The 461,373-nt window shown below is 48.0% G+C and carries 440 protein-coding genes, 2 tRNA genes, 1 other RNA gene, 5 pseudogenes and 1 riboswitch (1 of these 449 only partly in view); of the genes and pseudogenes, 163 read left to right on the top strand and 285 right to left on the bottom strand.

From position 1 onward, the window contains the following. The 13 genes from ccmI to XMA127_RS02170 all read right to left on the bottom strand — a co-directional run. Positions 1–357, bottom strand: the 5' portion of a protein-coding gene (gene ccmI, locus XMA127_RS02230; RefSeq protein ID WP_173482865.1) for a c-type cytochrome biogenesis protein CcmI. The gene continues 891 nt to the left of window position 1, outside the view; 357 of the gene's 1,248 nt are visible here — the first part of the coding sequence; it begins with the start codon at positions 355–357; its stop codon lies off the left edge, out of view. Then, positions 357–818, bottom strand: a complete 462-nt coding sequence (locus XMA127_RS02225) for a cytochrome c-type biogenesis protein (RefSeq protein ID WP_173480390.1) — start codon at positions 816–818, stop codon at positions 357–359. Before XMA127_RS02225 ends, ccmI begins: the two co-directional genes overlap by 1 nt. Further along, positions 815–1,348 (bottom strand): DsbE family thiol:disulfide interchange protein, encoded by a 534-nt coding sequence (locus tag XMA127_RS02220; RefSeq protein WP_173480389.1) that lies wholly within the window; start codon positions 1,346–1,348, stop codon positions 815–817. Before XMA127_RS02220 ends, XMA127_RS02225 begins: the two co-directional genes overlap by 4 nt. 9 nt (positions 1,349–1,357) lie before the next feature. Beyond that, on the bottom strand, positions 1,358–3,319 hold the full coding sequence (locus XMA127_RS02215; RefSeq protein WP_173483861.1) for a heme lyase CcmF/NrfE family subunit: 1,962 nt from the start codon (positions 3,317–3,319) through the stop codon (positions 1,358–1,360). Continuing rightward, the gene (gene ccmE / locus XMA127_RS02210) at positions 3,316–3,777 is read right to left on the bottom strand and encodes a cytochrome c maturation protein CcmE (protein ID WP_173480387.1); all 462 of its coding nucleotides are present in this window, start codon (positions 3,775–3,777) and stop codon (positions 3,316–3,318) included. Before ccmE ends, XMA127_RS02215 begins: the two co-directional genes overlap by 4 nt. Continuing rightward, the gene (ccmD, locus tag XMA127_RS02205) at positions 3,774–3,953 is read right to left on the bottom strand and encodes a heme exporter protein CcmD (RefSeq protein WP_173480386.1); all 180 of its coding nucleotides are present in this window, start codon (positions 3,951–3,953) and stop codon (positions 3,774–3,776) included. Before ccmD ends, ccmE begins: the two co-directional genes overlap by 4 nt. Positions 3,954–4,008: 55 nt before the next feature. Next, positions 4,009–4,758, bottom strand: a complete 750-nt coding sequence (gene ccmC / locus XMA127_RS02200) for a heme ABC transporter permease CcmC (protein WP_173480385.1) — start codon at positions 4,756–4,758, stop codon at positions 4,009–4,011. Between the two features lie 5 nt (positions 4,759–4,763). Then, the gene (gene ccmB / locus XMA127_RS02195) at positions 4,764–5,444 is read right to left on the bottom strand and encodes a heme exporter protein CcmB (protein WP_173480384.1); all 681 of its coding nucleotides are present in this window, start codon (positions 5,442–5,444) and stop codon (positions 4,764–4,766) included. Further along, on the bottom strand, positions 5,444–6,094 hold the full coding sequence (gene ccmA, locus XMA127_RS02190) for a cytochrome c biogenesis heme-transporting ATPase CcmA (RefSeq protein WP_173483860.1): 651 nt from the start codon (positions 6,092–6,094) through the stop codon (positions 5,444–5,446). Before ccmA ends, ccmB begins: the two co-directional genes overlap by 1 nt. Positions 6,095–6,173: 79 nt before the next feature. Then, a complete protein-coding gene (locus tag XMA127_RS02185; RefSeq protein ID WP_173480382.1) occupies positions 6,174–6,794 on the bottom strand; it encodes a 3'-5' exonuclease in 621 nt (206 codons plus the stop codon). Positions 6,795–6,834: 40 nt separating this feature from the next. Then, positions 6,835–8,661 (bottom strand): DUF294 nucleotidyltransferase-like domain-containing protein, encoded by a 1,827-nt coding sequence (locus XMA127_RS02180; RefSeq protein ID WP_173483859.1) that lies wholly within the window; start codon positions 8,659–8,661, stop codon positions 6,835–6,837. Positions 8,662–8,905: 244 nt separating this feature from the next. After that, positions 8,906–10,621, bottom strand: coding sequence for a sodium:solute symporter family protein (locus XMA127_RS02175; protein ID WP_173482870.1), 1,716 nt, complete (start codon positions 10,619–10,621; stop codon positions 8,906–8,908). A 10-nt stretch (positions 10,622–10,631) separates the two neighbouring features. Next, on the bottom strand, positions 10,632–10,886 hold the full coding sequence (locus XMA127_RS02170; protein WP_173482871.1) for a DUF4212 domain-containing protein: 255 nt from the start codon (positions 10,884–10,886) through the stop codon (positions 10,632–10,634). A 278-nt stretch (positions 10,887–11,164) separates the two neighbouring features. On the opposite strand from XMA127_RS02170, the gene XMA127_RS02165 reads away from it, so the two are divergent. Then, positions 11,165–15,085, top strand: coding sequence for a NahK/ErcS family hybrid sensor histidine kinase/response regulator (locus XMA127_RS02165; RefSeq protein ID WP_173483858.1), 3,921 nt, complete (start codon positions 11,165–11,167; stop codon positions 15,083–15,085). Between the two features lie 97 nt (positions 15,086–15,182). Here XMA127_RS02165 and XMA127_RS02160 read toward each other — a convergent pair whose 3' ends face one another. The 6 genes from XMA127_RS02160 to XMA127_RS02135 all read right to left on the bottom strand — a co-directional run bounded on the left by XMA127_RS02160 (position 15,183) and on the right by XMA127_RS02135 (position 21,942). Further along, complete coding sequence (locus tag XMA127_RS02160) at positions 15,183–16,811, bottom strand: NAD+ synthase (RefSeq protein ID WP_173483857.1); 1,629 nt, start codon at positions 16,809–16,811, stop codon at positions 15,183–15,185. A gap of 257 nt (positions 16,812–17,068) precedes the next feature. Then, positions 17,069–17,572 carry a prepilin-type N-terminal cleavage/methylation domain-containing protein gene (locus tag XMA127_RS02155; protein WP_217361978.1) on the bottom strand — a complete coding sequence of 168 codons (504 nt, stop codon included), beginning with the start codon at positions 17,570–17,572 and terminating at the stop codon, positions 17,069–17,071. A 19-nt stretch (positions 17,573–17,591) separates the two neighbouring features. Then, on the bottom strand, positions 17,592–19,652 hold the full coding sequence (locus XMA127_RS02150) for a prepilin-type N-terminal cleavage/methylation domain-containing protein (RefSeq protein ID WP_173483856.1): 2,061 nt from the start codon (positions 19,650–19,652) through the stop codon (positions 17,592–17,594). Beyond that, positions 19,649–20,854 carry a PilX N-terminal domain-containing pilus assembly protein gene (locus XMA127_RS02145; RefSeq protein WP_173483855.1) on the bottom strand — a complete coding sequence of 402 codons (1,206 nt, stop codon included), beginning with the start codon at positions 20,852–20,854 and terminating at the stop codon, positions 19,649–19,651. Before XMA127_RS02145 ends, XMA127_RS02150 begins: the two co-directional genes overlap by 4 nt. Further along, positions 20,844–21,464 carry a prepilin-type N-terminal cleavage/methylation domain-containing protein gene (locus tag XMA127_RS02140; RefSeq protein ID WP_173483854.1) on the bottom strand — a complete coding sequence of 207 codons (621 nt, stop codon included), beginning with the start codon at positions 21,462–21,464 and terminating at the stop codon, positions 20,844–20,846. The genes XMA127_RS02145 and XMA127_RS02140 overlap by 11 nt, the downstream gene beginning before the upstream one ends. A gap of 4 nt (positions 21,465–21,468) precedes the next feature. Next, positions 21,469–21,942: a GspH/FimT family pseudopilin gene (locus XMA127_RS02135; RefSeq protein WP_173483853.1), complete on the bottom strand. Its 474-nt coding sequence runs from the start codon at positions 21,940–21,942 to the stop codon at positions 21,469–21,471. Positions 21,943–21,967: 25 nt separating this feature from the next. On the opposite strand from XMA127_RS02135, the gene XMA127_RS02130 reads away from it, so the two are divergent. Continuing rightward, on the top strand, positions 21,968–22,426 hold the full coding sequence (locus tag XMA127_RS02130; RefSeq protein ID WP_173498874.1) for a type IV pilin protein: 459 nt from the start codon (positions 21,968–21,970) through the stop codon (positions 22,424–22,426). On the opposite strand, the gene XMA127_RS02125 is transcribed toward XMA127_RS02130, so the two are convergent. The 5 genes from XMA127_RS02125 to murJ form a co-directional block, all read right to left on the bottom strand. Continuing rightward, positions 22,427–22,855: a peptidylprolyl isomerase gene (locus XMA127_RS02125; protein ID WP_173483851.1), complete on the bottom strand. Its 429-nt coding sequence runs from the start codon at positions 22,853–22,855 to the stop codon at positions 22,427–22,429. A 3-nt stretch (positions 22,856–22,858) separates the two neighbouring features. Then, positions 22,859–23,356, bottom strand: coding sequence for a signal peptidase II (lspA, locus tag XMA127_RS02120; protein WP_173498873.1), 498 nt, complete (start codon positions 23,354–23,356; stop codon positions 22,859–22,861). Continuing rightward, positions 23,334–26,144 carry an isoleucine--tRNA ligase gene (ileS, locus tag XMA127_RS02115; protein WP_173498872.1) on the bottom strand — a complete coding sequence of 937 codons (2,811 nt, stop codon included), beginning with the start codon at positions 26,142–26,144 and terminating at the stop codon, positions 23,334–23,336. The genes lspA (XMA127_RS02120) and ileS overlap by 23 nt, the downstream gene beginning before the upstream one ends. Before the next feature lie 15 nt (positions 26,145–26,159). Next, positions 26,160–27,092: a bifunctional riboflavin kinase/FAD synthetase gene (gene ribF, locus XMA127_RS02110; RefSeq protein WP_173483849.1), complete on the bottom strand. Its 933-nt coding sequence runs from the start codon at positions 27,090–27,092 to the stop codon at positions 26,160–26,162. Between the two features lie 101 nt (positions 27,093–27,193). Next, positions 27,194–28,687 carry a murein biosynthesis integral membrane protein MurJ gene (murJ, locus tag XMA127_RS02105; RefSeq protein ID WP_217362004.1) on the bottom strand — a complete coding sequence of 498 codons (1,494 nt, stop codon included), beginning with the start codon at positions 28,685–28,687 and terminating at the stop codon, positions 27,194–27,196. A 243-nt stretch (positions 28,688–28,930) separates the two neighbouring features. Between murJ and rpsT the strand changes: the two genes are divergently transcribed. Then, positions 28,931–29,197, top strand: a complete 267-nt coding sequence (gene rpsT, locus XMA127_RS02100) for a 30S ribosomal protein S20 (RefSeq protein WP_173480367.1) — start codon at positions 28,931–28,933, stop codon at positions 29,195–29,197. A 242-nt stretch (positions 29,198–29,439) separates the two neighbouring features. On the opposite strand, the gene proB is transcribed toward rpsT, so the two are convergent. From proB to rplU, 4 genes are all read right to left on the bottom strand, one after another. After that, positions 29,440–30,564: a glutamate 5-kinase gene (proB, locus tag XMA127_RS02095; RefSeq protein WP_173483848.1), complete on the bottom strand. Its 1,125-nt coding sequence runs from the start codon at positions 30,562–30,564 to the stop codon at positions 29,440–29,442. 1 nt (position 30,565) lies between these two features. After that, entirely contained in the window at positions 30,566–31,765 is a 1,200-nt protein-coding gene (cgtA, locus tag XMA127_RS02090) for an Obg family GTPase CgtA (RefSeq protein ID WP_173480365.1), read from the bottom strand. A 227-nt stretch (positions 31,766–31,992) separates the two neighbouring features. After that, complete coding sequence (gene rpmA / locus XMA127_RS02085) at positions 31,993–32,250, bottom strand: 50S ribosomal protein L27 (RefSeq protein ID WP_173482883.1); 258 nt, start codon at positions 32,248–32,250, stop codon at positions 31,993–31,995. 24 nt (positions 32,251–32,274) lie between these two features. After that, complete coding sequence (gene rplU / locus XMA127_RS02080; RefSeq protein WP_173480363.1) at positions 32,275–32,586, bottom strand: 50S ribosomal protein L21; 312 nt, start codon at positions 32,584–32,586, stop codon at positions 32,275–32,277. A 254-nt stretch (positions 32,587–32,840) separates the two neighbouring features. Here rplU and XMA127_RS02075 point away from each other — a divergent pair, with 254 nt between their 5' ends. Next, positions 32,841–33,809, top strand: a complete 969-nt coding sequence (locus XMA127_RS02075) for a polyprenyl synthetase family protein (protein WP_173483847.1) — start codon at positions 32,841–32,843, stop codon at positions 33,807–33,809. Between the two features lie 150 nt (positions 33,810–33,959). Here the strand turns inward: XMA127_RS02075 and tmpT are convergent, their stop codons facing one another. Continuing rightward, entirely contained in the window at positions 33,960–34,592 is a 633-nt protein-coding gene (gene tmpT / locus XMA127_RS02070) for a thiopurine S-methyltransferase (RefSeq protein WP_173483846.1), read from the bottom strand. Positions 34,593–34,713: 121 nt separating this feature from the next. On the opposite strand from tmpT, the gene fabA reads away from it, so the two are divergent. The 3 genes from fabA to XMA127_RS02055 all read left to right on the top strand — a co-directional run bounded on the left by fabA (position 34,714) and on the right by XMA127_RS02055 (position 36,878). Continuing rightward, the gene (gene fabA / locus XMA127_RS02065) at positions 34,714–35,229 is read left to right on the top strand and encodes a 3-hydroxyacyl-[acyl-carrier-protein] dehydratase FabA (RefSeq protein WP_173480360.1); all 516 of its coding nucleotides are present in this window, start codon (positions 34,714–34,716) and stop codon (positions 35,227–35,229) included. Positions 35,230–35,270: 41 nt separating this feature from the next. Beyond that, positions 35,271–36,491 carry a beta-ketoacyl-ACP synthase I gene (fabB, locus tag XMA127_RS02060; protein WP_173482885.1) on the top strand — a complete coding sequence of 407 codons (1,221 nt, stop codon included), beginning with the start codon at positions 35,271–35,273 and terminating at the stop codon, positions 36,489–36,491. Positions 36,492–36,599: 108 nt separating this feature from the next. Then, positions 36,600–36,878: an Lrp/AsnC family transcriptional regulator gene (locus tag XMA127_RS02055; RefSeq protein WP_173482886.1), complete on the top strand. Its 279-nt coding sequence runs from the start codon at positions 36,600–36,602 to the stop codon at positions 36,876–36,878. Here XMA127_RS02055 and XMA127_RS02050 read toward each other — a convergent pair whose 3' ends face one another. The 19 genes from XMA127_RS02050 to XMA127_RS01960 all read right to left on the bottom strand — a co-directional run bounded on the left by XMA127_RS02050 (position 36,879) and on the right by XMA127_RS01960 (position 56,617). Continuing rightward, complete coding sequence (locus XMA127_RS02050; protein ID WP_173482887.1) at positions 36,879–37,187, bottom strand: hypothetical protein; 309 nt, start codon at positions 37,185–37,187, stop codon at positions 36,879–36,881. 33 nt (positions 37,188–37,220) lie between these two features. Further along, positions 37,221–37,934, bottom strand: a complete 714-nt coding sequence (locus XMA127_RS02045; protein ID WP_173482888.1) for an ABC transporter ATP-binding protein — start codon at positions 37,932–37,934, stop codon at positions 37,221–37,223. Continuing rightward, a complete protein-coding gene (locus tag XMA127_RS02040) occupies positions 37,927–38,670 on the bottom strand; it encodes an ABC transporter ATP-binding protein (RefSeq protein WP_173482889.1) in 744 nt (247 codons plus the stop codon). The genes XMA127_RS02045 and XMA127_RS02040 overlap by 8 nt, the downstream gene beginning before the upstream one ends. Before the next feature lie 2 nt (positions 38,671–38,672). Beyond that, complete coding sequence (locus XMA127_RS02035) at positions 38,673–39,623, bottom strand: branched-chain amino acid ABC transporter permease (RefSeq protein ID WP_217361976.1); 951 nt, start codon at positions 39,621–39,623, stop codon at positions 38,673–38,675. A 36-nt stretch (positions 39,624–39,659) separates the two neighbouring features. Continuing rightward, the gene (locus XMA127_RS02030) at positions 39,660–40,526 is read right to left on the bottom strand and encodes a branched-chain amino acid ABC transporter permease (RefSeq protein ID WP_173482891.1); all 867 of its coding nucleotides are present in this window, start codon (positions 40,524–40,526) and stop codon (positions 39,660–39,662) included. Between the two features lie 59 nt (positions 40,527–40,585). Then, a complete protein-coding gene (locus XMA127_RS02025) occupies positions 40,586–41,743 on the bottom strand; it encodes an ABC transporter substrate-binding protein (RefSeq protein ID WP_217361975.1) in 1,158 nt (385 codons plus the stop codon). An 80-nt stretch (positions 41,744–41,823) separates the two neighbouring features. Next, positions 41,824–42,708 (bottom strand): helix-turn-helix transcriptional regulator, encoded by an 885-nt coding sequence (locus XMA127_RS02020; RefSeq protein ID WP_173482892.1) that lies wholly within the window; start codon positions 42,706–42,708, stop codon positions 41,824–41,826. Then, positions 42,701–43,138, bottom strand: a complete 438-nt coding sequence (locus XMA127_RS02015; RefSeq protein WP_173482893.1) for a thioesterase family protein — start codon at positions 43,136–43,138, stop codon at positions 42,701–42,703. The genes XMA127_RS02020 and XMA127_RS02015 overlap by 8 nt, the downstream gene beginning before the upstream one ends. 19 nt (positions 43,139–43,157) lie before the next feature. Beyond that, on the bottom strand, positions 43,158–44,372 hold the full coding sequence (gene boxA / locus XMA127_RS02010) for a benzoyl-CoA 2,3-epoxidase subunit BoxA (RefSeq protein WP_173483845.1): 1,215 nt from the start codon (positions 44,370–44,372) through the stop codon (positions 43,158–43,160). 63 nt (positions 44,373–44,435) lie between these two features. Next, entirely contained in the window at positions 44,436–45,890 is a 1,455-nt protein-coding gene (boxB, locus tag XMA127_RS02005; RefSeq protein WP_173482895.1) for a benzoyl-CoA 2,3-epoxidase subunit BoxB, read from the bottom strand. A 27-nt stretch (positions 45,891–45,917) separates the two neighbouring features. Then, complete coding sequence (gene boxC / locus XMA127_RS02000) at positions 45,918–47,564, bottom strand: 2,3-epoxybenzoyl-CoA dihydrolase (RefSeq protein ID WP_173482896.1); 1,647 nt, start codon at positions 47,562–47,564, stop codon at positions 45,918–45,920. 154 nt (positions 47,565–47,718) lie between these two features. Further along, the gene (pcaF, locus tag XMA127_RS01995; protein ID WP_173482897.1) at positions 47,719–48,921 is read right to left on the bottom strand and encodes a 3-oxoadipyl-CoA thiolase; all 1,203 of its coding nucleotides are present in this window, start codon (positions 48,919–48,921) and stop codon (positions 47,719–47,721) included. Between the two features lie 14 nt (positions 48,922–48,935). After that, complete coding sequence (locus XMA127_RS01990) at positions 48,936–50,486, bottom strand: 3-hydroxyacyl-CoA dehydrogenase (protein ID WP_173482898.1); 1,551 nt, start codon at positions 50,484–50,486, stop codon at positions 48,936–48,938. A gap of 4 nt (positions 50,487–50,490) precedes the next feature. Beyond that, positions 50,491–51,273: an enoyl-CoA hydratase-related protein gene (locus XMA127_RS01985; RefSeq protein WP_173482899.1), complete on the bottom strand. Its 783-nt coding sequence runs from the start codon at positions 51,271–51,273 to the stop codon at positions 50,491–50,493. Continuing rightward, positions 51,273–52,814: a 3,4-dehydroadipyl-CoA semialdehyde dehydrogenase gene (locus tag XMA127_RS01980; RefSeq protein ID WP_173482900.1), complete on the bottom strand. Its 1,542-nt coding sequence runs from the start codon at positions 52,812–52,814 to the stop codon at positions 51,273–51,275. The genes XMA127_RS01985 and XMA127_RS01980 overlap by 1 nt, the downstream gene beginning before the upstream one ends. 21 nt (positions 52,815–52,835) lie before the next feature. After that, positions 52,836–53,612, bottom strand: coding sequence for an alpha/beta fold hydrolase (locus XMA127_RS01975; RefSeq protein WP_173482901.1), 777 nt, complete (start codon positions 53,610–53,612; stop codon positions 52,836–52,838). Beyond that, a complete protein-coding gene (locus XMA127_RS01970) occupies positions 53,612–55,204 on the bottom strand; it encodes a benzoate-CoA ligase family protein (RefSeq protein WP_173483844.1) in 1,593 nt (530 codons plus the stop codon). The genes XMA127_RS01975 and XMA127_RS01970 overlap by 1 nt, the downstream gene beginning before the upstream one ends. Before the next feature lie 64 nt (positions 55,205–55,268). Then, positions 55,269–55,733: a DUF4863 family protein gene (locus tag XMA127_RS01965; protein WP_173482903.1), complete on the bottom strand. Its 465-nt coding sequence runs from the start codon at positions 55,731–55,733 to the stop codon at positions 55,269–55,271. 83 nt (positions 55,734–55,816) lie between these two features. Further along, complete coding sequence (locus XMA127_RS01960) at positions 55,817–56,617, bottom strand: enoyl-CoA hydratase-related protein (RefSeq protein ID WP_173482904.1); 801 nt, start codon at positions 56,615–56,617, stop codon at positions 55,817–55,819. An 82-nt stretch (positions 56,618–56,699) separates the two neighbouring features. Here XMA127_RS01960 and XMA127_RS01955 point away from each other — a divergent pair, with 82 nt between their 5' ends. Continuing rightward, entirely contained in the window at positions 56,700–57,302 is a 603-nt protein-coding gene (locus XMA127_RS01955) for a transferase hexapeptide repeat family protein (protein ID WP_173482905.1), read from the top strand. 14 nt (positions 57,303–57,316) lie between these two features. Continuing rightward, a complete protein-coding gene (locus XMA127_RS01950; RefSeq protein WP_173482906.1) occupies positions 57,317–58,345 on the top strand; it encodes an NADP(H)-dependent aldo-keto reductase in 1,029 nt (342 codons plus the stop codon). A 15-nt stretch (positions 58,346–58,360) separates the two neighbouring features. Here XMA127_RS01950 and paaX read toward each other — a convergent pair whose 3' ends face one another. Further along, positions 58,361–59,284, bottom strand: coding sequence for a phenylacetic acid degradation operon negative regulatory protein PaaX (gene paaX, locus XMA127_RS01945; protein ID WP_173482907.1), 924 nt, complete (start codon positions 59,282–59,284; stop codon positions 58,361–58,363). Between the two features lie 158 nt (positions 59,285–59,442). On the opposite strand from paaX, the gene paaG reads away from it, so the two are divergent. From paaG to XMA127_RS01880, 13 genes are all read left to right on the top strand, one after another. Beyond that, positions 59,443–60,234, top strand: coding sequence for a 2-(1,2-epoxy-1,2-dihydrophenyl)acetyl-CoA isomerase PaaG (gene paaG / locus XMA127_RS01940; protein WP_173482908.1), 792 nt, complete (start codon positions 59,443–59,445; stop codon positions 60,232–60,234). Between the two features lie 2 nt (positions 60,235–60,236). Beyond that, entirely contained in the window at positions 60,237–60,692 is a 456-nt protein-coding gene (gene paaI / locus XMA127_RS01935; RefSeq protein ID WP_173480345.1) for a hydroxyphenylacetyl-CoA thioesterase PaaI, read from the top strand. 27 nt (positions 60,693–60,719) lie between these two features. Further along, positions 60,720–62,027, top strand: a complete 1,308-nt coding sequence (gene paaK, locus XMA127_RS01930; RefSeq protein WP_217362003.1) for a phenylacetate--CoA ligase PaaK — start codon at positions 60,720–60,722, stop codon at positions 62,025–62,027. A 120-nt stretch (positions 62,028–62,147) separates the two neighbouring features. After that, entirely contained in the window at positions 62,148–63,137 is a 990-nt protein-coding gene (gene paaA, locus XMA127_RS01925) for a 1,2-phenylacetyl-CoA epoxidase subunit PaaA (RefSeq protein ID WP_173480343.1), read from the top strand. 14 nt (positions 63,138–63,151) lie between these two features. Next, positions 63,152–63,433, top strand: a complete 282-nt coding sequence (gene paaB, locus XMA127_RS01920) for a 1,2-phenylacetyl-CoA epoxidase subunit PaaB (RefSeq protein ID WP_173480342.1) — start codon at positions 63,152–63,154, stop codon at positions 63,431–63,433. Between the two features lie 8 nt (positions 63,434–63,441). After that, the gene (gene paaC / locus XMA127_RS01915; protein ID WP_173483843.1) at positions 63,442–64,203 is read left to right on the top strand and encodes a 1,2-phenylacetyl-CoA epoxidase subunit PaaC; all 762 of its coding nucleotides are present in this window, start codon (positions 63,442–63,444) and stop codon (positions 64,201–64,203) included. Next, complete coding sequence (gene paaD, locus XMA127_RS01910) at positions 64,190–64,708, top strand: 1,2-phenylacetyl-CoA epoxidase subunit PaaD (RefSeq protein WP_173483842.1); 519 nt, start codon at positions 64,190–64,192, stop codon at positions 64,706–64,708. The genes paaC and paaD overlap by 14 nt, the downstream gene beginning before the upstream one ends. 14 nt (positions 64,709–64,722) lie before the next feature. Beyond that, positions 64,723–65,799, top strand: coding sequence for a 1,2-phenylacetyl-CoA epoxidase subunit PaaE (gene paaE, locus XMA127_RS01905; protein ID WP_173483841.1), 1,077 nt, complete (start codon positions 64,723–64,725; stop codon positions 65,797–65,799). Between the two features lie 28 nt (positions 65,800–65,827). Continuing rightward, positions 65,828–67,885 carry a phenylacetic acid degradation bifunctional protein PaaZ gene (gene paaZ, locus XMA127_RS01900; protein WP_173483840.1) on the top strand — a complete coding sequence of 686 codons (2,058 nt, stop codon included), beginning with the start codon at positions 65,828–65,830 and terminating at the stop codon, positions 67,883–67,885. Between the two features lie 118 nt (positions 67,886–68,003). After that, positions 68,004–68,462 carry a DUF3237 domain-containing protein gene (locus tag XMA127_RS01895; RefSeq protein ID WP_173483839.1) on the top strand — a complete coding sequence of 153 codons (459 nt, stop codon included), beginning with the start codon at positions 68,004–68,006 and terminating at the stop codon, positions 68,460–68,462. Beyond that, complete coding sequence (locus XMA127_RS01890) at positions 68,459–68,989, top strand: TRAP transporter small permease (RefSeq protein WP_173480336.1); 531 nt, start codon at positions 68,459–68,461, stop codon at positions 68,987–68,989. Before XMA127_RS01895 ends, XMA127_RS01890 begins: the two co-directional genes overlap by 4 nt. A 12-nt stretch (positions 68,990–69,001) precedes the next feature. Continuing rightward, on the top strand, positions 69,002–70,330 hold the full coding sequence (locus XMA127_RS01885; protein ID WP_173480335.1) for a TRAP transporter large permease: 1,329 nt from the start codon (positions 69,002–69,004) through the stop codon (positions 70,328–70,330). 94 nt (positions 70,331–70,424) lie between these two features. Continuing rightward, on the top strand, positions 70,425–71,432 hold the full coding sequence (locus tag XMA127_RS01880) for a TRAP transporter substrate-binding protein (RefSeq protein ID WP_173480334.1): 1,008 nt from the start codon (positions 70,425–70,427) through the stop codon (positions 71,430–71,432). Between the two features lie 84 nt (positions 71,433–71,516). Here the strand turns inward: XMA127_RS01880 and XMA127_RS01875 are convergent, their stop codons facing one another. The 4 genes from XMA127_RS01875 to XMA127_RS01860 form a co-directional block, all read right to left on the bottom strand. Next, on the bottom strand, positions 71,517–71,945 hold the full coding sequence (locus tag XMA127_RS01875; protein WP_173482915.1) for a heme-binding protein: 429 nt from the start codon (positions 71,943–71,945) through the stop codon (positions 71,517–71,519). Positions 71,946–71,984: 39 nt separating this feature from the next. Then, positions 71,985–73,226 carry a D-amino acid dehydrogenase gene (locus tag XMA127_RS01870; protein ID WP_173483838.1) on the bottom strand — a complete coding sequence of 414 codons (1,242 nt, stop codon included), beginning with the start codon at positions 73,224–73,226 and terminating at the stop codon, positions 71,985–71,987. A gap of 169 nt (positions 73,227–73,395) precedes the next feature. Continuing rightward, positions 73,396–73,491, bottom strand: a riboswitch (glycine riboswitch). 369 nt (positions 73,492–73,860) lie between these two features. Further along, positions 73,861–74,526 carry a nitroreductase gene (locus XMA127_RS01865; protein ID WP_173483837.1) on the bottom strand — a complete coding sequence of 222 codons (666 nt, stop codon included), beginning with the start codon at positions 74,524–74,526 and terminating at the stop codon, positions 73,861–73,863. A 72-nt stretch (positions 74,527–74,598) separates the two neighbouring features. Then, positions 74,599–75,525, bottom strand: coding sequence for a LysR family transcriptional regulator (locus XMA127_RS01860; RefSeq protein ID WP_173483836.1), 927 nt, complete (start codon positions 75,523–75,525; stop codon positions 74,599–74,601). Between the two features lie 98 nt (positions 75,526–75,623). Here XMA127_RS01860 and XMA127_RS01855 point away from each other — a divergent pair, with 98 nt between their 5' ends. The 4 genes from XMA127_RS01855 to XMA127_RS01840 are packed head-to-tail and all read left to right on the top strand — an operon-like array spanning position 75,624 to position 79,712. Next, a complete protein-coding gene (locus XMA127_RS01855) occupies positions 75,624–76,832 on the top strand; it encodes a M20 aminoacylase family protein (protein WP_254448343.1) in 1,209 nt (402 codons plus the stop codon). 21 nt (positions 76,833–76,853) lie between these two features. Continuing rightward, positions 76,854–77,885, top strand: a complete 1,032-nt coding sequence (locus tag XMA127_RS01850; RefSeq protein ID WP_173483835.1) for a TRAP transporter substrate-binding protein — start codon at positions 76,854–76,856, stop codon at positions 77,883–77,885. Positions 77,886–77,937: 52 nt separating this feature from the next. Beyond that, positions 77,938–78,423, top strand: coding sequence for a TRAP transporter small permease (locus XMA127_RS01845; RefSeq protein ID WP_173483834.1), 486 nt, complete (start codon positions 77,938–77,940; stop codon positions 78,421–78,423). Further along, on the top strand, positions 78,420–79,712 hold the full coding sequence (locus XMA127_RS01840) for a TRAP transporter large permease (RefSeq protein ID WP_173482920.1): 1,293 nt from the start codon (positions 78,420–78,422) through the stop codon (positions 79,710–79,712). Before XMA127_RS01845 ends, XMA127_RS01840 begins: the two co-directional genes overlap by 4 nt. A gap of 255 nt (positions 79,713–79,967) precedes the next feature. Here XMA127_RS01840 and rplQ read toward each other — a convergent pair whose 3' ends face one another. The 29 genes from rplQ to tuf all read right to left on the bottom strand — a co-directional run bounded on the left by rplQ (position 79,968) and on the right by tuf (position 95,321). Beyond that, complete coding sequence (rplQ, locus tag XMA127_RS01835) at positions 79,968–80,348, bottom strand: 50S ribosomal protein L17 (RefSeq protein ID WP_173480333.1); 381 nt, start codon at positions 80,346–80,348, stop codon at positions 79,968–79,970. A gap of 33 nt (positions 80,349–80,381) precedes the next feature. Further along, positions 80,382–81,386: a DNA-directed RNA polymerase subunit alpha gene (rpoA, locus tag XMA127_RS01830; protein ID WP_173480332.1), complete on the bottom strand. Its 1,005-nt coding sequence runs from the start codon at positions 81,384–81,386 to the stop codon at positions 80,382–80,384. A 22-nt stretch (positions 81,387–81,408) separates the two neighbouring features. After that, complete coding sequence (rpsD, locus tag XMA127_RS01825; RefSeq protein WP_173483833.1) at positions 81,409–82,029, bottom strand: 30S ribosomal protein S4; 621 nt, start codon at positions 82,027–82,029, stop codon at positions 81,409–81,411. 20 nt (positions 82,030–82,049) lie between these two features. Beyond that, positions 82,050–82,439 carry a 30S ribosomal protein S11 gene (gene rpsK / locus XMA127_RS01820; RefSeq protein ID WP_173480330.1) on the bottom strand — a complete coding sequence of 130 codons (390 nt, stop codon included), beginning with the start codon at positions 82,437–82,439 and terminating at the stop codon, positions 82,050–82,052. Positions 82,440–82,458: 19 nt separating this feature from the next. Further along, on the bottom strand, positions 82,459–82,815 hold the full coding sequence (gene rpsM / locus XMA127_RS01815; RefSeq protein WP_173480329.1) for a 30S ribosomal protein S13: 357 nt from the start codon (positions 82,813–82,815) through the stop codon (positions 82,459–82,461). Between the two features lie 144 nt (positions 82,816–82,959). Next, complete coding sequence (rpmJ, locus tag XMA127_RS01810) at positions 82,960–83,076, bottom strand: 50S ribosomal protein L36 (RefSeq protein WP_007021200.1); 117 nt, start codon at positions 83,074–83,076, stop codon at positions 82,960–82,962. Between the two features lie 16 nt (positions 83,077–83,092). Next, a complete protein-coding gene (gene secY / locus XMA127_RS01805) occupies positions 83,093–84,418 on the bottom strand; it encodes a preprotein translocase subunit SecY (protein WP_173482921.1) in 1,326 nt (441 codons plus the stop codon). Then, positions 84,418–84,852 carry a 50S ribosomal protein L15 gene (rplO, locus tag XMA127_RS01800; RefSeq protein WP_173480327.1) on the bottom strand — a complete coding sequence of 145 codons (435 nt, stop codon included), beginning with the start codon at positions 84,850–84,852 and terminating at the stop codon, positions 84,418–84,420. Before rplO ends, secY begins: the two co-directional genes overlap by 1 nt. A gap of 16 nt (positions 84,853–84,868) precedes the next feature. Then, positions 84,869–85,048 carry a 50S ribosomal protein L30 gene (gene rpmD, locus XMA127_RS01795; RefSeq protein WP_173480326.1) on the bottom strand — a complete coding sequence of 60 codons (180 nt, stop codon included), beginning with the start codon at positions 85,046–85,048 and terminating at the stop codon, positions 84,869–84,871. Positions 85,049–85,051: 3 nt separating this feature from the next. Next, positions 85,052–85,555: a 30S ribosomal protein S5 gene (rpsE, locus tag XMA127_RS01790; protein ID WP_173480325.1), complete on the bottom strand. Its 504-nt coding sequence runs from the start codon at positions 85,553–85,555 to the stop codon at positions 85,052–85,054. Positions 85,556–85,566: 11 nt separating this feature from the next. Continuing rightward, positions 85,567–85,917 carry a 50S ribosomal protein L18 gene (rplR, locus tag XMA127_RS01785; protein WP_173480324.1) on the bottom strand — a complete coding sequence of 117 codons (351 nt, stop codon included), beginning with the start codon at positions 85,915–85,917 and terminating at the stop codon, positions 85,567–85,569. A 9-nt stretch (positions 85,918–85,926) separates the two neighbouring features. Further along, positions 85,927–86,460 (bottom strand): 50S ribosomal protein L6, encoded by a 534-nt coding sequence (rplF, locus tag XMA127_RS01780; RefSeq protein ID WP_173480323.1) that lies wholly within the window; start codon positions 86,458–86,460, stop codon positions 85,927–85,929. Between the two features lie 11 nt (positions 86,461–86,471). Beyond that, positions 86,472–86,864: a 30S ribosomal protein S8 gene (gene rpsH / locus XMA127_RS01775; protein ID WP_173480322.1), complete on the bottom strand. Its 393-nt coding sequence runs from the start codon at positions 86,862–86,864 to the stop codon at positions 86,472–86,474. A gap of 94 nt (positions 86,865–86,958) precedes the next feature. Continuing rightward, complete coding sequence (gene rpsN, locus XMA127_RS01770) at positions 86,959–87,264, bottom strand: 30S ribosomal protein S14 (protein WP_173480321.1); 306 nt, start codon at positions 87,262–87,264, stop codon at positions 86,959–86,961. 14 nt (positions 87,265–87,278) lie between these two features. Then, positions 87,279–87,818: a 50S ribosomal protein L5 gene (gene rplE / locus XMA127_RS01765; protein WP_173480320.1), complete on the bottom strand. Its 540-nt coding sequence runs from the start codon at positions 87,816–87,818 to the stop codon at positions 87,279–87,281. A gap of 14 nt (positions 87,819–87,832) precedes the next feature. Further along, complete coding sequence (gene rplX, locus XMA127_RS01760) at positions 87,833–88,147, bottom strand: 50S ribosomal protein L24 (protein ID WP_173482922.1); 315 nt, start codon at positions 88,145–88,147, stop codon at positions 87,833–87,835. A gap of 100 nt (positions 88,148–88,247) precedes the next feature. Continuing rightward, positions 88,248–88,616, bottom strand: a complete 369-nt coding sequence (rplN, locus tag XMA127_RS01755) for a 50S ribosomal protein L14 (protein ID WP_173480318.1) — start codon at positions 88,614–88,616, stop codon at positions 88,248–88,250. An 84-nt stretch (positions 88,617–88,700) separates the two neighbouring features. Then, a complete protein-coding gene (gene rpsQ, locus XMA127_RS01750) occupies positions 88,701–88,964 on the bottom strand; it encodes a 30S ribosomal protein S17 (protein ID WP_173480317.1) in 264 nt (87 codons plus the stop codon). After that, on the bottom strand, positions 88,965–89,156 hold the full coding sequence (gene rpmC, locus XMA127_RS01745; protein WP_173480316.1) for a 50S ribosomal protein L29: 192 nt from the start codon (positions 89,154–89,156) through the stop codon (positions 88,965–88,967). After that, a complete protein-coding gene (gene rplP, locus XMA127_RS01740; protein WP_173480315.1) occupies positions 89,156–89,569 on the bottom strand; it encodes a 50S ribosomal protein L16 in 414 nt (137 codons plus the stop codon). The genes rpmC and rplP overlap by 1 nt, the downstream gene beginning before the upstream one ends. Before the next feature lie 11 nt (positions 89,570–89,580). Next, positions 89,581–90,261: a 30S ribosomal protein S3 gene (gene rpsC / locus XMA127_RS01735; RefSeq protein ID WP_173480314.1), complete on the bottom strand. Its 681-nt coding sequence runs from the start codon at positions 90,259–90,261 to the stop codon at positions 89,581–89,583. 25 nt (positions 90,262–90,286) lie between these two features. Further along, a complete protein-coding gene (rplV, locus tag XMA127_RS01730; RefSeq protein ID WP_173480313.1) occupies positions 90,287–90,616 on the bottom strand; it encodes a 50S ribosomal protein L22 in 330 nt (109 codons plus the stop codon). Between the two features lie 12 nt (positions 90,617–90,628). Beyond that, positions 90,629–90,904 carry a 30S ribosomal protein S19 gene (gene rpsS / locus XMA127_RS01725; protein WP_173480312.1) on the bottom strand — a complete coding sequence of 92 codons (276 nt, stop codon included), beginning with the start codon at positions 90,902–90,904 and terminating at the stop codon, positions 90,629–90,631. 12 nt (positions 90,905–90,916) lie between these two features. Further along, on the bottom strand, positions 90,917–91,744 hold the full coding sequence (gene rplB, locus XMA127_RS01720) for a 50S ribosomal protein L2 (protein WP_173480311.1): 828 nt from the start codon (positions 91,742–91,744) through the stop codon (positions 90,917–90,919). A gap of 14 nt (positions 91,745–91,758) precedes the next feature. Next, complete coding sequence (rplW, locus tag XMA127_RS01715; RefSeq protein ID WP_173480310.1) at positions 91,759–92,058, bottom strand: 50S ribosomal protein L23; 300 nt, start codon at positions 92,056–92,058, stop codon at positions 91,759–91,761. Next, positions 92,055–92,660 carry a 50S ribosomal protein L4 gene (gene rplD / locus XMA127_RS01710; protein WP_173480309.1) on the bottom strand — a complete coding sequence of 202 codons (606 nt, stop codon included), beginning with the start codon at positions 92,658–92,660 and terminating at the stop codon, positions 92,055–92,057. Before rplD ends, rplW begins: the two co-directional genes overlap by 4 nt. Before the next feature lie 11 nt (positions 92,661–92,671). Then, positions 92,672–93,310, bottom strand: a complete 639-nt coding sequence (gene rplC / locus XMA127_RS01705; RefSeq protein ID WP_173480308.1) for a 50S ribosomal protein L3 — start codon at positions 93,308–93,310, stop codon at positions 92,672–92,674. Between the two features lie 116 nt (positions 93,311–93,426). Next, the gene (rpsJ, locus tag XMA127_RS01700; protein WP_173480307.1) at positions 93,427–93,738 is read right to left on the bottom strand and encodes a 30S ribosomal protein S10; all 312 of its coding nucleotides are present in this window, start codon (positions 93,736–93,738) and stop codon (positions 93,427–93,429) included. A gap of 359 nt (positions 93,739–94,097) precedes the next feature. After that, a complete protein-coding gene (tuf, locus tag XMA127_RS01695) occupies positions 94,098–95,321 on the bottom strand; it encodes an elongation factor Tu (protein WP_173480306.1) in 1,224 nt (407 codons plus the stop codon). A gap of 294 nt (positions 95,322–95,615) precedes the next feature. Between tuf and fusA the strand changes: the two genes are divergently transcribed. The 3 genes from fusA (at position 95,616) to XMA127_RS01680 (ending at position 98,415) form a co-directional block, all read left to right on the top strand. After that, positions 95,616–97,700: an elongation factor G gene (gene fusA, locus XMA127_RS01690; protein WP_173480305.1), complete on the top strand. Its 2,085-nt coding sequence runs from the start codon at positions 95,616–95,618 to the stop codon at positions 97,698–97,700. A 194-nt stretch (positions 97,701–97,894) separates the two neighbouring features. Further along, positions 97,895–98,155, top strand: coding sequence for a type II toxin-antitoxin system Phd/YefM family antitoxin (locus tag XMA127_RS01685; RefSeq protein ID WP_173480304.1), 261 nt, complete (start codon positions 97,895–97,897; stop codon positions 98,153–98,155). Then, on the top strand, positions 98,152–98,415 hold the full coding sequence (locus XMA127_RS01680; RefSeq protein WP_173480303.1) for a type II toxin-antitoxin system RelE/ParE family toxin: 264 nt from the start codon (positions 98,152–98,154) through the stop codon (positions 98,413–98,415). Before XMA127_RS01685 ends, XMA127_RS01680 begins: the two co-directional genes overlap by 4 nt. 70 nt (positions 98,416–98,485) lie before the next feature. Here the strand turns inward: XMA127_RS01680 and glp are convergent, their stop codons facing one another. The 3 genes from glp to moaA form a co-directional block, all read right to left on the bottom strand. Beyond that, positions 98,486–99,691: a gephyrin-like molybdotransferase Glp gene (glp, locus tag XMA127_RS01675; RefSeq protein WP_173480302.1), complete on the bottom strand. Its 1,206-nt coding sequence runs from the start codon at positions 99,689–99,691 to the stop codon at positions 98,486–98,488. Then, entirely contained in the window at positions 99,691–100,236 is a 546-nt protein-coding gene (moaB, locus tag XMA127_RS01670) for a molybdenum cofactor biosynthesis protein B (protein ID WP_173480301.1), read from the bottom strand. Before moaB ends, glp begins: the two co-directional genes overlap by 1 nt. A gap of 77 nt (positions 100,237–100,313) precedes the next feature. After that, complete coding sequence (moaA, locus tag XMA127_RS01665) at positions 100,314–101,315, bottom strand: GTP 3',8-cyclase MoaA (protein WP_173480300.1); 1,002 nt, start codon at positions 101,313–101,315, stop codon at positions 100,314–100,316. A gap of 139 nt (positions 101,316–101,454) precedes the next feature. Between moaA and XMA127_RS01660 the strand changes: the two genes are divergently transcribed. After that, positions 101,455–101,994, top strand: a complete 540-nt coding sequence (locus XMA127_RS01660) for a cytochrome b (protein WP_173480299.1) — start codon at positions 101,455–101,457, stop codon at positions 101,992–101,994. 52 nt (positions 101,995–102,046) lie between these two features. On the opposite strand, the gene XMA127_RS01655 is transcribed toward XMA127_RS01660, so the two are convergent. The 12 genes from XMA127_RS01655 to XMA127_RS01600 form a co-directional block, all read right to left on the bottom strand. Further along, positions 102,047–102,325: a type II toxin-antitoxin system RelE/ParE family toxin gene (locus XMA127_RS01655; protein ID WP_173480298.1), complete on the bottom strand. Its 279-nt coding sequence runs from the start codon at positions 102,323–102,325 to the stop codon at positions 102,047–102,049. Next, positions 102,325–102,534 carry a hypothetical protein gene (locus XMA127_RS01650; protein WP_173480297.1) on the bottom strand — a complete coding sequence of 70 codons (210 nt, stop codon included), beginning with the start codon at positions 102,532–102,534 and terminating at the stop codon, positions 102,325–102,327. Before XMA127_RS01650 ends, XMA127_RS01655 begins: the two co-directional genes overlap by 1 nt. 119 nt (positions 102,535–102,653) lie before the next feature. After that, positions 102,654–102,860, bottom strand: a complete 207-nt coding sequence (locus XMA127_RS12040; protein WP_173480296.1) for a type II toxin-antitoxin system CcdA family antitoxin — start codon at positions 102,858–102,860, stop codon at positions 102,654–102,656. Positions 102,861–102,901: 41 nt separating this feature from the next. Next, positions 102,902–103,270 (bottom strand): type II toxin-antitoxin system HigA family antitoxin, encoded by a 369-nt coding sequence (locus XMA127_RS01640; protein WP_173480295.1) that lies wholly within the window; start codon positions 103,268–103,270, stop codon positions 102,902–102,904. Continuing rightward, complete coding sequence (locus tag XMA127_RS01635) at positions 103,270–103,572, bottom strand: type II toxin-antitoxin system HigB family toxin (RefSeq protein WP_173480746.1); 303 nt, start codon at positions 103,570–103,572, stop codon at positions 103,270–103,272. The genes XMA127_RS01640 and XMA127_RS01635 overlap by 1 nt, the downstream gene beginning before the upstream one ends. A gap of 237 nt (positions 103,573–103,809) precedes the next feature. Further along, positions 103,810–104,097, bottom strand: a complete 288-nt coding sequence (locus XMA127_RS01630; protein WP_173480294.1) for a type II toxin-antitoxin system RelE/ParE family toxin — start codon at positions 104,095–104,097, stop codon at positions 103,810–103,812. Then, positions 104,098–104,328, bottom strand: a complete 231-nt coding sequence (locus tag XMA127_RS01625) for a CopG family transcriptional regulator (protein ID WP_173480293.1) — start codon at positions 104,326–104,328, stop codon at positions 104,098–104,100. It abuts the gene before it with no gap. Positions 104,329–104,574: 246 nt separating this feature from the next. Beyond that, complete coding sequence (locus XMA127_RS01620) at positions 104,575–104,892, bottom strand: type II toxin-antitoxin system prevent-host-death family antitoxin (protein WP_173480292.1); 318 nt, start codon at positions 104,890–104,892, stop codon at positions 104,575–104,577. 191 nt (positions 104,893–105,083) lie between these two features. Then, positions 105,084–105,449: a type II toxin-antitoxin system PemK/MazF family toxin gene (locus XMA127_RS01615; protein ID WP_173480745.1), complete on the bottom strand. Its 366-nt coding sequence runs from the start codon at positions 105,447–105,449 to the stop codon at positions 105,084–105,086. Continuing rightward, the gene (locus tag XMA127_RS01610; protein ID WP_173480291.1) at positions 105,449–105,706 is read right to left on the bottom strand and encodes an AbrB/MazE/SpoVT family DNA-binding domain-containing protein; all 258 of its coding nucleotides are present in this window, start codon (positions 105,704–105,706) and stop codon (positions 105,449–105,451) included. Before XMA127_RS01610 ends, XMA127_RS01615 begins: the two co-directional genes overlap by 1 nt. A 671-nt stretch (positions 105,707–106,377) precedes the next feature. Further along, positions 106,378–107,955 carry a hypothetical protein gene (locus XMA127_RS01605; RefSeq protein WP_173498871.1) on the bottom strand — a complete coding sequence of 526 codons (1,578 nt, stop codon included), beginning with the start codon at positions 107,953–107,955 and terminating at the stop codon, positions 106,378–106,380. A 65-nt stretch (positions 107,956–108,020) separates the two neighbouring features. Next, a complete protein-coding gene (locus XMA127_RS01600; RefSeq protein WP_254449913.1) occupies positions 108,021–109,985 on the bottom strand; it encodes a nucleoside-diphosphate sugar epimerase/dehydratase in 1,965 nt (654 codons plus the stop codon). A 188-nt stretch (positions 109,986–110,173) separates the two neighbouring features. Here XMA127_RS01600 and XMA127_RS01595 point away from each other — a divergent pair, with 188 nt between their 5' ends. From XMA127_RS01595 to XMA127_RS12035, 5 genes are all read left to right on the top strand, one after another. Next, complete coding sequence (locus XMA127_RS01595; protein ID WP_173494782.1) at positions 110,174–111,316, top strand: Fic family protein; 1,143 nt, start codon at positions 110,174–110,176, stop codon at positions 111,314–111,316. 31 nt (positions 111,317–111,347) lie between these two features. Next, positions 111,348–111,584 (top strand): AbrB/MazE/SpoVT family DNA-binding domain-containing protein, encoded by a 237-nt coding sequence (locus tag XMA127_RS01590; RefSeq protein ID WP_173495167.1) that lies wholly within the window; start codon positions 111,348–111,350, stop codon positions 111,582–111,584. Positions 111,585–112,152: 568 nt separating this feature from the next. Beyond that, positions 112,153–113,046, top strand: coding sequence for a hypothetical protein (locus XMA127_RS01585; RefSeq protein ID WP_173498870.1), 894 nt, complete (start codon positions 112,153–112,155; stop codon positions 113,044–113,046). Between the two features lie 92 nt (positions 113,047–113,138). After that, the gene (locus XMA127_RS01580; protein WP_173498869.1) at positions 113,139–113,414 is read left to right on the top strand and encodes a type II toxin-antitoxin system Phd/YefM family antitoxin; all 276 of its coding nucleotides are present in this window, start codon (positions 113,139–113,141) and stop codon (positions 113,412–113,414) included. After that, complete coding sequence (locus tag XMA127_RS12035; RefSeq protein ID WP_173498868.1) at positions 113,411–113,707, top strand: type II toxin-antitoxin system RelE/ParE family toxin; 297 nt, start codon at positions 113,411–113,413, stop codon at positions 113,705–113,707. Before XMA127_RS01580 ends, XMA127_RS12035 begins: the two co-directional genes overlap by 4 nt. Positions 113,708–113,830: 123 nt before the next feature. Here XMA127_RS12035 and XMA127_RS12030 read toward each other — a convergent pair whose 3' ends face one another. After that, positions 113,831–114,067, bottom strand: a complete 237-nt coding sequence (locus tag XMA127_RS12030; RefSeq protein WP_173498867.1) for a helix-turn-helix domain-containing protein — start codon at positions 114,065–114,067, stop codon at positions 113,831–113,833. Positions 114,068–114,116: 49 nt separating this feature from the next. Between XMA127_RS12030 and XMA127_RS01565 the strand changes: the two genes are divergently transcribed. Next, positions 114,117–115,010 carry a tyrosine-type recombinase/integrase gene (locus XMA127_RS01565; RefSeq protein WP_173498866.1) on the top strand — a complete coding sequence of 298 codons (894 nt, stop codon included), beginning with the start codon at positions 114,117–114,119 and terminating at the stop codon, positions 115,008–115,010. A gap of 611 nt (positions 115,011–115,621) precedes the next feature. Here XMA127_RS01565 and XMA127_RS01560 read toward each other — a convergent pair. The 32 genes and pseudogenes from XMA127_RS01560 to XMA127_RS01420 form a co-directional block, all read right to left on the bottom strand. Beyond that, complete coding sequence (locus XMA127_RS01560; RefSeq protein WP_173498865.1) at positions 115,622–116,746, bottom strand: DUF3800 domain-containing protein; 1,125 nt, start codon at positions 116,744–116,746, stop codon at positions 115,622–115,624. A 375-nt stretch (positions 116,747–117,121) separates the two neighbouring features. Then, positions 117,122–118,195, bottom strand: a complete 1,074-nt coding sequence (locus XMA127_RS01555) for a transposase (protein ID WP_217361974.1) — start codon at positions 118,193–118,195, stop codon at positions 117,122–117,124. A gap of 2 nt (positions 118,196–118,197) precedes the next feature. After that, the gene (locus XMA127_RS01550) at positions 118,198–118,899 is read right to left on the bottom strand and encodes a Fic family protein (RefSeq protein WP_173498864.1); all 702 of its coding nucleotides are present in this window, start codon (positions 118,897–118,899) and stop codon (positions 118,198–118,200) included. Positions 118,900–118,980: 81 nt separating this feature from the next. Beyond that, a pseudogene (locus XMA127_RS01545) lies at positions 118,981–119,786 on the bottom strand (IS3 family transposase); the annotation flags it as partial. Positions 119,787–119,839: 53 nt separating this feature from the next. Then, entirely contained in the window at positions 119,840–120,172 is a 333-nt protein-coding gene (locus XMA127_RS01535) for a hypothetical protein (protein WP_173498862.1), read from the bottom strand. 221 nt (positions 120,173–120,393) lie between these two features. Further along, complete coding sequence (gene galE / locus XMA127_RS01530) at positions 120,394–121,410, bottom strand: UDP-glucose 4-epimerase GalE (RefSeq protein WP_173498861.1); 1,017 nt, start codon at positions 121,408–121,410, stop codon at positions 120,394–120,396. A gap of 3 nt (positions 121,411–121,413) precedes the next feature. Beyond that, positions 121,414–121,965 (bottom strand): sugar transferase, encoded by a 552-nt coding sequence (locus XMA127_RS01525; RefSeq protein ID WP_173498860.1) that lies wholly within the window; start codon positions 121,963–121,965, stop codon positions 121,414–121,416. Next, positions 121,953–122,879, bottom strand: coding sequence for an SDR family oxidoreductase (locus XMA127_RS01520; protein WP_173498859.1), 927 nt, complete (start codon positions 122,877–122,879; stop codon positions 121,953–121,955). Before XMA127_RS01520 ends, XMA127_RS01525 begins: the two co-directional genes overlap by 13 nt. 137 nt (positions 122,880–123,016) lie before the next feature. After that, positions 123,017–123,163: a hypothetical protein gene (locus XMA127_RS12025; protein WP_371731495.1), complete on the bottom strand. Its 147-nt coding sequence runs from the start codon at positions 123,161–123,163 to the stop codon at positions 123,017–123,019. A gap of 105 nt (positions 123,164–123,268) precedes the next feature. Further along, positions 123,269–123,361: a hypothetical protein gene (locus tag XMA127_RS12020; RefSeq protein ID WP_371731494.1), complete on the bottom strand. Its 93-nt coding sequence runs from the start codon at positions 123,359–123,361 to the stop codon at positions 123,269–123,271. A gap of 9 nt (positions 123,362–123,370) precedes the next feature. Then, positions 123,371–123,538 (bottom strand): hypothetical protein, encoded by a 168-nt coding sequence (locus XMA127_RS12015; protein ID WP_371731493.1) that lies wholly within the window; start codon positions 123,536–123,538, stop codon positions 123,371–123,373. A 22-nt stretch (positions 123,539–123,560) separates the two neighbouring features. Beyond that, positions 123,561–124,319: a glycosyltransferase family 2 protein gene (locus XMA127_RS01510; protein ID WP_173498858.1), complete on the bottom strand. Its 759-nt coding sequence runs from the start codon at positions 124,317–124,319 to the stop codon at positions 123,561–123,563. Continuing rightward, positions 124,316–125,419, bottom strand: coding sequence for a glycosyltransferase family 4 protein (locus tag XMA127_RS01505; RefSeq protein ID WP_173498857.1), 1,104 nt, complete (start codon positions 125,417–125,419; stop codon positions 124,316–124,318). The genes XMA127_RS01510 and XMA127_RS01505 overlap by 4 nt, the downstream gene beginning before the upstream one ends. After that, positions 125,419–126,474, bottom strand: coding sequence for a glycosyltransferase family 4 protein (locus tag XMA127_RS01500; protein WP_173498856.1), 1,056 nt, complete (start codon positions 126,472–126,474; stop codon positions 125,419–125,421). The genes XMA127_RS01505 and XMA127_RS01500 overlap by 1 nt, the downstream gene beginning before the upstream one ends. Continuing rightward, positions 126,471–127,508 (bottom strand): DUF563 domain-containing protein, encoded by a 1,038-nt coding sequence (locus XMA127_RS01495; RefSeq protein ID WP_173498855.1) that lies wholly within the window; start codon positions 127,506–127,508, stop codon positions 126,471–126,473. Before XMA127_RS01495 ends, XMA127_RS01500 begins: the two co-directional genes overlap by 4 nt. A gap of 1 nt (position 127,509) precedes the next feature. Next, positions 127,510–128,313 carry a hypothetical protein gene (locus tag XMA127_RS01490; protein WP_173498854.1) on the bottom strand — a complete coding sequence of 268 codons (804 nt, stop codon included), beginning with the start codon at positions 128,311–128,313 and terminating at the stop codon, positions 127,510–127,512. A gap of 1 nt (position 128,314) precedes the next feature. Continuing rightward, positions 128,315–129,487 (bottom strand): oligosaccharide repeat unit polymerase, encoded by a 1,173-nt coding sequence (locus XMA127_RS01485; RefSeq protein ID WP_173498853.1) that lies wholly within the window; start codon positions 129,485–129,487, stop codon positions 128,315–128,317. Continuing rightward, on the bottom strand, positions 129,480–130,814 hold the full coding sequence (locus XMA127_RS01480) for a flippase (protein WP_173498852.1): 1,335 nt from the start codon (positions 130,812–130,814) through the stop codon (positions 129,480–129,482). The genes XMA127_RS01485 and XMA127_RS01480 overlap by 8 nt, the downstream gene beginning before the upstream one ends. Before the next feature lie 406 nt (positions 130,815–131,220). Then, a pseudogene (locus XMA127_RS11825) lies at positions 131,221–131,510 on the bottom strand (transposase); the annotation flags it as partial. A gap of 14 nt (positions 131,511–131,524) precedes the next feature. Further along, the gene (locus XMA127_RS12010; protein WP_371731504.1) at positions 131,525–131,734 is read right to left on the bottom strand and encodes a sugar phosphate nucleotidyltransferase; all 210 of its coding nucleotides are present in this window, start codon (positions 131,732–131,734) and stop codon (positions 131,525–131,527) included. Next, positions 131,694–131,936, bottom strand: a complete 243-nt coding sequence (locus tag XMA127_RS12005) for a sugar phosphate nucleotidyltransferase (protein ID WP_371731503.1) — start codon at positions 131,934–131,936, stop codon at positions 131,694–131,696. The genes XMA127_RS12010 and XMA127_RS12005 overlap by 41 nt, the downstream gene beginning before the upstream one ends. Positions 131,937–131,940: 4 nt before the next feature. Next, entirely contained in the window at positions 131,941–132,495 is a 555-nt protein-coding gene (locus tag XMA127_RS01470) for a GDP-mannose mannosyl hydrolase (RefSeq protein WP_173498930.1), read from the bottom strand. Between the two features lie 24 nt (positions 132,496–132,519). Continuing rightward, a pseudogene (locus XMA127_RS01465) lies at positions 132,520–132,846 on the bottom strand (four helix bundle protein); the annotation flags it as partial. A 35-nt stretch (positions 132,847–132,881) separates the two neighbouring features. Next, the gene (locus tag XMA127_RS01460; RefSeq protein WP_173498851.1) at positions 132,882–133,841 is read right to left on the bottom strand and encodes a GDP-L-fucose synthase; all 960 of its coding nucleotides are present in this window, start codon (positions 133,839–133,841) and stop codon (positions 132,882–132,884) included. Between the two features lie 75 nt (positions 133,842–133,916). After that, complete coding sequence (gene gmd / locus XMA127_RS01455) at positions 133,917–135,032, bottom strand: GDP-mannose 4,6-dehydratase (protein ID WP_173498850.1); 1,116 nt, start codon at positions 135,030–135,032, stop codon at positions 133,917–133,919. Between the two features lie 5 nt (positions 135,033–135,037). Then, on the bottom strand, positions 135,038–136,444 hold the full coding sequence (locus XMA127_RS01450) for a mannose-1-phosphate guanylyltransferase/mannose-6-phosphate isomerase (RefSeq protein ID WP_173498849.1): 1,407 nt from the start codon (positions 136,442–136,444) through the stop codon (positions 135,038–135,040). Positions 136,445–136,452: 8 nt separating this feature from the next. Next, the gene (locus tag XMA127_RS01445) at positions 136,453–137,619 is read right to left on the bottom strand and encodes a nucleotide sugar dehydrogenase (RefSeq protein WP_173498848.1); all 1,167 of its coding nucleotides are present in this window, start codon (positions 137,617–137,619) and stop codon (positions 136,453–136,455) included. A 260-nt stretch (positions 137,620–137,879) separates the two neighbouring features. Then, complete coding sequence (locus XMA127_RS01440; RefSeq protein ID WP_173480276.1) at positions 137,880–138,197, bottom strand: type II toxin-antitoxin system RelE/ParE family toxin; 318 nt, start codon at positions 138,195–138,197, stop codon at positions 137,880–137,882. After that, on the bottom strand, positions 138,194–138,460 hold the full coding sequence (locus XMA127_RS01435; RefSeq protein ID WP_173480275.1) for a type II toxin-antitoxin system Phd/YefM family antitoxin: 267 nt from the start codon (positions 138,458–138,460) through the stop codon (positions 138,194–138,196). Before XMA127_RS01435 ends, XMA127_RS01440 begins: the two co-directional genes overlap by 4 nt. Before the next feature lie 145 nt (positions 138,461–138,605). Next, positions 138,606–138,938, bottom strand: a complete 333-nt coding sequence (locus XMA127_RS01430) for a MarR family EPS-associated transcriptional regulator (RefSeq protein ID WP_173495002.1) — start codon at positions 138,936–138,938, stop codon at positions 138,606–138,608. A 172-nt stretch (positions 138,939–139,110) separates the two neighbouring features. Next, positions 139,111–139,842 carry a nucleotidyl transferase AbiEii/AbiGii toxin family protein gene (locus XMA127_RS01425; RefSeq protein WP_173480273.1) on the bottom strand — a complete coding sequence of 244 codons (732 nt, stop codon included), beginning with the start codon at positions 139,840–139,842 and terminating at the stop codon, positions 139,111–139,113. Continuing rightward, positions 139,839–140,267 (bottom strand): helix-turn-helix domain-containing protein, encoded by a 429-nt coding sequence (locus tag XMA127_RS01420; RefSeq protein WP_173480272.1) that lies wholly within the window; start codon positions 140,265–140,267, stop codon positions 139,839–139,841. The genes XMA127_RS01425 and XMA127_RS01420 overlap by 4 nt, the downstream gene beginning before the upstream one ends. A 142-nt stretch (positions 140,268–140,409) precedes the next feature. On the opposite strand from XMA127_RS01420, the gene XMA127_RS01415 reads away from it, so the two are divergent. Next, positions 140,410–141,357, top strand: a complete 948-nt coding sequence (locus tag XMA127_RS01415) for a tyrosine-type recombinase/integrase (RefSeq protein ID WP_173498847.1) — start codon at positions 140,410–140,412, stop codon at positions 141,355–141,357. On the opposite strand, the gene rfaH is transcribed toward XMA127_RS01415, so the two are convergent. Then, complete coding sequence (gene rfaH / locus XMA127_RS01410; protein WP_173498846.1) at positions 141,350–141,829, bottom strand: transcription/translation regulatory transformer protein RfaH; 480 nt, start codon at positions 141,827–141,829, stop codon at positions 141,350–141,352. The genes XMA127_RS01415 and rfaH overlap by 8 nt on opposite strands. A gap of 1,078 nt (positions 141,830–142,907) precedes the next feature. On the opposite strand from rfaH, the gene XMA127_RS01405 reads away from it, so the two are divergent. The 6 genes from XMA127_RS01405 (at position 142,908) to XMA127_RS01380 (ending at position 151,092) form a co-directional block, all read left to right on the top strand. Next, positions 142,908–145,061 (top strand): type I secretion system permease/ATPase, encoded by a 2,154-nt coding sequence (locus XMA127_RS01405; RefSeq protein ID WP_371731492.1) that lies wholly within the window; start codon positions 142,908–142,910, stop codon positions 145,059–145,061. After that, positions 145,058–146,365, top strand: coding sequence for an HlyD family type I secretion periplasmic adaptor subunit (locus tag XMA127_RS01400; RefSeq protein WP_173498845.1), 1,308 nt, complete (start codon positions 145,058–145,060; stop codon positions 146,363–146,365). The genes XMA127_RS01405 and XMA127_RS01400 overlap by 4 nt, the downstream gene beginning before the upstream one ends. After that, positions 146,366–146,656: a hypothetical protein gene (locus tag XMA127_RS01395; RefSeq protein ID WP_173480266.1), complete on the top strand. Its 291-nt coding sequence runs from the start codon at positions 146,366–146,368 to the stop codon at positions 146,654–146,656. A 12-nt stretch (positions 146,657–146,668) separates the two neighbouring features. Then, positions 146,669–150,415 carry a calcium-binding protein gene (locus XMA127_RS11985; protein WP_173498844.1) on the top strand — a complete coding sequence of 1,249 codons (3,747 nt, stop codon included), beginning with the start codon at positions 146,669–146,671 and terminating at the stop codon, positions 150,413–150,415. Positions 150,416–150,532: 117 nt separating this feature from the next. Then, the gene (locus tag XMA127_RS01385) at positions 150,533–150,790 is read left to right on the top strand and encodes a type II toxin-antitoxin system Phd/YefM family antitoxin (RefSeq protein ID WP_173480264.1); all 258 of its coding nucleotides are present in this window, start codon (positions 150,533–150,535) and stop codon (positions 150,788–150,790) included. After that, complete coding sequence (locus tag XMA127_RS01380) at positions 150,778–151,092, top strand: type II toxin-antitoxin system RelE/ParE family toxin (protein WP_173494998.1); 315 nt, start codon at positions 150,778–150,780, stop codon at positions 151,090–151,092. Before XMA127_RS01385 ends, XMA127_RS01380 begins: the two co-directional genes overlap by 13 nt. Before the next feature lie 42 nt (positions 151,093–151,134). Here the strand turns inward: XMA127_RS01380 and XMA127_RS01375 are convergent, their stop codons facing one another. Both XMA127_RS01375 and mrcB read right to left on the bottom strand, forming a co-directional pair. Beyond that, on the bottom strand, positions 151,135–151,719 hold the full coding sequence (locus XMA127_RS01375; protein WP_173494997.1) for a type IV pilus biogenesis/stability protein PilW: 585 nt from the start codon (positions 151,717–151,719) through the stop codon (positions 151,135–151,137). A gap of 62 nt (positions 151,720–151,781) precedes the next feature. Next, positions 151,782–154,118 (bottom strand): penicillin-binding protein 1B, encoded by a 2,337-nt coding sequence (gene mrcB, locus XMA127_RS01370; RefSeq protein WP_173498843.1) that lies wholly within the window; start codon positions 154,116–154,118, stop codon positions 151,782–151,784. Between the two features lie 80 nt (positions 154,119–154,198). Between mrcB and XMA127_RS01365 the strand changes: the two genes are divergently transcribed. Beyond that, entirely contained in the window at positions 154,199–155,743 is a 1,545-nt protein-coding gene (locus tag XMA127_RS01365; RefSeq protein WP_173483795.1) for a bifunctional aminoglycoside phosphotransferase/ATP-binding protein, read from the top strand. Here XMA127_RS01365 and XMA127_RS01360 read toward each other — a convergent pair. Further along, on the bottom strand, positions 155,707–156,333 hold the full coding sequence (locus XMA127_RS01360; protein WP_173483794.1) for a hypothetical protein: 627 nt from the start codon (positions 156,331–156,333) through the stop codon (positions 155,707–155,709). The two genes, XMA127_RS01365 and XMA127_RS01360, sit on opposite strands and share 37 nt — an antisense overlap. Positions 156,334–156,385: 52 nt before the next feature. Between XMA127_RS01360 and XMA127_RS01355 the strand changes: the two genes are divergently transcribed. Further along, positions 156,386–156,700: a Rieske 2Fe-2S domain-containing protein gene (locus XMA127_RS01355; RefSeq protein ID WP_173480258.1), complete on the top strand. Its 315-nt coding sequence runs from the start codon at positions 156,386–156,388 to the stop codon at positions 156,698–156,700. On the opposite strand, the gene XMA127_RS01350 is transcribed toward XMA127_RS01355, so the two are convergent. Next, the gene (locus XMA127_RS01350; protein ID WP_173480257.1) at positions 156,697–157,869 is read right to left on the bottom strand and encodes an aminotransferase class I/II-fold pyridoxal phosphate-dependent enzyme; all 1,173 of its coding nucleotides are present in this window, start codon (positions 157,867–157,869) and stop codon (positions 156,697–156,699) included. The two genes, XMA127_RS01355 and XMA127_RS01350, sit on opposite strands and share 4 nt — an antisense overlap. Positions 157,870–158,040: 171 nt before the next feature. On the opposite strand from XMA127_RS01350, the gene dksA reads away from it, so the two are divergent. The 6 genes from dksA (at position 158,041) to panC (ending at position 163,377) form a co-directional block, all read left to right on the top strand. Further along, a complete protein-coding gene (gene dksA / locus XMA127_RS01345; protein ID WP_173480256.1) occupies positions 158,041–158,472 on the top strand; it encodes an RNA polymerase-binding protein DksA in 432 nt (143 codons plus the stop codon). A gap of 49 nt (positions 158,473–158,521) precedes the next feature. Next, positions 158,522–159,391, top strand: a complete 870-nt coding sequence (gene gluQRS, locus XMA127_RS01340; protein ID WP_173494996.1) for a tRNA glutamyl-Q(34) synthetase GluQRS — start codon at positions 158,522–158,524, stop codon at positions 159,389–159,391. A gap of 386 nt (positions 159,392–159,777) precedes the next feature. Further along, on the top strand, positions 159,778–161,211 hold the full coding sequence (pcnB, locus tag XMA127_RS01335; RefSeq protein ID WP_173498842.1) for a polynucleotide adenylyltransferase PcnB: 1,434 nt from the start codon (positions 159,778–159,780) through the stop codon (positions 161,209–161,211). 1 nt (position 161,212) lies between these two features. Further along, positions 161,213–161,695, top strand: coding sequence for a 2-amino-4-hydroxy-6-hydroxymethyldihydropteridine diphosphokinase (gene folK, locus XMA127_RS01330; protein WP_173494995.1), 483 nt, complete (start codon positions 161,213–161,215; stop codon positions 161,693–161,695). Between the two features lie 35 nt (positions 161,696–161,730). Beyond that, positions 161,731–162,525, top strand: coding sequence for a 3-methyl-2-oxobutanoate hydroxymethyltransferase (gene panB, locus XMA127_RS01325; protein WP_173482967.1), 795 nt, complete (start codon positions 161,731–161,733; stop codon positions 162,523–162,525). 3 nt (positions 162,526–162,528) lie between these two features. Continuing rightward, entirely contained in the window at positions 162,529–163,377 is an 849-nt protein-coding gene (panC, locus tag XMA127_RS01320; protein ID WP_173482968.1) for a pantoate--beta-alanine ligase, read from the top strand. On the opposite strand, the gene XMA127_RS01315 is transcribed toward panC, so the two are convergent. Further along, the gene (locus tag XMA127_RS01315; protein ID WP_173498841.1) at positions 163,374–164,207 is read right to left on the bottom strand and encodes a 6-carboxytetrahydropterin synthase; all 834 of its coding nucleotides are present in this window, start codon (positions 164,205–164,207) and stop codon (positions 163,374–163,376) included. The genes panC and XMA127_RS01315 overlap by 4 nt on opposite strands. 122 nt (positions 164,208–164,329) lie before the next feature. On the opposite strand from XMA127_RS01315, the gene rsuA reads away from it, so the two are divergent. From rsuA to XMA127_RS01300, 3 genes are read left to right on the top strand one after another with little or no spacing between them, the layout of a single operon-like run. Next, complete coding sequence (gene rsuA / locus XMA127_RS01310; RefSeq protein WP_173480249.1) at positions 164,330–165,028, top strand: 16S rRNA pseudouridine(516) synthase RsuA; 699 nt, start codon at positions 164,330–164,332, stop codon at positions 165,026–165,028. Further along, positions 165,021–166,055, top strand: coding sequence for a methyltransferase (locus XMA127_RS01305; RefSeq protein ID WP_173498840.1), 1,035 nt, complete (start codon positions 165,021–165,023; stop codon positions 166,053–166,055). Before rsuA ends, XMA127_RS01305 begins: the two co-directional genes overlap by 8 nt. A gap of 6 nt (positions 166,056–166,061) precedes the next feature. Next, positions 166,062–166,745 carry a YciC family protein gene (locus XMA127_RS01300; RefSeq protein WP_173480247.1) on the top strand — a complete coding sequence of 228 codons (684 nt, stop codon included), beginning with the start codon at positions 166,062–166,064 and terminating at the stop codon, positions 166,743–166,745. A 362-nt stretch (positions 166,746–167,107) separates the two neighbouring features. Here XMA127_RS01300 and pnp read toward each other — a convergent pair whose 3' ends face one another. The 14 genes from pnp to rlmE all read right to left on the bottom strand — a co-directional run bounded on the left by pnp (position 167,108) and on the right by rlmE (position 181,457). Continuing rightward, positions 167,108–169,219 carry a polyribonucleotide nucleotidyltransferase gene (pnp, locus tag XMA127_RS01295; protein WP_173482972.1) on the bottom strand — a complete coding sequence of 704 codons (2,112 nt, stop codon included), beginning with the start codon at positions 169,217–169,219 and terminating at the stop codon, positions 167,108–167,110. 179 nt (positions 169,220–169,398) lie between these two features. Continuing rightward, positions 169,399–169,668, bottom strand: coding sequence for a 30S ribosomal protein S15 (gene rpsO, locus XMA127_RS01290; RefSeq protein ID WP_173480245.1), 270 nt, complete (start codon positions 169,666–169,668; stop codon positions 169,399–169,401). 102 nt (positions 169,669–169,770) lie between these two features. Next, positions 169,771–170,715 carry a tRNA pseudouridine(55) synthase TruB gene (gene truB, locus XMA127_RS01285; protein WP_173480244.1) on the bottom strand — a complete coding sequence of 315 codons (945 nt, stop codon included), beginning with the start codon at positions 170,713–170,715 and terminating at the stop codon, positions 169,771–169,773. A 1-nt stretch (position 170,716) separates the two neighbouring features. Next, positions 170,717–171,097 carry a 30S ribosome-binding factor RbfA gene (gene rbfA, locus XMA127_RS01280; protein ID WP_173480243.1) on the bottom strand — a complete coding sequence of 127 codons (381 nt, stop codon included), beginning with the start codon at positions 171,095–171,097 and terminating at the stop codon, positions 170,717–170,719. A gap of 8 nt (positions 171,098–171,105) precedes the next feature. Beyond that, positions 171,106–173,613 carry a translation initiation factor IF-2 gene (infB, locus tag XMA127_RS01275; RefSeq protein WP_173483790.1) on the bottom strand — a complete coding sequence of 836 codons (2,508 nt, stop codon included), beginning with the start codon at positions 173,611–173,613 and terminating at the stop codon, positions 171,106–171,108. Positions 173,614–173,641: 28 nt separating this feature from the next. Beyond that, positions 173,642–175,135 (bottom strand): transcription termination factor NusA, encoded by a 1,494-nt coding sequence (gene nusA, locus XMA127_RS01270; protein ID WP_173480241.1) that lies wholly within the window; start codon positions 175,133–175,135, stop codon positions 173,642–173,644. Between the two features lie 32 nt (positions 175,136–175,167). After that, positions 175,168–175,623, bottom strand: a complete 456-nt coding sequence (gene rimP, locus XMA127_RS01265) for a ribosome maturation factor RimP (protein WP_173480240.1) — start codon at positions 175,621–175,623, stop codon at positions 175,168–175,170. 235 nt (positions 175,624–175,858) lie between these two features. Next, positions 175,859–175,935 (bottom strand) — tRNA-Met (locus tag XMA127_RS01260). Between the two features lie 45 nt (positions 175,936–175,980). Continuing rightward, positions 175,981–176,065, bottom strand: a tRNA-Leu gene (locus XMA127_RS01255). A gap of 7 nt (positions 176,066–176,072) precedes the next feature. Then, positions 176,073–176,435, bottom strand: a complete 363-nt coding sequence (gene secG, locus XMA127_RS01250; protein ID WP_173480239.1) for a preprotein translocase subunit SecG — start codon at positions 176,433–176,435, stop codon at positions 176,073–176,075. A 77-nt stretch (positions 176,436–176,512) separates the two neighbouring features. Next, a complete protein-coding gene (gene glmM / locus XMA127_RS01245) occupies positions 176,513–177,862 on the bottom strand; it encodes a phosphoglucosamine mutase (protein ID WP_173480238.1) in 1,350 nt (449 codons plus the stop codon). Position 177,863: 1 nt separating this feature from the next. Then, on the bottom strand, positions 177,864–178,733 hold the full coding sequence (gene folP, locus XMA127_RS01240; protein ID WP_173480237.1) for a dihydropteroate synthase: 870 nt from the start codon (positions 178,731–178,733) through the stop codon (positions 177,864–177,866). A gap of 56 nt (positions 178,734–178,789) precedes the next feature. Next, positions 178,790–180,781 (bottom strand): ATP-dependent zinc metalloprotease FtsH, encoded by a 1,992-nt coding sequence (ftsH, locus tag XMA127_RS01235; RefSeq protein ID WP_173480236.1) that lies wholly within the window; start codon positions 180,779–180,781, stop codon positions 178,790–178,792. Positions 180,782–180,833: 52 nt separating this feature from the next. Next, positions 180,834–181,457, bottom strand: a complete 624-nt coding sequence (gene rlmE, locus XMA127_RS01230; RefSeq protein ID WP_173480235.1) for a 23S rRNA (uridine(2552)-2'-O)-methyltransferase RlmE — start codon at positions 181,455–181,457, stop codon at positions 180,834–180,836. Between the two features lie 98 nt (positions 181,458–181,555). Between rlmE and yhbY the strand changes: the two genes are divergently transcribed. From yhbY to XMA127_RS01210, 4 genes are all read left to right on the top strand, one after another. Beyond that, positions 181,556–181,858 carry a ribosome assembly RNA-binding protein YhbY gene (yhbY, locus tag XMA127_RS01225; protein WP_173480234.1) on the top strand — a complete coding sequence of 101 codons (303 nt, stop codon included), beginning with the start codon at positions 181,556–181,558 and terminating at the stop codon, positions 181,856–181,858. Positions 181,859–182,102: 244 nt separating this feature from the next. Then, positions 182,103–183,146 carry a TRAP transporter substrate-binding protein gene (locus tag XMA127_RS01220; protein WP_217361972.1) on the top strand — a complete coding sequence of 348 codons (1,044 nt, stop codon included), beginning with the start codon at positions 182,103–182,105 and terminating at the stop codon, positions 183,144–183,146. Between the two features lie 15 nt (positions 183,147–183,161). Next, complete coding sequence (locus XMA127_RS01215) at positions 183,162–183,674, top strand: TRAP transporter small permease (protein WP_173482975.1); 513 nt, start codon at positions 183,162–183,164, stop codon at positions 183,672–183,674. Continuing rightward, complete coding sequence (locus XMA127_RS01210; RefSeq protein WP_173482976.1) at positions 183,671–184,984, top strand: TRAP transporter large permease; 1,314 nt, start codon at positions 183,671–183,673, stop codon at positions 184,982–184,984. The genes XMA127_RS01215 and XMA127_RS01210 overlap by 4 nt, the downstream gene beginning before the upstream one ends. A gap of 262 nt (positions 184,985–185,246) precedes the next feature. Here XMA127_RS01210 and XMA127_RS01205 read toward each other — a convergent pair whose 3' ends face one another. The 22 genes from XMA127_RS01205 to ffh all read right to left on the bottom strand — a co-directional run bounded on the left by XMA127_RS01205 (position 185,247) and on the right by ffh (position 207,586). Beyond that, positions 185,247–185,663: an acyl-CoA thioesterase gene (locus XMA127_RS01205; RefSeq protein ID WP_173483789.1), complete on the bottom strand. Its 417-nt coding sequence runs from the start codon at positions 185,661–185,663 to the stop codon at positions 185,247–185,249. Positions 185,664–185,714: 51 nt separating this feature from the next. Then, the gene (gene greA / locus XMA127_RS01200) at positions 185,715–186,197 is read right to left on the bottom strand and encodes a transcription elongation factor GreA (protein WP_173480230.1); all 483 of its coding nucleotides are present in this window, start codon (positions 186,195–186,197) and stop codon (positions 185,715–185,717) included. Beyond that, positions 186,194–189,415, bottom strand: a complete 3,222-nt coding sequence (carB, locus tag XMA127_RS01195; protein ID WP_173480229.1) for a carbamoyl-phosphate synthase large subunit — start codon at positions 189,413–189,415, stop codon at positions 186,194–186,196. Before carB ends, greA begins: the two co-directional genes overlap by 4 nt. A 46-nt stretch (positions 189,416–189,461) precedes the next feature. Beyond that, positions 189,462–190,601 carry a glutamine-hydrolyzing carbamoyl-phosphate synthase small subunit gene (gene carA, locus XMA127_RS01190; protein ID WP_173480228.1) on the bottom strand — a complete coding sequence of 380 codons (1,140 nt, stop codon included), beginning with the start codon at positions 190,599–190,601 and terminating at the stop codon, positions 189,462–189,464. Between the two features lie 206 nt (positions 190,602–190,807). Continuing rightward, positions 190,808–192,700, bottom strand: coding sequence for a DNA topoisomerase IV subunit B (parE, locus tag XMA127_RS01185; RefSeq protein ID WP_173480227.1), 1,893 nt, complete (start codon positions 192,698–192,700; stop codon positions 190,808–190,810). A gap of 12 nt (positions 192,701–192,712) precedes the next feature. Next, positions 192,713–193,300 (bottom strand): YqiA/YcfP family alpha/beta fold hydrolase, encoded by a 588-nt coding sequence (locus tag XMA127_RS01180; protein WP_173483788.1) that lies wholly within the window; start codon positions 193,298–193,300, stop codon positions 192,713–192,715. After that, positions 193,300–193,752 (bottom strand): DUF1249 domain-containing protein, encoded by a 453-nt coding sequence (locus tag XMA127_RS01175; protein ID WP_173480225.1) that lies wholly within the window; start codon positions 193,750–193,752, stop codon positions 193,300–193,302. Before XMA127_RS01175 ends, XMA127_RS01180 begins: the two co-directional genes overlap by 1 nt. After that, positions 193,745–194,380 (bottom strand): NUDIX domain-containing protein, encoded by a 636-nt coding sequence (locus XMA127_RS01170; protein ID WP_173498839.1) that lies wholly within the window; start codon positions 194,378–194,380, stop codon positions 193,745–193,747. The genes XMA127_RS01175 and XMA127_RS01170 overlap by 8 nt, the downstream gene beginning before the upstream one ends. Next, positions 194,377–195,264, bottom strand: coding sequence for a deoxyribonuclease IV (gene nfo, locus XMA127_RS01165; protein WP_371731420.1), 888 nt, complete (start codon positions 195,262–195,264; stop codon positions 194,377–194,379). The genes XMA127_RS01170 and nfo overlap by 4 nt, the downstream gene beginning before the upstream one ends. After that, positions 195,252–195,434, bottom strand: coding sequence for a hypothetical protein (locus XMA127_RS01160; RefSeq protein WP_173480223.1), 183 nt, complete (start codon positions 195,432–195,434; stop codon positions 195,252–195,254). The genes nfo and XMA127_RS01160 overlap by 13 nt, the downstream gene beginning before the upstream one ends. Before the next feature lie 21 nt (positions 195,435–195,455). Then, positions 195,456–197,186: a single-stranded-DNA-specific exonuclease RecJ gene (gene recJ, locus XMA127_RS01155; RefSeq protein WP_371731421.1), complete on the bottom strand. Its 1,731-nt coding sequence runs from the start codon at positions 197,184–197,186 to the stop codon at positions 195,456–195,458. After that, on the bottom strand, positions 197,183–197,980 hold the full coding sequence (locus XMA127_RS01150) for a YdcF family protein (protein WP_173498469.1): 798 nt from the start codon (positions 197,978–197,980) through the stop codon (positions 197,183–197,185). The genes recJ and XMA127_RS01150 overlap by 4 nt, the downstream gene beginning before the upstream one ends. Positions 197,981–198,015: 35 nt before the next feature. Continuing rightward, positions 198,016–199,410, bottom strand: coding sequence for a threonine synthase (gene thrC / locus XMA127_RS01145; RefSeq protein ID WP_173480221.1), 1,395 nt, complete (start codon positions 199,408–199,410; stop codon positions 198,016–198,018). A 12-nt stretch (positions 199,411–199,422) separates the two neighbouring features. Continuing rightward, positions 199,423–200,724: a homoserine dehydrogenase gene (locus XMA127_RS01140; RefSeq protein WP_173480220.1), complete on the bottom strand. Its 1,302-nt coding sequence runs from the start codon at positions 200,722–200,724 to the stop codon at positions 199,423–199,425. 239 nt (positions 200,725–200,963) lie between these two features. After that, the gene (locus XMA127_RS01135) at positions 200,964–201,680 is read right to left on the bottom strand and encodes a DsbC family protein (protein WP_173480219.1); all 717 of its coding nucleotides are present in this window, start codon (positions 201,678–201,680) and stop codon (positions 200,964–200,966) included. Between the two features lie 35 nt (positions 201,681–201,715). Next, positions 201,716–202,642, bottom strand: a complete 927-nt coding sequence (gene xerD / locus XMA127_RS01130) for a site-specific tyrosine recombinase XerD (RefSeq protein WP_371731491.1) — start codon at positions 202,640–202,642, stop codon at positions 201,716–201,718. Beyond that, a complete protein-coding gene (locus tag XMA127_RS01125; RefSeq protein WP_173498838.1) occupies positions 202,642–203,976 on the bottom strand; it encodes a hypothetical protein in 1,335 nt (444 codons plus the stop codon). Before XMA127_RS01125 ends, xerD begins: the two co-directional genes overlap by 1 nt. Positions 203,977–204,103: 127 nt before the next feature. Beyond that, entirely contained in the window at positions 204,104–204,460 is a 357-nt protein-coding gene (gene rplS / locus XMA127_RS01120; RefSeq protein WP_173480217.1) for a 50S ribosomal protein L19, read from the bottom strand. 28 nt (positions 204,461–204,488) lie between these two features. Continuing rightward, entirely contained in the window at positions 204,489–205,229 is a 741-nt protein-coding gene (trmD, locus tag XMA127_RS01115; protein WP_173480216.1) for a tRNA (guanosine(37)-N1)-methyltransferase TrmD, read from the bottom strand. A gap of 3 nt (positions 205,230–205,232) precedes the next feature. Further along, on the bottom strand, positions 205,233–205,766 hold the full coding sequence (rimM, locus tag XMA127_RS01110; protein WP_173480215.1) for a ribosome maturation factor RimM: 534 nt from the start codon (positions 205,764–205,766) through the stop codon (positions 205,233–205,235). Between the two features lie 20 nt (positions 205,767–205,786). Further along, positions 205,787–206,035 (bottom strand): 30S ribosomal protein S16, encoded by a 249-nt coding sequence (gene rpsP / locus XMA127_RS01105; protein ID WP_173480214.1) that lies wholly within the window; start codon positions 206,033–206,035, stop codon positions 205,787–205,789. Between the two features lie 168 nt (positions 206,036–206,203). After that, positions 206,204–207,586 (bottom strand): signal recognition particle protein, encoded by a 1,383-nt coding sequence (gene ffh, locus XMA127_RS01100; RefSeq protein ID WP_173482986.1) that lies wholly within the window; start codon positions 207,584–207,586, stop codon positions 206,204–206,206. A 161-nt stretch (positions 207,587–207,747) separates the two neighbouring features. Between ffh and XMA127_RS01095 the strand changes: the two genes are divergently transcribed. Both XMA127_RS01095 and XMA127_RS01090 read left to right on the top strand, forming a co-directional pair. Continuing rightward, the gene (locus tag XMA127_RS01095) at positions 207,748–208,542 is read left to right on the top strand and encodes an inner membrane protein YpjD (protein WP_173480212.1); all 795 of its coding nucleotides are present in this window, start codon (positions 207,748–207,750) and stop codon (positions 208,540–208,542) included. Between the two features lie 65 nt (positions 208,543–208,607). Continuing rightward, positions 208,608–209,885, top strand: coding sequence for an HlyC/CorC family transporter (locus tag XMA127_RS01090; protein ID WP_173480211.1), 1,278 nt, complete (start codon positions 208,608–208,610; stop codon positions 209,883–209,885). Here XMA127_RS01090 and XMA127_RS01085 read toward each other — a convergent pair. Together XMA127_RS01085 and XMA127_RS01080 are read right to left on the bottom strand one after the other, a co-directional pair. After that, positions 209,833–210,051, bottom strand: coding sequence for a DUF1289 domain-containing protein (locus XMA127_RS01085; RefSeq protein WP_173480210.1), 219 nt, complete (start codon positions 210,049–210,051; stop codon positions 209,833–209,835). The genes XMA127_RS01090 and XMA127_RS01085 overlap by 53 nt on opposite strands. Next, the gene (locus XMA127_RS01080; RefSeq protein ID WP_173498837.1) at positions 210,051–210,647 is read right to left on the bottom strand and encodes a CoA pyrophosphatase; all 597 of its coding nucleotides are present in this window, start codon (positions 210,645–210,647) and stop codon (positions 210,051–210,053) included. Before XMA127_RS01080 ends, XMA127_RS01085 begins: the two co-directional genes overlap by 1 nt. 53 nt (positions 210,648–210,700) lie before the next feature. Between XMA127_RS01080 and XMA127_RS01075 the strand changes: the two genes are divergently transcribed. Both XMA127_RS01075 and XMA127_RS01070 read left to right on the top strand, forming a co-directional pair. Continuing rightward, positions 210,701–211,282, top strand: a complete 582-nt coding sequence (locus XMA127_RS01075) for an NUDIX hydrolase (RefSeq protein WP_173480208.1) — start codon at positions 210,701–210,703, stop codon at positions 211,280–211,282. Then, a complete protein-coding gene (locus XMA127_RS01070; RefSeq protein ID WP_173498836.1) occupies positions 211,282–211,599 on the top strand; it encodes a helix-turn-helix domain-containing protein in 318 nt (105 codons plus the stop codon). Before XMA127_RS01075 ends, XMA127_RS01070 begins: the two co-directional genes overlap by 1 nt. Here XMA127_RS01070 and XMA127_RS01065 read toward each other — a convergent pair. Further along, positions 211,593–212,075, bottom strand: coding sequence for a MarR family winged helix-turn-helix transcriptional regulator (locus tag XMA127_RS01065; protein ID WP_173480206.1), 483 nt, complete (start codon positions 212,073–212,075; stop codon positions 211,593–211,595). The two genes, XMA127_RS01070 and XMA127_RS01065, sit on opposite strands and share 7 nt — an antisense overlap. Positions 212,076–212,278: 203 nt before the next feature. On the opposite strand from XMA127_RS01065, the gene XMA127_RS01060 reads away from it, so the two are divergent. From XMA127_RS01060 to XMA127_RS01050, 3 genes are all read left to right on the top strand, one after another. Then, positions 212,279–213,274, top strand: a complete 996-nt coding sequence (locus XMA127_RS01060; protein ID WP_173482988.1) for an ABC transporter substrate-binding protein — start codon at positions 212,279–212,281, stop codon at positions 213,272–213,274. A gap of 77 nt (positions 213,275–213,351) precedes the next feature. Further along, on the top strand, positions 213,352–214,248 hold the full coding sequence (locus tag XMA127_RS01055; RefSeq protein WP_173482989.1) for a proline/glycine betaine ABC transporter permease: 897 nt from the start codon (positions 213,352–213,354) through the stop codon (positions 214,246–214,248). Beyond that, on the top strand, positions 214,241–215,473 hold the full coding sequence (locus tag XMA127_RS01050; RefSeq protein WP_173495120.1) for a glycine betaine/L-proline ABC transporter ATP-binding protein: 1,233 nt from the start codon (positions 214,241–214,243) through the stop codon (positions 215,471–215,473). The genes XMA127_RS01055 and XMA127_RS01050 overlap by 8 nt, the downstream gene beginning before the upstream one ends. A 175-nt stretch (positions 215,474–215,648) precedes the next feature. Here XMA127_RS01050 and dapB read toward each other — a convergent pair whose 3' ends face one another. The 5 genes from dapB to grpE all read right to left on the bottom strand — a co-directional run bounded on the left by dapB (position 215,649) and on the right by grpE (position 221,145). Next, positions 215,649–216,458: a 4-hydroxy-tetrahydrodipicolinate reductase gene (dapB, locus tag XMA127_RS01045; RefSeq protein WP_173498835.1), complete on the bottom strand. Its 810-nt coding sequence runs from the start codon at positions 216,456–216,458 to the stop codon at positions 215,649–215,651. A gap of 22 nt (positions 216,459–216,480) precedes the next feature. Continuing rightward, a complete protein-coding gene (cysE, locus tag XMA127_RS01040; RefSeq protein ID WP_173498834.1) occupies positions 216,481–217,278 on the bottom strand; it encodes a serine O-acetyltransferase in 798 nt (265 codons plus the stop codon). Between the two features lie 3 nt (positions 217,279–217,281). Then, the gene (dnaJ, locus tag XMA127_RS01035) at positions 217,282–218,409 is read right to left on the bottom strand and encodes a molecular chaperone DnaJ (RefSeq protein WP_173480200.1); all 1,128 of its coding nucleotides are present in this window, start codon (positions 218,407–218,409) and stop codon (positions 217,282–217,284) included. 114 nt (positions 218,410–218,523) lie between these two features. Further along, complete coding sequence (gene dnaK, locus XMA127_RS01030) at positions 218,524–220,449, bottom strand: molecular chaperone DnaK (RefSeq protein WP_173480199.1); 1,926 nt, start codon at positions 220,447–220,449, stop codon at positions 218,524–218,526. Positions 220,450–220,554: 105 nt separating this feature from the next. After that, positions 220,555–221,145 carry a nucleotide exchange factor GrpE gene (gene grpE, locus XMA127_RS01025; RefSeq protein WP_173480738.1) on the bottom strand — a complete coding sequence of 197 codons (591 nt, stop codon included), beginning with the start codon at positions 221,143–221,145 and terminating at the stop codon, positions 220,555–220,557. Between the two features lie 166 nt (positions 221,146–221,311). Between grpE and recN the strand changes: the two genes are divergently transcribed. Beyond that, complete coding sequence (recN, locus tag XMA127_RS01020) at positions 221,312–222,988, top strand: DNA repair protein RecN (RefSeq protein ID WP_173480198.1); 1,677 nt, start codon at positions 221,312–221,314, stop codon at positions 222,986–222,988. Positions 222,989–223,055: 67 nt separating this feature from the next. Beyond that, positions 223,056–223,376, top strand: a complete 321-nt coding sequence (locus XMA127_RS01015) for an outer membrane protein assembly factor BamE (RefSeq protein ID WP_173480197.1) — start codon at positions 223,056–223,058, stop codon at positions 223,374–223,376. 31 nt (positions 223,377–223,407) lie between these two features. Here XMA127_RS01015 and XMA127_RS01010 read toward each other — a convergent pair whose 3' ends face one another. Both XMA127_RS01010 and XMA127_RS01005 read right to left on the bottom strand, forming a co-directional pair. Beyond that, entirely contained in the window at positions 223,408–223,707 is a 300-nt protein-coding gene (locus tag XMA127_RS01010; RefSeq protein WP_173482670.1) for an RnfH family protein, read from the bottom strand. 8 nt (positions 223,708–223,715) lie between these two features. Further along, the gene (locus XMA127_RS01005; RefSeq protein ID WP_173498457.1) at positions 223,716–224,147 is read right to left on the bottom strand and encodes a type II toxin-antitoxin system RatA family toxin; all 432 of its coding nucleotides are present in this window, start codon (positions 224,145–224,147) and stop codon (positions 223,716–223,718) included. A gap of 113 nt (positions 224,148–224,260) precedes the next feature. On the opposite strand from XMA127_RS01005, the gene smpB reads away from it, so the two are divergent. The 6 genes from smpB to XMA127_RS00975 all read left to right on the top strand — a co-directional run bounded on the left by smpB (position 224,261) and on the right by XMA127_RS00975 (position 228,564). Then, the gene (gene smpB, locus XMA127_RS01000) at positions 224,261–224,737 is read left to right on the top strand and encodes an SsrA-binding protein SmpB (protein ID WP_173480194.1); all 477 of its coding nucleotides are present in this window, start codon (positions 224,261–224,263) and stop codon (positions 224,735–224,737) included. Between the two features lie 43 nt (positions 224,738–224,780). Further along, positions 224,781–225,140: a transfer-messenger RNA gene (ssrA, locus tag XMA127_RS00995) on the top strand. 186 nt (positions 225,141–225,326) lie between these two features. Then, the gene (locus tag XMA127_RS00990) at positions 225,327–226,520 is read left to right on the top strand and encodes an integrase arm-type DNA-binding domain-containing protein (RefSeq protein ID WP_173498833.1); all 1,194 of its coding nucleotides are present in this window, start codon (positions 225,327–225,329) and stop codon (positions 226,518–226,520) included. Then, positions 226,501–227,202 carry a hypothetical protein gene (locus tag XMA127_RS00985; protein WP_173498832.1) on the top strand — a complete coding sequence of 234 codons (702 nt, stop codon included), beginning with the start codon at positions 226,501–226,503 and terminating at the stop codon, positions 227,200–227,202. The genes XMA127_RS00990 and XMA127_RS00985 overlap by 20 nt, the downstream gene beginning before the upstream one ends. 127 nt (positions 227,203–227,329) lie before the next feature. Next, positions 227,330–227,521, top strand: a complete 192-nt coding sequence (locus XMA127_RS00980) for an AlpA family transcriptional regulator (RefSeq protein WP_173498831.1) — start codon at positions 227,330–227,332, stop codon at positions 227,519–227,521. Continuing rightward, a complete protein-coding gene (locus XMA127_RS00975; protein WP_173498830.1) occupies positions 227,521–228,564 on the top strand; it encodes a helicase RepA family protein in 1,044 nt (347 codons plus the stop codon). Before XMA127_RS00980 ends, XMA127_RS00975 begins: the two co-directional genes overlap by 1 nt. Before the next feature lie 156 nt (positions 228,565–228,720). Here the strand turns inward: XMA127_RS00975 and XMA127_RS00970 are convergent, their stop codons facing one another. The 4 genes from XMA127_RS00970 to XMA127_RS11800 form a co-directional block, all read right to left on the bottom strand. After that, positions 228,721–231,360, bottom strand: coding sequence for a type I secretion C-terminal target domain-containing protein (locus XMA127_RS00970; RefSeq protein WP_173498829.1), 2,640 nt, complete (start codon positions 231,358–231,360; stop codon positions 228,721–228,723). 760 nt (positions 231,361–232,120) lie between these two features. Continuing rightward, positions 232,121–237,313, bottom strand: a complete 5,193-nt coding sequence (locus XMA127_RS00965) for an Ig-like domain-containing protein (protein ID WP_173498828.1) — start codon at positions 237,311–237,313, stop codon at positions 232,121–232,123. Between the two features lie 414 nt (positions 237,314–237,727). Then, on the bottom strand, positions 237,728–239,689 hold the full coding sequence (locus XMA127_RS00960; RefSeq protein WP_173498827.1) for a hypothetical protein: 1,962 nt from the start codon (positions 239,687–239,689) through the stop codon (positions 237,728–237,730). A gap of 14 nt (positions 239,690–239,703) precedes the next feature. Further along, a complete protein-coding gene (locus XMA127_RS11800) occupies positions 239,704–253,092 on the bottom strand; it encodes a S8 family serine peptidase (RefSeq protein ID WP_173498826.1) in 13,389 nt (4,462 codons plus the stop codon). A gap of 211 nt (positions 253,093–253,303) precedes the next feature. Between XMA127_RS11800 and XMA127_RS00950 the strand changes: the two genes are divergently transcribed. Beyond that, positions 253,304–254,326 (top strand): dockerin type I domain-containing protein, encoded by a 1,023-nt coding sequence (locus tag XMA127_RS00950; protein WP_173498825.1) that lies wholly within the window; start codon positions 253,304–253,306, stop codon positions 254,324–254,326. Here the strand turns inward: XMA127_RS00950 and XMA127_RS00945 are convergent. The 13 genes from XMA127_RS00945 to XMA127_RS00885 all read right to left on the bottom strand — a co-directional run bounded on the left by XMA127_RS00945 (position 254,323) and on the right by XMA127_RS00885 (position 280,800). Further along, the gene (locus tag XMA127_RS00945; RefSeq protein WP_173498824.1) at positions 254,323–256,527 is read right to left on the bottom strand and encodes a cadherin repeat domain-containing protein; all 2,205 of its coding nucleotides are present in this window, start codon (positions 256,525–256,527) and stop codon (positions 254,323–254,325) included. The two genes, XMA127_RS00950 and XMA127_RS00945, sit on opposite strands and share 4 nt — an antisense overlap. Before the next feature lie 350 nt (positions 256,528–256,877). Beyond that, a complete protein-coding gene (locus XMA127_RS00940) occupies positions 256,878–263,204 on the bottom strand; it encodes a putative Ig domain-containing protein (RefSeq protein WP_173498823.1) in 6,327 nt (2,108 codons plus the stop codon). 28 nt (positions 263,205–263,232) lie between these two features. Beyond that, positions 263,233–264,435, bottom strand: a complete 1,203-nt coding sequence (locus tag XMA127_RS00935; protein ID WP_173498822.1) for an HlyD family type I secretion periplasmic adaptor subunit — start codon at positions 264,433–264,435, stop codon at positions 263,233–263,235. Further along, positions 264,432–266,675: a type I secretion system permease/ATPase gene (locus XMA127_RS00930; RefSeq protein ID WP_173498821.1), complete on the bottom strand. Its 2,244-nt coding sequence runs from the start codon at positions 266,673–266,675 to the stop codon at positions 264,432–264,434. The genes XMA127_RS00935 and XMA127_RS00930 overlap by 4 nt, the downstream gene beginning before the upstream one ends. A 13-nt stretch (positions 266,676–266,688) precedes the next feature. Next, on the bottom strand, positions 266,689–267,948 hold the full coding sequence (locus XMA127_RS00925; RefSeq protein WP_173498820.1) for a TolC family protein: 1,260 nt from the start codon (positions 267,946–267,948) through the stop codon (positions 266,689–266,691). Further along, the gene (locus tag XMA127_RS00920; protein ID WP_173498819.1) at positions 267,948–268,193 is read right to left on the bottom strand and encodes a hypothetical protein; all 246 of its coding nucleotides are present in this window, start codon (positions 268,191–268,193) and stop codon (positions 267,948–267,950) included. The genes XMA127_RS00925 and XMA127_RS00920 overlap by 1 nt, the downstream gene beginning before the upstream one ends. A 121-nt stretch (positions 268,194–268,314) precedes the next feature. After that, positions 268,315–273,009, bottom strand: coding sequence for a calcium-binding protein (locus XMA127_RS00915; protein WP_173498818.1), 4,695 nt, complete (start codon positions 273,007–273,009; stop codon positions 268,315–268,317). Between the two features lie 802 nt (positions 273,010–273,811). Continuing rightward, on the bottom strand, positions 273,812–274,240 hold the full coding sequence (locus XMA127_RS00910; protein WP_173480193.1) for a LacI family transcriptional regulator: 429 nt from the start codon (positions 274,238–274,240) through the stop codon (positions 273,812–273,814). Continuing rightward, positions 274,237–275,592, bottom strand: coding sequence for a recombinase family protein (locus XMA127_RS00905; protein WP_173480192.1), 1,356 nt, complete (start codon positions 275,590–275,592; stop codon positions 274,237–274,239). The genes XMA127_RS00910 and XMA127_RS00905 overlap by 4 nt, the downstream gene beginning before the upstream one ends. Then, positions 275,589–276,080: a DUF2924 domain-containing protein gene (locus tag XMA127_RS00900; protein ID WP_173480191.1), complete on the bottom strand. Its 492-nt coding sequence runs from the start codon at positions 276,078–276,080 to the stop codon at positions 275,589–275,591. The genes XMA127_RS00905 and XMA127_RS00900 overlap by 4 nt, the downstream gene beginning before the upstream one ends. Further along, on the bottom strand, positions 276,077–276,295 hold the full coding sequence (locus XMA127_RS00895) for a hypothetical protein (RefSeq protein ID WP_173480190.1): 219 nt from the start codon (positions 276,293–276,295) through the stop codon (positions 276,077–276,079). Before XMA127_RS00895 ends, XMA127_RS00900 begins: the two co-directional genes overlap by 4 nt. A 411-nt stretch (positions 276,296–276,706) precedes the next feature. After that, entirely contained in the window at positions 276,707–279,760 is a 3,054-nt protein-coding gene (locus tag XMA127_RS00890) for an efflux RND transporter permease subunit (protein ID WP_173498817.1), read from the bottom strand. Beyond that, the gene (locus XMA127_RS00885) at positions 279,757–280,800 is read right to left on the bottom strand and encodes an efflux RND transporter periplasmic adaptor subunit (RefSeq protein WP_173480188.1); all 1,044 of its coding nucleotides are present in this window, start codon (positions 280,798–280,800) and stop codon (positions 279,757–279,759) included. The genes XMA127_RS00890 and XMA127_RS00885 overlap by 4 nt, the downstream gene beginning before the upstream one ends. A gap of 67 nt (positions 280,801–280,867) precedes the next feature. On the opposite strand from XMA127_RS00885, the gene XMA127_RS00880 reads away from it, so the two are divergent. Continuing rightward, positions 280,868–281,494 (top strand): TetR/AcrR family transcriptional regulator, encoded by a 627-nt coding sequence (locus tag XMA127_RS00880; RefSeq protein WP_173480187.1) that lies wholly within the window; start codon positions 280,868–280,870, stop codon positions 281,492–281,494. Between the two features lie 150 nt (positions 281,495–281,644). Here XMA127_RS00880 and XMA127_RS00875 read toward each other — a convergent pair whose 3' ends face one another. Genes XMA127_RS00875 through XMA127_RS00865 form a run of 3 tightly spaced genes read right to left on the bottom strand, consistent with a single transcriptional unit; the run spans position 281,645 to position 284,368 of the window. Beyond that, entirely contained in the window at positions 281,645–282,934 is a 1,290-nt protein-coding gene (locus XMA127_RS00875; protein ID WP_173498816.1) for an ISL3-like element ISPpu12 family transposase, read from the bottom strand. A 21-nt stretch (positions 282,935–282,955) separates the two neighbouring features. Next, on the bottom strand, positions 282,956–283,468 hold the full coding sequence (lspA, locus tag XMA127_RS00870) for a signal peptidase II (RefSeq protein ID WP_138764600.1): 513 nt from the start codon (positions 283,466–283,468) through the stop codon (positions 282,956–282,958). Positions 283,469–283,471: 3 nt separating this feature from the next. Then, positions 283,472–284,368 (bottom strand): cation transporter, encoded by an 897-nt coding sequence (locus tag XMA127_RS00865; protein WP_004364974.1) that lies wholly within the window; start codon positions 284,366–284,368, stop codon positions 283,472–283,474. Between the two features lie 95 nt (positions 284,369–284,463). Between XMA127_RS00865 and cadR the strand changes: the two genes are divergently transcribed. From cadR to XMA127_RS00850, 3 genes and pseudogenes are all read left to right on the top strand, one after another. Then, positions 284,464–284,871, top strand: coding sequence for a Cd(II)/Pb(II)-responsive transcriptional regulator (cadR, locus tag XMA127_RS00860; protein WP_173480737.1), 408 nt, complete (start codon positions 284,464–284,466; stop codon positions 284,869–284,871). Positions 284,872–284,971: 100 nt separating this feature from the next. Further along, positions 284,972–285,667, top strand: a pseudogene (locus tag XMA127_RS00855) (metal ABC transporter solute-binding protein, Zn/Mn family); the annotation flags it as partial. Between the two features lie 63 nt (positions 285,668–285,730). Further along, positions 285,731–286,402 carry an SCO family protein gene (locus XMA127_RS00850; protein WP_173480184.1) on the top strand — a complete coding sequence of 224 codons (672 nt, stop codon included), beginning with the start codon at positions 285,731–285,733 and terminating at the stop codon, positions 286,400–286,402. Between the two features lie 19 nt (positions 286,403–286,421). Here XMA127_RS00850 and lspA (XMA127_RS00845) read toward each other — a convergent pair whose 3' ends face one another. From lspA (XMA127_RS00845) to XMA127_RS00825, 5 genes are all read right to left on the bottom strand, one after another. Beyond that, entirely contained in the window at positions 286,422–286,928 is a 507-nt protein-coding gene (gene lspA, locus XMA127_RS00845; protein WP_173480183.1) for a signal peptidase II, read from the bottom strand. Beyond that, complete coding sequence (locus tag XMA127_RS00840; protein ID WP_173480182.1) at positions 286,915–288,276, bottom strand: M23 family metallopeptidase; 1,362 nt, start codon at positions 288,274–288,276, stop codon at positions 286,915–286,917. Before XMA127_RS00840 ends, lspA (XMA127_RS00845) begins: the two co-directional genes overlap by 14 nt. 125 nt (positions 288,277–288,401) lie before the next feature. Beyond that, positions 288,402–289,040, bottom strand: a complete 639-nt coding sequence (locus tag XMA127_RS00835; protein ID WP_173480181.1) for a thioredoxin domain-containing protein — start codon at positions 289,038–289,040, stop codon at positions 288,402–288,404. Beyond that, positions 289,037–289,474, bottom strand: a complete 438-nt coding sequence (locus XMA127_RS00830; protein ID WP_217361971.1) for a disulfide bond formation protein B — start codon at positions 289,472–289,474, stop codon at positions 289,037–289,039. The genes XMA127_RS00835 and XMA127_RS00830 overlap by 4 nt, the downstream gene beginning before the upstream one ends. After that, a complete protein-coding gene (locus XMA127_RS00825) occupies positions 289,462–290,112 on the bottom strand; it encodes a cation transporter (RefSeq protein WP_173480180.1) in 651 nt (216 codons plus the stop codon). Before XMA127_RS00825 ends, XMA127_RS00830 begins: the two co-directional genes overlap by 13 nt. 82 nt (positions 290,113–290,194) lie before the next feature. Between XMA127_RS00825 and XMA127_RS00820 the strand changes: the two genes are divergently transcribed. Together XMA127_RS00820 and XMA127_RS00815 are read left to right on the top strand one after the other, a co-directional pair. Then, entirely contained in the window at positions 290,195–290,620 is a 426-nt protein-coding gene (locus XMA127_RS00820) for a helix-turn-helix domain-containing protein (protein ID WP_217361970.1), read from the top strand. 662 nt (positions 290,621–291,282) lie between these two features. After that, a complete protein-coding gene (locus XMA127_RS00815; RefSeq protein WP_173480178.1) occupies positions 291,283–291,645 on the top strand; it encodes a hypothetical protein in 363 nt (120 codons plus the stop codon). Positions 291,646–292,223: 578 nt separating this feature from the next. Here the strand turns inward: XMA127_RS00815 and XMA127_RS00805 are convergent. The 3 genes from XMA127_RS00805 to XMA127_RS00795 form a co-directional block, all read right to left on the bottom strand. Then, the gene (locus XMA127_RS00805; protein ID WP_173480176.1) at positions 292,224–293,510 is read right to left on the bottom strand and encodes a type II toxin-antitoxin system HipA family toxin; all 1,287 of its coding nucleotides are present in this window, start codon (positions 293,508–293,510) and stop codon (positions 292,224–292,226) included. An 11-nt stretch (positions 293,511–293,521) separates the two neighbouring features. Next, positions 293,522–293,842, bottom strand: coding sequence for a helix-turn-helix transcriptional regulator (locus XMA127_RS00800; protein ID WP_217361969.1), 321 nt, complete (start codon positions 293,840–293,842; stop codon positions 293,522–293,524). A 443-nt stretch (positions 293,843–294,285) separates the two neighbouring features. Continuing rightward, a complete protein-coding gene (locus tag XMA127_RS00795) occupies positions 294,286–294,609 on the bottom strand; it encodes a hypothetical protein (RefSeq protein ID WP_173480174.1) in 324 nt (107 codons plus the stop codon). A gap of 635 nt (positions 294,610–295,244) precedes the next feature. On the opposite strand from XMA127_RS00795, the gene XMA127_RS00790 reads away from it, so the two are divergent. Next, entirely contained in the window at positions 295,245–295,583 is a 339-nt protein-coding gene (locus tag XMA127_RS00790; RefSeq protein WP_173480173.1) for a DoxX family protein, read from the top strand. A gap of 72 nt (positions 295,584–295,655) precedes the next feature. Continuing rightward, positions 295,656–295,964: a DUF1330 domain-containing protein gene (locus XMA127_RS00785; RefSeq protein ID WP_173480172.1), complete on the top strand. Its 309-nt coding sequence runs from the start codon at positions 295,656–295,658 to the stop codon at positions 295,962–295,964. Between the two features lie 4 nt (positions 295,965–295,968). On the opposite strand, the gene gndA is transcribed toward XMA127_RS00785, so the two are convergent. Further along, positions 295,969–297,480, bottom strand: coding sequence for an NADP-dependent phosphogluconate dehydrogenase (gene gndA / locus XMA127_RS00780; RefSeq protein WP_371731423.1), 1,512 nt, complete (start codon positions 297,478–297,480; stop codon positions 295,969–295,971). 142 nt (positions 297,481–297,622) lie between these two features. Between gndA and XMA127_RS00775 the strand changes: the two genes are divergently transcribed. Next, positions 297,623–298,606 carry a rhodanese-related sulfurtransferase gene (locus XMA127_RS00775; protein ID WP_173480171.1) on the top strand — a complete coding sequence of 328 codons (984 nt, stop codon included), beginning with the start codon at positions 297,623–297,625 and terminating at the stop codon, positions 298,604–298,606. Between the two features lie 65 nt (positions 298,607–298,671). Here the strand turns inward: XMA127_RS00775 and XMA127_RS00770 are convergent, their stop codons facing one another. Next, positions 298,672–299,769 carry an enoyl-CoA hydratase/isomerase family protein gene (locus tag XMA127_RS00770; RefSeq protein ID WP_173480170.1) on the bottom strand — a complete coding sequence of 366 codons (1,098 nt, stop codon included), beginning with the start codon at positions 299,767–299,769 and terminating at the stop codon, positions 298,672–298,674. Positions 299,770–299,990: 221 nt separating this feature from the next. Here XMA127_RS00770 and XMA127_RS00765 point away from each other — a divergent pair, with 221 nt between their 5' ends. From XMA127_RS00765 to XMA127_RS00735, 7 genes are all read left to right on the top strand, one after another. Further along, positions 299,991–300,998: a Fe(3+) ABC transporter substrate-binding protein gene (locus XMA127_RS00765; RefSeq protein ID WP_173480169.1), complete on the top strand. Its 1,008-nt coding sequence runs from the start codon at positions 299,991–299,993 to the stop codon at positions 300,996–300,998. Between the two features lie 180 nt (positions 300,999–301,178). Further along, positions 301,179–302,636 (top strand): ABC transporter permease, encoded by a 1,458-nt coding sequence (locus XMA127_RS00760; protein ID WP_371731490.1) that lies wholly within the window; start codon positions 301,179–301,181, stop codon positions 302,634–302,636. Positions 302,637–302,644: 8 nt separating this feature from the next. Continuing rightward, positions 302,645–303,742: an ABC transporter ATP-binding protein gene (locus XMA127_RS00755; protein ID WP_173484464.1), complete on the top strand. Its 1,098-nt coding sequence runs from the start codon at positions 302,645–302,647 to the stop codon at positions 303,740–303,742. A 44-nt stretch (positions 303,743–303,786) separates the two neighbouring features. Continuing rightward, on the top strand, positions 303,787–304,197 hold the full coding sequence (gene fur / locus XMA127_RS00750; protein WP_173480167.1) for a ferric iron uptake transcriptional regulator: 411 nt from the start codon (positions 303,787–303,789) through the stop codon (positions 304,195–304,197). Further along, positions 304,197–305,243 (top strand): iron ABC transporter permease, encoded by a 1,047-nt coding sequence (locus XMA127_RS00745; protein WP_173480166.1) that lies wholly within the window; start codon positions 304,197–304,199, stop codon positions 305,241–305,243. The genes fur and XMA127_RS00745 overlap by 1 nt, the downstream gene beginning before the upstream one ends. Positions 305,244–305,245: 2 nt before the next feature. Beyond that, the gene (locus tag XMA127_RS00740) at positions 305,246–306,016 is read left to right on the top strand and encodes a heme ABC transporter ATP-binding protein (RefSeq protein ID WP_173498815.1); all 771 of its coding nucleotides are present in this window, start codon (positions 305,246–305,248) and stop codon (positions 306,014–306,016) included. A gap of 23 nt (positions 306,017–306,039) precedes the next feature. Continuing rightward, positions 306,040–306,399, top strand: a complete 360-nt coding sequence (locus XMA127_RS00735) for an outer membrane protein assembly factor BamE (protein ID WP_173495647.1) — start codon at positions 306,040–306,042, stop codon at positions 306,397–306,399. A 27-nt stretch (positions 306,400–306,426) separates the two neighbouring features. On the opposite strand, the gene XMA127_RS00730 is transcribed toward XMA127_RS00735, so the two are convergent. Next, complete coding sequence (locus XMA127_RS00730) at positions 306,427–306,975, bottom strand: YaeQ family protein (RefSeq protein WP_173498814.1); 549 nt, start codon at positions 306,973–306,975, stop codon at positions 306,427–306,429. A 148-nt stretch (positions 306,976–307,123) separates the two neighbouring features. Between XMA127_RS00730 and XMA127_RS00725 the strand changes: the two genes are divergently transcribed. Further along, positions 307,124–309,238 (top strand): response regulator, encoded by a 2,115-nt coding sequence (locus XMA127_RS00725; protein WP_173498813.1) that lies wholly within the window; start codon positions 307,124–307,126, stop codon positions 309,236–309,238. A gap of 187 nt (positions 309,239–309,425) precedes the next feature. Here the strand turns inward: XMA127_RS00725 and XMA127_RS00720 are convergent, their stop codons facing one another. The 8 genes from XMA127_RS00720 to XMA127_RS00685 all read right to left on the bottom strand — a co-directional run bounded on the left by XMA127_RS00720 (position 309,426) and on the right by XMA127_RS00685 (position 318,637). Next, positions 309,426–310,523 (bottom strand): ABC transporter ATP-binding protein, encoded by a 1,098-nt coding sequence (locus XMA127_RS00720; protein ID WP_173480160.1) that lies wholly within the window; start codon positions 310,521–310,523, stop codon positions 309,426–309,428. Positions 310,524–310,528: 5 nt separating this feature from the next. After that, a complete protein-coding gene (locus XMA127_RS00715; RefSeq protein ID WP_173480159.1) occupies positions 310,529–311,392 on the bottom strand; it encodes a carbohydrate ABC transporter permease in 864 nt (287 codons plus the stop codon). Continuing rightward, positions 311,382–312,281: a carbohydrate ABC transporter permease gene (locus XMA127_RS00710; RefSeq protein ID WP_173480158.1), complete on the bottom strand. Its 900-nt coding sequence runs from the start codon at positions 312,279–312,281 to the stop codon at positions 311,382–311,384. The genes XMA127_RS00715 and XMA127_RS00710 overlap by 11 nt, the downstream gene beginning before the upstream one ends. Positions 312,282–312,338: 57 nt before the next feature. Further along, positions 312,339–313,583 (bottom strand): ABC transporter substrate-binding protein, encoded by a 1,245-nt coding sequence (locus tag XMA127_RS00705; RefSeq protein WP_173480157.1) that lies wholly within the window; start codon positions 313,581–313,583, stop codon positions 312,339–312,341. An 89-nt stretch (positions 313,584–313,672) separates the two neighbouring features. Continuing rightward, positions 313,673–315,163, bottom strand: a complete 1,491-nt coding sequence (locus XMA127_RS00700) for an ATP-binding protein (protein WP_217361968.1) — start codon at positions 315,161–315,163, stop codon at positions 313,673–313,675. Beyond that, a complete protein-coding gene (locus tag XMA127_RS00695; protein WP_173484461.1) occupies positions 315,160–315,822 on the bottom strand; it encodes a response regulator transcription factor in 663 nt (220 codons plus the stop codon). Before XMA127_RS00695 ends, XMA127_RS00700 begins: the two co-directional genes overlap by 4 nt. A gap of 278 nt (positions 315,823–316,100) precedes the next feature. Further along, on the bottom strand, positions 316,101–317,630 hold the full coding sequence (locus tag XMA127_RS00690; protein WP_173480155.1) for an ABC transporter permease: 1,530 nt from the start codon (positions 317,628–317,630) through the stop codon (positions 316,101–316,103). Between the two features lie 77 nt (positions 317,631–317,707). Then, positions 317,708–318,637 carry a sugar ABC transporter substrate-binding protein gene (locus XMA127_RS00685; protein ID WP_173480154.1) on the bottom strand — a complete coding sequence of 310 codons (930 nt, stop codon included), beginning with the start codon at positions 318,635–318,637 and terminating at the stop codon, positions 317,708–317,710. A 189-nt stretch (positions 318,638–318,826) separates the two neighbouring features. On the opposite strand from XMA127_RS00685, the gene XMA127_RS00680 reads away from it, so the two are divergent. Together XMA127_RS00680 and XMA127_RS00675 are read left to right on the top strand one after the other, a co-directional pair. Further along, positions 318,827–319,603, top strand: coding sequence for an ATP-binding cassette domain-containing protein (locus tag XMA127_RS00680; protein WP_173480153.1), 777 nt, complete (start codon positions 318,827–318,829; stop codon positions 319,601–319,603). 2 nt (positions 319,604–319,605) lie between these two features. Continuing rightward, on the top strand, positions 319,606–320,796 hold the full coding sequence (locus XMA127_RS00675) for an ROK family transcriptional regulator (protein WP_173484460.1): 1,191 nt from the start codon (positions 319,606–319,608) through the stop codon (positions 320,794–320,796). Positions 320,797–320,994: 198 nt separating this feature from the next. On the opposite strand, the gene XMA127_RS00670 is transcribed toward XMA127_RS00675, so the two are convergent. The 3 genes from XMA127_RS00670 to XMA127_RS00660 all read right to left on the bottom strand — a co-directional run bounded on the left by XMA127_RS00670 (position 320,995) and on the right by XMA127_RS00660 (position 324,841). After that, positions 320,995–322,845 carry a bifunctional sugar phosphate isomerase/epimerase/4-hydroxyphenylpyruvate dioxygenase family protein gene (locus tag XMA127_RS00670; protein ID WP_173484459.1) on the bottom strand — a complete coding sequence of 617 codons (1,851 nt, stop codon included), beginning with the start codon at positions 322,843–322,845 and terminating at the stop codon, positions 320,995–320,997. Between the two features lie 120 nt (positions 322,846–322,965). Continuing rightward, positions 322,966–324,117 carry a sugar MFS transporter gene (locus XMA127_RS00665; protein ID WP_173484458.1) on the bottom strand — a complete coding sequence of 384 codons (1,152 nt, stop codon included), beginning with the start codon at positions 324,115–324,117 and terminating at the stop codon, positions 322,966–322,968. Between the two features lie 73 nt (positions 324,118–324,190). Beyond that, a complete protein-coding gene (locus XMA127_RS00660) occupies positions 324,191–324,841 on the bottom strand; it encodes a TetR family transcriptional regulator (protein WP_173480149.1) in 651 nt (216 codons plus the stop codon). A 257-nt stretch (positions 324,842–325,098) separates the two neighbouring features. Here XMA127_RS00660 and dctP point away from each other — a divergent pair, with 257 nt between their 5' ends. From dctP to XMA127_RS00640, 4 genes are all read left to right on the top strand, one after another. Beyond that, the gene (gene dctP, locus XMA127_RS00655; RefSeq protein ID WP_173480148.1) at positions 325,099–326,103 is read left to right on the top strand and encodes a DctP family TRAP transporter solute-binding subunit; all 1,005 of its coding nucleotides are present in this window, start codon (positions 325,099–325,101) and stop codon (positions 326,101–326,103) included. A gap of 86 nt (positions 326,104–326,189) precedes the next feature. Then, positions 326,190–326,747, top strand: a complete 558-nt coding sequence (locus XMA127_RS00650) for a TRAP transporter small permease (protein ID WP_173484457.1) — start codon at positions 326,190–326,192, stop codon at positions 326,745–326,747. Further along, the gene (locus XMA127_RS00645; protein ID WP_173480146.1) at positions 326,747–328,030 is read left to right on the top strand and encodes a TRAP transporter large permease; all 1,284 of its coding nucleotides are present in this window, start codon (positions 326,747–326,749) and stop codon (positions 328,028–328,030) included. Before XMA127_RS00650 ends, XMA127_RS00645 begins: the two co-directional genes overlap by 1 nt. Before the next feature lie 12 nt (positions 328,031–328,042). Further along, positions 328,043–328,909 (top strand): shikimate dehydrogenase, encoded by an 867-nt coding sequence (locus tag XMA127_RS00640; RefSeq protein WP_173498812.1) that lies wholly within the window; start codon positions 328,043–328,045, stop codon positions 328,907–328,909. Between the two features lie 113 nt (positions 328,910–329,022). On the opposite strand, the gene XMA127_RS00635 is transcribed toward XMA127_RS00640, so the two are convergent. Then, positions 329,023–329,778: a sulfite exporter TauE/SafE family protein gene (locus tag XMA127_RS00635; protein ID WP_173498811.1), complete on the bottom strand. Its 756-nt coding sequence runs from the start codon at positions 329,776–329,778 to the stop codon at positions 329,023–329,025. Between the two features lie 406 nt (positions 329,779–330,184). On the opposite strand from XMA127_RS00635, the gene XMA127_RS00630 reads away from it, so the two are divergent. Then, entirely contained in the window at positions 330,185–330,634 is a 450-nt protein-coding gene (locus tag XMA127_RS00630; RefSeq protein ID WP_173484455.1) for a type II 3-dehydroquinate dehydratase, read from the top strand. Between the two features lie 282 nt (positions 330,635–330,916). Here the strand turns inward: XMA127_RS00630 and XMA127_RS00625 are convergent, their stop codons facing one another. Then, positions 330,917–331,459, bottom strand: coding sequence for a methylated-DNA--[protein]-cysteine S-methyltransferase (locus XMA127_RS00625; protein WP_173484454.1), 543 nt, complete (start codon positions 331,457–331,459; stop codon positions 330,917–330,919). Positions 331,460–331,585: 126 nt separating this feature from the next. Between XMA127_RS00625 and XMA127_RS00620 the strand changes: the two genes are divergently transcribed. From XMA127_RS00620 to XMA127_RS00595, 6 genes are all read left to right on the top strand, one after another. Continuing rightward, the gene (locus tag XMA127_RS00620) at positions 331,586–331,771 is read left to right on the top strand and encodes a hypothetical protein (protein ID WP_173480141.1); all 186 of its coding nucleotides are present in this window, start codon (positions 331,586–331,588) and stop codon (positions 331,769–331,771) included. Between the two features lie 145 nt (positions 331,772–331,916). After that, positions 331,917–332,222: a cytochrome c5 family protein gene (locus XMA127_RS00615; RefSeq protein ID WP_173480140.1), complete on the top strand. Its 306-nt coding sequence runs from the start codon at positions 331,917–331,919 to the stop codon at positions 332,220–332,222. A gap of 91 nt (positions 332,223–332,313) precedes the next feature. Beyond that, the gene (locus XMA127_RS00610) at positions 332,314–333,090 is read left to right on the top strand and encodes a sulfite exporter TauE/SafE family protein (RefSeq protein ID WP_173480139.1); all 777 of its coding nucleotides are present in this window, start codon (positions 332,314–332,316) and stop codon (positions 333,088–333,090) included. A gap of 59 nt (positions 333,091–333,149) precedes the next feature. Further along, on the top strand, positions 333,150–333,392 hold the full coding sequence (locus tag XMA127_RS00605) for an exodeoxyribonuclease VII small subunit (RefSeq protein WP_173484453.1): 243 nt from the start codon (positions 333,150–333,152) through the stop codon (positions 333,390–333,392). Then, entirely contained in the window at positions 333,392–334,276 is an 885-nt protein-coding gene (locus XMA127_RS00600) for a polyprenyl synthetase family protein (RefSeq protein ID WP_173480137.1), read from the top strand. The genes XMA127_RS00605 and XMA127_RS00600 overlap by 1 nt, the downstream gene beginning before the upstream one ends. Then, positions 334,276–336,045, top strand: coding sequence for a 1-deoxy-D-xylulose-5-phosphate synthase (locus tag XMA127_RS00595; protein WP_173484452.1), 1,770 nt, complete (start codon positions 334,276–334,278; stop codon positions 336,043–336,045). Before XMA127_RS00600 ends, XMA127_RS00595 begins: the two co-directional genes overlap by 1 nt. Before the next feature lie 61 nt (positions 336,046–336,106). Here XMA127_RS00595 and ribA read toward each other — a convergent pair whose 3' ends face one another. From ribA to glyA, 10 genes and pseudogenes are all read right to left on the bottom strand, one after another. Next, a complete protein-coding gene (gene ribA, locus XMA127_RS00590) occupies positions 336,107–336,718 on the bottom strand; it encodes a GTP cyclohydrolase II (RefSeq protein ID WP_173480732.1) in 612 nt (203 codons plus the stop codon). A gap of 85 nt (positions 336,719–336,803) precedes the next feature. Then, positions 336,804–337,277 (bottom strand): phosphatidylglycerophosphatase A, encoded by a 474-nt coding sequence (locus tag XMA127_RS00585; protein WP_173484451.1) that lies wholly within the window; start codon positions 337,275–337,277, stop codon positions 336,804–336,806. Continuing rightward, a complete protein-coding gene (gene thiL / locus XMA127_RS00580) occupies positions 337,270–338,238 on the bottom strand; it encodes a thiamine-phosphate kinase (protein ID WP_173484450.1) in 969 nt (322 codons plus the stop codon). The genes XMA127_RS00585 and thiL overlap by 8 nt, the downstream gene beginning before the upstream one ends. After that, positions 338,238–338,711, bottom strand: coding sequence for a transcription antitermination factor NusB (nusB, locus tag XMA127_RS00575; protein WP_173484449.1), 474 nt, complete (start codon positions 338,709–338,711; stop codon positions 338,238–338,240). Before nusB ends, thiL begins: the two co-directional genes overlap by 1 nt. A gap of 1 nt (position 338,712) precedes the next feature. Further along, positions 338,713–339,186, bottom strand: coding sequence for a 6,7-dimethyl-8-ribityllumazine synthase (gene ribE, locus XMA127_RS00570; protein ID WP_173480132.1), 474 nt, complete (start codon positions 339,184–339,186; stop codon positions 338,713–338,715). A gap of 6 nt (positions 339,187–339,192) precedes the next feature. Continuing rightward, on the bottom strand, positions 339,193–340,308 hold the full coding sequence (gene ribBA / locus XMA127_RS00565) for a bifunctional 3,4-dihydroxy-2-butanone-4-phosphate synthase/GTP cyclohydrolase II (protein ID WP_173480131.1): 1,116 nt from the start codon (positions 340,306–340,308) through the stop codon (positions 339,193–339,195). A gap of 13 nt (positions 340,309–340,321) precedes the next feature. Then, complete coding sequence (locus XMA127_RS00560) at positions 340,322–340,987, bottom strand: riboflavin synthase (RefSeq protein WP_173484448.1); 666 nt, start codon at positions 340,985–340,987, stop codon at positions 340,322–340,324. Positions 340,988–340,996: 9 nt separating this feature from the next. After that, positions 340,997–342,094, bottom strand: a complete 1,098-nt coding sequence (gene ribD, locus XMA127_RS00555) for a bifunctional diaminohydroxyphosphoribosylaminopyrimidine deaminase/5-amino-6-(5-phosphoribosylamino)uracil reductase RibD (protein ID WP_254448369.1) — start codon at positions 342,092–342,094, stop codon at positions 340,997–340,999. Positions 342,095–342,231: 137 nt separating this feature from the next. Beyond that, positions 342,232–342,693, bottom strand: a pseudogene (nrdR, locus tag XMA127_RS00550) (transcriptional regulator NrdR); the annotation flags it as partial. 95 nt (positions 342,694–342,788) lie between these two features. After that, a complete protein-coding gene (gene glyA, locus XMA127_RS00545) occupies positions 342,789–344,042 on the bottom strand; it encodes a serine hydroxymethyltransferase (protein WP_173480128.1) in 1,254 nt (417 codons plus the stop codon). A gap of 269 nt (positions 344,043–344,311) precedes the next feature. Between glyA and ettA the strand changes: the two genes are divergently transcribed. Then, on the top strand, positions 344,312–345,970 hold the full coding sequence (ettA, locus tag XMA127_RS00540; RefSeq protein WP_173484446.1) for an energy-dependent translational throttle protein EttA: 1,659 nt from the start codon (positions 344,312–344,314) through the stop codon (positions 345,968–345,970). A gap of 49 nt (positions 345,971–346,019) precedes the next feature. Here ettA and XMA127_RS00535 read toward each other — a convergent pair whose 3' ends face one another. Both XMA127_RS00535 and radA read right to left on the bottom strand, forming a co-directional pair. Then, the gene (locus XMA127_RS00535) at positions 346,020–346,655 is read right to left on the bottom strand and encodes a nucleoside triphosphate hydrolase (RefSeq protein WP_173484445.1); all 636 of its coding nucleotides are present in this window, start codon (positions 346,653–346,655) and stop codon (positions 346,020–346,022) included. A gap of 15 nt (positions 346,656–346,670) precedes the next feature. Continuing rightward, positions 346,671–348,047, bottom strand: coding sequence for a DNA repair protein RadA (gene radA / locus XMA127_RS00530; protein ID WP_173484444.1), 1,377 nt, complete (start codon positions 348,045–348,047; stop codon positions 346,671–346,673). Positions 348,048–348,153: 106 nt separating this feature from the next. Between radA and XMA127_RS00525 the strand changes: the two genes are divergently transcribed. Then, positions 348,154–349,425, top strand: coding sequence for an O-acetylhomoserine aminocarboxypropyltransferase/cysteine synthase family protein (locus tag XMA127_RS00525; protein ID WP_173482761.1), 1,272 nt, complete (start codon positions 348,154–348,156; stop codon positions 349,423–349,425). Positions 349,426–349,482: 57 nt separating this feature from the next. Here XMA127_RS00525 and can read toward each other — a convergent pair whose 3' ends face one another. The 11 genes from can to pilM all read right to left on the bottom strand — a co-directional run bounded on the left by can (position 349,483) and on the right by pilM (position 364,007). Continuing rightward, positions 349,483–350,181: a carbonate dehydratase gene (gene can, locus XMA127_RS00520; RefSeq protein ID WP_173484443.1), complete on the bottom strand. Its 699-nt coding sequence runs from the start codon at positions 350,179–350,181 to the stop codon at positions 349,483–349,485. Between the two features lie 58 nt (positions 350,182–350,239). Continuing rightward, positions 350,240–351,304, bottom strand: a complete 1,065-nt coding sequence (gene hemE, locus XMA127_RS00515) for a uroporphyrinogen decarboxylase (RefSeq protein WP_173480114.1) — start codon at positions 351,302–351,304, stop codon at positions 350,240–350,242. 109 nt (positions 351,305–351,413) lie between these two features. Continuing rightward, complete coding sequence (locus tag XMA127_RS00510; protein ID WP_173484442.1) at positions 351,414–352,838, bottom strand: FAD-dependent oxidoreductase; 1,425 nt, start codon at positions 352,836–352,838, stop codon at positions 351,414–351,416. Between the two features lie 59 nt (positions 352,839–352,897). Then, complete coding sequence (gene gltB, locus XMA127_RS00505; protein WP_173480112.1) at positions 352,898–357,352, bottom strand: glutamate synthase large subunit; 4,455 nt, start codon at positions 357,350–357,352, stop codon at positions 352,898–352,900. Between the two features lie 182 nt (positions 357,353–357,534). Continuing rightward, the gene (gene aroB / locus XMA127_RS00500; protein ID WP_173480111.1) at positions 357,535–358,617 is read right to left on the bottom strand and encodes a 3-dehydroquinate synthase; all 1,083 of its coding nucleotides are present in this window, start codon (positions 358,615–358,617) and stop codon (positions 357,535–357,537) included. 14 nt (positions 358,618–358,631) lie between these two features. Next, entirely contained in the window at positions 358,632–359,156 is a 525-nt protein-coding gene (gene aroK, locus XMA127_RS00495) for a shikimate kinase AroK (protein WP_305792067.1), read from the bottom strand. Between the two features lie 14 nt (positions 359,157–359,170). Next, entirely contained in the window at positions 359,171–361,234 is a 2,064-nt protein-coding gene (gene pilQ / locus XMA127_RS00490; RefSeq protein ID WP_254448368.1) for a type IV pilus secretin family protein, read from the bottom strand. 3 nt (positions 361,235–361,237) lie between these two features. Continuing rightward, the gene (locus XMA127_RS00485) at positions 361,238–361,786 is read right to left on the bottom strand and encodes a pilus assembly protein PilP (protein ID WP_173484440.1); all 549 of its coding nucleotides are present in this window, start codon (positions 361,784–361,786) and stop codon (positions 361,238–361,240) included. 4 nt (positions 361,787–361,790) lie between these two features. After that, entirely contained in the window at positions 361,791–362,408 is a 618-nt protein-coding gene (locus XMA127_RS00480; protein WP_173484439.1) for a type 4a pilus biogenesis protein PilO, read from the bottom strand. Continuing rightward, the gene (locus XMA127_RS00475; protein ID WP_173484438.1) at positions 362,405–362,956 is read right to left on the bottom strand and encodes a PilN domain-containing protein; all 552 of its coding nucleotides are present in this window, start codon (positions 362,954–362,956) and stop codon (positions 362,405–362,407) included. The genes XMA127_RS00480 and XMA127_RS00475 overlap by 4 nt, the downstream gene beginning before the upstream one ends. Next, positions 362,943–364,007: a type IV pilus assembly protein PilM gene (pilM, locus tag XMA127_RS00470; RefSeq protein ID WP_173484437.1), complete on the bottom strand. Its 1,065-nt coding sequence runs from the start codon at positions 364,005–364,007 to the stop codon at positions 362,943–362,945. The genes XMA127_RS00475 and pilM overlap by 14 nt, the downstream gene beginning before the upstream one ends. 132 nt (positions 364,008–364,139) lie before the next feature. Between pilM and XMA127_RS00465 the strand changes: the two genes are divergently transcribed. Further along, on the top strand, positions 364,140–366,602 hold the full coding sequence (locus XMA127_RS00465; RefSeq protein ID WP_173484436.1) for a penicillin-binding protein 1A: 2,463 nt from the start codon (positions 364,140–364,142) through the stop codon (positions 366,600–366,602). 75 nt (positions 366,603–366,677) lie between these two features. On the opposite strand, the gene XMA127_RS00460 is transcribed toward XMA127_RS00465, so the two are convergent. From XMA127_RS00460 to rpmE, 3 genes are all read right to left on the bottom strand, one after another. Continuing rightward, positions 366,678–367,925, bottom strand: coding sequence for a malic enzyme-like NAD(P)-binding protein (locus XMA127_RS00460; RefSeq protein WP_173484435.1), 1,248 nt, complete (start codon positions 367,923–367,925; stop codon positions 366,678–366,680). Positions 367,926–368,079: 154 nt separating this feature from the next. Beyond that, entirely contained in the window at positions 368,080–368,832 is a 753-nt protein-coding gene (locus XMA127_RS00455) for a thermonuclease family protein (protein ID WP_173484434.1), read from the bottom strand. A 13-nt stretch (positions 368,833–368,845) separates the two neighbouring features. Further along, positions 368,846–369,064, bottom strand: coding sequence for a 50S ribosomal protein L31 (rpmE, locus tag XMA127_RS00450; protein WP_173480103.1), 219 nt, complete (start codon positions 369,062–369,064; stop codon positions 368,846–368,848). 229 nt (positions 369,065–369,293) lie between these two features. On the opposite strand from rpmE, the gene XMA127_RS00445 reads away from it, so the two are divergent. The 8 genes from XMA127_RS00445 to XMA127_RS00410 all read left to right on the top strand — a co-directional run bounded on the left by XMA127_RS00445 (position 369,294) and on the right by XMA127_RS00410 (position 377,742). Next, entirely contained in the window at positions 369,294–371,483 is a 2,190-nt protein-coding gene (locus XMA127_RS00445; RefSeq protein WP_217361967.1) for a primosomal protein N', read from the top strand. Between the two features lie 76 nt (positions 371,484–371,559). Next, positions 371,560–373,317, top strand: coding sequence for an arginine--tRNA ligase (gene argS, locus XMA127_RS00440; protein WP_173484433.1), 1,758 nt, complete (start codon positions 371,560–371,562; stop codon positions 373,315–373,317). Between the two features lie 2 nt (positions 373,318–373,319). Next, on the top strand, positions 373,320–373,970 hold the full coding sequence (locus tag XMA127_RS00435) for an SPOR domain-containing protein (RefSeq protein WP_173484432.1): 651 nt from the start codon (positions 373,320–373,322) through the stop codon (positions 373,968–373,970). Between the two features lie 62 nt (positions 373,971–374,032). Beyond that, positions 374,033–374,563: an ATP-dependent protease subunit HslV gene (gene hslV / locus XMA127_RS00430; RefSeq protein ID WP_173484431.1), complete on the top strand. Its 531-nt coding sequence runs from the start codon at positions 374,033–374,035 to the stop codon at positions 374,561–374,563. 10 nt (positions 374,564–374,573) lie between these two features. Beyond that, positions 374,574–375,902 carry an HslU--HslV peptidase ATPase subunit gene (gene hslU, locus XMA127_RS00425; RefSeq protein WP_173480099.1) on the top strand — a complete coding sequence of 443 codons (1,329 nt, stop codon included), beginning with the start codon at positions 374,574–374,576 and terminating at the stop codon, positions 375,900–375,902. A 14-nt stretch (positions 375,903–375,916) separates the two neighbouring features. After that, positions 375,917–376,294: a gamma-butyrobetaine hydroxylase-like domain-containing protein gene (locus XMA127_RS00420; RefSeq protein WP_173484430.1), complete on the top strand. Its 378-nt coding sequence runs from the start codon at positions 375,917–375,919 to the stop codon at positions 376,292–376,294. Between the two features lie 61 nt (positions 376,295–376,355). Next, positions 376,356–377,111: a bifunctional demethylmenaquinone methyltransferase/2-methoxy-6-polyprenyl-1,4-benzoquinol methylase UbiE gene (gene ubiE, locus XMA127_RS00415; RefSeq protein ID WP_173484429.1), complete on the top strand. Its 756-nt coding sequence runs from the start codon at positions 376,356–376,358 to the stop codon at positions 377,109–377,111. Positions 377,112–377,136: 25 nt separating this feature from the next. Beyond that, on the top strand, positions 377,137–377,742 hold the full coding sequence (locus XMA127_RS00410; protein ID WP_173484428.1) for an SCP2 domain-containing protein: 606 nt from the start codon (positions 377,137–377,139) through the stop codon (positions 377,740–377,742). On the opposite strand, the gene XMA127_RS00405 is transcribed toward XMA127_RS00410, so the two are convergent. From XMA127_RS00405 to XMA127_RS00395, 3 genes are read right to left on the bottom strand one after another with little or no spacing between them, the layout of a single operon-like run. Next, positions 377,739–378,152, bottom strand: coding sequence for a CopD family protein (locus XMA127_RS00405; RefSeq protein ID WP_173480095.1), 414 nt, complete (start codon positions 378,150–378,152; stop codon positions 377,739–377,741). The genes XMA127_RS00410 and XMA127_RS00405 overlap by 4 nt on opposite strands. 17 nt (positions 378,153–378,169) lie before the next feature. Next, positions 378,170–378,871 carry an SDR family NAD(P)-dependent oxidoreductase gene (locus XMA127_RS00400; protein ID WP_173484427.1) on the bottom strand — a complete coding sequence of 234 codons (702 nt, stop codon included), beginning with the start codon at positions 378,869–378,871 and terminating at the stop codon, positions 378,170–378,172. 57 nt (positions 378,872–378,928) lie between these two features. After that, positions 378,929–380,116 (bottom strand): MFS transporter, encoded by a 1,188-nt coding sequence (locus XMA127_RS00395; RefSeq protein ID WP_173484426.1) that lies wholly within the window; start codon positions 380,114–380,116, stop codon positions 378,929–378,931. A gap of 111 nt (positions 380,117–380,227) precedes the next feature. Between XMA127_RS00395 and XMA127_RS00390 the strand changes: the two genes are divergently transcribed. From XMA127_RS00390 to XMA127_RS00380, 3 genes are all read left to right on the top strand, one after another. Beyond that, the gene (locus XMA127_RS00390) at positions 380,228–380,509 is read left to right on the top strand and encodes a pyrimidine/purine nucleoside phosphorylase (protein ID WP_173484425.1); all 282 of its coding nucleotides are present in this window, start codon (positions 380,228–380,230) and stop codon (positions 380,507–380,509) included. Positions 380,510–380,731: 222 nt separating this feature from the next. After that, the gene (gene serA / locus XMA127_RS00385; RefSeq protein ID WP_173482776.1) at positions 380,732–381,964 is read left to right on the top strand and encodes a phosphoglycerate dehydrogenase; all 1,233 of its coding nucleotides are present in this window, start codon (positions 380,732–380,734) and stop codon (positions 381,962–381,964) included. Between the two features lie 127 nt (positions 381,965–382,091). Next, positions 382,092–382,667 carry a cysteine dioxygenase gene (locus tag XMA127_RS00380; RefSeq protein WP_173482777.1) on the top strand — a complete coding sequence of 192 codons (576 nt, stop codon included), beginning with the start codon at positions 382,092–382,094 and terminating at the stop codon, positions 382,665–382,667. 6 nt (positions 382,668–382,673) lie between these two features. Here XMA127_RS00380 and XMA127_RS00375 read toward each other — a convergent pair whose 3' ends face one another. Continuing rightward, the gene (locus tag XMA127_RS00375) at positions 382,674–383,609 is read right to left on the bottom strand and encodes an AraC family transcriptional regulator (protein ID WP_173482778.1); all 936 of its coding nucleotides are present in this window, start codon (positions 383,607–383,609) and stop codon (positions 382,674–382,676) included. Positions 383,610–383,760: 151 nt separating this feature from the next. On the opposite strand from XMA127_RS00375, the gene XMA127_RS00370 reads away from it, so the two are divergent. From XMA127_RS00370 to XMA127_RS00340, 7 genes are all read left to right on the top strand, one after another. Further along, entirely contained in the window at positions 383,761–385,254 is a 1,494-nt protein-coding gene (locus XMA127_RS00370) for a CoA-acylating methylmalonate-semialdehyde dehydrogenase (protein ID WP_173482779.1), read from the top strand. A 42-nt stretch (positions 385,255–385,296) separates the two neighbouring features. Beyond that, positions 385,297–386,454, top strand: coding sequence for an acyl-CoA dehydrogenase family protein (locus tag XMA127_RS00365; RefSeq protein WP_173482780.1), 1,158 nt, complete (start codon positions 385,297–385,299; stop codon positions 386,452–386,454). 10 nt (positions 386,455–386,464) lie between these two features. After that, on the top strand, positions 386,465–387,241 hold the full coding sequence (locus XMA127_RS00360) for an enoyl-CoA hydratase (protein WP_173482781.1): 777 nt from the start codon (positions 386,465–386,467) through the stop codon (positions 387,239–387,241). A gap of 9 nt (positions 387,242–387,250) precedes the next feature. After that, entirely contained in the window at positions 387,251–388,348 is a 1,098-nt protein-coding gene (locus XMA127_RS00355; RefSeq protein ID WP_173482782.1) for an enoyl-CoA hydratase/isomerase family protein, read from the top strand. A gap of 50 nt (positions 388,349–388,398) precedes the next feature. Continuing rightward, positions 388,399–389,289, top strand: a complete 891-nt coding sequence (gene mmsB / locus XMA127_RS00350; protein ID WP_173482783.1) for a 3-hydroxyisobutyrate dehydrogenase — start codon at positions 388,399–388,401, stop codon at positions 389,287–389,289. Positions 389,290–389,349: 60 nt separating this feature from the next. Next, positions 389,350–391,236, top strand: coding sequence for a propionyl-CoA synthetase (locus tag XMA127_RS00345; protein ID WP_173482784.1), 1,887 nt, complete (start codon positions 389,350–389,352; stop codon positions 391,234–391,236). Between the two features lie 308 nt (positions 391,237–391,544). Further along, on the top strand, positions 391,545–393,710 hold the full coding sequence (locus XMA127_RS00340) for a malate synthase G (protein ID WP_173482785.1): 2,166 nt from the start codon (positions 391,545–391,547) through the stop codon (positions 393,708–393,710). 43 nt (positions 393,711–393,753) lie between these two features. Here the strand turns inward: XMA127_RS00340 and XMA127_RS00335 are convergent, their stop codons facing one another. Next, entirely contained in the window at positions 393,754–394,425 is a 672-nt protein-coding gene (locus XMA127_RS00335; protein ID WP_217361966.1) for a 2OG-Fe(II) oxygenase, read from the bottom strand. A gap of 76 nt (positions 394,426–394,501) precedes the next feature. On the opposite strand from XMA127_RS00335, the gene XMA127_RS00330 reads away from it, so the two are divergent. Both XMA127_RS00330 and dbpA read left to right on the top strand, forming a co-directional pair. Then, positions 394,502–395,344, top strand: coding sequence for an NAD-dependent protein deacetylase (locus XMA127_RS00330; RefSeq protein ID WP_173482786.1), 843 nt, complete (start codon positions 394,502–394,504; stop codon positions 395,342–395,344). 51 nt (positions 395,345–395,395) lie between these two features. After that, positions 395,396–396,781: an ATP-dependent RNA helicase DbpA gene (gene dbpA, locus XMA127_RS00325; RefSeq protein WP_173484424.1), complete on the top strand. Its 1,386-nt coding sequence runs from the start codon at positions 395,396–395,398 to the stop codon at positions 396,779–396,781. Here the strand turns inward: dbpA and XMA127_RS00320 are convergent. Then, a complete protein-coding gene (locus XMA127_RS00320) occupies positions 396,778–397,761 on the bottom strand; it encodes a serine/threonine protein kinase (protein ID WP_173484423.1) in 984 nt (327 codons plus the stop codon). The two genes, dbpA and XMA127_RS00320, sit on opposite strands and share 4 nt — an antisense overlap. Before the next feature lie 96 nt (positions 397,762–397,857). Here XMA127_RS00320 and XMA127_RS00315 point away from each other — a divergent pair, with 96 nt between their 5' ends. Next, positions 397,858–398,187, top strand: a complete 330-nt coding sequence (locus tag XMA127_RS00315) for a hypothetical protein (protein ID WP_173484422.1) — start codon at positions 397,858–397,860, stop codon at positions 398,185–398,187. 47 nt (positions 398,188–398,234) lie between these two features. Here the strand turns inward: XMA127_RS00315 and fba are convergent, their stop codons facing one another. Genes fba through tkt form a run of 4 tightly spaced genes read right to left on the bottom strand, consistent with a single transcriptional unit; the run spans position 398,235 to position 403,584 of the window. Next, positions 398,235–399,299, bottom strand: a complete 1,065-nt coding sequence (gene fba, locus XMA127_RS00310; RefSeq protein ID WP_173484421.1) for a class II fructose-bisphosphate aldolase — start codon at positions 399,297–399,299, stop codon at positions 398,235–398,237. A 31-nt stretch (positions 399,300–399,330) separates the two neighbouring features. Beyond that, positions 399,331–400,497: a phosphoglycerate kinase gene (locus tag XMA127_RS00305; protein ID WP_173484420.1), complete on the bottom strand. Its 1,167-nt coding sequence runs from the start codon at positions 400,495–400,497 to the stop codon at positions 399,331–399,333. A gap of 21 nt (positions 400,498–400,518) precedes the next feature. Next, positions 400,519–401,541 carry a type I glyceraldehyde-3-phosphate dehydrogenase gene (locus tag XMA127_RS00300; RefSeq protein WP_173484419.1) on the bottom strand — a complete coding sequence of 341 codons (1,023 nt, stop codon included), beginning with the start codon at positions 401,539–401,541 and terminating at the stop codon, positions 400,519–400,521. Positions 401,542–401,589: 48 nt separating this feature from the next. After that, the gene (gene tkt / locus XMA127_RS00295) at positions 401,590–403,584 is read right to left on the bottom strand and encodes a transketolase (RefSeq protein ID WP_173484418.1); all 1,995 of its coding nucleotides are present in this window, start codon (positions 403,582–403,584) and stop codon (positions 401,590–401,592) included. A gap of 229 nt (positions 403,585–403,813) precedes the next feature. Here tkt and metK point away from each other — a divergent pair, with 229 nt between their 5' ends. From metK to XMA127_RS00250, 9 genes are all read left to right on the top strand, one after another. Further along, on the top strand, positions 403,814–405,004 hold the full coding sequence (gene metK, locus XMA127_RS00290) for a methionine adenosyltransferase (protein WP_173484417.1): 1,191 nt from the start codon (positions 403,814–403,816) through the stop codon (positions 405,002–405,004). A gap of 118 nt (positions 405,005–405,122) precedes the next feature. After that, complete coding sequence (locus XMA127_RS00285; RefSeq protein ID WP_173484416.1) at positions 405,123–405,854, top strand: 16S rRNA (uracil(1498)-N(3))-methyltransferase; 732 nt, start codon at positions 405,123–405,125, stop codon at positions 405,852–405,854. Between the two features lie 12 nt (positions 405,855–405,866). Next, positions 405,867–406,820, top strand: coding sequence for a glutathione synthase (gene gshB, locus XMA127_RS00280; protein ID WP_173484415.1), 954 nt, complete (start codon positions 405,867–405,869; stop codon positions 406,818–406,820). Continuing rightward, positions 406,817–407,767, top strand: coding sequence for an energy transducer TonB (locus XMA127_RS00275; protein WP_173484414.1), 951 nt, complete (start codon positions 406,817–406,819; stop codon positions 407,765–407,767). Before gshB ends, XMA127_RS00275 begins: the two co-directional genes overlap by 4 nt. A 65-nt stretch (positions 407,768–407,832) precedes the next feature. Continuing rightward, positions 407,833–408,396, top strand: a complete 564-nt coding sequence (locus tag XMA127_RS00270) for a YqgE/AlgH family protein (RefSeq protein ID WP_173484413.1) — start codon at positions 407,833–407,835, stop codon at positions 408,394–408,396. A gap of 10 nt (positions 408,397–408,406) precedes the next feature. Beyond that, the gene (gene ruvX, locus XMA127_RS00265; protein ID WP_173484412.1) at positions 408,407–408,874 is read left to right on the top strand and encodes a Holliday junction resolvase RuvX; all 468 of its coding nucleotides are present in this window, start codon (positions 408,407–408,409) and stop codon (positions 408,872–408,874) included. Further along, positions 408,864–409,376, top strand: a complete 513-nt coding sequence (gene pyrR / locus XMA127_RS00260) for a bifunctional pyr operon transcriptional regulator/uracil phosphoribosyltransferase PyrR (RefSeq protein WP_173484411.1) — start codon at positions 408,864–408,866, stop codon at positions 409,374–409,376. The genes ruvX and pyrR overlap by 11 nt, the downstream gene beginning before the upstream one ends. Before the next feature lie 12 nt (positions 409,377–409,388). After that, complete coding sequence (locus XMA127_RS00255; RefSeq protein WP_173484410.1) at positions 409,389–410,393, top strand: aspartate carbamoyltransferase catalytic subunit; 1,005 nt, start codon at positions 409,389–409,391, stop codon at positions 410,391–410,393. 3 nt (positions 410,394–410,396) lie between these two features. Continuing rightward, positions 410,397–411,674 (top strand): dihydroorotase, encoded by a 1,278-nt coding sequence (locus XMA127_RS00250; RefSeq protein WP_173484409.1) that lies wholly within the window; start codon positions 410,397–410,399, stop codon positions 411,672–411,674. A 62-nt stretch (positions 411,675–411,736) separates the two neighbouring features. Here the strand turns inward: XMA127_RS00250 and XMA127_RS00245 are convergent, their stop codons facing one another. Beyond that, complete coding sequence (locus XMA127_RS00245; RefSeq protein WP_173484408.1) at positions 411,737–412,870, bottom strand: PilT/PilU family type 4a pilus ATPase; 1,134 nt, start codon at positions 412,868–412,870, stop codon at positions 411,737–411,739. A gap of 12 nt (positions 412,871–412,882) precedes the next feature. Further along, positions 412,883–413,917 (bottom strand): type IV pilus twitching motility protein PilT, encoded by a 1,035-nt coding sequence (locus tag XMA127_RS00240; protein WP_173482831.1) that lies wholly within the window; start codon positions 413,915–413,917, stop codon positions 412,883–412,885. 55 nt (positions 413,918–413,972) lie between these two features. Between XMA127_RS00240 and XMA127_RS00235 the strand changes: the two genes are divergently transcribed. From XMA127_RS00235 to hemW, 8 genes are all read left to right on the top strand, one after another. Beyond that, a complete protein-coding gene (locus XMA127_RS00235) occupies positions 413,973–414,665 on the top strand; it encodes a YggS family pyridoxal phosphate-dependent enzyme (RefSeq protein WP_173484407.1) in 693 nt (230 codons plus the stop codon). A gap of 16 nt (positions 414,666–414,681) precedes the next feature. After that, positions 414,682–415,506, top strand: coding sequence for a pyrroline-5-carboxylate reductase (gene proC / locus XMA127_RS00230; protein ID WP_371731489.1), 825 nt, complete (start codon positions 414,682–414,684; stop codon positions 415,504–415,506). 60 nt (positions 415,507–415,566) lie between these two features. Further along, positions 415,567–416,112 (top strand): YggT family protein, encoded by a 546-nt coding sequence (locus tag XMA127_RS00225; protein ID WP_173484406.1) that lies wholly within the window; start codon positions 415,567–415,569, stop codon positions 416,110–416,112. Positions 416,113–416,177: 65 nt separating this feature from the next. Next, on the top strand, positions 416,178–417,344 hold the full coding sequence (locus tag XMA127_RS00220; RefSeq protein ID WP_173484405.1) for a homoserine O-acetyltransferase: 1,167 nt from the start codon (positions 416,178–416,180) through the stop codon (positions 417,342–417,344). After that, complete coding sequence (gene metW / locus XMA127_RS00215; RefSeq protein ID WP_173480066.1) at positions 417,334–417,924, top strand: methionine biosynthesis protein MetW; 591 nt, start codon at positions 417,334–417,336, stop codon at positions 417,922–417,924. The genes XMA127_RS00220 and metW overlap by 11 nt, the downstream gene beginning before the upstream one ends. A gap of 12 nt (positions 417,925–417,936) precedes the next feature. Next, on the top strand, positions 417,937–418,374 hold the full coding sequence (locus XMA127_RS00210) for a DUF4426 domain-containing protein (protein ID WP_173484404.1): 438 nt from the start codon (positions 417,937–417,939) through the stop codon (positions 418,372–418,374). Between the two features lie 2 nt (positions 418,375–418,376). Beyond that, on the top strand, positions 418,377–418,979 hold the full coding sequence (gene rdgB / locus XMA127_RS00205; protein WP_173484403.1) for an RdgB/HAM1 family non-canonical purine NTP pyrophosphatase: 603 nt from the start codon (positions 418,377–418,379) through the stop codon (positions 418,977–418,979). After that, positions 418,980–420,125, top strand: a complete 1,146-nt coding sequence (hemW, locus tag XMA127_RS00200) for a radical SAM family heme chaperone HemW (protein ID WP_173484402.1) — start codon at positions 418,980–418,982, stop codon at positions 420,123–420,125. On the opposite strand, the gene XMA127_RS00195 is transcribed toward hemW, so the two are convergent. The 6 genes from XMA127_RS00195 to XMA127_RS00170 are packed head-to-tail and all read right to left on the bottom strand — an operon-like array spanning position 420,115 to position 424,603. Continuing rightward, complete coding sequence (locus XMA127_RS00195; RefSeq protein WP_173484401.1) at positions 420,115–420,831, bottom strand: HAD family hydrolase; 717 nt, start codon at positions 420,829–420,831, stop codon at positions 420,115–420,117. The genes hemW and XMA127_RS00195 overlap by 11 nt on opposite strands. Beyond that, positions 420,818–421,726, bottom strand: a complete 909-nt coding sequence (xerC, locus tag XMA127_RS00190; protein WP_173484400.1) for a tyrosine recombinase XerC — start codon at positions 421,724–421,726, stop codon at positions 420,818–420,820. Before xerC ends, XMA127_RS00195 begins: the two co-directional genes overlap by 14 nt. 1 nt (position 421,727) lies before the next feature. Then, on the bottom strand, positions 421,728–422,399 hold the full coding sequence (locus XMA127_RS00185; RefSeq protein ID WP_173482796.1) for a DUF484 family protein: 672 nt from the start codon (positions 422,397–422,399) through the stop codon (positions 421,728–421,730). After that, complete coding sequence (gene dapF / locus XMA127_RS00180; RefSeq protein WP_173480059.1) at positions 422,396–423,229, bottom strand: diaminopimelate epimerase; 834 nt, start codon at positions 423,227–423,229, stop codon at positions 422,396–422,398. Before dapF ends, XMA127_RS00185 begins: the two co-directional genes overlap by 4 nt. After that, positions 423,229–424,485 (bottom strand): diaminopimelate decarboxylase, encoded by a 1,257-nt coding sequence (lysA, locus tag XMA127_RS00175; RefSeq protein ID WP_173484398.1) that lies wholly within the window; start codon positions 424,483–424,485, stop codon positions 423,229–423,231. Before lysA ends, dapF begins: the two co-directional genes overlap by 1 nt. Before the next feature lie 10 nt (positions 424,486–424,495). Beyond that, positions 424,496–424,603, bottom strand: coding sequence for a lipoprotein (locus tag XMA127_RS00170; protein ID WP_217361965.1), 108 nt, complete (start codon positions 424,601–424,603; stop codon positions 424,496–424,498). 170 nt (positions 424,604–424,773) lie between these two features. Between XMA127_RS00170 and cyaY the strand changes: the two genes are divergently transcribed. Continuing rightward, complete coding sequence (gene cyaY / locus XMA127_RS00165) at positions 424,774–425,100, top strand: iron donor protein CyaY (protein WP_173484397.1); 327 nt, start codon at positions 424,774–424,776, stop codon at positions 425,098–425,100. Here the strand turns inward: cyaY and waaA are convergent. Continuing rightward, complete coding sequence (gene waaA / locus XMA127_RS00160; RefSeq protein WP_173484396.1) at positions 425,097–426,401, bottom strand: lipid IV(A) 3-deoxy-D-manno-octulosonic acid transferase; 1,305 nt, start codon at positions 426,399–426,401, stop codon at positions 425,097–425,099. The two genes, cyaY and waaA, sit on opposite strands and share 4 nt — an antisense overlap. Further along, positions 426,325–428,076 carry a lipid A export permease/ATP-binding protein MsbA gene (gene msbA / locus XMA127_RS00155; protein WP_173484395.1) on the bottom strand — a complete coding sequence of 584 codons (1,752 nt, stop codon included), beginning with the start codon at positions 428,074–428,076 and terminating at the stop codon, positions 426,325–426,327. The genes waaA and msbA overlap by 77 nt, the downstream gene beginning before the upstream one ends. A gap of 90 nt (positions 428,077–428,166) precedes the next feature. Here msbA and lpxL point away from each other — a divergent pair, with 90 nt between their 5' ends. Genes lpxL through XMA127_RS00135 form a run of 4 tightly spaced genes read left to right on the top strand, consistent with a single transcriptional unit; the run spans position 428,167 to position 431,977 of the window. Further along, positions 428,167–429,108 (top strand): LpxL/LpxP family Kdo(2)-lipid IV(A) lauroyl/palmitoleoyl acyltransferase, encoded by a 942-nt coding sequence (gene lpxL, locus XMA127_RS00150; RefSeq protein WP_371731488.1) that lies wholly within the window; start codon positions 428,167–428,169, stop codon positions 429,106–429,108. After that, positions 429,095–430,174 carry a glycosyltransferase family 4 protein gene (locus tag XMA127_RS00145; protein ID WP_173498810.1) on the top strand — a complete coding sequence of 360 codons (1,080 nt, stop codon included), beginning with the start codon at positions 429,095–429,097 and terminating at the stop codon, positions 430,172–430,174. Before lpxL ends, XMA127_RS00145 begins: the two co-directional genes overlap by 14 nt. Then, positions 430,171–430,953, top strand: coding sequence for a glycosyltransferase family 2 protein (locus XMA127_RS00140; protein WP_173484392.1), 783 nt, complete (start codon positions 430,171–430,173; stop codon positions 430,951–430,953). The genes XMA127_RS00145 and XMA127_RS00140 overlap by 4 nt, the downstream gene beginning before the upstream one ends. Beyond that, entirely contained in the window at positions 430,946–431,977 is a 1,032-nt protein-coding gene (locus XMA127_RS00135; RefSeq protein ID WP_173498809.1) for a glycosyltransferase, read from the top strand. The genes XMA127_RS00140 and XMA127_RS00135 overlap by 8 nt, the downstream gene beginning before the upstream one ends. 19 nt (positions 431,978–431,996) lie before the next feature. On the opposite strand, the gene XMA127_RS12000 is transcribed toward XMA127_RS00135, so the two are convergent. Genes XMA127_RS12000 through XMA127_RS00120 form a run of 3 tightly spaced genes read right to left on the bottom strand, consistent with a single transcriptional unit; the run spans position 431,997 to position 435,260 of the window. Further along, positions 431,997–433,292, bottom strand: coding sequence for an O-antigen ligase family protein (locus XMA127_RS12000; protein WP_173484777.1), 1,296 nt, complete (start codon positions 433,290–433,292; stop codon positions 431,997–431,999). 31 nt (positions 433,293–433,323) lie between these two features. After that, positions 433,324–434,415 carry a glycosyltransferase family 4 protein gene (locus tag XMA127_RS11910; protein ID WP_217361964.1) on the bottom strand — a complete coding sequence of 364 codons (1,092 nt, stop codon included), beginning with the start codon at positions 434,413–434,415 and terminating at the stop codon, positions 433,324–433,326. Continuing rightward, positions 434,412–435,260, bottom strand: coding sequence for an ELM1/GtrOC1 family putative glycosyltransferase (locus tag XMA127_RS00120; protein WP_173484776.1), 849 nt, complete (start codon positions 435,258–435,260; stop codon positions 434,412–434,414). The genes XMA127_RS11910 and XMA127_RS00120 overlap by 4 nt, the downstream gene beginning before the upstream one ends. A gap of 111 nt (positions 435,261–435,371) precedes the next feature. Here XMA127_RS00120 and XMA127_RS00115 point away from each other — a divergent pair, with 111 nt between their 5' ends. Next, entirely contained in the window at positions 435,372–436,427 is a 1,056-nt protein-coding gene (locus tag XMA127_RS00115) for a branched-chain amino acid aminotransferase (RefSeq protein ID WP_371731502.1), read from the top strand. 37 nt (positions 436,428–436,464) lie between these two features. On the opposite strand, the gene XMA127_RS00110 is transcribed toward XMA127_RS00115, so the two are convergent. Together XMA127_RS00110 and glnE are read right to left on the bottom strand one after the other, a co-directional pair. Next, positions 436,465–437,079 carry a phosphatase PAP2 family protein gene (locus XMA127_RS00110; protein WP_173484774.1) on the bottom strand — a complete coding sequence of 205 codons (615 nt, stop codon included), beginning with the start codon at positions 437,077–437,079 and terminating at the stop codon, positions 436,465–436,467. An 8-nt stretch (positions 437,080–437,087) separates the two neighbouring features. Next, the gene (glnE, locus tag XMA127_RS00105; RefSeq protein ID WP_173484773.1) at positions 437,088–439,946 is read right to left on the bottom strand and encodes a bifunctional [glutamate--ammonia ligase]-adenylyl-L-tyrosine phosphorylase/[glutamate--ammonia-ligase] adenylyltransferase; all 2,859 of its coding nucleotides are present in this window, start codon (positions 439,944–439,946) and stop codon (positions 437,088–437,090) included. Between the two features lie 335 nt (positions 439,947–440,281). On the opposite strand from glnE, the gene XMA127_RS00100 reads away from it, so the two are divergent. The 4 genes from XMA127_RS00100 to XMA127_RS00085 all read left to right on the top strand — a co-directional run bounded on the left by XMA127_RS00100 (position 440,282) and on the right by XMA127_RS00085 (position 444,470). Continuing rightward, positions 440,282–441,298 (top strand): amino acid ABC transporter substrate-binding protein, encoded by a 1,017-nt coding sequence (locus XMA127_RS00100; protein ID WP_173480039.1) that lies wholly within the window; start codon positions 440,282–440,284, stop codon positions 441,296–441,298. A gap of 74 nt (positions 441,299–441,372) precedes the next feature. After that, positions 441,373–442,593 (top strand): amino acid ABC transporter permease, encoded by a 1,221-nt coding sequence (locus tag XMA127_RS00095; protein ID WP_173480038.1) that lies wholly within the window; start codon positions 441,373–441,375, stop codon positions 442,591–442,593. 9 nt (positions 442,594–442,602) lie between these two features. After that, complete coding sequence (locus tag XMA127_RS00090) at positions 442,603–443,703, top strand: amino acid ABC transporter permease (protein ID WP_173482814.1); 1,101 nt, start codon at positions 442,603–442,605, stop codon at positions 443,701–443,703. Between the two features lie 2 nt (positions 443,704–443,705). Further along, positions 443,706–444,470, top strand: coding sequence for an amino acid ABC transporter ATP-binding protein (locus tag XMA127_RS00085; protein WP_173480036.1), 765 nt, complete (start codon positions 443,706–443,708; stop codon positions 444,468–444,470). 39 nt (positions 444,471–444,509) lie between these two features. Here the strand turns inward: XMA127_RS00085 and XMA127_RS00080 are convergent, their stop codons facing one another. Both XMA127_RS00080 and XMA127_RS00075 read right to left on the bottom strand, forming a co-directional pair. Beyond that, positions 444,510–445,469 (bottom strand): asparaginase, encoded by a 960-nt coding sequence (locus XMA127_RS00080; protein WP_173482815.1) that lies wholly within the window; start codon positions 445,467–445,469, stop codon positions 444,510–444,512. Beyond that, a complete protein-coding gene (locus tag XMA127_RS00075; RefSeq protein WP_173480034.1) occupies positions 445,462–446,478 on the bottom strand; it encodes a CYTH domain-containing protein in 1,017 nt (338 codons plus the stop codon). Before XMA127_RS00075 ends, XMA127_RS00080 begins: the two co-directional genes overlap by 8 nt. 119 nt (positions 446,479–446,597) lie before the next feature. Between XMA127_RS00075 and argE the strand changes: the two genes are divergently transcribed. Next, entirely contained in the window at positions 446,598–447,752 is a 1,155-nt protein-coding gene (argE, locus tag XMA127_RS00070; RefSeq protein WP_173480033.1) for an acetylornithine deacetylase, read from the top strand. 2 nt (positions 447,753–447,754) lie between these two features. Further along, positions 447,755–449,092 carry an amino-acid N-acetyltransferase gene (gene argA, locus XMA127_RS00065; RefSeq protein ID WP_173482816.1) on the top strand — a complete coding sequence of 446 codons (1,338 nt, stop codon included), beginning with the start codon at positions 447,755–447,757 and terminating at the stop codon, positions 449,090–449,092. Here the strand turns inward: argA and XMA127_RS00060 are convergent, their stop codons facing one another. From XMA127_RS00060 to XMA127_RS00050, 3 genes are read right to left on the bottom strand one after another with little or no spacing between them, the layout of a single operon-like run. Next, entirely contained in the window at positions 449,093–450,487 is a 1,395-nt protein-coding gene (locus XMA127_RS00060; RefSeq protein WP_254448386.1) for an ATP-binding protein, read from the bottom strand. It abuts the gene before it with no gap. Then, a complete protein-coding gene (locus XMA127_RS00055; RefSeq protein ID WP_173480031.1) occupies positions 450,465–451,145 on the bottom strand; it encodes a response regulator transcription factor in 681 nt (226 codons plus the stop codon). Before XMA127_RS00055 ends, XMA127_RS00060 begins: the two co-directional genes overlap by 23 nt. Beyond that, positions 451,142–451,636, bottom strand: coding sequence for a PepSY domain-containing protein (locus XMA127_RS00050; RefSeq protein WP_173482817.1), 495 nt, complete (start codon positions 451,634–451,636; stop codon positions 451,142–451,144). The genes XMA127_RS00055 and XMA127_RS00050 overlap by 4 nt, the downstream gene beginning before the upstream one ends. A gap of 188 nt (positions 451,637–451,824) precedes the next feature. On the opposite strand from XMA127_RS00050, the gene ilvD reads away from it, so the two are divergent. Continuing rightward, complete coding sequence (gene ilvD / locus XMA127_RS00045) at positions 451,825–453,657, top strand: dihydroxy-acid dehydratase (protein ID WP_173480029.1); 1,833 nt, start codon at positions 451,825–451,827, stop codon at positions 453,655–453,657. A 61-nt stretch (positions 453,658–453,718) separates the two neighbouring features. On the opposite strand, the gene uvrA is transcribed toward ilvD, so the two are convergent. Continuing rightward, entirely contained in the window at positions 453,719–456,541 is a 2,823-nt protein-coding gene (gene uvrA, locus XMA127_RS00040; RefSeq protein WP_173480028.1) for an excinuclease ABC subunit UvrA, read from the bottom strand. A 141-nt stretch (positions 456,542–456,682) separates the two neighbouring features. Here uvrA and ssb point away from each other — a divergent pair, with 141 nt between their 5' ends. The 3 genes from ssb (at position 456,683) to XMA127_RS00025 (ending at position 458,511) form a co-directional block, all read left to right on the top strand. Next, entirely contained in the window at positions 456,683–457,198 is a 516-nt protein-coding gene (ssb, locus tag XMA127_RS00035) for a single-stranded DNA-binding protein (RefSeq protein WP_173480027.1), read from the top strand. Between the two features lie 69 nt (positions 457,199–457,267). Further along, positions 457,268–457,894, top strand: a complete 627-nt coding sequence (locus XMA127_RS00030) for a LysE/ArgO family amino acid transporter (RefSeq protein ID WP_173482818.1) — start codon at positions 457,268–457,270, stop codon at positions 457,892–457,894. An 8-nt stretch (positions 457,895–457,902) separates the two neighbouring features. Further along, complete coding sequence (locus tag XMA127_RS00025; protein ID WP_173480025.1) at positions 457,903–458,511, top strand: LysE family translocator; 609 nt, start codon at positions 457,903–457,905, stop codon at positions 458,509–458,511. Here XMA127_RS00025 and XMA127_RS00020 read toward each other — a convergent pair. Further along, positions 458,500–459,273 carry a sulfite exporter TauE/SafE family protein gene (locus tag XMA127_RS00020; protein WP_173480024.1) on the bottom strand — a complete coding sequence of 258 codons (774 nt, stop codon included), beginning with the start codon at positions 459,271–459,273 and terminating at the stop codon, positions 458,500–458,502. The genes XMA127_RS00025 and XMA127_RS00020 overlap by 12 nt on opposite strands. A 35-nt stretch (positions 459,274–459,308) precedes the next feature. After that, a complete protein-coding gene (locus tag XMA127_RS00015) occupies positions 459,309–459,806 on the bottom strand; it encodes a hypothetical protein (protein ID WP_173480023.1) in 498 nt (165 codons plus the stop codon). A gap of 191 nt (positions 459,807–459,997) precedes the next feature. On the opposite strand from XMA127_RS00015, the gene XMA127_RS00010 reads away from it, so the two are divergent. Next, positions 459,998–460,906: a dienelactone hydrolase family protein gene (locus XMA127_RS00010; RefSeq protein WP_173480022.1), complete on the top strand. Its 909-nt coding sequence runs from the start codon at positions 459,998–460,000 to the stop codon at positions 460,904–460,906. A gap of 78 nt (positions 460,907–460,984) precedes the next feature. Beyond that, entirely contained in the window at positions 460,985–461,140 is a 156-nt protein-coding gene (locus tag XMA127_RS00005; RefSeq protein WP_173480021.1) for a hypothetical protein, read from the top strand. Positions 461,141–461,373 lie beyond the last annotated feature (233 nt).

Here is a 461,373-nt window from a genome sequence, read left to right as displayed (position 1 = left end):
GGCGTAAAGCCCTAATGAAGCAACCACCACCACTAACGCGATAAAAGAGGCAGCCATAAACTGTTTAGTTGAGATCGATTCGGAACTGAGCGAACGACTCTCCGTGCTGGCATCAATCAGCAAGTTCTTTTCAAGCTCTGTTTTAAGAACGGCAAAGTCCTCTTGTGACAATGATCCCGATGCGACCTCTTGCTCCAACTCCTGAAGACGATCTTTAAAGACTTCGACGTTATCGCGTTGCGGGTCAGAGGTAACGACCGTATCGACTTTATCTTTGAACTGTTTCCAAACCGGGTAGATAACAAACAGAATTGCTACGACCGATAACAGCGCAATACCCAACCACAAATACAACATTACTCTTTATCCTGTTTTAAAAGCGCATCGAGACGTGCCTGATCATCAGAGCTTAGCGCTGCCTCGCTCACTTTTCGACGCGAACGGCGCTGCCATACAACCGCTAAAATCACTAACACACCAAAGCCCAATACTAAAAACGGCCCATTCCATAGCAACCAAGTCTGACTGTTCATTTTGGGGCGGTAGAGAACAAATTCCCCGTAGCGAGTCACCATAAAATCGATAATCGACTCATCTTCAGCCCCCTCATCGATCATGCGAAACACCTCGGTGCGTAGGTCTTTTGCGATGGGGGAGTCCGAATCGGCAATATTCTGGTTTTGACACTTAGGGCAACGCAGTTCAGCCGCTAAAGCATGAAAACGCTTCTCATCTTCCACTGATTTGAAGTTGTGGGTATCAATGGCTGCGAAGCTGGAGCTCGACAATAGAACCAACAGAAACAGTGCGCGAATCATGAAGCTTCACCCTTGATCGTCTCAATGACGGACGAGAGATCCTGCCAAACTGTTGCATCCACCGCACCAACATGACGGTAACGAATAACACCCTGCTGATCGATCACGTAGGTCTCTGGAGCACCGTAGACCCCTAGATCCAATCCGAGACGACCTTGGGGGTCAAAAACAACCTCTTTGTAAGGGTCTAGATAGCGACGTAACCAATCATTCGCTTTGGTTAAATCGTCTTTATAGTTGATGCCATAAATGGTGACACCCTGGCTGGCCAACTGATTAAGGAAGGCGTGCTCCTCTTTGCAGGTGGGACACCAAGTAGCCCAGACATTAACCAGTGCGATATCGCCTTTAAAATCGTCCACCGTCAGCTTGCGACTTGGATCAGTAACAGAGGTCAACTCAAACTCAGGCATCGGCTTGTTCAACAGTGCCGATGGCAGTTCACGCGGGTCTAGGTATAGACCCTTCCAAAGAAAGAAGCCTAAACCGATAAAGAGCGCCAGCGGTGCAAATAGAAACAGTTTCTTCATGACGACTCCTTAGGCCAATTTCGCATCGCGCTGCGACATCTTACGGTAACGTTTGTCCATCGCCGCAAGGAAACCGCCAAAAGTCATCAACAGACCGCCCAACCAGAGCCAGCGAACATAGGGCTTAAACTGCAGACGAATCGCCCAAGCACCATCCTCTAGAGGCTCACCCAGTGCCACATAGAGATCTCTGAATAGACCCGCATCAATCGACGCTTCGGTCATCACGTTGCCACGGGCAGTATAGAGACGCTTCTCGGGTGTCATGACTTCGTAGAGTTGACCATCCTGGTAGACGTTGATGACACCCTTGTCAGAGGTGTAGTTAGGTCCTTCAACGTGCTCGATACCTTTAAATTCAAAGACATATTGTCCAACCTCTTGGCGATCACCGGGCGCCATACGCAGATCACGATGTTCAGTAAACGCTGAGACCATCGCGATACCCACCGCAAGCACTGCCATACCCAAGTGTGCCAAATGCATACCCCAGTAAGCACGAGGTAGTTTCTTCAGAGAGGCAAAGAGTGAACCTGAACGCTTACCGGCACGATCGTATAGATCGACCAGTGCACAGAAGACGATCCAGTAGGCCAAGATAATGCCCACATAAGTCCAGTGATCCCAACCCTCGCCACCACGAATCATCATGGTTGCGACGCCAAAGACGACGGCAAGCACTAAAGGACCGATCAGACGTTTGAGCAGTTGAGATGCATCGGTTTGACGCCAGCGCACCAGCGCGCCGACACCCAGAGCCACCATCAGCAGAGCGCCTAGAGGAACCGTCAAAGCATTGAAGTAGGGAGGTCCAACCGACATTTTACCCATGCCCAGAGCATCAATTAGCAGAGGATAGAGGGTGCCTAGTAGCACAGTGAATGCGATGACTGTCAGTAGAACGTTGTTGACCAACAGCAGAGTTTCACGCGAGACCAAGGTAAAGCTAGAGTCACTCTTCACCTGAGCGGCACGAATGCCGTAGAGCAGAAGGGAACCCCCAATGGCCACTGCAAGCATGACCAGAATGTAGAAACCTCGTGCTGGATCCGATGCAAAGGCATGCACCGAGGTCAGAACGCCGGAACGAACTAAGAAGGTTCCTAACAGGCTGAGCGAGAAGGCAAAGATCGCAAGCAGTAGCGTCCAGCTTTTGAAGACACCACGTTTTTCAGTGACTGCCAGGCTGTGAATCAATGCAGTGCCAACTAGCCACGGCATCAATGACGCGTTTTCGACTGGATCCCAGAACCACCAGCCGCCCCAACCAAGTTCGTAGTAGGCCCACCAACTGCCTAGTGCAATACCCAGCGTCAGGAATGCCCAAGCAACGTTCGTCCATGGACGTGACCAGCGTGCCCAAGCGGCATCCATACGTCCGCTCAACAGGGCCGCAATAGCAAAGGCAAACGCAACTGAGAAGCCAACATAGCCCATGTAGAGCATTGGAGGGTGAACAATCAAACCAAAATCTTGAAGCAGTGGGTTAAGGTCTGCACCCTGTGCCGGAGAACGAGGTAAAAGACGCTCGAACGGGCTTGAGGTAAAGATGACGAACGACAGAAAACCGGTCGTAATGATGCCTAACACACCTAAAACGCGACCAATAATGTCCAACGGCAACGCTTTACTCTTCAGAGCAACGGCTAACGTCCAGCCAGCAAGGGTCAGTACCCAAAGTAGAAGAGACCCCTCATGACCACCCCATACTGCACTGACACGGTAGTACCAAGGTAGGGCCGTATTAGAGTTATTGGCAACGTACTCAACACTGAAGTCGTTGGTTAAGAAGGCGTAGACCAGAAAAGCAAAGGCCAGACCAACAAAAAAAGTTACACCGATCGTCAGCGGGCGAGCGTAGCTGACTAACAACAGGCTCGAACGCTGAGCACCTACCATCGGAACAACCGACAGCAGAATGCTTAAAAACATAGCTAAGATTAGAGAGTAGGTTCCCAGTTCGGCAATCACTTGTTGAACTCCTCTTTTGAAGGCATCGGCATCTTACCGCTCTTCTCTAACGCTTCTGCCACTTCAGGCGGCATGTAGTTTTCGTCATGCTTCGCAAGAACTTCAACGGCTTGCAGTGTGCCAGAGGCGTCAAGTTTACCCTGCGCAACAATGCCCTGCCCTTCACGGAACAGATCAGGAAGAATACCGCTGTACTCAATGGCAACCTTGTTCTCGTAGTCGGTCACCTCAAAGGTAACACGCAACGAGTTTGGATCGCGTTTCACACTGCCTTCAACGACCATGCCGCCGGCACGAATACGGGTGTCTGCAGGGGCTTCACCCTTGGCAATCTGAGTCGGAGAGTAGAATAGGTTAATGTTTTGACTCAGTGCATACATCGTCAGACCGATCGCGGCACTGGCGCCAAATACAATCATAAGAACAATGATTAATCGCTTTTTACGTTTTGGATTCATGACTTAACACTTTCACGTTGAATGCGGCGGCGAAGCGAACGACGAGTCTCGCGGCCTTGAATAATGGGCAGATAAAGGCAGAGTGCGATGGTCAGCAGACCCAGCCCATAACTTAACCAGACATACAGGCCATGACCGCCCATATTTAAAAAATCTGCAAAGGTTTCAAACGCCATAGTTCACCTAAAATTTGAGTTGGCTGTAAGGTAGTGTCATTTTCTGACGCAAACCTTAACTACCAAGAAGCTCTTTTACCCAGCCTGCACGGCGTTCGCGAGTTAAAATCTCATTACGAAGACGCAACATCATCGCTAGCCCAAACACTAAGTAGAGAGCGATCACCATCACCAGAAGTGGCATCCACATCTCAGCGGGCATGGCCGGTTTCTCTGTTATTTTAAAAGTGGCTGGCTGATGCAGTGTGTTCCACCACTCCACCGAGTATTTAATGATCGGAATGTTAACCAGACCCACTAACGCCAATACCGCCGTCGACTTAGCGGCTGTGGTTTCACTCTCAATAGCCGAGTTGAGCGCCATCACCCCCAAGTAGAGGAATAGAAGCACTAACATTGAGGTTAAACGCGCATCCCAAACCCACCAAGAGCCCCAGGTAGGCTTACCCCAAATAGCACCGGTTGCCAGAGCTAACACAGCGAGCGCAGCTCCCAGTGGCGCCACAGATTTGGCTACCATATCGGCCACTTTCATCTTCCAGATCAGGCCAATTGCACCGGCAATCGCCATCAACATATAGAAGCTCTGCGCCAGAATCGCCGTCGGTACATGCAGATAGATAATGCGGAAGCTATTGCCCTGCTGATAATCCGATGGCGCAAACGCTAGCCCCCACACCAGACCAATAACAAACAAAAGACCACCAATGGCCGCAAACCAGGGAATCAATTTACCGGTGATCGAGTAACACCAACGAGGTGATGCCAACTGATAGAACCAACGAGGTAACCAACTACTAGCCATAACTTTTATCCACTCACTGAAATTCGTAATGCCGCACCGGCTGCAATAGGCGCCAATGCCAATGCTAATGCCAACATAGCCCCCAACAGCGCCAGATAACCATCTAGGGGCAAACCTGTTACTGCTGCTTGTACGGCGCTAGAGCCAAAAATGAGCACCGGAATATACAAGGGCAAAACCAACAGAGAGATCAACACGCCACCACGACGCAGACCCACCGTCAGTGCTGCACCGATCGCACCGATCAGTGACAGCGTTGGAGTGCCCAACAACAGACTGAGCATCAACCCGGGCATCCCCTCCGAAGGCAAGAACAACATCACACCCAAAAGGGGTGCCACTAAAGTCAACGCCAAACCTGATAGCAACCAGTGAGCTAACACTTTGGATAGCACCACTAAAAAGACTGGCTGAGGTGATAGCAGCAACTGCTCTAACGAGCCATCTTCGTAGTCCGATTTAAACAGGGTCTCCATCGACAACAGTGTTGCCAAAAGAGCCGCTACCCAGACCAGACCGGGGGCTAACTGAGAGAGAAAATTCGGCTCTGGGCTAACTCCGATTGGAAAGAGTGACGCGACAATTAAAAAGAAGATCAGCGGATTCACCAGTTCGCTTTTGCGACGAAACGCGAGCGTAAGATCACGCTTAAAAGTCTGCTTAAACAGCTGTAGAGTGGAACTCATTATGACCACTCCCGTTGAGACGAGGCGAAGTGTTCAACATTGATGGTATGCAGAGGAATCTCTGCACTAAGATCCTGGTGCGTAGTCATAATGACACTGCCACCCGCTTGAATGTGCTCAACCATTAACGCCTCTTTCGCTGCCACACCAATTTTATCGATTGCTGTAAACGGCTCATCGAGTATCCAGAGTTTCGCTCTGCTCATATAGAGTTTTGCCAGTGCGATACGACGCTTCTGACCGGCGGACAGCTGATGCGCAGGAACATCTTCAAACCCTTTCAAACCAACACTTTCAAGTGCTTGTTGCGCTCGACTAGCATCCAGCGAGGGGTGTAATGCACACTGCCAATGCAGATTCTCCTCTGCCGTCAGCATGGCACTGACACCGGCTTGGTGACCTATGTATAGAAGTTCTGATAGGAATTGCTCTCGCACCTCATCCATTGGCTCACCACGCCAATAGAGCTCACCTTCATAGTGTGAGCTGAGGCCACACAAAATACTCAGTAGCGTCGTTTTACCGGAGCCATTGCGTCCTTCGACCTGCCAGATTTCACCTTCGGAGACAGTCAGCTGTAGCTGATCGAACAGAATACGATCATCGCGCTCACAAAATAGGGATTGGGCTGTTAAAAGCGCCTGCGCCACAAAGACTCCAAAAGGTTAGCAAATTACAATTCGCGAAATTATAACCTTATTACCATCTGTAGTCAGGTAGAGATAGCAGTTAAAGCGGAGTATCACCGTGCTTAAGACGGACATACATCAACGCCACTGATATTGCGTCACCTAAAGCCGTATGACGTTGAATCATTGGCATATTCAATTTGTCAGCAATAGTGTCGAACCGCAGGTCGACATCACCCCCAACGTGACGCCACTTAATGATGTCGTGATAGACATGTGATAGCTCGATCGCCTTATTAGGAAGACCAAAGCCAAACGCAGGACGCAAGAACTTATCGAGCATGCGAATATCGTAGTTGACGTAGTAGCCGAGGATGGGGCGATTACCGACAAACTCCAACACCTGCTCCAGCGCCTCCTCAATGGAGACACCGTCGGCCAGATCGGCTGCGCGGATTTTATGGATTTTGATCGATTCAGCCGTCAAATCAGCCGGTGGTTTCAATTTAATATCAAGACGATCACTGGTCTTTACGCGCTTACCTTTGATTTTGACGGCGCCAATCGACAGTATTGATGCCTCGCTGACATCAAGACTGGTTGTCTCACAATCTAACGAGACAACCTCATCACCCTCATACTGATCAAAAAGAGAGACCCAACGCGGATCTTTAACCGCACGTTTGTCTTTAAATTTGCGTATAGCACGAGGCAATATCATGTTTAACCAATATCCTTTTGGTTCAGAAGCAATATTCAGCTTAGCTCGACAGATGGAATCGGGACGTTAGTGATTTCTTAAAGCTTTTCACCACTAACAGAGCATCCCTTAACAACTCTCTATCCATTTTATTCAATTGTTGCAACTCAATGATATTAGGCGTTGGGTCAATACCATCCTCTGCCTGCTCTGCACGACGGATCTGCTGACGCAGACGAATGTTCACAAACAGACCTAGTGCTTCTGAGATATCTTTAGAGACACTCTCTTGCATTACCCCTGCATCGACCAGAGCCTCTAAACGCTCAAAGGTATTGGTAGCAAGGATTCTCTGTTCAAGCGCGAAGGTCCTTACGCCGTGAACAATGGGAAAGATCCCACCCTTCTTGATATCCAACTCTCCACGCTCTTTCAAATTACCAAAGAAGGTTAACGGTGTATCAAACTCAACCGCCGCCTTAGCAAAGTGCGAGAAGAACAGATCATTGTTACGCATCGTGCGTAGGAACCAGTTTCGAGCCACTTTAAACAGTGCCACGTTACCCGCGACCGGCTTGGCATCTACCGCAATCGCCAGTCGCATCTGGTCCTCCGGATCGCTACTCATCGACCAGTCCTGCAGCTTCTGGGTCCAGTCATCGACTGAATTGATCCACTCTGGATTAGACACCATGATATTGCCCGGACAAGGCGGGAAGCCAAACGAGATCAACGTCTCACTAAAGCGCTGCATGGTCTGTCGCTTTTCAGCCCAGTTAAGGCCATTACGGAAGATCAACGCGTTGTCTTGATCCGTCTTCATGATCTGCTCACCGCGACCTTCAGACCCCATCACAATCAAGCAGACGTGTGGCTGCATATCGGCCGGCACCACCAGATCAAACAGCTTAGCGATGATCCGTTTATTCATCGCCGCAAGAAGATCCATAGTAAAACGAATACGAACACCGGTAGAGATCAGCGCTTTGATGAGGTTGTTCAACCCTGTTGCTGCCTCTCTGAGATCCTCTATCGTACTGGCGCGTTCAAGACGCAGACCAATCACATGCGAGTGACTAGAGAAGTAGGAGAGCACGTCGGTCAGTTGCACCACGCCAACCAGGGTATCGCCCTCCATGACAACCACACGCTCGATCTGTTGCTGCGTCATAATGACCAAAGCGTTAAAAAGGAAGTCATCCGGCTTACAAGTGATCAATCGATAGGTCGCGATGGTCGCAACATCTTCATCAACCGACCCATCATTCAGTACGATGGCATTTAGGATATCGGTACCAGTCACCATACCAATTCGACTACCACGACGAACTAAGACTGAATCAGACTTAGTCTCACGCATCAACTGAGTGGACTCTTTAATGCTAGTCCCTTCATTAACGATCAGAGGGTCACGAACCACCGCCTCTTCTATCGTCGCCAGCATAAACTCAGCCATATCTTGGCCTTCGCCCTGCTGCGCGACGATCTCTGATTTCGCGGCTAGATTTTGTTGGAAGTAGTCGGCAAAACCGGGATTCGAGTCGATCAGCTCAAGCAGAATATCGATCGAGAATATATGACAGATTGTCTCCTCTTCGGCTGTGAAGTTATGAATGGCAGAACCATGCATCGCTGACCAACCACCAAAGTAGTCCTCATTCTCATAGTGCATAAAGACGTGCAGCATCTCATCATCTTCATCCTGAGGCTCACTCTCTGCAACGCGTCCACGAAAGACCACATAGACACCTTCTGACTGTTCACCCGCTTTGATGATCACTTCACCAGACTGGTAGTAGCCGATATCAAGATTGGAGCGCAAGAACTCCTGTTCGGACTCAGTCAGCAGGCTAAAAGGGAGATTCCCCATCTTAAAAGAATCAGGCATTGGACCCTCACTTCGGTCGTCGAATAATCAATTGAGTATTGCGCGTTTTAGAAAAAATTGCAGGAACTCAAATCAACTTTTTCTGAAAAGCGTCACGGTTTTAGTTTCACTAAATTCGTTCCTACAAAGTTAGGTTGTAGGAGGGAATTGGCGCGCAGCGACAAACCCCGACATCTATACAAAGCCACCATCGGCAATTAAAAAAGGCGCCCCGAAGGACGCCTTTCTCATTGTCAGCTAGCTCTTAGTGAGACTGAGCTGCGCCCGCACCACGTGGGATACGGATGTCTTCAACGATCTGCTGGATTTCAGCAGGTGGCTCAGCTGTCATAGAAGAGACAACTTTAGCCACAACGAAGTTCAGGATCATACCCACAGTACCGAAGCCCTCTGGAGAGATACCGAACCACATTTCGTCTTTAGTGCCGCCCATGAACTTGAAGTACACGATGTAAGCCATAGTCGATACGATACCAACGACCATACCAGCGACTGCACCTTGAGTGTTCATGCGCTTGCTGAAGATACCCATTAGGATCGCAGGGAATACAGAACATGCTGCTAGACCAAATGCCAATGCAACTACCTGTGCTACGAAGCCTGGAGGGTTAACACCGAAGTAACCGGCTACAAGAATCGCAACTACTGCCGCACCACGTGCGTATAGAAGCTCCTGCTTGTCGGTGATATTCGGATTGATGGTTTTCTTCATCAAGTCGTGCGAGATCGATGTCGAGATTACCAACAGAAGACCCGCTGCTGTTGATAGTGCCGCTGCCACCGCACCTGCTGCCACTAGAGCGATTACCCAAGCTGGAAGCTGAGCGATCTCTGGGTTAGCAAGTACCATGATGTCACGGTTAACTGTTAGCTCGTTTGCATCTGTTTTGCTGTAGAAAACAACGCCATCGTTGTTTTTGTCTTCCCACTTGATAAGACCAGTGTTTTCCCAACGAGCGAACCACTCAGGGATGTCTTCGTATTTAACACCCGTGTTAGCAACGCCAGAAGCCGCAGTTTCAGCAGTACCGTTTACAGTCTGGATTAGGTTTACGCGACCGAAGCCCGCAACACCTGGTACAGATGTGTAAAGGATAGCGATGAAGATAAGCGCCCAACCAGCTGAGATACGCGCATCTTTTACGCGAGGTACAGTGAAGAAGCGAACGATTACGTGAGGAAGACCAGCAGTACCACACATTAGTGCAGCCGTCATGAAGAATAGGTCAACCGTAGTTTTAGAACCTGCAGTGTACTGAGCAAAACCTAGCTCAACAGACAATGCATCCAGAGTCGCAAGTACTGACTGACCGCTCTCCAGAGTTGCACCTAGTGCAGTCTGTGGAAGGAAGTGACCAGTTACCTGAACTGATAGGAAGATCGCAGGAACCATGAATGCAAGAATCAATACACAGTACTGAGCAACCTGAGTGTAAGTAATACCCTTCATACCGCCTAGTACAGCGTAGAAGAATACGATCGCCATACCGATGATTACACCAGTATTGATGTCTACGTGTAGGTAACGTGAGAATACGATACCAACGCCGCGCATCTGGCCAGCTACGTATGTGAACGAGATGATGATGGTACAGATAACCGCAATCGTACGAGCAGTGTTGCTGTAGTAACGATCACCGATGAAGTCAGGCACTGTGAACTTACCAAACTTACGTAGGTAAGGTGCAAGTAGCATCGCTAGTAGTACGTAACCACCTGTCCAACCCATTAGGTAGGCAGAAGCATCACGACCGATGAACGATACGATACCCGCTAGTGAGATGAACGATGCAGCTGACATCCAGTCCGCAGCAGTCGCCATACCGTTTGCAACTGGTGGTACACCACCGCCTGCAACGTAGAACTCTTTAGTTGATCCGGCACGTGCCCAGATCGCAATACCAATGTAAAGGGCGAAAGAGCCACCTACAAATAGAAACGTTAACGCGTCAAGACTCATGATTTACTCCTTACTCGTGAACGTCATATTTTTCGTCAAGTTTGTTCATGCTAGACACGTAAGCCCAGATCAACGCGACGAATACAAAGATTGAACCCTGTTGAGCAAACCAGAATCCTAGCGGGAAACCGAAGAATTGGATTTGATCAAGAGCATCGACGAATAGCACACCGCATCCAAACGATACGACGAACCAGATCGCCATGTAGGTGATAATAATGCGAAGGTTCTCACCCCAGTATGCCTGCGCATTTTCTTTGGTCATTGACATAACCTATCCCTTTACAAGTTGTTGTTATAAACAAAAAGGCTGTGATTACCACAGTTGTAGACATCATACCTAAGCCATCTCCCTAAAAGGAGAGCAACTTTAGTCGCACAGACTTAAGTAAGTGGCTGATTTTAATGATTTTTCAAACTTTTAGATATACCTTTATAACCAAAATTACATCAAAAACACTGTTTTTAAGCATTAAACTGAAACTTTTGGTCGAAACGGCACAAATCGTTAGAATGCAGGCAACTGTTGTTAGGAATCACACCATGCTATCAGGTCTATCCGTCACCCTCATCGCTTTAGGCTACCTTGGCCTACTCTTTGCGATCGCTTACTTGGGCGATCGAAGTCGTGCCGGGAAGAGCTGGGCGGGCAACCCGATCATCTATTCTCTCTCCTTAGCGGTTTACTGTTCATCTTGGACCTTCTATGGTGCCGTCGGACGAGCTCATACCACTGGTTGGGAGTTTTTGGCGACCTATATAGGGCCGGTCATTGTCTTCATTTTGGGCTGGCAGGTCATCGAAAAGATCAGTCGTGTCAGTAAACAGCAGAACATTACTACTATCTCCGACTTTATCTCGTCACGTTACGGCAAAAGTCAAACCATCGCCGTTCTGGTTACAGTCATAGCGGTGTTGGGAACCATTCCCTACATCGCACTTCAGCTAAAAGCGGTTGCAGTGAGTTACAACGCGATTGCGCCTGCTGCGACCGAGGCACTGAGCAAAGGTAGTGATACCGCCCTTGTAGTAGCACTAACAATGGCCCTATTCGCGATTCTGTTTGGTACTCGCCATATCGATGCCACTGAGCACCATCAGGGTTTGGTATTAGCCGTTGCGTTTGAGTCGGTCATCAAATTGACCGCCTTCCTTGCGGTCGGTTTCTTTGTCACCTTTGAATTCTATGGTGGTGTAGAGCAGACCGTTGCCAGCGTTCAATCGCAACTGCACTCGATAAACTTTTCAGGTTCACTGTTTGCGGGGAGTTTCTTAACTGAAATTCTGTTGGCCTGTGGGGCGATCATCTGTCTACCACGCCAGTTCCACGTGACCATTGTCGAGAACATCAAACACAACAACCTTAGAATCGCCCGCTGGCTCTTCCCCACTTACCTATTCCTGCTAGCGCTATTTGTTCTGCCCATCGCGTCGGCCGGTGCTATCTCACTGCCAACCTTCGCGCTTAACCCGGACTCTTGGGTACTGACCTTACCGTTAAGCCAGGGCTATCCTGGACTGGCAACCTTTGCCTTTATCGGTGGCCTATCAGCGGCGACCAGTATGGTTATCGTGGCCTCTATTACTCTGGCTACCATGGTCTGTAACGACATAGTCATTCCTATTCTGCTGCGCATTCCGAGTCTTCGCATTGCAGAGAGCAAAGATCTTGGCCGACTACTGTTAAGTGTGCGCCGTATCACCATCTTCATGCTTCTGTTGATGGGCTACTTCTACTACCGAATTTTGGGGGACCAGGGTTCCCTCGCCTCCTTTGGTCTACTCGCCTTTGTCGCAGCGATTCAATTCTTACCCAGTATCATCGGTGCGTTGTACTGGAAAGAGGGCAACCGAAGCGGTGCCATTGCTGGCTTAGTAAGCGGCTTTGCACTCTGGTGCTATACGCTAGTCTACCCTGTATTCGAAGTCGCCAATTTAGTTCCTGATACACTGATACGTGACGGTGTCATTCCAACTTGGTTACAACCAACCTCCCTATTTGGAATTCAAGGAATTAACCCACTGACTCATGGTGTCATCTGGTCTCTGGGCATTAACATTCTGGCCTACTACCTAGTATCCAACCTAACGCGCGCCCGCTTGGTGGATCGTATTCAGGCCAGTGCATATGTCGATAGCCGACGCGATGAAACAACAGAGCCAGGCCGTCAGACGACACCCGTCACCATCAGCGACCTGCAGATGCTTGCTGAGCGTTTCTTGGGCATTCGCCGCACACAAGAGGCGATGAACGAGTATTGGAGCAGTCGCGATGAAGAGCCATTGCCAGCGGGTGTCAAAGCGGATAACGAACTGATCCAATATATAGAACGCCTACTGGCTGGTGTTATCGGTGCGTCATCAGCCCGCATCGTCATGGACTCGACACTGCGCGGTAAAGATATGCAGATTGGCGATGTCGTTGCGATTGTTGATGAGGCATCACAGGCACTGCGTTTCAACAAATCGCTGCTACAGTCGACCATTGAGAACGTCTCTTTGGGCATCAGCGTAGTCGATCAGAAGTATCGTCTGGTTGCATGGAACCAAAAGTTCATCGACATGTTCGACTACCCAGAAGAGCTAATTAGCGTCGGCCGCCCCATCGAGGAGATTATCCGTTTCAACGCGGTTCATGGTGAGTATGGATTCTCTGGAAACTCCATCGATGAACAGGTTGAACAGCGCATGCAGCTGCTGCGTTCTGGCAAACCGCACGGGTTTGAACGTTATCGCCCGAACGGCCAAGTGTTAGAGGTACGCGGTAACCCGATGCCCGATGGCGGTTACGTCAACACCTACATGAATATTACCGAGCACAAGCGTGTCGAAGATGCACTGCGTGAGAGTGAGCAGAACATCCGTGTCTATACCGACAACGTGCCGGTCATGATCAGCTATCTTGATCCGGAACAGAACTACCTATTCGTCAACAAAGCGTTTGCTGATGGCGTTGGCATTAACCGACATACCATTGCCGGCACACCTAGTCATACCATCATGCCTAAAGATCAGTATGAGTTGCGCCAGCCCTTCGTGAGACGTGTATTGCAGGGTGAACGTGTCAAATTTGAAGCTCGCTTACCGACCCAAGACGATTCACTGCGCTTTGCTGAGTTAACGATGATTCCGCACATTGGTGAGTACGGGGACATCTTGGGTTACTTCACACTTTACCAAGATATCACAGAGCGCCGTAATGCCGAGATCGCTCTGCAAGAGACCAATGAAAACCTTGAGAAACGTGTCGAAGAGCGTACTCAAGCCGTATCCCTAATTAACAAAGAGCTGCGTAAAGAGAACACCGTCCGTGCGCTAATGGAAGATGAGCTACGCCAGGCCAAATCGGATGCTGAAGCGGCCAACTTAGGTAAAACACGATTCTTGGCTGCGGCCAGCCACGACCTGCTGCAACCACTGAATGCGGCGCGCCTCTTCACATCGGCGCTGGCTCAACAGAGTCACCAGAACGAGACCGCACAGTTGGTTGATAACTTGGATGGTGCTCTGCGATCAGCGGAAGAGCTCATTACCGCCATTCTGGATATCTCCAAGCTGGATGCCGGTGCGCTAGAGCCCAACATGACTCACTTCTCTGTCCAAAACGTCTTCTCGAATCTGGATACTGAATTCACCGCGATGGCGGAGAAGAAGGGACTGAAATTCAAGAGTATCGACTGCAAAGCGGTGGTGCATTCAGACCAAACGCTACTTCGTCGTATTCTGCAGAACTTCATCTCAAATGCGATCCGCTACACCAACTCGGGCCGAGTACTGCTGGGTGTTCGCCACCACAGCAAGTTTATCCGCATTGAAGTATGGGATACCGGTGTCGGCATTGCTGAAGATAAGATCTCTGAAGTCTTTGAAGAGTTTCGTCGCATCGACAACCCACGCCACTCAGAGGTACAGGGTCTCGGATTAGGCTTGGCGATTACAGAACGTATCGCCAAGATGCTGAAGCATAAGCTGAATGTTCGATCCTGGCCGACCAAAGGCACGGTCTTCAGTGTTGATGTTCCGTTGGGCGACCCTGCACTTGCTGTGAAGCAGAAACCACAACAGCGTGGCTGGATCCGCTCGAAAGGCCTAAACGGCGTCAACGTATTGGTGATCGATAACGAACCGAAGATCCTAGAGGGGATGACCGCACTACTGACCGGCTGGAGCTGTGAAGTACGAACCGCCCTCTCCATTCAAGCGGCTGTTGAAACCTGCAGTGAGGGCTCATTCAAACCGGACATCATGCTGGTCGATTACCACCTTGGCGAGACCGATACCGGCATCATGGCACTGAATGAGTTAGCTGTATTGGGACTCGGCGACGTGCCAGCGATCATCATCACCGCCGACCGTACCGACGAGGTTAAAGCAGAGATAACAGAACACGGCGCGATACTGCTGAACAAACCGGTCAAACCAGCCGCCCTTCGCCAGCTGATCAGCAAAAACGTCTCGAAGTAGCTGTTGGAGCGGTCTTAAACTTGTTGTTGGAGCGGTCTTAAAAAGGCCGCGATTTTTTGACGGCTGTGTCTGGCCTTCAGCCTGACACCACTTTCTTTTAAACCCCAGCCTTCCACCCAGACGTTATCGGATAACGTCGATCACGGCCAAAGCCACGATTGGTAATACGCGTTCCGATCGGCGCTTGGCGACGTTTATACTCGTTTATATCGATCAGACGAATCACGCGCAGTACATCGGCTTCGTTGTAGCCTTCGGCAATGATCATCTCAGCGCTGTAATCATGCTCAACGTACATCTCGATGATCGCATCCAACTGATCGTAGTCAGGCAAGCTGTCTTGGTCTGTCTGATCTGGACGAAGTTCAGCCGAGGGTGGACGAGTGATGACACGCTCTGGGATGACCGGGCTGATCGTATTGCGGTAACGCGATAGCTCATAGACCAGAGTTTTCGGAATATCTTTAAGAACACAGAAACCACCCGCCATGTCACCGTACAAGGTTGAATAACCGACGGCCGTTTCCGATTTATTGCTGGTCGTAAGAACGAGGTAGCCTTTCTTATTAGAGATCGCCATTAACAAGACACCCCGACAGCGTGCTTGCAGGTTCTCTTCCGTTGCATCGACCTCTGTACCAGCAAATTCGCCCGCCAACTCCTGCATGAACGCTTCATACATCGGCTCAATCGAGATCACTGAGTGGCGAATGCCTAAAGCCTCTGCTTCCAGTGCCGCATCCTCGACACTAATTGAAGAGGTATACTTAAACGGCATCATGACACACTCAACGCGATCTGGACCTAAAGCATCCACAGCAACTGCAGCCGTTAACGCCGAATCGATACCGCCAGAGAGGCCAAACACCACGCCCTTAAAGCCGTTCTTGTTAACGTAATCGCGTACACCCATTACCAACGTTTGGTAGACCATGCTGTATCGATCAGCTTCGGGCGTTGAAGGCTGTAGCGGCTCAACAGCACCCGACTCAAGATCGATAGAGACCTTATAGACACCCTCTTCATGATGAGGCGCCATGTAGGCTAGCTGACCTTTGGAATCAACGACCTGCGAACCACCATCAAAGACCAACTCATCCTGCGCACCCACTTGGTTTACATAGACAATCGGTGCATTGGAAGTAGTTGCACGGTCTTGTAATACCTCAGTACGCTCATTGGTTTTACCCATGTGATAGGGCGATGCATTTGGTACAAGAATCGCTTTAACACCAGCCTCGGCCTGACGTTGAGTCGGCTCTTTCTCCCAAATATCGGCACAGATTTGCAACCCTAAAGTGTGACCCTTGTACTCAAACACACCGTCATTAGTGTGCGGTTCAAAGTAGCGATCTTCATCAAATACACGGTAGTTTGGCAGATGCTGTTTGGCATACTCGATCAACACCTCACCATCCTCAATGATGGCCGCCATGTTGCGTAACTCGCCCTCTTTTTCAGCTGGATAGCCCACCAAAAGAGCGATGCCACGGACCTCAGTTTTCAAGCGATTAAGAGCTTCATCAACCCGACGTTTAAGACTTGGACGCAGCAGCAGATCTTCGGGCGGATAACCGGTAATCGACAACTCAGAAAAGACGATAATATCCGTATCACCTTGAGACGCTGCATCCATAGCAGCATCGATCATCTTTTGTGTATTACCCGGAATATCACCGACAAGGAAATTGATTTGAGCGAGCGCGACGACAAGTTGTTGAGACATAAAGCGATCTGAAATCTTCAAATTAAATAGATTGCCAAAGTATACGCACATCCCCCGTAGGAGGGAATTTGAGCAAAGCGAAAAAGCCCGAAAATTCATTCATGACGACTGGCTTCAGCCTATCACCACCCCAATAAAAAGCACCCTGTTGGAGCTTTCTCAAAGAGGAAGCGATCAGGTGACTGGTTTTAACCTGTCATCCGCACCATGGAAAAACACACCCTGTAGGAGGCCACCCAAAGGGACGCCGACCGCTTTTAATCATCCGCAGATGTTTGGCAGAAACTTGGCAAATACTCACTAGGAATCAACGACTCATCCGAATCATCCGAATCATCACTGATACAGCGCCAAGTCGTCGGAAAATCAGGATTCTCTGCCCGCAGCACAAACCGCCGCCCTTCCAGCTGATCAATATTGGCAATCGATACCCGAATCTCACCGGCAGAATGACTCCACCAGGCATTTTTCACATAAGCAGAGTTATCGCCAAAGTATTCATTACTGATACCTAACTCACTTAGAGCTTTGGTCCAATGTAATTTAGAAAGCCCTGAAGTACCGCCATTCGCAATCGCATAATCAACCAGCGCCAGCTTAATGGGTTCAGTCGCTGCCAAAGCATCCATCAACTTGGCACGCACCGTGAATTGAGTGTACGCAGGCAGCGCAATGGAAGAGAGAATAGCGATGATCACGACCGCGATCATCAGTTCGATGAGGGTGTAGCCACCCATCCTTGGGTTTATCTTCTGTTGCATTTTCTCCTCCTTGAGAAAATTATTCTGGTGCTACAACTTTAAAGTTTAGAGTTGCCCCACCTACTGCAGGATAAGGTATAGAAATTGACGAGGCAGCATTAGATGCTACTGATACCGACCCATCACCAGTGAAGAAACCAAATTCTCTGCCTCCACTTAAATCAGAAACATCAATGCTAGAAATTGAAGCTGATGATGAATTAGGTACCGTACAAGTATAGTTGAAATTAGCATGCCCACTTTCAGAGGCTATTGAACAAGTATACGCACCTGCAACAACATTTATATCGCCAGAAGTTTCTATGGTATTTGTATTTTTACATGCTGCCAGCTCCGGATCAGCATTCGCATTTTGATAATAGATATATACGCAATCAACTAGACCTGAAATCACAATAGAGTCATCCGAAGATACAACTTCTACGTTTATTGAGTCCCAGACTTGATTATCCGATGAGCCATCAAAGTTCTGATCAGTCCAAGCAGACAGATCATCACTTGTCACGCGGTGCCCAACAAGACCTGTATTACTTATAGCTGAAGAAGCGGACAGCAATGCAGTACCCGGAGCAACTGCATCGACAAGACCTCGACGATAAGTCCCGTAATAGTCAGCATCAGGATCAACGATGGTTACAACGGGCTGGTTATAGACAGAGATCACGCTTTCAGATGAATCCTCTGTCCATTCAGACAATAGCGTAGTATTAACTTCATATAGGGGCAACAACCCCATCCAAGTAACTGTATCCGTTGGGACTTCTTTAAGATTCCAAATTGTTTGAACAGCTGAAGAGCTTAATGGATCAAGCATGAGTGCTCGAGATAGTACCTGAACCTTTTGACCGACGGTTATAGATCCTAATGCGGCAGAAGTAAGATCACGCCCAGTAGGTTTAGTGATACTAGTGACTGCACTCGAAGGAACTTTCAAATCTTCACTGTGTGTATAAGCGAAGTTAACTGCAGCCTCAGCTACGCTTGCCACGTAAGTTGTATAACTTTCCAAACCAGAAGATGTCGACAAGTAGGATGACGGCATAACGGTTAGATCTATCATTCGCCAATCCTGCATCAAGCGATACACACCATCGACTCGCTTGAAGCGGCAGTTTTCTAAATAATCATCTCCAACATCAGCCGAAATAGCGCTACCTCTTGGAAAATGGTCATGATCACCGTCTATGCCACTGAATGCAGAACTAGGCCAATACCAACGATACTTCGGTTCAGCACTGGCTTCATCGTGATGATCTCGACAACATCTGTCACACAAATAAGACTGATCGGACCCTACAACTGAACCTGTGGCTTTGGAAACAAACTCATTTGAATAACTGACCTTGAGGGAGTTTGTATCTGGATCCAAGTAAGTCTGGGCTGCTTTCAAGCCAGAACCAATACCTCCTAAGGTACAAGAACAGTTAATAGTAACAAAATCTTCTTTGATCTCCGTATTGTTGCTGGGATCATAAGTTATACTCTCAAACTGAACTTCAGTACTAGTCCCTTTCTGTGAAATTTCTGGCAATGGCTTACTGGTTTCTTTAACTAAGTTGTTACCTAGATCAATTGCAATCACATCTGGGGCCTGCCCAGGATTATGCTGAATATCAGCCTGAGTGCCATTCAGACCATCATCGTTATCATTTAAGCCGGACTCACCTGGATCTATCAATGCAATAACAGTGGAAAGGTTCACATTGCCACCGTAAGGCAAAACAACACTGACACTAACAACTTTTTTATCAGCCTCTAACGAGTTATCTGCTACGGAATTGGAGCCATTAAAAGCGTTTACATAAATGGAGTAATCAAATGTTTGTAAATCGTTACCGATCTCAAGTGAAGCTGAAGCAGTACCATCTGCAATATTGAAAAAAGCATCCTTAGAAGAGAAACTCCGAACTCGTTCTAATTCAGATTCAGCAATAGAATATGCAATTGACCTTAGTTCTGAATCAGTTGCAGACTTAAGAACTTTCCCTTGAAACTGAACAACGCCAACAAGACCGACACCGATCACCACTAGTGCGATCAAAACCTCAATAAGAGTAAAACCCCGACTCTTGGAAATCATTCAAAGTCCCTCCATGTGCCGACTTGTTTTACCAGCCCTTTGGACTCTAAAGCGGTTGTTGTAAGAGAGGTGAGTATTTCAGGGGCGTAGGCAATAGTTGCTGAGCCGGTAACCTTGATAAGGTTACCATTTGTGGCCAACCCCCCGTTAATTACAGCCCCGCCGCCAACATTGATATCATTCCTTGGAGATGTGTCCTTATCAAAATCATCTTGATAAATGTCCGTAAACCCGAAAAGAATACCTCCGAACTCAATGTTACCGTTGAGCGTCACATCCCCCTCTACAACAAGAATTATCGGCTCATCAACAGAACCTATTTCGGGCACGTTACAGTCTTCCTCTAGCCATAAAGCAGGTAACCCCCTAGGCCCTGTTGCTTTAGCTGTTTCAAGTGCTGAAGCTAGCTTTGTAGAATCGCTTAAATCATTACAAGTAATCAAACCGGAGTAAGCGTCTCGATATTTTGCGATAGCTTCAGGATAGTCATAATTCCAATCGCCACCTGAGCAGCTGCCTACTTCTTCACCAAAAACTGTTTCAAATGGATCAGCAGGACAATCACCTGTCACAAAATCCGCACATGAAGATTCATCCGCTTCACAGAGCAAGCGTCCATCGGGCTGATCATTACACAACCCCGAAATGTATTCGTCGTATTCGCATGATTGCCAGGACGCAATACCGCTTGCACCTGCTGTTGATGACCAGGCAGAAACAGGCACTCCATCACCACCACCGTTGGGGTTTGCGACAATCGTAAAACTACCGCCTGTTGGAACATCCCCGACTGAAAGAACAGGAACCGTTGTTCCATAATCCATTGTTTCGCTTAGTGATACTGTCTGGTGAAGTGTAGCCTGCCCTAGACCATCCTCAGAGTAACCTCTTGAAGTGATTACTCCCGAGCTATTTAAATCGTAAGAGTATGAGCCCGACGAAACTACACCAGATTGGTTTGTAATAGATGCAGATGCGTCACTAAGGTGATGAAGAGATGCTTCATCTAATCCAGCCTGAGCTGCATAAAATGCTTCTTTTGCTCGATTTAGATTTGAGGAAACTTTCAACTCGGTCGTTGTGAGGTTCGAAATGGTCAAAGCGCCGATTGTTAGCAACACAAGCATAACCACAGTAACAAGCAGCGTGGCTGCACCTTGCTGGTGATATTTAGATGAATAGAGTCTTCGCTTAATATTCATTCCGAACTCTAACTGTTTCTATTAACTGTCTAAAAATTTTGGAATCTTGCGCACTACTCGCTGACATAGTTACGGTGATGACTTTAGGTAGTGTAGATGCCCAGCCAGAACTTGCCGCATTTGATGTAAAGGAAAGAGCTGAAAATGCTGATATATCCGTTGAAGAGAGATTCTTCCAATCACTAAAATTCGAACAATCAATTGAAGCTGTCGATGTTGACGCAGCAGAAAGCTCAGATAATTGCACTGCATTTGAGGCAGTTTTGTATGCAAATAGCTCGACATCAGAATCTGCATCAGCATTGTATGCAACCACTAAACAGCTCTCGCCATCGAATATTGAAACTGGTACACCACCTGACACTATAGAAGAGTATGCAACAGAAACTCCTTCAGACACCTTACCATACCCAGCGCGCCGGATATCACTAACCATCATATCCATGATCAAACGCATCTCTTGATTCAAACGAACTGTATTAGCAGTTTGAGTCGAAATTTTGAGCGTGGACAGATATAAATTCAGGGCAATACCTGAAACGATCAAACCAATGACCATACCGATCATCAGCTCGATTAAGGTTAAACCTCTCTGGGCGTGTTTAGACACTGATCTAGCAACCATCGATAGTCACCATTCCTAACATCGAAACACTCAACGAACATTCATCCGATAGGCTATTTTCAAAGGTAAAATCACTGCTACCAACTGGCACGCCACGAACTTTATCGAAGTAGAAATAACTACTAGCTGCCGGACTCACCATCTCAATATTTGAATAGTTTGTGTAAGTGACATGCCTGTCAGTAATAGTCGATGCGCAATTGAGTGCAGCAGAGCTGGTTTGCACCGCTGAGCACCAACCATCACCTACTGTATAGACGACGTACATATTCGTATCGGTTTTCAAAGTTTCTGTGCGAGCAAATTGAATCAGATTATTCATATCAGACACTGCCCTAGAAAGACGCTCCCGTTCGATCCACTCAGAGTAGCTAGGCACAGCAATAGAAGCGAAGATCGCCAACACAACTACTGTGACAATTAATTCAATAAGCGTAAAACCGCGTTGATGTGAGTTTTTCAAAGCCGTTATCTAACCAAGATTTCAAATGTCTGCTAATGTAAAGATAGTTCAAATTTACCTATTCGTCAGATGTTTCGATATGAAAAAAGAAAATTGCGGCTTTACTTTGATTGAGCTCATGATTGCGGTTGCGATAATCGGGGTTTTAGCTTCAATCGCTTACCCTGCCTATTTAGATTACGTTCTAGACGCTAGAAGGGCCGATGCTCAAGCAAATATGCTAGAGATACAACTAAGCCAGGAACGCTATAGAGGGTACAACACCTCTTATGGAACGTTAGCCTCGTTGGCAGACGAAAGCCTAGATGTAGTTACGTCGGATACCTACTACACTTATACAACTTACCCTTCTGGATCAGGGTATATTGTCAGTGCAGCAGTTAAAGCAGGAACATCACAAGAAGATGACTCAGATTGCTTAGAACTATACTTTGACGAAAACAATACACATCCGTCAACACAGGATATGTGCTGGCAAAACTAGTTACTGAATATTCAGAACCTGAACTTCGAAAAGAATCGTTTTTCCTGCAAGAGGGTGATTGAAATCAACTTCCACGCGCTCGTCATCGAACTCAACGATGACACCGGGTAGTTCACCACCGGGCTCTTGGAATGAGATGACCAAGCCTGGCTCTAGCTCCATATCTTTGAAGTCTGAGCGTTTCATGGTTTGGATGTTGCTTGGATTGTGCTGACCAAAGCCGCGCTCTGGATCGATGGTTAGATCGAGATGATCGCCCACTTTTAGCCCAGACAAAGCGGCTTCAAAGCCTTCGGGGATATTACCATCGCCCACTTCGAATTCGACAGGAGCAACTTCGAAGTTCGAGTCCACGATCTGTCCATCGGTGAGTTTGATCGCGAAGTGCATGGTCACTTTACGGCCCTGTTCAATGGTAAGTTCGCTCATCTATTAGCTCCGGTCTTTTGATAAAAATAGTGCATCAACAATCAATGCGATGGCGCCGAGGGTGATACCCACATCGGCGATATTAAAGGCTGGGAAATACCAACCTGCGTAGTGAAAGGACAAAAAATCCACTACATAACCGTGAACAATACGGTCAAAAAGATTGCCCAGAGCACCGCCTAAAATAGAGGCATAACCAAAGGCTTGAATCTTTTGCTGTGGCTCAGTTTGACGCAGCCAATGAACGATCAACCCACTTACGACAACCGCAATGGCCACAAACAGCCAACGCTGCCACCCCGCTTCACTGGCTAAAAAGCTAAAGGCTGCGCCAGTATTGTGCAGCAGCCTCAGATCGAAGATGGGAAGAATAGCGATCGGCAGGTTGTAGCTCAGCATACTGGATGCCAACGACTTACTACCAAGATCAAGCACTACAATGGCTAGACTGAGCCATAGCCACTGCAGTGCTGAAGGGTTACGCGTAGTGACGCTGCTCACCTTCGCCCTCTACGTTATCGACACAACGTGTACACAGCTCTGGGTGATCGGCGTTTTGACCGACATCTTCACGGTGGTGCCAACAACGAGCACACTTCGCCTCTTCCGATGCTTTAACTGCGACTTTAAGACCTTCAACGGCAGTTTCACGAGCGTCTCCGCCATTCACTAGCGGCTCAATGCTGGCAGTCGATGTGATCAATACGAAGCGAAGTTCATCACCTAGGCGATTCAAATCGGCTGTGATCTGCTCATCGGCATAGAGTGTTACTTCAGCGGCAAGAGAGGCTTTAACGAGCTTCTCGTTACGCGCCTCTTCCAGACACTTGTTCACCGCCTGTTTAACCTGAAGCACACGCTCCCAGTACTCACGACCAAAGGCATCGTCTGCCGTCATTTCAAACAGACCTTCATACCAAGTCGTTAGCATGGCACTTTCAGGGTTGTCACCTGGTAGCACTTCGATGATCTCATCCGCGGTAAAGCTAAGGATCGGTGCAATCCAGCGAACCAGTGCCTGTGCAATGTGGTACAGAGCTGTCTGACAAGAACGACGCGCCAAGCTGTCAGGCTTAGTGGTGTACTGGCGATCTTTAATGATGTCTAGGTAGAAGCCACCCAGCTCTTGTGCACAGAAGTTGTGAACTTGTTGGTATACATCCAAGAAGCGGTAACTGTTGTAGGCATCGATCACACGCCGCTGCAGACGGTAAGCCGAATCGACTGCCCAACGATCCAGCGCCAGCATCTCTTCTGGTTTTACGCTGTGCGCTTCTGGGTCAAAGCCGTTGAGGTTCGCCAGTAGGAAGCGCGATGTGTTACGGATACGACGGTAGCTGTCCGCAGTACGCTGAAGAATCTGATCCGATACGGCCATGTCGCCAGAGTAGTCTGTTGAGGCCACCCATAGACGCAGAATATCCGCACCCAGCTTGTCATTCACCTGCTGCGGTGCAATGACGTTACCCAGTGACTTAGACATCTTGTAGCCTTTCTCATCGACAGTGAAGCCGTGAGTCAGAACCTGCTTGTACGGTGCACAACCGTTAATCGCAATCGATGTTTTCAGTGACGACTGGAACCAACCACGGTGCTGATCCGACCCTTCTAGGTACATATCCGCCGGGAAGGTCAGGCTCTCTTTGGTACGTAAAACTGAGTGGTGCGTGACACCCGAATCGAACCAAACGTCCATGGTATCGGTCACTTTATCGTAATCCGCTGCTTCTTCACCCAACAGCTCTGCTGGATCTAGATCAAACCATGCGTCGATACCGGTCTCTTCGATACGCTGCGCAACCTGCTCGATCAACTCAGTCGTGCGTGGGTGAAGTTCACCTGTCTGCTTGTGAGTGAATAGCGTAATCGGCGTACCCCAAGTACGTTGACGTGATACACACCAATCTGGGCTCTGACCAACCATCGCTTCGATACGTGTCTGACCCCAATCTGGGAACCACTGTACGCCCTTGATCGCATTCATTGCGTCCGCTTTCAGGTTCTCTTTCTCCATAGAGATGAACCACTGTGGCGTTGCACGGTAGATCAGTGGTGTTTTGGTGCGCCAGCAGTGTGGGTAGCTGTGTTGGAAACGTTTTAGGTGCACCAACTTACCTTCACGCTCTAGCGCTTCCGTCACCGGTGCATCCGCTTTGTAGACATGGATGCCAGCAAACTCACCTGCCGCGTCAGTGTAGACACCATCCGCTTGAACAAGGTTTAGGGTTTTAAGGTTGTAGCGGTTACCGACAACGAAGTCGTCCATACCGTGATCAGGCGCCGTGTGAACCGCACCGGTACCTGCATCGGTAGTGACGTGATCACCCAAAATCACAGGCACCTCACGATCAAACACAGGGTGTTCAAGTTGAAGCAGCTCCAGCGCCGCACCGTTTACACGGCCTAATACTTCAAACTTATCTACGCCCCAGCGCTCCATGATCGACTCAACCATCGACTCGGCTAGAACCTGGTAATCGACACCGCTCTCAAGGTGCACTTCAACCAGGGCATACTCCAACTCACCGTTAACCGATACCGCTTGGTTAGCAGGAATTGTCCAAGGTGTGGTTGTCCAGATGACGAGCGAGACGTTCTGTTTGTCAGTACCGAACAGTGCATTCACTTTGGCTTGATCAACAAAGGTGAAACGCACATCAATCGCAGTAGATGTTTTGTCTTGGTACTCAACCTCAGTCTCAGCCAAAGCTGATTTACCGACAACACTCCAGTAGACCGGTTTGTAACCTTTCACTAGGTGGCCTCGTTCTGCAATTTTGCCCAGTGCACGAACGGTATTCGCTTCGGTTTTGAAGTTCATCGTTAGGTAAGGGTCATCCCAATCACCCTGAATACCTAGACGAATAAAGTCCTCTTTCTGACCGGCGATCTGCTCAGTCGCATAGGAGCGACATTTAGCACGGAAATCCGCGTAAGAAACTTTCTCGCCCGCTTTACCGATCAGTGTCTCAACCTTGTGCTCGATTGGTAGACCGTGACAGTCCCAACCCGGCGTGTAAGGCGAGTCAAAACCACTTAGGGTTTTGGATTTGATGATCATATCTTTGATGATCTTATTCACCGCGTGACCAATGTGAATGCTGCCGTTAGCGTAAGGAGGGCCATCGTGCAGAATAAATTTTGGTCGACCTGCGCTCACTTCACGAATTCGTGCGTAAAGATCCATCTCTTTCCATTTAGCAAGACGCTTAGGTTCAGCAGATGGCAGGTTACCGCGCATTGGGAACGCAGTTTCCGGCAGGTTTAGAGTCGGTTTGTAATCGGTCATCAATCCAGTCCCAGTTTAGGTATTTGCGGCAGCGAACCAAGCGCGCGCTGCAGCGATATCTTTTGCGATCTGTTCTCGCAAAGCATCCAATCCATCAAAGCGTTGCTCCGCACGCATTGGATGTAAAAATTCAACACTGAGCAGCTCACCATAGAGCTGCCCCGTAAAATCTAGCAGGTGCACTTCCAATACAGGACGAACACCATTAAGTGTCGGCCGACTGCCAACATTGCAAATCGCGTTGTAGGCCTTACCCGCCAAGTGCGCCCTTACCGTGTAGACACCCCGCATAGGGCAGGCATACTTGTGCATGCGTACATTGGCTGTCGGAAAGCCGAGCTCACGACCCACTTTTTGCCCATGTTGCACACGGCCGGTGACACGATAGCGACGCCCTAACAATCGAGCAGCCAAGGATAAGTTGTTAGCGGCAAGCGTTTCACGAACGCGTGAACTGCTGACGCGCTCATCCTCTAAAATCAGTGTCGGTGTGTCAGCGACGGTAAAACCGTGTGATTCACCTGCAGCCTTAAGCAGTGCGTAATCGCCACGGCGATCACAACCAAAACGAAAATCGTCACCCACCACAAAATGCTTTACATCCAAGCCCTTCAGCAGCAGCTCATCAATAAACGCCTCAGCTGACAGTGAACGTAAACGCTCGTTGAAGCTAAGACAAAGCACGCGATCAACCCCTTCAGCTTCTAACAGGCGAAGCTTCTCGCCGAAACGCGTTAGACGAGGTGGCGCAGACTCTGGCGAAAAAAACTCACGTGGTTGCGGTTCAAACACAATCACAACAGAGGGCAACCCCAGTTGTTGCGCTTTTTCTCGCACACCTGACAGTATCATCTGATGGCCTAAGTGAACGCCGTCAAAGTTACCGATCGTCGCAACGCAGCCGCGATGATGATCGCGTAAATTGTGAAGCCCTCGAATCAGTTCCATTGCGTTATCAGTTTCACCCAAGCATCAGACAAATAATAAACGCGCGATTATAGCGCATGCAGGCCCCTCTAATTAAGACCTAAAACACTATGTTTATGACTTTAGCCACGCAAATGACGAATTCGCACACCGGAAAGGATCAAAGAGGCACAGTAAACCAGAACTGCGCCGGCCACGAGCAGGAACATCCACTCGACTCTCTGCCACAAACCGGCCGATAACCAGTCGGAAGCAACTGGTGCGAACAGCAGAATAACCACCGCCATCAATGCGTTGGCAAATAACAACTGCATAGACCACCTTAACCAGCCAGTTTGCCACTTGAAGACACCCTGTTTAATTAAGCCATGCAAAAGCCAACCCGCATTCATAAAGGCGGACAGCGCGGTTGCTAGCGCAAGACCCGCATGCGCCAGAGGGAAGATAAGAATCAGGTTAAATACCATATTCGCCACCATCGCTTTAACAGCGATTTTGACGGGGGTTTTGGTATCTTGGCGAGAGAAGTAGCCCGGCGCCAGCACCTTGATGAGCATAAATGCGAGCAAACCTAAGCCATAAGCACGAAGACTCATAGCCGCCATGCTGACATCGCGATCGGTCATCTCACCATAGTGGAACAGCGTCGTTAGCAGAGGCTCCGCCAACAGAATCAGCGCCACAGCCGAAGGAATGCCGATCAATAGCACCATTCGCACTGCCCAATCCAACATTTTGGCGAACTCTTCCCCTGACTTTTCAGCGTGTTTACGAGAAAGGCTTGGCAGAATCACCGTCGCAATCGCGATACCAAATACCCCCAAGGGCAGCTCTGCCAGACGATCTGAGTAGTAGAGCCAAGAGACACTGCCCGTCTGCAAGAACGAGGCAAGCACGGTATCCAATAGCAGGTTAATCTGTGCAACCGATACACCAAATAGAGCCGGCAGCATCAGTTTCAGGATGCGCCGCACCCCTTCATCCTTCCAACCGGCTTGCGGCACGGGCAATAGACGCAGGCGCGCTAAAAACGGCAACTGGAACAGCAGTTGGACGGTACCGGCCATCAACACACCCCAAGCCAGCGCCATAATGGGCGGATCAAACAGGGGGCTTAAGTAGACCGCTGAACCGATCAGACAGAGATTCAGCAATACCGGGGTGAAGGCAGGCACCGCAAATCGCTCATAGGAGTTCAGAATGGCACCACAAAATGCGGTTAGGGATATCAGCATCAGATAGGGAAAGGTAATGCGCAGCATGTCAGCCGCAAGACCAAAGCTCTCGGAGCCTGACATATAAAACCCAGGCGCAAACAGCATCGCCAATAGTGGCGAACCCAGACTGCCCACCAGCGTGACCAGCAACAACACCGAACCCAAGCTGCCGGCGGTACGATTGACGAGAAATTGAACCGCTTTTAAATCACGTTGCGATCGATACTCAGAGAGCACCGGCACGAAAGCCTGAGCAAAAGCCCCTTCAGCAAAAAGACGTCGTAAAAAGTTGGGGATTTTGAATGCGACAAAAAAAGCGTCGGATGCACCGCTGGCGCCAAAGTAACCCGCGACCACCACATCACGAATTAATCCCAGCACTCGCGAGATCATGGTCATGATGCCAACTACAGCACTTGAGCGCAGCAGACCGCCGCCAGATGTCGCTTTTTGACTCAACTTTTAACCTCAAAGTGCCGAATTAATCCGTCGATTATCGCCTACCTAAGAAGAAGGTCAACTAAAAGTGCATTTCTTCTGTGTTTAATGCTTGACAGACGGCAACGATATCGGAATAATTTCGCATCCAATTTTGAGAGACACTTGTCTCGTTTGTTTAACTCAAATTTAAGGAGCTCAGCTGTGGCAAATTCCGCAGGATCTCGTAAACGTGCTCGCCAGGCGGAAAAGCGTCGTCAACATAACGCTAGCCTGCGCTCCATGGTACGTACTTACATCAAGAAAGTACTAAAAGAAGTTGCTGGTGGTGACCAAGCTGCTGCTAACGAAGCATTCAAAGTTGCTCAGCCTATCCTAGATAGCTCAGTAAACAAAGGAATCTTCAAGAAGAGCGCTGTTGCACGCACTAAGAGCCGCCTAAACGCACGCATCAAAGCGATGGCTGCATAAGCGACTGCTTAAAAGCTTTTCCAAAAACCCGCTAATTAGCGGGTTTTTTGTTGCCTGCAATCTGGAAGATGCTGACAGAGTCCATACCGGTGACTGGCTTTAGCCTGTCATCCGCTGGTAGACCTTACTGCCAATCTGGAAAACACCGATAAAGCAGATGACAGGCTGAAGCCAGTCACTGGTGCTCTTAGATAAACTCTAATAAATACCAATCGCGGCCTTTTCAAGACCGCTCCAACGATTTAGGCCAACGCCATATTATCGCGATGGACTAGCTCTGGATCAGTGATGTGACCGATAAGGGATTCGATCTCTTGGCTGGCGTGACCTTTGATACGGTCCGCCTCATCGAAGGCGTAGTTAACCAAGCCGCGTGCGATAACCTCACCGTCAGTATCGACCAGCTCGACCATCTCACCCCGTGAGAAATCACCCTCTACTTTGACAACACCCGCAGGCAGCAGTGATTTGCCACCCGTTTTAAGCGCTTTCACCGCGCCAGCATCCAAGACTAGACGACCACGCGCCTGAAGATGCCCTGCGATCCAGTGTTTACGCGCAGCTTGGCGACCGTGATCAGGTACTAACAACGTACCAATCTCTTCACCCGAGAAGATTCTTAACAACGCACTCTCTTCACGACCGCTAGCAATAACCGTTACAGCACCTGAACGAGCCGCAAGTCGAGCGGCACGTACTTTAGTTGCCATACCACCGCGACCCAACTTACCGCCTCCGCCTGCAATCTGAAGGAAGTGATCATCTTCAGCTCGACCTTCGGCGATTAATTCAGCATTAGGGTTAGAGCGAGGATCTGCGGTGAACAGACCTTTCTGATCCGTCAGCAGAATCAGCGCATCGGCTTCAATGGCATTAGCCACCAACGCACCGAGCGTATCGTTATCACCAAACTGAATCTCACTGGTCACAACCGTGTCATTCTCATTAACGATGGCTACGACGCCCAGATCGATTAGAGAGCGCAACGTTGAACGTGCGTTTAGATAACGCTTACGGTTAGAGAGGTCATCATGCGTCAGAAGAACCTGCGCGGTATGAAGGTTGTGTTGCTGAAAAATAGATTCATACGCTTGAACCAAACCCATCTGACCGACAGCGGCGGCGGCTTGCAGCTTATACATCTCGCTTGGGCGTTCTGACCAGCCTAAACGATTCATCCCCTCGGCTACAGCACCTGAAGAGACAAGAACCACCTCAACACCCTGCTGCACCAGTTTAGCGATCTGCTCAACCCAGCCAACAATCGCTTGCTGATCTAGACCTTTACCATCATCCGTCAGCAGCGCACTGCCGATTTTGACGACCCAACGACCCTTTTCTGTTAACCGTTGACGTGATGCAGACATGTTACTTTACGTACTCCACTTCAACATCGTAATCGTCATCATCGAAGTCATCCCAATCATCAGCTTCGCCCGCTTCACGACGCGCACGCATTTCGGCACGCATACGCTCAAGATTTTCACGCGCTTCACGGTCAATCTGCATACGCAGCTCACGCTCTGCATCCACCAATTCTGGATTCTCTGCAAGCGCCTCTTTCTTCTCATCAAGATAGTCTTGCAACTGATGGACCAAAAGATCAGTGCCTTGCTTGTTGATAGCAGAGATACGGAATACCGGACCATCCCATTCCAACGCATCGATCACTGACTGACAACGCTCTTCAAGCTCCTCTTCTGGCACCATGTCGATCTTATTCAGCAACAACCAGCGAGGCTGATCAGCCAAGGTAGGCGAGAACTTATTCAGCTCATTAACTGCAGTGACCGCTGCTTCAGCAGGTGTCACCTCGTCCCAAGGCGCCATATCAACCAGGTGCAACAGTACACGGTTACGCGCCAAGTGTTTTAGGAAGCGAATACCAAGACCGGCACCCTCTGCGGCACCTTCAATGATTCCAGGGATATCGGCAACGACGAAACTGCGGTGCGCTTCGGTGCGAACGACACCCAGGTTAGGTACCAAGGTAGTGAATGGGTAGTTAGCCACTTTAGGCTTAGCAGCTGAGATAGAACGAATCAGCGTCGATTTGCCGGCATTTGGCAGACCAAGAAGGCCGACATCAGCCAGGACACGCAACTCCAGACGAACGTTACGCAACTCACCCTCGGAACCTTTAGTCGTTTGACGAGGCGCACGGTTTACACTGCTTTTAAAACGCGTATTACCCAAGCCGTGCCAACCGCCCTGAGCGATCTTTTCGACCTGACCGACAGCCGTCAGATCCGCCAACACCTCATCGGTATCCACATCCACAATGGTGGTACCGACTGGCACTTTAAGCACCAGATCTTCACCTTTGGAACCGGTACACTGACGACCCTGACCGCCCTCACCGTTTTGTGCTTTGTAGTGACGCGTAAAGCGGTAATCGATTAGCGTATTAAGACCTGAATCGGCTTCGACAAAAATAGAACCACCATCACCACCGTCGCCACCATCTGGGCCACCTTTTGGAATGTACTTCTCGCGACGGAAACTCATACAGCCGTTTCCGCCTTTACCGGCTTGTACGGTAATCAGTGCTTCATCAACAAACTTCATCTCTTTCTCCTAAATGGAGGAAAAATAGGGCCAGATCGTCTGTCAAACCTAACGACATGATCCTATTTTCCCTCAGTGGGCTGATTTTACTCTGGTAAGAATCAACCTTACATGCTTTTTTGAACTTAATAGCTTTTCAAGCCCTGTCTGGCTTCAGCCTGACACGCTGACACGGCCTAAAAAACAAAAAAACCCGCCTAAGCGGGTTTTTTACGTAACAACGAAACTTAGGCAGTTTCGATGCTAACGAATTTACGGTTGTAAGGGCCTTTAACTTCGAACTTAACAACACCGTTTGCTTTCGCAAATAGAGTGTGGTCTTTGCCGATGCCTACGTTTGTACCAGCGTGGAATTTAGTACCGCGCTGACGAACCAGGATGTTACCCGCAAGTACTTCCTGACCACCAAAACGTTTAACGCCTAAGCGTTTCGACTCCGAATCGCGTCCGTTACGCGTTGAGCCGGCTGCCTTCTTATGAGCCATTCTCTAATCTCCTAGATTCGTTGATCAGCCGTTAATGCCAGTGATTTTAACTTCAGTGTACCACTGACGGTGGCCCTGACGCTTCATGTGGTGCTTACGACGACGGAACTTGATGATTTTCACCTTGTCACCGCGACCGTGTGATACCACTTCAGCAGAAACTTTAGCACCTTCAACAACTGGCGCGCCAACTTTAACGTCGTCGCCGTTGCTAACAAGTAGTACGCGATCGAAATCAACGTTTGAACCAGCTTCAACCGCTAGCTTTTCTACTTTAAGGGTCTGACCCTCTTGTACGCGGTACTGTTTACCACCGCTTACGATTACTGCAAACATCTGTGTTCTCCAATATTTTGCTTACCCGGCTACTAATACGAAACCTGCTCTGAAGGGCTGATGTCTTACGACACCCTCGCACAGGGAGCGTTATTTGGACAAGCTAGGGCGCAGAATAATACAGAACCCCCCACTCAAACTCAACCCTTATTTACACTAAATTGAGGCATTGGAAGGCCTATACACCAGAGTCATATTGACACCCCCGCTCTCACCCCCTAGCATCCGTCTGTCATTTATAAGTAGTAACCAAAATGCAACCACACCAACTCAACCCACTGATCGAGCCTCAATTCGATGCCGTTACGGATTACATCCTTAACAATCTTGGCTCCAATGTCCCTCTAGTAGAGAAGATTGCACATCACATTGTTGAAGGTGGCGGTAAGCGCTTGCGTCCGTTGTTGGTTCTACTGGCTGCCAATGCCGCTGGCTATAAAGGGGAACAACACATTCCACTGGCAGCGGTCATCGAATTCATTCATACGGCAACACTGCTGCATGACGATGTGGTCGACAACTCTGAGCTACGTCGCGGTAACGCCACCGCAAACGCTCAGTGGGGTAATGCGCCGAGCGTATTAGTCGGTGACTTCCTCTACTCTCGCTCATTCCAGATCATGGTTGAGATTGGCCGCATGGAGATCATGCAGGTCATTTCACACGCCACTACGATCATTGCCGAAGGCGAAGTTCTGCAGCTGCTAAACCAGCGCAACCCAGATACCAGTGAAGAGTCTTACCTTCAGGTCATTCTTGGCAAAACGGCCATGCTGTTTGAAGCAGCAACAGAGGTCGGAGCAATTCTAGCGGACAGCTCTGCAGAGAATCGTGAAGCCCTAAGACTTTATGGTCGCCACCTTGGCATCGCCTTCCAAATCGTCGATGACCTACTCGACTATCTATCTGATAGCGAAACCATGGGTAAAAACGTTGGAGACGACCTCGCCGAAGGCAAAGCCACACTGCCGCTGATTCATGCAATGCGCGTCGGCAGCGATGAAGATAGAGAGTTGATTCGCCAAGCGATCCGCAAAGGTGGACTGGATGATTTATCACCGGTACTCGAGATCGTGCAACGCAATGGATCGATAGACTACTCGCGTCAAAAAGCAGCCGAAGAGATCGATAAAGCGAAAAACGCGATCGCCTCTCTACCAGACACTTCGTTTAAAGTGACGCTGAATCAGATTGCTGATTTGGCTATCGCAAGAACCCAGTGAACACTTTGGTGACAGGCCTTCAGCCTGTCATCCGCTTTCCAATAACATAAATTATCAGGAAGACGCTGAAATAGCCGATGACAGACTGAAGTCAGTCACGATTCTTGGCCGGTGACTGGCTTTTAGCCTGTCACCTTCACTGGCTTCGACCTACCGACGCACCAACCGATAAACCACTTCACGCTGATTTTCAAAACGCCCTTCACTTAGATCAGCGCTATCAAGCTCTTCAATCTCAAACTCAGCAGAGAATAGACGTTGCACTTCATCACCTTTTACTGAAAAAGGTGGTTCGTTTCTAGGATTGTCATACTCGAGCGCAATCAACAAAATCTGATCGCCTACCACTGTGAGCCTTGCGATGTGCGCGGAGTAGTCGATTCGCATCTCGGGCGGAAGTGCTATTAGTGCCGCTCGATCGTAGATGGCTCGTGGGTTATTGAGCGCAGCGCGGGTGGTTTTAAAGACATCACCAGCCAACAGAGAGATTCCATCACGCTCACGACGGTGAAAAGCACCCTCATCAATGGCATCGATATCGACACCCTGCTCTGCAAAAAAGTCACGGCACGCCAGATCACTCAACTCAACACCGATGACCTTATGACCCTGCTCACGCAACCAAAGCATGTCGCGGCTTTTACCACAGAGCGGCACAAAGATAGACTCCTCTCCAGACAGCTCAAGTGTGGACCAATATTTCGTCAACCAAGGGTTAAAATCTGACTGGTGAAAACCGATGCGATTTTCAGACCAGCGCTCATGCCAGAAGGCGTGTTTCATAGGGGTTTTTCCTTAAAATGGGGTGATTCAGGTAATTTAACTGATCGATGTCGTGCTTAGCGAGCCCTAAAAAGGTATAATCCGGCAAATTTTTGTAATTAAGACTGTGAATTAGAACACCATGACTAGACAATCATCTTTTAACCGTGACGAACTTCTAAGCTGTGGCCACGGCGAAATGTTTGGCGAAGGCAATGCCCGCCTACCTGTTGGCAACATGCTTATGATGGACCGTATTACCAAGATCTCTGCTGAAGGTGGCGAGCACGGTAAAGGCGAAATCATCGCTGAACTAGATATTCGTCCAGATCTTTGGTTCTTCGACTGTCACTTCCCTAGCGATCCTGTTATGCCTGGCTGTCTTGGTCTAGACGCAATGTGGCAGATCGTTGGCTTCTACCTAGGCTGGAAAGGCAACCCAGGTCGCGGTCGCGCACTGGGTTCAGGTGAGGTTAAATTCACAGGTCAGATACTACCGACTGCTAAGAAGGTCACTTACAACATCCAGATGAAACGCGTGATTGAGCGTAAATTGGTTATGGGTATTGCAGACGGTTCGGTATCAGTGGATGGTCGCGAGATCTACACAGCAACGGATCTTAAAGTCGGTCTATTCACCAGCACCGAAAACTTCTAAGAGCGTTAACGCTTAGAAACACAATTAGAGAGAGAGTAAACATGCGTCGAGTAGTTGTTACCGGAATGGGTATCGTTTCTTGTCTAGGTTCTGACAAAGAGAGCGTTCTGGAATCACTAAAAGAGGGCAAGTCAGGCATTAAATTCCAGCAGGAATACGCTGATCTTGGCTTCCGTAGCCAGGTTGCAGGCAGTATTGATGATCTGGATCTGGATGAACTGATCGATCGTAAACTGCGCCGCTTCATGGGTAATGCAGCAGCTTACTCATACATCTCAATGGAACAAGCCATTAAAGATGCGGGTCTATCAGAAGATCAGGTTTCGAATGTACGTACTGGCCTGATCGCAGGTTCTGGTGGTGCTTCGTCGGCTGACATTGTTGAAACCGCCGACATCCTTCGTGATAAAGGCGTTCGTCGTGTCGGTCCATACCGCGTGACTCGCACCATGGGCTCTACCGTATCAGCCTGTCTTGCTACCCCATTCAAGATCAAAGGTGTGAACTACTCAATCACCTCTGCTTGTGCGACCAGCGCACACTGTATTGGTAATGCGATGGAGCAGATCCAACTTGGCAAACAAGACATCGTCTTTGCCGGTGGCGGTGAAGAGCTACACTGGTCTTTGAGTGTCATGTTTGATGCCATGGGCGCCCTATCAAGCAAATACAACGAAACGCCAGAAAAAGCGTCTCGCGCTTACGATGCAAACCGTGATGGTTTCGTGATCGCAGGTGGCGGCGGCATGCTGGTTCTAGAAGAGCTGGAGCACGCTAAAGCACGCGGTGCGAAAATCTATGCTGAACTCGTAGGCTATGGCGCGACCTCCGATGGTTACGACATGGTTGCTCCATCCGGCGAAGGCGCTGTTCGTTGTATGCAACAGGCTATGAGCACGGTTGATGGCAAGATCGATTACATCAACTCACACGGCACTTCGACACCCGCAGGCGATATTCAAGAGCTGAAAGCGATGAAAGAGACCTTCGGTACAGAGATGCCACCGGTCAGCTCAACTAAGTCACTGGCGGGTCACTCACTGGGCGCTACAGGCGTACAGGAAGCGATCTACTGTCTACTGATGCAAGAGAACAACTTCATCTGTGCCTCAGCGAACATTGAAGAGATCGACCCAGAAGCTGAAGGCCTACCAGTTGTGACAGCACGCAAAGATGGCGTCGACCTACAACGCGTGATGTCGAACAGCTTCGGCTTTGGTGGTACCAACTCGACTCTAGTGTTCGAGAAGTACAACGGTTAATCGCCTCGCCACTCAATAAGAAAGCGACCCAGGGGTCGCTTTTTTTGTACCTATTAACCACAACTCAATCCATGCTATAACTAAAGCTGTAAATAACTGGAGATAAAAATGGTTACAGCGATCATATTGTTAAAAGTTCAAAGACAAAAAATTCAAGAGACCGCTACGCTTCTCGCTGGAATGGAAGGTTTTACAGAAGTTTTCTCTGTCAGCGGAAATTTTGATTTAGTTGCGATGGCTCGTGTTGAAAATAACGAGGCGCTATCTGATCTGATTACCAACAAATTAGCTGAGGTTGATCATATTGAAGAGACTGAGACGATGCTGGCTTTTAAAGCCTATTCAAAACACGATTTGGAGGCAATGTTCGGCCTAGGCTTTGAATGATTAATGTAAATAGATGGGCCGTACTAACTCTACGACCCACTGCTGTCTATTTGTCTCGTCCTCGATTAATAGAGATTCATTAGAGTAGTGTTTCAACTCCACTAGACCGTCGGTACGAGTCTCCAAAAGCTTATCGCGCTCAATTAGCATCACTACATCATCATCAAGTTCGCTAATAAAAGAGACGAGCTCATGATCAACAATGACCCCATCTCTATTAATCTCAACTTCAACAATATCTGGACCTGACCTTTCCAAGTGATCAAGCAGATCATTCCAGTGAGTCTTGGGAAAAATGCCTCTAAACACTCTTAGTTAAACACCTTTAATAAATTTACTGAGTTATACGCCCAACCACTGCTTCTGGACTTCGGTATTGGCCTTAATCTCTTCCGGTGAACCTTGCCACACGATCTGTCCTTTACCCACCACACTGACATCATCGGCTAAGCTAACCGCAAAGCCAAAATTTTGTTCAACCAAAATAATCGTCAAACCTGTCTCTTTTAGGGACTTAAGCTGAGCATGAATCTGCTTTACGATGATTGGAGCAAGCCCCTCTGTTGGTTCGTCAAGAATAAGCAGCTTAGGGTTCATTAAAAGCGCACGAGCAATCGTTAGCATTTGCTGCTCACCGCCCGACAACTCATTACCAAAATTGTTAGCACGCTCAGACAGACGCGGAAAAACGTCAAACACTCGTTCAATCGTCCAACGTTTCTGCCCACCATTGTCAGCGTCAACATAACGTTTAGCGGTTAGCTCTAAATTTTCGAGCACGGTTAAAGAGGGAAATATATCACGCGTTTCAGGCACGTAGGCGATGCCTTTTCCAGCAACGGTATAGGGCTCCAATTTTTGAATTTCGGTCCCTTCCAAAGCGATACGACCCTGCTTGGGTTTAACAAGTCCCATTATGGTTTTAAGGGTCGTTGACTTGCCCGCACCATTTCGACCTAGTAGAGCATGAACTTTGCCCGCTTGAGCTGTAAACGACAAGTCAAAGAGAACCTGTGTCTCACCGTAGCCGGATTCTAAACCTTTAACATCAAGCATCTTCAAAAGTCCCCAAATAAATTTCTTGCAGTAAAGTGCTTTCGCGGGCTTCATCAGGACTCCCTTCAAACACCACTTCACCATAATTAAGAACCGTCATGCTATCAGCCACATCAAATGCCAAGCCCATATCATGCTCTATGATAACGATGGTTAGCTCCTCTGGCAGACGCTTTAAAAGGTGATGAAATGCGCCAATCATTTCAGGCCCAACACCAGACGTAGGCTCATCCATCAGCAACACACGTGGTTGAGTAGCAAGGGCAATACCAACCTCTAGCTGACGACGAATACCATAAGCCACATCAGAAACACGCTTATTCAGATGCTCTGTAAGATCAACTTGAGCAGCAGTCTCTCTTACTAAGGCTCGCACGTCAGGAGAAGTGAGCGAGTCACGCCAAAGTGTGGTTGATTTTTTAGTTTTAACGGACGCTGCTAAGCCTAGATTTTCAGCAATAGTTAGACCATCAAACAAAGTATTTTGTTGATAGCTTCGACTCAAACCAAAATTAGCGCGTTTCGCTACACTCCAGGAGGTCACATCTTCGTTATTGATTTTGATACTTCCTGAGTCTGGCATAAATTCACCGACCAACTGATTGAACAGAGTTGTTTTACCCGCACCATTCGGCCCTAGAATGACTCTTCGCTCACCTTTGGCAACACTCATAGACACATCACGTGTCACATGAAGAGCACCAAAGTGCTTAGATAAATTAGTTACCTCAAGCATGATTACTCCTCGCTCAACACTTTTCGTGGACCAGCCGCTTTCGTTCTGCGCTGCTCGATATAACTTTCCAACATGCCGTAGATCCCTTTGGCACCGCCCATAACAACCAAAATGAGAATAATGCCAACAATCAAATGCCAATGGTCGGTGTAATTACTAATCTCATGTTTCAGCACGACAAAGGCAGTTGCGCCAATAATTGGGCCTACCAGGGTTCCCAATCCACCCAGTATGACTACAACTAGCACCTCACCTGAGTGAGTCCATGAGAGTAGGCTGGGCGATATAAACATAAAGTGCTGTGCAGATAGGGAACCCGCTAGACCTAACACAATACCTGAAAGCCCAAATATATTGGCCTTAATCAGCGTGACTGGCTGACCCAGCGCTCTAGAACGTTTCTCGCTGTACATGATACCTACCATGCTTCGACCCAAGCCTGAGGAGAGTACTTTAGCGACAAAAAGATAGGAGATAGCCAAACAAAACAAGCAAAACAGAGCAAAGTTGGTTGAGTCGAATAGATCGATACTGATGGGCGTAAGGTCTAGGCGAGGGATACCTGCCATACCGTTGTCGCCCCCTAAGTAACTTGACTCAAATACAAAAGAGTAGGCCATTTGACCAAAAGCCAAAGTTGCCATAATGAAATAGATGCCATGGGATTTTGAACAGATCAGGCCGATTAACCAAGAGACCATCCCAGTCAGAACACATGCTATCAGTACCGATTCTAAAGCCCCAAAACCCAACTTAGTACACAAAGTTGCAAAGACATAGGCACCTAGACCGGCCAGAGCACCGTGACAGAGCGACACCATGCCGCCGAACCCTGCAACCAAATCAAGCGCCAGAGCGATCATCGCTAAGATGAGCAATTCAGTGAGTATCTCGACACCAAAATAGTCGGCTGTCATTGCGATGTACGCGCAAATCAATAGATAGCCAATCATTATAAAATTTCTTAAAGGCGTTTGAAAAAACATGATTTACCCTCCTTTTGCTGGGAACAGACCAGCAGGTTTGGTGACCAAAATAAACGCCAAAAGAAGGTAGATAACAACTGACGCAAACTGAGGAGCAAAAACAGAGCCAAAGGTTTGTACAAAACCATATATAAGCGAGCCAGCAATAGCCCCTTTTAAAGAACCCAATCCGCCAATAACAATAACGATAAGCGTGGGTATAAGAATTTCTAATCCCATCTCGGGAACAACCGATAGCAAGGGAGCCGCCACTGCGCCTGCTAGGCCTGCCAAGGCACAGCCCACACAGAAGACTAAAAAGAATAGACGTTCAACGTTGATCCCCAAGCAAGAGGCCATCTTATCGTTATCAACCCCCGCACGAATCATGGCGCCAATTTGTGTTTTATTTAGCACTAAATTAAGAATGATAAGTGCAGTCAAGCCAACCAGCATCACAAAGAAGCGATAGGCAGGATATTCAACACCTAACAGCGACACTCGGCCGGAAAGAATCTCTGGCACATCCAGAGCCAAGGCTAGGTCACCCCAAATAATTCGAGTAATATCCAATAATGCGAAGATCAACCCAAAGGTCACCAAGACCTGAGCCATTGGACCACTGGAGCGCATACTTTTGATCAAAAATTGATAGAGTACCAACCCAAGAACAGCGACGGCTAAAGGCGCGACAAACAGCCCTACCCAATAACCCATGCTGGCTGCGATCGTAGCAGCAACATAAGCACCGAAGGCATAGAGCGCACCGTGCGCAAGGTTAACGAAGTGCATTAGACCGAAAATTACGGTCAAACCCACTGACAAAAGAAACAAAAGCATCGATAGCTGCAACGCATTCAGCAATTGCAGAATCCAAAAACCGGTATCCATTGGAAGGCCTCGAAATGAGCTGGGCTTGCGCCCAGCTTTTATTGCAAATTGAAACGAAATTAGAGTGAACAACTACCCGCTGGGTCACGTTCACTCGGAAGTTGAGCAACAACTTTCTGAGTCAATTTTTCACCATCTTTTACGGTTTCATACACGTAAAGTGGCTGCACAATGTTGTTTGTCTTAGGATCAATAGAGACTTCGCCACGTGGACCCGAGAACGAAACTTTCGAGATGGCTTCTGCAATAGAAGCACGATCATCTGCACCGCCTTTGAGTGCAAGCGCTAGAGCCTGAGCAGCGTCATAACCCGCCACAGCAAACTCAGATGGGGAACGACCATCGTTCATTGATTGGAATTTTTGAACAAAGGCATTGTTCACATCAGTGTCAATCGTTGGCGCGTAGTGCAGAACGGTTGTAACACCGACAGCAGCATCACCCTCAGCCTTCACGTAAAGTGGTGAAGTCAGGAAGCCTGAGCCGTATAGTGGCATAGTCTCATCTAGACCGAAGCTATCGTATTGCTTAACAAAAGCAATGGCTTCACCGCCAGCATAGAAGCTGTAAACAGCATCTGCACCCGACGCTTTGGCTTTGGCCAAGTACGGACCAAAATCTTTTGTCTTGCGGAATGGTGTGTATTCGCCACCAACGACTTCGCCGCCTGCAGCCTCAAACGTACCAACAAAACCTTCAATCATTTCACGACCCGCTGTGTAGTCAGGTGCTAGTGTGTACACTTTTTTAATGCCATTTTCTGCCATCCATGTACCCATTGGACGGTTGATTTGGCCATTAGAGAAAGAGAAGCGAGAGATGTAAGGGCTACACTTCGCACCAGTAACAGAGTTATCACCCGCGTTAGTGATTAGAAGCGGGACTTTAGCACCATGAACAAAATCACGAAGCGCACCAGCAACGGCAGAAGAGACCAAACCAGTCATCACATCGACTTTATCTTGAAGAACCAGCTTACGGGCCTTGGCAACTGATTTACCTGGATCAGCTTCAGAATCCTCACGAACATATTCTATGTCTAGACCTGAACCAAACTCTTCCATACCCAATGCAAAACCTGCATCTATCTCTTTACCCAGTGCCGCATAAACACCGGAAAAAGGAAGAAGAACGCCAACTTTAGTCGTCTCAGCTGACGCAATTGAGGCACTTAGCACACCTGCAGTTAATGCCGAAATCATTGCTGTTTTTTTCATGATTGACTCCTTTTTTTTATTGTCATCATTAGACCTATGTGTGCCTGACTAAAAACGGTCAACTTCTAGCCAGGTAGAATTCAGTGAAGGAAAGCTCCTGCCGTTTTTTTAAGTTCTGCTAAACACTCGGATTCAGTTCGGCCTGTCGTATCAAGAGTATAATCAGACAGTTTGTAGCCCGATTCACGCTCTTCTAAGATCAGTTTAAGATCCTCTATCGCCTCTTTAAGACCAGCCATTGGACGAGTATCACCTTGATCCATAACTCGAGAAAGATGCTCTTCTGGCGAAGCTTTAATCCAAACCGAGAAGAAGTTATCGAGGAGTAATTTGAACGACTCAGTTTGAGAGACCAGTGAACCACCCGTTTCTAAAATAACCGGTTCATTCAGGTTTAAAACATATTCAAGCGCTTGCGCTTCAATACGACGGAATTTCTTCTGCCCACCAAGATCTAAAATCTCTCCGATAGACATATTTGCGAGTTCTTCGATTAGAGCAGTCAGGCGGATGAAGCGAACATTCATCTCTTTGGCAAGCAGTTGGCCCAAAGTGGTTTTACCTGCTCCGCGAAGGCCAACCAATGCAACACCATGCCCCGATGCTAAGCTGCTTGCGAAATGTCGTTTCAAAAGCTGTAAAGCGCTATTTTGTTGCTCCTCAGTCAAAGAGGATACAAAGCTAGCAAACAGTGGATTAATACCGTCACGGCATTGATCAGGAATAATCTCTGAAAACGGAATATCAAACGCCTCAGCGACTCGCCACAAGACACTCAGTGTGATGTTAGCTTTACCCGTCTCCAACTGAGCAAGATAACGTTCAGAAACGTCAGAGTGCTTAGATAAACTCTTACGAGTCATGCCGCGCTTAGCTCTGAGAGATCTGACTCTATTACCAATCTCTTCTATGTATTGTTGCAACGCAAGTTCATCGAATTGGGTATCAATATCTGAGTTATTCATCAATACCTCCACAGGCCTGCACATAAGACTCGAGTCGCTTACGATACTTTTCAGGAATATCGATCTTGGTCATCGACTGATTGTTGACGAACACGTTGACCGTTTCAGCAACCACACACTTTAAACTTTCATCATTCAAAATGGTGACGTGAAACCCAACAGAGGTTTGTCCCACCTTGTTTACAAGAACTTTACAGTGGAGATCAGATCGAGGGGTCAACGGTGAAAATATATCGTATTTGACCGAAACAAAAGGCGTACCAATGTGCTCATCTATATTGAGTTCAAACCAGGGCATCTCTAACACCTCACGCATGAAGTGATCGATCGCTTCTAAAATGTAATCAGCAATCCGGCCTGTAAAGACTATTTGAGCAGCATCTGTGTCGCCCCATTGGGGGCGACGCTTATAAATCAGAGGAGCATTCATTGGAAAGACTCTTAACGAATTAATAGGTCTCTATATGATACCTACCTTCCGATTTAAGTGACGAACGAATTTCACTCCAATCCATGCCATTATCTGCACAGATCTGTGTAAAGCTAGATTCAACACCCTCTTCCATGCCTTTCAGACCACAGATGTAAATGTGAGTGTTGTTATCTTTAAGAAGTGCTGCAACATCGTCTGAACGCTTCAACATACGATCTTGAACGTACTCTTTATCGTTCTCATCAAGTCGGGTCATTCGTGAGAAAACAAGCTCTTGATCAAGAAGGTCTGCAGGAACCTTTTGTAGTGGCCCGAAATAAGGTAACTCGCTAGCGGTGCGGGCCCCAAAGAACAGCATCATCTTGCCTTTGCCATTGGCAGCTAAACGACGACGGCGCTCTGTCATACCGCGGAATGGTGCCGCGCCTGTACCTGTACAGATCATCATTAGATTCGCATCCGGATCATTAGGCATTAGGAAGGTACTACCAAATGGTCCAGTTACTTGAACCTCATCGCCTTTCTGTAGGTCACACATGTAACCTGAACCGACACCTTGACGTGATTCGCCATCAACATCGAAAGTAACGCGCTTAATAGTAAGCGCTAGATTGTTGTAACCAGGACGCTCGCCGTCACGGGCACTCGCAATTGAGTAGAGCCGAACCAAATGCGGCTTCCCTTTATCATCTACGCCCGGTGGAATAATACCAATTGACTGTCCCTCTAAAACAGGGAAACTCTGCGAACCAAAATCCAAAACAATGTGATGGATATCAGACTCTGTACCCTCTTCAGTAATACGCATATTACCTGTTACCTTAGCCTTAGCTGGGTTATCACGGGTCCAGAGATTAATCTGTGGTTTTGATGCTGTTGCTGGAGCTGGCACTGCGCCGCTAGAAGCGTGGGCAACATCAAGAATATCATTAGCTTCAGACTCTGATGCTTCAGACTCCGAATCAACATTAACAAGCTCAATCTCTTCAGGCAGCTCATCCCAAGAGTACTGTTCCTCTAGAGAGTAAGGCACATTAACTAGTTGCCAACTATCAATTGCACCTGTAGGGCAAGGAGCTATACAGCTCATACAGTTGTTACAAAGCTCGGCATTCACAACGTAGTTATCATCGTTATGCTCGATTGCTCCATCTACTGGGCAGTTCTCTTCACAGGTATTACAACGAATACAAACTTCAGGATCGATAAGGTGCTGTCTAAGTGAAGTCATGACTGATTGCTCTTGTTATAAGTGAATAAAATGCCCGGTTCTGTTGGAACCGGGCAGAGTGAGTTACGCTAGTTTTACGTACTCAAAGTCAGACGCTTGCTGGTTTACGCCCACTTTCGGAGGAGCAATCCAGTTTGCATACTTGCCTGGCTCAGTACACTGAACCATGAGGCTGTTGATAAACTCTAGATCAGAGTCATTAGGCAACCAGTTAGCAAGGTTTGCCTCAAACGTCTGCGCATCAACAATTTCACCAGATGGGGTAACATTGATATCAGCGAACGTACCAATCTTACGGTTGAAGGCTTTGTGTGGTGGTACCAATTCGAACTCAATACCAGCTTTAGCAATCGCCTTGTTCCAACGCTTAATGCCGCTCGTCGCATCTTTGATGTAATCATCAAGTAGACGACCGTTAATAGCTGAAATTGCGTCTTCCTCAACCTCAACTAGCTGACCATCAACAACTTGAAGTACTGGATACTTCTCATTGTAAAGCTGGTGATCGTCATCAAGCTTTTCTTCCATGTAACGACCTTTGATACCTGCTTCGAAGGCAGCAGCGCCGTTAGTCGACAGCTCAGCACCGAACAGATCCAGTGTAACCGCCATATGGAAGTTCAGTTTTTTCTGAATAGTCGGCAGATCGATTACGCCAAGTGCGCGCACAGCTTCGATATCGTTAGGATCAGTAATGCCCGCTTCCTTCATCGCTGCACAAGTACGCTCTAACACACGCATAACACCCGACTCACCAACAAACATGTGATGCGCTTCTTCAGTCAACATGAATCGACACGTACGTGACAACGGATCAAAACCAGACTGAGCTAGGGATTCAAGCTGCATCTTACCGTCGCGATCAGTAAAGTAAGTAAACATGAAGAATGACAACCAATCTGGAGTCTCTTCATTGAAGGCACCAAGAATACGTGGTTTGTCTTCGTTACCAGAGTTACGCTCTAGCATCATCTTAGCTTCTTCACGACCCTCTTTGCCAAAGTACTTCATTAGAAGGTAGACCATTGCCCAAAGGTGGCGACCTTCTTCAACATTGATCTGGAAAAGGTTACGCATATCATACAATGATGGTGCCGTAGAACCGAGATGGCGCTGCTGTTCAACTGAAGCCGGCTCAGTATCACCCTGAACAACAATCATTCGACGCAACAGTGAACGGTATTCAGCTGGGACTTCTTGCCAAGCAGGCTCGCCTTTATGTTTACCAAATGGAATGGTACGACCCTCAACTTGAGGTGCTAAAAGCACACCCCAACGATACTCCGGCATTTTAACGTGGCCAAATACAGCCCAGCCTTTAGGGTCAACACCAACAGCTGTGCGCAGGTAAACTTCTTTATCATTGAAGCCGTCTGGACCAAGATCGCCCCACCACTCAAGGAATTTAGGGTGCCACTCTTCAAGCGCCTTTAAAAGACGACGGTCACTTGATAGATCAACATTGTTTGGAATTAAATCGTCGTAGTTAACTTCTACGCGGACGTTTTCAGTAGTCATTTTTATACTCTCCAACACTTCGTTCAGTTATACACGTTTAAAATCATATTCAGCACGGGTACCCGTACCGTAGAGCTTCAATGCACCGCCCTCGGCAACTGCATTTGGACGCTGGAAGATCCAGTTTTGCCATGCTGTTAAGCGACCAAAGATTTTAGTTTCCATTGTTTCAGGACCCGCAAATCGCAAGTTAGCTTCAAGGCCTGTTAATGCATCTGGTGAGTAACTGGCACGTGATTGAATGACATGAGGGACTTCATCTTCCCAGTCAATGTCATCAAGCGCGTCCGTTACAAGACCCAACACAGCACAAGCAGCTGCGTCTAAACGGTTTCCTATTGTTGCTTTTGCTTTTTCAACAGATTCTGGCTCACCTAAAAATCGCGTATCCAAACGGGAAATATCATTACTCATTGGCAGTGTTCCAAAGTTCATCGCACTCAGCTCAATAGAGGCTTCTGGGGTATCATCACCCTCAAACTGACCTTCAAGCATGTAAGTACGATCTGACGCAAACATCAGTTCCGCTAGGAAGCCACCAAAACAGCTTCCTGGCTCAACAAGCGTCACAAGAGTACGTGAGGTCATGTCAACACGCTTCATAACGCGTTTGAAGTAGGCGGTCACTTCACGAATGAACCAATGATCAGCGTTTGCTTGCAAGAAGGCATCAGCTGCCATTACGGCATCCAAATCACCTTGGGTTTTCAGAGATAAAACGCCCTGCTCTAGCTCGTTAGCACGCAAGTGAAGGATGGCATCATCCAATTCACGAGTCATACGAAGAACCCAGAACTCAGCACCTTGAGCTAGCGCAGCATCGGCTGTAGCTGGCATAGATGAATCGTTTGTTTTGATGGTAATTTCTGCTGTGCGTGCATCGCGGTCAACGGCAACAGAGACAGTAGAGTACTCAACTGCATTATCAGAAATAGTGCGGTTAAGCTGAGTCAAATCACAACCCTGACCACCTGGACGATCTGACAAAGAGGCCAATTCCTTCGCACGCACATCGACTGCCTCAGCGAATTTAGAGCGAGGCACAGCAGCATCCACCAAACGCCAATCGACTGCTTTCTGACCAGCAGCACCCTCTTCAATAGAACAGAAAATATCAGCACGGTCACGACGCACTTTACGCTTATCAACGACACGAGTTAGACCGCCAGTACCTGGCAGAACAGCTAGGAGCGGCACTTCAGGCAGTGAAACAGCTGTACTTCCGTCATCAACCAAGTAGATTTCGTCAGCAGCAAGAGCCAATTCATAACCACCGCCTGCAGCAGTGCCAGAAACCGCACACAAGAACTTAAGACCAGAGTTCTGACTAGAGTCTTCGATTGAGTTACGAGTCTCATTAGTAAATTTACAAAAATTTACTTTGTGTGCATGAGTAGAGAGACCTAACATTTTAATGTTAGCACCGGCACAGAAGATCTTATCATTACCTGATGCAATGACAACCGTCTTAACTTCAGGATGCTCAAAACGGATGCGCTGCAATGCGTCATTTAACTCAATATCAACACCTAGGTCGTATGAGTTCATTTTAAGCTGGTAGCCCTCTGCAAGAGTTGCATCAGGATTAACGTCCATAATCAGGCGACAAACATCACCTTCAAATTCTAGTTTCCAGTGATTGTAGTCGGCTGGTTTGGTTTGAAAATCGATCATCTGTCCTTTCTCCGGATACACTTATTATCGTTTTGTCCATTCAATAAATGCACTATAGTTCATCTTTTATTGATTTACTACAGTTTTTTATCATTTATTTGAATTAAATTTCTGATAATAGAAATGAAACCGGAACTCTAGTTCATTAAGCACACTAGACTCTCTCGATAATGGCAGCAATACCCTGCCCCACACCGATACACATGGTACACAGTGCATATCTACCTCCGCTACGCTCAAGCTGAGTCATAGCAGTTGTGACAAGACGTGCACCGCTCATGCCAAGTGGATGACCCAACGCGATAGCACCACCCTGAGGATTAAGTCGAGTATCATTGGGATCAATATCGAGTCCCCTCAATACGCCCAATGCCTGAGAAGCGAAGGCCTCGTTTAACTCAATAAGATCCATTTGATCCAATGTTAGACCAGATAGTTTCAGTACTTTATTGACTGCTTCGATTGGGCCAACACCCATGATTCGAGGATCGATACCAGCGGTTGCCATAGCAACAACACGCGCTCGAGGTGTTAACCCGTTAGCAGCGGCACCGGATTCGCTGGCCAGCAGCACGGCACAGGCGCCATCATTTATGCCGGAAGCGTTGCCCGCAGTCACCGAACCATCACCACCATTAACTGTTCTTAATTGAGCTAACTTCTCGAGTGATGATTCACGCGGGTGCTCATCGACATCAAAATAGCTAATGTTGCCGCGACGGTCTTTAATTTCGATTGGTACAATCTCATCAGCAAAAAGACCCGCTTTTTGAGCAGCCGCTGTTTTAGCCTGACTGTTAAATGCAAACAGATCTTGCTCTTCACGGCTGATACCATATTCAGCCGCTACGTTATCAGCCGTTTGTGGCATGGTATCAACGCCATACATCGCTTTAAGCGCAAGGTTAGTAAATCGCCACCCCATCGTGGTGTCTTCTAAAATTTGAGAACGCCCAAAAGAAGTTTCAGACTTACCCATAACAAAGGGAGCTCGCGTCATCGATTCGACGCCGCCAGCAAGTGCAACATTCAGCTCACCCGCTTTAATGCCTCTAGCCATGGTACCAATGGCATCCAAACCAGAACCACATAGGCGGTTGATGGTTGAAGCAGGAACCGAAGTGGGCAAACCTGAGAGCAATACTGACATGCGAGCAACATTTCGATTATCCTCACCTGCCTGATTAGCACAGCCCATCAGCACATCATCAATTGACGCTGTATCTAAAGAGGGAACCTCAGCCAGAGTTGCTTTAATAACCTGAGCTAATAAGTCATCAGGGCGAACGGTGGCCAGTGAACCTGCGTAACGACCAATAGCAGAGCGTTTTGCTGCACAAATAAAAGCTTCAGCCATGTTTAAATCCTTGTTTAATCAATCTGATGAAAAGGGGCATTTACGAATGCACGCTGGAGCAGCGCAGGCGATACTCGGTAACGATCATCGCCATAATATAGGCTGATGTTATCCAACACATCGGCTACGAAACTGGTGCCTAGCTTATCGGCCCATGCTAATAGACCGGTCGGATAGTTCACACCTGCCTGCATAGCGGCATCTATTCCAGCGGCATCAGCAATTCCTAAATGAAGCGCATCAGACGCTTCATTAATAAGCATAGCGACTGTTCGCATCACTATCAGACCTGGCAAGTCCTTTACAACCCGAGTTTTGACACCCAAGAAATCGAACATTGCATAGACTTCAGTCCAAACCTCTTCAGGCATTTCCGGATGTGTTGATAGCGCTAGAGATTCACATGTCGAATAGTCGATAGCGAGATCCATTTGAATAAGGTTGCGATTATCTTCAGCCAGAGAACGCTCTAGGGTTGTGCGACCATCCGTCAAAACCAGTGTTGCGCCGTTAGCAAACACGATTTCGCCCTCATCACCTTCAGTCTCGGTAGGAATCTCTATTCCACGCGCCTTAATTCTATCAATAAGCGACTTAATCGCGGGTGATACCACAGCACTGCTAATATTAAAGAACCCACCAAAACGGATATCATCCCACTCAAGGTTTGGGACTAACTGTTTACCCTCAGGGTACTGATAAAAGCCACGACCACTCTTACGTCCAAGCCAACCGGCATCAACTAACTCTTTTTGCATGAGCGATGGTTTAAATCGAGGATCAAAATAGTAAGATTCAAATACTGAGCTCGTCACTGCGTAGTTAACGTCCTGCCCGATAAGATCAGTCAACTCGAAAGGCCCCATACGAAAACCGCCGGCTTCTTTTAATAAAAGATCGATTCGCTCAGGTTCAGTGACACCCTCTTCAGCCATTCGAAGCCCTTCAGCGTAAAAAGGACGTGCTACTCGGTTAACAATAAAACCTGGCGAGGATTTAGCAGCCACACCCACTTTGCCCCACTGCTTAGACAGTGCAAGTAATGTTTCAACAACCTTAGCGTCGGTCGCCAAGCCATGAATCACCTCAACCAACTTCATAATAGGTGCAGGATTAAAAAAGTGCAGACCTGCTAAGCGAGCAGGATCTTTCAACGCCGATCCAATAGCAGTCACGGAGATTGAGGAGGTATTAGTTGCTAAAATAGTTTGGTCTGAACAGATCGACTCCAGTTGTTGAAACAGCTGTTGCTTAATGTCCAAACGCTCAACAATAGCTTCTACAACCAGATCGGCCCGTTCCATAGAGTTGATATCATTGACGTAGGAGATTCGATCGCAAATGCCCTGTGCATCTTCCTCACTGAATTTACCGCGTGAAACCAGCTTATCCATCGATTTTTTTAGATTCGCTTTTGCAGCCTCGAGTACCGATTCACTCAAGTCAAAGAGCACTACATCTAAACCAGCTTGAGAAGCGACCTGAGCGATTCCTGCACCCATAGTGCCTGCACCAACTACGCCCACCTGTTTAATTTGGTCAACCGTTTTGTATTGTGTGGTCATATCATTACTTCTTATCTAAAAATTGCTGAACTTTCTGCCAAAATTCCGGATTGCGACCGGCTAGCTTCTGGCATTGACTTTCCAGTTCCAGTTGAGCGGCAAAGTCATTATCAAAAGCGCGATAGAGGCTACGTTTAATGAGCTCCAAGCCCAACTTAGGCTTACCCTTTAAGTTGGAAACAATATTATCTACCTCTGATGAGAACTGATCCTCTTCTACCGCTTTCCAGATGAGTCCATATTCAGCTGCCTCTTCACCCGTAACAACCTCACCGAGCATGGTAATAGCCATAGCTTTAGCCTGACCGGCATTCCTCACCAGCGTCGCTGTTGCACCAGCATCAGGCACCAAACCTAAATGACTAAAAGGAAAAGTGAACTTTGCCTGTTTCTTTGCAATAACAATGTCACAAGCTAGCGCGAGCGATGCACCAGCTCCAGCAGCGACACCATTAACTGCAGCAATGACAGGAACAGGCAGATTTCTCAATCTAATAACCAGAGGACTGTAGGTGTTTTTTAGAGAGTCCCCCAAATCAGGCTTGGGTTCTCCATGAGGAATACGACGCTCCTCAAGGTCCTGCCCTGCACAGAAACCACGACCCTCGCCTGTCAAAATGAGACAGCGTAAAGACTCCAAACGCTCAATCTCTCTAAGAGCTACTTTTAACTCTGCGTGCATAGTTTTACTGAACGCATTGAGTCTGTCAGGACGGCTCAATTTTAATTCAACAACACCATCTGTCTCTGTAACTTGAAGACATTCGTAGTTATTTGATAAAGACATCACTCACCTCTTAACGCAGTTGCCCGCGCTAGATTAGTCTGCACAGCAGTTGTCACATGGTAGAAGTCTAATCCTCGTAAACCACCTAATTCTTGACCACCGCCTGCACGACCCGGGCCACCGTGAATACACATCGGCATCACATTGCCATGACCTGAATGACCGCGACTAACACTGTCATCAACAATCAAAAGACGCCCATGAGTCGAGCCGAGCTCGACCACTGCGTTCATAGCAAATTGATCATCGTTAGTGAAAATTGAACTCACCAATGAACCTCCACCTCGGCGCACCAACTCGAAAAGTTCTGTTTCGCTGCTGTAAGGCATCAGTGTTGCAACAGGACCAAACACTTCTGTTTCATGTACTTGAGTAGCTGATTTAGGGTCCTGACACACCAATAGTTTTTGCGTGACGTAAAAACCAGATGATTCGCCATCTAATGTTCCAATATCACCTTCAAAAGCTATCTCTGTCTCACTTAGCAGTGCTTTGACACCCTCTTCTGCTGCTAACTGTTGCGCTGCACTGACTAATGGACCATAAGTAACACCTTCATTAGCGGGGTTACCTGGTTTTCCTTTAGAAAGCTTTGCAACCAACGCTTCCTTCGCAGCCTCTAACTCCGAATCAGGCACAAAGATGCGACGAACAGCGGTACATTTCTGCCCCGACTTAATCGTCATCTCTTTAGAGACCTCGTGAATAAATGAATTAAATCCGTCTGAACCTGCAGTAAGATCGGGTCCAAGGATGGATGAATTAATACTATCGGCTTCGGCATTGAATCGAACTGATTCACTGATAACCCTTGGGTGCGATGCAAGCATGGCCGCGGTATCCGCTGAACCTGTAAACGCTACCGCGTCTGCAGATGTAATGTGATCCATTAAATCTCGACCACCTCCCGCCAAAAAGCTAAATGCACCTTTAGGAAGAATGTCTGCATTAATAATATCGCGCGCCATGACCCATGCAACCGGCAAAGAGACAGCCGCTGGTTTAACCACCGCGGGCACACCAGACAGAAGCGCAACACCGAGCTTTTCTAGCATGCCCCATGCTGGGAAATTGAATGCATTTATGTGAACAGCAGCACCTCGCAGTGGCGTCTTTACATGAATCGCTCTGAAGTTCTCATCTTTTGTGAGCTGTTCAAATTCACCATCTGCAATCCATTTACGATCACCAAGCTTCTTACCCAATGAAGCGTAGTATTTTAGTGTACCGATACCGCCTTCCACATCTAGAAATGTATCCATTGCGGTGGCACCATTATTTTTTGCGCTGAGTTCAGCGTACTCCTCTTTGTTCTCACCCAGAACAGCGGCTATCTGTTTCAATAGGCCGGCACGCTCTAAATAGGTCATGCCACGAAGCGCTGAACCGCCCTCTGTTCGAGCAAAATCGAGAATATCACCCCCACTGACTTCGTAACCTGCGATGTTACCCATTACTGAGCCATCCAACGCGCAATAAACGTCTGCTGCGGTGCTACCGTTATCTTGCCACTCACCTAATAGGTAACTCATCATTCGCATGGTTATTTACTCCTTAACGTCTTATAAACTGTGCTTAAATTCTTTTATTGCAGCAATTAACTGCTCCGGCGCATCTCTATGGATAGAGTGACGACAATTTGGGATGACTAATGACTCGGATCTAGAACCGGCCTGTGAGACAATTGCATCAACTTGATCAAGTGTTCCATACTCATCTAGATCACCTTGAACAACGAGCAAAGGCACTCGGATCGACTCCAAGTAGGACTCGATATTAAAATCGAGAAAGTCTGGATCAAGCCAAGCCTTATTCCATCCCCAAAAGGCGCAGTCAACATTGTCACCATGGTAACGGGCCAACCCTTGGCGAAGACCGCCTGACTCATAAGCGTCACGGGCCTTCTCGATACTTGCTACACAAACAGGTTCGTTAAACACATGGGCTGCAAGTGTTACAACACCGATCACACGATCATCCGTTGAGGTGCCTGCAAAAATCAACGCGATTGAACCGCCATCACTATGGCCAACTAGAATAAATTGATCGTACTCAAGTTGCTGCATAATTTGGGGCAGCCAGACTGTGGCTTCTTCAGCCATGTAGTCCAATCGACGAGGTACCTCAACGGGAGACGATTTACCGTACCCACCCCTGCTATAAGAAACAACATCCGAACCGGTTTGATCCGCAAGTTGCTGAGGAAAATCCTTCCACAACTCAACACAACCAAGCCCCTCGTGCAACAAAATAAAGGCGACGCTATTTCTAGCGCCACCTGCTGGTGTTGTTATAACCGCCTCATGCTGGCGGCCATCTACTTCAATAAAATTAACCACTAACCAAGCTCGCGCAATTTGAACCGTTGAATTTTACCGGTCGCTGTTTTTGGTAAATCCGTGACATAAATAAACCAACGCGGATATTTATGCGGCGCAAGATTAGCCTTAACAAAGTCTTTCAACTCTTGATTTAACTCTGGAGTCTCTTGAACAGACTCTTTGAGAATGATGTACGCTTTCGGCTTGACCAGGTCGTTATCATCCATCGCTCCGACAACGGCGGCTTCAAGTACCGCAGGATGCCGAATAAGTGTCGCTTCTACTTCAGCAGGAGATACATATATTCCGCTCACTTTGAGCATGTCATCTGAGCGACCTGCGTAGACGTAATTACCCTCTTCATTGATGTAGAACTTATCGCCACTGCGAGTCCATTCACCTTGGAAGGTCGCAGTACTTTTTGCACGGTTATTCCAATACATGATCGCTGTAGAGGGCCCCTTGGTTACAAGATCACCAATTTCACCAGAAGGTACTTCATTATCGTCAGCATCCAACAACTTAACCTCATAGCCCGGCACCGGTTGACCTGTAGTACCGGGTGCCACGCGACCTGGAGCATTAGATAGGAATATGTGAAGCATCTCGGTAGAACCGATGCCATCAATAATGTCGCTACCCCTTTCCTCTCTCCACTGTTCTAACAATTGAGCAGGTAGGGCCTCACCAGCCGAGGTACTCATACGTATAGGCAATAAGCCTTTTGCAGGTTTATCTTGTTTTGCCAACATTCCGGCATACAAAGTAGGTACGCCGCAGAATACCGTTACCGAATGCTTCTCAAGACGCTCATAAACGGAATCAGGCGTTGGACGACCAGAATAGAGAATCGTTGTAGCCCCCACCGATAGTGGAAAACTAAACGCATTACCTAAACCATAGGCAAAGAATAATTTAGCCGCCGAGAAAACAACATCATCCTGCTGAAGATCAAGAACGCCCTTGCCAAACAATTCCGCCGTTTGAATGATGGAGGAGTGAATATGAACCGTACCCTTGGGTGCACCAGTCGAACCTGACGAGTACAACCAAAAACAGGGATCATCACAAGTCGTCATAGGCCCTACGAATGAGTCGGTGCCTTTTGCTTCTAAATCCGCCACCGAATCACACCCATCCACAGACTCTGATCCCGTTACAATCAGAGTTTCTAACGTAGGTACTTTACCTAGAAGTTCTTTAAACGTCGGAACAAAACTAGGATCTATAATAGCCACTTTAGCGCGACTATCATTAAGCATGTACTCATAATCTTTAGAAGTGAGTAGCGTATTGACTGCTATTGGCAATACACCCGCTTTGATACAACCCAAGAACGATACGGGCCAATCAATAGTATCCAGCGCACACAAGAAAACCCTTTGCTCAGCCTGAACGCCTAGCGAGTTAAGTGATGAACCGAGACGATTGGACCTTCGGTCTAATTCTGAGAAGGTAATTGTCGCTTGATCATCAATATAAGCAAGCTTATCACCGAAGCCAGCGTTTAAGTTACGCTGCATCAAATCATAGGCTGCATTATAGTTTCGAGGTACATTGACCACAGGCGGATTTTGCGAGTGATCGCAGCTGCTTAATTCAAAACCCATTGCTTGATTCCTTTATTATTAATGACAGTTCTAAGGACCGTCTTAAGAGAAATTATTTTTAGAATTATCGAGTAAACTCTATTGCACCATCAGGCAACAGATAGATGACAAAGGCTTCACCGTTGGCCACTGTCGGTTTATGCGCACTGCCAGGTGAGTAAACTTTCCAACCATGATCGGTGCCATCAAATGCAGCGCCTTCGTTCAATGGAATAACCAGATCCACTTCACCATTAGGATGCGAGTGATGCGGACCAACCACATCATTCATCAGCACAACATCGACGCTGAAACCTGCAAGGTCATTACTAGGCTTAAACACCCGACCATATTTGATGCCGCCAGCCTCGTATTGGCACAGCCACCCCTCATCTACACCGATGGAGCAGAGACTTTTGAGTTCAGAAAACCATTCACTGTCACTGGAAAACTCTGAGTTGAGGGAGTCGGTTAGGGCAGGAGAAATATCACGGCCAGCCAACCACTGGGTCACCGGCGCAATAAGGTCGTGGAAACGCGCTTGATTCATAATCTGAAGCCTATTTTATATATTGTTATAGGCTATATGTTGCATTATCTTTGAGATAAGTCAATGCAATATATTTCATATTGTTATTTCCCCTGATAATTAGGGCGTCGTTTTTCCTTAAAAGCAGAAATACCCTCATGCTTATCTTCACTGTCAAGAAGACGAGAAAATGATGAGCGCTCAGCATCCAAACCTGCATCAAGTGGCAGATCAACGGCTGCTTTAATAGCTCTCTTATTTTCGATAACTGCAAGTGGTGCTTTGGTTGAGATCAACTTAGCAATATCCAAAGTCTTTTCGATCGTTAGCTCGGGTTGACAGACTTCTGTTACCAAACCACAAGAGAGAGCCTCATTGGCATCAATAAACTCGCCCGTTAAACACCAGCGCATCGCTTTCCCCTTTCCAACAAGGGTAGCAAGTCTTTGAGTACCCCCTGCTCCCGGCAAGATAGCAAGATTAACCTCGGGCTGTCCGAACTTAGCATTATTGCCTGCTACCAAGAAATCACACAGCATAGCCAATTCATTACCGCCACCCAAACAAAAGCCGTTAACGGCACCGAGTAAAGGCTTTTGTAGTTGTCGTATAGCTGCCCAGTGTTGATTTCGCGGATCGGTTGCTACGTCCGCGCCTGTTTTACGTTGCAACTCATCAATATCAGCACCCGCAGCAAAAGCTCGTTCATCACCCGTTAGGACCATCACCGAAATGTTGGTATCAGCATCCGCCTCGACCAAACACGTCGCTATTTGACCCAACATATCAGTCGATAACGCATTGAGCTCACGAGGTCTGTTGAATTGAATCAACAACACGGATCCATGAAGTGAAAGATTAAGCGACGGAAAACGATCGCTATTAAGATTTTCTAGAGTATCCATACCAAACCTTCGAACTGACTATCAATAAAACCAAACATGCAATATATTACACATTCAATCAAAATAATATTGGTAAAGTAACATGCCCATCTATCAATTAGCAGGTGTCACACCCGTCATTCACCCTAGCGCCTATGTTCATCCAACAGCTGTCGTTTTGGGTGATGTACACATTGGTGAAGATTGCTACGTAGGACCTCTGGCAAGCCTGCGAGGTGATTTTGGAGCCATCAAACTAGGCAAGGGTGTCAATATCCAAGACTGCGTAGTGGTCCACAGCTTCCAAGATATCACGGTTGTTGTCGAGGATTATGGCCACATAGGGCATGGTGCAATATTGCATGGATGCACCATCCGTGAAGGTGTACTGGTAGGTATGAGCGCAACCGTCATGGATAAAGTCGAGATCGGTGCTAGAAGCTTTGTCGGGGCTCACAGCTTTGTAAAAACAGGGGACTCTTTTCCTGAGGGTTCGATGATTTTGGGAACACCCGCAAAAGTAGTGCGCGAACTATCAGAGCAAGAGATGGCTTGGAAACACAAAGGCACAGAGGCTTATATTGCACTGGCGAAAGAGTCTCTCAAATCATGTGTAGAAGTAGAGCCACTCACAGAAGCTGAGCCAAATAGAAAAACGATCAGTATTGGTGAGAAAGTTTTACCAAAACAGGACACCGTTAAGTAGTTAAGGAATTAAACATGTCACTAACCCGCATTGATGGAAAAAAGGTATCCAAGCTCTGCCTAGGCACTATGACTTGGGGTGAGCAGAACAGTGAAGCAGAAGCCCACGAACAGATCCAATACTCAATGGATCAAGGCATCAACTTCATGGACTGTGCTGAAATGTACCCTGTTCCCCCTGTTGCTGAGACAGCTGGCCGATCTGAAGAGATCATTGGTACTTGGTTTGCAAAGAATGGACATCGAGAGGATTGGGTAATAGCAACTAAGGCAGCTGGATCCGGCGCCAGCATGGAGTATCTCCGCGGCGGCCCAAAACACAATTTAGAGTACTTAACCAAAGCGGTCGATGACAGTCTTCGCAGAATGCAGACAGATTACATTGATCTTTACCAGCTACACTGGCCAGAGCGAAGTACGAATATATTTGGTCAGCTTGGCTATCGCCACCGCGAAACCGATGACACCCCGATTCATGAAACTCTAGAGGCTCTGAACATACTGATTAAGAGCGGAAAAATTCGCTCAATTGGGCTTTCAAATGAGAATCCGTGGGGAACTATGCGGTATTTAGAGCTCGCTCGAACACAGGGACTCCCTAAAATCGAAACGGTTCAAAATCCTTACAACTTGTTGAGTCGTGTGTATGAAATTGGCATGGCCGAAGTATCCCATAGGGAGGACGTCGGTTTAATGGCCTATTCGCCCATGGCATTTGGAGCCCTGAGTGGTAAATATCGAAATGGAGCCAAGCCTGAAAACGCTCGAATCACTCTTTTTGAACGTTTCGCGCGTTACTCAAGCAAAGAGTGTGAAACAACAATCGAAGCGTACTGTCAGCTTGCAGAGCAGTGGGGGATGGAACCTTCCCAAATGGCACTGGCATTTGTTAACCAACAACCCTTTGTTCTCTCAACGATCATTGGTGCAACTACAATGGAACAACTGAAATCCAACATTGTTAGTGAAGCGTTAGTGTTGGATAAAGATCAGCTAAAAGCAATTAACAAGATTCATAACTCACAACCAAACCCTGCACCTTAGCCCTGGAATCCAAATTTAAACATTAATGCCGTCGAATCTATTCAAAAAATCATTGGATATCGGCGGCAATTTACCCTGCCTCCCCTCTAACTCATTGATAATCCAATGATGGGCCGCCGGTGTCAGTTGCTTATAAAGTGATGCACATAAGCTTCTAGCTTCATTGCCTAGCCATCGGCTGCCGAGTATTTGATCAGGAAAAGAAGGGTCTCTTAGTGCCAGTTTTCGATATTCATGAATCATGAGCGTTCGAGTAATGAATGCCGTTTTGGGATCTTGAAGCTGAGCATGCATCGCAGGGGCATTAAGAGACTGATAGAAATCGACAAAATCAATATAGGCGTCATTCAAAGACTTCAGACCCCAGCCCTGCCAAATAAGATTTCGAAGAGCTTGTTCACTTTCATTCACTACCTGAGATTCGAACAGAACCACTCTATCAGCTAATCCATTTTCTCTCAGGATTGATATGACGTCATCGCGATCGGCTTGAGGAAAGGCTAGTACAGAGTTACTGAGTGAGCCAAAGCCGCTGAGTGATAAATCATCTGAAAGCGACTTTTTCTCATCTGCAGTTAGAGCGGAGATTAGCAATAACGTCCAAACTCCTTGCCACTGAGGGACATTCAGCCGATAGACGCGATTAAACGCTGCACTAAAACGGTACTCACCATCAGGGCTTAGTCGATAAAAGCTTTTGCGTCCCACTTTATGGGATAGGAGCCAGCCCTCTTGTGTCAGGCGAAAAACGGATGTTCGCATCAAACGTTCATTGATACCAAAGGGTTCCAAAAGTCGAATCAGACTTCCGAGCCATACTTCACCACCATGGGCAACAATCGAATCTCCCCAAACACTAATAATAAGAGAAGGCACCCTGAGAGGTGTTTGAGATTGAAAGCGCTGGATGCACAAATCGGCGCATAAGGTTTGTTGCATTAATCTATTTCCAAATAAAGCGATACAAAAATACAGAAAGCATAATTTGAAATGTATCTTTTTTTACGGCATATTTAGATACGTTAACAAAGTATCCAGTACACGGGTACTTAATTTCTGTGCATTAATGAATAACGACAAGAGCACGAGTCTAAGTAATGAATTTAACCGATATCATATATGAGGTGTCTGAGGGTGTAGCTATGATTACACTCAACAGACCAGACACTTTAAACAGTTTTAATGAAGCAATGCATCATTCGCTGCATTTAGCATTGGATTCAGCCGCCAAGGACTCTCAAGTAAGAGCTGTTTATTTAACCGGTGCTGGACGTGCTTTTTGCGCTGGTCAGGATCTCTCTGATGCTATGGTTAAGCCTGCTGAGCCAATGCCAAACCTCGGAAATGTTATCGAGTCCTACTACAATAACACTGTAAAACGTCTCTACCACATGGAAAAACCCGTCGTTTGTGCAGTCAATGGCATCGCAGCAGGCGCAGGTGCCAATATTCCACTGGCGTGTGATTTCGTTATCGCTGCTAAATCCGCTAAGTTTGTTCAAGCCTTTTGTAAGATAGGTCTGATACCCGATTCAGCCGGCACATGGCTATTACCTCGTTTGGTTGGCCTGGCACGTGCGAAGCAACTCGCTATGCTTGGGAACCCTTTAAGCGCCGAACAAGCCGTTGATTGGGGCCTAATATTTAAAGCCGTTGACGACGACCTCCTTCATGAAGAATCGATCGCGTTCGCAAAGCAACTGGCGACACAACCCACACTAGCGCTGGCCAAAACAAAGCAGGCACTGGACCTAAGCTTTAACAATTCTCTTGAGGATCAATTGGACGTTGAACGAGACATACAGACCCGTCTTGGCAATTCAGATGATTATAAAGAGGGTGTTAACGCCTTCATTGAAAAGCGCCAGCCTGACTATAAAGGTTGCTAATTATGAAGGATTCAAGATCTCAAACAGCACAAGAGCTTGCTGAAGCCTGCGCAAAGGAGCTCTATTCCCGTGATACTGCAACCAATCATCTTGAAATGAAGATGAGCAGCGTGTCACCTGGTCAAGCCTCTATGTCGATGTTCGTTAAAGACTTTATGGTACAGGGCCACAATACATGTCATGGTGGTTATCTGTTCACACTGGCTGACTCAGCCTTTGCACTCGCCTGTAATACCTACAATCAGCCCTGCGTTGCGATAGGTTGCAGCATCGACTACGTTGCACCTGGTTTGATGGGTGATCATTTAACTGCAACTGCACAAGAGAGAAGTCGATCAGGGCGTACGGGTAATTATGATGTTGAGATACGTAATCAAGATAATAAATTAATTGCGATTTTTAGAGGCAAATCCTATGCCTTAAAAGGAACTGTTCTTCCGGAAAGTGAGCACTCATAACAAGATTTTAAAAGGAATTAAGCAATGATGGTTGATACCTCTTTCACACCAGATCAACTGGACCCGATGGAACGGGCCAGTATTGATGAGCTTCGCGCCACACAACTAGATCGTTTAAAGAAAAGCGTATCTCACGCTTATGATAATGTCGCTCTATACAAAAAGCGCTTTGATGATAAAGGTATACACCCTTCAGACATCAAAACACTGGATGATTTATCTATTATCCCATTTACCACCAAGAGTGACTTGAGAGACCACTACCCATTTGGGTTGTTTGCAACGCCCATGGATCAGATCGTGCGACTTCATGCTTCAAGTGGCACAACAGGTAATCCAACTGTGGTGGGTTATACTAAAAATGATATCGATCACTGGGCCAATCTCGTAGCACGATCGATTCGTGCGGCAGGAGGAAAACCGGGCGATAAGGTTCATGTATCGTATGGATACGGTCTATTTACGGGTGGTCTAGGCGCCCACTATGGTGCAGAGCGGCTTGGCTGTACTGTCATCCCTATGTCCGGTGGACAGACAGAAAAGCAGGTTCGCTTAATTAGGGATTTCAATCCTGACATCATTATGGTCACACCCTCTTACATGCTCAATATTGCCGATGAGATGGAGAGACAGGGTATCGACCCACATCAATTGAGTCTAAAACTCGGGATATTTGGTGCTGAGCCTTGGACAAATGATCTTCGTCTTTCCATGCAGCGACGTCTTGGCATCACGGCTACCGATATCTACGGTCTCTCAGAGATCATGGGACCAGGTGTAGCACAAGAGTGTGGCGAAACACAGGATGGACCCACAGTATGGGAAGATCACTTCTACCCCGAGATTATTAACCCTGAAACCGGTGAAGTACTGCCCGATGGTGAGCTTGGTGAATTAGTCTTCACAACCCTGAGCAAAGAAGCTTTGCCTATGCTGCGCTATCGAACGCGAGACCTGACAAGGCTTCTTCCGGGTACCGCTCGCCCTATGCGTCGAATCGATAAAATCACCGGCCGTAGTGATGACATGATGATCATTCGCGGTGTAAACGTATTTCCTACTCAAATTGAGGAAGAGGTTTGTAAAGTTCCGCAATTCTCGGAAAATTACGAAATCCACCTGCACCGCGAAGGAAACATGGACAGCATGATGGTTCATATAGAGTTACGTTCAGAGTTTGCTCAACAACCTGAGGAGACAACGGCTCAACAAATCGCGGCATTGAAGCATCATGTAAAATCGTCAGTCGGCATCAGTATCGGTGTTCAACTTCGAGACATAGGGTCCATAGCTCGTTCAGAAGGTAAAGCACAGCGCGTATTTGATGAGAGATAAATGAACACACGCAATATCGTGTGAACTTGAGCCCAAATGCGATACAAAAATTTAAATACTTGTTATTTTTTAGTGTCGCTTTTGATATGATGACTTGAATCATTTAAAGAGAGGTCTGTTATGTACGCACAGATGGTTGAAACCGGTGTTAAAAGTGTCAAATCAACTACAGAGATGTCATCAGAAGAACAGGCATTTCAGGCTCGTATTGACGCGGAAATAAAGATTGAACCTAAGAACTGGATGCCAGAGGCATACCGGAAAACACTGATACGTCAAATTTCACAACATGCGCATTCAGAAATCGTGGGCATGCTGCCTGAGGGTAACTGGGTTACTCGCGCACCCACACTGAAGCGAAAGTTGCAATTGATGGCCAAAATTCAAGATGAAGCCGGGCATGGTCTGTACCTGTACAGTGCTATGGAAACACTGGGCGCTGATCGTGATGAAGAGGTCCAAAAAATGCACGAGGGCAAGGCGAAATACTCCAGTATTTTCAACTACCCTACTTTGAACTGGGCTGATATGGGAACCATTGGTTGGCTTGTCGATGGTGCGGCCATAGTGAACCAAGTACCTTTGCAAAGAACCTCTTATGGACCCTACTCTCGAGCAATGATCCGAGTCTGCAAAGAGGAGAGTTTCCACCAACGCCAGGGCTATGAAATTCTTCTGCACCTTATGCGCGAAGGAAACGACGCTCAAAAGGAGATGGTTCAAGACTCCATTAACCGTTTCTGGTGGCCTGTACTGATGATGTTTGGGCCATCCGATGCTCACTCACCCAATAGCGCCCAATCAATGGCTTGGAAAATCAAACGTCACTCAAATGATGAGCTGCGCCAGCGTTTTATCGATCAAACCATTCCACAACTGCAAATTCTAGGCTGTACTGCGCCTGACCCTGATCTGAAATTTAATGAAGAGACCGGACATTGGGAATATGGCGAAATCGATTGGACTGAGTTCTTCGAAGTACTCAAAGGTAACGGCCCTTGTAATAAAGAGCGTGTTGCCCAGCGTAAAAAGGCGATTGATGAAGGCGCATGGGTTCGTGAAGCTGCTGTTGCTTACGCCAACAAAAAACAACAGCGTAATGCTGCTTAATTTGGAGAACTACTATGGCTGATTGGACCCTATTTGAAGTGTTTATCCGCAGTAAACACGGCCTAAACCATAAGCATGTCGGGAGTGTGCATGCCGCGGATTCTGAGATGGCTATCGAGAACGCGCGCGATCTATATACACGACGCAACGAGGGAGTGAGTATTTGGGTCGTACCATCTGCATCGATAACGGCCACAGCAACGGATGAAAAAGAGGCGTTATTCGATCCATCCGATGACAAAATTTACCGACATGCTGGCTTTTACAAACTGCCTGATGAAGTTGGACACATGTAGAGGCCCCTATGAAACGTTTTGATGATACAACGGAACTTCTGCTTCAACTTGGCGATAGCGCCATGATACAGGCCCAGCGTCTGTGTGAACTTGTTGGAGGAGCACCCGCTCTTGAAGAAGAAGTCGCATTGATGAATGTCGGCCTTGATCTAGTCGGACAAGCGCGTAACTGGTTAGAGTATGCCGCTGAACGTATTGGTGATGGTCGTACAGCCGACGATCTGGTCTTCCTAAGAGACCAAGGCGAGTACAGAAATCTTCTAATTGTTGAACAGCCAAACGGTGACTTCGCGATGACGATGGCTAAGCAGTTTCTATTTGATGCTTGGCACTATCCTCTTCTTGAAAAACTGTGTAGTTCATCTGATGAGAAAATAGCGGGCATCGCGGCTAAGTCCCTTAAAGAGTCTAGTTATCATATCCGTCGTTCGAGTGAATGGATAAAACGACTGGGCGACGGCACTTCTGAAAGCCACGAACGCATGCAATCCGCGTTAGACAAAATCTGGCATTTCACATTCGAGCTAGCCAAGCCGTGCGAACTGTTCAAGACATTGGATTCATCTGGTATTGCACCAGGTGTAAATGATCTTTGCAGTGATTGGCACGCGATCATATCAAAGACATTAACTGAAGCAACGCTGATGCAACCTGAGGCTGCCGATAACAACTACCTCAGTGGAGCTAAGGGTCTGCATACAGAAAGCCTTGGTTTTATCTTAGCTGAGATGCAATTTTTACAACGAGCATACCCGAATGCATGCTGGTGAGTTGATTGCAACTGACCGATCTGAGCTGACAGAAGAGTCAGTTAAGTTAGCTTGGTCAGTTCTGGATGAAGTCATGGATCCGGAAGTACCGGTTGTGAGTCTTACTGACTTGGGTATTGTTCGCGAAATTACACCCGTTGGTGGAGTATTACAAGTCGTTTTAACGCCAACCTATTCCGGTTGTCCAGCCACTGAGCACATTGAACAGAGCGCTAAACGAGCCCTTGAAGATTCGGGGTTCAACGCCGTCACCATTGAGCAAAGACTTGCACCCGCTTGGACGACAGACTGGATTACAAAACGCGGTCGACTCCGTTTAAAAGAGTATGGCATAGCACCGCCCATCGGCAGTGCTGACAAGCCACAACTCGATCAAGCGATTCCTTGTCCAGTTTGTGATAGTACCAATACCAAAGAGATTACAGAATTTGGTTCCACAGCGTGTAAAGCGCTGTACCAATGTAACGACTGTCTAGAACCATTTGATTACTTCAAATGCATCTAGGCCAGGGAGATAAAATGAGCAACTTCCACCGTTTAAAAATTGCTGATCGCACAGAAGAGACACGCGACTCAATCTCGTTAGCTTTCGAAGTACCGTGCGAGATTCAGGAACGTTTTCGATTTAATCAAGGTCAATACCTAACATTAAAAGCTAACATCAATAACGAAGAGGTACGCCGCTCTTATTCAATCTGCAGTGGTGTCCATGACAACGAGCTTAGAGTTGCTATAAAGCGAGTGCCTGACGGTTTGTTCTCCAACTTTGCCAATGATCAGTTGGCAATTGGGGATGAAATTGATGTCATGGAACCCATGGGGCACTTCTATACCGATCTTAATGAAGAGCACTCAGGTAACTATCTTTTAGTGGCAGCAGGCAGCGGTATCACACCTATTCTATCGCAGGTAAAAACCATTTTGAGATCGGAGCCAAAAAGCCACGTCACACTGATATATGGCAACAGAGCGACGGGTTCCACCATGTTCAAAGATCAATTGGAAGATCTTAAAAACAGTTACATGGGACGTTTAAATCTCATCTTCATCTTCAGTCGCGAACAACAGGACATAGACCTTTATAACGGTCATATCGACGCAGAGAAATGTGAAGCCCTCTTCTCTAGATGGATCGATGTTAAGCGATTAACGGATGTCTTTATTTGTGGTCCTCAATCAATGACAGAAACCGTGAGTGAATCACTTATTAAAGCGGGAGTCGCGAAGCAAAACGTTCATTTTGAGCTCTTCGGAACGACTCAGGGCAGTGAAAAAAGAGCACAGAGAACAGAAGCTGCTGAGCGTGCAACACACCTATCTAGCATTGAAATCATGCGCGATGGGCATGTTAAGCAGTTTGATCTTGCGCAGAACACGCAAAACATCCTAGATGCAGCTAACGAACAAGGGGCAGAACTTCCCTATTCTTGTAAAGCAGGCGTCTGTTCAACCTGCAAATGCAAGGTGGTTGAGGGGCAGGTTGAGATGGATGTTAGCATCGGGCTTGAAGACTATGAGGTCAAAGAGGGGTTCGTACTCTCCTGTCAATCGTACCCAGTAAGCGACAAAGTCGTTCTAGATTTCGATCAAATATAAAAAACTATAATCAATAAACGGATTTATCATGACATCAACACCAATCGTTCAAAGTTTCATCGCAGGCCAATGGATTGGTCAGAATGCTCATCAAACACTCAATAGTGCTATTAATGGTGATGCCGTCTTTTCTACTCACTCTGAAGCAATAGATTTTAGTTCAAGTCTGGACTACGCAAAGACGATTGGTCACAAAAGTCTGTTGGCTCTCGATTTTCAACAGCGAGCCACGCTGTTGAGAAACCTAGGCAAATATCTGATGGAGCATAAAGAGTCTCTCTATCAGATTTCTGCTCATACTGGTGCTACAAGAAATGACAGCTGGATCGATATAGAAGGTGGTATTGCAACGCTGTTTGCTTATGCAAGCATGGGGCGTAATGAACTCCCCTCTGGCAATACAATTCACGAGGGAGATCCTGTCCAGCTGGGTAAGGTCGGACAATTTTTTGGCAGTCACATCCTAGTTCCGAAGCAAGGTGCTGCAGTTCATATCAATGCATTTAACTTTCCTATATGGGGAATGTTAGAAAAATTCGCCCCCAATTTTATTGCTGGCGTGCCCGCTATCGTTAAACCTGCCTCGCAAACCTCTTACTTAACCGAGGCGTGCGTGAAGCTGATGCATCAATCTAATCTGCTTCCATTAGGAGCTATACAACTGATCATAGGGTCTACAGGTGACCTGTTGGATCGACTTGATTCTCAAGACATCGTAACCTTTACCGGCTCTGCAGACACCGCTCGGATGTTAAAAAGCAATGCGAACATTCTAAATCACTCTATTCCATTCAATGCAGAGGCGGACTCATTAAACTGTGCGATCCTAGCACCTGATGTGACACCAGAGGATGCAGAATTCGATCTTTTTGTTAAAGAGGTGGCGCGTGAGATGACGGTCAAAGCAGGACAAAAATGTACTGCAATCCGTCGTATCCTAGTCCCAGAGCATCTTATCGAACCGGTTTCAGGTGCATTAACACAGAGACTGGGTAAAACGACTTTAGGTGATCCAACGATTGAAGGTGTTCGAATGGGAGCCCTTGCTTCAATAGATCAGCAGCGTGATGTACAAGAAAAACTAGAGATGTTGATGTCCAGCAGCGACGTGCTTCTTGGTAGAGGTGCAGAGTGCAAACCCTTTGGTGAAGGCACTGAAAAGGGCGCGTTCTTTGAACCTACATTGCTACTAAACACCTCTCCAGACGCAGAGGGAGGGGCTCACGATATTGAACCTTTTGGACCTGTTAGCACACTGATGCCGTACAGAGACGTTGATCACGCTTGCACACTCGCTGCACGCGGCAAAGGCTCTTTGGTGACAACATTAACCACTAAAGACCCTGCCATCGCAGGCGTGGTAGCACCTAAACTGGCTGTATGGCATGGACGCGTTCACATTTTGGACGAACGTTCATCAAAAGAATCTACTGGTCACGGGTCACCGTTACCCATGCTTAAACATGGCGGACCAGGTCGAGCTGGCGGCGGTGAAGAATTAGGCGGAATTCGAGCGGTTAAACACTACATGCAACGTGCTTCTGTTCAAGGATCACCAACGATGCTGATGGCGGTGACAGGCCAATATGTCCGTGGCGCAGACAAAATCGAAAAACCGCTTCATCCATTCCGTTACCATTTCGATGAGCTCGAGATCGGTCAGACTCTATTAACTCACAGAAGAACGGTTACAGAAGCTGATATTGTTAATTTTGGATGCCTCTCAGGCGATCATTTTTACATGCACTTCGATGAGCAAGCGGCCTGTGACTCCATGTTCGAGAAACGCATCGCTCATGGCTATTTTGTGCTTTCAGCGGCCGCTGGCCTATTCGTTGATCCGGGTGTAGGGCCTGTCCTGGCCAACTATGGTTTAGACACACTCAGATTCGTAAACCCTGTTGGTATCGGCGATACCATACAAGCTAGAATCACATGCAAGACGAAAATTGACCAAGGTAAAGTCAACAACAAAGGCGATGCTATCGGTGTTGTCTCTTGGGATGTCGAAGTCGTTAATCAAAACGGTGAGCTTGTCGCAAGCTACGATATCCTGACCCTTGTTCAAAAATCGCAAAAGCCATAATTTTTTGTGAATTAGTTGGAAAAGTGCATAGATTTAGAGACGACACGTGATATGTTGTACACCTAAACAATAAGCTTCGTATCCAAAAACTACAGATAATAAATAGAGTATAGCGTTAATGGATATTCCACAGTTAAAGCACTTCGCATCACTGCGTGTTGAAATTGCTACACCCCAGGAGATAGGTGCAGCACAATTTGGCACGCGCAGAGTGATTCCGATTACAGGTGGCACCGTTCAAGGTAAGGGCTGGAATGGCCGTGTTTTACCTGGTGGTGCTGACTTTCAACGTATCGTTTCACCAAGATTAGCCGAACTGGATGCACGTTATGTGCTTGAGTCGGATGATGGCGAGACCATATTTGTACAGAATCGAGCACTGCGCGCTGCTGATCCAGAAGTAACACAAAAGATCATCGATGGAATCCCCGTCGATCCAAGCGAAGTCTACTTCAAGTGCACCCCTATTTTTGAAACCAGTACCGAACGCTTTCAGTGGATTACGGAACGTCTGTTTATCGGCACGGGTGTTCGTAAACCTGACTGTGTAGAGATCGATTTTTTTGAGGTCATATGAGTAACGAGACTACCCTTAGCCGCGCGGAGTGGCTAGATCAACACTACCCAGAGCCCGGCCCCTTCAGATGGATCGCTTTTGGCTTAGAAGTCATAGCGGCTTGTGGCCTCTTCTTTTTAATGATGTTGACCGTTGCCGATGTCTTCGGCCGTTACCTCTTCAACAATGGGGTTGATGGTGCTTTTGAGATCACCCAACTAGGTCTTGCCATCATTATCTTCGCCGAAATGCCTGTTGTGACATGGCGTGGAGGACACATTTTAGTGGACCTTTTAGACTCAACACTTGGCCACAAAATCGTGCGTATTCTGGCTATGTTTTCGGCACTGGCGATCTCAACCTCCTTCTACGTTGTCGGTGTACGTATTTGGCAACTGGGTGCACGAAAACTGCGCCGAGGCGAGGTAACAGAATACTTGGAACTACCAGTAGGCTATCTAATTGAGTACATCGCCGTCATGAGTTGGTTCACTGCACTGGGTATGATCACCTATGGCATCTATCGTATATACAAAGAGAAGCATTAAGGATTTATCACGATGACCGCAGTAATTATAGGCTTCGCGCTCCTTATCTTTTTAATTCTAGTCATCCGAATGCCCATCGCCTTTGCGATGGCGATCGTCGGGTTCTTTGGTTTCGCTATTTTACAGGGCCTAACTCTTGATAACCTTTTCGACTTCCGTTGGAAAGCATCACTGACTTTGGCTTCTAACCGTGTCATTGAGACGGCACAGGAGTACTCTCTCTCAGTAGTCCCTCTGTTCATATTAATGGGTAACTTTGTCACTCGCTCAGGCCTGTCTCAAGAGCTATACAACGCCGCTTATACTTTTTTGGGTCATCGTCGCGGCGGTCTCGCCATGTCTACGGTTGTTGCGTGTGGTGGCTTCTCTGCTATTTGTGGCTCCAGCCTAGCAACGTCGGCGACCATGGCCAAGGTTGCACTGCCACCAATGCGTAAGTTTGGTTATGCCGATTCACTTGCAACCGCATCCATTGCAGCGGGCGGTACACTTGGCATTCTGATACCACCGTCAGTCATCCTTGTTATTTACGGCCTACTGACAGAGACCAGTATCCGCGAACTGTTTGCGGCAGGTTTTATACCAGGTCTTTTAGGCGTCATTCTTTACATGTTAGCTGTGCGCTGGGTCGTTATGCGCAATCCTAAATCGGGCCCAGCCGGTGAGAAATTCACCTGGGCAGAACGCATGCAGGCACTGAAAGGCATCTGGGGTGTACTTCTGCTGTTCACGATCGTAATGGGCGGTATCTACTTAGGCGTCTTTACGCCTACCGAAGCAGCCGGTATTGGTGCGGCAGGCGCATTCTTGATCGCCCTACTTCGTGGACAACTCAATCTGGTGAAAACCTACGAAGTACTGTCGGATACCGTTCGAACATCGACCATGCTATTTGCCGTGATCATCGGCGCATTGATCTTCTCTGACTTCATCAACCGTGCCGGTCTACCCGTTTGGCTTCTTGAGTTTGTGCAGTCGCTTGATGTCTCTCCCATGGCCGTCATTATCGTTATTCTTTGCATCTACATTCTTTTGGGAATGGTCTTTGAGAGTCTATCGATGCTGCTGCTAACGGTCCCTGTGTTCTACCCGTTGATTGATAGCCTAGGATTCGATCTTGTCTGGTATGGCATCGTGGTGGTTGTAGTGACAGAGATCAGTCTGATTACACCGCCGGTGGGTATGAACGTATTTGTCCTCAGCGCTGTTCTCAAAGACATTAAAACCGGCACGATCTTTAAAGGCGTAACACCATTCTGGTGTGCCGACATTGTACGCTTAGCACTGATCGTCGCTTTTGTACCGATCACCCTATTCTTGCCGGATCTGCTATATCGTTAACAGTTTCGACTAAGGTGCAGTGGAAGTCATCCCTAAAATAACTTTTACTGTTTTTTTACTATAAAAATAACCATTTAAAATGAGAGCAATAAACATGACCAACCTAAAACTTAAAGCAATCGGCCTAGCGGTAGGCGCTGCAATCTCAATGAACGCAATGGCTGAAACAACCATGCGTGTTGCGACTTGGCTACCACCTACTCACCCACAAAACTCTGTTGCGATGCCAGAGTTCAAAAAGATGGTTGAAGAGGCAACTGAAGGCCGCGTTAAGGTTGTTATCGAAAACTTCCAAGGTCACCCAAAGACAATCTACTCGTCAGTAGAAGATGGCATCATTGATGCCTCTTGGGGTGTAAACGCTTACACGCCAGGTCGCTTTGCTTTAACCGGTGTTGCTGAAATCCCAGGTGAAATGTCGGATGCAGAAGATGCATCTGTAGCATTATGGAAGGTGCAGCAAGAGTATTTTGCTGATGCCAACGAATACGAAGGCCTAGAACTACTAGGCATGTGGGTACACGCACCTGGCATTATCCACTCTAAATTCCGTATCAACAGCTTAGACGACCTCAAGGGTAAAAAGATCCGTCTTGGCGGCGGTATGGTCAATGAACTAGCTGCACGCTTGGAAGTGACCCCTGTCGGCGGTTCAGCGCCTAGCTCTTACGAGAAGCTGCAGCAAGGTGTTGTTGATGGTACCTTCCTTCCAGCTGGTGAACACAAGTTCTTTAAACTGGATGAAGTCACTGACCACCTAACCGTCTTCCCAACAGCGCTTTACACCATTGTGTTCAGCTTCGTAGCTAACCAGGAATTCATGGAAGATCTAGATCCAAAAGATGCTGAAGCAATCCGTGCAGCTCTAGGTGAAAATCTATCTCGAATGCAAGGTAAGACATGGCAGGATATGGATGCGATCGGCATGACGCATGCAAAAGAGGTAGGTACTAACATCCATATGGTTGATAGCTACGAAAAACTCGCTGCAGACATGCGTAACACTATGAAGGGTCTTGACGCAATGTGGATGGAATCGGTAGCCGATCGCGGTGTCGATGCAAAAGCCGCTCTTGAAGCGTTCCGTAACTACCAAAAGTAATCTGTTCTAAATAATCAAAGGGAAGCATATGCTTCCCTTTTTATTTCAAGGCTTAAAGGCTAATCTGGCCTACCTACAGTGAAGCTAAGCCTGTACCTGTGATCGCCAATGATCAATCCCCGCCTGGGCACACTCCATATCCTGTGTAGGCGTACCCGAGCTTAAACCGATCCCCCCAACGACTTGGCCATCATGTTCTATCGGCAAACCGCCCCCTACAACACATAGACGACCACCTAGGGCGGTATGTATACCGAACACCAGTGAACCTGGTTGACACACAGCATTGTATTCATGGGTCGCTTTCTTCGCCGCCGCCGCCGTGAATGCTTTGTCTTGAGAGATGGTTACACTGGTAATTTTCCCGCCATCCATACGCTCAAAAGCGATAAGGTTACCCGACTCATCGACAATAGAGATACACATAGGAATACCTATCTCTTTAGCCTTCAGGCGAGCACCCTCAATCAAAAGCCCCGCATCAGATATATCTAAGCGTGTAATATTTAACATATGTTTCTCCAATTCAATCTGATTTCGAGTGTTACTGGTTTAATGCGCCAGCTGTTTAAATTGCTGATTTCCATCTCGCGCTTCAACAACAGCCGCTGTCACTAGATCAGCGGTCGCTGCACTGAGCGTCCAACCAAGGTGACCGTGTCCTGTGTTGTAAAAGACGTTAGAACGACGACCTGGTCCAACCTTTGGCATCATGTTTGGCATCATTGGTCGCAATCCAGCCCATGGAACAACACTTTCAGTTGATACATCTGGGAAGTGTTGTTGACACCAGTCAACGAGCGGTTTGATGCGGTCTGCTCGAATATCTCGGTTGTAGCCATTAAACTCAGCTGTGCCAGCGATACGGAAGCGATCAACACCCAAGCGACTTGTCACTATCTTCGCTTTATCATCAAGAAGGGAACGGATAGGCGCACTCTGCTGGCTCTGCTCATCACGCAAATTGACGGTAATCGAGTAGCCTTTAACTGGATAGATATTGATGCGATCGCCTAACTTAGCGGCGAGCGCTCGGCTGCCAACCCCCAAGCAAACAACAATGCCATCGAACTCCAGCTCGCTGCCATTGGCATCTTTCAGCCTTACGACATCTTGCTCAGTTTTAACGTCAACCAGCTCGGTCTCCATCAGAAAGTTAACGCCGTCCTTACGAATAGCCTCCGCCAAACCAAAAGCATACTTATGGATGTCGCCGGTAAAATCGCTAGGCGTCCAAAAACCGCCGACAAAGTCACCATGAAGTTGTGGTTCTTTATCGATGATCTCTGAGGGTGACAACTCAAAACGTTCTAACCCCCCCTTAGCCAACAGCTTGTTAACACGCCTAGCATGTTCAAAGTCTTTTTTATCAGAGTAGAAATGTAAAATGCCACAGTCTGATGTGTCATATTCCACACCCCAACGTTTTGCAAGGGCATGCATGTGCTTTCGAGAGGCTATTGCAAGCTCTGTCGTCGCAATTGTATTTCGCTCGTAGTTGGGAATGTTACCCATAAACTCGAGCATCCAACTGATCTTGTGCCAAGAGGGTTTAGGGTTCACAAGCAAGGGAGCATCAGACTGAAGCATCCATTTAAGACCCTTCAGAATCGTTGACCAAGTATTCCACACCTCTGCATTCGAAGCGGACAATTGCCCTCCATTGGCAAAGCTAGTGTCCATTGCAGCGTAGCGTTGACGATCAATAACCGTAACGTTGAAACCCTGTTCGTGTAATTTAGCGGCAGTCGTAATACCGGTGATACCGGCACCTAAAACAGCAATATTTTGCATAGGATTGCACTCTTTTTTTGCGGACATAAATTGATTAGCAGAACTGCTTTTATGTCCGACTGCCCTCTCCGTCATGGTACCTGAGAGATTCACGCTCGCCGCCCCTTTGACGACTGCGTTTGCTCCTTCGGTGGATCTGTAAGTGCGCAGATCACTCTTCGGATGTTTTAAAGATCGCCGGTCCTTTTGCCTGAGAGTTTGCGGGGCACGTGCTCCTTCGGCGGTATTTTATGCGCTATAAAATACTCTCTCCCGGACGATCCATTGAGATCAAACTATCTCATCGTTTTATAAAGAACAACCCTATATCAATTTTCCAGACAATTTATGGCGCACCGTTTTTGAGGGGAGTCATCCACGGATTTATTAACAAAAGGAAATTTATAGGGCGTTATTTTTTGAATAAAAAATAGGAACAAAGGGCTTGAATCCCTTATTTTAAAGAGCATTCAGCCCGTTTAGTCATTGGGTGCACCTAAGTGTAAGGGCTTTTATTGGTAACCTACTTTTAAGAAATATTAAAATAACAGACGCAACTAAATGACACCAATTTTAGATCACCTAGTTAAAATAAGTCTAACCACGATATAGCTAAAAGATAAGCTACTGCAGCTCTATTATGATAACTGGCTCACTACTCTTTGAGATGGAAGAATTCACCTAATGGCTGACGACTAGACTCTAAACTATTAATAGATGCCTCTTTATCTTCGTACCCAACAGCTAAACCGCAGGCTAACATCCACTCAGTACTCGCTTCAGTAACTGAAGTGACCGTCTCGTGCAAAAAGCTCCAATAACCTTGAGCACAACTGCTCAACCCTCTCTCTTCCAACAACAACATAAGACTCTGAATGTACATACCCAAATCCATCCACTGCCCAGGTCCAAGACGGCGATCTATATAAAAGAATAGACCCAAAGGAGCGCCAAATAGTTCGGCATTTTTTGCAAACTGAGCCTGTCGACCAGCTTTATCTTCACGCGCAACACCAATCGTCTTGTAGAGGGCTTCTCCTACAGCGAAACGGTGAGATCTATAGGGTTCTGGCATAGGTGAAACATAAACTTGGTACTCTGGTTGTTCAAAACCATCTTGCTTTAGCTTCTGCACAGACTTGGTTTTTAAAACCTCCAACGACTCTCCACTCAGAGCAATAACACGCCAAGGTTGTAAATTCCCGTTGGATGGTGCGCGATTGGCAATCTCAACCAGCTCTTCGATTAACGCTTTCGGAACAGGATCAGGTTTAAAGGCCCTAACGGTTTTTCTGTTAAGCAGTGCTTTTTCAACGGACATAATTGTTCTCAAGCTTGAATCCAACTTCATCTACGAAGAGGTGATTAAAATAAAATGTATCTTAATAGATTTTTACACAATAACAGGATCGCTTAACTCTTTTGAAAAGTCACTGCCTAACAATCTTTGAGCCATAGTCTGAAGATACTGTGCTGCAGGCGTTAGTGGAACACCCCTTACTTTGACGATACCCAACTGATTTTCTGGAGGCAATTTATCAACAGAGAAGGGCACTACCCCTGCTCCAGAAAAGCGATCAGTGATGTATCTCCCAGGTGCATAACCTATTAAGTCGGTTCTTCGCATCATCTCCAGCATCACTTGCGGAGAGGTACACTGAACAACCTCTTTTGGCCTTGGCAAACCCTCCTCTTCTAACCATTGGAGTAAGGAGTTTGAACTACTACCTAGTGACATATTAAGAACCCAAGAGGCATCTAGCAGCTCACGCCAATCATTAGAGTGTGCAAGAGGATGTCCAGCCCTTCCAGCAACCACTGTTTTAACGTTGCATAAGGGTTCGAACACTAACTCAGACGGCATGGACTCTTTGGATGCAAGTGCAATACCAAAATCCAGAGCCCCTTCAATCAATCCTGGAACAATTGTCGTCAACAAGCCCTCTGTCAGAACCAACTTTGCTTCTGGCATGCGAGAGTGAAACCCTTTGTAGATATCCGCTAAGATCGTTGCAGCAATAACAGGAGTGACGCCAATTGAGACCTTAGCGCCTCGTCCACCACCGATCTGCTGAACCTCATCTTTGGCTCTTTCAATGGTCGCAACAATTAATCTTGCCCGCTTTAAAAGCGCTTCACCTGCAGGGGTGAAAGTAACTCCCCGATAACTGCGCTGCAAAAGTTCCACACCTAGACTCTCTTCAAGCTCACGCATCGCCCTAGTCAAAGCACTCTGACTGGTGTTGAGCTCAACAGCTGCACTGCGAATAGATCCCATATCCGCAATCGCAACCAATGCACGTATTTGTTGCTGCTTCATATTAGTGACACCAAAAATTGATCACATAGCCAAAAAAATTATATGGCTGAGATCATATACTCGTTTTAATCTGTTTGGAAATTACAAGAAGTACTGATATGAAAAAATTCACCGATACACAGATCAACCTCATGAAGAGTTGGCGCCACAGCATTCACTCAAATCCAGAATTAGGTTTTGAGGAGAACGATACGAGCCAATTGGTACAACAACTCCTATCCTCATGGAACTATCAAGTCACCACAGGCATTGCAGAAACAGGAGTGGTTGCTCAAAAGGTATTTGGTGATGGCAGTGGTCCTAAAATAGGCCTAAGAGCCGATATGGATGCGCTACCGATCCAAGAGATGACGGGTCTACCCTACCAGAGTAAAAATAGAGGCAAGATGCACGCCTGTGGGCATGATGGGCATACCTCAATCTTGTTAGGGGCTGCAAAATCAATTGCCGAAGCGGATACAAGTTCGTTTAATGGCACACTCAACCTTATCTTTCAGCCAGCAGAAGAGGTTGGTGGTGGAGGTGGTGCACAACGCATGATCAATGAGGGCTTGTTCGAACAATTCCCATGCGATGCTATCTTTGCGCTCCATAACTACCCTGGCGTTCCTGTTGGTCGTGTTGAATTCCGAAGCGGCCCCTTCATGTGCTCATCAGATCTTGTGAAGATTACCTTTATAGGAAAAGGTGGCCACGGCGGACTACCGCAAATGTCGATCGACCCAACACTACCGTTATCTGCCACCGTACTTGGTCTGCAAACAATTATTGGCCGCAATACCGATCCAATTCACACAGGCGTTATTAGTGTTGGAAAAATTGCAGCCGGCCAAAGCTACAACGTCATTCCAGAGAGAGCCGACCTTGAATTAAGTGTTCGTGCACTGCAACCAGAAGTTCGAGACACGCTTGAAAGGCGGATAAGACAACTGGTCGAAAATCAAGCAGCCGCTTATGACTGTCAGGCACAAATCAGCTATCAATACGGCTACCCTGTGCTGCAAAACAGCGCTCAATATGCAGATGTGGTGAGAGCAGTTGCCGAGCGAGCATTCGGTGAAGAGCAAGTGGATTCAAATGCAGCCCCTCTGACTGGAAGTGAAGACTTTGCTTACATGTTAAACAGCATTCCTGGCTGTTACTTCTTAATTGGTAATGGTGATAACGGCCATACCGATGGCAAACGCGTGGGACCGTGCAGCGTGCATAACCCGCACTATGATTTCAATGATGATGCTTTATCTGTGGGTGCTCAAATGTGGGTAGACCTAATAGAGCAGTTATTCTGCGAAACATCCGTTAAATAGACCTTTATTGAGGATCAAATAATGACTATAAAAACAAATATCATGGGCACGCTAACAGCGGCCACCATGATCGGATCTCTATCCTTCAACGCTCAAGCTGAAACACTCACAATGTCGAATTGGGTTCCACCAGCTCACTTTGTTAGCGGAATTTTGAAAGACTGGGCTGAAGATGTTAGCGAAGCAACTGAGGGTCGAGTGACTATCCGCATGCTGCCAAAAGCAGTTGGTAGTCCACCACAGCATTGGGAGCTAGCACGCAAAGGTGTCGCTGATATCACTTGGGGAAACTGGACATACGAGCCAGAACGTTTCAAAGCAGTTTGGTTCTCTGAAGTACCTTTTATTGGTGACTCAGCTGAGGCTTCATCGCTTGCCTTATGGGATACTTACAAAACTCATCTAGAAGCTAATACAGCGTTCGACGGGGTTAAGGTCCTAGGTGTAGGGACACTCGGCCCTGGAGTCATCAACCATGGTTCTAAAGATATAGTTACACCGGCAGACCTCGCAAATCAAAAGGTTCGCATGGGCGGACCTATTCAAAAAGTACTGATTGAAACAGTGGGTGCGATACCTGTCGCTGCCCCAGCTACTAAAGCCTACGAAATGTTGAATGGTGGTGTCATTGATGCATCACTACACCCTATGGAATCGGTTGTTAACTTCCGTTTGGATGGCGTTTTAACTCACCATACTAAGATCCCAGAAGGTTTCTATGATGCTTCGTTCTTCTTGGCTATGAATGAGAAAAAATGGAATAAGCTTTCAAACGCTGATAAAGAAGCGATCGAAACTGTTTCAGGTGCCGCATTTGCTAAACTATGGGGTGGAACATTTGACGCCCAATCAAAATCAGCAGAAGATAAAATGCGCGCTTCTGGTGAGCACAACTTCAGCGAACCATCTCCAGAGCTGATGGCCTTAATTACAGAAGCTCGCGATAAAATCATCAATGAATGGGCCTCTGATGCAAGTAACTTTGGTATCGACAATCCAATGGAAATTGTAAAATACCATAAAGAACGTTACAACGCTCACGCTAATAAATAACAAAAAGGGGCTATCTGTTAGATAGCCCCTTGCTTTATAGAGGCGGAAAAACATGAAGCCTATTATAGATAAGACCTTCAAAACCATTGAGATCATCTTAATGATCTCACTATTCCTAATGGTGGCTCTGACCTTTGCAGATGTATTAGGCCGTCGTCTATTTAATACTCCCATTTACGGTGCACACGATTTAACCGAACACTTTATGGCTGTTATTGTATTCACCGGCTTGCCTCTACTCACTGCAGCAAGAGGTCATCTCTGCGTCGACCTATTAGATGGTTTCCTAATGAAGGACAGTCTGAACTGGTGGCACTTCTTAATTCGCTGCCTTGTAGCGGCAGTATTAGGTTTGATTGGTTATCAATTTGTCATTGCGGCCTTGGATGCAACTGAGATTCACGAAGTGAGTCATGAGCTTCTAATTCCACGCAATTACATGTATTACCTATTTGCTTTCGGCGCATTTACAGCAGGTTTAGCAAGTCTATTACCGGCTAGACACCATTCAGATATCACATCCGAGGAACCATTATGACTCTTGGTTTAATCTGCCTAGGGCTAGTGTTAGTACTGGCATTTTTAAGAGTGCCTTTGGCATTCTCACTTCTAACCGTTAGTTTCTTTGGTATTGCTTGGGATTATGGCTATTCGACGTCGATCACTATGCTCTCCATGACCATATCAGACGCTGTATTTTCATACGATCTAGCCGTGGTACCCCTGTTTATATTGATGGGTAACATCCTATCTAAAACGGGAATAGCGGCGGATTTATTCAGAGCAGCCAATGCTTATCTAGGACACATTAGAGGTGGACTAGCCCTCTCTACGATGGTGACCTGTGCCGGATTTAGCGCTGTATGCGGATCGAGTCTTGCAACGGCCGCTACCATGTCAAAAGTCGCCTACCCCAGTATGAAAAAATACGGATATTCGGATTCTCTGGCATCTGCGTCAATAGCAGCTGGTGGCACTCTGGGTATTCTTATACCGCCATCAATCATTCTAATGATCTATGGCATTCTGACACAGACAAACATTGGGGAACTGTTCATAGCCGGTGTTGTGCCGGGATTATTAGGACTAGCATTTTATATGATAGCAATATACGTCGTAGCACTCTTCAAGCCAGAACATGCACCACGAGGCGATCGATCAGACGCTAAAGAAAAGGTTGAATCCTTAAAAGGAGTGTGGCCATTCTTTATGCTGTTTATTCTGATATTTGGAGGCATCTACGCGAAGTTATTCACAGCTACAGAAGCAGCTGGCATGGGGGCAGGATTTGCCTTAATCATAGCTGTTTGGCAAAAACGGATGACCTGGGCGAAGTTAAAAAACATCTTCTTAGATGCATCTTTTACCTCCGTCATGCTCTACTCTGTCCTATTTGGCGCTATGCTGTTCGCAAAATTTGTATCTTTCTCAGGGCTAGCCGAAGGTATATTGAGTGCAGTAGAGGCTTCAGGTCTGAGTAATTATGAATTGATCGCTCTGATCATGATCATATTCCTACTGTTAGGATGTGTAATGGATTCACTGGCCATTATTTTGATCTGTGTACCTCTATTCGTCCCAATCGTACTCGCTAATGGATTCGATCTTATTTGGTTCGGCATTATTGTCGTGGTCGTTACTGAAATAGCCCTAATTACCCCACCGATTGGCATGAACGTATTCGTTCTTAAGGCGACACTGCCCAATGTATCATTTGCATCGATTTTCAAAGGGCTAGTTCCTTTTATTGGTGTCGATTTACTAAGGCTAATTCTATTAATAGCAGTACCAAGCCTATCACTGGGATTAGTAGAAATGATGCGATGATCCACTATTAGGTCACTAAAATCACAAAGGGCGCTTTACGATTGGTAACCGTAAAGCGCCCTTTTTATTTGCAGTTGTAATGAATTTAAGCCTACATAAGCGCAGGTAAAACTTAATGAACTGGACATATATAAGACAGCGTTCAATCAACCATAATGCATGGACAGACGCTATTTAAAAACAAAACAAGTGGAAGGTAACGCTAGAAACAAAAAACCCGGCACAAGCCGGGTTTTTTATGGATCAACTCAGTGCTTAGTCTTCGGAAGACTCAGCAACTGGACGATCAACTAGTTCTACGTAAGCCATTGGAGCCGAATCACCAGCACGGAAACCGCACTTAAGGATACGAACATAGCCGCCTGGGCGAGTAGCGTAACGCTGACCCAGTTCGTTGAATAGTTTACCTACTGCTGCATCGCTACGTGTACGGGCAAAAGCCAGACGACGGTTAGCAACAGAGTCGTTTTTCGCCAATGTGATTAGTGGCTCAACAACAGAACGAAGTTCTTTAGCTTTTGGCAGAGTTGTTTTGATCAATTCGTGCTCGATCAAAGAAACTGCCATGTTCTTGAACATCGCTTTGCGGTGTGAGCTGGTACGATTCAAATGACGACCAGATTTACGATGACGCATCTTATCTATCCTTTAAAACTTAGCTAAGTCGACTTAAGAAGCCACTTTGTCGTCGCCTTTAAGAGAAGCTGGTGGCCAGTTCTCAAGACGCATACCTAGTGACAGACCTTTAGACGCAAGAACGTCTTTGATCTCTGTAAGTGACTTTTTACCCAAGTTCGGAGTTTTTAGCAGTTCAACTTCGGTGCGCTGAATTAAGTCACCGATGTAGTAGATCTGCTCAGCCTTCAAACAGTTCGCGGAACGCACAGTTAGCTCAAGATCATCAACAGGACGAAGTAGTACTGGATCGATCTCTGGCTCAGCTGGCTCAGACTTCGCTTGTTCGCTTGCATCTTCAAGGTCAACAAATACTGCTAGCTGTTGCTGCAAGATAGTTGCTGCACGACGGATGCACTCTTCTGGATCGATTGTGCCGTTAGACTCAATATCGATAACCAGTTTGTCTAGGTCTGTACGCTGTTCAACACGCGCAGCTTCAACTGCGTAAGAAACACGTAGTACTGGGCTGTAGCTAGCGTCTAGCTGCAGACGGCCAATAGCACGTGTCTCATCGTCCTCGCTAGTACGTGCATCAGCAGGTACATAGCCACGACCGCGGGAAACAGTTAGGCGCATGTTCAGACTGCCAGCGCTTGTTAGCGTAGCAATCACGTGTTCCGGATTAGCGATCTCAACGTCTTGGTTAAGCTGGATATCTGCAGCTGTAACTGCACCAGGACCCGACTTGTTGATTGTCAGCACCGCTTCGTCGCCGTTGTGCATGATGATCGCAACACCTTTAAGGTTCAGGAGGATCTCAATGACATCTTCCTGAACACCTTCGATGCTGCTGTACTCATGCAGAACACCGTCGATTTCTACTTCTGTAATTGCACAACCTGGCATAGAAGATAGAAGGATACGGCGCAGCGCGTTACCCAAGGTGTGACCGAAGCCACGCTCTAGAGGCTCCAATGTAACCTTAGCGCGAGTCTTGCTAATCTCCTGTACGTCAATGTGACGTGGGCTTAGAAACTCATTTACTGAACTCTGCATAGTTCCACCGTTTAATTAAAAATTACTTAGAGTAAAGTTCGACGATCAACTGTTCGTTGATCTCAGCTGGTAGTTCTGCGCGTTCTGGCATGGCTTTAAAAGTGCCTTCCATTTTTGCAGAGTCAACTTCAACCCACTCTACCGGTGCACGCTGTGCAGCCAGTTCCAACGCCGCTTTAATACGTAGTTGGTTTTTAGCTTTTGCACGTACTGCAACCACATCGCCCGCTGCTACTTGGTAAGAAGCAACGTTTACTACTTCACCGTTAACAGTGATTGAGCGGTGAGAAACGATCTGACGTGCTTCTGCACGTGTAGAGCCGTAACCCATGCGGAATACAACGTTATCCAAACGACTTTCAAGAAGTTGCAGAAGGTTTTCACCTGTAGCGCCTTTACGACGTGCTGCTTCTTTGTAGTAGCCGCGGAATTGCTTTTCTAGTACGCCGTAGATACGACGAACTTTCTGTTTTTCACGAAGCTGTAGACCGTAGTCTGACAAACGACCGCGACGAGCGCCGTGTACGCCAGGTACAGTTTCAGCCTTGCACTTGCTGTCTAGTGCGCGAACACCGCTCTTAAGAAAGAGATCAGTGCCTTCGCGGCGAGACAACTTGCACTTAGGTCCAATATAACGAGCCATAATTACTTACCGTCTCCAGATTAAACGCGACGTTTCTTCGGAGGGCGACAACCATTGTGTGGAATAGGTGTCACATCCGTGATGTTTGCGATTTTGTAGCCACAAGCGTTCAGTGCGCGCACTGCAGACTCACGACCTGGTCCAGGACCCTTCACAAACACGTCTAGGTTTTTCAAGCCGTACTCTAGTGCAGCTTGACCAGCACGTTCAGCAGCAACCTGTGCAGCGAACGGAGTGCTCTTACGTGAACCACGGAAGCCAGAGCCTCCAGAAGTTGCCCATGAAAGAGCATTACCTTGACGATCGGTAATAGTAATAATGGTGTTGTTAAAAGAAGCGTGGATGTGCGCAAGGCCATCCGCAACTTGCTTTTTAACTTTTTTACGTGTGCGATTACTCGGCTTAGCCATAGTTAGTAATTCCTATCGCTTACTTACGGATCGGTTTACGTGGGCCCTTACGGGTACGTGCGTTAGTTTTAGAACGCTGTCCGCGCACCGGTAGATTACGACGGTGACGGATACCACGGAAACAACCAAGGTCCATAAGACGCTTAATATTCATGTTGACTTCACGACGAAGGTCGCCTTCAACAGTCAACTTAGTAACTTCACCACGAACATTGTCGAGTAGCTCTTCAGAAAGATCGCCAACTTTAGTCGTTGGATCGATACCTACTGTGTCACAAATCTGCTGTGCAGTTGTGCGGCCGACTCCATAAATGTAAGTCAGTGAAATTACCGCGTGCTTGTTGTCAGGAATATTGACGCCAGCTATACGGGCCATTCAATGTACTCCATTAGTTAATTATTCGCTTCCAGCAAGAACTGGGTACGAAATTACATTCAGTTCGTGGAAGGCGCGCAATTATACGGGTTGATTATTATTAAATCAACCCATGCACCCTTCCGCCTCGTTTACAGCTTCGGATTAACCTTGACGCTGCTTGTGACGAGGTTCAACCTTACAGATCACGCGAACGGAACCGTTACGACGTACGATCTTACAGTTACGGCAAATTTTCTTAACAGATGCGCGTACTTTCATAATTCACCTCAATGGTTTAACGCAGTAGACCTGCGCCACCCTTTAGATTCGACTTCTTCATCAATGATTCATACTGGTGTGACATTAGGTGCGATTGCACTTGTGCCATGAAGTCCATTACCACGACTACGACGATCAGTAACGAAGTACCACCGAAGTAGAAAGGTACGTTCCATGCAACTACCATCGCCTGTGGCATCAGAGATACCGCAGTGATGTAAAGAGCACCAAACAGAGTAAGGCGGCTCAATACTGAGTCGATGTAACGAGCAGACTGTTCACCTGGACGAATACCTGGGATGAAAGCACCCGATTTCTTCAGGTTATCTGCCACTTCACGAGGATTAAACATAATCGCCGTGTAGAAGTAACAGAAAAATATAATTGCTGCCGAGAACAACAGAATGTACAGCGGCTGGCCTGGGCCTAGAGCCAATGCAACATCCTGAAGCCAATCCATACCCTCACTCTGACCAAACCATTGGCCTAGAGATGCAGGGAATAGCAGAATAGAGCTTGCGAAGATCGGTGGGATAACACCCGCCATGTTGACCTTCAAAGGCAAGTGACTGGTTTGGCCCGCATAAACGCGGTTACCCTGCTGGCGTTTTGCGTAGTTAATGGTGATACGACGTTGTGCGCGTTCCATGAACACGACAAAACCAACCGTCGCTACCGCTAACACTGCAATTGCTAGCAGCGCCAGGATGTTAAGATCACCCTGACGAGCCGATTCAAAGGACTGACCGATCGCACCAGGAAGACCCGCTACGATACCAGCAAAGATCAGAATCGAGATACCGTTACCGATACCACGTTCAGTGATCTGCTCACCAAGCCACATTAGGAATACTGCACCAGCGACCAGTGTAATAACAGCTACAAAGTAGAAGTTAAACGCTGTGCTGAATGCCACACCCTGATTAGCTAGACCAACGGTCATACCCAAGCCCTGAATAGTTGCTAGTGCAACTGTACCGTAGCGTGTGTATTGGTTGATCTTACGGCGACCAGCTTCACCCTCTTTCTTCAACTGTTCAAGCTGAGGGCTAACCGCTGTCATCAACTGCATGATAATCGATGCAGAGATGTACGGCATGATACCTAGAGCCAGGATCGACATGCGCTCGAGTGCACCACCCGAGAACATGTTGAATAGGCTTAGGATCGTACCCTGGTTCTGATCAAACAGAGCAGCAAGACGATCTGGGTTAATACCCGGAACTGGAATATGCGCGCCAATACGATACACAATGATCGCAATCGCAACGTAACGTAGACGAGCCCAAAGCTCACCTAGTCCGCTTGCATTTCCTGCTGGTACTTGTCCTTTAGTTGCCATTACGCTTCTACCTTACCACCGGCAGCTTCGATTGCAGCTAGAGCGCCTTTAGTCACTTTAAGACCTTTAACGGTAACTGCTTTAGTAATTTCACCAGACAGAATTACACGTGCAGAGGTGATCTCTTCACGGATAATGTCAGCCTGTTTAAGCGCTGCGAGATCAACTACGTCAACACCGCAAGCAGCCAATTCGTTTAGACGAATTTCAGCTACGTAACGCGCTTGGCGAGATGTGAAACCAAATTTTGGCAGACGACGCTGCAAAGGCATTTGACCGCCTTCAAAACCTGGCTTAACACTACCGCCTGAGCGAGATTTAAGACCCTTGTGACCACGACCACCAGTCTTACCTAGGCCGGAGCCGATACCACGTCCAACACGCTTAGGAGCGTGCTTAGAACCGGCACCCGGGCGAAGAGTATTCAAACGCATTTGGGTGACTCCTCTATTAGTCTTCTACACGAAGCATGTAGTTGACTTTGTTAATCATGCCACGAACTGCAGGAGTGTCTTCCAACTCAACAGTGTGGTTCATGCGACGTAGACCAAGACCTGTTAGGGTAGCTTTATGCTTCGGAATGATACCGATTGGGCTGCGTACCAAAGTGATTTTAACTGTATTAGCCATCGATTAGTTCCCCAGGATCTCTTCGACTGACTTACCGCGCTTAGCTGCAACATCTTCAGGAGACGCCATAGACGCAAGACCTTTAACAGTCGCGCGAACAACGTTCACTGGGTTAGTTGAGCCGTAGCACTTAGCCAATACGTTTTCTACACCAGCCAGTTCAAGAACTGCACGCATCGCGCCACCGGCGATAACACCAGTACCTTCAGATGCAGGCTGCATGTAGACCATTGAAGCACCGTGACGTGCTTTGATTGGGTACTGCAACGTGTGACCGTTTAGAGAAACGCTCACCATGTTACGACGTGCTTGTTCCATTGCCTTTTGAATTGCAACAGGTACTTCGCGCGCTTTACCGCGACCAAAACCAACACGGCCATTGCCGTCACCAACTACAGTAAGAGCTGTAAAGCCGAAGATACGACCACCCTTAACTACTTTGGCTACACGGTTTACCTGAACAAGCTTCTCTTGCAGTTCACCGTCTTTCTGTTCGTGATTTGCCATAATAGAAACCTTTAGAATTCCAAACCGCCTTCACGTGCAGCGTCTGCTAGAGCAGCTACACGACCGTGGTATTTAAAACCAGAGCGGTCAAACGCTACCTGGCTAACACCTGCTTCTTTTGCACGGCTAGCGATCAGAGTACCGACCTTTTTAGCCGCTTCGATGTTACCAGTTGCGCTTTCACGCATATCTTTTTCAACTGTAGAAGCTGCAGCAAGAACTGTAGCGCCATCTGCAGTTACGATTTGCGCGTAGATATGGCGCGGTGTGCGGTTAACACACAGACGTGCAGTACCGATCTCACGCATTTTAGCGCGTGAACGACGAGCACGACGTAAACGAGATTCTTTTTTAACGTTCATAACCCTGCCTTACTTCTTCTTAGCTTCTTTACGGCGAACAAATTCGTCGCTGTAACGAACACCTTTACCTTTGTATGGCTCAGGTGGGCGGAAACCACGAACTTCAGCAGCAACCTGGCCTACAACTTGTTTGTCGGCACCAGAGATGACAACAGTCGTTTGGTTAGGTACTTCTGCCTTGATACCTTCAGGCAGTGCGTACTCTACTGGGTGTGAGAAACCCAGAGTCAGGTTTAGAGTGCTTCCAGAAACCGCAGCACGGTAACCAACACCGATCAGTGTTAGCTCTTTTTTGAAGCCTTCGCTAACACCAGTAACCATGTTGTTAACGATAGAACGAGTTGTGCCAGCCAGTGCAACAGATTGTTTAGCACCGTCACGAGTACCGAAGTTCAATGCACCTTCAGCCTGTTCAACAGTAACTGATGGGTGTACTTCGTGTGATAGCTGACCATTTTTGCCTTTAGCGCTGATCGTCTGGCCAGAGATTGAGATCTCTACACCAGCAGGCACAGCAACAGGCGCTTTAGCGATACGTGACATCGTAAATCCCCTTAGAATACTGTGCAGATCACTTCACCGCCGATACCAGCAGCGCGCGCAGCGCGATCGGTCATTACACCTTTGCTAGTAGAAACGATTGCGCAACCTAGGCCATCTGATACTTTTGGAAGATCAGATGCAGATTTGTAGATACGTAGAGATGGCTTAGATACTCGCTTGATCTCTTCGATAACTGGCTTGCCTTCGAAGTATTTCAGTTCGATAGACAGCACAGGCTTAACGTCACCTTCAACTGAGTAACCGTTGATGTAACCTTCTTCTTGAAGAACCGCTGCGATAGCAACTTTCTGCTTTGAAGATGGCATAGCAACAGCAACTTTCTCAGCCATGTGACCGTTGCGGATGCGTGTGAACATATCCGCGAGCGTGTCTTGCATGCTCATGCTTTTACTTCCTCTCTTGTGCAGCGTAGTGCGGTAGCCCCGTCATCACTGACGTGGCCCTGACCACTACGCTTACCGTTAACTAACCGGTGGATTACCAGCTAGCTTTCTTAAGGCCTGGTACGTCGCCGCGCATTGCAGCTTCGCGTAGCTGGTTACGGCAAAGACCGAACTTGCGGTAAACCGCATGTGGACGACCTGTTACCTGACAGCGACGCTGTTTACGTACTGGGCTAGCGTCACGTGGCAGTTTCTGCAACGCAACTTGTGCTTCCCACACTTCATCTTCAGAAGAAGCTGGTGAAGCGATGATAGCTTTCAGAGAAGCGCGTTTCTCAGCGAACTTAGCCGCTAGTTTTTCGCGCTTAACTTCACGCTCCCACATAGATACCTTAGCCATATCTTATCCCTTCCTTATTTCTTGAACGGGAACTGCAGTGCAGTCAAAAGAGCACGACCTTCGTCGTTTGTCTTCGCAGTTGTCGTGATAGTGATATCAAGACCACGGATCGCGTCTACTTTGTCGTAGTCGATCTCTGGGAAGATGATCTGCTCTTTAACACCCATGCTGTAGTTACCACGGCCGTCAAATGACTTAGGGTTAAGACCACGGAAGTCACGGATACGTGGAACCGCAACGTCAACTAGACGGTCTAGGAATTCCCACATACGCTCGCCGCGTAGAGTAACCTTACAACCGATTGGCCAACCTTCACGAACTTTAAAGCCCGCTACAGATTTACGAGCCAACGTAACAACAGGCTTCTGACCAGCGATTGCAGTCATATCATTTACTGCATTCTCTAGAAGCTTCTTGTCTGCCAGTGCTTCACCAACACCCATGTTAAGAGTGATTTTAGAAACACGTGGAACAGCCATTACGTTTGGCGAATTCAATTCTTCTTTAAGACTCTGTTTGATCTGAGTCTCGTAAAGCGCTTTCAATCTAGACATCTGTTCTACTCCTCTTACTCAACGATTTCGCCAGTTGATTTGTAGAAGCGAACTTTAGTGCCGTCTTCAAGAGTCTTGAAGCCTACACGGTCGCCTTTACCAGTCGCAGCGTTAAAGATAGCAACGTTAGAAGTCGCGATAGCCGCTTCCTTCTCAATGATGCCACCTGGTTGCTGAAGCATAGGATTTGGCTTCTGGTGTTTTTTCACCATGTTGATGCCAGACACGATCAAACGATCGTTTTCAAGTACGCGAGCAACTTTGCCACGCTTACCTTTGTCTTTACCTGCGATAACGATGACTTCGTCGTCACGTTTAATCTTGCGCATTTTAATTTACCTTCGTTTCCTACTACCTTCCTCATGCTGAAAAACGCCAAACTCGTTAGAGCTTGACGTTTTCCTTAAAAACTTCGAATTTTTCGAGGTTTTATAGCACTTCAGGCGCCAGGGAAATGATCTTCATGAACTTCTCAGAGCGAAGCTCACGCGTTACTGGGCCGAAGATACGAGTTCCGATTGGAGCGTCGTTCGCGTTCAATAGAACCGCTGAGTTAACATCAAAACGGATCAATGAACCATCGGGACGACGAACACCTTTACGGGTACGTACTACGACAGCTTTAAGTACTTGGCCTTTTTTAACTTTGCCACGAGGAATCGCTTCTTTAACCGATACCTTGATAACATCGCCAACGTTAGCGTAACGACGGTGTGAACCGCCTAGTACTTTAATACACTGCACTCGCTTAGCGCCGCTGTTATCAGCGACATCAAGCATCGTTTCAGTTTGAATCATGGTTTACTCCACAATCTCTAGTGCCTCATTCGACCCTCAATCGACAGTCGAATAAGGCGGCTAGTGAAGCAAAGGTGCAATAGTTTACACCTTTGCTCCACGTTCTTCAATGCGTACCAATGACCAAGACTTAGTCTTAGACAGAGGGCGACTTTCCGCGATTGTCACTAGGTCACCCGCTTGGCATTCATTCTTCTCATCGTGTGCGTGCAACTTAGTTGAACGCTTCATGAATTTACCGTAGATCGGGTGCTTTTCCTTGCGCTCAACCAACACAGTGATGGTCTTATCCATCTTGTCACTGATAACTTTACCAGTAACGGTACGAGTACGTTTTTCAGCGCTCATTTAGTCACCTGCTTTTTGGTTAAGTACTGTCTTAACGCGAGCAATGTCGCGACGAACCTGACCCAACATGTGAGTCTGTGCCAACTGGCCAGTAGCCTTTTGCATACGCAAGTTAAACTGATCCTTTAGGAGAGTCAGCAATGTTTGCTGAAGCTCTTCTACGGATTGATCACGTAGTTCAGTAGCTTTCATTACATCACCGTCCGTTTAACTACAGTTGTTGAAAGCGGAAGCTTAGCTGCCGCTAGTTCAAAGGCTTCTTTCGCGAGTTGTTCAGGTACGCCTGCCATTTCAAACAGCACTTTACCTGGTTGGATCTGAGCGACCCAGTACTCAACGTTACCCTTACCTTTACCCATACGTACTTCTAGTGGCTTACCTGTGATCGGCTTGTCTGGGAAGACACGGATCCAGATTTTACCACCACGTTTCACGTGACGAGTCATGGTACGACGAGCCGCTTCGATCTGACGCGCTGTGATGCGACCACGTTCGGTCGATTTCAGTGCGAATTCACCAAAGCTAACGCTGCTGCCGCGTTGAGCCAAACCGCGGTTGCGGCCTTTCATTACCTTACGGAATTTTAGACGCTTAGGTTGCAACATGTTCCGCTACCTCACTTCGCTTTCTTCGCAGGTGCATTTTTCTCAGCGCGTACCTGTTCGATACCACCAAGAACTTCACCTTTGAAGATCCAAGTTTTGATGCCGATCACACCGTAAGTAGTGTGGGCTTCGTATGTAGCGTAGTCGATATCTGCACGTAGAGTGTGTAGAGGTACACGACCTTCACGGTACCACTCAGTACGCGCGATCTCAGCACCACCTAGACGGCCTGCAAGAGAGATCTTGATACCTTTTGCACCAGCACGCATTGTGTTCTGTACGGCGCGCTTCATAGCACGACGGAACATAACACGACGCTCTAGCTGACCTGCAATGTTCTGCGCAACTAGCTTCGCATCCATATCTGGCTTGCGAATCTCTTCGATGTTGATGTGAACTGGCACACCCATCATCTTAGAAACAGTTGAACGTAGAACTTCTACGTCTTCACCTTTTTTACCAATCACGATGCCTGGACGCGCCGTGTGGATGGTGATTTTCGCATTCTGTGCAGGACGCTCGATTTCGATACGGCTTACAGATGCTTTTTCTAGCTGCTTCTCAAGGTACTTACGTACTTCAAGGTCATTCAACAGCTTCTTCGCGTAATCGGCTTTGTCCGCATACCACACAGAAGTATGGTCTTTTACGACACCAAGTCGAATACCGGTTGGGTTAACTTTTTGACCCATGATTAAATCTCCTAGTACTCAGCTCTTAGTCTGCGACCTTAACAGTGATATGACACGAGCGTTTCAAAATACGATCAGCTCGTCCCTTAGCACGCGGACGGATACGTTTCATGGTCATGCCTTCATCAACGAAGATAGTCGCAACGCGAAGTTCGTCAATGTCAGCACCTTCATTGTGCTCTGCGTTAGCAATAGCAGACTCAAGCACTTTCTTAACCAGGTGTGCACCTTTCTTGGTGCTGAACGCCAAAATATTCAGAGCTTCGCCAACAGATTTGCCGCGGATCTGGTCAGCAACCAGACGAGCTTTCTGAGCGGAGATGCGGGCGCCGTTATGCTTTGCAATAGCTTCCATCATCAACTCCTATTACTTCTTAGCCTTCTTGTCTGCAACGTGGCCTTTAAAGGCACGAGTCACTGCAAACTCACCCAGCTTATGACCGACCATATCTTCAGTAATGAATACTGGGACATGCTGACGGCCGTTATGTACCGCAATCGTCAAACCGACAAAGTTCGGAAAGATTGTAGAACGGCGAGACCAAGTTTTAATTGGCTTACGATCGCTGTTCTCGATTGCAGCTTCTACCTTTTTCAACAAGTGAAGGTCGATAAATGGACCTTTCTTAAGTGAACGTGGCACAGCTGATTCCTCTTACTTAGCCTGACGACGACGTACGATAAGCTTATCAGTACGCTTGTTCTTACGGGTCTTGTGGCCCTTAGTCGGAACACCCCATGGAGTCACTGGGTGACGACCACCTGATGTACGACCTTCACCACCACCGTGTGGGTGATCGACTGGGTTCATCGCCACACCGCGGACGGTAGGACGAACACCACGCCAGCGCGTAGCACCAGCTTTACCCAAGCGACGTAGGCTATGTTCACCATTACCTACTTCACCAAGAGTCGCACGACACTCAGACAACACTTTGCGCATTTCGCCAGAACGTAGACGTAGAGTCGCGTACTGACCTTCACGAGCAACTAGCTGAGCTGATGTACCCGCAGAGCGAGCCATCTGTGCACCCTTACCAGGCTTCAATTCAACACAGTGAACAGTCGAACCTACAGGTACGTTGCGTAAAGGCATACAGTTACCTGGTTTAAAGTCAGCCTGTTCGCCAGACATCAGAGCAGCACCTGCTTCAACGCCCTTAGGAGCGATGATGTAGCGACGCTCACCATCTGCGTACTTCAACAGAGCGATGTTCGCAGAACGGTTTGGATCATATTCCAGACGCTCAACGACAGCAGGAATGCCATCTTTGTTGCGACGGAAGTCGATTACACGGTAAGCCTGCTTGTGACCACCACCAATGTGACGCGTAGTGATGCGACCATTGTGGTTACGACCACCAGACTTAGATTTCTTTTCAACCAACGCTGCAAAAGGCTTACCTTTGTGAAGGTTTTGGCCTTTAACAGAAACGACGTGACGACGTCCTGCAGAGGTTGGCTTAGCTTTAACAGTTGCCATTTCTTAACCCCTCCTTATTCGCCAGCAGCCAGAAAATCGATTTCTGAACCGTCAGCTAGACGAACGTATGCTTTGCGAACATCGTTGCGCTTACCCATGCCACGCATAGTACGCTTCGTTTTACCTTTCGCATTAAGCACGTTCACGTTTGCAACAGTCACGTTGAACAGCTGTTCAACAGCAGCCTTGATTTCAGGCTTAGTTGCATCGTTAGCGACACGGAATACTACTTGTTGAGTATCTTCCGCTACGATCGTTGCTTTCTCAGAGATGTGTGGTCCGAGTAGCACTTTGTAGATGCGTTCCGGGTTCATGCAAACACCTCCTCGATCTTCTTAAGAGCTGGGACAGTCACAACCACTTTATCGAAACCGATTAGGCTCACTGGATCGATACCTGCTGCATCACGTACGTCAACGTGTGGCACGTTACGAGCAGCAAGGAATAGGTTTAGATCAACCTCTTCAGTGATAACCAAAGCGTTGCTTAGGTCAAACTCTTTCATTTTTGCTAAGAACTGCTTAGTTTTTGGAGCTTCGACAGCGAAGTCTTCAACAACAACTAGACGCTCTTGGCGGACCAACTCAGACAAGATAGAACGCATCGCAGCGCGGTACATCTTCTTGTTAACTTTCTGAGAGTGGTCACGTGGAGTAGCAGCGAATGTTACGCCACCAGTACGCCAGATAGGAGAACGAGTAGTACCCTGACGAGCACGACCTGTACCTTTTTGACGGAATGGCTTAGCACCACCACCAGCTACAGCTGAACGGTTTTTCTGAGCTTTAGTACCCTGACGTGCGCCTGCCATGTAAGCAGTGACAACCTGGTGTACTAGAGCTTCATTAAACTCTTTGCCAAACGCAGTATCGGCTACTTCAACCGAACCCTTGGCACCAGTTAGATTCAAATTCATGACAATCTCCCTTAGCCGCGCGCTTTAACAGCTGGTTTAACGATGACGTCACCACCAGGAGCACCAGGTACGGCACCCTTGATTAGCAGCAGGCCGCGCTCAGCATCTACGCGTACAACCTCAAGGCTCTGTACGGTAGAACGCTCTGCACCCATGTGCCCAGCCATCTTTTTACCTTTAAAAACGCGACCCGGAGTTTGGCACTGACCAATTGAACCCGGAGCACGGTGAGAAAGTGAGTTACCGTGAGTCATATCCTGAGTACGGAAGTTGTGACGCTTAACGCCACCCTGGAAGCCCTTACCCTTAGATTGACCAGTTACATCTACTTTTTCGCCTGCTTGGAAGCGCTCAACAGTAAGTGCATCACCTACGTTGATTTCCTCATCACCCTTCGCGCGAAACTCCCACAAACCTGCACCTGCTTCAACGCCTGCTTTAGCAAAATGACCAGCTTCTGGTTTAGAAAGGCGGTTAGCCTTCTTAGTACCAGTAGTCACTTGTACAGCAGCGTAACCGTCAGTTTCGACAGTTTTAACGCAAGTCACTCGGTTCGGTTCCACCTCGATGACGGTGACTGGCACGGACACGCCGTCTTCAGTGAAGACACGGGTCATGCCCGCTTTACGTCCGATAAGTCCTAATGACATTTTATATACCTCTTGCCAGTTGTGTACGGGGCTGTTACCCACTACGGCTACCCTTTTCAGGGGTATTCCACAAATAGCGCTTCATTAATAAAAAATTAATAAATCTGCGCGTGCTATTAGCCTAGGCTGATCTGCACTTCTACACCCGCTGCGAGATCTAGCTTCATTAGAGCATCAACTGTTTTTTCAGTTGGCTCAACGATGTCTAGAACACGCTTGTGCGTACGAATTTCGTACTGATCACGCGCGTCTTTGTTGACGTGCGGAGAGACCAATACGGTGTAACGCTCTTTGCGAGTAGGAAGTGGGATCGGACCACGGACCTGAGCACCAGTACGCTTTGCAGTTTCAACGATCTCCTGAGCCGAAGTATCGATCAGACGATGGTCAAAAGCCTTCAAGCGGATTCTGATTTTTTGGTTCTGCATTTTGATCACGCATTTCCTAAAATATTAAATAAACGGCAATAGCCGACCTCCCCTCAAATGAAGGGACGCAAATTCTACTTGAGTTTTGGGCCACAGGTCAACTAAAGATTTACCAAATGATTGGTGCGTAATTAGACAGCGGATGACAGGCTGAAAGCCAGTCACCGGAGCACCTAACCACCTACGCAGTATCGGTGACCGGCCTTCTGCCTGTCACCCGCCTTACCAGCGCGCACCTTTCTCAGTTACGGTGACTGGCTTCAGCCTGTCACCCGCTTTACCAGCAACCACCCAACCCCAAACCGTGGACACAAAAAAACCCGCTCGAGAGCGGGTTTCTTTTAGAAGATTATCAGCAATTAAGCGATGATCTTAGATACAACACCTGCACCTACAGTACGGCCACCTTCGCGAACTGCGAAACGTAGACCTTCGTCCATAGCGATTGGGTTGATTAGTGTAACGTTCATCTTAACGTTATCACCAGGCATTACCATTTCAACACCTTCTGGAAGCTCTACAGCACCAGTGATGTCAGTTGTACGGAAGTAGAACTGTGGACGGTAGCCTTTGAAGAATGGAGTGTGACGACCACCTTCATCTTTGTTTAGTACGTATACTTCACCTTCGAACTGAGTGTGAGGAGTTGTAGTACCAGGAGCACATAGAACCTGACCACGTTCAACTTCGTCACGCTTAGTACCACGAAGAAGGATACCACAGTTCTCGCCTGCACGACCTTCGTCAAGAAGCTTACGGAACATCTCAACACCAGTACAAGTAGTCTTAGAAGACTCACGGATACCAACGATATCGATCTCTTCACCAACTTTAATGACACCACGCTCGATACGACCAGTTACTACAGTACCACGACCAGAGATCGAGAATACGTCCTCGATTGGCATTAGGAATGGCATGTCTACTAGACGCTGTGGTTCTGGGATGTAAGAGTCTAGCGCTTCAACTAGTTTCTTAACAGCAGTAGTACCTAGTTCGTTGTCGTCCTGACCGTTAAGAGCCATTAGAGCAGAACCAGCGATGATTGGAGTATCTTCGCCTGGGAAGTCGTAAGTGTCTAGAAGTTCAACGATTTCCATCTGAACTAGCTCTAGCATCTCTTCGTATTCTTCAGTACCAACGCCGCCACAGTCTTCAGCAAGAAGGTCAGCTTTGTTTAGGAATACTACGATGTAAGGTACGCCAACCTGGCGAGAAAGAAGGATGTGCTCACGAGTCTGTGGCATTGGACCATCAGTCGCACCACAAACTAGGATAGCGCCGTCCATCTGTGCAGCACCAGTGATCATGTTCTTAACGTAGTCGGCGTGCCCTGGGCAGTCAACGTGCGCGTAGTGACGGATGTTTGAATCGTACTCAACGTGAGAAGTGTTGATCGTGATACCACGCTCACGCTCTTCAGGAGCTTTATCGATACCGTCGAATGCGACAGCTTCACCACCGAAAACTTCTGCACATACACGAGTAAGTGCTGCAGTTAGAGTTGTTTTACCGTGGTCAACGTGGCCGATAGTACCAACGTTAACGTGGGGCTTGGAACGTTCAAATGCTTGCTTAGCCACGAGCTTAATTCCTGTGTTAGGTTTAAAAAAATAAGAAGACTGCCAATTCGAGTTAGCAATCCTACTGGGCGCGAAATTTTAACGTCATTGCCTATATAGTCAAGCAATGTGATCAATTTTCTTTAAAAAAGATCTCTCCAACCGGTTTAAGGCAAATAATAAGCCTGTTCGTTTTTACTTATACATATATATGTCACATCTTTTTGGTTACATTTCGATCAGCTATTCCATCGAGGCTTATACAAGCGTATAATCTTGCGACTTTTTAAAACGTCCATGAATTCGAGTGAGAACATGACTGATCTAAACAAATACCGAAATATAGGCATCTTCGCCCACGTTGATGCGGGTAAAACCACAACTACTGAGCGTATCCTGAAACTAACAGGTAAGATCCACAAAACTGGTGAAGTACACGAAGGTGCTGCTACTACCGACTTCATGGAACAGGAGCAGGAGCGTGGTATTACTATCCAGTCTGCAGCAACGACCTGTTTCTGGAAGGACCACCGTTTCAACATCATCGATACTCCTGGGCACGTTGACTTCACTGTAGAAGTTTACCGTTCTCTTAAAGTACTTGATGGTGGTGTTGGTGTATTCTGTGGTTCAGGCGGTGTAGAACCTCAGTCTGAAACTAACTGGCGCTACGCGAACGAGTCAGAAGTTGCACGTGTTATCTTCGTCAACAAACTTGACCGTATGGGTGCTGACTTCTACCGCGTTGTAGACCAGATCAAAAACGTACTAGGTGCTAACCCACTTGTATGTACTCTTCCTATCGGTACTGAAGATCAGTTCGTGGGTGTTGTAGACGTTCTGACTAAGAAAGCTTACGTATGGGATGATTCTGGCCAGCCAGAAAACTACGAAATCCAAGACGTTCCTGCTGACATGGTTGACGACGTGGAGATGTACCACGAGCAACTAATCGAAACAGCGGTTGAACAAGACGACGATCTAATGATGGCTTACATGGAAGGCGAAATGCCATCTATCGAAGACATCAAGCGCTGTATCCGTAAAGGTACTATCGCTCTAGACTTCTTCCCAACATTCTGTGGTTCTGCATTCAAGAACAAGGGTGTTCAGCTAGTACTAGACGCAGTGGTTGACTACCTACCAAGCCCAACTGAAGTTGATCCACAGGATCTAACAGACGAAGAAGGTAACGCAACTGGCGAGAAAGCGATCGTATCACCAGACGAGCCTCTACGTGCGCTAGCATTCAAGATCATGGATGACCGCTTCGGTGCTCTAACCTTCGTACGTATCTACTCTGGCGTACTGAACAAAGGTGACACAATCCTTAACTCTGCAACAGGTAAGACTGAGCGTATCGGCCGCATGGTTGAGATGCACGCAGACGAGCGTAACGAACTATCTTCTGCAACGGCGGGTGACATCATCGCGATCGTTGGTATGAAGAACGTACAGACTGGTCACACTCTATGTGATCAGAAGCACCCATGTACTCTTGAAGCCATGGTCTTCCCAGAGCCAGTAATCTCGATCGCTGTTGCACCTAAAGATAAAGGCGGCTCTGAGAAAATGGGTATCGCAATCGGTAAGATGGTTGCAGAAGATCCATCATTCCGCGTTGAAACTGACGAAGATTCAGGCGAAACCATCCTTAAAGGCATGGGTGAGCTTCACCTAGACGTTAAAGTCGACATCCTTAAGCGTACATACGGCGTTGAGCTAAACGTAGGTAAACCACAGGTTGCTTACCGTGAGTCGATCACTATCCCAGTTGAAGATAGCTACACGCACAAGAAACAGTCGGGTGGTTCAGGTCAGTTCGGTAAGATCGACTACCGCATGAAGCCAGGTGAGCCAGGTTCTGGTTTCACATTCAGCTCTTCAGTTGTTGGTGGTAACGTTCCTAAGGAATTCTGGCCAGCTGTTGAGAAAGGCTTCGCGTCTATGATGCAAGAAGGTACGGTTGCAGGCTTCCCAGTTGTGGACGTTGAAATCGAACTGTTCGACGGTGGCTTCCACGCAGTCGACTCTTCTGCTATCGCATTCGAAATCGCAGCGAAAGGCGGCTTCCGTCAATCTATGCCAAAAGCGGGCCCACAGCTTCTTGAGCCTGTGATGAAAGTTGACGTCTTCACTCCTGAAGATCACGTTGGTGATGTTATCGGTGACCTTAACCGTCGTCGCGGCATGATCAAAGACCAGGAAGCTGGCGTAACTGGCGTTCGCATCAAAGCAGACGTACCTCTATCTGAGATGTTCGGCTACATCGGTCACCTACGTACTATGACATCGGGTCGTGGTCAGTTCTCTATGGAGTTCAGCCACTACTCACAGTGTCCAGCTAACGTAGCAGAGACTGTTATCGCTGAAGCGAAAGAGCGTAAAGCGAACAAGTAATTCGCCCAACGCAAAAAACCCCGCCATCGCAAGATGCCGGGGTTTTTTAATGCCCACTTTTCAATTAATCGCGGCCTTTTTAAGACCACTCCAACAAGCGCTGAGTGTTGGAGCTTTATCGCAGATGAAGCGATAAGCTAATTGCATCACCATCACCAAGTGGTACACTATATGGTACACGAATGGAGGGTGTTATGATTACTCTAAACGCAACCGAAGCACGCAAATCTTTCTTCGACATCATTAAACGAACCAATCAACAGCATGAAATCGTTGAGGTTCAACATAAAAACGGCAAGTCCGTAATCATGTCGTCTGAAGAGTATGAAAGCCTACAAGAAACCCTCCACCTCCTATCGCAAGAGGGTTTTGCCAAGGCGTTTAAAGAGGCTGTTGAAGAGGCCAACAGCGGCAAGACGGACAGCTTTGATAATGTTTTCGGTGAGTCATTGTGACCGACAGACGTTACGACATAGAACTAACCAAACAAGCCCAAAAAGACATTAAGAAACTATCACCGAAGCTGAAAGAGAAACTTAAAGACATACTAAGGAACAAGATTGCAGTGGATCCGTTGTCCGGAAAAGCACTGCTAGGCGACTTAGCCGGTTATTACTCGGTAAGACTCACCTTTCAGGACAGAATTGTCTATCGAATCGAAGATGGGCGCTGTGTGGTGATTATTATTCGGGCTAAGACACACTATGGTGATTAGATCGCGGCCTTTTTAAGACCGCTCCAACTGGCGCTGAGTGTTGGAGCTTTATCGAAGATGAAGCGATCGATTAACTCGTCAACAGCGAGCAAAACGGAATAAAGTCGTAACGCTCACCCGCTTTAATCTCAACATCCGCTGGTAAATGCAGCAAACCATCCGCATTCAACGCTGAGGATAGAACGCCTGAACTCTGATTCACCACACGTTGTGCGACACCGGCATGCAGCTCAACACGCATATACTCATCGCGAGACTGTGCAGCTCGAACCACAGACGTTTCAACCGGAATGCGCAACGCCTGCTTGTACTCCGCTCCCTGAAGATGCATCAAACAAGGACGCGCCAGCAACGAGAAGGTCACTAAGGCTGACATTGGGTTACCCGGCAGACCAAAAATAGGGGTCTGCCCTACCCGACCCGCGGCAAAAGGCTTACCCGGACGAATACGAATACGCCACAAGTTAAGGGAACCCAACTCATCGATCGCACTCTTAACATGGTCCTCTTCACCTACTGAGACACCGCCCATAGTCAGAATCGCATCCGCCTGTTCTGAAGCTGCAATCAATGCATCGCGGGTCGCCTGATGATTATCAGCTACCTGCCCCATATCAACCACCTCAAAACCCGCTTGGCGAAGCAGCTCAACCAACATAGGTCGATTAGAGTTGTAGATCTGCCCAGGTTGCAGAGCAACACCGGGCTCTACAAGCTCATCACCCGTCGACAACAGTGCGACTGTTAGGGGCTTAAAGACCTTTACATGTGTAATACCGGTTGAGGCACAGATACCTAGAGCCGGCGCCGTGAGTCGCGCCCCCGCCTCTAAAATCACTTCTCCGGCTGTAATATCCAAACCGGCCGCTCGAACATTCTCGGACGCTTTAGCGGTTTGTAGAATACGCACACCCATGTCACAGGCTTCGGTGTTCTCTTGCATCACCACACAATCCGCACCATCGGGAAGCTCGGCACCGGTAAAGATTCGCGCCGCAGTACTGCTGACTAATGGCGTAGTGACTGCGCCAGCAGGAATGCGTTGTGAAATGGCCAGTTCGGCACCCGCAACCGCATCTTTAGCGGCTAACGCATACCCATCCATCGCGGAGTTCGCTTTAGGCGGTACATTAATCGTAGCGACCACCGATTCTGCTAAAATCCGGCCTGCTGCATCATTCAGAGCGAGAGTCTCTACCTCTGCAATAACAGAGAGCTGATCAAACAGCGCTTGGCGCGCATCATCCAATGGAATCAACGGCTTCATCGCCGACATTACTCTGCCGCCTCGATAGCCAGACGCTGCTCTTTTACCTGCTCAAGCAGCGCCACAAAGTTACATGGGCGGTGACGGTTATCAAGCTGTGACTCAATGATGCTCCAGCCTGTACGGCAAGCACCGGTTGAACCTGGCATACAGACGATCAACGTACCGTTAGCCAGACCGGCAAACACACGTGACTGAATCGTCGAGGTACCGATCTCATCCCAAGAGACCTTGCGGAACATCTCACCAAAGCCTTCGACCTCTTTATCGAATAGCACCTTAAGTGCTTCAGGCGTTGAATCACGCATCGCAAATCCAGTACCACCGGTACTTAACACAACCTGCACTTCAGGATCCGCAATCCAGTGTGAAACCTGTGCACGCAATAGATAGACATCATCGGGTAACAGTGCGCGATCGATCAGGCTATGTCCCGCCTCAACGGCTGCATTCGCTAGAAAGTCACCCGAGGTGTCATTCGACTCGTTACGAGTGTCTGATACGGTCAATACTGCAATATTCAGACTGACAAACTCTTTACCGTTACTGCTCATTGTCTCTCCAAGCTCATACAGAGGGTTAATTTAAGGGATATTATTACGAACTTTACCGGCAGACGCACTGATGCGCATCAACCACCGGTGGCATTCATAAAACGGAGTATTTGCGGTTCGTTCGCTAGATCGAAGTGGTGTTTTTCAGGCTTAAGATCCATAGAGTTGATGATCGCCTGTTCTAGCTTAGCAGCACGTAATTCAGGATCCGCTTCTGAGCGCAACAGATCACGCAGATCCATAGAGTGTTCGTTACCCAAACAGAGCAACAAACGCCCTTCAACAGTGACACGCACACGATTACATTCCGAACAGAAGTTATGCGAGTGCGGCGAGATAAAACCGATGCGCGTATTCGAATCCACCATGCGGTAGTAGGTAGAAGGGCCCGCAGTCTGCTCTTGCGTCTTCTCCAGTGGGTAGACTTGCTCAATTAACTGACGCACATCATCGCTAGAGCAGTAGGCCTCTTCGCGATCATGCTCAGTAATGGCACCTAAGGGCATCTCCTCGATAAAACTGATGTCCATGTCACGATCACGCGCAAAATTGACCAGATCGACCACTTCATCATCATTACGGCCTTTTAAGATCACCGCATTTAACTTAACGCGTTTAAAACCTGCCGTACAAGCCGCATCAATACCGGCAATGACCTGATCAAACTTATCTTTGCGCGTCAGCTCTTTAAAACGATCCGCCTTCAGCGTATCCAAAGAGACGTTGATGCGCTTTACACCGGCTTCAACTAGATCGTTCGCCATGGTCGGTAGTTGCGAGCCATTAGTCGTTAATACCAACTCAATGTCCAACTCACCCAACTTGCGGATCAGCGTCAAAATATCACGACGTACCAATGGCTCACCGCCAGTCAAACGCAGCTTATTGACACCCAGACGCACAAACGCAGCACCCACCTCATAGATCTCCTCCAGAGTCAGCACCTGCTCGCGAGGAAGAAAGGTCATCTCCTCGGCCATGCAGTAGACGCAACGGAAGTCACAACGATCCGTCACCGAGATGCGCACATAGTCGATGTGGCGACCAAACTTATCAATCAGTTTCAAGGGTGTATTCATAGGCTCAAGTATAACGACTCATGTCACAGTTTTTTAGCAAATCTTTGCGAAACTTTACGTTGGAGATCAATGCTTTTGATCAACCAACAAACTATGATTAGTTAACTCTAATCTAACCGCCTTAATAAAAGGACTTCCCATGGATACCAAAGCAAAACTGAGCCACACCAGCGTCGCATTGCACTGGATAGTCGCTCTTCTGATGATCAGTTCAATGATCATTGGCCTGACGCTAGAAGAGATGGAGCGCAGCCCAGAGAAGTTCGACCTACTGAAACTGCACATGACGGCCGGCGCCGTTGTATTTGGTTTTGCCGTATGGCGCTTAATGGTTCGTGTGAAAAACGGATTCCCAGAGTCACTGAGTGATGTCCCACCGAGGCAGAAGAAGATCTCCATCATAGTCATGAGCTTCCTGATTGCAGCGACACTGTTCATGCCTATCTCTGGTGTACTGATGCAGGTTGGCGAAGGTCACGCCGTAATTATCTTTGGAATGGAAGTGATCGCACGCAGCAACACAGAGATCGAATGGTTAGAAAAGCTCGGCCACATCGGACACGGCCTAGGCAGCAAACTACTGATGCTGGCCTTCTTCCTACACGTCGCCGCCAGCTTCAAGCATATGCTGTTTGCAAAAGACGGCACCATGGCTCGTATTTTTGGGAGAAGAGTTTGATGCTTTCAAGCAGGTAGCGCAATTAGAATTGCTAGATATCTAGAATCTACTACTAAGAATCAATCCGCTTTAGGGTCCGATAGAAATTTTCATGGGGCCCAACCATTAATAACTTAAGTGTATTTTCATCTAATACACGGTAGGCCAATAGAGTTAGCATTTTGCCCATATGAAACTTGTAGACCTTGATACCCACAAGATCACCTACCTTAGCACCTCCCAAATCAGGATCAGTAATAATATCCCGAACAGCTTCGTCGAGTATTACTTTTTGTTGAGCTCGCATTTTTTTAACCGCGCGCTCAAATGTCGGCGTGACAAGAACCCGCATCAGCCGAACTGGTACTCATTAACAGCCTCTTCCTGATCAGCGATCAAGATTTCGCGAATAACACTAAAAGGAAGATCCGGATTTTCAGCTGCGATTTTCCCAATATGAGACCAGTATTCAATCTGCTTGGGAACAGAGCGATGCTCTATCGAACCGTAGTGACGAGCAGTGTCGACTAATTCTTCAGGCAGTTTAACGTTAATAGACATAGCAACCTCCACTAGTTAATGATCATAATAGACCAAAAAGTACCATAAGGTAACCTATTCAAAATCTCTTAACTATATCAGTTCACCGTCTTTTAAAAGGTAAACATCGAACCTAGCGCCTAAAATGACCTAAACTTTTCGAGAGGTAATCCGTTCTCTTCAATGAATGCATTGGAAGACAGTAGGAAGTCTTTATTCTCTTGAAGCCAAAGCTTACGTAACTTAATCTTAACAGCTTGGTGGATACTGGCTTCAGCTGAATTCTCGACTTGATCCTTCAGCCAAGCATCATTCTGAGAGGTGAGGGAAATACTTTGACGGATCATAACCTTTATCTATACATAGCACGGTAACTGTATAGCCTCCATCAAACGGAACGAACCGGATAATCTTTAATCAGGCTTTCGGTAGGTATCTTGAGTCCAGCATGCAATTTGCGAATCATAGGTAAAGTCAGCTTTCTTTTATAATTAAGAATTTCAGAGACTCGACCAGACCGTCCTATATATTTCACTAAGTCTTTATCTTGAAGACCAAATTGCTCCATTCTAAAACGAATAGCCTCAATTGGATCTGGCAAATCAATTGGATAATGGGACGCTTCATACTGCTCAACCAGCAGCGCTAACACCTCTAACTCGTCACCTTCTGGTGTGTTTTTCGAAGCATCCATCAACTGATCGATTCGCTCTAGTGCGACATCATAGTCACTTTCATTTTTAATTGGTTTAATCATTAGATAACCTCCACATCAATTAGATCATACTGTTTGTGAGTTCCTATGAAACGAACAAAAACAATTTTATGGTCAAAGTTGATTCTCACAACCAAACGATAACTATTACCTTTGATGTTAAATACAACGCGATTGTTTTTAACCACACTCGCATTTCGAAATTGAGCTTTTAGCTCCTTTGGGTTTGACCAATCAGCTTTCAACACCTCTTCATGCCATGCTTCCAATACACCTTTAGCGTCAAAATATTGAGGTTCTGATTCCCAAAACTCACGTAGTGTTCTCTTTGATATTATTCGCATGCCACTGCCGATCACCTAGACTCCCGTTATGGGAGGTGTGCAAATCGATGTCAATGGCAACCACTATCCCGAATTCAATTTCAAATGCTTATAGCAGTATAAATTCAAATGCCGATAAGCCGTCATTATCGTATTGGAAGGGTAATAAAAATCAGTAACTTAACCGGGTTCGTTTTGTCACTTTTTGTTATTTTTGTGCTCGCGCGGTTTATGGCTTCAGCCTGACACCCGATCTTTTTACAGCCACTCATCTACATCCTGGCCGCCTAAAATAGCCATTATTTCGACTTGTGAAGAGTTAATACGAAAATATATGGTATCCGACTTGTATACACAGCGACGGTAGCCTATTCGGATATGATCAACAGCCGGGTACTGCTCAGGACGCTCAGCTATCTTTTCAAAGCACTCAAAGAATCCCCAAAAGTAGCAATCAGCCTGCTCTTCTCCGAACTGCTCGAAACCGTATTGGTATATTCGCTGCAGATCCAGCTTAGCCTGATAGGAGATTTTATAGTTAGACACTTAGCGGCCTAAACTAGCTTTAAACTCAGCCAACATAGACTCAGACGACTGCTCTATAAAACCACTTTGCTCCGCAGCTTGAAGCTTCCTGTTTATCATTTCGGCCCGACGCGCCCTACGAATAAGATCATTAACGAGCTCACTTTTACTAGCATAGTCGCCAATATTCTCGACATGATCTTTAAGCCAGGCATCATTTTGAGCAGTAAGGGAAATACTTTGGCGAGTCATTAGCTGTACCTCTGATCTTTAAATGACTTAATGGTGCAATAATGCACCAGAGGTGTGCAAAATACAACAAAACTATCAGCTGCAAAAAGAGGCCACACCCGATAGGACAATATTAATTAAGTTGCCAATAAGGCGTCGTTTCATAAGTCGCAAAAACGGCCATAAGCAGCCGCTTAATTTGGGAGGCTTGCTACAACATTTTTGAGCCGGGCTTTTACGTAACCTATAGTTTTTCTAGAAATTAGCTCAGTAATGGTAACGACACGAGATGATTGTTATTGCATCGTCATCAATTACGTAAACAAGCCTATTCGTATCAATCACATCTCGTGCTGTAGTTTTAACAGCACGGTACTGTGCAATTGAGCGGTTTAGATGAGCTGCATTGCTTGGTGAGCGAAGTAAATGGACGGTTTCCATGAGGCTATTGTAATACTCCAAAGACATAACGACTGCGTCTTCGGCATCTCGGCGTGTAATAACTGTTGTATCAGCATCGTTGACTACGTCATCCAAAACGGTTTTTAAGCCATTTCTTGCTTCAGTAAAAGATACAATTCTCATAAGAACCTCTTCATGCACATCCAATAGCACAAATAGATTCGCCATTAACCTACATGTACAGTGACTTGAACATGACGTCTTTTTAGTAGCGACCAGTTTTGTACAGGAGCACTTAAGCAACTAACGCTAGCCCCAGAAAATATCTGTTCTCATTAATTCTGGAGGTAACGCAGATAAATGCAGCAGCTAAACTAATCCAAGTATTGCTCCAACACTTTGTCCGCACCAATTAGTGGTAAAAGCCGCAATAGAACTTGCTCAACTACCTCCGCATCGGACTGGATAATAAACTTGGCTTTACGTTGTTCCCAAGCAAGGGTTTGCACCAGGCTGGATGCGACAACAGATGGTTTGTCTAGATTATTAACAGGCACCTCGGTAGAAGCACCACGAATACTAGTGCTTACAGGACAGCAAATAAGCAAGCCTGTTTGCTGATTATATGCTTTGGATGACAGAACTAGAGCTGGGCGATATTTACCGATCTCTTTACCCTTTACTGGCTCAAAATCTAACCAAATTATCTCACCACGTGAGGGGACGTAAGAACTAGGCATCACTCGCCCAATTCCGAAAGCATTGGTGATACCAACTCATCAGCATGTGCAGTATAAGAGTCTAACCCCTCAAGCAAGGACTCTTCAGTAAACGGCAACTTTAATCTTTTTGCTGTTTTTTTAGGCTCAATGACAATTCGGCCATCAGATAACTCAATGTTGATCGATGAGTTTATCGAAAGCCCCAAGTCCGACATAAACGTGGATGGGATTCTAATTGCGGCACTATTACCCCATTTATTTATTTGTGATTCCATATCAACGCCTACAGTTTATTCAATGTATATACAGTAACACACAAATCACCCGTGTCAACTTTGTATATACGCATGATAAGCAGCGATTATCGAGCACAAAAATGCGGTCCCAATCAGCCGCTTAATGTAGCAGAACTACTATGCGAACAAATCGTGACCAGCATTAACCTACCTACCCTTTTATCCTAGTTCGTTTTGCAAAAAACCATCTAAATAGGAACCGTTCTCAACTTTTTATCTCAATAAAGCCTTACTTATTAAGTTTATTATTATATACTTGAAGCTCAAGTACACAAAAACAGACAAATGGCATGAGACTCAAGGTTCTTATTATTACTACTTTTAGTATTTTACTACCACCACTAGCGCAAGCCGATAGACTATGTGACACAGGAATGTGGCGATTACTTGCCAACACAGCAAATGAAAATGGTTTCAACTGGAGCGGAGGTCTTGCTGATTGCAAAGAAGAAAGGATAAATGGACTACTGCATTACCAAGACCAAAAAACGGGATTACAAGCCATAGTTCTTAAGCAACCTACCCGAATTCAGTTTACCCAGGAAGGCAAAGCTCTATTTTGTGCCCAAGTTGAAAACGCAAAACTCAAACGTACATCACAATCGTGTAACTAAAAAGGGCCGCATCAGCAGCCCTCTTCATTGTCTTATTTAATCACGCTTTCTGGATAGTGCACCCAATACCAGCGCCAGCATAATACCTAGCATTAATCCAGCCAATAAACCGATCAACGAGTATTTAACAGCTGAGACCAACATGGGAACAGTGTTGTTAAATTTCTTAGGACTACTTGATAGTTCGTAAAGCGCACCTGTATTACCTAACAATACCGCCTGGCGAGCCGTCACAATACCATTCATCACTGAGCTAAGCTCATTTAAACGTCCAACGATATACTTCGCTTCACGCTCCACAACAGCTTGAGCCGAAAGCTTGTCGCTAGCAGAACTTGCATTAGCTAATTGCGCCAACTCATCACTCTCAGCATTCAAAGCATTCAAAGCATTCAAAGCATTCAAAGCATTCAAAGCATCTGACAAGCGTTTGCGTTCGGTTTTCAACTCTTGAGCTTCAAGATTGAACTCAATACGCTTGTTTAAAAGATCTTGTTTAAATTTAGCATCAGAAAGCTCATCACCAATGGTCATTAACTTCGTTAAGAAGCCATCACCGTACTGGGGTGAGTAACTACCCGAGCCCTGAGTATCAGCAATATCACTGCCAAGAGCTTGACCAGAGGTTTTAATATAATCGTTATAAACCTTAGTAATGATTTCAGCTTTACGGTCTAGCTCATCAAGCGACTCATCAACTTCAGCGATACGACTCTTAAGGTATAGGTTGGCCTCATTTTTAGATGAAGCGATCGGTTCAATTGAAAACACGCGAGACAAAACATTCAGGTGGAATAGGTTCAAATCATTAAGCCGGTTAATAACTTCACCTGCATCTAAACCTGATTTTGGATCAGATACCAAAGATGCCACTGAATCAGAGTTAATTTGCTGAGCCGATTTAAGAAGCTTTGATGCATAGCTTCTTAGGTACTCTGCCACCACCACAAACTCGGAATTATCAAGAATGTACTGATCGACCTGAGGGGGGACAACAATCGTCAAATCTAGTACGCCCTTACTATTAATTGCATTTTCAGCCCAAACACGCGGCAAATCTGCCAGGACCTTGTAAACCTGATTAGCATTTAGACCCGCCAAAGAAGAAACTTGAAAGCCTAATTTTAAGTAACGACCTGTATCAGCTGCCAACTCAGTTTTGTATCGAGTGTTAAGCTCATCGATTTCTGTTGAACTTAATTTCGAATTACCTAACTGCCCTTTGTACTTAGCATCAATAAATTCACGGTTAGGGTTAATAGGCGTAACGCTGAAACTTGAAGCGAAGTCTTCAAAACTTAGACCAGAGTCCGATAGGTTAGAGTTCTGCGTATATAACTGTTCCAGAACATCTGGAGCCACTAAGTCGTTAATACGATAGGCAGAACCATTAGGGTACTCACCAGATGCAGCACCTTTGAAAGTTAACCTGACATCCATAGAGTAACTATCAACAGGCACACTAGCACCCTTTATCAGGAACGCTGCCCCACCTACGAACATACCGAGCAATGCGACAAGGATCGCCACATACCGTTTCTTCCACATAGAAACAAACAACTCACGCAGATCAATCTCATCATCTTGGTAAGTAGGCTTTAACTCTTCTGACATCCTGACGTTCCTTATGGGAGGCTCTTAAATTTAAGGGTATAGATATGGTTCGTAGTGTAACAACTCTAACCAAGCTTTATGACATTATTTGTCTGCTTCGCTTGGCTATTTTGAAGTAAGTCCACGTTTGAGCTGGAAGGAGCAAAGTCCTTCACTATATCAATCAATAGCTGGCGAGCAGTTTGACTGTCGTTGGTCTCAATCGCTTTGCGAATGCCGGTCAGAACTCGATCCAGCTCTTCACGCGAAGCAAACTCTTCATCTGCGGTCAAAATCTTAGGGTGCTCTGTGCCTGAGGCATTATTACCGATCAGCAACTCTTCATAGAGCTTTTCACCGGGACGCAAACCGGAGAAAACCACTTCGATATCACCCGTTGGATTTGAGGTATCTCTAATTGTGCGACCACTCAAGCGAATCATCTGCTTCGCTAAATCAGCGATCTTAACCGGCTCACCCATGTCCAACACAAAGACATCGCCACCTCTTGCCATACTGCCAGCCTGAATTACCAATGAGGCAGCTTCAGGTATAGTCATAAAGAAACGATTAATCTCTGGGTGTGTCACCGTTATAGGGCCACCCTGTTCTATCTGCTTTTTAAATAGCGGAACTACAGAGCCCGACGAGCCCAGCACGTTACCAAAACGAACCATCGAGAAAATAGTATTAGTATGATTTTCGGCTGCTAATCGCTGAACCACGATCTCAGCTAAACGTTTAGTTGCGCCCATGACATTGGTAGGCCTAACTGCTTTATCGGTAGAGATAAGAATAAAACGCTCGATGTTTAACTTTTTAGCAACCGAAGCCACAACCGCTGTACCCAAGGAGTTATTCTGCACGCCTTGTAGAACATTATGCTCAACCAAGGGCACATGCTTATAGGCTGCAGCATGATAAACCGTTTGAACGCTATATCGCTGCAGCACTTGAGTAACACGGTCTTCGTCCAGAACTGAACCAAGAATCGGAAGTAACTGACACTCTGGATTTACATTACGGATCAATAATGAAAGCTCAGCCTCGATCGCATAAAGCGCATACTCGGATTGCTCATAAAGAACGACTTTAGCAGCACCATAAGTCACTGCTTGGCGAGCAAGTTCCGAACCGATAGAACCACCCGCACCCGTAATACAAACGGACTTACCTTCAATACTTCTAGCGATCAGTGTCTGATCTGGCGCCACCTGGTCACGACCTAATAGATCTTCGATATCAATCTCACGCAAATCATCTACGGCTTTACCGGAGATCAACTCACCCATGGTCGGCATAGTAAGTATGTGAACGGATAGCTTAGAAAGCCTTTCCAAAATCAAACGACGCTGCGCAGCCGTTACATTGAGCATCGCCAGCATGATGCTATCGACACCATGACGTTCAACGAGCTTCTCTAATTCGCTTGGAGAATAAACTCGCAACCCACAGACAATGTTTTTCTGTAGTTTACGATCGTCATCAATAAAGGCGATCGGCTTAACCTCGCCCCCTGCTTGCAAAGAGAGCGCCAGCTGCGCACCCGCACTGCCCGCACCATAGATGATAGCTACATGACGACTAGAAACTTTGCCAGACAACCAATGGTAATAGCTTCGCAGAATTAGACGACTGCCTCCCAAGTAGAGCCAAGCCGCAAGACCAAAAATAATAGGGACAGAACGAGGCACCCGCCAGATATCAAAAATAACGGCCGATGAGTAAAGCACCAAAACAAGCAAGAACACACCGAGTGCGACAGACTGAAGCAACTTAACGTTCATATATCGCAAAACCGCACGATACATGCCCAGCTTCATAAAGATAAGCACACCAAGAACCGGCGTGACTAGGAATAGCGTCCAAGCATCCGCAAGATAAGAGGCAGGCCACCATTCAGAAATTCGCAAAGCAAAGGCAGACCAAAGAGCAAACACCAAAGCCAAAGCGTCAGCCACCACCAGAATTACCCGCTTAACCGAACGGGGCATATTGAGAAACTTTTGATGTAAGCCAGTGCTTTTAAGATGCATAAAACGACCAGTCAAAATACTAGTCTCCAATTATAGATGAGATCGACCGATACACAAAGAACTCCTCTAAGAAATTGAGTGGTTCGCAATATAACCATTTGTATATCAAATTATTGAATTTTTGATAGACAAGTCATTTTGTTAATCGTAAGGTAAGCACAACCACCCTTGTCAATCAAATAACTTCAAATCCGAGAAACAAAATGAACGTTTCCAACTTGGAATTAGACTTCACAAATGCTGTGCATTACCACTTAGGCATGTTCCCTCCAGCATCACTGGATTTTACATCTTTTGTTGAGCCTTTGCTCAGAGCTACTGATGCCCTAGCCAGATACGATCAAATGCTGAAAGGATTACACAACAGCGAAATTCTTCTAGCTCCTCTACGCAACCAAGAGGCCGTAATCTCATCTAGGATGGAAGGCACTATTTCAACCATGGATGAAATCCTTCGCTACGAAGCAGACATTGACGCTGACAATTTAACTAACAACCAATCCAATACTAGAACCGAGGTCATTGAAACAATTCTATACCAACGTGCAATGAAGTCAGCTCAAACCGCCATGGAGAACGGCTACCCTTTATCAACTGCACTAATCAAATCTGCACACCAACAGTTACTATCTTACGGAAGAGGTATGCAGAAAAATCCAGGACAATATAAAACGACTCAAAACTATCTCGCCGATAGACGAACAAGAACCGTTCTATTTGTTCCTATCAGCCCTGAGCTTCTCAATTCAGGTATTGAAATGCTTTTTAATTACATTGAAGTAGGAGACCATCCACAACTTGTAAAGACGGCTATAAGTCACCTGGAGTTTGAAGCACTACACCCATTCGAAGATGGTAACGGGCGTGTAGGACGAATGCTTATTACTTTGATGTTATGGAAATCAGGCCTAATATCTGCACCGCACTTCTACATAAGTGGTTATTTTGAGCTTCACAAGGATAGATATATTGATGCAATGAGGGCTGTTTCTGAGAACAACGATTGGAATAGCTGGTGCTACTTTTTTCTCGAAGCAGTAGAAGCGCAAGCCAAACAAAATCTAACCATTGCCGAAAATATTAAAAACCTCTATGACTCTTTAAAAAATCCCATATCAGAGCTGCTTTCGTCAAAACACTCCCTAACTATTCTGGATTTTTTGTTTACAAACCCTGTATTCAGAAATAGTCGTTTAACTCAAAATAGCGGAATCCCTTCTGCAACGGCTTCAAGATTTGGACCAATTCTTCAAGAACATGGACTGTTAAAATTGCTAGAACCAGCAGCGGGAAGAAGGTCTGCTCTTTACAGTTTTGAACCAATGCTAGAACTAGTTCGCGTCTAAAAAATGACCTATATAAATAAGGGAAAATATCATGACTGTTGTAGCAGTACGCCAACTAGAGGGAGAAAACATTATTAGCATTCCCGAAGCCATTGTAAAAACACTTGGTCTTCACGTTGGATCGAAACTTGAACTCTCGATCGTCGAACAAAACATTGTCCTCACAGAGATTAAAGAAGAATTGACCTTAAAAGAGTTGCTTGCTGACAGCCCAAGGGAGTCATTTGCCCTACAAGATGAAGATAGAGAGTGGCTAGATGAGCATTGATCTCAATGACTCTTTCAAAGGGGAATTGATCAAGTTCTTTACATTTCAGCGAGTTTCTTAAAGGTATTTTTATGAACCCTAAGTACAAGCTTTGTTTTAGACCTAATAATCTCACGCCCATTATCGTCAGATAGGTCTAACTCTCTAGTAACCTTAATTTTTGGCCTCTTAACTGGCTTAAGACCATACCTAGCAACTACTGCATTCATAAACCACCTCCATTAACGCAATTATAGGTAGTAACACCAATAGTTACCATACTCATAAATTTTTACTGCAAGCACCTGATATCTAATTAACTCTGGCTTTTTATAACTGCATCTTATCGCACCCTACCCCATCGCACCGGTGTCTGGCTTCAGCCTGACACCTACTTCTACAGCAGTTCGTTTTGCAAAAACACCTATAAATACGAATAAGAATCATTCCAATGAATCGACCCAAACTTATGTTTTAAATTCTTGTAAACACATTGTGTTTCAGCAACTTACGTTAAGCATAAATGACATTTGCCAAAATACTGAACTTGTGGATACTGGTTATACATCCACCAAATCACAGGTGATTTATGACAGCAAAAGGCGGCCCAAAAACACTTGAGGGCAAACTAGTTTCTCAGAAAAACTCATATAAGCATGGATTGACAGCAAAGAAATGGATAAATGAAGACGAAGCATCACGCTATAGTCAATTAGTAACCGATCTTACAAAAGAGCATAGACCTGTTGGCACTCTAGAGCGGTTTGAAATAGAGCGCATTGCAAACTGCAAAGTAAGACTTGAACGAATCCAGAGAATTGAAGCTGAGATGTATCTTTTAGCCCAATTGAGAGCAAAAGATCCTGAGCTTTATCTTGAAGGCCTTAGGTTTGATAAAGAAAGACACGCCCGAATGATTAGTGACTTTGCTGCTGAAATGGCAGGGATTTATGAACCTGCTCCTGGGATGGATGACAAAGATATACATGTTGAAATCTCATTTCATTCAATAAGTCAGATGAAAACAATGGAAAGGTTTCAATCATGTATGCCAGCCACATTCGAGCATGTATTACATGAGTGTATGGAGAGGCACTGCGCTGTGCAGAAGTATTTAGATAACTATATAAAGGGGTCGAATTTCATACCTGGAATTGCGGAACTAATTACCGATCCAGAAGAAAACGAGAAAAGAGAAGCTCTAATTAAAGAGGCAAAGACTGTGCCCGCAAGTTCAATCATCAGATACCTTGAAAAAAAACAAGAGGAGCTAACTTATTACAGAGGGATAAAATCGATGATTAAGGACTTTGAACAACATATAGACTTAATCGTCTCCACTGCAACACCACCCGATAAAGAATCAGCTCGCATTCATCGAGAAAGAACCTCGGCAGAGAACCTGCTTTCAAAATGTATTGGAGAGCTTTTAGAACTACAAGAGCGTCGATTCAAAAAAGAACGCCAACAAAGTAGGAGCTAGCCAAGGGCGAAGCGAAAATAGAGAGCTGCATTGACGACAGATCTAAAGCAGATAATAATCTGCTTAAAGAAGCATCTTTAAAGGAGCAAAATATGTTCAGCTCAAATGACATCCATACAATTACTGAATTTAGTCGCAGGCCCGCAGAACACCTAAAAAGGCTGACTAATTCGAAGCGCCCAGAAATGTACACACATAATGGTAAACCTAGCGTAGTAATCCAGGATGCTGAGTCATATGAGCGGATGGCAGAATTAGCAGACTATGCAGATAGCATTCTAAAAATCAGAAAAGCCTTATCCGAAAATGGACGTTCACTAGACAGCTTTGCTGCAGAATTTGAGACGCAGATGGGTATTAAAGATTGAAAACCTATCAAATAAACATTAGACCAACTGCAGAGCTAGATATACGAATTCGTTACGAGCAAATCTATGCGGAATCACCAGAAAATGCGAAACACCGGTACAAGGATCTTATCAGCGCGATTAGAACACTAGAGTATCTGGCATTACGCTGTCCCATTGCAGAGGAAGACGCAGAATTTAAATTAGGTATACGGCATTTGGTTGTTGGACGTTACAGAGTAACTTATGTAACGACAGATGATTCAGTGGAGGTTTTACATATCCGCCATAGCAGACACATCAGAACACTTTAATTGACAACCGTCATGACCAGCTTTGCATATTCAACCAACTAGCCGATACTGATTGTGGAAGCTAGCCAACGGCGAAGCGATAATTGTACGAGCGCATTGAGGCGAAAGCCTCAAGCCGCGACCTCACTTCAAACGCAACATTACCCCTGGATTCACTAAAGGATCTCCAAGAAACTCCACACCCGCTTCTTCAAACACTGATTTGATTCTCAGTAGCGTAGCAGTGCTACCCGCAGGAATGCCTTCTTGTGGCTCATAACGCCTAAGCGTCTTTAGACTAACATTGCATTTTGCAGCTAATTCTTCACCACTCCACCCAAGAAGCGCACGTGCAGCACGAATTTGACTTGAACTTATCACTATTAGAGACTATATTGACCTTAAAAGAGACATATGGAGGCATTCCCCTATGATCGACAAAATACTAGCATCATTCGACGGAGCTTTCGCAGAAAATACTATCCGAGCTTATCGAGCCGATTTCAATCACTACGAAAAGTGGTGCAAATCGCACAACTTAGAACCAATACCCGCAACAGCCAACAATCTAGCCAAATACGTAGAAGAAATGTCCAAGAGCTACAAAAGCTCCACCATAAGAAGACGCTTAAATTCACTAAGCACCATCTTCCACCTATCTCGAAAACCAAACCCAACACGCGATCCAGAAGTTCTATTAGCCCTAAAACGTATGCACCGTAAAATAGGCCGAGCACAAAAACAAGCCTCTCCACTTACTCGTGAATACCTAGATCAAATGATGAAGAAGTGCGACAACTCCGTGATCGGCTTACGTAATAAAGTACTACTCCAGTTAGGCTATGAAAGCATGCGACGTAGAAGCGAGATCTGCCAATTCCGATTTGAAGATCTAAAGAAAATGCCTAACAACAAATACGCATTGCTTTTACGCCAATCAAAAACAGATCAACTAGGTAATGGGCGATTGATACCCATATCAGAAAAATTGGCCAACCTGATTACAAAATGGCAAAAGAGAATCGACATTAGTAAAGGAGTGATTCTGAGAAGCATTCGCAAAAACGGCGCTGTAAATGGCCCACTTTCTCCTGCCGCAATGACGAATATACTAGTAGATCTGCAATACAGATCGAGACTACGCCACCTACCCCACTTCAGTGGTCACTCTTTTAGAGTAGGCTCGGCATTGGATCTTTTAGAAAGGGGAGTTTCACTAGAGAAAATAATGTTGCGCGGCGGATGGTCGTCTAAATCAACCGCTTTAAAATATTTAGCAAGCTGGGTAGGGAGTGACTTAGAAGTATTTGAAGAGCAACCTTAGTAGAACAGAATCATGAACTAGAACACTCACTTCTCGTTGAGCGAGCATCAATGCTTTGTCTTTATTGGTAACGAAATAATCTAACGAAACTAAGTCAGCCATTTCAAACACCGGATTGATGATAGCTACCCAAACCTAGTTCAGATTGAAAGAGGTCTCAAATATATGATGTCCTTTTGATTTTATTTCATTTAGTCCCACCTCAATGACTCGTATAATAGCCAGAAGGGACCTAAAAAACAGAGGCAAGGGCGGTTTTGGCCCCTCTGGCAGGCTTTGCTATGCTTTGAAATACAAGCCTTGCTCTATGTCAGATTTAGCAATGGCCTTTAGGTTGTCAATTACGTTTGCTTGATGTTGAGCAAAGTAGTTAGCATGAGTCTCAAAATCAACAGAGTAGGTTGGACTGACAATATCACCGTTGAGAAAAACCTTTACACAATGACGGTCGATAATTGTCTCGATTCTTATTATAACTCATTGCCGTCATGATTGAATTTTTCGCTTACACTCATTCGATTCTCTCCGTTTTCTATTTATGCTTAACGCCTCAATAACCGGCGCGTGCTTTTTGCGCGTCCAGCACCGCAGGCCCGGAGTTGATTGACTTGTTAAGTATTATTTATAGCCTGTAGTCTCCGGTTTTCATCCATCTTCATTATTTCTCGACCTTTTTCAATTTGCTCATCTGTAACCTCAGGCAACTCCTCGACCCATTTACTCCATCGACTTGAAATAGCATTTATCGATATTTCATCAGCATGACCTCTGTGAAGCTGGCTCTTTATGAGGGTAAAAAGCTCTGGGGCCAGTTCTTTGTTATCCATAAATCGTTTGAAAACCCACAGGTAGATGTCAACAAGCTCAAGGCCAGTGCTATCAGTACCAGCTGTACATGAAATAGGAACCTCTGGCATCCCGCTAAAATCTATATCAGGTAGCCCAGGTCCATATACTAGCGGTACGTTCTTATTAGCCGCATAAAAGTCAGATAGTTTTTTCTGAGCCTTGTTAAATTGGGATTGTTGGTCAACGACAATTTTGGAAGCGCTTTTCCCATTTTTAATTAAGCGTGAAGCAATACCATGCATCACAGATTGAAAACCTATTAAATTTGGGGTTATTTGCAAAAGGGCTTTTTTATTTTTAATGTTGTAGTCAATCTCATTAGGGTTCTCTGCTGCCCAGCTTAGTGCATCCCCCATGACTTGACGTGAACGCTCATCGGGAATAGTTACGACTCTTTTTCTTAGCTCAAGGCATATATTCGATAAAGACTCATTTGCTTGCTCTGTATTCAAGTTTATTCGAGCAGCCCACGCTTCTTTCAATAGATCTTCATCAAAAAGCGTTGCCAGTTTTACTAGAAGAACATAGCGTAAGGGTGTCCAATATGAAGTCCAGGGTACTGCAGGATTCATCCCTTGATCAAAGACCTGATCAAAAAAGCTAATAATAGGGTGGTCTGCTTTAGCCACTCTGTAAATATCAAATCGAAGATCGTATCTCTTTCTGAGAGCGTCTACGTCTTTAACTATTTCAATAAGCCTTCCATTACCAAGGTCAGCAGCATGCAGTCTCTTGACCCCAAGCTTTTTTCTAATTCCCTTAACCCTACATTCGGCTGCTGCATCTAAATTGATTTTGCTAGAAAGCACTCCGTAGAGGAGGATAGGTTGATTTTTATCAAAAAGATTTGAGCCCGTATGCCCGCTTTCATCCACATAAAAAAACAACCTGACATTTCCCTCGACTACAAATGATTAACGTCGCATTCAGCGGCTGTGTGCTGCAATCTTTTGTTTACCTTACATCTCATTCTTAGCATAAAAATAAAATCTAGGTGCTTGTTGTAAACATTTGTAGCCAACTCATTAAGCTCGTCAATCTGAGTGTTCACGCAATCTGGTGATTCCCATTCGCCTATTAGGTGATCAGGCACAACACTAGCAATTATATGGATGTCCATTATATGCTTTTCGCAGACATCCTTTACGCCCAGTACTCACAAGATTTAGGTCGTCGAGAACTTTAATTGAGTCGACCAAATACTAAGGACCGTGGCCTACTCCCGTATAATCACGTTGAATCTCGGCCATATTGACCTACGCCTACCCCACCCTCAAATAGACCCAGCTAGCCGCTGCGATCCCTTTACTCCACTTCCTATTATGCCGCTGCGCATAATCACGAATTGAAGTAACCGACCCGGCACATGCACCATATTGATGACCAAAGGATTTAACGTGATCCAACCACTTATCTGGGTCTATACCCAGGCGATTCACCAATGGAGGCAATTTAGCATCAACAGAACCGCGCTTATCGGCGCGGACTAAACGGCCAGTCACATCTACCAAATCGAAATAGTCTTGAAGTGTGAACGGTAGAGCCTGGTGGATATCAATATGTGAACTGTCACTGAACGCCATTAGGGGGGCTTCTGGTAGCTTATCTAACTCAAGTTCCTCTTTTATAACCCGCTGCTTCTCTATTCGGCCTTCAAGTTTACCGATGTCTTCAACCAAATCTGAATGAGTCTGTGCGTAGTCATAAATACGCTGTTGAATAGAGGTAAAGTCACTGGTCACAACATCAGATTCAATAGCTGCGCGAACAGGGTTAAGGTCTACATACACCATACAGGAGAGCTGTGCAGCCTCATCCAATAGCGCCTGGGACTTAAAACGACCCTCCCAGAAACGCCCTTTAACACCCTCTTCCTCATTAGCCATGCGCGCTATGGTTTCATTCACCCCGCGCATAAACCAACTAATGTCATACAAACGTTCACGCCAAGTTTCAATCAACTCAAGCACACGACCTTCAGGCTCAACATATACTTGCTTGCAGACAGCCAACCACTGATCAACAAGCGTATGGCCGTTATAGAGCTGCATCCAGCGCTCAACCACCTCCGAGTGAGGCCAACTCTTCGCTCGTTCAGCATCGACATGAAGTACCGTATGGTAATGGTTGTCCATAATCGCATAGGCACACACATCAATAGCGTATACATAAGAGAGAAAGCGTAAACGCGAAACAATCCACTGTTTACGATGATCGAAATTTTCACCCGAAACATGATCAGAGCCACACAAATAAGCACGCCTTACACAGCGAACATAACAGTGGTAATAGGAAGTATCTTCCAGCGAGACCTGTGAAGCGCGAGCAACAGTCATAGCTATACTCCCTCGGACATAATCTTAACGACGCGACGATCAATACAAGTGCGCATAAAACGATTCATCGCAGACTGATCTCCAGATTCATAAAAATCGAGCATCAACTGGTTAAACTCTAACTGACGAGAAGCAGGAAGATTAAGCGCAGGATAACCATTAGATAATAGAATCCCGTTCATCATAAGACGCCCCGTACGCTTGTTCACATCATAAAAGAACTGCTGACGCGCCATGGTAAGAAACACAAAAATTGCGCGATCATATACATCAACAATTTCGCTAGCTGTAGCAACCATCTCTTCAAACAAAGATGATAACAGCGCAGCATCTGGCGGCATGTAAGATGTACCCGCAATGGTTACACCACTAGAGCGGAATTTACCCCACTCTAAAGCCTCTTCTTTACCGGCAACTTCATGGATTGAACATGCAAAATTAGAAGCGAGCTCAAACCCTCCCTCTTTGACTGATTTAAACAAATATCGCCAGGCATTACCTTGATTTAGGGTTATCTGCTGATCTGAAAGAGAGTGACCACCTACCGTTACACCCTCCAAAAGCGTCTGAACTTCAGGTAGCGTAATATTTATACCTTCAAGCAAGACAGAATCATGAACCAAAACACTGACCTCGCGCTGAGCAAGCATTAGCGCCGTTTCCTTATTAGGAATAATAGATTCAATAGAGACTAAGTCAGACATATGAGGATCCATGGATTTATGAGCTCAGAACAAAATAACTCTAGAAAAAATTATTGTCAATTTATGGGTGTCCTATTGTTTCATCATCAGAGCATCAATGACAAACTCTGCGCGCGGGTTATTCTTCATACTCCATCCGATAACTTGTCGGTTAAATAGATCTAATACAATCGCCAGATACAACCAGCCTTCATGTGTTCTGATATAGGTAAAATCAGTGACCCATGCCTTGTCAGGAGCGTCCACTTCGAACTCGCGTGCAAGGGTGTTTGGAACAACGAGGTTCAAATCACCTCCGCTAAAGCCTCTGTGCTTCTTGTAACCCCGTTGTGAGCGAATATCGTTCTGACGCATGATCCGATGAACTCTATTCTTTCCAACGCTTTCGCGATCGTCCTTTAGATCTTTAGTGATGTTTCTGTAGCCATAAGAAAAGCCACTCTCCGCCCAGAACTGCTTAATCTTTTGCAGAAGCCTCTTATCCTCTTTGGCCCGCTTAGATTCAGGTTGCTTAAGCCAGGCATAGAATCCGCTACGATTAACTTTAAGCACGCGACACATCGCTGAAACAGAGAACTTCTTGAGTCGGGATTTTATGAACGCGTATCTTTCCTTGACTCGGCTACAAAGAACGCGGCGGCCTCCTTTAAGATATCTCGCTCTTCGGTGACTCGCCTTAGTTCCGCTTTGAGCTTCCTGAGCTCTTCTTGCTGATCATTGATCGTATGATGCTGTGAACTTGTCGATCCATACTTCTTGAACCAATTGCGTAATGCGGGCTCTGAAACGCCAAGTCGACTAGCAACTTCACTCAGTTTGTAATTGCGTTCAGTGACCTGTTTGGTCGCTTCGATCTTGAACTCTTCGGTGTAACGTTTTGCACTCATGGATGATCACCTCTTGTTAGGCGTTATTCTAACGCTAACAGGTGTCTACAATACTAGGGGCTTGCCACCCATCCCAAGGTATCTTCTTTACCAGCAACAGCATGTAAAGAACATGCAAAACTAGCCGAAAGCTCAAACTCACCGTCTTTAACCGCTTTAAACAAATAACGCCAAGCATTACCCTGATTCAACGTTATTTTCTGATCTGAAAGGGTATGCCCACCGACCGTAACACCTTCTAAAAGGGTCTGAACTTCCGGCAAAGTCATGTTTATACCTTCAAGCAATACTGAGTCATGAACCAGAACACTCACCTCGCGCTGAGCAAGCATTAGCGCTTTATCTTTATTGGGAATGATGGATTCAATGGATATTGAGTCAGGCATAAAGAGTTCCATAAATTTATGAGCTCGCCACAAAATAACTCTGGTAAAAATCATTATCAATTTATGGGTGTCCTTTTATTCGATGCAAGGTACGCCAATGGAAAAGATTATGTTACGCGGTGGCTGGACCAGCGAATCAACAGTGATCCGTTATTTGAGAGCTTGGGACTTGATGGATTACTAACTAAAAGAGGCCTCTTAAGGAGCCTCAAGCGTCACAATCACTCAACATACCCATCTGGATTCATCGACTGCCAGCGCCAAGAATCTGCGCACATTTCAGCAAGGCCAAGTTTAGCCTCCCAGCCCAGAACCTCTCTGGCATAATTAGGATCAGCGTAACATGCTGCCACATCCCCAGGACGTCTATCTACAATCTCATATGGGATTTCTTTCCCAGAGGCTTTACCGAACGCGTTAACAATGTCTAGTACAGAATACCCTACTCCTGTACCCAAATTGACTTTCCATAAACCAGAGCCTTGTTCAGTTTTTTGTAACGCTCTGATATGACCATTGGCCAAATCTACAACATGGATGTAGTCGCGTACTCCTGTACCATCATGTGTATCATAATCACCACCAAATACCGATAACTTGGCTCGTTTACCAGTAGCGGTTTGTGTAATGAAAGGCATGAGGTTATTAGGAATACCCGACGGGTCTTCACCAATTAGTCCCGATTCATGTGCGCCAACGGGGTTAAAATAGCGTAAATTGACTATTCGCCAACTATTATCACTGTGATAAATATCACTCAAGATATTTTCTATCATGAGCTTTGACATACCGTATGGGTTAGTTGGTTTACCGGTTGGCATTGCTTCATTGAGTGGTAATGACACAGGATCACCATAAACCGTTGCTGAGGATGAAAACACAATCGTCTTAACATCATGAGCCGCCATGACCTTGAATAGCTGTAAACTGCCAAACACATTGTTTTCATAATACATAATCGGTTTAGCAACTGATTCACCAACAGCTTTTAAACCCGCAAAATGAATAACAGCATCAAAATCATGTTCAGCAAAAACATTATTCAAGGCGCCTTCATCTCGAATATCACCTTGAACAAAACTAACCGAGTCACCAGTGATCTGCTTGACGCGTTCCAATGATGTTAATGACGCGTTACTTAAATTATCAAAAACGACAGGAGTGTATCCATGTTCAATTAATTGGATGAGAGTGTGCGAACCAATATAACCTGCACCACCAGTCACTAAAATTTTCATTTGTTATTCCTTAACTGCGTCACCAGCGCCTGAGCCTGTTACTGTTTTCAGGATATATAAAAAGTAGTTTTTCAGTGTCATTTTTTTTATCATAATCGAATCTGTTTTAGCTAACTTAACTGGCGTCGACATATCAATGTTTTGGATCTGTGCTAAACCAGTAATACCTGGACGCACTGAGTAAACATTTTTACTGTCTCGAGCATCAATTAACTCTTCTTGGTTAAACAAGTTTGGACGCGGACCAACGAGACTCATCTCACCTATTAAAACATTCCAAAGCTGAGGAAGCTCATCTAGTTTGGTTTTACGTAAAAAAGAGCCCAATTTCGTAATTGAGGCTTGAGAAGCCAAGTGACTGGCAACAGATTTGGTTTCAACCGACATCGTACGAAACTTAACTAAGGTAAATGGCTTTTTATCTTTGCCAACCCGCTCTTGAAAGAACAAAGGGCTACCTGTATCAAATAACCCTATGACAAAAACAACAACAAAAATAGGGAATGCCAGCACCAAACCAAAAAGTGCTGCAACAAAATCAATCAATCTATACATTTTGCGAAACCTTCTTTAACAGAAAGAGGTGGTGTCCAATTAAGTGTTTCTTGGGTATGGGTAATATCGACGCGTAAGGACTCAGTCAGCCGAGAAATCATGTCTGACTTACCTGTTAATTTACCAATTAACTTAATAAACCAAACAGGTAGCGGAATCAATAGTGGTTTAACACCTTGGACCTCTGCCATAAGTTTAACCATGGCAGTCGTAGACAAATCATCCCCGTCTGAAACTAGAAAAGTTTGATTGGCAGCGTGTGGATGCTCGATACATACTTTGATTAAATCAACAAGGTTGTAAACTGATACTAGACTCCGTTTATTAGCGTTTATCGCACCAAATGGTAAGGGTAATTTTTTACCTACTAATTTCATGAGAGCTGAAAAGTTAGCTTTTACACCTTTACCATAGACAAGCGGGGGTCTAATAAAAACGTATTCCATAGCAGTTTTTTTCGATAACAGTAAAAGCTGTTGTTCAGCTTCAGACTTAGATAGACCATAAGCATCCTCTGGCATTCGTTGGTCTGAAAATTTAAACGGCTTCTCGAATGGTGTTTGTTCACCATTTACTTTGATCGAACTGATATAAATAAAGCGTTTCACGCCACTTTGTGCAGCTTGATGTGCAAGATTCAGTGTTCCTCTCACATTAACTGCTCTAAATGCTTCTAGAGGATCAGTGGCAGTATCATTCATAATGTGAGCGCGTGCTGCAACATGAATAACTACATCAACGTCTTGTAAAATTGGTGAATAATCTGTGCTGTCATCTATTGATGCATGAAGAAAATCATAATCACCAAGTGGTTTATTTCGGCCTAATAGCTTAATATGGAAATCTTTTTTTAGTTCATCTAAAAGGTGAGAACCAACGAAGCCTGAGAAACCAGTTATTAGAACTTTCGTCATATAGTATTTAGCCTAGGGAATAGTTTGATCATGGTGGGTTTGAATAAAAATAATGCTGTTATGTCAGAAACTACTGGAGCATAATTTGGTATAAATCGCGATAGATACAGTTATAAAAAATGTCTTAATCTATCTAATTAAAATCCTCTATAAGCTTTATACCAATCAACAAACTTAGCAATGCCGTCTTCGATTTCGGTTTGCGGTTTATAGCTTACGGCGGCTTCTAGGCGGGCAGTGTCGGCGTAGGTCCGTTTAACATCGCCGGGTTGCATATCCAGCATGATTTTCTGCGCTTGTTTGCCTGTTGCGGTTTCAATTGCGGCAATAAAACGCGAAAGCTCAATCGGTTCGTTATTGCCGATATTAAACAGGCTATAAGGAATATCTCAGACTGGTGGTTGGTCTTGAATTCGAATCACACCTTCGACAATATCATCCACATAGGTGAAGTCGCGCAGCATTTTGCCGTGGTTAAACACCTTAATCGGCTAGTCATTCATAAGCCCTTCCGTAAACAACCAAAGTGCCATATCCGGGCGACCGGCTGGACCATAAACGGTAAAGAAACGCAGGCCTGTAACAGGAAATTTGTACAGTATGGCATAGCTGTGCGCCATCAGTTCATTCGACTTGTTAGTCGCAGCATAAAACGACACTGGCAGATCGACTTAAACCTGTTTACCCCTTACGAAAAAACTTATGACACAACTTAATTGGCAGGCGTATCAATACAAACAGCATATTTGAATACACCTCATTCTTACGCAAAGCAAGAAGCAGCTCTTGAGAAGAAATCCAATAGCTTTTGAGCCCTGCGGTACTGACACCACCCTCTCGCATTCTGACCAGTGTTTGATTCAGTTTGATATAAGATAGTTTTTGAACAAACAATGCTCTTACAAGCCATTCAAAATCTGCTCCGATTTTATAGCCTAATTTGTAGTTGCCCACTTTCTCATAAGCCGAACGCTTAATAAAAGCCGCAGGGTGGGCAGGCATAAACCCAAATCGCATTTTCCATGGTACAAAATTAAACGAAGAATAAAAACGACGAGGCTTGGTCAAATCATCAGGCTGCACAAAGTCAATATTGCCTAACACCATATCCACACTAGGATTCGTTGCAAAGACTTTAACAACCTCAGCAATCACATAATCATGCGGATAAAAGTCATCCGAATTTAAAATACCTATAACATCCCCATTTGCTAACGCAAGACCTTTATTCATTGCATCGTAAATGCCATTATCAGACTCACTAACAAAATAAGAAATTTTATCGCCATAAGACTGCACAATGGAAACTGTAGAATCGACAGAAGCACCGTCAATAATTATGTATTCAATATTGTCATAGTCTTGAGATAGGACTGAATCGATGGCAGAGGTAATGAATGACTCGCTGTTGTAACAAACGGTAATTAAAGAGATTTTCATCGGCAATCCTTCAACGTTTGTTCGATTACCTTAACAATACCCGAACAATAGGCATCTTCAGAAAAGTTATTGCTAGCGTGTTCCACATTATTTACTTGATGGGTTTTCAATAAATCAGGTGAAGTAATATATCGTTCCATTGCCGCTACTAAGCTTTCAACATCAATTGGCTTAACCAACAAACCATTATCTTGTCCAACTAAACTTGGAAGGTAATTGTGGTCTGTGGTAATGATTGCACATCCAGATGCCATTGCTTCAATTATCGAAAGTGGTATAGCTTCACTTTTATAATAGCTAGGCAAAACAAAAACTGAGGAAGAATTGAGTAATTCCTGCTTTGCATCACCTTGAACCACACCAGCGTAATTCACATTAGTCAATGAACTTAAATATTTATCAAATAAAGACGACGTGTCACTTGCATCTAACTCATAATCACCAATAGGAGACCCTGCAATTCTAAGCTGAATAGCCGGATATTTTTGCTGCAAAATTTTGAAAGCCTCTAAAAGCAAAAAAATACCTTTAGTCTTCATAATATTAGACAAAAAAACAAAACTTACATTAGCAGAATTGGGCTTTGATTTACCTTTTAAGCCAACATTTTTACTATAAAAATTAGGAACGACACTAATTTTCATATTCGGGAAAATATGAAATTGACTACGCATTGACTCAGTGAGCACGATAGAATGCTGCACATTATAATATGCTTGATTTAAAACCAATTTATAAAATTTGGGCACAGAATCATAAAAACATTTAAAATCCGCTCCATGAAGATGGTTTACAACAGGAACATTAAATAATCTTGCGAACTGCAACAAAATCACATCCCGAATCGAGCCAAAAAAAGAACGCGAACAAGTAAAGTATATAATTTCAGGTTTAGCTTTAAATAAAAATACATAAAACAATCTAAAAAAAATAAAAAAACTTAAAATAATTTTTTTTGTAAGGGACTTACCTGTAAGATTAGTATTTATTATTGTTTTACTATTGACTGCAATCTCGGTAGCCTTTTTAAAGGCAATGGATTGCCCGTGAAACTTAGGCGGAATGGGTCCGAAAAACAAAACATTAAAGATTTTAGACATCACAAAAGGCTCATTAAAAACTTATCAAACCTATTACTCATATCCTGAGTATTATAAGTATTTTTAACGGTATTTTTAGCGTTATCAGAAAAAAGTTTTCTTTTATTAAAATCGAGTCTATAAAAATAATCTATCTGTTTTGCCAAATCCAAAGGAGACCCATATTCAAATGAAACACCATTAAAACCTTCCTCAAAAGCTGAATACTCTGGCATGTGAAAACTACTTTTATTATGCAACAAAACAGGCAAAGAATAGTTTAAAGCATGAATCAAACTTAAACCTACAGATCCTGGGTAGACGAATAAATCACATTTACTAAAGAGCTCAGATAAATCTTTCTCGTCGTAAACTGAACCAACTAAAGAAACAGGGATTTTATTATTTAAAATAATCTCTTGTACATATTTTTTAAGTGGGCCAGATCCTACTATATACAATTTTAAATCAAGTGTACCAATGTACTTAAAAGATTCTAAAAGCAATAAAATATTAGATTTTTCTGTCAATCTTCCAAGAAAAATCATTGTTTTGGTTTCAATGTAAGAATTACCTGGTTTTATGTAAGATTTAATTTCTTCACTATCAAGTCCATTATTCAATGCAATAATATTATTGAAATCGTTAAAATCTTTTAATTCATTGTCTGTGTATAACATAACTCCATCAGCCACTTTCATTATTTTTTTTCTAATGAATGTACCTAAGTTTGTACTTGTTGAAGACCTTCCATGCCCCCACCAAATAATTTTTACACCCTTAATTTTGCATATAATTAAAAGTATCATATAGTTTATGATTCTTGGGTTACCATTAACCACAACAATGTCGTCTTTATTATATATATTGAAAGGCAAATTACTATGCCAGAAAAAAAACCCAAAAATGGATCTAAAACCATTCGAAATATTCATATTCAAATCAGAATCAAATGTCGAAACATTTAAGAAATCCTTTTTAGTAGTATGTATGATTACATCCCATGAACTAGAGATTCTTTCAAAAAAATCGATTCTGTACTTAGGAACAGCTGGCTGAATTATATGTATTTTCAAAAAGACTCCAGTATAGATTCTAAACTATCAAGCGAAACCAAAATATTGCGATAACACTCTTCTGTTGACAAGTCATACTCTTCACCATGTAATCTTTCATAGGTATTATCTGAAATAGTAGAGTATAGAAGTGTTGTTTTCTCTTTACTGTATCCATAGGGAAACAATTCAAGAATTTTCGATGATTTTGAAAATATAATATTCGACATTGCACCACCATGGACGCCTATAATTTTTTTTGCATTACCAAACAAACTTATTTGTTGATTAATGGTCAATCCATCCATTTCAAAGCATGTATATCCATGCTTTATCAATAGGGATTTAACTTCATCTTCATTAATTAATTTGCGCCACTTTACATTTCCTCTTGTTATAAAAATTTTATCGGGAAAAAAACTCCTATCTGAAAGATGGTTTTTACAAAAATTTATAAAGGAACGAGTAATCTCTCTTGAATTAACTTGCACGAAATCATTATCAACAGAACCTGACTTAAAACGCTGGAAGTATATTATTTTTGATGATGTAACAGGCCCCCTAATAAACTCATAATCAATATTCAGACTATTGAAAAAAATTTCATGAAATTGTTTAGGTTCAATCTCTCCTATATATATATAAACCTTCCCATACGATTTAATTTTTGAAAGCTGAAAAAGAATAACAGGGGCCACATAGACAATAAAATGGCCATAATGCCCCGGGACTGAATTAGAAGCATAAACAATCGGATAGTTAACTTTTCTCACTGAAAATATTGGTTTTTTAAAATAAAACTTGAGGGAGGAGTAAGGCGTATGGTATCCGTCAGAAAAGAAGAAGATATATTTCATTAAAACATTTGAATAAAAATAATATGACTCACCTAGTTCATGTGTAACAATTTCATCATTACATTCAACTAAGACCTGGCGAACCTTCTTATTCTCAATATATTTAATTTTATAGCTTTCATTAAAAATTTTTGCAGTACTATTTATACTTTTTTTTAACTTTCTAAAAAAAAATTGAAAAATAACGATGTAATCCATATCAACCCACATAAAATCTTCTTATTGACTCATATACGTTCGAATCAAGGAATTCATTATAGTCTTTGAAGTAAAATTCTTTGAAGTATTTGTTTCTTATTATTCTTTTAAGGTTCGCCAATCTTCTATAAAACCGCTGCAATGAATTAGCTTTTATAAATTGGTAACCAGTAAGCAATGGATAAAAATCAATTTTCAAATTATTTTGATACATAAAATTAAGTAAAGGCTCATAATCAAGAGTCGTAGGGTAATCACCATGGTTAGTATTATCAACAATCAATCCCTCATAAGTGACTGTAGATATTGACAATTCGTTTCCAAGAAAACTCTGAAAAATCAAACATGGAAAGTGCCATGAAACATTATCGAAATCAGTAATAAAAGGTCTATAGTTAAACACTTTTTTATAAACCTTAACTGCAATATATAGAAATTGCTCATCCATCCCATAAGAAAGAAACCAGTCGCTTAAACTAGGAAGTCCTGCTATTTTTATGTTTTTTGAAACAACTGGCGAAAGTACTGCTGGTTTTTTCTTTAGTAGAAAACTTTCTAAGGAATTAATATCACCTTTTAAAATTCTTACATCTCCATCAATAAAACATACATATTCAAATTTATCAATATCAACCAATTCCTGCAAAAACTTCCTTCCTTCTGCCCACGAACTATTTGGAAGAAAATCACAACCATCAACTTTTTCATCCCAAGTTAACAACCTAAATTGCTTTCCTTTTAAAACCTTTTTAAAGTAATGCATTTCATTACTTTTCCCTTGTATGAGATATATTATATCTTTCATTTTATAACCTTTTATTTAGTGAACTAGCTAAATCAATAATATTATACAAAAATCTATAAGCCATATAACATATTATAACAAAAAAATAATACTCAAATGGACCTCTTATAATTGAGGGTATCATTAAGAAAAGCGCAAATGACATGATTAAAGAATGAGTACAAAAACTAATAACTAAATAAACTAAAAACAAACCGATAAAAAAAACAGGTCCAAAACTAATCAGGGATTCACCAATGAAAGTTACGGGTTTAGAACCTCCATTTTCATAAAATGATTTTGAATATAATTTTGCAAACTCTCTAGTGGAGGTTTCTGGTTTATTAGCCCATAAATCTCTAGGAATAAAAAATACTAATCCCTTGATCATCATGTTGAAATTGATGTGTTCAAGCGGCTCTTTTACCACTTGATCTACCAAATAATTCAAATCATCATTGACTATTGAAAAATCTGTTTCAATTTCTATGACTTGTACGATTAAATTCTGATCTATGTTTGCTAACTCTGTTAATGAATCATTTCTCATGCTGATAACGAAATATATAGAAAAGGAAATTCCTACCAAAACTGTGAAAAAAAGTAGTTTTTTTAACTTAAATTTGTCCATATATATAGAAAACATTAAAATCATTAACAAGAACAAGCTTATAAAGTCCCTCCTGTTGTCTGAAACGTATAGAAAAGATACTGCAACTAATATAAAAACCAACCATGAAAGTATTTTTTTGTGATATACAACAAAGAAAGCCATTACAAGGATGAAACTTATATATGGCACCCAAAACCATAAGACACAAACGGAAACCAACAGTGAAATAAATTCCGCTTTTTTAATCTCTCTCTTTTCCCCCAAGAACGGCTTTCTTATTTGCATATCCAAAATTGATATTTTTTTAGACACAAGCAAATAAAAAAACCCAAAAATAACATGTATATACATAACATTTATATAGTAACTTTTTTTATTAATATCTGATATGTCAAGATCTAGAGGTCTAAAAGCATGATAAAACTCGAAAAATATCATCAAAGGTCTAACAGAAAAGTATAAAATCCCAAATAAAATAAACCAAAATCTAAAATAATTTCCTTTCAAAAATGAGTTAAATCCCTCGACTACAAAAACCAATAAAATAATTAGAAAAATAACGATAGGTAATATCTCAAACATTTTCTTTATTAATATCATTTAATTTGAAAACAAAAACAATTCCTTTAATCATTAAAAAGAAATTCACTCTCGTTCTTTTCCAAACAAGATTCATTATTAAAATTGATGTTGTATAAGCTGCAACACTCGCATAAACGGCTCCGATAAGACCATATTTTTCAATAAAAAAGTAATTCAAAATAACATTTACAATTAAACCAACAAGAGTATTTAATAAAAAAAGCTTTTCTAAGCCTTCAGACACATACCACTTTCCGTTAATAACACCAATAAAAACTAGGATAGACAACCATATATAAATATCCAAAACACTTCTAGCATCAGCATAGTCATCACCATAAAGAAGGCTAATCAAGTTACCACTTATGAAAAAAATAATTATTGAAACAATCACTGCAATCCAAAAAATAAAACCATATAGAATAGATAATCTTTTGCAATATACATCATCTTTTGATCTAACATTTAATAATGCTGGAAATAATGATGCAGCAATAATCATGGGGATTGCATAGAAGGGCTCGATAATCTTTAAAGCTGCAGAATATATACCCAATTCATGAATCCCCAATACATCCTCAATTATAACCTGATCAATCTTCATATAAATGATAACAGCTAGGGAAGTTAACATGTATGGCCAGGATATTTTAAGCAGATTGAACATTTTATTAAAATCGGGATACTCAAGATTTAATGACCCGAATGTTCTTGTGTACGCAATGTAATTGAACAAGTAAAGAAAAAACACTTCCAAAGAAATTATAGCAACAAATACAAAAACATCTCCTGTCAACATTAACAGGACTAATTTCGTCGTACTAAAAATGATATTTAATACTATTTTATAAATTGAAATTATTTTCATTTTTACTTTCGCTTGAAAGTAATATTCAATAACACCAAATGGCTGCGTCAAATAAGATAGCGCCATAATAATTAACATTAACCCGATTTTTTCATGACCTTCAGGACTTTCAAGAAAAAAACTACTATATATATATATACATACTAAAAACAACAGAACGCCAAGGCATGACAAGTAAAATGCATTAGATAAAGTTTGAGTATGTTCTTTAGCATCAATGAAGTCTTTTGTTAATATTGCATCTAAACCTAGCTTACTAACACTTGAAAAAATTGCAGTTAATGCAATTAACAATGATAAAACTCCAAATTGTTCTGGGCCTAAAACTCTCACTATCCAAATACCGACAAACAAGCCTGTGACAATACGCAAGAACTGCTCTATCATCATCCAGCTGGTGTTTTTAAAGTAGCGAATGAAACCTTGATGTTTTTTTAATGTTTGTAGTTTATCAATCAACTTTTTAGCCTATTGTAGATAATGAAATCTAATCTTATACACTTCCTAGATAACCAGTTTTAACTATCAACCATTTAATTCAATTGTTTTTTGTAATCACTTAGTTTAATCACTGTTTACTATCCTTCAAAAACAATTGAAAGTTATTTTTGTAATATTATTACTTTTGTTTATTTTACTTAGTCTGATATCGTTAATCTGCTATGCTTTATCTATAATTTCGGGAGGGGGGGGGGATGGGTATGAGTTCAGCAACACTTGAGCTCTGTTTTTTCCTAGCGCTTAATAATTTAACCGAGTATCTCAAAAAATAAAGTCACGGAAATACCTAAAAAGTCCTGTTTCCTCGATTGCTTGACCAGAAAACCCCAAACGTGCTTAATTATGGTCAATTTTTGCTCATTTATCACCTGATTTTCATCAAAAAAGTGAATTCAGGCGATGTTAGAGACAAGTATCCTGCATTTTGTCGAATCAGTTGGTCAATTGTGAACACGTTTGCGATCGCAAACAGCATCGAAAGCTTATTATCATTCTTCGCCATTCTTCCATAGCGTGTTTTAGTAAAACCAAACTGTCGTTTAATTACTCTAAACGGTGCTCAACTTTTGCACGAAGACTCGATATGCCGTATTCAATGTTCAACGCGACTTTGTTTTTGCGTGTGTGCTTTTTCAAAGCTAAGGTTTTGCAGGGCGTTGCGAAATTAGTCAATTAACGCCAAATTTTAGTTCTTCTAGGCATAAACCCGCCTGCAAGCAAAATATTCTGAAATTCCAGTAAAAATTACCTTGGTCGATAATGGATTGCGCCGTTTTCTGTGATGGCTTTTCATGGAATGATTTAACACCCTGAACTAAGACACCGGAAGAAATCGATTCAATATAGCCAAAGTCTGTTGCAGGATAAGCGGGCTGAATTATGTTGAATGGAAGATAGTTGATCTACCGCTAGTAAATACTGTTCTTTATTCGATACAATCAAAATTTCATCAGAGACGGATTGGTTAAGAATAACTGTATTTTGAAACAACGACTTGTCATCGAACAAGCGCACAAACTGTTTAGGTAGCATCGTACGACTTAGAGGCCATAAACGCGTGCCCAAACCACCGGATAGAATAATATTAATAATGTCGCCATCTTTTTTTTAATTCGTCTATAAATACTTTGCTGAATCGATGAATGCTGTCATCGCTCTGAATCGTGTGCCAAGGTACCCATCGATAATTTTGATGTTGCTCTGTCGGAATATTGGGTAGGTTGTCTATTTCCAATCGAACCCAATGTGCGGCATTGATGTAATGCGTTGATGTCGTTTTATCAAAAACGTTGTCATTATAAAAATGATCGTATAGTCCCAGAAATTCTGCATTGTTGCGAAAAACGACAAAACCTAATTCTGACTGGCTTATGCGTTCAAAGGCCTTCTCCAACGATTCATTTTTATAAACCCGACCGCCTGGCACAAACCAATACCCTTTGGCCGGTGCGTTTTTACGCTCACCCACTAAAATTTGGCTCTGCGAATTCATAACCACTAGATCAATGGCAAACAGCGGTGCATTTGCCACAACCTGTTTGAAATCTTCTTTAGTGAGGGGTGAAGAGGTTTCAGTGCGGGGTGAAGTGCTCTCGCTGAAGTCGTTGTAAGGTGCATTTTCTTCTTTGACGTAATTCATCTTTTTGTGATCAAGGTGTTTTATTAAGCCACCGAGTTGAGAGAATGTTTGCTCAATTTTCATTTGTGTTGTTTGAATGTCTTTCAAATAACCAAGGTTTTGAGCAATCATTAGCTTGGTTTCTATTTCACTTAATGAGCCTCTTGCAATATATAGAAATCGCAAAAAATCTGCATCACTGCCGTTGGCCGCTCCTTCCGCAAGGTTACTTGGAACAGAAACTGCCGCCCGTCTTAATTAATTGGTTAAGCCAAACTTTTCTTCTGGAGGAAAACTTTTAGTAAGCTGGTAAACATCCTGAACAAGCTGCATCGCATTTTGCCACGCTCTTAACTCATAATGTTTCCTCACGCTTCACTCCTCACCAATCTCACTCTTCACCCATCTTATCCCCTAAACGAGTCCTGATTTTCTAAAAACCAAGCGTAGGTTTTGGTTAGGCCTTCTTCTAGGCTAATCTGTGCTTTCCAGCCTAAACGCTCTAGACGAGAAACATCCATCAGTTTACGTGGCGTACCATCTGGCTTAGACGTATCCCAGTGAATCTCGCCTTGATAACCAATCACCTTAGCCACCGTTTCAGTCAGCTCTTTAATCGTGCAATCTATGCCGGTGCCGACATTGATATGCGAAAGCATGGGCTGAGTTTCTTTTTGATAAGTTTGGGCATCTAAGTTCATGACAAAAATTGACGCTGCCGCCATTTCATCGACATACAAAAATTCGCGCATCGGCTTGCCTGTTCCCCAAGCTTCCACCTTGGGTGCCTTGGCAAGTTTGGCTTCATGAAAACGACGGATTAATGCCGGAATCACATGCGAGTTTTCAGGGTGAAAATTGTCATTCTCGCCATATAAATTGGTTGGCATGACTGAACGATAATTGCGCCCGTATTGACGGTTATAGCTTTCGCAAAGCTTAATCCCTGCAATCTTAGCAATTGCATAAGGTTCATTGGTGCATTCAAGCGTTCCAGTCAAAAGCGCATCTTCCTTCATTGGCTGTGGTGCCATTTTGGGATAGATACAACTGGAGCCTAAAAACAGTAAATCCTGCACATTGTTTTGATGGGCCGCATGAATGATATTGGCTTCAATCATCAGGTTTTCATAAATAAATTCAGCAGGATATTCGTTATTTGCTTGGATGCCACCGACTTTCGCCGCCGCCAGATACACCTGATCGATTTGATTGTTAGCAAAGAAGTCATCCACCGACTGCTGATTCACCAAATCTACTTGGCTGCGATCCGCCGTGATGATGTGATTATTGGAGTCTTGTGATAATTGACGAACAATCGCACTGCCTACCATGCCTTTATGGCCGGCTACAAATATTTTTTTCATATCATTCTCTTTGTGAGGCGTTAGAAGAGAAGAATGAGGAGAAAAGCGTAATCACACTTCACACCTCACCAACAATTACTCAACCGAAACTGCAACATCATGACCGTGCGACTTTAAGAGTACATTACGCTGTGCGACTTTTAAGTCTTCAGCCACCATTTCCGCACACATTTCTTGCACGGTAATTTCTGGTGTCCAGCCTAGCTTATTCTTAGCATTGCTTGGGTCACCCAATAATGTTTCCACTTCTGCCGGACGGAAGTAACGAGGATCAACACGAACAATCACATCACCAACTTTTAATGTAGGTGCTTTATCACCTTCAATCGCTACAACGGTGGCAATTTCCTGTTCGCCTTCACCGGAAAATTCAAGCGTAATACCCAACTCGGCAGCCGACCAGGTAATGAATTGACGCACTGAGTATTGAACCCCTGTCGCAATCACGAAATCTTCTGGTTGTTCTTGTTGTAGCATCATCCATTGCATACGTACATAATCTTTGGCATGTCCCCAGTCGCGAAGTGCATCCATATTCCCCATGTATAGACATTGCTCTAACCCCTGGGCAATATTTGCCAAACCACGAGTAATTTTACGGGTTACGAAGGTTTCACCACGACGCGGCGATTCGTGGTTAAACAGAATACCGTTACAAGCAAACATACCATAAGATTCACGGTAGTTAACCGTAATCCAGTAGGCATACATTTTCGCTACAGCGTAAGGCGAACGAGGATAGAATGGCGTAGTTTCTTTTTGGGGGATTTCTTGAACCAAGCCGTATAGCTCTGATGTTGATGCCTGATAGAACTTCGTTTTCTTCTCTAAGCCCAGGAAACGAATAGCCTCTAACAATCGAAGCGTACCCATGGCATCCACATCCGCGGTATATTCCGGTGACTCGAAAGATACTGCTACATGAGATTGTGCACCGAGGTTATACACCTCATCAGGCTCAACCTCTTTTAGAATGCGGGTCAGGTTAGATGAGTCCGTGAGGTCACCGTAGTGCAAAATAAAATTTGCATTATCTGTGTGGGGATCCTGATAAATATGGTCGACACGCTGAGTATTGAAAAGTGAAGCACGGCGTTTGATGCCATGAACCTCGTACCCTTTTGCTAATAGAAATTCTGCCAGATAAGAACCATCTTGCCCGGTAACACCTGTTATTAATGCTTTTTTCATATTCGCTATTCTCTTCCGTAAATATCTTCAAATCTTAAAATATCATCTTCACTAAGATAGGGGCCCGACTGTACTTCAATCAGCTCCAGCGGTATCTTTCCGGGGTTATGCAACGAGTGAACCGAACCTACTGGCAAGTAGACCGACTCATTCTCGGTAACCAACATCTCCTCATCATCGCGGCGAACAGTGGCCGTACCGGATACTACAATCCAATGTTCTGAGCGGTGGTGATGCATCTGTACTGATAGCTTGGCACCCGGCTTCACAGTAATTCGCTTAACCTGGTACCGCTCACCGTTATCGATGGAATCGTATTTACCCCAGGGACGATAAACCTCGCGGTGCAACTGATGCTCTGTACGCCCCTCAGCCTTAAGCTGCTCGACGATCTTCTTAACGTCCTGCACCTGATTCTTGTCAGCAACCAGTACAGCGTCTTTAGTTTCTACGATAACGACATCCTTGAGACCGACCGTAGCAACAAGTTTATTGGTTGAGTGGATCAGACAGTCCTGCGTGTAATAAGTCATAACATCACCGCGGACTGCGTTACCGTCTGTATCTTTATCAGTCACTTCCCATAGAGAAGACCAAGCACCGACATCGCTCCAGCCAGCATCCAGCGGTACCACCACAGCGCTATCTGTCTTCTCCATAACGGCATAGTCGACTGACTCATCCGGACAAGCTGCAAAGGCGTGTTCATTAATGCGCACGAAGTCCATATCAGGCTTGGTTTCAGACAACGCCTGCTTACACGCTTCCAAAATATCTGGGCGGAATTTCTCAAGCTCTTCCAGGTAACGACTCGCTTTGAACAGGAACATCCCTGAGTTCCAGTAGTACTCGCCTGACGCGACGTAGCTGGTCGCAAGCTCCAAGTCGGGCTTTTCAACGAACTCTGCGACCGTATAGCCGTCGCCCTGCTCTGTGCCGCGGCGAATATAGCCGTATCCAGTTTCGGGACCTGTAGCAACGATACCAAAGGTAACCAAACTGCCCGCCTCTGCCAGCGGCTGCGCACGGCTTACAACTGAACGAAACTCGGCTTCATTTTGAATAACATGATCGGCTGCAAGCACCAGCAACAGAGGGTCATCCCCCTTTGCTGTTGCTTCAAGCGCCGCCAGCGCAATTGCTGGTGCGGTGTTACGGCCAACCGGTTCAAGCAGTATCTCTGCTTTTACACCGAGTTGACGGATCTGCTCAGCCGCAATAAAGCGGTGCTCTTCGTTGCAGATCAGCATCGCTTCAGATCCCGAAAGCCCCTTCACACGGCTTAGGGTCGCCTGCAGCATCGTTTGCTCTGCGGCCAAGGGTAAAAACTGTTTTGGATAGAGTGAGCGCGACAAGGGCCAAAGGCGCGAGCCGGAACCACCCGCCATTACAACTGTTTTAATTACTGACATTACTTATCCTAGTCCGAGCCGAATAGGTCTCGTGTGTATACTTTGTCAGGGACATCGCTAAGCGAATCAGACCTACGATTCGCAACAATCACGTCACTTACGGCTTTAAATTCCTCCAAATCCCGAATTACTTTTGAATTAAAGAATTCATCACCGTCGAATGAAGGCTCATAGATAACGACTTCGATGCCCTTCGCCTTGATACGCTTCATTACCCCTTGAATCGCCGAAGCCCGGAAGTTGTCCGAGCCCGTTTTCATCACCAGGCGATAAACACCAACCACCCTCGGTCGTTTGGCGATAATGGAATCAGCCACGAAATCCTTCCGCGTGGTGTTCGAATCTACGATAGCTCGGATGATGTTTGATGGTACATCTGCGTAGTTAGCCAACAACTGTTTAGTATCCTTCGGCAGGCAGTATCCGCCATAACCGAAGCTCGGGTTGTTGTAATGATTTCCGATACGTGGATCTAAACTAATACCATCAATAATTTGCTTAGTATCCAAATCATGCGTGGCTGCATAGGTATCTAGTTCATTAAAGAAAGCTACTCGCATAGCCAAATATGTATTAGCAAACAACTTTATCGCTTCGGCTTCGGTAGAGTCAGTATAAAGAATTGAAATCTCTTCTTTAATTGCTCCATCACGAAGCAACTTTGCAAACACCTCTGCGCGCTCCGACCGCTCACCCACAACAATTCTTGATGGGTGAAGGTTGTCATAAAGCGCCTTACCCTCACGCAGAAACTCTGGCGAGAATATTACATTCTCAGTACCAAATCGTTCTCGAGCTTCGACTGTAAACCCGACAGGAATAGTTGATTTAATCACCATTACTGCATCCGGATTAATTTGCATTACATCTTTGATTACTGATTCAACGCTACTGGTGTTGAAGTAATTAGTTTCAGGATCATAATCCGTCGGCGTCGATATGATTACAAAATCAGCATCTTTATATGCTTCGACTGAATTTGTAGTGGCCGTTAAACGCAGAAATCGCTCGTCCAGGAATTCTTGAATTTCTTTATCTTCAATTGGTGACTGCTTGGCATTGATCATATCCACTTTGGATTGAACAATATCAAGGGCAACGACTTCATTATACTGTGCCAGAAGCACGGCGTTGGATAACCCTACGTACCCAGTTCCCGCTACCGCTATTTTCACTAAACTTATTTCCTTAAAACTTTGTCACCACCTCTTCGAGGAGGTTCCTACAAACATAGTCAAACATATGTACGACTCATTGAGAAAACCCAACAACCTAAAACCCTTGCTGTAACCTTGCTCAAAACTTAGGGCAATCTTAGGGTAGTTTTGAATAGTTAAGCCTCTATATTCAAACCTAGATTAGCTTTCGATAAGGGCCACGTATCGCGCACTCATTAGGGGCTTAGCGACAAAACTTTTCAACCAATCGGTTAAAACTATCTAACACTAGGTCGCCAATAATCTCTTTGACCATGTCGCACATGGAGAACGTAAACCTTGGAATTTATAACAGTAAAAAGAACTCTCCAACGGCTTGCTTTTCCATACAGTAATTGTCGGATTTCTTCTTCGAACTCGGAGTTTTCAGGCGCCAAAGGATGCGATTCAGGAAATATCTCCAGGCTTAGAATTTTTTCCTCAAGGCCACTTTTCCATTTCGCGGCATAAACAGGATTTTCAAGCTGATACCACCTGAAAGCCTCAAGAATGTTTTCCCCAGCAAATGGCGTAATAACGACAGCGTAATGCTTCATTTTAACGTCGCAAAAAAGTCACTCGCCTCAAGTCCGTCACCATCTAGGGCTTGAGATAGGCCTTTACGAATTCCTGCCACACTTTGCGCGTATTCAAGTTGATCCTGTGCTTCTTGCCAAGCATCTGCATCCATAACCACAAGGGCAGGCTTTCCATTCACGGTTAAGATGGAAGGTCGACCGCTATCTTTTAAATGACTTACAAAGTTAGCCGTATCTCGCTTAAATTCAGTTAGCGGTCGAATATCTTTAGTTATATCCATAATAGACACCATATAATCACTTAATATGCGTCATTATAGATGCGAAAGCGATGTTTTGTCGAATGTGCATCTCATGGTTTTGCCCAGGGAAAAACCACTCTAAAGCAACACCTCGTACCCAATTTTGATTTTTAGTTCTCAACACTCACTCTTCGATTCTTGATTGAATGTCCGCTATTTCAGCCTTTAAACGCTCGTACTCTTCCACCTTCCGTTTTAAGAATCGCGCAGTAATAACCCCTTTATCTGAAATGCCTTTGGGAGTCAGAAGGTACAAGTAACCGGATTTGTTATTTGAACGCTTGAAGTTTTCCGCTTTAACCAGGCCACGCACTATGAGTGCAGACAATACGTAGTTGGTTTTACCCACACTCACCCCCAGCTGCGAAGCCAGTTCGCGCTGTGAAATATCTGGGCGCTCTTCTATTAACTGAAGAACCCGGTAATCGTATTCAAGGGTATCGCTGTTTTGGGTCATTTAGGCACGCTACCGCCCCTGCTTGCCACAGTGCGGTTACATTTAAAACGTTCGTTCAATCTATGAACATAGACTAACAATGTTGCAATACCTTTACAAAGCATTGTTAGTTATATCGATCTAATATGCAGACTTTAATAAGGCACTCAGGAACCGAATTACCTATAAGATGTTACAAACAATTAGCGGAATCTCGCTCTAACTTTTTCAATTTTTGCCATAGCACAGCTCTAGGGAGATCGATACTCATTGCCTCCATACATTGATCGAGTCGTTTCGGTGTTTCAGTTAGGTAGGTAAGTGACTTTTTCAAATCTTGCATAATTGAGGATCCATAGGCTGTTTCAGCTTTGGAGATGGCCTGACCAAGCTCTTTCTTTGATAGTCCCAACATCGATAAATCAATAATATCCCTAGAATAAACCGCGCGATCCGCCCAACGATCTGAATTAGCAAGTAATTTTGTAGTCGCCATATCAAGCCTACTCAATATGGATACTCCACATATCCTCGAGACTACACCAGGCTTTTGAATCTCTACTCTACCCTCATTCACTATTTCAAATTTTATCAATGCACTTTCGTTAATACTCACCACCATACGTATTCCATACTGATCCATACGCATTCGATCTATAGCTAACCCTTCTTGGTGCTCTTTAAACAGACCCAATCCCACTTGGTGTCCTTTCGCTACCTCTCGCAATGCGCGATAACCTTCCTTGCTAGAGACCACAAAATCTATATCAATAGATTCTCGGTATTCCCCATAAGCAAGGGCGATTGCCGTTCCTCCACCAAAAAAGCACTCACTCATATCAAAGAGATCTGTATTAATCGCCTCAAGCACCTTAGCAATAAGTTGATGGTGGGGTCTTTTAAAATTGTAATCGCAAGTCTTCATGAAAACGCTCTATTTAAATTTGCCATCAATAACTTTTCTGATTCTGCCATTTCATTTTCATCAAAGTGACGGGAGTTCCTTTCGTAAATGGCATGTGCTTCGAAAGGTTTTAGGTAGTCTCTACCCGTTATATGCCAAGAGAGCTTTTTAAGTTCTGGATAGTCTTTAAGTCGAATGATGACAGGGATAAAGTCATCTGGATTGAGCTGGCGAGACCCCTCTTTTACTTTCTCGGCTAACGTTAGCTCAAGATTTAACGCATCGACTACAGCGAGATAGCTATTCAAGCTTGATGCTCCCTCACCTTTCTCAATTCGATGCAATGTAACTCTTGAAATACCCGAAGCACCTGACAATGCTTCAGCGGTTACGTTCAAGCGTTTTCGTTCTTGCTTTATTGCTATCCCAATATTTTCAGCGTCCACTTAAAACACCATTTTTGTTTCATATTTTTTACAATATAGTGTTTTTGATAAATTTTTGATACATTTTTATCTATGAACTTTTTAAAACAGTATCCACACTTTGCGTCTACACTTAAAACATCACGATACAGGGAGGTAAGTGATGGACGTAAAACAATTTTTAGATGATTTGATGGCACAACTCGATGGTGCCTTTGCTGAAAACACCCTCAAAGCGTATCGCAGTGACTTTAAGCACTTTGCTAACTGGGCAATATCCAATGGTTTAGATCCTCTACCCCCTAAAGCTTCAGATCTAGCAGCCTACATCGCCGATATGTCCGAACGTCAGAAGAGTGCAACGATTCGACGCCGTATAGACACGTTGGGATCCATCTGCTTTTTCTCTGGCTTTGGTAGTCCTACCAAAACACCAGAAGTTAAAATTGCTCTGAAAAAGATGCATCGAAAAATCGGTAGGCAGCAGAAACAGGCGCACCCGCTGACACTCGATCTTTTAGAGCAACTTTTAAAAAAATGTGACTCCTCTCTAGCCGGTCGGCGCAATGAACTTCTGCTTAGAATCGGTTATGAGACCATGCGCCGCTCCTCAGAGATCTGTTCATTCTGTTTCGAGGACTTAAAGACACTTCCAAACGGTCACTTTGCGTTAAACCTTAAACGCTCTAAAACCGATCAGTTGGGCGATGGCAAACTCATCCCTATAAGCGATCTACTAGCAACCAAGATAAATAAATGGAAGCGTCGAATCGGTGCTACAGAGGGGCGTATTCTGCGATCCATCCGCAAAGACAACAAAACCTTGGGTGACAAACTCAACCCGGCATCCATTAATATTATTCTGGTCGATCTGCAATATAGGGCTAGGCGTAGAGATCTGCCACACTTAAGCGGCCACTCGTTTCGAGTAGGCGCTGCTCTGGATATGTTGAATGCAGGCGTGCCGTTAGAGAAGATTATGCTGCGTGGCGGATGGCGAAAAGAGACAACGACATTAAGGTACCTGCAGAGTTGGGTCGATAACGTAAACCCAGCCGAACTTCAAATTGAGGAGTGTACGCCGATTTGGGAGGTTACGGCCTCTAACTAAGAGCCGAAAGCTCTACGGACATCTTCTGCCAACGCCCCAATAACTCGAGCAAGACAAACGCTCTTTGTTCACCGTCGTATTCTAAAAACACTGCTTGCAGGTCTTTAAATGGCCCCTCATTGATAGAAACCTTATCGTCTTTGCTGAACTGCTTTTCAGAATCGATGTGCCTTAACTGAGCTCGAATGGCGTTAACGACAGCCGTTGGCACGATAGCTGGCTCATTTCCAAAGTTAATCAGCTTAGCCACGCCTCGTGTAGATCGAATAGGGCGCCAATTACTCTCTTCTTTGGAGAGGTAAATGAATAGATAACCTGGAAAAAGCGGTGTCTCTATTTCAGTTCGCTTTCCTTGTTTGATTTGCTCAGTTTTAAGCAGCGGCAGGTAGGTTTCAAAACCTTGCTGTTCAAGCTCAAATTGGGCTTTAAACAATTGACCAGGCTTTGATTGAATGACGAACCAGCTGTACATGACTTTGTCTCAAGAACTATTCTTAAAGCATTATAAACAAAAAAGAACGCGCCTTGAGAAATTCCATCTTCTCGCGGCGCGTAAGATTTTTGGCATTTGCCTGAGATCCCTCTCATCACTTCAATCCTTTGAAGTGTTTGTAAAGCAAACAACACTCCATTGCAGTTCACTTTACTGGGATCACTCCCATGTGAGCCACTCCTTTGGCTCCTTTAGCTACCTAGGTAACTAAATCAAAATAGTGTGCGCTTTGAAAAACTCCCTTTTCTCGCCACGCAACAGATATTAGTCGAAACTTGAGATCCCTCTCCAAACCTCACTCCGTTGAGGTTTGAGTGTAATGCATCATTGCCATCCTTAGCCGATCACATCACTGGACATTAAACGACAGACTCAATCGAAGGGACTCATTCCTGTAAAACTGTAGTGCCTGCTAGGGAACACTACAGAGTCAGAGTCTATCGTTCAGGGATCCCTCCCTGCTGTGCCCATCCTGCGGCACCCTTAACCGCCCTCATAACACGGTTAAATATATGGTTGATGCGCATTGAAAAACTCCCTCTTTTCGCGGCGCATCAGATTTTGGCAATTGCCGAAGATCCCTCTCCAAACCCAAATCCCTTTGGGTATTTGCATGCATCGGATCATCCTTGATCGATCAACATGTCGATTTCAATCAGCTCTCAGGAGCGAAGGGGGAGCTCACTAACTAATCCACTATGCTGGATGGATTGGTTAGGTGGAAAACCGATTCGAGATCTCTCTCGTTATCCCCATTCCGTCGGGGATGTATATAGGTATAGAACAAGATTTAAATTTTTGCGTAATAAAAAATGAAAAAAAGTTTAAAAAAGTTCGATTTTTTAACAAAAACCCAGAGCAACATCTCTCTCAAACCCCTATGGATAGTGACTTTCAGGTAGATTTTAAAAAACTAAAAAAATTTGTCGTTTTTTTCTAAAAAATGATGGCCATCGCAAATCTAAGACTAACTAGTGGAATAAAAAACAAAAAAATTACGCACATTTTCAAATCCTCTGCTAAACCTTAATGAGGTGTCCACGGAGGGATAGTTATTGTGAATTCATTTGAATCAGCCATATACAGCATTACGACATTAGCCAAGCTTAGACATAAAGCTTGCGATACAGAGCAGTTGCGCCATCAATGGCAAACATCCAAATCCACACTGACAGAAACGGATTTCATAAGAGCGCTAAACTCACTTAACCTAAAAGCAGGGATAAGAAACTGTAAAATCAGTGACTTACACAATGAATTTATGCCCGTTGCAGCACCTATGTCCGATGGGCAATACCTCACCCTTCTTCGCGTTAATCAAAATGGGCAGGATTGGTTCTGCTTAGTCATCAAGCCCGGCGAGACCACACCCAGAAAACTCAATTTGGCAGAGTTTGATCAGCTCTGGGATAACAGAATTATTTTCATTAAAGAGCGAGAAACCCTAGGTTATGATCGCCGATTTGATCTGAAATGGTTTATTCCTTCCCTGATTAAACACAAAGGGATTTTTACCGAAGCCATCATAATTTCTGTATTCCTTCAGCTATTTGCCCTAGCCACGCCCTTTTTCTTTCAAATCGTTATGGACAAAGTGCTGGTGCATAGAGGCTTCACTACGCTGGATATTCTGGCCATCGGATTTGCTGCACTGCTGATGTTTGAATTGGTGATGGGCATCGTTCGCAACTACCTGATGGTTCATACCACCAGCAGAATTGACGTGGAGCTTGGCGCTAAGCTTTTTAACCATGTCATGCGCTTACCTGCAGCCTATTTCGATTCACGCCAAGTAGGGCATACCGTGGCGAGAATCAAAGAGCTAGACACACTAAGGGAGTTCATCACTGGGGGTGCATTGACCCTGATGATTGATCTTAGCTTTCTTCTGCTCTTCATCGCTGTGCTTTGGATGTTTAGCCCTACGCTCACGTGGATCGTTCTTGGGTCACTTCCGTGCTACTTGCTGTTATCTATACTCATCACACCCACTTTGCGCCATCGCTTAAATGAGAGTTTCAAACGCAGTGCCGAAAACCAAGCGTTTCTGGTTGAATCGATCACGGGCATCGATACCGTTAAATCAATGGCGCTTGAGCCAAAGATGCAGCAACGCTGGGAAAAGCAGATTGCCCAAGCGACCAGCATCGGCTTCAAAGCTAAAAACCTCGGTAATATCGCGACTCAAATTGCTCAGTTTATTAGCAAGTTCACCACGGTGTTAATTATCTGGTTTGGTGCCCTTCTGGTCATGGACAATCAGTTAACCATCGGTGAATTGATTGCATTTAATATGATCGCGGGTCGAGTCAGCGCACCCATTTTGAAACTGGTTCAACTCTGGCAAGACGTCCAACAAGCGGGTATATCCTTGAAACGTCTCGGCGATATACTCAATACGCCCTCTGAGTCTGACGCTCAGACAAGCCAAGCGTCTCTCCCTAGCTTGCAAGGCTCCATTGCCTTTCAACACGTCAGTTTTCGCTACAGTCTGAATAGCCCCACGGTTCTGAATAGGATCAACCTTGAGATCAACGCCGGAGAATCGATCGGTATTGTCGGCGCTTCAGGCTCTGGCAAAAGCACACTGACCAAGCTGATTCAACGGACTTACCTACCCAACTTAGGAAAGGTGCTCATTGATGGTGTTGATTTAGCACAGGTCAACACTGATTGGCTTAGATCCAATATCAGCGTCGTTCCACAAGAGAGCTTTTTATTCAATAAAAGTGTGCGCGACAACATTGCGATACGCACACCCGGTGAATCGCTAGAAACCATTGTCAAAGCCGCCAAACTGGCCGGTGCGCACGAGTTTATCACTGAGCTTCCAGCTGCTTATGACACCTTGGCGGGTGAGCGTGGCAGCAACCTCTCAGGGGGGCAGCGCCAGCGAATCGCGATAGCGAGAGCCCTGATCAGCAATCCAAAAATTCTGATTTTTGACGAAGCAACGAGCGCGCTCGATTACATTTCAGAAGAGAAAATCCGTCAGCAGATGCACTTGATCTGCAAAGGGCGCACCGTCATCACCGTCGCTCACCGCCTCAACACAGTAAGACACTGCGATCGAATTCTTGTACTTGATCAAGGCGAGTTAGCTGAGTCTGGCACCCATCAAGAGCTGATGACATTAAACGGCCGCTACGCCGAAATGATTCGTCTTCAATCGGCCGATCAACCATCAGAATTTAAGGAGGCCATCGCATGAGGCTGACATCAAAAGAGCTGCACGATTTTTTACCTGGTGCGCTACTGATTCAAGAGCGACCACCCAAGAAATGGCCGAGGGTAACTGCCTACTTAATCGCCCTGCTGATGATGTCAGGGCTCACCTGGGCGTCTATTGGTGAGGTCGACATTGTGGCAAGGGCATCTGGAAAAGTCATTCCAACTGGACAAACAAAACGAGTTCAATCGTCTATCACAGGGAAAATCGATGCCATCCACATCACCAATGGTGATGAGGTTCAAGCCGGTGAAACCCTCATTGAACTGGATGCCACGGAACCCTTTAATCAACTCCAACAGAGGCTGGAGCAATATGAGTTTAAGCAACACGAGATAGAACGCACCTGGCACTTTGCTGAGTATTTAGAGAAAGGCAACGTCAAGTATCTGTCATCCTCTAACCCTCAACAGGCGCTTTTCTCAGAACAGATAGAGAGTTATACCCGAAAAATTGAACAGTTAAACGCGCAACTGCGCAGCTCAGAATTGAGTCATTCACAGGCTAAAACGCAACTCGATTCAATGTCACGACTCCGCTCAATTGTTGAGGCCGAAACAGAAGCGATTGAGTCATTGGTTAAAAACGGCGCTGCATCAAACAGCGCCCTTCTTACCCAACGCCAACGGCTTATTGAAGTGGAAGCTAGCGTAAGGGCGTTACAACTGGACGTAGCTTCAACCTTGAGCCAGGCCGTTTCAATTCAAAAGCAGATCCAAGCATTTAAAGCAGAGAGCAAAGCGCAGACGTTGAACGAGCTGCTTCGACTGCAAGAGGCAGCCAGAGTTCTTAACGGCGATATCACCCAATTAGAGTGGTTTATTGAGCAGCATAACATTCGCGCACCGATTGACGGGATAGTCAGTGATCTCAACGCATTTACAGTTGGCGCTATCGCTACCAGCGCTGAGACCCTAATGAATCTTGTGCCACTGAATCAATCATTAAGAGTCGAAGCCTGGTTGCAAAACAGCGATGTAGGTTTTGTACAAACAGGCCAACGCGCCGAAATTAAAGTGGATGCATTCTCGTTCACAAAATACGGCGTAATCGATGCTGAGATCGTTCACCTTGGCGCCGATGCACAACAAAATGAACAAGGCGTTTTACTCTTTCCTGCAGAACTTAAACTCTTCTCAGAAACCTTAGAAATCGACGGCAATTCCCACCCCCTGCAACCCGGGATGAGCGTCAGCGCGGAATTAAAAACAGGCAAAAGGAGGATCATCGAATATCTACTTTCACCGTTACTAAGAATGAAAACTGACTCAATTGAGGAGCGTTAAATGGAAAATGAAGAAGAACATGATGTGTTTAAGGAAGAACCGGTCACTCTTAAACAAATACTATTTGGAAAACTAATCTTCTTTGGGACTCTAACTATTTTCATGTTGTTTATCCCAAAAAATGAATATTTCCAATACTTCGGTTACACAGTAATCATAGCAATCATTACAGCTCTAGTTTCACGAATGAAACTGGTTTCTATGAGTACTACACATTATCTATTACTGGGTCTAACAGGATACGGAATTGCCCTATGGATCCTCGCAATCACTCAAGCATTTAATAAATAAAAGGATATAAAGATGACGACTATCGCCAAGGAAGGTTTTGTTGACGCACTTTCACTAACCGTAAGCACCCATACCTATGAACGAAACGTGGGTATATTCAGTTCTAAAGAATCTACAACACTAGAAAAATTATCAGCTTTTGCTGCTATTACTGCAGCTGCAATTGACGCTACTACAGACAGCATATCTCCATTGGGCATGACTTTAGGGCGTATGTTTGGAACCGTTGCTTTTACCACAGCCCTTGCTGAGGTCCTTGAGGATTTTGATCAAGGTGAATTCGAACTTGGAAATGCAATCGCACTAGTTGGCACAGCCGCCTCACTGGTACCCGGTCCTCATACTGCCGCTCTAGTGCCATTGATGGCGCTCTATCCGCTTGCCGATGACTTTGGCGAGTATCTCGCTGAAAAGGGAACATTAGATCCGATCTTCGACCTGCTTTTGCATCAGCCTGATGTGGAACTCACCTGGAACGATTGGGAGTTTGCAGCGAACGATCAATATGTTGAGGCACCCAGTTTCGCCAATGCAGAGTCGATCACCTCACCACTCGTTTTAGATCTGGACGGAGACGGAGTCGAAACTATTGGTATTGATCAAGGTGTCTATTTCGACCACGCTGGCGATGGTTTTGCTGAAAAAACTGGATGGGTATCACCTGATGATGGCGTGTTGGCCATCGACCTGAATAATAATGGCAAAATCGATGACGGAACGGAGCTGTTTGGTAATAACACCCAGCTATCTAACGGAGACAAGGCCGCCAATGGGTTTGAGGCTCTAAAAGAGTACGACTCTAATTCCGATGGGGTGATCGATGAGTTTGATCGAGATTTCCAAGCGCTTAAAGTCTGGCAAGACCTCAATTTAGATGGACAAACTCAAGAGTTTGAACTGAAAACTCTAGAAGAGCTCGGAATCACATCGATCAACCTGGACTACTCTGAAGATTCACAGCAACAACAAGGCAACCACTTCATTCAAACGAGCTCGTTTGCAAATACAAATAGCCCTTCCAATGAGCTGGTCGATGTCTGGTTTCAAACTGATGAAACGCAATCCATCTATCAGGATTCCACTCAAACAGCTGATGACCTAATCAACTACCCTGATATTAAGGGCTGGGGTTATGTGGCCAACCTACAACAGGTAATGGCACACAATACAGAGCTCAAATCGATGGTTGACCAGTTCATTCAAGAGTCCGACCCTGCTGCACGATCTGCGTTGGTTAATGAGATCATCTACCAGTGGACGGGGGTAGCCGACGTCGACCCCTACAGTCGCGACCCAAGCCGCATTTATGGGCACGTCATGGATGCTCGACAGCTTGAGGCGTTAGAAGAGTTAACGGCTAAAGACTATGTTGGCACCTGGTGCTGGGGTGAACATGACCCAAACCCACATGGCCGCGCGGCACCGGTTCTGATCGCACAATTCAAAGCATTTAGCGACTATGTCGAAGGGCAGCTCAACGCCCAAACCCACTATGCTGAGGCTTTTGATTTGATTGGGGTTAAATTTGATTCAAGCACCGGTCAGTTCGCTCCAGATACCGCCAACTTCGAAGCCCATCTGCAAAGCCTTATCGATCAAAACGATCTGTCACAAGCCAACTTACTCTTCAAAACAGTGCAGCAGCTATCGAATCTGTCGCCCGCTTATGACGATGTAATAGATGATTTGAAAGAGAATCCCTCTCTTGCCCCTTGGCTGATTGATTCACAGATTTTGGGCACAGACGCTTCTGAGACCCTGACGGGCTCAAATGCTGATGATCTAATCACCGGTGGTTTAGGCGATGACCAACTTTTTGGTGGTGAGGGGAACGATCTGTACCGCTACAGCATTGGGGATGGCTCTGATCAAATCTATGACAGCCAAGGAGAGGATGTAATTCTGTTTGGCGAAGGTATCTCAGTCAGCAACCTTTTGTTTGAGCGGGGCATCAGTCACGTCGATATTCATCTGCTGAATGAAGATGGCGCAAAAAGTGGCGCTGCTATTCGGTTAGAAAACGTATTCGACTTTGATGGCAGCCTTCAGGAGGGCGTCATTGAAACCCTTCGTTTTTATGATGGCATGGCGCTTACGCTAACAGAAGTGATTACTCACTTTTCGACAGAGGGCGGCAACAGCGATGATTATTTATTCGGTTCCGATCTGGCGGATACACTTCAAGGCAATCAAGGTAATGACACACTTTACGGTGGATCTGGAGATGATCTTTACCTATTCACTCAAGGGGATGGACAAGACACCTTCATTGAACATTCCGGAAGAGACACAATTCGTATCGTTGGAATAGAGCAATCTGATCAGCTAACACTTCGACGCATTGGAACAGCTGGAGAGGATCTACTGATCCAATTCTCAGACCAAAACGGTCAATTAACGGGAGACCAGATCACCATTAAACAAGTCTATGACCAAGGCGCTGTTACACTCAATGTGATTGAGAATATAGAGCTAGTGAATTCGGAAGGGGTTTCAACACAGCACTCTATTTTTGAGCTTAACAGCCTCTACCAATCACTCGACTCCAATAGACTCTTTGGACTTGAGGGGGATGATGCGTTGCTAGGAAACGAGGCCAATGAATACCTAGAGGGCGCCGGTGGTGATGACCATTTAATGGGTAACCGTGGAGATGATCACTTATCAGGAGGTCAAGGAGGTGACCTGTTAGTAGGTGGTGAAGGTGCTGACGTTTTGCAAGGAGGTAAAGGCAAAGACTCCTACCTCTTTAGCCGAGGTCACGGTCAAGATGTGATCAACAACCGCGATCGTGACTCCATCGATAGGGTGCTGTTCGATTCCACTATTAGCAAAAAACAGGTCGATATCAGCCGCATCAACGATGATCTTTTGATCGAAACTGGGCAGCCGGGGGATCTAATTACCGTCAAATCCTTCTTTAATGGCGATCTGATATCACTCGACACCATCAAATTGATTGAGTTCAGTAACGGTGAACAGATGAATCTATCGGACATTGCCCAACAGACCCTTGCGACCAGCAACGGCGATGATCATATCCAAGGCTTAGCCTCTGCTGATGTCATCAGTGGTCATGGTGGCGAGGATACTATCTCCGGGGGTGGCGGCAATGATCTTATCCACGGAGATCAGAACAACGATCTCATCTATGGCGATTCCGGCGATGACGAACTCTTTGGTGATCAGGGAGAAGATCGTCTACATGGTGGCAGCGGTTCCGATCAACTGTTTGGTGGCAACGAGTCGGATCAACTTTATGGTGGGTCTGGCGACGATCAGCTATCAGGCGATAACGGCAGGGATCATCTCTTTGGGGGGAGTGGCCAAGATACACTTATGGGCGGCAACGGCGATGACCAGTTAACCGGCGGTAAAGGGGATGACCTGCTGGAGGGCGGAAAAGGCGATGATACTTACATTATTCGAGCGAATGATGGATCTGACCAAATAGTGGATAGCAGTGGGAGTGATACGATTGTATTGGAAGGCATCAATTGGGAGCGTCTACAGTTGGAGATGCTCAATGATTCGCTACTGATAAAAGACCGTGATTCCAGCACCGAGGTGACTATTCAATCGGCTAATAAAGATGGCATTGAGAGGATAGAAACTGAAGATGGCTGGGCTGACATGGCTGATATCTACGCCATCATTCATGCAATTGCCCAGTTTGATGCACTCGATGAAGAAGAGGTGACGTTGGAGGATAGAAACACCCTCAACAACACCTTAGCGACTGCCTGGCATAGTGAGTGATATTGATACTCGATAAGGGGGTCAGACCGAAAGGTCAGCCCCCTTAAGTTACCCCTGAGATGAATTCCATTTAGATAAAGTGATACAATTGTATCACTTAAAACTCAGGGGTTATCTATGAAAACAGAGTTAGTAACCAACCTTAAAAGGCACGCGACTAAAATTCTTAGTGAGTTGCACGTCAACAAGGAGCCTATCTTGATTACAGAACATGGACAGCCTTCGGCCTACCTAGTAGACGTAGAAGATTACGAGTACATGCAAAACCGATTGGCTTTGCTTGAAGCGATTGCGCTTGGTGAAAAAGACGTTGCTGAAGGCAAAGTTCATACTCAAGCTGAAGTAGAAGCCAAGTTGGACAAATGGCTAAGCTAATCTGGACAGAAAAAGCGATCGATGACCTTTCAGAATTAGCAGAGTATGTTGCTATTAGTGACAGAGCCGCAGCAAAGCAGTTAGTGCAGAGAATACTGTCTAGCGTCAGGCGACTGGAACAATATCCTGAATCAGGTCGCCGCTTACCTGAGCTTCCATTACAAAACTACAGGGAAGTGATCACTCCACCCTCACGCATCGTCTACAGAATCGAGAAAGAAAATGTCTTCGTAATTAGGGTGATACGACAAGAACGCGATTTAAGGCGGTTAATGCTAGGGCTTAACACTCATAACCGATAAGTCATTCAAATAAAATCGCGGCCTTAATAAGACCGCTCCAACTTATCGAGTAGCTTCTGCGCGTGCAGCAGCGGCGCCAGCTGCATCGCCGGCTTGTTCGCGAATCAGTGCCAGCTCACGCCAGAGTTTGCGCTGATAATCGGGAAGTCCCGTTGCAACGGCAACACCTCTTAGCGCAACCTGCTCTGCCTGAATCAGATTCAGCTGGCGGCGTTTAATAGACGCTAAATGCAAATAGACCTGTGGATCGCGCGGTGAGATACGCAGTGCGCGTTCAACTTGGGATTCAGCAGCTGCCAGATCACCTCTATCCGCAGCCTGTTTTGCTTCAGCGAGCAACGACACTGTTGCTGAGTTGGAACTTTCATCAATCGCGAGCGGCTCAGAGGGAGCAATTTGAGCGGGTTGTTGTGAAGGTTGAGTTGGTGCGAAGTTCGGCACATCGTAGATGGGGGCAACATTCACATCACCGCGGGGTTCCACCGGAACAACCGCGCCGGGTGCAACCTTTGCATTGCGTGGCGACACATCACGCTCCTCTACCGGAGTGAGGTAAGGGCTTGGGCCTGCACAACCGACCAGCAAGGTCAGCACAGCTGAAGTGGATAAAGATTGGTACAGATTCATGAACCGACTCGATGTTCTCAAGATTAAGACGCACTAAGAATAATCAGTTGATTGCAGAAAATCTAATTAAACCAACCTTTGAACCAGTCTAATGGCGATTTAATCGCCTCCCCAGGTTTGCGTTTGCCACCACAGCTGACACGTTGAACCGGTTCTGTGCCCTGAATGTAGGGAACCGAACGAGCCCCCTCACACTGCTGATCAGTTTGAACATTTTGAGATGCATCGACCCAAACGTACTCCACCTCTCTAGGTTTTAAAGCTAAATAGGGTTCGGGCTGCTCTCTCTTCATCAGATCCGTCCACACCTTTAATGCGCCGCCTGATCCAGTAAAAGGTAAGGTCGCATTGTCATCCCGGCCAACCCAAACAACGGCTAAACGGCTGCCGGTAAATCCAGCAAACCAACTGTCTCGCTGCTGATCAGATGTCCCTGTTTTACCCGCCACATTTAAGTTGCTGGGAAGCGTTCTGTAGAGCGATCTAGCCGTACCCTCACGAGCCACCGATTGCATTGCGTAGTGAATCAGATGAACCTGTTTAGGATCAACGACTTGATTGAGCTTAAAGGGGTAGCGAGAGAGCTCTTGCCCATAGGCATCGGTGACTCGACGAATGGCGCGAAGCGGCATTCTGAACCCATTCGCGGCTAGCGTTTGATAGACCTGCGCTACTTCAATAGGTGCCAAGTTGAGCGCTCCCAATAGCAGCGATGGGTAGGGTTTGATCTCTGAATCAACGCCTAGTCGCTTCAACATATCGATGACCGAATCGACTCCTATATCCAGACCTAAGCGTGCTGAGGAGAGATTGTAGGAGCGCGAAATGGCCTCATACAGGGGCACCATACCCTTCTCTTTGCCATCAAAGTTCTCAGGTGACCATACCGACCCGTCCGGCTGCTGCATCTGAAAGGCGCTGTCTTCGATCAGTGTCGTTAGGGTGTACCCCTTCTCTAACGCGGCCAAGAAGGTGGCCGGTTTAACTAAGGAACCAATCGGGCGGCGAGCATCCAAGGCCCGGTTAAATCCAGCAAATCGGGCATTACGTCCACCAATAACCGCTAACAACTCTCCTGTTTGCGGATCGGTAACCACCGTTGCGCCCTGCAGAGGCTGTGCTTTTTTGCCGTACTGTTTTTCTAACAACGCGATACGTTCACTTAACGCCGAAGCCGCATTCTGCTGCACTAAAGGATCCAGTGCTGTAAAAATACGAATCCCCTCAGAATTCAAATCCTCTTCGCGATACTCCTGTCGAAGCTGACGTTTAACCACATCGAGGTAGGCTGGGTAAGCCCCTTTTAAACGGGTGCCTCGTTTAATGACATCAAGCGGTTGTTGTATCGCACGTTGATACTGATTGGAGCTGATCATCGCTTGATCCAACAGCAGTTTCAGTACCAGATCACGGCGTTTTAGAGCTCTCTCTGGGTGACGCCGAGGATCATAATAAGAAGGCCCTTTAACCAACCCAGCTAGCAATGCAATGTGATGCAGCTCGAGTTCAGCGGCGGGACGGCCGAAGTAGAAGAGGCTACCTTGACCAAAACCGTGGATCGCACGCGCGCCATCCTGTCCCAGATAAACCTCATTAAGATAGGCCTCAAGAATCTCATCTTTCTCGTAGTGAAGATCCAACAGAACCGCCATCGGCAGTTCAAGCAATTTACGCGAGAGGGTTCTCTCAGAGGTCAGGTAGAAGTTCTTGATCAACTGCTGAGTAAGGGTACTCCCCCCCTGAACAAATCGACCCGCACGAAGATTGACCCACATCGCACGGGCAATGCCTTTCAAAGAGATGCCGAAATGATCGTAAAAGGCCCGATCTTCAACGGCAACTAGGGCCTGGGGCAGTAGACTGGGCACATCTTGAATACGCACCAGTTCACGATCTTCATTATCACCAGGGTAGATCCCCCCTATCAGCACCGGTTCTAAACGCGCCAACGTCATGGAGCGATTGTTAGCATCCATCAGGCGGGCTATCTGGCCTTGCTGAAAGCTAAGGGTGACGCGTTTTGATCGTTCAGCGCCCTCAGGAAAATCAAAGCCACGAGTGTAGATGTCGGCTCGATTGGCACTGACTCGCGCTGTGCCAGGGCGATTGACCTGATTACCAATACTGTAACCCAGCGCTTTTAGTTCAAGCTGCAAAGCAGCAGAGTCCAAGCGTTGGCCTGGGTAGAGTTCTAATGGGCGTGCATAGACCTTAGCCGGCAACGACCAGCGTTTGCCTTCAAACTTTTCACGCACCTGCGCATCGAGGTAGACCAGACCCACCGCAGCAACAACGGTAGCGACCAAGCCCAGTTTAAAAAGAAACCAAAACAGCGATTTAGCCCAATTGCGGCTCGATTTTGCTTTGGTTTGCTTAGATTGATGTCTCTTTTTTGTCATCTTCTCAGTATAATCTTCGACTCGCTGGTGCGTATTTCGTTAGGCCAGCTTATGTTTAGTAAGGGCAGTTTAGTCGAACTATGGAATCCACGCTGGTAAACAATCTACTCAATCCAGCTTGCTACCCGCATGAGGTGAGCGAGTTTGAAGTGATTGAGACGCACATCGCGTGGCTTATCAGAACCGGCGAGTTCGTCTACAAAATCAAAAAGCCGGTCAACTTTGGATTTTTAGATTTTACTACACTTGAGAAGCGAAAGTACTTTTGTGAGGAGGAACTTCGCCTCAATCAACGTCTTTCTGAAAATACCTATATTGAAGTTGTGGCTATCGGCGGTACTGAGAGCGATCCAGTGATTGGAGCGACAGGTGAGCCGATCGAATACGCCGTCAAAATGCGTGAGTTTGCTTCAGGGCTACTGCTCTCCGAGCTACTAAACGTCTACAAATTCGACCCCAACTGGATCGATAAACTGGCTGATAAAATTGCTGACTTCCATCAGCGCGCACCCATTGTTGCCCCCGGAAGTCCATGGGGTGAACCCGATAGCATTGCCGCCATTTCCGAAGATAACTACAGGGACATCGATCGTTCGCTTATTCCCGAAGAGGATGCCAAAGAGCTCGACCGTCTTTGGCAGCACATTAAAGATCGTTACCAACTGCTTGAACCCTTAATGCGTCGTCGCAAGCTCGATGGCTCGATTCGTGAGTGTCACGGTGATCTTCACCTGGGCAACATCACCTTAGATGGTGATTCACTCCTCGTGTTTGACTGCATTGAGTTCAACCTAGAGTTCCGTTGGATCGATAAGATGTCGGACCTTGGCTTCCTGTTGATGGACCTAGAGGCTAACGGCCACCCTCGTTGGGCGAACCGTTGTCTTAACCGCTATATGGAGATCACCGGCGATTACGAAGGGTTAATTCTACTGCCCTACTACAAAGCGCACCGCGCGATGGTACGAGCGAAAGTCGCCATGTTGGGCGAGAAACCCAATCTTGCTGAGTTCCAACACTACCTTAAACTGACCGCCGAATACGCGGCTGCGCCACTACCGATGTTGGTGATGATGCAGGGGATTAGCGGCTCCGGTAAATCACATATCTCTAGCAAATTAGCCGAGCTGATCTCCGGTGTTCGTGTACGATCAAGTGCTGAGCGTAAAAAGATCTATCGCAAAGCGTCTCGCGAAGGTGAAAGCCTTGAGATGTACGGTGCAGACATGAATATGCGCACTTTCCTAGAGATGAAGCGCGTCTCTGGCATTCTGTTAGAAGCGGGCCAGACTCTGATTCTGGATGCCGCATACATTCGCCAACGTTCACGTCGACAGTTTCTGCAACTGGCCGAAGAGCTGGGCTGCCCAGCACGAATCATCGCTTGTGAACCCCCAGAAAAGGTCATCGAGGCGCGCCTGGCTAAACGATCTGAAGAGCGTGAAGACCCAACGGATGCCACCATTGAAGTGATGCAAGCGCAAAAACGCGTCGCTGAGCCATTAAGTGAAGAGGAAGAGAAGATCGCCCTTCACATCGATACCAGCGAAGAGAATGCGCACCTTAAGATCATTCAATACTTGATTGATCAGAAGCTGCTACCAGAGACGGTAAACTGCGGATAACCCTCCTCAGTGGGCTCTGCACTCTCGACTTCCACCTCGAACAGTTGCCTTAAGTGAGCGACCGTTAGAACAGAGTGGTCACCCTCGACAACAGAGTCTTGGGTGCCAAGTAAGTAAAAGTAATCCCCCATTCGTGAAGCCAAACTCGCCTCTTGAAGGGTCACAACAACCGCATAGCCCTCCTCTTTAAATGATCTAAGTAGCTCCCCTGCCCGGCGTTTAAACTCCGCATCCATGGCAGTGCAAGGCTCTTCAATTAATATTAGGCTGGGCTCATTGGGGCGACTCACCAAATCACAGGCCAGCTGCACACGCTGCCTCTCTCCTCTCGAGAGCGTTTTAAAGGGGCGCTGCAATATTGATTCGAGTAACAACTGAGTTTTTACCCTTTCACTGCGCGATTCGAAAAAGACTTCATCAGCACCCGAAGAGTGACCGGCCTGCAGAAGCAGAGACGAAACATTCATATCAGGATCAAGATTAAACTTTGAGAGAGACTGGCTTAACTCAGAAAAATGGCCAAACAGATCCACGTCATAGGCCTGTAAAATGACACTGACTTTGTGACGTTTAAAGGGATGAACAGGCATACCGTTTCTCTCTGTAAAGCATTAAAATTTGGAAAAATTTTAGGTGTAACCCATGATTCTCTGCAGTGTATCGGATTTAGTCGACGGTGAAAGCCGTGGTTTTGAACGGGAGGGCCTATCCCTTTTTGTTGTAAAACAGGGCGACCAACTCTCAATTTTCAAAAACAGCTGCCCCCATCGCGGAATTCGCCTAGAGTGGCAACCAGACACTTTCTTGGATGTCGAAAAGCAGTTCATCCAATGCGCCACGCATGGCGCACTTTTCACGATAAACGAGGGTGAATGCATTGCGGGCCCCTGCCCAGGTGAACGGTTAGAGGCGATCCCCTTTGAAATCATCGACGGGAATATTAGGTTAACGATTTAACCTCTAGTGTCGCTGACAAACTGTTCAATTCGGTTAAGCGCCTCATCGATATTGGCCAAAGAGGTGGTGTAAGCGAAGCGAACAAATTTGTGCGCCTGATACTCACCAAAATCGGCACCAGGCGTCGCGACCACGCCCGCCCTCTCTAGTAACTCCCAGCACCAACTAAAGCTGTCATCACACAAGTCTGAAGCATCGGCATAGATATAAAAAGCACCCGCTGGCGTTCTAGGGACTTTAAAACCAATTCGCTTGAGCCCTTCTAACAGGCGATCACGTCGCTGCTGCAACTCCTCTCTTCGCAACTCGAACAGTTCAATCGCATCAGGTTCGAATGCTCTGAGCGCAGCATACTGAGACAAGGTCGTGGGAGAAATGTAGAGATTTTGTGCCATCTTCTCCATTTCAGCCACCGCTGATGCATCCGCTACCAACCAACCCAAGCGCCAGCCCGTCATGCCGAAATATTTTGAAAACGAGTTGATCACGATGCAGTTTGTATCGATGCTAAAGGCACTGGGAGTCTCTGCACCGTAGGTTAGGCCGTGGTAGATCTCATCAACAACCAAGGTGCCACCTAAACGAGAGACCGTTGCTGCAATATTGGCAAGCTCTTGTGGATCGATGACCGCTCCGGTTGGGTTAGCTGGCGAGGCAATAAGAACGCCTGCAGTCTGTTCATCCCAATGCTGCTCAACCAATTCAGCGGTTAATTGGTAGTTCTGTTCATGATCCACGGGAATAGAGACCGCTTGGGCCTCCACTATGCGCAAAAATTGACGATTACAGGGGTAGCCTGGATCGGCCATCAATATCTTTTGATCACGATTGGCTAACAGGGCAAAGGTCAATTGCAGTGCAGCTGAAGCACCTGCTGTGACTAACACATTGTCTGCGGCGATCTTCTGCCCGTAACGCTGTTGGTGAAAGGCTGCAATTTTTTCACGAAGAGCCGAAATACCTGCTGCCGGTGTGTAGGTCATAGGGGTAGTGTCCAGCAGACGTTTTGCCTCCTCGATCACCTGGGGTGCCGCACCAAAATCGGGTTCGCCCGCCCCTAAATGGATGATAGAGCGCCCCTGATCGGCTAACGCATGAGCGTGTTTAAGCAGATCCATCACTTTAAAGGATTCAATTAACTGCGAACGCTGACTCCAACTCTTAGACATATCACCTCCCGATCGAATCGACACAGTATACTTGTTACACCAACAGAGACTAGCCATCTTTATACTGTTCTGGTAACTTCGCTGACTTACTAAAAAACGGACTCTCTCGATCCAACGTATTACCCAATAATCGAGAGCAATAATACAATCACAGGGTACGAGGCAGACACTATGCCAAGCAGTAATACTGAATCTTTTACTCACATTGCGCCATACGACATCAAAGACTCAGAAGAGTACATGAACGATGCGCAGAAGGATCACTTCCGACTTATTCTTAAAGAGTGGAAGCGCGAACTGATGGAAGAGGTCGATATGACCATCAACCACCTTAAGGAAGAGGCTAGCAACTTTGCTGACCCTGCCGATCGTGCCAGCCAGGAAGAGGAGTTCAGCCTTGAACTTCGCACACGAGATCGTGAGCGCAAGCTGATTCGCAAGATCGATAAAGCACTCGAGTCAATCGATGAAGACGATTTCGGCTATTGTGAAGCCTGCGGTGTAGAGATCGGTATTCGCCGACTCGAAGCTCGACCAACGGCAACTCTCTGTATCGACTGCAAGACGCTTGCAGAGATAAAAGAAAAGCAGACAGGCAAATAATAGAAGCGCGGTTTGTACCGCGCTTTTTTATGTCCTTTATATTCATACAATGAACTACATTGGTCGATTCGCCCCCTCTCCAACAGGCCCTCTTCACGAAGGCTCACTGCTAACCGCGCTGGCCAGTTACCTAGAAGCTAAAAAGCATCATGGACTTTGGCTAGTCCGAATAGAGGATCTTGATCAACCACGCTGTCAGCAGGCGCATGAAAAGGCGATTCTTGAAGCGCTAGAAGCCTACGGTCTCCATTGGGATAAAACGGTCATGCGTCAAACTGACCGAATCGATCGCTACACTGATCTCTTTCAGTCGCTCATCGCTCAAGGGCAGGCATATCGCTGTGGTTGTAGCCGAACGGACTTAAAGAGTCGGCACGCCTTACCGCATTACGATCGGTACTGTTTGCTGCACCCTGCCAATAAAGAGCCAACCGCAGTCCGATTTAAAGTGGAGCAATGTTCAGGGTTTGATGACCTCCTTCAAGGCTCTCAGCCGACTCCTTCAGAAGGGGTTGGTGATTTCATTCTCTACCGTCGTGATGGCATTGTTGCTTATCAGCTTGCAGTCGTACTGGATGACTATGAACAGGGAGTGACTGACATTGTTAGAGGGTCAGATCTGCTTGATGAAACGCATAAACAGCGAGCACTGCAGCTCACACAGGACTACCCTCTGCTGAAATATGCTCATTTGCCGTTGGTGTTAGCCGCTGATGGACAAAAACTATCGAAACAGACCTTTGCGTGCGCCTTGCCAACAGAACCATTGGAAATCATTAAACAACTTAAAAAGGCGATGGTTAGGCTTGGGCAGATTGATGAAAAGTGCGATACACCGAGCGATGTAGAGACTTTTATTCAGTTCGCACTAGACGTTTGGGATATACAAAAAGTTCCAAAAGTTATTAAAAACAGCTAGTTATTTAGACTTTGGTATGAAGTGTTAAATTTTTTTCACTTTAGGGTTGAATAGAGCTAATGGATTACCTATAGTCGCTCCACAACAACAAGAAAGGACGGCGCAATACTTAGCTCAAATAAAAATAACAAGAGCAAAAGGTGCCGACGAAATACCTGCTCCGAATAAAAATAAAAATGGAGCATTACTCGATCGTGAGGACTGTCACCGCAAGGGACAATAAAAATAACACCAAATTATTGGTGGCAGCCTCACGCTCGAACCCCCAAACGCAAATCCTACCCCTCTAAAATTCATTTTATATAAGACATTTTCAGACCGGTTATTAATTCTTACTAACTACTGGTAGACTAGCGCCTTTGTATTTTGACTCGAACTGTTTTTAAATGACTTCTCAAATTGTTCTGTTCCTTTTGGGCATTGCCGCGATTGCTGGCCTCTATTTTGCGCTTCGTACTAAAGCGGCACCGATCACTGAAGCCAATATTGAAAACACCCAAGCGGATGATCTAGTCACAGCCATTTTGCCGGAAGGTGAACGTCGCGTTGTTCCCGAGTCGATCCATAACATTCCTCGCCACGCTCTGGATGACAATGCCATGCGTGTCGTCTACCGTTTGCTTGATAACGGCTACGATGGCTATCTAGTCGGTGGCTGTGTACGCGATCTTCTGGTCGGCAAAAACCCTAAAGATTTTGACGTTGCTACCTCCGCAACCCCTGAGCAAGCAGAACCCCTATTTAACCGTGCTCGACTTATTGGTCGCCGCTTCAAGATCGTCCACGTCCGTTTTGGTCGAGAGATCATCGAAGTCACCACTTTCCGTGCCGGACACGACAGCGTTTCAACCTCTAAGGATCAATCACGACAGGCCGCCTCTGGCATGCTGCTGCGTGATAATGTCTACGGCACGATCGAAGAGGATGCAAAGCGCCGCGACTTCTCGATTAACGCGCTCTACTACAACGTTGAAGACAACTCCGTTTACGACTTCGCTAATGGCTACCCAGATCTTCTGGAAAAACGCATTCGCATCATCGGCGATGCTGAAGAGCGCTACCGTGAAGACCCTGTTCGCATGCTGCGCGCCGCTCGCTTTGCTGCAAAACTGAGCTTTGATATCGACCCCGACACCGCCCAACCGATTCATAAACTGGGTGGCTTGATCAGCAAAGTCGCTCCTGCTCGCATGTTTGATGAAGTACTTAAGCTATTACAAACCGGCTACGGCGAAGCCTGCCTTCGCCAACTGCTCCGTTTTGATCTATTTAAGTACCTTCTACCGGCCACTGATCGCATGTTAGGTAGCGATGAGTACCCAGTCGAGCAGCTCGTTAACAATGCGTTACGCAATACTGATCGCCGTCTTGCTCAGGATAAGAGCGTCAACCCCGCTTTTCTATTTGCAGCGATGCTTTGGTACCCGCTGGTGGATCGCATGCGTGATCTTGAAGGACATAAAGACCTACCGCCTCTACAGCGACTTCACGAGGCCGCTAATCAGATCCTAGGTGAACAGGTCCGAGCGACTGCCATTCCAAGACGTTTCTCCACGACGATTCGTGAAATCTGGGAGATGCAGCACCGTCTAATCCGCCGCGATCGTGCCGATCAACTAATGGAGCACCCTCGCTTCCGTGCTGGCTACGATCTATTAGTGTTGCGTGAAGAGAGTGGTGAAGATCTTAACGGAATCAGTGGTTGGTGGACCGAATACCAGAACAGCCAACCCAATGCTCGTCCTCAGATACCCGCTGAAGAGCGCCGCAAACGCTCTCGCCGTCGCCGTCCTAATCGTAAGCCAAAAGAGCAGTCATAAGATGATTCGCGCCTATATTGGATTGGGCAGCAATTTAGAGAATCCTCTACAGCAGGTGGCTGACGCTCTGCGAGAACTTCAGGCGATTCCCAACTCTAAGCTAGTAGAGCACTCCAGACTCTATCGCTCCGACCCAGTGGGTCCTCCTGGACAACCCGACTACATCAATGCGGCTGCTTGCCTCGAGACAAGCTTAGAAGCTGAACAACTGTTGGATGAACTGCAAGCGATAGAGCAGTCCCATGATCGTGTTCGAGTGCAACACTGGGGGCCGAGAACCTTAGATCTGGATATTTTACTCTTTGGTGATCAAGCCATTAACACTGAGCGACTTACTGTACCCCACGCTTTTATGCGTGAGAGAAGCTTTGTCCTCTACCCTCTCGCTGAGATTGAACCCAATTTAGTGCTACCAAATGGTGATCACCTAAGCGAAATTTTGCTGGAATGTCCTATGGGCACACTGGAACCAATCGCACTATAATAGTGCGCATCTTATCGAATAGAGAGACTGATTAAATGAGCACACCAAGCCTGCACCGTTTAATTGAGAAAAAACAGGCGGGAGAGAAGTTTGCGGTTCTAACTGCTTACGATGCAACCTTCGCCCATGTCGCCAGCAGTGCTGGCGTAGACCTGATACTGGTCGGTGATTCATTGGGCATGGTTCTGCAAGGTGAATCCAGCACACTGCCGGTAACGGTTGACGATATGGCCTACCACACTCGCGCGGTGGCTATGGGCAACCAAGGGTCGCTGATCGTGTCTGACCTGCCCTTTATGAGCTACTCAAACACTCAGCAAGCGGAAGAGAGTGCCGCAAAACTGATGCGTGCAGGTGCTCACATAGTCAAATTGGAAGGCGGTGCTTGGTTAACTGACACCATTTCAGCACTCAGCCGCCAAGGCGTACCTGTCTGCGCACACCTAGGTTTAACACCACAATCGGTCAATAAATTGGGTGGATACAAGGTACAGGGACGCGACAATCATGCTGCGACGTTGATGCTTGAGGACGCTCAGCGCTTACAGGACGCAGGCGCAGATATGCTGGTGTTAGAGTGTGTGCCAACCCTACTGGCCTGTGAAATCACTAAAAACCTCGACATCCCAGTGATTGGCATCGGTGCAGGTAATCTTACCGATGCTCAAGTGCTTGTAATGCATGATCTGCTAGGTATTACACCTGGACGGCGTCCCAAATTCGTTAAAAACTTTATGGAAGGTGCTGGCTCGATCCAAGAGGCGATTGAACAGTACGTTGCCGACGTTAAAAGCGGCACATTCCCTGGCCCAGAGCACAGTTTCGAATAATCTATGAAAACCGTTACGACCATTGCCGAGCTTCGAGCTGCGGTCACTGCAGCACGTGCTGCAGGTAAAAAAATCGGCTTCGTGCCGACCATGGGCAACCTTCATCAAGGTCACTTAAATCTTTTGATTCGGGCTCGCGAGCTTTCAGACTTTGTTGTCTCATCGATCTTCGTTAACCCGTTACAGTTTAATAACGCTGACGACTTGGAACGATACCCGCGCACCCTTGAAGAGGATCAGGCAAGTCTGAAAGAGTTTGGCTGTGATCTGCTGTTTGCGCCAGCTGAGGCAGAGGTCTACCCAAAGGGTCGTGATTCACAGACCTTTGTTGAAGTACCAGAAGTCTCTAATCTTTACTGCGGTGCTAGCCGCCCCGGACACTTCCGCGGTGTCACGACCATCGTCAACAAACTGTTTAATTTGGTCCAACCTGACCTAGCGGTATTTGGTCGGAAAGACTTTCAACAGCTGCACGTGATCCGCCGTATGGTCGATGATCTATCGATGCCCATTGAGATTGTTGGGGAAGAGACAGCCCGTGCTGAATCAGGTTTAGCCCTGAGCTCTCGTAACGGTTATCTAACCGACAGCGAACTGGCTGCAGCGCCAGCGCTCTACCAGCAACTGAGCCAAATCCGTGATCAGGTTCAAGCGGGTAGCAATGAGTTTGCAGTGCTACAGGTCAAAGCGAGTGAAGCACTAGAAGAGGCAGGGTTCCGTCGTGATTACGTGCATATCGTTAATCGCAATACGCTTCAGCCGGCGACACCGGATGACACTCAATTGGTGATTTTAGCGGCCGCCTATTTGGGTCACGCTCGTCTAATTGATAATCTGGAGTTCGATCGCTAAGCCGTTGCGATCGAACCCTTACCAATCCCCTCAAACGCACGCACTTCAATCTGTTTGCCAGGTAGGGTTGCAGCAATGGTTTGCGCCAGGTGATTGGCGATCAACTCCACGGTAGATTCCGTGTCGATCATGTAGACCACTGAGGTAGGAAGCGTTAGGCTGAATGTCCCCTGGGGTGCTTGGTAGGCAAAATCGACAGACTGTTCAGTGCGACTGACAACGTGATCTTCTGTCCCTATGTAGATATCTTCAAAGCGCTTTGCCCACTGCGCTTCAAGTGCTAGATCACGCTCACCATCAACTAGAATGTGGATTCTTGAGCGGTGTCCATGAGCGATACGTTGGCAGTTACCCTCATGCTTCTGTAGACCGTGTGTGTAATGGTAGTAGGCACCGTCAATCACTTCCGGGTATAGGGTCACTTTGATACCACTGACCGTTGGAAAGATCGCAGCCAACTCCTGTTCACACCAACGAGCGACGGGTTCAGGCTCTACCGCATCCACAGGAAGGATCTCAAACGCTTGATGTGGCGCGCTGCATCTAAGTGTCTCACCCGATGGGTAGTGCCACTCCACAGTCGTGTTCTGTTCGGCTGAAGTCACCTTTAGGTTAGGTGTCTTATCAGCAATCACTAACGAGTGATCTAAGCCTGCATCAAACCACTGTTTCACGCGCTTTTTAACGATGCCAAAATCGACAATCATCCCCTCATCATTTAATTGGCCGTCCAGCTCTAAACGGACAGCCCAGGACTCACCCACAAGACCGCGTTGTGCGTCCAGATAGGTAAAATCAACATGGGTAAGATCATCAACAAATAGCTTCACACACGACTCCTAACAGTTTGTGCTGCTATTTTAGCGAATCGGGATAAGAAATCACCTGATTGTTCGCAGCCACTGGCTGCTCCGGTATAATGCAAAAATCTTAATTCAGGTGAACCCTTCCTATGCGACTCGATAAGTACCTTGCTCAATCCACCGGTTTCTCTCGTAAAGAGGTGAAGCGCATGCTGCACGCTGAAGAGGTACGAGTGAATGGCGAACTCGAAAAGAACCCCGCACGCAAAGTGGCTGAAGAGGATGAAGTCATTCTGGACGGCTACGAAATTGAAGCCCCGCGTGATCGCTACATCATGCTTAATAAACCCCTGGGTTACGTCTGCTCACACGACGAAGGGGATCATGCATCGGTGTTGGGTCTAATCGAGCTGCCCCGTGTTGATAACCTAACCATTGCCGGTCGGTTAGATGTTGATACAACAGGGTTAGTACTGCTCAGTGATAACGGGCAGTGGTGTCACCGTATCACCTCGCCACGTCATAAGCTGGGTAAGATCTATGAAGCGACCTTGGCAGACCCGATTGATGAGAGCTACATCGAGAAATTCGAGCGCGGTATTCAGCTTAATGGTGAGAAAGAGCTCACTAAACCGGCAAAATTAGAGATTCTCTCTGAGCAGGTAGCCAGAGTGGAGCTGTTCGAAGGACGCTACCACCAAGTAAAGCGCATGTTCGCAGCACTGGGTAACAAAGTAGAAGAGCTGCATCGCGAATCGATTGGACCGATCGCACTGGATGATGATCTCTATGAGGGTGAGTGGCGAGAGCTCACTGACGACGAGGTAGCCAGCATCTTTAATGGCTAACTTCGAATCGCTCATCAATCAGGAGATTCAAGCCAATCCAAACGGCCTTCTGATTGTTGATGAAAACCTCAACCCAAAAACAGTTCAAGCCGCCTCCGGTTGGCAGGCTCTGACCAACCGCTTTGATCAGCAACAAGCACTTTGCGCTCAAGGCTGGCAATGCTCACTCTCTGATTTTGAGTGGCCTACAGACTTAACCACTGATCTTATTCTGTATCGCATCAGCAAAGAGAAGGCGGTTGTTAATCATCTCATCAATTTGGCAGCAGAGCAGTTAAAGTCCGGTGCTCGCCTAATCTTGTTGGGTGATAAATCAGAAGGGATAAAAAGCTACGCCAAAAATGGCCAAAAATGCCTAAACGGTGATCGCTCTGAGGTTAAATTGGGCGGCGATAGCTGGAGGGTCGAACTCACAGTAGGCCAGGCAACAGGCACACCGTTAGATGATCAAGACTATCATAAAGTCCGAGAGGTTTCCAAAGTAAGTGAATACTCACTACTATCAAAGCCCGGTGTATATGGTTGGAAAAAAATCGACCAAGGTAGCCAGCAGCTGATTGAGCGCCTACCTTATATCCTCAATCGTCAGCTACCGATTGGAGCCGATCGTGTGTTAGACCTGGGCTGTGGATCAGGTTATCTTACTCTCGCTTCCTGTAGCCAAGCATCTTTCATCACAGCGACTGACAATAACGCAGCAGCAATCAAAGCGACGCAAGCAACCTTGGCAGCAGCGAACTTTCAGGCTGAAGTTTGCTTAACCAATGCCGGTGAAGAGTTGGCCTCTGAGTACGATCTGATACTATGTAACCCGCCCTTTCATAGTGGTTTTGGGATCGATTACGATTTAACTGACCGCTTTTCGAGAAATGCCGCTAGACTGTTAGCAGCAGAGGGGAAAGCCTGTTTCGTCGTGAACCAGCATGTACCACTGAAACGTATCGCATCAAGCTACTTCGAGTCTGTCGAGCTTGACCAAGATACAGGACATTTTTGCACCTATTTACTGACTAAGCCTAAGCGCTAGAGTTTTATGACTAAAGATTATCTACAACAATCGTTTTTCTTCTTCCGTTCCAACTTCAGTGCTCTATTGAGCATTCAACTGCCGTTTCTGATCATTCTGATGATCATCCAGATGAGCACTATTTCCGGAGTGGATGAGTCGAGCAACATGCAGGCACAGCTGATTCTGCTAACCGGTATGGACATGCTGTTTGTTCCTATCTACCTAGCGGCGACCATCTTCTATATGCAAGCCGTCATCGATGGAGGTTCGATCACAACCACGCAAAGCTGGTTTATGGCATTCCGCTGCTGGGGCAGACTATTTTTAACCTTCGTGCTTTCGGCATTGGTAACAGCACTGGGACTCATGTTGCTGATCGCCCCCGGTATCTATATAGCCGTTCGCTTAGCCCTGGCTAACGCCATCTGTGTCATTGAAGGTAAAGGGCCAATCGACTCGATGAAAGAGAGCTGGGAAGGCACTGACGGCCTGTTCTGGACCATGTTCAAAGGTCTGGCTCTGATCTTTGGTGGCCTGTTCATTCTAGAGGTGATCCTATCGCCGATGGTCGATCCAAGCAGCATGATCTCGATGCTGATCTCAGTCACCCTAGACTTCCTAAATGTCCTAGGCACCATCTACGCCTATCGCGTCTACCGCGCATGGCGTGACAAAGAACCGGTTGAGGATGAACCTTCGGTTCTTTAATGGTGTTGGAGCATCTTTTCGCGGTTTGCCCTTCGGGGCAATTCGCTCCTACAGTAGGACTCCGTTGCGGGCTTATCGCGAAGTCCTATTGTAGGAGGGAATTCAGCTCTGCTGAAACCCCGATCGATTTCAACAGCGGGTAACAGGCTGAAGGCCAGTCACCATACTTCGTAGGAAGATCAGCGCTCCAGTGACTGGCTTTAGCCTGTCATCTGCTTTCTTAGCGTTTTCCAGAAAAGGAGTAAAGCCTACCTGCGGATGACAGGCTGAAGGCCAGTCACCGCAAAGATCGCCACATCTTCGATATGGAACCAACAAAAAACCGCCATAAAGGCGGTTTTTTAAGTGCGAATCAGCAGTGATTAGTTCTCTGCAGTTTCGTCCTCTTCAAGATCTTTCATTGAAAGCTTGATACGGCCGCGGTTATCGACGTCCAGTACCTTAACTTTAATGACGTCATCCATGTTGATGTAGTCAGTTACTGCGTTCACGCGCTCTTTAGCGATCTGTGAAATGTGTACTAGACCATCTTTACCAGGAAGGATGTTAACGAATGCGCCGAACTCTTCGATGCGAACAACCTTACCTTCGTAGATCTTGCCGATCTCTGCTTCTGCAGTGATCGCAACAACACGGTCAACAGCTGCTTGTGAAGCTGCTTTGTTGTCTGCGTAGATACGAACAGTACCGTCGTCATCTAGATCGATTGAAGCGCCTGTCTCTTCAGTAATAGAGCGGATAGTTGCACCACCTTTACCGATAACGTCGCGGATCTTCTCTGGGTTCACTTTAAGCTGAGTCATGGCAGGAGCGTGGTCAGCCAGTTCTGGACGAGCGTAACCGATCACTTTCGCCATCTCACGTAGGATGTGAACACGAGCGTCCAGTGCCTGTTCTAGAGCGATCTCCATGATCTCTTCAGTGATACCCGTGATCTTGATATCCATCTGCAGTGCTGTAACACCGGCTTCGGTACCTGCTACTTTAAAGTCCATATCACCTAGGTGGTCTTCGTCACCCAGAATATCGGTTAGGACAGCGAAACGATCGCCCTCTTTAACCAGACCCATTGCGATACCGGCAACCGCTGAACTTACTGGTACACCCGCATCCATCATGGCAAGTGAAGAGCCACAGACAGAGGCCATTGATGATGAACCGTTTGATTCAGTGATCTCAGAAACAAGACGCATGGTGTAAGGGAAGGCTTCCTGAGTTGGAAGTACCGCAGAGACACCACGACGAGCCAGACGACCGTGACCGATTTCACGACGACCTGCACCACCCATACGGCCAGCTTCACCAACAGAGTATGGAGGGAAGTTGTACTGAAGCATGAATGGATCACGACGCTCGCCCTCTAGCGCATCGATGATCTGTACGTCACGGCTTGTACCCAGTGTACAGGTAACGATTGCCTGAGTTTCACCACGAGTGAACAGAGCTGAACCGTGTACGTTTTTAAGAACGCCCACTTCCACTTCGATTGGACGAACGGTTTTACCGTCACGACCGTCAATACGTGGCTGACCGCTAAGGATGCGCTCACGTACAGTTGCTTTCTCGATAGACGCGAATACTTTAGAGACTTCACCAGCGCCTGGTGCGCCCTCTTCACCTGTTGCAAACTGCTCTACAGCGGCATCGCGAAGTGCTTTAAGCGTGTCTTGACGCTCCATCTTGTCTGCTACTTGGAAGGCTGCTTCAACCTGTGCACCGAATGCAGCAGTAATCGCATCAGTCAGCGCTTCGTTTTTAGCAGCTGGCTGCCAATCCCACTTAGGTTTAGCGGCTTCAGCGGCAAATTCGTTAACGGCGTTGATAACCACTTGCATCTCTTGGTGAGCAAATAGAACCGCACCTAGCATCTCATCTTCGCTAAGCTCTTTCGCTTCTGACTCAACCATCAGTACCGCTTCGTTGGTACCCGCTACGACCATGTCTAGTTCAGAGTTTGCTAGCGCTTCGTAGGTTGGGTTAAGGATGTAACCTTCATCTTCCGTGAAGCCCACACGTGCTGCACCGATTGGGCCAACAAATGGGATACCAGAGATGGTGAGTGCTGCAGAGGTACCGATCATTGCAGCGATATCTGGATCAACATTCTTATCAGAAGAGACCACAGTACACACCACCTGAACTTCGTTCATGAACCCTTTAGGGAACAGTGGACGAATTGGGCGGTCGATTAGACGAGACGTTAGTGTCTCTTTCTCAGTTGGACGGCCTTCACGTTTGAAGAAGCCACCAGGGATACGGCCAACTGCGTAGTATTTCTCTTGGTAGTGCACTGAAAGTGGGAAGAAGTCTTGTCCCTCTTTCGCTGTTTTTGCGCCAACGACAGTACACAGAACCTGTGTCTTTTCGTTAACAGTAACCATAACTGCACCAGTCGCCTGACGAGCGACCTTACCAGTTTCGATCGTTACGGTGTCATTACCGAACTGGAACGTTTTAGTAACCGTGTTAAACATCGATTAACTCCTAGTAATTAACTATGTTCCGCGTCCCCTGATCTTCACTCTTTTAAAGCCAGTACTCAGTTGAATTCAGTAAACTCAAGTGAGTACAGGCTGTCAGATCATTTGGTTTTGCGGAGGGTTTAAAGTAGAAAGGGCCATACTAAGTATGGCCCTAACTGGGTATCTAGCTCTTAGCGACGAAGACCTAGACGACCGATCAACTCAACGTAGCGAGTAGCATCTTTCTTCTTAAGGTAGTCCAGCAGCTTACGACGCTGGTTAACCATACGAATTAGACCACGACGTGAGTGGTGATCCTGCTTGTTCGCTTTGAAGTGACCCTGAAGGCCTTCAATGTTTGCAGTTAGAAGGGCAACTTGAACTTCTGGTGAACCAGTATCGTTCTGACCACGACCGTACGCTGCAACGATTTCAGCTTTCTTTTCAACAGACAATGCCATTGTTTTATCTCCTATTAGCAATATGCACACAGCCTAGGCTGCGGGTTAAGTCGCGCAACACCGAGCATATTTTCAGTGAAGCGTCATACCCTTGAGGGTAAATCAGTTTTCAGAGGTATCGAGTAGTCGACGAGCGCGTAATCGCCCCTCATCATCCACTTCAGCCATACCTAAGAATCGCTCTTCAGCAAAGAGTCTGACGAGGCCGCGCTCTGAGAATAACTCCCCTAAACGTTGCCCCTGCAGAAGACGATTTGCTAAATCTGCGGGTAATTCGATTGAAGGCAATGACTCCACTGCACTCCAGGGCGGCAATAATAGCGCATCTAAACGCATTTGTATGCACTCTAACGACTGATCTGACTCACGATGTTGTGCAATCTCATTCAACTGTTCGAGTGTCAGCATTGCGCTTCGATCGTAGGTAGCCACGGCAAGCCGTCGCAACATACTGACATGCGCACCACAGCCAAGTGCCAGACCTAGGTCTTCGACGATGGAGCGAATATAGGTGCCTTTAGAACAGTGCACCTCAAGATCAATCTCATCAGCACGCAGATCCAGCAGTTTGATCTCGTAAATGCATACCTGACGCGGCTTAACTTCGACCTTTTCACCTTTGCGCGCCAGCTTGTAAAGCGGCTGGCCATTGTGCTTTAAGGCCGAGAACATCGATGGAACCTGTTCGATTTCGCCAGAGAATTTGGCTTGAATCAGATCGTTTAACGCGTCTCGATCTAACTCAGGAACAGGCTTAGTTTCGATCACTTCGCCATCAGCATCACTGCTGTCAGTGCGAACCCCTAGCTTTGCCGTTGTGATATAGCGCTTATCAGAATCGAGAAGAAACTGTGAAAACTTAGTCGCTTCACCCAAACAGATGGGCAACATACCGGTAGCTAGAGGGTCTAGTGCGCCTGTGTGACCCGCTTTCGCTGCGTCATACAGACGTTTTACCTTCTGCAGGGCAGCATTCGAGCTGATGCCCTGAGGCTTATCAAGCAAAAAGACGCCGTCAATGCGGCGTCCTTTTTTACGTCGAGCCATGTTAGCCCTCGTTATCTTCGAGACGGCGAGCCTTCTCGATCAAGCTCGTTAGGTGACGACCGCGATGAATGCTCTCGTCATAATGGAAACGTAACGCCGGCATGACTCGCAGTGAGATGCCTTTTGCCAGTTCAGCACGAAGGAAACCTGCAGCCTGCTTAAGCACCTCTAGGCTCTGCTTGGTCGCTTCCGCCTCATCCTGTTCACCCAGTGGGAGAACGGTAATGTAGACATCCGCATAGCCTAAGTCTTTCGCTACTTTGACGTGGTTAATCGTCACCATTCCAATGCGTGGATCTTTAATCTCACGCTGAATAAGGGTCGCCAAATCACGCTGGATCTGGTCCCCTACTCGGTCTGTGCGTTTAAAATCGCGAGCCATACAACCTCTTAGATGGTACGTTGAACTTCAACTGTGTCGTAAACCTCAATCTGGTCGCCGACTTTAACATCGTTGTAGTTCTTCACGCCGATACCACACTCCATGTTCTGACGAACTTCGTTGACGTTGTCTTTAAAGCGACGCAGTGACTCAAGCTCACCTTCGTAGATAACGACGTTATCACGTAGGACACGGATGCGTTTATTACGGAAGATTGTACCTTCGATAACCATACAACCGGCAACCGCACCGATCTTAGGCGCACGGAAGACATCACGAACTTCAGCAATACCAACAATCTCCTCTTTGAACTCAGGAGAGAGTAGACCACTCATCGCCTGTTTCACGTCATCGATGATGTCGTAGATAACACTGTAGTAGCGAAGCTCCATCTCTTCACGCTCAACAATCGCACGCGCCTGAGCGTCTGCACGAACGTTAAAGCCGATTAGGATCGCTGAGGAGGCCAACGCAAGGTTAGCATCGGTTTCACCGATACCACCAACACCGCCAGAGACGATGTTCACTTTTACTTCATCGGTAGAGAGATCTTCTAGTGAGCTAGTCAGCGCCTCTAGAGAGCCTCGAACGTCGGTCTTAAGGACGATGTTAAGCGACTTAACTTCACCCGCTTCCATGTTCGAGAATAGGTTCTCAAGTTTCGCCTGTTGCTGACGCTGCAGTTTAACTTCACGGTATTTACCCTGACGGAATAGAGCGATTTCACGCGCTTTCTTCTCAGTGGATACTACGGTGAAGTCTTCACCTGCATCTGGCGTTCCGTCTAGACCTTGAATCTCAACTGGAATCGCAGGGCCACCCGCTTCTAGCGGCTTGCCGTTTTCATCAAGCATGGCACGTACACGGCCGTAGTGAAGACCAGCTAGTACGATATCACCGCGCTTAAGGGTACCGTTTTGAACCAGTAGCGTAGCAACCGGACCACGACCTTTATCGAGACGTGACTCAACGACAACACCTGTACCTGGCGCATCTGGAACTGCTTCAAGCTCAAGAATTTCTGATTGAAGAAGGATCGCTTCAAGCAGCTCATCAATGCCCTGACCTGTTTTAGCAGAGACTGGACAGAACTGAACATCGCCGCCCCAATCTTCAGGAATAACATCACGTTGAGCCAGCTCGTTCTTAACTCGATCTGGATCCGCTTCCTCTTTATCGACCTTGTTGACCGCAACTACAAGAGGTACACCAGCCGCTTTAGCGTGCTGAACCGCCTCTTCAGTCTGTGGCATCACACCATCATCTGCGGCAACTACCAGGACAACGATATCCGTCAAAGAGGCACCACGGGCACGCATAGCGGTGAACGCGGCGTGTCCAGGAGTATCTAGGAAGGTCACCATGCCGTTGTCAGTCTCAACGTGGTAAGCACCGATGTGCTGGGTAATACCGCCAGACTCGCCAGAAGCTACACGTGTTGAACGGATGTAATCGAGCAGGGATGTTTTACCGTGGTCAACGTGACCCATAACAGTAACAACCGGAGCACGTGTCACAGACTCACCGCTGTGAGCGGCCACCGACTCCATCAACTCATCTTCGATCGCGTTCTCAACCATAGGCACCGCTTTGTGGCCCATCTCTTCTACCACAAGGATCGCAGTATCTTGGTCGATTGGCTGGTTGATGGTTGCCATCGCACCCATCTTGAACATCACCTTGATCACTTCAGCCGCTTTGATCGACATCTTCTTAGCCAGATCAGCAACCGTGATGCTCTCTGGAATAGAGACTTCATGAACAATCGCAGTCGTCGGCTCTTTAAAGCCGTGCTGGTTATCGCCTTGACGCATTGGCTTACCACGACCTGGCTTACCGCCTTTACCCGGACGAGCGTTCAGCGTGCCATTACCACGACCTTTCGACTTACGACGATCGTCGTTATCACGCTGGTTGTTACGGCGCTCATCGCGCTGCTTGTTCTTGTTGCGAGGATTTTCAGTTTTAGGTTCCGCAGCTGGTTTCTTCTCAACCGGCGTTTCAACCACTGGCTCAGGCTTAGGCTCTTCAGCTTTAACCGGTTCAGCGGCCTCTTTAACTTCTGCTTTTGGCGCTTCCACTTTAGGCTCTGCAGCCGTTTCAACCGCCACCTCTGGTGCCGCTTCAACGACCGGTGCTTCAACCTGTGGTTCAGGCGCTGCCACTGGAGTCTCTTCCACTGCTGGAGCTTCTGGAGCCTGTTCAATCTCTGTACGTTTCACGTAGGTACGCTTTTTACGCACTTCAACGTTAACGGTTTTACGACTGCCGGCACCGCCCACTTTCAGCGTAGAGGTTGTCTTACGCTTAAGCGTGATCTTCTTCGGTGCGCCAACGTCATCGGCATCTTCGCCGTGACTGCGTTTCAAATGGGCTAATAGCTGCTGACGCTCTATCTCTGTGACAGTTGAATCGTTGGATTTACCTTCGACTCCCGCTTCCTGCATCTGTGTTAACAAACGCTCAACGGATACACCAACCACATCGGCAAGCTGTTTAATCGTTACTTCTGCCATAAATGGGTTCTCCTTTTCCGTTGTCTAATTACTGCTGATCTTCTGCAAACCAAGGTGCACGCGCTGTCATAATCAACTCACCTGCGCGCTCTTCGGTCATGCCTTCAATGTCTAGCAGCTCTTCAATAGACTGTTCTGCAAGATCTTCCATGGTAACCACACCACGGCTTGCTAATGTGTACGCTAGGGTACGTTCCATACCTTCCATAGTTAGGAGGTCTTCTGCTGGCTCTACATCGCCAAGTTGCTCTTCACCTGCAATTGCAAGGTTAAGCAGTGCATCTTTTGCGCGTTCACGAAGGGCGTCAACGATCTCCTCGTCAAACTCTTCGATCTCAAGCATTTCGTTAGCCGGTACGTAGGCAACTTCCTCAAGCGTGGTGAAGCCCTCAGCAACTAGGATCTCAGCAAGGTCGCTGTCGACATCAAGGTGCTTGATGAACAGATCCACTGTTTTACCCACTTCAGACTCGTGTTTAGACGCCGCTTCCGCTTCGCTCATCACGTTCAGTTCCCAACCAGTCAACTCTGCTGCTAGACGAACGTTCTGACCGGCACGACCGATCGCCATCGCCAAAGCATCTTCATCAACCGCGACGTCCATTGAGTGAGTCTCTTCGTCCATAACGATCGAAGCGACTTCAGCAGGCGCCATTGCATTGATCACAAGCTGCGCAGGGTTGTCGTCCCAAAGGATGATATCGACACGCTCACCACCCAACTCATCAGAGACGGCTTGAACACGCGCACCGCGCATACCAACACAGGCACCTACAGGATCTAGACGACGATCCTGAGTCTTAACAGCGATCTTAGAGCGAGCACCTGGATCACGAGCCGCTGCACGGATCTCAATCATCTGCTCGGCGATCTCTGGCACTTCGATAGAGAAGAGTTCGATCAACATCTCGTTTGAAGTACGGCTAAGGATAAGCTGTGGGCCGCGACCCTCAGAACGAACTTCTTGAAGCACCGCGCGAACACGCTCACCCATACGGAAGATTTCACGAGGTAGTAGGTTTTCACGTGGCAGAAGTGCTTCTGCGTTGTTACCCAGATCAACAATCACATTGTCGCGAGTCACTTTCTTAACAGTACCCGCGATCAATTCGCCCTGGCGATCACGGTAAAGATCAACTACTTTAGCGCGCTCAGCCTCACGGACTTTTTGTACGATAACTTGCTTCGCTGTTTGAGCTGCGATACGACCGAATGCAACCGACTCAACCTGCTCTTCGTGGTAATCACCAGGCTGCAGATTAGTGTCGATCTCTTCTGCCTCTTGCATGGTCAACTCGGTACCCAGTGCAGGAACCGCTTCGTTATCCACAACCAACCAACGGCGGAAGGTGTCATAATCGCCCGTTGCACGGTCGATAACCACTCGGATATCAGCTTCTTCGTCGTAGCGCTTCTTAGTGGCTGTTGCCAGCGCGACTTCAATCGCCTCAAAGATGACCGCTTTCGGGACATCTTTTTCGTTAGAGACGGCTTCAGCAACCAGTAGAATCTCTTTATTCATATCAGTTCTTCGCTCCTAATAGTCAAAGCGGATTAAAATTGCGGAACCACATTGGCCCGATCGATCAGGTCATGCGGTAACAAATATTCGTGATCATCAACGACCAAAAGCACATCTTCGCCTTCGATGCCGTTAAGAATCCCTTTAAACTTGCGACGCCCCTCAAACGGCGAGCGCAGACGCAGTTGAATCGTATGGCCAGCATACGCAGCGAATTGCTCTAGAGTGTAAAGGGGACGATCCATCCCTGGGGATGAGACTTCAAGGGTGTAGTTCTCTGAAATGGGGTCTTCTACATCCATCACAGCACTCACCTGCTGGCTAACGCGCGCACAGTCATCGACCGACACTCCGTTAGGGCCATCTATATAGATACGCAACAGGCTATTTTTACCTGACGCGTTGTACTCCAGCCCCCAAAGCTCCAAATCTAAGCCCTGCACAACTGGATCAATCAACTCTTGTAACAGCTTTAATTTTGCTGACACTGTTCACCTATAAATTTCAAAAACAAAAAATGGGTCATATAGACCCATTTTTGACTTATCTACCACCATGTACGGAAGGCAGATATCACTGTCTTCTGTTTGGACGCGGCCATCAAATAGCTACGAAAAAGCCCCATAAAGGGGCTTACCAAACAAGGATGTAACATCCTAAAAGTGGTAGTAAAAACCCGTCAAAACTAGTCTTCAGGATTTTCACAAATACCCAACGTAAAGTTGGTAGCGGGGGCCAGATTTGAACTGACGACCTTCGGGTTATGAGCCCGACGAGCTACCAGGCTGCTCCACCCCGCATCAAAAACAGGTAAATTTTACGCTTCACCCACTGCGTTTACAACTTGGTGCCCAGAGCCGGACTCGAACCGGCACGTCCTAAGACACTACCCCCTCAAGATAGCGTGTCTACCAATTCCACCACCTGGGCTAAACTTTTAGTTGTCTCCTGCTGTTGGAATCTCTGATTCCGACACAACAGGCAGTTCCGTTGTTGACGCTTGCTCAACCTGGGCAGCCGCTTCAATCGTTGCAGCATCAGGGATACCTGCATCACCAACAGACGCGGCTTTCTCTTTCGCGAACACAGCCAAAACGAAGCTGGTTACAAAGATACCCGCAGCAAGAATGGCTGTAACGCGACCTAGGAAGCTACCGCTACCCTGGCTACCGAAAACAGTTTGAGAGGCACCACCACCAAATGACGCACCCGCTTCTGCACCCTTACCCTGCTGAATAAGAATCAGGCCGATAACCGCTGCTGCAAGCAATACGTGAATGATAAGAACGATGGTTTCCATTCTAGCTTTAAACCTTAATTACGCACCGAAAACAGGGGTGCCATTTAAAAGAGGCGCAAATCTTACCCGAGCACCCGTCAAGATACAAGCGCCTGCAGCTCTTTTTCAACCTGCCCCGCCAGTGTCTCACAGACCTGATCCACCTCATCAAGATCGGAGCCTTCAACCATAACACGGACCACAGGCTCAGTCCCGGAGGGACGTAGCAATACGCGACCACGATCAGCCAAACGCGCCTCGGCTGCTGCAACATGCTCTGCCACGGCTGGCGAAGATGCGATATCTACCTTCTTAGCCAAGCGCACGTTGATCATCTTCTGCGGTAGTTTTTGCATACCGTGCTTCAGCTGATTAATCGTTTTGCCTGACTGCGCGACCGCTTTAAGCACCTGAACAGCGGCAATGGTCGCATCACCCGTCGGTAGAATATTACGACAGACAATGTGACCTGACCCTTCGCCACCCAAATTCCAGTCGTGCTCTGCGAGCTGCTCTAATACATAGCGATCGCCCACTTTAGCTCGCACGAACGGAATATCCATTTTTGCCAGCGCTTGCTCTAAACCAAGATTAGTCATCAGCGTACCAACGACACCGCCCTGCAACTCACCGCTCTGCTGTAACGCCTGGGCAATGATGAAGAGGATCTCATCGCCATCGACGATCTCTCCCTTATGGTCAACAAGAATCAATCGATCGGCATCACCATCTAACGCAACACCCAGATCTGCCTCTGCTTCGAGCACTTTAGCTTGAAGTGCTGCAGGCGCCGTCGCACCACACTGCTCGTTAATATTTAGGCCGTCTGGATCGGTACCAATCTCGATGACTGAAGCGCCTAGCTCAGCAAAGACCTTAGGCGCAATGTGATAACCAGCGCCGTTGGCACAATCAACGACAACCTTAAGGCCCGCTAAATTCAAACAACCCGCGGCAGTCGATTTACAGAACTCTATGTATCGCCCAGCGGCATCATTGACTCGACGAACCTTGCCTAATTCGGCTGAGCTAACCGTAGTCATAGCCAGATCAAGCTGGGCTTCAATGCGCTCTTCGACATCATCTGGCAGCTTAGTGCCCGCCGAGCTGAAGAACTTAATACCATTGTCGTCATAGGGGTTGTGCGATGCACTGATCACAATACCGGCATCAGCGCGGAAGGTACGAGTTAGGTAAGCGATCGCTGGCGTTGGCATAGGGCCTAGCAATAACACATCAACACCGGCGGCAGACAGGCCTGCCTCAAGCGCCGACTCAAACATATAACCGGAGATTCGAGTATCTTTGCCAATCAGGACTTTACTACGTCCTTCACGGGCAAACACACGACCCACAGCCCAACCGAGCTTCAACACAAAATCTGGGGTGATAGGAAAGGTTCCTACCTGTCCACGAATACCATCTGTACCAAAATAACGACGACCCAATTTAGATCCCTTCCTTTAAAACGGCTTCCGTCATACGAACCATATCGACGGTTGCTAAAACATCATGCACACGAATAATTTTTGCACCGCGCTCAACCGCGAGCGCAACGGTTGCAAGACTACCAAAGAGTCGCTGGTCAGCCTCACGATTAAGCACCTGGCCCACCATGGTTTTTCTAGAGGTGCCCGATAACACAGGCACGCCTAAGTCCAATAATTTATCCAAGCGATTGAGTAACTGTAAATTATGTTGCAAGGTTTTGCCAAACCCAAAACCGGGATCTACGATTAATCGTTCTTTCGCAATCCCTGCAGCCATACACCGATCTAACTGCTGATCGAGAAAATCCATCACCTCAGAGACCACATCGGCATACTCTGGCTGTCGCTGCATTGTCGCCGGGCTACCCTGCATATGCATCAGACAGATTGGCAGATCCGTTTTTGCAGCAGCCTCTAGCGCGCCTTCACGCCCAAGCGCTCTAACATCATTAATGAGACCAGCCCCTAGCTTGGCCGATTCTGAAATCAATTGAGCCGAGCTGGTATCGATGGAGACGACCACATCGATCTCGGCATTGATTCGTTCCAGAACAGGCAAAACGCGATCCATCTCCTCCTGCTCACTGACTTCAGCGGCACCAGGACGAGTCGATTCACCGCCGATATCAACAATCGTCGCGCCGTCGTTAACCATCTGCTGGGCATGCTGGAGCGCTTTATCAATCGAGAGCGCAGAGTGTTGATAGAGGTGACCGCCATCCGAAAAGGAGTCAGGCGTCACGTTAAGAATACCCATTACCTGCGTTTTAGAGAGATCGAGTACTCGACCGGCACACTGTAGCTGCGTCACATTTCTACCTTTATTCATACACTCTACAAATAACGAAAAAGCCCTCACGAGTGAGGGCTTTTGTGAATCACGACTTACTGTTTGGGCTCATCTTTTTGATCATCTTGAGGATCGCCCCAACCTGACTGACCCTCATTAGAGTGAGACGCCTGATCATCCTGATCTACCTCTGGCACATCAGACTCAGCCTCAGAACTGTTAGCCGCCTCTTCCTCTTTGACTGCATCAACACGCTCTTGAGAGTCGTTCCAACCCTCTGGTGGAGTCACCTCTTGACGCGCCATCAACTGATCAATTTGATCGCTGCTGATCGTCTCGTAGGTCATCAACGCTTCACACATTGAGTCAAGGATATCACGGTTATCCGTCAGAATTTGGTAAGCCTTCTGGTAGCACTCATCGATGATTTTGCGAACTTCGGCATCGATCTTGTTCTGAGTTTCACCCGACATCGGTTTAGATGGCTGCCCCATGCCGCGACCAAATGGATCATCATCTTCATCACCGTAGAGCAGTGGACCCAACTCATCGGTCAGACCCCAACGCGTCACCATGTTGCGCGCAAGCTGAGTCGCACGCTGAATATCGTTTGAGGCACCGGTTGTTACCCCCTCTTTACCCAGTGTCATCTCTTCCGCAATTCGGCCACCGTAAAGCGAACAGATTTGCGAGATAATGCCCTGACGACTGAACGAGTAGCGATCCTCTTCAGGAAGGAACATCGTCACACCCAACGCACGACCACGCGGGATGATAGACACTTTGTAGACAGGATCATGCTCAGGCATCAGACGACCGACAATCGCGTGACCTGCCTCGTGGAATGCCGTATTCAGACGCTCTTTGTAAGACATGACCATAGAGCGGCGCTCAGCACCCATCATGATCTTATCTTTCGCTTTCTCGAACTGCTCCATACCGACAGTGCGACGGCTATCGCGTGCGGCAAACAGGGCTGCTTCGTTAACCAGGTTAGCCAAATCAGCACCCGAGAAGCCCGGCGTACCACGCGCAATCAACTCAGGCTTAACATCATCACCCAGCGGAACTTTGCGCATGTGGACTTTAAGAATTTTTTCACGACCTTGAATATCAGGCAGACCAACGTGCACCTGACGGTCAAAACGACCTGGACGTAGCAGAGCAGGGTCAAGCACATCGGGACGGTTGGTTGCCGCGATCACGATGATACCCTCAGTGCCTTCGAAACCATCCATCTCGACAAGAAGCTGGTTCAACGTCTGTTCGCGCTCGTCATTACCACCGCCAAGACCGACACCACGTGAACGACCGACCGCATCAATCTCGTCGATGAAGATAATACAAGGCGCATGTTTCTTAGCTTGATCAAACATGTCACGCACGCGTGACGCACCGACACCGACAAACATCTCAACGAAGTCAGAACCGGAAATACTGAAGAAAGGCACCTTAGCTTCGCCAGCAATCGCCTTAGCAAGCAGCGTCTTACCGGTACCAGGGTTACCTGCCATTAGGACACCACGAGGGATATGGCCACCTAAACGCTGGAATTTACCTGGATCGCGAAGGTAGTCGACCAACTCAGCAACTTCCTCTTTGGCCTCTTCTACACCTGCGACATCTTCGAAGGTTGTTTTGATCTGATCTTCACTCATCATGCGCGCTTTCGATTTACCGAAAGACATAGGGCCGCCTTTACCGCCGGCACCGCCCTGCATTTGACGCATAAAGAACATGAAGATGGCAATGATGATAAGAATCGGGAAGGTCGCGACGAGCAGCTGCTGCCATAGACTCTGCTGCTCAGGCATTTTGCCTTCAACGACGACATTGTGCTCTAGAAGGTCATCAATCAGCTTGGGATCCGAGATCGCTGGGCGAACGGTTTCAAAACGATCGCCATTCTGACGCACACCTTCGATGGTAAAACCATCAACCGTCACACGCTCAATACGGCCTGATTGAACCTCTGCCACAAAGTCAGAGTAGCTCAGGCGGCCGCTCTCGGTCTCGGCGCTAAAATTATTAAAGATGGTTAGCAGTACGGCTGCAATCACTAACCATAGCACCAAATTTCTTGCCATATCGTTCAACTTCTTACCCTCTATAAACTAAAACGAAAGCTCTGTTTAAAAGCTATACGTCTTTAAAACCTTTTCCGAGCAGATAGACCTCACGCGAACGCGCGCGAGATGAATCTGGCTTACGGGTGACCACCGATTTAAAGCTACTGCGCAGTTCTGCAAGGTAGGGATCAAACCCTTCACCCTGAAATACTTTCACCAAAAAGTTGCCGTTCGGTTTCAGTATCTGACGCGCCATATCCAACGCCAACTCCACCAAGTACATCGCAGCTGGCTGATCCGATGATGCATTACCACTCATATTGGGGGCCATATCTGAAATTACAAGGTCTACTGGCTCATCTCCTATCGCAGAGAGGATCTCCTCGAAGACGGAATCTTCAGTAAAGTCACCCTGAACGAATGTAACTCCGCCCAGCGGAGCCATCTCAAGAATGTCTGAAGCCACTACACGACCAGAGTCACCCACGATTTCGGCCGCCACTTGAGACCAACCACCTGGCGCAGCGCCCAGATCGACAACCGTCATTCCAGGCTTTAACAGATGGTCTTTATCATTCACTTCCATCAACTTATAGCAGGCGCGTGAACGGTAACCATCATCTTTAGAACGCTTTACGTATTGATCGTCAAAATGCTCTTTTAACCAACGACCACTGCTTTTAGATCTTGCCAAGGGATGTTCCTAGAAAGCATCACTCTATGATGCATGCAACAAAGGGGTTAAAATGAAGAAATTGTAACGCCCACCAAATTTAAGGCACTAATTCTAATATGAGCTTAACAACTGATCAAAAAAAGCGTCTTCGCACGCGTGCACACACTCTAAACCCAATCGTTATGGTTGGCGGCAACGGACTGACTGAAAACGTTCAGTTAGAAGTCGACCGAGCATTGGAAGATCACGAACTGATCAAAGTAAAGTTCGCCGTTGGCGATCGTGACCTAAAGCGCGAACTGATCAAAGAGCTAGTCGCTGTCGTTGAAGCGGAACTGGTGCAAGAGATCGGTAACGTAGCCGTGCTATTCAGAGCATCGGATGAACCAAATCCAAAACTCTCCAATCTAATGCGTTAACCATTGGTTCATTTATTGATATTACAGGCCTTACAGCTTAATTAAATGTAACCAACCCCCTATTCAAAAATGTGAACAAGGGATTGTTGAACAACCGTATAAAAAATAGTGTTACGCAACGAGACGCTTTAATAGAAGAAAAACAACTTCTAATATCTAGATCCAATTCAACGAGTTTAATGATTCTTGAGCTAGTATTAACAAGTTAGTCGATGTCTTGTTTAAAACCCCAAGGAGAAAAATAATGATCAAACGTATTATCGCTCAGACTGCCGGTGTTGCAGTTCTTGGCGCTGCTATTGCAGCTTCTGCACAGGCCGCTGAATTCAATCTAAAGATGCACCACTTCCTACCTGCGAAGGCACCTGCACACGCTAAGTTCTTCCAGCCATGGGCTGATTCTATTGAAGAAGCGTCTGAAGGCCGTATCAAGATCAAGATTTACGGTTCAATGTCTCTAGGTGGAAAACCACCTCAGCTAGTTGACCAAGTACAAGACGGTTTCGTTGACATCATCTGGACGCTTCCTGGTTACACTCCAGGCCGTTTCCCAGCGATCTCTGCATTTGAAAACCCATTCATGGTAACGGATGCATACGAAACGTCGCAGGCACTTCAGGCTTACTACGAAGCTAACCCAGAAGTTCAGAAAGAGTTTGCTGATATGCACCCTCTAGCATTCTGGACGCATGACCGTGGCGTTGTTTACTCTAAAGGTGACGCAATCGACTCTGTTGCTGACTTCGCTGGCAAAAAGATTCGTAACCCAAGCCGTCCAGTTGCTGCTGCTCTAGATGCTCTAGGCGCTACTCCAGTCGGTATGCCTGTACCAGAGATGCCACAGGCACTGGCCAAAAACGTGATCGACGGCACAGTGATTCCATTTGAAATCGTACCTGCTCTCAAACTTCATGAGCTTGTCGACAACGCGGTTGAAGTTCAAACAGAAGATGGCCGTGGTCTATACACCGCAGTATTCCTTTTGGGCATGAACAAAGCTAAGTACGAATCAATGCCTGCTGATCTTCAACAGATCATGGATGACCACGCTGGCATGTACTTCGCCAAGCTAGGCGGTGAGTTCTTCAAAAACGCTGAAAACTACGGTCGTAAGCTGATTGACGAGAACGCAACTCGCTCACAGATGCCAGCTGCAGAAGTGAAGAAAATGCAGGAAGTAACCGCTAACGTACCCGTTGAGTGGGTTAAAGAGATGGACGGTCTAGGTCTACCAGGCCAGAAGCTTCTTGACTCAGCTAACGCTATGCTTGAGAAATACAGCAAATAATTAAAAGGTGTTCAAGTGACAACACTGTTACTGAAAACCCGGTCTCTAGCAGACCTCTACGAGCGAGCCACTTTGTGGCTCGCTCTTTTATCAGGATTCATCCTGACGATCATGGCATTCACTACGGTGACCAGTGTGGCGGGACGATACTTTTTCTCCTCGCCCATCAATGGTGATACCGAGATTGTCCAAATGTTTACCGCTGTGGTTGTTGCGTTAGCAATGCCCTACTGCCAAATGCGCTTTGGCAACGTCATTGTCGACGTCTTAACAGCTTCAGCTCCCGCGCCTTTCCGTCTCACTATGGATGTTATCGGCAGCCTAATTTTGGCCGTGCTCTTTTACTTCCTGGCGACACAGGCCTATGAGGGTGGCTTAGCTGCCCAGAAATACGGCAATGAGACGATGATGCTGCGGATGAAAGAGTGGTGGTTCTATATGACCATCGCCTTTGGCTTTAGCCTTACCTCTATCGCTGGTGTGCTTAAACCACTGGCAATGATTGCAGAATATAAGGGTGTGAAATGAGTGACGAATTAACGGCAGGCGTCATTATCCTGTTCATGCTAGTCATCATGTTTTTGCGTGTGCCGATCGGCATCGCAATGATGCTTGCCGGTGCGGTCGGTTACTCAATCATCGACGACTTCAGCACCCTAATGTTCTACATGAAGGGCTCATCCTTCGGACAGATGGCAAGCCATTCGCTATCGATCATTCCTCTGTTCCTACTGATGGGTAACCTCGCAACTCGTTCAGGTATTAGCCGTTCACTATTCACCGGTGTTAACGCCTTTATTGGCCACTACCGCGGTGGCCTGGCGTTAGCTGCCGTTGGCGGCTGTGGTGTATTTGGTGCGATCTGTGGTTCATCACTGGCAACAGCAGCGACTATGGGTCAGGTGGCACTTCCAGAGATGAAACGGCACGGCTACCACGGTGCTATGGCAACAGGCGCACTAGCCGCTGGTGGTACTCTAGGCATTCTAATCCCACCATCCATCGTTCTGATCATCTACGCGATCATGACCGAGCAGAACATCGTCAAGCTCTTCATGGCAGCGATGGTACCCGGCATCATGGCGATCATGGGCTACATGCTGGTTATCGCGATTCTGGTGAAGCTGAAGCCTCACTACGCGGACAAGAGCGCGAAAGCGAGCTGGTCTGAACGCGGTAAGGCACTGCTTGAACTGCTACCTGCAAGCTTCCTATTCATTGGTGTATTGGGTGGTATCTACGGCGGTATCTTCACACCTTCTGAAGCAGCCGCTTACGGTGTGGTCGGTACCATCGTCATTGCGCTAATCAACCGCCAACTTACCTGGGATGGATTCATCGACTGTATCAAGCAGACCGCTATCAACAGCGCGATGATCTTTGTCATCCTTCTAGGTGCCGATATCTTCAATGCCTTCCTGAGTCTAAGCGGCATGCCAGAGACACTGGCGGAGTGGATTCTGGATCGCGAATTGTCGCCTATGCTGGTACTGATGTTGATGTTAGCTGTCTACCTAGTGCTGGGCTGTTTGATGGATTCACTCTCGATGATCCTTCTGACAGTACCGATCTTCTTCCCAGCCATCATGGGTTTAGACTTCGGCATGACTGAAGAGCAGACCGCGCTCTGGTTCGGTATCATCTGTTTGATCGTGGTTGAGGTCGGCATGATCACCCCACCGGTAGGGATGAACGTCTTCATCATCAACAAAATCGCAGAGGGCGTTCCGATGCGGGATACCTTTGTGGGTGTTCTACCCTTCTTGGCGTCAGACTTCGTTCGCGTAGCCTTGCTACTGCTATTCCCTGTTCTGACCTGGGGTATTATTCCGGATTAAGCGCGTTAAATCGTACTGCAAAAACCGCCTTTATGGCGGTTTTTTTTGTTGGAGCCATATCGAAGATGTGGCGATCTTTTCGGTGACTGGCCTTCAGCCTGTCATCCGCTGTTGAAATCGATCGGGGTTTCAGCAGAGCTGAATTCCCTCCTACAATAGGACTTCGCGACAAGCCCGTAACGGAGTCCTACTGTAGGAGCGAATTGCCCGTAGGGCAAACCGCGAAAATATTCCGAAGCTTGTCACCTGATTTGAAATTACGCTAGAGCAGTGTCTCTACATACTCCGGAAGCTCTTGTGCTGGTGGTACTGGCTTGGAGTTACCCTCATCATCCAGTGCGACAAACTTGAAGATCGCTTCGGTCACTTTTTCACGATGACCTATGCGACTGCGGCGCACCCAGCACTCCACTTTGATATCCATTGAGCTACTGCCGACTCTAACCACTTCGGTGTAGACACCCAGTACATCTCCTACACGAACCGGGCGGATAAAGCTCATACCATCCAGTGCAACCGTCACCACTCGACTCTGTGCACGCTGGCCCGCACATATACCGGCAGCCATATCCATTTGTGACAATACCCAACCACCGAAGATATCGCCTGAGGGGTTGGTATCAGCCGGCATTGCGATGGTACGGGTAGTAAGACGGCCTGTAGGGGTTTCTTGGGACATGAGGAACTCCAAATAATAAAAAACCGCCCGAAGGCGGTTTTTTGAATCAGCTTAGATATGCTTAACTTCTGCAATCTCATATTCAGTCACACCGGCCGGGGTCTCAACCGCGGCGATGTCACCCTCCTCTTTACCGATCAGTGCTCGTGCAATCGGGGAGTTGATAGAGATCTTATTCAGTTTGATGTCTGCTTCATCGTCCCCGACGATCTTGTAGGTCACTTCCGCGTCGGTATCGACGTTAATTAGATCAACCGTCGTACCAAAGATCACTTTACCCGTGTGAGGCAGGCTGGTGACATCGATCACTTGAACCACTGAAAGCTTGCTCTCAATGTCCGCGATACGACCTTCGATAAAGCCCTGCTGTTCACGCGCTGCGTGGTACTCAGCATTCTCTTTAAGGTCACCGTGCTCACGTGCTTCAGCAATCGCTGCAATCACGGTTGGGCGATCTTGGGTTTTAAGACGCTCCAGTTCAGCGCGAAGTGCCACTTCGCCCTCAACGGTCATGGGAACACGATTGACACTCATGCAGACGCCTCCGCGTGGATCTCTTGAAGACGACGCACGGTACGCTCTTCACCGTAACGAAGTGCTTCGGTAATCGCGACGGCACCGGCCATCGTCGTTGAGTAAGGCACTTTATGCTGCAGTGCTGCACGACGGATATCGGCTGAATCAGCAATCGCTTTACGGCCCTCCGTTGTGTTTACAACGTAGTTAACTTCGCCGTTCTTCAACATATCAACGATGTTTGGACGACCTTCAGTGACCTTGTTCACAACCTTAGCTGTAATGCCGTGAGTCTCTAGTAGTGCTGCTGTACCGCTGGTTGCAACGATATCGAAGCCAAGTTCAACCAACTGTTTAGTCAGTTCACAAGCGGCCTCTTTATCGACGTCACGCACTGAAACAAACGCAGTACCTGGCTTAGGTAGCTTGTCGCCAGCTCCCAAGTGAGCCTTCATGAATGCTTCACCGAAGGTTTCACCGGTACCCATGACTTCACCCGTAGACTTCATCTCTGGGCCAAGGATTGGGTCAACGCCCTGGAATTTATTGAACGGGAATACCGCCTCTTTCACGTTGAAGTAGCTTGGTACGATCTCTTTCGTAAAGCCTAGCTCTTCCAATGACTTACCGGTCATAACCAGTGCAGCGACTTTCGCTAGAGAAACACCGATACACTTAGATACGAAAGGAACTGTACGTGATGCACGAGGGTTAACCTCGATCACGTAGATCTCGCCATCTTGGTAGGCTAACTGGACGTTCATCAAGCCAACAACACCCAATTCAAGTGCCATCTTGCGCACCATCTCGCGCATCTCGTCCTGGACGTCTGCTGCAAGGTTGTACGGAGGGAATGAACATGCTGAGTCACCTGAGTGAACACCCGCCTGCTCAATGTGCTGCATGATCGCTCCAATCACGACCTGCTTACCGTCACAGACCGCATCGATATCCACTTCGATCGCTGCGTTTAGGAAGTGATCAAGCAGGACAGGTGATTCGTTAGAGACCTGAACGGCTGTATTCATGTACTTACGCAGCTCGTCCTCTTTGTAGACGATCTCCATCGCACGACCACCCAATACGTAAGATGGACGAACAACCAGTGGGTAACCGATCTTCTCGGCTTCAATGATCGCCTCTTCAAGGCTACGTACTGTTGAGTTCTCTGGCTGTTTCAGACCAAGACGCTTAAGCATCTGCTGGAACAGTTCACGGTCTTCAGCACGGTCGATCGCTTCAGACGAGGTACCAATGATTGGAACGCCAGCCTGTTCTAGAGCTACGGCTAATTTCAGAGGAGTCTGACCACCGTACTGAACAATCACGCCTTTAGGCTGTTCAACTTCAACGATTGCCAACACATCTTCTAGAGTGATCGGCTCGAAGTAGAGGCGGTCTGATGTGTCATAGTCGGTAGAGACGGTTTCAGGGTTACAGTTAACCATGATGGTCTCGTAGCCATCTTCACGCGCTGCAAGCGCTGCATGAACACAGCAGTAGTCAAATTCGATACCCTGACCGATACGGTTAGGGCCACCACCGATGACCATGATCTTGTCACGATCCGATGGGTTCGCTTCACACTCCTCTTCGTACGTTGAGTACATGTAAGCGGTATCAGTCGCAAATTCTGCGGCACAGGTATCGACACGTTTGTAGACTGGCTTAATACCAGCTGCCTGACGATGCTTGCGGAACTGCTTCTCTGAAACACCCAATAGCTTGGCTAGACGAGCATCTGAGAAACCTTTGCGCTTCAGCATGAACAGATCGGTTGTAGAGAGTTCACTCAGTGCGGTTTCCGATACGCGCTGCTCATCTTTGATGATGTCTTCGATCTGAACCAAGAACCAAGGATCAACGCCACTCAGTTTGTAGATCTCATCAACGCTCATACCCATACGGAAGGCATCGCCGATGTACCAGATGCGCTCAGAACCTGGAGTTGTGAGTTCGTATACGATCTTATCGCGTGCATCTTCAGCGGTAATATCAACAATCGGATCGAAGCCTTCAGAACCAACCTCTAGACCACGTAGTGCTTTCTGCAAAGACTCTTGCTGAGTACGACCAATCGCCATCACCTCACCCACCGACTTCATCTGAGTCGTTAGGCGATCGTTTGCTTGTGGGAATTTTTCAAAGGTGAAACGAGGGATCTTCGTTACCACGTAGTCGATGGCAGGCTCGAAGGACGCTGGTGTTTGACCGCCAGTGATGTCGTTCTGAAGCTCATCAAGCGTGTAACCGACCGCCAGTTTTGCCGCCACTTTCGCAATTGGGAAACCTGTTGCTTTTGAAGCCAGTGCTGAAGAGCGTGATACACGTGGATTCATCTCGATTACCACAACGCGTCCAGTCTTTGGACAAACACCAAACTGTACGTTCGAACCGCCTGTTTCAACACCGATCTCACGCAGAACTGCAATCGAAGCATTACGCATCAACTGGTACTCTTTATCGGTCAACGTCTGCGCTGGTGCGACTGTGATTGAGTCACCTGTGTGCACACCCATGGCATCAAAGTTTTCGATCGAACATATGATGATACAGTTGTCGTTCTTGTCGCGGACAACCTCCATCTCGTACTCTTTCCAACCGATCAACGATTCATCAATAAGTAGCTCGTTGGTCGGTGATAGATCCAAACCACGCTCACAGATTTCGATGAACTCTTCACGGTTGTAGGCGATACCACCACCAGAACCACCCATAGTGAATGATGGACGGATGATCGCTGGGAAGCCAACCTGATCCAGTACCTGAAGAGCCTCTTCCATCGAGTGAGCGATAGAGGCGCGTGGACACTCAAGGCCGATGTTCTTCATCGCCTTGTCAAAACGTTCACGGTCTTCCGCTTTATCGATCGCATCTTGAGTAGCACCGATCATCTCAACACCAAACTCAGCGAGAACACCTTCGCGGTCGAGGTCGAGTGCACAGTTCAGTGCAGTCTGGCCACCCATAGTCGGTAGCAGCGCATCTGGACGCTCTTTCTCAATGATCTTAGCAACCGTTTTCCAGTTGATTGGCTCGATGTATGTCGCATCAGCCATCGCTGGATCAGTCATGATCGTCGCTGGGTTTGAGTTAACAAGAATAACTCGGTAACCCTCTTCGCGAAGCGCTTTACACGCTTGTGCGCCAGAATAGTCAAACTCACACGCCTGACCGATAACGATCGGGCCTGCACCTAGGATAAGAATACTTTGTATGTCGGAACGTTTTGGCATCGTAAAACCTGGTCTAAATCTGTTTCTCTAAGTTACCCGTTACAACTCAGCCCTGTTGGCGTGAGCGCATCATCTCAACGAAGCGATCGAAGAGTGGTGCCACATCGTGTGGACCAGGGCTCGCTTCTGGGTGCCCTTGGAAACTGAACGCTGGACGATCAGTACGCTCAATACCCTGTAGTGAGCCATCGAACAGTGATTTGTGTGTTGCACGTAGTGTGCTAGGTAGTGAATCTTCAGCCACCGCGAAACCGTGGTTCTGGCTGGTGATCATCACCTGCTTGCTATCTAGATCCTGAACGGGGTGGTTGGCACCGTGGTGACCAAACTTCATCTTCTCAGTTTTAGCACCTGACGCAAGCGCAAGTAGCTGGTGACCAAGACAGATGCCGAAAACTGGCAGTTCTGTTTTTAGAATGTCAGAGATCGCATCGATCGCGTAATCACATGGTTCTGGGTCACCAGGACCATTCGACAAGAAAACGCCATCTGGATTCATTGCAAGCACTTCAGATGCTGGAGTCTGTGCAGGCACAACCGTCAAACGGCAGCCGCGCTCAACCAGCATGCGTAGAATATTTTGTTTAACACCGAAATCGTAAGCCACTACGTTGAACGGTTGATCAGCATCGGCTTTCTCTGTGTAGCCAGTACCAAGCTCCCAAGTGGACGTGCGCCAAGCATCAGAACTGTCACGTGTAACGACTTTTGCTAAGTCCATGCCTTTCAGGCCAGGGAAGCCACGAGCAGCATCGAGTGCTTTCGCTTCATCAATGTTATCACCCGCAACGATGCAACCATTCTGGGCACCTTTCTCACGAAGAATACGCGTTAAGCGGCGTGTATCGATGCCGGCAATACCCATGATGTTGCGCTCTTTTAGGTACTCATCTAGCGCCTGCTCAGAACGGAAGTTGCTCGCAAGCAGTGGCAGATCACGAATCACAAGACCTGCAACCCAAGTGCGATCAGATTCTGCATCTTCAGCGTTACAACCCACGTTACCAATGTGTGGGTAGGTGAGTGTCACGATCTGGCGGCAGTAGGATGGATCGGTAAGGATCTCTTGATAACCGGTCATTGAGGTGTTGAATACAACCTCACCTGATGATTCGCCTTCGGCGCCGATCGAAATACCCCTAAAAATAGAACCGTCTTCAAGGGCTAAGATGGCTGGCTGCGTCAAAAGAACCTCCCCGCGCGCTGGCTAGATATGAAAAATTACTGTGGCTTGGCTGCAAAAAAGCGAGGCCAACTTGGGGTCCGCCTCGCTTTCAAAAACATCTCTTCGGTGGGATGCGCCGCTATCGCGGGCAAAACCTGCGGTATTCTAAGGGAATTAGCTGCGCAAGTCCATGCCGAATCGGTCGAATATGGTGAGTAAAAGTCAACTTAAACTGTAGCTAAGTTGCCCTTCTCCTCAAGCCAGCTCTTGCGATCCGAAGCCCGTTTCTTCGCCAACAACATATCAAGCACCTGGTGAGTATCATCTCCAGACTCCAGCGTTAACTGAACCAAACGACGGGTATCAGGATCCATCGTTGTTTCACGCAGCTGCATCGGGTTCATCTCACCCAAGCCCTTAAATCGTTGCACACCGATGCGCGCGTTTTTGCGCTCCGCTTTGATGCGTTCAACGATGCCATTCTTCTCAGACTCATCCAGAGCGTAGAAGACCTCTTTCGCCACATCAATTCGGAACAGCGGCGGCATAGCGACATAGACATGCCCTGCAGCCACCAAAGGTTTGAAGTGTCTTAGGAAGAGTGCACAGATCAGCGTGGCGATGTGCGCACCATCAGAATCGGCATCGGCAAGAATACAGACCTTACCGTAACGCAAATTACTCAGATCCTCGGCACCCGGATCCACGCCAATAGCCACCGAAATATCGTGAATCTCTTGCGAACCGAGGATCTCTGAAGAGTCGACCTCCCAGGTATTCAAAATCTTACCACGCAGCGGCATGATCGCCTGAAAGTCTCGGCTACGTGCCTGCTTTGCTGAACCGCCTGCCGAGTCACCCTCGACTAAGAAGAGCTCACTGCGCATAGGATCGGTGCCCGAACAGTCGGCTAATTTACCTGGTAGAGCGGGCCCCTGCGTTACCTTTTTACGCACCACTTTCTTAGCAGAACGCAGACGTTTTTGTGCATTGGCGATCACCAATTCAGCAATCGCCTCACCCTCTTCAACGTGCTTATTGAGCCATAATAGGAAGGCATCTTTTACCGCACCCGAGATAAACGCCGCAATTTGACGCGAAGAGAGACGCTCTTTGGTTTGACCAGAGAACTGCGGGTCACGCATCTTGGCTGAAAGAATAAAGCAGCAACGATCCCAGACATCCTCTGGCGACAGTTTCACACCGCGTGGCAGCAGACTGCGGAAGTCACAAAACTCACGCAACGCCTCCAAAAGACCGGTACGCAGGCCATTCACATGGGTTCCGCCTTGCGCGGTCGGGATCAAGTTGACGTAGCTTTCGCAGGTCATCTCGCCACCCTCTTTTAGCCACTGGACAGCCCACTCAACGGCATCCTCTTCACCCTGCAAAGAGCCACAAAATGGCTCTTCAGGAAGGGTCTCATAAACTTGTGTATTACCTTTCAGATACGCCACTAAGCCATCTTCGTAGTACCACTCCTCTTTCTCTTTCTTACCCGTAGAGAGATCGGTAAAGGTCACTTTTAAACCGGGACAGAGAACCGCCTTGGCACGCAGATTATGCTTCAGACGACTGACACTAAACTTAGGCGAATCGAAGTAACTAGGGTCGGGCAAAAATCGAACGGTGGTACCGGTATTGCGCTGACCACAGGTATCGACCACTTCAAGATCCGATACTTTCTCGCCGTCTGCAAAGCCGATGCGATGCACCTGACCACCACGACGAATTTGCACCTCCAACAGCTTAGAGAGTGCGTTAACAACGGAGACACCCACCCCGTGGAGACCGCCCGAGTAGTTGTAGTTGTCATTGTTAAACTTACCGCCGGCATGAAGCTTGGTCAGAATCAGCTCAACCCCTGGGACACCCTCCTCTGGGTGAATGTCCACCGGCATACCGCGACCATCATCGGACACAGAGAGTGAGTTGTCGGGGTGCAGAATGATATCGATCTGCTTTGCATGGCCTGCCAACGCCTCATCGACTGAGTTGTCGATCACCTCTTGTGCTAGGTGATTGGGACGATCCGTTTCTGTGTACATTCCCGGGCGACGCTTTACTGGGTCAAGCCCGCTTAGTACCTCGATCGAACCAGCATTATAGTCCTTTGACATATCTCTCTTTTCCTAGCCGTTCTCAGGCTGCCAGCGATTCTCAGCGAAGGCAAAAATCGTCGGCAACATGGATTCAAAATTTTCAAAGCCGTGATGGCCGCCCGGTTGAACAATCTGCGAGGACTCACTGTAGTAGCTAACAGCCTCACGATAGTCGAGGGTCTCATCTCCCTCTTGCAGCATCAGCAGTAGACGTTCCGGGTATGTCAGTTGAGGATAATACAACCGCTCTAACTGAGCCATATGTTCAAGCGTCAATTCATACTCTTCGCCAGAGTAGAAATTCTTTTGCGGACCTAGTAACGCACCCAACAGTGTGTGTGGCGCAACCGCCGGGTTAACTAAAATGGCTTTTACATGTGCGTAGCGCTCACTGAGGCAAGTCGCATAAAAACCACCCAAAGAGCTGCCAATCAATAGTAGCTCGTCATGCTGCTGAACAATCGTCTCTAGCTGCTGCATCGCCTCTTCTGGCCAGTGCGACAATGCGGGTACTGATAGCTGCGATGCCCTACCGATCGACTCAAAGTGGCGTATCAACTGCTGACCTTTAAGCGACTCGGGTGAACTGTTAAAACCGTGAATATAGAGAAAATGCATTACTGTCCGCTCACCACCTTCACATCATGACGCACACCCTGAGTCGCACAGTGTCCTAACCACTCCGCAAGATGTTGATTAAGCTGGTATTTTTCATCTGGCTGATGCATCGCATCATTAGGGTAATCGTAACGTCCAGGCAGTTGTGAGCGACGTTTTAAACAGACCACTTCCGCCATCCGTGCATCATGATAGAGACGTATCACAAAAGACTGTGGGTTAAACCATGGGGAAGCTTGCTCAGGCCAGTAAGAGAGTGTCCACGTCGAGGTGTAGGCAAACTCCTCATCGCGTTTAATGGCGACAACATAGGCGTGTTGATGCCACTCGATACGAAACTCAATAGACTCCTGCTGAGCAGGAAGCAGACGCATCAGACGGGCATAGTTGGTCTCAGAGACAACACTCTGTTTTACCAAATCCGGTACGTACTTACGCTTCACATCATGCATCAACAGCACCTTGTAAACTTAATTTATTCAGCGCCAGCCACTGCAAACCTATGATGGCAGGCGAACTATTAATAACACCCTGATTGACTAACTCTATGGCATCATCACTCGAAAGGACGTGAACACGAATATCTTCACCCTCCTCCGGCAAACCATGAATGCCTCTGGCCTGCTCCGAATCCACCTCAGCATAAAGCAGATCGATCCACTCATCACAGCCACCGCCACTGGGCAGATAACGAATAATTCTACGCGGCTCGCCGATCACCAAGCCAGCCTCCTCAATCGACTCACGCTTAGCAACCTGTACAGAGCTTTCACCCTCTTCCACCACACCAGCAACCACCTCAAGCATCCATGGAGAGGGGCCCTGCAGAGACCCAACCCGAAACTGCTCAACCAACACGACAGAGTCCTTCGCAGGATCATAAAGCAGCACACAGACCGCATCTCCCCGCTGAAACAGCTCGCGTGTGATCTCAATCGATTGACCTAAAAAAGTCTTATGCTCAAGCGTTAACCGCTTAACCCGAAAATAACCCTGAAAGGCCGTCTCATCGGTGATCAAGCGATAATCTTGTTGCCCAAAGCTGGGAGCCCAAGCCGGTTTGGAGTGCTCAGAACTCATTGCGCAGCCTGTTTCTCGCCAGCAAATTGACGCAACTGCTGAATCTCTTCTGGCCAAATCGTCTCATCAATAGTCTCTAAACAGAGCGGGACACCACGAAAACGATCGTCCTGCATGATGTAACGAAACGCCTCCCAGCCAATTTCACCCTGACCCAATGAGTGGTGACGATCGACGCGACCACCCAGCGCTATTTTAGAGTCGTTAATGTGCATACCGCACAACCTATCAAAGCCGATCAGTCGTTCAAACTCGGCAAAACTCTGCTCACAGGCTTCAAAAGTGCGTAGATCATAACCTGCAGCAAAAATATGGCAGGTATCGATGCAGACACCAATGCGTTCAGGGTATCGGCTTTTGTCGATGATGGCCGCAATCTCTTCAAATCTGTAACCTAAATTGGATCCCTGCCCCGCCGTCGTCTCAATCACGGCGATGACCTGTTCGGTCTCCTGAGTCGCGATATCGATCGATTCAGAGATGGTCGCTAAACAGCTTGTCACATCGATCTTTTTAAGATGACTGCCCGGATGAAAATTCAGATAACAGAGCCCTAACTGCTCGCAACGCTGCATCTCATCAACAAAGGCGTCGCGTGACTTCTCAAGTGGCTCTGCCTCTGGGTGCCCCAAATTAATCAGGTAACTGTCGTGCGGAAGAATTTGCTCTGGCAGAAAGCTATGCTCGGCACAGTTCGCTTTAAACTGCTCGATTGTCTCATCGGCAAGCGGCTTAGCTACCCACTGTCTCTGATTCTTAGTAAACAGCGCAAACGCATTGGCACCGATCGCCGCCGCATTCAATGGCGCATTCTGCACCCCACCCGCTGCGCTAACATGGGCACCAACGTAGTAGGGCTTCAGTGAGTTACTTACAGCTTGCACGCACCACCTGCACAGTCGTCAAAGTCCATCGACTCAAGCTCCATTCGCTCAGAGTGTGCGCTTTTAATCACCTTCAATAGACTACCCTCAGCGGATCCATCTTCAGCGACTCCAGCACGCTCAAATACAGAGACCAAAATACCCAGTTCGTCTGTCGTAAAATCGTTCATTCTCTTCTCCTTATTATCGAGCTAGAGTGGCTTAAGCCACTCCACCATTAGCTGTAAGCTGCGCTGCCCACGAAATTCATTGATATCCAATCGGTAGACGGCACGCACACGATTGATCGACGCATTCGGCCAAATATCAGACTCTACATTAAAGGCGATTGCATCCAGTGCCAAGCCTGTTGTCGGCTCTTGCAGTACCATTTTCAGATGTTTTTGACCGACGATACGCTGCTGCAACAGTCGAAACTCACCATGGAAGCTCGGTTCTGGGAATTGGTGCCCCCAGGGGCCCGCTTCTTGAATCATCTGAGCCAACTCCATGGTGAATTGATTAGGTGCCAACTCACCATCTGTCTCGATCACTCGATCCAGATCCTCTTTGCGTGTCTGACGAGTCACTTCAGCCGCAAAAGCAGTCTCGAAACGGGCTAGATCCGCTTTAGAAATGGTCAAACCGGCTGCCATCGCATGACCACCAAACTTTGAAATTAAGCCAGGATGTTCGGTCGCTATACGATCCAATCCATCGCGTATATGGAACCCCTCAATGGAACGAGCCGATCCTTTAATCTCACCCTCATCACCCGGCGCAAACACGATCACCGGTCGATGCAGTTTCTCTTTAACGCGAGAGGCAAGAATACCAATAACGCCTTGGTGCCACTGCTCGTTAAAGAGCGCTATGCCGGCTGGGCGTTCCGCCTCCAAAAGATCCAACGACTCTAAATGGGCCATCGCTTGAGCCTGCATTTCAGACTCAATAGAGCGTCGCTCGCGGTTTAAGGCATCCAGCTGTTCAGCGTATTCACGGGCACGTTGTGGATCCTCCTCTAGTAGACACTCAATACCCAAGCTGATGTCATCCAAACGACCTGCCGCATTAAGACGTGGTGCAACGGCAAACCCCAAATCAGAGCTACTAATGCGTTGATTATCACGCCCAGCAACCTCTAAAAGCGCAAGGAGGCCCGGACGCGCTCTGCCGGCACGGATACGGGCCAACCCTTGATGCACTAAGGTGCGGTTATTCCGCTCCAGAGGCACTACATCGGCCACCGTACCCAAAGCAATAAGATCAAGATAGTTAGCCAAATTCGGAGCCTTAACTCCGCTCTTCTCAAACCAACCAAGCTGCTGCAGCTGACGACGAAGTGCGATTAAAAGATAGAAGATGACTCCGGCACCACAGGTCGATTTCGCCATGAACTGACAGCCGGCCTGATTGGGATTAATAATTGCCACAGCCTTGGGCAATACCGAGCCCGGCAGGTGGTGATCTGTCACGATCACATCGATCCCTAGCATATTGGCTCGATCAACACCTTCGATACTGGAGATACCATTATCAACGGTAATGATCAGATCGGGCTGCTTCTGCTGAGCAACCTCAACAATTTCCGGAGACAGGCCATAGCCGTATTCGAATCGATTCGGAACGAGATAGTCGACCTGATTAAAACCAAACGCACGCAGAGCCAGTAACGCTGTCGTCGTACTGGTCGCACCATCACAATCGAAGTCGCCAACAATCAGGATCGACTCCTGTTGCCGAAGCGCAGTGACAAGCCTTGCCACCCCGGCATCAATGCCTAACATGGCACCATCGGGGAGCAGGGTCTCCAACCCCTTTTCAAGCTCACTGAGCTCAGACACGCCGCGCCCGGCGTAGATACGCGCAATCACCGGATGCAAAGAGGCAAGTGAGGAAGATACAGCGCCTATTGGGCGCTCAATAATCATCGCTTCGCTCAAGACTCACCTGGCAAAAGCTGATCAGTTTTATCGGTTAGGTAGTAGACAACCAGGCCTATCCATTCGCGCAAACCGGTGTGAAGGTCTCGCATGTTACGCCACAGCCTTGGATCCAACTTAAAGCCTGTTGTAGTCGTCGTGTAGTAATCCACTGGGTAGGGAATGACCTGCCAACCCTGTTTCTCAAAGATACCTACAGAGCGCGGCATATGAAAAGCCGAGGTCACCAACAACCACGGCTTATCAGGCACAGCACCCAACAATTTTGCCGACAATAGCGCATTTTCATAGGTGTTTCGGGACTGGTTCTCCAAAAGGACCCTATCCGCAAGACCTATTTGCCCCAGATAATCGGCCACACCATCCGCCCCTTTGAACGATTGACGGAGAACGGACCCACTGCCACCGGTAAAGATGATTTTCGCTTCAGGAAAACGCTTAGCCAAGGCTGGAATCACCATCACCCGCTCAGCAGCGGCATTGAACTGGGACTGTTGCCAAACCGAAGAGAGCTCAGGGTTTTCACCGCCGCCCAAAATCACGATCCCGGCGGGCTCAATCTGATTCAGATCCGGTTGCTTAAAACGTGACTCCAAAGGGTACAAAACCGCATCTCCCAAGGGCATCAATAAAATCGCCATCAACAGCAGTAGATCAATAGATAGCAGCCAGCTAGCTAAGCGGCGCTTACCTAACCAAAGTAAAAAAAGGCCAAGCAGCATCAACCAGACCAAAAGATGGTCAGGTGCAGCGAGGAACCAGAAAAGCTTTGAGAGCGAGAAGAAACTGTCCATACAAAAAAACGCCCCTCAAAGGAGGGGCGATTCATTTAGCTCTTGTGCGAGTGAGTCGCCACAAACTGTTGTACTGTGGCCAGATCGTTATCCAGCACCGACAGACGCTCTTCTCGTTCAAACAGATCGCTCATATGAGCCGGCAAGCTAGGCGATTCAAGACCTGCTTTCACAACAGGATCTGGGAACTTAACCGGGTGCGCGGTGGCCAGAGTGACCATCGGTACACTCATATCACGACGACATTCGCGTGCTGCTTTAACACCAATCGCTGTGTGCGGATCCAGTAGGTACTCAGTCGACTCGTAGACATCAGCAATAACCTGACAGGTTGTCTCATCATCAACGGCGTAGCTGTTAAACAGCTCGCGAACCTTATCCCACTCACCATCACCAAGATGAACAGACTCTCTCTTAAAGCGCGCCATCAGATCAGCAACGGCTTTACCGTCACGACCATAAACATCAAATAGAAGACGCTCAAAGTTCGACGAGACCATAATATCCATCGATGGCGACAGAGTATGCTCAAGCTGACCTTTAGACATATCGTTACCGCTGATGACGCGGTGAAGAATGTCATTACGGTTAGTCGCTACCACCAACTGATCGATCGGCAGACCCATCTGTTTAGCGAGGTAGCCGGCAAAAATATCACCGAAGTTACCCGTTGGAACCGAGAAAGAGACTGGACGATGAGGGCCACCCAAGGTCAGCGAGGCTGAGAAGTAGTAGACGATCTGAGCCATGATACGAGCCCAGTTGATTGAGTTCACTGCACCCAGCTTCATACCGTTTAGGAAGCTCTGATCAGCAAAACTGTCTTTCACCATCTCCTGACAGTCATCAAAGTTACCTTCCAAGGCGATATTGAAGACATTGTCTTCCAATACGGTCGTCATCTGACGACGCTGTACTTCAGAGACACGGTTGTAAGGGTGAAGAATGAAGATATCCAAGTGATCAGAGTGACGACAGCCTTCGATCGCTGCAGAACCCGTGTCACCTGAGGTAGCACCCATAATCACCAGGCGTTCATTGCGCTGTTTCAGCACATGATCCATCAAACGACCGAGCAACTGCAGTGCGAAGTCTTTGAATGCCAAGGTAGGACCATGGAACAGCTCAAGAACGAACTCGTTGCTATCGATCTGAACCAAAGGTGCTACGGCATCGTGTTTAAAGACAGCGTAGGTCTCATCGATCATCGATTTAAGATCCCCGTCGCTAATGCACTCTTCAACGAACGGCTTGATCACTTTGAAGGCAAGATCCGCATAGCTAAGGCCTGCCCAGCTTGCGATCTCCTCTTTCGAGAAAGTCGGTAGAGTCTCAGGTACATAGAGACCCCCATCAGACGCCAAACCAGCTAATAGCACATCCGCAAAATTGAGTGCGGGCGCATCACCACGAGTCGAAATATAACGCATCGAAAATTCCTCTTAATCAGCCAGCTGTTCAACACGGATGCGGGTCACTTCACCCACAACGTCTGGCAGTGCTTCGATCTCGCGAAGCGCTTCGTTCATTGTCGATTCAACCACTCGTTGAGTCAGCAGAATGACAGGCACCTGTGATTCACGGATCGGTTTCTGAATCACGGCTTCAATATTGATCCCTTTTTCACCGAGGATGCGGGTAATGTGAGCCATCACGCCTGGGCGCTCAACGGCTTGCAAGCGAAGGTAGTAAGCACTCTCAACCTGTTCAACAGGAAGCACTTCAGCATCTGAAAGCTCGCTAGGCTGGAAAGCCAAGTGGGGAACTCGGTTGTCACGGTCAGCAGTGAGTGTACGAACCACATCCACCACATCAGCAACTACTGCAGAAGCCGTTGGCTCAGCACCGGCACCCGCACCATAGTAGAGGGTTTGACCCACCGCATCACCATCAACAAGGACGGCATTCATGACACCATCGACATTGGCCAGTAACGCTTTCTCTGGAATCATCGTTGGGTGAACACGTAGCTCAATACCCTTCGCTGTGCGGCGGCTAATACCTAGGTGCTTGATGCGGTAGCCTAGCTCTTCAGCGTAGTTCACATCCTGTGAAGTGATCTTACTGATACCCTCGGTGTAGGCTTTTTCGAACTGCAGTGGGATACCAAACGCGATTGAGGCAAGTATGGTCAGCTTGTGCGCTGCGTCTATGCCTTCAACATCAAAGGTCGGATCCGCTTCTGCGTAGCCCAACGCCTGAGCTTCCGCCAATACATCTTCAAAGGCACGACCTTTGTCACGCATTTCGGTCAAAATGAAGTTACCGGTACCGTTAATGATGCCAGCCAACCAGTCGATCTTGTTCGCAGATAGACCTTCACGAATCGCTTTGATGATTGGGATGCCACCAGCAACTGAGGCCTCAAACGCGACCATCACATTCTTCTCTTGCGCAGCCGCAAAAATCTCGTTGCCATGCACCGCGATCAACGCCTTGTTCGCAGTGACGACGTGTTTACCGTTTTGAATGGCCGTCATCACGAGATCAAAGGCTGTCTCGTAACCGCCGATCAGCTCAATGACGATATCGATCTCAGGGTTGGTTGCGATCTCGAAAATGTCCGATGTAACGTGGATTCCTGTCGTATCAAACGCAGGGTTAGGGCGACGCATAGCGACCTGTTCAATCTGAATTCGACGACCCGCACGACGTGCAATCTCAGACGCATTGCGATTAAGAACATCGAACGTACCGCCACCGACAGTACCCATTCCACAGATGCCAACTTTTACCGGCTTCACAACCTTACCTCATTCGAAGTGAGCTCGAGCGGTTCACCCGACCCAGAGCGTTAAAAAATGGGGCATATTATAGCTAAAAAAGGGTGTTTGAACTATGGGTATTAGGGAGGTTTTACTGATAAAAAGCGTAATTAGAGGGCGGATGTCAGGCTGAAGCCTGACACCAGTGCTTCAACCTAACTACAGAGAAACGTGACTGGCTTTCAGCCTGTCACGACCCTACCAGCATTTTCCAGAGATTACTTAATCCCCAACACCGGCAGCAGACGCTCGGCTGGCATGTAACCCGGTAATAGATCACCCGTCTCGGTAATCATCGCAGGGGTGCCGGTAACCCCTAGCTTTTGACCCAGCGCCAGCTGTTCAAGCACGGGTGTTTGGCAGCCATCCGCTTTAACAGAGCCACCATCTAGCGCTGACTCCATTGCTGCTAAGCGGTCATCGGCACACCAGATCTGATCCATACGTGACGCAGTAGCACCGCCAGGACCAGAGCGAGGAAAGGCTAAGTAAGCGACTTCGACACCCGCTTCGTTCAGAGCATCCACCTCTTCGTGCAGCTTCTGACAGTAGGGGCAATCGATATCGGTGAAGACATAAAGTCGAGTTCTCTTCTCACCTTTAGCTGGGAAAATAACCATATCGCTATCAGCCACCTGCTGCATGGCATCTAAACGCATCCCACTTAAGCGCTTCTCGGTAAGATTGATCAGACGGTTCTCTTGTGTGATCTGATACGCCTTGCCCGACAGAATAAACTGCGCATCTTCACTGACGTAAAGCACCTCACCAGAACCGAGTAACACCTCATAAAAACCGGTCATATCGGACGGCTCAATCAGCGTAATTGGGATCGAAGGATCAACCGCTTTCAGCTTCTCTTCAATCAGGGTCTCTGTATTTGCCAGAGCCGGCAAAGTCACAAGGGATAACAACAGTACGAACAGGGTTTTCATCTTAACTCCTTAAAAATTGCGCCCAGTGTGCCAGTTTAACCGCGCGGATGAAACTGCTTGTGCAACTGCTCTAAGCGATGCGTGGCAATTTGCGTATAGATCTGAGTGGTTGATAAATTGGCATGCCCCAACAGCATCTGCACGGCACGAAGATCCGCCCCATGATTCAACAAGTGTGTTGCAAACGCATGCCTTAGCGTATGGGGCGACAATTCCGACTTCACACCCGCCTGCTGAGCCCAAAACTTAATACGATGCCAAAAGGTCTGTCGGGTCATCTGCTGTCCTCGACGACTCAAGAAGAGCGCTTCAGGGTTGGTAGCACCCATCAACAGTGGCCGTGCAGCTGATTGATAGCGTTTCAACCAATCAATGGCCGCCTCGCCAACAGGGACCAGTCGCTCTTTATCACCCTTACCGACAACCTGTAATAGCCCAGCCCTCAGGTCAATTTGACCCACCTCAAGCCCAATCAACTCAGAGATACGCAACCCGGATCCGTACAACAGCTCCAACATAGCTCGATCTCGCAACCCCAGTGAATCTTCAACATCCGGCGCCTCAAGCAGCGCATCCACTTCTGCTTCGGAAATGGACTTTGGCAACGCGCGCCCGCGCTTTGGATTGGAGATATTCAACGTAGGGTCAACGTCGATCACACTTTCGCGCAATAGGTAGCGATAAAATCCACGGATACAGGAGAGTTGTCGAGCAGTCGAGCTGGCTTTAAACGCTTCAGACAGGCGCCAGGCAAGATAGTGCTGTAAATCGGACTGCGTAACATCCATCAGTGATTTACCCTGCTGATTCAACCAACAGGCAAACTGATTCAGATCGCGTCGATAGGAGCTCTGCGTGTTGTCACTTAAGCCACGCTCCATCCACAAGCCTTGAATGAACTCTTTGATTAACGCGGCATCTTTGGAGTCAGGGCTTTGCGCAGTAAAACGTGCATCCGGCACTAACGGTAGACCTCAATAGTTTCTAAAAAGTTACGATCAACAGAGTAGGAAGCATACCCTTGATCGACCCTTCTTAGTAGAACTAACTTATTGTCTGCCACCTCGATCAAACGCCCCTCAATAAAGCGCCCGAAGTGGGTGTAGAGACGAATCTGATACTGTAGATAGTCATCCAGCTCATCAAAGCTAGCAGGATAGAACTGCTTAGAATCCTCAAGCTTTTGCACTTCGCGACTGGAGAGAATCTTCTCCTTGAGCTGCTCAACATTGACCAATCCCTCCTCCTGAGGGGTTAACTGTTCAGCCTGCTCCGCATCTGGCAACAGGGACTCCCAATCCAATCCCGCTAAATCAAGCCCCACCGAGTTGATGCGCAAAGAGGGATTCAAGCGTTCAGCTAAGACGTGGGGGGCGTTCATCAATACGAACAGCTCACTGCCCATACCGCCCGCTGGTGAGATACCCAAATCAACACTTGAACCCGGGGCAATGGCCTGCTCATAGGCATTCCAAAGCCGCTCTGGTACCTGCATACCCAACTGTGTAGCCTGAGCTTTTAACAGATCGGCATGCGCCAAGCGATACTCCGCCTCCGTCACCTCAGTCTGTTCAGCACAGTAGGTATCGCGGCGAGCATTAAATCCAAGGTCTTGGTAGGCAAACTGAAAACGCTGGACTCGCGGACTGGCCGCCAACAAGGTCTGTGGTGCAAGGTATCCAGGTGTAAAACTAACCTCCAACACCAATCGTTGCGAGGCGATCCCCAACAGCTGAATCTGACTACCCAAGACTAGACGTCCATTATCGTTATCTGGGTCTAAGCGAATGTTAAGATCCGCCTGAATTTCGGGGTATCCCATATCTCGTAACACAGGCAGAGAGAATTCACGCACATCGCCACAACCCAGAGCGGCGATGTTAACCAACCCTTTGCTCGCAGCAGCACTCTGATTCGCAAGGGCCGTCTCCATAAAGTCGGATGCCAGATCCATTCTTAACTTATCGATTTTGATGGCCAAGAAACTGGGCCAGTCAGAAGCACTGCTGACAGGAGAGGGCTGCAGGAAGAAGAGCGGCGCGTCCGCTCGAATACTGATATTGGCCACCTTGATGGCAGATTCATAACCGAAAGGAGCCGCCTGCAGCGACTCAATACGGACTTCACCGCGTGGATCCAGAACCAACTGCTCATAGTGCACACGATAACCGGGCAGCAGAACCGTTAACGTATCATCGATATAGGCTTTAGCTTTGTAATAGACATAGGCATAACCGCCCCCACCGACCAGTAGCGTCGCTATCAATAACAGTAGAACGGTTTTAAACCAACGCAAAGGATTCCCCCCAACAGTCATCACTTCATACTAGACCACTATTAGAAATAGGAGAAATTTGAGCAATAAAAAAGGCGACCCATGGTCGCCTTTTTTAATCGAGATCAACTCAGTTAATAAAATTAACTTAGTTAAGCTTCTCTTTGATACGTGCAGACTTACCGCTACGCTCACGTAGGTAGTAAAGTTTCGCCTGACGAACGTCACCACGACGCTTAACTTCGATCGCTTCAACCGCTGGGCTGTAGGTCTGGAAAGTACGCTCTACACCCACACCGTGAGAGATTTTACGTACAGTGAAAGCAGAGTTTAGGCCGCGGTTACGCTTACCTAGAACTACACCTTCGAACGCCTGTAGACGGCTACGGTTGCCCTCTACTACACGTACTTGAACTACTACAGTGTCACCTGGGCCGAAGTTCGGTACTTCTTTACCAGTTTGTTCAGCTTCGATCTGCTGAATGATTAAGTTTTTGCTGCTCATCGCTCGCTCCTAACTTTTCAACTGCGGACTACTTTTTAGTCTCGCCGATGTATTCGTTTAACAACGTTTGCTGTTCTGGGTCCAAATCGATCTTCTCTAGCAGATCAGGGCGACGCTCATAGGTCCTTCCTAACTGCTGTTTTAGGCGCCATTTACGTATCTCTGCGTGATTTCCACTCATCAATACCGACGGTACGCCAACGCCATCTAACTGTTCTGGTCGTGTGTAGTGTGGACAATCAAGCAATCCTTCCGAGAAGGAGTCCTCTTCAGCAGAGGCTTGGTCACCCAGTACACCAGGCACCATTCTTGATATCGCATCAACCATCACCATGGCTGGGAGCTCACCACCACTCAGGACAAAATCACCGAGTGACCACTCTTCATCCACTTCCGCTTCGATCAGGCGTTCATCAACCCCTTCGTAGCGACCGCAGACAAAGATCAAACTCTCTGCCGTGGCCAGTTCTGTCACACCTTGTTGATCTAAGCGTCTGCCTTGTGGCGACAGATAGATCACTTTAGCCTGACTGGGTGCTGCCGCTTTCGCCGCCGCTATCGCATCTCTCAATGGCTGAACCTTCATCAACATCCCAGGACCACCACCAAAGGGGCGATCATCGACGGTGCGATGTTTGTCGTGAGTAAAATCTCTTGGATTCCAACTCTCGACTTGGATCAGTCCGTTTTTAACTGCTCTGCCTGTAACACCAAAACGGCTAACCGCCTCAAGCATTTCAGGGAACAGCGATACGATCCCAAACCACACAACTTAGAACTCTGGGTCCCAATCGACCCGCATTGTTCCAGCGTTTAAATCAATTTGTTTGATCACCTGATCCGGTACATATGGGATCAATCGTGTCTCACGATCAACGCTCTCGTCTGTACCTTTAACAACCAACACATCATTTGCGCCGGTCTCTATTAGGTGATCTACCCGACCCAACAATTCGCCGGATTCGGTATAAACCAATAATGTCTCTAATTGACTCCAGTAGTACTCACCGTCATCCAACACTGGTAGAACCGAGCGTGGTACTGCAATCTCCGCTTCACAATATTGGCGGGCTGCTTCGGGTGAATCTATAGAGTCCAATTTTGCGATTAAACCCTTACCCTGTTTTTTAGCGCTGGTGACCTTAACCGGTACCCATTCACCTTGTTGTTTTACCAACCAGGGGCGATAGCTGAGGATATTCTCCATCGAATCAGTGTATGAGTAGACTTTAATCCAACCCTGTACACCGAAAGGTGAGTTGAAGCGTCCAAGAACTACGTAGTCCTCTGCTGCAATCTCTGCCACTGCTATCAGGCCTTAATCAATTACTTAGCTTTACGTGCTTCTTTAACCAGTGTGCTAACACGTTCGCTCATTTGAGCGCCCTTGCTAACCCAGTACTCTACGCGCTCTAGATCAAGACGTAGACGCTCTTCCTGGCCGCGAGCAACCGGATTGAAGAAACCAACACGCTCAATAAAGCGGCTGTCACGCGCAAAACGAGAGTCTGCGACATGAATGTGATAGAACGGACGCTTTTTAGCGCCACCACGGGACAAACGAATAGTGACCATTAAGGACCCCTTTATTTCGCGGATGGGTTTTGAGATCGCCCATCATTGTTGTTTCTTCACCAATCCCAGCAAATTGCCCAGACAGATGAAGGCCAAATTAAATAGGGCGCAGATTCTACGTGAATACTGCGCCCATTAAAAGCTATTTTTTGATCAGAGTTTGATCAATTACATACGTGGGAAACCACCAGGACCGCCCATACCCGGTGGCATCATCCCTTTCATGCCACGCGCCAGTTTCGCCATACCCGATTTAGAACCAAACTTCTTCATCATCTTAGCCATCTGCTTGTGCTGTTTAAGCAGGCGATTGATCTCTTGGATGTTGGTACCCGAACCAGCTGCAATACGACGTTTACGCGAGCCGCTGATAATATCTGGGTTGCGACGCTCTTTAGCCGTCATCGAGTCGATGATCACGGCAAACTTCTTCATGCCCTGCTCAGCCTGAGCCGTTTGTGCCGCTTGGATCATCTGCCCCATACCCGGCATCTTCTCCATCATCGACATCATACCGCCCATGTTGTTCATCTGATTGATCTGATCACGGAAGTCTTCTAGATCAAAGCCTTTACCTTTGCTGACCTTCTTCGCCAGCTTTTCCGCTTTATCCTTATCAATCTTGCGCTCAGCCTCCTCAATTAAGGAGAGCACATCACCCATACCCAAAATACGCGAAGCAACACGATCAGGGTGGAAAGGCTCAAGGGCATCGACCTTCTCACCAACACCTAGGAACTTAATAGGCTTGCCAGTAATGTGGCGTACCGACAGAGCCGCACCGCCTCGGGCATCACCATCGGTCTTAGTCAGAATCACACCGGTAAGAGGCAAGACTTCATTAAAGGCTTTTGCAGTATTCGCTGCATCTTGACCCGTCATAGAGTCAACGACGAACAGCGTCTCGACCGGATTAACCGCTGCATGCAGCTCTTTAATCTCAGCCATCATGGCATCATCAACCGCTAGACGACCCGCGGTATCGACAATGACAACATCATGGTGCTGAATTTTTGCATGCGCCGTCGCGCCATTAACGATATCGATCGGCTTCTGTTCAATAGTCGACGGGAAGAACTCGACATCCACCTCGCCGGCCAGAGTCTCTAGCTGACGAATAGCTGCTGGACGGTAGACGTCAGCTGATACGACCAACACCTTCTTCTTTTCACGCTCACGGAGGAAACGCGCCAGCTTTGCAACCGAGGTGGTTTTACCCGCACCCTGCAGACCGGCCATCATCACCACAGCAGGTGGCGTTGCCGCAAGGTTAAGCTGCTCGTTCGCTTCACCCATCACGCGAACCAACTCTTCGTTAACGATCTTAACGAAAACCTGACCAGGACTTAGGCTCTTAGAAACTTCTTGTCCAACCGCACGCTCTTTGACCGCGTTTACAAACTCTTTAACCACCGGCAGGGCAACATCAGCCTCAAGAAGCGCCATACGTACTTCACGCAGCGTATCCTTAATATTGTCTTCGGTCAGTTTCGCGCGTCCTGTAACGGAGCGAAGCGTGCCAGTTAAGCGTTCTTGAAGATTTGCAAACATTCTATTCCTCATTGTGCGGGTCTAATGGGTCGTTTCGATATCGAGATATCCCGCCAAATTTGCGCCGTAGTATAGCGCAGGGACAGGCTGACTGTATATTTCGCATCCCAGCAATTTGTGCCACACTTGTGGAATTAGGTTTACACAGTCCGGAGTTTTGGATGCTATCGCTATTTACCCTTGCCGCCATTGGCCTCTATCTGATTGCCAGCCAGTGGCAAATGAAGCAGTTCGCGACTCAACAAGGCGGACCGCGCAACCGCATACAGGCTTTTGGTTTCATCGCCGTCATTTTTCAACTGATCGCGACTTTACAGATCATTTCGGGCGGATTTGGCTTAAACCTCAGCTTCTTTGTTGCCGGCTCGATGATCTCGATCGCCGTGGTCGTTCTTCTGCTATTGGGTAGCCTACGTCATAAGCTCGACAATCTGTTTATGTGGGTCTTTCCAATGGCCGCCATCACTCTGGCTCTGGCCTATGCTTTCCCTGGCGAAGGGACCAAATCAAGCTACAGCGCTGGACTGCTAAGCCACATTCTGTTGTCTATTATCTCCTACAGCCTGTTCACGCTTGCCGCACTGCAAGCTCTGTTGCTCTCTAAGCAGGAGCATGCTCTGAAAAGCCATAAGACCAGAGGCTTACTGAATACCCTGCCACCACTGCAGGTGATGGAGAACCTACTGTTTGATTTGATTACTGCGGGTCAGGTGGTACTGACGCTGGCGTTGATAACGGGTTACGTCTACACCGATGATCTGTTTGCACAACACCTCGCTCACAAAACGCTGCTATCCCTTGGCGCTTGGGTTGTCTTCACCATTCTGCTAACAGGACGTGCGATGTTTGGTTGGCGAAGCCGCACGGCTCTACGCTGGACACTCAGCGGATTTGTTCTGCTGATGCTCGGCTTCTTTGGTTCAAAAGCCGTTCTAGAGCTAATACTTGGGGCTTAATTGGGTTGACACCCACGCCCCATCTACACAAAATGAGCTTCCGTTAACAATATAGGCATTTCCCCTTGGAAGACGCGTCGATAAGCTCGCTCTCAATTCTTCTGTTTATCCTGATCCTCTGTTCTGCATTTTTCTCTAGTTCAGAAACTGGCATGATGTCGCTCAATCGCTACCGTTTGAAGCATTTAGCGAAGAATAACCACCTAGGTGCACGCAAAGCCGCCAAACTGCTAGATCGCCCAGATCGTCTGATCGGCCTGATTTTGATTGGCAACAACTTCGTCAACATTCTCGCATCAGCCATCGCGACCGTCATTGCGGTTCGAATCTGGGGGGATGCAGGTATCGCCATCGCGACCGGTGCCTTGACGCTGGTCGTGCTGATTTTTGCGGAAGTGACACCAAAGACACTGGCAGCCATGTATCCAGAGAAGGTGGCTTTTCCGGCCTCCTATGTTTTAGTACTGCTACTTAAAGTGTTTTACCCCTTGGTGTTTGCCGTCAACCTCATTACCAATGGAATTTTCCGTCTACTCGGTATCAAGACGACCGGGGAAGATGCCCACAATCTTAGTACCGAAGAGTTACGTACCATCGTGAATGAGTCAGGCGCTCTGATCCCTCAATCGAATCAATCGATGCTACTTGGGGTCCTGGAGCTTGGTGAAGTGACCGTTAATGACATCATCATTCCACGCAACGAGGTAGAGGGCATCGATCTGGACCATGAGATGGACCAGATTCTTGAGCAGCTCTCTAAAACCAAACATACCCGCCTTCCGGTCTACCGTGGCGACATCAACCAGATCGTCGGGGTACTTCACATGCGCAATCTGGCCCAGTTGATTCAACAGGGCAAGGTCACCAAACCGGCCATTATGGCGGTGGTTCATGAAGCTTACTTCATTCCAGAGAGCACACCGCTGCAGACACAGCTCCTTAACTTTCAGAAAGAGAGCCGCCGCATCGGCGTCGTAGTGGATGAGTACGGTGATGTACAAGGCATTGTCACCCTGGAAGATATCTTAGAAGAGATCGTCGGCGAGCTCTCCAACGATCAATCGGATATCCATGAAGACATCCACCAACAGGAAGATGGCAGCTACTTTATCGATGGCTCGGCTTATATTCGTGAGATCAATAAAGCACTGAATTGGGAGCTATCGACCGAAGGGCCAAAAACGCTTAACGGTTTGATCACGGAGCAGCTCGAGTCCATTCCCGATGCTAACGTCTGTATCGAACTGAATGAGTACCGTTTAGAGACGCTACAAATCAGTGACAACCTGATTAAGACGGTTCGTGTCCAGCGTCTCGAGATCGAGAGTGACGAGGAGGAGTAGCCTCCCGCTCTCGAATCAACGCCCAGACTTCACGCTTCTTCTCATTGGAGTAAGTACTCCAATAGGCGATCTCTAGACCTGAACGACGACAGGCAATACAGAGATCGTCCTCATCGAGAGCACACACGCCCATGCAAGGATTGGGAATCGGTTTTTCTGAATCCATTATGTTCGCTCTGGCCTCGGTCTGGTTTGAATCTGTGCATCAAAGGCACTGTTTAATAGCTCAGCAATGACCCAGGCGGTTAGCCCCCAGATCTCATAGCCTTGATAATCCCATGCTGGTGCATATCGAGTCTTACCGGATAGATCCATGAACTGATCAAATCGCGCACGGCCCGGCTCCATAAAGAAGCTCAACGGTACTCGAAAAACAGCTTCGATCTCATCGGGATTAGGTTGCTCGACAACCCTATGCGGCACAACACCAACCCAGGGAACCACTTTGAGGCGATGCTTAGAGAGCACATCACTTAAAGCCCCCAAGGGCCTAACTTGTGAAGGCTCAATACCTAGCTCTTCATGGGTCTCACGCAAAGCCGTAGCAAGAATATCCTGATCCTCGGGATCTCTGCGACCACCTGGAAAAGCCACCTCACCGGCATGACTCGACAGCTTGCTGTGTCGCAAGGTCAGTATCACCTCTGGTATGGCCAGATCGGTGATTAACATCATCACACCCGCCTGCCGATCAGACGAATAGTGGTCAGATAGCTGCCAAGGCTTGTAGTGAGTCAGGGTTTGCTCTATTTTCGAAATCATTAGTTTAATCATACACCGAATAGAAGAAAGCTACGCAAAAGATAGGAGATTCGATGAAGTTCTGCAGCGAGTGCGCCACACCTGTTGAATGGACCATTCCAGAGGGTGACCACCTTCCCAGACACGTCTGCCCCAACTGCGAGACGATCTTCTACTCCAACCCCAAAATCATCGCCGGCTGCCTACCCATCTGGGAAGAGAAAGTATTGATGTGTCGTCGCAACATCGAACCACGCAAAAACTATTGGACCCTACCGGCAGGCTTTATGGAGAATGGTGAAACCACTGAACAGGGCGCCATGCGTGAGACTTGGGAAGAGGCTGAAGCGGAAGTCGATATTATCTCGCTCTACACCCACACCTCCATTGTGCATGTGAATCAGCTGCAGCTCTTCTTCCTAGCCAAGATGCGCACCCCAAGCTTTTCAACGACGTCAGAATCCAATGAGGTCGCACTGTTCAGCGAAGATGAGATCCCTTGGGATGAGATCGCCTTCCCGACGGTCAGCAACGCACTGCGTCTGTTCTTTAAAGAGAGAAACGCTGGCGGGCCGTTTAACTTCCACAGAATCAGTATCGATCGCCACAACGAGCAGAACAACGCATCGACCACCCAGCATGAGATTCACATTTAATGCCAGTGTTAAAAGAGAGCAAAGCGGCCAAAGCCTTCCAACGCAAACTGCTGATCGCTTGGTGTATTGATAAGCACCCAGGCAACCTCACCCACCTACAGAAACTCACAGGCATGCCAAGACGGACACTGCAGGATGCCATTAAAGATCTGGATGATCTGTCGATCGAGTGTTCATTTCAACAAACTGAGGGGGCTTTGAATAACCAGGGCGTCTACCGCATTGATCAGTGGGGCTGTATTGATCCAGACTGGGTTAACCAGAATATTGAATCAATCGCAGAATCGTTAGAGATAAAACTTCAGCTCGACTACTGATTCGCCGTCGCCGCCAAATCGAGAAGCGGCGAAGCGTCGATCGCCTCAGCATCCATCATCTGAGCAAGATCCTGCAGGGTATTAACGACCTGGAATCGCTTCGCTTCAGATAACTTAGAAAAGCGCTCTTCAAAACGCTCATGCAGAAGTGGTGGAACGGAACCCAGGGTAGAAGCACCCTCTTCGGTCAGACGCGCATTTACTTTACGCTTATCGGTCACTGAACGAACACGCACCGCTAAACCGCGCTGCTCTAGGCGGTTTAAAATAGTCGTTACCGTCGCCTGACTCAGTGAAACGCTTTCCGACAGCGTCTTAACAGTCACATCACCCAGATCCCCAATTGCACGCAACACCATTACCTGCGGAATGGTGAGGCCACAGCTCTTCGCAATACGCTTTGATTGAATATCCGTCGCACGAATAATCTTACGTAGAGCAATGAGTACATCTTGTGATTGCTGAATGTCTGTCATGTAAAGCCTGTCATTGAGATAAGTAGCACGATTAACAACCTGCTGAGCGGGCGCATTTATAGCCCATCCCCTTTTCATCATCAATCACTATTTAAATAATTACAACTATAATTATTTGAACTCTAATGATTAGACCTGTTAGGATGTTTGTCACGAGAGGTTAATAGCCTAATAAGAAACTGAAAACGAATGGGAACAGACACATGAAAAAACAGATACTTGCTGCATCACTGCTAGCCGCTAGCTCAACTGCATTTGCAGGTTCACACGCGTCTTGTGGTGACGTTCAGATTGCCGACATGAACTGGGCATCAGCAACCTTTATCGCCAACGTTGACCGCTTCATCCTAGAGCATGCATTTGGCTGTAATGCTGAAGTCGTGCCTGGCGACACCGTTCCGACTTCAACGTCAATGATTGAGAAACAGCAGCCAGACATTGCACCTGAGCTTTGGACTAACTCTTTCAAAGAGGGTCTAGAGAAAGCGGTAGCAGAAGGCAAACTATCGGTTGCTGGCAAAGTCTTCAGCGATGGCGGTGAAGAGGGCTTCTGGGTACCTAAATACATGGTTGAGAAGGATCCAAGCCTTGCAACAATCGAGGGTATCAAAGCAAACGCAGCACTGTTCCCACACCCAGAAGATGATTCAAAAGCAGGTTTCGTAGGCTGTCCTTCTGGTTGGGGCTGTCAGATCACTGCAGGCAACCTTCACAAAGCACTTAACCTAGCCGATGCTAACTTTGAACTGGTTGATCCAGGTTCTGCAGCAGGCCTAGACGGTTCGATTGCACGTGCATACGAGCGCGGCCAAGGTTGGTTCGGTTACTACTGGGCACCAACAGCGATTCTTGGTAAGTACGAGATGGTTAAAGTGGACTTCGGTTCAGGTGTTGATGAGCAGCATTTCATCGACTGTATCTACAAAGCAGACTGTCAGGATCCAAAACCGTCTATGTACCCTGAATCACCTGTCTACACATACACAACTGCTGAGTTCTCTAATCGCGCTCCAGCAGCAGCTGAGTACCTAGCTAACCGTTCTTTCACAAACCCACAGCTTAACAGCCTTCTAGCGTGGATGGATGAGAACCAAGCAGATGGTGAGTACGCAGCTGAGTACTTCCTAACCGAGCACGCAGACATCTGGAAAACGTGGCTAACAGCTGATCAAGCGGCTAAGGTTGAAGGCGCTCTTTAATCCTTAACAACTGCGTTATACTCACGCCTCGCTTTGAATAAAAGCGAGGCGTTTCTGTGTAATAACAAGAGGTATCTATGGCAGAGAAATCCTGGTTAACGGATATTCCTGAGATGGACCGAAGCTCACTACTGCAGCTTCGCAAAACGATGGACGGTGCATATCGTGACTTTTCACGTGAATATGGCGACTCTATCGAAGCATTTTTTGATCCGCTTCTTACCTTCTTAATCTGGTTTGAAAAACTCCTACTCAACAGCCCTTGGTGGTTGGTTCTGGGTGTCATTGCTGGTCTTGCCTATGCTGCAAGTCGCTCAGCTAAACTGACGATCGGCGTTGCTGTATCCCTGGTTGTGGTTGGCTACTTTGGCATGTGGGACGACACCATGCGGACCATGAGTATCATCACCGTCTGCACACTGATCTCTATTGTATTGGGTATCCCAATCGGCATTGCCATGGCGCGATCTAACCGCGTGCAATCCACTGTCACTCCGATGCTCGATATCATGCAGACCATGCCAGCCTTCGTCTACCTGATCCCGGTCGTTATGCTTCTGGGTATTGGCCGTATCCCTGGCGTGATCGCGGTAGTGATCTATGCTATCCCGCCTGTAATTCGCTTAACCAATTTGGGTATTCGCCTGGTTGATAAAGAGGTACTTGAAGCAGCGACGGCCTATGGTGCTAACCCACGTCAGCGTCTTTTAGGTGTTCAGCTGCCGTTGGCGATGCCGACAATTATGGCGGGCATCAACCAGACCATCATGATGGCGCTCGCCATGGTCGTTATTGCCTCTATGATCGGTGTAAAAGGCCTTGGGCAACCGGTACTTAAATCGATCACCAACCAATACTTCACCATCGGTCTTCTGAATGGTTTAGCCATCGTTGTACTTGCGATCATCTTTGACCGCGTTTCACAGGCATACGGAAAGCGCACTCAGGCGCACCTAGGAGGTGGCCATGAGTAATTCAGACGTATTGATTCAGGTTAAAGATCTTTACAAAGTCTTTGGCGACAAACCAGAAAGCGTTATGCCGATGGTTAAAGCGGGTAAAAGCAAGGATGAGATCCTAGCGGAAACTGGCCACACCGTCGGTCTTAAAGAGATCGATCTCGAAATCAAACGCGGTGAGATCTTTGTCATCATGGGCCTATCCGGCTCAGGCAAATCAACACTGATTCGCCACTTCAACCGCCTAATTGAACCGACTGCGGGTGAGATCATTGTTGAAGGCACCGACGTCATGAAACTCAACACTAAGGAGCTTGAACAGTTCCGTCGTCACAAGATGTCGATGGTGTTTCAACGCTTCGGTTTGATGCCTCACTACACAGTACTCGATAACGTCGCATACGGGCTTAAAATCCAAGGTGTCGACAAGTCAGTTCGTGAGCAGAAAGCGGTTGAGTGGTTAGAGACGGTTGGTCTGAAAGGCTATGAAGAGCAGTACCCAAACCAGCTATCGGGTGGTCAGCAACAGCGTGTTGGTCTTGCTCGCGCACTCTGTACTGATGCTGAAATCCTCTTGATGGATGAAGCCTTCTCGGCACTGGATCCTCTGATCCGTTCAGAGATGCAGGATCAACTGATTGAACTGCAACACAAGCTCAATAAGACCATCATCTTCATCACGCACGATTTGGACGAAGCACTACGCCTAGGTGATCGTATCGCGATTCTTAAAGATGGCCTGCTGGTCCAGCAAGGTGAGCCAGAAGAGATTCTACTCCACCCTGCCGATGAATACGTAGAAGCGTTCGTTAAGGATGTGAACCGTGCCCGCGCATTGACGGTAGAGACCGTTATGAAGGAGCCGGAACACCGTATTACAGCTGAAACCATCGGTGAAGCGTTGAAAGAGATGAAGAGAGGCGCTTACGACTACGGTCATGTGGTGGACGATTCAGGTAGCTACCAAGGCACCGTCACTCAAGAATGGCTTGAAGAGGAAGCTAAGGGCGGTAATGCAGATTCCACTTGGGAAGAAGCCGATCTAACCGAGACAACGACCATCACCTCTGATGCAGTACTTGAAACGGTTATCCCGGAGACGCTTGAAGCGGATCACCCAATCCCTGTTGTGGATGAGGAGGGCCAGCTGCAAGGTGAGCTATCTCGCTCAAGCTTGGCGGAAGTACTGGTCGACTCTTCTGAAACAGAGTCAGAATCTGTAGAGAATCAAAAGGTTTAACAAGCCCATTGATACAGACACAAAAAAGCCAGCTCATGTAGCTGGCTTTTTTTCGCCCTGAATAAAACAGGGCCCGTGTGAGTAACTCGACACGGGCCCATAAAAGGAACAACAACATGAAGATAATATCAGAGAGAGGTAGGAAAAGTACAGTCCTCAACTCTCTGGAGCGGGCTTAACGAAGCTCTAAAACATCCTGCATATCGAACAAACCTGCACCCTTGCCTGACAACCAACCTGCTGCTCGTACAGCGCCTTTTGCAAAGGTCATACGGCTAGACGCTTTGTGGGTAATTTCGACTCTTTCGCCCTCTGTGGCAAAGAGTACAGTGTGATCACCGACCACATCACCGGCACGAATGGTCTCGAAACCGATCTCTTTTTCAGGGCGCGCACCGGTCTGACCTTCACGACCGTAGACCGCACACTCTTTCAGATCACGTCCCAGTGCATCGGCAACCACTTCACCCATACGCAATGCTGTGCCTGATGGCGCATCCACCTTATGACGGTGGTGTGCTTCGATCACTTCGATGTCGTAACCACCATCGTCACCCAGTGCTTTGGCAGCCACTTCAAGCAGTTTGAAACAGAGGTTTACGCCAACAGACATGTTCGGTGCAAAGACAATGGAGATAGACTCACCGCCCTCTGCCAACTTCGCCTTCTGCGACTCGTTTAACCCCGTCGTACCAATCACCATCGACTTACCAGCCGCTTTACAGATCTCAAGATTAGCAAGAGTCGACTCTGGGCTAGTAAAGTCGATCAACACATCAAAATCGTCTGTCACAGTCTCCAACGAGCCAGTAATTGCGACACCCAGACGACCCACGCCTGCCAACTCACCTGCATCGGCACCGATCAAAGAACTATCAGGAAGCACAATGGCTGCGCCTAGGGTCACACCCTCTGCCGCGTCTACAGCTTCGATCAATGTTTTCCCCATGCGCCCTGCGGCACCCGTGATGGCAATACGTGTCATCTCTTTTTCCTTAACTAAAAATCTATTCGTCAGTGACACTCAGCCCTTGGTCCATATCCAAGGCTGGCATATCACTCATTAGGCAACCCACCACTTTGGCAGGGACACCCGCTACCGTCGTATGCGCCTCTACAGGCTCTAAAACCACACTACCTGCACCCACTTTGGCACCTTGGCCGACTTCGATGTTGCCAAGAATCTTAGCACCAGCGCCAATCAAAACCCCAGCACGGATTTTCGGATGTCGATCGCCCGACTCCTTACCGGTACCCCCTAGGGTCACTGATTGCAGTATCGAGACGTCATTCTCAATGACACAAGTTTCACCGATAACAATGCCGGTCGCGTGGTCAAACATTACACCCTGACCGATGTTAGCAGCGGGGTGAATATCAACCTGCAGGGTTGAGCTCATGCGACTCTGTAGATAGTTTGCCAAGGATTGACGCCCTTGACGCCACATATAGTTAGCCACTCGATAGGATTGAAGCGCGTGATACCCTTTTAAGTACAACAGCACCGTGCTGTAGTCACGGATTGCAGGGTCACGCGTGTAGACGGCAAGGAGATCGGCACAGGCGGCTTCGATCAATGTAGGGTCCGCTTCATAAGCGACCTCAAAGATCTCACGCATCGCCACGGCCGGCACCACATCATCCGACAGCTTTTCAGCCAACAGATAAGAGAGTGCCGAACGCAAGGTTGGATGGCTGTTTATCGTTGTATGGTAGAAGCTCAACAGAAGCGGCTCGTTAGCACTTAATGTACTCGCCTCACTCTGAAGTGCTTGCCATACCTCTGCAACCGCCTGATCACCCATAATTTAGGTCATATCCTCAAAGAATTTTTTGACTGAATCAAAGAAGCCGTGCTTCTTCGGTCCATGTTTCTGGTGCTCTTCCGTAGAGTCACGGAACTCTTCTAGCAACTCTTTCTGACGTGAAGTGAGGCTGACTGGGGTTTCAACAACCGCACGAACCATCAAATCACCCAAGGCGCCACCACGCACCGGCTTGACACCCTTGCCACGCAGACGGAACATCTTACCCGTCTGTGTCTCTGCCGGGATCTTCAGTTTAACCTGACCATCCAGTGTTGGCACGTTTAGTTCACCACCCAACGCGGCATCGACAAAGCTGATCGGTACTTCACAGTAGAGATTAGCACCGTCGCGTTCAAAAATCGGGTGATCTTTAACACTCACCTGAACATAGAGATCGCCTGAAGGGCCACCGTGTGCTCCCGCTTCGCCCTCGCCTGAAAGACGAATACGATCACCAGTATCAACACCCGCTGGAATCTTAACTTCCAACGTCTTGGTCTTCTGCGTGCGACCCTGGCCATGACAGACATTACAAGGATCAGAGATCACTTTGCCTTCGCCATGACAGGTTGGACAGGTCTGCTGAACCGCAAAGAAACCTTGCTGCATACGGACCTGACCGGCACCACCACAGGTACCACAGGTCTTAGCCGTAGTACCCTTCTTAGCACCGCTACCATCACAGGTTTCACAAGAGACGTAGGTTGGAACTTTTAGCGTCTTTTCACAACCGCGAACGGCCTCTTCAAGACTCAAATCGAGGTTGTAACGCAGATCGGCACCGCGACGCACGCTGGAACGACCGCGACCACGACCACCGCCGCCACCGAACATGTCGCCAAAGACATCGCCAAAGATATCTGAGAAGCCACCTTCAAAGCCGCCGCCCATACCACCTTGGCCACCCAACCCAGCATGACCATACTGATCGTAGGCCGCTTTCTTCTGCGCATCCGACAGTACTTCGTACGCTTCGCTGATCTCTTTAAACTTGAGTTCAGCCGCCTCGTCATCCGGGTTGCGGTCAGGGTGATACTTCATCGCTAAGCGACGGTAAGCCTTTTTGATGTCACGGTCAGATGCATCACGAGAGACACCTAAGAGTTCATAATAATCTTGCTTGCTCATACTGCGTGTAAACCTGTAATTACGCTATCGTGAATATGACAACGCGGGAGTAAAGACCCCCGCGCTGACACACGATTTTGTGAGAGTCTTAACTCTCGTTATTGCTTGCTAAGCTTACTTCTTGTCGTCTTTGACTTCTTCAAACTCAGCATCAACAACGTCATCGCCTGCATCGCGAGCCGCTTCAGCTTCAGCGCCTTGGCCAGCTTCTGCTTGTTGTGCAGCGTCTGCATACATCTTCTGAGCAACACCCGAAACCGCTTCTGTTAGCGCTTCAGTTTTTGCTGTGATCTCTGCAGTGTCAGAGCCTTTCAACGCCTCTTCAAGTGCAGTGATGGCTGCTTCGATGTTCGATTTCTCTTCATCAGAAGCCTTATCACCCGCATCTTCTAGCGTCTTACGTGCTGTGTGAACCATGGCATCACCTTGGTTACGAGCAGCCGTTAGCTCTTCAAATTTCTTATCTTCTTCAGCGTGCGCTTCGGCATCCTGAACCATCTTCTCGACTTCGTCATCGCTTAGACCAGAAGAGGCTTTAATAACGATCGACTGCTCTTTGCCAGTCGCCTGGTCTTTAGCAGAAACGTTTAGGATACCGTTAGCATCGATGTCGAAAGTCACTTCGATCTGCGGCATGCCACGTGGTGCTGGTGGGATATCGGCAAGGTCGAAACGGCCTAGCGACTTGTTCTGAGTCGCTTGCTTACGCTCACCCTGAACAACGTGAATGGTTACCGCTGTCTGGTTGTCTTCCGCTGTCGAGAAGGTCTGCGACTTACGCGTTGGGATCGTCGTGTTCTTGTCGATCAGTGGTGTCGCAACGCCACCCATTGTTTCGATACCTAGAGTCAGTGGTGTTACGTCCAGTAGAAGAACGTCTTTCACATCACCTGACAGTACCGCACCCTGAAGCGCAGCACCCATCGCTACCGCTTCGTCTGGGTTAACGTCTTTACGTGGCTCTTTACCGAAGAACTCAGCCACTTTCGCCTGCACCATTGGCATACGAGTCTGACCACCGACGAGGATAACGTCGTCGATCTCAGAAGCGGATAGGCCAGCATCTTGTAGTGCAATGCGACATGGCTCAAGTGAACGTTGAACAAGGTCTTCAACCAGTGACTCTAGCTTCGAACGAGACAGTTTAACGTTCAAGTGCTTAGGACCTGTTGCATCCGCTGTGATGTATGGCAGGTTAACGTCAGTAGACTGTGCCGATGATAGCTCAACTTTCGCTTTCTCACCCGCCTCTTTTAGACGCTGTAGCGCTAGCGGATCGTTATGTAGATCGATGCCAGACTCTTTCTTGAACTCGTCTGCTAGGTAGTTGATAACCGCAAGGTCGAAGTCTTCACCACCTAGGAATGTATCACCGTTGGTTGCAAGTACTTCAAACTGGTGCTCGCCATCAACGTCTGCAATTTCGATGATCGAGATATCGAAAGTACCACCACCTAGGTCGTACACTGCGATCGTGCGATCGCCGGCAGCTTTATCCATGCCATACGCAAGAGCTGCAGCGGTTGGCTCGTTGATGATACGTTTAACTTCTAAGCCTGCGATACGACCCGCATCTTTTGTTGCTTGACGCTGAGAGTCGTTGAAGTAAGCAGGAACCGTGATAACCGCTTCCGTTACCGATTCGCCTAGGTAATCTTCAGCAGTCTTCTTCATCTTCTTAAGAACTTCTGCAGAGATCTGAGGCGGTGCTAGCTTCTCGCCTTTTACCTCAACCCACGCATCGCCATTGTCCGCTTTAGCGATGTTGTAAGGCACCATTTTGATGTCTTTCTGTACAACATCGTCTTCAAAACGACGACCGATTAGACGCTTGATCGCAAATAGAGTGTTGTCTGGGTTAGTAACTGCCTGACGTTTCGCCGACTGACCAACCAGAGTTTCGCCTTCTGCCGAGTAAGCAATGATCGACGGAGTGGTACGATCGCCTTCAGCGTTCTCAATAACTTTAGTTTTATCGCCTTCAAGTACTGCTACACACGAGTTGGTAGTACCTAGGTCAATACCGATGATTTTACCCATGTTTAAATCTCCTAATGACACCGCGCTGGGTGTTTAAAACTGTTTTACCTTAACCCCTATATGGGTGTGGTCTTTCAAATATCAAGTCTGGTTTATAAAAAGGTCTTAACCTTTAGCGACCATCACCATCGCAGGACGAACTAAGCGACCATTAAGTAGGTAGCCCTTCTGCATCACCGCAATGACAGAGTTTGGAGCTGCACCTTCCGCTTCAACCATCGACATCGCTTGATGGTGCTCTGGGTTGAACGCCTCACCCTCTGGGTTGATCACTTCTAGATTGAATTTAGCAACGCCATCGATGAACATTTTGTGCGTCATCTCAACGCCTTCACGAAGCGGTTTAACTACCTCATCTTCGACCTGGCTCGCCTCAATAGCGCGCTCTAGACTGTCGATGACCGGCAGTAGTTCTTCGGCAAATTTCTCAACAGCAAACTTACGCGCTTTATCCACCTCAACCTCAGCACGACGGCGCTGGTTAGCGATCTCCGCTTGGGCACGAGGTTCAAGCTCTGCCAGCTGTTTTTGCAGCTCAGCAATCGTCGCATTCGCAGCGGCTAGCTCTTCTTGAAGGGATTCAACGGTCAGCTCTTCCGTCTCAACCAGTTCAGGCTCCACAAGATTCTCTTCAGCCGTCGCGTCGACTTGACTCTCTTCAACCTGATCTTGGTGTGTCTGATCTTCATTCGCCATGGTGTTATCTCCAGAATCATTCAATCTTGTCTCCTATGTGGTATCGACCATCTGAAATTCAACCCTTCCACGCGCTTTTTTGACCTAAGACTGCACTTTTCTATTGCCTAATACACAAACATTGGTTAAAAATACAGTAACTGTATATCTAAACAGGTATTAAGCCATGTTAACGCTACTCAGCATCCGAAACTTTGCGATCGTCTCAACACTCGACCTAGAACTGAAATCGGGCATGACCGTCGTCAGCGGTGAGACCGGTGCCGGCAAATCGATCATGCTTGATGCACTGGGATTAGCCTTAGGCAAACGCGCTGAAGCCGACTCGGTTCGAGAAGGGGCAAAACGAGCTGAGATTAGCGCCGCGTTCGATATACAAGCACTACCCGATGCGAAACGCTGGTTAGAGGCGAATGAGCTAGAGTCGGAAGAGATCAACGAGTGTATTTTACGCCGCACACTGAGTGCCGACGGTCGCAGCCGAAGCTATATTAATGGCCACCCCTGCCCACTGAACCGCGTCAAAGAGCTGGGTGAGCTGCTTGTCGACATACACGGCCAGCACGAACACCAACGTCTATTAAAGCGCGATTTTCACCGCACCCTGCTCGACAACTACGCCAAAGCCAATGAGACAGCACAGGAAGTACGTAAACTCTTTACCCAGTGGCAATCAAAGCAGAGTGAGTTGAAACGCCTTCAAGACATGAGTGAAGAGGCGAATGCGCAACTGCAACTGCTGAGCTATCAAACGGAAGAGCTCAACCGTTTAGACCCTCAAACAGGTGAACTGCAAGCCTTAGAAGAGGAGCAGAAGATACTCTCCAACGCAGGGTCAATCCTTAACAGTGGCCAACAGATCCAGATGCTTCTTAGCGAGGGTGAAGAGAGCAACGCCACAGCGGTACTCAACCAAGCACTGCACCTATTGGGCGACATCGAAGCGGACTCACCTGCACTACAGCAGACCGCCGAGATGCTAAACGCTGCTCTGATTCAAGTGGAAGAGGCCGAACGCGAGTTGAGCCATTTTGTTCAACGAGTTGAGTTGGACCCTGAGCGCTTACAAGAGGTGGAAGATCGCTTAACCAGCATCTACGATCTAGCCAGGAAACACCGCATTGCGCCAGAGCAGTTACCGGAATTAAAAGACCAACTAAATACTGAACTCGACTCTTTGGCTCATGTCGATGAGAACTTAGAGCAACTCGAATCCGAGGTTGCTACGGCTAATGCCGCATTGATTGAGAAAGCTCGCCAACTCAGCAAACTACGCAGCAAAGCAGCCAAACAGCTTGATAAAGAGGTGAATGAACAACTTGCCATGCTGGGCATGAACAGCGCGCGTTTCACAGCCAGTTTGAGTGATATCGATCCTAAATACATTACGGCTCAGGGCTTGGAAGAGATTGAGTTCCTGATCAATACCAATCAGGGCCAAACCGCAAAACCGCTGGCCAAAATTGCCTCGGGTGGTGAACTGTCACGAATTAGCCTTGCGATTCAAGTTGTAACGGCTAAGACGACTGACACCCCGACACTCATTTTTGACGAAGTCGATGTCGGTATTGGCGGAGGCATTGCCGAAGTCGTTGGCCGACTGTTACGTCATTTGAGTGAACGAGCACAGATTCTCTGTGTCACACACCAACCTCAGGTGGCTTCACAAGGAACCCAACACCTGTTTGTCAGCAAAGGCGCAGACACCGGTTCGGTTGAGACCAAAATCACACCACTCACCGAAAATCAGCGCATTAATGAGATCGCTCGAATGCTGGGTGGACTTGAGATGACTGATACCACCCTTGAGCACGCTAAAGAGATGCTGACCAGCGCGCTATAGACTGGTCGATTCAAACAGTGGCGTGTAAACTAATGCCACTTTGAACAGTAACAGGAACAACCTGAACATGCGCAAGCTCATCATCTCTGCCTTTCTTGCTACTCTCGTGACCGGCTGTACAACCTTTCCAGGCGTGTACAAAATGGATGTTCCGCAAGGCAACCAGGTGACACAAGAGATGGTAGATCAGCTTCGCCCTGGAATGACGCCGAGCCAAGTTCGCTATGTGCTAGGAACACCCCTGTTAACGGATACCTTCAACCAGAACCGATGGGACTATGTCTTCCAGTTGGTACAAGAGGATGAAGTGGTCGAGCTACGTCAGTTTCGCGTCTACTTTGAAAACGACAAGCTGGTGCGTTTGGAAGGCGATCTGAAACCTCAGTAACGCAGAGCTCAACGAATACAAAAAAGCCAACTTACGAGTTGGCTTTTTTGGCTTTAGCTTCGGCTGCTCGGCGGGCACGAACCTCTTTAGGGTCAGCAATTAACGGGCGGTAGATCTCTACTCGATCACCGTCACGTAGAACCTCTGCTTTAGGGTCCTTGATCGCACGGCTGAAGATACCCATTGGGTCGCTGTTGATATCGATCTGTTTATACAGCTCAGCAATGCGCGAGCGAACAACCGCATCATAAGCCGTTGTACCCTCTTCTACTTGCAGAGCAATGATCTTCTGCTCAGTCGGCAGAGCATAGGCCACTTCAACGTTAATCACTGATCACCTCATCCGTAAATTTGATCAGCGCGCGACACAAAGGCATCCACCAAAGTTGTCGCGACACTATTAAACACTTTAGACATCGCCATTCCCGTTAGCTTGCCTTCAAACTCGAAACTGAGATTGAGTTCCACCTTAGAAGCCTCATCTGACAACTCAGTAAACGTCCAAACCCCCTCAAGACTTTTAAAGGGGCCATTAACCAACCCAATGGTCATTGAAGCGGGACGGACCAGACGATTACGCGTCGTAAAATCATAACTAAGCCCCCCTTTGGCGAGCTTTAGTGTCGCTTCGAGCATCTCATCACTCTCTGCGATCACCTCCGTGCCAGAGCACCAAGGTAGGAACTCTGGGTAGCGACGCACATCGTTGATCAGATCAAACATCTGCTCAGCGGTGTGTAATACAAGGGCGGTTCTATTTACGACCGTCATAACGGGTGGCAAGTCTCAAATAACAGTTACAAGCTGCTTATTGTCCAGTTTATATACGCTTTGAACAAGAGGATTCCTTCCTTTGCTTACAACAGCTCTATATAATCCGCCGCATGGCAAAAAAGAAGAAAGCTCCTGGCGGAAACACCATCTGCCAAAATAAACGTGCACGATTCGAGTACAGCATCGAAAATAAATTCGAAGCTGGCCTTGTGCTGACCGGGTGGGAAGTCAAAAGCCTACGCGAAGGCCGCGCACAACTGGTTGAGTCTTACATCGATTTTAAAAACGGTGAAGCTTGGCTATTAGGTGCCCACTTCTCGCCATTAAAAACCGCCTGCACACACGTTGTTGCAGATCCGGTTAGACCACGCAAACTGTTGCTGAACCGCACAGAACTGAACCGCCTAGCCGGTGCCGTCGAAGCCAAGGGTTTCACCTGTGTCGCACTAAGCCTCTACTGGAAAGAGAGCAAAATTAAGTGTGAGATCGGTTTAGCAAAAGGTAAGAAACTTCACGACAAGCGCGCCACTGAAAAAGAGCGCGATTGGAATCGTGAAAAGCAGCGTGTTCTCAGCAAGAACCAATAGAGTTCTTGTAACCCAGATAGCAAACGCTATACTGGCAAGTTCTGGGGGTGACTTGGATTCGACGCCGATTGCGAACCCTTAGGTGCATGTCGAGAATGTGATGATTCTCGTAAATCCCTCATCACACAGTTATAGTTGCAAACGACGATAACTACGCTCTAGCAGCCTAAGCCTGCTAGCGCTGCCCTCTAAGGTGTCTATAACTCAGAGTTTCGGCAGTGTCATATGAGATAGAATCGCCCGGAGACTTCGCCTTAAGGCAAAGGGTTAAAACTCAAAAAGGCTCGCCCATAACAGCCTGACTCTCGGCTCGTGACGGGTTAACTCAATAGAGATGTCTATGCATGTAGAGCTTGAGGCAGAGGATTGACGGACGCGGGTTCGAAACCCGCCACCTCCACCAAATTTAAATCTTAGAAAGTCCTAAGAAGTCCTCGAGGCCTTGTAATACAAGGGCCTTGAGGATAACCTATCTCCTGCAACGTCCTCCAATATCCGCTACCAACCAGACGATTATGGGGGCACATTAGGGGGCTTTTTCTTTTAGCGACACATTTGAAGCCCCCAGATAATAATTTGGAGACGCCTCATGCCACTCACAGACATTCAAGCCAAAGCAGCTAAAGCAAAAGATAAAACCTACCGTTTATCCGATGAGAAGGGCCTTTATCTTGAAGTAACGACGACTGGTAGAAAGTACTGGCGATACAAGTACCGATTCGCTGGCAAGGAGAAGAAGCTAGCTATTGGGGTTTATCCGGAAATCTCATTAAAAGCTGCTCGGCTTGAACATGAAAAAGCACGTCAATTATTAAGAGATGGAATAGACCCTAGCGCAGCCAAAAAGGCTAAACGAAAAGGAATACCAACAAACGAATCTAACAGCTTTGCAGCTGTAGCTAGAGACTGGTTTCTAGCTCGCATGCATGACAAGTCAGAAGGACATCAAAGACGCGTTACTAGAGCAATAGAAAACGACCTAATCCCAAGACTGGGGCAGCTGGATGTTGGAAACATTGATACGCCTACCCTGCTAGAAACTTTAAGAATCATCGAATCTAGAGGCGCTCTAGAAACTGCACACCGAACAAAGCAAATTGCCAGCCAAATATTCAATCACGCAAAGATTATAGGCAAGACAACCTCAAACCCAACTGAAGGTCTTGAATCAGCACTCAAGACTCCGATTAAAAAGCATTTTTCAGCAATAACAGACCCCAAGGAAGTTGGTAAGCTTTTATTGGCTATTGAAGAGTACCCTGGATCATTTCATGTAAAGTCTGCACTTAAGCTTTCAGCTCTATGGTTTTGCCGTCCTGGTGAATTACGACACTTAGAGTGGTCAAACATTAATAATGAAGAACAGCGCGTTGAGCTTGTTTCTGAAAAGACTAAACAACCACACATCATTCCAATCTGCAGCCAAGCTAGAACCATTCTTGACCAACTGAAAGCACTGAAGGGAAAGTCAAAGTATATCTTCCCATCTACCCGCGGTGCGTCTAGATGCATGTCAGAAAATACGTTGCGCGTGGCGTTACGCTCAATGGGTTATAGCAACGAAGAGATGACAGCACACGGATTCAGAGCCATGGCGCGCACACTGCTAGACGAAGCTCTGGATTACAGGATAGAGTGGATTGAACAGCAACTTGCTCACTCCGTTAAAGACCCTAACGGACGAGCTTATAACAGAACCAAGCATCTCGAACAAAGAACTGAAATGATGCAAGCTTGGGCTGATTACTTGGATGGATTGAAAGATGGAAGCGGATTACATTAAGCCAATCACCACAATCAAAAATTCAAATTACTTTGATCTTTTGGTTAAAGGGATTGCTGGTGAATTAGAGCTTTATTACGCAGTTAAGGACGATATCGATATCTCTTTTGATTACATTGAAGAGCATATTTGCCCTGAAACTCAGCAATCTCAGATTTCTGTTGAAGAGGGTGTTGCTAGTCATAAGTACATGCGAGAGGATCGTATACCACTATCTCATGAAGCTCTCAAAGAATTGGCACTTCATCGAGTAATAGGACTGCAAAAACTAATTTTGGTATACATCCCGTTTGACCTGGATACACATAACCACAGAATTAGCTCTATAGAGAAGCTTAGCCCAATCCAGATTGAAGATATCTACATCGATACTAGAGCAATCAAGAATGTAGGTATTGAGGAAGAGTCAGATCCATCTCCTCATATTACAGCTATAAGATCAGCAATTGCAGTTTTAGGTAAAAGAGTTAAAAACGAAAAAATCTACAATTGGATTAAAAGCCAAGTTCAAGAAAAGAACAGTACTCAATACCCCTTTGTAGATGATCTTAAATTCAGCGGTTCAGATATCTCCCCCTACAGCATTACTGTTCAATCAGTCACCATATTTACATACCTAGACAAGCCAGTATCTAAGCAGCGCTTTCAGGATATTTGTAGTGAAGAGAGGCACCGAAAGTAGCTTTCTTTTCGCATTTTTCTGATCAAGAAAATTCACGAAAAACACGAAATCAGAATTCGCCATGTTCTGCAGAAATTCCTCTGTAGATCACGTGCAATGTCGCACAATTTTTTGAGAGGACTCAATTATGAGCTTTTTGAAATTACATGGCGTGACTGAAATGACTGGTTTATCACGCTCACATGTTTACGGCCTTTCTAAAAAGGGCCTCTTCCCGAAACCAGTAAAGTTGTCTGAGCGCTCTAGCGCTTGGGTTGAATCTGAAGTTCAAGATTGGATTGAAGCTAGAATCGCTGCACGCGATCTGGAGGTGGCATAATGAACGCGCCACTCCAGCAAACAGCACAGTTTGATTTTGCACTCCCAGAATACAAGTTCGTACCGATCTCAACTGTCTATGAACAGTCAACTGAGGTGCAATGGTTGATCGAAGACTACATTCCCAAACAATCAGTGGGGATGCTCTACGGCCCCTCCGGTGTAGGTAAGTCACATCTAGCATTGGATATGGCGGTGAAGATCGCCAACGGCATCCCTTGGTGTGACCAGGACACCGAAAAAGGCGTTGTTCTGATCATGGCTGGTGAAGGCCAAAGTGGACTCAAACGAAGACTTCAGTCTATTGAGAAGCACAATGGCATCACAATTGACCAGAACAACCTCTTTGTTTCAGAGCGAGCTGTTGGCGTTGACACTGACAAAGGCTTCATAGAACTAGTTGCCGCGATCGAGGCTTTGGAGAAGACACCAGACTTGATCATTGTGGACACACTGTCACGTCACTTGATGAGCAGCTCCGAAAACAGCAACGAGGACATGGCAGCCGTCATCAATCGACTGGAACAGCTGAAGCAGAGGTACAACACTTCCATTTTGATTGTTCACCATACTGGTAAGAACGCCAAAAATGGTTCACGTGGTGCATCCTCTATTCGAGCCAACATTGACTTCAGCTTCGTTTTGACACCATTCAACTTCGCAGGTCTGAGCATTGCCGATCTTGAATGCGAAAAACAAAAGGATGCGAGCGATCAAATTCCGTCGACAAGTTTCAAAGTCATCACAGTTGAACTGGACGACCAAGACTCAAAAGGTCGGTGGGTCAGGGGTGCTTGCATTCAAAGGGTCAAATGCCAGTGTGATTCTCAAGAGAAAATCTACGAAGGATTGGCGCTTGATACCTTCATGCAGGTTAAATCTGAGTGGCAGCAGAACTTTGTTGAAGCCTTCGCTCGAGAGATTGTTGATTCAACGTACCAGCCTGACACCATCAAAAAGATCTTTCGCGAACAAGTGAAATTGTTGGTTCAGAATGGCTATATCGAAGAGGTTGCAAAAAACAAATTCGAGATGCTCGAGTAACATTCGGACGGATGCGGATTACCCTGGTGTTTCGTCATCCGTCCATTTTTTGATCCCCACAAAAGCATCATTTTCTAATGGTGCTTTTTATTTTGAAGCAAAGTTGTGAGCAGCTTAATCATGACCACTCATGCTAGGACAATGAGCTATAGTTAACTAAGCGATCCACCATTGTTGAAGTGGCCCTGTACCTGCTAAATCAAGATTGTTGAAGTATGAATCTTCGATAACACCTAGCTCACTAGATCCCAGCCAGCTGGCGTTAACATCACCTTTTAGTGTAGCTACTACCTGATCTGATGGAGACAAATCCGCAACCTCGGCAGCAATGTTAGCCCAATCAATGTGACTACGATCCATGGTGTAAGATTGTGTTGCCTCATCCCAGAAAGCTGTTGATTCATTTACGAAGACCCACTGACGTTCGGGAGCGCCTTCGAGACCCACTGCCATCTTTAGAATAGACAACGCATCTGCTGCCGAGACACGACCGTCTTCGTTTACGTCGGCGGCTAGGTATTGATATGGAGATGCAGCAAAACCGTTTGAATTTGGATTGATCCCCACCGCTAGCTTCAATGCAGCCAGAGCATCTGAAGCACTGATAACACGTCCCTCTTCATTACTATTAAGAGTGAGTTCAAGAGGATCAAGTTTAGATTCCTGAGTCACAGCTAGAAGCTCTTTACTTGCCCAGTGGTAAGCTTTACCAGCCCACCCGTTAGATTTTAACCAGAACTGGTCATATGAGATGTCGCTCAAATTCACGTTAGACAGGCTCACTAGAAACTCTGTTGAACCGGCGACCTCTAGATTTACATTAACCGAACTGCCGCTTTGAGCTAAGGACAAGTAATCCGTGGCAATGTATGAATCAGAAATCGTACCTTTTAAAATTTTTGTGACATCGATTATGTCATCGGACGAAAAATCGGTGATTGTGTCACCGAAATCCGAAACAGATTCAAAGATAATTCTGTCTATACCATTGCCAGTAGAAATCAGATCAACACCTAATCCGCCATAGATCTTGTCGTCACCTTCACCGGAATTGAGAGTGTCATTGCCAGCTTCACCAAAGAGAGTATCTCTACCTAAACCACCAAAGACAAAATCATTTCCTGCTCCGGATTTGAGAAAATTATCGCCGTTATTACCAGTGATTGAATCGTCAAACGCTGAACCAGTTGCGTTCTCAATATCACCTGTTAACCAAACAACACTAGCCTCGTCCATTACTCCTGTTGATCCCAAAGAGAAGCTCCAGCCAGCTTCGGTATCAATTAAAGCTGAGCCAAGATCGAAGGGTAGTACGATTTCCCAACCGGAACTGGTTCCTGTTGCGTCAACAGTGTCGTCACCAGCAGCGTCCCAAATGGTTAGATAGTAGCCCTCATTGTTCACCAGAGAATAAATGCTGTCATCCGCGTTTGTCGTTGTGTTTTTACCGAACAAATATTGAAGAGCGAGAACATCCAGAACCATTGGGGTTGCAGGATCATAGCTGATGAGGTTCCAGTTAAGGTCATCTTTGTATGACATCACTGTTGCATAGTCGACATCTAAAGCTTGAATGCCGAGTTCTTCAAAAGTAGGCCTTCCGGTTCCTCCTGCATCGTGTGGGTGCTTAAGACCTAAAACGTGGCCAAGCTCGTGTAGTAGGAGAGCCCAACCTGCTGAACCCGGTTCATAGCTAGGTAGGTAATTGGCTTGACTATTAATATTTAAATAGAGGTCACCACCAAATCCTGTGTAAAAGTAATCGTCACTATCGGCGTTAGGGAAGTTACCTACCGCCCAAGTATTATCACCCATTGCGGTACTAATGTACTCGCTATCCAGTGAGAGTGTTATCTCGCTTCCGTAGTTATAAGCAACGCTAGCATCTGCATAAAAGCCTAAATTATTGAAGTTCACATCACTGTAATACGAGACCAAACCTAGAGCGGCATCCATGTGCTCGAGAACGGTGGATGGGTTTATCCAGTATTCGTTTAAAAAACCATTAGCAACAGCAAAGTCTATTGTGCGATCAGCACCTAATTCCCAGGTGTAACCGTGAGTCATAACGTCGACTAAGTTGTCTCCAGTAAGCTCAAAATAACGGTAGTCCGGCTCAGCGGTTTTCGTCATTTCAGGCACTAGATCGGAGATAAGGTATGTCCCATCGCTCAGGGTGATATTCTCCACCGACTCAAGATAATCACGCCCGAAAGAGCTGCTTACTAGGTATCCTTCACCAAAGTTAATAACAGCAACATCTGCACTATCGATTGACGATAAGTAGTATGTATCTTGACCGCTGAATCCGAAAATCTCATCGTTCCCTTCACTTGCATTGAACGTATCGTTTCCAGCATAACCAACTAGGAGATCAACTGAGCTACTTCCATAAATCAGGTCGTTGCCCGACAGCGCACTCGAGAAAACCGCAATATCATCTGTTGTGGATGAACTTACTGCTGCAGCCCACATTGTCCGTGCAGAAACACTTATCCCCTCAACTGCAGCGGCTGTTTGGTAATAGTATCCATTCCAAAATGACTCCAAGTAACCTGTAACAGTACCACCGGTGACATTACCGTATTGATCAACTGTGAAGCCACTTCCTCCGAAAGCACTTTGATAATAACTTCCGTTGTACAGCCACTCGACCCAGATTACGTCTTCGTATTGCGTTTCGTTGAATACTGCATACTCGTTATCCATGAATCCGGCATGGACCATATTCATGTACATTCGATTGAGATTAAGGTCTCCCATATCGAGACTGTAAAGAGTGCTAACTATAGCCATAGCAGATATTCCAAAATTAAAAACACTACTACGTAGATTAACTCCAAAAGGTGCGTAAGGAAAAAACCGTAATCCACTGAGCTTTCCAAAGTCCCGGGGGGGGGATATATCTTTAAGCTGGTAGCTTATGTAAGTAATACCCCCTCACCAAACGCGAACAATTTTACGTGTGACTGTTCTGGCTAGCACTGAAGGGGAACTAGGGAGTATTGGTTAGCGAAGATGTACCAGGGGTATATCCCCTAGTTTTGTTAACAGCCCAGCATTACGTATCTGACAATATCACTCCATTTTTCCTTAAGTAAAAATAAAAACAAAACCAAACTTCAGAACTAGAAAGCAATGCTGTTCAGCTCGTTACTGAGCGCTGGAGCAGTAGCGTAGTTAGCGAAGCGACACGGAGCTACGCCACTCCATAAGCGCGAAGTATAAGAGATGATGACACTCCGTTAGGAGTGGCAAACATCGATTGATGGATGGCTCACTAGATCTGTTATCGAATCCGGACGGATCATAATTAACTAGGGTATGACTAATCCGTCCGTTCATGATGATGGCCACTTAGTTACTAGAGCTCACAAGCATGAACTTGCCTGTACTTTCATGTACGTCAAAACCTGTACTGTGTAGAGGTTTGTATGTAAAGGGTCTTGGATGGATACGTGAGAGCTAGGTGTATGGTCGTGTAGGTAATTCATGAGGGCTAGTTTTGGAGTATTTACCGGCAGCTTACGCCACCGGTTCACGCTTATTCATGGAGCTATATAACCCACCATTGCTCAGCGGGGCCTATTCCTGCTGTTTCCAGGGCGGTGAAGTAGTCTGTAGATAACGATTCCATGGAGGCATCACCTTCCCAGCTACCGTTAACATCGCCTTTCAGAACAGCTACAAGGCTATCGTTATATTCTCGACCGAGAACATCATTGTTTATTGTTTCCCAATCTACATCACTTCGGTTGATAGAGTATTTGCCTTCAACCTCATCATAGAAGTCCGTATTTTCATTCACAAAAAGCCATTCTCTTTCGGGCGCACCAGAGAGGCCTACAGCCATTTTAAGAATTGAAAGAGCATCTGCAGCAGAGACCCTACCATCTTGGTTAACGTCAGCAGCGATAAATTGATATGGGGATGTATCCAGGCCAACAGAATTTGGGTTAATACCTACTGCTAGTTTCAAGGCCGCCAGGGCGTCTGCAGCACTCACTACTCGACCTGTCTCGTTTTCGGATAAGCTTTTGTAAATCGTAGAATCTGGTTGTGTGTAATTATCGAGTAAAATTTTATGTGATGACCATTCGTAAACTTGTCCCTCAAATGGATTCGTGTAGTCAATATTTCTTGTAGTGTCGACTGTTAATGAAACAGAGTTATTGGCATCAGAACCGTCAGAGTTGAAGTTGCCTGCTGCATCTGAGAACTTACTGCTGGATACACTAATCACACCATTAGTGGTGCTATCTGTGTTGGGTGTAAAGGTGGCTGTATAGCTAGTGCCACTTCCACTGAAGTTGGTCAAGGTACCACCTGAGACTGTTACATCACTGGAAGTAAAATCTTCCGAGCTTTCAGATAGAGTGAAGGTGATCGTAGCAGTTTCGCCAAGACCTAACGCACTAGTTGAACTCGAGATGGCGATAGTAGGAGATGTGGTGTCTGATGATGTGCTTTTCTCGATTTCAACAACGAAAGTTAAAAGGTTCGAGGCATCAATATCGTTCCATTCTCCTGCGTAACCATAGGGGGTAGACATATCGTATTCCCATCCATATGGCCAATCCTCTAGCCCTATAGCTAGAGTATCTTGATTGTTGTAATCATCAGGCTCGGCATTACCCCAGTTTGAGTAGCTAAAGCTGTCGCCTGTTTCCCAGACCCACGTTCCCTCTGAACTAATATCATTACCACCAAGCCACACATAAACTGAACTACCCCCATCTTCTGCGTAACCAAGTGTTTCCCATGATGTTTGAGAATCGAAATCTTGTATTAGCTGGTTGTAAACGAGTGCATTTTCAGTCGCAGAGTTAATTGAGACTAGATTGCCACCAAGTGATTCAGCATAGCTTTGGGCGTCTGCATAAGTCATTTGGGATTTAACCCATATGTAATCGCTAGTATCACTGCTAAAGGCGACAGTATCGCTTATGTTGCTCTGATTCAGAGTTTGGTTGGTTATGTAGCTATTCCAACCTTTCGAGTAGTAAGTGGTATCTGTGTCTAGGTTGTAATTAAGATCGTTGCCAGCTAAATCGAGTATAGACTGTTCATAAAAGAAAATCTGGTAACTGAGACTCGTGTTGAATGTCCCATCTATTAACGCTGTCAGCGTCGTGCCTTGAATGGACACAGAGGAGATTAAATCTGAGCTCAGAGGATTGCTATCCTGGTCAACTTGGAAAATTGATATCTGTCCTGAGCCAAACTTAATCTCTTCATCAAACTCGACCACTATTCCGTCGAGGTAAAACTGGCTGTCAGCATAATCAATTGTTGGAGGGGTACTATCAGATGGGTCTGTTTGATTTGTTTGGTAGTACTCGTTCGTGACGTATTCTATGTATCCATAGCTGTAGCTAGTGGAACCAGTATTTGTGTTGTAATTGTGATCGTTGCCAGCAAGATCTTTGACTGCGCCCTCATAGAAGACGATCTTATACATCTCATTAATATCTAGTTCCGAAGACGGCTCAACGTACAGCGTTGCCCCATCAACAGTAGCAGACGTAAAGAGATCACTTCCAACGACTTGGTATTGGCTGTCGACTTGATAAAGATGAATTTTAGTCTCATCGATAACGATGTTTTCGTCAAAAGTAATAACAACAGTATCTTTATAAAATGTTTTTCCGCCAAACGGGATGGTTGGTGGAGTTACGTCATCGGTATTTGCCGATGTTGTGGTATCTATCGTTAGAGTTACAGTGTTGTTAGTGTCAGATCCGTCGGTGTTTGCATTACCTGCTGCATCTGTGAATGTGTTGCTAGATACGCTGACAACACCGTTGGTGGTGCTATTCGCACTGGGTGTAAAGATAGCTGTATAGCTAGTGCCACTTCCACTGAAGTTGGTCAGGGTACCACCTGAGACCGTTACATCACTGGCAGTAAAATCTTCCGAGCTTTCAGATAGAGTGAAGGTAATCGTGGCATTATCGCCGACGCTTAGAGTGCTAGTCGAACTAGTTATGGCTACCGTAGGTGGAGTAGTGTCAGTCGCTGTTGTTTCGATGGATTCAACTACAAAATAAAGCCGGTTTGTGCCTGCGATATCGTTCCATTCGCCAGCGTCACCATAGCCCGAGCCGCTTGAGGAACCATAGGGCCAGTTTTCCAAACCCATAGCTAGATAGTCTTGATTTCCGTTACTATTGTCGGGCTCGCTCCCGAGGTTTCCCTCACCCCATTCGGCTCTTGTGGTTGAAAGCGTTGAGCTATCATAAGCCCAGACCCAGTTTCCCTCTGAAGCTGCATCCGAAGCCCCTAACCAAACATACGCCGCAGCACCTCCGTCAAGAGCATATGATGTGTTTAAGTCGTTGTAAGTTAGAGAGCTAGCTAGCTTGCTATAAAGCTCTGTGTTCTCGGCATAATCGTCAACTTTTACTAAATAGCCACCGATTGATTGTGCGAAGTTTGACGCTTCGTCCCAGGTATATAGTTGCTTGTATAGCTGGTATGTGTGACCTGAAGCACCGGTCCACGTTAAGTCTGGCTGGACAGTCTGTGTAACCAGAGTATCGACTGTCATCGAAATGCTATTGTTAGCATCCGCACCATCTGCATTTGCATTGCCCGCTGCATCAGTAAACGCGTTGCTAGAAACTGATACAATTCCATCCTCGGTGCTATTTGTTAGTGGAGTAAATGTCGCACTGTAGCTAGTGCCAGATCCAATGAAGTTACTTAATGTGCCGCCAGAGACGTTGACGTCACTAGATGTGAAATCAGTTGAGCTCTCAGACAGGGTAAAGGTAATGGTAGAGGTATCACCAATACCTAAGGCGCTAGTTGAACTTGCAATGCTTATGGTCGGAGGTGTCGTATCGCTAGTAGTATCCACCGTCAGCGTAACAGTATTGTTAGCATCAGCTCCGTCGACATTAGCGTTACCTGCCGCATCTGTAAATTTGTTGCTGGCAACACTGATAACACCGTCAATAGTGCTATTTTTGTCTGGAGTGAAGGTCGCAGTATAACTAGTACCACTCCCTGTAAAGTTGCTTAACGTGCCACCTGAGACTGTTACGTCACTGGCCGTGAAGTCGGTCGAACTCTCAGATAGTGTGAATGTGATAGAAGCTGATTCTTCAATGCCGAGCGTATTTGATGAGCTAGAGAGGGTAATTGTAGGAGGTGTTGTGTCTCCTGATGACTCGTCAGATGCTTCTGTTGAGCTCTGCCCAATGACTATTTGGCTTTCAGAAATATTCGATGCGGTTATGTTCTTAAGAGTAGCAACATTAACGAAGCCGTAGGTCGAATCAGTCCCATCTAGGTCAGCTTGAACAATGACGTCTGAGCCACTTTGAGTGAATTTAATCAGATCACTAAAGCTGTCTCTTAGAATTGCTGCATCTGAGAAAAGATGGTCAATAAAAATTTGGTCGCCAGATGCACCTACTTCAAAGTCATAGATTATGTCGCCGAAGCCTTCCTGATGTTCATAAGCAAATGTATCGCTACCAGTGCCGCCCCAAAGTTCATCAGCACCCAGTCCACCGACGATAACGTCGTTTCCGCTACCGCCCTTGATGGTGTCTACACCACCAATTTCTTGGTCTGTGTAGTAGTCGTAGTCTGGGCCCGTGCAGAACCAGCGGTCGTAAACGTAGCAATCACCGATTAAGGTGTCATCACCTGCACCGCCTTCAATTGAGTCACTACCGCCATTGCCCTCAATATGATCTCCATTGATTCCGCCGAAAATTGTATCAGAGCCATCACCGCCATAAACGGTTCCCTCTTCGTAGGATTCGCTATAACCCATTGTAAGATAGTCATCGCCATCACCTAGGTATACATACCCCCAATCTAGAAGCTGAACGGTATCGTCGCCCGATAGAGTATAAATCTGGCCTTGGTAGGTATTTGTTGTAGTGGTTCCCAGAACAATATTGTCTGAGTAGAAGGAGACTACTTTCTGATACTCAAATGTTGAGATTGTATCTGGGGTAAATCCGATAAATTGAGAAGAGGAGAGGGACGAAACTGAAATGTTCTTAAGAGTAGCAACATTAACGAAGCCGTAGGTCGAATCAGTCCCATCTAGGTCAGCTTGAACAATGACGTCTGAGCCACTTTGAGTGAATTTAATCAGATCACTAAAGCTGTCTCTTAGAATTGCTGCATCTAAGAAAAGATGGTCAATAAAAATTTGGTCGCCAGATGCACCTACTTCAAAGTCATAGATTATGTCGCCGAAGCCTTCCTGATGTTCATAAGCAAATGTATCGCTACCAGTGCCGCCCCAAAGTTCATCAGCACCCAGTCCACCGACGATAACGTCGTTTCCGCTACCGCCCTTGATGGTGTCTACACCACCAATTTCTTGGTCTGTGTAGTAGTCGTAGTCTGGGCCCGTGCAGAACCAGCGGTCGTAAACGTAGCAATCACCGATTAAGGTGTCATCACCTGCACCGCCTTCAATTGAGTCACTACCGCCATTGCCCTCAATATGATCTCCATTGATTCCGCCGAAAATTGTATCAGAGCCATCACCGCCATAAACGGTTCCCTCTTCGTAGGATTCGCTATAACCCATTGTAAGATAGTCATCGCCATCACCTAGGTATACATACCCCCAATCTAGAAGCTGAACGGTATCGTCGCCCGATAGAGTATAAATCTGGCCTTGGTAGGTATTAGATGTGCTGCTACCAAATATAAAACTAGAGGTGTCCGAGAATGCGTATTTGTAATAATCAAACGTAATTATTTTTGTTGCCATATGTGTCAGCTACCAAGTCTATAGAATTGTGTTTATAGAACATCTAATTTCTTGCTATTTGATTGATAGTAAAATATCAGCTATCGGAAACAAAGCCAGTGCCTAATTATAATACATATTACGAGACATACTGGTGTCCGTAAGGGGCACGCCATTGAAGGCATACAGATGTAGATAATTGATGTCTGCAGAAGTCCTGCAAGGACCTCTAAAAACCAATTGGAAAAACGGTATTATTTACGGTACCGGAGGTATAAAAGCCACGCAAATGATTGATTTACAGGGCTTAATTTTAATTAGATGGTGCCTCGAGGCGGAATCGAACCACCGACACGAGGATTTTCAATACTCTTTACAATAATAAAAACAATAGCTTATTAGCAATTGTCTTTTTCTTTGTCTAACTATTGCCTCTCAGATTAGCCACCATTGCTCAGCAGGGCCTATTCCTGCTGTTTCGAGCGCTTCAAAATAACTATCTGATAACGTTGAGTTTGAACTACTAGTTTCCCAAGATGCGTTTACATCACCTTTTAACACCGCTACTTGATTTACCTGGCCCGCTGAATTTGCGAGAGCAGCCGACTCTTTGACAATAGCCCAGTCAACACTATTACGTCCGATAAGGTATCCCCCGGCACCATTGTTTGCAGTTTCATCCCAAAAATCAGCCTGCTCATTTACGAATAGCCACTCGCGTTCAGGTGCACCCGCTAAATTCACTGCCATTTTAAGCACTGATAGAGCATCTGCCGCAGAGACACGACCATCTTGGTTAACATCAGCTGCAAGATACTGATACGCCGAGATATGAGTGTCATTTGAGTTTGGATTTAGTCCAACGGCCAGTTTAAGTGTTGCTAGGGCATCGGCTGCACTAATTGCTCGCCCAGTCTCCTCTGCAGATAAAAGCCGGCTGTAACCCAGCGTCTGATCGGCTGAAAGACGCGCAGCAATCGAGTACTCGCCAGCAGAGGTACTCTCTTCTCCTGAGATAACTAATCCACCTGTAGAGTCGAGAACTGAAGCTGTCACGCCATCAAGTAGTGTGTGTGTTGCCCACTCATAGACTGTTCCGCAAATTCCTAGGTCAGAGTTTTCTGCAGAGTTTAGACTTACTTGCTGATCTAGGGACAATGCTGTCGGATCGTAAACCGAACTAAAAATCAGAGAACCATCATCACTGCTCGTCAGGCTTAATGGCAGCGCGTTGGGATCGGAATTAAGATCCACAATACTGGTTTCTCCAGACACCGCATTGAACTGAACCAATACCGGGGAGTCCGTTGAGCCGCCTAGCTCATTAGCTTCAGTCGTGTAATAGATCGCCTGGCCATAGTCATCGGTGTCGAGAAATCTACCGCCCAGTGAAATCTCTTCCCCGCCTAAAACAGAGAGTCGACTCACACTGCCCTGTTCAGATGAGAAAAAGACGTCCTCAGACCCGTTTTGATCGTTGGAAACAAGGCCACCTGCAGACGAACTAAAGACTACGCCTGTCGTCGTCAGCCGCACTTGACTATTCTCTGCTGTCGGGTCGAAACTTACAAAGCCGGAGGCTGCCCCGTCAGTACTCTCAGACGCTAACCGGAAGCTTACGGAGTCTAGGTCGACGCCAGCAGCTGTGACTGCAGCCGACCAGACATAAGCATCGGTTTTAGAGCCCTGTTGATCCGATACTTCGGTGGAGTTATTGTCAATCGTTGGACTAACGTATGCTGCGTCGGTTACAAACGCAATACGTAGCTCACCACCGGTGTACATCAGGTCCGCGAGGTAAGTATCCTCATAGACTTCCGCTCCACCTACAAAACTGACGCGAGTTATTTGGCCAGTAACGCGATCTAAAAGGTAAATGTCCGAGCTATCGTTGATATCAGGCGAGAGCTCATCTGCAAGCAGTGCACTTGATGTCTGCAATGCGACAAACCGCCCGTCAGCACTCGTTTCAATACGCTCGATATCAATCTGAGCATCTATACCAAATTCTGATAGCAACAGATTCGAGTCGGCTACAGTCCCATTATTGATGAGTATCAGATCTGATTCGTCTGAGGCTTTTAGCCCCGCATCAACAAACAACTGCCAGTCGTCTGAATTCCCAACGAGTACCGCATCAAAAAGTTCATAATCAGCGGCCTGACCGCTGAGTGAGGCCGAGAGCATCGAGTTAACCGACGTATAGGTTTGCGCCTGCACATCGTAAACGTAATAGGTGGTGTACTGTGTCCCGGGCTCAAGGTCATCGAAATAACGCACCTTCACCAACGCCAACTGCTCGTTGGCGCTGATGGAGGTCGCTTCAATATAGGTCAGCGTTGCTGACGCAAGAGCCACATCATCGAGTGATGGTAATGCAATACGCTCAAGAATCACCGTTTCGACCCCTACTAGATACCAACGAAGATGTCTGTTGCGCGAAGCTGAGTCGTAGGATCATCCAACGTAATGTGCATTACATCGATGGCTGAACCAGCACCGTTACCATCCGCATCAAACTTCAATAGACCCTGTGCTGTATCAAATACAAAGTGATCGTTCGGATCTAGGGCTATTGCACCTGCCCCGGATACAAACGACTCTGCAGCCACTAATCCTGAACTTTGTAATCCCAGAGATTGAGCATCAATACCGAAGCTTGCCAGATCCACAATCAACAGATCACTACCGACCTCAAAGTCAGTAATACGGTCTGCCGCGATATCCACTCCGTTGTAGGACGCAATAAACTGGTCACCACCTGCGCCCCCGGTTAAAGTATCTACACCTAGACCACCTTCCAGAATGTTGTTCGCTGAGTTACCGACAAGTTCGTTATTAGCGCTGTTACCTATGGCAACTAGGTTTGCCAAACCGACAAGTTGCACGTTCTCAATACCATCCATTAATTGAACGTCGAGTATCGAGCGCAGAGTATCGATACCGCCCGTATCAATAATTGTGTCGAGGTCGTCACTGATCACATAGGTGTCGTTACCCAGGCCGCCCTCGAGCGTGTCAGCACCAAGACCGCCAGCCAGAATATTGTTGCCAGAGTTTCCGACAATGTGGTTATCAAGCGAGTTACCACCCGCTGTAAAATCACCACCCCCTGCAAGTTCGAGATTCTCGATATTTGATGCCAGCGTGTAGCTTGATGAGGCGATAACCTTATCAACTCCGGCATTCGCGAGTTCTACAACTCGATCAGAGCGAGAGCTAACGTAGTAAGTGTCATCACCAGTTCCACCTGCCATTAGGTCGATACCCTCTCCACCGTCGAGCGTATCATCGCCGCCTTCACCCAGCAGAGTATCCCTGCCTGCCAGTCCCATGAGGGTATTGGACTCGTCATTGCCTGCTAACAAGTTCGCAAGTTCATTACCCGTAAGATCAATAGCAGCACCTGCCGCAGCAGTCAGATTCTCTACGTTATCGGGAGCTGTCAGACTAATGGAGGTAACCACCAAGTCATTACCGCCAGCTCCGCCGGCGATAGCTTCAAGTACGACATCGCCAGCATTATCTACCAAGTAGGTGTCATCACCCGGACCACCCGCCATGAAATCATTTCCTAAACCACCATCTAGGTAGTCGATACCTGCGGAGCCATCAAGATAATCCGCATCGCTTCCACCGAAGAGTTGGTCATTACCCAACCCACCCAACAGACGGTCGTTACCTGCATTACCTACGATGGTATCGTTACCACCGTTACCGTACAGAGCGTCAGCATCGATACTACCGTAGAGCTCATCTGCACCTGCAGTACCCGTGGTACTCGTAGCGTCACCAGAAATTTCGAGCGCAAGGCTGAAGTTGGTCGCGGCACCCTCGGGGTCAACCGCTTGAATAGTCAACGAGCCTACCGGACCGTTGACATTCTCAGTGAGGGTGTAGCTGAGGTTCGCCAACTGATCGAATGTCAGTACCTGATCAATTTGCAACGCAACACCGTTCAGTGTGACTGTACCCAAGGTTGGAAGACCAATTACTGTAACGTACTCAAGTACCGACTCCGCATCTGTCGGCGTCGCCAAATCGAGCGGCACAGTGACTGATGATTGATCGGCTGAGTAGTTAACCACTAGCTTACTCGACTCAGGTTCAAACACTGGCGCGTCGTTCTCGGCAGTGACAAAGAGATGGACTGAGCTATCAGCAATAACACCATCTTCATCCGTCGCGCGATAACGCACATAACCCGCATCACCATTGGCATCTGCCGCCGTGCGGTAGACCAGTTCCGTCAATTCGTCTGCAGTGAGGGTCGCTCCTACTGAAAGGGCATTACCCAATTTGTCGACCAATGAGCCGAAGGTAGGTATTCCTGTGATCTCAATGCTGACGTCAGTCCCCTCAGGGTCGAACGGCAGCGTGATACTCAGAGCAACATCGCCCTCGTCTTCGCGCAGAACTACTTCGGACGGGCTCTCAAGAACTGGAGCCTGGTTGTCACCGAACTGAAGTGTCAGAATGTCTGACGCGGTCTCCCCGAACTCATCAACCGCTTCAACCTTGAGTTTGAGCTGACCGATAAAGTCTTCCGGTGGAACACCCACAAACTTGCCTTGAACAGGGTCAAAAGTGAGCCAATCTGGGATTTCCCCACCCGCGGCATCAGTTACATTCAGCAGCAAATCGACCAGTGAAGTCTGGTTACTGCTGTCAGGGTCACTGAACGCGTCCTCAGGAAGCGCGAAGTCGATACCCATACCCGACTCCAGATAAACTGGCGTGTCGAAGAATGTAGTATTGGCAACCGGCGCGCTGTTACCAACGGTAGAGCTCAGGCTCACCTCTGCATCGGCAAATACAAGGCGCTCGACGCCAGTGAGCGTATTCACACCCTCATTGCCACCCGTCGATAAGTTGTCAGTAACAGTCAGAACCTCAGTATCTGGGTTCCACGCCAGCGTGAACTCATCGCGGTTACCAGCAAATACGACCACGTCGGCACCCCGTCCGGCACTGATAGTATCGTTACCCAGGCCCGCTTCAATCGTATCATCACCATCATAGGTATCGATGATATTGTTTTCCGCATTACCAACGACACGGTCATCGCCAGATCCGGTGTACGCATTTTCAATCGTGGTCCAGTCAGCGATTGCATGTCCCACGCCATTAGCCGCTATAATGCCTTGCGTTAGGTCGATGTAAGTATCAAAACGCACTGGCGACGCGTTAATTGCATCAATACCGTATTCATCTTCAAGAACGCGACTTGAAGCTGCCGTAAAGCCCTCATCGGTGAACACATAGATATCATTACCCTGAGTTTGCTCACCGTACAAACGTAGCGACAAACTGTGCAACGTACCGACCTGCTCAGCGCGAGTATCTTCGATCTCTACTGTCCAAGTACCCGAGGCAGACTCACCCCAGAACTGAACGCTTGAGAAGTCCCAAAGCAGATGCTGAGGCACACCACTTGCATCACCTGAGAGACCAAATGGCAGCTCCGCATTCACAGTTGGGCGGTTCATCAATGTTGATTGCGTGCCGTCCGGTGAGGTCAGTGTGATAATCAGATCACCCATACGGGCATGGCGAATATCGATGCCGAGCTCAACGTGCTCAACGCTCAACGATGAATCTATCTCGAAGGTGGCAGTGTATTTCTCACCGGTACCATCAGGAATAGTATCCACCAATCCGAACGTGCGTGCAGAGGCAGTCGCTTCGTTAATGGCGGTGTTCTGCTTAGTCCAGGTGCGCGCCAACTGCACAGCAGAGTAGGCATCAACCAGACCAAAGCCGGCCTTGTCGTTGAATGACAAGCCGCCTAGGTTGAAGTCAGATGCGCCGTTAACCTTCCAGTCTTGTACATCAGGATGCCAAGAGCTGTAGGCCAAGATCTTCTGAACATCGCGGTAGCCCAAGTTTGGATTGGCTTCCAACATCAGAGCAACTACACCGGATACCAGCGGAGCGGCCGCCGAAGTACCATTGAAGTCTGGTGAGAATGCGCTGCCTGCTTCAACGCCCCAGCCAGGTTTTACACGGTCTGTTGTGACCATGCTCTCACCATAGGTGCTGACCAGAACCGATGCACCTGGGGTTGAGAAGCCTGAAGCCGTGTTGTCCGGCGCTGCAGCGCCTACAGCAATAACTTCGCGCGCGTTTTGGAAGTTATGGTAGTTGGTGTTGTCACCTGAGCCAGCACTGTTACCTGCGGAGAAGACAAACACGGTTCCCAGACCATCGCGGCCCAACTCGACACCCTTGCGCAATCCCATCCATGCGAAGGTCAATTCAGTACTATTGAAGTTATCACCGAATGGATCGATGGCACCCCAAGAGTTGTTACTCACGTCAAATTGATATTGCAGGTTCAGTGCTTCGGTGATCTGTCCCCAGGTCCACTTAACACGAGTAGACACAAGGTCAACATCGTAAGCTGAACCTACAAGGCCCGTTTCGTTGTTAGCAACCGCACCGATAATACCCGCCACAAGGGTACCGTGGTTATCGGGAGAACCGATCAAATAGGGGTATTTTGGCGAGCCATCTCGAGTATCAAACTGAGTATCGTAAGCCAGTGCGAAATCGAGGTTATCGATCAAATCTGGGTGGGTGACATCGATACCATCGTCTACCACACCAACCTTAATACCTGCGCCCGTGTACTGGTTGTTAAGCTCTGAGATGAAGCTCTGATCCAGATACCACTGAGTAGCACGCAGCGGATCCGCAACGCCTGAGTACAACTCGCGTACACGCAGTGTGTAGGTGCCTGTCGACGTCGAGTTTGAACCTACATCAAGGTAGTAATCACCCGTTGAACCCGCTGTAAACTGGATATGAGAATCCAGCCCCGCCCCCGTATCATCGTCCATAACCAGTTGATTACCGGCCGAATCAAGCAGGCGTAGGGTAGAGTCGGCAAGCGTCCCGGCGCCATCGCCATCGCCTAACACATCAAAGACATAGACCTTGCCTTCAGTCAGCGTTACACGGACCCAGTCATGGTCACCCGCGTAATTGATTTCGCCGGAAACCGGCTGACCAGGACCAACAACAACGGCACTCTGAGTATCGGCACTGATATCGTCTTCAAGGCCTTCGGTAGTCCCGCGCAGTCGAGTATCAACCACATAGGTACCTGTGTTACCCGGCAGATCTGGTGCAGATACTTCTAGGTAGTAGAGGCCATCTTCAAATACCGATACCGCCATCTCCGAACGGCCAGTCAGTTCATCAAATGAAGCCGCAGTCACCAGCTGTCCAGAACTATTGAGCAGGCGCAGGCTCGATTCACCGAGCGAACCCAAGCCATCGAAGTAGCTCTTAACGGAGAAGTCGTAGATGTTGCCCGTCGTCAGGCTAACGGCAAATAGATCCTTGTCGCCTGCCTCGTCGATCTTGCCCGACAGGGTTTCATTGATCGCAAAGATCGTATCGTTAGCCGTATCGTAATCAGCGACCAAATTCGGACGGTCATCGGCCTGATCTACACCCAGATCCACGACACGCAGTTGGTACTGACCGGTGCTGGTTGCATATTCAGGAGAGAGGTTGATCTCCAGCGTGCCGCTGCTAGGTGCAGTAAACTCGCCCTCCTCAAAAGAGCTTGGCGCCTGCGCCTGCATGATCGGTTCTATATTACGCTCATCAAAGATCAACTCACCGATCGAGATGTTGGCATTAGCAACATCTCCAACCACACCGCTGAACGTAATTTCAGCCAGTGGCGCATCAGCTGCCGGGACAAACTGATCAGGTAAGAAAAACGCTCCTAGGGTGATCTCACCGGCGGTATCAAGGTTAGACGCCCCAAAGGCGCCCGTTGCGAAACTCGCCCCATCCACTGCGGTAAGAACAGACGCGTTGTAGCTAAATTGAAGATCAAACGCCTCTAGGCCTGCGGCGAAATCAGGTGCGACGGCCGTATTTACGAACAGCTGCAGCGTATGACTACCATCGCCGTTGTCTACCCAATTCTGGGTCAATGCATCGATCTGCTGTACACCGGAACCATCAGGTTTCCAGGTCATTAGCAACTTCGCAGAATCGAGAGGCGCGGTGCTACCATCGCGCACAGCAACTGTCTCGATACGATAGCTATGCCCCTCTTGCAGGCTAACCGTGTAGGTATCGGTATCCCCAGACAAGCCAATTTTGCCCAACACCTCAGTCTGAGTGATGGTGCCATCGCTGGTAAATGTCAGAGAAACCGGGCCAGCACTATCCTCGTCTGAGGAGTCACCCTCAACCAGAGTGGCAATGTAGGCACCTTTGGCGCCCGCACCATCGATGACACGTGCGTAGTAGGTACCATCAGCGGCTGCTTTAAATGTGGCTGCCGCAAGACCATTGTCAGTCTCTAGGCCATCACCGATTGCAACGGTAGTCCCCTGAGCGTTCACCACCTCAACCAGAGGACGGCTCAGTGCCGAACCGTCATCCAGTTCGACTTGGAATGAGAGCACCTGACCTTCAGTTGCAGTGAAGGTGAACCAATCCTCATCAAAGTCTGTCGCCAGACCTACCGAGTCGTAGGCGCGTACACCAAATTCACCGTCGTTGTACTGAATACCACCCAGGATCTGCTGATTAAGCGTGATAGCGGTCGCATCATTCTGGGTGTTGCTGTGATCATCCGGTGCACGTGTGATCAGGGTGTAACTACCTGTGTCTTCTTGGCCATTTGCAGCCTTAACAACCAGGTAGAATCTACCAGACGCAACTGGGGTGTGCTGGATAGCTGGCTCATTCGAGATCAGCATATCGTCAACAGACTTCACTAAAGTGCCATCGGCAGCGCGCAGCTCAAGAACGGGATCATCCAGGGTACCCATACCACTGGTGCTTGCTTTGGCACGGAAGACATACGACTCCCCAGCAGCTAGATCTATGGCAAACCAGTCCTGATCGTTAGAGGTCAGCAACTGGCCATTGAAGCTATCACCCGGAGTGAGCACTTCAGTTGTACTGATATCGTTTGCTACATCATCAGCAGGAATGTTGCGCTCAACCACTTCCAAAGTGTAGGTGCCGCGACCATTGTCACGGTATGCCGACGCTTCGATGTAGTAGGTACCCGCTGCACTCGGCGCAAAGTAGAGCTTAGCGTCGTTACCTGCGCCGGAGTTATTATTGAAGTCAACCAACTTACCGGCACTGTTAAAGATGCGTACGGTAGGGTCCGTAAGCGTACCGCCATTGCCGGCCAAGCCTTTCAGGTCAATCTGATAAACCTTGCCAGCCTCAAAGCTGATCGCGAAGGTATCTTTGTCCCCGGGGATACCAATCTTACCGGTGGCGCTGACCGCATTGGTTACATCTAGCGTCAATGCAGTTGCTGCAGCGTCCAAAGTATCGGCATGGTCATCAGGTGGAGCAAGCGAGACATCCAGCGCATAAGCACCGATGTCATACTTAAATGCGCTGCGTGCTTCGAGGTAGTATTTACCCGCCGCGTCAGGCGTAAAGTAGGCCACCGCATTGAGCGAACCGTCGCTATCGTCCACACGTTCGATAATGTTGCCAAACTCATCGCGAATATAGAGCAGAGGGTCAGTCAGAGGATCCAACTGCACACCATCAGCGATATCACCGGCGAGCGTAATGACATAGGTGGTGTTTGCGCTTAGACCAACCGCAAACCAGTCACTATCGCCAATGTAAGAGACAAGCCCCTGCGCAGTCTCGCCGACAGTCGCTACACCAAGTGTGTTGACGTCGTTAGAGAAATCATCCGCCAGCGTTGAGCCCCGCAGGATGTAGGTACCTTTGTAAGCGTTACCCGAGGCACCCGCATCCAGGAAGTACCAGCCTGAATCAGATGCTGAGTAATAAAGCTGAGCATCACTACCTGTACCGCTGTTATCGTCCTGAACAAGCAGACGACCAGTCGCGGAGCGCAGTGACAACTGCGGATCAGCGAGCGTATTACTGTCAAGGTTAAAGTCGTATGTCAGGCCCTTATCCAGCCAGATCTTGAACCAGTCATGGTCGGACAGCTGATTAATTTCACTCTCTACGGTAAAGCGGTTGGTGGCATTCCACTCAATACGCTCAGTCGTAGAGACGTTACCCGCGATAGTGTCCAGACTCTCCTGAACCAGCGTCCAAGAACCTTTATTGATACCTGCCACATCGGTAACAGCAAGGTAATAGGTACCTGTATCGACCGGACGGAAGACAATCGAATCATCGGTACCCACAGCACCGTCACCAATACCGAGCCCTGACTCAATCAGGCGGCCTTGCGAATCACGCAGTTGCAGCTTTGGATCGGCTAGAGTACCGCCGTTGGAAGAGACGCCCTGTAGAGTAAACTCGTACTTGGTGCCGCCTATTAGTTCGGTGCGGATCCAGTCCGGATCGCCGAGATCGCCGATATAACCGCGGATAATGCCATCCTGAGGATCCATCTCACCGAGGGTATCGATACTGCCGGCGTAGTCATCCATGTACTGGATGGTGAACGCGTAATCCTCAATCGTTGATGAATCACTGCTGTAAGCTTTGAAAACAACGTCTCCGCCTTCATATGGAACGTAGACGCCATTGCTCTGTATTACCGGCAACCACTTACCAATCTCGTTCATCCAAGGATACCACTGCCAGTTGATATCACCGTACACAAGAGACTTGAAAGCTATGTTTTGTCGCGATTCAGCATCGTAAAACTCATAATAAATTCCAGCTCCACTTGGCTGGCTATCCTCGATATAAATTGGTGAGTTCGGCTGGAACGTCATGCGGTAAACGTCTTGATCGTTCGCGTAGTCCCATGAGCCCGATACTCGTTTGCCATACTCAACAGAAGAGAGTGCACTCTGAGCAGCAGTTACATCTCCGCCAGTTCCATCACTCAGGAATTGATACGGCTCGTTTGGAGCATCGTCAAGAACGACTAAGGTGTCGGCAAATTGGGCGTTTAGGACACCGCTCAGCGTATCTGTACCGTCCTCAAGGGTCCCACGTGCGTGTTGAATCGTCAGTGAAGAGCCGTTGCGAACAAAATCGTAATCGGAGTAGTTGCCTGTAAATACCGCGGTACCAATATTAGAGATTGAGTCATCTCCACCACCACCTTGGAACTTACCGTTGATGCCATCACCAGAGTAACTATCGGCTGAGTTGGTACCGACAATGGTGTCACCGACTTTGGTGTAGATCGCGCCCGAGCCATCAAAGTTCCCTGAAGCAAACTGAGCATCTGTTACAACGAGACGACTAGAAGCGTGGTAGATATTCTCAATGCCTGTGAGGGTCGATCCTGTCAGGTCATACAATCCGCCATTGGTTAGACGGAGAGTATCGCTACCATCACCACCGTCGAGATTTACGACAATATCACCAGACGAAAAGATTTCAATTATGTCATCGCCAGTTCCAAGAACAGCAGAGAAGTCTTTATCGCTCTCGATCCAGATCCAGTCAGACTGATCAGAGCCAATAATCGAATCCACCGAACCTGTTTGCCACTCACCCACTACATTGTCGCTACCACCAATTTTTAGCGTGTAGCTTTGATCAAAGCTTTGCCCTTCGTGATTCAATGCGGCTGACCCCATATCAACCGTACCGTATTCACCTTGAAGCACTATGTAACGCCAAGCGTTAGCGTTCAAGACATCGAAAGAGATATCTTCACCAAGTCCATTTCGAACAGTGAGGTAGCCTTGATAGGAAGCTTGATCACCGTATGAGGATGTATTTGATAGACTAGTTAGAGAGTTAAAGAGTGACGAATCTAGGCTGATTGAAGTTCTGTACCCGCCTTGAAGGGCTATTTCCTCAACATTGGTGATCGAACCAGTCGTTACATAAAAATCTCTGTACCCTGAAGTACCCGTCGATACTAGTATCCGGTCGTCACCACTTCCTCCATCAACAATATCCGAGTAAACGGTACTAGTGTTGGCCCAGAGCAGTTCGTCTATGATGAACGTATCATCACCGCCGCCACCAATAAGCGTGTCTGTGCCCTTGCCGCCCACAAGCGTATCGGTACCCTCACCACCTGAGAGATAATCAGCGCCTCGGCCACCGTAAATCAGGTCTGCCTGTGAACCACCGCTGATATTGTCGTCTGCAGCCGAACCCAAAATGCCACTGTTATTTACAATTTCCGAATCGGTATCAGGCAGAAGAATGCGAGCACCGTTCAAAAGACTAACAGTCGAGGGTAGAGCGAACTCAGATGAGGTACCGCTAAGCTGAATTGTAAGGCCCACAATCTGAGTAAAGCCGGCTAGCTGGGCCGCACTGAGCGTGACTGTACCGCTGCCTTTGAGAACTTCGATGCCTGTAATGGTTGCAGCAGTGAGGTTTTGACCATCCTCCACCAACAGGGTGTCGACACCGTTACCACCCGACAGGCGGTCAGAAACGCTAACTTTACCGCGCACGTCGAGCGTATCACCGCCCTCGCCGCCGGAGAGGTCATCTATACCGGTACCGGACACCAGCGTATCCGCACCCAAGCCTCCAGCTAAGGTATCGGCACCCGCGCCGCCGGCAAGAATGTCGTTGCCGTCGCTACCGATGAAGTTATTGTTAAGTGCAGATCCCTGTAACCCAACAAAACCTGCCGGCAGATCAGCCACATAATTGGTACCCGAGCCATCAACTTTGAGAATCAGGCCCGCTGTACCTGAGAGGTTAGCAACGTACTGATCGTATTGAGCTTGGGTCAGCGCCAAGCTGGCCGAGTAAGCCTCAATTCGCTCAATTCCAGATAGGGTGGCACCGGAGAGGTCGACCGCACCTCCAGTAATACGAAGTGTGTCAGTGCCAGCTCCACCTGCGATAGTGTCGAGAACTTCCGACTTAGAGCTGATCGTGATTTTATCATCACCATCCCCCGCGGAAATGTTGTCCACTCCCGCACCAGAATTAATCGTGTCATTTCCGCCTAGAGCGACGATCGTATCGTCACCGCTGAATGTAGTGATCTGATCGCCATTAGTAGAACCGGTGACGTTGAAAGCCTCAGTACCGGACAGACTTAGAGTTGCATTGTTACTCAGGGTTACAGAGGATAGATCGACTACACCGCCGCCGCTGATTACGAAGTTCGAACCCGATAGTTCATTAAAGCTTGCGAGCTGACCGGTCGTGAGGTAAATATTTTCTGGACCTATCTCTGCCGTAACACCGTTGTAGGTGTAGGTTGAACGTATTGCATCAAAGGTTTCGAAGCCATTTAGGCTAGCTTGAGTAAAATCTATCGACACACGTTTATCTAGTGACTGATAGTTCCAAAAGTTCGAACCGATTTGATGATAGAAATTACTTACAAAATCGATCGTGATGACGTCATTGCCAGCGCCACCTTGATAGTCGCCGTCGATAAAGTAAGTTAGCGTAGGAATATCGACAACATTAGAAATAGCTTTCGAACTGTAAAATTGCTCACCGTAGACTAGGTAATCGTCGCTACGGCCAAAATAGAGAACATCATCTCCCGCTCCGGCATCAACGGTATCAGCACCCGCAAGCGCTCTAATAAAGTTATTACCTGCCCCGCCAATAAGGGTGTCAACCCCAGAAGTACCATACAGCGAGAAATTACCGTCAAGCGCTCCCGCTTCGACGGAAGATCCAACCAACGTGACGCCATCAGCGCTAACCAAACTGTCGATTTGCCCCTGTGACAGCCAAACTTTGGTATCACCAACGCCTTTTAATTGCTCGACATCAACAAAGGTTGCGGTACTGAAGTCTACCGAGGAGCTTACCTTAATAGTGTCGACACCGGCGCCACCGTCGTAGGTGTCTGAGGTGGTAGTAACTCCACTAGCGATAAAGGTATCATCGCCGGCTTCACCATAGAGCTCATCAGTTCCAGAACCACCGGTGATCTGGTCATTGCCACCACCGGCATAGATGGTATCGTTATCGGCACCACCATCGAAGCTCTCGGCGACGTCTCGACCTTGAAGAACGTCATTACCGGCAAGACCTGCAAGCTGCTCTACCTGCTCCTGAGCTGATGCACCGTCTGTAGTTAAGGTGTCGTCGCCAGTTGTACCTTCGCGATAGCGGGATACGGTGATGCTGTATGCACCCAGCTCCTCAGCATTGCCCGGGAGCTCTCCGCTATTATTGTACTGGTAAGATGAGTAACCATACCCATATCCGTCAACGACGAGAAACGCCTGTCCGCCTCCAAAGCCGCCACCCTCTCCATTTTCACCCCATTGGATACCTTTGATTAAATATTCATTTGTACCATATTGAAGGTTTAGCGTCTGAGATAGAGTTCCGTCTGCCGTATTCTCAAATTGCAAAGCAAAGCCAGTTGCATTGACTAATTGCAGCGTTGAGTTCGACCCACTACTGCGAGTAACGGTAATCTTAATTGTCGAATTTTTGTCAACAACATCCCAACCAAAATCAAAAGGAATCCAGTCAGCATCATAGGTGAGGTTATGGCGACCTTCGATCAATTCACCCATAGCAGCATAGTCGCCCATACCACTGATATCAGCCCCTTGAAGTGTGTCGTAGTCATCGACTGTAAAGTCCTGATTCGCAAATCGCAGAACTTCCACACCTTTGACGTAGGATTTTTCTCCGGTTGCGCGACTTTCAATTATCCACCATGGTGTCTCAGCAGCTGATTCGTTACTGCCCGACATATAGTAATCACTGAACGTAACCTTATAATCCGCAAAGTTACCGGCAAATACCGCAATATCCTTATCACCAATCTCATCACCACCAATGATGATGTCGGCGCCACCACCCGAAACGAGCGTATCACTTCCCAGCCCACCGATCAGATAGTCATCGCGCGAACTACCGACTACTGAGTCATCTCCCGCTCCGGCATCGATATATTCAAAGTCAGTACCCGCCTGCAGTGTTTCACCTGCAGCCGTACCCAATAGATCGCGATAAACGGTCAAACGGTAGGGGTCAATCGCATTGACAGCTAGATTGGTGTTGTAGACTTGGAGTGCTTTCTGGCCATTAGCGTCTAGAGTGTCGCTGTAAATCTGATCTGGCCATAAGCTGATGCTGCTTGCACCCAGCGTATCTGTTGATAAATTGGTTCCGCTGCTACTGGAACCCGCAAATGTATAGTGAACGGCCTGATTCGCCGTACCGCCGTCTACCAGGAACCAGTCATAATCCTGCAGAAAAATTTGGCCCGAAAAAGCATCGCCAAAGTTGAGAACCAGATTGTCGGACGCTTGGACGTTGGAAACATCATCCAGGATACGCTCGGAGTTACTTCCCAAGAAGCGGATTAGCTGAACATTAGAGACCGTCTTCTCACCATCATTTTCATAAGGCGTACCGACGATAGGCGTAACTTTGACCGATCCATCGGTCTGGCGCGAAATGATGTAGTGATACTCGGCCCCTTCGAGCTCCAGAATATTGTAGCCTGCACCGCCATCGATGACATCGGCGCCCGAACCACCATCAATCTTGTCGTCGCCAGCCCCGGCGTTGATGGTATCAGCACCCGCATCACCGAATATCAGATCATCACCTGAGGTACCCGTGATCGTATCGGCACCAGATGTACCTTCAATGGCATCGACAACACTAAGCGTCACCGCTTGCTGCGTAGTCGTAACCCCATCCGTTGCAACAACCGTAAAGCTTAACGCAGCTAAGGTTTCATAATCGGTCGCACCCGAATAGGTCACCTCACCCGTGGTGGAATTGATACTAACGCCGGGCGTGGCTCCGGCAGCAAGTGAGTAGGTTATCGTCCCCGACGAACTGTCGTCATAGCTTGCGCTCGCCGTATACAAAATCTGACCAGCTTGAATGCGCTCTTGGATATCAAGTTGTGCTGCAGAATCAAAAACAATAGCCATAAAGTACTCCAGATGACCGCGGAGGGTCTGAGTCTAAAAATTTAGATCAACTGATCATTAACTATTATTTAGCACAAGATCTATAATTTTTCCACCAGATAGACGGATCAGAGTGTAATTTTCAATGGAAGGATGTAAAGGATGTAGAGTCTAATGCCAACGGATTTGACCCAATATTCCAAGCTGACGCCCCAAACTACCGATATACGTATTGAACACACTAATTTCGACGTCGGAGCTGGACAACATCTCTGCAGATATCAGTGGATTTGAGACGCTTACGCTTGATATTTATGGTGCATACCAACAGATTGAAATAAAAGGCGCGAACGGCTCGGAGTCATACAAACTCAATCAGCTCACATCAAACTATTGGTCGACTATCACCCGCGATATCGACATAGATGGAGGCGATGGTTGGGACACTCTAGACCTATCCACACAGAAGGGCACATCAAGCTGGTACTGGGATGGAATGCAGTACTCCTCCTTCAATGATACCGCCTACACGATGGCACAATTCCAGTCGGAGTTTAAGTACCTTGGCGTGGACGAGTCCGGGGCAGCAGAACTCTTTTCCAGCACCTATGGCAGCGTCACTCTGAAGCTCAGCAATGTCGAATACATACAATTCAGTGATACAACGACACACATTGACAGCCTCTTTGGGCAGGAGCTATCAAACACGGTATACCACTGGGCGGAACACAGCGTAATAGACGCGGCTATGATCTCGGCAGAAGGAAAAGTGACGCGTATGCTAACTGATGACGATACCGGACGTGCAATATCGGCATCAGATGCCTTAGCAGCGCTCAAGATTGCCGTTGGACTAAACCCAAACAGCGAAGGGCTAACGGTTTCCCCTTATCAGATGTTAGCAGCCGACGTGAATCGGGACGGTCGCGTCTCGGCTGCCGACGCCCTCTCAATTTTGAAAATGGCTGTCGGATTAGACGGGGCTCCGAATCGTGACTGGATTCTCTGCGACGAGCGCGCAGAGCTCTGGAACAGTGAAACCGATGAGATGCTATTCTCACGCAATTCAGTTGACTGGAGTCTGGTGGATAACGAGCATGTGAAGACGGACGCTGCGATAAACTTAGTTGGCGTCCTTGCAGGCGATGTAAATGGTTCTTGGAGCAGTTCGGGGCTGGGCTCGGTTGTGGATGCGGCTTACTTTGAGGATCTTGCCCTCAGCACTGCGGTTTCTACCGAGCAATGGTGGGTCTAAACAACCCACCACTGCTCTACTGGCCCAGCACCATTAAAAGTATCGCCGCCGAAATACGCGTCTGCGAGCATCTCCAGGGTGTCGGCGCCCTGCCAACTGGCATTAACGTCGCCTTTGAGTACGGCTACCAGTTTTGTGGCACCACCTGCTGAATCCGTTGCGTTTTGTATTGCATCCCAATCAATCGATGTTCGCGTGACCAGCGCCTTCTCATTATCCGTGTCCCACAGTGGCGCATCTTCGGCAACCAATACCCAGGCACGTTCATATGCATCATCTAGGTTAACTGCCATCTTCAACACATTAAGCGCATCAGCAGCAGAGACTCGACCATCTTGATTCACATCGGCCGCGAGCAGCTGGAAAGGCGATAAATATCCAGGTTCTCCGGTAACTGCGTCGGGTCTGTTCGGGTTCAGACCCACCGCTATTTTTAGAGCAGCCAACGCATCTGACGCACTGATTACACGACCGAGTTCGAGATCGGTAAGAGGAACGTTTATCGCTCCATCTTGCGTTTTAGTAACCGTGTCAAATAGCTGGTGGGTGTTCCACACGTATACTGAGGGTACTTCGGGGAGGTCATTAATATTCAATGTAACAGCTTGCTCGGCGCTGAAGCCAGCGCCGTCAGTGGCTACAACAGTAAAGGTTAGTGCGCTATTCGTTTCGTAGTCCGGATCGATCAGCAGCGAGACTTCTCCCGTCGACGCATCGATCGAAAATAGGTCAGCGTTATCTGAACTGTTACTCTTGAGCGAGTAGGTAATACCCGATGAGATATCACCCGTATCATCAGCAAGTGCGGTATAAATAACCTGATCAGCGCCGGTTTCCTCGTCGACAGAAGCAGTTGCGGCATCAGCAAGGAAAGTCGGAGCCGCTTCATCCAAATTCACAACATTCAGTGTAATCTGCTGCTCACTACTCCAACCTGCCACATCGGTTACCACTAGAGTAAAGCGGTATTCTGATTTGGTTTCATAATCGGGATCATTCGATAGGACGACTTCACCTGTTGCCGCATCAATGCTCAACAAGGATGAGTCATCAGAGTCACTCGACTTCAGTGAGAACGAGAAGCCGCCCGAGATATCCCCATCATCGGTTGCAACGGCTGTATAGATAAGCGTACTTTCACCGGCATTTTCATTAACGTCGACAGATGTCGATGATGTAAATGTCGGCGCCACCTCGTCTAAGTTATTAATCGACAGCGAAACGCTTTTCTCAGATGCATTACCTGCGGCGTCTGTTGCCACAACCGTGAAACTGTAAGTTGATTTTGTCTCATAGTCTGGCGCTTCTCTTAGAGTGACCGCGCCGGAGCTCGAATCAATAGCAACCAGAGCACCATCGTCTGCGTTTTCAGGTTTAATTGAAAATGTGACCCCGCCCGAAATATCCGCATCATCAGTAGCAGTTACCGTGTAAACAACTTGGCTGGATTGACTATTTTCATCCAGCGCAATTGCCGTTGCTCCTGAAGTGATCGTCGGTGCTACTTCATCCAGGTTATTCACACTGAGGGTAATCAGCTGCTCAGCAGTCAATCCATCACTATCAGTTACAACGACTGTAAAGGTATAGCTTGTTTTGGTTTCATAATCAGGTACACCCGTGAGTGTTATAACACCAGTAGAGCTATCAATTTCGAAACTTCCTGCGTCATCCGTCAGGTCGGGCTTGAGGCTAAAGGATAGACCGCTGAGATCATCTGATGCAGTTGCTGTGTAAACAGCGCTTCCAGCCGCAGCACCCTCATCAACAGAACCCGAAGAATCAGATGTAATACTAGGAGGCACCAGCAACTCAAGAACGAGAGGTTCTGAAAACTGTTCAAACGTCTCATTCCAATTCGCGTCCCAAAGCTCCACTGAAAGGTTGGAAACGCTTACAGTTGCCGCTTCAGTTGTGAAACCCAAAGTTAAAAGTTGGGTATTTGATTCACCCGGACTGAAGGGTTCTATACCGTAACCGCCAAACTCAACACGTCCTGAAGTCAGGTTACCAATGTTTACAAGAGCAGCGTTAATTATGGCAACTTCGCTAACGCTGGCGGAATCATAATCAAAGGTTAGCTGATACGAGGTTACTCCGTTTCCCATCTGCGACTTATAAGCATCGGATAAACGAAAATGGATAAGGTAGCTACTGCCGTTTCGCTCGACTACAAGGTCAAATATATCTTCAAATGACAAACAAGACTCCGGTGCAAAGTATGTACTAAGCCTAAGCTATCAGAAAATTCCTAAATATATAATAAAATAATTCTTGAGACTTGATAAAAGAACGGTCGCCGATTAGCTGATCGGCCAACATTTCACTGCCGCATAAGCAGCCGTCTTTCGATAACTCAGAGATGTGTCGGTTAGACCGCCCACCATTGCTCCGATGGGGCAACACCGGCGGTAAAGTAGCTATCAGGTAGGACTTCAAGTCCAGTATCTTTAGGCGCTGGCCAATGCAAAAAAAACCGCAACTGGAAATCCAGTTGCGGTATTTGATAAACGCAGGCACCCGGCACGAGATACCTGATGAAAAAAGTGGATTAAACGACGAATGCTTCGTTCACAACGATGTCACTGTTGGCAATTTGATCAATACGGAAGAATATGTACTCCATATCCACTGCTCCTACAGCTGAATCGGTATCGACTGAAAGCATTGCACCACCATAATCAGCTGAATACACAAGACCCATTGCGTTATCAATTTCATCAAGATCTGCATACTCTGCAAGCACAGCTGCATATTCTTCAGAGGTAACATCCACTTCCGACCAATCATTTACGTTTAGTAATGTTTGGAGCTCGTCAGACAATGTGATGAGGTTTAGAGATGAATCAACAAATCTAATCACATTATTTTCTGCGGATGTTGCATCAGTTGAGAAACCTTCATAACCAGTTTCAGCAGTTAAAAGCCGAGTTACATCAATAGTGTCCTCACCGGTATTGAAGTCAGTAATTGAATAAATACTGCCGTCTGGCTCCACAATCGCAAACGTATCTGCGCCGCCATTACCTGTTGCGACAACACCGCCTTGACCTGCATCAAACCAAGTATCATCAAGGACATCGGCATCAACATAGCTCATTAGATCTATTACATCATTACCAGATGTACCTGACACTAGGTATGGTGTAGAAAATGCCAGATCTGCAGCTGTAATTGAATCGCTGTTAGATCCAAGTTCAATCTGAATAGAGCGGACATATGTGCCGTCGGAGTTTGGATTAGTATCCGCGAAGAAAAGCGCCGTATTTGCATCAAGCATGAACACACCAGCTTTTTGATTCAAAGCAGAATTAGAGGATACATACTCGTCATTTACTAGCTCGAAGCCATAACCATTTTCTTCTACAGTTAATAGGAAGTTATCAGCTGTGATCTCATCTTCAAGCATCACGACACCATTCCCAAACTGCCCAGTCATCGTATATGACTCATAGTTCTCTAGGCCACCCTCTAACCATCCGAGATCCTCAAATAGGATTCCGCCAACATCTAGCACGTCTTCACCCGAAGTAAAGTCAGTGATTGTTAGCATCAGGCCATCAGGACTATCAATATGGAAGACATCTGCACCAGCACCGCCTGTTACGGTTGCTTCACCTGAGATACCGAAGCCTTCGCTATTGGCGGTTCCTACGGCAACACCAGCAGTCGAGGAAACGTCATATAGAACTTCAGTGAAACCAAATTCATCAAACACTTCACCTGTAGTTTCATAAGTAATTTCAGGGGCGCTAACACCTACAAATGCGGAGGTATGTCCATCAGCAAGAGTCACAGATGCTGTAAATGCATAGCCAGTAGTGATATCAAAACCAGCTAAGCTGTAGGCACCGTAAGAGATTGACGAAGTGCCATCACCATTATCCACAGCCGTGCCTGCGAATAGTCCAAGTCCACTTAGGTCAGTCAGCGAAATAGATTCCACAGCATCTGTTTGATAAACCACGTCCACTTGGAGTGATTGAATACTCTCAGAAACTTCGCTGTCATCAATTCCAAATGACACCGTAAACCCGCTTGCCGCCGATGCAGTAACCTCGGCAGTCATGACTGAATCCTGCAGATAGGTATTACCTTCTACGAGCTCCACAGGTGTAACATCAACATCAACATTTTTAGTCGCTGTGTTACCCGCCAGATCGGTCGCTGTTAGAGTAAGCGTGTAGCCATCATTGGCAAAATCATACTCATCACTGTAATCACCTGTTGGCGTAAATGCTGATGTTTTCAAAGTAATATCACCCGTTAGAGAGTCGATATTGAAGAATTGAGCATCATCGCCACTAATTGAATAACTTAGAGTTGTTTCATCTAGAGCCTCAGCTTTATAAAGCACCGCATCCGGTGCAAAGATATCGAACAGAGTCGCACCCTTATCACCTGAGATGAAGACCGGAGCATTCTCATCTAACTCGTCAACCGTACGCGCCTGTAGCAGGAATGTTTGAGTTGCGGTTTCACCACCGGCGTCAGTCGCTGTGATGGTTACGCTCTCAGATTCAGCGGCAGAGGTGCTAGCAGTAGCCGTGCCGCTGATAACACCAGTAGTCGCGTTCAGTGACAGACCTGATGGAAGCGTACCCGCCGTCAGTGTGTAGCCAGTAATGTTGTCATCCTGGTCGGCGAACGCAGACGATAGATCCAGGCTAAATGCATCGCCATCAACTACCGCAGTCTGTGTCGCCACAGTACCTTCAGCTGTTGGTGCATCGTTCACGTCGTTTACGGTCACTGTGACATCCTGAGTCTGGCTGTTACCAGCCGCATCGGTTGCTGTGACCGTCAAGGTGTAGCTCGCCTTAGTTTCGAAATCTGCAGCGTTATTGAGTGAGAGTGCGCCGGCCTCAGAAATTGAGAAGGCCGTCGCATCTGTACCGCTCAATGCGTAAGCAACCGCATCTGCATCGGCAGTCACATCACCGGCAGCCGTTGTGTTCTCATCCATGCTCAGTGCGGCTGAAGTTGAGAACGCTGGTGCAGTCATATCAGTGACAACTGCGGTGTCATTTGAGTTAACTGTGCTGGTATTGCCAGCAAGGTCAGTCTGACGCACTCCCAGATCGCCCGCGGCGTAAGTTGTGTCATCGGCCAGCTCAAATGAGGTACCTGTACCTGCGTTCCAGTTAGTGCCACCATCGGTGGTGTACTCCCAAGAGGCCACATCGTCTGCCAGCGTCACATTTACTGTCGCATCGTTTGTCAGATCATCTTCAGCGCTTTCACCTGAATCTGTTGCTAGATTCGCAACAGGCGCTGCTACCGTGTTGTCCAGCGCATAAGTCGTGTTTTCCGCGCCGTAGGCATCCGTAATCAGTGCCTGACCACTCAGATCACCAATGAGTGTTGCCGCGCCCAGCGTAATCGCGCTGATAGTGGTGCTGGTTGCATCACCCGCCGGTGCAGTTGCAGTGAAGGTAATTGTCTTCGCGGTACCGTCGTGAGAAGCGTATGTCGCTTCAGTAGTAGTACCACCGAAGTTCAGCGTAATGCTTGGTGTGGCGCTGTTGAGCGTTAGCGTGAACGGCTCAGACAGGGTTGCAACCACTGTGAGAGCTGAGCCCTGATTACCCGTAGTCGTATCACCTGTTTCATCTACCATAGTGAACGATACGATGGCAGGCGCTTCAACTGACTGCAGCGTAAAGGTCTGTGAAACCGTGTTACCTGCTGAATCAGTAGCTGTGGCCGTAAACTCTGCGTTTGCCGCTGTCGCAGTTGCAGTACCTGAGATCACGCCGTCAACCAACGCTAGGCCTGCAGGCAGAGAACCATCAAGCGCGTAAGAGAGGGTTGCATCAGCTGCATCTTCGTCCGCAAAGTAATCCGCAAGATCTAGACTAAATGACTGATCGGTAACCGCCGTCTGTGCTGGAATTGTCTCAACGGTTGGCGCTTCGTTTACGTCAACCAGAGTGATGGCAATAGCCTGTTCAGTTGTGTTGCCAGCCGTATCTGTAGCGACAACGTTAACTGTGTAGCTTGTTGCATCAGTTTCGAAGTCCGGTGATTCGGCAAACGCCAGAACGCCAGCTTCAGATAGGGTGAACAGAGCGTTATCACCGCCTGTACCCAGCGTCCAAACAACATTTTCTTCATCCGCTGCAAGCGTTGCCACAGCAGTTGTGTCTTCATCCACGTTGAATACTGTTTTTGCAACCTTTGGATTGGTTGCATCGAGAGTTACTGTGATCGTTTCGATCTCTGAAACGTTTCCAGCAGCATCTGTCTGACGCGCACTGATCGTGTAATCACCGTCAGTTGTAGGCGCTGTGTAGCTTTCAGTCCAAGCAGCACCATTGATGCTGTACTCCGCAGTTGCAGTAGCCTCTACACCGGAAATTTCAGTGATTGCTATAGAGCTAGAGATACCATCGGTCGAGTCAGCGCCCGTATCTGAATCTAGCGCTAGGCCCGGTGCCGCAGGAGCGGATGCGTCATAAACATAGGTTACAGAATTAGATCCTTCGTTACCTGCAATATCAGATACAGTTGCAGTGACAGTTATCTCACCCTCATCTAAAAGATTTAAGTCATAAGAAGAAACCTTAACTGAGAACGCTTCTGCAGCTACTACAGCAGTCTTCGAACGAGTAACAACACCATCAGACAATTCTACAGTAACAATTTGCCCCTCTTCGGCACCTGTTGCTGTACCAGTAATTATAAGAGCCACATCATCTTCTGCAGCATTTATGAATCCATTAGAAATTGGGGATTCTATTGCTACAGTAGGGGCTTCAGTATCCTGGGTAATTATTAGTGTTTCGCTGATATCTGATTCATTACCGGATTTATCAGTAATATCTGCCGCCCAAATGGTTTCAGACGACGCGAGACTAATACCACTGAATGTCACATAACCTCGGTTAAGATCTGCGTCTGTAACAGTGTGTGAAGCAACTGCTGAGGAAAGATCAGCACTCTCGTAGATTCGAACAATATTTCCAAGTGAAACAGCAGTTCCATCACTTGAAAGGGTATCGAAAGCTACTTTTATATCTACAGTTGTTGAGTTAACCAAACCATCAGAATTACCACCGACCAAAGAAATGATAGGAGTTGAAGGCGCAGTTGTATCTAACAGCGTTCCCTGTTGGGTTGAAACCGCATCTACATCAGTCGCACTGTTGATACCGTCAATAGCTGCATCAAGGTTAGCAACAGAACTCTGACCAGTTAGAGTTTGAAGAGTTGAAGCATCAGTAAGATCAATTGTTGCATTAGCTGCGATGCTAGAAACCATGGCATCTACTACTGATTCAGATGCAGATTCATTACCCGATGCCTTTTCAGCATATGCAATAACAGTGGCAATTGCTGCTGCTGCTTTTTGAACAGCGAGTGCATCAGCTGCCGCGGCAGGGTCACTACTATCCTTAGACGCAGATATAGGATCATATGCCGTCAAGTCCTGGGTAGAAGTAATACCTAAGGCTGTCTTAACTTTTTGCTGCGCTGTCGCAACGTCATCACCTGTCGATTTAACAACCTCATCAATCAGCGTAGTCAAAGGGTTGATAACCGTTGAACCTTGAGGCGCACGCATATCCTGGGTATTTGGAAGACCAGTATCAACGTTGAAACCACCAACGGCAACGATTGAGAAATTACCAGTGAATGAAGCAATAAGCTCCTGAGTTTCGGGAGTTAAGAAGAAATTACCATTGGCATCTGTAACAATGCCTGTGTCAACTCTTGAGCCGTCATCTAGTTCAAGATAAACCGAGGCACCTTTAATGTAGCCATCGGCCAACGTGATGCTAGTAACGTTAATATTGCCGCTATAATCATTTCCTGAGGCGTCTTGAAGAGCATCGACTGAGCTACCTACGTAATCAATATCAATTTGATCACCCTGGGTAAAAGTCATAGGCGCAAATGTGAATGTAATTTTAGCACCGTCAACAGAAACACTAGATGCAGGAACAATAGTATTATCAATAGTAAACTGGACATCACCTACAGCTACAGAGCTGCTCATATCTTCGCTAAAGGTTAATGTGACAGTTTGATCGTTAACACTTGTTTCAGTACTTAGATATGTAGGCCCTGTTTGGTCAACCGTTGCAGATACCGCGGCTGTAGCCGTACCTTCAGCCAATGTTGTAGCCGCCCCTTGGGCAATTGAATATGTAACTGGAGTGCCTGGATCATCACCTGTGATAACAAGTGTGTAAACACTAGCGCTACCATTAACTGGCGTAACTGCGCCATTAGCGACACCACCGGTAATAGTAACATCGCTTGCATCGAAACCTGTTACGTCTTCGTCAAAAGTGAAAGTTAATGTGATTTCGTTGTTAGCACCTGTATCATCAATCGATTCTGTGACCGTGACTCCACTAGTAGTAACTGATGAAGAGGATGAACCGCCTGCTCCCGCAGAGGATGAACCGCCTGCTCCCGCAAGTGCAAGAATACCTGCACCGGCAGCTATAACACCCGCACTAATACCGCTACCTGCAGCTGCAGCACCTGAGCCTGTACCTGTATCAGCAGCGGCATCTGCTGCAGCTGGAACTGCATCGGTAGCTGTTGCACTACCCATCTGTTCAGAAGAAGCCGCGTGAGCATCTGCAGTTGCTAGATCCCAACGCGATGCCTCTTCTGCTGATGCAAGTTGAGAAACGAAGTCATCTTCCTCATCACGCTTCTTCTCTATCACTTCAGCTATTTGCTCCAGCTGAATCACAGTGATGTCATCAACTACTGGCTGTGTACCCAAAACTTCTTTAATCGCTGAAAGTAGCTGCTCTGTTGTTGCACCATCTTTTAGAAGTTGACGAATCGATTCAATCGCATCCGCGAGTTCCGGATTGGCCTTCTCGATTTGTTGTAATAGTTTTTCGTTCAACATATTTTTCTCCAACAATTATATTTATGAGCTAGCGTTCGCCCAAAGATTCAGAAAGTGTTTTTACCAATGGTTTCGTAATGTAGCTTAAAACCGTATTAGTGCCAGTTTTAATTTCAACCATAGCAGTCATACCCGGTAGAATTTCCAGTTGTCTATTGAACTTGCCGTTGAAACGACGGCCTTCTGTCTCAACTTGAATTCTATAATAAGGCTCTTGTTCAGACTGAGACTGCTCACGCAAAGTATCAGCACTGATATAGGTTAACCGACCATCAAGGTCCCCATATATTGTGTAATCATACGCATCAATCTTTACAGTTGCGGGTAAACCTTGTTGTACAAATGCGATATCGGCAGGAGTTACCTTGGCTTCTATAATCAACCGATCATCGACTGGAACAATCTGCATGATCTCTTCGCCAGGCCTGATTACCCCACCTTCAGTTGTCACGGCAATGTTCTTCACAATACCATTCACTGGTGCCGTGAGGGTTGTCTGCTTAAGTTTATCTTCGCGCTGCTTAAGCTGTTGCTCAACACTCGCAAGCTCTTCCTCTAGCTTGTTGAGCTCGGCCTGAGCATCACGAAAATACTCATTTCTAACGTTAGTAATCTGCGACTCCATCTCTGCCAACTGTCGTTCCAGCCTCAAGAAGTCGGCTCGGCTCACATCGCCTGTTTTCAAAAGCGGACGGTTAAGCGCCAGCTCCTGTTTAATAAGACCCGCCATCGATTCCAACGACTCAACCTCCTCGTTCAAAGCGGATTGGCGTTTGACAAACAGTTGGCGTTGGTTCTCTACAAACCCAGGATATGTTTCAAGAATCGGATCGAATACTAGACTGGTACCAAACACCTCACTACGTAACCGCGCTGTCGCTGCTAACAAGCCAGCTTTCTTTGCCATAGATTCTAGGTAGGCGCTCTCCGCCTGAGTGCGCTCAAGCACAGCAACAATATCGCCACGTTCGACTCGGTCACCCTCTTTTACGACTAAGTGCTCTAGTATCCCGCCTTCCTGAGATTGGACTACCTGAGTTTTGCTGCTTGCGATGACCTCTCCCGGCGCTCGGGTAATCTGATCAATCTTTGCCCACTGAGACCAACCCAAGAAAGCACATACAGTCAAAAACATCAGAAACAGAATCCAGCGAGGCCCACGCAGCGATCTGCGGGTTGCCGCACTGCTGAAGTGATCATCAGGTCCTTGAAGAAACCAAAACAACCTCATGATTTCTTCTCCGAGTCAGACTTTAATTCAGTTACCCATCCCTTGTTTGCGCTGGGGTCAGAAACACTCGGCTTTGCCGTAGCGGCTTGAACTGGCTTTCCCTCACCCTGCTTCAGCATCGCCATAATTTTGTCTCGAGGGCCATCAAGAATAATTCGTCCTTTATCCATAACGATTACCCTATCGACGTGTGGAAGGATTGCGATTTTATGCGTGACTATAACCAGTGTCGACGAGCGAGGCATCTCATTGAAGAGGTGACGCATGACCATCATCTCAGTTTGGGCATCCATGGAGGCTGTCGGTTCATCAAGGAATAACAAGCTTGGTTTCAATAGCAGCATGCGTGTGAGGCCCACTAACTGTCGCTGCCCTCCAGACAAACCTCGCCCCCCCTCAGCGATCTCTAGCTCTAAACCTTTTGGATTCGCTTGGATGACACGATCCAGTCCGGTCAATTTGCAAGCAGCCAGTATAGTCTCATCATTTGGAGAAGGAAGACCTAAAACTAGGTTATCGCGGAGCGTTCCGTTAAATAGACGCACATCTTGTGGCAAGTACCCTGTGTGCTCACGAATAAATTCAGGAGCGATCAGAGATGTATCAACACCGTCAAGGAACACACGCCCTTGCTGTGGTTTATATAAACCAGCGAGAACTTTTATCAGAGATGACTTACCCGAACCTATACTTCCAAGCACAGCAATACGCTCACCTGAGCTAATTTCTAGCTTAGGCACCTGCAAAGCAGGGATCTCGGGATGATAGCCAAACTGTACTTCCTCCGCTTTGAGTTGCCCATCACATCCCTCTGGAATCACCAGCCGCACCTCAGGCTCACGCTCGCCCGGCATCGCCATAATATTGTCCAGCACATCCAAAGCTATTTTCGCTTGTTTCCACTGTACGATTAGGTTTGGAATCTGAGCAAGCGGTGCCAATGCACGACCACCAATGATAGAGCACGCAATAAGGGCGCCCATGGTAATATCGCCCTGAGTGATCAAATAAGCACCCACAGTGATCATACCCACGTAACTAACCTGCTGCATCGTCTGAGTCATATTGGTCGATAGCGTCGAGAGCGCACGCATTTTCAACTCGCTCTGCGCGATAGTGCCGGTTAGTTCACGCCAACGATCTAACAGCTTCCATTCGCCATTCACAGATTTCACCGACTCAATTCCATCAATGGCCTCAATCAGCAAACCATTCTTACGGTTGGACTCATCCATATGCATTGCGGTGTAGCGCTCAATCGGCTTGCGGAAAAACATCCCCAGTAAGAAAGATAGCGGAAGTACCAGCAGCGGCACGAGTGCAACTTTCCCCCCAATGATTGCGATAACGCCGACAAAGAACAGTGCAAAAGGCGCATCAGCAAATATAAACAGTGTCGAAGAGGTCATAAAGTTGCGCACAGACTCAAAATGGCGAATCTGTGATGCGAAGGTTCCGACTGTCTTAGGTCGCGCATCAAGGCGAATATCCAACGCTTTACCGAAGAAGACTGAGCTCAAGTCCTGATCAATTGCTTTACAAGCGCGGTCCACCATATGGGCCCTAACCTGCTTCGCAATCAACTCTAGTATCATCGCAATCGCCACGCCCACAGTAAGCACCATCAAGGTCGAATAGCCTTTGGTTGGTACTACACGGTCGTACACCTGCATTGTGTACATCGCCGAAGCCAAGCCAATCAAGCTAATCAAAAATGTGGCAAGAATAGCTTCAATGAAAATGCTGCGGTGCGCACGAACAGCAGTAGCGAACCATTCACTTGCCGAGCGGTTAGCACGCATACCCGCTACTTCAACAACACCTTCGATTCGAAGCGAAATCAAAGTGCCGTTTTTAGCTTCGTCGAGCGGAAGTTCGAGCTTCTTGCCCTGATCGTCTTCGGCAATTAGCCGATTAGACAAGTTACCTCGAACTAAAAGCGCTCTTTCACCGTCTGACGAAAACCAAAGCAGTGGGAAAGAGCCCGGGTCGAGTTTTTCGAAAGATTGCTCCAAAGCAGCCATTGATGGGAAACGTGTGCGCCAGCGCTCAACCAAACGATCGAGCAGACTTAGACTCGCGAGATCTGCTCCATCAATACTGTGATCGACCATACTGAAACGGTGAGCAGGCACAGCATGACCCAAAACACCCGCCAAACGACTCAGTAGTCGCCCTTCATCGTCAAAACACTGCTCCTGTCCTCCCTCGGAATTCACAGAAGCCTCAATATTATCCATACCTTAATCCGTTTTACCGAGCTTCCACTATCAGAGAAGCGCCAGTCAATAATTCCAATCTTGCAGCACTCGCACATTGCGCAGCGTATGAGTCGGTCAGTAAAAACCGTGCCTGTATCATTTCGCGCTGTGCATTAATCACATCTAACCACGTTTTTTTGCCCGCCCGATACTGCCGCAAATAGGACTCGATCAGACCCTCATTCGACTCCACCAGCTCAGTGAGCGGCGGCAATTGATTCTTAGCCGCCTGATAGTCGCGGACAAGGCCAGCAACCTGCTGCCGCAATTGCTCTTTGGTCAGACGCTCGCTCTCATCGACCGAAGCTACCCGAGCCCTCGCACTAGCTATCCTAGAGTCGAGAGAAAAGCCATCTTGTAGCTGGTACTGAATGCCGATGTAAGCAGTGAAGTTCGAATTATCGAATGCATTTAGATCACTAATGTGTTCAGCACCTAGAACGATTCGGGGATAACGCTCTGCCTCAGCAGCATTGACCTCATAAAGAGCACTTCGGCGCTCCTCTGCTATTCGTTTTAATCGAGGGGAACGCGAGTAAGTCTCGCCGACCAGATCAGTTTCACTCAGAACATCAGCTAAACTGCAGTCCAACGGTATAACTGACTCGACTGTTTCACCCGTAGAACTGCGGATTCGGTTTTTTGCCGACTGGAACAGACCTAAATATTGGTGTCGATCGGAAATAGCCTGCTGCAACCTTGCCTGAACTAGCGTTTGTTCAGCCCTCGCACTGATATCTTGTTTAACTCGACGCTCTATTACGGCGAAGAGTTTCTCAAGCTCACGAATATTAGCCTCTGCATCAATTACCCTGCGCTGAGCACGCAGCATCTCGACATAGGCCGAAGCAGTCTCGAGTTGAATATCTTGAAGCGCTTCATCAATACGAATTGTCGCCGAATCTACACGTGTACCAGCAGCCCCGATCAAAAAATCAGTTCGTCCAGCCGTATAAATCGGCTGCTCAAGCGTAAGTGTTAAAGAAGAGGATGAATCGAAGGGCTGAGCACCATTGACAGAGAGGGATGGATAATGCCCCCACTCAGTAGTTTCCAGGTCGTACTCGGCAATGCGCTTTTCGCTGCGGGCAAAGGAGACTGACGGGTGATCAGCTGCTAGGCCGTAGAGCCCTCCAAGCTGGGAAGCGGGCTCAATAGATCGACTTTCCGATGCATAGACAGAAAGTGTCGCCAGCGTAATCCTAATTACTAGCGATCGGCTCGCACATTTTCCAAGGAAACGCATTTGCATTAGTTCAGTTCGCTGCCCTGTGCCTCACTCTGATTAGCAGCCTGCTTCTTGAGCTCTTCCACCACCTTCGATGACTGCTCAGCAAGGTGCACAAGTGCGTCAAGAGGTAACGCAACCCTGTAAGAATTAGACATTTGGATTTTCTTATCTTCTGGGTTTACGCTGTCTACCCGCGCGAAATCAAGACGTGCAACACCAGCCAATACACTTACGTTTACCAAACGATCTACAAACAAATCTTTCATTACGATCTCTTAATACAGAAAAAGGTTCTAAGGAGAATACTATAATTTTGAACTAGTGCAAGTAACCAATTGACTTACATTACGAGACCAGCTTGCACAGCCTCTTAGCAAGAGTATTAATTTATACCAACCACCATTGTTCCAGTGAAGCTACTCCATTCGAATTTAAATCAGAAAAGTGTGACATTGAAAGATGATCGGCATTTTCATTGCCACCCCAACTAGCGTTTACATCACCGACCAAATAACCAACAAGATTGTCGCTAGCATCTATAGAATCAAGGTTAGTATTGATCTGCTCCCATGGCACATTAGACCTATCTACCTTTGAATGACCTTTTTCGAAATCCCACAAAGCAGTATCTTCTGTGACAAACTTCCATTCACGTTGATACGCACCATTCAGACCCACAGCCATTTTAAGAATATTCAATGCATCAGCCGCACTAACTCTACCATCCTCGTTCACATCAGCCGCAAGAAATTGATATGGACTTACTTCAACAGAGTCTTCATTAGGATTAATCCCTACTGCTAATTTTAAAGCTGCTAACGCATCTGCAGCACTGACTACTCGCCCTTGGTCAATTTCGTCTAACTCGCGATGTGGAATCAGCCCTGAACGATCTGTGTCAGTAAATATCTCGTGTTTTGACCAGTGGTAAACCTTGCCCGAACCATTTGGAATCGTATCAGTGCCTGATCCATCTAGAACTGTATCGGTACCTGAACCATCTAGAATCGTATCGGTACCTGAGCCATCTGAAATTGTATCGGTGCCTGAACCATCTAGAATCGTATCGGTACCTGAACCATCTAGAATCGTATCGGTACCTGAACCATCTAGAATCGTATCGGTACCTGAGCCATCTATAATCGTATCGGTACCTGAGCCATCTGAAATTGTATCGGTGCCTGAACCATCTGAAATTGTATCGGTGCCTGAACCATCTAGAATCGTATCGGTACCTGAGCCATCTGAAATTGTATCGGTGCTTTCGAGAGGGTCAGTAAGATCAAATTGATAACTAACTTCTGTAGCACCGAGCACTTGTCCTGACACATCCAGAGTACAGCTGGTAACCGCTACTTCGTCATAGCCAGGATTATCCCTCAATAAACTTCCAAAGAGATCCCAATTCCAACCGCCCTCATTATCTGTACACACAATAAATTCATGTACAGATTTAGACTGGGCATCAATTGCATCGGCCTCATCACCTGATGTAGTTCCTGTATCAACCGCCGTACCATCTACAAGCAATGAATCACTTACAGTCTGACTAGAAGAGTTCGAAAGCGTGATTGTTAGATAAACAAACGAGTTCGCAGCAGAAGTACCTGACAACTTAGTGATAGATTTAAAATCATTTTTATCGATCTTTTCGCCTTCGATAAACGATGCAATGGTCCCATAATCGGCATCAGAAGAAGGGGCCTGAAAACTTGTTGATTCTAATGTCGATGCACCAGCTAAATTAGATAACTGCAGTATGGCATCATTGGCTTGTACAGAGAGGTAATTAAGCGTTGTAGCAAAATAGGTCACACCCTCTATATTAATGGTGCCACCAATATCTGCTCCCCTACCAAGCATTTGACCTGATGCATTAAAGACATCCCAATTGACTTGGTTTGAAACATCCTCTATCGAAAAAATCAGTAACCCAGAATCTGAAATGGAATCTGTATCGATAGAAAGATTGGTTTTAAGATCGGCTCCTCCAATAATTTGAGAAACACCATCTATTGCTAGAACGCTATCCGCTTCTGAATTACCAACAATACTTTTATAGAGGCTAGGGTCATAATCTAATGAGATCGTTTTACTGAGCGTCTGCGGAGCAGGCTTATCACCTAAAGAGGTGTCGATTTCATATGTAACTGATCCATTGTTGTTAACCAACAATTCTGGTGATATCTCTATCTCTATACCCGAATTCCAAGCGCCACCTCTAAGAGGATCGGTTATTTTAATCGATGCATCTAAGTAATCACTGTTGATGCTTACATTTGCACCTTTCGCCATCGAACCTTGAAGGGTAAACGTATCCTGATCCCAAATGGATATAAGATCGTCTGTATCTATATCGAGCACAGTTAAAGGTAAAGTCTTGGTAAAAGTACCCTCAAAATACTCTTTCAAAGGAATTAGATTGTCCCCGGTCATAATCCCGTAAACAAAGTAAGTACCGTAATCTAGTGAAAGGGTTGTAAACGAATTTTCAATACCCCCCACACCCAGATAAACCCCATCAAATCCTGAATCATCATCATCGGCATAGAAGTACACTTGTTCATCAGGGGTATCGGCGGTAGCGTCAGACGATGGATTATAAGAATCAACAGCTGACTCATTTAATCCACTGTAATTCAGGTTCTCTGTTTTATAATCAACAGAGAGGAGTCCTTCACTGTAACTAAATGCATTTAATGTAAGTGAATAATCTTTGAGTGAAGTGGTTGCAGTGTATTCAACCTCACCATAATCGTAATCACTGACTAATTCGACATCCCAAAGCTTATTGGACTCTAGCGAGGTGATGAAAATAGTCCTACTTTTGGTACTAGCCCAATCTTTAAGGTCGAAAATGCCGTTTTCTTGATATTCAGCTTGCGTAATTACTCGCTCGAGTATTGTTTTCTCTTTATCAGCATAAACTAAGACCCTTGTTTCGATTAAACCGGCAACCTCATTTTGCCAATCAATCTCTACGCTAAGGTCTTTTATGCTCTCATCGATCCACCAACTACTGAGTATGGGCACTTCATTTCGCCCAAAGAACTCCGTCTTACCGTTAAAATAGTACTTAATTCCGCCAAAGAAACTAACGTCAAATATGCCAGCATCCAATGTCACCTCACCCCAGCCAGCAACAAAGTCGTCAGAACTCACATTGTTATTGGTGTACTGAAGAAGGTACTCGCCTGAAATGGAATTGCCTTTAATATTGATGGAGGCATAGCCGCTGGCTACCGCTTTGCTGAATTTCAGGTCAGTTGATAGTGTCATCCCTGCCTTTACAAAGCCATTTGCAAGGTTTGCAGAGCCTTTAAGGACAATGCTCCCATCGCCCTCCCAGTTAATGTAAGCAGAGCCATTGATGGTCGCTACACTTGCACTGAATAGAGTTCCTGTAACACTTCCCTTTAAATAAGACTCTGTAAATTCACCTTGCACATCGATATTCACCAGCCCCTTTAAACCATCAAGCTTAAATCCACCTGCCAAACTAGGCAGTGTTGTTTCGCTGGTCAGGTTATTGAGTGAAGCGTTAATTTGCTTAAGACTGAACGGCGTTGAAAGAACGGGTATACCATACCCTGAAAAGGTCTTAACTAGTGCAATTGAATCAAGGGCCCAGGGGTCATAGGTAACTCCAAGCGCTAACTGATCAAATGACAAACTTTTGAAATATGGAACGACAAGACTACTGGTTACATCTATCGTTTTGTTGGATGTGTTAATGGAAAATTCAAAGTTATCGAGCTTAAAACCTTTGAATTCAACTACGGAATCTATCGATGCACTTAACGATAGATTGGTAATTTTTCCTTGACTAAACGCAAGACCGGAGCCTGGAAGCTCTAAATCTATACTAGGAAGCCATGGCACTCGTGGCAAAAGCACCAGATCATTACCAAGCAAAAACTGATCGCTCGAAGCATCATAATTTAATGACAAGAACCCTTCTTTAAAGGGACTATCAATACCACCCGTAATACCTGACAGCCCAGGACTGTCGTCCAAGTCTTGAGTTAAATAGTCTGAAGGGTTAAATAGGAACCCTAAAGTACTTATTGCATATTCAAAGGGCTGAAAACCCAGGCCCTCATTGATTGTAAACGAGCCATTTTTAAAATCGATATATCCTGACTGTACATTTATATAAGCGTCTTTTGTGCCAATTACAAATGATTTATACGTAACCCGTAACTTGTCTCCCACAATATCAGCTTCTAAAATTGGAATCTCAAAGCCCGCTAGAGATAAAAACTGATCACCAAAAGTCAACCACGACCCCCCTGTTGGATCAGGTAAAACAGCACCCTGGAAATTCTCGTTTAGATCCAGAAAAACTTCGGTCGAGAAGATGTACTCTCCAAATGCTTTACCGAACAACGTTAAATCGATTTCCCTTGCGGTAGTTGAAGTTATGACAGTATGTTCAACTAAACCTTGTTTACCATTTACATTAAGAACATCAGATGCCAGAGAATCATCGGGATATTCTGGATCAAAATATGTAACATAAAGGGAAGAGTTCAGATACTCCTCCTGAACCTCCAGAGTCGCACCAGTTCCAACCTTCTTGGAACCGCTATACCAGACAAAATTATCGGGATCTAACGCACCATTTAGCTTCAGTGCATTAGCCGTCAATGTGCTCTCAACTGAAAAATCACCCTGAATGTACAAATAGTCTGAAACATCAATGGATGAAACAGGCAATACTTTCGAAACGGATTTTTTGGTACCTGCAGGTGTAGTCCAAGAGAGTTCTATTTGTAGGCTGCCAGAGGCATCACTAGGTATAACAAAATCTAAAGTGTTAACGCCTGTTTTGATGGTTGTACCGCCAATACTTGCGGTAACCGTAACTGATGGATTAGAGGAGTCTAATACCTCATCTCCCTGAAGTTGTTGCCAGTATTCAGGAGTAACTCTAACTGAAATAGATTCGCCGGGAAGGTAAGGAAGCCATTTATCGTAAGTCGAATTTGAATCCGAAAATACTAAAGCGCCTGCAGTGGCTGAATAACCAGATTGTTTCACCCAAACTGGTGGACTAGTTACAACAATTTCTTCAGCCATCTTACTCTTTCCGCATAGACATAAACAGCCAAATATACATCAAATACCCCTGTAAGAAACCACACGAGTTATATAACTTTAGTTGAGTTTAAAAAACTAATTGAAAAAACCTCTCTGCCAGCGGAATTGAGCAGACGACTTATTATTGTATTGAAAAACCAAGTTTGATTTCGCGATACATCACAAGAGCTTCAGAGATCCCATGTTTTGCGCACCTGATTTTGTGTAAAATTTTGTCGAGAAAATTATGTTTTTTAGTTATTTTTAATCCGCAATCGAATACTCAGTAAACAAAAAGCACTCAAAAAACGGGGGCTTTTATGGGGGCTCTTTAATAAAGAGCTAAATTAATTATTCATATTTATCAGTAATCTAATGGTATATTTCGATTGACGCCACCTCCACCAATACACTAAGGTCAACCGTTATCGGTTGGCCTTTTTTATTACCTATCTCTTTGTATTATTTGGGGTTAATGAGGGTTTTTGCTGACTTCCCTATAAGTTTGAAAATCGACATATCGGGCTATTTTCTCTCTGATGGCCCTATATTCTCTGTCTCTCTCCGTTTTTTGAAACAGCGAAGTCAACGAACATCGGATTTCCAGTCCCGAGCAAACATCGGTTAGCCAGCGAACTAATCGACGAGTTTTATTTTTAAACTTCAAGGCAATCGTTTTTAACAACTCTTAAAAGGCCACTCTAAATGCCACAATCCAAGCCTCGCCCTGGCAATGTTTGGATTGAGGGATGACCGCCTGGAACTTCAAAAATAGGTAACGTCCCGAGCCTGCCAGGTTCATTTAGTATTCAAACCGCTGACGCTGCTCGCTCCACAACACCGCAGTATCAACAGCCAAATCAAACAGCGTCACGTGATCCGGCACTTCATCATCCAGAATAGCTTCGACGATCTCCGGTGCCAATGTGGTCAGGTTAATCATGCGACTGACATAACTACTGTCAATCCCCTCTCGCTTGGCAATTTCCTTGAGACTGCTGACTTTTCCTGACTCAAACAACCTGAGCCACCGATGCCCACGTATTAAGGCCAACTGCAGTACCGTGAACTTTTTCTCCCAGGGTCGTCCAATTACTTCGCCTGTAGGTTTCCTCAGAACTTTGCGACCTTCACGACGGGTTATCTTGATAGGAACACGAATGCTCATAACACCATCGGATGACTCATAAGTTTCTCGTTGGCCGTTGGATTTGATTTCGATCTCATTCATACGCTAGCCCCCGCTCTGTCTGTCTGTGTTGCTGTGAGTAGTTCTCTGGCTACAGATTCCAAGCCGTTTAGTCTGAGCCGGACCTCTATATCCTCGGGTGAGACCACCACCTTCTCGATCAGAAGTTTGGTGATCCGCTCCTGCTCGGCCGGGAACAGAAACTCCCAGATATCATCCAGTTTACGCAACGCTATGGTGACTTTCGCTTCATCAAGCTCATTATCAATTGATACCGCTGCAGGGAGTATCTTTTCGATCATCTGTTGTGATCGCAGTATTTCACGCAGTTGCGTCTGCACGGTTGCCTCTAGCTGCGCAGCTGGATATCGCGCTAACCCTGACGCGCCTGCATATTCCTTAGCGTCGCGCTGAGGAATGTAATAGCGATAGCGCTTGCCGTTTTTCTTTTTCGTCGTCCAGGGCGTGAGTGTTCTACCATCGTTACCAAACACAATCCCTTTGAGCAGGAATGGCACTTTGGCTCGCGTACGATTCGCTCGCACTTTTCCGTTGGTTGCCAAAATCGAGTGGACTGAGTCCCACTCCTCCTGAGTGATGATTGGAGTGTGCCGTCCGTCATACCAGTTATCTTTGTGATGAATTTTACCGATGTACGTCTGGTTATGGAGGTACTTGTAGATCATGCCCTTATCGATGGGCTTACCAGCTCGGTAGTTTCCTTCCTGTGTCGTCCACGACTTGCTTGTTGCGCCTTCAAGCTGAAGCTCTCGGACCAGCAGTGTCGCAGATCCTAGTTCAACAAAGCGTTTAAATATCCGTTGAACCAATTTCGCTTCTTTCGGGTTGGGTACCAGATGGCGGTCTTTAACGTCATAACCCAGCGGCGGAATACCGCCCATCCACATGCCCTTCTTCTTACTGGCGGCGATCTTGTCTCGTATACGTTCACCCGTGACCTCGCGTTCGAACTGGGCAAAGGAGAGCAAGATGTTTAATGTTAATCGACCCATGGAAGAAGTAGTGTTGAACTGTTGCGTTACAGAGACAAACGAAACATTGTGGCGATCGAAAACCTCAACCATTTGCGAAAAGTCTGCGAGGCTACGAGTTAGTCGGTCGATCTTGTAGTCCACAACAATATCGATTTTTCCCGCTTCGATGTCCCTCAGTAACCGCTGTAATGCGGGACGCTCCATTGAGCCGCCGGAGTATGCCGGATCGTCATAGTCATCAGCCACAGGTATCCGGCCTTCGTGACGTTGGCTATTGATGTAATTATGCCCCGCATCAGTCTGGGCATGGATGGAGTTGTACTCCTGATCCAGACCTTCTTCAGTAGACTTTCGCGTATACACAGCGCAGCGTTTTCTCTGTCGAGTCGATTCGCTCATTTAGCACCTCCTTTTTTGCTTGGTTTAGATGCTGAGCGCAGGCCAAAGAACACAGGGCCCGACCACCGAGTACCGGTGATCAATCGCGCGATCTCAGAAAGACTGCTGTACAAAGTGCCTTTGTAATCAAACGCCCCATCTAAGGTAACAGTGACCTCATGCCGCTCCTCCTGATATTCACGAATGAGCACCGTTCCCGGCTCCGGTACAATCTTTCCAGCCGCACGCGGATTGCCGGTATCCTTTAGCAACTGCTCGATTCGTTTTTGGTTCCTCTCTAAAAGTCCGGGGTTCTGTTGCCTGTAAACATTCTCCTGCAACTTGTAGGAGAGACGACGTTCAAGATATGGCCTGCGGTTTGTAGGCGGTTCAGTTTGATAGACATCGAGCCAGAAGGACTTGAGATCTTCGAAGGACATCTCCTTAAGACCAACAATCTGTTCTATCACTGATGAAGGTATCGCGACGGGTTGATGTTTTCTGTTCATATCGACTCCTTAAAGTTGGTTAGGGTGTCGTTTGTATGAACGCTCTTCTCCTGGTAGAAGCCAAGCTGAACTTCGCTATACTCCTGAGGTTTCTGCGAACTAGCGCATCCACTTTCTCGCAAACGAACCAAGCCATTCGCCAGCAGTTGCGCGACCTCATTGAGTCGCTGGCTCGCATCCATCTTGTCAGGTGGAATCTGTTTGATTTGATACATTGGTAGGCACTCCTGAATAACTAACGACTGTTGACGATAATTTTCAGGGTGTGCGAGCTATCTGGCCATCACGTGGTTTCGAACGGATTTAAGCTCGTGAGGGTTAATGCAAAAAGTGATCAAATTATTTGGCTGTTTACATTCTTAGGTTGGAATACTGAACTGCTGGTTCTGGCCCTTTCCGGACCTTCAATTTATTCAATCAAAGAGGCTTTGAATGACAAAATTTTGAGAAAGGTGGACTCCCACATTTTATGGCTGATACGTTATACATCTAGTTTGGTAAGTTACGAATTCCACTTTTGATTAGGCGATAGCTGTTCCTCATTTCTAATTCTTCATGAATCAACTAGGGGTAGTAGCCTGAAGTTCAATTCTGTTGACTCGTTGAATCTCTGTTTTAATCGCAGTTTAAAGCGCATCATCATATTTTGGTGCTTCAACTTTAAACCACAATGCATACATAGCTGGGACAAACAGCAGTGTTATAAATGTCCCCATCATAACCCCGCCAATTAATACATAGGCCAGAGGTCCCCAGAATAGGTCGAATGTAAGCGGGATAAAAGCGAAGATGGCCGCGAGTGCTGTCAGAATTAGGGGGCGAGCTCGTGAGACGGTTGCCTCGATGATCGCCTTGCCTGCTGCCAACCCTTCTTCTAAATTATCCTGTACCTGCTGAGTCAGGATCATGGTGTTACGCATCAAAATACCGCCTAGTCCGATCAAGCCTAACAGGGCGGTAAAGCCAAAGGGTTGGTCAAATATAAAGAGTGCAACAGCAGCACCAATTAACCCGAGCGGTGCAGTAAAAAACACCATGAAGGTTCCAGAGAACGATCGCATTTGTAGCATAATAAATATCAGCATTAATGCGAGCATCAGCGGTTGCAGCTTCTGGATAGACTGATCGGCTTTGCCGGATTGCTCTACTGATCCCCCAATATCAATTCGATAGCCGGCCGGCAAATCATCTCTAATCTGCTGCATCGTATCCCAAATTGCTTTAGTGACATCAGGCGGCTGCGCCCCCTCGACATCGGCATGCACGGCTAGAAAGGGTTCGCGATTGTAGCGTTTGATAACAGGTTCTTCGTATTGAATGGTGAGTTTGCTCAACTGCCTAACCGGAATTTTCTTTCCATCCTGAGTCTTGATTTCTAACTGTTCGGGTAAGAGTATAGTGTCGCGTGAACTACGCGCGACCACTTGAACACTTCTTATATCCTGTCGTACCTCGGCAACTTCGACTCCGTTTAGTTGAAACTGAAGTTGCTGTGACACGTCGTTAGGTGTGAGTCCCATTAATAGAAGTCGCTCTAGATCCATATCAAGATGGAAGCTTGGAGCACGCTCATCCCACTCTAGGTGCGGAATTACAGTGTGTGGGTTAGATGCGATTTTATCTCTGACTTTATAGGCAATATCGCGCAATATCTGTTGATCAGGACCTACGACACGGAAGCTGACAGGCCAGACAACCGGTGGCCCGAACAGCAGGCTTGTTACACGGATTCGAGCTTCTGGAAACTCGCCGTTGGCAATTCTCTGCTTAAGTGCGGCCATGATTCTATCGCGTCCTGCTGCATCATCACCTATTGCGATAATCTTAGCGAAGGATGGATCAGGTTGCTCAGGGTTTGCTGAAATGAAGAATCGTGGAGCTCCCGCCCCGATGTAAGAGGAGAGGCTCTTAACCTCCGGTAGCTCAGATAACGCACTCTCTAATTTTTGTACTGTAGCATCCGTTGTTTTAATTGAACTGCCTTGAGGTAGATAGACTGAAACCAATACCTCGGGTCGGTCAGAACTTGGGAAGAACTGTTTATCAACAAGTATCGCCATCACAGCTGCGCTCATAACAAGCGCTGCAACGGTAACTAGAATAACTGTCTTACGAAAGCGTACACAGTAAGTGATGATTGCCCGTAGTTTAGTGTAAATCGGGGTTTGATAGAGGCTCGCTGCATCGTGTTTCTGATAGTTAGGGAGTAACTTCACCCCGAGGTAGGGCATAAAGGTGACGGCGACGACCCAAGATATCAGCAGTGAAAATGCCAGTACCCAGAAAATGTTGCCGGCGTATTCTCCGACTCCCGATTGAGCAAAACCGATAGGGACAAAGCCAGCAGTCGTAACTAGGGTCCCAAAGAGCATAGGGGCTGCGGTAACATTCCATGCATGGCTTGCAGCACGAATTCGATCCCAGCCCTCTTCCATTTTTACGATCATCATCTCTATGGAGATAATTGCATCGTCGACTAGCAGTCCCAAGGCGATAATCAACGCACCAAGTGTGACCCTGTCGAGGTTGATATCAACCATTTTCATGATGAGGAACGTCAGACCGATAGTGATCGGTATTGCGATGCCGACAACAAGACCTGCTCGGAAGCCAATAGCGATGACAGTGACCGCCATCACCACAAGTACAGCCACTAGAAATTTTACCTGGAAAAGGTCAACAGCCTGGCTTATGGCATCCGTTTGGTTGGTGAGCACCTGTAGCGAAACACCTAAAGGAAGGTTGGAGCGCTCTTTATCGAGAAAGTTTGCGAGGCTTTCACCAAAGGCCAAGCCATTTTCACCTTTGTTCATGACCACGCCTAACAGAATCGCATCTTCGCTATTGGCCCGCACTAGATAGGTTGGCGGATCTTCATATCCACGACTCACCTCTGCGATGTCGGAGAGGCGTATCAATGCATTACCAACTCTGAGCGGTAGGTCTGCTAGCTTGTCTGGGTCGCTTAAATCAGAGTGTGTACGAAGATAGGCACGCGGCCCGTTTAGGTCCAAAGAACCCTCAGGAATGAGTGTGTTACTTGCATCGATCGCTGCAAAAATCTGTTCGGGCGTTACTCCTAGGTTATTTAAACGGTCCATATCGAAATCGATAAACACACGTTCAGGTCGATCACCAAGTATCATCGCCTTTTGAACGGCTGGGAGCTGTTGTAACCGATCCCTGATTGTCTCAGCTTCCCGACTAAGATCCCTCATAGGCATGCCGGGAGCTGTTAGAGCTATAAGGGAGAAGTACACATCGGAGAAATCATCGTTTACTATCGGCCCTATGACACCTGAGGGTAGGTTGTGCGCCTCATCCTGCATTCTTTTTCGTACTTGATAGAAAAGATCAGGCACAACTTCACTAGGTGAGAAATCCTCAAACTCTATCTGTAAGTCTGCTCGACCAGGTCTAACCGTGGTCTCGATCTTACTTAAGTATTCGACCTCTTGGATTCGCTTCTCCAAGCGGTCGACGACTTGATTTTGTAAAACCTCAGGTTCAGCTCCTGGCCATACAACGGAGACAACCATAACCCGCACTGTGAAAGCCGGATCTTCTGCGCGCCCCAAAGAGAAGAATGCAAAAACACCAGCCAGGACAGAAAGTATTATAAAAAACAGAGTAATTGAGCGTTCACGTACAGCAAGCGCTGAGAGGTTGGGGAAACTCATCGCGCCTGCTCCCTAACCGCCATTCCAGGTTCCAATAGATGGGTGCCAACGGCAATGACGCGACTTTCGCTGTTTAGTGGCGCGCGAATAGTCGCATACTCTAATTTCAATTCCAGTACCTCAACTGAGACTGGTTGAGCTGTATTGCCTACAACCTGCCAAATCTGAGGGCCCTGGTTGCGTTCATCAAGCGCGCCCAGGGGAACCTCGAAGGTGACATCTGATGTGTTACGGTTAAGCGCAACCTGCACAACAGTCCCTATGTTCAACGCCTCTGTCACGGCTTCTATTCTGTACCTAGCTTTCCAGCTTCTACTCTCTGGGTCTGCTGCACCAGCTACCTCACGTAGACGAAGCGGCAAATCTTGCTCTTGTAGCTTTAATACACCTGATTCTGGAGCTTGGTTGCCGTCGGATAGGAACACTTCGACCTCTAGATCACCATCTTCTACGAGGAGTGCCACAGGTTGCCCCACTCCAACAACCATTCCCGGTTCACCTGTAACCTCGGCTAATACACCGGATTTATCTGCACGTAGCTCAGCATAACTAAGCCCGTTTTGGGCTTGAGATAATACAGCTTTGGCGGAATCACGACGGCTTTCCGCGTTCTGTAGTGCGAGCTCAAATGCTTCTAGAGTTTGTCGGCTAACAAAGTTGCGTTCAATTAACTGGCGTTGACGGTCGAGCTCATTTTGAGCGATCGCGAGGGCGACCTGTGCAGTTTGAAGTTCCGCTTTGGCAACTTGCATAGTAGCCTCTAAGTCACGTTTATCGAGTTCAAAAAGCAGAGCGCCACTCGCTACCTTCTGACCAGCATCCACCTCTCGCTTGAGAATGCGCCCAGAAACCTGAAAAGAGACAGGAGTCTCATAATGCCCTCTAATGGTTCCCGATGCTCTGATTTCGTCGTGGTCGTCCGTCTTAACCGCCACCGTGCGTACCCAAGGTGCATCGGTCGTTGGCGTTTCAGTTGGAGTGGTGTCGCCACAGCCGACGAGAAGAAGGGCTAGTATAAGCGGCGGCAGAACCTTGCGCATATTTGCTATTCTCATTTGATTAATATTTACTGTACGGTATCGTACATTAAGTTATTCGGAAAATAAATTGATTACCAATAGTCGAGTCGGCCGGCCTTTAGATCACTCCAAAGATACAGCGATTCTTGATGCAGCCTGCGCTCTTATGTTCGCTAAGGGGCCAGCTAAGATGTCAATGGAAGCGATAGCTCGGCAAGCAGGTGTGTCGAAAGTAACGCTTTATAAGCGCTTCGCGGACAAAGAAACATTAATTGATGCCGTGATACAACAGCTGTCGCAAAGGATAAACGGCACGTTGACAGTGTCACCGAATGACTATAAAGATTGTCACCATGCTTTATCAGAGTTTGGATTATTGCTCCTTAATTTTATCGTCAGTCATGAGCACATGAATCTGATGAGAATGATGGCATCTATCTCCGAGGAGCATACGCAGATACTCCATAATATCTACAGTGGCGGAGTGATGGCCGCGCACCAAGCGTTAAGCGAATGGTTGACGCTGAAACACAAGGAAGGTTTGATCAACTGCGCGGATCCCGACTTCGGAGCAGAGATGTTTCTCAGTATGATTACTGGATTAGATATCGTGCGGGCGTTTCATCGTATACCTCCGCGTAGCGTCGAAGGGGAAACCAGATTACATGTAGAGAAGGTAGTGAGCTCTTTTTTGAAGCTCTGGCAATTGGAATAGATTCTTTGGAAGTAGCGGTATATCACAGCGATATACTATCACTGTCCAGCAGATCAGAAGACCAAGCTCAGAATTGAAAATAGCCCAATTTTGGGTATACGGATTTAATGGTTGATGGGGCACCTTCACCCCATCAATCTGATACCACCCTCAGATGGTTGATAGATCGACTCCGTAGCTGAGTTCCTCTGCGAAGTCCGGCAGTCCGTAACCGATGGTTTTCTTGTAGAAAGGAGAGACCTTCGCAGTCGGTGCCTTCTTCTTGTGCTTCGTGGTGTAGAGCATTCGTGCCCGCATCACCTCGAAGGAGTAACCGCGCCCTTCACGGTTCTTGTCCTTGGCCAGTCGGTTGATGGACTCCGTGTAAGCGTTGGTGACGGGCATGTCCGTCTCGAAGTAGGTCATGGTCTCTTCGCGCCAGTTTCCCACTGCCCTGACCAGATCGCTCCAGACTTCCTTTTGGCCCTTCGGGATGGTGGCTATCCACTCGTCCAGGGCGGCTTCTGCCTGGAGCCGTGTGGTGGCGTCCCAGATGCCGTAGAAGCGCTCCTTGTGCTCGTAGGCGGCCAGCAGTTGCGGGAACGCGCCTGTCCAGGTCTCCATGATGAGGCGCTCCCGGTCTGAGACTTCGTGAGCGCGTTTCAGCAGGATTTTCCGGTCTCCCTTGAGAGTCCGGCTCTGGGACGGTTTCAGCTCCTTTCTGAGGCCCTTGCGCACTCTCTCTAGGGCATCGTTGGCCATGCGCACCACATGGAACTTATCGACCACGATACGGGCCTGGGGCAGCACAGCCTTGACCGCTGCCCGGTAGGGGTTCCACATGTCCATGCTGACGATCTCGACCTTCTGCCGGTCTTTCAGCTTCATCAGGTAGTTGGTCACCACGTCCTGGCGGCGGGTGGCCAGCAGGTCGAGCAGGGTTCGCTCCTCAATGTTGGTCAGAATGCAGCGGTAGCGCTTGTTCAGGTATAGCTCGTCAATGCCCAGGATGCGGGGCGTCTCGAAGCGGTGCCAGCGCCCCAGGAACTCGGCGCGGGCGTTGAAGATGTCGCGCACCGTCTTCTCGTCCAGGCCGGTCTGTGCCGCCACAAAGGTGTAGGGGTGGTTGAAGGATTCCTTCTCCACGTACTCATGCAGCCGCAGTGTCATACGGAATCCGTCCACCATCTCCGGTAGCTGGGGCCTGAATGTTGTCTTGCAGGCCCGGCAGGTGTATCGGCGGCGGACCACCCAGAGAGTGACCCGCTTGCCGTGGATGGGCAGATCACGATAGGGAACGTCACGCTTGCCGAACCGTACGAACTCACCCTGCACGCCGCATTCCTCGCAGGCGATGGGATCGGGCACGTCCACCTGGAAGTGCATTTCGTCGTCGGTTGATTTGCAGCCCAGTACTTGGTATTGCGGCAGGTGAAGGATGTTGTCGGGAAGTTCGGTCATGGTGTTGTATAGGCGTAGGTGTCAGTCAGATCCATCCGACTCGGCATTGGTGTTTGCTTTTTTACCCAACAAGCTGCTGGAAACGAAAAGTAAGGCACCGAGGACAATTGCAATATCAGCCAGGTTGAAGGCCGGCCAATGCCAGTCTCGCCAATAGAAATCAAAGGAATCCACAACATAGCCGCGAAAGACCCGGTCAATCAGGTTACCCATGGCGCCACCGAGGATAAGACTGTAAGCGATGGCTTCTCCTTTATGACGATTTTCAAGGATCAGCTTGATCAGAAAAATCGTGACCACTACCGCGATTCCGATAAAAAAGTAGCGCTGCCAGCCTCCACCATTCGCAAAAAGACTGAATGCGGCACCGGTGTTCCATAGGTGCACCCAGTTAAAGAACGGGGTCACCGAAACATACTCGCCATAGGCCATTGATTGCTGCACCAGCCACTTTACAGCCTGATCAGACGCTGCCAGCAGGCCCGATATGGACAATAGGGCATACGGCGAGAGCTTTTTGCCAATAATGAGCATTATTTAACCCTTCAACGCCAAAATGCGTCTGGCACCGTTAAGTACAATGCCCCCCGCGATGGTGCCGATAATCAGATCCGGATAATTGGAACCGGTCCACGCGACCAGGGCGCCGGCGGTGATGACCCCCAGGTTGATCACCACGTCGTTGGCCGAGAATATCCAGCTTGCCTTCATGTGCGCCCCGCCTTCCCGATGTTTGGATATGAGCAGCAGACAACTGGTATTGGCAATCAATGCGACGAATGCGATAGCCATCATCACCAGCGATTCAGGCTCACTACCGAATACAAAGCGTCTCACCACCTCTACGAGCACGCCCACAGCCAAGATCAGTTGCAGTACACCAGCAAGATGCGCGGCACGTACCTGCATTTTCACGCTATGTCCAACCGCATAAAGGGCAAGCCCGTACACCGCCGCATCGGCAAAATTGTCCAGGGATTCTCCAATCAGGCCGGTGGACCGGGCGATCAGACCGGCAGTCATTTCCACCACGAACAGAAGTGCATTGATGCCGAGCAACCAGCGCAGGGTCCCGGATTCTTGCTTAGCAGAAGCTGCCGAAAACTCGGCGGCCTTGATGGTCTCCGGATTTGCAGCGACGGTTTCCTGAAGCGAGGCGCCTAGCCCCAAGGTCTTCAGTTTCGAGGTAACGGGCTCGACCTCGCCGTCATGCACGACCTTCAGCCGGCGGTTCGACAAGTCGAAGGACAGCGCCCGAATCTCCTCAAAGCCGTTCAGGGCTAGGCGAATCATTCGTTCTTCTGATGGACAGTCCATCTTCGGCACGGCATAAACACTGACCCATCTCCCTGGCGCCTCGGAGGAGGCCTGTATATCGGTATCCGCTGCGGACGTTGCATCACCGCCACAGGCGCCACCACAGGATTTGCTCATGATACGACTCCACTTGAACAATGTTGTGGTACCATTTAAAACTATAAAGCTACTATAAGGTCAATAGAGTAAAGAATCCGTTGGGGAGGAGGCTGATGCGCATTGGTCAGTTGGCGCAGTTGGTAGGGGTCGAAACACAGACGATCCGCTTCTATGAACAGCAGGGCTTGTTGCCGCCGCCTGATCGGCAGGACAACGGTTACCGTGTCTATACCGAGAAGCATGGTGAGGGGCTGGCCTTCATCCGTCGCTGCAGAATCCTGGGCCTGTCACTGGCTGAGATTCACGAACTACAGAGCTATCAGGACGACCCTCATCAGCCTTGTACCGCCGTCAACACCTTGCTCGATGATCACATCTCTCATGTGCGGTCGCAGATAACCGCTCTGCAAGCGCTTGAGAAACAACTCGTTTCACTGAGAGCGAGTTGCAACGATGATCGGGAAGTTGAGGCGTGTGGGGTTCTTGCTGGAATTAGCGAAGGAAGCATGCACCAGCAGTAGGTGAAGCATCAACCAGATAATCCGATGAGATGCCGGTCTGTCTCACTCTCATGCAAAGGTAAGATCAACCATTTAATCCGCTTACCCGTTAAAACGTGCTGATTTGGTCGTTTGGATGGGGCCGGAATTAGAGAAAAGTGTTGCGGATGTTTTGACTCCTGAAACAAAGAACTACGAAATGTTAAGTGATACAGATTTCAAAGTTCTCCCATCACGTAAATCAGATGATTTACGCGACCCGTATATGTGGCTTGATGTTCGAAATGCCGAAGTTTTTATTGATGCCCTCTATACACAAATTGAAGCTATTGACCCCAAAAATAAACAAATATTCATGAAAAATCGGGATGCCTTGAAGTATAAAGTTGCGGCATTAGACCGTAAGTTTGAATTTGGTTTCAGAGGTATCGCTGCAGGTATCTCCTGGATGTATCATGACACTCAACAATATTTTGAACAATCTTACGCTTTTAAAACTCGTGGCTTTTTATCTGAAAAACCGGCGGAGGATGCACTAACAGAAAACTTATTTAAAATGAGGGCTGCGCTAAGTGATCTAGATAAGATATGTTTCTTCACTGAAGAAGGTTTAACTGAGAAAAACCTGTCTCTTGCAGTCATTAAAGATCAGGTCAAAGTAGAAAAACTAAAATCTTTCGGTTTAAGCTTTCCTGCTGGACCCGAGTTATATGTTGATTTGATGCAATATAACTATGACACCATTGCGAATTGCTATGCTTCGATCGGTGCAAAATATTCTGGCCCTCAGGCATCAAAGCTAAAAACTCAAAACTAAAAAAACACCTTCATAGCCATATTCAACCTGCTTCAATTCCTCCACATAAACAGAAGAAAGTTAATGTGCGAGATCAAGCATTTGAAGACAAAATTTTATGGCTTTTCCTTTTTTAATTCTATTGGAAAAAATATCATGAAAACCTTCTTAGCAATAATCGGGTTACTCTTATTTTCTACGGTTTCGTATGCTGGAAATTTGGAATGGGAAGCCAAAGAAAAGTCAAACGAACGAACCATCGGTGGCAGATGGATGATGAGTAATCATTTTAATGAGTTTGTTACAGATGCAGATTACTTTGGCAAATTTCAGATTATCTTCTTCGGGTACACTTTTTGCCCTGATGTTTGCCCGACATCCCTTTCAAATATTGCAGAAGCCATGGACGAGTTGGAAGGTATGAAAGAAGAATTTCAGCCCCTCTTTATCTCAGTCGATCCGGAACGTGACACGCCAACAGTTCTACGTGAATATGTTAGAAATTTCCATCCTTCGATCATAGGTTTGACAGGGCCAGCCAATCTCATCAAACGAACAGCAGATCTGTTTAAAGTTAAATATTCCAAAGTTCCTGCAAGTGACGAAAAAGATGAACATTATCTAATCGATCATTCAGCGGGGGTCTATTTTATGAGCCCCGGCGGGCGTTTTATCCGCAAGTTTGCTCATGGTCTTCCAGGCAAAGATATGGCAAAACGCATAAAAGAAATTATTGCAGAAAGTAAGGGGCAGTGACGCCCCTTACTTTCTTGCCTTATTTATTCTCACGAAGGATCACGCTGGAAACTAATAAAGATACTGTGCCGACTGTAATGAATATATCTGCACCGTTAAATACAGGCCAATAGAATGAACCCGCATAGAGACTCAAAAAATCGGTAACGGCATTATCGTGAAAACGATCAATGATATTGCCAATAGAGCCCCCAATAATGAGCGTAAGACCAATAACTTCATATAGGTGCTTGGTACGCCAAAGCCATACGATCAAAAGAATCGTTACACATGTTGTCAGAAGAGATAATAGTTTTGGCCCCCAAGGTCCAATCTCTCCGAACATGCCAAAGCTGATGCCGTAATTGAAAACAAGTACGAGGTCAAAAAAAGGCAGCACAGAAAATCTTTGTGGCGGATCCATAACAACTGACGCAACAAGCCACTTCGATGCTATGTCAATGACAACTAAAAGGAAAACCGCCTCAATTGCATAAATGAATTTAACGATTGGTTTGTCCAAGATTCTAGCTTCAGCTTTTTCCATATGTATCACTTGAAATACTGAGCTTACTCATTTTGTATTTAAAATGAGACTTAAGCTTATATTCTACTAAGAGGTTATTCTTTGCCTGTTCAAATCCCTCCAATTCTTCTCCTTGAAGAACATGACGAGATGGTAATTTAACGGTAAATGGATTGATTTGTTTACCACGATAAATAACCTCATAATGAAGATTAGGCCCACTGGTTAGCCCTGTGGTTCCAACATATCCAATTATGTCTCCCTGCTGAACGCGGCTACCTACTGCAAGGTTTTCATCATATTTGTTGAGATGAGCATAGGCGGTGGCATAATCGTTGTTATGATTGATACGAATATATTTCCCAAAACTACCATTTCTTTTACGAGCTGTTACAACACCATCACCTGAAGCAAAAATCGGCGTTCCAATTGGTGCTGCGAAATCTAACCCTTTATGCATTCGCGCATATGCCAAAACCGGGTGCTTACGTTTACCATACAACGAGGATAAGCGACCTCCTCCTACTGGGGTTTTTAACAAACTGGTGTCAATACTTTTGCCATCAGCATCAAAAAAACCAGAGTATCCATCATCAGTCTCGTATCTGAAGTAGCTAACCTCTCGTTCATTCAAGGACATTGAAACATACATAAGCCTGCCGGGGTGCGTCCCGCCGTATTCTTTGTCATCGTAGCTCTCGTAGCCAAGTATAAAACCATCCCCTTTATTGATATCACGTTGAAAATCAATGGCGTGGCTAAGAGTAGAAAATGTGTCCATTAAAATAGAATTTGGAACACGTTCTTTTTTTGCAGATGCATAAAAGCTGTTTTTGATTTTACCAGAGGCAAATACCAATTCAGAGCTATGTTCAATCTTTTGCAATGTGGTTTCAAATTGATCTTGTTTTGTCTTGTGGGCAACGACAAGGCGATCTGTACTGGCAACCACTACCAATTTCTCGAGATTGAAGGCTGCTCCTCCATCATCAGTTTCTTGCAAACTCAGCTCTATTCTCTGGCCTGGTTTAAGTTTCCGTAGATTAATAACATCCTTTAAACTTTCACTGACCGCATTGATCTGGGTCTTCAATATATTTTCTGCAGCCAGGGCATCAAGTAGATTGCTTCCGGGTTGCAAAGATATATTTACTTTGATATTTGGCTCTTCGGTGGCTTTCTCTATTGTTTGACGAAGGTCCGATTGTACTGCTTCATTTGTTTGTTCTTTTGTTGATGCAATTTTGGGTGGCTCAATTTGAGGCGTTTTGTCACGCTCGATAATTGGATTATTGCTGAGCCATATTGTAAGAACGACAGCACTTATTCCGCACATACTGATAAGCGTTTTTTTTGAGAAAATTAGCATTAAGTTAGACCTGTTTCCCTATGGGCTTTCTGGGAAGGGTATGGCAATAGGAATAAAGGGAAAATAAGGGGTGATAACACCCCTTAAAAAGTGTCGTTATCAGAAAATTGTTTCCAATACCTTTGTTAAGATGAAGCCTTTACTTCCTCTGCGACCAATTCTTCCAATTCAGCTACACCAAACTTTGGCAAGGGTTTTCCATTCACAAAGAAGGTCGGCGTTTTACTAACGCCTGCAGCTTGAACATCCTGAGCAGAAGTGGCCAAGATCGCATGAATATCTGGAAGGTTTTTGTCGATTTTTGCTTTATCTATATCAAGTCCTAAACCTTCAACCATTGCCCATACACTTGCAGCCGGACGACCATGCGGAGCCCATCTTGGCTGAGTTTCATAAAGGCGTTTCAGCGTTTTGGTAAATGCTCCTTGAACTCGTGCAGCTTCCAAAAGGCGAATGGCTTCTTCGGATGGTCCATGGAAGGCAACATATCGCAATACCAATCGGACTTTGCCTTTGTGCTTCTTCATAATATCTTTAACGATTGGATAGAAGGCACGACACGCTTCACAAGCAGGATCAAAGAACTCAACAATTGTTACCGGAGCATCATCGGGGCCGTATGTTGGTGCAAATGGGCGTAAAAGAGGCCCGTCTTCTGACATCTTCTGAGCAGGGCCGCCGGATGGTTTGTAAAAAAGAACACCACCTGTAAAGAGAGCCAAAGCTCCAGCTGCTGTTGTTGCGATGAGAGCACGTCTATTCATGTTGCGTCCTTTTTAAATGGAATTGTTAGTAATCCGAAAATGGTGAGGAAAGTTAAAAGCGATAAATATGGCAGTGGTAAGATACCAAAAAGAATTTGTCCTTCGCCAGAACAGGATGGACCTGTTTGTGAGCATGGCTGAACTTCGGCAGGCACAATTCCGGCAAAAACTAGACTGTGCCAAGCTGCAATCAATAGCCCAATGACGACAAGCGGAAGCGCATATTTTCGCCCTGACGCATCACCTGTATAACAGGCAACCCCAAGAATAATCGCTAACGGAAACATCGCTATACGTTGGTACCAACACAAAAGGCAGGGCGTTTTACCTAATATTTCCCCAATAAACAGAGCACTTAATGTTGCTGTCAGGGCAATAACCCAAGAAAGATAGAGGGCATTCATTTGTTTTTTAGGAACAGCTATTTCTGACATATTTTTGTCTCTTCTTCGCATGAAGGGATGCTTCGCATTTCATTCAGGGATTGGATAACAATCTGCGTTGCAGACCACAAGAATAATCCAGCCATAACACCAGCCACGACCAGATCGGGCCATGCTGAGCCCGTATAGAAAACCAGAACGGCAGCAATTAACACGGCGATATTGCCGATGGCATCATTGCGACTACACAACCAGACAGAACGAACATTGGCATCGCCATCTTTATAACGAACAAGGATAAGAACGCTCGCCATGTTTGCAGCTAATGCTAAAAATCCAATCGCTCCCATGATTGGTGCTTGTGGCACACCTAGAACAAACACTTGATAGACTGTTGAACCAAACACCCAAAAGCCCATCAAAGCGAGACTAATGCCTTTTAAAAGGGCTGCGGTGGATCGCACTTTCAATGACATGCCGATCACGTACAAACTGATACCGTAAGTAACGGAGTCCCCGAAGAAATCCAACGCATCAGCTTTCAAAGATTGAGATCCCGCGATTGATCCTGCAATCATCTCAACAATAAACATGATGGCGTTTATAAAAAAAACAATCCACAGTGCTGTGCGAAACCCATTTGAGGTTCCATCAAACTTTGTTTCGTGGTTGCAGCATCCAGCTGACATTTTAAACTCCATATTTTTCTATGAATTTTCTTATAAAAAATCTAACATCTACAGGAACTATAGGTTCAAGGGAAAAATGAACATGGCTGAAAAAACAATTGGCAGAGTTGCGAAAGCTACAGGCTGTAAGGTGCAAACCATTCGATATTATGAACAAATTGGTCTTCTTCCAGAGCCAAGACGCTCAGAAGGTAATCAGCGCTTGTATACCGAAGACACGGTCAAACGACTTACTTTTATTCGACATGCGAGAGATTTGGGGTTTCCACTACAAGCGATCAGGAATTTGTTGAAACTATCTGATAGCCCCGACAAACCTTGTTATGAAGCTGATGAAATTGTCATTTCACAACTCGCAGATATTAACAAACGCATCCGGGAATTGACCGATCTAAAGACCGAAATGGAACGAATGTTGGACCATTGCAAAGGGGGGCCAATGTCAGATTGCCGAGTTATTGAAGTTCTCTACGATCATAGCCTGTGTGAAACTCAACACACAGAATAGAAAGTCCGTTTTTGGCTAAATTCGGCTGTTTCTGTTGTAGTTTACTAATTTCCGCTTTGCCACAAACAACAGAAATAACTCTTCAGAACAAATTGTCACGCCCTGATACAGGTTATTTCAACCTATAACGCCCTATAACAACCTAAAACAATGTGCGCGGAACTAGTGCAAACCTCAACATAAGCGTTGCAAACCTATTTTAAGGTGATTCATCTAACATCTAACCTGATACATTTGCCCCCAATTTACGGTATTTTTTCCTATGCTTGATGTATTATATATCCATAAAGGTTAAGCAAGCCATGGCGTCTACATTACATTCCAGACACCGCTTGCGAGGGGATTTCACACCCCGTCGACCCCAGTATAATTTATAGCAAGATAAATTCCTTTCGATGACATCTTAAAACCTGCATCCGAAATTATTTTTCACTTATTTTCATAAAACTATTGCGCACTCTATGCTGTTTACATATGTAACAGCTATAAGCCCAAGACACCGCCTTAGCCTTTCCATGCAAACAAAGTTTACGGGGCTAGGTACCGGGTATCTTGAACATTATTTTCCGAGCAAGATTTAATCTGACGAATGTCATCTCTAAATCTGGCTCACTTAAAGAAAGAATATAACATGAACATATAATTTAAGGAGTTTAATCATAATGCATTACAGAGAAAGGGACCGTTTAAGTAAACAAAACATAGAAACCATCGAAACAGAACTCATGATGAAAGAACCAGAGTTCTGCCAATCATTAGCCTGCAAAATGAACAAGAAGCATATCGACCAGGTGGAATATGCAGCAGCATTGTTTAATCGTGCTGTTGATATTGCAGTCCAGAAATTCGACACAGCCGAAGGCAACCAGCACTTAGCGGACTACCTCATTCATTTAAGTCGTTCCGTCCGTGAAGACAGCGAACAAGTTTTCAGCCTTGTCTATCATTATGAAAACTATCTTTCATCACGAAAGGTCAATCGAGTTATCCCTGTTGGCGGTAATTCTGTTGAAGTCGAACTTTAAGGAACCTGCAATATGGGTTCCCCTATATCTCGCGACTTCGTAATTTCCTTTAGGCTAAACGGCGAGGAAATTGCCAAGATTGATAAAGTCCGAGACGGCACAAACAGAACAAGAAACGATTACAGCAGAAGCATTATTCAAGGTCATCTAAACCTGGAAATATCGGAACCAGTCAAACCTGTCAGGCTTCCACCCAGAAAGATGCCAACTTATGACAGACAGCAGCTTTCACAGATTTTAGGACAGCTTGGTAAGATTGGTTCCAACATCAATCAGATTGCCAGACATTCAAACGTTACCAGAAACGCACCTGTTAATTTTAAACTGAATGCAATCCAGGCTGACCTACATGCCATTAGAGATGATGTTTCAAATGCCCTTTATCCGAATGGGAGGGCAAGCTGATGGTGCCTTCGGAGAAATGGGTGTAATTGGGTGTATTAATGGTTTTGAATTGTTGACCGGTTAGCTGATATACCCTATGTTCACCTCGAGCTGGGAGCGCTGCTTAATTTTACAGAGCGTTGAGCGATTGCCTCACCCAGCTTACCGAATTTTGATGCGCCGCAAAATGAAACTTAGATCCTGAAATCTGGATGTAAGCTTCTCCAGTGCTCAATCAGATGGGCTTTGTGCTTCTCATTCATCGGTAGATTCTTCAGCGCGGGTGTCCACTGGCTCCTCGCTCGATCCATAACGTCGGCAAGATGGGGCTTGATAGCCCGCCAAGGAATTCCTGATTTTTCAGCCCAAGCCTGGAAATTCATATACGAGACCTGATACCAGTCTTTCGTCTTTCCTAGGTTCAACGCAAAATTGCGTTCACCCTCGATATACACGCTCGTCGTAAGGATATCGTAGGCTGGGGACAATCTAGGCGTCACTTGGTCGGTGTACAGCAGACTCCAGTTCTTCAGATGCGCATCGCCATTCGCCAACAGAATATTGACCAGCAAGCGCCGAGCAAACTGCTGCGTATCCGCCAAAGGATCTCCTGAAAATTGATACAGTATGCGGCCTATCTGTTCGTAATTGGCAGAGTCATACTTTTCATGAGGATACTTCACCAGCACCTGAGCGAAATCTTCCATGTGAATCCTCGACACGCTCTCGCTTAAAGAAATGGCTTCACGGTCGAATCGTTTGATTGCAAACGCGTAGCGCTCATCTGGCAGGTTTATCGGCGGTAGGTTGTCTAACTTATCCAACTCAACTAACTGAATCTCTGGTATCTCAACCCCCACCAGAGTGGCCAAGGCCATTGCGGTGTACTCATTGAGCGGCACATCTTTATGTTTGGTAGACGGTGTCTTAATAATCCAGTCGCCTAAAGCGTCTGCCGTTGAGAGGTTGTATCGACCATCCTTAGCCTTCATCGAAAACTTCATCTGGACGCCGGCTAGAGAGAATTTATTTTCAGGCGATAGCTTCTGGAAGCCAACCAGATTCAGGTCTTTGTAGCTCCTACCATTTAGCGCTTCCAATACGGAATCAGGAACCTCGCCCGGGGACAGAGGACTTGCGACAATCGCGCCTGGAAGGTCTTGACCTAAATATGAAAATATTTGGAACTCATTATCTTGATGTACCTTCAGGCCCTGCGCAATGAGCTCTCGAAGCGAGCCTTCAGGGAGTAAGTTTGAGAGTGTCGGATGCAGCCTTTGATTTCGTGTCCACGGCTCAGACATCAGTTTGGATGACAATGGAAATTTCGGATGGGTCGTCAGACTGAAGGTTGGCCGACGGCTGTCGCCTCGGAACTCATCGAGAAATGTAAGTATGTTTCGGCCACTCTGAAAACCTGCCAAATAGCCTACAAGCCGACCATGCAGTGTGAGTTTGATGACACTGACGTTCTCGCCCATGAGTTACACTCTCACTCCTCAGGATCCAGAAGCCCTTTCCATGGGTCATCCGATAAGGTTCGCTCAGGTTTTACCGCTTCTCGACTTTCTGAACTCTCTAACACATCCAAGACCGCTCCAAGCTTCTCATTTGGGATCAACATGATTTCGCTGTTCAGGCCTTTCGCGACTAACTCCAGGGTATCTAGCCTGGGGTTTCCCTTCGACTCAAGGCGCTGATATTGCTGGCGGGATACCCCTATGCGCAGCATCATATCGTTTTGCTTTAGCCCCATTTCGAGCCGTCGATGCTTTAATTGCTGAAGTAGATCGCCCATTACAAGTAAACTCATATATTGCCTAATTTCAATAAGCATCATATTAGTTGCACATAAAATCGAAAGCAACATAAATGACGCTTTCGTGCCATATTAGACAAAATTCAAAGAAATGAAACTTATATGTTGCTTATCATAGCTAGGCAACCTAAACGCCCTCTGAAAACAGGTGCATATTTCGACGATATCGGTAATGGCTTTCAAATGGCGCGATTCAAAATAATCGTGACATTTTTTGGCGCGATTGGTGTCACAATCAATTGCCGGGCATTAATGAGAGGCGCTCCACCAGGCCGTCCTAGTGCTTATCCTCATTATCAACCGCCGCGTCCAGCGGGGAGGCTTCATTGCTTGCGCAGATCCACCTCAATTACAAAGCGGGTCTTCGCTGGCTAGGCTTGCCTGCTATCTGAAAAGAGCAGGACAATTTGAGCATCACAGCGAATCTAGTCGGGATTCTAATCCCCTGACTCTTGTGCCTGACGATCTGGCTCATCCACGGCGTTTAAACTTTTCTGGCGAGGAGTCTTCACTGTATCTGCCCACTTGTAGTAAGCAATCCGCGTTTCCGTCATAAAATCAGTAAAATCTCTGAGACTCATTCGATACCGGAGCAGCAGATACAGAGCTTCAATCAAGGCGATTCGATCATCGATGACCCAGCCGGGTGTTTGTTCGACCGGTTGCTCAAAATAGGGCTCCTCTAAATTAATGGCGTAGTCTCGTTTGAGAGCGGCAAGGACAAGCCCATCCATCAAATCGTCATCGATATCTATATTCACTAACCACTCCTGAAATCATTTTGACCTCGTCTATAGACGCTCAACGCAGAGGGAATAGCAAGGAGATTAATGCCAAACGGACGCGGGTTCGAATCCTGTTTTTGAGTTCGAATTCAAATCACCAAACAGAGCCCTCAGCAACACCCAAGCAACTGTATATGTATACATATTTATAATTTATTTATCCAGAATAATCAGCGGTTTACAAAACGCATCAAGCGCTGATATCATGCGGTTTGGTGCAGGGTTACGCCACCTCCACCAAACAAAATTAAAAAGGGCCACCCCGAAGGGAGTGGCCCTTTTTAATTTTTGTGGCGGGTTACAGAGCCCGCGGAGCGGGTTCGACAAAATTGCAGGAGGCCAATTTTGGACTGACTTTAGTCAGGTCCGAAGGACCGAGGGCCAAGGATGGCCCGAGTCCAACCCGTCACTTACTTTAAAGCCACAATCGGCTTACCCGAATCACAAAACTACAAGGATATAGTTTTGGACAACACAAAGTGTTGCCCCAAAGGGGTGAAGGCCAAGGATGGCCCGAGTCACACCCGCCACACATTCCCATAAAAATCCCGCCCCACCACCAAAATCCTCAACTACACTTAATCCAGACTCACCCACCCAAAGGGAACATCATGGATAAATTCATCACCCCGTTAATCACCCTCATCTTCGTTACATCAGGCAGTGCTAAGCTGCTGGGTCTGGAGTTTGAATTAGAAGCTTTTGATCGCTGGGGTTACCCGCTCTGGCTTATGTATTTCACCGGTGTCGTCGAAGTGATCGGAGGCTTAGTTATTTGGGTTAAGCAGCTTCGATTCATCACATCAGTAGGGCTCAACTGCGTGATGATAGGTGCCATGGCCACTCATCTGTTGAATGCTGAATGGCCGATGCTAGGCGTTGCAACGGTTATTCTAATCCTAACCCTTATCAACACTTGGCGTTTTAAGAAGGATATCAAGCCAGCCTAAAGACAGCATCTTGAGCAGTGACTGTTCTGAGGTTAGGCTAGTTACCATTAGAATCAAAAAGGGTAAAACACGATGGCTAAAGGTTACTGGATGGCTCATGTCGATATTTCAGACCCAGAGGGTTATAAGCTCTATCAGGCCGCTAATGCGGAGCCATTTAAACAGTATGGCGCTAAGTTTTTAGTCCGTGCAGGCGATAACCAACAGGTTGAGGGGAGCGTGCGATCACGTCATGTGATCATTGAGTTTCCGAGTTACCAACAGGCGTTGGATTGCTACCACTCCTCTGGCTACCAAAATGCTAAAGCTCTTCGTGAACATGCCGGTATTGCTGATCTAGTGGTTGTCGAGGGCTACGAAGGCCCCCAACCTGGGGAGTAGGTATTTACACCTTCTCCATCGGCCTACCTGGCTCACTCCAACGCACATGGTATTTGCCATCCGTGCGATCTGTTCGCTCGAATGTATGCGCACCAAAGTAATCACGTTGCCCTTGCAGTAGGTTGGCAGGCAGCACCTCGGTTCGGAATGAGTCGTAGTAACCCAGGGCAGAGCTGATCGCCCCAGCAGGGATACCCGCCAGTGCTGATTGCGCAACAATCGTGCGCCAATTATGTTGATGTTTAGCCAACTTTTCAGAGAAAAACGGATCCATTAGCAGGCTTGGCAGATCCTTATTGCGCTGAAACGCTGCTGAGATCGGCTGAAGAAACGCTGCACGAATAATACACCCAGCACGCCAAATTCTTGAGATGGCGGATAAATCGAGCGCCCAACCCTGCTCTTTTGCGGCCATCTGCATCAGATGATAACCCTGCGCGTAGGCACAAATTTTTGCACAATAGAGTGCATCATGTAGCTGTTCAATTAACTGCTCTTTTGGCGTTTCTAGGGTGTACTCCATTGGCCCAGGCAGAACTTTAGACGCTTCAACGCGAATCGATTTAAGGGTGGATAGTGAGCGAGCAAAGACTGCATTGGTCAGCGTTGGTGCAGGAGCGCCCAGTTGAAGCGCGCTAACCGCGGTCCATAAACCGGTACCCTTTTGACCCGCTTTATCAAGAATGACATCGACCAACGGCAGGCCGGTAAACTGATCCTCTTGATCCAGAACTTCAGCACTGATTTCGATCAGGTAGGAGTGCAGTGGGCCACGACTCCATTCTCGGAATACACAAGCGATCTCAGAGGGCGCCATCTGCATGGCGTACCGCATGAAGTGGTAGACCTCACAGATCAACTGCATATCAGCGTACTCAATGCCGTTGTGAACCATTTTTACGTAGTGGCCTGCACCAGAATCGCCAATGTACGTTGCACAAGGCTCGCCCTCAGTAACAGGATTACCGGGCTCTCGACGCTCAATAGGAAGTCCTGTGGTTGCATCCACTTTCGCTGCGATCGCTTCCATAACAGGGCGTAAACGTGACCAAGCTTTTTGATCACCCGATGGCATCAAAGAAGGGCCAAAGCGTGCACCGACTTCACCACCCGATACCGCAGTAGAGAAGAAGGTAAAGTGCTCTTTATAGTTCACTTCACGATCACGTGTGTCGGTCCAGAGTGAGTTTCCGGTATCCACAACGATATCGTCGACATCAACGCCTGCATCAATCAGCTGACGGCAGACTGCATCGACAGGATCACCTGCTGGGACAGAGACAAAAATGGTTCTTGGTGATGGCAAAGCCGCTAACAGTTCACCGAGCGAGGAACAGGCTTGAATCGGTTGAGGGCGATCCGGAACTTCAGCAGCTGCTTGAGCGATCGCGTCATCTACTTTGTTGGCATCCAGGTCAAAGGCTGCAATTTGGTAACCATTATCAACGAGGTTGAGCACCAAGTTTTTACCCATAACGCCAAGCCCAATAAAACCGATCATCTCTCTATCTGCCACTACCTAAGCCCCAAAAAAGTTGTTTATCTGAACCACGCTATTCTAACGTTTTTCAAGCTTGAAAACTCTACTCTATAAACCTCAATGCCTTATCTGGTAAAATTGCGCGGTTTTCAACTATCCAGATTACGCTGGGGAGATTATGGCCAATATCGTTGTATCCGCACTCTATCAATTTGTTCGCTTCGAGGAGTGTGAAGCACTGCGTCAGCCTCTGTTAGAGTTCCTGAACGAGCAAGATATTCGCGGCACATTAATCCTAGCTAAAGAGGGTATAAACGGCACAGTCTCTGGTAGCCGTGAAGCGATCGATGCGCTCTACGCATGGTTTAAAGAGCACCCACCGCTGGATCAGGTGAGCTCCAAAGAGTCGTTCTTTGATGAGCAACCGTTCTACCGCACCAAGGTAAAACTGAAACGTGAAATCGTTACCATGGGTGTTGAAGGCATCGATCCACTGAAAACCGTCGGCACCTATGTCAAACCTAACGAGTGGAATGACCTGATTTCCGATCCAGAAGTACTGTTGGTCGACACACGTAATGACTACGAAGTGGATATCGGTACGTTTAAAGGCGCGATCAACCCTCATACCGACACCTTCCGAGACTTCCCTAGCTACGTTAAAGAGCAGCTAGACCCTAGCAAGCATAAAAAAGTCGCCATGTTCTGTACGGGCGGTATCCGTTGTGAAAAGTCGACCGCGTTTCTCCGTGAACAGGGCTTTGATGAGGTCTACCACCTAGAGGGCGGTATTCTTAAATACCTTGAAGAAGTACCTGCCGATAACTCGATGTGGGATGGTGAATGTTTCGTCTTTGACAACCGTGTATCGGTTGGACACGGTTTAGAACCCGGTGACTACCAGCTCTGTCACGCCTGTCGTATGCCGCTATCCGCTGAAGATCGTCAGAATGAGCACTTCCAAGAGGGGTTAAGTTGTCACCACTGCTACGACAAAGTAACCGATAAGCAGCGCAAACGTTTTCAGGAGCGCCAGCACCAGCTCGAATTAGCAAAGGCGCGCGGCGAACACCACTTGGGTAAAGACGCTGTGCACGATTTCGAACAGCGTCGCCAAGAGAAAAAAGCCAAACGCGAAGCTCAGCGCAAAGCTAATCAGTAATGGCAGAGTTCAATGCAAGATAACCAGCATATTATCCTGCATTGATACCCTATCGTCTGTGAGTCTTAAAGATCAGCCAGCGGATTCACCGGCCATGGCGCTTCAAAGAACGCTTCAACAACGGCTGACTCCACAGTATCAACCGACTTGAACATCCAGTTTGGACTGCGATCCTTATCGACCAACAGTGCTCGAACGCCCTCAGGAAATTCAGGGTGTTGGCAGCACTGAACGGCCAGTACCAGTTCGGACATAAACACCTCTTTTAAAGAGAGATGACGAGTGCGTTTCAACTGCTCAGCAATTAAATGAACCGACAGAGGCGACCCGTGAGTGATCGCCTTTTGTGATCGTTGAATCCATGGATCGTCACTCTCAATGTTGGCCATTGCTTGCATCAACTGAGTTAAGTCATCCTGATCAGTCACCGATTGAATGAAATCATAGTGATCTTGAATCGGTGACTCTTGTCGAAACGCCGCTTGCGACTGCTGCTCTAACTGGCGAAGCGTCTGGTTGACCGTCTGAACACTATCACAGTGCCATTCGGCTGATTGGAGGCCAGTCACCATCTCAGTGTATCGCGCCGATTCAATAAAGCGATCCGCTAACCCTAAGAACAACGCATCCGCCGCGAAGATAGGGTTACCCGTTAAACCCAAGAAGAGTCCTGTACGACCCGGCATCCTGTTCAGAAAGAATGAACCACCAACATCGGGGAAGAGCCCAATCGTCACCTCTGGCATCGCCATGTGTGACGTCTCTGTCACGATACGGTGGCTGCAGCCATTCATCAGCCCCATACCACCGCCCATCACTATGCCACTGCCCCAACAGATGATCGGTTTAGGGAAGGTGTGAATGCGGTAGTCCAGACGGTACTCGTGTGTGAAGTATTCGGTCGGGAAGTTGGGGTTATCGCCTGAGGTAATCGAGCGGTAGAGTCTAACCACATCCCCGCCGGCACAAAATGCCTTTTCTCCGACGCTAGTTAATAGCACCGCTTTGATGCAGTCATCCTTTGCCGCCTGGTCCAGACGAGGCTCGATCAGCTGAATCATCTCCAACGTCAACGCATTGAGGGACTTCTCAGCATTCAGGGAGATCTCTAACAGCTTATAACCATCTTGGGTGGGGTATTCGTGAAACTGAACAACGCTCATTGCCATGACTCTTATGATTTAACGACAAGGGACAGCCTACTTAAGAGCGGGACGATGTCAAAATCTATTTGCAAAACCTTATTGCAAATGCAAATGATTCTCATGTAGAATCGCATCATTACTTCAATAAATTAGTAGTAATGATTCTCAAATGTTCTAAGGCTCTTATTTAAGGAATGAGTAAGGCCGGTTTATAATTCGCAGCTCAAGGAGAAACAAACATGTGGATTCGTCGTATTAGCGCGGTTGCAGCACTCTGTTTTACAACCACTGCCGTCGCTGACATTAACCTCTATTCATCACGTAAAGAGGCCCTGATTCAACCATTACTGAATCAGTTTACCGAGAAGACAGGTATCGAAGTACGCCTGCTCACCGGTAAAGATGATGCACTGTTAAGCCGTTTGAAGATGGAAGGTGGCGCCTCCCCTGCGGATCTTCTTATCACTGCAGACGTTGCACGTCTTCACCGCGCGAAAGAGATGGGTCTAACTCAGCCGGTTGAATCCACTGCATTGAACGAGGCGATTCCTGCCAACCTGCGCGACAGTGACAACCACTGGTTTGGTATGACCAGTCGAGCTCGCCCAATCATCTATGCCAAAGATCGAGTTAATCCAGAACAACTCAGTACCTACGAAGCACTAACCGATGAGCAGTGGAAAGGTCGTATCTGTATTCGCTCCTCAAGCAATGTCTACAACCAGTCACTGATTGCCTCTGCGATTGCTGCTAACGGTGTCGAAGCAACAGAAGCTTGGGTTGAAGGTCTAGTGGCTAATTTTGCTCGCCCACCGGCTGGCGGTGATACTGACCAACTAAAAGCGGCAGCCGCGGGTGTCTGTGACATCGCTATTGCCAACACCTACTACTTAGCGCGTTTGGTTCGCTCTGATAAAGCGAGTGACAAAGCGGTTGCTGATCAGCTAGCGGTGTTCTGGCCCAATCAGAACGATCGCGGTACCCATTTCAACATCAGTGGTGCTGCATTGACGGCGTCATCTAAGAATCGTGACGAAACAGTTGCCCTACTTGAGTACATGGTGAGCCAGGAAGCACAAGAGTGGTACGCTGAAGTCAACAATGAGTACCCTGTCGTAGCCGGCGTTGAGCCATCCAATGTACTAAAAGCCTTTGGCACAGCTAAGAGCGATGACGTTGCACTGTCTAAGCTTGGCGAACTGAACCAAGAAGCGCTTCGCCTTATGGATCGTGCTGGCTGGAAGTAAAACAGATGAGAGTTAACTATCAATAGTATCCGTGCAAATTGGGTAGCCTTATCGATCGCCGGTCTGGTTGCCCTTCCCATTCTAACCGTTGTTAGTCAGTCCCTATTTGCTGGATCTGAGGCTTTCTCTCACCTTCTTGATACCGTCCTCGCCGACTACGTTCTCAACTCATTAATCCTGATGGCCGGTGTCGGTATCGGCACCGTCATTATGGGAGCACCGGCTGCCTGGTTGGCAGCGATGTGTGACTTCCCCGGTCGTCGTTGGCTCGATTGGGGAATGCTACTGCCTTTAGCCATGCCCGCCTATGTCATCGCCTATACCTATACCGGTATGCTCGACTTTGCCGGCCCAGTACAAACCCTGCTGCGCGAACTGACCGGTTGGGGCTATGGTGACTACTGGTTCTGGGAGATTCGATCGCATAGCGGTGCCATTGCTATGTTGGTGCTGGTGCTCTATCCCTACGTCTACCTGATGGCTCGCGCGACCTTCCTTGAGCAGTCAGCCGTTAGCTTTGAAGCCTCTCGCAATCTTGGTTACTCACCCTTCAGGGCCTTTCTAAAAGTCGCCATTCCTATGGCAAGACCCGCCATCATTGCCGGTGTCAGCCTAGCCCTAATGGAGACATTGGCCGATTACGGTACGGTGCAATACTTTGGCATTCCGACCTTCTCAACAGGTATCTTTAGAACCTTCTATGGCTTTGGTGATGCCAATGGTGCGGCACAGTTAGCCAGTCTGTTGCTAGTGTTCGTGGCGACATTGATCTTTGTCGAGCGCTATTCACGACGCAAACTGAGCTACAACGTCCGAGCAGGATCTCGAGCGATGGCTAGCCGAATTCAGCTTAAGGGTGGACGCGCTTGGCTGGCGGCTCTGGCTTGTTTCATTCCGTTTTTCTTTGGCTTCTTGTTGCCGGCCGGTCAACTGCTCTCTTGGTCGGTGTTTGATGCGCAAATGCCCTGGAGTGACTTCCTCAGCCTCTCTTGGAACTCTTTCTATTTGGCAGGTCTTGCAGCGCTAATCGCCCTTGTTCTGGCCACGCTGCTGGCGTACACCCAACGCTTTAACAGTGGCTCATTGGTGAAACAGGCCACACAGTTCGCCGCACTGGGCTACGCACTGCCGGGTACCATTATTGCCATTGGGGTCTTAGCACCTTTAGTGTTTGTGGATCAGAGTCTGCTTGCTCTCTCCGAACGCTTCGGCTTAGGTATGAGCGGGTTGATCTTCAGTGGCACTCTGTTTGCCCTGTTGATCGCCTACACCGTGCGCTTTTTAGCCGTCGCGCTTGGCAGTGTGCAGTCTGGCTTGGGGCAAATTAGCCCTAGCCTGGATGAAGCGGCCAAAGGGATGGGACGATCCCCCTTTCAAGTGTTGCGACAAATCCATGCGCCCTTAATGAAGAGCAGTCTTCTAACTGCACTACTGGTGGTCTTTGTTGACGTCCTCAAAGAGCTGCCGGCTACGTTAATGCTGCGCCCGTTCGACTTTAACACCCTGGCCGTTCGCGCCTTTGAGCTGGCTTCGGATGAACAGCTTATCGAGGCGGCACCACCCTCATTAATGATCGTTGCCGTTGGGCTAGTCCCAGTTTTGTTGTTGAATCGTGCCATAAGCCGCCACAAGCACTAAGGAACTCTATGAGTATTGAGTCAAACATACCGACATCTACACACCTAAGTATTGAGAATGCTTATGCCGGGTATGCTGATCTGTCGGTTGTGAATGGGGTCACACTGAACATTCAACAGGGCGAACTCATCTGCCTGTTGGGGCCCAGTGGCTGTGGCAAATCTTCGCTACTGCGTTGCATTGCAGGATTTCACGCGCTCTCTAGCGGCAGCATCATGCTGGGCACAAAACGTCTGGATGATGGAAAGTCTCAACTCCCGCCGGAACAGCGCAACATCGGTATGGTGTTTCAGGACATCGCTCTGTTTCCCCATCTTAGCGTCAGGGAAAACATTGAGTTCGGACTGTTTGAGTGGTCAAGACAACAGGCTAAAGCCCGAAGTGAGCAGTTACTTACAATGATCGGCCTACAAGGCATGGGCGGTCGTTACCCACATGAGCTATCAGGTGGACAACAGCAACGTGTCGCCTTAGCGAGAGCACTGGCACCCAAACCCGATCTACTGCTACTCGATGAGCCCTTTTCTGGCTTGGACGCCGCACTGCGAGATGAGCTCATTCCGGAAATTGCCGAGCTACTAAAGCAAGAGCAAATTACCACGCTGATGGTGTCACACGATCAGGCAGAGGCCTTTGCTTTTGCAGATCGCGTTGCGGTTATGAATCAAGGCAAGCTGGAACAGATCAGCCTGCCTGAAGCGATCTATTACGAGCCGAAAAGCCGGTTTGTAGCTGAATTCATCGGCGAAGGTGAGTTCATAAAAGCAGAGTACGTCGATACCCAGCATGTGAACTCTCTGTTTGGCCAGAGCCGCTCAACCACCGAGGTGAGTGAGGCACCCTACAATAAAGAGCTATTTATACGACCGGATGATGTCGAGATTGTTGAACAGAGCGAGGTTAGCGCACAGGTAGAATCCAAGCGTTTTCGTGGTGGGCAATCGCTATTGAGTGTGCTCTTGGAGGATGGCCAGTCACTTGCGGTGACCTGTCATGCAGTTCAAGCCCCCAGCGTGGGTGATACGGTCTATCTAGCATTGAAACAACACCGATTTTTAGTCACGGATGACCTAGGTAAAATTGAACCTAAAAACGAGGCCCGCTAAGATGTCTCTTAGCGTCTGAACAGTAAACATTGACGAGAACAACTATGTCTTCAAGCAACCAAGAACTTAAAAAAGCGGGACTCAAAGCGACTCTTCCGCGCATCAAGATTTACCAGCTACTCGAAGATGCCAATGAGAATGACCATTGGAGTGCTGAAGACATCTACAAGCACCTCATGCTTCAGGGCGAAGAGATAGGTTTAGCCACGATCTACCGTGTTCTGACTCAGTTTGAAGCGGCCGGTCTTGTTATGCGTCACCGTTTTGAGAACGGCCACTCAGTCTTTGAGCTGGCGTCGGATGACAACCACGATCACATCGTCTGTGTTAAAACCGGTGAAGTTAAAGAGTTTAACGACCCCATCATCAACGCTCGCATCGAAGAGATCGCGAAAGAGCACGGCTATGAGATGACCGGTCGAACTCTTCACATCTACGGCCTTAAGAAGAGCTAATGCAGGCTACGGGCGATCGCTCTTTACAGGCAAAGTTCACCATCTCTCTATTGATGTTGGCTCTGTGCCTGGTTGCCCTATTCAGCCTGACCATTGGCTCATCAAACACTTCTCTCGCCAGCTCACTTTGGGCGTTAATGCAGGGCGAAGCCATCGGCATTCAAGAGCAGGTCATCCTGTTTGATATTCGCGCCCCCAGAACAGTCATGGGCCTATTGGTCGGCGCTAGCTTAGCTGTCTCGGGTGCCATTATGCAGGGGCTGTTCCGCAACCCTTTGGCTGATCCAGGTCTTATTGGTGTCAGCTCCGGTGCAGGTTTGGGTGCCGTGACAGCCATTGTCATAGGTGGGCTGTTACCCATCTCACTCTTAAATAGTATCGGTGGATTTCTGGTCCCAATCGCGGCCTTCTTAGGTGGCTGGGGCTGTATGCTGATTCTCTACAAGATCGCGACGCGTCAAGGCAGAACCTCGGTCGCCGTGATGCTGTTAGCTGGCTTAGCACTCAGCGCCTTTGCTGCGGCACTGTCGGGATTGTTGATCTACTACTCCAACGACAGTCAGTTGCGTAACCTAACCTTCTGGAATCTTGGCTCCATTGCCGGTGCTAGTTGGAGCTCACTGAAAGTCGCTGGGCCGTTGATGCTAATCTCGCTACTGTTAGCTCCGTTACTCGCTTCTGGCTTAAACCGTTTAGCGCTGGGTGAAGCCGCTGCCATGCATTTAGGCGTTTCGGTGCAGCGTCTTAAACGAGCCGCTATCCTACTGGTTGGATTATCCGTTGGGGTCGCCGTAGCCGTTTCAGGTGCGATCGGATTTGTCGGCATCATCGTGCCCCACCTGCTGCGCCTGGTCATAGGACCAAACCATCGCTATCTACTGCCTGCCGCGGCACTGTTAGGCGCTATTGCTCTTATGTTAGCCGACATTCTCAGTCGTACACTGATTGCACCGGCGGAGCTACCCATCGGCATTGTCATGGCGATATTGGGTGGGCCATTCTTCCTCTACCTGCTGCTGCGTAATCGTAATCTGCTGGATCTCTAATCATGATTATCACCAAGGATCTCAGCGTAGGATTCCACCAAACCGAGGTACTGTCGAAGGTCGATTTTCGCGCCGAACCGGGGCAGTTGGTCTCGATTGCAGGACCGAATGGATCGGGGAAAACCACCCTATTAAGGGCACTCTCAGGTGAAATTGATTACCGAGGCGAGATTCATTTTGATGGCGAAAACCTAGCTGATCTTTCACACCAAACACTCGCCAAACGCCGCGCGATTCTACCGCAAGCGACCCAGTTGGCTTTCCCCTTTACTGTGTTGGAAGTGGTACAGATGGCGGACCTAGATCGCCGATCAGAACGTCCATTTCAGGCTCTCCAGCGTGTCGGTTTAGAAGGCTTTGAATCACGTTTTTATCAAGAGCTCTCTGGCGGTGAGAAACAGCGCGTTCAACTGGCACGTATTCTGGTACAAGTCTGGCAGCCTGTGATCGATGGTAAAGCCAACTGGCTGCTGCTCGATGAGCCAGTCTCCTCTTTGGATATCGGTCACCAAATCGAAGTCATGCAGATTGCCAGAGAGTATGCCAATGCCGGTGGTGGCGTCATCTGTGTCATGCACGATTTGAACTTGGCCGCGATGTTCTCGGACAGCATTGCACTGTTTGAGAAAGGACGACTGCTGATCCAAGATTCGCCCGATGCTGTGTTAACCGATGACAACCTTTCAACCGCCTATCAGTGGCCGGTTCGAGTGAATCGGACACCGAGTGAATCCATGCCCTTTGTCCTACCGCAAACGGCTAAACGAGATTAATGTTACTGCTCAAGGAGATCACCATGTTTAGACACACTGCCCTTATACTCACGTCTCTCAGTATCACTGCTTGTGCTACAGCACCGGACCTTCGGTTTAAAACCACCGAAGAGATCAGCGACCTTCTTATTGAGAAGGACAAAGCAACCATCGAGATGCAGCTCGGACAACCGCGTACCATCGCACAAGAGGGGCCACACACTTGGGTCTGGACCTACCACTCAGACATGATGCCCAATAAGAGCCCAAACCAAGGGAAGTGCGAGCTGGTCATTACATTCGATGATGACAAGCCGATCAAAGCGGTGGTCAACTCGACTGAGTACTCACCCTTTGTGCAGGAGCTGCAGACCTGTAACGATCTGGTGCAACAGCTGCAGTAATCACTGTTGCTTTTATGCCGCCGAGTTTTAAATGGCTGGGTAGATCTGTTGCGGATCAATGGTCGCTGAGCCAGCCTCTGAACTGAGCCAGATCTGCCCATCAGTAATCGACGCGCTGATTTGCGCACCGCGCTCGGCCAAGGCGGTTAACGCCTCACTTTGATCCTCGTTGATGCGGTAGATAATCAAACTATTTTGGCTAGCGACCAACTTTTTTACACCTTCCCACCAAGGGTTGAAGGCCTGATCCGAGCCATAGGTGATCAAAACCGTCTTTTGTGAGCGGTTGCACGCCTTCTTCAAGCGCTTTTCACTCGGCAAGCCCACTTCTAACCAGAGTTCGATCTCATCAGCGTAGCTCTTTAGCCATAGATCGGGTTCATCCTCTTCACAGAGGCCGCGGGTAAACTCCAGACGCTCTTGAGCATTCATCACAAACGCTAACAAGCGCATCATCATGCGCTCATCCGTCTCTGAAGGGTGTCTGGCAAGTGTTAGCGAATGATCGGCGTAGTAGTTGCGATCCATATCGGCAATTTGCAGATAGATTTTAAAAACGGTGGAGTTTTGAGCCATATCTGTTCCCTAAAACAAACTGTCATTAGTGACAGATAAAAAAATTGTGACTTTACTGGATTTTACTACAAAGCCGTCTATGCTGACTCTAACTGATTGCGAAAGTTGTGTTGCCTTCGCATAGATAAACAAAATATGAGTGCTCTCAATGGTCCACATGCTCGACAGCATTAAACGCATCCCTCATTGGCTGAAAGTCGTCATTCTCGCCATGCAAGGTCTATTCTTTTTTGCGGTAGGGATCACGCTGCAAGAATTCTATTCAGACCACCAAAGACATCTAGCTTATGAGCGAGCGACGCAACAGCAGAAGCTCTATCGCAACAGCATCACCAGACTGGGGGAGTTTCGTGGGCTCTGCACACTGGCGCGAATTGAACCCATACCCTCTAGTGAGCTCATTCAGCTCTGCGAAAGCGCCAGTATTAACCTAGTCGAAGCGCTGGAAGCGATGGATTACCCGGCCGCCGAGATCGATCAGATTCTCTCCGTCGATGGACAGTACTACGAGATCTTTTTAAGAAAGAGTGCCTATTCTGAGCAACTGTTAACAGAACTTTTTCAAATCTACCGTGATTCAGGAGTACAGTTGGAAGAGAACATCCTCTCGTACACAGCCGGCCGAACCATCTTTGTACACCTACCCGATCTGATTGAAAAATTGGGTGTCGTTCGCGGCATAACGGGATTATCCAATTCTGGCCTGGTCTCACGCAATAATCTTTACATTGCAGAAGGTCGAGTTACGGAGATCCTTATCAACACCCGAAACACCTTAGAAGCCTTCGAACAGGCCAATGCAAGTAGCTCCCCGTCAGAATTATTACTCGATTTTGAAATCATCGAACAGCATATCGTTGAGCATTTTGAGCGATTAGATCGATACCGTTTCATGGAGTTGAGGGATCCAACCAAAGACTACGATCTCGATCTCTTTTTAAAAGCGACTGAGATTATTGATCAGATACAGACTCTATACGATGACACAGAAGCAACCTATGCGGGTCTGTTGGCAGTAGAACAAAACAAAACTCATCAATACGCCATCTCCTCTTCTCTCTTATTTGTAATTGCTCAGTTACTTTTAATACTGATGTTCCGATTTATGTTACGAGCCATTCACCAGATTGAAGAGACCTCTGAACAAGCGACTAAAGCGTCAGCATCCCTATCTAAAACGCTTAAACAGCAAGATAAGATGTTCGCCATTATTGGGCATGAACTCAGAACCCCAGCGGCTGCACTCAATATGCAACTGAATGAATTGCAACTTAAAGAGCAGCAAAACCAACAAGTTAAAGAGGCGCATGCCACATCACAGCATCTGCTCGAAGTACTGGATGATATGCGAGTTGGCACCGACACATCATTAATTATGGAGAGTCGCGTCGAAACTCAACTGTCAGTCTATCGATTAATTAAAGAGGCAAGCCACACGCTCTTTTACACTGCCGATCGGTTTGGGATAGATATTCAAGTTCGCGGCATGAGTGATGATCTGCATGTTGGCTATAAAAAACAGATTCGCCAGATCATTATTAATATGACTAAAAACGCCATCGTGCACAGTCAAGGTACCCAGGTCATTCTGGATCTGAGTTATACCTCGGCCGAAGATCAAACCAACTATCAATTGCAGATTATTGATAATGGCAAAGGCATTCCCGACAAAGACGTTGAGCGTCTGTTCGAAGCCTTTGAACGAGGCGACACTAAAGCGTCCGGAACCGGTCTCGGTCTGCATATCAGTCGCGAACTTGCACGCAGTTTATCTAATGGAGATTTGGTCTTCAGCCCTAACCCTGAAGGGGGTGCCATCTTTACCCTGAGTTTCACACTCAAACAGGCCAAACACGAAGAAGAAGCAGCAGCAGCAGCAGCAGCAAAAGAGCATGCAATCAAAGGCAAAAAGATACTACTGGTCGAAGATACCGCCACATTAAGAATGCTGGGCAAAACCATACTGACACGCGAGGGTGCCGAGGTGGTTGATGTAGAGAACGGTCAATTAGCCCTAGACGCCTACTCTAAGCAGAGCTTTGACCTAATCATTACTGACATCATGATGCCGATAATGGATGGCTATGAACTGACCGAAACGCTTAGGTCCTGGGGTGCAACGCTTCCGATTATTGGAGTTACCGGTGCCACGGTGGGTAATGAGGCGGACAACCTGCTGGCGAAAGGGGCCGATCGAGTTTTGCCGAAACCTTTGAATCTCGACCAATTAGAGACAGCGCTTAAAGAGATAGAGGCGAATTAACTACCCCGTTGGAGCGATCTTGCAAAGGTCGCGATGCTTTACCGTTCATCGCCTCATCTACGATAAGGCTCCAACAAGAGCGTTTAGAGAGACTGTACGAACCGTTGGAGCGATCTTGCAAAGGTCGCGATACTTTAACGCTCATCGCCTCCTCTTCGAGAAAGCTCCAACAGATATAGGGCAAGGTTTAGCAGATACGCTCACCGGTTTGGATATCAAACGCGACCGCTTTCGCCGTATTAACCTGCACCTCTGTACCAGCGCCTGCCGTCATGCCCGCTTTAGGAGAAAGGCGTGAGTGAACATCAATGCCGTTCCATTGACCAATTGCCATGGTGTCAGCCCCCATAGGCTCCACAACATCAAAGTCCAGCTTCATGCTGTGCAACCAATCCTGATCTTCAGGTGCCGGCTTAGGCTCGGTAATCATCTCTGGACGAATACCCAACACCACACGATCAAGGCCTTTTGCAGCAATGGCCTCGGCACAAGGCAGTTTTAGGTGATGAGTTTCACCCGCGGATTCAACAACCGCTTGCCCCTCTTTGATGTCGACCTCAATAAAGTTCATCGGCGGCGAGCCCATGAATCCTGCGACAAACATATTGGCTGGGTTGTTGTAGATCTCGTCCGGAGTACCCAACTGCTGCACGATGCCATCTTTCATAACGGCAATACGATCAGCCAGAGTCATCGCTTCGATCTGATCGTGCGTCACGTAAACAATGGTCGTGCCAAGACGCTTGTGCAGCTTCTTGATTTCAGTACGCATCTCTACACGCAACTTAGCATCCAAGTTCGATAGAGGCTCGTCGAATAGGAAAACCCGCGGCGAACGCGCTAGGGCACGGCCCATGGCAACACGTTGACGCTGACCACCCGAAAGCTGGCTCGGCTTACGATCCAGTAGGTGATCGATCTGAAGCAGCTTAGCCACCTCGTTGACGATGCGATCACGCTCCTCTTTAGGGACTTTACGCATCTCAAGGCCAAAGGAGATGTTGCGCGCAACGTTCATTGTTGGGTAGAGCGCGTAGCTTTGGAAAACCATCGCAATGTCGCGATCTTTTGGCGAGGCCAAAGTCACATCCTTACCCGCCAACTCAAGCGTACCACTGGTCGCATCTTCAAGACCCGCAATGATATTCATCAGCGTCGACTTACCACAGCCTGATGGACCCACCAGGATGAGGAATTCACCATCCTGAATGTCGATGTTGATCCCTTTTAGGATGTCTGTTTCACCAAAGGATTTAGTGACGTTATCGATTAATAGAGAGCCCATAATAGTTATCCTTTTACCGCGCCAGCTGTCAGGCCGCGTACAAAATATTTACCTGCAAAGATGTAGACCAGTAGAGTGGGAAGCGCTGCAATCACGGCAGCCGCCATATCGACGTTGTACTCTTTACCGCCCATCGATGTATTAACTAGGTTGTTCAGTGCCACTGTGATCGGCTGCGTACCCGGACCTGAGTAGACCACGCCAAATAGGAAGTCGTTCCAGATCTGGGTAAACTGCCAAATGATCGTTACCGTGAAGATAGGTAGAGATACCGGCAAGAAGATGTGGCGGAAAATCTGGAAGAAGCTTGCGCCATCCAGTTGCGCCGCTTTCACCAACTCCGTCGGTACAGAGACATAGAAGTTACGGAAGAAGAGCGTCGTAAACGCAACCCCGTAGATCACATGCACCAGAACCAGACCGGTTACTGTGTTGGCCAAGCCCAATTCAGCCAGTAGACGCGCCATCGGTAGCAAAATCACCTGAAACGGAATGAAGCAGCCAAACAGCAACATACCAAACATTAGGTCGCTGCCGCGGAAACGCCATTTAGAGAGCACGTAGCCGTTCAGCGCACCGATCACGGTCGACAGAATGACGGCCGGAACAACGATCTTCACACTGTTCATAAAGAAGGGTGCTAGACCCTGACACTCGGAACCGGTACACGCACTGCTCCACGCTTTGATCCAAGCGTAAAGGGTTGGATCCTGTGGCAGTGCCAGTAGGTTACCGCTACGAATCTCTTCGATGTCTTTAAACGAGGTTGTCAGCATCACATAGAGTGGCGCTAGGTAGAACAGCGCAAACGCAAGCAGACAGCCATAAATAAATAGACGACCTAAGTTAAATGAACGATTAGCGACCATTTTTTCCACCTCGTAGTTCTGAGTAGAGGTACGGCACAATAATCGCCAACACACCCATCAACATAATCATCGCACTGGAGGCACCCACACCCATCTGCGCTCGGTTAAAGGCGTAGGTGTACATAAAGTTAGCCGGTAGGTCAGACGCGTAACCCGGACCACCGCCAGTCAACGCTTGCACCAGGTCAAAGCTCTTAATCGCAATGTGAGAGAGAATGACAATCGCACTGAAGAAGACCGGACGCAGAATAGGCAGAATCACATACCAATAGGCTTTCATCTTGCTCGCGCCGTCAATCTCAGCTGCTTTAATCAAGCTGTCGTCAACACCACGAAGGCCCGCAAGGAACATCGCCATAACAAAACCACTCGACTGCCATACCGCTGCAATCACGATGGTGTAGATCGCCATGTCCTGCTCAACCAGCCAGCGGAACTCGAAGTTCTCGAAGCCTAAATCACGGACCAGTTTCTCAAGACCTAGACCTGGGTTGAGGATCCACTTCCAGGCCGTACCCGTGACCACAAACGAGACCGCCATGGGGTAGAGATAGATGGTACGCAGCGTACCCTCTAAACGAATTTTTTGATCCAGTAGGATCGCTAGGAACAGACCTAGCAGTAACGAGACCGCGATAAACAGAACGCCAAACACTACCAGGTTATTCAGAGCCACATCCCAACGAGGGTTGGCAAACAGCTTGGCGTATTGATCAAAGCCGACAAAGTCCCACTGAGGCAACATTCGACTCTTGGTAAAAGATAGCGCTCCGGTCCAAATCATAAAGCCATACATACAGACCAACATCACCGCAGTGGTGGGGGCTAGCACGATTTTTGGCAATAAGGACTCTAGCGTCATTGGCTTTTTAGCCTTTGACACACTCATCGTGAATCTCCTAAAAAAGTAAATAAGAGCCCCCAGGGTTGAGGGCTCTTGGTCGGATTACATCGCTGCTTGGATAGAAGCGATTAGCTGAGCTTTACCCTCAGCAGCCGACTGATCTGAGTTGAAGAAGTTAGTAGCGGTATCGTAGATAGCGCCAGAAACTGCTTCAGGGACAGCCATACCGTGCGCGAAGCTTGGTACTAGACCGCCAGTTTGTGCAGAAGATACAAAGGCATCCATTGACGCGTGTGCACAGCTATCGAACTCGTCACGAGCCATGCCTAGACGTGCTGGGATAGAACCTTTGTTAAGGTTGAAGACTTTCTGGAAGTCCTGACCTAGGATCTGCTTAGCCATCTCTTGTTGAGCTTTCTGTGCGTCAGCATCAGACTGCGCGAAGAAGGCAAAAGAGTCGACGTTGAACGTGAATGAACCTGACGTGCCTGGTGCTGCAACACATGCGTAATCAACGCCTGGTGTCTTACCAGCAACAGTGAATTCACCTTTCGCCCAGTCACCCATAATCTGCATTGCAGCTTCACCGTTGATGACCATTGATGTCGCAACGTTCCAGTCACGACCTGGAGAGTTTTCATCGATTAGACCACGGATCTCACCGAATACGCGGAACACCTCTTCAGTCGTTGCGCTGTTAAGAGCGTCTGCATCTAGCTCAACGAATGCTTTCTGGTAGTACTCAGGACCGCCCACACCAAGCACAACAGCTTCAAATACAGTCGCGTCCTGCCAAGCTTGGCCACCGTGCGCTAGGGCAATGTAGCCAGCGTCTTGGATCTTTTTAGCTTGAACTAGGAAATCGTCCCAAGTTGTTGGGATGGTAGCGCCCGCTTTTTGGAAGATCTCTGGGTTAGCCCACAACCAGTTTACACGGTGTACGTTAACTGGAGCGGCAACGTATTTGCCGTCGTGTTTCATTACATCAGAAACCACACCAGGTAGAAGTGCATCCCAGTTGTTCGCTTTAGCTACGCTGTCGATGTCTGATAGGAAACCTAGCTCACCCCACTCTTGGATCGATGGGCCTTTGATCTGTGCTGCAGTCGGTGGGTTACCCGATACTGCACGTGACTTAAGAACGGTCATTGCGTTCTCGCCGCCACCACCAGCAACTGCGAAATCTTTCCAGCCCACACCCGCTTCAGTCAGTTTCTCTTTTAGGTATGCAACTGATTTCGCTTCACCGCCACTTGTCCAGTAGTGAAGAACTTCTACGTCAGCAGCCTGTGCTGCAGTTGATAGTGTTGCCGCAGCTACGCATGCAGCTAAAGTACGTTTGATCATTGAGTAAACCTCTTTATTGTTGTTTATAGGTAAGAATACCTAGGGAACCTGCGGACAGATTCACTAAAATCAATATAACAACTTGAGTCTTACGCAGAGTTTCGTTCTGTTACAAAGTGTGACAATGGAAAACGAAGCTCAACGATCAAACCGCCCCCTTCACGATCAAGCAGTTCAATACTGGCTCCGTGCAGCTGGGCAATCGACTTAACAATGCCCATGCCCAGACCGACATGAATCGATGAGGGCGCCTTATCGATACGATAGAAAGGCTCAAAGACGCGTTGCTTCAACTCATCACTAAGACCTGGCCCTCGGTCACAGACCTGAACCACCAACTCATTGTTTTCTGGCTCTTTGTAGCCAAAGATCTCGACTCCACGCCCGTAGTGCAACGCGTTATCGATCAGGTTAGTGAACAGGCGTTCAAGAGAGAGGCGGCGACCCTCTAGGACAAACTCTTCGGGCAGTGTCGCAGAGCTGGGCAGCCCTTCAACCTCTGCACTGGCTAGCGCTGACTCAATCACCTGTTTCAGATCAATCTGCTCGCTGTTCTCATGAATGGCGCCATCTTTAATCATCTGCAGGGAGGCTTTGACCAGCAGATCGACGTTCTCAATGTCGCCGATCAGGTTATCACGTAGTTTATCGTCATCAATCATCTCAACCCGCAAGCGGGCGCGCGTCAGCGGGGTTTTCAGATCATGGGAAATCGCGGCAAAAAGCTTCTCACGATCGGAGATGAACTTCTCTAGCCGTTGCGCCATCTGATTAAAGGCACGAATCGTTGTCTGCATCTCCCGTGTACCTTCAGCCGGAATAAGGGAAGGCGTTTTACCACGACCTAGAGCATCCGCCTCACGTGCCAGTCTTCGCAAGGGTCGAACAATACCGGCAACCAGAAGCGTCACCAACACAACCACTGTCAGCGTCACAGCCACTAAAGAGACCAACCGCTCAGACTCAAACAGAGTACTGCCCATGAAATCCCCGCCTGGGAATACAGTGGCTAGGTAGACCCACTCGTCAGGGTTTAATTTAAGCTGCACAACGACGACAGGGCTGTCATCACCGGGATCTAACAGAGCAAACCGCTGCCATTTGGGTGGCAGCTGCACCATGAGGTTGTCATCTGAGAGAATGCGAAGATTCGAAAACGCAACGAACTCAACCGCAAAGTCTTCGGACTGATAAGCTAATTGGCGGGCTGCATTCTGCTTTACACGCTCACCAACAAGCTGCTGCAACTCGCTGTTAGGCAAGGTCTCTAAATGAATTTTTTGACTGTTAATCGAGACAAAGTAGCGCGTGCCGCCCATATCGCGCAGCTGATCGAGTACGATGTGTCGATATTCACGTGGTAGTTTAGAGAAGAACTGAATCGTCTGACCTATGCGCGCGCCCATCACTTCCGAGATCTCAACGAGACGTTCGCGTTCTGCCTGTTGAATCTGGCGTGTCCAGACATAAGAACTGACCGCCTGTGCCACTAAGACACCGATGATCAACACCAGAGACATGCGTGCAATGATCGACTTAGGCATCAGCCGATCGCGTAGGCGGGACCAAAAACCGATCATTTTAGAACCAGGTGGTACCCTTTGCCGCGAATGGATTTGATCGTCTCATCCTCGCTGAAGGGGGTCAATTTGGTGCGGAGTCGACTGACTAAGGTATCAATCGAACGATCTTGCGGAAGCGCCGCATGCCCCTTAAGCTCCATGCTGAGCTGATCACGGCTGATGACACCGTCATGGCCATGCAGTAGCGCCAACAGATCAAACTCAGCCCCAGTCAAACTAAGCGCTTCACCATTGACTGACACGGTTCGTTTCGCCCTGTCTAACAGTAGAGTAGAGATAGCAGTTGGTGATTCGACGGGGGCGGATCGACGCAGCAGCGCTTTAATGCGAGCCAACAATTCGCGAGGGTTAAAGGGTTTACCCATGTAATCATCTGCACCCAACTCAAGACCCAGGATACGATCCACATCGTCACTGGCAGCGGTGAGCATAATGATCGGCAAGTTGGAGTCCTGACGCAGAGTACGACAGAGAGCCAGTCCATCCATGCCCGGCAAACCGACATCAAGAATCAACAGCTCGGCAGCACTGTAGTCGCCCTCAAGCAGCGCTTCAGCCGACTCAAACGCAAGTACCGTGAAACTGTTTTTCTCTAAGTAATCCGAGAGCAGTGAGCGTATCTCGTGATCATCATCAACGAGTGCAATGACAGGCATGTAGGGTAACTTCCTAATTGTTATCTTTTTACTCTAACGAGAAACACTTACGAGAGCTAGCCTTACTAAGTTCACCACCAAATTACCGTTGGAGCGATCTTGCAAAGGTCGCGATTCTTTCAATCCCCATTCGCCTCATCTTCGATAAGGCTCCAACTAAGAGCATTGAAGGGGTACTGCACGTACTGTTGGAGCGGTCTTAAAAAGGCCGCGATGCTATTTGCTTTCAACAAAAAACCCCATAGCCTAGGCGATGGGGTTTTTTAATCATTGGGGGATTAGCCTTCTAGCGTACGAGCTCTTTCAAACATGTAAGGCACCGTCGTCATACCAGCCAGTACTACCGCACCCAAGATCAATAGAGGCGCAACAGCTGCCATGCCCATTGATACTAGCAGAACCGCTGCTGCCACGTAGACGGCTGCAAGGATAAGCGCCAGTGAACGTTTCAAGGTCACAGCTACAGCCACGGCACCCAACACAAGCACGAGAAGCGACGCGAAGGATTGCCAGTTGCCAGACACAATGGCTTGTAGTTCAGCCACAGCCGGCGCATCCAGTAGGCGAGCCGTTTGGTTAGCCGCAAGATCAAGTCCAGCTGCTTGCATTGCCACCATGCTGTTGTGCTCATGCAGTGAAATCGCCGAGCTGATCAGTGCAGAACCCGGTGTTAAGCAGGCAAACAGAGCAAGAACCAGAGCCACAACACCCAGCATACGCTGAACTTTAACCGCTGATTTAGATTGGCGAACAATATCCAATCCAACGGCAACCAAAATGATCAGACCCAGTACCACCATCTGCCAGAAAGTCTCTAGCTGAGCCAGGGTCAGACCGTTATTGATCAGTTTCAGAAGGATGACACCCATGAAGGTACCGATGATCGTACCGCGGCCACCAAACAGAGAGGTACCACCAATAACAACCGCAGCAATGGCATCCAGCTCCCACATCTGGCCGTAGTCAGATTTTGCATAAGGCGCGCGACCTAGGAAGAGCATCGCACCCAATGCAGCGCCCATCGAACAGATTACGTAGGTGTAGAGAGTGTAGAGACGCGTATTGATACCCGCTTGGCGAGAGCCCTGTTCGTTACTACCAATCGCATAGATGTATCGACCCAAACGCATGTTGGATACAACGACTGCCAACAGAATGAAGAAGACGATGAAGATGATCATAGACATCTGGAAGGTACGGAAGAAGTCCATCCAGTGCTCGTTCACGAAGGCGCCAATCGACTCCATAAAGCCGCTCAGTTCACCCGCTTTGTAATCAGCACGAAGTTCGGCAAAGGGGTTGTAGCGACCAAATAGGTCGAACGTTTCAGGTAGCTTAGGTGTTGCACGCGCATCCGTTGAAAGGTGTGCCGTACCACGCCAAATCGAAAGACCCGCCAGGGTAACGATAAAGGCCGGCATCCCGAGATAGGCGACCAACGTGCCATGAATAATACCCACTAATGCACCCATCGCTAGGCCAGACATGATCGCTAACCAAGGTGGGAAACCCCAGTAGCTAACAATGTAACCGGTGACCGCTGCGATTAAGCCCATAACAGATCCAACCGAAAGATCGATACCTGCCGCAAGAATCACCAACGTCATACCACCCGCAACAATACCGATAGCGGCTGAGTTGTTCAGAATGGTCATTAAGTTAGTGGGATGGAAGAAGGGTTTACCATCCGTTACTAGCTCAATGGCTAGAGCAAGAATCAGAATCGCCAGCAGTGCGCCAGACCACTCTTTACGGAAGAAAGAAACCGTAACGCCGATCGCTTTATCTTGAAGGCTTTTAGAAGTCATTATTCAGGACCGTTTGTTTTAAACAGTTAAAGAAGAGATCGGGCTAATGCCCGATCTCGACGGAGTGTAAGTAAAACTTACTTGATACCTACTAGGTCTTTGTAAGCACCTGAAGTAGATGGAGTCACTAGGAAGAAACCAGTGTCGATGCGTGGTGATACATCTTTACCCTGTGATGCAGCAACCGCAGCTTTGATGCCTTGGTAACCCATCTGGTAAAGCATCTGAGCTGTGTCAGCGTGTACCCAACCTTTATCCATCGCTTCGATTGCGTCAGTTGCGCCGTCGAAACCAACCAGTTTGATGTCACCTGCGCCTAGGCCAAGGTTTTCCATCGCTGCTTTAGCACCCATAGTGCCGCCGTCCCATGCGTTAGCAACCATTTTGATGTCGCTGCGTGAGTTTAGGATCGCTTCAACACCTTCCTGAGCTTGGTTAGAGTCCCACTCAGTTGGTACTTCTAAGATTTCAGAGTTTGGACGAGCTGTTTTGAACGCTTCAACGAAGCCGTTACGACGCTCTTGGCCAGTAGACTGAGCTTGGTTACCCGTCACGTAGATGATCGCATCGCCATCGTTGATCAGAGTGGCTGCAACAGCACCCTGTACTTTAGCCACTGCGTAGTTGTCTGTAGCAACGAATGACGTCACTGCAGCGCCTGATACGCCAGTATCGATTGCAACAACAGGGATACCTGCATCCATTGCATCGTTTACTGCTGGAGCAACACCTGAAGAGTCAACTGGCGCGATACCGATTGCATCCACACCCTGTGCTACTAGGTTTTCGAACACTTCTAGCTGGCTTGATAGGTCGCCTTGGAATGCTGGACCTACAGTTACTAGGTCAACGCCCGCTTCTTGAGCTGCGTCTGCTGCACCCTGGTTGATCATCATCCAACCTGAGTTTGTTGCTGATTTAGTGATGTAGCCGATAGAACCTGCGTATACAGAGCCAGACATAAGTGCGCCAGCAGCCATTACGCTAAGCATTTTTTTCAATTTCATGTGTAGATCTCCACATTTGTTTGTTTTTGTTTTCGGCGGTCTATTTCGATGCCTAACAGCGATCTTCTAATACTTTATAGCGCCCTGTCAATAATTAAATTGAATTGATTTAATTATTGACTCGCTCTTAATTGTTAGTCATATTTAGTCACATTCAAATAAAGAGAATTTTCGTTCAGGAGTCTTAAAGTGTCTCAAAAAGTCTTAGAGATCAGAGGGTTAACCAAGCACTACGGCGGTGTACACGCGCTGAATGATGCGGACTTTGATCTTGCTCCGGGTGAGCACGTAGCGATTGTTGGAGATAACGGTGCGGGTAAATCGACCTTCGTTCGTAACCTAACCGGTGTAGAGCAACGCACTCGCGGTTCGATCAAATTCTATGGTGAAGAGGTCAACTTCGACTCTCCTCTTGAGGCTCGCGATGCTGGTATTGAGACCGTTTATCAAAACTTGGCACTGGCAGATGAACTAGACGTGCCAGCCAATATCTTTTTGGGACGTGAAAAGACCAAATTCAATCTTGGCCCATTCAGCTGGATGGACAAGAAAGGGATGCGCCAAGAGTCAGAAGCACTGCTTGAAAAGACCGGCGTTAAGATTCCTGACCTAAGCCAATCACTGCGCGGCATGTCGGGCGGCCAACGCCAGTGTGTGGCGATCAGCCGTGCAGCAGGCTGGGGTGAGAAGTTGATCATCATGGATGAGCCAACCGCCGCTTTGGGTATCCAAGAGACTACTCGTGTTGAAAACATTATTCGTGGCTTGAAAGATCAGGGCATCCCTCTAATTTTGATCAGCCACAACCTTCGCCAAGTCTTTAACCTTGTGGATCGCATCATTGTCTTCCGCCAAGGTCGTATCGTTGGCAACGTTGTAGCGGCTGAAACGACCGGCAACGAGATCGTCTCGTTGATCACCGGTGCAGCGGATCAGGGTGTCCACGAAAACGCGAGTTACATCTAATTATGCGCAGCGCTTCGGCTTCTCAACGCGCCTCTGGTTCAAACCAGGTCGGTGTTCGCCAATACAATGAACGACTCATCCTCTCGTTAATTCGTGAGCATGATGCGTTGACGAAAGCCGAAATTGCCAAAGCAACCAACCTTACTCCACAAACCGCATCAACGATCATTAATCGATTGATGGAACAGGACCTGTTAATCGCAGGCACTAAACGCCGCGGCGGTTTGGGACAGCCTTCTACCCCCTACGCACTCAATCCTGAAGGGGCGTACAGTATCGGTGTCAAAATTGGCCGCGCCTCGTTGGAGGTGCTGTTTATGGATATGACAGGGAATATTCGTACCCGCATATCGCACGAATACCCCTTCCCGACGCCTAAAGAGGTCTATGCCAAGATCGAGCAGAGCATCAACACGCTTCTTGAACCTCTTGACGAGATGCAACGCGATCGCGTTACCGGTGTTGGCCTGGCAGCGCCGTTTGCGCTGGAAGGTTGGGGCGATGAGCTAATTGAAGCGAAAGAGGCTTTAGCTGAGTGGGCGAAAATCGATCTGCTCGAAGAACTAAAGAAGGTCACCGACCTAGATGCGGCCATGCTGAACGATGCAACAGCAGCTTGCCTAGCCGAGCTAACCTACGGTAATCCGCAGAGCTGGGAGAACCTACTCTACTTCTACGTGGGTACGTTCATCGGTGGTGGTGTCGTTCTTAACGGACAGATTCTTCCAGGCAGCCATGCCAATGCCGGTGCACTGGGTTCAGTACCAAGCGCCAATGGCAAGCAACTGATTCACCATGCGTCACTGCACCAACTTGATAAACGATTGAAGTCAGAATCGATCGTGGCGGATTTTGCCAATCTATCGGAAACCCTAGAACAGGATGCCTGGGCTCTGTTTACAGATTGGGCTGACAACGCAGCGCCCTACATTGCCCAGACCATTGCGGCAGGTTCTGCCTTTGTGGATCCAGATGGTGTGATCATTGATGGACGCCTACCGGCAGTGGCGACACAGTACTTAGTACTGGCGATCAACCGTGCTTCGAGCGATGTGAACTGGGAAGGTCTCAACAAACCCCCGGTGATCGCAGGCAACCTTGGATTTGAAGCCCGCGCGTTAGGCGGTGCACTCCTACCGATCTACTCTAACTTTGGCTTAGATAACCAAGCCTTCCTTAAGGCCGCTCAGTAGCAGCTAAAAGGTTGGAGCGATCCTCCGCCCCCGTGGGAGCGATCTTGCAAAGGTCGCGATTCTCTTTCAAACCTTTCGCCTCATCTTCGATAAGGCTCCAACAAAGAGCGTTCGTTGGAGCGGTCTTAAAAAGGCCGCGATGTGCAAAACCTGCATCGTTTCCTCTTCGAGAAAGCTCCAACAAATACTCAGCGAAGATCAAAGCAACAAATTCGTTTCATACTCACGCAACGCCGCTTGGGCTGCAAAACGAATGTGAGCATTCGCTTCACCGTAGGCCTGATACCCACCGATACGCTGCACAACTTCAAAGAAGACACCCTGTACTTCACGCGTGTAGAAGTGCAAAAACTCACCCTCATCATTCGCATCATACAAAATATTAAAGCGCTGTAACGTCTCAATACGCTCAGCAGAGAGACCAAACTTACCCTTAATTTCACGGTAATAGTTGTTGGGTACCGGCAACACCGATTCCGGATTGACCTGCGCTGCAAAAGCCAAAATATCCTCACACTCAAATGCGATCTGCTGCATACCGGCACCATGGGTTCGCTGAATAAAGCGCTGCGGTGACGCCTGACGAGCCTCGGTCATGTTGATTGGAATCTTAACCTGCCCGTTCTGACTAGAGGCCACTCGACTGGCCACAAGGCCATAAATGTCAGGCAGATCCTGTACCGGTGTAATGTCAAAGTTAAACACCGATTTATAGAAGAACGCCGCCGATAGGAAATCAGTATTTGTCACCGACTGCGCCATATGATCGACGCGTTTAACGCCCACTTTGGGTAGTTCTACTCCCTCGACCGCTTCAAAATCGACATCAAAAAAACGGAACTTCTTATGACGCTCAACCAGATAGACCAAACTGTCGCCAACACCGCGCAGCGCTGGAATATTCAACTCACCAGGGCCTGCTGTGTTATTGAAGCGTTTAATTTGATACTCGTCAGCCTGCTTCAACGACTCTTTGACACTCGACGTCGTCAATGCCAAAGCGCACACTGATGCGCCGTGCAGCTGGAAGTGCTGGTGTGCTTGGCTGGCAGGCTCACGGTTAAGCACCAGGTTTACATCACCCATCTGCATCAGACCGACATCTTTAGAGAGGTGTTTGTGCGTCTCTTGGAAGCCTAATGAATTCAACATAGAGACGATCGATTCACCCTCTTCACCAGCAATCGCAAACTCAATGAACTCAACGTCAGTAATCTCAGCTTTAGGCGTTTCATCCTTGCACTGCTTATCCAACCAGATCAATGAACGCATACCATCTACTGCACGCTCTTTGGCAGGAGAAGCACGGAACTCATCATTGAAGATCTCGTGCGAAACGTAGTCATCAAAGCCTTTGTCACACAAGACTTTCATGAAATCAACGACCGGAAGATCACCCTGACCCGGGAAGCTGCGGTAGTGACGGCTCCAACTCATCAAATCGCTCAAGTGCATCACAGGCGCATCGGCCACCTGAACCAAGGCGATTTTATCAACAGGAATCTCATCGCGCAGACAGTCGAGCGTATTACCTCGAGAGAACATGTGGAAGGTATCAAGGTTAATGCCCAGCGCAGGATGATCGGCACGCTTTACCAGATCCCAAGCATCCTCATAATCAGCGATGAAGCGCCCCCAAGAGAGCGCCTCGTAACCCATAATAAAACCTTCTTTTGCTGCCAGCTCAGCCGCTTCGTAAAGGTCCGCAGCACAGCGTGCACGATCATCACTGGCATGAGGAGAGACACTAGAGCAGCACAAAATTCGTTGAGTGCCCAGCTCATGCATCATCTCGAATCGACTCTGCATGTGATAGAACTTTTGACGCTTTAACTCAGCAGGCAGACCTTCCAGATCACGAAACGGCTGCAGCGCTAGAATATCCAAACCTAAGTCATCGGCAATCGACTTCACCTCACGAGGTGAACCAGCAAACTGAATCAGGTCATTATCAAAAATCTCAACCGCATCAAAACCCGCATCCGCAGCGGCTTCAAGCTTGTTTGGCAAACTGCCAGAGAGAGTAACGGTAGCAATTGATGTTTTCATAATGAGGACTCACATTGGGTTACTTTGAACCAAACGGTTCAAAACTATGAGTGCATATTAGCAAATACCATTTAAATTAATAAATAGTATTTAATTGATTAGATATAACTTAAAGGAAATTTATCTTTTACGAATCAAGGTAAGCAGCAAAAAGACGCTGGCGGTCATGCCCAAGAAAACCTGCGCCAGCGCTTCCAACCCAACGCTAGAGACTAGAAGCCCCAAGGAGAGGGGCATAACCACTAAACCAACTCCGGCAGCAGAGATCTGCATGCCGATCAGGTTGGTCACATGCGATTTTGGGACTCGCTTTGAGGTGGTTGAAAGCAGTGCTGGGAAGGTTGGTGCAAAGCCAAGGCCGACCAGAGCAAGCCCATAGACCCCACCTGGTCCACCTATTTGAAGGGTGAACAGAACCAAGCCAATCAGTGAAAGTAACAGACCGTAGAGCGTCAGGTTCATCTCACCTAACTTGGGCGCAAGTAGGCCCGCAACGATTCGACCAAGGGTAAAAGAGCCCCAATAGATCGTTACCCAAAGCCCTGCCGTGGCAAGGACCACATCCCGCGATTCCGTCAACAGGGTAAATGCCCAAAAGCCCAAACCAATTTCGGCCGAGGTGTAGAGAAAAAAGGCCAACATACTTAGCCATGCCGCCGGTAGTTTGAGCGTGGCGAGCATGCTGGCATTACCCTGCTCTTCCGGTTCACCAGCACTAGGCTGGTCACTCCATAAGCCGCGATAGTGGATAAAAGCAGAAAGCATCAATAACATCAAAAACGCGACCAACAGATAGCCAGGCCGCCACAGAACTGTCATCGCCAGCGATAGGGTCATGATGGCAGGACCTAGAGTGACTCCGACACCAAAACTGGCATGCAACCACTGCATGATACGGCTTGAGTAGTGTTTCTCCACATAGGCATTGAGGCCCGCATCGATACCACCACCGCCCAGACCGGCAATCAGTGCGACAAAGGGCATCCAATACCAGTCAGGCACAACCATAAACAGCACCAATGCGATGACGGTAAGTGAAGCACTTTGAATCAGCAGGCCAGCCAATCCAATACGATTAACAATTGCACCGATCATGAAGCTGCTCAGAGCATAACCGACGGTTCCGCCGGTCATGATGATTCCGAGACGATCCAGAGTGGTTGAGAACTCATCGGCCATAGTGGGCCAAGCCACACCGAGCAGCGCATCAGGCAGGCCTAAGGAGATGAACGCGATAAAACAGAGAATTAAAAGAAGGCGGCTAGGATGCATGTAAAACTCACTAAAAAGAGCTTCAATCTAGCGAAGCTGTAATGAAGTTACCAATCCAAAATGTTCTTAAATATCAGTTGGCGACAAAGCGCAGGATCATCTCTTGTACCTGCTGATTAAGATGACTTTGCCCCTCTTCCGTAAATAGATCGTTGCCAAAGGCTGCACTGAAGGTTGAGCGGTTCGAGTTATTGAAGAAACAGGCTGAACTGATCAACCAGTGAAGCTCAATGACACTGATGCCCGATCGAAAAACACCCTCCTCAACACCTCGTTGGTAGATCTCGCCAAGCCGATCGATGGCAGGGTTGTTAACCTCCTCAAACGCCTCTTTTGCGATCAGATTGCGTCCCTCGTGAATGTTCTCAATCATAACCAGGCGAATAAACTGCGGATTGTTGCGCTGATGTTCAAAAGTGAACGCCACCAGTGAGCGAAGCGCCTGCTCGGGATTGAGATCATTCAAATGCAGCTGTTGCTCGCCCAAACGGATATCTCGGTAGGCAGCCTCAAGAACGGTACGGTAGAGCTCTTTTTTATCGCCAAAGTAGTAGTAGATCATCCGCTTGGATGTATCGGTTTTTTCAGCGATCACATTGACCCGCGCACCGGCATAGCCTGAGGTGGCAAACTCTTCGGTGGCGACACGCAGGATATTGGCTTTAACTGCTTCAGGATTACGTTTTTTTGCGGCTGAACGGTTCGATGTAGAAGGGATACTCATTTTACTTTTAACCAAACGTTTAAAAAACGGTTATAAAGGTTCTAACAAATTGTTTTAACCAAATAGTACAAAAAGCTTGAATGCCTGTATAGGGCTATGGCAAATTTGCACTACTTAGTTTTAACCAAGTAGTACAAAAGCTAAGAGCAAGACAATAAAACCAGCTTGCTTGGGGTAGGTGGTTTTAGACATCTTGCTACAAAAAATCTTGGAAACGTCATCTCTAGGCGTGAAACGATAATAAATTGGAGAGCCCAATGAAAAAGGCGATGCTAAAAACTCTTGTTGCTACTGCTGTAGCCGCTGCTTCTGTTTCAACTTTTGCAGCACCCACTATCAAACTAGGTCACGTTGACGGCGCTGACTGGCAGACATCTAAAAAAGGTGCTGCTGGTGTCATCTTCAAAAACATTGTTGAAGGTGAGACAGATATCAAAGTAGAACTTTTCCCAGCAAAAGCTCTAGGTAACGAAGGCGATCTAGTTCAGCAAGCACAGGAAGGCACTACGCACATGGCGATCGTTTCTGGCGCTATGGCTAAAATCTGTAAAGAAGCTGACGTTCTAAACATTCCTTACACATTCTCAAACGCAACGATCGCCTGGGACGTACTTGACGGTCAGTTTGGTCAAGATCTTGCTGCACACTGTCTAGAAGAGACTGGCCTACGCACACTTGCATACGGTGAGACAGGTTTCCGTAACTTCACTAACAACGTTCGTGAGATCAAATCTCCAGCAGACATGAAAGGTCTTAAGTTCCGCGTTCAGCCAATCCCTCTATACGTAGAGATGGTTGAAGGTCTTGGCGGTGAACCAACGCCTATCGCTTGGTCTGAACTTCCAAACGCACTTACAACTGGTGTTGTTGACGGTCAGGAAAACCCTGTCGGCACTATCTACAACAACAACCTTCACAAGCTACAGAAGTACATGGTTCTTGATGGCCACGTTTACGCTGCTGACTTCATCGTAATCAACGACGAATTCTTCCAGTCTCTAAGCGCTGCTGAGCAGGACATCATTGCTAAAGCCGCTCGTACTGCAGGCCTAATGGGTCGCGCAATTCAGCAGTTCAACACGGCTGAAGGCGTAACGAAAGTGGTTGCTGAAGGTATGAAAGTACACTCACCAACAGCTGACGAAATGGCTCAGTTCAAGAAGCTTGCACAGCCAGCGGTTAAAGAGTGGCTTGCTAAAGAGCTAGGTAGCGATGAGTGGATCGCTAAACTAGACGCTGCTGTAGAAGCTGCTTCTAAGTAATACTCCAAACCTCTTCAGGTTTGCACGGCTCCGACCATCCGGTCGGAGCCTATTTCTCAAAAAACTTATAACTGTCGGTATGACTTATGCACACTCTATTGCGTAAGGTGACCCGCTTCGTCGGTACCTTTTTTGCAGCAGGTTCAGCCATCTCTATGGCTTCAGTGTTCCTGATCATCTTCATAAACTCAGTACGCCGTTACACCATCGGAGAGTCGATCCCATGGGGCGAGGAGTTACCCGTCTACCTGGCAGTCTACGGAATTATGTTTGGCATGGCTTGGGCTTACCTGCTCGATCGCCATGTCTCTTTTGATCTTGTCGCGGGTCTGCTGCCTAAAGCAGCCCACAAACCGATCAATTTCTTTGTGGACCTCTGCATGGTCGTTATAGGTGCGCTGTTGAGCTACTCCGGCTACCTCTTCATGATGAAGCGCGGCAAAGTCGATGCATCCAGCATCCTTTCAAGTGCGCGTGAACTTCGAGATCTATTCGGTATCGAACAGCTTGCGATTCTTGGGCAGATGTACCCCTACTACTTCGCTATGGTGCTGGGTGGCGCCATGCTTGCAGTAGCAGCACTACTGCGCCTGCTAAATCGAGCTGCGAATACCGATCAACATGAAGCGGAGGGCGCATTCTAATGACTTATGCCATTCTTCTAGGCGGTATCTTTATTGGCCTACCCATCGCTTTTGCCATCATCGCTGCACTGCTCTACTTCATGGCTGTGGGCGAATTCCCATACCATCTTCGCATCGTGGCAACACAGATGTTTGGTGGCATGGCCTCTTACCCACTATTGGCGATCCCTCTATTTATTCTTGCCGGCGAGCTGATGAATGAGTCGGGTATCACCAGTCGTATCATCGCATTTGCGAACGTTTTGGTCGGCAAAATGCGTGCCGGCTTAGCCATGGTGAATATCTGGGCTTCGGTCATATTTGCCGGTCTCTCTGGCTCTGCGGTTGCGGATACATCGGCGATTGGTCGTGTCTTTATTCCAGAGATGGAGAAGAAAGGCTACCCACGTGAGTTTGCTGCTGCCATTACGGCGGCCTCTTCCGTCATTGGTCCGATTATTCCACCATCGATTCCTGTCATCATCTATGCCCTGACTGTGACGGGTGTCTCGGTACCCGCGCTATTCATGGCCGGTGTGGTTCCCGGTGTAATGCTTGCGATCTTCCTTTCGGTCTACGTCTACTTCTTCAAAGGCCACTACGAGAAGCAGGGCACAGAGCACGAACTTGGCGAAAAGCAGAGCAACTCTCGCGCCCTGATCCAAGGGATTATTCCTCTATTGATGCCTGTCTTCGTGGTTGGCTCAATACTGATGGGGGTCGTGACGCCAACGGAAGCGGCCAGCTTTGCCGTGGCCTACGCCCTGTTTGTCGGAATCTTTGTCTTCAAAGAGCTGAAAGTCTCTAAACTGGCCGGTCTTTTCGCCCGAGCGATGCGCGACAGCTCGATCATCATGGTCGTTATCGGTGCGGTTGCTGCTGCTAACTGGTTGATGAACTACAACCGCGTTCCCAACATGATCACTGACTTCGCCTTGGAGTACATGACGGTTCAGTGGATGTTCTTAGTCGGCGTCATCATTCTCTTCTTAGTGGTCGGTCTGTTCCTAGAGGGCATCGCGGCAATGTTGGTACTGGTGCCGATTCTGCACCCAATTGCTGTGAGTCTAGGCGTCGACCCAACTCACCTTGGCATCATAATTATCTTCAACCTAATGATTGGCTTGATCACACCACCAATGGGACTCTGCCTGTTTGTCGCGGACTCCATCGCTAAGGTCGGTATGGCGAAGCTGAGCAAGGTGATTTTGCCGCTATTCTTAGTGGAGCTTTTAGTTCTTATTATTATCACGTTCGTTCCAGATTTGGTGATTGGATTACCAACAGCACTGGGCTTGCTGTAAAGGATGACAGCTATGAAGCAACTTAAACTGGGTTTAATCGGTAACTCAATCTCACAATCGCGTGCCCCTTTCCTGCACAAGATGTTGGGCGATATCTATGGCTTTGATGTCTCTTACGACTTGAAGGATCCGGGTCAAAGTGACAAAGAGGCATTTAAAACCATGCTTCAATCACTTCGTAATGATGGATTTACCGGTTGCAACGTCACCTTCCCCTTCAAATCCATTGCCGTTGAGTTCGTTGATGAGCCCGATGAAGCGGTACGTGAAGTAGGTGCAACCAATACACTCTACCTAGCCAATGGTGCTGTAAAGGCAACAAACACGGATTACACCGGTTTTATTCACGGCTACAAAGCTCAACGTGGTGACAAGCCAGCAGGTGAAGTACTGATGCTAGGCGCCGGCGGTGTCGGTCGAGCGGTTGCCTTTGGACTCTTCCATTGTGGCGCAACTAAGCTGAACATCTTTGACCTAAATGTTGAAGGGGCTGAAGCGTTAGCGGCTGCGGTACGGGCTAAAGGCTATAACGCTGAAGTGATCTCTAAAGAGCAGCTAGCCGAAACAGCTAAAGCCGCCAACGGGTTGGTCAACTGCACACCCGTTGGACATTACGCTACACCTGGCATTCCACTAGACCCAGAACTATTTGGTGGTCAAGAGTGGGCGTTCGATGCGGTCTATGTCCCACTAGAAACTGAGTTCCTAACGGCCGCTCACGAAGCGGGTTTGGATATCGTCAGTGGCTTTGACCTCTTCTTCCATCAAGGCATTGATGCGTTTGATACCTTTGCTGGTATCAAAGCGGATGGGCATGAAGCGTTGGGACGTTTTATTGAAGAGTTTGATATTCAGAGCACGTTTATTAAATTAAAATAGTTTGCCATCGCTCCGGTGACTGGTTTTAACCAGTCATCCGCTTTATCAGCACCTGCTAATTCTGAGCGTAACAAGAATGCGGATGACAGGCTGAAGCCTGTCACCAATGTTACTCATAATGAGTCGATTACTACTCCGTGGATCAGCTTTATAGAGACCAGCAGCAGTCCGACTTCTACTAAGCCAAAGAACCATCGATCCTTCAAAATCTTAGTCAGCTTAGCCCCCATAAAGGTACCCAACAGTGCACTGGGCACCATCCAAAGCGCCAGCGTTAAATCCTCTGTGGAGTAGCCACGAAGCGCTAGGTAGGGTGGCAGTTTTGAGAGGTTGATCACAGCAAAGAAGAGCGTTGCTGTCCCGGCAAACACCAGTTTCTCCAGTTTTTGTGGCAGAACATAGACCTGAAAGGGTGGGCCACCAGTATGGGAGATAAACGAGGTAAAACCGGAAATGGTGCCCCAGATCCAACCGCCCACTTTGGTCGGTTTTTTCGCCTCTTTTACTTGGCGCTTTCCAAACCAGATATAGGAGACAAACGTGAGGCCCATAATACCGATCAGCAGGGCGACAAACTGATCAGAGACAATGGATGCCGTTGCCCAACCAATAAACACCCCTAGCAGACCCGCGGGGATAAGATTTTTCAGATTGATCATTGAGAAGTGTTTTCGATAGAGCCACACCGCCACCATGTCACTGATGATATAGATGGGTAGCAACAGAATGGCACCCGTCATAGGTGACATCACTAGGGAGAGGATCGGCACCGACAACATAGCAATGATGGGCAATCCACCTTTTGATAGGCCAACAAACCAGGCGGCAATCAACGCAATGACAAAGGCTGTACTTCCAAATTCAATCAATTAGGGAAACCTGCACTGAACATAAAGAGCTTCAAAGTATACGGCTCTTTTTCAATCTATGTACAAAAGATGTTGCACTCATGCGGCAGGATCTTAGACTAGGAAGCCTGCGAATAAGTCCATAGCATCTCAGCGAGATCTGAAATGTGTAGATACAAGGCGCTTTTTGCCGCTAATGGCCGTAGTCCTTAGCAAGAAGAGCAACACAGTAGATGCACATTACAGGTCACGCCCTGCGGGGCTTACAGTCAAATCCATCTTCAGCGTTGTGCTTTCTCGACTTAGCCCGCTAGGCCTTCGAAAACACGCCTTGATAATGAATTTGACTGTAAGCCTGAGATGCCATGGACTTGTTCGCAGGCTTCCAAAGCGACCAGTTCTCTGGCAAACAGTTAAGGATAGAACCATGGCAAAAATACTTCTGCTTCACGGCATCAACCACGCAATGTTCGGCAAGCGTGACCCGAAACATTACGGCACCTTTACGCTGCAAGATATCGAATCGGCCGCAGCTAATTGGGCTGCTGAGCAGGGGTGTGAGCTTGAGTGCTACCAGACAGACATCGAAGGTGAGCTGGCACGCAAAATTCATCAAGCCTTTTTGGAAGATGTTGATGCGATCGTTATCAACGCAGGTGCTTGGACTCACTACAGCTACGGTCTCACCGATGCGTTGGCGATATTCAAAGACAAAGGCCCTATCGTTGAGGTGCACATGTCCAACGTTCATGCGCGTGAGGAGTTCCGACATAAATCGGTCTTCTCACAGGTCGTTATTGGTCAGATATCAGGCTTTGGCTTGACCAGCTACAAGTTGGGTATTACCGCAGCAGCGGACGCACTTAAAGGAGCCTGATTGCATGAAAGGTTGGTGTCCAGTTTGTGAAACTCGACGCCCTATTCAACGTGAAGAGGGTATGGGCACTGACTACATTTGTACAAGGTGCAAAACAAAACTGTCACTCAGTGGTAAGAATCAAATTCTTATCTTGCCGTTTTTTTTAGCCGTTCTATGGTTAATTATCACTACGGTGTTTACCGAGAGAGAGGCTTTTAATGCTTATGAAATAGCTGCTCTACTGTTATCAATCCCACCTTTTGCACTTTATGCTTTGCGCTTCATCACTTTTGAAAAAAATCAAAGATCAGTAGCTTCTGCAGATAGCAATTTAGCCTTTAAAGATACCCCCCAACGGTAACCCCCTAATGAGCCATCACTTCTGACCGCACGATGGCATGGCACCCAATAAGCAATGTTATTTGCACCCAGTGCTGATCCAACCGCACGAACGGCTTTTGGCTTTTTAATGTTCAAAGCAAGCTGAGAGTAGCTCACTGTATCACCCTCTGGAATCTGACAAACAGCCTGCCATACCTCTTTTTGAAATTCTGTACCGATCACCCATGCTGAAGGTTTGGGTTGATGACAAAAACTCCCAAACAACTCAACCGCCTTCTCATTCGAGATGTACCAGTTTGCGTTGGCAAATCGTTTGCTTAAATCATCCCAACCACAAACCTCATCCCCTTCATAAAACCCAAGAAAAAGGAGACGGTCGTTAAACCATGCAGATCGAGCCACACCAAACTCAGTCCTTATGTCGCCCGTTAATATATCGAGCTGAGAACCTTGATTTTGTAGATGAGCTTTCGGTAACGCTATTAATTCCAAATGACTCATGACTAACCCCGCTAACTTTCTTCGACTCGCTGTTATTAATTGTTAACCCAAACGTCACCAAACTGTCATGTTTAAGGCGTTTAATCACGCTACTAAATTGATAAACAATAAAAAGGTAGCTGCACAATGAATCATAGTGATGCGCTAGTAAGAATGCACCATCGTGGCTTTAACGTTTCTGAGCTTAAAAACCAACCTAATATTGACCGCACCGATCTTGATGCTGCGTTGAAAAAGATCGAACGCGAGCATGAAACCTCTAAAAGAGGTCTAGCTCAACACTCGCAAGCCAGCTTTGCGATGCGACTTTAGACGCTAATTGCTCCAATAGCCCCTCATCTTCGTAGATTAATTGGACTTACACGAACCTTTGGTTATAAACTTATTCGATCGGGCGCTCTAAGCTAAATTTAGCTCCATAAGAGCAAACGAAAGTTCATGAATTGAGGTGGATATAATGAAAAAGACTCTACTTGGCCTAACAGCCGCTGCTCTTATGGTTCCTGCAACTGCAATGGCTGAGCGTGATGGCGCAACTGTATACAACACATACTGTCTAGCTTGTCACATGGTTGGCGTTGCTGGCGCTCCTAAAATGGGTGACGCTGCAGCATGGGCTCCACGTGCCGCTAAAGGTATCGATGCGCTTCTAGCGACTGCTAAGACGGGTATCAACGCAATGCCTCCAATGGGTACTTGCATGGATTGTTCTGATGCTGAACTTCAGGGCGCTATCCAACACATGCTAGATTCCTCTAAATAAGTTTTAGACGTCTCTACAAATAACCGGCCTAGTGCCGGTTTTTTGTTTTCTGGCATACAATAGCGGCTCTTAAAAACTCTCGGGGTACAGCTTGTCTGATCTAATCTGGTGGCAATACCTTCTCATTGCACTCATCTTTGTCTGGAGCGGCTTTGTTCGAACCGGCCTTGGCTTTGGTGGTGCCGTACTCGCCCTACCGTTTCTGCTGTTAATCGTTGATGATCCCCTCATCTTTCTGCCCATAATCGCCGTGCACCTGCTCATCTTTTCAGGGGCTATTACGCTGGGGAATCATTTCAAAGCGAAGCGTTTGGGAACCAGTGGGCTCAAAGAGAATGTCGATTGGCCCTATCTGAAGAAAACCCTAAAAGTGATGATTATCCCGAAGCTGATTGGGGTATTCGGGCTCTTAACACTGCCCAACGAGATCATGTCTGGGCTAATTTTTGTCATCGTCATCGTCTATTCAATTGGTTACATTCTTAATAAACCCTTTAAAAGCAACTCCGCTTGGATCGATAACCTCTTCTTAATGCTGGGAGGCTATGTCAGTGGTACTTCTTTGATTGCAGCGCCACTGGTCATGGCCGTCTACGCTAGCCATGTCGCTAAAGAGCAACTGCGCGATACTCTGTTTGTTCTCTGGTTCATTCTGGTGGTTATCAAGATGGGATCCTTCTTTGTCGTAGGCGTCGATCTGCAGTTAATCCACCACCTCTGGTTGCTGCCCTGCGCATTCATCGGCCACCTTCTTGGGCAAAAGCTGCACCGCTATCTGGTCAAGACCGATTCAGCCCGTTTCTTCAAAATTATTGGCACAGTACTGATCATTACCAGCACCATAGGTATTGCACGGACCTTTGCTTAAGGACAGGGTATACTACAAAACTTGTTCGCAGGTTCCCTAAATTTAAGGACTGAGTAATCATGGCAGAAAGCAAACAGACAACTGACTTCGAAGGCTCCCTAAAACGGTTAGAAGCCCTGGTTTCAGAGATGGAGAAGGGGGATCTCTCTATCGAAGAGGCACTAAAATCCTTTGAAGAGGGGATCAGCCTGACCCGCGAATGCCAAAAAATTCTGCAATCGGCCGAACAGAAAGTCGTGATGTTGACGGAGCAATCCGGCGAGCTGGTAGAACAACCGTTTAACGAATCTGAACAAACCTAATGCCACAACCAATGCTAGCTCTGTACCGACAGAGAGTTGAAGCTGAGCTCAGTCGACGTTTAGCTGAACGTAACGGGATTGACCCTAGCCTTCATCAGGCGATGCACTACAGCCTGATGAATGGAGGCAAGCGCCTTCGTCCCACGCTGGTCTACCTGGCCACTGAGTTACTAGGTGGACAAATTGAGCAAGCGGATACGGCCGCGTGTGCTTTGGAGTGCGTTCATAGCTATTCACTGGTGCATGATGATCTACCGGCTATGGATAATGATGAGCTGCGCCGCGGCAAACCAACCTGCCATATCCAGTTCAATGAAGCGACCGCCATATTAGCCGGTGATGCACTGCTAACCTGGGCATTTGAACTGCTCAGTCAGCCTATTGATGCACTACCAGCGTCCACTCAGTTACAGATGGTTCATACCCTAGCTAGATGCAGTGGTGATCTGGGTATGGTTGATGGCCAAGCCTTTGACCTAGGCTCAGAGGGTAAAAGACTGAGTCTAGAGCAGCTGAAAAGCATGCACGCAGCTAAAACGGGCGAACTCATTCGTGCAGCTCTTCGTTTAGGCGCTTTAGCCAGTGGTAATGCTACCGATACGGATCTAGAGGCACTCGATCGTTACGCGCAAAAGATTGGACTAGCATTTCAGATTCAAGATGACATCTTAGATATCGAAAGCACCACAGAACAACTGGGCAAACCCCAAGGTTCTGATGAAGAGAGAGACAAAGCCACCTACCCTGCACTTATTGGGCTTACTCAAAGCAAGCAGTGGTTGAATGAATTGCACCAACAGGCGATTGAAGCTCTAGAAACCTTCGGTGAACGTAACCAGTCATTAATAGCCCTTGCTGATTTTGTCATTGCCCGTAACCATTAATGATTACTGATATCCCCACACAACGTCCTGCGACTCCACTGTTGGACCAGATTGACTCCCCTTCAGATTCAAAAGGGTTGAATCTGGGCCAATTACAGCAGCTAGCGGATGAGTTACGTCTCTATCTGCTCTTCTGTGTCGGTCAGACTGGGGGACATCTTGGTGGCGGACTCGGGGTTGTCGAACTGACACTAGCGCTTCACCAGCTATTAGACACACCAGACGATCATCTGGTTTGGGATGTAGGTCACCAAGCCTATCCGCACAAAATTCTGACGGGTCGTCGTGAGGCGATGCTTAACATACGGCAACGAGAGGGGCTTACTCCCTTTCCCGATCGAGCTGAGAGTATTTACGACTGCTTTGGCACTGGGCACTCCAGCACCTCTATCAGCGCCGTTCTAGGTATGGCGATTGCCGACAAACTGCAAGGCAATGATCGTAAATCGGTGGCTGTTATAGGTGATGGGGCTCTGACGGCTGGTCAGGCCTTTGAAGCACTCAACCACGCAGCACATACTGATGCGAATCTACTCGTCATTCTGAACGATAACGACATGTCGATCTCGCCCAACCAAGGGGGATTGGCCACCTATCTAGCCAAGAATCTACGTGAGCAAGCACCCACTAACCCTGTGATGCCTCTATTTGAAGCACTGAACTTTGAATACTCTGGCCCTATTGATGGTAATGACCTGAGCCAATTAATCCCTGCCCTTAAGCAGTCATTGAGCCAAACAGGGCCTCAATTCCTGCATATTAGAACTCGTAAGGGGTTTGGGTTTAAGCCAGCTGAAGAGGATCCGGTCGGCTATCACGCCATCACTAAACTGGAAAAACCATCAGAGATCAGTGCTCCTAATCTGAAATACAGCGATCAGTTTGGCCAATGGATCTGTGAAACTGCTTCAAGTGACCCTCGAGTAGTCGCGATTACCCCGGCCATGAGGGAGGGTTCTGGCCTTGTGCAATTCGCTGACCAATACCCAACACGTTACTTTGATGTTGCCATTGCAGAACAGCACGCAGCCACCTTTGCAGCCGGCCTTGCGGTAGGTGGGATGAAACCGGTTCTGGCAATCTACTCAACTTTTTTGCAGCGCGCTTTGGATCAGGTCATCCACGATATCGCCCTGCAAAATCTCGACTGTTTGATCGCTGTAGATCGTGCAGGATTGGTTGGGGAAGATGGTCCAACCCACTCAGGTATCTTCGATATCCCAATGCTTCGCTCGCTACCCGAGGTTGTCATTATGACGCCCTCCACACTGGATGAGCAGCAGCAGATGCTGACTCTAGGCTACCAATACAATGGCTGTGCTGTGGTCCGCTACCCTCGAGGCGAAGGCGTTAAGAGCAGAACTCCATTAGCGTCCTTAGCCATGGGTCAAAGCCGGTTGGTAAGAGTTGGCAAAGGTGGCGTCATACTCAACTTTGGCCCTCTGTTACCAGCAGCCGAGCAGGTCGCTGATCAGTTGGATCTTGGCTTAATCGATATGCGCTTCGTCAAACCACTCGATGAAGCTATGCTTGAAGAGCTAGTGAATACTTACTCTCACTTTATCACCCTGGAAGATGGGGCTATTGCGGGCGGAGCGGGCAGTGCTGTGAATGAGTGGCTGACTCATAATGGCCAGAACTTACGTTGTCTTAACCTTGGCATTCCCGATCGTTGGATTGAGCATGCGACTCGGGATGAACAGTTACAAGATGCCGGCTTAGATGCTGACTCAATTCGAGAGCAGATAGAGCACTTTCTACAGACCTAAAAAAACCCCAGCACTGCTGCTGAGGTTTATCAATGCACCAAATCAGTACCAACCTATGCCATTAAGCATCCGGTTTGAAATGCACTTCGCTCATCATATGACCGAGTTTACCCATTTTCGTCTCTAGGTAGTGCTCGTTGTAGCGGTTCTTACCGACTTGCAGTGGCACACGCGACGAGACATTCACACCATACTCTTCGAGTGCAGCGACTTTACGCGGGTTGTTGGTCATTAAGTTAACGCTCTTAACACCGATCGCATCCAACATTGGCTGACACATTGAGTAGTTACGCATATCAGCGGCAAAGCCTAAGCGCTCATTGGCCTCTACCGTGTCACAGCCAGAGTCTTGCAGGTTGTAGGCTTTGACCTTATTCAAAAGACCGATACCACGGCCCTCTTGGCGTAGGTAGAGCAGAACGCCTTTGCCCTCTTCGGTAATGCGCTTTAGGGCCTCTTGCAGTTGAAAGCCACAGTCACAGCGCAAGCTGAACAAGGCATCACCTGTTAGACACTCTGAGTGCATGCGGGCTAGAACGGGTTCGTCACCTGCAACATCACCGTATACCAGCGCGATGTGCTCTTTACCGCTCTCGACCTCTTCGAAACCAACCATACGGAATACACCCATAGGCATTGGCAATTTACATTCCGCTATCAGTTTAATATCCAAAATCTTATCCTCAATTCGATGCATCCTTGCATCTTTACCTCTGAATTAGTGAAAGGTATTACGACCAGATCACTAAAGCAGATTGCTATACAGCATAGTTTACCGCTTGCACGACCCCTAGCGCCATTAATCCGGCCAATAGATCATCCAACATAATACCTAGGCCGCCAGAGACGCGTCGGTCTGCCCAGCCTATCGGCCAGGGCTTCCAGATATCGAATAGACGAAACATAACAAACCCGAACACGACCCACTCCCAGCCCGCCGGAAGCGCAATAAAGGTAATCCATAGGCCAACAAACTCATCCCAGACAATGCCGCCATGATCATGAACACCCAGATCCTCTGAGGTTTTGCCACACAACCAGCAACCCAATAGAAAGGTCACCAACATCAATAGAAGATAGGGTATCAGTGCCCAATCGTTGAATAGGTACCAAATAGGAATGGCCGCAAGCGTACCGAAGGTACCGGGTGCTTTTGGCGCGGCACCACTACCCAAACCAAAGGCTAAAAAGTGAATGGGGTTTCGCCAGATACTGGCAGGCACTCTATTCATGTTCGTTTCCAAAATGGTTGAAACCCAATGAGGCAGGCAGAGGCACAGGTTCGCCCGATTTCAACAGTGTGATCCCTGTTTGTTGAGTGATCTTGCCTACTAGAGTCAGGGGTAGTGCTAGACGTTCACTGATTTGTTGAAGTTCAGGCACTCTATCCTGTGGAAGTGTAAAGCAGAGTTCAAAATCCTCACCGCCTGAAAGCGCCCATCTCTCTGCCAAATCTGGGGCAAGATCTTTAATGTCGGCTGATAGAGGTAGTGACTCAGTATGGATCTCTGCCCCAACACCCGAAGCGGTTAATAGATGCCCAAGATCCGCTAATAGACCATCCGACACATCCACGGCTGAATTCGCAATTCCACGCAGCGCCTCACCCAGCGCAAGTCGTGCCGTTGGCCGGTAGTAGCGTTCAAGTAGGTAATCAGACCCACTTTCACACTCAGCAGTTAATAGCGCTAATCCGGCTCGGGAATCGCCTAGAGTGCCGCTGACCACAATGGCGTCGCCCAATTGTGCACCGCTACGTTTAAGCGCCATGCCTAACGGAACCTCTCCATGCACCTGAGCCGTAAACACTTGTTGTTGCCCTGAGGTGGTATCCCCGCCGACCAATATCAGTGAGTAGTGATGACAGGCCTCTGCTAAACCTTTTGAGAAGGCTGCTAACCACTCTCGCGTAGGCCCATTCAGTGTACAGGCAAGTGTCAGCCATTTGGGGGATGCCCCCATTGCCGCCAAGTCGCTGACACTACTGGCAACTAATCGCCACGCCAAATCTTCTGGATCGATGTCCGGTAGAAAATGAACACCTTCAACCAGCGTATCGACAGAGATAGCGAGTTCGGTATGGGGACTGGACGTTAACAGAGCGCAATCATCACCAATGCCGAGTTGAACACTGGGATGATCGCCACTGATGGAGTCAAAATAGCGGCGAATCAGATCGAATTCGCCTGGCATTACTTACCGCGGTTGGCTTTGATCTCGACAGCGCGGACTTTTTGCGCCAGCTTATCGAGGACGCCATTAACGTACTTGTGGCTCTCGGTTGCCCCAAAAATTTTCGCCAACTCAACGCTCTCGTTGATAGCGACTTTATAAGGGACTTCGATACGATTGATCAGCTCATAAGCACCGATACGAAGTACGCTCACTTCCACCGGATCTAACTCTTCGACGTTACGATCCAGATAGATGTTAAACGCTTGATCAAGCTCTGCTTTTTGCGCATTCACGCCTTGCAACAGTTCAGAGAAGAGCGGTACATCGGTTTCACTCATGTCGTTGTCGACACGAAAATGAGCCTCTACCTCATTCGTTGCGTTTTTCGTCAGCTCTTGAGAGTAGAGTGCCTGCAGCACAAAGCTGCGAGCGTTGCGACGCTTCTCTGTATTAGAGACTTTTTTGCGCTTAGGAGCCTGTTCTTCGCTCATCTTAAACCTCAAGTTGGCGAAGAAGACTCACCATCTCAACAGCTGATAGCGCGGCTTCAGCGCCTTTGTTACCTGCTTTCGTGCCAGAGCGCTCGATTGCCTGCTCGATAGAGTTCACTGTCAGAACGCCGTTTGCAACTGGGATATCAAAGTCGAGAGATACCTGGGCTACACCTTTAGACGCTTCGTTAGAGACGTACTCAAAGTGTGGCGTACCACCACGAATTACCGCACCCAGTGCGATGATTGCATCATCTTGTTTCTGTTGAGCGACGCGCTTAACCGCCAATGGAATCTCAAACGCACCCGGTACACGAACGATGCGGATATTATCTTCAGAAACGCCGTGGCGTTTAAGAACGTCGATAGCACCTTCTAATAGGCTCTCTACGACAAATGAATTGAAACGGCCAACAACGATTGTGTAGCGACCATTTGCAGCGACAAAATCGCCTTCAACTACTTTTACACTCATGATCTTTTACTCTGCAAAAGGGATGTATTCATCAATCTCAAGATCAAAGCCTGAGATTGCATTAAATTTCATTGGTGAACTGAGCAGGCGCATTTTGCCTACCCCAAGATCACGTAGAATCTGTGAACCAGTACCTACTGTCAGGTAAGCGCCGGACGCGCTGACATTCACTTTAGACGGTTTAGAACCACTGGTGATCTGGCTGATAGAGTCGCCAAGATCGATGCGATTACCACTATCCAGAAGCAGGGCAACACCCTTACCTTCTGCAGCGATACGCTCTAGTGCGCGACGCAGTGTCCACTTAGCTTCACTCTCCTCAGCTACGCCAACCACGTCACGCAGAACTTCAGAGCGGTTGTGTACACGAACCATAGTCGGCTCATCAGCACTGATATCTCCTTTGTGAAGTGCAAGGTGGGTACAGCCGAGGATCTCATCGTTATAGGTCGTGTAATTAAACTGACCGTAATCTGTCTCCAGTGAACCTGTGTCTGCCACCGTCACTGTCTGCTCATTAGTCGTACGGTAGTGGATTAGATCCGCAATAGTACCGATCTTCAAACCGTGCTCTTTGGCAAAGATCTCAAGGTCGGGACGACGCGCCATGGTGCCATCTTCGTTCATCACTTCGACGATCACAGACGCTGCGCTCATACCTGCCATACGAGCCAAATCACAACCCGCTTCTGTATGACCTGCACGGCTTAATACACCACCTGGCTGTGCCATCAATGGGAAGATGTGACCTGGCTGAACGATATCCTCAGGTTTAGCATCACCACGCACGGCTGTACGCACAGTATGAGCACGATCAGCGGCTGATATACCCGTGGTCACACCTTCAGCCGCTTCAATAGAGACCGTGAAGTTGGTGGAGTAGGCTGCACCGTTGCTCTGCACCATCAGCGGGAGGTTCAGACGTTCACAGTGTTCACGCGTCAAGGTAAGACAGATTAGACCGCGGGCATTCTTTGCCATGAAGTTGATGTCATCTGGACGCACCATTTCGGCCGCAATCACTAGATCACCTTCATTCTCACGATCTTCATCATCCATCAAGATAACCATCTTACCTTGGCGAATGTCGTCGAGTAGCTCTTCGACGCTGTTTAATTGCATATCCACTCCTAAATTAACGCCTGTGCATAAAGCCTGCAGAGGCCAACATCTCCAATGAAATCCCTTCACTGGACGATTCAGATTCCTGCTTCGTTTGAAGCAAACGCTCCAAGTAGCGAGCGATCATATCTACTTCGATATGAACACCATGCCCCACTTCATACTGACTAATGATCGTTGTATCTGCCGTATGAGGCACAATGTTGAGGTAAAAGCTGTGTTCATCAACGCTGTTCACCGTCAAACTTACACCGTCTATTGTAACCGATCCCTTCGGCGCGATATAGCGAGCTAACGAGCTAGGCATGTCGACGGCTATGCGCACTGAGCGGGCATCGCGCTCAATGGAAGCGATGCTACCCACAGCATCGACATGTCCAGAGACTAAGTGCCCGCCTAAACGGGTTGTTGGCAGCAGTGCTTTTTCCAGATTGACCGCTTCACCGGGTCGCAGATCCATCAATCGAGTATGTGCCAGACTCTCTTGCGAAACATCGGCCGTAAAATGTTGTTGATCATACTCAATCACGGTGAGGCAGACCCCATTGGTGGCAATACTGTCGCCTAACGCCACATCGGACATGTCCAATTGACCCGTTGCTAGGGTCAATCGAAGGTCGCCACCAACCTCTTGTTTGGCAGCGACGGTACCGATCGCTTCTATAATTCCGGTAAACACCTTCTGCTCCTAAACTGTCCAGGTCATGCGAAGATCATGACCAAACCGTCGGACATCTTTCAGTTTCATCTCGATCGCTTCAGACATCTCAGTTAATGGAAGCTCAGCTAGAGGGCGGGCATCAGACCCCATCAATTTAGGTGCCATATAGTGAACCAACTCATCTACTAACCCTGCTGCTAGCATGGCACCGGCTAACTGGGCGCCACACTCAACCAACACCTCATTACAGGACTCTTTTTCCGCCAAATAGCTAAGCAACTGTGGCAAATCGATACGCCCTGCTTCATTCGCTAGTTGAACCTGCTCAGCACCCTCAAGTGGGTTGCAGTTGTTTGCAGCGACAACCTGCAAGGTTCTGCCAGGCAGCGCCAGCATCTGTGCTGAGGCTGGCAGCCTGCCCTGCGAATCCAGTACCACGCGCAAGGGTTGACGACCTTCAGTCAGCGGCACAACCGATGCCGGCAACTGAGCTTCCCGAACCGTCAAAGCAGAATCATCTTGTAGAACCGATCCGACCCCGGTAATCACTGCACTACTGCGGGCTCGCAGTCGTTGCACATCGGCTCGCGCTTCAGGGCCAGTGATCCACTGCGACTCACCCGATGCCATGGCCGTTCGTCCATCAATACTGGTAGCAAGTTTCAATCTAACAAAAGGACGGCCGCGCTCCATTCTGGAAAGAAACCCAGGATTCAGTGCCCGCGCTTCACTCTCAAGTAACCCGGCAGCCGCATCGATGCCCGCCGCTTTCAACATTGCAATGCCTTTTCCGGCGACTTCAGGGTTTGGATCAACCATGGCCGCAACGACACGAGTCACTCCGGCGTCGATGAGTCCTTGAGAGCAGGGTGGCGTCCGACCAAAGTGGCTGCAGGGTTCCAGAGTGACATAGGCAGTCGCACCGGTTGCATCACCGGCCGCTTTTAACGCGTTGACTTCTGCATGGCCCTCACCGGCGCGCTGGTGGTAACCCTCGCCGATAATCACACCATCGCGCACCAATACACAGCCGACTCTGGGGTTAGGGTCTGTGGTGTAGGTGCCTTTAGCCGCCAGCTGTATGGCTCTTGCCATGTACTGGCGATCTTCGATCGTAAAACTCAAAGTAGCTCGTCTCCAAACAGATCTGGACTATCTGGAACCTGTGGCTCCTGTTTTTTCTGACGAGATTTACGACTCGGTTTCGATTTAGGTTCTGGTTGGGCGTTAGCCGTCAGTGCCGATTTCGAGGCACTTTTAGTCTCAACTACTTCGGGCTCAGCTAGACGCTCAATTTCAAGTTTAAACTCATTGATGTCTTGGAAGTCACGGTAGACCGAAGCAAAACGAACGTAAGCGACCTGATCAAGCTTACGCAGTTCAGCCATGACCGCTTCGCCGACCAGTTTTGACTCAATTTCACGCTCTCCCGGTGCACGCAAACGCTGCTTTACACGGTTCAAACAGGCTTCAATCTGTTCAATACTGACAGGGCGCTTCTCTAGGGAACGTGTAATACCTGAACGGAGTTTCTCTTCGTCGAACGGCTGGCGACTGCCATCATTCTTAATCAGACGCGGCATTAACAGTTCAGCCGCTTCAAAGGTGGTGAATCGCTCATGACAGCTCACGCATTCGCGACGACGACGAACCTGCTGACCTTCTGAGATCAGTCTTGAGTCGTTCACTTTGGTGTCCGATGCGCCACAGTAGGGACAATGCATATTGGCCTCTCAGTGCTGTTAAAAGAGCGAAAAAGGGCAGCTCAATGCTGCCCTCGATATTCTATGCGGTTGAGAGCGAACTCTCAAATCCACGATTAAGCGTAAACTGGGTACTTCGCGCAGATCGCTTTAACCTGCTCTTTCACGCGGTTGATCACATCATCATTGTCGATGTTCTCAAGCACGTCACAGATCCAGTTAGTTAGCTCAGCCACTTCAGCCTCTTTGAAGCCACGACGAGTAACGGCTGGAGTACCGATACGTAGACCTGAAGTGACGAACGGTGAACGTGGGTCGTTTGGAACCGAGTTCTTGTTCACAGTGATGTTAGCACGACCTAGTGCCGCATCAGCATCTTTACCGCTGTACTCTTTGCCAATTAGGCTCAGTAGGAATAGGTGGTCATCAGTACCGCCAGAAACGACATCAAAGCCACGCTGCTGGAATACTTCAGCCATCGCCTGTGCATTCTTAACAACCTGTGCTTGGTACGCTTTCCACTCTGGCTCCATCGCCTCTTTGAAGCAGACAGCCTTAGCCGCGATAACGTGCATCAATGGACCGCCCTGAGACTCTGGGAATACCGCAAAGTTCAGTTTCTTCTGCAGCTCTTCATCAGCGCGCGCAGATAGAATCAAACCACCACGTGGTCCGCCCAGTGTTTTGTGAGTCGTTGTTGTCACGACGTCAGCGTATGGCAGTGGGCTTGGGTAAACGCCAGCAGCCACTAGGCCTGCAATGTGTGCCATATCGACAAATAGGTATGCACCCACTTTGTCAGCGATTTCACGGAACTTAGCCCAATCAACGACACGCGAGTAAGCAGAGAAACCGGCAATGATCATTTTCGGTTTATTTTCTAGAGCAAGACGCTCAACTTCCGCGTAGTCTAGGTCACCGTTCTCATCAAGACCGTACTGGAAGGCATTGTAGATACGGCCTGAGAAAGAGACTGCAGCACCGTGAGTCAAGTGACCACCGTGTGCAAGGCTCATACCCAAAATAGTATCGCCGGCTTTACAAAGCGCCATAAATACAGCCGCGTTAGCTTGTGAACCTGAGTGTGGCTGAACGTTTGCAAACGTTGCACCGAAAAGCTCTTTAGCACGCTCAATCGCAAGCGTTTCTGCTTTATCAACGTACTCACAACCGCCGTAGTAACGTTTGCCTGGGTAACCTTCCGCGTACTTGTTAGTAAGAACTGAACCCTGCGCTTCCATAACACGTGGGCTGGTGTAGTTCTCTGACGCAATGAGCTCGATGTGCTCTTCTTGACGCGTCTCTTCAGACTGCATTGCTGCCCAAAGTTCTGCATCGTAGCTAGCGATGTTCATATCCTTACTAAACATGGAGATCCCCTGTATTGGTTCAACGATCTGACGACTTTGGCTGCAATCGAGAAGCCTGGTCAGCTCGAAAGATTTTGATGGCGCGCATTATAAGGCAAAACGGGTAGAAAAATCACTTGAAAAGCGATCAGGTCAACCTGCAATTGTTCTCAAGTTTAAGTGTGCCGCCCTGTGATTTGACCGCCCCCTATCTGGTATACTCTGCGCAACCTTTTTAAATGGGTCATGCAACGGCGTTGTAGCCCAGATATTTTGCTAGGAATCAACACATGGCACAGTTTGTCTACTCAATGAACCGCGTTGGTAAGGTGGTCCCACCTAAACGCGAAATTCTTAAAGATATCTCTCTATCCTTTTTCCCTGGCGCGAAGATCGGTGTCCTCGGTCTTAACGGTGCAGGTAAATCAACGCTGCTAAAAATCATGGCAGGCGTTGATCAGGATTACATCGGTGAAGCGCGCCCAATGCCCGGCATTAACGTCGGTTACCTACCGCAGGAGCCTGAGCTGGATGAGATAAAAACCGTTCGTGAAGTGATCGAAGAGGCGGTGGCCGATGTTAAAGGCGCTATGGCTGAGCTGGACGAAGTCTACGCAGCATACGCTGACCCAGATGCAGATTTTGATGCCCTAGCGAAACGCCAAGGCGAACTAGAGAACCTTATCACGGCCAAAGATGGTCACAACCTTGATACAGCATTAGAGCGTGCGGCCGATGCGATGCGTCTACCCCCTTGGGATGCTGAAGTTAAGCACCTTTCCGGTGGTGAGCGTCGCCGAGTGGCTCTGTGTCGTTTGCTGCTTGATCACCCAGACATGCTGCTACTCGACGAGCCGACCAACCACTTGGATGCCGAGTCGATCGCTTGGATCGAACGCTTCCTTCAGGAGTACCCAGGTACCGTGGTTGCGATTACCCACGACCGTTACTTCCTTGATAACGCAGCCGGTTGGATTCTTGAACTGGACCGTGGCCATGGTATTCCATGGGAAGGCAACTACAGCTCATGGCTAGAGCAGAAAGATGCACGTTTAGAGCAAGAAGCGAAACAAGAAGCGGCTCACCAGAAAGCGATCAAAGCGGAACTTGAGTGGGTTCGCCAAGGCGCTAAAGGTCGTCAATCGAAATCGAAAGCGCGTTTGAAGCAGTTCGAAGAGATGAACTCTAAAGAGTTTCAGACTCGTAACGAGACACAAGAGATCTACATTCCACCTGGCCCACGCCTAGGTGACAAGGTGATCGAACTGAATAACGTGACTAAGAGCTACGGCGACAAGTTGCTATTCGAGAACCTAAACTTCTCCATCCCACCGGGTGCAATCGTCGGCATCATCGGCCCTAACGGGGCCGGTAAATCGACTCTATTCCGCATGATTGCCGGTGAAGAGCAGCCAGATTCAGGCTCTGTAGAGCTTGGTTCAACAGTAAAGCTAGCTTACGTTAACCAGTCTCGTGAATTAGATGGCAACAAGACCGTATTCGAAGAGATCTCTGACGGTTCAGATATGATCACGGTCGGCAACTACACCACCCCCTCACGTGCCTATTGTGGTCGTTTCAATTTCCGCGGCTCCGATCAACAGAAGTTTGTGAAAGATCTCTCAGGTGGTGAGCGTAACCGTCTGCATATGGCGAAACTGCTTAAAGAGGGTGGCAACGTGCTGCTTCTCGATGAGCCGACTAACGACCTGGATATCGAAACGCTACGTGCGCTTGAGGAGGCGATTCTAGCCTTCCCAGGTTCTGCGGTAGTCATTTCCCACGACCGTTGGTTCCTTGACCGTATCTGTACTCACATGATTGCCTACGAAGGTGATTCACAGGTAACCTTCTTCGAAGGCAACTACACTGAGTACGCGGAAGACTACAAGAAACGCTTCGGCAAGGATCACCAGCCAGAGCGTATCAAGTATCGCCGCATGAGCTAAGCTCCTGCCACCATCAAAAAAGCCGCTTCTCAGCGGCTTTTTTTATCTCTCAATCCTGATCAAAAACCAGATCTGCCTTTCGGCTTCGTTCTACCACCGTTTTGGCGTTCGGAAGGTCGTTGTTCCAAGCTTTTTGCTCAGCCTGCTGTTGTGTGTAGCCATGATCTAACCAACGCTGGATCAGACGACGTTCCAGCTCTTCAAATGTGGGTGATGTGAACACTGTCAGATCAAAATAGGGGGCTAACTCTGACCAAGGCGCCTCGTCTAGTAGAAGGTAGTTACCCTCTACTACGACCACTTCACACCCTTTAGGCAGAAGACCCGCATCGATATGACTCGCCTCAATTGAGCGATCAAAAATTGGGTAACGTACATCAGCATCCGCTTGTTTAATACGTCGTACCAGGCTGATCAATCCCTCTACATCGAAGGTGTCTGGAGCACCCTTTCGATCTAAACGACCTCGTTCGATCAGGACCTCATTGGTTAGATGAAACCCATCCATTGGGATAACAGCGGCGTGTCCATCCCCTTTGGTGTTATTGTAAGTGTCGACCAGCTCCTCAGAGAGCGTCGACTTGCCGGCACCGGGCGGGCCAACCACAGCGATGACAACCCTTGTGCCAAGCTCATGATAATTGGTTAACCATGAGAGTAGATGTTGTACCTGTTGTGAAATCATCAATGCATACTCAGATTAGATAGAGTCCAGCGCTTCTGAGAGGCGCTCAACGGCGATGATCTTCATACCCGGAACGTTCTCTTTTGGCTTATTACCTTTGGGCACAATCGCACGAGTAAAGCCGTGTTTAGCCGCCTCTTTAATTCGCTCCTGCCCGTTTGGCACTGGACGAATCTCACCGGACAAGCCAACTTCACCAAAGACGATCAAGTCGGTTGGCAGTGACTTATCACGAAAACTGGAGACAATCGCCGTTAATAGCGCCAAATCCGCGCTGGTCTCCATGACTCGTATGCCGCCAACCACGTTGATAAACACATCTTGATCACCGGTCATTAATCCACCATGACGGTTCAATACCGCTAACAGCATCGCCAGTCGATTTTGGTCCATCCCCACGGCCACACGTTTAGGGTTGGAGTGGTGCGACGTGTCGACTAGTGCTTGAAGCTCGACCAGCATCGGACGGGTGCCCTCCCAGACGACCATCACGACACTGCCCGGCCTTGCATTATCATCACGACTTAGAAAGATAGAGCTGGGGTTCTTAACCTCTTTTAACCCCGTCTCGAGCATGGCAAACACACCCAACTCATTAACGGCGCCAAAACGGTTTTTATGGCTGCGCAGTGTGCGGAATCGGCTGTCGCTCTCGCCCTCTAGTTGCAGTGAACAGTCGATCATATGCTCAAGTACTTTGGGGCCGGCCAATGAGCCATCTTTGGTCACGTGGCCTACCAGAAAGATCACCGTGCCCGTCTGTTTGGCGTAACGCGTTAAATAGGCCGCACTTTCACGAACCTGAGATACAGAACCTGGTGCAGACTGGACATCGGAAACGTGCATCACCTGAATAGAGTCGATGACTAACACCTTAGGCTTGAGTTGATCCGCCACATCACAGATAGTCTCGACAGAGGTCTCAGAGAGCATCTTCAGATCCCCAACTGCTAGGCCTAAGCGTTTAGCACGCATGGCGACCTGTTGCAGTGACTCCTCACCGGTCACATAGAGTGCTGGCATATCGGCCACCAGTGCGGCCATGGTTTGTAACAACAGGGTCGATTTACCGGCACCGGGATGCCCACCGATCAACACGGCAGATCCAGGTACTAAGCCGCCCCCTAGGACTCGGTCCAATTCACCGATCTTACTGCTGATACGATCTGTCGCTTTCAGCTCCACCTCTGAGAGGCTCACCACTTTCGACTGACCCGCTTCACCGGCATAACCCTGACGACGCACGGCAGCCTGAGCACCACCTGCCGGTGCAGAGCCAAGACGCACCTCTTTCAATGAGTTCCAAGCTTTACAGGCAGTACATTGCCCTTGCCATTTACTGTAATCAGCTCCGCACTCGTCGCAGACGTAGGCTAACTTTGCCTTTGCCATATAAGGTTATTACTCCATAGAAGTTGCGTAAGGTTTGGATTACGCGTACAAAATGTCTATCTATTTTGCATTAAGCGTAGATCAATAAGAAGAGAAGGAAAGATAAATGAAATTGGAAACACAAGCGGTACACGCGGGCTATCAAATCGATCCAACCACCAAGTCGGTTGCGGTACCTATCTACCAGACAACCTCTTACGCTTTTGACGACGCACAGCATGGCGCTGACCTATTCGACCTTAAAGTAGTCGGCAACATCTATACGCGCATCATGAACCCAACGACTGACGTTTTAGAGCAGCGTGTCGCAGCGCTAGAAGGTGGCATTGCCGGTCTTGCCGTCGCTTCAGGTATGGCAGCGATCACTTACGCCATTCAGACCATTGCCGAAGTCGGTGACAACATCATCTCGGCCAGCGATCTTTACGGCGGTACCTACAACCTATTTGCACACACACTGCCACGCCAAGGCATTGAGGTACGCTTTGTAGCCAGCAATGACATAGCCGCCATCGAATCTAAAATTGATGCGCGTACCAAAGCGCTCTACTGTGAATCGGTTGGCAACCCATCGGGCCGTGTTGCAGACATCGAAGCACTGGCAGAGGTCGCACACCGTCACGGCATCCCGCTGATCTGTGACAACACCGTTCCAAGCCCTGCGCTTTGGCGTCCCATTGAACAGGGTGCCGATATCATCGTGACTGCTGCCACTAAATACATCGGCGGCCACGGCAACTCCATTGGTGGTGTGATTGTCGATTCCGGCAACTTCCCTTGGGCTGAGCACGCGGACCGCTTCCCACTACTTAACACACCAGACATCTCTTACCACGGTGTTGTCTACACAGAAGCCTTTGGTCCGGCTGCATTCATCGGTCGCTGTCGCGTAGTGCCTCTGCGTAATACCGGCGCAGCGATCTCACCAATGAACGTCTTCTTGTTGCTACAGGGCATTGAGACCTTGCCACTGCGTATGGAACGCATCTGCTCAAACGCACAGAAAATCGCTGAGTTCCTTGAGAATCACGATCAGGTAACTTGGGTGAAATACGCAGGCCTTGCCTCGCACCAAGATAACGCACTGGCTAAGAAGTACATGGACGGTAATGCGTCTGGTGTCATGAGCTTTGGTGTCAAAGGTGGACGTGAAGCAACGCGTAAATTCTACGATGCTCTGCAGATCTTCCTGCGCCTAGTGAACATCGGTGACTGTAAGTCACTCGCCTCTATCCCCGCCGAAACGACTCACCGTCAGTTGAATGCCGAAGAATTAGCCTCTGCCGGTGTTACTGAGGATATGGTGCGCCTATCGATCGGTATTGAGCACGTTGACGACCTGATTGCCGATCTTGATCAGGCATTAGCAAGCGTCTAATACGAAGAAGAGCCAACAAAAAGCCCGCTGATGCGGGCTTTTTACTGTTTACTCGATCTAATCGTGATCGCAGAAGGTACTGCAGGTGTGACCTTCAACCTGCTTGCCTTTCGCCTCAATCAGATTGACCGCATCGATAAAGGTAGGTCGGATTGTCTCTTTACTGCTGACTGTGAAGCCAAGATCACGCAATAGGCCATCACCGAGACCGTAGATCCAACCGTGCACATTAAGCTCTTGCCCCCGCGCCCAAGCATCGGTAACCGTGGTGGTGTTACAAACATTGAGCGCCTGCTCGACGACGTTCAGCTCACAAAGACGATCAACCTGGTAAGGTTTCGCTTCCCACTGACCGAGGAACTTGCGATGGTTGTAGTAGACATCACGAATGTGGCTTAGCCAGTTATCGATTAGGCCGTGACGCTCATCTTCCATAGAGGCAACGACACCACCGCATCCGTAGTGACCCACGACCATAATGTCTTTGACTTTCAATACATCGACTGCGTATTGAATCACCGACAGACAGTTCATGTCTGAGTGAACGACAAGATTCGAGACGTTGCGGTGAACAAACAGCTCGCCCGGCATGAGATCTACGATCTCATTGGCAGGGACGCGACTGTCAGCACAGCCTATCCAGAGATACTCCGGTGCTTGCTGTGCTGCCAAGGTTGCGAAAAACTCTGGATTAGCCCGGTGGATCTTTTCCGACCAGCCTCGGTTTTTTTCAAACAGCCCACTCAGTTTTTTCATCGTCTCTCGTCTACCGCAGTCTCAGTTTAATCCTGGTGCTTCTTATTTGTGGCGCTTCTTATTTATGGTAAGGGGCACTCAGCTCATGCACTGCATCGACAAAGATTTTGGCATGATCTGGGTTCACAAACTGGTGAATACCGTGGCCAAGGTTGAATACGTGACCGGTACCCGAACCGTAACCTTCAAGAATACGGCTCACTTCAGCGCGAATAGTATCAGCCGGCGCATAAAGTACCGATGGATCCATGTTGCCCTGCAGGGCCACTTTATCACCGACACGACGACGCGCATCTGCAATGTCTGTTGTCCAATCAAGACCCAGTGCATCCGCACCCGCATCAGCCATCGACTCAAGCCACTGACCGCCGTTCTTAGTGAACATGATCACCGGTACTTTGCGACCATCGTATTCACGAATCAGACCATCGGCGATCTTCTTCATGTAGTCGAGTGAGAAGGCTTGGTACATAGGACCGCTCAGAGCACCACCCCAAGTATCAAAGATCTGAACCGCTTGAGCACCGCTGCGAATCTGCTCATTTAGGTAGAGCGTGACCGACTCAGCAAGCTTATCCATCAATTTGTGGAGTACTTCTGGTTGTGAATACATCATCGCTTTGATGTGACGGAAGTCTTTAGAAGAGCCCCCTTCGATCATGTAAGTCGCCAGTGTCCATGGGCTACCAGAGAAGCCGATTAGAGGAACACGGCCGTTCAACTCGGAACGAATGGTCTTCACCGCATCCATCACGTAGCCAAGATCTTTGACTGGGTCTGGAACCGGAATCGCGTCAACGTCTGCCTCTGTGCGTACCTCTTTCTTAAAGCGTGGGCCTTCACCCGCTTCAAAGTAGAGACCTAGACCCATCGCATCTGGAATAGTCAGAATGTCAGAGAATAGAATTGCCGCATCCAGATCGAAACGCTCTAGAGGTTGAATGGTCACCTCACAGGCTAGATCTTTGTTCATGCAGAGTGACATGAAGTCACCCGCCTGGGCGCGTGTTGCTTTGTACTCAGGAAGGTAACGACCCGCCTGGCGCATCATCCATACTGGCGTGTAATCGACTGGCTCTTTCAATAGAGCACGAAGAAAACGATCATTTTTCAATTCAGACATGTTCGCAAATTCCTAAAAATAACTGCGCAGATTGTACCTGCTTTGAGCCTGTTAAGCAGTTAATAAAAAGCCGCTGGGGTCAGCGGCTTTTGATGTAGATCAGCGAGGATTAAACCTCTAGGTAATCAAGAATACCTTCAGCTGCGTTACGGCCTTCGTAAATCGCGGTTACGACCAGGTCAGAGCCACGCACCATATCACCACCGGCAAACACTTTAGGGTTTGACGTCTGGAACGGCAGGCGATCACCCTCTAGTGCAGCATCGACACGACCGTCTTGGTGAAGGTTGATACCGAAATCAGCCATCCAAGGCGCTGGGCTAGGACGGAAACCGAATGCAACCAATACCGCATCAGCAGGTAGGATCTCTTCTGAACCTTTGACCACTTCTGCGCGACGACGACCGTTCTCATCGGGCTCACCCATCTGAGTGGTAACCACTTTGATACCGGTTACTTTGCCGTTCTCACCAACCACTTCAACGGGCTGACGGTTAAACATGAAGTTGACGCCCTCTTCACGCGCGTTTTCGACTTCGCGCTTAGAGCCTGGCATATTCTCTTCGTCACGGCGGTAAGCACAGGTTACGCTCGCCGCTTTTTGACGGATCGAGGTACGGTTACAGTCCATCGCAGTGTCACCACCACCAAGCACAACAACTCTCTTACCTTCCATGCTGATGTATTCAGAAGCATCTTTCTCGTAGCCACGGCAGTGGTTTACGTTAGAGATCAAGAAAGGCAGTGCATCGTAAACACCGTCAAGGTCTTCACCTGGGAAACCACCCTTCATGTAGGTGTAAGTACCCATGCCAAGGAAAACTGCATCGAACTGATCAACCAGTTCCTGCATCGTGATGTCTTTACCCACTTCAGTGTTCAGTTTGAACTCAACACCCATCGCTTCGAAGATCTCACGACGCTGAACCATGACATCTTTCTCAAGCTTAAACTCAGGAATACCGAAGGTCAGTAGACCGCCGATCTCTGGGTTACGATCGAATACCACTGGCTTAACGCCGTTACGCGCAAGGATGTCGGCACAACCAAGACCTGCAGGGCCTGCACCGATGACAGCAACCTTCTTATCAGTCCAGGTTACATTGGACATGTCTGGACGCCAGCCCATAGCAAAAGCGGTATCCGTGATGTACTTTTCTACCGAACCGATGGTCACTGCACCAAACTCTTCGTTGAGTGTACAAGCACCTTCACAGAGGCGATCTTGTGGGCAGACACGGCCACACACTTCTGGCAGTGAGTTTGTCTGGTGCGACAGAGTAGCCGCTTCAAACAAGTTACCCTCTGATACCAGTTTCAACCAGTTAGGGATGTGGTTGTGTACCGGACACTTCCATGAACAGTATGGGTTACCACACTCAAGACAACGGTGTGCCTGTGCATTAACGTCCTCTTGTTCAAACGGCTGATAGATCTCAGCAAACTCGCCACGGCGTACTTCTGCTTCGATCTTTTCTGGGCCCTTACGGCCTACTTCAACAAACTGAAAATTGTTGTGAAGACGGGTAGTCATAGTCCCACCTCTTGTCTAAGCCCAGACGCATCTGGGCGATAATCTAATAAACCTAAATCTTACTCTGGAGCGTGTGTCATGCTGTTTAGCAGAACATCTAGGCTCGCCGCTTTTGGCTTAACCAGCCAGAAACTGCCGAGGAAATCTTCGTAGTTATCAAGAATTTCCTGACCCCACGCACTGCCCGTTTCACGAACGAATTCGATGATCACTGAGCGTAGGTGGTTTTTGTACTGCTCCATGTGCTCGGTGTGGATACGGTGAATATCAACCAATTCGTGGTTGTACTTATCCACGAAGCTACGATCTTTATCCAGTACATAAGCGAAACCGCCCGTCATACCTGCACCAAAGTTGTAACCTGTATCACCCAGAACCGTTACCAAACCGCCTGTCATGTACTCACAACAGTGATCACCGGCGCCTTCAACCACGGCGTGTACACCTGAGTTACGAACACCGAAACGTTCACCTGCACAGCCCGCTGCGAACAACTTACCGCCTGTTGCACCGTATAGACAGGTGTTACCGATAATCGCAGTCTCTTGTGAGGCGTAAGTCACTTCTGAGAATGGTTTGATGACGATCTTACCGCCCGCCATGCCTTTACCAACGTAGTCGTTCGCATCACCCTCTAGAAGAAGGTTCTGACCACCGGCGTTCCAGACACCGAATGATTGACCTGCATGGCCACGGAACTTAAAGGTAATTGGGTTGTTTTCCATGCCCAAGTTGCCGTGTTTCTTAGCGATAGCACCCGAGGTGCGTGCGCCCACTGAACGGTCACAGTTAGTGATTGTCAGTTCAAACTCACCGCCGGCTGCTGAATCGATTGCAGCTTGCGCCATCGCTAACATGTCAGTGTTTAGACGGCCTTCATCAAACGGAACGTTGCGCTCTTGCTGAACCGTCTGTGGACGATCTGCTGGCACACCGGCATCGCTGATGAGTGGCGAAAGATCCAGTGATTTCTGACGATCTGTTTTGCCTTCAATGATCTCTAGTAGATCAACACGGCCAACCATCTCTTCGACAGTGCGCAGACCCAGCTGAGCCATGATCTGACGAACCTCTTCTGCCACAAAGCGGAAGTAGTTCTTAACCATCTCTACAGTACCGCGGAAGTGATCGCTACGTAGACGATCATTCTGCGTCGCAACACCGGTCGCACAGTTGTTCAAGTGACAGATACGTAGGTACTTACAACCCAATGCAACCATTGGCATGGTACCGAAACCGAAGCTCTCTGCACCCAGTAGCGCGCCTTTAACAACGTCTAGACCCGTTTTCAAACCACCGTCTGTCTGCAGACGAATCGCACCACGCAGGTGGTTACCGCGCAGTGACTGGTGAGTATCGGCTAGACCAAGTTCCCAAGGTGAACCTGCGTAGTGAATCGATGTTAGAGGTGATGCCGCAGTACCACCGTCGTAACCAGAAATTGTGATCAAATCTGCGTAGGCTTTTGCTACACCACAGGCAATGGTACCGACACCTGGACGAGAAACGAGCTTCACAGAGACCAGACCTTCAGGATTCACCTGTTTAAGGTCGAAAATAAGCTGCGCCAAATCCTCGATCGAGTAGATATCGTGATGCGGTGGAGGCGAGATCAATGTCACACCTGGCACCGAGTAACGTAGGCGCGCGATTAGGCTGTTAACCTTACCACCTGGTAGCTGACCACCTTCACCTGGTTTCGCGCCCTGAGCCACTTTAATCTGCATAACATCAGCATTCACCAGGTATTCCGGTGTCACACCAAAACGGCCCGATGCGATCTGCTTGATCTTAGAGCGCTTAATGGTGCCGTGACGGACAGGGTCTTCACCACCCTCACCTGAGTTAGAGCGACCGCCCAGTTCGTTCATAGCAACAGCTAGAGCTTCATGCGCCTCTGGAGAGAGTGCACCGAGCGACATTGCCGCTGTATCAAAACGTGGGTAAATCGCTTCAGCGGGTTCTACTTCATCAATACTAATCGGAGTGACATCTTTAAGCTTAAGCATGTCACGAATCGTCGCGATGCCACGTTCGTTAACCAGTTTAGCGTAACGGTCGTAGTGCTTCTGATCACCCGACTTAACCGCTTCGTGGATTGCTTGTACCACGTCTGGGTTGTAAGCATGGTACTCACCACCAAACTTGTACTTCAGTAGACCGCCATCAGTGATTGGCTTACGTGCGATGAAGGCTGTTTTAGCCAACGCCGCTTGGTCCTCTTCAAAGTGAGCAAATTTAGAGCCCTGAATACGGCTAGTAACCCCTTTGAAACAGAGATCAACCACTTCATCACTAAGACCGATCGCTTCAAACAACTGAGCACCACGGTACGACGCGATGGTCGAGATACCCATCTTAGACAAGATCTTGAACAGGCCTTTATCAATACCTTTACGGTAGTTCTCATGGCTTTGTAGAGCATCTTGTAGCATCTCACCAGTGCGACAAAGATCAGTCAGCACACGGTAAGCCAAGTATGGGTAGACCGCGGTTGCACCAAAACCGAATAGCACTGCGAAGTGGTGTGGGTCACGAGCTGTACCCGTCTCTACAATGATGTTGGCATCAGTACGGATACCAGTATCGATTAGACGGTGGTGAACAGCACCCGTCGCCATTGCTGCATGGATAGGTAACTTACCCTTCTCGATGTTGGCATCCGATAGGATGATGATCGATTTTCCAGCACGAACCTCAGCTTCAGCCTTATCACAGACAGCAACGATCGCTTTATCAAGCGATAACTCTTCTGGGTTGTAGTTAAGATCGATAACAGCAACTTCAAACCCTTTTTCATCGTTGTCACGAATACGGTAGAACTTGCTTGCAGAGAGTACTGGCATCGTCAATACAACACGACGAGCGTGATCCGCAGTCTCTTCAAATACGTTTTGCTCACGACCTAGGCAGGTCTCTAGTGACATCACGATCGCTTCACGTAGTGGGTCGATTGGTGGGTTGGTCACCTGAGCAAACTGCTGACGGAAGTAATCGTATGGCGAACGAATCTTCTCTGATAACACGGCCATCGGCTTGTCATCACCCATTGAGCCAACCGCTTCCATGCCACTTTCGCCCAACGGACGAAGCACCTGGTCACGCTCTTCAAAACTTACATTGAACATCTTCATGTAAGTCTTGGTCTCTTCTGGAGACATATCACTGAGCGCTTCCGCTTCAACGGAAAGATTCATCGTGTTCTCTAGACGCAGTGTGTTCTCTTTCAACCACTGCTTGTAAGGCTGTGCCTTCTTAAGACGATTATCGACATCATCAGTGTGCAGTACATCACCTGTCTCTGTATCGATTGCCAGAATCTGACCCGGTCCAACACGACCTTGAGCAACAATATCGCTTGGCTCGTAGCTGAATACACCGATCTCAGAAGCGGTACAGATCATGCCATCTTTGGTCATCACCCAACGAGATGGACGAAGACCGTTACGGTCTAGAAGACAGACCGCGTAACGACCGTCAGTCATAACCATACCAGCAGGACCATCCCAAGCTTCCATGTGCATCGAGTTGTACTCGTAGAATGCACGTAGCTCAGTGTCCATGGTGTCAACGTTCTGCCACGCAGGTGGAATGATCATACGAACCGCGCGGTAGATATCGATACCACCAACCAGTAGGAATTCGATCATGTTATCCATTGATGACGAGTCAGAGCCGGTGGTGTTAACGATTGGCTGTAGCTCATCAAGATTTGGAATCAATGGAGTAGCAAATTTAGAGGCGCGAGCACGTGCCCAGTTGCGGTTACCTTCAACCGTGTTGATCTCGCCATTGTGGGCAAGGAAACGGAATGGCTGTGCAAGAGGCCAGCGCGGTGCTGTGTTCGTTGAGAAGCGCTGGTGGTAGGTACACACCGCTGTCTTCAACTCAGGATCTGCAAGGTCTTTATAGAACACAGGAAGATCGACCGGCATCATCAAGCCTTTGTAGCTGATCACGCGCTCAGATAGGGTACAGATGTAGAAATCTGCATCATCAGACAGAGCGATCTCAACTTTACGGCGAGCCACAAACAGCGCAACTTCAAGCGCTTTTGCATCCATGTCTGACACATTGATCAGAACTTGTTCGATCTGTGGAAGCGTCTCTTTCGCGATAGGACCAAGGCAGCTGTCATCCGTCGGAACTACACGCCAGCCAGCAACGGTAAGGCCCTGCGCTTCAAGTTCGCGATTCATGACAGTACGAGCATTGTCAGCCGCCGCGGCATCCTTAGATAGGAATACCATGCCAACAGCAAAGGTGTCAGTTAGGTCGACATTCAACTCATTCTTAGCGGCTGCACGCATGAAATCGCGTGGCATCTGCATCAACAGACCACAGCCATCACCCGTCTTACCATCCGCTGCAATACCACCACGGTGAGTCATGCAGGCCAATGCTTCAATGGCGTTATCAAGTACCTTATGACTTGCTTCGCCCTGCATGTGGGCCATTAGACCAAAACCGCAGTTATCTTTAAATTCATCCGCGCGATACAGACCGTTGCTCATACGCTATTCCTACCTAAAAACTTAAATAAAATCAGGCACTTAAAACCTGAATACACCTCTAGAGAAATGACACAGAGGCAAAATGGGACCGTAATTCTACACTTCTACGGCTCTGGCTACAAATCGACCAAGAAAAAACAAAAAACGCGCCAAGTTGGCGCGTTTTGTAAGTCGGAATTTTTTTATTCGCCGCTGTAGTGCTGCTTTAGTGTCGATTTTAGGGCTTCGGGGTCGACCTCGCTGGTAACGACTGCCTGACCTAGCTGTTGCAGCAAGACGAGTCGAATCTGACCGTCTAAAACCTTCTTATCAACCGACATCAACTCAATAAACCGATCCGGCGTCATATCTGCTGGAGGTGCTATCGGCAACTTCGCTCGACGCAAGAGTGTTTCAACACGTGCTAAATCAGCAGGCTCTAACCAACCGAGACGCATCGAAAGATCTGCAGCCATCCACATACCTGCTCCCACCGCTTCACCATGCAGCCAATTTCCGTAGCCCTGATCAGTCTCAATGGCATGGCCAAAGGTGTGACCAAGATTCAAAATGGCACGAATACCGCCTTCACGCTCATCTTGTGCAACGACCTCTGCTTTGATTTCACAAGAACGTTTAATGGCATATGCCATCAACTCAGGATCACAGTCGTTAAGTCCATCGATGTTCTTCTCCAGCCAAGCAAGAAATTCAACATCGTAGATCAAACCGTACTTGATCACTTCAGCAAGACCCGCGGCCAACTCACGCTCTGGGAGTGTCTTCAAGACATCGGTATCGGCCAATACCGCTTTGGGCTGATAAAAGGCACCGATCATATTCTTACCCAGCGGATGGTTAACGCCCGTTTTCCCCCCCACCGATGAGTCTACCTGAGAGAGCAAGGTTGTCGGTATCTGAATGAAATCGACACCACGCTGATAGGAGGCCGCTGCGAAACCAGTCATATCTCCGATAACTCCACCACCTAGAGCGATCAGTGTGGTCGTGCGGTTGTGGCGCATCTGCAACAAGGCATCGAAAATAAGGTTAAGAGTATCTAAAGTTTTGAATGACTCACCGTCTGGCAGAATCACTTCGTCCACTTGAAGGCCAGGAAGCTGGTCACGCAGCGCGCTCAAGTAGAGTGGAGCAATCGTCTCATTGGTGACGATCATTACCTGCTTACCCCGAACCGCACCCGCAATATCTACTTTCTGAAAAAGATGGTCGCCTACGTAGATAGGGTAGCTACGGTCACCTAAGTCGACTTTTAACTCTTGCATGCGATGAATCCTGACTACGCGCTTTTCAGAACGCGATGTTTTTTAAGGGCTTTGACGATCTCACTGATGACCATACGCGGATGTCTGCGATCAGTGCGCAGTATCATATCGGCGGTGTCGCGGTAGAGTGGATCTCGTTTTTCTAAAAGGGTCTCTAGTGTCTTGCGAGGATCTTGGGTTTGCAGCAGAGGACGGTTGCGATCACGCGCGGTGCGCTCAATCTGCTGATCAATACTGGTTTCTAGGTAGATAACGAAACCACGGCTGCGGAGGAATTCTCGGTTGGCTGGGCGCATTACAGCACCACCGCCCGTCGCTAAGACGATGTCATCTTGCTGAGTGATTAGATCGATAACCGTCTGCTCGCGATCGCGAAAGCCCTCTTCACCTTCAACATCGAAGATCCAAGGAATATCGGCGCCAGCACGGTCAACAATCACTTTATCGGAGTCAATAAACTCCAATTTCAGCTCGTTAGAAAGCAAACGCCCTATGGTGCTCTTTCCAGATCCCATAGGGCCAATTAAAAATATTTTCAAAAAACAGCCTTACACTACCGCACGTTCAGTGACTCACGAATCAGTTTCGGGGTAATGAAGATCAACAACTCGTTCTTCTGTTCTGTGGTCTGTCGATTTCTAAACGCAGCACCAATAACAGGCAGGTCACCTAGACCTGGAACCTTCTGAACACCATCGGATGCTTCAGTACGGAATACCCCACCAAGCACTATGGTATCACCATCGTTAACCACAACCGAAGTAGTTAATTGGTTTGTATTGATAGAAATTTCACCATTAGCCAAGGTTGAGCCCACACTGTCCTGATTAATTGCTAGATCCATAGCGATTCGGTCACCAGGGTTTAGCTGGGGTGTTACGTTAAGCGAGAGCGCGACATCTTTGAATGCGGTTGTCGTTGTACCGTCTTCAACCGTTTGGTACGGAATCTGTTGCCCAGAGGTGATATTCGCCGCCTTACCATTGGTTGTAATCACCTTAGGTTGTGAAATCACCTCACCATTACCTGAGCTCTCAAGCGCAGAAAGTTCAGCCGAGAGCAGAAGCGAGTTTTTGATAAAGCCGACCGCTAAAGAGGGGCCTGCCACACCGAAGTCCACATTCAAACCAGACTGAGTGACGCCCGCTACACCTGGCGCCGTAATGCCTGAACCAAACGAAAGCTGACCATCACCCAATACGGTGGTTGGGCCATTAGCAAAGCCCCATTTAACGCCAAGACTTTCAGAGAAGTTCGCCGAAGCCGTGACTACGCGCGCTTCCACCATGATCTGAGCGACTTCAACATCAAAGCGCTTCAGGGTACGGCGGATATCTTCGATGGCTGCGTTAGTCTCACGCACCATTAGGACGTTGGTTTGGTCATCAGCCAATACAAAACCACGCTCACTGATCAGATTGGCCGCCGAAAGATACTCTTTCATCTCTGAAGCACGTCGGTAATCGATCTGAATGTACTCGGTTACCAGCGGCGCCAGCTCTTTAACCTGTTGCTGGTTTTCAAGCTCTTGACGTTCACGATCAGCAATTTGTGTTGCATCGCCCACTAGCATGACGTTACCCACGACACGCTTGTCCAGACCGTTGGTCTTCAAAATAATATCCAACGCCTGATCCCAAGGAACATTCTTCAGACGAAGCGTGGTATTACCGCTCACTTCATCGCCTACCACTAGGTTCTTCTCTGCCACTTCCGCAATGATCTGAAGGACTGAGCGTACTTCGACATTCTGGAAGTTTAGATCGATCTCTTCACCGGTAAACGGGAACAGATCTTTCTGAAGGTCCGCTTGAGCACTCAAAGAGATCGGTTTGAAATCCAGCACTAGTTGATTGTTGGATTGGTACGCGAGGTAATCGTAAGGGTCGCTAGAGGGCAGAATCAAAATTGCCGCACTGCCATCAGCATTCATCGAGTCGATAAAGTTGATCGGAGTCGCAAAGGCTTTGACATCAAGCTTTTGAGAGAGACCGGGTGCCAAGGTTGCCCCGACCAGATTCACAATGACGCCGTTACCCTCTTCGATGATATCCAAACCAGCACGATCGTCACTTAGAGAGATCGTCACTCTACCTTGATTGCCCTCTAAGCGCTCAAAATCGACACCCACCACTCGTGTTGAGTCATCCATCACCGTTTTTGGAGCAGGAGCTGCTTTAGATGCTGTTGCTGCAGAATCGGCAGAAGCTTGAGTTGCGTTACCCATTGAGAGGATCAACTGATTACCCTGCACTGAGGTTTGGTAGCCAACCGATTCCGTCAGCTCGACAACGACACGAAGGCGATCGTTCGTTTCTGCAAAACGCAGTTTTGATACAGGACCAGAGCCAACACTGATTGAACGATCCAACTGCTCAGATTTATCAACACCCCACAAATCAACCACCAACCTCGCAGGTGTATCCACTGCGTAAATTTTTGGTTCGGCCGGCTGATCAGTGAAGTCAAACCTCAACTCTGTCTGATTGCCCGGCAGCGCAGTCGCAACCACTGCATTTAACGTTTGCGCCGATGCCATCGTCGACATAAGCATCAAAGTGACCAGAGTAACTAAACGCTGAACCGACATATTTAATTTCCATCTCTTCATATTCATGGCTTACTCCAATCCCGGCAGTTTGACGACTCTAGGTCTACTCATCCAGCCGCCGCGGCCGTTCGATACAATCTCTTTCAACTCAATACCGCGTTCATCAATATTCACTACAACACCATAATCGATGCCCATGCGGGCACCCATTTTAATTTGATGCACTTCAGAGTTACTGTCTCTGACAAGGGCGATCAATTGACCATCCATTGGCGAGGTAATTGTCCCTACCATCTGCAACTGCTCTACAGGAAACTCTTCCAAGTACTCTTTAATACGATTGAAATCAGGCATGATTGTAGGAGCAACCACGACCTCATCGTCATCGAGAAACTGTTGTGGCAATAGCGGTACAAAGGGATCACGCTGCCAAGGCCCTTCATATATAAAGGCTTCGTAGGCGATCAGTTCAGGCAGTGGTTCAATGCCACCCCCAGGCGCTGCCAGCTTCTCACGAACAAAGAGTTTAAGGTCCGACGAATCATCTACCCAGATACAACCCTGCAAAAGCGATGCCAATAGCGCGATTATAGAGAGATGTTTGATTGTTCTATTCATCACATCACTCCTCATCATCATAGCGGTAGGTTTTAGCGCTGATGCTCATGGTCAAAAGATCACCATTCGCTGGGCTAAGGTTTAAATCATGTAGGGTTACGATGCGCTTAACGCTAGCAACACCCGACACAAACTGACCCATCTGATGGTAGGTACCTTTAACCTGAATGGCGATCGGTAGTTCGACATAGAATGAGGCCTTGCGTTCTGGCTGCAGCGCGATGGAGTCTATCTCGAGTCCCGCGTTTCGACCTGTCGCACTGATATCCTCAAGCAGACCTGGCACCTCTTTCTCTGTTGGCAGTTGCGCCAGCATCTCAGCAAAGCGTAACTCAACATCCGCCATTTGACGCCTCAGTGCATCCAGTGAGGCCACTTGGTAGGACTTCGCTTCAAACTGAGTTTTGAGTGTCTGCTCTTTACCAATCTCTCTGTCGAGCGACTCTTTTTGATCCATCACCAAGAAGTTAAAGCCGACACCATTAATAATGATGAACAAAAGAGCAAACGCGATCGCTTTTACGCCATAAGGCCAGCTCCAAGCTTCGGATAGATCTAAGTTATTGATGTCAAAGCCACGAAACGCGCGTTCAAACTTCTGCTTTAGGGAAACTGAGCTCATTGTGCAGCCTCCTCAACATTGGGACGCTCTAGCGGCACTCGCAAATTAAAACTTTTCAAACCATTCTGCGTCGTGACTTTCGACAATGAGGGTTCACCAAACCAGATAGAGTCATTTAACGTGCGCATCAACGAAGAGACATCTTCGTTAGCAACCGCAAGGCCATTGATCGACATCTCTTGGCCAGTGCGGTTCAGTGACTGGTAGTGAATGCCATCAGGCATAACTTCTACCAACTCATCAAAGGTGCGAACGATAATAGGACGTGTCCCCTGCAGCTCTTGTATTGCAGTCAGTCGTTCTAGCAGGCGTTCACGCTTGTTTTTAAGCTCTTGTATCTCTTTCAGTTTGACATCTAGGCGTGAAATTTCGCTGGTTAAATAGGCGTTTCGATCCTGCTGCCTATTCAACATAACCGATAGGTAGTAGTAACTCGCTCCGACAATCGAAGCGGCCAACAGAGCGGTGACGATAAGTTGTGTGTAGAAACGCTTTTGCAGGAAAGCATTTCGCTCTTCACGCCAAGGTCTCAGGTTAATGGTTCTCATATTGCCCCCCGACACCACGCAAGGCCAAAGAGAGAGCTTTAGTCAAAGCGTTCTTTTCAGCATTCAAACGATCCACATTAATCTGGGACGCAATCTCAACTCTCTCAAACGGATCTAGACCATGAACCCTGATACCCAACTCACTGCTCAATTTATCTTTAATACCAGGTAGAGAGGCTAGACCGCCCGTAATATACAGTGTCGATAACTGCTCTTGGGACCCCGAAGCTGAATAGAACTGCAAAGCTCTAGATACCTGCTGAACCGCTGAATCGGCAAAGCTCTCCATGAGACTGATAAGCAAGGGATCTAGTTCACCGTGTCGCAGCTGTGCCGCCAATTCATCATGTGGCAGTTCTGTGTAGAGTTGCAGTTGCTGCAGTAGTTCCTCGCCCCCAAAGGTATGCTCACGATGGTAGCTAATCAAGCCATCCTTAAAAGCGTAAAACGTAAGATTATGAGCGCCAAAATCGACAATCGCACAGGCTCTACCAGGCATAAGCTCTTCTGGTGGGAGTGCGCGTTCATAGACATAGGTATCTACATCAACCACATCGCATTGGAGCCCAGCCAAATCTAGGCAATCCTCTCGAGCAGAGACGCCGTCGCGACGACAAGCGACAATGCCAATTCGGTTAAACGCCGGATTACCTTGCACAGGCCCTAGCACCTCGAAATCCAGTGCAACATCCTCTATCGGATAGGGGATAAATTGATCAGCTTCAATTTTAACTTGCTCTTCAAGGTCGAAGCCGTAGAACAATTCAGAAATTTGAATCTCTTTTGTGATCACGTCAGAGGCGGCTACGGATGTGATTGCTCGCGTGGCTTTCACACCCGCCAGACGCTGTGCTTTGACAATCGCATCGGCAACCTCTTCAGGTTTCTCAATACTGCCATCTACAAAGGATTTTTCTGGCAGAGAGATGACGCCAAAGCCGTCCAGCACAGGCGTCTTTCCACGAAAGCTTAAAGCAACAAGCTTAAGAGAGGAGTTCCCGATATCAACTCCCAACACACTTTGTTTGTTACCACCAAAGAGTTTGAACACAAAAATACCTAATAATTAGTGGATATTATCTAACTTCAATCTAGACTAAGTCACAAAAGTTACAAGTGACATTATGGACCTAAATCAAGTTCTCGTTATAATCCTAGCTCAATTTAAGAAATTTGCAGATTAATGCGCATAATTAAAAAAATTATTAAATGGTTGATGGCACTGGCTGCAATTGGATTGCTGGGAGCTGTTTTGGCAGCCGGCGGAATCTACTACTACTTTAGCCCCCAATTGCCTGACGCCGAGACCCTGCGTGAGGTTGAATTCCAAACCCCTCTGCGCGTCTACAGTGCAGATGAAAAGTTGATTGCTGAATTTGGAGAAATGCGCCGAACCCCAATCAGCTATGCCGATATCCCGCAACACTTTATCCATGCGCTTCAAGCCGCAGAGGATGCACGATTTTTTGAACACCAAGGGATCGATCTTCGCGGACTTTTTCGTGCAGCCTTTCAGCTAGCTACTTCTGGCAAAATTCAGAGTGGTGGTTCAACCATCACCATGCAGGTGGCGAAGAACTTTTTCTTAACGCGCGAGCGTACCTTTGAGCGTAAGTTTGTTGAGATTCTGTTAGCACTCAGCATTGAACAATCACTCTCTAAACAAGAGATTCTTGAGCTCTACATCAATAAAATCTATCTAGGCCACCGATCGTACGGCATACAAGCCGCCGCACAGGTCTACTATGGCAAAACCATTGATCAGCTCAACATCGCTCAACTGGCAATGATCGCAGGCTTACCTAAAGCGCCATCAGCCTATAACCCCATCACTAACCCGCAAAGAGCCCTCGAGCGTCGAAACTGGATTCTTGGTCGAATGCAGGAGCTAGGCTTCATTACAACGACCGACTACTCCGACTCTGTCAATCAACCGGTTACGGCTAGCTACCACGGTGCTGATATTGAAATCCCTGCGCCTTACGTTGCAGAGATGGTCCGTGCGGAGCTTTATGAAACCTACGGTGAAAAGATCTACACCGAGGGCATGAAAGCCTACACGACCATTGACAGCACCATGCAGCGCAGCGCCAATCAAGCGCTCAGAACGGCGCTACTGGCGTACACGGAACGTCACGGTTACCGTGGTCCAGAGCAGCACTTTGATCTAACAGAGATTGAACCATCAGCACTGCAGAAAAAACTTAAAGCGACACCAGCCTATGGCGGACTTGAGGCGGCCCTAGTGAAAGCGGTGGATGATTCTGAAGCGACACTATTACTCGGTGATGGCAGTGAAACGACTCTGCGCTGGTCAGGCATCAGCTGGGCTCGAGCATATAAAGGGGTTAACTCAACCGGTCCCGAACCTAAGAAAGCATCAGAAGTATTGGCTGTTGGCGATATGATTCGAATTCGCCAGACAGCCGAAGGTTGGCGCCTCTCGCAACTGCCCGAGGTACAAGGGGCGTTCATTGCCATCAATCCTGAGAATGGCGCGATTCAATCCCTAACCGGCGGATTTAGTTTCTATCTGAACAAGTTCAACCGAGCCACTCAAGCGTACCGTCAGCCAGGTTCTAATATTAAACCTTTCCTCTACAGCGCCGCTCTGAGCAATGGCTACACTCCGGGATCGGTCATCAATGACGCTCCCGTTGTTTTCCATGACGTCAGCCTAGAGGGTAACTGGCGGCCTGAGAACGATAATGGCAAGTTTGGCGGTCCGACTCGACTTCGTGAGGCGCTATACCGCTCTCGTAACCTAATATCCATTCGTCTGATGCGAGCTTTAGGTATCGAAGAGACGCGAAACTTCATACTCGGTTTTGGTTTTGAAGAGGATAAGCTTCCTAAAAACTTATCACTCTCGCTAGGCAGTGCTGATGCCACACCGCTTCAGGTTGCAACAGGATATGCCTCGATTGCCAATGGTGGATTCAAAATCAATCCCTACATCATTGAGTCGGTGCTAGACCGTGAAGGGCTACCTCTGTTTGCAGCCAATCCGAGTATTGCCTGTGGAAGTTGTCCTGAACGCCAGCAAGCGGAGTTAATCGCTCAAGAGCTCGCCGACATGGCTTCCAATGACACAGCTTCTGAGGCGCAAGCCAGCACCGAGAGTGAACAGCCACTCGTGACGTTAACGGGACAACCTCTCGCTGAACGTCTGCTAGATGAGCGCACCGCTTACATCATTCACGACATGATGCGCGACGTTATTAAAAAGGGTACTGGTCGTCGAGCGCTTGCTCTGAAACGTGCTGACCTTGCTGGCAAAACGGGTACAACCAATGATCAAAAAGACTCTTGGTTCAGCGGTTTTACCCCTAAATTGAGCGCAACCGCTTGGGTCGGCTTTGACCAACCCTCTCATCTAGGTAAGCGCGAATGGGGTAGCACAGCAGCACTGCCTATGTGGATCGATTTCATGGGAGATGCTCTACGAGACATTCCGGAGAGCTACCTTCCTGAACCGGCAGGTATTGCGACGGCTCTGATTGATCCTGCGACAGGACTACTAGCTTACGAAGGACAGAAAAACGCTTACAACGAGATTTTCAAAGAGGAGCAGGTACCGACTGAGGTCGCTCCTAAACCGGGCAGTGAAGTAGCCCCTCCTACTTCTGAAGAGCTGTTCCGATAATCCGTTAAGTTCTGTAATGTGTTTAACACAAAAAAGGGAAGCCAATGGCTTCCCTTCTTGTTTACCTCAGAGTGATTAGCTCAGTGGGTAGTTCTCTGGCATGCCTTTAACGGCAACACCTGAATCGATCGCTGCTTTAGCCACTGCGTAAGATACCGCGCCCAATAGACGTGAATCTGTCGCTTTCGGCAGAATGTATTCACGACCGAACTCTAGGCTCTCTAAACCGTAAGCATCCAACACCTCTTGTGTAACAGGTTGCTTAGCAAGTTCTGCTAGTGCGATAACGGCTGCGGCTTTCATCTCTTCGTTGATCGCTGTAGCACGAACGTCTAGAGCGCCACGGAAGATGAATGGGAAACCTAGCACGTTGTTTACCTGGTTAGGGTAGTCTGAACGACCTGTTGCCATGATGACATCTTCACGAGTCGCGCGAGCAAGTTCTGGCTTGATCTCTGGATCAGGGTTTGCACAAGCGAAGACAACAGGATTTGCTGCCATCTTAGCTAGGTTCTCTGCTGAAAGCAGATCAGGACCTGATAGACCAAGGAATACGTCAGCGCCATCGATAGCATCTTCAAGTGAACGTTTGTCTGTTTCAGTTGCGAAGATCGCTTTCTCTGGAGTTAGATCATCACGACCCGAGTGGATAACACCCTTACGGTCGATCATGTAGATGTTCTCGTTACGAGCACCCATGTTGATCAACAGCTTCATACAAGCACTTGCTGCAGCGCCAGCACCAAGACATACAATCGATGCCTCTTCTAGCTTCTTACCAGCAAGCTCAAGTGCGTTGATCATACCGGCAGCGGTCACAATCGCAGTACCGTGCTGATCATCGTGGAAGACTGGGATGTTACAACGCTCGATCAACGTGCGTTCGATTTCAAAACACTCTGGTGCTTTGATGTCTTCTAGGTTGATACCACCGAAGGTATCAGCGATGCGAGCGACAGTATCGATGAACGCTTGTGGGCTCTCAGCATCCACTTCGATGTCGATAGAGTCGATGTTTGCAAAACGTTTGAATAGAAGCGCTTTACCTTCCATGACTGGCTTAGAAGCCAATGGGCCTAGGTCGCCAAGACCCAAGATAGCAGAGCCGTTTGAGATAACGGCAACCAGGTTGCCTTTGGCCGTGTAACGGTAAGCATTTTCAGGATCTTTAGCGATCTCACGCACTGGCTCAGCAACACCTGGAGAGTAGGCTAGAGATAGGTCACGTGAAGTTTCAGCAGGTGTAGATAGTTCTACGCTGATTTTACCTGGCATTGGAAACTCATGGTAATCCAGTGCTGCCTGTTTAAAGTCTTGAGACATTGTAGAATCCTGAATGGTTATAGGCCCATAGGCTTGATGCAGATAGGCTAGGTTATGTTCTAATTAAAGGTCGTTGTGGGATGATATAAAAATAACCTCTCGGTAGAAAGGTCTATTCTAGGAAACTGTCTAAGCAATTGGGCTTATAACCGTTTCACATTTTGATATGCCGTTTGTCTGAAACCGGCAGCAAAAAGGGTTTAAATCGCGAGCCCGGCTTTAAAGAGTCACGGCGATCCAAAATCCAGCCTCGCACCTCCAATGAGTCGCCCAATGAAAAGGTAAGACTCCTGCTCCACTCTTTCGGTATGCGAACCGCCAATCGATCATCCAGTTCGACGTAGAGGTACTTTTTAGCCTGATCAATCTTGGTAATGCGTCCCGACACCAAATTGAAACCAGCTTGATCAATCTCTTTAGCGGCAGCAATGGGTTTTGACCAGACGCCTTTACCTAGAGTTCTCGGTCTGTTTTCGGATGAGAAGAGACAATCTGCTAATCGGTCATTAGGGGGAACACTGATCGCCCAACCCAAACCCTCGTGGATCAAACGTTGCGAGAGCGTTTTCGATCCATCGAACAGGTAGCCCAATACACGACCGTAACGATCTTTAGGCTCGCGTCCGAAATAGAGCTGCAAAGAGTCTGACTCTTTTACCCAAGATTGCAATTGGCGTTTAGCCTGTAGTGCCCCCTCTTCAGCCCTTGGCTTTGAGTAGAGCTCAGGGGTATTAACGCCAATCAAGCGCACCTTACGCCCATCGGTTAGATGAACAGTATCGCCATCGACCACTTTGGCTACCCGCACTGATTCAGATGCACCTTGTGGGGTACAACTACTCGCTTGCGCTGACTGACAGGCAATAAAAAAGGCACTCGCGATGAGTGCCTTTTTAATGTTCTGCATGCAGAGACCCAAGTTACTTCTTGAGGCTGCGAGCACCGAAGCGCTTGTTGAAGCGATCCACTCGACCACCGGTCTGAGCTTCTTTCTGCTTACCAGTGTAGAAAGGGTGACACTGACTGCAAACGTCGACAGCCATTGTGCTCTCTTTCATAGTAGAGCGAGTTGTCATTACGTTACCGCAAGAACAGTTGAAGGTAACTTCGTTGTACTCTGGGTGGATACCAGCTTTCATAGTATTAAACCTCTATGTTTTATGTGCCGCCACTTAACGCTTTATGCATATAGTATGCTGCTTAAGCACCGCACGACTGACGAAAAATTCGCCGGGAAATGTCAAGGCGCGCAATTATACGCAGGCGCTGTACGAATAACAACCACTGATCACCCAATACCTTGAAGCCGCTATTTCCAACTGCCCGATGGGTGCTAGACTTGCCCTTCGCTTATTAGAAATTTTGACCATGATCGTACGTGTTGCACTACCGGTACCCCTAAACCGTCTGTTTGACTACGCCATTCCGCAAGGAGTGGCTGTGCCCGCTATCGGAGCTCGTGTGCTGGTCAAATTCGGGCAGCGCAGCTTGATAGGAATGATTCATAGCCTTAGTGAGCAGACCGAAGTTCCACTTAAAAAGCTGAAACCTTTCGAAGCGTTACTCGATCATGATCCCCTAGTCGATGATGAGCAGATACAACTCGGTGAGTGGGCGGCCAGCTATTATAAGTACCCACTGGGCGATGCCTTGATTCACCTTCTACCCAACTTAGCACGCAAAGAGCAGCACCCCTTCTCAGCACCCGATTACTGGCGTTTAACCGAGCACGCCAATATTGAATCGCTGCCCAAACGGGCCGTCAGACAGCGTGCCTTGTTTACACTGATTGAGAACCGACAGCCAATCAGCACATCCGCAATTAGAGAGGCTGAATTCACGTCACAAGTGCAAAAGGCGCTGATTGAATCAGAGCAGATCGAACCCTGTGAAGCGCCTTTAATCGGTGCACAGCAGGTCAACACTGTCCTACCTAGCGTTGCGGGCTTGGCACTGAATGCTGAGCAACAACGAGCGGTTGATCAGATCAAACAGAGCGAGGGATTCAGCCCAATTCTATTAGTCGGCGTGACCGGCTCAGGAAAAACCGAAGTCTATCTACAATCGATCGAGCAGGCGTTGGCCAACGGCAAGCAGGTGTTGATTTTGGTGCCCGAGATTGGCTTAACCCCACAACTGGTTGAGCGCTTTACTGCTCGCTTCAACGCGAACATTGCTTCGCTGCACTCAGGCCTTACGGATCGAATGCGCTTTGATGCTTGGCAGTCGATCCGGTCCGGGGAGACACGCATCGTCATTGGCACACGCTCAGCGATATTCATTCCTTTTGCTAATCTTGGGATGATCGTCATTGATGAGGAGCACGACCCATCGTTTAAACAGCAAGAGGGTTTCCGTTATCACGCACGAGACCTTGCTCTGGTTCGCGCAAAACAGCTTGATATACCCGTCATCATGGGCAGTGCGACACCGGCACTGGAATCGCTACTTAACGTTCAACAGGGCCGCTACCAAGAGTTGCAACTGACACAGCGTGCGGGTCGAGCAGCGGCACCCAGCTTTGAGCTGTTTGATACGAAAGGGGTTGAGTTAGATACCGGCCTCGCTCCAGAGATTATCAGTCGCATTAATGATCACATTACCCTTGGCAACCAAGTCCTGGTATTTATCAACCGCCGCGGCTTTGCCCCAACCCTGACCTGTCAGGATTGCGGATCAACTGTTGACTGTACACGCTGTGATGCACGCATGACGCTGCATCGAAAACCACCAAAGCTGCATTGCCATCACTGTGATCGACAAACCCCAATCCCTCGCCACTGTCAGCACTGTGGCAGTGATCAACTAAGACCGGCCGGCAGCGGTACGGAGAGAATCGAACAGCGGTTGTCCGAGCTCTTCGCCAATACAAGCATCAAACGTGTGGATCGTGATTCAACCCACTCTCGCCAAGCATTTGAGTCCTTGATGAACGAGGTTAATAGTGGCGACCCCTGCATCCTAGTCGGTACTCAGATGCTGGCCAAAGGCCACCACTTTCCGAACGTCACACTGGTCGTCATCGTCAATACAGACGCAGGTCTATTCAGTGCCGATGTACGCGGCATGGAGCGAACCGCGCAACTGATTATGCAGGTTGCCGGACGAGCGGGGCGAGCAGAACGTCCCGGCGAAGTGGTGTTACAAACCCAACAGGTTGATCACCCTCTACTAAACACCTTGGTTACCTCTGGCTATCTCACCTTTGCAGAACAGGAGTTAATGAGTCGCAAACAGGCTCAACTCCCCCCCTTTGCTTTCCAAGCGATTATCCGTGCTGAAGCGAAAAAACAGGGCTGGGCAGAAGCACACCTTATGCGCTTAAGGAGATACTTAGAGGCTACCTACCCAAGAGAACAGCTTCCGATGATCAGCGGCCCCTTCCCCTCCTTCATGGAGAAGCGTGCTGGCATGTTTAGAGCGCAATTGATGTTCACGGGAGACTCTCGCACGTCGATCCAAGGCACTCTAAAAGCAGCACAAAATTGGTTAGAGCAAGACAAAGAGTCGAGTCGCGTTCGCTGGAACATAGACATTGACCCCGTCGATAGCTTTTAAGGGCTGCAAAACGATATAATGCTGCCAACTTTGTAGTGACAGACTACACCATCGATCTATTTCACTGAGTAAAGACATGAAAGAACAGATAGCGCTCCTGTTAAACGGCGCCATTGAAGCACTGAAAGCAGAGGGCAAACTCCCTGCTGATCTTGAGCCAAACATCCAAGTTGAAAACACACGTGACAAGGCGCACGGTGATCTTGCGACCAACCTTGCGATGACACTGGCAAAACCGGCTCGCCAAAACCCACGCGCTATTGCAGAGATGATTTTGCAAGCTCTTCCAGCTTCAGCAGTGGTGGACAGAGCTGAGATTGCCGGTCCTGGCTTCATCAACTTCTTTGTCAACGATGCCGCGATCTATTCGGTGGTTGCCGATGTTCTGGAGCAGACTGATCAGTTTGGCCGCAGCAAACCGACCAGTGATGATCGTATACAAGTTGAGTTTGTCTCTGCTAACCCAACAGGGCCATTGCACGTAGGTCATGGCCGCGGTGCCGCTTACGGTGCAACACTGGCTGACCTGCTGGAAGCCGGTGGTATGAACGTTGAGCGTGAGTACTACGTCAACGATGCGGGTCGCCAAATGAACATTCTGGCGGTCAGCGTCTTTCTTCGTTACCTCGAGTTGCTTGGCGATACCATCACCTTCCCAGCCAACGGCTACCAGGGTGAGTACATTCGTGACATCGCAGCTAGCTTAAAAGCCACTCAGGGTGATGCACTGCAGTGTTCACTCGATGATCTCTATCTCGATGTCCCTGCTGATGAACCGGCCGGCGGCGATAAAGAGCTTCACATCGATGGGCTTATCGATCGCGCTCAAAATATCCTTGGCTCACAATACAGAACGCTATTCGATGCCGGCCTGGACTCAATCCTAGGCGATATTCGCGAAGACTTAGGTGAGTTCGGCGTGAACTATCAGTGCTGGTTTAGTGAGCGCTCACTTACTTCCAGCGGTGATGTTGATGAGGCACTTAAACGCCTTGATGATAAGGGCTATCTCTACGAAGAGGATGGCAATATCTGGTTCAAATCGACCGATTTCGGAGATGATAAAGATCGTGTGGTTAAACGTGCCAACGGCCAGACCACCTACTTTGCCTCTGACATCGCCTACCACATGAACAAATTTGAGCGCGGTTTCCAAACCGTTATCAACGTCTGGGGTGCCGATCACCACGGCTACATTACTCGAGTCAAAGCGGCCATTCAGGCACTTGGATACGATCCAGAGCGTCTGGTGGTGAAACTGGTTCAGTTCGCCATACTTTACCGTGGCAGCGAACGCGTTCAGATGTCGACTCGTTCAGGTTCATTCGTCACACTGCGTGAGCTTCGCGACGAGGTAGGCAATGACGCATGTCGATTCTTCTATGTCACTCGCAAAGCCGATCAGCACATGGACTTTGATCTAGACCTTGCCAAGTCAGAATCTAAGGATAACCCGGTCTACTACATCCAGTACGCTCACGCTCGAATCTGCTCGGTACTGCGCAAATTAGAGAGTGAAGGGATGGCTTGGGATCAAGCGATGGGCTTAGCATCACTTGAGCGTTTGGATAGCGAAGCGGAGCGTGACCTTGTCACTGCACTGGGCAAATATCCAGAGACGGTTAAACACGCGGCAGCCAACTTCGAGCCACACCAACTGGCTAACTACCTGCGTGACCTCGCGTCGGATTACCACACCTACTACAACGGCCATAAGATGCTGATTGATGATGAGGCGCTACGCAATGCTCGTATCACGCTCTCTGTGGCTGTGCGCCAGGTCATCGCAAACGGTCTAACCATTCTTGGTGTCTCTGCACCTGAACAGATGTAATCATGTCGAACCGAGACTTTGCATCCAAACCCAAGTCAAACAAGCCTCGAGGCGGTGCCACTCGCACAACCTCGAGCGCTCGCAAAAAACCGGCCGCTCCTCAACCTTCAGGAGTATCTGCCGGTTTAGTGCTTGCTGTTGTCGTGGCTTTGGGTCTGCTTGCTGGTCTGATCTTCTTCCTGATTCAACAACCGGCACCTACCGCGCCCCCTAAAGCGACCCAGCAGGTTCCAACACAGGAGCCCGTGATTCCAGCCCAAGTAGAGCCCCGTCAACCCGGTGAAGCTCTGCCTTTGGATAACATCGACCTTGAATCACAGGATGAACGCTTCGGTTTCTACAAGCTATTAGAAGAGAGCGAAGTCCAAACACCTGAAGAGTCAGCCTATGTTTCGACCCCCAAAACGGCTTCGCTGGATGCTGTTTACCGACTGCAGACTGGCTCATTCCGCAATGCCCGCGATGCTGAAGCTCAGCGCGCACGACTGGCCCTTTCTGGCCTACCAAACGTGACCATGTCCCGCACGGAGGGGAGTAATGGTGTTTGGTACCGAGTATCGACTGGAAACTTCTCGACCTATAACGAGTTGAAAAGCGCTACAGCTAAACTCGAAAAACTGAACATCCACCCGGTTAAGCGCAAAGTAAACTAGCCTTGAAAACGGTCGATTCATCCCAATAAATGCAGATAAGCTTATGATTGGGAAAATCTCTAATGACCACTATTGTTTCTGTTCGCCGCGGTGATCAAGTCGTTGTAGGCGGCGACGGCCAAGTCTCTCTGGGTAATACTGTAATGAAAGGTAGCGCCCGCAAAGTTAATGTCATCGATAAACACAAAGTCATCACCGGCTTTGCTGGTAGTACTGCCGATGCGATTACTCTTCGCGATCTATTTGAGCAACAGCTTGATAAACACCAAGGCAACATTGTGAACGCGGTTATCCACCTTGCTCGCGAGTGGCGCTCGGATCGAGTGTTGCGTCGTTTAGAGGCCTTGATGCTGGTGGCCAACTCTGAGAAGACCTTTCTTATCTCCGGCAGCGGCGATGTGATCGAACCGGAAGACGGTGTTATTGCGATCGGTTCAGGTGGCAACTATGCCCTTGCGGCAGCCCGCGCACTGGTTGATAACAGTGAACTAAACGCACGCGACATCGTTGAGAAGAGCCTTAAGATCGCAGCCGACATCTGCGTCTTCACTAACGCCAACCTAACCATCGAACAACTCGAGTCTGTCGCCTAAGGAGCCTATTATGTCAGCTATGACCCCTCGCGAGATCGTCTCAGAACTCGATCGTCACATTATTGGTCAGGATTCCGCTAAACGCTCTGTTGCAATTGCGTTGCGTAACCGTTGGCGCCGCATGCAGCTGAATGAAGAGATGCGCGGTGAAGTCACCCCTAAAAACATTCTTATGATCGGACCTACCGGTGTAGGTAAGACTGAGATTGCACGCCGTTTGGCGAAGCTTGCGAACGCTCCGTTCATTAAGGTTGAAGCGACAAAATTCACAGAAGTGGGCTATGTGGGTCGTGATGTTGAGACCATCATCCGCGATCTGGTCGACCAATCGATTAAAATGCTGCGTGAACAGGCGATCGAGAAGAACAAGTTCCGTGCTGAAGAGGCTGCCGAAGAGCGTATTCTGGACGCACTGCTACCTGAAGCACGCCCTATCGGCAGTGAAGAGCTAGACAAAACCGACTCAGCAACCCGCCAAATCTTCCGCAAAAAGCTGCGTGAAGGTCAGATCGACGATAAAGAGATCGATATTGAAATTGCTCAACCCAAGGTCGGTGTTGAGATCATGACACCACCGGGCATGGAGGAGATGACGAATCAGTTGCAGAGTCTCTTCGCCAACATGGGGCAGGATAAGAAGCAGTCGCGCCGTCTTAAGGTATCAGAGGCCTTCAAGCTTCTAACCGAAGAGGAGGCCGCTAAGCTGATTAAAGAGGACGACCTCAAACAGCAAGCGCTAGAAGCGGTAGAGCAGAATGGCATTGTCTTCTTAGATGAGATCGACAAGGTGTGTAAACGCGCCGAGTCTGGCAACGCTGACGTGTCACGTGAAGGGGTACAGAGAGATCTTCTACCGCTTATCGAAGGGTGTACGGTCAGCACGAAGCACGGCATGATCAAAACCGATCACATACTGTTCATCGCGTCAGGCGCCTTCCACCTGGCTCGCCCATCGGATCTGATCCCAGAACTCCAAGGTCGCTTACCGATTCGTGTAGAACTGGAAGCACTGACACCGGAAGACTTCTCTCGTATTTTGACCGAGCCCAAAGCCGCTCTTACAGAGCAATATAAAGCCCTGATGGCCACTGAAGGCGTTTCGATTGAATTTACCCAAGAGGGGATTCAGCGCATCGCCGAACTCGCTTGGTCGGTGAACGAAAAGACCGAAAACATTGGAGCACGACGTCTGCATACGATGATGGAGCGCCTACTCGAAGAGCTCTCTTTTAGTGCAGCCGACAAGAGTGGTCAAACCGTAGAGATTGATCGTAACTTTGTAGACCAATACCTTGGTGAACTGAGCGCCGACGAGGACTTGAGTCACTACATTCTTTAATACGAGGTTACGCCATGAGTTCTGTGCCCATGCCTAAACAGATCCATCTTCACAAGCGCTCTAAGACACTTGAGTTGGTCTATGAAGATGGCAACTATGAGCTGACCGCCGAGTTTCTGCGCGTTCATAGCCCCTCTGCAGAGGTTCGAGGGCATGGCATTGGTCAAGAGGTCCTTCAGACCGGCAAGCGCTTGGTTGGCCTTAAAGGCGTCGAAGCAAGCGGCAACTATGCTCTGAAGTTGATCTTTGATGATGGGCACGACTCTGGACTCTATACCTGGGCCTACCTCCACGACCTAGCGCACAATCAAGAGCAGTATTGGAGTGATTATCTCGCTCGACTTGATGCAGCAGGTGCTAGCCGAGACAATGGAATGATTGCGATAGGCTAACGACAAGCTGCCGTCCTGTCGTTACAATAGCCCCATTGAAACGTTAAGTGGATCAAACCCCATGTCAGACAATCAGAAAAACACCACTCACTTTGGCTACCAAGAGGTGCCGGTTGACGAAAAAGTTAACCGTGTTGCCGATGTATTTCACTCGGTAGCCGCAAAATACGACGTGATGAATGATCTGATGTCAGGCGGTATTCACCGAATCTGGAAACGCATCACGATCGAGAGCTCTGGCGCTCGTACTGGCCATAAGATCCTCGATATCGCTGGCGGAACAGGTGATCTGACACGCCGCTTTGCACAGATTGTCGGACAATCAGGTAAAGTGGTATTGGCGGATATCAACGACTCCATGTTGAAAGTGGGGCGCGATAAACTGATCGACAAGGGTGTTGCCGGCAACGTTGAGTACGTGCAAGCCAACGCAGAATGTCTCCCTTTTGAAGACAACACCTTCGATATCATCACCATCGCCTTTGGCCTGCGCAACGTGACCGACAAAGATGCGGCCCTGCGCTCTATGAACCGAGTTCTTAAACCAGGTGGCAAATTGATGGTGTTGGAATTCTCTAAAACCGAGAATCCACTGCTGACAAAAGCGTACGACTTCTACTCATTCAACCTACTTCCTAAAATGGGTCAGTTGATTGCCAACGATGCCGAAAGCTACCGCTACTTGGCAGAGTCGATTCGCATGCACCCTGATCAAGAGACCCTAAAAGGGATGATGGACAGTGCTGGATTTGTGCAGACACGTTACCGCAACCTGACCCAGGGCATTGTTGCCCTTCACACCGGAATTAAGCCTTAACAAAGCGAATTGAGGGGGTAGGTTTATGAATCTGATCGATGCGACTCTAACTGGCTCCATTGAATCAGCGATAAACGCCTATCTTTCCACCCGCCCTAGTGCTCGTAACACACTGAGTAAACTCGCTGGTCAAAGTTTAGGCGTGACCCTACTGCCCAAAGGGCTAACGATCACACTGATATTCAGCGATGATCAGGTTAGCGTTATGCGGGAATATGAGGGTGAACCGACCACTCAATTAACGGGTTCTGCCTCTGATCTTATCAAACTGCTTAAAGACCCTAACTCGGTTATGTTCGGTCAAGGCGTTGAGGTAAAAGGCGATTCTGCGCTCTTGCAACGTCTCTCTCACGCTTTTGATAACCCAACCTTAGACTGGGAAGATTGGTTAGCGGAGCAAATTGGCGATCTACCGGCCGCTATGATTATGAAGCCAATCAATCAATCGCTAGAGTGGGCAAACAGCAGCCAACAAACACTCACTATGACCGCCAAAGAGTATCTCCAAGAGGAGATAAACTTACTGCCCACACGGGTTGAGTTTGAAGGATTTGTTGACGACGCTCGACAACTGAAACAGAAAACTGAGTTGATCGAGCGCCGCTTGAAGAGTTTGTTCAAAGGCTCTTAGAAGGGCTTCACAACGACAAAGATAAGAATCGGCACGAAAATGAGCAGTGGCAACTCATTAAAGAGTCGAAAGTAACGTCCACTCTGAGTGAGCTCATCACGCTTTAATCTCTGCAGGTAAGAGCGACACCAAAAATGGAATCCGATCAAAAAGCCTACAAATAGCAATTTGGCATGCATCCAACCACCGCTGAAGCCATAGCCTAGCCATAACCAGAGCCCCAAGCCTAAGGTGAATATAGCCATTATGGTCATGAAACCGTAGAGTTTTGACGCCATAATCGACAAACGCGCAACATCTTGACCCGCTGCCTTACCCTCAACATAGTGCACAAATATGCGTGGAAGATAGAAAATACCAGCCATCCAGCTCGTCATCGCCAGAATGTGAAACATCTTAATCCAAAGCATAAAAACTCCTTAATGGCTTACCAGGGGATTGAAGAGCCATCCCAAGCTAAAAATTGACCACTCTGCCCCCCGCGGGCGCTCTCCATAACATCCAATAGCGCACTGGCGGCAAAGGTCGTAGTGAAGAGTTTACCCTCCGGTACTCTGGCCTGAAAGGGTTTAGATAGTTCTGTATCGGTTGTACCTGGGTGTAGCGCCAACAGTTGAACCTTAGGGTGGGTTCTTGCAAGTTCGATACTGAGGGTTTTAATCAGCATATTTAGCGCCGCTTTAGATGCTCGATAGCCGTACCAACCGCCTAGTTGGTTATCGGAAATACTGCCAACACGTGCCGATAGAAAAGCGATCTGCAGCTCTGACTGACGTGGAATCAATCGCATCAGTTGGGCTAGAAACGCCATAGGCCCGAGCGCATTAACCTGCATCACCTGTGTCATCCAATCAAGATCCATTTCGCGAAGGGACTTCTCCGGACGCTGTATCTCATTGTGAAGAAGACCCTGAGAAAAAATGATTCTAGAGGGGTTAAAACCGAGTGCTTTCAGTTGTTCAATGCAGGGCTGATACGTCTGGGCATCGGTCAGATCCAACAGGATCGGTCTGTCACCCGATGCAACTCTTTTGGTTTGAAGTACTCGAATTTCAGGATTGCGAGCGTTGGATTGTTTAGCAAACGCCTGACCAATACCCCCGCTACCGACTATTAGAAGATCTGCCATGGTGCACCCAAAATTAAAATTTACGTGCTAAACAAGATTCTGGATGTAACCAGTCCGCTAACCGACAATGGCCTGACGTTTTCTCTCTAAGCGCAGCGAATAGCTAAAGGTCAGAGCCAATACAATCAATGATCCTAAGATCACCCCAGGCCAGTGCCAGATCGACCAGAAGGGCTGCAGATAGAACCCACCCAAACTCGCACCAAGATAGTAAAAGAGTAGATAGAGTGAAGAGGCGCTCGCTTTGGCATGGGTTGCCTGCTTACTGACCCAACTACTGGCCGTAGAGTGGCTGAAGAAGAAACCAAAGCTATTAATTAGAAAGCCAACAATGATCATAGGCAGTGACTCAAACAGGGTGACACAGCTGCCCACCGCCAAAATGGCAATACCCAAAGCCATCGCTTTAGGCTGAGAGAGATAATCTGACACCTTACCTGAGATGGCCGAGCCAAAGGTGCCGGTCAGATAGGTCAAAAACAGCATGCCAAGCAGACTAGCAGGCAAGTTGTAGGGCTCATCCGCCAATACGAAGGTAATGTAACTGTATTGGTTTATGAAGATGAAAAAATTGAGACCGCCAATAAGATAAGCGCTCAGCAGCATAGGATTGGAGAGATGATCTCCCATTGATCGTAACATCGGTCCAACTCTCAAAGGCCTAGATTCAAAGCGTTTCGATGCTGGCAGTAGATAAACAAAGGTCGCTACACAGGCTAGGCTGATCATAGCCATCACTAAAAAGGCTCCTTGCCAGCCTAAAGACTCACCGACAAAACCACCGATTAAGCGCCCGCCAATTCCCCCGAGTGTATTTCCCCCAATGTACAGACCGACCGCAAGAGAGAGTGCACGCGGAGTAAATTCATCGTTCATGTACGCGATGGCAATAGCAGGTAACCCACCGAGTAAAAGCCCTTGAGCGGCCCTTAACAAAAGAAGTTGTTGATACCCTTCCACCTGACTCAATGCGAAACCGCAGCCCATCACGCCAGCCAGGGTCAATATCATGATGCCCCGGCGACCCAAAGAGTCAGACAGTGCACCGTAGAAGAGCAAGGAGAGACCCAAAGTCAGAGTGGTTATAGTAAACGTCCAACTGGCCTCTAGCGCTGAAACCTGAAACTCCTCTGCGAGAGTGGGAAGCAGTGGCTGGGTGATATAAACGTTGGCAAAAATCATGAACGACCCTAAACAGAGGGCCAAAGTGGCACGCCAATATTCGCGGCTGTTCGCTTCAATCATGGTTGGTCTGCAATCCTTGCAATGAATGGGCGAAGCCTACTCCTTTAGATCGATAGTGACAAACTCCACAACTCTGAATACTATTTGCCTTCAATTTTTTAGGAGACACCCATGCTGTCAGTTAACTCTTACTTTGATGACAATGTTAAATCGATCGGCTTTGAATCAGCTGACGGTCCTGTAACCTCTGGTGTGATGGCACCGGGTGAATACACGTTCGGCACTAGCCAGAACGAAGTAATGAAGGTGGTACACGGTGAACTGGTTGTTCGCCTACCTGAAGCCACGGAATTCCAAAGCTTCCCTGCGGGCAGCCAGTTCAATGTGCCAGCCAATAGCTCATTTGAAGTCAAAGTAGCAACAGCAACGGCTTACCTTTGCTATTACAGCTGATAAATAGTTTTTAAAAGGCCTTCTTCTTACAGAGGGCTTTTTTATATCCAAAGTTTGCATTCGCAATACAAACATCCCTTTTTACAAAAATAATTCAGCTTAACCTGAGAATATTTCGCCCACTACGATTGTATAAAAGCCGACCAATCGTCCCTTTGTGCTATAATCGCGCCCCTAAATTTTTAAGCCCTAGTGGTTAAACCTCAGAATCGAGTGGCAAAAATGAGCAAAGAGACGTCTCTAGAAAAAGGCAAAATCAAAATTCTTCTATTGGAAGGTGTGCACCAATCAGCCGTTGATACATTGAACGCGCAAGGCTACACCAACATTGAGTTCCACACGGGCTCACTTCCAGAAGAGGAGTTACTAGAACGCATCGCTGATGCTCATTTCGTTGGCATTCGCTCGCGCACTCAGCTAACTGAAAAAGTGTTTGAAGCGGCTGAAAAATTGGTTGCGGTTGGCTGTTTCTGTATCGGTACCAACCAAGTTGATCTTCAAGCAGCGACAGAACGCGGTGTCGCTGTATTCAACGCACCTTACTCAAACACGCGCTCTGTCGCTGAACTGGTTCTTGCTGAAACCATCATGCTGATGCGTGGTGTGCCAGAGAAGAACGCGGTTGCTCACCGTGGCGGCTGGCAGAAAACGGCTAAAAATAGCTACGAAGTGCGTGGGAAGAAGCTGGGGATTATTGGTTACGGCAGCATCGGTTCTCAGCTGAGTGTGATGGCTGAAGGTTTGGGAATGGATGTCTACTTCTATGACGTCATCACTAAGCTACCACTTGGTAACGCGAAACAGGTAGGCACACTGCATGAACTTTTGGGTATGTGTGATGTTGTTTCACTTCACGTACCCGAGACGGCGGCTACTCAGAACATGATGGGCCCTATTCAGTTTGAAGCGATGAAGCAGGGCTCGATCCTAATCAACGCGGCTCGCGGCACTGTCGTTGATATTGATGCGCTATGCGAAACGCTTGAGAGCGGCAAACTGCTGGGTGCTGCAATTGACGTATTCCCAGTTGAACCACGTTCAAATGATGATGAGTTCATCAGCCCACTGCGCCAGTTCGACAACGTCATCCTGACGCCACACGTCGGTGGTTCGACAATGGAAGCGCAGATGAACATCGGCTATGAAGTGGCAGAAAAGCTCGTTAAATACTCTGACAACGGTTCATCAATTACCTCTGTTAACTTCCCAGAAGTAGCACTTCCTGGCCACAACAATGCACACCGCCTACTTCACGTGCACAAAAACGTGCCTGGCGTGCTGTCGAAAATCAACAACATCTTCTCTGAAAATGACATCAACATTGTGGGTCAGTACCTTCAGACCAACGAGAAAGTTGGCTACGTTGTAATCGATGTTGACGCTGATAGCTCAAAAATTGCTATTGAAAAACTCTCTGAGATTGACGGCACAATTCGCTGTCGCCGACTCTTTTAAGTCGGTTCAACAGAGTGACGAAAGCCCAGCCTTGCTGGGCTTTTTCAGTTTTAGGGGCTCGATGAGCCCCTTTTTTTTATCGCTGCGAGCGTTTACATTGGACACAACATAATAAAAAGGAACCGTGATGAATCGCCAAATAGTAGCCGGAAAAATGGGGCGCTTTGTAGAAAAGATGAATGATCTGTTGTTACTCAAACCCGATGAGGAGCAGATGCTTGATCATGCCAGTATCTACCTTGGTAAGCTGGTGGAGGAGGATGACTGGCTCCCCGAGAGCTGCACGATTCCAAACCCAGAGCACTATCAGCAGTATCTTCTTTATCGCGACCCAGAAGAGCGCTTCAGTGTCGTGAGTTTTGTCTGGGGTCCGGGACAAAAGACGCCCGTTCATGACCATACTGTCTGGGGTCTAATCGGCATGTTACGCGGCGGCGAAGTAGAACAACGTTTTGAAATAGCGGATGGCAAGGTGATACCGGGCGAAATCCATGAGTTAAAACCAGGTGATGTCGGTCTTGTATCACCCACCATTGGCGATGTCCATCAGGTCGCCAACGCTTCACAGGATGAAGTTTCAATCAGTGTGCACGTCTATGGTGCCGATATCGGTAAGGTGAGTCGCCATGTATATACCGAAGCCGGCGAAACGAAAACATTCATCTCGGGCTACACCAATAACGAATTGCCCGACCTATATTAATACCCTTCAAAGAGGTGGTATGCGCGCCTGGCTTAGCACATAGGAAAACCCCTGAGTACGAGAAAGTCGGTACTGGCTGGGCGACACCCCCATCTGTTTTCTGAACAGACGCGAGAAATAGTAAGCATCCTCATACCCCACTGCATAGGCGACCTCTTTGATCTCGTTTGTGGTGGTATCTAAGAGGTGACAGGCGCGCTCTATCTTCAGCTGGATAAAACGGTTAATCGGTGTGGTACCTGTCATTTCTCGGTAGCGCTTAACAAAGTGGTATTTTGACAGATTCACACTCGCTGCCAGGGTATCCAAATCCAACCTCTCATGCACATGCGCCTGCATCAGCGAGTGGATCTGATCAAGGCGCCAGCCATCGCGGGTCTCTTTAGCAGCTTTGAGCGGTCGCAACACAGTAATATGTGTCAGGATCTGGCGTAATTGGTTCGCAGCAAACAAATGCGTATTCATATCTTGAGCTGAGCTTCGCGCCTCCAGCAGCGTTTCGAAATCCACTACCAGTTGCGATTGAACGCCAATTGACTCCAGGAAGTACCCGAGATCTTCTTGCTCGCCAATCGCGTGTTCAAAAAACGCCAACGCCAGCTCTCCGTGGAAATGAACCCAGTATATGGTCCAGGGCTGAGTGTCATCCGAATGATAAGCATGGGAGATTCCCTGTGGTACCAAAAGCAGATCGCCTGCGTTAATAGGCGTGTCTGAGTCTCCAACACGAAAACGTCCCTGCCCCTCTATACAGTAAATCAGCAGAAAATCGTCATGCTCTTCTCGCAGCATGCTATGGCCCTGAGCCTTGCGGTAATAGCCCATAGCCAGCGGGTAGAGACCGCGACTCAATGCGGACTCACCGAGCCCCTCGACAATACGCCGCGGGATCATGTAACGGATACTTTCAGGCGGCAGGGGCCAGTTTGAGGGCCGACTCATCTAACAACTCTAATACGAATGACTTACTAAAAACCACAAGATAGTCCATTAATAGAGCAATATTGTCAATCCGCAGAGAGCTATCTGGCTGGTAAAAATAGAACTACAGATTGATTACAACATTCGATAACAAAAAGAACAGGACTATCTCATGACTCAACGCGTACCGCTTTTTATCAATGGCGAAATGATCCAGAGCCGTTCAGACAACTTTATCTCGGTAACCGATCCAGCCACCCAGAATGTAATTGCTGAAGTGCCTTGCGCGACTCACGATGAGGTCGAAGACGCAATCAGCGCAGCGATGACCGCTTTTGAAACCTGGAAAGAGACACCGGTCGGTGAACGAGCTCGATTGATGCTGCGCTACCAAGCACTGCTAAAAGAGCATCATGACGAGATCGCCACACTACTATCCAGCGAGACTGGAAAAACCTTCGAGGATGCAAAAGGTGATGTATGGCGAGGCATTGAAGTGGTTGAGCATGCCTGCAACATTGCCTCACTGTCGATGGGCGAAACGGTCGAGAATGTTGCACGCAAAATCGACTGCTACAGCATCACCCAGCCCTTGGGCGTTTGCGTAGGTATCACTCCGTTCAACTTTCCCGCGATGATCCCACTCTGGATGTTCCCGATGGCAATCACCTGCGGTAACACCTTCGTATTGAAGCCCTCAGAGCAGGATCCTCTGACCCCCATGCGACTTGCAGAATTGTTCCAGGAAGCAGGTGCTCCAGCCGGGTTGCTTCAAGTGGTTCACGGCACAAAGGAGGTGGTCGATCAGCTACTGACCCATAAAGATACTCCAGCGATATCTTTTGTTGGATCGGTAGCGGTTGGGGAGCATATCTATCGTACCGGGACTGAGCATCTTAAGCGGGTTCAGGCATTTGCGGGTGCTAAAAACCATATGGTCATCATGCCCGATGCCTCTAAAAATCAGGTAATTAACAATCTGGTAGGAGCTTCAGTAGGAGCCGGCGGTCAGCGATGCATGGCGATCTCAGTGGCCGTATTCGTCGGACAGGCAAAAGAGTGGATCCCAGAACTTCGCGAAGCGATGATGAAGGTTCGCCCTGGCACTTGGAATGATCCTGATGCGGGTTATGGACCGCTTATCAATCCAGGTGCGCGCCAGAGAGTGCTTGATTTTATCCAGCAGGGTAAGGATGCCGGTGCAGACTGTATCCTCGATGGGAGTGACTGTACCGTCGAAGGATTCCCAGATGGAAACTGGGTAGGTCCAACCCTTTTCCGAAACGTAACTACAGAGATGTCGATCTATCAAGAGGAGATTTTCGGACCGGTGCTCTGCGCGATTGAGGTCGATTCAATTGATGATGCCATCGAGATGATCAACGCAAACCCTTACGGCAATGGTACCTCTATCTTTACCGCCTCTGGAGCAGCTGCTCGCAAATACCAGCATGAAATCAAAGTGGGTCAGGTCGGCATCAACGTTCCGGTCCCTGTGCCGCTACCAATGTTCTCTTTCACTGGTTGGCGTAAGTCCTTCTACGGGGATCAGCATGCGTATGGTAAGCAGGCTGTTAAGTTCTATACCGAGACAAAGACCGTCACTGCGCGCTGGTTTGAAGATGATATCGACACTGGGGTTAATACCACGATTCAGCTAAAGTAATGGGTCAAATCACAGAATAATAACGATAAAGAGGACGAATTGATGGATTTTGAATTAAATGAAGATCAGATCGCCTTTGCTGATCTTGCACGCAACTTTGCTAAGAAAGAGTTTGAGCCCAATGCCGCTCACTGGGACGAAGAGCAAATATTTCCGGTCGAAGCGCTAAAAAAAGCGGGCGAGCTGGGTCTCTGTGGCCTATATGCACCCGATGATATTGGGGGACTGGGTCTTAGCCGCCTTGATGCCAGCATCATATTTGAAGAGCTGGCGATGGGCTGCACCTCTACCACCGCGTTTCTGACCATTCATAATATGGTCGCCTGGATGATCGCGAAGTTTGGGAATGCAGAGACCCGCGAGCACTGGTGTCCGGGACTGACAGCTGGTGATATCTTTGGATCCTACTGCCTGACAGAACCCAATGCGGGTTCTGATGCGGGTTCGCTTAAAACCAGCGCCAAGCGCGAGGGCGATGACTACCTAATCAACGGCAGCAAAATCTTTATCTCCGGTGCCGGTGCAACGGATGTCCTAATTGTTATGGCGAGAACTGGGGAAGCTGGTCCAAAAGGGATCTCAGCCTTTGCCGTCGATGCCAAAACTAATGGGATCAGTTACGGGCGCAAAGAACAGAAGATGGGCTGGAACTCGCAACCCACTCGAATGATTACTTTTGAGGATGTTCGGGTTCCTGCTTCTGCAATGCTCGGCAACGAGGGCGATGGCTTTAAAATAGCGATGAAAGGTCTGGATGGCGGGCGTATCAATATCGGCGCCTGCTCGATCGGCACCGCTCAGGCCGCTCTGCAGAGAGCAAGAGACTACCTGCTTGAACGCAGCCAGTTTGGTAAAACACTGAGCAACTTTCAGGCGCTTCAGTTTAAGCTTGCCGACATGACAACCCAGTTGGTCGCAGCTCGCCAAATGATCCGCATGGCGGCTAGCCGTTTGGATACTGAACACCCCGACCGTACCACTTACTGCGCGATGGCCAAGCAGTTTGCGACCGACGCAGGTTACACCGTTACAGACGAAGCGCTTCAGATCTTCGGGGGCAATGGCTATATCAAGGAGTACCCGATGGAGCGATACCTGCGTGACAACCGGGTCCACCGTATTCTTGAAGGCACCAACGAAATTATGCGTCTGATTATTGCGCGCCGCGCACTGATGCAGGATACCAGCGAGCTGTTATAAGGAAATTAAGATGTCTGACGCACTTATACTCGAAAAACAGGGCCACACAGCCATAATCACCATGAACAATCCGCCGGCCAACACCTGGACGGTGGAAAGCCTCAAGCTTTTGAGCGAAACAGTGGATCAACTCAACGCTGATAGAGAGATCTTCGCATTGGTTTTGCGCTCTGATAGTGAAAAATTCTTTTGCGCGGGCGCCGATCTAAACCTGTTTGCAGATGGCGACCGATCAATGGCAAGGGATATGGCACGCGGCTTTGGTGAGGCTTTCGAAGCACTTTCCAACTTCCGCGGTGTCTCAATTGCAGCGGTCAACGGCTTTGCAATGGGCGGTGGGCTTGAGGTTGCACTCGCCTGCGATATCCGTGTTGCTGAAGAGCAAGCTCAGATGGCTCTTCCCGAAGCAAAAGTTGGTCTACTCCCTTGTGCGGGCGGCACTCAAAACCTGACCATGCTGGTTGGCGAGGGATGGGCAAAGCGGTTGATTATCCTCGGCGAACGCATTAAAGCACCCAAAGCGCATGAGATTGGACTCGTAGAGGAGCTTGTGGCAACCGGCCAGTCGTTCAAACGTGCACTAGAACTCGCAAGACAGGCTGAACAACAAAGTCCTATGTCAATCGCCGCGTGTAAGCAGCTGATTCAGAACAACCGCACTCAACACTGGGAAGCTGGCTATCGCTTAGAGCGTGAACTCTTCGTTGACCTGTTCTTCACAGAAGATCAGCGCGAGGGGGTCAATGCATTCCTTGAGAAACGTGCTCCCGAATGGAAAAACAGCTAAGGACTATCGATGAGTAGCGTACTTTTTACCGAACACCCAACCAAGGACGGGCATAAGATTCTAGAGGTTTCGCTCAATGCTAAGCGTTCACTGAATGCTTTAACTCTGGAGATGATCGAGCTAATCGAACCGCGTCTCGAGAGTGCTGCAAATGACAAACAGATAAAAGCGGTGATTCTGACCAGTGCGGGTGAGAAAGCCTTTTGCGCAGGGGGCGATGTGGTCAACCTGTATAAGTCGATTACCTCTGGTGAGAACGCAAATTTTCCACTCGACTACTTTACAGCAGAGTATCGACTCGACTACACCATCCACACTTTCCCCAAACCGATTATCTGCTGGGGTAGCGGTATCGTGATGGGCGGTGGCATGGGGCTAATGAATGGCTGTAGTCACCGTGTGGTCACTCAGAGCTCACACATGGCGATGCCCGAAGTCACAATCGGGCTCTATCCGGATGTGGGCGGGTCTTTCTTCCTCAATCGAATGCCTGGCCGAACGGGATTGTTCCTCGGACTAACAGGCAACCCTATCTATGCCGCTGATGCGCTTTTTCTAGGGCTGGCTGACCGTTTTATCGACTCAGCAAAATATGATGAGCTAGTTTCGAGCCTTCAAGCCGCTGACTGGAACACTGATGCAGACGTCTGCGTAACTCGTGTTCTTCGTCGCTTAGAGCAGGCATCTCAGGCCAATTACCGGGATGAATCCCCTATTCAGGATCACTTCGACTTTATCCAAAAGATCACCGACCAGGATTCATTAGTGGATTTGATGGAGGCAATGAAAGTCCTTGTGAGTGATGATCCCTGGATTCAACGCTCTCAAAAAGCGATTACTCATGGCTCTCCACTGTCGGTTCATCTGATTGCAGAGCAGCTTAAACGCTCTCGTCACCTATCGCTAAAAGAGGTCTTTCTGGCGGAACTGGTGCTATCTGTACAGTGCTGCCGTCATCGCGAGTTCCCCGAAGGTGTTCGAGCGCTCCTCGTCGATAAAGACAGAAACCCAGACTGGACCTACAAATCGGTTGAAGAGGTTGAAGCCAGTTTTGTTAATAAGTTCTTTGAATCACCATGGGAAACTCACCCTTTGGCGGCAATCTAGAGAATAGAAACGGATCAAACTCCAAAAAATAAAGATAAAAAGGATAGATTATGGCAACAATAGGATTTATTGGGCTGGGCAACATGGGCGGCCCTATGGCGATCAACCTGGTTAAAGCTGGCCATAAGGTCAAAGTATTTGACCTCTCTGAAGAATCGATTGCACGGGTTGTCAGCGAAGGCGCACAGTCATCAACCTCAGCCGTGGACCTGGTAAAAGGCGCCGAGTTTGTAATCACGATGCTACCGGCCGGTAAGCATGTCGAAGGACTCTTTCTCACTGGTGATCAGCCGCTTTTTGATGAGGTCGAACCCAACGCGCTGATTATTGATAGCTCCACCATTGATGCTGAAACCGCTAGACGTGTCTCCGCGGCGGGTGCCAAGCGTGGTATTGAATTTATCGATGCCCCGGTATCTGGCGGTGTTGGAGCCGCGACGGCCGGCACGCTGGCATTTATGGTTGGGGGGAGCGAATCTCAGTTTGAGCGAGCCAAACCGATCTTAGAGGGGATGGGTAAAAACATCTTCCGCGCCGGTGATTCAGGTGCAGGGCAAATCGCCAAATGCTGCAACAACATGTTGCTGGCAATCCATATGGCCGGAACTGCAGAAGCACTGAATATGGGCGTGCGCAATGGTCTAGACCCAGCCGTACTCTCAGAAATTATGAAGCAGAGTTCAGGTAACAACTGGTCGTTACAGGTCTACAACCCCTACCCAGGAGTGATGCCAAATGTTCCCTCCTCTAATAGTTACCAGGGCGGTTTTCAGGTTGATCTGATGTTCAAAGATCTTGGACTGGCGATGGATGTCAGCCAACAGAGCACTTCCCCCACTCCCATGGGATCTGCAGCGCGTGCTCTGTTCTCGCAACACAAGAGCAACGGAAATGGCGGATTAGACTTCTCCAGCATCTTAAAGCTCTATCAAAATGAGTAACTGTTAAAAGGCGGCTTCAACAGCCAGAATCATAAAAAAATAACAATAAAGGATTACAAGATGAGATACGAAGATGAGTACCAGACTGCGCTGGACAATCCAGAAGCTTATTGGGCAGCGCAAGCAGACAGAATCGCTTGGTTTAAGAAGCCAGAGACGGTTCTTCATGAAACAGAATTTGGCACCTACAATTGGTACGCTGATGGTGAGCTAAACAGCTGTTATCTGGCACTAGACCGTCAGATTGAACAAGGGCGTGGCAATCAGGTTGCGCTCTACTATGATTCGCCCGTCAGCAACACCAAAGAAGCGATCACCTATCAGGATCTTCTCACCAGAGTTTCACGATTTGCCGGTGCACTTAAAGCCTGTGGTGTCAGCAAAGGTGATACCGTGCTGATCTACATGCCTATGATACCTGAAGCCGCCGTAGCAATGCTGGCGTGCGCACGACTCGGCGCAGTGCATTCAGTCGTCTTTGGTGGGTTTGCACCCAATGAGATGGCGATCCGTATTGATGATGCCAGCCCCAAAGTAATTTTAACCGCTTCGTGCGGTATTGAGTTTGATAAGCAGATCGCTTACAAACCATTGGTTGATCAGGCGATCGATCAGGCGACGCACAAACCCGCACACACCATCGTATGCCAACGACCAATGTTGCAAGCTGAACTGGATCAGGCCTGGGATCTCGACTGGTACGAGATTCAGCAAGAGGCGGAACCGGCAGATTGTGTAACGGTTAAGGGTTCAGACCCGCTCTATATTCTCTACACCTCTGGCACAACGGGACAGCCAAAAGGGATCGTGCGCGATAACGGAGGTCATGCGGTTGCACTGAGATATGCACTAAACAACGTCTACGGCATGGAAGCGGGCGATGTCTGGTGGGGCGCATCCGATATCGGCTGGGTTGTCGGACACTCTTTTATTGTTTACGGCCCCCTTATGGGCGGCTGCTCTGCAATATTCTTTGAGGGAAAACCGATCAAAACACCCGATGCGGGCACATTTTGGCGCGTAATTGATGAGTATCGCGTTAATTCAATGTTTTGTGCACCGACAGCTTTTCGAGCAATACGCAAGGAAGACCCGAAGGCAGATTTATCGAAACAGTATGATCTTAGCAGCCTGAAATGGGTGTTTGTCGCCGGTGAGAAATTGGACTCATCCACCTATTCATGGCTATCAGAGCTGCTTAAGGTTCCGGTGATTGATCACTGGTGGCAAACCGAAACCGGCTGGCCAATGACTGCACCGATGATGGGCTGGGAAAACCCTTCTGAGGTCCGACTGGGCTCGACCAACAAACCGATTCCGGGCTATAACATTATGGTACTAGATGATGCGGGCATTCCGGTCGAGGCCGAATCAACCGGGAATATCTGTGTCAGCCTGCCGATGCCACCGGGTGTTGCCTGGAGTATCTGGAACAACAATGACCGCTACCGGACCTCCTATCTCGAAGCATTCCCAGGTTACTATCATACGGGCGATGGCGGATTTAAAGACTCCGAAGGGTATATCTACATCACAGGGCGTACTGACGATGTAATTAATGTTTCTGGACACCGTCTCTCGACCGGTGAGATGGAGGAGGTTCTCTCTGGACACTCTGCAGTGGCCGAGTGCGCTGTAATCGGCGTTAATGACGATTTAAGAGGACAACTTCCGCTAGGATTGGTTGTACTGAAAGCAGGAGAGAGTATTGCTGAAGAGACGCTGGTCGAGGAGTTAACTGCAATGGTGCGCGACCAGGTCGGAGCAGTAGCTTGTTTCCGTCAGGCACTGATTGTTCAGCGACTTCCAAAAACTCGTTCAGGTAAGGTGCTGCGTGCTGTGCTGAGGAAGATTGCAGCGAATGAGAGCTATACAATGCCCTCGACAATCGATGATCCGGCCATACTCACCGAGATAGATCAGAACCTGAGATCAGCAGGCTTCTGAAAAGCTCAAACACAGGGGAGTGCGTCAAGCGCACCCTCCTTTAAAATCCCTTTATTGTGAAAAGTCCCCGATAAAGAACGTTGGCTTTGTCAGCAGTGTAAAAAGCCCAGCCTTGCTGGGCTTTTTTATTTCCAATTCCACACTATGAAATAACGACTAATTTTCCACAGTATGAAATAGAACATTTCACACTTGAGACTAAAGGTGGGTTACATATATATGGCAGTCGTTTAATGTTGCATAGCACAATTTGAAACCGCGACCCTTCGGCGACACAGAGCCGGCCAACGCGAAACTCAGGAGTAATTATGATTCAACGTACCGAAGTAAATGGCCTACAGGTCGCAACAGAACTCTACACCTTCGTTAACGAAGAAGTCCTTCCAGGCACAGGCGTCAGCACTGATGCTTTTTGGAGCTCATTTGCATCAATTATTCATGACTTAGCGCCTCGTAACCGCGAATTACTCGCTAAGCGTGACCAGATCCAAGAGCAGATGGATGAGTGGTACCGCGCACATCAAGGCGGTTACGACTTTGCTGAATACAAGGCCTTCCTAAAAGAGATCGGTTACCTGGTTGAAGAGGGTCCTGATTTTAAGATTACAACCTCTAACGTCGATCCTGAAATGGCGACCATGGCCGGCCCACAGCTCGTGGTTCCTGTTATGAATGCTCGTTTTGCATTGAACGCAGCTAACGCACGTTGGGGCAGCCTTTACGATGCACTGTACGGTACGGATGCGATCTCGACTGATGGCGGTGCAGAGATTACGAAAGCTTACAACCCAGCACGTGGTGCAAAAGTCATCGCTTTTGGTCGAGACTTCCTAAATGAATCGGCACCCCTTGCTTCAGGCTCACATGCTGATGTGACCGCTTACACCATTGTGGATGGCGCACTGGTTGCCACCATTGATGGCAACGCCGTTGCACTGGCAAACCCTGAGCAGTTTGTCGGCTACAAAGGTGATACAGCAGCACCAGAATCCATCCTACTGATCAACAACGGTTTGCATTTTGAAATCCAGATCGACGCTTCTCACCAGATCGGTTCAGAGGACAAAGCTGGCGTTAAAGACATTGTGATGGAGTCGGCTCTAACGACCATCATGGACTGTGAAGACTCTGTTGCAGCAGTTGATGCCGAAGATAAAACTCTGGTTTACCGCAACTGGTTAGGTCTTATCAAAGGCACACTGAGCGAAACGATCGAAAAAGGTGGTCAATCATTCACTCGTACTGTAAACGGCGATCGTGAATACACCAGCAAAGATGGTCAGCCAATGGCACTTAAAGGTCGATCTTTGATGTTCGTTCGTAACGTTGGCCACCTAATGACCAACAACGCAATCATCGATAAAGATGGCAACGAAGTGCCTGAAGGCATCATGGATGGCATGATCACTTCAACCATCTCTATCCACGACGTGAAGCACAACGGTAAGTTCAACAACACTGTGACTGGATCTATCTACATCGTTAAACCGAAGATGCATGGTCCTGAAGAGGTTGCTTTCACAAACGAGCTTATGGGCCGTGTTGAGCAGGCTCTGGGACTTGAAGAGAACACAATCAAAGTCGGCATCATGGACGAAGAGCGTCGCACAACGATCAACTTGAAAGAGTGTATCCGTGCAGCGAGCTCACGTGTTGTGTTTATCAACACAGGTTTCCTTGATCGCACCGGCGACGAGATCCACACCTCGATGGAAGCAGGCCCAATGATTCGCAAAGGCGATATGAAAGCAGCTTCTTGGATTGCGGCTTACGAAAATTGGAACGTGGATATCGGTCTTGCATGCGGTCTAAGCGGCAAAGCACAGATCGGTAAGGGCATGTGGGCGATGCCAGATCAGATGGCCAACATGCTGGATCAGAAGATCGGTCACCCGATGTCTGGTGCAAACACTGCATGGGTTCCTTCACCAACAGGCGCTACACTACACGCCCTTCACTACCACAAGGTTGATGTGTTCGGCCGCCAGGAAGAGTTGGCGAAGCGTGAGCGCGCTTCTCTAGACGATATCCTAACCATCCCTGTAGAGCGCAACCCACAGTGGAGTGCTGAAGAGATCCAGGCAGAGCTGGATAACAACGCACAGGGTATCCTTGGCTACGTTGTTCGTTGGGTTGATTCAGGTATCGGTTGTTCGAAAGTACCAGACATCAATGATGTTGGTCTAATGGAAGACCGCGCAACGCTGCGTATCTCATCACAGCACATCGCTAACTGGATCCGTCATGGCATCTGCACAGAAGCACAAGCGATGGAGACTCTAAAGCGTATGGCCGCTGTTGTAGATCGCCAAAATGCGAACGATCCAACTTACACACCACTGTGTGACGACATCGACAACAACATCGCATTCAAAGCGGCGTGTGACCTAGTTATCGATGGCTGCAAACAGCCAAACGGCTACACAGAGCCAGCACTACACGCACGTCGTCTAGAGCTGAAAGCTGCTCGCTAATAGACAGCACTGCAAAAAAAACGGGCCACCATGGCCCGTTTTTTTATCTTGGCGGATCGACACGATCTAAGGTTGATCCATTTACTCGGTACCAGCCAGCTATGGAGTAACGATCTCGGTTTGCGGGGAGCACTTCGTGAGGGAACTCTTCACTTAAAAACAGAACAACCGTACCCATCAGCGGTGTGACTTTAAGTCCTTCGGTGTCGGCATCGTTTTGATAAAGCACCAGCTCGCCACCATCCTCTGGTCCCCAGTTTGGGTTTAGGTAGACGACCATCGACAGCACTCTGTTACGCTGATCTCGGAACGCATCGTAGTGGCGCTTATAAAAGTCACCGGCAGAGTAGTGTGCCAAATGGCTCTCAAACGAAAATAGGCCTAAAAATAGACGACGATTCAAATAACTTTGTAAACGATTCGCCCAGGCCAACCAACGGGCGCCTATGGGGGTTTCGCCGGTAAACCAACAGATACGATCTGTGCGCACAAATTCATTCTGCATGTGTTGATTTTGACGGCCAATACCCGCAACAGTGAACTCAGTTTCATCCAGGCCGTATAACTGTTCGCAGATATCTTGTCCGAGCTCTACCGGCAGTGACGCGGGGCAGATCGCATAGCCTTGGCTTTGAAGGTTGTTCGCGATCTGTTCAAATAGAACCTCTTCATCGGCATAGGATTGCAATTCGGTCAGGGGCTGAGCAGGCATCATAGGTATGAACTCAAAAAGATAAGAGATGCATTTCATTCCTAAATCGAGGAATAAGCAAGCTTTTAGAGAGCAATTAATGACAAGATTTAACCCTCAGAGCCAACAGCTGGCCGACTTTATAGAGCGTCACCCTAGACTGTTAGTATTAACGGGTGCCGGCATCAGTACCGGCTCAGGGATACCCGCTTATCGAGACGCTAAGGGTAACTGGCAATCACCGCCTCCGGTACAGCATGGTCAATTCATTACTCAGTTGGCGGTGCGTCAACGCTATTGGGGACGTAGCTTAGCGGGTTGGCATACCATGCGTGATGCCCAACCCAGTAACGCACATAAAATATTAGCCGCGCTTGAAAAGCGAAACCGTATTGAATTACTGGTGACACAAAACGTCGACCGTTTGCATCAAAAGGCGGGGAGCCAGAACGTTGTCGACCTGCATGGCCGTGCAGACATCGTGGCCTGCATTGATTGTGACTATGAAATTACCCGTGATGAGATGCATCAGTGGTGTCGGCGTGAAAACCCAGACTTTAATGCCCCGCACTCAGCGCCAAGGCCCGATGGTGATGCTGATTTTGAAGCCGATTTTAGCCACTTCAAGGTTCCCAACTGCCCTGATTGTGGCGGCGTAATGAAGGCGCGCGTTGTCTATTTCGGTGATAACGTCCCGAAAGAGACCGTATTTAGTGCGATTAATGCACTGGAGCGATCAGATGCCCTGCTCTGTATTGGTACGTCGCTGCAGGTTTTCTCTGGATTCCGCTTTAATCGCCATGCGCAGCAACATCAGATTCCACAAGCGGCGCTGACGCAAGGGGTGACTCGTGCCGATGAGATGCTAGATCTCAAGATCGATGCTGAGATTAATCACACCCTTGAAGAGGTCGCTAGCCAGCTTGGAATAGATTGGCGCTAGTTGATATCAGCTCTGGTATACTTCGCGCACTATCAAGTTGAAGGCATACCCGTGAGCAAATCTAAATCGTTCAAATCCCTCCCTCTTTCTGAAGGCCAGTTAAACAATTTGGCTTCGATCGGCTACGAGTCGATGACCGAGATCCAAGCTGAAAGTCTGCCTTACAGCCTTGAGGGTACCGATCTGCTTGCACAAGCGGCCACCGGCAGCGGTAAGACATTGGCCTTTGGTCTGCCACTGGTGGAGCGCTTAGAGCCTAAACGTTTCTGCATTCAGGCGTTAGTGCTATGCCCAACACGCGAATTGGCCGGCCAGGTCGCCGATGAGCTTCGCAAGCTCGCGCGTCACCCGGGTAATATCAAGATTTTATCGCTCTGCGGTGGCCAACCTATCGGCCCGCAGATCGGCTCACTCGAGCACGGAGCACACATCATCGTCGGCACACCGGGCCGAATCGTTGATCACCTGCGCAAACGCACTCTTGATCTATCACGAGTCACAACACTGGTGTTTGATGAAGCAGATCGTATGCTCGATATGGGCTTCCAAGATGACCTAGATCGTATCCTTGGTCAAATGCCGAAAGATCGCCAGACACTTCTGTTTTCGGCTACCTACCCTGAGAACATTCAAGCACTGAGTAAAGAGTATCAGCGCAACCCTAAAGAGGTGCGCATCGCTGCCAAAGATCCCGATATCAGCACGATTAAACATCGTGCCTACCAGTGTGATCGGACTCAAATGGGGCAAGGCGCTTTGGCGGTACTGACGTCCGTAATGCCAGAATCCGCCATCATCTTCTGTAATACCAAAGAGAGCTGTAACCAGTTAGGACAGGAGCTACGCTCCTACGGTCTAAAAGCGGGTGTGTTGCATGGTGACATGGAACAGCGTGATCGTGACCAGGTACTGATTCGCTTTAGTAACGGCACGTTAAGATTCTTGATCGCCACTGATGTCGCAGCACGTGGTTTGGATATCGACTCGGTTGATCTGGTGCTCAATGCTAGCCTGCCCGGTGATTCAGCTGTCTACACACACCGCTGTGGCCGAACGGGCCGTGCCGGACGTAAGGGCCAAGCCATCTCCTTGGTTGGTGCGAAAGATGGATTCCGTTTAGAGAAGATCAATGCAGCAGCAGGCTTGTCACTGGAAGCGAAGCCAATGCCTCGCCCGCAGATTAACAATGTGATTAAACTGCAATCGAACCTGCGTACCATTGCAATTTCAATGGGCCGAAAGAATAAAATTCGCCCAGGGGATATTGTCGGAGCGCTCACAGCTACTAAAGAGATCAAGGGCGATCAGATCGGAAACATTACCGTTCAGGACTTCAACAGCTACGTAGCCGTGCCAAGAACACTGGCTGATCGTGCTGTAGAGATCCTGCGCCAGCGCCCTCTTAAAGGTAAGCCAGCAAGAGCTCGTAAAATTTAAAGCAGTTTCAGCACCGGCTCATCGAGAGCTGAAAGCTGTACTTTAAGGTCGAGCAGATGCTCACCCCAATAGCGCTCTGTGTTAAACCATGGGAAGGCTTTGGGGAAGGCGGGGTCATCCCAACGTTTTGCGATCCAAGCGGCGTGGTTCATCATTCTTAGTGTTCTAAGTGGCTCTACTAAGTTGAGCTCGCGGGGATTGAACTCAAAGAACTCTTCGTAACCGGCTATGACTTCACCGAGCTGCATCTCCATCTGATGGCGCTCGCCCGTCAAAAGCATCCAGATATCCTGAATAGCAGGGGCCATACGCGCGTCATCGAAATCGACGAAGTGCGGTCGATCATCACGCCAAAGCACATTGCCACTGTGACAATCGCCATGCACGCGAATGGTTTGCAGGTCTGAATAGTCGGCGAAACGCTGCTCAACCCTCTCGAGTACCTCTTGTGAGATCGACTCATAGGCCGCACGAAGACTCTCAGGAATATGTTCCGACACTAACAGGGCACGACTCTGCCAACCGTAGCTGTCGACATCTAATGTGGGCCGCTCTGCAAACGACTTAGCTGCACCCACAGCATGGATTTGGCCTAGTGCAACACCCAGTTGATAGAGATGTTCAGGATCATCCAGTTCGGGAGCCCGTCCTCCACGTCGCGGAAAGAGGGTGAAACGGAATTGATCAAAGTTGAGCAGACTATCCCCTTCGCTATTTTTCAAGGGTGCAACGACGGAGATATCGGCATCAGCCAACTCAAAACAGAAGTCATGCTCCTCTTGGATTTGCGCATCACTCCATCGGTTCGGGCGGTAGAACTTAGTAATTAAAGGCTCCGCTTGATCAATGCCAACTTGATAGACGCGGTTTTCGTAACTGTTTAGCTCAAGAATACGGAAATCACTCAGCCACCCCTGTGACTCGACCGCATCGATGACTCGGTCAGGCGTCATTGAGTAGAAGGGGGTTTTGCTCTCCATCTTATGGCTCCATCGCTCTGTTGTGACGCTATTCTATCATTGCACCAATCGATTCAGCGTGATGAAACGTAAGTATATTTAATTAAGGATCAGATCATGCGCAGAACAACCGATTATCAGCTCAACATAACCGAAGGGACAGGCTGGCCAGAGACTCCTTTTGTCGTGCACTCTTCCACCATTAATGGCAACTCTGATCTACTGGAGTTACTGGGTGAGCATCTGCGCAGGATGGGACTGCAGCGAGAGTGGCAATCCCTTCAGATCGTCGATCACCATACCCACCAAAAGGGCCTACAGACGCTTCACAGTTTTGAAGTGAACTATGAGCAGCTAGAAGCGGGACAGATGGAGTATTTCAGTGCGGTCATCTGGTACGACATCACCGAGCCCTGGAGTAAGCTGCATACTGAATCCGTACACTAGAGACAAAAAAGGAGGCCTAAGCCTCCTTGATATTCATTGGACTTGGATTAATTCACTTTTGCGTCCAATTCACCTGAGATGTAACGCTCTGTCATATCTTCAAGGTTGATCGCTTTGATCTTGCTAGCATTACCCGCCGCACCAAAGGCATCGTAACGCGCGTAAGCGATATCAGACATCGCTGTGATTGTTTTCGCTAGGTACTTGCGTGGGTCAAATTCAGCGGTGTTTTCTGCCAAGAACTTACGCACAGCACCAGTCGACGCTAGACGAAGATCGGTGTCGATGTTGACCTTGCGCACGCCGTGCTTGATACCGTCAACCAACTGTTCAACCGGAACACCGTAAGTTTCAGGAATCTCACCACCAAACTGGTTGATCACCTCTAGCCACTCTTGTGGCACGGAAGATGAACCGTGCATAACAAGGTGAGTACCTGGAATACGTTCGTGAATCGCACGAATACGATCAACGGCAAGAATGTCACCCGTTGGTGGACGAGTGAACTTGTAAGCACCGTGTGAAGTACCCACTGCAATGGCAAGCGCATCGACCTGAGTCGCCTTAACAAACTGCGCAGCCTCTTCTGGGTCAGTCAGCATCTGGTCGTGGCTAAGTTTACCGACAGCACCGATACCGTCCTCTTCACCGGCTTCACCCGTTTCAAGTGAACCCAGACAGCCAAGCTCGCCCTCAACAGAGACACCACATGCGTGAGCCATCTCAACGGTACGACGAGTCACATCAACGTTGTAGTCGTAGTCGGTCGGTGTCTTACCATCTTCACCCAGTGAACCGTCCATCATGACCGATGAGAAGCCTAGTTGAATGGAGCGCTGACACACTGCTGGGCTTGTGCCGTGATCTTGGTGCATACAGACAGGAATGTGTGGAAACTCCTCAATCGCTGCCAAGATCATGTGGCGAAGGAAGTTAGAACCCGCGTACTTACGTGCACCGGCAGAGGCCTGCACGATGACAGGGGCATCGGCACGATCAGCTGCTTCCATAATGGCACGCATCTGCTCCAGGTTATTCACGTTGAACGCTGGAATGCCGTAGCCATACTCTGCTGCATGATCGAGCAGCTGTCTCATTGAAATAAGAGCCATTTTTTACCTATTTGCTATTAATCGTTTGCTGTTAACCGTTAGCGCGTGCTTCAAGCACTGCAACTGCAGGCAGTACCTTACCTTCAACAAACTCTAGGAAAGCACCACCACCTGTTGAGATGTAGGATACATCATCTGCAATAGAATATTTATCTACTGCCGCTAAAGTATCACCGCCACCTGCAATCGAGAAGCCGTTACTTTGAGCAATCGCTCTTGATAACGCTTCCGTACCGTTACCAAACTGATCAAATTCAAACACGCCTACTGGACCGTTCCAGATGATGGTACCGGCATTCTGCAATACTTGTGCCAACTGTCCCGCAGTCTCTGGACCAATATCCAAGATCATTTCATTGTCGGCGACGTCGTCTGCTGACTTCGTAATCGCTTCCGCACTCTCTGCAAACTCAGTCGCTGTCACGACATCCGATGGAATTGGAATTTCACAGCGAGCCATTAACGCTTTCGCAGTATCAATAAGATCGGCTTCATGCAGTGACGTACCAACGGGTTTGCCCGCTGCAGCCAAGAAGGTGTTGGCGATACCGCCACCAACGATGAGCTGATCACACTTCTCAGAGAGTGAGTTAAGTACTTCAAGCTTAGTAGATACTTTTGAACCACCCACGATCGCCACCAATGGACGTGCTGGGTTATCAAGCGCTTTACCCAAAGCTTCAAGCTCATTCGCTAGCAGTGGGCCTGCACAGGCGATAGGTGCAAAACGTGCCACACCGTGAGTTGATGCTTGTGCGCGGTGCGCGGTACCAAAAGCATCCATGACGTAGACATCACAAAGCGCGGCCATCTTCTTAGATAGCTCTTCGTTATCTTTCTTCTCGCCCGCGTTAAAACGCACGTTCTCCAGAAGAACGACCTGACCTGGCTCTACTGAAAAGCCACCATCAACCCAATCCTTGATCAGTGGAACATCTCGACCCAACAGACCTGCTAAGTGGGTCGCAACGGGTGCTAGTGAATACTGCTCTTCATATTCGCCTTCGGTTGGACGACCAAGGTGTGACATCAACATCACTGTCGCACCCTTTTCTAGCGCTAGCTGAATAGTCGGTAGTGACGCACGAATACGAGCATCGGAAGTCACTTTGCCATCTTTAACAGGAACGTTCAGATCTTCACGAATCAATACGCGTTTCCCTGCAAGATCCAAATCTTTCATCAGTTTTACGTTCATTGTTATTCTCCAATCATTAAATTAATTCTGTTTCAGTGCGAGCCAATGCTCAGCAATATCCAACATGCGGTTGGCAAAGCCCCACTCATTATCAAACCAGCAGACCAGCTTCAGTAAACGCTTGCCGGACAATCGCGTCTGAGTGCCATCAACAACGACTGAGCGACTGTCGTGGTTAAAGTCGGTCGATGCATGCGGCTCCTCTGTGTATCCCAACAACCCTTTTAACGGCCCTTCAGAGAGCGATTTGAAGAGTTGGTTGATCTCCTCTTCAGTGGTATCGCGCTCTAAGCTGATCGACATATCCATCAGTGAGACATTAAGGGTTGGCACACGTAAATGGAGGCACTTAAATTTCCCTTCCAACGACGGCAATAAGCGATCGATCCCTTTTGCTAACCCTGTATCCACAGGAATAATCGACTGCAGAGCACTGCGGGTTAGTCGCAAATCGGTGTGATGGTAGGCATCGATCACTGGCTGATCATTCATCGCCGAGTGAATCGTCGTGGTCACACCCTGCTCAATGCCAAAATGCCTATCGAGCTGATCTAATATAGGTATCACACAATTGGTCGTACAGGAGGCGGCTGAGACCACTTTATGATTCACGTTTATTGAATCTTGGTTTAAGCCAAACACAACGGTAGCGTCTACCTCAGCCGTGGCGGGCTGTGAAAAGAGCAAGCGTTTGGCCCCCTGCTTCAGATGCAACTCAGCTGTTTGACGGTCACTGAACGAGCCTGAACACTCCATCAGCAGATCAATGCCCATTTCACGCCAAGGGAGTTGGTCGGGCTTGGGAGTATTTAAAATTTGGATGGCGTGGTCACGAATAACTAGCTGATCATTTTCAAGAGTAACCGGTGCCGGGAAGCGGCCATGCGTCGTGTCATAACGCGTCAAATAGGAGACCGTCTCAGGCTCAGCCAACTCATTAATCGCAATGGGTTGAAGCTTAGTCTCTAAGCCACGCTCAAACAGGGCCCTGAGCAGACACTGCCCAATTCGACCATAACCGTTAATCGCTATGCGGTAGCTCATCTCACCTCTCAGAGAGTAAAACGCCGGTTAAAAACCGGCGTGATCAACTTAAACGAGGGCTAGCGCCTTCTGTTTAACATTCTCTACCGTGAAGCCGAAGTGCTTGAAGAGCTCACCAGCCGGTGCAGATTCACCAAAGGATTCCATACCGACAATCGCACCACTAAAGCCAACGTACTTGTACCAGAAGTCTGCAATACCCGCCTCAATCGCTACACGAGCTGTAACCGCAGCCGGTAGAACAGACTCTTTGTATTCAGCAGTCTGAGCATCAAAACGCTCAGTTGATGGCATAGAGACTACGCGAACCGCTTTGCCTTCTGCTGTCAGTGCTTCGGCTGATGCCATAGCCAACTCAACTTCAGAACCTGTCGCGATTAGGATTAGATCCGGTGTGCCGGCACAATCTTGCAAGATGTAACCACCTTTAGAGATCGCCGCAATCTGATCACCACTGCGAGATTGGTGAGGCAAATTCTGACGCGAGAAGATCAATGAACTTGGGCCATCGGCACGCTCAACCGCGTTACGCCAAGCGACAGCTGATTCAACCGCGTCACAAGGGCGCCATGTCTCCATATTAGGGGTCATACGCAGGCTAGCTACTTGCTCAACTGGTTGGTGAGTAGGACCATCTTCACCCAGACCGATTGAGTCGTGAGTGTAAACAAAGATAGCGCGTTGCTTCATCAGAGCCGCCATACGAACCGCGTTACGAGCGTACTCCATAAAGATTAGGAAGGTCGCACCGTATGGGATGAAACCACCGTGCAGTGCGATACCGTTCATGATTGCGCTCATACCGAACTCACGCACACCGTAGTGCAGGTAGTTACCGCTCGCATCTTCTGCAGTGATCGCTTTAGAGCCAGACCACAGTGTTAGGTTAGAACCTGCTAGGTCGGCAGAACCACCTAAGAACTCTGGCAGGATAGGTCCCAGTGAGTTAAGAGCGTTTTGCGAAGCCTTACGAGACGCGATGGTCTCACCCTTTTCAGCTACTTCAGCAATCCATGCATCCGCTTTTTCAGAGAAATCGGCAGGCAATTCACCCGATAGGCGACGCATCAACTCCGCAGCAAGCTCTGGGAAGGCTTCAGAGTACTCTGCAAGGCGTTCGTTCCACTCGTTTTCAAGAACGCTGCCCGCTTCACGTGCATCCCAACCCTCTGCGATCTCTTCTGGGATCTCAAATGGGGCGTGTGGCCAGTTCAACTCTTGGCGAGCCAACGCGATCTCGTCGTCACCTAAAGGTGCACCGTGACAATCCTCTTTGCCCTGCTTGTTGGGTGAACCAAAGCCGATGATTGTTTTACAGCAGATCAACGTTGGCTGATCTTCGTTCGCTTGAGCGGCTTCAACAGCAGCAATGATCTGTTCCGCATCGTGACCATCAACGCCACGGATCACCTGCCAGCCGTAAGCTTCAAAACGTGCAGGCGTGTCATCGCTGAACCAACCTTCAACCTCACCGTCAATCGAGATGCCGTTGTCATCCCAAAATGCGATCAGTTTGCCAAGACCCAGAGTACCCGCTAGTGAACAAGCTTCGTGTGAGATACCTTCCATCAGGCAGCCATCACCCATGAATGCGTAGGTGTGGTGATCGATAATCTCATGACCAGGGCGGTTGAATTGAGCCGCAAGTGTCTTCTCAGCGACAGCCATACCAACGGCGTTAGTGATACCTTGACCCAATGGACCGGTCGTCGTCTCTACACCTGGGCAGTAACCATACTCGGGGTGACCCGCCGTTTTAGCATGCAGTTGGCGGAAGTTAGCCAGATCTTCTGCACTGACGTCGTAACCGGTTAGGTGCAACAACGAGTAGATCAGCATCGAACCGTGGCCGTTTGACAGTACGAAACGGTCGCGATCAAACCAGTGAGGGTTGCTTGGGTTGTGCTTCATGAACTCATTCCAGAGTACTTCGGCAATATCCGCCATACCCATTGGGGCACCTGGGTGACCAGATTTGGCTTTCTGAACAGCATCCATGCTCAATGCGCGGATCGCATTGGCTAACTCACGGCGAGATGACATTAATCTACTCCTGCGGGGGGTATTAAAAATTGAGGGGTAAATTCTCTCGCAGACGGGGCTTAGATTCAAATGACATTAGCTAAAATGACTCAATTTCATGGGTAATGATCAAAGGTTTCATCGAAGTAGAGCTCTTTTTACTTAGAACTCGACTCTTAACCGGTTACAATGACTGCCACATTTTGAGAGCTGTGCATGTGCGGCTCGACCTAACCCATAGGATTTACTCATGAGCGAATATTCGATTTTCACCTCTGAATCAGTTTCAGAAGGGCACCCAGATAAGATTGCCGATCAGATCTCTGATGCAGTCTTAGACGCGATTTTAAAAGAGGACAAGTACGCACGAGTGGCGTGTGAGACCATGGTGAAAACCGGGGTTGCGATTGTCTCTGGTGAGATCAGCACCACCTCTTGGATTGATCTTGAAGATCTTGTTCGTGACGTGATTAATGACATCGGCTACACCTCTTCAGATGTAGGTTACGATGGTGATACCTGTGGTGTGATCAACATCATCGGTAAACAGTCTGTGGATATCGCTCAGGGCGTTGATCGTGCAAAACCTGAAGATCAAGGCGCCGGTGACCAGGGTTTGATGTTCGGCTACGCGTCGAACGAAACCGATGTTCTAATGCCTGCTCCGATTACCTTTGCCCATCGTCTTGTAGAGCGCCAAGCTGAAGCCCGCAAGTCAGGCCTGTTGCCTTGGTTGCGTCCAGATGCAAAATCACAAGTAACTTGCCGCTACGAAAACGGCAAACCGGTTGCGATTGATGCGGTGGTTCTTTCAACTCAACACAACCCAGATGTTACTCAGAAAGATCTTCAAGAAGCGGTTCAAGAGCTGATCATCAAGCATGTACTGCCAGCGGATCTTCTGCATGCAGGCACTAAACTGCACATCAACCCAACCGGTAAATTCGTTATCGGTGGCCCGGTTGGCGACTGTGGTCTAACGGGTCGTAAGATCATTGTCGATACCTACGGCGGCATGGCGCGTCACGGTGGTGGTGCGTTCTCTGGTAAAGACCCATCAAAAGTGGACCGTTCAGCTGCTTACGCAGGTCGCTATGTGGCTAAGAACATTGTTGCAGCTGGTCTTGCGGATCGTTGTGAGATTCAGGTCTCTTACGCGATTGGTGTTGCAGAACCGACCTCTGTATCAATCAACACCTTCGGTACTGGCAAGATCTCTGATGAGAAGATCATTGAGCTGGTTCGCGAAACCTTTGATCTGCGCCCGTACGCGATCACTAACATGCTCGATCTACTGCACCCTATGTACCGCCAGACTGCGGCATACGGTCACTTTGGTCGCGACCCATTTGAGATGACGGTTGGAGATGACACCTTTACCGCCTTCCCATGGGAGAAGACCGATAAAGCAGACGCGTTAAAATCCGCTGCAGGCATCTAATCGCCAACTAACAGTGGCTAAGGGTAGGCGAAAGCCTGCCCTTTTTTGTGTCTAAATCCAGCCTGACGCACCCTAAATGTCATGGCATAATCAGTGGCAGAGTGATAAGAGAATCTTTATGCGAATACCCCGTGTCTACCTAGACCTACCACTGAGCACAGGAACAGAAATCGAACTGCCTGAAGCCTCTCACAATCACCTAGTGAAAGTGCTGCGCATGAAACAGGGATTCAAGCTTGTGCTATTCAATGGTGATGGCTTTGATTATCAAGCCGAGCTAACGAAAGTAGCAAAACGTGAATCCAGTGTACGGATCATTGCGGCCGACTCGAATGATCGTGAGTCCCCAATCGACATTCATATTGGGCAAGGCCTCTCTCGTGGTGAACGCATGGACTACGCCGTGCAGAAGGCGACGGAGTTGGGTGTACAGAGTCTGACGCCCCTTTTTACGGATCGTTCCGAAGTAAAACTGACGGCAGAACGCCAAGAGAAGCGATCCGCTCACTGGCAGCAGATCTCTATTAGCGCCAGCGAACAGAGCTTTCGTGCAAAGCCAATGAGCGTAAATACCCCTCTTTCACTGGCAGAGTGGATCGATCAGTGTGATGCCGAGCTGAAACTCATTCTTCATCCGCACCTTGAACTCACGTCACTAAACAATGAGCCAAGACCCTCCAGCGTGGCACTACTGATCGGACCTGAAGGCGGTCTAGAGGAGAGCGAAGTCGAGCTGGCACTGCAAAAAGGATTTAAGCCCTGGTTACTGGGCAGCCGAATATTACGCACAGAGACTGCCCCCATCGCGGCGGCATCGGTACTAAACTACCTCTGGGGCGACTTCTCATAAAAGGAAAGAGAGATGAGTATTAAACTGGGCATCGTCATGGATCCCATTGACGACATTAACTACAAAAAAGATAGCTCTTTAGCGATGCTTTGGGCAGCGCAGCAGAAAGGTTGGGAGCTCTACTACATGGAGCAGTCCGATCTCTACTCAAGAGATGGGGATGTGCGTGCTCGCATGGCGCCGATTAGCGTCGATATGAACCCGAACAAGTGGTTCGAACGCGAAGCCTATCAGGATCTCTCGCTAACAGAGCTCGATGTCATCCTGATGCGAAAAGACCCACCTTTCGACAACGAGTTTATCTATACCACTCATCTTTTAGCGGTTGCAGAAGCCGCCGGTGTGCTTATCGTAAACCGCACTCAAAGCCTGCGCGATTTCAACGAAAAGCTATTTGCTACACACTTCCCTCAATGCTGCCCGCCGGTACTGGTCAGTCGTTCAGAGGAGCGATTAAAAGACTTTCATGCTGAGCATGGGGACGTCATCTTTAAACCTTTAGATGGTATGGGTGGCAGCTCTATCTACCGCATCAAAGAGGATGGTTTGAACCTAGGGGTGGTGATAGAGACGCTGACCAAATTTGGCCAAGAGACCATCATGGCGCAACGCTACATCCCTGAGATTGTCGAGGGTGATAAACGCATATTGATGATCAATGGCGAGCCTATCGACTATGCTCTGGCACGCATTCCCAGTCAGGGAGAGACTCGCGGTAATCTAGCCGCAGGGGGACGAGGCGAAGGCCGCCCACTGAGCGAACGTGATCGTTGGATTGCTGCACAGGTGGGGCCAAAACTGCGCGAAGCTGGTCTTCTATTTGTCGGTTTGGATGTAATTGGTGACTACCTAACCGAGATCAATGTCACCAGCCCAACCTGTATTCGCGAGCTCAATGATCAGTTCGGTTTGGACATCGGCATGCAGTTAATGGATTGCATTGAGGAGCAACTCGCTCAGCAATGAACTTAACCGCCTCGCCAAAACCGATCAATCGATTAGCTGCATGGTGTGCAGATGCCGATGAGCGTCTGCGCTTTATGCTGGTTTTGGCACTGGCTCTGCACGCACTGATCATTCTCTTGGTGGGATTTGATGCACTGAAAACAGAGCAATCATCCAAAACACTAGAGATCACCTTTGCGATAAATCAGGATCCACAGGCCCCTATCGATCCAGCCTACTTGGCCCAGCACCATCAATTAGGCCAGGGCGATTCACAAACGAACCAAGAGGCGAGGGTTGTAGAACCTGCGCTGTTCAGGTCTGACAAGATCAATCAACTCTCGGCACAGATCAGTGCACAATCTGGAGCAGGCGTGGCACCTTCGAATGATGAGGGCGTCAACGACCAAACTCAGCAAGCTAAATCGGGTACGAATGAGCTGTTAGCAGCCAACACCCAAGCGCTGCTTAAAGCCAATCAACAGACTGATTCCATTCAGACCACCGCCTCAAATCCGTTAGCAGGCGACTCAACGGCTCTGTTTAAAGCATCAGAAGAGATCGCCTCCTTAGAAGCGCGCTTAAAAGATGAGCAGCGAAAACTGGAGAGTCGCTCACGCACGGGGCGGGTCACTTCGCTTTCGACCTTGGCCAAAGCTGATGCGCTCTATCTAGAGCGATGGCGTCAGAAAATCGAAACGATTGGGAATCTTAACTACCCTATCGAAGCGCGGCGCAAGGGCATTGAAGGCAGTCTGCAGATGCTAGTCACTTTAGCCGCTGATGGGAGCGTCAAGCAGTTAGAGATCCTCAAAAGTTCTGGCTACTCAATACTGGATGATGCCGCCGTTCGGACGGTTAGGAGCGCTTCACCCTTCGAGCCCTTCCCTAATGAGATGCGCCAGCGGCTGGACCGACTGGAGATCATTCGCACTTGGAAATTTGAGAAAAATACCCAAGTGTACTGATATTGAGCCATTTTCAGCTTACACTGAGGGTGTAAAAAGATTCGACGTTGTTAAAGGAGAAAGAGATGAGTAATGCCAACCTACTCAAGCACCACTTCTTAATGTCTATGCCCAGTCTGGAGAGCGACTACTTTAGCAACAGCCTCATCTATCTTTGTGAGCACAATGACGAGGGTGCCATGGGAATTGTGGTTAATAAACCACATGACATTCCTATGGATGAGATCCTCGATCAGCTCGAACTCCCCGAGAATTCCCCCTTAAACTATCAGCCTGTTTACCAAGGTGGACCGGTCTCTGAAGAGCATGGGTTTATTCTGCACAGACAGGGCGAGCAAGCTTGGAAATCCTCACTACACCTACCCGAGCAACTGACGTTAACCACATCCCTTGATGTTCTAGAGGCCATTTCGCGTGGCGAGGGGCCTGAACACTATCTATTCGCTTTAGGTTATGCAGGCTGGGGACCGGGGCAGCTCGATGAAGAGATGAGTCAAAACCTATGGTTAAGCTCACCCGCAAATTTAGATATACTGTTCGACGTTGAACCCGAATTTAGACTCTCATCGGCTGCGTCTACTCTGGGTGTCGACCTAAACCTAATCTCCGCACAGGCGGGGCACGCATAATTAAGGTCCAATGACTGAGTTAACTGAGAGCGCACTGGGATTCGATTTTGGCTTACGCAGAATTGGTGTTGCCTTTGGTCAGTCATTAACCGCCACCGCCCAACCTCTAAATCCAATTGCCGCAAAAGACGGTATCCCCGATTGGAGTTTAGTCGATAAAATGATTGCTGAATGGCAGCCAAATACGATCGTTGTGGGACTGCCATTGAACATGGATGGCACCATCAGTGATATGGCGCGACGAGCAAGAAAATTCGCCAACCGCCTGCATGAACGATCTAAAATACCCTGCTTTCTGTTTGACGAGCGCTTAACATCACAAGAGGCTAAATCGATTCATCTTGAGAATGGCGGATCAGCCGATTTCGGTGCAGAATCTGTCGACGGTATCGCCGCTCAATTGATGTTAGAAGGTTGGTTTCTTCAAGAACAGCGCATACCAAGCCATGCAAGGCTTGAGGACTATTATGACCAGTAAAACTTTGGACGCTGAACAGCTCCTAACAAGAATGTGTGAAAGCACACAGCAGTTAATCGAGACACGCGGCTTAGATAACCCCTATATCATTGGCATTCATAGTGGCGGTGTTTGGTTGGCTGAACGTCTTCACCAACACCTGGGGATTCAGGATGAGATGGGGGTGCTGGACATCTCCTTCTATCGTGACGATTTCACTCGCGTTGGATTGAACCCTAAAGTAGGGGTTTCAAAGCTGCCAAGCGCAACCGAAGATCGCAATATTATCCTAGTCGACGACGTGTTAATGAGTGGTCGTACAGCCAGAGCTGCGCTCAATGAACTGTTCGATTTTGGTCGTCCGGCCTCTGTGACACTGGTCACCCTGATTGACCTACAACGCCGCGAACTGCCAATTCAAGCTGATGTCATTGGTGGCACCCTCACGCTGTCTAGCGATCAACAGGTTAAGCTAACAGGCCCATCTCCCCTTGAACTGACCATCAGTCAGCGTAGCAAATAATAGGAAGCGAAGATGTTTAACTTTCCTGACCCAACTCAAGCGCAGCTAACCGAAGATGGCCAGCTAAAGCACTTTTTAGATATCGAGGGGCTGCCAGAGTCACTGCTATTAGAGCTGTTAGACACAGCCGACTCCTTTGTTGATATGAGTGAGCAGCAGGTTAAAAAGGTGCCGCTTCTGCGGGGTAAAACCGTCGCCAACCTCTTTTTTGAGAACAGTACACGTACATTGTCGACCTTTGAACTAGCCGCTAAGCGCCTATCGGCTGACGTTCTGAATTTAAACATCAGCACCAGCTCCACAAAAAAAGGGGAGACGCTAAAAGACACCTTGATGACCTTGGAAGCGATGCATTCGGATATGTTTGTCGTTCGCCACTCGGATAGTGGTGCGGCTCACTTCATCGCCAGCCAAGTCACACCCAACGTCGCCATCATCAATGCCGGTGACGGTCGTCACGCACACCCGACCCAAGCGATGCTGGATATGATGACTATTCGTCGCCATAAAGGTGGATTTAAGCATCTAAAAGTCGCGATCGTCGGCGATATACTTCATTCGCGCGTAGCTCGATCACAGATTCATGCCTTAATAATTCTCGGTGTACCCGAGATTCGTCTGATTGCACCTCGTACACTGCTACCGCGTAATGTCGAGATGCTTGGGGTCAAAGTCTTTACCGACATGGCACAAGGCCTTCGTGATGCCGATGTTGTCATCATGCTTCGTTTACAAAAAGAGCGTATGACCTCCGCTCTGCTACCTAGCGAGTCTGAGTTCTTCAAACTCTATGGTCTATCAGAGGAGAAGCTCGCCTTTGCACACCCTGAGGCGATCGTAATGCACCCTGGGCCGATTAACCGAGGCGTTGAGATCGCGTCTTCCGTGGCTGACGGACCTAAATCGGTGATACTGAATCAGGTCACTAACGGCATTGCCGTTAGGATGGCCGTTATGTCGATGGCGATGAGTGGCCAGGTTGCTGAGAGAGCAAAAAAATTAGAGGCAGGAGAGTAAACAGTGCAGATTAAAATTGCCGGCGGGCGCATTGTCGACCCTGCACAAAACATAGATCGAATTGATGACCTCTTCATTGTCAAAGGGCGTATTGCCGCCATAGGTGATGCACCAGAGGGCTTCTCTGCTGACGAAGAGTTCAATGCTGAAGGACAGATCGTCTGCCCCGGTCTCATCGATCTATGTACCCATCTGCGTGAGCCAGGATTAACACAAAAAGGTACTATCGCATCTGAGACAGCCGCTGCCGCTGCTGGCGGCATTACCACACTGGTAGCCTCACCAAACACCAAACCGGTCGTAGACAGCACAGCGGTTGCCGAACTGGTACAAGATCGTGCAACCGATGCCGGAATGGCACGAGTGCTCCCGCTAGGAGCGCTGACACAATCGATGCAGGGCGAACAGCTTGCGCCACTGCATGCGCTAGCAAGCTCAGGCTGCATCGGTTTCACTAACGGCCGTCATCCGATCGATAGCTCGCGCGTGATGCTAAGAGCGCTTGAATACGCGGCAACACATGACCTGTTGGTAGTGTTTCAAGCGGAAGATCGAGCACTAGCAGCTGAAGGTTGTATGCACGAAGGCACGACCGCCACTCGACTTGGCTTGAACGGTATTCCTTCCGCTGCTGAAACCATAGAGGTTTCACGCTGCTTGATTCTGATAGAAGAGACCGGTGTAAGGGCTCACTTCGGCCAGCTTTCCTGTGCTCAGTCAGTTCTTTTGATTCAGAGTGCCCGTGAACGAGGTCTCAATGTGACCGCTGATGTGGCGATTCACAACCTGCTTCTGACAGATGAAGAGGTTAATGGTTTTAACAGCCTATTCCATGTCATCCCACCGCTGCGTTCGCAGCTGGATCGTGCGGGACTTCGTCAAGGCTTAGTTACCGACACACTGGATGCCATCTGTTCAGATCATCAGCCTCAGGATGCTATTTCAAAAGAGGCACCTTTCGCGGCGACTGAACCAGGCATTAGTGGACTTGAGACCCTATTACCGCTGAGCCTAATGTTGGTGGAGCAGCAGTTAATCGCCCTACCTCAGTTAATTGAAAAATTGACAACGGGTCCTGCGAAAGTGCTAGGCATCGAGGCCGGCTCTCTCGAAGTCGGGGCTGATGCAGATGTGTGTGTCTTTGATCCAGAAGCGACCTGGACGGTCAACAGTGAGACGCTTAAATCGCGCGGTAAGAACACCCCGTTCATCAACACTGAACTGAAAGGCCGTGTGACACTGACTCTACTCAATGGTCAGCCAGTACATCGCTTAAGTTAATAGTGTGAAAACTAAAAAGACCCAGCCAGTGCTGGGTCTTTTTTTGCCTATTTATGGACCAATCAGTGATTCAGAGTATCGTCTGAATCTTGAAGGGTGAATGACGGTAGATCCTCACCCTCATGCTTACCGCCCTCATCACTGAGCTTGATCATCAGACGCAGATCATTTGACGAGTCAGCAAACGACAGTGCCACTTCATAAGTAATGACACCCTCTTTGTAGAGCGCAAACAACGCCTGATCGAAGGTCTGCATGCCAAGATTGCTCGATTTCTTGATGACATCTTTAATCTCGTGCACCTCACCTTTGCGAATCAGATCCTGAATCAGCGGCGTGTTGATTAGCACTTCAATGGCCGCTCTTCGTCCCTTACCATCCGACGTGGGCAGCAGTTGCTGCGCGACAATCGCTTTCAAGTTAAGCGATAGATCCATCCAGATCTGATTATGATGTTCAGGGCCAAAGAACGAGATGATTCGATCTAGAGCTTGGTTCGCATTGTTAGCATGAAGCGTTGCCAAACAGAGATGGCCGGTCTCAGCGAATGCCAGAGCGTACGCCATGGTTTCAGCTGAGCGGATTTCACCCATCAAGATGACATCTGGTGCCTGACGTAAGGTGTTTTTCAGTGCTACTTCAAAGGATTCAGTATCAAGCCCCACTTCACGTTGAGTCACGATCGACTTTTTATGATGGTGAATGTACTCAATGGGGTCTTCAACCGTAATGATATGCCCAGCAGCATGCTCATTACGGTAATCAATCATTGATGCCAGAGAGGTCGATTTACCGGTTGAGGTACCACCGACAAATAAGATCAAACCACGCTTAGTCATCGAGAGATCTTTAAGCACCTCAGGAAGTTTGAGCTCCTCCATAGTCGGTATGTGGTTAGCTATAGAACGCAGCACCATTCCCGGCGTGTTTCGTTGCACATAGGCGCTAACACGAAAACGACCGATACCGTTCACACCCAGTGCAAAGTTACACTCATTGGTCGCTTCAAATTCGGCCAGCTGCTTGTCACTCATCGTACTGTAGACCAGTGCACGTGATTGTGATGAATTGAGCGACTCACGTGTCAGCGGCTTGATCGTGCCATCCACTTTAATAGAAGGGGGTGCACCGGCAGTGATGAACAGATCTGAACCACCGCGCTCAGTCATTACTTTTAAAAGCTGTGTAAAATCCACGGGTTACCTCACTTAAAATATCGATGGGTCTTTAGCGCGAGCAGCCGCTTGCTCTGGAGTGATAAAGCCTTTTTGAACCAACTCTAAAAGAGCCTGGTCCAAGGTCTTCATACCTACCTGAGAACCCGTCTGAATGGCTGAGTACATCTGCGCCACTTTATCTTCACGAATCAGGTTACGTATGGCAGATGTTCCAATCATGATCTCGTGTGCTGCGACTCGACCGCCCCCTGTCTTCTTCAAAAGGGATTGAGAGATAACGCCCTGCAGCGACTCAGAGAGCATTGAACGGACCATATCTTTCTCTGCGGCTGGAAAGACGTCGATGATACGGTCAATGGTTTTCGCTGCCGAGGTGGTATGCAGAGTGCCGAATACTAAGTGTCCAGTCTCTGCTGCAGTCAACGCAAGACGAATGGTCTCTAGGTCACGCATCTCACCCACTAGGATGACATCGGGGTCTTCACGCAGCGCCGAACGCAGTGCCGCATCAAATCCAAGGGTATCTCGATGCACCTCACGCTGGTTAATCAGACACTTTTTACTCTCATGGACAAATTCGATGGGATCCTCAATCGTCAATATATGCTCAGATCGAGAGTCATTGATGTAATCGATCATCGCCGCCAGTGTGGTCGACTTACCGGAACCTGTAGGGCCTGTCACTAGAACTAACCCTTTAGGCTGGTCTGAGAGCTGTTGGAAGACCTTACCCATACCAAGATCATCCATAGTAAGCACTTTACTGGGGATGGTACGGAACACCGCTGCCGCTCCGCGGTTTTGAACAAAACCATTCACACGAAAACGCGCCAGCTGTGGCACTTCAAAGGAGAAATCGACTTCTAACTTCTCTTCGTACTCTTTACGCTGCTTGTCATTCATAATGTCATACAGCAACCCATGGACCTGTTTATGATCCATCGATGGTAGTTTGATGCGACGCACATCACCGTCAACACGAATCAACGGCGGCATACCCGCTGTAATGTGCAGATCGGATGCTCCTTGCTGTACAGCAAAGGCTAAAAGTTCGGTAATATCCATAATTGAGTTCACCCTAGCGGAAACGACCGCATCAACCCCATGAGTAGTGACACATATGACTAGCATAGCAGAGAGCCTGAAAAAGGTGAGATCCGAGATAGAAAAAGCCTGCGCTGAGTCAAACCGTTCTGAAAAAGAGGTATGCCTTCTCGCTGTCAGTAAGACCCGCAGCGTGGATGAGGTCAGCGAACTGGCTCGCCTAGGGCAACGCGCTTTCGGTGAAAACTATCTGCAAGAGGCGCTGGATAAAATATCCGCTCTTGAGCCACTTAACCTCGAATGGCACTTTATTGGCCCCATTCAATCCAACAAAACTAAGCCAATCGCTGAACAGTTTGCCTGGGTCCATAGCGTCGACAGACTCAAAATCGCACAGCGCCTGTCGGCACAACGTCCTCACTATGCCGAGGACTTAAACATCTGCTTGCAGGTTAATATTAGCTGTGAAGAGAGCAAATCTGGCTGCCTTCCAGATGAAGCGCTCGAGCTCGCCAAACAGATTGCCGAACTCCCCAAAATAAACTTACGTGGTTTAATGGCCATACCAGAAGCGACTGAGGATGTTGAACTACAAAAAAAGCGTTTTTGTCAGGTGAGAACGCTGTTTGAAGAGATCAAACAGGCGATACCCAGTCTAGATACCTTATCAATGGGCATGTCGGGTGATCTGGATGCCGCCATTGAAGAGGGCGCTACCATCGTTCGTATTGGTACGGCTCTGTTCGGTCCACGCAACTACAACAAATAATTTTTAGGAGAAGAGTGTGGCACAGCCATCTATCGCATTCATTGGTACAGGCAACATGGCCGGTGCAATCCTTGAGGGCTTAATTGCAACGGGATACCCCGTAGACAAGCTATGGGCCTCACGTCGCCAGCTCGATAAGTTGGCAAGTTTTGCTGAGCGCGGCGTTCATACAACGACCGATAACCATCTCGCGATTAGCGCTTCGGAAATTATTGTGATCTCCGTTAAGCCGCAGATGATGCGCGATACACTGACTGAGTTAGCACCCACACTGCAAAAGCATAAACCGCTACTAATCTCTGTGGCAGCAGGCATTAGCTGCGACTCATTAGAACGTTGGGCCGGCGGTGAGCTGGCCGTGATTCGTTCAATGCCGAACACACCCTCTCTACTCAAATTAGGCGCCAGCGGTCTGTTTGCCAACCCTAGAGTGAGTGATGAGCAGAAAGCTCAAGCCTCTTCGATTGCAGAAGCGGTCGGTATTGCTACCTGGTGTGACACTGAAGAGGGCATCGATCAGGTAACTGCAGTTTCGGGTTCAGGCCCTGCTTACTTCTTCCTAATGATGGAGAAGATGATTGAAGCGGCACAAGCGCTCGGCATGAGTCCTGAAGCGGCACGTCAACTGACCATTCAAACCGCCAAAGGGGCTGCAGAGATGGCCGCTAAAACGGGGATTGAACCGGCCCAGTTGCGAAAAAATGTTACCTCCCCAGGCGGTACCACTGAGCAAGCGATTAACAGCTTCGAACAGGATCAACTTGGCGAGGTTGTGTTACGAGCAATGACCGCCTGCAAGAACCGTGCAGCAGAGATGAGTGAGCAACTCGGTAAAGACTAATGGCTGCAAAACAGCTACTCTTAAACACTTGTCATCATTAAGCGAACTATAGGATTGAACATGGCTGGCGATACACTGACATTAATCATTCGAACGATTGGTGAAGTTTTTGCATTTATTCTGCTTCTGCGTTTTTTACTGCAGGCGAGTGGCGCTGACTACTACAATCCGATCTCTCAATCGGTGGTTCGCTTTACCCAAGTTCCTTTGGCTCCACTGCAGAAACTGGTTCCAAGAATTGGGCGTCTAGACATCTCCCCTTTGGTATTAGCCTTCGCAGTTAAAGTGGCGGTTGTTGTAGCAATTATCTTCTTTATACAGGGCAACATCCCCAACATGCTGGGGGCGGCACTGTTTGGCCTATTCGGGGTGCTTGATGGCATTCTCACCATCTACTTTTGGGCTGTTATTGGGTCAGTGATCCTCTCTTGGGTAGCCCCAAACAGCTACCACCCTGGCCCACAGCTCATCATGCAGATCACAGAGCCCGTGTTCTCTTTGGCGCGCAAGGTTATTCCACCTATCGGCGGTCTGGATCTATCACCGATTTTGATCTTTTTAGTGATTCAAATTCTACAATCTCAAATCACTCGTCTGGTCATGTAACTGAACCCGTGGTTTGCTAGAATTAAATACTGTTTCACGTACAGCATTGCACAGGAGATAGCCTAATGCCGGCTAGCTTGCCAACGGATTCCGTCGGTATCGTAACACCAGAATTGATTCACTTTGCCGAGCCTCTCTCTTTGGCTTCCGGCCGAGTGCTGCCTGAATACGATCTAATGGTTGAGACCTACGGGCAACTTAATGCGGATTGCTCAAATGCGGTTTTGATCTGCCATGCGCTATCGGGTCACCACCATGCGGCGGGATATCATTCAGAGAGTGATAAATACCCTGGCTGGTGGGACAGTGCTATTGGGCCTGGCAAACCGATCGACACGAATCGCTTTTTTGTTGTGTCGTTGAATAACCTTGGTGGCTGTCACGGCTCAACAGGGCCGACTTCCATCGATCCAAACACCGGAAAACCTTACGGACCAGACTTTCCTTTTGTAACCGTTCGAGACTGGGTCAACAGTCAGGTTCGACTTGCAGACCACTTCGGTATCCAACGTTGGGCAGCGATTGTGGGTGGCAGCTTGGGCGGTATGCAAGCGATGCAGTGGTCAATCGACTTCCCTGAAAGACTGGGCCACGCGTTAATCATCGCCTCTTCATCAAAGTTAACGGCACAGAATATCGCGTTCAACGAGGTGGCTAGACAGGCTATTTCGAAAGACCCTCAGTTTCACGAGGGACGCTATTACGATCACGAAACCCTTCCCAAAACAGGGCTCTCACTGGCTCGTATGATTGGCCACATCACCTATCTATCTGATGATGGCATGGCCGAGAAGTTTGGTCGTGAGATGCGCACGGGTGAGCTGAGTTTCGACTTAAATACTCAATTCCAAGTCGAAAGTTACCTTCGATACCAAGGTGAGAAGTTTTCGACGGCGTTCGATGCAAATACCTATCTGTTAATGACAAAAGCGCTGGATTACTTTGATCCCGCATCAGAGTATGGCGATGATCTTTCAAAGGCATTAAGCCAAGCTAGCTGTAAATTTCTCGTCGTCTCGTTTACAACGGACTGGCGTTTCTCTCCCGAGCGCTCGCGTGAGATTACAGATGCTCTGGTCGCAGCCAATAAAGATGTTAGCTACGCAGAAATCGACTCTGATCACGGACACGACGCCTTCTTAATCGACAGCCCTCGATACATGGCTGTATTTAGAGCCTACATGAACCGTGTAGCCAATGAACTCAATCTAGGAGTCACCCATGAGAGCTGATTTAGAGATCATTGCAGACTGGATTCAACCCGAGGCGCGCGTCCTTGATATGGGTTGTGGTGACGGTGAACTGCTCGATTTTCTCTCCCAGCAAAAGCAGGTTGATGGCTTAGGTTTAGAGATCGATCATGACAATATCACTCACTGTATTGCGCGCGGTGTGAACGTCATTGAAAAAAACTTAGATGAAGGTCTTGCCAGCATAGACGACTCAAGCTTTGACAGCGTCGTTATGACGCAAGCGCTGCAGGTCATGCACCGTCCCGACTTGATCGTAGAGGAGATGTTGCGTATCGGTAATGAGGGGATCGTCACCTTCCCTAACTTTGCCCACTGGCGTGCGCGTTTCTACTTGGCATTTCGCGGTAAGATGCCGGTCTCCAAGTTTCTCTCTTACAGCTGGTATGACACACCCAACATTCACTTCTGTACCTTTAAAGATTTTGAAGCGCTCTGCATCGAGAGAAACATCCGAATCATTGAACGCACCGTAGTCGATAATGAGCACCGCCAGCGTTGGTGGCATAAGCTCTGGCCCAACATGATGGGTGAAATCGCGATCTACCGAATCACACGATAGAGGTTGAGGTTAATGATGCGTTCTTTAATGGTTCTATTACTCACTTCGCTATTTACTCTGTCGGTTCATGCAGAACAGAAACAGATTGAGCGTGGTTATGAAGTGCACTATAACGCCTTCAACTCAAGCTTCGTTACCCCTGAAGTCGCCACAGCAAATGGCATACTGCGCAGTAAAGTGAGAGCCCTGGTCAATGTGGCAGTTTTTAAACTTGAGCAGAACGGTGACAAAACCGCTGTACGCGCCAACATCAAAGGCGAAGCGAGTAATTTGCTTCAACAGATTCAGACCATTGAGTTCAAACCGATCTTTGAGGGCGATGCAATCTACTACATTGGCGGGTTCCGCTTCAGCGAAGAGGAACGCATGACGATCGAACTCGAGGTCACACCGGACCCTAACCAAGCTCCGATCAAGGTTAGCTTCAACCAAACCTTCTACACGGAGTAGGCATGAACCAGCGCATTGTTTTAGCCAGCGGTAACCAGGGCAAACTCAAGGAGTTCTCAAAGATACTGGCTCCTCTGGATTTTGAGATCGTCTCCCAAGGAGAGTTGGGTGTTGAAGATGCTGAAGAGACCGGTTTAAGTTTTGTCGAAAATGCGATCATCAAAGCCCGCAACGCCTGCGCTGCAACCGGCCTACCTGCCATTGCTGATGACTCAGGCCTTGAGGTGGATGCTCTCTCTGGAGCCCCTGGCATCTACTCTGCTCGTTTTGCAGGTCGAGGATCCTCAGATCAACAGAATATAGATAAGCTTCTTGAAGAGCTTGGTGATCTTGAAGCGGAGCAGCGCTCTGCACGATTTCGCTGTGTTCTGGTCTGTATGCGCCACCAGAATGATCCTACTCCACTGATCGCTGTGGGCAGCTGGGAAGGTAAGATTCTTGGTGCACCTGAAGGGGAGAATGGCTTTGGTTACGATCCTATATTCTGGTCACCTGAGTATGACTGCGCAGCAGCACAACTCACCCCAGAGCAGAAAAAAGCCGTCAGCCATCGCGGCAAAGCCGTTGCACAGCTGACCGAACAGCTGGCTGCTTTCCTCGCCTAAATGGATGCCAAGCTACCACCGCTGTCACTCTATGTGCACGTGCCTTGGTGCATTCGAAAGTGTCCATATTGTGACTTCAATTCGCACCAAGTCAGAGATGAGATTCCTGAATCACTCTACTTGGACCGCCTAATTTCAGAACTAAAAAACGAGCAACACCTAACGTCTGGTCGACCCATACATTCGATCTTCATCGGTGGCGGGACACCTAGCCTTCTAAAACCGGAAAGCTACGCCAGATTACTTGAGGCTGTTAAATCAAACTACAGCCTAGAACCAGACGCTGAAATTACTATGGAAGCAAACCCTGGGACTTTTGAACAAGAGAAGTTTGAAGGGTTTGCAGATGCGGGCATCAATCGGTTGTCGATTGGCGTGCAGAGCTTTGATGATGATCGACTGAGAGCTCTTGGCCGAATTCATACAGGCGGCGAAGCCATTAAAGCCATTCAATCAGCAACAAAACTGTTTCAACGGACTAATATCGATCTGATGCACGGACTACCCGGTCAAACCCCGGACGCTGCGTTGAATGATCTTGAGCAGGCTATCGCATTCGAACCCGATCAAATCTCTTGGTATCAACTGACGATTGAACCTAACACAGAGTTTGCAGCCAAACCGCCCTCTCTACCGATCGAGGAGTCCTTATGGACTATTCAGGAGCAGGGCAGTGAACTGCTAAAACGTCATGGCTATGAGCAATATGAGATTTCGGCCTTCGCACGACCAGGCGGTGAATCAAAACACAACCTCAACTACTGGCAGTTCGGCGACTACTTAGGTATTGGAGCCGGCGCACACGCTAAGATTTCCCGCTGGGAGCAAGGTCAGCTGCTGATTGAACGTATTCATAAACAGCGCCAACCCAAGGCTTACATAAATGCCATCGACCCAGTTGCAGGTAGAGAGATCATAGAATCCGAGGCTCTGCCCTTTGAGTTTATGCTCAATGCCTTGCGCCTGAAATCGGGCGTTGCCACAGAGCTGTTTGAGCAGAGCACTGGATGTTCGATTGAACGTATAGAACCTCTGCTATCAAAAGCTCGTCAACGTGGAATGCTAATTGAAGACCCTGCCCGGATTGCTCCAACCCAAGAGGGGCAGCTGTTTCTGAATGATCTGTTGGAGATGTTTATCGATTGAGGTTGGCGACGATCTTAGGTATCTCACTGATCGTCTCAGCGTGCCAGTCAGCCTCCACCTCAATGGCCCACTCCAGACCTTCGGGGTTGACCCAAATGGTATGCATTCCCATCTCTTTTGCCGCCCGAATATCATTAATCGGGTGATCACCCACATGGACCACCTCATCCGCGTTGACCGAAGCAAACTCTAAAGCCTTCTCAAACATCAGAGGGTGGGGCTTCGCAGTACCCACCACGTCGGCATTAAATTGAAAGTCGAACCACTGAGCTAAGGGTGTTTTAGCCACCTCAGCATTACCGTTACTCAGTGCACCAATCAGCAACCCTTGATCTTTAAGTTGCTGCAACATATCGATCACCTGGTCGTAGGGCGTGACCGCGTGGCGATGATGTAAAAACAGATCAAAAGCTGCCGCCGCTTTTGATTCTGCCTCTTGTTGGGTAAGCCCCACTGAGACCATCCCCTCTTCAAGCAGACGTATACGCGTTTCTGTCATGCTGTGAGCAATTTCTGGATAGCGCTCAAGTAGAGAGCGACGCAGTGCTGACCCTTCGGCAAGATCACTGAGTGAATATCGCTCTGTGTAAGCTGGAACCTCGCGTTCTAGCCACTCCCACAATAGATCGTTCGCTTTAATCACAACCGGGTGGACGGCCCATAAGGTATCGTCGAGATCGAAGGTGACACACTTAATTTTTTTCACGTCGCTTAGCCCTTGGGTGTGAATTTTGATAGATCGATTTAAGTTGCTTGAAGTCTAGGTGTGTATAGATCTGAGTCGTACTGATATCGGCGTGACCTAATAACTCTTGTACAGCACGAAGGTCACCAGAGCCGGCGAGCATTTCAGTCGCGAAACTATGACGCAGCCGGTGTGGGTATAAATTGCCTGCGACACCCGACTGTTCACCAAGCTCTTTCAAACGTTTCTCGACGCTGCGGGATGAGAGACGCTTGCCCAGTTTCCCGACAAACAGAGCCTCTTCATTGTAGTCTGCTAATGCCAAGCGCTCCTTGAGCCAAAGCTGAATGGCCTGCAGAGCCGCACCGCCCACCGGAACTTGGCGCATTTTGCGACCCTTACCTTCAACGATGACGGAGCCTGAACCCAAATCGATATCACTTAAATTAATACCAACCAGCTCCGATACGCGCAGCCCACTGGAATAGAGCAGCTCCATCATGGCTAGATCACGAATCTTTAAGGGATCATCTTGTGGCGTATCTAACACGTCATTCAAGGTCTCAGAACTCAGTGTTTGTGGAAGACGGCGAGGAGCTTTCGGCGCTTTAATGGCCAGAGCGGGATTATGTTCGCAGATCGATTGCTGATTCAGATATCGATAAAAGCTACGAAGTGCAGACAGCATTCGTTGCAACGATCGGCCCGACAGACCCTCAGAGTGCAGCTCGGCCACCGCGTAACGCAGAGGGCGCTCAGAGAGCTCGAGCCAACTGGTGAATTCAATCAGTTGTAGCGTCTCTCGAAAGCGTTGAAGATCGCGCTGATAGTTGAAGACTGTTTTATCGGATAGCTGACGCTCGACACGCAGATGCTCGGTAAAGCGAAATTCTAAGTCGCTGTCCGAGCAACCCATGTTAGCCTCGAATATTCATCAAACGCGCAAGGATTCTGCTTAGAACTTCGCCGATATACGCCAAAAATAGCGTTCCTTGCGTAGACTGGAAGTAGTTGGCGTCGTATGAGCCAATCACCAGAAGACCTAAAGATTCGCCCTTCACTAGCGGTACCACAGCGCAAGATCCAACGGGCTTTTGAGGGTTTCGGAATAAGAATCGGGTCATCTGATCCGACAACTGTCCGCAGACAGGGCTTGATGAGTCGATCAACGGCTGAACAATTGACGTTTGACTGCGCGGCAACACTCTTAGTGAGTTAACGTCGAGCTCCGTATCCGAGAAGAGGATTAGCTCCACCTCATCGCCACTGAAGTCGCCACACAAGCTCTCTTCAAGTGCAATACTGACTTCATCAAAGCTGTCTGCCTCTAGCAGTGACAGAACCATCCGCTTGGTCTTACCGAATTGCCCGTCGTTATGACGCGCTGCTTCGATCATATCCGACAGGTGGATTTCGAGTGTATTGGCTTTTTCTCGCAGCATGCTGGTTTGACGTTCAACCAAGGAGACCGCCGAACCTCTCTGATGAGGTACCGTCAGCTTTTCAAGTAACCAGGTATGGTTCTCAAAAAAACTGGGATTCTGTGCAAGCCACTCTGCGACTTGGTTTTCATCTAGCGGTTGGCTCATAAGTAGATCTGCCCTTCGTAAACCGAACATACGGGACCAGTCATATTGACGGAGTGCCCTTCACCTAACCACTCAATCTCAAGATCACCACCAGGTAAGTGAACGGTAACTTTGCTATCGAGAAGGCCACGCAAACGACCTGACACGACGGCAGCACAAGCCCCAGTACCACACGCTTGAGTTTCACCTGCACCGCGCTCATAGACACGAAGATTCACCTCATTTTTGGAGATGACTTCCATAAATCCGATATTGGCACGACTAGGGAAGACAGCATGAGATTCCAGCTCTGGCCCCCAGCTCTCAACCGGCGCGCTTTCAATGGAATCAACGACCAAGACAGCATGAGGATTACCCATGGAGACAGCACCAAACTCAACAGTTTGACCTGAAGCCAGTTGGGTAGAGTAAGTCGTGCTCTTCTCTGTGAAGGTGGTAGGCACTTCGACCGGATCCAACTCTGGAGCACCCATATCAACTTCAACCAGATCGCGACCCACAATGTTCAACACCGCACGACCACGTGCTGTTTGCACCTTAATGGTATCTCGCAACACCAACCCTTTATCGCGAACAAATCGCGCAAAGCAGCGAGCGCCGTTGCCACAGTGCTCGACTTCACTGCCATCAGCATTAAAGATACGGTAACGAAAATCCATATCCGGATCGGATGGCGGTTCGACCAACAACATCTGATCAAAACCGACACCAAAATTACGATCCGAAAGTTGACGCACAAGGTCCGCGTTGACACGGACGCGTTGTGAGATGGCGTCAATGACCATAAAGTCATTGCCCAAGCCATGCATCTTAGTGAATCGCAGTAGCATCAGCCTTCCTCTGACAGCAATGATTCACCGCGCACAAGATCAGCAAACTGCTCACGCTCACGAACCACTTGGAAGCGCGCATCATCCACCATCACCTCAGCGGCACGGCCACGGGTGTTGTAGTTAGAAGCCATGACAAAGCCGTATGCGCCTGCCGAGCAGACTGCTAATAGATCACCTGGAGTCAGTGCCAACTTACGATCTTTGCCAAGGAAGTCGCCGGTTTCACAAATCGGGCCGACAAGATCCCAAACGGCCTCTTCCGCGGATGACTCTAGCTGAGCTGGAATAATCTCTTGGTAAGCGCTGTATAGCGACGGGCGAATCAGATCGTTCATTGCCGCATCGATAATGGCAAAGTTCTTCTCTTCATTACGCTTAAGGAACTCAACCTTGGTGAGTAGAATTCCCGCGTTCGCAGAGATCGAACGGCCCGGCTCAAACACTAACTTAAGCTGACGATCACCCAAACGATCAATGATGGCATCGATGTAATCTTTGGGCTCTGGTGGTGTCTCGTCGGTGTAACAAACCCCTAAGCCACCGCCAAGGTCGAGGTGTTCGATCAGGATACCCGCTTCCGCCAATCGATCGATCAATGCTAATAGGCGATCGAGCGCATCGAGGAAGGGATCGATTTCAGTCAACTGCGAACCGATGTGGCAATCAACGCCAACCACTTTAACGTTTGAAAGCTGAGCCGCTCGCTGATAAACCTCAAGCGCAGAATCAATGGCAATGCCAAACTTGTTCTCTTTTAGGCCTGTTGAGATATATGGGTGAGTGCCCGCATCGACATCTGGATTCACACGGAATGAGACATCGGCCACCTTGCCTAACTCAGCAGCGACCGCATTAACACGCTCCAGCTCTGATTCAGACTCGATATTGAAACAGTGGATGCCAACCTCTAGCGCACGAGCGATCTCTGCAGCTTGCTTGCCAACACCAGAAAAGACCACTTTGGAAGGATCCGCACCCGCCAAAAGCACACGCTCTAATTCGCCCTGAGAGACAATATCAAAACCTGCTCCCAACTTAGCCAATACATTTAACACAGCCAGGTTGGAGTTAGATTTAACCGCAAAGCAGACCAGTGCATCGCGCCCTGCTAACGCGTCAGCATAAGCCAAATAGCCTCGCTCAAGGGCATCACGCGAATAAACATAGGCGGGCGTGCCAACCGCATTTGCGATCTCTGCAACAGAGACATCTTCCGCAAACAGTTGACCGTCGCGGTATTCAAAACTTTCCATTTTTTCTCTCTTAAGAGTTTGATTGCTGCGAAGTTTCAGCACCCGGCATCGACAATGGGCCCTTCTGACCGCATCCAACGAGTGCACAACAGAACACCAGTGCAAAGAACATTCGCATAATCCACTCCAATTACGACCAACCCTTTTGGTGTCGGGTTTTGATCAATAAAATTAAAGCCAGAGTATACCCTGATAATAGGCTTGTAAGCGACCACGAAAGGCCTATTTAGCACGGACAAAGCTGCGGAAATCAGTATAATGAAATCAATGTTTACAGGAGGTTAGACAATGAGTGATGCGATCTATTTAGAGCGTGTTGAAGAGACCCTCAACGCACTCGAAGAGTTATTAGACGATGCGGAATCCGATTTGGACTATGACAATAACGGCGCGATGATGACGATTAAGTGCCCTGACCGAAGCCAAATTATCCTAACGCGCCAGCCTCCAGTGAAGCAGCTTTGGCTAGCAACCCGCACACAAGGTCTGCATTTTGATTACGATGAAGCTCAACAAGCTTGGGTTTTAGACTCGGATGGCTCGCTGCTACGAACTCATCTAATGGCTGCATTCGCCGATCAAACCGATGAACAACTCGACCTATCTGATATCTAAATTAATTTTTTCACTTGCTCATAGAGGCGCTCCAGAGCGCCTCTATTTTTTTCTACCACATTGATGCCCGCTTGAGACATTGCGTGGTTATCATTGCCAAGCAAAACCCTAATCTGCTCAGCCAATTCCTGTTCACATTGAACTTGCACCAATGCACCTTCACTTTTCAGCGTCGAGATAATCGAGCGGAAGTTATAATCACTTGGCCCCATGACAATTGGCAAACCAAGAGCGGCCGGCTCAAGCGGATTATGCCCACCCGTACCAGAGAAGCTTCCACCGACGAAGGCTAGATCCGCAGCTGAGTAGTAAGCAAACATCTCACCCAGCGAATCACCAATCCATATATCGATATTTCTATCGGCCGTAGATAGTGATCGCTTACTTACAAAATCAGAATAGCCTTTAGCCAACTGATAAACAGAGTCAAAACGCTCTGGATGGCGGGGTACGAGAATGAGTACCGGACGCTGATCTTGTGGAATGACACTCCAAGCATCCAACAAAATCTTATCCTCACCCTGATGGGTACTGGCAGCCACTAGCACTTTGCGGTCAAAAGCAGCTTTCCACGCTTTACCTATTTGAATCTGATCTTCAGGAAGATCGATATCGAATTTGATACTACCAGAAACCAGCAGTCGATCCTCTGGCATACCCAAGCTCTTAAACCTTTCTGCATCCGACTCATGTTGGGCTAGCAAAAGCGAAATTGAATTTAACGTATCCTTGGTCAACCCTGAAAAGCGCTTATATCCCTTGAATGACTTCTCAGATAGACGAGCATTTGCCAGAACGATGGGAATCTTCCGACTTGATGTAGCTGTCAAGAGATTCGGCCAAATCTCTGTCTCAACAATGAGCAGTAATTTTGGAGAGTGAGCTCCGAAAAACAGTGTAAAGAAGATCGGTAGATCCCATGGCAGGTAACGGTGCTCGACTCGCCCGCCAAAACGCTGTTTTACCTGTGCCGCTCCCGTTGGTGTGGTCGTTGTGAAAAGGACCGACTCACCCTGATCTAAAAGCCTCTCAACAAGCGGGCTAATCGCAATGGTTTCACCAACAGAAACCGCGTGAATCCAGATCGGTCTGCCTAGTGTTTTCTGCTGAATACCAAAACGTTCAATCAGACGCTGTCGATAGGCAGAGGCTTTTAAGCTACGAACTAACAGGCGAAAAACGAAGAGAGGCAGTAACAGTGTATAAAGCGCGGAATAGAGCAGCCTAGCCATTTCGCTGCTCACTAAATTGCATGCGATGAAGTTGAGCATACGCCCCATCCAAAGCCAATAGCTCTGCATGAGTACCGCGCTCCACTATTTGCCCCTGATCCATTACAACGATCAGATCAGCTTTCTCAATGGTGGAGAGGCGATGGGCAATGATAAGCGTTGTCCTCCCCTTTACGACCTCATCGAGTGCTTCCTGGATGTGTCGTTCCGACTCTGTATCCAGTGCCGAGGTTGCCTCATCAAGAATCAGGATAGGTGCATTTTTCAAAATAGCGCGAGCGATCGCAATACGCTGACGCTGACCACCTGAGAGAAGCACGCCACCCTCGCCAATCTCAGTTTCAAGACCTTTGGGCAGTCGCTCAACAAACTCCATGACATGCGCAGCCTCTGCGGCCACTTTAATCTGTTCTGGAGTCGATGATGCAAGCGCACCATATGCAATATTGTCAGCGATCGTGCCGTTAAAAAGCACAACTTGCTGGTTAACTAACGCAATTTGTTCACGTAGCGACTCTAGCGTACAGGACTCAAGCGCTTGGCCATCCAGTAACAACTCACCACGCCAACCATCATTAAAACGCGGTAACAGACTGACCAGCGTCGATTTACCCGAGCCAGACTTACCAACCAACGCAACGGTCGTTCCTGCAGGAATATCCAAATTAATCTGCTTCAGCGCATCATCTTGAGTTCCGGGATAAGCAAAGCTTAAATCTGAGAATTTAAGATCACCAACCGCTCGACCTAGCTCAATCGCTCCAGTGTCGACCTCAACCGGCTCATCCATTACCGCAAAAACACCTTCTGAGGCCGCAATACCTCGTTGAATCTTGGTATTCACATCGGTAAGTAAGCGCAAAGGTTTTGTAATCAAACCTGCCGCTGTTAAAAAGGCGACAAAACTACCAGTGGTCATTCCTTGCATTACCGATGGATGCATAGCAATAAACATTAATACCGCTAATGCAGCAGCAACAAGTAACTGAATAATTGGGGTATTGAGCGATTGAGTAACCACTAGCTTCATGAACTGCCTGCGATTTAGATCACTCGCTTTAAAGAAGCGATCACTTTCAAATTCTGCACCGCCAAATATGCGCACAATTTGGTAGCCTCGCACAGCTTCAGATGCTGCGTCAGTGATATCTCCAACCGACTCCTGCAGCTGTTTTGATTGTGTGCGCATTTTGCGAGAGGCAATCAAAACTACAATGCCTATGAATGGTGCAGCACCAATAAAAATAAGGGTCAATTTCCAGTTTAGATAGAGCATGTACCCGAACAGCCCAATAACTGTCATCCCTTCGCGAAGCCCAACCTTTATTGCTTCAGTTACAGCCTCTGTAACCTGCTCAACGTTATAAGTTAGCTTTGCTAGAATTTGGCCACTACTTGATTGGTTATAGAAAGAGGTCGGTAATCGCTGTAGTGTTTCAAAAAGATCCACTCGCAATCCATGAATAACTTGGCGTGCAATGTAAGCAATACTGTAGCTTCCAATAAAAGTCCCCAAACCTCTACTAGCGAAAATAGCCAAGACCATGATGGCCAATAGGTAACGCTGGTCGAACTCACCTGCTTCAACGGCATTAACAACCATCTCTAACCACTTTGCAGAGGCTGCCTGAGAAGCACCATAAAGCCCAAAACCCAAAAAGCTGATAGCAAAACCGTGCCAGTATGGACGGACATACCGCAATAGACGTTTATATAATGACCAGCTGGTTTGCTCAGAGTGCATATTAGAACCAAATAAAGCGTTATCTTTAACAAAAGTGATCTAAGTATACCCTAGGCAATTGCCCATAAAGCACTTAAACCTATAAACTTTATGGATTCCAGCTTACCTATTGATATGAAAACTAAAGCTCACACCAATTTTCTAGCTCCAAGGTACTGGCCTACATGGTTAGGTCTAGGGGCTTTGCGTCTAATCAATTTGCTCCCTTTTTCTCTTCAAATAAAAATTGGAGCGGCCTTAGGCTCTATTATCAAAAACTTAGCTTCAAAGCGCCGACATGTTGCTGAGGTAAATATTCGCCTCTGTTTTCCTCAACTAACTGAAAGTGAGCGCACTCAGTTGGTTTCTGACACGTTTAAGAATAATGGAATTGGAATCATTGAGACGGCTATGGCTTGGTGGAGCGATAGGGAATCATTTCGCTCTAAGGTATCTATAGAGGGTAAAGAGTACCTAGACGAAGCTCTTTCAGAAGGTAAGGGCGTAATCCTCTTAGGAGCCCACTACTCAACACTCGATTTAGGTGGTCTTCTATTCTCACTTTTCTACCCACTTCACACCATGTATCGCCCACACAACAATCCACTAATGGACAAGGTGATTACAAAGGGGCGCTTAAGATCGATCAAGTCAATGATTGACCGATCAGATTTTAGATCAGTGATTAGAGCTTTAAAAAGAAATGAGATTGTTTGGTACGCACCAGATCAAGACTTTGGACCTAAACATTCAGTTTATGCACCATTTTTTGGAGTTAATGCCGCGACGACACCAGCAACAGCTAAGCTTTCTAAATTGAGTAAGTCACCTGTTATTTTGCTCTCCCATCACCGCACAACTGATGGCACATACATACTCTGCCTACATCCAAGAGTTGAAAACTTTCCGCTCGTAGATGATGTTGAATCTGCAACACGAATAAACCAAGAAATAGAGAAGGGTATTAGTTACCAGCCTGCTCAGTACATGTGGGTTCATAGAAGATTTAAAACGCATCCTAATGGCAAGAACTGGCTATATGACAACAATTAAACGTGTTGCGTTAGTTACTCAAACCTTTCCACCAAAGATGGGTGGTATGGAAGCTGTTATGGCTTCATTGGCGAAGCACTTTGCAGAGAATGGTTCAGAGGTCGCAGTTTTCCCCAATAAGCCAGCTCCTAAAGAGAGGTTCTACAAATCATACCTCTTACCTTCGCCTAAACTCATACGCCATTTATTAAAAAAGCTATTGATCCGCTTAAAAGCTAATCCTCAGGATCTAGTGATTTGCGATAGCTGGAAAAGTGTAAAAGCAGTTCCAGCTACATTAAAAAACATAGTCGTGCTTGCTCATGGTCAAGAGTATCTGAATACATCAAAACGCAAGCTTGAAATTGAAACGGCTCTAATGAGGGCTAAAGCGATTGTATGTAGCTCTCTTGCAACAATGAAGTTAGTTGAAGCGTTAACGCCAATCCATAGAGATAAAAGTTACGTTGTATACCCGACCTACATGCTTGAAGAGCCCTCAGGCATCAAGTCAAAAAAATCACCAACTGACACACTAAAGTTACTTTCAATTTCTAGATTAGAAAAAAGAAAGGGCATACAAAATGCCATGAGGGCAATATCGCAACTAAAAGATGAAGGCCTGATGTTTGAATGGGATATTTGCGGCAAAGGGCCCGCTGAAAAAGAACTTCATGATTTGTGCACAGAGCTCAAACTCGAGGAAAATATTCGTTTTCCTGGCCGTGTATCTGATAAAGAAAAACAACTACTTCTTTCTCAAGCTGATCTTTTTGTAATGCCATCCTATCAAGAAGGAAATTCACTTGAGGGCTTTGGCATTAGTTATGTAGAAGCAGCAGCATTCGGTTTACCCTCAGTAGGAGGCGAAGCTGGCGGCGCTAATGAGGCAGTGAATGCTCCAGAATGCGGCTGGTGCTGTGACGGCGCCTCTATTGACGAAATATACAAAGCTCTCAAAGATTCTTGCTTGGATACGAATGAAAGAAGCCTCAGAGGCTCAAATGCATTCATTCGTTTCAATAAGGAAATGAGCGGTAATATCGTATTTAATAAGCTATTTGAAATATGTCGAGTTATACAATGACTAATAATCTCCACACTGCAAAGCTTCCAATCAGCGTTACGATTATTTGTCATAACGAGGTCGAGCGTATAAAAGAGACCATCGAATGCGTTGAAGGCTGGGTTGATGAAGTAATAGTCATCGACTCTGGAAGCACTGACGGAACGCAGGATATCGTACTTTCTACCACCGCAAAATTATTCTTCAATGAGTGGCAAGGATACGGCCAGCAGAAGAGATTTGCTGAAGATCAAGCCAGCAACGACTGGATCTTTAATATTGATGCTGATGAACGTGTTTTGCCAGAACTGGCTGATGAAATCCAAAAGCGATTTATAGTCGAATCAAGTAGTGTTGATGCATACAAAGTACCTATATACGACCGTTTTTTATGCACCAGAGAGATTTCTAAGTACAAACCATACAATCCAGTCCGATTGTACAAAAAGTCAGTTGGTCGATATAGAGATAGTGCCGTGCATGACCGAGTTGTTTTACCAAACACAGTCACTGTCAGTCAGCTGCGAAGTCGCATAGCCCATGACTCACTTAAGTCTTTCAGACATCGTATAGAAAAAATGAACGACTACACAGACGCTCAGGTAATTGATCTTCGTTCCAAAGGACGCAAGTTCTCTAAACTAAGAATAGTCTTAGAGTTCTGGAGTGCTTTTCTGGTGTGCTACATACGCAGAGGGTACTGGAGAAACGGATTTATGGGATACATATACTCCATGAATTTTGCATATAGTCGTTTCTTGAGAGCAATTAAACTTTACGAATCATTTAGTAATGAATAACAAAAAAGCAATCTTTATCTGCCTAATATCTGACCGTGATGGTGGGTTAGAGGAATCTTTTGTTTTTTATGCGAATCTCTTAATAGAAATGGGGCATGAGGTATTTCTGTTAGCACCAAAATCCGCTCCATATTTATCTAGAATCAATTCTTTAGCACGTCGAATAAACTTTCATCCCAAAGGCTATTGGGACATTCTTTCAGCAATAAGGCTAACTCTTATGGCAAGAAAATATGCACCCGACATCATGCTAGGGTACAACTCAAGAGCATCGTATTACTTATCCGGCATCGCAAAACTATTCAATAAGACAAAGTCGATAGGCTACAGTCACAGTTACAAACATAAAAAGCTGCGTTTCTGCGATTCAATTATATGTGTAACGGAAGATATGAAGTCATTTTTCTTGAACCATGGCTTTGAGAATCGTTCAGTGGATGTGTTACCACCGATAGGATTGGAGCTAGATAAAATTTCTGAAGCCCATAGAACTCAGGACTTTAATAGTGATTGTATTCGACTTGGCTTTTTAGGGCGTATGACACCGGAGAAAGGCATACTTACGCTAATTAAAGCGGTGTCGAAAGTACACTTGCCGATAAAAATTAAGCTGGTAATCGGGGGGGATGGACCTGAGTTTGAAGCTGCAAAAAATCTTTCTAAGCAACTTGATATAGATGCTTGTTTTCTTGGGTGGATTGAGCTCAAAGAAAATTTCTTTAATCAAATTGATGTTCTAGTCATTCCTTCAGAATCAGAAACTTTTGGTATAGTAGCTCTCGAAGCAATGATAAGAAAAATTCCTGTAATCTCAACTCCTACCAATGGCACTAAAAGTATTATAAACAATAGACTTTCCGGTTTGATAGCCAATGACTTTGATGATAGTTCACTTTCGCGAGCAATCGCCGAACTAAACAATATTGATATCCAAGCATTAATTGCTGAGGGTCACAAAAGAGCTTTGATTTTTAATAAAGAAACCGTATTAGGGAGATTTAAAGCCATAATCAATAAATTATGACTCTAATGGGAGTTATTTTTTAACTATGATCTTTCTTAGTTTCAAGGCTGAAAATTAGGCCTGCACTAATACCTAACCAAACCCAAAACCAAGCATTCATCCAACCACCATAGAAGTTGTTATGAGTATTGAATGGGAAGAAACCTGCCCAAAATGCTGTCAATCCGCCAAGTGCTAGAAGCGACCCGGTACTCATTGTTTTAAATGTTGTTCGAATTAAGAACACGAATAACACTACAAGGCCCAAGACGCCCCATACACCTGCTCCTGACCATGCTTCCAAAATCATCTGATGTGTATGGGTTGCCCCTTTAAGTGGATGCTTGCCATTAGACTCCTTCAAGAAATCATGGATCCAGTAATTACCTGGTTCGGCGACCAATGGATGCGCATATCGAAAGTTGTTCACACCCGTTCCAGTTAATGGATACTCTGCACCTAACTTTACAGCATCAGACCAGATGTTTATTCGACCAGAGAGGCTACGATCAAGTGTCTCCATATTTGGATTTTTCCGGAAAGAGAATGTTTGATCAAACTTAGTGCTCAAGCCAGGTAGCGTATAGAGATAACTACCCGAAAACACGACGGCACTAATGAGCAAAACTGACCCCAAAATTGATTTTTGATTAAATCGATAACCACGAAAGAGAGGAATTAAAGCAAAGATACCTAGAGTGACCAGAATTGATAACCAAGAAGAGCGGGTACCACTAATGAAACATAAGAAGATAATAAACACGCCTAAAACAATTGAGGACTTGTACCAACCCTGACTCCATAACGACAAAGTAAGAAATCCAAACAAGGAACCCAGGATAACTCCCATCATAAGTCCGCCATCGACAAACGGGTTATCTCTTGTATGAAGCCCTTGGTTATGGCTTCCACCGGGGCCAAATGGATTTTGTGGATCAATATACTGCCAGATCGCTAAAGCACCCCAGAATACTACAATCAGGCTTATAACTATGACTGATGGAATTAAGTTATATCCATTAGAGAGCCTTTTATATAAAAAATATCCAGCTAGAAAAAACAGTGGATAAGTTCCTACAAAAACCATTGTTCGCTCGAAATCGATAGTACCCATGAATGAAATTACTGCCGGAACCCAAACACAAAGTCCCGCGAAAATTAACCACCTAGTGCCCGCTTCAATTCCTTGGCCAACTTTTAGCTCTCTAACAAACAGAACCGCTCCTATGATTGCCATTACCAATAATGGGTACCATAGTGTTTTCCCTATAGGCATCATGAAAAAGTAGAGCGACAACAATATAGTAAGATCGTTCTTTTTAAGGAAACTAAGCACTTTATGATCTCTTATCTGTTTAATAGTTGAATTAAATAAGGCTTTTATAGAGCGCGAGTGTATCTCTCCGCATATGACTTAATGTAAATGTGTTTTGCGATAGCATCACATCGCTCTCAATAGCTTTTACAAGAGCTTTAACTACCGCTACAAAATCTCCCGATTCAACTAGATATTCTGGCGCTAGTGCATTCATAGTCTCCGCTACAGCACCATGCGCATATGCAATAACTGGTGTACCTACGGCTATACTTTCAACAACTGCTCGCCCAAATGATTCTGCCGTTGTCGTTGTAAGTGACAAAGACACATCAGAAATAGCGTATAGCTCGCGCATGTCTGAGCGAGTGCCTAGAAATACAAAAAACTGCTCAAGACCTTTTGCATGGATAGCAGACTCTACTTCAGCCAAAAACTTACCTTTAGAATCACTTCCTACTACCAAAACTTTGAAGTCATCTCTTCGTTTAGCGAGCTCTTCAACAACTTTTACCAACTCAAGATGACCTTTCCATCGAGTGATTCGGCCTGGAAAACAGATCAATTTTTTATTGGTACATTCTGGGTGTTCCCCAAAGAACTTTTCACGCCACTCATCAGATGGCTTAAATCCTCTGTAAAAATAGTCCTCATCTATGCCGCGATGAATCACTGTGACTTTATCTGGATCATCAACTGTGTAGTTATCGAAGAGATATTTCTTGCACGTTTCAGATACACATATAACGCGCTCACCCTTGGCCATAATAGCGCTATACCAGTTAACAGAGTGCATGCCATGCAGGGTTGTAATAAATTTAGGCCTATCATTTCTTGGCATGCCCCGCCAAGCCAACCAGACAACCCAAGCTGGCATACGGGAACGAACATGGACGATATCTGGCTTCTCTTTGCGAAGACATTTGCGAAATGACCAAAGCTTTAAAAATGTGAGCAGAGATTTTTTGCCAAGATCCCATGCGATATGTCGCGAGCCCTCAGACTCCAATTGACCAACTAATCGCCCCCCAGCTGAAATAACAATAGATTCGTGCCCTGCTTCAACTAATGCTTTTGCGATATCGATGGTACCGCGTTCGACTCCGCCAACCTCTAATGCCGGAAGTACCTGAACTACTTTCACAGGGGAAATCTCTCCAAAATAATCTCAGCGCAGCGGGCTGCTTCTCGAAAATTCGACACTGGATTGGCCGGTTTTTGGTCGGCTGTAGCACCCACTAAGCCTTGCTCAACCAATGAGTCGATGCCCTGTTGCGTTCTTGAATTAGTCGTAGATTCTAAACGTATCAGCGAAATAGTGCACCCGGCGGTTAATGCTTCATAGACCATTGAGACACTGTCTGAGCTGACAATCACCTGTTCGGTGGTTGCTAAAGTGCTGGGTAACCAATCACTATCGACTGAATCAGGCTCAATTAATCTGATGCTCGTTTTCGATCTAAGTTGTTGTAATAGGTCGTTGGGAGTTCTTCGAGAGGTCGCTACATTCAATAAACCAATGGATGGTTCAGTTAACTGGTCGATCTGCTCAATAATGCGGGCATCATCCCAGATCACGTGCTTGCTTGGCCCACCTAAAAGCACCAGTCGACTTTCCGGCTGTTTTTTAGACGGCTTCATTCGATTAATTGCTCCCTTGGTAGTAACTACACGATCAAAAGCGGGGGGCGCATCATGCTCTGGGACCAGAGCTAAATTAAAGAAGCTGTAAGGGAGCGATGGGCGCATCAGTACGACATTTTTGGCCCCAAAGCGAACAGTGAGCGCCCAATTCCAAAAGTGAGTGGCTCTGCCTGCACTGATAATCAATTTGGGGCGATCTGTAGCAAACAGTGAACTACTGACACCCTTCAGTGGAAGGGTTTTGAATGTCAGATTCGGTTTAAACTCAAGCAACGCTTCTACCAATCCAAGGGACTGATTAATGTGCCCGGGCTTTCCATCACTGATGATCCAGATATCTGCCACAACAAACCTTTTCGCATATAGATCCCTAAGGATAAACAGTTCCCGCCCTAAACACACTTCAATTTAATAAATATCGATTCCAATTTTCCCTCTATGGCTTACAATTGATCGATTAAATTTTGGCGCACTGTATCGACTCAACAGAACAGTTGTAATTTTAGGAAGATTTTCATGGCAGCATTTGGTTCTCTCTTTATGCCAGAGATGGCGATAACTTGGTTTGATGGCGACAGCTGGAGCCCAACTGAAGTGGTCGCTAGTGACTCCATCTCATTTCACCCTGGCGCACATGTGCTGCACTACTCAAGCACCTGCTTTGAGGGGTTAAAAGCATTTCGCCATGCTGATGGTTCAGTCAAAATTTTCCGTATGGACAAGAACATTGAACGCTTTGCGCAGAGCAGCCGCCTTCTTGGTTTACCTGAGATTGATAAGGGGCAGACGCAGCAAATGATCGAGTCAATCGTTCGTCAGTACGCTGCAGATGTACCAGAACCACCGGGTTCGATGTACATTCGCCCGACACACATTGGTACTGAGCCTGCAATTGGTAAAGCGGCGGTGCCATCGGTTACCTCATGTCAATACATCCTTCTATCACCTGTAGGTGATTATTTCGCAGGTGGCGATAAAGCACTTCGCCTACTGGTCGACGATGAAGCGATGCGCTGCCCTCCACACATGGGCATGATCAAAAGCGGTGGTAACTACGCTGCAGCCATGGGGCCTATCTTAAATGCCAAGGCACAATACCAAGCGGATCAGGTACTCTTCTGTCCAGGTGGTGACGTTCAAGAGACCGGCGCTGCGAACTTCCTGCTTATTGATGGCAACCAGATCATCACTAAAGCATTGGATGAGAGCTTCCTGCACGGTGTCACTCGTGACTCGATTCTGACATTAGCTCGTGATCTAGGCATGGATGTTCAAGAGCGCCAGCTTTCAGTAGATGAGCTTCTGGAACGTGCTGCAAAACCGGGTTGTGAAGCGGCTTTGTCGGGTACGGCAGCTGTTCTAGCCCCTGTAGATACTCTGATCTACAAAGATAAAGAGTACAAAGTCGGCAACGGTGGAATCGGCGAGACTACCGTTAAGCTTCGTCGTGCACTGAATGACATTCAGTGGGGTAAGGCCGAAGACCCGCACGGTTGGTTAACCCACCTATAAATTTTCAACTAAAAAGGGGCATCAGCCCCTTTTTAATTTAATCTTTGTTCCACCTTGTCACCAAAATCATAGATGAAAACTTTGATTTGAGTAACAAGTAGCTTACTAAGCCACCTATACCTGCCCCAACCATCGTGTCCAACGGAAAATGGACACCTAAATAGATTCGGCTAAAGGCAACTAAAATTGCAATTGAAAAAAAGACCCATCTCAAACGAACAAAGGCGAACGCAAGGATTGTCGCTAACATCATGCTATTAGCTGAGTGACCACTAGGAAATGATCCATTAGATGAGAGAGACTGTGCTTCATGTTGATCGACTCTAAGCTCGGCTAAGTTCTGCTCAAACGGACGATCTCGATCAACTGCTACTTTCACAGCACTGTAGACGCCAGCATTCACTCCATAAATGAGTGCTAATAGAGCCAAAACTCTAAGTTTTGATTGAATTCCTGACACTCTATTTGAGACAGGAATTCCCATACTACTACTGACAAAACGCTCGGCAGGAATCGACACACCAATAAGCGCTATAAGCCCCCAGACCACCTCTTTATCACCGAGATGGGTTAATAAAGGCATAATCCAGTCGAAAATGGGGTTTCCCAAACTCTTATTGATTAACTGAAATAAGGATTGGTCTAAATCCATCAACACAATCAAGTACTCTGTTTAAAAATTGATTGCCAAACAACTTTTACAGATTGGCGTAGATCTATTAATTCTGCACTGGAGATCAAGCCCTTCGCGTTTTGTAGAGTCTGGCGATGGCCTAATGCGCGGTAAGTTTTATAACTCTCGCTTAACACTTCAGCCTGGGTTTGATCCAAATAACCCGCATCCGCCAGAGCCTCAATAATGCGCACGTTATCAGTGAACTTATAAAGCGCAGCTGTCTCTTTAGCGTATCTGAGCACAAGGTACTGCACCGCAAACTCGATATCGACAATACCGCCAGCATCCTGTTTGATATTGAACGCTTCTGAACCCTCTGCAGTGCCAAGATGATCACGCATCTTCTGGCGCATTGCGATCACCTCTTCACGTAACGATTCAGCTTCCCTATCCTTACAAAGGACCTTAGCACGCACCGCTTCAAATTCGGCTTTAAGTCGACTCGACCCTGCCACTACACGGGCACGCACCAGTGCTTGGTGCTCCCAAGTCCAGGCTTCATTCAGTTGATAGGCCTCAAAGGCATTCAGGGAGCTGACCAATAGTCCAGAATTGCCAGAGGGTCGCAGACGCATATCGACCTCATAAAGCTGACCCGAGGTCGTGAAGGTGTTCAATATATGAATGATGCGCTGACCTAAACGCGTGAAAAAAACGTCATTGGCTATCTCTTTATTGCCCCCAGCAGTCATCAAATTACTGGGCGCATCATGCACAAAAACCAGATCCAGATCCGATCCATAAGAGAGCTCAATCCCACCCAATTTACCAAAGCCGATAATGACAAAGTCTTGATCGCATGGAACGCCTGCCGATCGCTGCGGCGTGCCATATTTGGTTGTCATATCTCGCCATGCGATCTCCAAAACCGCCTGGAGAATCGCTTCTGCTAGCCAGGTTAAGTAATCACTCACTTTCATCAGAGGCAAAGCACCAGTTATATCCGCAGCAGCCACTCGCAGAATATGTGCATTTCTAAAGTAACGCAGCGCTTCCATTAACTGCTCAATGTCATCCTCTGGGATACGCATCAACTGCTGTCGTAACTCATTGGATAAAGCTTGTGCGTCCGGTGGATTGAACAGTGATGATGCATCAATCAGCTCATCAAGAAGGACCGGTTGATGAGCTAACTTCTCTGCAAACCATGGACTGGCTGAACAGAGCTTTACCAACTGCGCTCGAGCACTGGGGTTTTCGGCTAGCAGAAGAAGATAGGCTGAACGACGCACTACAGCTTGAATCAGCTGCAAAACCCGCTCCAAAGTCTCTTCTGCGTTTTCCACGCCCGACAGATCCCGGAGCAAACGAGGCAGCAGATCCAACAAACGCTCCTGCCCGACATTTTGCAACGCCTGTACCGTTCTTAACTGGCGCAGCGATACCAGTGCCTTCAACGCTCGATCGGTTTCGCTGTAACCCAGCTCTGTCAGATAGTGAGCCAGCGCCTCCTGATCTGCAAACTCCTCATGCCAGAGGCCCGTAAGATGCGCATCGCTCTCAGTTTGCTCGGCATTGCCTTCCTGATCCACTGGTGCAATAACATCTGCAAAGTGCTGTGAGACTCGACTTCGATGCTCATTTAGCTCTGTTAAAAGCGCCTCTGGACTCGTAAAGCCCATGGAGTAGGCAAGGCGCTGCATACCGAGATCATCAGCTGGTAGCTCTTGGGTCTGCTTATCTGCTTGCGCCTGAATCGCATGTTCCACATTACGCAGGAAGACGTAGGCATGGGTTAGCTCTGTCACAACCACGTCTGGAATGCCGACTACCTCTGGGAGAAGTGGCAATATGTTGCACAACTCTCGTTGCTGCAAACGTGTATCACGCCCGCCGCGGATTAGCTGAAAGGCTTGAGCGATGAACTCAACCTCGCGAATACCTCCGGCTCCCAACTTAACGTTATTCTCACGACCCTTTAAACGGTTCTCACGCTCAATCATCCCTTTCATTTCACGCAAAGATTCAAAGGCGCTGTAGTCAATGTACTTACGATAGACAAAGGGGCGCAGATCCTGCATCAACTGGGCGCCAGCTTCCTTATCACCCGCGATGATACGCGCTTTGATCAACGCATAACGCTCCCACTCACGCCCCTGTGTCTGGTAGTACTGCTCCATGGCATCAAAACTGGCAACCAATGGACCAGAAGATCCAAACGGACGCAGACGCATATCGACACGGAATACAAAGCCCTCGGCTGTGGGGGCATCTAAAACACGAATCAATCTTTTACCCAGTCGTGTAAAGAACTCTTGGTTGGATAGTGAACGGCGGCCACCTTGGGTTTCGCCATTGGCGGGGAAGGTAAACATCAGGTCGATATCCGAGGAGAGATTGAGCTCATGTGCCCCCAATTTGCCCATTCCAATGACGGCCATGCGTTGCAAATTTCCATCAGAGTCCATTGGCTCACCCAGATCTTTGACTAGATCTTGGTGCAGCCAATTCAATGCTGCATCAGTAGTGGCATCGGCCAGTTCGGAGAGCATCCGGGTGGTTTCTGTTAGATCGGCCAATCGGTTCAAGTCGCGCCAAATAATTCTAACCATGGCCAATCGACGCAGGCGACGCAGCGCAACACTCAGTGCCTCTTCACTCCCCACAGCTTCAACAGCCGCCAACACTTGCGCTGTTAAAGCACCTGTTGGAAGCTCACCAACATCAAGGTTTAACTGCTCAATCAATTCGGGATGACGCTGCAGCTGATCCGCAACATAGTCAGATCCCAATAGCACTCGATCTAACTCCGCCAACCGATTGTGATCTGATTCAAGCAGATCTCTTGCTGCTGAAACCTTTTGCTGCTGTTTTTCTAGGTAGTCATTCAATATCGCTGTCACTCAAACCACTCCGAAATCTTGCCAATAGGACTAATATACTGCGTTCAGTTATAAGAGGAACAGGACTTAAATCAAATTGCACCAATACTGTGCAAAAGCTCAATTTAAGCCCTACTTTAGTATTGACCTTTGAGTCATAATGACACAATCTTAAACGAGTAAGCAGAGTGCTGGCGTTGGGTATTAAAGATTATTTGATCAAAACACCCCGTTATACCGTAACTTTCAGACAATTTTTAACGATGAATGTCGATGAAAATGACTCACTGAAAATTGTTGGCACACTAGTTGCTGTGGAAAAAGAACAACAACCTACTCAAAAGAGGATCTACATAATGGCTAAGAAAGCTTTACTAACCGCTTCTATCCTTGCTGCAACAATGACTGCTGGTGCAGTTCAAGCAGCTACTCTTGACGATGTTAAGAGCCGTGGCACCCTAACTTGTGGTGTATCTACTGGTCTTGCAGGCTTCTCTCAAAAAGATGAGAACGGCAAATGGAGCGGTCTCGACGTTGATATGTGTCGTGCGGTTGCAGCTGCAGTACTTGGCGATTCAGAAGCTGTTCAATACAAACCGCTAACCGCTAAAGAGCGTTTCACTGCGCTAGCGTCTGGCGAAATCGACATGCTATCTCGTAACACGACTTGGACTCACACTCGTGATACATCACTAGGTATCAACTTTGCTGGTACTAACTACTACGACGGTGCGTCATTCATGGTCATGAAAGATCTAGGCGTATCAAGCGCAACTGAGCTAGACGGTGCAAACGCATGTATCCAAGCGGGTACCTCTACTGAGCTTGCAATCGCTGACTACTTCCGTGAGAACGGCATGTCATACAAAGCGGTTACTTTCGATACCTCTGACCAAACTCGTCAAGGTTTCGAATCAGGTCGTTGTGACTTCCTAACATCAGACGGTTCTCAGCTAGCGGCACTTCGTATCGGTCTAGCTAACCCAGGCAATGCAGTGATTCTTCCCGAAGTTATCTCTAAAGAGCCTCTAGGCCCAGTAGTTCGTCAAGGCGATGACCAGTGGTTCAACATTGTTAAGTGGTCTCTAAACGCAATGATCGAAGCAGAAGAGCAGAAGGTCACTTCTGCAAACGCAGCTGACATGAAAGCGAACGGCAACCCAGCTAACAAGCGTCTACTAGGTGCTGAAGGTGAACTAGGTGCTAACCTAGGTCTAAGTGCTGACTGGGCTTACAACATCATCACTCAAGTAGGTAACTACTCAGAGTCGTTTGAGCGTAACGTGGGTATGGATTCACCACTTAAGCTAGCACGTGGTATCAACGCGTCTTGGCGTGATGGCGGTATCCTATACGCACCAGCTATGCGCTAAAACCGAAGCGATCTAAAAAGGGGCACAACAGTGCCCCTTTCTGCGTGAAAGCACTCTATTTTTAGGTTAATTCAATGTTCAAACAAAAAACCATTGAAGAGGTTAAGTCAGCGAGCCGTAAATCGAGCTCCGGAACCACCTCCAACGCCTTTTATAACAACCCACGCATCCGCGGTTTCTTCTATCAGATCGCACTGGTCGCTGGGTTGCTCTATTTCTTTGGCACCATCATTGGCAACACGCTGGCCAACATGGAAGCGACGGGGATCAAAACCGGTTTCGACTTCTTAGGCGCAGCTGCAGGCTATGATGTCTTGATGTCGTTGATCTCCTTTGAGTCGACCGATACCTACGGACGAATATTTGTTGTCGGTTTCTTAAACACCCTTTTGGTCTCGGCCATCGGTATCTTCTTCGCGACGCTACTTGGATTTATCTTTGGTGTGGCGCACTTCTCGCATAACTGGTTGATTCGTAAGATTGCTCTGGTCTATGTAGAAATCTTCCGAAACGTACCGCTTCTGCTACAGGTGTTCTTCTGGTACTTCGCCGTTCTATCCAGTCTGCCTGGCGCTCGCCAAAGCTTGAGTTTAGGCGAAGCTGTGTTCCTCAACGTTCGCGGCCTCTACCTACCTAAACTGATTGGCGGCGATCTATCATCTTTGGTCTGGATCGCTTTAGGCGCTGCCGTTGCAGGAATTTTTGTACTGCGTCGCTGGGCCAAAAAACGTCAAGAGCTGACCGGCCAACAGTTCCCTGTGCTGAAGACCAGCATCGCCATGGTGATTCTATTTCCATTAATTGTTGCAGCGTTAACGGGCTTTCCATTCACCGTTGAATACCCAGCTCTAAAGGGCTTTAACTACTTCGGTGGTATTACCGTCATCCCAGAGCTGATGTCGCTTGCCATTGCGCTGTCGGTCTACACTGGTGCATTCATTGCCGAAGCCGTGCGTGCAGGTGTGCAATCGATTCCACACGGTCAAACAGAAGCGGCTCGCAGCATTGGTTTGCGTGAGAACAAGATCATGTCATTGATCATCGTGCCTCAGGCAATGCGTGTCATTGTGCCGCTACTGAACTCCGAGTATCAGTCACTGGTGAAGAACTCTACGCTAGCGGCGGCGGTCGGTTATCCCGATCTATTCAACGTATTTGTCGGCACCGCTCTTAACCAGACTGGACAAGCGATTGAGACCATCTTTATGACCATTATCGTCTACTTTGTGGTCAATATGGTGATCTCGTTCCTCATGAACCGATTTAACAGCGCGGTTGCGTTGGTGAGCCGATAGGAGAGCATAATGAAAGAATTTCAGCCTATTGCAGCCCGCCCGGCACCGATTAAAACCGTCGGTTTTACAGCCTGGCTGCGTGACAACCTTTTCTCTTCGATCCCGAACTCGGTCGTAACCCTTTCAGTCATTGCACTGTTGGCTTACTACCTACCACTTATCTTTGACTGGGCTTTTTGGTCGGCAAATTTCACCGGCACCACAGAAGATGCCTGTGTCAAAGAGGGGGCTTGTTGGGTCTTTATTAACGCTTGGTCTTACCAATTCTTCTATGGGACTTACCCTGTTGAAGAGGTATGGCGTATCAACCTTACCCTAGTCTTACTAGTGATGGTGATTGCGGCGTCATTCACACTGCCAAAATCGATTCGCCTAAAAGCTTCCATCACCTCTTGGTTACTACTACCGATTGTGGGTATCGCTATCCTAGATGGCCGTTGGTTAGGCCTAGAGGTTGTCAGTACTGATTTGTGGGGCGGATTTACGCTCAACGTCTTTATGGCAGCCGCCAGCATTATCGTCGCCTTCCCATTCAGCTTCCTGTGGGCTTTGGGTCGTCGCTCAGAGATGCCATTTATCCGATCTGTTTCAGTTATCTTTATCGAGTTCTTCCGTGGTGTTCCGGTACTGTCGCTCTTCTTCATGGGCTCAGTCATGCTGCCACTCTTCTTTGCAGAAGGAACGAACGTCGATAAGTTGATTCGTGTCTGGTTGGTATTGATCTTCTTCATGTCAGGTTACATGGCAGAAGTGTTCCGTGGTGGTTTCCAAGCTGTCCCGTCGGGTCAATACGAAGCGGCAGATTCGATCGGCCTTAGCTACTGGCAGAAGATCCTGTTGATCATCTTGCCGCAGGTTATCAAAGTGTCGATGCCGAACATTCTGGCTACCTTTGTCATGCTGTTTAAGAACACAACCTTCTTGTTGATCATCGGCATCCCAGAAGTCGTTCAAACACTACAGACAGCTCTGTCTAACTCCTACTGGCTAGGTGGCCATGCGCTTGAAGGTTACCTATTCGTCTTCCTCGTGTTCTGGGGAAGCTGTTTCAGCATGTCGGTGCTTGCTCGCCGCATCGAACGTCAAATGAATACTGATAAGAGAGACTAATCATGACCGCAACTAACTCAGCAGCAGACTCTCAAGATGTCATCGTTATTGAGAACCTAAACAAGTGGTACGGTAATTTCCATGTACTACGTGATATCAATCTGCGTGTTAAAAAAGGTGAGCGTATCGTTATCTGTGGCCCGTCGGGCTCAGGCAAATCGACCACCATTCGCTGTATCAACCGCCTGGAGGAGTTCCAAGAGGGATCTCTAGTGGTTGACGGTGTCGAGATGATTGAAGATGTTAAGAATATCGAGAAGATCCGCCGCGACGTGGGTATGGTGTTCCAGCACTTCAACCTATTCCCGCACCTAACCATTTTGGAAAACCTTACACTAGGCCCGATCTGGGTTCAGAAGAAGCCAAAAGCGGAAGCTGAAGAGATCGCAATGAAGTACCTAGAGCGCGTTAAGATTCCTGATCAGGCTGATAAGTACCCAGGCCAGCTATCGGGTGGTCAGCAGCAGCGTGTCGCGATTGCGCGCTCCCTCTGTATGAACCCGAACATCATGCTGTTTGATGAGCCGACGTCAGCTCTCGATCCTGAGATGATCAAAGAGGTACTCGACGTCATGGTTGAGCTCGCTGAAGAGGGTATGACCATGTTGTGTGTGACACACGAGATGGGCTTCGCTAAGAAAGTTGCTGACCGTGTCATCTTCATGGATGCAGGACAAATTGTGGAAGAGAATGAACCCAACGAGTTCTTTAACAATCCACAGAACGAGCGTACTAAACTCTTCCTAAGTCAGATTCTGGGGCACTAATACAGAGCCTTCACCCCTCAATGAAGGCTAAAGCTCTTCTCAGGGCTGAAGCTCTCCACAAAGCGGTTGTTGCCATTGGGCCTCAACCGCTTTTTTGTCTAAGCCCTTTGCAAGCAGATAGTGCAGCTTGGCAAAGGCCGCTTCAGGTGTCATATCAAAGCCCGGCAATGCGCCCAACTCTGCTAACAAAGCTCCGGTCTCATAAGCCCCTGGAATGACTCGACCTTTCAGACACTGGGTCATGTTGACCAACAGCACACCTTTCTCATGAGCACGCCTTAGTGCATCGCCAAAGTCACTGCTGGTCGTTGGAATATTGCCACTGCCAAAGCTCAACAACACAACAACTCGCAGGCGATCATCCGTCAGAAGCCCATCCATGATAGCGGCAGACATTCCGGGGTAGATCAAAAGGGTCGCGACTGCGCCCTCTTGGTAGCCCAGCACTTCTGGAACCGCAGCTTCATGGATAGATGAGATCTCACCGTTTGGCATCTCAAAAGCGACATAGTCCTGAGCATCCACTTTTCGAACGCGGTTTGCCTGAAGATTAAGTCCGCCAAAACAGACACGAACGCCTTCAACATCAGGCTGGGCCAGATAGCTAAGCGAATCCAACAGGTTAGTTGGCGCATCACTGCCCTCAACACCTAAGGGGTACTGAGATCCCGTCACCACAACAGGCTGACTCAAACCCAGCAGCGCAAAGCTTAACGCCGATGCGGTGTACGCTAAGGTATCCGTGCCATGAATCACAATAAAGCCGGCATAGTGATGCTGTTCAGATAGGATCGTTTCGCAGATGCGCGTCCAATCATTTAAACGAAGATCGGAACTGTCGATGAGGGGAAGCAGGTCGACGAGATCAAATGAATAGTGCGCCAACTCTGGTACCTGTTCTCGCAGCCGTAATTCAAGATCGGCAGCGGGCGCCAGCCCGGCTTCACCTAGCACCATACCAAAGGTGCCACCGGTATTAATGATCAGAACCTTATTCATCACCCGCTCCTTGAGTCGTTTCACGAATGAAGTGAGCCGTTCTGAGCGCTAACTGACCGATTGAAGGATCATTCAAAAGATCAGCAGAGATCGATCGTGATCTCTCTTGAATGGTCTTATAAAAGGTTGGAGTGGAGCCGCTGAAATAGGCCAAATCATAAAGAGGCATGACTCGAGTAAGCAGTGCTTCGTACTCCTTCAGCAGCCCTGCAGAGGCTTCTAAATCACTTAACTGTCGCAACAGTGCAATCTGTTGTTCCAGGGCAGAACAGAGGGTGGTAATGACCGTTGGTGCGAGAGTGATTGGAATCAATTCATAACAGCGCTGCCAACAGATGGTCATGGCCGAGAGGCGCTCAACACGCTCAGCCAAATCGCCACGCTCCATGATAAGCGATGGCAACTCTGGGGCAGGAGGGTGCTCGAATCGTAGCTCCCAGCCACGCTGCGCCTTGCTACGCTGACCAATCCACAGTGGGCTCAATCGAGTCAATTGTTCAGCAAGATCAAACAGAGCACTGGCATCGCCCTGTTTTAGCTCTAACTCCACTTCAGAGATCGGCTCAATACGATTACCGGTTCGTACTTCACCCTGATCACAAGCGATCTCGATCTGCGTCTGTTCGCGTTGATAGAGCCAAGTTGTGCGCTTAAAGTTGGTTGAAAAGACAGGGTAGAGGCTGTCACTGTCGAGATCGGCGGGCAGCAACTCCTTTAGAAGATCCAACTTGAGATTGGGCCCATCGATCACCCACTCATATTCACCACGAGTGGAGAGCCCCGATGCATCGGTTATCCCAGTCGTTTTCAAAGTCTGCAGCCACTGATCGCCAGATTTACGAATGCGCAGCGCCATTTTCATCCGTTTCAAAGACTCATCCGGCGTATCGTAGTAGAGATTGAGAAGGAGCTTTGATTCACTGGGTAAGTCACTTAAAAACGGCAGTGCGCAGACCTGTGCTGCCACAGTCGGAAGGCAACCTAACTTTAACTCAAGCTCTTTGGACATGATTCCATTCTCAATAACGCGGATGTTTAAGCCATTGTACAAGAGTTTTGAGCTCTGAATCAGTGACCAACGCACTGGAACAGGATAAAGTCAGATGAAATATTTATGGAGAGCCGACCATGCCCATGCCACCCAAGCCGATAGAGATGATCAGTTCACTGATAGCTGTGCCCTCTATCAGCTCAACCACACCGAAATGGGATCACTCAAACCTCGGCGTCATTGAGTTACTGCACAGCTGGTGTGAATCGCTAGGGTTTCAATGTGAGGTGATGCCGGTTCCCAACAACCCAGGCAAAGCCAATCTAATAGCAACCTTGGGCACAGGACCTGGCGGTCTCGTTCTCTCTGGCCATACCGATACTGTGCCCTGTGATCCAGAGCTGTGGAAATCAGACCCTTTTAAAGTCGAAGAGCGTGATCAAAAACTGTATGGGCTGGGCACCTGTGACATGAAAGGCTTTTTAGCACTGGCGATTGAAGCCGCCAAGCAATACAAAGATACACCCTTACAAGCACCGCTGATCATTCTCGCAACAGCCGATGAGGAGTCCTCGATGTCTGGGGCAAGAGCCTTGGTCGATGCGGGCAAACCCAAAGCACGTGCTGCGTTGATCGGCGAGCCGACCAGCCTGAAACCGATCAGAATGCATAAAGGCATGATGATGGAAGCGGTTCGCATTGAGGGGCAAGCGGGTCACTCATCCGATCCATCGCTTGGGGCCAATGCGCTAGAGGCGATGAGTGGTGTGATGAATGAGCTGCTCACAATACGCAGCGAGCTTCAGTCTAAGTATCAGAACTCAAACTTTAGAATCGACGTCCCGACCATGAATTTGGGCTGTATCCACGGTGGTGATAATCCCAATCGGATCTGTGGGCAGTGTGAGTTGGAGTTTGACCTTCGCCCGCTACCTGGCATGTCGATGGATGGACTGCGAAACCTAATCAGCGATCGGCTCAAGCCGATAGAGCAGAAGCACAGAGTGGATCTGAGTGTTCGCTCACTATTCCCCGGCATCCCTCCGTTTGAACAGAGCGAAAGCGAATTTGTGGCATGTGTCGAACGACTCACTGGACACAAAGCGGAAGCGGTCGCATTTGGCACAGAGGCGCCCTTCCTGCAGCAGATGGGGATGCAGACACTGGTACTCGGACCTGGGTCGATTGATCAGGCTCACCAGCCAGATGAGTTCTTAGCGCTGGATCAATTCGCTCCAACCCTCGATCTGTTGCATAATCTAATCAATCAATACTGTGTGAAAGGCTGTTAACGATGGATAGCTCATCGAACTATGTGAAGTGGTTTAGGCACTCATCACCCTACATCCACCATCATCGTGATAAAACGATGGTGATGATGCTGACGGGTGAAGCCGTTGCCAGCGACAACTTTGCTAACATTATTCATGACATTGCGCTGCTGAATGGCTTAGGTGTTAAGCTCGTTCTGGTGCACGGTGCGCGCCCACAAATTGATCAACGCCTTCAAGCTGCCGGCAAAGAGGTTAGACTGCACCACGATCAGCGTATTACCTCACCCGACCTAATGGGTGATGTCATTGATGCCGTGGCCAATGTCAGAACCGAATTTGAAGCACGCCTCTCTATGAGCCTTGCCAACACACCGATGCACGGCGCCAAAATACGTGTTGTTAGTGGCAACTTTGTTATGGCTAAACCGCTGGGTGTTCTTGATGGCGTGGACATGGGATTAACCGGCGAGCTGCGTCGCGTCGACAGTGAAGCGATTCAGCAGCAGTTAGCCCTAGAGAACATAGTGCTGGTGACCAACCTGGGTTACTCACCGACTGGAGAGATCTTCAACCTATCGGTTGAGGAGGTCGCAGTGAATGTAGCGACAGCATTGAACGCCGACAAACTTGTGCTGTTTGGCGCACAGCAGGGTATACGTGATAGCCAAGGCGAGTTACGCAGTGAACTGCTCGCGTCGACGGCTAAACGTCTGGTTTCGCACTATTTAGCGAATATTGATGACCCGACTCAACCACACTCCGAGATCGCTTGTCTGCTTGGTGCCGCGGCCGATGCTTGTGAGCGTGGCGTGCCACGTTGTCACCTAGTGAGCTACCAAGAAGATGGTGCACTGCTAACGGAGTTGTTCACCCGGGATGGTTACGGCACGATGGTCAGCCGCCACTCCTATGAGCAGGTCAGGGAAGCGAGCATCGATGATGTCGGCGGTCTGATTGATCTTATCGCCCCTCTAGAGCAGGCCGGTGTGTTGGTGCGCCGCTCTAGAGAGCTGCTCGAATCTGAAATTGAGCGCTTCTCTGTCATTGAACGAGATAATGCGATCATTGGCTGTGCCGCGCTCTACCCCTTCCATGCAGAGGGCGTTGGTGAGCTTGCCGGAATAGCGGTCAGTGATGAGTATCGTGGTGGTGAACGTGGTGATAGTCTGCTTGAGCACATTACTGAGCGAGCTAAAGCCATTGGCCTGAAAGAGTTGTTTGTACTGACAACAAGAACCGCACACTGGTTCTTGGAGAGAGGCTTTGTAGAGCGCGATTTAAGCGCACTACCCACTGAACGTCAGGCGCTCTATAACTTTCAAAGAAACTCAAAAGTCTTCTTTAAAATCTTGGAGTAATCACTCCTCACCAGCCGGAAGGCGGAGTCTAATCTGGGCTCCGCCAAGCTCCGACTGCGCTATTTCGATACCCCCGTTGTAACTGCTGACAATATCCGTCACAACGGCTAAACCTATGCCCTGACCAGGTCGAGAGGTGTCGAGACGAGCACCTCGTTCAATGACAACCTGATGTTCCTCTGTCGAGATAGCTTGGCCATCATTCTCTATAACAATCTCTAACCACTGCTGCTCTTGCGTCGCAGAGAGACGAACCTGATGATCACAATACTTAAAGGCATTCTCAATCAGATTACCCAGCATCTCCATCAGATCTCGTTCATCACCCGCGAAGAAATGATTTAACCCTTCACGCTCGACATCGATCTCTTTTGCGGCATAGACCCGGCCAAGTGCATTAACAATACGATCGACCGACAGCAGCAAGCTGGTGGCGCCTGTCATAGCCTGCTCTTTAGACTTCACCGCACGGCTCAATTGATACTGCACAATCTGAGTCATGCGATCACTCTGCTCTTCAACCAAGCGTTTATAGCTCGATTGCGAGTGTTGCTCTTCTCCGGCACCACGAATCACTGCCAGTGGTGTTTTAAGACTGTGTGCAAGGTCGCCTAGGGTGTTGCGGTAGCGCTCTCGTTGCGAGCGCTCGGATTCGATCAGGCGGTTCAAGTTCTTGGTAATACGCTCCACCTCATAGGGATAGACACCTTCAAGCTTCTCCGCATCACCCTGCTCAATCATAGAGAGGTCGTCAGCAAGATCATCCAAGGGTTTCAGACCCCAACGAAGAATAAAGAACTGCAGCAAAAGAGCCAGCAAGTAGACCGCTAATAACCAACCCCACAACTGGCGTTGGAAGGCGAGCAGCTCTTCCATCGCGGCCGCATCTGAACTCACTATCGCGATGGTGTAACGAAACTCCTTCTCTTCAATCTCCCAAACCAGTGGGTAGACGTAGAGGTAGAATCCTTGATCTTTTAAGTGCTGAAATCGACTACTGCCCGGCTCCGGCTGGATGGTTGAAACCTGCATGAGAAACTGCTCTTCGAGCAGTGCACTCGACTCAGACTGCCAACGCAATAGACCTTGAGCATCGAACACCAGCCCTGATAATCCAGATTGGACCTGACTGAAACGCGGCTCTTGAAGGCGGCGTGGTAGGACGAGCTCCCCCTCCACCAGATCAGCGGACCCCAAAATACCATAGGTTTGCAGTTGCGCTTGGGAGCGCTCCGATGCAAACAGACTGCTCTCGTAGGCGTTCTGCAGTGCTGCACCGGCGAAAATAATCAGAATAGGGAGCAGCACAATCGACGCCCAAAGGAGTCGAGTCTGCAGAGATCCGGGCACCCATTTGATGCCCGAAAAGAACTTATTCAGAGGCTTCCAGAGCAAAACGATAGCCTAGACCTCGGACGGTCATGATCGGATGCAAGGTCTGATCAGGATCCAGTTTTTGACGAAGACGACGAACAAACACTTCCAACACATTGGAGTCGCGATCGTAATCTTGATGGTAGAGATGCTCAGTCAACTCAGCTTTAGAGATTGTCTTACCAGCGTGCACCATTAGGTATTCCAATGTGCGGTACTCATAGCTGGTCAGTTTAATTTCTGAGCCATTAACAAATACGGCACGTGCGACCGTATCCAAAGTAATGGGGCCAAAGGTCATCTGCGGGGAGGCATGACCTGCAGCACGGCGAAGCAGTGCATTCACGCGCGCATTCAGCTCTTCCATGTGGAAAGGTTTAACAAGGTAATCGTCAGCGCCCGCTTCTAACCCCTCTACCTTATCCTGCCAATCACCGCGTGCAGTAAGAATCAAAATAGGGAACTGTCTCTGCGCTTTACGCCAGCCTCGAATAACATCAAGGCCTGACATGCCGGGTAGGCCAATATCGACAATCGCAAGATCGTATTCAAACTCACTGCCCTGGTAGAGCGCTTCGTTACCATCACCGCAATCTTCTACAGTATAAGCACGACCCGATAGACCGCTGACTAGCTGACGACGTAGATCCGGATCGTCCTCAACGACGAGTATTTTCACTGTGCAGCCTCCTCACTTAAAGGAGCTTTCTCGCTTACAGGAACATCCTCGGTTACCGTATCCGATTCAGCTTCTGCAGCAAGCGGCTCTTCAAGAGGCTTAATAATGTCACCATTAGCTGCATCAATAACTACGTCTTTAACACGCCCTTCGTTAACGATACGTATAGTGAAGAGAAGCAGTCCAGCTTCGTCCGGTGTCTCTTCCGCTTTCACCACTTCGCCACCGAATGTGTCGATGGCCAGATCAGCTGCAGCCTTAAGATCAAAGGGCAATTGCACATCAGCCACGCTCACTTCAGCGGCACTGGTCGATTCAGGGGTGACAACAGGATCAATGACACCGTCAGGATTTGGCACGGCTTCAGGCGAGGTAACATCTGCTTCAACAACAGCAGTAACCGCATCGGCCACGGCCTCTTTATCAGCGGCACTAGCAACAGAAAACCCCAAAAACACGGGGCTCAACATCAACAAAAATAAGTGTTTCAAACACTCCTCCAAACACGAGGATAAAACAATGATTATTAGAATAACTCAGCACATATTAATTGAGTCTGAATCGGTAAAAAACCCTACTCAGAATAAGGAACCTGCGAACAAGTCTTTAAGCTGATCATTTCGTTCAATCTGATATACTGAGAGGATAATTTTTTGGCGTAATCAAAAGAGAGAAGACGATGCCACAGTACCGTTCAAAAACATCCACCGCTGGCCGCAATATGGCTGGTGCCCGCGCGCTTTGGCGTGCAACTGGCATGAAAGATGATGACTTTCACAAACCGATCATTGCCGTAGCCAACTCATTTACTCAGTTCGTTCCCGGCCACGTTCACCTAAAAGACATGGGGCAGCTAGTCGCACGTGAGATCGAACGTGCGGGCGGTGTTGCAAAAGAGTTCAACACCATTGCCGTCGATGACGGCATCGCGATGGGCCACGACGGTATGCTCTACTCTCTACCTAGCCGTGACATCATCGCCGACTCAGTGGAGTACATGGTGAACGCACACTGTGCCGATGCCATTGTCTGCATCTCTAACTGTGACAAGATCACACCGGGAATGTTGATGGCCTCTATGCGCCTGAACATCCCTGTTATCTTCGTCACCGGCGGCCCAATGGAAGCCGGCAAGACAAAACTAGCAGAGCACAAACTCGATCTAGTCGATGCAATGGTACTGGCAGCCGATCCAACGGCTTCCGATGAGACAGTAGACGCCGTTGAGCGCTCAGCCTGTCCAACCTGTGGTTCTTGTTCTGGTATGTTTACGGCCAACTCGATGAACTGTTTGGCAGAAGCTTTAGGTCTTGCTCTACCAGGTAACGGTACGGTCGTGGCAACCCACGCTGACCGTGAAAACCTCTTCCTAGAGGCAGGCCGCCGCATCGTTGAGATGGCAAAGGACTACTACGAGAATGACAACGAACGCGTTCTACCTCGTAGCGTTGGATTCAAAGCCTTTGAAAACGCGATCACGCTGGATATCGCAATGGGCGGTTCTACCAATACCATTCTTCACCTTCTAGCGATTGCTCAAGAGGCAGAGATCGACTTCACATTGGCTGACATCGATCGTCTTTCACGCGTCGTCCCACAGCTCTGTAAAGTGGCGCCAAATACACCTAAATACCACATTGAAGATGTACACCGTGCGGGTGGCATCATGGCCATTTTGGGTGAGCTCGATCGTGGCGGCAAATTACACACCGACGTTCCAAGCGTAGCTGGTAAAGATATGGCTGAAGTGCTCGACAAATGGGACATCATGCGCAATCCAACACCGGAAGTCGTTGAGTTCTACAAAGCGGGTCCTGCCGGTATTCCAACTCAACAAGCCTTCTCTCAATCGACGCGCTGGCCATCTCTTGATGGGGATCGCGCCGAGGGTTGTATCCGTTCAGTAGAGCACGCTTTCTCTCAAGAGGGTGGCCTAGCTGTACTGTTCGGCAACCTAGCTCAAGATGGTTGTGTTGTGAAAACAGCCGGTGTTGATGACTCGATCCTTGTGTTTGAAGGTCCCGCACACATCACCGAATCTCAAGACGAAGCGGTTGATCATATCCTAAACGACCAGGTCAAAGCGGGCGACGTTGTCATTGTTCGTTACGAAGGTCCTAAGGGTGGCCCAGGCATGCAAGAGATGCTCTACCCAACGTCATACATCAAGTCTAAGGGTCTAGGTAAAGCCTGTGCTCTTCTTACTGATGGTCGTTTCTCGGGTGGTACTTCAGGCCTATCGATCGGTCACGTCTCACCAGAAGCTGCTGGTGGCGGTAACATCGGTCTTGTTCGAGATGGCGATATAATTCGTATCGACATTCCAAATCGCACCATCGACGTGCTTGTCAGCGATGAAGAGCTAGCGACTCGTCGCGCAGCGCAAGATGCAGCGGGATGGAAGCCTGCTAAAGAGCGTCCTCGTAAAGTCTCTGCAGCGCTAAAAGCCTACGCGAAGCTTGTTACGGCAGCGGATAAGGGTGCCGTTCGCGATCTTAGTCAGCTGGACTGATCTAATCGCAAGCGACATAAATAAGCCGGCAGAAGTGCCGGCTTTTTTGTAGGTGTAGGGTTTAGAGCATCGGTTTTAAGAAACGCCCCGTCTCAGACCCTTCAGTATCAGCCACCTGCTCAGGGGTTCCTTCAGCGACAATACGACCACCGCCACTGCCACCTTCAGGCCCCAAATCGACTATCCAATCCGCCGTTTTAATCACATCGAGGTTGTGCTCGATAACAACGATGGTATTGCCGTGATCGCGCAGACGATTAAGGACCGTCAACAGCTGCTCAATGTCATAGAAGTGCAGACCGGTCGTCGGCTCATCGAGAATGTAGAGCGTCTTGCCTGTATCCCGCTTAGAGAGCTCTTTGGCCAACTTAACGCGCTGCGCCTCACCACCGGACAGCGTCGTTGCCGCTTGGCCTAATCGGATGTAACTCAAGCCGACATCGATCAGGGTCTGTAATCTGCGAGCCAAGGCAGGGATAGCATCGAAGAACTCTCGTGCGTCCTCAACCGTTTGGTCCAGCACCTCATGAATATTTTTACCCTTGTACTGAACTTCCAGAGTTTCGCGGTTGTAACGCTTCCCTTTACAGACATCACAAGGCACGTACACATCCGGTAGGAAGTGCATCTCTACCTTAATAACGCCATCACCCTGACAGGCTTCACAACGTCCGCCTTTGACGTTGAAGCTGAATCGTCCTGGTTTGTAGCCACGTGAACGAGCCTCTTGGGTACCGGCAAACAGTTCGCGTACCTGAGTAAAGATACCGGTATAGGTTGCAGGGTTTGAACGAGGGGTACGACCGATTGGACTCTGATCGATATCGATTACCTTATCGAAGTGGTCCATACCGACCACCTTTTTATACGGAGCTGGCGTTAAGGTCGTCGCGTTATTCAGTTCCGTTGCCGCAATCGGGTAGAGCGTATTATTAATTAGTGTCGACTTACCAGAGCCCGATACACCGGTGATACAGGTAAACAGGCCAACCGGAATCTCTAGGTCGACGTTTTGCAGATTGTTACCAGAGGCCCCAAACAGTTTGAGCGACTTCTTAGGATCACGCTCATGGCGCTGCTTGGGCACCTCAATGGCACGCTTGCCGGAGAGGTATTGACCAGTAAGTGAGCGCTCACTGTTAACGATATCCTCATAGCTTCCAGAACCAACAACCTCGCCACCGTGTACACCGGCACCAGGACCAATATCAATAATATGATCAGCTTGGCGGATCGCATCCTCGTCGTGCTCAACGACAATCACGGTATTACCCAGGTCGCGTAGATGCTCAAGCGTCTTCAAAAGACGCTCATTATCGCGTTGGTGCAGACCGATAGAGGGCTCATCTAGGATGTACATCACACCGACTAGACCGGCACCAATCTGACTGGCCAGACGAATACGCTGAGCTTCGCCGCCTGATAGAGTCTCTGCACTGCGCTCTAGAGAGAGGTAATCAAGTCCGACATTGACAAGGAAGCTGAGTCGTTCACGGATCTCTTTCAGCACTTTCTCTGCGATCTCGCCCTGTTTTCCCTCCAGCTTCAAGCCATTGAAGTAGTCCAATGCTGAACCAATGGGGTAACGTACAAGCTCTGGCAGTGTCTTGTCATCGATGAATACGTGACGCGCTTCACGACGCAGACGACTGCCAGAACAACTCGGACAAGGCTGCATGTTGATGTACTTCGCTAAGTCATCACGCACCATGTCTGACTCAGTCTCTTTATAACGACGCTCAAGGTTATTAATAACCCCTTCAAAAGCGTGTGATTTAGAGACGATATCGCCACGATCATTCAGGTAGCGGAATGGTACTGTCTCAGTACCGCTGCCATAGAGGATCACCTCTTGATGCTTTTTAGACAGATCCTTAAACGGCGTATCGATATCAAAGCCGTAGTGTTCGGCAACTGCTTTAAGCTGTTGGAAATAGTAAAGCGTGCGTCGATCCCAACCACGAATTGCCCCTTCAGAGAGCGTCAGAGTGTTATCTTGAACAACCTTGTTGGGATCAAAATACTGCTTAACCCCCAAACCATCGCAGCTTGGGCAAGCGCCGTGTGGGTTGTTGAAAGAGAAGAGGCGCGGCTCTAGCTCTTGAATGGAGTGCCCACACTTAGGACAAGCAAAACGCGCAGAGAAGATCATCTCTTCGCCCGCACCCTCATCCATCCAATCAACCGTTGCCAGACCGTCGGTAAGATTGATGGCGGTTTCAAACGACTCAGCAAGACGTTGCTGTAGGTCAGATCGCACTTTAAAACGATCTACGACCACATCAATACGGTGCTTCTTGTTCTTATCGAGCGCCGGGACATCATCTAAATCAACAACCGTGCCATCAATACGAGCTCGAACAAAGCCTTGGGCTCTTAACTCATTCAAAGTGTGCAGATGCTCGCCTTTACGATCCTGCACAACAGGTGCCAGTAGCATCAGTTTAGACCCCTCTGGCAGTGCCAACACTTGGTCGACCATCTGACTGATAGTTTGCGCCTTTAGAGGTAGATCATGATCAGGACAACGCGGTTCACCCGCACGAGCGTAAAGAAGGCGCAGGTAGTCATAGATCTCAGTAATGGTACCGACCGTTGAACGCGGGTTGTGGGAGGTCGACTTCTGCTCAATAGAGATGGCCGGCGAGAGACCTTCAATGTGGTCCACCTCGGGTTTTTCCATCATCGATAGGAACTGACGCGCGTAGGTAGAGAGTGACTCGACATAACGTCGCTGTCCCTCAGCATAGAGCGTATCGAAGGCAAGTGAGGACTTACCAGATCCCGATAGACCGGTGACTACGACTAACTTATCGCGGGGTATCTCTAGATCGATCCCTTTAAGGTTATGGGTGCGCGCACCGCGTACCAGAATTGTGTCCATTACTGCTCCGGCCGTGAAAAAACGAGTACTATATCATGCAGTTCAATACGACAGATAAGTAGATTGCAATTACGGCTGAATCGCCGCTTTTGATCTGTTAAAGTAACCTAAATTGATTAAAGTTTTTGTGCGGAGATAAGAATGGCACGCGGTATTAATAAAGTAATTCTAGTGGGTAACATTGGTGGTGACCCAGAGACTCGTTACATGCCAAACGGTGGTGCGGTGACCAACATCACACTGGCAACCAGTGACTCTTGGAAAGACAAGAACACGGGGCAAATGAACGAACGTACCGAGTGGCACCGCATTGTATTCTTTAACCGCCTTGCTGAGATCGCTGGTGAGTACCTTCGCAAAGGTTCAAAAGTCTACGTTGAAGGCGCACTGCGTACCCGTAAATGGCAGGGTCAAGATGGCCAAGATCGCTACACTACTGAAATCGTAGCGAGCGAAATGCAGATGCTAGATGGCCGAAATGGCGGTGGCGACAACATGGGCGGCGGTTACCAACAGCAGGGCGGCGATATGGGTTACAACCAACAACCTCAGCAAAGTGCACCGCGTCAACAAGCGCCTCAGCAGGCGCCGCAACAACAAGCCCCGCAACAGCAGCCTCCTGCGTTTGATGACTTTGATGATGACATCCCGTTCTAAGCGATCGCTTAGATAGGATAGCCATCAAGAAGCCACGAACTCCGTGGCTTCTTTTGGTTTGGACCGACTATGACATTGCTACCGACTGCTTACATTACAGGTGCCATTACCGGAGCGAGCTTAATCGCTGCGATTGGTGCTCAAAATGCCTTTGTATTAACCCAAGGAGTTAAGCAGCACTACTTTTGGCAGATTGCCCTCACCTGCGCATTGATCGATACCCTGTTAATTTTTGCGGGTGCCGCCGGCATGGGTGCTTTAATCAATCGCTCCGAGCTATTTTTAACCTTGGTTACCTGGGGCGGTGCTGCCTTTTTGATACTCTATGGATGCAAAGCAGGGTTGTCGGCACTCAAAAGCAACACTCTACAAGCTAATAAAAGCGCAGGTTTTAGCAGCCTCTCTACAGCATTGATGGCAACCGCAGCCTTAAGCCTGCTTAACCCCCATGTCTACCTAGATACTGTGGTACTACTGGGCAGCATTGCAGGGCGTTATGACAGCCTAGACACTTATTGGTTTGCAGCCGGTGCATCCAGTTTCTCTCTGCTCTGGTTTTTAACCATTAGCTACGGTGCGAGAGCGCTTACACCTCTGTTTGCCAATCCACTGGCTTGGCGCGTATTAGATTGCCTCGTAGCCCTTACTATGTGGACAATAGCTTACCTGCTGTTAACCGACTCTTTAGGGAAATAGGGAGAGATATGAACGAAGCTCAATGGTGGATATTCCTTCCAGCCTGTATCGGGATGAACTTTTTCCCTGGTCCCAATAACCTGATAGCACTGATACATGGGACACGCACTTCACTCTTTGCTGCATCAGTTGCCGGTCTTGCGCGTCTACCCGTCATGGTGGTGATGCTGGTTCTGCTTGCTTATGGCCTAGAAGCGCTGCTTGCACTAAGCGAACACGCTTTCTTTGTTATGAAGCTAATCGGTGCCGCTTACTTGCTCTACATGGCCTGGCAATCACTCCGTGCACAGGTCAACCTGAACAGTGTCGATGCACAAGAGACAAAAATCTGGGAGATGGCTCGATCAGAAGCGATCGTCGCCTCAACCAACCCTAAGTTGATCCTGATCTTCACCGCCTTCTTTCCACAATTTATGGATCCAACAGCCAATATCGCCGAGCAGGTTACTGTCATGGGCGGAACCTTTATTGTGATAGAGATCGGTGCGTTAATTGCTTATGCATCGGGTGGCCGCTGGTTGCAGAAAAAGCTCGCTGATGAGTCAAACACTAAGTGGTTGGCACGTTTCACCGCAACAGCATTAACGGCCGCGGCTGGTTTGGTGTTAATGCCATAAAAACGATTCGACCCCCTGCCACAGTAATCGCAGCGCAAGCAGAGTAATGACCAGTCGAAACAGCTGATTAAAGAGATCAGAAGAGATCTTATGCAGAATGTTGAGCCCGACCCAAGTGCCTATTGCGCCCGATAGAATCATTAGTGCGATGAGGGGCAGCCACTCAAGGAATGAGAATCCAACAAACGCGAACACAACACCCTTTAATAGATGTTGCCCCGTCAATGCAGCGGCCATTGTCGCTACTTTCGATAGCTTATCCGCTCCAGTGCGGTAGACAAGCCCTCCGACTAAAGGGCCGGTTGCTCCAACAAACATCGAGATAATCGTGGTTAACCCACCTGCTACAACTGCCCCTTTTGGAGAGAGACCACCCCCTTTCGGTTTAGGCCCCCAAACGATCCATAATATAAATAGGCCAACCGCAATTTGAATCCACGTCAGGGGCAACTGAACGACGATGAACGACGCAATCACCGCTCCTATGACGGCACCCGCCATAAATTGAGCGATCAATGGACGATCAATATGGCGCCAAGTCAGCAGTGCACGATTAAAATTAGAGCCAAATTGGACCAATCCATGCACCGGAATCAGTGCAGCAAGCGGCATTATCTGCGCCAAGACCGCTAGCAACAGCGCGCCGCCACCAATGCCAAGCGTTGCCGTTAGCAGCGAGGTAAAGCCTGAAAGCACAATTAGAAACCAAGATTCTGATACGGTCAGCAAATCGGGTAGCAGGGCGTTAATGGATGCGAGCATAGTAAATAAACTGTTAATGGAATTTTGACGCGGTCTTAATGGACCAGGGCCGGCTGAGTCACTGAGGGGGACTGCTGAAGCCAACTAGGCCATTTATCATAGTGCCACTCAGCGACCTCAAATAGCCGGTGCATAATATTCAGCCACTGACGAGCATTAACACGAGGCATGGCAAGAGTGGCACACTCCTCATCACAGAATAGCTTTAACGTCAGTCGCTCATGCGAGACATTCAGATCAACACGATTGATTAACCACTCAGAACTGCCCTCTATCGCCTTAACAGGTGCCTCTTCGACCTGAGCTTGTTGAGCACGGTATTGAGTAAATGATTGAAGAGTATCCGACTCAGGACGCCCCACTGTCTCTGATTCAATCGCTTTAACCATCGCCCCAATGAGTCGCACCAAAAGACGACGCGTTAGCCAAATGACAATCGTTTGCTGCTGACTCTCTTCGACCACCATTCGAATTCGGTCCTCAGACGGTGAGAACTCGGTGGTGAAGCGATTAATAGTGAAATCTGATGGCATATTAGAATTAGATAAACGGAACGAATGGCACGCAGCCCGACACAAGCAGGGCCGTTAATAAAAATATCATTAGGCGCATTTCAAAATCCTAAGCTATAAATAAGAGACTCATTATAGAGTTTGCTCCAGTAGTAAGAAACCGACGCATAGGCAAAAGAGTATCTGTAAATCATCAGCACAGGAGTGCAACCATGGATATGCAACAAAAAGAACAAACCCCGCTGACCATTCCTCAGGTCGCGTTTGATTGGTACGACGAATATGCACACGGTGATATTGACCGACGCACCTTCCTAGCGCGCTTAGGCACTTTAGGCATTGCAGGATTAACCCTTGGCGCAATGACGACAGCACTGACACCAAACTACGCCCTGGCGGAACAGGTCTCATTCAATGATCCCGAAATCAAAGGGAGATATGTAGAGTTCGAGTCGCCTGAAGGCCATGGAAAAGGGCGCGGATACCTAGTTGTTCCAGCAGGGGTCGATGAGATGAATGATGCGCCGACCGTACTGGTTGCCCACGAGAACCGTGGTTTGAATCCATACATCGAGGACGTCGCTAGACGTCTGGCCAAAGCAGGCTATATCGCCTTTGCACCCGATGCTCTCTATCCATTGGGTGGTTACCCAGGCAACGATGACGAAGGCCGCGCAATGCAGCGTACGTTAGAGCGAAGCAAAATCGTTGCAGACTTCATTGCAGCCGCTCAGTTTATTAAGAATCACGAGTTCAGCAGTGGCAAACTGGGTATGGTTGGATTCTGCTTTGGTGGCTACCTAGTCAATCAACTAGCGATCGATCTAGGATCAGATTTGAACGCCGGTGTTCCCTTCTATGGAACGCCTGCTGAAGACGGATTTGAGAAGATCACTGCTCCATTACAGTTCCACTTTGCAGAACTGGATAAGCGCGTGAATGGAACCTGGGTCGACTACCAGCCTATATTGGATAAGCTAGGTAAAACTTATACCGCTCACACCTACGCAGGAGTGAACCACGGCTTCCACAACGACTCGACTGCACGCTACAGCGAAGCTGAAGCAGAGCTGGCTTGGGAGAGAACCTTGGCGTTCTTTGCAGAGCATTTGAGAGGGTAGTTGGAGCGGTCTTGCGAAGGCCGGGAAGGTTGGGCGCGTAATTGGAGAGCAGATGACAGGCTAAAGCCAGTCACTGGTGTGCTTAACTCACTACGAAGCTACGGTGACTGGCCTTCAGCCTGTCATCCGCTCTATCCGTTGGCAGAGATTCTGTTAAAACGTTGGAGCGGTCTTGCAAAGGCCGCGATGGATTTGGCAGAGATCCTTTACGAAGCTCTCAATGACCTACAATAGGTGCCGAGCGTTGCTCGTCATCGCTTCGCGACGCTTGCAGCGCCTCAACCCCGCCCCGTTGGGGCATGGGTTGTCACATGGGCATTCGCTCAGAAGTCTCCTTGCGACCAAAAAACAAAAAACCCCAGGACCTTTCGGTACTGGGGTTCTTTGTTTATTAGGTGCCTGGCAATGACCTACTCTCACATGGGGAAACCCCACACTACCATCGGCGATGACGCGTTTCACGACTG

This window comes from Marinobacterium sp. xm-a-127 (assembly GCF_013283425.1).
GTDB lineage: Bacteria > Pseudomonadota > Gammaproteobacteria > Pseudomonadales > Balneatricaceae > Marinobacterium_E.
This window is presented reverse-complemented; position numbering and strand designations above follow the sequence as displayed.

Excerpts from the sequence above, each read along its gene's own strand:
- XMA127_RS02225 (WP_173480390.1), bottom strand. The coding sequence starts at position 818 with ATGATTCGCGCACTGTTTCTGTTGGTTCTATTGTCGAGCTCCAGCTTC.
- XMA127_RS02220 (WP_173480389.1), bottom strand. The coding sequence starts at position 1,348 with ATGAAGAAACTGTTTCTATTTGCACCGCTGGCGCTCTTTATCGGTTTA.
- ccmE (WP_173480387.1), bottom strand. The coding sequence starts at position 3,777 with ATGAATCCAAAACGTAAAAAGCGATTAATCATTGTTCTTATGATTGTA.
- ccmD (WP_173480386.1), bottom strand. The coding sequence starts at position 3,953 with ATGGCGTTTGAAACCTTTGCAGATTTTTTAAATATGGGCGGTCATGGC.
- ccmC (WP_173480385.1), bottom strand. The coding sequence starts at position 4,758 with ATGGCTAGTAGTTGGTTACCTCGTTGGTTCTATCAGTTGGCATCACCT.
- ccmB (WP_173480384.1), bottom strand. The coding sequence starts at position 5,444 with ATGAGTTCCACTCTACAGCTGTTTAAGCAGACTTTTAAGCGTGATCTT.
- XMA127_RS02185 (WP_173480382.1), bottom strand. The coding sequence starts at position 6,794 with ATGATATTGCCTCGTGCTATACGCAAATTTAAAGACAAACGTGCGGTT.
- XMA127_RS02180 (WP_173483859.1), bottom strand. The coding sequence starts at position 8,661 with ATGCCTGATTCTTTTAAGATGGGGAATCTCCCTTTTAGCCTGCTGACT.
- XMA127_RS02175 (WP_173482870.1), bottom strand. The coding sequence starts at position 10,621 with ATGAGTCTTGACGCGTTAACGTTTCTATTTGTAGGTGGCTCTTTCGCC.
- XMA127_RS02170 (WP_173482871.1), bottom strand. The coding sequence starts at position 10,886 with ATGACCAAAGAAAATGCGCAGGCATACTGGGGTGAGAACCTTCGCATT.
- XMA127_RS02165 (WP_173483858.1), top strand. The coding sequence starts at position 11,165 with ATGCTATCAGGTCTATCCGTCACCCTCATCGCTTTAGGCTACCTTGGC.
- XMA127_RS02160 (WP_173483857.1), bottom strand. The coding sequence starts at position 16,811 with ATGTCTCAACAACTTGTCGTCGCGCTCGCTCAAATCAATTTCCTTGTC.
- XMA127_RS02155 (WP_217361978.1), bottom strand. The coding sequence starts at position 17,572 with ATGCAACAGAAGATAAACCCAAGGATGGGTGGCTACACCCTCATCGAA.
- XMA127_RS02150 (WP_173483856.1), bottom strand. The coding sequence starts at position 19,652 with ATGATTTCCAAGAGTCGGGGTTTTACTCTTATTGAGGTTTTGATCGCA.
- XMA127_RS02145 (WP_173483855.1), bottom strand. The coding sequence starts at position 20,854 with ATGAATATTAAGCGAAGACTCTATTCATCTAAATATCACCAGCAAGGT.
- XMA127_RS02130 (WP_173498874.1), top strand. The coding sequence starts at position 21,968 with ATGTCTGCTAATGTAAAGATAGTTCAAATTTACCTATTCGTCAGATGT.
- XMA127_RS02125 (WP_173483851.1), bottom strand. The coding sequence starts at position 22,855 with ATGAGCGAACTTACCATTGAACAGGGCCGTAAAGTGACCATGCACTTC.
- ileS (WP_173498872.1), bottom strand. The coding sequence starts at position 26,144 with ATGACCGATTACAAACCGACTCTAAACCTGCCGGAAACTGCGTTCCCA.
- ribF (WP_173483849.1), bottom strand. The coding sequence starts at position 27,092 with ATGGAACTGATTCGAGGGCTTCACAATTTACGCGATCATCATCGCGGC.
- murJ (WP_217362004.1), bottom strand. The coding sequence starts at position 28,687 with ATGACCATGATCTCGCGAGTGCTGGGATTAATTCGTGATGTGGTGGTC.
- proB (WP_173483848.1), bottom strand. The coding sequence starts at position 30,564 with ATGTCTGCATCACGTCAACGGTTAACAGAAAAGGGTCGTTGGGTCGTC.
- cgtA (WP_173480365.1), bottom strand. The coding sequence starts at position 31,765 with ATGAAGTTTGTTGATGAAGCACTGATTACCGTACAAGCCGGTAAAGGC.
- rpmA (WP_173482883.1), bottom strand. The coding sequence starts at position 32,250 with ATGGCTCATAAGAAGGCAGCCGGCTCAACGCGTAACGGACGCGATTCG.
- rplU (WP_173480363.1), bottom strand. The coding sequence starts at position 32,586 with ATGTTTGCAGTAATCGTAAGCGGTGGTAAACAGTACCGCGTACAAGAG.
- XMA127_RS02075 (WP_173483847.1), top strand. The coding sequence starts at position 32,841 with ATGCAACCACACCAACTCAACCCACTGATCGAGCCTCAATTCGATGCC.
- tmpT (WP_173483846.1), bottom strand. The coding sequence starts at position 34,592 with ATGAAACACGCCTTCTGGCATGAGCGCTGGTCTGAAAATCGCATCGGT.
- fabA (WP_173480360.1), top strand. The coding sequence starts at position 34,714 with ATGACTAGACAATCATCTTTTAACCGTGACGAACTTCTAAGCTGTGGC.
- fabB (WP_173482885.1), top strand. The coding sequence starts at position 35,271 with ATGCGTCGAGTAGTTGTTACCGGAATGGGTATCGTTTCTTGTCTAGGT.
- XMA127_RS02055 (WP_173482886.1), top strand. The coding sequence starts at position 36,600 with ATGGTTACAGCGATCATATTGTTAAAAGTTCAAAGACAAAAAATTCAA.
- XMA127_RS02045 (WP_173482888.1), bottom strand. The coding sequence starts at position 37,934 with ATGCTTGATGTTAAAGGTTTAGAATCCGGCTACGGTGAGACACAGGTT.
- XMA127_RS02040 (WP_173482889.1), bottom strand. The coding sequence starts at position 38,670 with ATGCTTGAGGTAACTAATTTATCTAAGCACTTTGGTGCTCTTCATGTG.
- XMA127_RS02035 (WP_217361976.1), bottom strand. The coding sequence starts at position 39,623 with ATGATTGGCTATCTATTGATTTGCGCGTACATCGCAATGACAGCCGAC.
- XMA127_RS02030 (WP_173482891.1), bottom strand. The coding sequence starts at position 40,526 with ATGGATACCGGTTTTTGGATTCTGCAATTGCTGAATGCGTTGCAGCTA.
- XMA127_RS02025 (WP_217361975.1), bottom strand. The coding sequence starts at position 41,743 with ATGAAAAAAACAGCAATGATTTCGGCATTAACTGCAGGTGTGCTAAGT.
- XMA127_RS02020 (WP_173482892.1), bottom strand. The coding sequence starts at position 42,708 with ATGAATAACTCAGATATTGATACCCAATTCGATGAACTTGCGTTGCAA.
- XMA127_RS02015 (WP_173482893.1), bottom strand. The coding sequence starts at position 43,138 with ATGAATGCTCCTCTGATTTATAAGCGTCGCCCCCAATGGGGCGACACA.
- boxA (WP_173483845.1), bottom strand. The coding sequence starts at position 44,372 with ATGACTTCACTTAGACAGCACCTTATCGATCCTGAAGTTTGTATTCGT.
- boxB (WP_173482895.1), bottom strand. The coding sequence starts at position 45,890 with ATGACTACTGAAAACGTCCGCGTAGAAGTTAACTACGACGATTTAATT.
- boxC (WP_173482896.1), bottom strand. The coding sequence starts at position 47,564 with ATGATCGATTTTCAAACCAAACCAGCCGACTACAATCACTGGAAACTA.
- pcaF (WP_173482897.1), bottom strand. The coding sequence starts at position 48,921 with ATGGCTGAAGCTTTTATTTGTGCAGCAAAACGCTCTGCTATTGGTCGT.
- XMA127_RS01990 (WP_173482898.1), bottom strand. The coding sequence starts at position 50,486 with ATGACCACACAATACAAAACGGTTGACCAAATTAAACAGGTGGGCGTA.
- XMA127_RS01985 (WP_173482899.1), bottom strand. The coding sequence starts at position 51,273 with ATGTCTTTATCAAATAACTACGAATGTCTTCAAGTTACAGAGACAGAT.
- XMA127_RS01980 (WP_173482900.1), bottom strand. The coding sequence starts at position 52,814 with ATGCGAATGATGAGTTACCTATTAGGTGAGTGGCAAGATAACGGTAGC.
- XMA127_RS01970 (WP_173483844.1), bottom strand. The coding sequence starts at position 55,204 with ATGGGTTTTGAATTAAGCAGCTGCGATCACTCGCAAAATCCGCCTGTG.
- XMA127_RS01965 (WP_173482903.1), bottom strand. The coding sequence starts at position 55,733 with ATGAATCAAGCGCGTTTCCACGACCTTATTGCGCCGGTGACCCAGTGG.
- XMA127_RS01960 (WP_173482904.1), bottom strand. The coding sequence starts at position 56,617 with ATGGATACTCTAGAAAATCTTAATAGCGATCGTTTTCCGTCGCTTAAT.
- XMA127_RS01955 (WP_173482905.1), top strand. The coding sequence starts at position 56,700 with ATGCCCATCTATCAATTAGCAGGTGTCACACCCGTCATTCACCCTAGC.
- XMA127_RS01950 (WP_173482906.1), top strand. The coding sequence starts at position 57,317 with ATGTCACTAACCCGCATTGATGGAAAAAAGGTATCCAAGCTCTGCCTA.
- paaX (WP_173482907.1), bottom strand. The coding sequence starts at position 59,284 with ATGCAACAAACCTTATGCGCCGATTTGTGCATCCAGCGCTTTCAATCT.
- paaG (WP_173482908.1), top strand. The coding sequence starts at position 59,443 with ATGAATTTAACCGATATCATATATGAGGTGTCTGAGGGTGTAGCTATG.
- paaI (WP_173480345.1), top strand. The coding sequence starts at position 60,237 with ATGAAGGATTCAAGATCTCAAACAGCACAAGAGCTTGCTGAAGCCTGC.
- paaK (WP_217362003.1), top strand. The coding sequence starts at position 60,720 with ATGGTTGATACCTCTTTCACACCAGATCAACTGGACCCGATGGAACGG.
- paaA (WP_173480343.1), top strand. The coding sequence starts at position 62,148 with ATGTACGCACAGATGGTTGAAACCGGTGTTAAAAGTGTCAAATCAACT.
- paaB (WP_173480342.1), top strand. The coding sequence starts at position 63,152 with ATGGCTGATTGGACCCTATTTGAAGTGTTTATCCGCAGTAAACACGGC.
- paaC (WP_173483843.1), top strand. The coding sequence starts at position 63,442 with ATGAAACGTTTTGATGATACAACGGAACTTCTGCTTCAACTTGGCGAT.
- paaD (WP_173483842.1), top strand. The coding sequence starts at position 64,190 with ATGCATGCTGGTGAGTTGATTGCAACTGACCGATCTGAGCTGACAGAA.
- paaE (WP_173483841.1), top strand. The coding sequence starts at position 64,723 with ATGAGCAACTTCCACCGTTTAAAAATTGCTGATCGCACAGAAGAGACA.
- paaZ (WP_173483840.1), top strand. The coding sequence starts at position 65,828 with ATGACATCAACACCAATCGTTCAAAGTTTCATCGCAGGCCAATGGATT.
- XMA127_RS01895 (WP_173483839.1), top strand. The coding sequence starts at position 68,004 with ATGGATATTCCACAGTTAAAGCACTTCGCATCACTGCGTGTTGAAATT.
- XMA127_RS01890 (WP_173480336.1), top strand. The coding sequence starts at position 68,459 with ATGAGTAACGAGACTACCCTTAGCCGCGCGGAGTGGCTAGATCAACAC.
- XMA127_RS01885 (WP_173480335.1), top strand. The coding sequence starts at position 69,002 with ATGACCGCAGTAATTATAGGCTTCGCGCTCCTTATCTTTTTAATTCTA.
- XMA127_RS01880 (WP_173480334.1), top strand. The coding sequence starts at position 70,425 with ATGACCAACCTAAAACTTAAAGCAATCGGCCTAGCGGTAGGCGCTGCA.
- XMA127_RS01875 (WP_173482915.1), bottom strand. The coding sequence starts at position 71,945 with ATGTTAAATATTACACGCTTAGATATATCTGATGCGGGGCTTTTGATT.
- XMA127_RS01870 (WP_173483838.1), bottom strand. The coding sequence starts at position 73,226 with ATGCAAAATATTGCTGTTTTAGGTGCCGGTATCACCGGTATTACGACT.
- XMA127_RS01865 (WP_173483837.1), bottom strand. The coding sequence starts at position 74,526 with ATGTCCGTTGAAAAAGCACTGCTTAACAGAAAAACCGTTAGGGCCTTT.
- XMA127_RS01860 (WP_173483836.1), bottom strand. The coding sequence starts at position 75,525 with ATGAAGCAGCAACAAATACGTGCATTGGTTGCGATTGCGGATATGGGA.
- XMA127_RS01855 (WP_254448343.1), top strand. The coding sequence starts at position 75,624 with ATGAAAAAATTCACCGATACACAGATCAACCTCATGAAGAGTTGGCGC.
- XMA127_RS01850 (WP_173483835.1), top strand. The coding sequence starts at position 76,854 with ATGACTATAAAAACAAATATCATGGGCACGCTAACAGCGGCCACCATG.
- XMA127_RS01845 (WP_173483834.1), top strand. The coding sequence starts at position 77,938 with ATGAAGCCTATTATAGATAAGACCTTCAAAACCATTGAGATCATCTTA.
- XMA127_RS01840 (WP_173482920.1), top strand. The coding sequence starts at position 78,420 with ATGACTCTTGGTTTAATCTGCCTAGGGCTAGTGTTAGTACTGGCATTT.
- rplQ (WP_173480333.1), bottom strand. The coding sequence starts at position 80,348 with ATGCGTCATCGTAAATCTGGTCGTCATTTGAATCGTACCAGCTCACAC.
- rpoA (WP_173480332.1), bottom strand. The coding sequence starts at position 81,386 with ATGCAGAGTTCAGTAAATGAGTTTCTAAGCCCACGTCACATTGACGTA.
- rpsD (WP_173483833.1), bottom strand. The coding sequence starts at position 82,029 with ATGGCTCGTTATATTGGACCTAAGTGCAAGTTGTCTCGCCGCGAAGGC.
- rpsK (WP_173480330.1), bottom strand. The coding sequence starts at position 82,439 with ATGGCTAAGCCGAGTAATCGCACACGTAAAAAAGTTAAAAAGCAAGTT.
- rpsM (WP_173480329.1), bottom strand. The coding sequence starts at position 82,815 with ATGGCCCGTATAGCTGGCGTCAATATTCCTGACAACAAGCACGCGGTA.
- rpmJ (WP_007021200.1), bottom strand. The coding sequence starts at position 83,076 with ATGAAAGTACGCGCATCTGTTAAGAAAATTTGCCGTAACTGTAAGATC.
- secY (WP_173482921.1), bottom strand. The coding sequence starts at position 84,418 with ATGGCAACTAAAGGACAAGTACCAGCAGGAAATGCAAGCGGACTAGGT.
- rplO (WP_173480327.1), bottom strand. The coding sequence starts at position 84,852 with ATGCGTTTGAATACTCTTCGCCCGGGTGCCGGTTCTAAGCACGCTCCT.
- rpmD (WP_173480326.1), bottom strand. The coding sequence starts at position 85,048 with ATGGCTAATACAGTTAAAATCACTTTGGTACGCAGCCCAATCGGTATC.
- rpsE (WP_173480325.1), bottom strand. The coding sequence starts at position 85,555 with ATGGCAAATCACGAACAGAAAGACGGTGAACTGCAAGAGAAGCTTGTT.
- rplR (WP_173480324.1), bottom strand. The coding sequence starts at position 85,917 with ATGAACGTTAAAAAAGAATCTCGTTTACGTCGTGCTCGTCGTTCACGC.
- rplF (WP_173480323.1), bottom strand. The coding sequence starts at position 86,460 with ATGTCACGTATCGCTAAAGCGCCTGTTGCTGTGCCTGCTGGTGTAGAG.
- rpsH (WP_173480322.1), bottom strand. The coding sequence starts at position 86,864 with ATGAGCATGCAAGACACGCTCGCGGATATGTTCACACGCATCCGCAAC.
- rpsN (WP_173480321.1), bottom strand. The coding sequence starts at position 87,264 with ATGGCTAAGGTATCTATGTGGGAGCGTGAAGTTAAGCGCGAAAAACTA.
- rplE (WP_173480320.1), bottom strand. The coding sequence starts at position 87,818 with ATGTCTAGATTGAAAGCGCTTTACGAGACTCAGATCAAACAGAGTCTT.
- rplX (WP_173482922.1), bottom strand. The coding sequence starts at position 88,147 with ATGCGCAAGATTAAACGTGACGACGAAGTCATCGTTATCGCAGGTAAA.
- rplN (WP_173480318.1), bottom strand. The coding sequence starts at position 88,616 with ATGATTCAAACTGAAACGATGCTTGATGTCGCTGATAACAGCGGCGCT.
- rpsQ (WP_173480317.1), bottom strand. The coding sequence starts at position 88,964 with ATGAGCGCTGAAAAACGTACTCGTACCGTTACTGGTAAAGTTATCAGT.
- rpmC (WP_173480316.1), bottom strand. The coding sequence starts at position 89,156 with ATGAAAGCTACTGAACTACGTGATCAATCCGTAGAAGAGCTTCAGCAA.
- rplP (WP_173480315.1), bottom strand. The coding sequence starts at position 89,569 with ATGTTGCAACCTAAGCGTCTAAAATTCCGTAAGGTAATGAAAGGCCGC.
- rpsC (WP_173480314.1), bottom strand. The coding sequence starts at position 90,261 with ATGGGTCAAAAAGTTAACCCAACCGGTATTCGACTTGGTGTCGTAAAA.
- rplV (WP_173480313.1), bottom strand. The coding sequence starts at position 90,616 with ATGGAAGCTATTGCAAAGCATAACGGCGCCCGCATCTCCGCTCAGAAA.
- rplB (WP_173480311.1), bottom strand. The coding sequence starts at position 91,744 with ATGGCAACTGTTAAAGCTAAGCCAACCTCTGCAGGACGTCGTCACGTC.
- rplW (WP_173480310.1), bottom strand. The coding sequence starts at position 92,058 with ATGAACCCGGAACGCATCTACAAAGTGCTACTCGGACCACACATCTCT.
- rplD (WP_173480309.1), bottom strand. The coding sequence starts at position 92,660 with ATGAATTTGAATCTAACTGGTGCCAAGGGTTCGGTTGAAGTAGCCGAT.
- rplC (WP_173480308.1), bottom strand. The coding sequence starts at position 93,310 with ATGTCATTAGGACTTATCGGACGTAAAGCGGGCATGACCCGTGTCTTC.
- rpsJ (WP_173480307.1), bottom strand. The coding sequence starts at position 93,738 with ATGCAGAACCAAAAAATCAGAATCCGCTTGAAGGCTTTTGACCATCGT.
- fusA (WP_173480305.1), top strand. The coding sequence starts at position 95,616 with ATGACTGATCTAAACAAATACCGAAATATAGGCATCTTCGCCCACGTT.
- XMA127_RS01685 (WP_173480304.1), top strand. The coding sequence starts at position 97,895 with ATGATTACTCTAAACGCAACCGAAGCACGCAAATCTTTCTTCGACATC.
- glp (WP_173480302.1), bottom strand. The coding sequence starts at position 99,691 with ATGTCGGCGATGAAGCCGTTGATTCCATTGGATGATGCGCGCCAAGCG.
- moaB (WP_173480301.1), bottom strand. The coding sequence starts at position 100,236 with ATGAGCAGTAACGGTAAAGAGTTTGTCAGTCTGAATATTGCAGTATTG.
- moaA (WP_173480300.1), bottom strand. The coding sequence starts at position 101,315 with ATGAATACACCCTTGAAACTGATTGATAAGTTTGGTCGCCACATCGAC.
- XMA127_RS01660 (WP_173480299.1), top strand. The coding sequence starts at position 101,455 with ATGGATACCAAAGCAAAACTGAGCCACACCAGCGTCGCATTGCACTGG.
- XMA127_RS01655 (WP_173480298.1), bottom strand. The coding sequence starts at position 102,325 with ATGCGGGTTCTTGTCACGCCGACATTTGAGCGCGCGGTTAAAAAAATG.
- XMA127_RS01650 (WP_173480297.1), bottom strand. The coding sequence starts at position 102,534 with ATGTCTATTAACGTTAAACTGCCTGAAGAATTAGTCGACACTGCTCGT.
- XMA127_RS12040 (WP_173480296.1), bottom strand. The coding sequence starts at position 102,860 with ATGATCCGTCAAAGTATTTCCCTCACCTCTCAGAATGATGCTTGGCTG.
- XMA127_RS01640 (WP_173480295.1), bottom strand. The coding sequence starts at position 103,270 with ATGATTAAACCAATTAAAAATGAAAGTGACTATGATGTCGCACTAGAG.
- XMA127_RS01635 (WP_173480746.1), bottom strand. The coding sequence starts at position 103,572 with ATGCGAATAATATCAAAGAGAACACTACGTGAGTTTTGGGAATCAGAA.
- XMA127_RS01625 (WP_173480293.1), bottom strand. The coding sequence starts at position 104,328 with ATGACTCGCCAAAGTATTTCCCTTACTGCTCAAAATGATGCCTGGCTT.
- XMA127_RS01620 (WP_173480292.1), bottom strand. The coding sequence starts at position 104,892 with ATGAGAATTGTATCTTTTACTGAAGCAAGAAATGGCTTAAAAACCGTT.
- XMA127_RS01615 (WP_173480745.1), bottom strand. The coding sequence starts at position 105,449 with ATGCCTAGTTCTTACGTCCCCTCACGTGGTGAGATAATTTGGTTAGAT.
- XMA127_RS01610 (WP_173480291.1), bottom strand. The coding sequence starts at position 105,706 with ATGGAATCACAAATAAATAAATGGGGTAATAGTGCCGCAATTAGAATC.
- XMA127_RS01605 (WP_173498871.1), bottom strand. The coding sequence starts at position 107,955 with ATGTCAGAAGAGTTAAAGCCTACTTACCAAGATGATGAGATTGATCTG.
- XMA127_RS01595 (WP_173494782.1), top strand. The coding sequence starts at position 110,174 with ATGAACGTTTCCAACTTGGAATTAGACTTCACAAATGCTGTGCATTAC.
- XMA127_RS01590 (WP_173495167.1), top strand. The coding sequence starts at position 111,348 with ATGACTGTTGTAGCAGTACGCCAACTAGAGGGAGAAAACATTATTAGC.
- XMA127_RS01585 (WP_173498870.1), top strand. The coding sequence starts at position 112,153 with ATGACAGCAAAAGGCGGCCCAAAAACACTTGAGGGCAAACTAGTTTCT.
- XMA127_RS01580 (WP_173498869.1), top strand. The coding sequence starts at position 113,139 with ATGTTCAGCTCAAATGACATCCATACAATTACTGAATTTAGTCGCAGG.
- XMA127_RS01565 (WP_173498866.1), top strand. The coding sequence starts at position 114,117 with ATGATCGACAAAATACTAGCATCATTCGACGGAGCTTTCGCAGAAAAT.
- XMA127_RS01555 (WP_217361974.1), bottom strand. The coding sequence starts at position 118,195 with ATGACTGTTGCTCGCGCTTCACAGGTCTCGCTGGAAGATACTTCCTAT.
- XMA127_RS01550 (WP_173498864.1), bottom strand. The coding sequence starts at position 118,899 with ATGTCTGACTTAGTCTCTATTGAATCTATTATTCCTAATAAGGAAACG.
- XMA127_RS01535 (WP_173498862.1), bottom strand. The coding sequence starts at position 120,172 with ATGCCTGACTCAATATCCATTGAATCCATCATTCCCAATAAAGATAAA.
- galE (WP_173498861.1), bottom strand. The coding sequence starts at position 121,410 with ATGAAAATTTTAGTGACTGGTGGTGCAGGTTATATTGGTTCGCACACT.
- XMA127_RS01525 (WP_173498860.1), bottom strand. The coding sequence starts at position 121,965 with ATGTATAGATTGATTGATTTTGTTGCAGCACTTTTTGGTTTGGTGCTG.
- XMA127_RS01520 (WP_173498859.1), bottom strand. The coding sequence starts at position 122,879 with ATGACGAAAGTTCTAATAACTGGTTTCTCAGGCTTCGTTGGTTCTCAC.
- XMA127_RS12025 (WP_371731495.1), bottom strand. The coding sequence starts at position 123,163 with ATGCTGGATATGCAACCCGGCGATGTTAAACGGACCTACGCCGACACT.
- XMA127_RS01510 (WP_173498858.1), bottom strand. The coding sequence starts at position 124,319 with ATGAAAATCTCTTTAATTACCGTTTGTTACAACAGCGAGTCATTCATT.
- XMA127_RS01505 (WP_173498857.1), bottom strand. The coding sequence starts at position 125,419 with ATGTCTAAAATCTTTAATGTTTTGTTTTTCGGACCCATTCCGCCTAAG.
- XMA127_RS01495 (WP_173498855.1), bottom strand. The coding sequence starts at position 127,508 with ATGGATTACATCGTTATTTTTCAATTTTTTTTTAGAAAGTTAAAAAAA.
- XMA127_RS01490 (WP_173498854.1), bottom strand. The coding sequence starts at position 128,313 with ATGAAAGATATAATATATCTCATACAAGGGAAAAGTAATGAAATGCAT.
- XMA127_RS01485 (WP_173498853.1), bottom strand. The coding sequence starts at position 129,487 with ATGTTTGAGATATTACCTATCGTTATTTTTCTAATTATTTTATTGGTT.
- XMA127_RS01470 (WP_173498930.1), bottom strand. The coding sequence starts at position 132,495 with ATGAATTACGTCAAAGAAGAAAATGCACCTTACAACGACTTCAGCGAG.
- XMA127_RS01460 (WP_173498851.1), bottom strand. The coding sequence starts at position 133,841 with ATGAAAAAAATATTTGTAGCCGGCCATAAAGGCATGGTAGGCAGTGCG.
- gmd (WP_173498850.1), bottom strand. The coding sequence starts at position 135,032 with ATGAAAAAAGCATTAATAACAGGTGTTACCGGGCAAGATGGTTCTTAT.
- XMA127_RS01450 (WP_173498849.1), bottom strand. The coding sequence starts at position 136,444 with ATGTCAGTAATTAAAACAGTTGTAATGGCGGGTGGTTCCGGCTCGCGC.
- XMA127_RS01440 (WP_173480276.1), bottom strand. The coding sequence starts at position 138,197 with ATGAAGCATTACGCTGTCGTTATTACGCCATTTGCTGGGGAAAACATT.
- XMA127_RS01435 (WP_173480275.1), bottom strand. The coding sequence starts at position 138,460 with ATGGATATAACTAAAGATATTCGACCGCTAACTGAATTTAAGCGAGAT.
- XMA127_RS01430 (WP_173495002.1), bottom strand. The coding sequence starts at position 138,938 with ATGACCCAAAACAGCGATACCCTTGAATACGATTACCGGGTTCTTCAG.
- XMA127_RS01425 (WP_173480273.1), bottom strand. The coding sequence starts at position 139,842 with ATGAAGACTTGCGATTACAATTTTAAAAGACCCCACCATCAACTTATT.
- XMA127_RS01415 (WP_173498847.1), top strand. The coding sequence starts at position 140,410 with ATGGACGTAAAACAATTTTTAGATGATTTGATGGCACAACTCGATGGT.
- rfaH (WP_173498846.1), bottom strand. The coding sequence starts at position 141,829 with ATGTACAGCTGGTTCGTCATTCAATCAAAGCCTGGTCAATTGTTTAAA.
- XMA127_RS01400 (WP_173498845.1), top strand. The coding sequence starts at position 145,058 with ATGAGGCTGACATCAAAAGAGCTGCACGATTTTTTACCTGGTGCGCTA.
- XMA127_RS01395 (WP_173480266.1), top strand. The coding sequence starts at position 146,366 with ATGGAAAATGAAGAAGAACATGATGTGTTTAAGGAAGAACCGGTCACT.
- XMA127_RS11985 (WP_173498844.1), top strand. The coding sequence starts at position 146,669 with ATGACGACTATCGCCAAGGAAGGTTTTGTTGACGCACTTTCACTAACC.
- XMA127_RS01385 (WP_173480264.1), top strand. The coding sequence starts at position 150,533 with ATGAAAACAGAGTTAGTAACCAACCTTAAAAGGCACGCGACTAAAATT.
- XMA127_RS01380 (WP_173494998.1), top strand. The coding sequence starts at position 150,778 with ATGGCTAAGCTAATCTGGACAGAAAAAGCGATCGATGACCTTTCAGAA.
- XMA127_RS01375 (WP_173494997.1), bottom strand. The coding sequence starts at position 151,719 with ATGAATCTGTACCAATCTTTATCCACTTCAGCTGTGCTGACCTTGCTG.
- mrcB (WP_173498843.1), bottom strand. The coding sequence starts at position 154,118 with ATGACAAAAAAGAGACATCAATCTAAGCAAACCAAAGCAAAATCGAGC.
- XMA127_RS01365 (WP_173483795.1), top strand. The coding sequence starts at position 154,199 with ATGGAATCCACGCTGGTAAACAATCTACTCAATCCAGCTTGCTACCCG.
- XMA127_RS01360 (WP_173483794.1), bottom strand. The coding sequence starts at position 156,333 with ATGCCTGTTCATCCCTTTAAACGTCACAAAGTCAGTGTCATTTTACAG.
- XMA127_RS01355 (WP_173480258.1), top strand. The coding sequence starts at position 156,386 with ATGATTCTCTGCAGTGTATCGGATTTAGTCGACGGTGAAAGCCGTGGT.
- XMA127_RS01350 (WP_173480257.1), bottom strand. The coding sequence starts at position 157,869 with ATGTCTAAGAGTTGGAGTCAGCGTTCGCAGTTAATTGAATCCTTTAAA.
- dksA (WP_173480256.1), top strand. The coding sequence starts at position 158,041 with ATGCCAAGCAGTAATACTGAATCTTTTACTCACATTGCGCCATACGAC.
- gluQRS (WP_173494996.1), top strand. The coding sequence starts at position 158,522 with ATGAACTACATTGGTCGATTCGCCCCCTCTCCAACAGGCCCTCTTCAC.
- pcnB (WP_173498842.1), top strand. The coding sequence starts at position 159,778 with ATGACTTCTCAAATTGTTCTGTTCCTTTTGGGCATTGCCGCGATTGCT.
- folK (WP_173494995.1), top strand. The coding sequence starts at position 161,213 with ATGATTCGCGCCTATATTGGATTGGGCAGCAATTTAGAGAATCCTCTA.
- panB (WP_173482967.1), top strand. The coding sequence starts at position 161,731 with ATGAGCACACCAAGCCTGCACCGTTTAATTGAGAAAAAACAGGCGGGA.
- panC (WP_173482968.1), top strand. The coding sequence starts at position 162,529 with ATGAAAACCGTTACGACCATTGCCGAGCTTCGAGCTGCGGTCACTGCA.
- rsuA (WP_173480249.1), top strand. The coding sequence starts at position 164,330 with ATGCGACTCGATAAGTACCTTGCTCAATCCACCGGTTTCTCTCGTAAA.
- XMA127_RS01305 (WP_173498840.1), top strand. The coding sequence starts at position 165,021 with ATGGCTAACTTCGAATCGCTCATCAATCAGGAGATTCAAGCCAATCCA.
- XMA127_RS01300 (WP_173480247.1), top strand. The coding sequence starts at position 166,062 with ATGACTAAAGATTATCTACAACAATCGTTTTTCTTCTTCCGTTCCAAC.
- pnp (WP_173482972.1), bottom strand. The coding sequence starts at position 169,219 with ATGTTTAACACGGTTACTAAAACGTTCCAGTTCGGTAATGACACCGTA.
- rpsO (WP_173480245.1), bottom strand. The coding sequence starts at position 169,668 with ATGGCATTGTCTGTTGAAAAGAAAGCTGAAATCGTTGCAGCGTACGGT.
- truB (WP_173480244.1), bottom strand. The coding sequence starts at position 170,715 with ATGGCTCGACGTAAAAAAGGACGCCGCATTGACGGCGTCTTTTTGCTT.
- rbfA (WP_173480243.1), bottom strand. The coding sequence starts at position 171,097 with ATGGCTCGCGATTTTAAACGCACAGACCGAGTAGGGGACCAGATCCAG.
- infB (WP_173483790.1), bottom strand. The coding sequence starts at position 173,613 with ATGGCAGAAGTAACGATTAAACAGCTTGCCGATGTGGTTGGTGTATCC.
- nusA (WP_173480241.1), bottom strand. The coding sequence starts at position 175,135 with ATGAATAAAGAGATTCTACTGGTTGCTGAAGCCGTCTCTAACGAAAAA.
- secG (WP_173480239.1), bottom strand. The coding sequence starts at position 176,435 with ATGGAAACCATCGTTCTTATCATTCACGTATTGCTTGCAGCAGCGGTT.
- folP (WP_173480237.1), bottom strand. The coding sequence starts at position 178,733 with ATGAATAAAGGTAGAAATGTGACGCAGCTACAGTGTGCCGGTCGAGTA.
- ftsH (WP_173480236.1), bottom strand. The coding sequence starts at position 180,781 with ATGGCAAGAAATTTGGTGCTATGGTTAGTGATTGCAGCCGTACTGCTA.
- yhbY (WP_173480234.1), top strand. The coding sequence starts at position 181,556 with ATGAGCTTAACAACTGATCAAAAAAAGCGTCTTCGCACGCGTGCACAC.
- XMA127_RS01220 (WP_217361972.1), top strand. The coding sequence starts at position 182,103 with ATGATCAAACGTATTATCGCTCAGACTGCCGGTGTTGCAGTTCTTGGC.
- XMA127_RS01210 (WP_173482976.1), top strand. The coding sequence starts at position 183,671 with ATGAGTGACGAATTAACGGCAGGCGTCATTATCCTGTTCATGCTAGTC.
- XMA127_RS01205 (WP_173483789.1), bottom strand. The coding sequence starts at position 185,663 with ATGTCCCAAGAAACCCCTACAGGCCGTCTTACTACCCGTACCATCGCA.
- greA (WP_173480230.1), bottom strand. The coding sequence starts at position 186,197 with ATGAGTGTCAATCGTGTTCCCATGACCGTTGAGGGCGAAGTGGCACTT.
- carB (WP_173480229.1), bottom strand. The coding sequence starts at position 189,415 with ATGCCAAAACGTTCCGACATACAAAGTATTCTTATCCTAGGTGCAGGC.
- parE (WP_173480227.1), bottom strand. The coding sequence starts at position 192,700 with ATGTCAAAGGACTATAATGCTGGTTCGATCGAGGTACTAAGCGGGCTT.
- XMA127_RS01180 (WP_173483788.1), bottom strand. The coding sequence starts at position 193,300 with ATGCATTTTCTCTATATTCACGGTTTTAACAGTTCACCCGAGTCGCTT.
- XMA127_RS01175 (WP_173480225.1), bottom strand. The coding sequence starts at position 193,752 with ATGCATGATGTGAAGCGTAAGTACGTACCGGATTTGGTAAAACAGAGT.
- XMA127_RS01170 (WP_173498839.1), bottom strand. The coding sequence starts at position 194,380 with ATGAGTTCTGAGCACTCCAAACCGGCTTGGGCTCCCAGCTTTGGGCAA.
- XMA127_RS01160 (WP_173480223.1), bottom strand. The coding sequence starts at position 195,434 with ATGAACGATTTTACGACAGACGAACTGGGTATTTTGGTCTCTGTATTT.
- XMA127_RS01150 (WP_173498469.1), bottom strand. The coding sequence starts at position 197,980 with ATGGACAGTTTCTTCTCGCTCTCAAAGCTTTTCTGGTTCCTCGCTGCA.
- thrC (WP_173480221.1), bottom strand. The coding sequence starts at position 199,410 with ATGCGTTATATTTCGACTCGTGGTGATGCGCCCGCACTCAATTTTGCG.
- XMA127_RS01135 (WP_173480219.1), bottom strand. The coding sequence starts at position 201,680 with ATGAAAACCCTGTTCGTACTGTTGTTATCCCTTGTGACTTTGCCGGCT.
- rplS (WP_173480217.1), bottom strand. The coding sequence starts at position 204,460 with ATGAGCAGCAAAAACTTAATCATTCAGCAGATCGAAGCTGAACAAACT.
- rpsP (WP_173480214.1), bottom strand. The coding sequence starts at position 206,035 with ATGGTCACTATTCGTTTGTCCCGTGGTGGCGCTAAAAAGCGTCCGTTC.
- ffh (WP_173482986.1), bottom strand. The coding sequence starts at position 207,586 with ATGTTTGCAAATCTTCAAGAACGCTTAACTGGCACGCTTCGCTCCGTT.
- XMA127_RS01095 (WP_173480212.1), top strand. The coding sequence starts at position 207,748 with ATGCTATCGCTATTTACCCTTGCCGCCATTGGCCTCTATCTGATTGCC.
- XMA127_RS01085 (WP_173480210.1), bottom strand. The coding sequence starts at position 210,051 with ATGGATTCAGAAAAACCGATTCCCAATCCTTGCATGGGCGTGTGTGCT.
- XMA127_RS01080 (WP_173498837.1), bottom strand. The coding sequence starts at position 210,647 with ATGATTTCGAAAATAGAGCAAACCCTGACTCACTACAAGCCTTGGCAG.
- XMA127_RS01075 (WP_173480208.1), top strand. The coding sequence starts at position 210,701 with ATGAAGTTCTGCAGCGAGTGCGCCACACCTGTTGAATGGACCATTCCA.
- XMA127_RS01070 (WP_173498836.1), top strand. The coding sequence starts at position 211,282 with ATGCCAGTGTTAAAAGAGAGCAAAGCGGCCAAAGCCTTCCAACGCAAA.
- XMA127_RS01065 (WP_173480206.1), bottom strand. The coding sequence starts at position 212,075 with ATGACAGACATTCAGCAATCACAAGATGTACTCATTGCTCTACGTAAG.
- XMA127_RS01060 (WP_173482988.1), top strand. The coding sequence starts at position 212,279 with ATGAAAAAACAGATACTTGCTGCATCACTGCTAGCCGCTAGCTCAACT.
- XMA127_RS01055 (WP_173482989.1), top strand. The coding sequence starts at position 213,352 with ATGGCAGAGAAATCCTGGTTAACGGATATTCCTGAGATGGACCGAAGC.
- XMA127_RS01050 (WP_173495120.1), top strand. The coding sequence starts at position 214,241 with ATGAGTAATTCAGACGTATTGATTCAGGTTAAAGATCTTTACAAAGTC.
- dapB (WP_173498835.1), bottom strand. The coding sequence starts at position 216,458 with ATGACACGTATTGCCATCACGGGTGCCGCAGGGCGCATGGGGAAAACA.
- cysE (WP_173498834.1), bottom strand. The coding sequence starts at position 217,278 with ATGGGTGATCAGGCGGTTGCAGAGGTATGGCAAGCACTTCAGAGTGAG.
- dnaJ (WP_173480200.1), bottom strand. The coding sequence starts at position 218,409 with ATGAGCAAGCAAGATTATTATGAACTCTTAGGTGTCTCTCGTGATGCA.
- dnaK (WP_173480199.1), bottom strand. The coding sequence starts at position 220,449 with ATGGGTAAAATCATCGGTATTGACCTAGGTACTACCAACTCGTGTGTA.
- grpE (WP_173480738.1), bottom strand. The coding sequence starts at position 221,145 with ATGGCGAATGAAGATCAGACACACCAAGATCAGGTTGAAGAGAGTCAA.
- recN (WP_173480198.1), top strand. The coding sequence starts at position 221,312 with ATGTTAACGCTACTCAGCATCCGAAACTTTGCGATCGTCTCAACACTC.
- XMA127_RS01015 (WP_173480197.1), top strand. The coding sequence starts at position 223,056 with ATGCGCAAGCTCATCATCTCTGCCTTTCTTGCTACTCTCGTGACCGGC.
- XMA127_RS01005 (WP_173498457.1), bottom strand. The coding sequence starts at position 224,147 with ATGACGGTCGTAAATAGAACCGCCCTTGTATTACACACCGCTGAGCAG.
- smpB (WP_173480194.1), top strand. The coding sequence starts at position 224,261 with ATGGCAAAAAAGAAGAAAGCTCCTGGCGGAAACACCATCTGCCAAAAT.
- XMA127_RS00990 (WP_173498833.1), top strand. The coding sequence starts at position 225,327 with ATGCCACTCACAGACATTCAAGCCAAAGCAGCTAAAGCAAAAGATAAA.
- XMA127_RS00985 (WP_173498832.1), top strand. The coding sequence starts at position 226,501 with ATGGAAGCGGATTACATTAAGCCAATCACCACAATCAAAAATTCAAAT.
- XMA127_RS00980 (WP_173498831.1), top strand. The coding sequence starts at position 227,330 with ATGAGCTTTTTGAAATTACATGGCGTGACTGAAATGACTGGTTTATCA.
- XMA127_RS00975 (WP_173498830.1), top strand. The coding sequence starts at position 227,521 with ATGAACGCGCCACTCCAGCAAACAGCACAGTTTGATTTTGCACTCCCA.
- XMA127_RS00970 (WP_173498829.1), bottom strand. The coding sequence starts at position 231,360 with ATGGCTATAGTTAGCACTCTTTACAGTCTCGATATGGGAGACCTTAAT.
- XMA127_RS00965 (WP_173498828.1), bottom strand. The coding sequence starts at position 237,313 with ATGGCAACAAAAATAATTACGTTTGATTATTACAAATACGCATTCTCG.
- XMA127_RS11800 (WP_173498826.1), bottom strand. The coding sequence starts at position 253,092 with ATGGCTATTGTTTTTGATTCTGCAGCACAACTTGATATCCAAGAGCGC.
- XMA127_RS00940 (WP_173498823.1), bottom strand. The coding sequence starts at position 263,204 with ATGTTGAACGAAAAACTATTACAACAAATCGAGAAGGCCAATCCGGAA.
- XMA127_RS00935 (WP_173498822.1), bottom strand. The coding sequence starts at position 264,435 with ATGAGGTTGTTTTGGTTTCTTCAAGGACCTGATGATCACTTCAGCAGT.
- XMA127_RS00930 (WP_173498821.1), bottom strand. The coding sequence starts at position 266,675 with ATGGATAATATTGAGGCTTCTGTGAATTCCGAGGGAGGACAGGAGCAG.
- XMA127_RS00925 (WP_173498820.1), bottom strand. The coding sequence starts at position 267,948 with ATGCAAATGCGTTTCCTTGGAAAATGTGCGAGCCGATCGCTAGTAATT.
- XMA127_RS00920 (WP_173498819.1), bottom strand. The coding sequence starts at position 268,193 with ATGAAAGATTTGTTTGTAGATCGTTTGGTAAACGTAAGTGTATTGGCT.
- XMA127_RS00915 (WP_173498818.1), bottom strand. The coding sequence starts at position 273,009 with ATGGCTGAAGAAATTGTTGTAACTAGTCCACCAGTTTGGGTGAAACAA.
- XMA127_RS00910 (WP_173480193.1), bottom strand. The coding sequence starts at position 274,240 with ATGAATGAGATCGAAATCAAATCCAACGGCCAACGAGAAACTTATGAG.
- XMA127_RS00905 (WP_173480192.1), bottom strand. The coding sequence starts at position 275,592 with ATGAGCGAATCGACTCGACAGAGAAAACGCTGCGCTGTGTATACGCGA.
- XMA127_RS00900 (WP_173480191.1), bottom strand. The coding sequence starts at position 276,080 with ATGAACAGAAAACATCAACCCGTCGCGATACCTTCATCAGTGATAGAA.
- XMA127_RS00895 (WP_173480190.1), bottom strand. The coding sequence starts at position 276,295 with ATGTATCAAATCAAACAGATTCCACCTGACAAGATGGATGCGAGCCAG.
- XMA127_RS00890 (WP_173498817.1), bottom strand. The coding sequence starts at position 279,760 with ATGAGTTTCCCCAACCTCTCAGCGCTTGCTGTACGTGAACGCTCAATT.
- XMA127_RS00885 (WP_173480188.1), bottom strand. The coding sequence starts at position 280,800 with ATGCGCAAGGTTCTGCCGCCGCTTATACTAGCCCTTCTTCTCGTCGGC.
- XMA127_RS00875 (WP_173498816.1), bottom strand. The coding sequence starts at position 282,934 with ATGACCGAACTTCCCGACAACATCCTTCACCTGCCGCAATACCAAGTA.
- lspA (WP_138764600.1), bottom strand. The coding sequence starts at position 283,468 with ATGCTCATTATTGGCAAAAAGCTCTCGCCGTATGCCCTATTGTCCATA.
- XMA127_RS00865 (WP_004364974.1), bottom strand. The coding sequence starts at position 284,368 with ATGAGCAAATCCTGTGGTGGCGCCTGTGGCGGTGATGCAACGTCCGCA.
- cadR (WP_173480737.1), top strand. The coding sequence starts at position 284,464 with ATGCGCATTGGTCAGTTGGCGCAGTTGGTAGGGGTCGAAACACAGACG.
- XMA127_RS00850 (WP_173480184.1), top strand. The coding sequence starts at position 285,731 with ATGTGCGAGATCAAGCATTTGAAGACAAAATTTTATGGCTTTTCCTTT.
- lspA (WP_173480183.1), bottom strand. The coding sequence starts at position 286,928 with ATGGAAAAAGCTGAAGCTAGAATCTTGGACAAACCAATCGTTAAATTC.
- XMA127_RS00840 (WP_173480182.1), bottom strand. The coding sequence starts at position 288,276 with ATGCTAATTTTCTCAAAAAAAACGCTTATCAGTATGTGCGGAATAAGT.
- XMA127_RS00835 (WP_173480181.1), bottom strand. The coding sequence starts at position 289,040 with ATGAATAGACGTGCTCTCATCGCAACAACAGCAGCTGGAGCTTTGGCT.
- XMA127_RS00830 (WP_217361971.1), bottom strand. The coding sequence starts at position 289,474 with ATGTCAGAAATAGCTGTTCCTAAAAAACAAATGAATGCCCTCTATCTT.
- XMA127_RS00825 (WP_173480180.1), bottom strand. The coding sequence starts at position 290,112 with ATGTCAGCTGGATGCTGCAACCACGAAACAAAGTTTGATGGAACCTCA.
- XMA127_RS00820 (WP_217361970.1), top strand. The coding sequence starts at position 290,195 with ATGGCTGAAAAAACAATTGGCAGAGTTGCGAAAGCTACAGGCTGTAAG.
- XMA127_RS00815 (WP_173480178.1), top strand. The coding sequence starts at position 291,283 with ATGCATTACAGAGAAAGGGACCGTTTAAGTAAACAAAACATAGAAACC.
- XMA127_RS00805 (WP_173480176.1), bottom strand. The coding sequence starts at position 293,510 with ATGGGCGAGAACGTCAGTGTCATCAAACTCACACTGCATGGTCGGCTT.
- XMA127_RS00800 (WP_217361969.1), bottom strand. The coding sequence starts at position 293,842 with ATGAGTTTACTTGTAATGGGCGATCTACTTCAGCAATTAAAGCATCGA.
- XMA127_RS00790 (WP_173480173.1), top strand. The coding sequence starts at position 295,245 with ATGGATAAATTCATCACCCCGTTAATCACCCTCATCTTCGTTACATCA.
- XMA127_RS00785 (WP_173480172.1), top strand. The coding sequence starts at position 295,656 with ATGGCTAAAGGTTACTGGATGGCTCATGTCGATATTTCAGACCCAGAG.
- XMA127_RS00775 (WP_173480171.1), top strand. The coding sequence starts at position 297,623 with ATGGCCAATATCGTTGTATCCGCACTCTATCAATTTGTTCGCTTCGAG.
- XMA127_RS00770 (WP_173480170.1), bottom strand. The coding sequence starts at position 299,769 with ATGAGCGTTGTTCAGTTTCACGAATACCCCACCCAAGATGGTTATAAG.
- XMA127_RS00765 (WP_173480169.1), top strand. The coding sequence starts at position 299,991 with ATGTGGATTCGTCGTATTAGCGCGGTTGCAGCACTCTGTTTTACAACC.
- XMA127_RS00760 (WP_371731490.1), top strand. The coding sequence starts at position 301,179 with ATGGCCGGTGTCGGTATCGGCACCGTCATTATGGGAGCACCGGCTGCC.
- XMA127_RS00755 (WP_173484464.1), top strand. The coding sequence starts at position 302,645 with ATGAGTATTGAGTCAAACATACCGACATCTACACACCTAAGTATTGAG.
- fur (WP_173480167.1), top strand. The coding sequence starts at position 303,787 with ATGTCTTCAAGCAACCAAGAACTTAAAAAAGCGGGACTCAAAGCGACT.
- XMA127_RS00745 (WP_173480166.1), top strand. The coding sequence starts at position 304,197 with ATGCAGGCTACGGGCGATCGCTCTTTACAGGCAAAGTTCACCATCTCT.
- XMA127_RS00740 (WP_173498815.1), top strand. The coding sequence starts at position 305,246 with ATGATTATCACCAAGGATCTCAGCGTAGGATTCCACCAAACCGAGGTA.
- XMA127_RS00735 (WP_173495647.1), top strand. The coding sequence starts at position 306,040 with ATGTTTAGACACACTGCCCTTATACTCACGTCTCTCAGTATCACTGCT.
- XMA127_RS00730 (WP_173498814.1), bottom strand. The coding sequence starts at position 306,975 with ATGGCTCAAAACTCCACCGTTTTTAAAATCTATCTGCAAATTGCCGAT.
- XMA127_RS00725 (WP_173498813.1), top strand. The coding sequence starts at position 307,124 with ATGGTCCACATGCTCGACAGCATTAAACGCATCCCTCATTGGCTGAAA.
- XMA127_RS00720 (WP_173480160.1), bottom strand. The coding sequence starts at position 310,523 with ATGGGCTCTCTATTAATCGATAACGTCACTAAATCCTTTGGTGAAACA.
- XMA127_RS00715 (WP_173480159.1), bottom strand. The coding sequence starts at position 311,392 with ATGGTCGCTAATCGTTCATTTAACTTAGGTCGTCTATTTATTTATGGC.
- XMA127_RS00710 (WP_173480158.1), bottom strand. The coding sequence starts at position 312,281 with ATGAGTGTGTCAAAGGCTAAAAAGCCAATGACGCTAGAGTCCTTATTG.
- XMA127_RS00705 (WP_173480157.1), bottom strand. The coding sequence starts at position 313,583 with ATGATCAAACGTACTTTAGCTGCATGCGTAGCTGCGGCAACACTATCA.
- XMA127_RS00700 (WP_217361968.1), bottom strand. The coding sequence starts at position 315,163 with ATGATCGGTTTTTGGTCCCGCCTACGCGATCGGCTGATGCCTAAGTCG.
- XMA127_RS00695 (WP_173484461.1), bottom strand. The coding sequence starts at position 315,822 with ATGCCTGTCATTGCACTCGTTGATGATGATCACGAGATACGCTCACTG.
- XMA127_RS00690 (WP_173480155.1), bottom strand. The coding sequence starts at position 317,630 with ATGACTTCTAAAAGCCTTCAAGATAAAGCGATCGGCGTTACGGTTTCT.
- XMA127_RS00685 (WP_173480154.1), bottom strand. The coding sequence starts at position 318,637 with ATGAAATTGAAAAAAATGCTTAGCGTAATGGCTGCTGGCGCACTTATG.
- XMA127_RS00675 (WP_173484460.1), top strand. The coding sequence starts at position 319,606 with ATGCGCAGCGCTTCGGCTTCTCAACGCGCCTCTGGTTCAAACCAGGTC.
- XMA127_RS00670 (WP_173484459.1), bottom strand. The coding sequence starts at position 322,845 with ATGAAAACATCAATTGCTACCGTTACTCTCTCTGGCAGTTTGCCAAAC.
- XMA127_RS00665 (WP_173484458.1), bottom strand. The coding sequence starts at position 324,117 with ATGCATCCTAGCCGCCTTCTTTTAATTCTCTGTTTTATCGCGTTCATC.
- XMA127_RS00660 (WP_173480149.1), bottom strand. The coding sequence starts at position 324,841 with ATGAGTATCCCTTCTACATCGAACCGTTCAGCCGCAAAAAAACGTAAT.
- dctP (WP_173480148.1), top strand. The coding sequence starts at position 325,099 with ATGAAAAAGGCGATGCTAAAAACTCTTGTTGCTACTGCTGTAGCCGCT.
- XMA127_RS00650 (WP_173484457.1), top strand. The coding sequence starts at position 326,190 with ATGCACACTCTATTGCGTAAGGTGACCCGCTTCGTCGGTACCTTTTTT.
- XMA127_RS00645 (WP_173480146.1), top strand. The coding sequence starts at position 326,747 with ATGACTTATGCCATTCTTCTAGGCGGTATCTTTATTGGCCTACCCATC.
- XMA127_RS00640 (WP_173498812.1), top strand. The coding sequence starts at position 328,043 with ATGAAGCAACTTAAACTGGGTTTAATCGGTAACTCAATCTCACAATCG.
- XMA127_RS00630 (WP_173484455.1), top strand. The coding sequence starts at position 330,185 with ATGGCAAAAATACTTCTGCTTCACGGCATCAACCACGCAATGTTCGGC.
- XMA127_RS00625 (WP_173484454.1), bottom strand. The coding sequence starts at position 331,459 with ATGAGTCATTTGGAATTAATAGCGTTACCGAAAGCTCATCTACAAAAT.
- XMA127_RS00620 (WP_173480141.1), top strand. The coding sequence starts at position 331,586 with ATGAATCATAGTGATGCGCTAGTAAGAATGCACCATCGTGGCTTTAAC.
- XMA127_RS00615 (WP_173480140.1), top strand. The coding sequence starts at position 331,917 with ATGAAAAAGACTCTACTTGGCCTAACAGCCGCTGCTCTTATGGTTCCT.
- XMA127_RS00605 (WP_173484453.1), top strand. The coding sequence starts at position 333,150 with ATGGCAGAAAGCAAACAGACAACTGACTTCGAAGGCTCCCTAAAACGG.
- XMA127_RS00600 (WP_173480137.1), top strand. The coding sequence starts at position 333,392 with ATGCCACAACCAATGCTAGCTCTGTACCGACAGAGAGTTGAAGCTGAG.
- XMA127_RS00595 (WP_173484452.1), top strand. The coding sequence starts at position 334,276 with ATGATTACTGATATCCCCACACAACGTCCTGCGACTCCACTGTTGGAC.
- XMA127_RS00585 (WP_173484451.1), bottom strand. The coding sequence starts at position 337,277 with ATGAATAGAGTGCCTGCCAGTATCTGGCGAAACCCCATTCACTTTTTA.
- thiL (WP_173484450.1), bottom strand. The coding sequence starts at position 338,238 with ATGCCAGGCGAATTCGATCTGATTCGCCGCTATTTTGACTCCATCAGT.
- nusB (WP_173484449.1), bottom strand. The coding sequence starts at position 338,711 with ATGAGCGAAGAACAGGCTCCTAAGCGCAAAAAAGTCTCTAATACAGAG.
- ribE (WP_173480132.1), bottom strand. The coding sequence starts at position 339,186 with ATGAGTGTAAAAGTAGTTGAAGGCGATTTTGTCGCTGCAAATGGTCGC.
- ribBA (WP_173480131.1), bottom strand. The coding sequence starts at position 340,308 with ATGCAATTAAACAGCGTCGAAGAGCTACTCGACGACATTCGCCAAGGT.
- glyA (WP_173480128.1), bottom strand. The coding sequence starts at position 344,042 with ATGTTTAGTAAGGATATGAACATCGCTAGCTACGATGCAGAACTTTGG.
- ettA (WP_173484446.1), top strand. The coding sequence starts at position 344,312 with ATGGCACAGTTTGTCTACTCAATGAACCGCGTTGGTAAGGTGGTCCCA.
- XMA127_RS00535 (WP_173484445.1), bottom strand. The coding sequence starts at position 346,655 with ATGATTTCACAACAGGTACAACATCTACTCTCATGGTTAACCAATTAT.
- radA (WP_173484444.1), bottom strand. The coding sequence starts at position 348,047 with ATGGCAAAGGCAAAGTTAGCCTACGTCTGCGACGAGTGCGGAGCTGAT.
- XMA127_RS00525 (WP_173482761.1), top strand. The coding sequence starts at position 348,154 with ATGAAATTGGAAACACAAGCGGTACACGCGGGCTATCAAATCGATCCA.
- can (WP_173484443.1), bottom strand. The coding sequence starts at position 350,181 with ATGAAAAAACTGAGTGGGCTGTTTGAAAAAAACCGAGGCTGGTCGGAA.
- hemE (WP_173480114.1), bottom strand. The coding sequence starts at position 351,304 with ATGTCTGAATTGAAAAATGATCGTTTTCTTCGTGCTCTATTGAAAGAG.
- XMA127_RS00510 (WP_173484442.1), bottom strand. The coding sequence starts at position 352,838 with ATGACTACCCGTCTTCACAACAATTTTCAGTTTGTTGAAGTAGGCCGT.
- gltB (WP_173480112.1), bottom strand. The coding sequence starts at position 357,352 with ATGAGCAACGGTCTGTATCGCGCGGATGAATTTAAAGATAACTGCGGT.
- aroB (WP_173480111.1), bottom strand. The coding sequence starts at position 358,617 with ATGCAAGAGTTAAAAGTCGACTTAGGTGACCGTAGCTACCCTATCTAC.
- pilQ (WP_254448368.1), bottom strand. The coding sequence starts at position 361,234 with ATGAATATGAAGAGATGGAAATTAAATATGTCGGTTCAGCGTTTAGTT.
- XMA127_RS00485 (WP_173484440.1), bottom strand. The coding sequence starts at position 361,786 with ATGAATAGAACAATCAAACATCTCTCTATAATCGCGCTATTGGCATCG.
- XMA127_RS00480 (WP_173484439.1), bottom strand. The coding sequence starts at position 362,408 with ATGAGCTCAGTTTCCCTAAAGCAGAAGTTTGAACGCGCGTTTCGTGGC.
- XMA127_RS00475 (WP_173484438.1), bottom strand. The coding sequence starts at position 362,956 with ATGAGAACCATTAACCTGAGACCTTGGCGTGAAGAGCGAAATGCTTTC.
- XMA127_RS00465 (WP_173484436.1), top strand. The coding sequence starts at position 364,140 with ATGCGCATAATTAAAAAAATTATTAAATGGTTGATGGCACTGGCTGCA.
- XMA127_RS00460 (WP_173484435.1), bottom strand. The coding sequence starts at position 367,925 with ATGTCTCAAGACTTTAAACAGGCAGCACTGGATTACCATGAGTTTCCA.
- XMA127_RS00455 (WP_173484434.1), bottom strand. The coding sequence starts at position 368,832 with ATGCAGAACATTAAAAAGGCACTCATCGCGAGTGCCTTTTTTATTGCC.
- rpmE (WP_173480103.1), bottom strand. The coding sequence starts at position 369,064 with ATGAAAGCTGGTATCCACCCAGAGTACAACGAAGTTACCTTCAACTGT.
- XMA127_RS00445 (WP_217361967.1), top strand. The coding sequence starts at position 369,294 with ATGATCGTACGTGTTGCACTACCGGTACCCCTAAACCGTCTGTTTGAC.
- argS (WP_173484433.1), top strand. The coding sequence starts at position 371,560 with ATGAAAGAACAGATAGCGCTCCTGTTAAACGGCGCCATTGAAGCACTG.
- XMA127_RS00435 (WP_173484432.1), top strand. The coding sequence starts at position 373,320 with ATGTCGAACCGAGACTTTGCATCCAAACCCAAGTCAAACAAGCCTCGA.
- hslV (WP_173484431.1), top strand. The coding sequence starts at position 374,033 with ATGACCACTATTGTTTCTGTTCGCCGCGGTGATCAAGTCGTTGTAGGC.
- hslU (WP_173480099.1), top strand. The coding sequence starts at position 374,574 with ATGTCAGCTATGACCCCTCGCGAGATCGTCTCAGAACTCGATCGTCAC.
- XMA127_RS00420 (WP_173484430.1), top strand. The coding sequence starts at position 375,917 with ATGAGTTCTGTGCCCATGCCTAAACAGATCCATCTTCACAAGCGCTCT.
- ubiE (WP_173484429.1), top strand. The coding sequence starts at position 376,356 with ATGTCAGACAATCAGAAAAACACCACTCACTTTGGCTACCAAGAGGTG.
- XMA127_RS00410 (WP_173484428.1), top strand. The coding sequence starts at position 377,137 with ATGAATCTGATCGATGCGACTCTAACTGGCTCCATTGAATCAGCGATA.
- XMA127_RS00405 (WP_173480095.1), bottom strand. The coding sequence starts at position 378,152 with ATGCTTTGGATTAAGATGTTTCACATTCTGGCGATGACGAGCTGGATG.
- XMA127_RS00400 (WP_173484427.1), bottom strand. The coding sequence starts at position 378,871 with ATGGCAGATCTTCTAATAGTCGGTAGCGGGGGTATTGGTCAGGCGTTT.
- XMA127_RS00395 (WP_173484426.1), bottom strand. The coding sequence starts at position 380,116 with ATGATTGAAGCGAACAGCCGCGAATATTGGCGTGCCACTTTGGCCCTC.
- XMA127_RS00390 (WP_173484425.1), top strand. The coding sequence starts at position 380,228 with ATGCTGTCAGTTAACTCTTACTTTGATGACAATGTTAAATCGATCGGC.
- serA (WP_173482776.1), top strand. The coding sequence starts at position 380,732 with ATGAGCAAAGAGACGTCTCTAGAAAAAGGCAAAATCAAAATTCTTCTA.
- XMA127_RS00380 (WP_173482777.1), top strand. The coding sequence starts at position 382,092 with ATGAATCGCCAAATAGTAGCCGGAAAAATGGGGCGCTTTGTAGAAAAG.
- XMA127_RS00375 (WP_173482778.1), bottom strand. The coding sequence starts at position 383,609 with ATGAGTCGGCCCTCAAACTGGCCCCTGCCGCCTGAAAGTATCCGTTAC.
- XMA127_RS00370 (WP_173482779.1), top strand. The coding sequence starts at position 383,761 with ATGACTCAACGCGTACCGCTTTTTATCAATGGCGAAATGATCCAGAGC.
- XMA127_RS00365 (WP_173482780.1), top strand. The coding sequence starts at position 385,297 with ATGGATTTTGAATTAAATGAAGATCAGATCGCCTTTGCTGATCTTGCA.
- XMA127_RS00360 (WP_173482781.1), top strand. The coding sequence starts at position 386,465 with ATGTCTGACGCACTTATACTCGAAAAACAGGGCCACACAGCCATAATC.
- XMA127_RS00355 (WP_173482782.1), top strand. The coding sequence starts at position 387,251 with ATGAGTAGCGTACTTTTTACCGAACACCCAACCAAGGACGGGCATAAG.
- mmsB (WP_173482783.1), top strand. The coding sequence starts at position 388,399 with ATGGCAACAATAGGATTTATTGGGCTGGGCAACATGGGCGGCCCTATG.
- XMA127_RS00345 (WP_173482784.1), top strand. The coding sequence starts at position 389,350 with ATGAGATACGAAGATGAGTACCAGACTGCGCTGGACAATCCAGAAGCT.
- XMA127_RS00340 (WP_173482785.1), top strand. The coding sequence starts at position 391,545 with ATGATTCAACGTACCGAAGTAAATGGCCTACAGGTCGCAACAGAACTC.
- XMA127_RS00335 (WP_217361966.1), bottom strand. The coding sequence starts at position 394,425 with ATGATGCCTGCTCAGCCCCTGACCGAATTGCAATCCTATGCCGATGAA.
- XMA127_RS00330 (WP_173482786.1), top strand. The coding sequence starts at position 394,502 with ATGACAAGATTTAACCCTCAGAGCCAACAGCTGGCCGACTTTATAGAG.
- XMA127_RS00320 (WP_173484423.1), bottom strand. The coding sequence starts at position 397,761 with ATGGAGAGCAAAACCCCCTTCTACTCAATGACGCCTGACCGAGTCATC.
- XMA127_RS00315 (WP_173484422.1), top strand. The coding sequence starts at position 397,858 with ATGCGCAGAACAACCGATTATCAGCTCAACATAACCGAAGGGACAGGC.
- fba (WP_173484421.1), bottom strand. The coding sequence starts at position 399,299 with ATGGCTCTTATTTCAATGAGACAGCTGCTCGATCATGCAGCAGAGTAT.
- XMA127_RS00305 (WP_173484420.1), bottom strand. The coding sequence starts at position 400,497 with ATGAACGTAAAACTGATGAAAGATTTGGATCTTGCAGGGAAACGCGTA.
- XMA127_RS00300 (WP_173484419.1), bottom strand. The coding sequence starts at position 401,541 with ATGAGCTACCGCATAGCGATTAACGGTTATGGTCGAATTGGGCAGTGT.
- tkt (WP_173484418.1), bottom strand. The coding sequence starts at position 403,584 with ATGTCATCTCGCCGTGAGTTAGCCAATGCGATCCGCGCATTGAGCATG.
- metK (WP_173484417.1), top strand. The coding sequence starts at position 403,814 with ATGAGCGAATATTCGATTTTCACCTCTGAATCAGTTTCAGAAGGGCAC.
- XMA127_RS00285 (WP_173484416.1), top strand. The coding sequence starts at position 405,123 with ATGCGAATACCCCGTGTCTACCTAGACCTACCACTGAGCACAGGAACA.
- gshB (WP_173484415.1), top strand. The coding sequence starts at position 405,867 with ATGAGTATTAAACTGGGCATCGTCATGGATCCCATTGACGACATTAAC.
- XMA127_RS00275 (WP_173484414.1), top strand. The coding sequence starts at position 406,817 with ATGAACTTAACCGCCTCGCCAAAACCGATCAATCGATTAGCTGCATGG.
- XMA127_RS00270 (WP_173484413.1), top strand. The coding sequence starts at position 407,833 with ATGAGTAATGCCAACCTACTCAAGCACCACTTCTTAATGTCTATGCCC.
- ruvX (WP_173484412.1), top strand. The coding sequence starts at position 408,407 with ATGACTGAGTTAACTGAGAGCGCACTGGGATTCGATTTTGGCTTACGC.
- pyrR (WP_173484411.1), top strand. The coding sequence starts at position 408,864 with ATGACCAGTAAAACTTTGGACGCTGAACAGCTCCTAACAAGAATGTGT.
- XMA127_RS00255 (WP_173484410.1), top strand. The coding sequence starts at position 409,389 with ATGTTTAACTTTCCTGACCCAACTCAAGCGCAGCTAACCGAAGATGGC.
- XMA127_RS00240 (WP_173482831.1), bottom strand. The coding sequence starts at position 413,917 with ATGGATATTACCGAACTTTTAGCCTTTGCTGTACAGCAAGGAGCATCC.
- XMA127_RS00235 (WP_173484407.1), top strand. The coding sequence starts at position 413,973 with ATGACTAGCATAGCAGAGAGCCTGAAAAAGGTGAGATCCGAGATAGAA.
- XMA127_RS00225 (WP_173484406.1), top strand. The coding sequence starts at position 415,567 with ATGGCTGGCGATACACTGACATTAATCATTCGAACGATTGGTGAAGTT.
- XMA127_RS00220 (WP_173484405.1), top strand. The coding sequence starts at position 416,178 with ATGCCGGCTAGCTTGCCAACGGATTCCGTCGGTATCGTAACACCAGAA.
- metW (WP_173480066.1), top strand. The coding sequence starts at position 417,334 with ATGAGAGCTGATTTAGAGATCATTGCAGACTGGATTCAACCCGAGGCG.
- XMA127_RS00210 (WP_173484404.1), top strand. The coding sequence starts at position 417,937 with ATGATGCGTTCTTTAATGGTTCTATTACTCACTTCGCTATTTACTCTG.
- rdgB (WP_173484403.1), top strand. The coding sequence starts at position 418,377 with ATGAACCAGCGCATTGTTTTAGCCAGCGGTAACCAGGGCAAACTCAAG.
- hemW (WP_173484402.1), top strand. The coding sequence starts at position 418,980 with ATGGATGCCAAGCTACCACCGCTGTCACTCTATGTGCACGTGCCTTGG.
- xerC (WP_173484400.1), bottom strand. The coding sequence starts at position 421,726 with ATGGGTTGCTCGGACAGCGACTTAGAATTTCGCTTTACCGAGCATCTG.
- XMA127_RS00185 (WP_173482796.1), bottom strand. The coding sequence starts at position 422,399 with ATGAGCCAACCGCTAGATGAAAACCAAGTCGCAGAGTGGCTTGCACAG.
- dapF (WP_173480059.1), bottom strand. The coding sequence starts at position 423,229 with ATGCTACTGCGATTCACTAAGATGCATGGCTTGGGCAATGACTTTATG.
- lysA (WP_173484398.1), bottom strand. The coding sequence starts at position 424,485 with ATGGAAAGTTTTGAATACCGCGACGGTCAACTGTTTGCGGAAGATGTC.
- XMA127_RS00170 (WP_217361965.1), bottom strand. The coding sequence starts at position 424,603 with ATGCGAATGTTCTTTGCACTGGTGTTCTGTTGTGCACTCGTTGGATGC.
- cyaY (WP_173484397.1), top strand. The coding sequence starts at position 424,774 with ATGAGTGATGCGATCTATTTAGAGCGTGTTGAAGAGACCCTCAACGCA.
- waaA (WP_173484396.1), bottom strand. The coding sequence starts at position 426,401 with ATGCAGAGCTATTGGCTTTGGATGGGGCGTATGCTCAACTTCATCGCA.
- msbA (WP_173484395.1), bottom strand. The coding sequence starts at position 428,076 with ATGCACTCTGAGCAAACCAGCTGGTCATTATATAAACGTCTATTGCGG.
- lpxL (WP_371731488.1), top strand. The coding sequence starts at position 428,167 with ATGGATTCCAGCTTACCTATTGATATGAAAACTAAAGCTCACACCAAT.
- XMA127_RS00145 (WP_173498810.1), top strand. The coding sequence starts at position 429,095 with ATGACAACAATTAAACGTGTTGCGTTAGTTACTCAAACCTTTCCACCA.
- XMA127_RS00140 (WP_173484392.1), top strand. The coding sequence starts at position 430,171 with ATGACTAATAATCTCCACACTGCAAAGCTTCCAATCAGCGTTACGATT.
- XMA127_RS00135 (WP_173498809.1), top strand. The coding sequence starts at position 430,946 with ATGAATAACAAAAAAGCAATCTTTATCTGCCTAATATCTGACCGTGAT.
- XMA127_RS00110 (WP_173484774.1), bottom strand. The coding sequence starts at position 437,079 with ATGGATTTAGACCAATCCTTATTTCAGTTAATCAATAAGAGTTTGGGA.
- XMA127_RS00100 (WP_173480039.1), top strand. The coding sequence starts at position 440,282 with ATGGCTAAGAAAGCTTTACTAACCGCTTCTATCCTTGCTGCAACAATG.
- XMA127_RS00095 (WP_173480038.1), top strand. The coding sequence starts at position 441,373 with ATGTTCAAACAAAAAACCATTGAAGAGGTTAAGTCAGCGAGCCGTAAA.
- XMA127_RS00090 (WP_173482814.1), top strand. The coding sequence starts at position 442,603 with ATGAAAGAATTTCAGCCTATTGCAGCCCGCCCGGCACCGATTAAAACC.
- XMA127_RS00085 (WP_173480036.1), top strand. The coding sequence starts at position 443,706 with ATGACCGCAACTAACTCAGCAGCAGACTCTCAAGATGTCATCGTTATT.
- XMA127_RS00080 (WP_173482815.1), bottom strand. The coding sequence starts at position 445,469 with ATGAATAAGGTTCTGATCATTAATACCGGTGGCACCTTTGGTATGGTG.
- XMA127_RS00075 (WP_173480034.1), bottom strand. The coding sequence starts at position 446,478 with ATGTCCAAAGAGCTTGAGTTAAAGTTAGGTTGCCTTCCGACTGTGGCA.
- argE (WP_173480033.1), top strand. The coding sequence starts at position 446,598 with ATGCCCATGCCACCCAAGCCGATAGAGATGATCAGTTCACTGATAGCT.
- argA (WP_173482816.1), top strand. The coding sequence starts at position 447,755 with ATGGATAGCTCATCGAACTATGTGAAGTGGTTTAGGCACTCATCACCC.
- ilvD (WP_173480029.1), top strand. The coding sequence starts at position 451,825 with ATGCCACAGTACCGTTCAAAAACATCCACCGCTGGCCGCAATATGGCT.
- uvrA (WP_173480028.1), bottom strand. The coding sequence starts at position 456,541 with ATGGACACAATTCTGGTACGCGGTGCGCGCACCCATAACCTTAAAGGG.
- ssb (WP_173480027.1), top strand. The coding sequence starts at position 456,683 with ATGGCACGCGGTATTAATAAAGTAATTCTAGTGGGTAACATTGGTGGT.
- XMA127_RS00030 (WP_173482818.1), top strand. The coding sequence starts at position 457,268 with ATGACATTGCTACCGACTGCTTACATTACAGGTGCCATTACCGGAGCG.
- XMA127_RS00025 (WP_173480025.1), top strand. The coding sequence starts at position 457,903 with ATGAACGAAGCTCAATGGTGGATATTCCTTCCAGCCTGTATCGGGATG.
- XMA127_RS00020 (WP_173480024.1), bottom strand. The coding sequence starts at position 459,273 with ATGCTCGCATCCATTAACGCCCTGCTACCCGATTTGCTGACCGTATCA.
- XMA127_RS00015 (WP_173480023.1), bottom strand. The coding sequence starts at position 459,806 with ATGCCATCAGATTTCACTATTAATCGCTTCACCACCGAGTTCTCACCG.
- XMA127_RS00010 (WP_173480022.1), top strand. The coding sequence starts at position 459,998 with ATGGATATGCAACAAAAAGAACAAACCCCGCTGACCATTCCTCAGGTC.